The following is a 412,646-nucleotide window of genomic DNA, read 5'->3' as shown; positions in this document are numbered from 1 at the left end:
TAAACTTGATCAAGTAGAACGTTTTGAAGCTATGGGCAATTATACTCGTGTATATTTTGAAGATAAAAAACCTATGATATATAGAACACTTGCGCAAATTGAACCGCGCCTACCTAGTGACAGTTTTTTTCGAATAAGCCGACAGAATATAGTGCAATTAAATAAAATTGTTAATATAACCCCTTGCAGCTCCGGCGGCTTAGAACTTATGTTAAAAAGCGGTGCCATAGCTGAGGTGTCGCGCCGTCAAGCCAGTGTATTTAAGTCAATGTTAGCGTTGTAATTTGCCTACTGAAATAAGTTAACTTATTGGCTGACAAAAAAATTTTAAGCCACTGAACTTCAATGCGAACTATCTCAATGTTGAGCGCGCTTTTGAAAACTAATCAATATAGACCCCATGACTATTCTGTTATTCAAAGGGAGTAAAATAGGACAGGCACAAATTTTTTGCAAAACTCACAGTATCAACTACTGTTGTTATATACAGTTAAACTAAAGTTGATATTTTATGACTCGTGCAAGAAAAAAGCTGATTGATTTAGCATCCACATCTTATTATCACTTGATCTCACGATGTGTTAGGCGCGCATTTTTGTGTGGAGATGATAAATACACAGGTCAAAACTTTGATCATCGGCGGGAGTGGTTAGTAGAGCGGATAAAGTTATTAAGTAGCGTATTTGCCATAGATATTGCCGCTTACGCAATTATGAGTAATCACTACCACCTTGTTGTGAATGTCAATAGGCGACAAGCTCTTGATTGGTCTGATGATGAAGTAATTGAACGCTGGTATCAGCTTTATAACGGCCATATTTTACTTGATCGCTACTTAAGTGGAGAGCAGTTAGATAAGGTAAGCTTACTCTTCTTCAATGAAATCATCGCAAAATGGCGAGAGCGACTCTATGACATCAGCTGGTATATGAAAAACCTCAATGAATATATTGCCCGCGAAGCGAATAAAGAAGATAACTGTACGGGCAAGTACTGGGAAGGACGCTACAAATCACAATCATTATTAGATGAAACCGCAGTGCTTAGTTGCATGGCCTACGTTGACTTGAATCCTATCAGAGCAAACATCGCCGATACACTTGAAGAGACAGTGACTTCACCTCAATTCAAGAGCGTATAGCGCATTTCAAAGCCTTTAACACAGACACGGTTAAAGCGAATAAACCCCTCAAACAAAAAGATACTGTTCAACATGAAAGTCAACCAGCACAGCTAAAGCCATTTGGTGGTAATCATATTAAAGGTACGATCCCCTTTGCCTTACTGGATTACATTGAATTAGTCGACTGGAGTGGCCGCCACATAGATCCAAAGAAAAAAGGGCATATCAACAAAAGCATGCCAAAAGTGCTCCTGACTTTGAATATAGAAGAAGCGCAATGGTTTGAATCAATTCAACGTTTTAGACAGCAGTACTCAAATTTTGCAGGCAGCAAACAACGGTTAAAGCAGCAAGCCGCCAGCAACGATGTAAAATGGTACAAAGGCGCAGGTTGAACAGTTGCATCTTTATTGGTTTGCTTAAAAAGCACGTTATTAAACAAAGTGTTGACCTCGATTTGCCTTTATACCTAAAATTCCTGCCAAGCAACTGAATTCTAAGTGCTGTAACTAACACTAACAGTGCGCAAAAAATAATGATACGGTTACCCACGATGGGAGAAGCGCAAAGTTTTCTGACAAAAATATGTGTCTGTCCTTTTTTGACTCTCTAGCTAATACCTCTCGAAATAAGCCACTTAAACACCTGTGATGCCTTCCAAAGCACCAATTAAAGAAACAGTAAATCCTCTTGTATATTTTATCTGAAATTGAAGTAACTAATTGAACCAAAATAGGAACTCGGCTATGGTTGATTCATCAATAAAAAATAAATTTAAAACGAGTTAATCTACAGGCTCGTTATATGGCACTGAAGTATGGCTGATGAAATTGAGTATATTGAATGTTGCGAACATGGTAAGCAGCAACAAACTTTTGTCTGTCAGCACACAGTCGAGAGTCTGAGAGATGGAAATCCAAGAGGTTTTTGGTGGTCAGTTGAGCAGCCAGGAAATCCTAGACCTGACGCTTGGTGTTCTGAATGCGAAAATTTAGTAAATAAAACTGGAGAGTGGGAAGGGGAGCCAGAGGAATTTGCAAATATTAAAATTCTTTGTGGTGTCTGCTATGACAACGTTAAACTTCTTAACTTTCCTAATAAAAAACCATGGTGGCGCTTTTGGTAGCTCTGCCATATAACAAGCGACTATGGCGTCAATAGGTAATTTTAAACTTTTGGCGCTTCCCATAAAACTCCATCTCTAAGCATTGAATTTAAGATCACAATCATCTTTCTTATACATGCAATCAGTGCAACTTTTTTGAGAATACATTTGATCAAATTTTGACTTCAGACATCAAAAGCTTTTTAAATAAATAACAAACGAAAGTGGATGCATTCACTTCATTCTGCGGCAACTGTATTGCCTTGTTCATAATATAGAAAAGCGGCAAAACAGGCTGCATTTAAAAAGGGGGGCCTTTTCAGCCGAAATATGCCACTTAGCCACCTGTAATCTCCTTTAAAACATCCATTAAAACAACAGTAAACCCTCTTTTTACATTATATATAAGATAGCGATAACTGATTGAACCAAAATAGGAACTCGGCTATGGTTGATTCATCAATAAAAGAATAAATTTAAAACGAGTTAATCTACAGCCTTGTTAAGCCTCACCGAGAGAATGGAGTCTAAATGAAATCAATACTATGTTTATTTTCAATTTTTATTAGCTTTAGTGCGTTAGGTACAGAGCAGGAATTACAAGCAACAAAGTCTGGGTTATATGACGTTGGTGGGTTTAAGTTGTATCTTGAGTGCTACGAAAATGATAAGCCTCGACTGATACTTGAGCAGGGTTTTGGTCGCTCTGGTTCAGATGGGGTGTGGTTGGAGAACATTAAACAATTGAAAAATGATTTCAGTATTTGTTTATATGATCGAGCAGGCCTTGGGAAATTGAAAAGGGCCCTGTGCCTTTCACTGTTGATGAAATGGCAACTCGACTTCATAATTTGTTGAACACGGCGGAAATTGAGCAACCCTATTATTTCGCTGGTGGCTCATATGCATCATATGTCATAACGTCATTCAATAACCTATATCCACAAGAAGTGGTGGGGGCTGTGCTAATCGATCCACCTCCTTTAGGCTACTTTTATACTATGGGTACAAGGTGGCCTGAAAACTTTAAAACGGACAATGAAAAATTGGAGCGTTATTATAATTTTGAGCAAAGTGTTCATGATCCAATGTTTGAAAGAGTTCCTGAAAACGTAGATCATATGAAAAGCTACGCAACCTTATCTAATGCAGCGAGTTTCGGTGATAAACCTATTATAATTTTACGCGCTAAACAGACCGAAGAGCGTTATGATCCTCCTTTTGTTCCTGAGGAAATCGCCAAATCAATGGACTCCCTGTATGCTAATGCAGAGAGTTACTTTAAAAATTTATCTACAAATAGCCGAGTTATCTATTCGGAATCAGAAAAGCATCACCTGCACATCGCAGACCGTGATTTGGTTGTAAAAAGCATTAAGGAACTTGTCAGCAAATGAGGTTTAAGAAGGTGACAAAGCGAATGGGCGTCTTAAATTTGACTAAGCGTTCATTCCCCACTTATTTTAGCCAACATAAAACGCTGCTTATCATGACTTGTACTGATAAAAGGATTGAGTAAATATGTACATTGAGAGTCACTTTCAAATGATGGCTAAGTATAATGATAGAATGAACAATCAAATATTAAGCGTTGTTGAAAGTTTAAGCCCCATAGATTTAACTGAAAATAAAGGTGCGTATTTCAAATCAATTATTGGTACGTTAAATCATATTCTTGTCGGTGATATTATTTGGTTGTCTCGTTTTAATCTTCATTCAGAAAGCTACGTATCACTTAAATGCGTTACTACATTACCTAAACCCAAAAGTCTAAGTGATGTTTTATACCCCGATTTAAAATTATATAAATGTGTAAGAAAAAAGGTGGATTCTGCGCTAGTAAACTGGCTTGATAAAGACATTAATGTATCTGACTTTAATCGAAATCTAGAGTATTCAAATACAGCAGGTATTAAAAGTTCGCGTAATTTTGGTGAATTGGTCAGCCATTTGTTTAACCATCAAACTCACCATAGAGGTCAAGTTTCAACATTATTAAATCAAATGGGGCATGATATTGGTGCGACGGACTTTTTGTACGAGATCCCCGAAATGTCAGCATAAAAGGTCGTTTAAACGGGCGCGTAACAGTAGGCTCGCGTCTTGCCTTTTACTATTCGCTTTTTGGCACTGAGATGTTGTTAACTCACCTACTTGATAAAACATATTTTTACTTTGTATTTAAACCTTTATAACAGCTTTTGCGACTAAGTTTTAAAGCAATAATAAAGGTTTTGTATGAACTACTTAAAGCAGGTTTTAAATATAGCGTTATTGGTTTTAGTAAGCTTTGTGGGTATTAAGCCCGTGCAGGCTACTAACCTACCTTTTGAACAAAGAATCACGCCTCAACAAGCAAAGCAAGATGTTGCGCAATGGTCACAATGGCTGCACAGTACGCACCCTAATCTAAAACACAGTGTGGCCGATATTGATGCTTTTTACTTGCAACTAAACACTATAACCGCAGGTATTACTGACGATATTAGCGTGCGGGAGTTATGGGCACGTATAGCGGTATTAAATTCAACATTGGCTGATGGGCACTTAAAAGTAGGGCATGCTTCTACGTCGCAATGGCGTAAATGGGTCAGTGGTGGCATGGGGCTTTTTCCATTTGAAGTTGCGATTGTAAACCAGCAACTTTATATAAAATCAAACACGGGCGGTACCAAGAGTGACTATGCTGAGCAACAAATAAAGGCAATAAATGGCATGCCTTATGAGCAAGTCATGGCTCAGTTATTACGCCGCACGCATGGTGATACTGATGAATTTAGGCAAGAAGTATTAGCGCGTCAATTTCATCGTTTATTTTATTTAACGTTTGGTTACTCAGAACAATTTAGCATTACGTTGGCAGATGAAGATCTCACTCTCACTGCGAGCAAATCCATGCCACAAAGCATGGTTGAACGCTCATTTGCAGATACTTTTCATGTTGAGTATGCAGGTGAGTCGGCAACCCTGACTGTTAATTCATTTTCATGGCCTGATTTTAAGCAATACCTTACCTTTATGGACGCCACTTTTACTCAGCTAAAAGAAAAAAACATTAAGCACTTGGTGATTGATATCAGCAATAATGGCGGTGGTGATGATGACTTTTGGATGGCGGGAATTATGCGCTATATAACGGATGTACCCTATCGTCACTTTTCCCATTATCGCTCTAAGGTGTTGTTAAAGTATCGTGACCCAGGCCAAATAGTAGGTGAAATTGAGTCTGGTGAGAACACTCGCTTTATACAGCCAGAGCCTGAGCTTGCTAACTTTTTTACTGGGGATGTTGCTGTAAAAATAGGGGCTTATACTTATTCGTCGGCTATTGTGTTTGCTAACACCCTACAAGACTTTTCGATTGCGCCATTGGTTGGCGAAAACACAACAGGAAGAAGCACTCAAACAGGCGGGATCCAGTTTTTAAACTTAACACACAGCAATTTGCAGATGGTCAGCCCGCGCTTTATTTTGACAAGGCCAAATGGTGAGCTGCAAATGACTGGCGTTAAAGTCGCTTCGTTGTGACCTTTTAAACACAAGGCGCTAATTTTAGGTCTCAGCGCCTAAACTTGTAGGGAGCGATTAACTCAACTCCCTTATCGCATTACTAATGCCATCTAAACTCAGCGGGTACATGCGGTTGTCCATTAGCTGCTTTATAAAATCAATGGATTGATAGTAACGCCAGTGTTCAACGGGTTGTGGGTTGAGCCACGCGACTTTATCAAAGTGGTTGGTGATGCGGTTTAACCAGGCACTGCCGGGCTCTTCGTTGTAGTGCTCTACAGAGCCGCCGGGGTAGGCGATTTCATAGGGGCCCATGGTGGCGTCGCCAACAAATATCACTTTGTAGTCGCTGGTGAACTTGTTAATTAACGCCATGGTGTCGATAACGTTTGCATGGCGGCGTTGGTTATCTTGCCAAACATGTTCGTATAAGCAGTTATGAAAGTAGTAAAACTCTAAGTGTTTAAACTCACTGTGGGCAGCGCTGAACAGTTCTTCGCAGGTGTGAATGTAATCATCCATTGAGCCGCCGATATCAAACAGCATTAACACTTTTACCGCATTGTGGCGCTCAGGTGCCATTTTTACATCCAGCATGCCGCCTTGTTTGGCCGTTGCACGAATAGTTTCGTTTAAATCTAACGTGTCACTTGCGCCAGTGCGGGCAAATTTACGTAGTTTTTTAAGCGCAAGCTTTATGGTGCGTGAGCCAATTTCGCGATCTGAATCGAGGTTTTTGTATTCGCGCTTGTCCCACACTTTTACAGCGCGGCGGTTACGGTTGCCGTCTTGACCTATGCGCACGCCCTCAGGGTTATAGCCATAGGCGCCAAAGGGGGATGTACCACCGGTGCCGACCCATTTGTTACCGCCAGCGTGGCGTTTTTGTTGTTCTTCTAGGCGCTCTTTCAGGGTTTTCATTAACTCATCAAGGCCGCCCATGGCTTTAAGCTGGGCTTTTTCTTCATCGGTTAGGTGTTTTTCAAACTCTTTACGCAGCCAGTCATCAGGTAAATCATGTTGCTGTTTTAAGCTTTCGAGTAGGTCGAGATCGGCAATGCCGCTAAAGTAATCAGCAAAGGCTTTATCAAAACGGTCAAAGTGGGTTTCGTCTTTAACCATAATGGTACGGGCTAAATAGTAAAACCCGTCGATATCGGCAAATACCGCGCCTTTTTTTAGCGCGTTGATTAAATCAAGCAGCTCACGCATGCTCACCGGTAAGCGGTATTCACGCAGTTTGAAGAAAAACGCAATCAACATCTTAACGGCGGCTCATAAAGGCAAGTTTTTCGATTAAGCTGATGTCTTGCTCGTTCTTTAAAAGCGCACCAAACATCGGCATTAGGCCGCCTTTTTGGCTTTTGTCGTGCAAGGTTTTAGCGTCGATGTCTTCGGCCATTAAAAGTTTAAGCCAATCAAGTAGCTCGCTGGTAGATGGCTTTTTCTTAATGCCGTTGACTTCACGTAGGCCAAAAAACACTTCGAGCGCTTGGCGTACTAAATCTTGTTTTACATCGGGGTGATGCACATCAACAATTTGCTGCATTTCGTCGCTTGATGGAAAGTCAATGTAGTGGAAAAAGCAGCGGCGTAAGAAGGCATCAGGCAGTTCTTTTTCGTTATTTGAGGTGATGATCACAATAGGGCGCTGTTTTGCAACGACGCGCTCGCCAGTTTCATAAACATGAAACTCCATTTTATCCAGCTCTAGTAATAAATCGTTTGGGAACTCGATGTCGGCTTTGTCTATTTCATCAATCAATAATACTGGGCGTTTATTATTCTCTTCGCCGTAGGTAAAGGCTTGCCAAAGTTTGCCTTTAACAATGTAATTGCCGATGTCGTGCACACGCTCATCACCAAGCTGGCTATCACGTAGGCGTGAAACCGCATCGTATTCATATAAGCCTTGCTGCGCTTTGGTGGTTGATTTAATGTGCCATTGAATAAGCGTGGTATCTAAACTTTTTGCCAGCTCTTCGGCCAGCATTGTTTTACCTGTGCCAGGTTCGCCTTTTATTAATAGTGGCTTTTCTAGCAAAATTGCCGCATTCACCGCTTGTTTTAACGAGTTACTTGCGATGTAGTTATCTGTAGAATTAAATTGCACGTAAATACCTATCTGGTCTGAGCAGTAATGATGTTCGCCATGATGCCATATCTAAGTGGCATCGCCAAGATATGCAAAGCGGGGGATGGTTTGGCCGTCTTTTTCTACGGTTTCTAAAAACATGCTCAGTGGCCGTGCCCACATGCCATGCTCACCATATAATGCTTGGTATATCACGAGCGGCTCTTGCGTTTCGCTGTGCGTGGCGACATAAAACACTTTGTATTGTGGGCCTTTGTAGTGTTGGTATATGCCTGATTTGAGGGGATGTGGTTTTATTGCTGTAGTCATGTTTTGATCTCTTGTATAATTTGTGTCGCACTTTTAATGCTAACCAATTTGCCAATACTATGAACTATATTTCGTTAAATGATTACAAAAAAGCCTGGGTTTTTCGTCATCAAGACGCCCCCGTTTCTGAGCAAGACCTTGCTTTAATTAAGCCAATGAGTCATGACCGCGCTGCTGTCTTGTGGAGTACCATGGTGAGTAAGGAACATGACCATCCCGATTTTTTTGATAAAACAGATTGGTGCGGCAAAGAAGAAAGCTTTACTGAAACCGTTCGTTGGGAAGATGCTTGGGAAGAGGGCGAAGCGTTACCCCCAGAGGCCATATTAGCCCATCTAGATTGGCAAGCGAACACAACCGTGTATTTTTGTATCGCACGCGATAACATCATCGAAACAAGTTTTGATGTGTTTAAGCGTAATTGGCAAAACTTCATGTTTTTAGCGGATGGTAGTTTATTGCTGGGTAAAAAGCGTGATGCAGTGGCGCAGTTTTTAGAAAATGGGGATGCAAAGCTGGGTAATAAGCCCGCTTAGGCGCTTAAAAAGCAGTCAATACTATGCTATAAAATACGTAACTAAGTGTTTTTGAGTAGATACGTTGACTGCGAGCGAGCCCCATCAGCAAACGAATATTTGGCAATCTGATGCACAACGAGTGCTTTATGCCCAACTGTGTAATGCCTTTTATGCAAGGGAAATTGCGCGTTTAGTAACTGAGCCAAGTGAGCAGCGGCTGCGTGCTATTTTAAAAAGCTTACCTTATTACATAGAACGCGCGGCCACGCGTGTGGTCAATGGTACGGCCCCTTTTGTACTCGATCCACAAAATGGCAGTTGGCTTGATAAGCAAAAAGCCAAGCCGCCAACTCAAAATGACCTTGCAGATTTCTACTCTCTCAATAAAAAACTAGGTTTAATTGTGCCGTTATTAGTTAATAACACTAATCTCACTCGGGTTGCAATAGACAGCATCGACCAAGTAAGCGACAATAAACTTCATTGTAATGAACACGGTTGGTTTGATTACCAGGGGCGAGGTTTAGAAGGCCAAAATACGGTGTTGCTAAAGCCAAGTAAGGCAACCATGACGGCTGCTTGTTGTGGCCACCAGTGGCGTTTTTCTAAACGCAGTACACCGCGTATTTTGTCACTGAGAGAAATGTTGCTTGCGAGTAATATTAATTGGCGAAACTTAAAGCGACCTTTGTGTTCTTAACGATTATAACCAGTAGCCTTATTGTGAGCATTTAAATTTATACTGGAAGAGCAACGTTCAAGGAGTATTTCATGCGATTGTTTCAATTTTTATTACTGTGTTTAGCACTGTTTGTGCAATATAAATTGTGGTTTGGCCACAATGGTGTGCAAGATTATAGTCGTTTGAAAACTGCGGTTAACTCCCATCAAGAAACCAATGCCAATTTAATCAAGCGCAATAAAGTACTTAAAGCCGATATCGAAGATTTAAAGCTTGGCCAAGAGGGCGTTGAAGAGCGCGCTCGTAACGAATTAGGAATGATAAAACCCGGTGAAACATTTATACGTGTTTTACCCGGGCAGCAATACAATGACTAATAAATACTCAATAGCCGCTGTTGTACCTGCCGCAGGGGTTGGTAGCCGTATGCAACATACTGCACCAAAACAATATATAACGTTAGCGGGTAAAACTATTTTAGAGCACACACTGACTAAGCTTGCTGCTATTTCACAGCTTACTCATATCGTGGTAGCTGTAAGCGATGATGACCCATTTTATGCACAGTTACCTACTATAGATAGCAGAGTTATACGTGCTAGCGGTGGTAAAGAACGCGCTGATTCAGTTTTAAGCGGTTTGTTAGCACTTGCTGACTCGCCACCTGATTGGGTGCTGGTGCATGATGCTGCAAGACCCTTGGTTGATATTAGCGATATTAATAATTTAATAGAGCAATGCGTACATGCAGGTGAGGGCGGTATTCTCGCCGCTAAAGTAAAAGACACCATAAAACGCGGCCATACTCACAGCAAACAAACAGTGCCGCGGGATGATTTATGGCAAGCATTAACGCCACAGCTTTTTAAGTACACCGATTTAACGGAAGCCTTAACAGGTGCATTGGCTCAGCAGATTGCAATTACTGATGAGGCATCAGCCATTGAGTGGGCTAATAAACCGGTTAAATTGGTTGCAGGTCGCAGCGATAATATAAAAATAACCACACCAGAAGATTTAGATTTAGCCCACTTTTTACTTCAAAAACAATACAGTGAGAACGCATCATGATTAGAATTGGCCACGGCTTTGATGTTCATAAGTTTGGCGGCGAAGGCCCATTAACGATTTGTGGGGAAAAGATTGAATATCCTCAAGGGTTTTTAGCACATTCAGATGGTGACGTTGCTATTCATGCATTATGTGATGCCATTTTAGGTTCGCTTGCAATGGGTGATATTGGCAAGCACTTTCCCGATACTGCCAGTGAATACGAAAATATTGATAGCCGTATTTTATTACGCCATGTAGTTGATTTGGCTAAACAACAAGGTTATGTGCTTGGTAATGCTGACGTGACGATTGTAGCTCAAGCGCCTAAAATGCTGCCACATATCCAAGCTATGCGTAAAAACTTAGCGGCTGATTTAAACGCAGAGATTAGCCAAGTGAATGTAAAAGCGACCACCACTGAAAAGCTCGGATTTGAAGGGCGTAAAGAAGGTATATCAAGTCATGCTGTTGTGATCATGAGTAAAGCGTCAGTATGAGTGATTTAAACTACTTATACGGTAAACCGTTATCTAAGGCTGATTTTAAAACCACTGCCGAAGATTTCATGGTAGATGAAGACTTAGGTATTGAATTTACTGGCAGCGGCGAGCATGTGTGTTTGCAAGTCGTGAAAAAAGGCGAAAATACACAGTATGTGGCTAAGTTATTGGCGCAAAAAGCGGGCATTTCACCGCGCGATGTAAGCTACGCTGGTATGAAAGACCGTCATGGTGTCTGTAGCCAGTGGTTTAGTGTGCCTGTGCCAATTAAAAAAGAAATCGACTTTACCGAGCTTAACAGTGAGTCTGTGTTTATTATTTCGCAGCAACGCCATAACCGTAAATTGCGCACGGGGTGCCATAAAGGCAATAAATTTACCATTACCCTGCGTAATGTTACGCAGCCTCTTGATATTTTATGTCGTATTAACGCAGTGCGTGCTGGTGTGCCTAATTACTTTGGTGAGCAACGTTTTGGTCACGATGGTCATAATCTTGAAATGGCAAAGCGTATGTTTGCAGGCGAGCGCATTCGCGATAAAAAATTACGTGGGTTAATTATTTCCGCTGCGCGGTCACATGTGTTTAACCAAATTGTCAATCTACGTGTTGCTGAGCATGGTTTAGCTAAAACAATGCACCGTGAGGTATTTATGCTAAGCGGCAGTAATGCGTTTTTTGAAGATGCAATCAGCGATGAGAATATTGCAAGACTTGCTTCTGGCGATATTATGATGTCGGCCCCGATGGTGGGTAAAAGCGAAAAAGGTTTAACAACGCAAGAAAAAACATGGCTAGAACCTTACCAAGAGTGGTGTGATGGGCTTGGTGAGTTAGGGCTTAAAAATGAGCGCAGAATGTTACGTTTAATACCGCAGGATTTGGCTGTTGAAACGCTCGATGAGCGCACTATTAAGTTAAGTTTTGGGTTACCTAAAGGGACGTTTGCAACAGCGCTACTTCGTGAGCTGGTGGATTACTCCGATGCAAGCCCTCGGGTTCATAAAGAAAAGGAAGCTTAAATGAAGATATTATTAAGTAATGATGATGGCGTAAATGCCAAGGGGATAGCGGTCCTTTATCAAGCGTTATCTCACATTGCAGAGGTGACTCTCGTAGCACCTGACCGAAATTGTAGTGGGGCAAGTAATTCACTTACTTTAATGAACCCACTGCGTGCAACAACACTTGAAAATGGATTTATTTCAGTTAATGGTACGCCCACTGATTGTGTGCATTTAGGTGTTAACGAGTTACTTAATAAAAAGCCCGATCTCGTCGTTGCGGGGATAAACCATGGGGCTAATTTAGGTGATGACACCTTGTATTCAGGCACGGTTGCGGCGGCAACGGAAGGGCGGCATTTAGGTTTGCCTGCGGTTGCAGTATCACTGTGCTCTAAAGAAGGTAACCACTTTGAAACAGCCGCGGCGGTGACCGTGAGCATCATTAAAGAATTGGCGTCTCATCCGTTACCAAAAGATCAAATTATAAATATTAATGTACCTGATGTTCCCTTGAGCGAACTAAAAGGCGTGCAAGTGACCCGCTTGGGTGCACGTCATAAAGCCGAAACCATGACGAAGCAGCAAGATCCATGGGGACGTGATATATATTGGTACGGCACGCTAGGTGCAGAGAGTGATGCCGGTGAAGGGACTGATTTTCATGCAATCAATAATGGTTTTGCATCGGTTACGCCTTTGAGTGTTGATATGACAGCGAAAGAAAGCTTACAAGCGGTGGGTGATTGGCTCAAAACGATGGAGGTCAATGGTGCTGTCTAATTATACTCGTAGCGCCCAGGCTTTGGCTGAGTTGCTCGCACGAGAAGGTGTCGAAGATGAGTTGGTGCTTAATGCAATTGCTACAATACCGCGCCACATGTTTATTGATGACGTGCTTAAACATAAAGCCTATCAAAATACAGCACTTCCTATTGGCCAAGGCCAAACGATTTCACAACCGTATATAGTTGCGCGAATGACTGAGCTACTGCGATTGGCTGGGGTTCGTGATAAAGTGCTCGAAATTGGGACAGGATCAGGCTACCAAACCGCTGTACTTGCTAAAACGTTCACTACAGTTTGCTCTGTTGAACGTATCAAAGCATTGCAATGGCAAGCTAAACGCCGTTTACATAACCTTGATCTGTACAACGTCACGATGAAACACGGTGATGGCTGGCAAGGTTGGCAATCCCAAGCACCATTTGAAGGTATTATTGTCACGGCTGCAGCATCCCATGTTCCTCAGGCGCTCCTTGATCAGTTAGCCGATGGCGGCGTGATGATTGCCCCGATTGGCAATGAAGAACAGCAACTTGTTATGGTTGTTAGAAAAGATAATAAATTTACTCAACACATAATTGCACCAGTGAGATTCGTTCCACTAGTCCCTGGTGATATTGAATAGGAAACCACTTTGAAATTGTTTACTAAGTTATACGATATGGCCTTAGTGTGGGCGAAGCATCGCCACGCAGAACGTTATTTAGCAGGTATGAGTTTTGCTGAATCTGTTTTTTTTCCGGTCCCACCAGATGTAATGTTAGCGCCTATGGCACTTGCGCAGCCAAGTAAAGCGTGGCGCTTTGCAAGCTTTACAACGATTGCATCGGTGATAGGTGGTGTTTTAGGTTATCTGTTAGGTTTTTGGCTCTTTGAACCCGTTGTTGAGCCTCTGATTGCTCAAATGGGTTGGCAGGAAAAGTTTAATGTCGCATTAGAGTGGTTTAAAAATTATGGTGTGTGGGTCGTATTTATTGCGGGTTTTTCACCTATACCCTATAAAGTGTTTACAGTTGGGGCGGGACTGTTACACATGGCATTTTTACCATTTTTACTTGCATCAGCCGTTGGCAGAGGCGCGCGTTTCTTTTTAGTGGCAGCACTGATGAAATGGGGTGGAGTGAAAATGGAACAAAAATTACGTCAATATGTTGAAGCACTTGGCTGGGGATTAGTCGCTTTAGTGGTTGTCGCTTACTTTTTATTGCGTTAACCGCTAAAAGAGACAGTTTAAAGGATTGAGGGCAAAACACCGTGAATAAATATTATCTAGGCTATGTTGTTTTATTTATGGGTGTTTTGCTCAGTGGTTGCGCTTCGAGGCAAGCGCCCGCGCCTGTCAGTAGTTTAGATACAACGGTTGCGCCTTACACTGGCAGAATAAATATAGTTGGTGATAAATATACGGTTGAAAAAGGAGATACACTGTACTCTATTGCGTTTAGTGCCCAACAGGATTTCCGCTCACTTGCAAAAAACAACGATATTCCAACCCCTTATACCATCCATCCAGGGCAAGTAATTTACCTAAAGCCTGTACCCACAAAAAATAAAAAGCGTAAAAAATATACGAATTCGAGCAAAAAGTCTACAAAAGAAATACAAAAAAATAACAAAAAATTAAAGAAAGAGCTTGATCAGCCAAAACAACGAGAGTATGTTCAAAAACAAGGTAGTAAAAAAGTTAGCAACTCTAGTGATGTTAACTCAAAAAAAGTTAAGTGGTCTTGGCCTGCAGATGGCAAAGTGACACAACGTTTTTCTACTAGAGTAAATGGCTATAAAGGGCTACAAATAGCCAATAAAAAAGGTACATCTGTTTTCGCTGCAGCACAAGGGACAGTTGTTTATGCAGGAAGCGCACTTCGTGGCTACGGTAATTTAATCATACTGAAACATAATGATGATTACCTAAGTGCTTATGCACATAATTCGAAGTTGTTAGTTAAAGAAAAACAGCATGTGAAAGCAGGGCAAAAAATAGCAGAGATTGGCAGCTCTGATTCTGATGTTACGGCATTGCGTTTTGAAATCCGTTATAGAGGAAAAGCTGTTAATCCACAAAAGTATTTGCCTTAGCTATCGGGTATTGACACTAGTGATTGTAAAATCACTTATTTGCTTGAGGGTACGCTAATGGGTAACACAGCAAACGCAAAAAAAACGAAATCCGCAGTTGACGATAAATTTGATGATGTAACGGTAAAAGAGCCAACAGAAACATTATTAGAAGAAGTTGATAAAGAAGACGATATATTCGCGAAAGAGGAAGTCACTAAAAACTTAGATGCCACTCAATTATATTTAGGTGAAATTGGCTTTTCTCCATTATTGAGTGCTGAAGAAGAAGTATTTTTTGCCCGCAAAGCGTTAAAAGGCTGTGAAGCTTCCCGCAAACGTATGATTGAAAGCAACCTTCGTTTAGTTGTAAAAATTGCCCGCCGTTATAATAACCGAGGTTTAGCGTTATTAGATTTAATTGAAGAAGGTAATCTAGGTTTAATCCGTGCTGTTGAAAAATTTGACCCAGAGCGTGGTTTTAGATTCTCAACTTACGCTACGTGGTGGATACGCCAGACTATTGAACGCGCTATCATGAATCAAACACGTACAATTCGTCTTCCAATTCATGTTGTTAAAGAACTAAATGTATACCTTCGTACCGCGCGTGAATTAACACAAAAACTTGACCATGAGCCAACGGCTGAAGAAATAGCAGAATGCTTAGATAGACCCGTTGAAGACGTAACCAAAATGCTACGTTTAAATGAAAAAATCACGTCGGTAGACACACCCATTGGTGGCGAAAATGATAAAGCATTATTGGATATCATTGCCGATGAGAAAGGTTTTAGCCCTGAAGGTGAAGTTCAAAATAACGACATCAATAAGCATATTGTTGATTGGCTCGGTGAGCTAAACCCTAAACAGCGTGAAGTATTAGCACGACGCTTTGGTTTGTTGGGTTATGAACCATCAACACTTGAAGATGTGGGTCGTGAAATTGGCTTAACACGTGAGCGTGTAAGACAAATTCAAGTAGAAGCATTGCGTCGACTAAAAGATATATTGCAGCATGAAGGGTTAAGTACAGACAGTTTATTTGACCAATTCTCGTAGCGTTTAAAAACCCACACTCATAATAAAATTTATAGCTGAAGAGGTTACTCTTCAGCTTTTTATTGCGTAAATTTATAGTAGCGCTTTTAATTTATAGAGTAAGTCTTGAGCTTGGCGTGGGCTTAAGTTATCTAAATCTGCGCCTGCGAGCTGAGCTTCAACTTCGCTCGGTTCATTATCAAACAATGATGCTTGCTGCGCATTTAAATCAGCGGTAACAGGTTGATGGTTTTCAAGCATTTTTAGCTTTTGCTTCGCTTGTTTTATCACAGCTTTCGGTACGCCGGCTAGCGCTGCGACTTGTAATCCAAAACTTTTGCTTGCTGCGCCATCAAGTACGGTGTGCATAAACGCAATTGTATCGTTATGCTCAATGGCATCGAGATGAACATTGACCAGTCCAGCTTGTTGCTCAGCGAGTTCTGTTAATTCAAAGTAGTGTGTTGCAAACAATGTTTTAGCTGAAATTTTTGATGCTAAATGGTCTGCCGTTGCATAGGCTAATGATAAGCCGTCATAGGTACTGGTACCACGGCCTATTTCATCCATTAACACCAATGACTGTGCGGTTGCATTGTTTAAAATGGTTGCCGTTTCGGTCATTTCAACCATAAAGGTTGAGCGTCCTGAGGCAAGATCATCGCTTGCACCAATGCGCGTAAATATACGATCAATGTTACCTATTTTTGCACTGTCTGCGGGTACAAAAGAGCCAATGTGAGCCATCAAAACGATCAGTGCTGTTTGGCGCATATAGGTTGATTTACCACCCATATTCGGCCCTGTGATAATTAACATTTTTCGTTGATTATTTAACTCAACTGGGTTTGCAATGAATGGGTCTTTCATTACTTGCTCAACCACAGGGTGGCGACCTTGTTTAATACTGATGTCATCATTATCGCATAGCTCAGGTTTTGCATAGTTAAGTGCGATTGCGCGTTCTGCAAGGTTATTGAGCACATCTAAATCAGCCAATGCACTGGCCATCATTTGAAGTTGTTCTATATGTGGGGCAATAAATTCAAAGAGCTGCTCGTAAAGTTGCTTTTCAAGTGCTAGCGCCTTTGACTGACTGCCAAGCACTTTGTCTTCATGCTCTTTAAGCTCTGGAATAATATAGCGTTCGTTATTTTTAAGTGTTTGACGACGAATATAATCTGCGGGTACTAAATGGGCGTTGGCGCGGCTGACTTCTATAAAAAAGCCGTGTACTTTGTTATAGCCTATTTTTAATGTACTGATCCCCGTACGCTCGCGTTCGCGTTGTTCTAATTGCTCAAGCACATTTGTTGCGCCTTGACTCAATGCGCGCCACTCATCGAGTTCGCTATTATAGCCAGGTGCAATCACACCACCATCACGTATGAGTACCGGTGGATTTTCTATGACCGCTTGCTCTAAGAGTGCTTGAAGTTCTGGTAACACGGGTGAGTCGCTAATGATCTGTGCTATGCGGGGGTTGCTAGCGTCATTTAGCAATTCATGTAATGGGCTTAATGCTTGTAATGCACTGCGTAGGCGAGTTAAATCGCGCGGTCTTGCTGTCCACAGTGCTAATCGTGCAATAACCCGCTCTATATCACCAATTTGTTTAAGTGAATCATGTAGTTCACCACACAGTTGCGCATCTATTATGGCGCTTATTGCGTTGAGGCGCGCATTGAGTTCTGATTTTGAACGCACAGGTGTATGAATACGGCGCTTTAACAAACGTGAACCCATTGCTGTTGCTGTTTTATCTAGAACTTGTGCAAGGGTATTTTCATAACCACCAGATAGGTTGACAGTTAACTCTAAGTTTTTCCGTGTGGCAGCGTCAAGAATCACAGCATGCTCGTTATGTTCAAGGGTGATTGCACGGATATGAGGAAGAGCAATACGTTGCGTGTCTTTGACGTATTGCATTAAGCAACCCGCTGCGACAAGTGCTGCTTTAGCTTTATCAACACCAAAGCCAATGAGATCTTTAGTACCAAATTGATCGCACAACAAATGCTGCGCAGTATCTAAATCGAACTCCCACTCAGGGCGACGGCGAATACCTTTAATATGTTCGATTAAGTGCACGTTGGCAAAGTCTTCGCTATAAAGTAACTCTGCGGGTGCTAAACGCTGTAATGTTGAACTAAATGCTTCATCTGTATTAGCTTCAACAATGTTAAATTGACCCGAGTTGATGTCTAAATAAGCGATACCATAAAGCCCTTTTTTACTCTGCCAAACACTGGTAAGTAAATTATCTTGACGTTCTTGTAATAGTGCTTCGTCAGAAATGGTACCAGGAGTAACAATACGGACCACTTTACGCTCTACAGGGCCTTTACTTGTTGCAGGATCGCCCACTTGTTCACAAATTGCGACGGATTCACCCATTTGCACTAATCGCGCAAGGTAGTTTTCAACAGCATGATAAGGCACACCGGCCATTGGAATTGGGTCACCACCGGCTTTGCCGCGATGTGTTTGCGAAATATCTAACAATTGCGCGGCACGTTTTGCGTCATCGAAAAATAATTCGTAAAAATCGCCCATTCGATAAAACAATAAAATATCACGATGTTCAGATTTTATTTTTAGATACTGCTGCATCATCGGAGTTTGTTGACTTATTGTGTGTGGTGCATAAAGATCAAACGACATGTATTTACCCAAAGGCTGAATATGGAGTTACATCAAGAGATTAAAACACTTGCTGCGCAATTAGGGGCTATTTTAACGGATAAATGCTTATGGATCACTACCGCTGAGTCATGTACAGGTGGTGGGGTGAGTTATGCATTGACAGACACCCCTGGAAGTTCTGCCTATCTTGACCGAGCGTTTGTCACTTATAGCAATCAAGCTAAGCACGATTTACTGGACGTAAGTTTACAGACATTATCTGACTTTGGTGCAGTGAGTGAGCAAGTCGTATTAGAAATGGCTGAAGGAGCGAGTAAGGCTGCGAATGCTGACATTGCAATCGCTATTTCTGGGGTTGCAGGGCCCGGTGGTGGCAGTAGTGATAAACCTGTTGGATTGGTCTGGTTTTGCATCAAAATTGGCGATGAACCGTATCCTAGTCAGCAGATTTTTAGCGGTGATAGAGCCGAAGTTAGAGTGCAAGCTATTGTTTATGCATTAAAATGTTTAATAGATAAGATAAATTGATAAAATTAGCTTGATACTGTGATTTCATACAGTATACTTGTCTGCATTAGCCGGATTTGGAGAACGAAATGAACGATAACAAACAAAAAGCGTTAGATGCAGCTTTATCACAAATTGAGCGTCAATTTGGTAAAGGCTCAATCATGAAATTGGGTGACAATAAAGCACTAGACATTGAAGCTGTATCAACAGGTTCACTGGGTATCGATATCGCATTAGGCATAGGTGGTTTACCTATGGGACGTATTGTTGAAGTGTATGGTCCTGAATCATCAGGTAAAACAACTTTAACTCTACAAGTTATCGCTCAGGCGCAAAAAGAAGGCAAAACGTGTGCGTTCGTTGATGCTGAGCATGCACTTGACCCTGTATATGCGCAAAAGTTAGGTGTAAATATTGATGACCTTTTAGTATCGCAACCTGATACGGGTGAGCAAGCGCTAGAAATTTGTGACATGTTAGTTCGCTCAAGTGCCGTTGATGTTGTTATTGTCGATTCTGTTGCTGCATTAACACCTAAAGCTGAGATTGAAGGCGACATGGGCGATTCGCACATGGGCTTGCAAGCACGTTTAATGTCACAGGCATTACGTAAGCTAACAGGTAACATTAAGCGCTCAAATACACTTTGTATTTTCATTAACCAAATTCGTATGAAAATTGGTGTTATGTTTGGTAATCCTGAAACAACAACCGGTGGTAATGCACTTAAATTCTACGCATCAGTGCGTTTAGATATTCGCCGCATCGGTTCTGTGAAAGAAGGTGACGAAGTCGTTGGTAACGAAACCCGCGTTAAAGTGGTTAAAAACAAAGTCGCACCGCCATTTAAGCAAGCTGAATTTATTATCATGTATGGCGAAGGTATTTCTAAACAGGGTGAGCTTATCGACTTAGGTGTAAAACACAAAATAGTTGAAAAAGCCGGCGCATGGTACAGCTACAATGGTAGTAAAGTGGGTCAAGGTAAATCAAACTCAATTAAGTTCTTGAAAGAGAACCCTGAAATTGCAGACGAGATTGAAGGCAAACTTCGTGAAATGTTGCTTTTAAAAGCTGAAATTAAGCCAGAAGATGGTGAAGATACAGGCTTAATCGCTGAAGATGAATTATAAAAGTATTAGAGAGTAAGCGCGATTTGACCCGCACTTAACAACAAAAAGCCGCTAAATATACAATTTAGCGGCTTTTTTGTATTTGAGTCAATTACAGTTGCCAGTTCATTGAAATACCATAGCTGCGTGGTGCGCCATAGTAGCCTTGTTCCCAATATAAGCTATGGAGGTACTTTTCATTGGTGACATTATTAAGGTTAAACGATACCCCAATGTTGTCGGTAATATCGTAAGTTGCCATTAGATTTAAAATGCCAAATGCATCTTGTTTAGTTACTGGCGTAACCCCTAATGATGTTGTTGGCTGAATACGCTTGGTGTCATCTTGCCAGCGATAATTCAAACCAACCGTTAATCCATCAAACTCTGGTAGCTTATGCGTGATTGCTAATTTATATTGATTTTTTGGCGTGTAATTTTTGACCAGCTCATCGCCTTCAATATTGATGGTGCTATAGCTAAAGCTTGTGCTCAGTGTGTCACTAATCTTACCACTGAGTTCAACTTCAAAACCGTCACTACTAATACCATCCGCACCATAATAGCGAGTGTCATCTGGTGCTGAACCCGCAATAGCAACGGCAAGACCGACTTGTTTTGCATCGAAGTAGGCTAATGTAACAAAGAGATCGTTATCTAGCAGTTGTGCTTTTATACCTATTTCACGGCTTTCTCCGGTTATAGGGTCTAAGTAATCACCAGTGATATCTCGTTCAGTTTGCGGCACAAAAGTTTCAGTGTAGCTAGCATAAGCAGAGACATTTTCGTTAATGTCATAAACCGTACCAAAATAAGGAATCGTTTGGTCGCTGTCTTTATCTTTAGCTGTGCCGTATGACTCACCTTTGGACTGCCAATTTACATGGCTAACACCCGCTAATAAACTCAGTGAATTAGTAGTACGGATGCGTGTCGAAATATAGGCAGAGCGTTGTCTGTTGGTAACATCAGCCCCAGTTAAGCCATCGGTTAATGTAGGCGCTGGCGCAATACCATCCCAACCTCCCAACTCTGGCATGGCAGGAAAACCATTGCCAGTGGTGAAGTCGTACAGTGACTTATCGATATTATCCATATCAGCTTGATTTACACCAAACGATAAGTCGTGCTCCATACCAAACACGTTAAATTTACCAGCAGCATATAAGTCAAGGATATCGTGCTTATCTTTGTGGTCATACTCACTAGCGTAACCTGTTAAACCAAGGCCTGTTTCATGGTTAGGAGTGCCATAGACATAAAAAAGATTTGAATCTTGCTCATTTACAAGGTGTGCATAGCTGGCTTTTAATAACCAAGTATTGGCTATACTTTGCTCTAAAGAGACAAAAAGTTGCTCTGTTGAGTTATTCCAGTATGACCAATCCGCTGCGGTACTAGTTGATGTATTAAAATTAGTTGCACTACCGTCACTATAATAAAGTGGCAGTGCACCCCAGAGAGGGCTGTCTGCGTCTTTTTGCTGGTCAACATAGTTAACAGATAAAACAGTGCTTGAAGTGAGTTGGCCTTCGTAGGCAAAGTAATAGATTGTTTTGTCTTGTTTATAACGGTCTAGGTAGGAGTCTGTTGTTTGTTTTGTAAAAGCAACACGTACAGCATGGTCCTCTGCTAGTGCAGTGGAGGCATCGAGTTCTATTCGCTTATTATCCCATGAGCCATACGATGCAGAGGCGCTTATTTGCGTTTGATATGTTGGTTTTTTGAGCACCATATTTACGGTTGCTGAAGGGTTCCCTGCACCGGTCATTAAACCGTTGGCACCACGAACGACTTCAACACTTTCAAAAATTGCGGTGTCTAATGTGCCTTGAATTGAGCCATTATCTTGCGGCGTACCCATACCATTAATTTGGAAGTTTGTGATTTCAAATCCACGAGCTTTAAAATAAGTACGATCGGTTTCTATTTGTTCAACGGTTACCCCTGGTGTTGTTTCGAGTACCGCATTGATATCATCTAACGAGAAGTCATCCATTAATGCGCGCGATATGACAGATACTGACTGTGGCGTTTCTTTTATTGTTAGACCAAGTTTGGTTGCTGATTGCGCATCTTCTGTGATGTAGTTTTTATAGTGCTGCCCATACACAGCTATTTTTTCGTAAGATTTATCTGAGTCATTATTGTTATTTTGCGATGTAGCGTGGGCAATACTACCTAATGCAAAAGAGGTACAGATAGCGAGTTTTGATAATCGTAAAAGTGGCAAAGCAGACATATGACATTCCATAAAGTTCAAATTAATGCGTAATTTAATCTAAATGAGAGTTATTTGCAATTGTGTTTAGGTGGGTTTTATTGATTTAAATGAAATAAAAGCGGCCAGTGGCCGCTTTAGGAGATAACTAGGAAAAAATGTGGAAATTAAAATGCATACTTAACAGAAAACTGTAAGCGGTCCATATCGCCATCATTACCGCTTTCTAATTCACGTTCAGCGTGCTTATACTCAGCACCAAAGGTCAATTTTTTAACCGGTGAATAAAGAATGTTGGCACTAAAGCTTTGGCTTGTTTTTGTAGGATCGCCAGTAACGGCAAGTAAATTCTCATTATTGTCAGCAGATAAGAATGAATACAGGAAGGTTGAACGCCATTGACTGTTCCAGTGTTGTTGGTAAGCAATAAAACCAGATGTTGAGTCAATCGCATCTAATTCATCGCCGTTAAGTACAGCACCGTGTGCAGTATTCAACCCGACATAACGGCCTAACCCTTGACCTTGAGTTAGCATGAACTTAAGGTTATTTTTACCCATGTTAACTTTACCTGATGCGCTAACACCTAAAGAGGTTTCATCAGCGTCAATCCCATTTTGTTTATACGTTAATTGGCGTGCGAGGCCTGTAACTACAAACTGGCCCCAATCAGCGTTCATTGTGTAGCGTGCAGTAAAGTCAGGTAGAGAGGCATCATCGGTGGCAACACGCGCGCCACCTGCTGTTGTTACTGTGCTTTCAGGGTTTTCTATTGAGAAAGAGAAGTTACCAGATGTATAACGAGCTTGAGCTTGGCGAACAAACACGGTGCCTTCTGCAGGGCCTACAAAGTCTAGCGTTTCAGGCAAAGCTCCCACATTTTGAAAATTTGACCATGCTTGACCAAATAACCAACCGTCATAAGTAATGAATGCTTGGCGAACTCTTGGTGCGTACGAATTACTGACTCGTTCATTGCCACCGGGGGCTGAAGCAATAAAGTCGATTTCAATTTTAGTTTTTATTTCTTTTCCATCGTCTAATTTAGTGGCTGTGCCAAAGAAGAATCGAGATTGGCGGGCATGCATATCAAATACAGCATCACTGTCGGTATCAGAACCTACAGGCGTTGTACCAGGCACATAAAAATCACGACCAATACTTCCGCCACTTGGTACGCCATCTGAATAATCACTCCACATCGCATCAAGTTTGACATAGCCACCGTAGCTTACATTTGTATCGCCTAATTTTGCAGCGTGTGCGCCAGTACTAAGCACGCTCAAAACAGCCGCTGCGGTGAGCGATTTAAGTAAAATAGTTTTTGTTGCCATGATTTATTTCCTATTCGATTTAGTTGTTATACTTTAATGTCACTTTTGATGATGTACGCTTTTTACTCAATTACCTATTGGTCTATTAGACTAAGGTGGCACGCAGGTAGACTTGAAAAAACAAGGGAGTTAACCTTCATTATGGTAAACATCAAGGTTATAGCTGCTATATGTACTGTGATTACGGCATGTTAAAAAGAGTATTACAACTAAGGTCTAATACTTTCATTCGCGATGCTGGGTAATCCTTGGTACAGGCCTTTGGCAAGTAATTAAAAATGGAGACGACTATGTCACAAAGTATCTATCCAGTTCCTGCACATATCAAGAATGCAGCGTTAGTTGATAACGACAAATATAACACACTTTACAAGCAATCTATTGATGATCCTCAAGAATTTTGGTTTGAGCATGGTAAGCGCCTTGATTGGTCGACTCCTTATACTAAGGTAAAAAACACCTCTTTTGACAAAGGGCATATTAGTATCAAATGGTACGAAGATGGCGAGTTGAACGCCTCTTATAACTGTATTGATCGCCATCTTGCAACAAAAGCTGACAAAACAGCCTTAATTTGGGAAGGTGACAACCCAGAACACAGTGAAAATATTAGCTATCAGAAGCTACATGATGAAGTGGCAAAATTTGCCAATGGCCTAAAAAAATTAGGCGTCAAAAAGGGTGATCGCATAGCTATTTACATGCCAATGTCGCCACAAGCCGTTTATGCGATGCAAGCATGTGCTCGCTTAGGCGCTATTCACTCAGTTGTGTTTGGTGGTTTTTCACCATCAGCTATTGCGGATCGTATTAAAGACTCTGGCGCAAAAATTGTTATCACCTCAGATGAAGGACGTCGTGCAGGTAACACTGTGCCGTTAAAAGCAAACGTTGATGAGGCTGTCGCTCAAGAGTCAGTAACAACCATTGAGCATGTGGTTGTTCACCAGCTAACAGGCGGTGAAGTTGATTGGAACGAACACGATGTGTGGTGGCACGAGTTAGTAGCGGATGTACCAGCACAGTGCGAACCTGAACCAATGAATGCAGAAGATCCATTATTTATACTTTACACATCTGGCTCAACAGGCCAGCCAAAAGGTGTTGTTCACACAACCGGTGGCTATTTAGTATATTCCTCAATGACACATGAATATGTATTTGACTTAAAAGAAGATGATATTTTTTGGTGTAGCGCTGATGTGGGGTGGATCACAGGTCACAGCTACATTGCTTATGGTCCATTAGTAAATGGTTGTACACAAGTTTTATTTGAAGGTGTGCCAACGTACCCAACAGCAGGTCGTATGGGAGAAGTGGTTGATAAACATAACGTAACCATTCTTTATACCGCGCCAACAGCCATTCGTGCACTGATGGCGAAAGGTGATGAGCCTACATCGACCTCTAAGCGTGATAGTTTGCGAGTGTTGGGTTCTGTGGGGGAGCCTATCAACCCTGAAGCGTGGACATGGTATTACGAAAGCATTGGTAAGAGTAATTGCCCAATCGTTGATACGTGGTGGCAGACTGAAACTGGCGGCATTATGATCACACCGCTTCCAGGTGCGACAGAGATGAAACCAGGCTCTGCAACGCGCCCATTTTTTGGTATTGCGCCTGCTTTATTTGATGCCGAAGGGAATACACTAGAAGGTGCGGTCGATGGTAACTTGGTTATTCTCGACAGTTGGCCTTCACAAGCGCGCACAGTGTATGGTGACCATGAGCGTTTTGAACAAACTTACTTCTCTGCTTATCCGGGTGTGTATTTTACTGGTGATGGCTGTCGTCGTGATGAAGATGGTTACTATTGGATTACGGGTCGTGTAGATGACGTACTTAACGTATCTGGGCATCGCTTAGGCACCGCTGAAATTGAAAGTGCATTGGTTGCTCACGAAGCGGTGGCAGAAGCGGCTGTTGTTGGTTTCCCACATGACATTAAAGGCCAAGGTATTTACGTTTACATTACGCCTAATGAGGGGGTAACTGTGAGTGACGAGTTAACAAAAGAGGTACGTAACTGGGTGCGCAAAGAGCTTAGCCCAATTGCTTCACCAGATATGATTCAATGGTCACCGGGTTTACCTAAAACGCGCTCAGGAAAGATTATGCGCCGTATTTTGCGCAAAATCGCAGCCAATGAGCACCAACAATTAGGTGATACCTCAACTCTTGCTGATCCGAGTGTAGTTGATGAACTTATCGAGAACCGATTAAATCGTTAAATATGCGTTAAAAACTTGATTAGAAGTTGATTCTAAACGTAGTATATCGGCTGTTATCTAATTGATGACAGTCGAATTTATTAGGAGTGAACCATGAGTCAGTTTTTAATAGCGGACGACCACCCGTTATTTCGTGAAGCACTAAAAGGGGCATTAAGTACTAAGTTTGCTGATTTAGAAGTATTTGAATCTGAAAACTTTGATACAACATTGCAAGTGCTTAACGAGCAAGAAGATTTAGATATCTTATTACTAGACCTACACATGCCAGGTAATGGCGATTTATACGGCCTAATTCGAATCAGAGAAGATTATCCAAGCTTACCTATTGCGGTTGTGTCGGGGAGCGAAGATATTAATATTGTATCCAAGGTCATGAGCTATGGGGCAATGGGGTTTATCCCTAAGTCATCGTCGTCAGATGACATTGCTGGCGCTATTAATCAGATCCTCGATGGAGATGTATGGCTACCACTTGATCTTAAAGACAAAGTGGCAACGGTCGAAGGCGAAGATAAAGAAATAGCAGCACAAGTCGCATCGCTTACCCCACAGCAGTATAAAGTTTTGCAATATCTCCACGAAGGGTTACTCAATAAGCAAATTGCTTACGAGTTACATATTTCTGAGGCAACCGTAAAAGCGCACATTACTGCGATTTTTAGAAAGCTAGGCGTTTATAATCGTACTCAAGCTGTACTTATTGCAGCAAAATTACAACTAGAACCTATTGAGTCGGCGTCTTAGCTTAAATAATAAAGAGGCAAATAGCCTCTTCATTTACTTTACAAATTTAGCTAAATACCACCGTTTTATTACCATTTATAAAAAGCTTATGCTCCGACGCTAGTTGCAGCGCTTTACAAAACACTGTTTTTTCTACATCTTTGCCCATTTTTGCCATTATTTCAGCGGTATTCGCATGGCTCACATGAGTTACGTCCTGCATAATAATTGGCCCTTCATCCAGCTCGTTATTAACAAAGTGAGCGGTCGCACCAATAATTTTAACGCCGCGTTCAAAAGCTTGGTGGTATGGCTTTGCACCAATAAAGGCTGGTAAAAACGAGTGATGGATATTAATAATTTTACCGTCAAATCGTGCTACAAACTCAGGGCTTAATATTCGCATATATTTAGCCAAACCAATAATGTCCGGATTGTAGCTAGCTATTAAGTCACCGACTTGCTTATCATGTTCAAGGCGGCTTAAACCGTCATGACTAACAATATGAAAAGGCACATTAAAGCCTTTAGCTAGCGGTGCTAAGTCCGGATAATTTGCAATGACAGCCAGTACTTCAATATTTAATGCCCGCTCAAATTGCTTGAGTAACACGCCTCCAAGGCAATGAGCCTCTTTAGTGGCAAGTAACACCACTTTTGTTTTCTCATCGTTGTGCAAAGTAACCTTTGCCCCACTAGGTAAAATACATTCCAGTTGCTCAATGAAGTCTTCGCTTGGTTGTCCGGTTAGTTCTGTACGCATAAAAAAGCGGCTAGCGTCTTTATCTACAAACTCATTATTGCGGGTAATATTTAAATTATGTTCGTGGCACAGCCCGGTAATTTTAGCTATCAAGCCTACATCATCCGCACATTGTGTTGTTAGTATCATGTTCATTAGTCCTCATTCCAATCCCGTGATAGTCAGCCCCCATTATTTGCCAATTACATACAAATGCAAGGGCTTTAGTAATTGGCGATTACTCATGTACTACATTGAGATGGCGAATTATTTGCATATTTCTTAAATATTCTTGCTTATAAGTATGAGTTGTTTAGCAAAGTGAAATTAATTACACCCATAGAACCTTTAGTCGGGTTATTGGGAGTTTGTAGCTCGGTAATAAATTGACGAAAGGCTTTTGCATCACTGATGCAAAGAATTATGTTATTTATAATATGAGTTTTAATTTGAGCGGCTAATATATTATTTGTTTATAATCTCAGCTGTTTACGATATAAAGAAGGGCATTAAACGCAATCAGGGATTGAATAATGGATGATGTGTTAGTTCTAATCGTCATACTGTCGTTAGTAGTAGTTTTCGGCGCAATTGCAGGGTTAATTGCTTTAACAAAAGTGAGCGCGTTACAGCATGATGTTACGGCTCTGAAAAAACAGTTACATGAGGTAATCACAAAAACGCCCAGTCAGCCTGCGCAAATAGTTAAAAACCATTTTGCTGAACAGCACATCGTTGACTCGAAAGAAGCTGAAAATCAACCTGAATCGCCTCTGCATCAGCAAAGGAGTTCTATTATTGATACCACTCAGTCAAAGCACCCAGCTGCAACTCATTCACCCACCAAAGAACGTGCTCCATCGCTTGTTGTTACTTTTATTAATAAATTTAAGGCGCAATTTCAAGAAAACTGGATGACGTGGATTGGCGGTATTGCGTTAGCATTTGGTGGTATATTTTTAGCAAAATATAGCTTAGATGCTGGCTTATTATCTCCTAGCCTCAGGCTTACCCTTGGCGGATTGTTTGGCATTTCGCTGATTACGGTTGCAGAGTATTTACACCGTAAAGGCATTGTTTTTGAAGAATTCAATAATTATATTCCAGCAGCTTTGGCGGGTGGTGGTTTTATTAGCTGCTTTGCATTGACGTTGCTCGCTTATTCAAGCTACGGCATGTTAGGTCCTACCACTGCCTTTGTGTTGTTGGCGGTTATTGCGCTGACTGCAAGTTCAATGGCACTGCGTTTAGGACCACTACTCGCTGTATTAGGTATTGTAGGGGCTTACAGCGTGCCTTTGTGGGTTAACACCGGAAGCGGTAATTTAGTCGCACTATTGACCTATATTGGTTTCGTCACTCTTTCAGCTGTGCTGGTAGCGCAAAAAGTAAAACGTAATTGGTTATGGTATTTACTCTGGGCAGGCCATATTGGCTGGTATTGGGTAGCATTAAGTGTTGTTAAGTCAACCGAGTATTGGCTCGTTGGTAGTTTTGCGCTGCTATCTATTATCGGCTTGATTGCGATGATGCGTTTAGGTATTACCTTGCGCTTGCTGGAATACCGCCCACATAGTTTAAAGCGATTATTAAGATTACAGCCGGATCACCTATTACTGTTAGCGATTGTAGTGCCGTTATTAATCACAATAGTAATCTCGATGGCGAGTGTGCAATGGCTAATTGTAATGGTGAGTTTAATCGTCATGCTGCTATTTTTTGTGCTACAAAATAGTCGTTGGGATTTATGGCAAGGTTTATCGCTGATAATTGCTGTGTTACTGGTTGTCAGTCAGCAATCGTATAACATTGATACTAACGATCACTTATTTATATTTAAAAATATGCATGGGCTTGGTTTATTGCTCGGTATAGGTTTTTGTTGTTATGGTCTGTATTTTGGCGCACGTTATTATAAACGGTTAAGTTTTCACTTAGTTGCCGCATTTAGTATGTTTACCTTAGTCGCGACGCTTTACACCGTAACCCATGAGCATGAGCTCGCCGTAGCGTATTCTTTGTGGACATTGTTATTATTGCTGACAAGCGCTGTATTAATTAAACGAGCACAATTTGCTCATACACAATGGCAGCAGTTTAGCTATTGGGTGGGGGCTAATGCCAATATCACATTGTGCTTAACCTTGTTACTTGCTGATAGCGGATTGACGTTAGCACTGGCTATTCAGGTGCTGGTGATCAGCTACTTAGTAAAGCGAAAAAACGTACCTATGCCACATTGGCCTATTAAAGCCTTAGTGGCTGCCGTTTTAGCCCGTTTAACATTTGCACCGTGGATATACGATACAGATTTAACCTTCTTAACGATGCATTGGAGTGTGGTTGTTTACCCTTTGAGTGTAGGTTTATTTTGGTTTGCAGCAAAGCAATGGCAGAAAACGCAAATGAAAATCTGGCTCGAAGGAGCCTCATTACATTGTCTGGCTTTATTCATAACGACAGAGACAAGTTATCAATTAGTTGGGCACTATCCTCAATTTGGTTCCCTGAGCTTTTATGAGGAAGTATTACTAAGCTGTAATTGGCTTGCTTTAGGCTGTGTTTATTTGTATCGCGCGCAAAGTGCTGGGCAGCTAGGCAAGCTTTACAGGGTTGCAGGGTTAATCTTGTCGGCATTAGCTGGTTTATTGTTAGCAAGCACAATGTTTGATAACAACCCATTACTAACATCACTATATGTAGGTGAAACGCCGGTGTTTAACTGGGTGCTGATGATGTGGTTGGTGCCAAGTGCTTTAGCGCTGTGGTTAGCTAACCTAGTAAAGCCAGTTAATACCCAACTTAGTAAAATAATATTGGTAGTAGCGGGCGTTTTAGCTGCATTAGCAATAAATGCACTCATCCGTCAGTATTGGCAAGGCGCATATATCTACCTAGATAGAAAAACCAGTGATGCGGAGCTCTATAGTTATTCGATTATTTGGCTCTTGCTCGGCGCGCTGGTGGTTATTTCTGGGCATTTAAAACAACAACTGCTGTTACAAAAAGTTGGGTTAGGTATTCTTGGCGCAGTAATCGTTAAAGTGTTTTTGATTGATATGGCAAGCCTGACTGGTTTACTCAAAGCGGTATCATTTATTGGCTTAGGGTTATCGTTGGTAGGCTTGAGTTGGCTGTTCCAAAAGCTCAGAAGCAAGGTGAGTGTGTAATAAAATAGTCGCAAGCTCACCCAATGATAGGGTTGGGTGAGTCTTTATATTTTATTTTTCCACTTTATGTACTGTGATTAAGCAGTGCTTTTAATTTACCCGGCTTGATGGGCTTTGATAGGTAATGAATATTTTGTGCTTTTGTGGCGAGTTTAAGTTCATCATCGCGCACGGCTGTAATCAAAATAGCAGGCACTTGGCTTTGCCAAATTTCGCGCAATGTTTTAATAAGCGTAATGCCATCACACTCATGACCAAGCTGATAATCCATTAGAATTACATCAGGAGCGCTATGCAGTTTGGCATATTCCATCACCGTTTCTACATGATCGAACAGCTGATAGTTTGCTTGCCATTTTTGTAATAAACTTGCCATAGCATTTAAATTTTCAGGATCATCATCCACAGCAATCACATTCATTGCTGCACGGTTTTCAAACAAGCTGTTAGTGGCCGTTTTTTGCTGTACAAATTGGCTATCGCCATAGGGAACTTCGATACTAAAGCGGCTGCCTTTATTAACTATGGAGTGCACTTCTAGTCGTAGACTCAGTAAATCAACCATTCGCTTTACAACGCCTAAACCTAAGCCGACGCCCTTATTGTCTCCGGCTTCAATGCGATAAAAGTCGTTAAAAATTTTAGCTTGCTCTATCTCGCTAATACCGGGACCGGTATCCCAAACTTCAATACGTAGATGGTGTTTACGTTTACGGCATGTAACGAGTACTTTGCCTTTTTCTGTGTATTTAACCGCATTAGATACTAAGTTTTGAATGATGCGGCGTAAGTAAGTTATATCACTGTGCACAATCTGACCTTGTGAGCGAACATGCAATTTAAGGCCCTTTTCACTCGATAAAATAGCGTATTCATTTCGCAGTGGCGCTAAAATGTCGTCAATACTAAAATGACGAGGGGCAGGGGTCATCGCACCTTGTTCAAGTTTTGCAATTTCTAGCAATGCAGACATTAAATGCACTGTGGAATCGAGGCTCGCACCAAGTTTTTCAAAGTTATTAATATTGTTATCCGCCAACGACTTTTCATCGATTGCTGCAAGGTATAATCGCGCGGCATTAAGGGGTTGTAAAATATCATGACTGGCCAATGCCAGAAAACGCGTTTTACTGTCGTTGGCTTGTTCAGCTTCACGTTTGGCAAGTGTGAGTGCTTGCTCAGTTTGCACTCTGCTTTCTATTTGAGCCTCGAGATCTTTGTTTATCGTACGTATCTCTTGTGTACGGGCTTCAATGCGGTTTTCAAGGTCCATATTGACCTCCTCGAGCGCATTTTGTGTTGCAATATGAGTTGTAATATCTGAAAAACTTGTCACAAACCCACCATCAGGCAGTGGGTTGCCAGTCATTTCGTATACTTGGCCATTGCGGCGGTGACGAATAAAATGATGTGAAGTGCCATTCTTTAAATGCTGTACCCTTTTTTCTACTTGTCGCTCTATTTCACCAGGGCCACACTCTCCTCGTTCTGCATTATAACGAATTATGTCTTCAATTGGTTGACCAACCTCCAAAAACTCAGCTGGGTAATCAAACATTTCAGCATAACGTTTGTTCCATGCAACGAGGTTGAGATCTTTATCAACAACTGAAATGCCATGGCTTAAGTTTTCAAGTGAAGTAAATAACAAGTTTTGGTTAAACTGCAGGGCTTGTGTGGTTTCGTCAAAAAAGTTTACGACTTCTTCAAACGCCATTCGTTTTCCTGATGCAACAGTATGAACAAGCGCTTGAGCTGAAGACGCACCAAGCACCCCTGTCAATGCGCGTTCGCAATAGGCAATAAATTCAGGTGAAGGGTGTGCGTTGTTATCCCCCAGTGGGTGTGTAAGGGAGAATTGAACCATTACTTGCTGACTGCGTTGTACCCCTAAAAACGTTTGCAGTAATACTTTAAAATCATAAACGGTGGCTTTTACGTTTTTATTTAAACGTCTAGCAAGTACCGCTTGCTCTTTTGGATTAACGAATGCCGCTGCTTGAATTTTATCAATTAAGCGTTCATCGGCACCTAAAGAAAAGCTGATATAACAGCCGATATTCGCAAATAGGGCAATGAGTGTGCCACGGGTAATGAGTGTTTGCTGAAGCTCTGTATTGAGCGTGTTTCCAGCATCTAAAATAGGCAGCATTAAAAACAAAACCCAACAACAAAAACCAGCTAGTAAACCAGCATATACGCCATAGGCATGGCCTTTTCGCCAATACAAGCCACCAACAATTGCTGGCAATAATTGCGTAACAAGTGAGAAGGCGACTAACCCCATACTTGCCAATGCTTTACCATGACCAAACCATTGCTGATAAAAATACGACAAGATTAAAATACCGGCGATAGTAAAACGTCTTACAAGTAAAATTTGTGATTTATAGCTGGTGGTGATCAGGTTGCGTTTAAATTTACGGCGCAACATTAGTGGAAGCACCACATCATTTGAAATCATCGTACTGAGAGTCAGTGTTGCTACAACAATCATCGCTGTGGCCGCCGAGATACCACCAATAAATACGAATGCCGTAAGGGAGATATTTTCATGCATTAAAGGCAGGGCAAGAACAAAACTATCAGGTGAAAATCCGCTGCCAATATTAGGGTGAATAGCGGCTGTGGCTATCGGTAAAATCATGGCCGCGGTTAGTAGTAAATAAAGCGGAAACGCCCAACGCGCTGTGAATAAATGTCGTTTGTCTTGATTATCGACTACGGTGACATGAAATTGTCTTGGTAAACAGATGATTGCAGCTGCAGCCATTAATGATTGACCAATAAAATTAAAGCCAAAAAAGTTAAAGTTATTCCAATGTGACCAGAGCGATTCACTGATTAATACTTCACGCTCTTCGGGTAAATTAAACAAGGTGTACACCGCTAAACCAGCAACAGCGATCAGCGCGAGTAGTTTTATTAAAGATTCAAATGCAACCGCGAGCATAAGGCCTGAGCGGTATTCTGTGACATCTACTTTGCGAGTACCAAAAAAAATGGCAAACATGGTCATTACAAGTGTCGCAGACAAAGCGACCATTGAACCTGATATTTTGTTATCGCTTTGTAGCAACAAAAAGCTACTACTGAGTGCTTTTAACTGTAATGCGATGTAAGGAATGGTCGCGAGTAAGGCTATGACGGTGACCATGATCGCGGTAGTTTGACGTTTGCCGTAGCGTGCAGAGATAAAATCAGCAATGGTGGTGATGTTTTGCTTTTTACTGACCAGCACGAGTTTGCGTAAAAAACCTTGGCCAAATATAAATAGTAACGCAGGCCCTAATAGGATCGGTAAATAGCTCCAACTGCTGGTTGCAGCGGTGCCAACAGAGCCATAATACGTCCACGAAGTACAATAAATCCCTAATGAAAACGAGTATACAAACGGGTGGTGACTAATTCGTTTTGATAATGGGGTGGTTTTATCTCCCCAGTTAGCTAACCAAAATAATACGCCTATGTAGGCTAAAGCGACAAATATCAGTGCGGCAGTCATGTTTTAATACGATTTTTATTATGTTGATTCATACCATACCAGAAGTTGTCAGTAATTTGCGTCGTCTATTTAGCAAGGATATTTCCCAGTGTTTTTAAGTGTTTGAAAAATAGTTATATATTTAAATTGTGTGTTTTTATTAGACTAATGTCGAAGATCATCATAAAAGAGGGCTTTTTTCAGAGTTTAGCGTGTTTATAATGTTTAAGTTTATGATTTTTAAGTATTTTAACTTTAATGTAACAACTGGGGTTGCGCAGTTTACGTAAACGTTAACTGCATGTTACGACTATGGTCTCAATTCAATCTTGCGAAGGCATTGCTAAGTTTAATAGTGAAAATAAGAACACATCACTTTTTACGATGTTGAAGAGGAAATAAAAATGGCTTTTAAAGATGAAGAACAAGCAAAAGCTTACTGGGCGGAAAACATTTCACTGCTATTTAAATTACTAGCAGTTTGGTTTGTCGTGTCATTTGGTTTTGGCATATTACTGGTTGATGTACTGAACGAAGTACGTTTTTTTGGGTTTAAACTTGGCTTCTGGTTCTCCCAGCAAGGCGCGATTTATACCTTTGTGGCTTTGATTTTTGTTTACGTTTTCAAAATGAATACGTTGGATAAAAAATACGGCGTAGACGAATAGGAGCTTAAGTAATGGATGTTCAAACACTCACATTTATAATCGTCGGTTTAAGCTTTGCGCTTTATATCGGCATTGCAATTTGGGCCCGAGCTGGCTCAACAAATGAATTTTATGTAGCGGGGGGTGGTGTTCCGCCGTTGGCAAATGGTATGGCAACTGCTGCTGACTGGATGAGTGCTGCGTCATTTATCTCAATGGCAGGTATTATCTCGTTTGCAGGTTATGACGGTGGCGTATACCTGATGGGCTGGACGGGTGGTTATGTTCTACTTGCTATGTGTCTTGCACCTTATCTACGTAAATTTGGTAAGTTTACGGTTCCTGATTTTATCGGCGATCGTTACTATTCGCAAACGGCACGCATCGTGGCTATTCTGTGTGCTATCTTTATTTGTTTCACTTACATTGCAGGGCAAATGCGCGGCGTAGGTGTTGTATTCTCACGTTTCCTAGAAGTTGAAATCGAAACAGGTGTTTACATTGGTATGGTGATTGTATTCTTTTATGCTGTACTTGGCGGTATGAAAGGCATCACTTATACGCAAGTAGCACAATATTGTGTACTTGTATTTGCTTACTTAGTTCCAGCAATTTTCATCTCAATGATGATGACGGGTCACTTTTTCCCACAAACAGGTTTTGGTGCCACGTTAAGTGATGGTTCTGGTATGTATGTGTTGGATAAACTTGATGGTTTAAGTGCCGAATTAGGTTTTGCTCAGTACACTGAAGGCTCTAAGAGCATGATTGATGTATTTGCAATTACGGGTGCATTAATGGTGGGTACTGCAGGTTTACCACATGTAATTGTTCGCTTCTTTACTGTTCCACGTGTTAAAGATACACGTATCTCTGCAGCGTGGACGTTAGTATTCATCGCGATTGTTTATACAACTGCACCTGCTGTTGCTTCGTTCGCTCGTGTTAATATGATTGATACTATTAATGGAAAAGATGGCAGCGGTACAGAGTATGCTCAGGCTCCTGCATGGGTTAAAAACTGGGAAAGAACAGGCTTAATCACGTTTAATGATAAAAATGGTGATGGCAAAATGTTCTACACAGCCGGTAAAATTGAGGATCCGAATAGCGCGAATGAAATAAAAGTTGACCGCGATATTATGGTATTGGCTAACCCTGAGATTGCTAATTTACCAGCATGGGTTGTTGCCTTAGTTGCCGCAGGCGGTATTGCTGCAGCACTATCAACAACAGCAGGCTTGTTATTGGTTATTTCGACCTCCGTTTCGCACGATTTACTCAAGCGTACCCTTAAACCAGATATTAGCGACAAACAAGAGCTCCTCGCAGCGAGGTTAGCAGCCATGGTTGCGATTGTTATTTCCGCTTACTTTGGTATTAACCCGCCTGGATTTGTGGCGTCGGTGGTGGCATTTGCATTCGGCTTAGCCGCAGCAAGTTTCTTCCCGGCTATCATCATGGGTATCTTCTCTAAGAAGATGAATAAAGAAGGCGCTGTGTTAGGTATGATCACAGGTATTACTTTTACAGCGGCCTACATTATTTTCTTCAAGTTTATCAGCCCTGAGTTAAATAGCCCTGAGCACTGGTTCTTGGGTATTTCACCAGAAGGTATTGGCCTAATTGGTATGATCATCAACTTCTCTGTCGCTGCGATTGTATTGAAATTTACAGCAGAAACGCCAGTTGAAATTCAAGAAATGGTTGAAGGTATTCGTAATCCAAAAGGTTCGAGTGAGGCACATGCTCACTAAAATAGCTTGATTGTTATTTATACTAAAGCCCGACTTTTGTCGGGCTTTTTATTTTTTGTTTTTATGCGTAATGTAGATGCTTAGCCTATTTTATTATGAGTAATGTTATGAATAATGAGCAGCAGGAAGTCGCCCAATTTGTTAAAATGCAAACGCCATTTAGCCAAATAGATACGAGTGCCACTGATTATTTTGTCGCTCATGTAGATAGTATTTATTTGACTCGTGAAAATCAGACTCAGTGGCTGCAATCAGCGTCACCTAAATTGTTTCTGATTCGTTCAGGTTTATATGATTTAGTTGATGCTAAAGGTGATGTGATAACGCGTTTAGCGCAGGGTGATTATTTTGGTTTTCCCTCTCTATTAACGGGAGAAGCAATACAAAACCGTTTAGAAACGCAAAAAGAGGGCATTGTGTATATGCTCAATCAAGATGCCTTTGATTTTTTGCGCCGGGAATATAAACTGTTCGAGCAATATTTTGTCCGAGCGCATGCTAACCGGTTACTGTCATCACATTACAAAAGTCAAAATGATAGTTGGTCAGAACGTAAAATTTCTGAGCTGATGTCTCGTAAAGCGGTCACGTTACTTCCCGATGCCAGTATTCGCCAAACGGCAAAAAAAATGAAAGAGCATGGTGTTTCCTCTATTATGATCACTGAGTTTGAGCGCTTAGTGGGCGTGGTCACTGATCGTGATCTACGTAATCGGGTACTTGCAGACGAAATTGATCCGAAAGAAGCCATCAGTTCAATAATGAGCAAAAAGCCTAAATATATTTTTGAGAATAACCGAGTTTTTTCTGCTTTGCATTTAATGCTTAAACATAATATTCACCATTTGCCCGTGCTCGATGAACATCATAAAGCGCTGGGCATGATTACCAGTACTGATTTACTCAGGCAACAAAAAAGTGACCCTGTACAATTAATTGGCCGTATTTATAAAGCGCACAGCATTGTTGATTTGAAGCGCTATGCAGCTGAAATACCTGAGTTACTTCGAGGGTTTTCACATAATATTGATGATATTTCATTGATTGGTAAACTACTTAGTGGTTTGACGGATGCGTTAACATCACGATTAATACACCTCTTCCAAGAAGATAATGGCGCAGCACCTACCAGTTTTAGTTTCATTTGTTTTGGTTCACAAGCACGTGAGGAACAAACGCTGCATTCAGATCAAGATAATGGACTGTTACTTCCAGATGATTTAAGTGAGCAGCATCAAGATTATTTTCGTCGTATGGGGGAGTTTGTTTGTGAGCAACTCGTCGAATGCGGCATCCGTCGTTGTCCAGGGAATATAATGGCAAGCAATGCGTTATGCAGAATGAGTATTTCTGATTGGTGTGAGCGCTTTTTTAAGTGGATAAAAAGCCCAACGCCAGAAGCAATGCTCAATTGTAAAATATTTTTTGATTTGCGATTTATAGAAGGTTCAAATTCACTTTATACCAGCTTTTGTGAGCAGCTCACTCGCATTTCGCGTAACGAGTTATTTTATGCTGCTATGGCCAGTGATATAAAATCGAACGCAGCGCCTATTGGTTTATTTAACCAGTTAAAATTAGAAAAAGATGCTAAACAGCATAAGTACATTGATTTGAAAAAACGAGGTGTCGTCATCATCAATGACATCGTACGATTGTATGCACTCAAAGCCGGTGTTCGTCGAGCCAATACACAAGAACGTCTTGATGCATTATTAAAGTACCCTCAGCTTAATAAACAAGATGTATATAATTTAAAGGATTGCTGGCGCTTTTTAACTCAGTTGCGTTTAAGAACACAAATTAATGAAGAGGGCTTACCCAGTAATTGTATTAACCCTAATAAACTAAATTCGTTAGAACGTCATCAGCTTAAAGAAGCATTTTATCTAATTAAACAAGCCCAACAGGCCGCGGCATTTAAATTTGCTCGAGGTAGTTTGTAATGGTGTATCAATTGAGGGCTCAGTGTGGTTAAAAAATGGCTTAGCCGATACCTATCAAGGAAAAAGTTACTCGCTAAAAGTGTATTTAGCCAGCGCTATATTGTGATTGATTTAGAGCTTACAGGGTTAGATGCAAAACAGCATGAAATTGTATCCGTTGCATGGGTGTTGGTAGAACAGCAGTGCATAAAACTAAGTACAGCAGAGCATTATATTAGCAAAGAAGTAAAGCAGCTTGAGCAAAGCCCCGTATTTCATGGAATTGCTCAACAAGAGATTGGTCAAGGGCAAAGTTTAAGTTTTATTTTAAATAAGCTCAGTTGTTATTTTGATGATGCAATTTTGGTGTTTCATAACGCAAGTTTAGATTGGAGTTTCTTAAAAAATGCTTTTAAATCAAATGATATCAACGTTAGACCAAAGTTAATAATTGATACGTTTCAAATTGAAAAAAAGCGCCTACTTCAACAAGGTCAAGAAATAGCATTGGATGATCTAACGCTTGCAGCGTGCCGGGGTCGATATCAGTTACCCCATTATTCTAACCATCATGCATTAACGGATGCGACTGCGACAGCTGAACTGTTATTGGCGCAATGCCATCAAATTAGTTGCGGAAATGAACTAAAGCTAGCTGATATTGTAAAAGTATCACTTTAAAAGCAGTTATATTAAAGGTTATTTGTTACCCTAATACACTGAAATTTAGTAATCCCTTGGTTTTATGATGAAAAATACTTTACTGCCGTCACTCGTTGGCGTGTTAGCTAGTTTATTTGTTGTGTGGTGGTTACACGGGTTTTTACTCGTTGACAGCTGTTTAGACAATAGCGGTACGTTCAACTACGAAACAAACCTCTGTATGGATGAGAATAGTCAATTGATCGAGCTTACGACCTCTTCGGCTATGCTTGTTACCTATTGTATTGTGATTATGCTTGTATCACTACTAACGGCTAGTTTAATTAGAAAAACATTCAAAATATAGCTACAAAGGTTGAGTGATTACCAAAACGGAGTCATCTAAAAGAGGCTGCAGATATTTATTTAACTTTGCCTCTTATATTCAATCCCAAGGTCGATTACAATACCGCCATCAAAAAGGCAGGTCGCCTTTATCTGCAAGCAACTAGAGTGGATTTTCTTTCGAATGGCAATCAAACTTGCAATTAATGGTTTTGGTCGAATTGGTCGTAATATCGTGCGAGCGCTGTATGAATCAGGGCTAAGCGATGAGATCAAAATTGTTGCTATCAATGAATTAGCGGATCCTCAAGGGATCGCTCACCTCCTTAAATATGATACGTCTCATGGGCGCTTCAAATTTCCTGTTACACTCGGTGAAGACAGTATCAATGTTGCCGGCGATTCAATCGCATTATTTTGTGAAGAAAACCCGTGTGAACTCCCTTGGCAAGTACTCGATATTGATGTGGTATTAGAGTGTACCGGAGTGTTTCATTCAAGAGAGCATGCACAACTTCACTTAAATGCGGGCGCGAAAAAAGTGCTATTTTCGCAACCTGCGGATGCAGATGTCGATGCCACAATCGTTTACGGTATTAATGATGATGAGTTAACGGCTGCACAAACAATCGTATCTAACGGGTCATGCACAACAAATTGTATTGTGCCTGTGATTAAAGTGCTTGATGATGCATTTGAAATTGAATCGGGTGCAATCACGACTATTCACGCATCAATGAATGATCAACAAGTGATTGATGCCTATCACCACGATTTACGTCGTACTCGTGCTGCAAGCCAATCTATTATCCCCGTCGACACAAAACTGGCTCGTGGTATTGAGCGTATATTACCTAAGTTTCATGGCCGGTTTGAAGCCATTGCTGTGCGAGTTCCCACTATTAATGTTACGGCGATGGATTTGAGCGTTACAGTGAATACAGATGTCGATTTGCTTGCAGTAAATAAAGCCTTAAGAGCGGCCGCTAAAGACAGGTTAGAAGGGATTTTAAGTTACACAGAAGAGCCATTGGTCTCTGTTGATTTTAACCATGATGCACACTCATGTATTATTGATGGCACGCAGACACGAGTTAGTCATAAACGACTGATAAAGTTGTTAGTCTGGTGTGACAATGAATGGGGATTTGCTAACCGTATGCTAGACACCGCAAGGTGTATGATGGTTGCAAAAAACTAGAATTATAATTAAGAATTTTTACTCAAGTCAGTATCGTTAACTAAGGAGAAGTCCATGTCGGTCATTAATATGGTAGATTTAGATTTAAACGGCAAACGCGTGTTAATTCGTGAAGATTTAAATGTACCAGTAAAAGCAGGTAAAGTGACCTCAGATGCACGTATACGTGCAGCATTACCAAGTATCAAACTCGCGCTTGAAAAAGGCGCAAAGGTAATGGTGATGTCACATCTTGGCCGCCCTACGGAAGGGGAATTCAACGAAGAGTTTTCATTGGCTCCTGTTGTTGATTATTTAAACGAGGCACTTGAGCAAACAGTACGCCTTGAAAAAGACTACCTTGATGGTGTTGAAGTCGCTGATAATGAAGTGGTTGTGTTTGAAAACGTACGCTTCAATGTTGGTGAAAAGAAAAACGATGAAGCACTGTCTAAAAAACTTGCTGCACTGTGCGATGTGTACGTAATGGATGCTTTTGGAACTGCTCACCGTGCTCAAGCTTCAACACACGGTGTTGGCTTATTTGCTGACGTTGCATGTGCAGGTCCTTTATTGGCAGCAGAGCTAGAGGCATTGGGTAAAGCACTTGATAACCCAGCGCGTCCGCTTGTAGCTATTGTTGGCGGCTCTAAAGTATCAACTAAATTAACGGTACTCGATTCGCTTTCTACGATTGTTGATCAGTTAGTGACTGGGGGTGGTATTGCTAATACTTTCATTGCGGCGTCAGGTCACCCAGTTGGTAAATCGCTTTATGAAGCGGATTTAATCGATGAAGCAAACAAATTATGTGCTGCAGCTAAAAGCAATGATGGTGAAATTCCAGTTCCTACTGATGTTGTTGTGGGCAATGAATTTTCAGAATCAGCGGTTGCAACATTAAAAGATGTGAATGAAGTAACCAGTGATGATATGATTTTTGATATTGGTCCAGATACGGCAAGTAAATTAGCAAAAATAATTGCCAATGCCGGCACTGTCGTTTGGAATGGCCCTGTTGGGGTATTCGAATTTGACCAATTTGGTAATGGTACGCGTGCAATCGCACAAGCGATTGCTGATTCAAACGCATTTTCGATTGCAGGCGGCGGTGATACGCTGGCGGCGATTGATAAATACGGTATTGGCGACAAAGTTTCATACATTTCAACCGGTGGCGGTGCTTTCCTTGAGTTTTTAGAAGGGAAAAAATTGCCAGCTGTTGCTATGCTAGAAGAGCGTGCTAAGTAATGAAGCATGCTTGTTGGTGTAAGTAAATTGGCTTACACCGACAAACACCATTAATTAAATACCTCTCACCCTTATTTAATTATTGGTTTGTATCAGCGGTAGACTTGGCAAATGCCAAGGCTGTCGTGATGCAGTGATTGCATCAAACTAAACTATTCCGTTCGACTAGGTAGTGTTGCGTTTACGCAGCTATCGATAATTTGGAGAATACCCAATGGCTTTAATCAGTATGCGACAACTTCTTGATCATGCAGCTGAAAATGGTTATGGCGTGCCAGCTTTTAACGTTAATAACCAAGAGCAAATCCGCGCTATTATGATGGCGGCTGATAAAACAAACAGCCCAGTAATTGTGCAAGGTTCAGCAGGTGCTCGTGCCTACGCTGGTGCCCCATTTATTCGTCATATGATTTTAGCTGCTATCGAAGAATGGCCACACATCCCAGTGGTTATGCATCAGGATCACGGTACTTCACCAGGTGTTTGCCAGCGTTCAATCCAGTTAGGTTTTTCATCTGTAATGATGGATGGCTCATTAATGACTGATGGAAAAACACCTTCAAGCTATGAGTATAATGTTGATGTAACACGCAAAACAGTTGAGCTTGCTCACTCATGCGGCGTATCGGTTGAAGGCGAGTTAGGTGTTTTAGGTTCTCTTGAGACTGGGGAAGCTGGTGAAGAAGACGGTGTTGGTGCTGAAGGTAAATTAACCACAGATCAAATGCTAACAGATCCAGAAGAAGCAGCTGACTTTGTAAGCAAAACTCACTGTGATGCGCTTGCAATTGCCTGTGGTACTTCTCATGGCGCGTATAAATTTACACGCCCACCAACGGATGACATATTAGCGATTGATCGTATTAAAGCTATTCACGCACGTATTCCGAATACTCACCTTGTCATGCATGGTTCGTCATCTGTACCACAAGAGTGGCTTGAAGTTATCAACCAATATGGTGGTGAAATTCCTGAAACTTATGGTGTGCCAGTAGAGCAAATCGTAGAAGGAATTAAATTTGGTGTTCGTAAAGTAAATATTGATACAGATTTACGTTTAGCATCAACGGGTGCAATACGTCGTCACTTGGCGTTGAATCCATCTAACTTTGATCCACGTAAATACCTTGCTGAAGCAACCAAAGCGATGACAGAGATCTGTGTGGCACGTTATGAAGCGTTTGGCACTGCGGGTCAAGCAGGAAAGATCAAGCCAATCTCGCTTGATGAAATGCATCTTAAATACTTATCAGGCGAGTTAGATCCGCAAGTTAAGTAATTAACACATTGAAACAAAGCCAGTATCTGAAAAGAGCTGGCTTTTTTTATGTGTACAAAAATGTTTAAAGATCACTCTTTTACTAACGAAGAATGCCAAGATCGGCTTTTTACTAACGTTTTATTCTAGGGATCAATCTTTTACTAAGGATCGTGAAAAAACAGATAGTTTTTGCTTTAAAAGTCAGCATAAAGTGCGCTGTTTGTACAAATGTTCAACATCTTATGGTTTTATGTTAGTACAACTCTGATCCCTGATCGGCTCTGTTAGTACAACTATGATCTCAGGTTCTTTGCTTAGTATGATCTTGATCCGGCGAGCGCTTTGCCACCGTGATACATCGTAAAATATGATTATTTTTAAGCTATAAAAAGTAAAACAGGCAAGTAAATATTCGCGTTACATATGTCTGCGTTTTTATAAAAATATGATTGCGCTACCTGAACTACGTCTAATTTATGAGTTTTCCCACTTTTTTAGTGTTGTTTGTGTTTTTTTTTCGCTCATTTTAATTTACACGTTACACTTTCATAAAAATGTCATACTTAGTCATAATAATGAAAACAAGTTCGATAACGAAAGAGAAGAATTGGAATGTCACGTAAAGTACTTGTCGTCGATGACGAAGCGCCTATTAGGGAAATGTTAGTTTTTGTATTAGAACAAAATGGATTTCAAGCGATTGAGGCCGAAGATTACGATTCTGCTATTGCAGCTATGGTTGAACCATACCCTGACATGGTGTTATTGGATTGGATGTTACCAGGTGGCAGTGGTATTCAGATCGCCAAAAAGTTTAAACAAAACGAGCATACACGTAAGATCCCGATCATTATGCTAACAGCCCGTGGCGAAGAAGAAGATAAAGTACGTGGCTTAGAAGTGGGGGCTGATGATTATGTCACTAAACCATTTTCACCAAAAGAGCTGATGGCGCGTATTAAAGCAGTCATCCGTCGTGTGTCACCTACTTCGTTAGAAGAGGCGATAAAGGTACATGGTTTACGATTAGATCCTATCTCACATCGTGTAACCTCTGATGGTAGCGAATTAGACATGGGACCAACTGAGTTTAGGTTATTGCATTTCTTTATGACTCACCCTGAGCGTGTATATAGCCGTGAACAATTGCTGGATAACGTATGGGGAACTAATGTCTATGTTGAAGATAGAACCGTCGACGTGCATATTCGTCGTTTACGTAAAGCGATCGCTCCGCTGGGGCATGATAGATTAGTTCAAACGGTGAGAGGTGCAGGGTACCGTTTTTCGAGTAAACTATAATATCTTAAACATTAAGTTAATAGCTTCATTAGCTTAAGTTTATTTTTCTAAGGTAAAGTGAGTTTATGTATCGAGTTGTTAATAAGCAAGCGCTGGCGAAGCGCTTGCTTATCTATTTTTTACCCCTATTACTTATTGGTGTGCTAGTTGGCGCGCCATTTTTGCTTTTATTTTTAGGCTCTTTTTCATTATTAGTTTGGCACTATCATCAACTTTACCGTCTCAGTGATTGGCTACTCAATCAACGCAGCTTTAACCCACCGGAGGGAGAAGGTGCATGGGAGCAAGTTTTTGAAGGTATTTATCATCTTCAGCATCGAAATCGTAAAAAGAGAAATGAACTGGCAGACTTAATCCGTCGGTTTCGTGATGGTGCAGAGGCAGTTCCAGATGCTGTCGTGGTATTGCAACGAGACCTCAGTATCGTTTGGTGCAATCAACTGGCTTTAAAAATACTTGGCTTGCAATGGCCTGGTGATCATGGGCAACGTTTAGACAATCTAATCCGCGATCCTAAATTTGCTAAATACATGTACCAAGAAAAATTTGATGAAGCCCTTGAGCTTGAAAACACACACAGTGTTGAGCAAGTTCTTGAATACCGAGTAATGCCATACGCAAGTTCACAACTTATGGTCGTTGTAAGGGATGTAACTCGTTTGAAGCAGTTAGAGCAAATGCGCAAAGATTTTGTAGCAAATGTGTCGCATGAGCTACGGACCCCCTTGACGGTTGTAACAGGTTATCTAGAAATGTTTGATGGCGATATGATGCCACCGCCAGCTATGTGGAATAAAGCGCAGAATACCATGTTAGAGCAGTGTAAGCGTATGGATAGCTTAGTAAATCAGCTATTGTCGCTATCACGTATCGAAGGTGTGAGGCGACAAGATAATGATAAAGCAATCAATGTTCCTCAGCTACTAGCGTATATTCGCACTGAGGCCCAATCACTTAATCAAGATAAAGGGCATGAGCTCACATTTGAGGTTGATAGTCAGCTCGACATTAAAGGCGCCGAAGATGAGTTACGCAGTGCGTTTTCTAACTTAGTGTTTAATGCAATTCATTACACTAAGCCTGGTGGAAAAATAATAGTAAGTTGGCAGCGGGTAGATGATCATGCAGTGTTCTCAGTTACTGACAACGGTGACGGAATAGCGCCAGAGCATATTAACCGCCTCACTGAGCGATTCTATCGCGTAGATAAGGCCAGAAGCCGAACAACAGGCGGATCTGGTCTTGGGTTAGCGATCACCAAACATGTGCTGACACGGCATGATAGCCAGTTAAACATTAAAAGTAAGCTTGGTGAAGGCTCATGTTTCTCTTTTTCTTTTCCAAAAGAGAAACTCGTAGAGGGTGAAAATTCAAAAACACTTTAAAGTCATAAAAATGCAATAATTAAGTAATCTAACTGTCATTTAATGGCTTTAAAGTAGTCAGCAGTTAGGAAATGGGACGAACAAATCGGAGTAACCCCTATGAAATTTAAACGTTTAGTTGCCGCAATGGGTGTGGCTGTTACAACATTAGTATCTGCACAAGCGCTGGCTTTAGATAAAACGATTCCTGAATACGAGAAAACAACAGGTATTTCAGGTAACTTTTCATCAGTGGGCTCTGACACTCTTGCCAACATGATGACTTTTTGGGCTGAAGAATATAAGCGCTTCTACCCGAATGTAAATATTCAAATTCAAGCAGCGGGCTCTTCAACAGCGCCACCGGCTTTAACTGAAGGGACTGCAAATTTCGGCCCTATGAGCCGTAAGATGAAGTCAAAAGAAATTGAATCGTTTGAAAAACGTTACGGTTACAAACCAACAGAAGTTCGTGTTGCAATTGATGCACTCGCTGTATTTGTTCACAAAGATAACCCAATTGAAGGGCTTCGTATTGATCAGGTTGACGCTATCTTCTCATCAACACGTAAATGTGGCGCGTCAGATGAAGTATCTCGTTGGAGTGATGTTGGCTTAACTGGTGATTGGGCTGCTAAAGATATTCAGCTTTATGGCCGTAACTCTGTATCAGGAACGTATGGTTACTTTAAGAAAATGGCTTTGTGTAAAGGCGATTTCCGTAACAACGTAAATGAACAGCCAGGCTCTGCATCGGTTGTACAGTCAATTTCATCTTCTGTAAATGCAATCGGCTACTCAGGTATCGGTTACAAAACATCGGGTGTTCGTACTGTTCCATTGGCTAAGAAAGGCAACAAGTTCGTAGACGCTACACTTGATAACGTAGCAACAGGTAAATACCCGTTATCTCGTTTCTTGTATGTTTATATTAACAAGCATCCAAATAAACCGCTTTCTCCAATTGATGCAGAGTTCCTTAAAATGGTACTCTCTCAAAGTGGTCAACAAATTGTTGAGAAAGATGGATATGTACCATTGTCAGGAGCTATGGCAATGAGAGAGCTTAAGAAGCTAGGTCTTTTATAATCAGATAATTAATAATAAAAACCGCCTTTATTGATAAAGGCGGTTTTTTTATGGCTAGCAATAATACCTAAAACTCAATTTAGCCACGGGCTAAAGTTCGTTTGAAATGCATATTAATATTTAATTAGTTACCCATAATTTAGGTTAGTGAATCGTGGTTTAGGGGTCGCTTGAGAATAGAGGTGAGGGAGAAGCTTATCAGAATAAGGCTGATAAGCTTATAGCCATTATTTATTGCATTTTTCCAAGCTTCTCAGCATTGGCTTTGCATTGATTAAATGTTTCTATGCATTTGGTACTACACACTTTGTGAACCATGCCATCACCCGTGCTTTGTTGCTCACAGTTAAGCTCACATTGATAATTTTGTTGTGCACACTGCTGCATTTCTGGGTTTTCTATTTGGTTTTGACAGCCTAATAAAAGGCCAACAAGCATAGTCGACCCGGCTATTTTAAGTAGTGAATTCATTTTTATCCCTAATTTATTATATTAACTTGTAAGTTATCTATTAGTCTTACGTTACCTAAATATGCCGCAGCTAAAATGACTAATCGGTCATCTTCTACTGTAGCGCTTTTTAAGGTATCGCGCTGGGCTATTTCAAAATAATCAGCGATTAGCCCTGCCTCGTTCAGCGTTTGTTTAGCTTGTTTACAAAGGGCTAAGAAATCATTTTGGCCAGCGCGTAATTGAGTCGCGCATTCGGTTAGCGTTTTAAATAAATTTGCAGCGACTGCTTTCTGTTGATCAGATAGGTAGCCATTTCGTGAGCTCATAGCAAGACCAGAGACTTCACGCGTGGTTGCAACCCCGACTACTTCAACAGGAATCGATAAATCGCGTACCATGGTTTTGATAACTTGTAACTGCTGAAAGTCTTTTTCACCGAAACATGCAAAGTCAGGTTGAACCAGATTAAATAGTTTCGTTACTACTGTGGCTACACCTTTAAAGTGTCCTGGACGTGAACCACCACAGTAACCCATTGATATGTCAGGTACGTCGACATAACTTTGTGCGCCTAAACCGTTAGGGTAAATGGTTTCTACACTTGGCGTAAAAACAATATCAGTCCCAAGCTCAGCGAGGCCTTGCTTATCTGCATTTAATGTCCTTGGGTAGCTATCCAGGTCTTCATTTGCACCAAATTGCATAGGGTTTACAAAAATACTCACTACCACTTTATCAGCCATGGTTTTGGCTTTCTCTACTAACGAGAAGTGCCCTTGATGCAAGTTTCCCATTGTAGGAACTAATGCGACGCTGAGGCCGACTTGACGCCAGGCTTTAATTTGACTGCGTAATGATTTTATTTCAGTGATCGACTGCATTATTTAAACTCATGTTCAATGCTTGGGAAAGTGCCATTTTGAACATCAGCACAATATTTTTTTACTGCATCTGGCATATTACCTGTTTCGAGTAAAAAGTTTTTAGAGAACTTAGGGATATAGCCTGCTGAAATACCTACTAAATCATGCATAACTAAAATTTGACCATCGGTTTGATTACCTGCACCAATGCCAATGGTAGGGATATTGACAGCATCAGTGATACGTTTTGCAAGCGCTGAAGGAATACATTCAAGTACGATCATTTGTGCGCCTGCTTTTTCAAGCGCTTGTGCGTCTGAAATCATTTTTAGGGCTTGCTCTTCACCGCGGCCTTGAATTTTAAAACCGCCAAACACATGCACAGACTGAGGCGTGAGTCCTAAATGCCCACACACAGGAATACCTTGTTGTGTAAGGGCTGTGATTGAATCGTATAACCATTCACCACCTTCTAATTTGACCATGTTGGCGCCTGAGCGCATCAGTTGTGCTGCATTTTCACAACTTTGCTGTGGGGTCGAATAGGTCATAAATGGCATATCAGCAATGACAAATAACTCTCTGCTGCCAGCACGCACGCAGCGAGTATGGTACGCGATGTCTGTATTTGTTACCGCGAGGGTATCGTCACCACCTTGTAGAACCATACCGAGTGAATCGCCAACTAATATAACGTCTACGCCGTTATCATGAAAAAGCTTGGCAAAACTGGCATCGTAAGCAGTTAAAGCGGTTATCTTTTGTTGTTCTGCCTTCATTTTATGAAGAGTAGACACTGTTATTTTAGACATAATATCCTCGTAGGTAACGCCTTAAAATTAATTACAGAGGTAATTGTTGTAATTCGTTTAATGCAAGTGTTGCAGTGATTGTTTGTAACTTTGTACCAGTAGGCAACTTAATATTTGGCGCAATCTCAAGTAATGGATAGACGACAAACTCTCGCTCAGTTAAACCATAATGAGGGACAGTCAAACGCTCAGTATTAATTATTTGCTCACCGAATAATAAAATATCGATATCTAACGTGCGTGCACCCCAGCGTTCTTCTTTACGAACTCGGCCATGGTCTAGTTCAATTCTTTGCGTTAAATCAAGAAGCTGCTCAGGAAGTAGAGTCGTTTTTAGCGCTGCGACAGCATTCACATAGTCAGGCTGATCTTGTGGGCCCATCGGTTTGCTCGCATAGTGGTGAGATACACCAACAAACTCACAACAAGGAAGCGTTTGTAAAGCTAAAACAGCATTGTTTAATTGCTCACGGGGGGCGTTTAAATTCGCCCCTAAGCCAAGGTATACAGTTTCCATTTTATCACTCAGCTGCCGGTTTTGGGCTACTACGACGGCGAGAACGGCGGCGACCTTTCGGGGCACCTTGGCTCCCTAGCGCTCTAACCATTTCTTTTTGGCCATTTATATCTTTGTTTAGGTAGTCGCTCCACCAGTTTACGAGTTCTTGGTGTTGTTGTTCACCTGCTTGCACACGTAAGAGCAAGAAATCGTAGGCCGCTTTAAAACGAGGTTGTTGAGTTAATCTAAATGCGCGTTGGCCTGAGCGTTTATCTAAGCGTTGCTGGATATGCCATATATCGCGTGCGCCTAAAGTAAAGCGCTTTGGTACAGCGATATGCTGTGCGTTTTCGCTCAGTACTTTATTCATTGCCTGTGCATATGCATCAAATTCAGACAACTGTTCTTGTTGTTGTAGTTTTGTCGCTATTTTTAATAGTGGGAACCATAATAGCGCAGCAAAAATAAAGGCTGGGGTCACTTTTTTATCAGCATTGATGCGCTCATCGGTATTACGGAACATCTGTTGAATAAGTGAGTGTTCTAATCCTTCAGGGTTCTTGTCTAAAATACTGTCAAGTGCTGGGAATAATGCCTTAAATAAACCATAGCGACGTAGCATAAGAAAGTTCTCTTGTGCTTTTCCATTAAGGAATAACTTTAAGGTTTCTTCGAATAAGCGGGCTGGAGGGATATTATCTAACAAGCTGGCTAATTCTTTTAAAGGCTTCTCTGTCGCTGGAGCGATAGTCATATCAAGCTTTGTTGCAAAACGAACTGCGCGCAACATACGAACAGGGTCTTCTCTGTATCGCGTTTTTGGGTCGCCTATTAATTCAATCTGCCTTGCGTTAATGGCGGCAATACCATTTGCGAAGTCATGAATTGAAAAATCATTTATCGAGTAATAAAGCGCGTTTATTGTAAAGTCGCGTCGTTCAGCGTCTTCTTCAATACTACCAAATACATTGTCACGTAATAGTTGACCTTGATCACTTGATTGACTTGTTTGGTTTTTTTCAGGCGCAGCTTCATGGTGTCCGCGCATTGTTGCAACTTCAATAATCTCGCGGCCAAATACAATATGAGCGAGGCGGAAACGTCGGCCTATCAATCGGCAATTTCGAAAGAGTTTTTTTACTTGCTCTGGTGTGGCATTGGTAACAACATCGAAATCTTTTGGTTGTTGTCCTAACAAAATATCACGAATGCATCCACCAACCAGGTAGGCATCAAAGCCACCATCTTTCAGGCGATATAATACCTTGACTGCATTTGGACTAAACTGTTTGCGAGAAATGCCGTGCTCATTACGTCCAATAACCAAAGGCAAGGTTTGCTCTTGTTCTGGCTGATGTGTTTGAGTGCCATTTGGCCCCATAATTTGCCGACAAAATTGAAAAAGCTTGGAAATAATAATCTGTCTCCTACAGAACACTGTTAATTGACGGCATATCCATCAAAAATCTAACCAAGTATAGCTGTATTTTGATATTAACTGCACGAGGAATGTGCATACTTGGCGATAAACGGGTGGCTATAATATACCAGTGCAGCTCAAAAATTAAGTTGAAGGCTTTAAAATAAACACCATTTAGCGAAATTTTACTTAATTATGTGAGTAAACAGCGTTGTTTGATGATCTGCTGACTGAGAAACTTGAATTTGTGTTACTTTTGGTACAGTTGATAATTGATAGCGTTTAATAGCCCAATTCATCATTTGCTCAATGTTAACCGTAAGTAATTCTTGCTCGGGTGCTAAACCTAAAAATTGAAATGCACTAAATAACGCTGGTTTGGGCTGTTGTTTGCAAATAGCGGGCGCGTAGTTTTGTTTTGATAGTTTAAATCCCGGCTTGGCAACGGCTAAAGGAAGGTGAGCATAGTTTGGGGGAATCGCATCGAGTTGTTTAAATAAGCTTAGCTGCCTGGCTGTGGGCTCTAATAAATCAGCACCACGCACGACATCTGTAATTCCCTGGGCAATGTCATCAGCGACGACGGCTAGTTGGTAAGCAAATAAACCATCGCTGCGCTTGATTATATAATCTTCATGAGCGAGGTTGATGTCAACGATTATATCGCCTTGAATAAGATCGCGATATTGCGTTGTAGGATGTTGCTGAATTAAGCGCAGAGCACACTTGGAGTTATCTAAGGATAGATTTCGACAATGGCTTTGATATATTCCACCCAGTGCTTTTATTTGTTTTCGTGAGCAATTACAGGCATAGACGAGATTTTGGCTTTGTAGCTGCGCAAGTGTGTGTTGGTATAATTCATGACGCTGAGTTTGATAAACAACGTGCTCATCCCAATACAAGCCATAAGCTTCTAGTGTTTTGAGGATATCGTCAGCAGCCCCTTTTACAACGCGGGTTGTATCTATATCTTCAAGACGAACTAACCAATTACCTTGATGACTTTTTGCATCAAGAAAACTGCCTACAGCCGCAACCAAAGAACCAAAATGGAGCGGCCCAGATGGAGACGGCGCAAAGCGTCCGCGATAATTACGCGAAAACGCTGTATCGGCTGTGGCAATAGACATGGTTTAACTTAAAAGTTGTTAACCACGTCCTGCTTGTTTTTCTTTAATTTCGGCGAGCGTTTTACAGTCTACGCATAAATCAGCTGTAGGACGAGCTTCTAAACGACGGATACCGATTTCAATTCCGCATGACTCACAAAACCCAAAATCATCTTCTTTGATAAGGATAATTGTTTTTTCAATTTTTTTGATCAACTTACGCTCACGGTCGCGTGTTCTCAACTCTAATGAGAACTCTTCTTCTTGTGCAGCACGGTCAACAGGGTCTGGAAAGTTAGCAGCTTCGTCTTGCATGTGCGATTTAGTACGGTCTACTTCATTGCGTAAATCGTTGCGCCATGCTTCCAAAATAGTTTTAAAATGAGCACGTTGTGCTTCATTCATATACTCTTCGCCCGGCTTTTCTTGGTATGGTTCTAACCCGGCCTGAGCCAACAACCCTAATTTTTTTTGGTCTGGCATAACTTTCTCCTAAATCCTTAATATAATACCCAGCTTTAGCCGGCGGCTATAAATAACAGAATCCTATGGCCTAGGCAAATTTATTTTTAATTAATTGGCTGTGCTTAAATCGTTTTTACTGTTTTTAATGGAATTCGGTGATTCTACTGACCGTTTTTTAATCACAGTGCGATTTGTTAACTGGCCTATACATATGGGCATAAATAAAAAATACAACTCAATTTTTTATTTCACTTAATTATCGCCTTAGAGAATAATTATAGATGATGGAAAACCATTGTTTATCAGCGCTTGTTTAGTTAACAGTAAGGGGTTAATTAGAAATAAATGGTAGACGCTCGGTTAGCATTATTTCTTGCGTCGAAATATTGGCTTTATAGGCGAACACCTCAACACCTTTAGCAATCGCCTCTGTTAATAACTGGGCATACTTTTCATCAATATGTTTTGCTGCACTCACTTGGGTTATGCCTTCATGTAACACAGCAAACAATAATACTGCACGATGGCCTTGCTCAACCATTTCAATTAATTCTCGAATATGTTTTTGCCCGCGTAACGTTTGCGCATCAGGAAAATAGCCTTGGCCCGTTTCTGGCGCATCTTGGCTTAATAACGTGACTGATTTCACTTCAACATAACAGTTTGGGCGGTTAGGATCGCTGAGTAAAAAGTCGATTCGGCTATTCTCTTGACCGTATTTTACTTCACTTTGGATGTGTTCATAACCGCTTAGTTCATTGATTGTACAAGTGTGTAATGCTTCTTCGACCACCTTGTTTGCTAATGCAGTATTGACGCAAATCAGATGCTGAAATTGATTTTGAGTGAGCTCTAAAGAGGATGGGTATTTACGTTTTGGGTTATCACTGGTTGAATAAAATGTGCTGAAACCTGTCTCGGCGCAGCCTGTCATTTTACCCGTGTTAGCACAATGCACAGTAAATTCAGAACCATCCGCTAAGCGTAAGTCAGCTAAAAATCGTTTGTACCGTTTGATCAATATGGCGTGTTGTAATGGCTTAGCAAATTTCATTATTTAGTCTCAATCAGTTGGGAAGTTGTGCCAGCTATAGTAGACTCGGTGCCACTATTTAGCGCAAAGAGTACTTTAACATGTCTGAAAAATTTGTTGTTCAATTAAGCGAACACGCGGCTGCATCTCATTGGGGCGAAAACGCCACACTTTCATTTAATGAGCACGGTGCAACAGTTCACCTAGCCGAGCAAGAAACCTTAAAAAACGTGCAAAAAGCAGCGCGTTCTATTGCAAATCAAGGCGTTAAAAATGTTGTTTTAGCTGGCGACTGCTGGTGCACTGAAACGCAATGGGCATTCTATCAAGGCTTTGTTTCTCCTAAAACGTTAGCAGGCGTTGAGTTTGCACAAAATGCTAAAACAGATAGCCAAGAGCTAAATTCATTATTACGCTCTGCTACGTGGGCGCGTGAAATGATTAACGGCACTGCCGATGATATTTTCCCTGAGAGCCTTGCTGGTAAAGCGGCTGAATTTATTCAATCACTTGCACCTGAGCATGTCAGCTACCAAATTATTAAAGGCGATGCGTTATTAGAGCAGCAATGGATTGGTATTCATGCTGTTGGCCGTGGCAGTGAGCGCCCGCCAGTATTACTAGCATTAGATTACAACCCAACTGGCGATGACAATGCACCAGTAGATGCGGCGTTAGTGGGTAAAGGTATCACGTTTGATTCAGGTGGTTACTCAATTAAGTCAAGTGAAGGCATGCTGGGCATGAAATGCGATATGGGTGGTGCAGCCACGGTTACTGCGGGTCTAGCTTTGGCGATTAGCCGTGGTATTAACAAGCGTATCAAGCTATTTTTATGTTGCGCAGAGAATATGATCTCGGGTCATGCATACAAACTAGGTGACATTTTAACTTATAAAAATGGCACAACGGTTGAAATTGTAAATACCGACGCAGAAGGGCGTTTAGTGCTTGCTGATGGCCTTATGGCGGCAGGCGAGACTGGTGCACCGCTTATTATCAATGCTGCAACGCTAACGGGCGCTGCACTAGTTGCTGTTGGACAAGAGTACAATGCCTTATTTGGTCTTGATAAAGAGTTTGTACGTGAAGTCGAAGGCTTTGCAGAGCAAGAGATGGAAGCCGGCTGGCCATTACCACTTGAAAAGTGGCATCAACAAAACTGCCCATCACCTTATGCTGATACGGCAAATAGCCGAGCACAAAAGGGTGGCGGTTATGGCGGCGCATCAAATGCGGCAGGTTTCTTATCACGCTTTGTACCAAATGATGGCAAAGGCTGGGTACATATTGATTTAGCAGCTGCGTTTAATATGGGGAGTACAGGTCAATGGGCTGCAGGTGCAACAACAGTCGGTATGCGTACCGTTGCACGTACATTGCTTGAGAAAGCGTAACGCCTCGACATACTTTTAATATTACAAGGCACGCAGACAATGCGTGCTTTTTTATGCGTTTGACTTAAGCTTTTGCCGTTGTATAGAGGTAAACAGAACGAATGATAAGTCGTTAAATGTAGTTAATGTGTTTAAAAATGGTATCAAACAAGCTTTTTAACGTATTTTACGGTAAAATCCGCCGCCACAGCTTTTCAAGAGTTGTCTTGATTAGACTACACTTGATTAATCTACTTACACTGGGGTTTCTATTATGTCTGATAAGACTTACATCACCGCGCAGCAATTGCTAGAAGATTCTTTTCGCGTAGCAGCACAAGTTTACCAAGACGGTTTTCGTCCTGATTTTATTATTGGTATTTGGCGTGGCGGTGCACCAATTGGTATTGCTGTGCAAGAGTATTATGATTATAAAGGTATTGAAACGGATCATATCGCCGTACGCACCTCATCGTATTATGGTATTAATAAGCAGTCTAAAGAAATCAAAGTTCATGGCTTACATTACATCATTGAAAATGCCAATGCGGGTGATTCACTGTTAATTGTTGATGATGTTTTTGATTCAGGACGCAGTATCTTTGCGCTTAAAGAAAAGTTATCAGAGTTGATGCGTTTAAATTTACCAAAAGATATTCGTGTAGCTTGTCCTTACTACAAGCCAAAAAACTCGAAGGTTGATATGAAACCGGATTACTACATACATGAATCAGAAGAATGGTTAGTATTTCCACATGAGCTTTCAGGTTTAACGCCAGATGAGATCATTGAAGGCAAAACGGACCTTGCAAAAATACATGATATTTTACTAGAGAAGTAACCTGCCCATGACTCGCTCTTAATTGGCGAGTAGTAAAGTAATAAAAAGGCCTTTAGTAGGCCTTTTTTTAGTTTTAGATCTGTGAAAAGCTATCTACGTAATCACTTAGTTTATCAAGGTTGACGGCCTTCAAACCATTATTTGACCTTTCAACCAGACCTTTTTCTACTAACTCTGAAACAACACGACGATAAGCTCTTTCGGTTGTGGCAAAACGCTCTGCTTCGGCGTTAACCGTTGGGTAAGCACGAAGCAATGTTGGGTTATTATTTTCTGCCCGTAATAAACAATCTTTCGCGATGTTATAGCCAAGCGGTAGGAGTAATTTATCCAAGTTTATTTTTTGATTTTCTTGAAACTTTGCGGCAATAGTTTGAGCCGTGTATAAGCTTAACTCAGGCTTATCTAAGAGCAAGGCGCGCCAGTGTTTGAGCTCTATTAAGTTATAGCTAACATCACTAAAACACGTCACAGTATAAATACAGGGGTTATTGTTTAACGCTTCAATTTCGCCAATCAGTGTATTATTACAATCTAGCTGGCCTAGCAGTAGACGCCTGCCGTTACCCACGTCATAACTAAATGACACCGTGCCACTTCGCACTAACACGAGCTTTGTTAAAGGCTGATCTTGGTGGATTAACACTTCTTTTTTTGATTGCTGGTAACAACTGCCTGCAAATGTTAGAAGTTGCTCAACTAGGTAACTTGAAAAATGATATTGAAACATCAAATATGCTCTTCGGACAATTGTCCTATTTATTACATCTTAATGACGATAGCATTAAGACTCTAAGAATTTACACTAACTTACTAGCTTATTTAAGCGCCTCAGCACTTAAACAGGTTTGACACCTTTATATCCCGTGTAACGATTATTAAAAGTATGCTGTTTGCTTACTTTGGGTTTTAAGTAGGTTAGTTTTTTATACAGTACTACATTGTGTCGCTATTGCATCTAAATCGCAATACCCATGCTGTTAATCTTAATAGTTAGGAGAAAAAAATGAGTTGGGAATACCTAGGCTACATAGCTTCTGCTTTACTCGTTGCGTCTTTAACTATGAGCGATGTAGTTAAATTGCGCTGGTTGAACTTTGCCGGTTGTATTGCATTTACACTTTATGGAGTTGCAATAAGTGCATGGCCAGTAGCGATAACAAACGCTCTACTGACCTTTGTTAATTTATATCACTTGATTAAGCTTAACCGTAAAAAGGCAAAAGCAGAATAATACTATTCTGCTTTATCAACACCATTAACATTCGTTTTTTGGTATTTTAGCTCACCGGCTATCCAGGTTTGTTCTACGCCAATGCTGTAAATTTCGTCAACGGGCACTGAAAAGTAATCTTTATCAACTAATATAAAGTCTGCCCACTTTCCCTGCTCTAAGCTGCCAAGTTTAAACTCTTGATGGGCGGCATACGCGCCTCCTAATGTAAAAGCCCTTAGAGCGTCTTCACGACTTAACGCTTCATCAGCACGCCAGCCATTTTTTGGCTTTAGGTGGTGATCCATTCTCGTTATTGCAGAATACAAACCATGAAAAGGGTTGGCCAGCTCTACTGGAAAGTCGGAGCCAGCGGCAACAACGGAACCTTGACTCAAAAATGTTTGCCATGCATATGCACCTGTCAGTTGTTTTTCAGTTAGGCGTTGTTCAGCCATATGCATATCAGAGGTCGCATGCACGGGTTGCATAGACGGAATTATTTTTAATGCTTTAAAACGAGGGATATCAGTTGGGTTTACTATTTGTGCGTGTTCAATTCTGTTGCGTAGTAAAATCCCCCCCGTATTTTTAAAGACATTTTCATAGGCATTAAGTACAGTTTTATTTGCTTGATCGCCGATAGCATGTGTATTGGCGCTAAACCCGTTAGAAAAGCTCAGTGTAAAGAGCGTTTCTAACTTTTGCTGAGTTTCTAGCATCAAACCTTTGTGGTTTTTTCTATCTGCGTAATCTTCAATTAACGCGGCCCCTCGGCTACCTAATGCACCATCAGCGTAAATTTTAACGCTACGGATCGACATATAATCGTTCAGATCTTTAAAACGACCTGCTTTGAGCATGGCTTCAAGAGCGGGATCCGTCGCGCTAAGCATCGCAACGATCCGCAAGGGTAACGTTTCTTGTTCGGCGCGCTGTTTATATATTTGCCACGTTTGTTTATCGATACCTGCATCATGAGTGGAGGTTATACCAAGGCTTAATAAGTGATTGCCTGCTTTGTCTAATGCTTGATTAATAGCATTGTCTGATGGCGATGGAATAAATGGTGTGATCAACCCCTCAGCCTTATCAATAAATATACCACTGGGCTTGCCATCGCGGGTGCGAATGATTTCTCCCCCATCAGGAGCACGGGTTGATGAGGTAATATTTGCCAGAGCCATTGCTTTACTATTAACCCAAATTGCGTGGCCATCAACTCGAGAGAGCACGACAGGCACATCTTTTATAACCTTGTCTAAATCTGCGGCAGTTGGAAACTGCTTCGACGGCCAGAGTTCTTGGTTCCATCCACGCCCAATTATCCAACCATCTTTACCTTTTGCAAAGTCCGCTAACTTGGCTTGAATACTTTTAACCGATTTGCTACCGCGTAAATCCAATTGGGATAAATTTTGACCCAATCCAATAACATGACCATGAGCATCTATCAGCCCCGGTAAAAGTGTTTTTTGTTTTGCATCGAATGAGTGAGCATTAGGAAAGCTATTTTTGAGTTCGTCTGTGCCCACTTTAACGACTTTACCATCTTTTATAACAAGTGTTGAAAATTGAGTTAGCTCGCCTTTATAGGTTGGGGTGTAGCCATTTGCATTGTATATAACCTTGGTATCAGCAACAGCTAATAAAGGAAAGAAAAGGGATAGGGCGAGCCAGTTTTTCATTGTGAGAGTCATCATATTGTTGTTTTTATAAACATTAACAGAGAATTGCAGACCTGCAAAATATTTGTGCTACTTTTCATATTTCCAAGTAGGTAATCTATCTTTATGAATTAGCTAAAAAATTAAATTGGGTTAACGAGCATTAACTCATATCTATGTGAGCTAAGATTCGCGACCAAAGTGCGGGATCGTTTGCTGTCCCTGCATATGTTAAATAGTCACCTTCATTTTTGTTTCCTGCTTTAAATGTGGCTATTACTAACTTCAGCAGTTCTCATGCAAGTTAGTCGTACAAGCATGATGAACTTTTTTTCATCTTTTACTAGATGTTAAAGATAAAGTATTTCGTCGGCACACTCATCCAGAATGATAACTGTGATTAAAAAATCAATGGCTTATTTTTATTTAAAATGTACTAAGTGGTAATGCTTTTTTGCAACAAAGTAATCGTGTTGATAAAAGTTACTTTTAAAGTAGGCGCTTATTGTGTTGCTAGTTAACCACATTATGGTTTTGCAATGTGTGTGAAGACTATTTCTCTGTTGATTCAGCGAGTGTCTAAGTAGGTTGCCAGATAATACGCCTATTATTAAAAAGGAGGGGCTATACCAGTGACAATAGGCATAAAATACAACGCTTTGCTCACTTGGCGACCGAGTCTTTTCGGGCAGTTTTTGATGAGTATTTTATTGTCTTTATTACCCCTGTTATTGGTAGTAATTCTCTTTTTAAATGCACTGAATGAACAGCTTGCCACGACTCAAACAATTATCGATAGCAACTACAAAGTAACAAAATCATTTAATAACCTTAAACAAGATCTGAACACCATAGAACGCGCAACACGGCAAAATTGGGTACTTAAAAGTGAATCACTTGATGGGCTGATTATAGATAAGTGGATTAGGTCATTTGAGACGATAGATGAGCTGATAGTGCTAGGTAATGAGTACGATAAGCAAAAATGGCAAACATTTTCCACTGTGTTGCACAATACAAAGAGACAGCTTATCGATAAAAATATGCAAAATGCCACATTGTTTATTCCAATTAGTCTGCTTCTTAATGAGAAGGCATTGTGGCTGCGAGAAAAAAATGAGCAAAAAATTGCAGAAAATCAACAGCAATTAGAAATGCTGCAGCGCTCATTTATTAATTGGTTGGTCGCACTTCTTCCGTTGACTATGTTAGTGGGTGGGGGATTTTTATTGCGTATTAGTGGTCATCTAAAAGGTCTAACCACCGTGATTGATAAGCTCGGGGAAGGACATTGGCAGCAAACTATATCAGTTAAAGGCTCGGCTGAGCTTGTTGAGTTGGGCAATAAGTTACAGTGGGTGCAAGCTCAATTACATACGTTAGAGCAGCAAAAGGACACCTTTTTGCGTCATGTAACGCATGAGCTGAAAACGCCCTTAGCTTCTATGGTTGAAGGCACTGATCTGCTTAGTGATGAAATTGTCGGGCCGATAAATAAAGAGCAGCAGGCAGTACTTGTGTTAATTACTCAAGGCATGGACCGCTTAAGTAATATGATAGACAGTTTGCTTAGTTACAATACGATTCGCACCAGCAAAAATAACTTAACTAAAGTTGAGTTTGAGCTCATAAAAAGAAAAATAAATGATCATTTTAATTATCGGCTGCAATCTCGTAATCAAACATTATGCTGGCATGTCAGTGTTCCCGATGTTTCTCTTCCACTGGCTGGCGAACTGATTGAAATGTCAATTATTCAGCTTATTTCTAATGCTTTAAAATTTTCATTTAATGGGGATGCAGTGAATGTTGGAGTTTCTCAGGTTAAAGAGCATTTATATATAACAGTCACCGATCATGGTGTTGGGATCAAAGAGCATGAAAAATCTAAAATATTTAACGCTTTCTATCAAACAAAAGCAAGCCAAGAACAGCATTCACCAGGCAGCGGCTTAGGGTTAACAATTGTAAAAGAGTCAGTAGAGCACTTATGCGGCACAATAACTGTTGAGGAAAATAGGCCGCAAGGTTGCCGCTTTATTATTCAAATACCGATTCCACAAGGAGTGAATTAACATGGCTTATTATTTCAAGTCAGCTGTTTTGGCCTGTTTTACCCTAATAGGATTGACAGGGTGTGAGTTAATGAGTGATGTAGGCGCAAAAAATACAGATTTAACTCAAGCGCTGCATCCAAACCCAAAGCCTCGGCCCAAAACCGAGCCTGTTTATCCATCAGCAAGTACGGTGATCGCTTGGCATGCCGAATCATGTGGTGGCTTTGTGCTAGCAGTTGATAAAAAACAGTATGTGGGAAAAAGAGAAATAGAATCGTATTTTAACTTCAGCTGTAAAAATAATACGTTAGCACCTGAGAAGGTGCTAACAATGCTTTTACAACTCGAGCAAGCTTACTATTGGCCTGATGATATTAAACATTACTGGTGGCTGCAAAAGCAGCAAGTTAGGCAGCATATACAGGCCAAAAAGGCGCAACACGCAATAAATAGTAAAATGCAAAAAATGTTGTCCTCTTTAGCAACAATAGAACAGCAATTACTATTACGAGAAGAAACTCAGGAGCAGTAAAGTTATGTCTACTCAAATACAACAAGGCGCTCGTATTCTGTTAGTTGATGATGATGCCAGTTTACTGAAGTTACTTGCCATTCGAATTGAGTCAAAAGGTTACCAAGTAACAACCAGTGAAAGTGCACTGGCTGCGCTGCAATTGCTTAAAAGTCATGTGTTTGAGGTGGTGATAACCGATTTAAGAATGGATGAAATAGACGGCATGGCATTGCATCGTCGGTTACAAAGTCGCTACCCCGCATTGCCTGTGATAATGATGACGGCTCATGGTTCGATACCCGACGCAGTTGAAGCAACTAAACAGGGCATTTTTGCATTCATAACCAAGCCCGTGGATAAAGATGAGCTGTTTGATAGTTTAGCTAAAGCAATTGACATTAATGGTTTAAATGGTGATGTACGATCGCCAAACAGTGATATTGTGACACGCAGTGGTACGATGCTGCATCTACTCGAACAAGTTAAGCTACTAGGCCCAACCCACGTAAATGTGCTTATTTCTGGCGCAAGTGGAACGGGTAAAGAGCTCCTTGCGAACGCAATTCATCAGCATAGCCTTGTTTGTGATGGCCCATTTGTTGCTATAAATTGTGGAGCGGTGCCCGGTGAGTTACTTGAGTCTGAGTTATTTGGTCATAAAAAAGGCGCGTTCACGGGGGCTGTGAAAGATCACCAAGGATTATTTCAACAAGCCCAAGGCGGCACGTTATTCTTAGATGAAATTGGTGATATGCCCCTTAATCTCCAAGTGAAATTATTACGAGTACTGCAAGAAAAAACCATCCGCCCGGTGGGGTTTCAAAAAGAGCTCCCCATTGACGTACGAATCGTGTCTGCCACCCATAAAAATTTACTCGAGGCAATTGCTGAGCAGCAGTTTAGAGAAGATTTATACTACCGCTTAAATGTTGTTAATTTAAAACTCCCTGGGCTGAAAGAGCGTCGCGAGGATATTAGCTTACTAGCACAGCATTTTAGTTCAATGATTGCAAAACGAATGGGGCAAGACCAAAAGCAGTTTACAACGGATGCCATGTACGCATTAGTTCGCTATGATTGGCCAGGTAATATTCGTCAACTGCAAAATGTGGTTGAACAGGTGGTGGCGTTTTCGCCTAGTGAAGTGATTTCAGTAAACTTGGTTGAAAGTGCGCTGAACATGAATGAAACCCATATTGAGCCCTTGTCGTTAAACGATGCAAAAAAAGAGTTTGAGCGTGATTATGTAATCAACACACTTAAAATGGCTTCAGGCAATGTCGCGGAAGGTGCTAAGCTAGCAAAACGAAACCGTTCTGATTTTTATAAGTTAATCAAAAAGCATAACATTGATGTTGATGCTATTTTATAGGAGTGAAAATGCAGTTATTTATGGTGTACTTGGGCGGCAGAATACATGGGTGTCATATTGAAATGCACGATGTCCGATTTGTTGTCGGGGATTCCATCGATCAATGTTATTCAAAGTTAAAAAGCCAATGGGTAGGAGATAAGAGCAGTGTGCATATGGACAGCTTTATGGCCGTTAAGCACATTGATGGTTACCACGTCGAGGTTGTAAATGAAACTGTATCGCAGCCAGAAAAGTTGTTTTTTGTGAACTTAGGTGCTTATCGCGCTGATAGCCTTGCAGAGCAGCATGATTTTGCTTTATTTGTAGCGAGCGATGCTGAGCAGGCTAAGCAACGCGCAAAAGCTAACTTACTTGCAGGCCTAAGCCATATACACAAAGATGACTTACATGATGTGGATGATTGTTTTGCTATTGATTTACTTGATAGTCAATTGAGTATCAAACTAACCCCAAGTGGTCAGTCACAAGCAATTAAGCCAGATTGGTTTGGCTATCATATTTTATAAGTCGAGATTGAAGGTAGTGACTAATCGTTGTCGCTTTGCTCTTGGCGTTCTTTATCTTCACTCTTACTTGCAATCTTAAAAGCAATGATAACAAAGCCAAACATAGCGAAAGGCAGAGCTGCGAGCAAGTATTCAGTGAGGTTACTGTCGGCAAAGCTGGCTTGTAATAAAAAGTGCCCTGCCACACACAATATGATTACGATAAGCAGAATCGGGAGTAAAATAAGTTCTTTTTTGGCTGAGTGGCTTTTCATCATTTGGCATCGCTTTTTCAAGGTGCGCCATTGTAATGAGCAAACAGCTTTTAGGTCAAATAACTTGATTGGTAAATATCAACACCTTGAGTTGAATCAAGCTTTTTAGTTTCTGGTTCAACTTCATCGGTATTGTTTTCATCACTATCTACGCAATGATATACCCAAACCACCTCAAGATGCGAGCGTCGTTGGAATTAAAAGCGATTTAGGCAAGGCATTGATTGCAAGTAATAGTGGTTCTATTGTTAAAATCAATAACGTAGTATAAATCGCTTTTAAACCAACCCTTTGGGCGTTTCATAGGCACTTACTCTCATCGTTGTTACTTCTTAAAAGGGACTGCCATTCTTGCAAAGTAACGCCTTGATATTAAGCCCCTATGAAACGCTGAATTCTGCATCTTGAGGTGGCTTGGGTATATAAGTCGAATATAAAATCGATTTCTTCACGTTTTAATATAGCTGGCATTTTAACCTCCTAAAGCAGCTCTAAGCTAACAATAAGGATATGCTTGTCAGTCTGAATTATAAGTGAATACTTATTGAGCAAATTGTGTAGAAGTGTAACCATCAGCTCTTTTCAGAGGTATCTTTACATAATGGCAATCTAACAATAAATTCAACCCCATCATTTTGCTGATTATTGAGTGCCGTTACACTGCCTTTATGATACTCACACACTAAACGGACAATGTATAAACCCAACCCTAAATGGGGTTGCTGCTGAAGTTGCTGACTGCGCACCGATACCATCGAATCAAAAATATGTTCAGCAAGCCCTTCAGGTAATAACGGTCCTTTATTTTTAACCGATAAAACAGCCTCATTGTCGTCTTTGTGTAATACGACAGCAATGGCACTTTCATCAAGATTAAATTCTAAGGCGTTATTGATAAGCTTATCCAATAATTGCGCGATAAACTCAGGCGCACCAAACACTGGTAACGATGCATCGCAAATATCGAGCTTAAAAGCTTGTTGTGGGTAGGCAATTTGGTAGCCTTGCATGCAACCGGTAATGACTTTTTGTAAATTAAATAGCTCAGGTTCATTGCTTTGAATACTTTGCTCAAGCCGCGTGGCTTCACTCATTGTGGTAATGATTTTACCTAATCGCTCAACACCTTCACTTGCTCGGTCAAGGTACTTTTGACTCAGTTCATTTTGTGGTTGCATTTGTAGATTTTCTAAAGAACTACGCACCACGGCAACTGGCGTTCTTAATTCGTGAGATAATCGTGACGACATAGTTTCAAGGTAATCAGTATAACCTCCGAGCCGGCTAACTATACTGGCAAAACTGCGCGATAGGTCGCCTATTTCATCATTTGAATCTGAATAGTTAATTGTGCCAGTAACTCGCCCTTGTGCATCAATTGCTTGCTCTGCGGTATCTCGTAGGCGCCTGATTCGGTTTGATATACGTGAAGCAAAAAAGAATAAAGTAACAGTGCCTATTAGCATTACCGCTAAAATGACATTAAATAACTTCTCAAGCGATTTATTACGTAGTGTACGAACGCCATTGGTGGTTTCTTCGGCTATCACTGCGCCAATTACTTTATCGTTGATCCAAATAGGGTAAGCGGCCGATAAGATCACTGCTTTATTATCCGGTGTCAGCCGCCATGATGAAGCGGGTGTGCCACTGAGTGCTTTGCCGATATGACTACCCTGCATGGCAGCTACGTCATGTAGGGTGTCTAAAAACTCGTTTTCTGGCCGAGTGAGAACTTTATAATAAAGTGGATGTAAGTAGCTTTGCTCAAAGCGTTGCCACCATGTTTTGGCGGGCTTATCGGTAATACCGTCAGCCCAGACTCCATCGGCATGATGAATTGAGCCTGATTGTGCTAATACACGATGATGATTATCAACCACCCAAATACGGCTACCACTGTGTCCCATGCCTTTTAAAATTCGGTTTATTTCGGGTGAAGGGACGAGCACTGAACCAATGTCATTGGGGTTGAGAATGTTTGAGGTTGACATTAATTGCGGTTCCACCTTTTTCGAATCCCAATCCTCAATTGCAAACCCCAGTTTATTACCTAGCATGCTTAACGGAAAACGCAGTTCAATATTATAGCCAGTAGCAGTACTGGTAAAATAACCTTGTATTTTAGTAAATGGTGTATTGGTTTGCGCATCAAATGCATTCACCCAGCCATCTTGGCGGGCGGCTACTATGTAATGTTTAAATTTACCCTCAGGGGTTTTTAACATGATTTGTAAGTGATCGTTTCGGGTTAAACTTAAGCTGTTTTTAGCGCGGTAAATTAATGAATCATCGGTTACTTTAAATACAGCATATAAAAATTCGCCATATTTACCCACCATGTGATCAAAAGACAGATCAGCACTTTGATGATCGGTTTTGTCACCTTGTAAATAACGCTCATCATAGTGCCAGATTAAATTTTGATAAGGTTGCCAATCAGATAATTTGCCATCAAGTTGAATCGGGTTATTCAGGTTGTAGGCATAAAGATCACGTCCTTTGACTACTTGATCTAAAAAGTTACTTTGTGAATCAAACAAAGCGGGGCGTTCATGCAATGCTGTGGCGAGTGCGCGAGTTGTGCCAACCAATGTTTTTTCTTGGCCTTGGCGTAAAAACTTCTCCATTTCCCACACGTATTCGTAGCCTAGCCATGGCAATAACAATAAAAAGCATGATAAAAAGATAAATTTACTACGAAGGCCAAAACGGAGCATCAAAGTTGCTCCCAGCGGTAGCCCATACCGTAAACGGTGTCTATACAATCAAACCCAGCATCTAAGGCTATAAATTTTTTACGGATACGTTTTACATGCGATGTAATTGTCGAGTCATCTACATAAATTTTGGCATCGCTCATCAATTCATTACGACTTTTAACATGGCCTGGGCGCTGTGCTAATGAATGTAACATCCAAAATTCGGTGACAGTTAAATCAACAAGTTGTTGTTGCCAAAATACTTGCATGCGTTTGGTATCTAACATGAGTAGGCCGCGATTAATTAATGCGGTTTCATCAGCAGGTTGCTCTAGTGCTTCCATCCGCCTAAATAAAGCCCCAATACGCGCTGCTAAATGCGCCATGCTGATGTCTTTTGTGAGGTAATCATCTGCGCCCATACGAAGACCACATACGGTATCGATTTCGCTATCGCGGGCGGTTAAAAAAATAATCGGTAATGTTTTAGATAATGTACGCAAGGTTTGGCAAAGCAAAAAACCGCCATCAATTTCATGGCCTAAGCCAATATCTACAATGGCCAAATCGGGTAGCCCATCATTTAACGCGCGCTCAGCAGTTTGCCTATCACAATAGCCACTGACCATATAGCCCTGAGCGGTTAGCATTTCCATGTAATTTTCGCGGATTGCAGTTTCATCTTCAATGATGGCTATTTTTTTCATTTTTTTATTACTCTTATTGACTTAGACGCACTATAGCGAAGTTTTGTACTTAAAAAGGCTAACAAGGCAATTGCCCTTTTTTTGCCACAATTGCTCAGCAGTTTGCCTTTTTTCATCCCTTTTGTTGCCACTTGGCAGTGTTTTAATAACACCATCCCAATTACAGCAGACGACAACCAACGCTTTGCTGAACAGATGAGTAAAAGTAAGTTAAAAAGGAAAAACCATGAAAAAAATGATGATTGCTTGCACTATTGCTACTTTATTGAGCACGTCAAGCTTTGCTCAGGCAAAAGACAACGAAAAAACGCAGACGCACAAAGAAACAGTTATAGGTATGAGTACAGGCGCTATCTTTGGTGGCATTATCGGTGGGCCAATCGGTGTGTTTGTTGGCGCATTTGCTGGTGGTTTAATTGGCGAGCAAGACGTTGCGCAAGATAAGCTCGAAGAGCAAAAACGTGCCCTGATTGTGATGCAAGAAAAAACGGACGACTACCACCATGTGCTAGCCCATAACGAAAAGCTCACTGAGCAGTTAGGTATTTTAGAGCAGCATAATGAGCGTCTAACACGCTCACAAATGAAAAACTTGATGGCAATGACAGTGCAGTTTAAAACGGGGTCAAGCGAGATTGCTCCCCATTTTGCTAAGCAGCTTGATCAGCTTGTTAATTTGTTGAAAGGTCAACCAACCCTTTTACTAGATTTAAATGGTTTTGCTGATCAACGAGGTGATAAACAGGCAAATTTACAGTTATCAAAGAAGCGGGTTTCGGCGGTGCAAAGTTACTTAATTAAGCATGGGGTTAGCCATACTCGGTTGACGGCTAACGCATTTGGTGAGCAACACACGCTTGCTAATAGTGATACGTATGAAGAGAACGTATTTGATCGCCGGGTAACGCTGACTACTCGTCCGAGTAACATCTCACAAACAGCCAGTAATAACTAATGCGTTTTGGGTGCGCTGAAGAGCACCCACTTAATTATTTTAGGCGTGAATTTTATGTTGAGTAGACCAAGCAAAGTGCTTACCCAGTCTTATGTAAAGGTATGGATAAGCCTTTTTATATTAGTTTGCAGCTTTACACCATGCTTAGTGACGGCAAGTACTGTTGAGCTGCAAATGTATGACAGCCAAGGCGCAGCCGTTGCATCGGGTGTTATTTTACAAAGTGATGCAAAAATGACGGTAACAGGTCTGATAAACCACGTTATTGTGACTCAGCATTACCGTAACGAAAACCCGTTTGCAGTGAATGCGCGTTATATATTTCCACTGCCTGATGAAAGTGCGGTACATGCAATGACTATGCGAATTGGCGAGCGTATCATTAAAGGCCAAATAGATAAAAAAGAGCAAGCAGAGCAGCGCTTTCAACACGCAAAAAAAGCAGGTAAGCAAGCGGCTATTGTAAGGCAGCAACGGGCAAATATGTTCACTACAAATGTAGCAAATATAAACCCAGGTGAAACAGTGATTATCGAGCTTGAGTATCAACAAGTGATTGATTATCGCAGTGGTACTTTTGCACTTAGGTTTCCGACAACGATAACACCGCGTTATCATCCACTTAATGGCGAATTATCGGCTGTAAACTCAGAGGATAACAAGGCGATTAACAAGCCGTTTGTTCCAAATGGTTGGATCAGCCCAGTTTATCAAAAATCAGCTGGTTCGACTCCTGAGAGTAGAAAGTTTAGTTTAACTATTAATATCGATGTTGGATTGGAATTGGTTGATATTGACTCTAAATACCACCAAATTGCAGTAACTAATCCTCAGTTTGGTCATTATCAAATTGTGCTTGATGAAAGCAACGCTGTTAATCGAGACTTTTTACTGGAGTTTAAACGACTGCAAAAAGAGCAAGCGCAAGCTGCGTACTTTACTGAGCAGCTGGAAAATGGTGAACGTTACGGTTTATTAATGCTGATGCCGCCGGATGATCATTTTACTCAAACGCAAAGACTGCCGCGTGAAATGGTTTTTGTAATTGATACCTCAGGCTCTATGCACGGTCAATCTATGGAGCAGGCAAAGAGTGCGTTGTACTATGCATTATCCTTACTTGATGCGAACGATAGCTTTAATATCATTGGATTTGACGACCAAGTAGCTCCTATGAGTCAGCACTCGGTTGCAGCTAATGATTTCAACCTGCGTCGAGCTAAGCGCTTTGTTTACAACCTAAAAGCGGATGGCGGCACCAATATTAAAGATGCACTCGATGCAGTGCTTGATAACAGTGAACAAGATGGCTTTGTGCGCCAAGTGGTATTTTTAACTGATGGCAGTGTCAGTAACGAAGCTGAACTATTTACACATATCCGTATGCAATTAGGTGATACGCGTTTATTTACGGTAGGGATAGGTAGTGCACCAAATAGTTACTTTATGCGACGCGCAGCTGATGTGGGGCGAGGAACATTTACTTTTATTGGCAGTACACATGACGTACAACCGAAAATGCAGCAGCTATTTAATAAACTGACCCATCCTGCGATTACCCAATTAACCTTGCAAAGTAGTGATAAGCAGCTTGAATATTGGCCATCCCCTTTACCTGATTTATATTTTTCAGAACCGGTTATGGTGGCTATTAAGTTAAGCAACAATGAAAAAGTGACGCTACTCGGTCAAACAGCACAAGGGCCGCTTAATTTAAAACTTAATGCACAGCAAGGTCAAAATGCCGTGGGCATAGGCCGATTATGGGCACGGCAAAAAATTAAATCGTTATTACTTTATAACGATAAGCAAATAGTAAAAGAGCAAGTTCAAAACCTCGCTTTAGAGCATCAGTTACTAAGCCCGTTTACTGCATTTTTCGCAATAGAGCAAACAGCCATAAACACCCCAGCTGAACATGATGTGCAAGTTGCTAATACCCCTGTGCAAGGACTCACCATGCGATTGCCGCAAACAGATGGGCAAAGCAGATTACACATGCTGTTGGGTTGCATTTTACTCACTGGGTTTGCTTTTTTAAGAGTTAAAAAATGAAATTCTGGTTTAGTTTTTTCATCCTTGTATTAGGTGTTGGGTTGTTCACGCATGGCAGTTATATACAAGCAAAGGCATGGCTTGCTCAGCACTTAATTGAGCAAGCATGGCAACAAGCATTAGTTACGCCGAATGAGCAAGTAAAACCTTGGTTCTATGCTGATAGCTATGTCACTGCACAACTTAACTGGCCAAGCCAAGGCAAAACGTTATCGATACTGGCAGGGGCAAGTGGCCGTAATTTAGCCTTTGCACCAAGCCATTATTTACCAAGCGGTGAGCTTGGCTCAGAGCACGGAGCCTTAATTGCAGGGCATAATGATACCCACTTTGCCTTTTTACAAAACGTTAAAATAGGCGAACAGTTTAGCTTACAAATGCAAAGTGGGAATATTGTGTATTATCAAGTGCGCGGGATTGAAGTGATTCATCAATCCCAATATTCATTTTTACAGCGCAGCGGCTTATATTTATTAACCTGCTACCCTTTTGACTCATTAGCATCGGGAACCGAATTAAGATTATTAGTCTCTGCTGATAAAGTGTCGTCATCAACATCAACAACTAACTCTTGATGTCGTTGACTGATCATGACACCGACAAACACCACAGCAATACTCAGCCATTGGCCTAAGGTAAGAATCTCACCCAGCATAATCGCAGATAAAATTAAGGTAAATATGGGTATTAAATTAGAGTATGCAGCAGCCGTAAGTACCGATACTTTGCTAATCGCATAATTATACAAGCCATAGCCGCCCAAAGTAACACACGAACCAAGATATAAAATACTTAACAAAGCAGTTAAGTCGTGTTGGTTTTCACTTGGTAAATCTATAAACAGCAAGAATGGAGCAAAAAACAAACTGCCGCTAACACCTTGTAAAGCAATGAGTGTTAAAGGGGAGTAGCGTGCGGCTAAGTGCTTTACCGCCACTGTGTAAAAAGCAGCGCACACCATTGCCATTAGCTCTAAAAAGTTACCCAATAATGGATTGGGAGCTTGCTCTGTAGTGGGTGAAAGTAGCGTAAGTAAAATACTGCCGCCAATACAAAAGGTAAAACCAATAACAATGGCCTTACTGATGTACTCTTTAAGCATAAAAAACGCGAGAAAGGCAACAATAATGGGTAAGCAAGAGACAATCACACCCGCTTGTGAGGCTGAGGTGTATTCCATTGCATGGCCTTCAAATAGAAAGTATAAACATGGTTCCGCCAGTGACATCCCCACTAGGTACTTCCAATCACCCTTACGATAGTCAAAACGAATAACGTAACGCCATAAACCCACTGCAATAACTAATGTTGTTAGCATACGTAAAAAAATCACCAAGGCGGGATCATAAATTGCTATTGCATATTTGAGTGCAATAAACGAGCTTCCCCATAAGAAGGTGGCAATAATTAAACATAAACTAGCTGGCATGATTGGCTCTTACTTAAAATTCAGATAAATAAAAATGCGATCCTAGCATGAATATTTTTAACTTGTTCAAAATGCGATAACTGGTATAAATAAATTATTCATCTTTTGTGTAGTAAGTAGCCATGTATCGGGCACAGGTAATAGTAGTTAAGCTGGGGACGAGTGTGCTTACCGGCGGCACAGACAAACTAGATAAAGCACACATGGTAGAGCTTGTGCGTCAGTGTTGTGAATTAAAAAAGCAAGGCCACCGAGTTGTTATGGTATCAAGCGGGGCTGTTGCGGCGGGTCGTGAACAGCTCATTAAACCTTGTGGTCGCTCTGTTATTGATAAGCAGATGCTTGCTGCCATCGGTCAAGGTCAGCTTATTCATATTTGGCAAAGTCTGTTTGCATTGTATGGTGTTAGTGTTGGGCAAATGTTGCTGACCCGTGCTGATCTAGAAGACCGTGACCGTTACTTAAACGCCAGAGACACATTAACAGCTTTGCTCAATCACGATGTTGTGCCAATTATTAACGAAAATGATGCCGTTGCGACCAGTGAAATTAAAGTGGGTGATAATGACAACTTATCGGCACTTGTTGCTATTTTGGCCAATGCAGACAAGTTATTGTTATTAACTGACCAAGAGGGGTTGTTTACCAGTGATCCGCGTAGCAATGAGAATGCGCAATTAATCGATGAAGTGAGTCATATTGATGATGAGCTCAGGCTATTAGCTGGTGGTAGTGGCACAAACTTGGGGACGGGGGGGATGGCAACGAAGCTGCAAGCGGCAGACATTGCACGTCGATCTGGGGTTGAAGTGGTTATAGCGAAAGGCTCTGGTCAAAATGTCATTTTGAGCTGTATGACTGAGCAATTACCGGGTACCCGCTTTTTTAAACTCACTGCGCCAAAAGATGGCCGCAAGAAGTGGCTACTAGCAGGGCCAAAAAGTAGTGGTCAAATAGTCATTGATAATGGTGCAACTTTGGCAATTCAGCATCAAGGCGCAAGCTTATTAGCCAAAGGTGTGCGCGTAGCAAAAGGCGCATTTAATAGGGGGGAATTAGTTGACTTAGTGGATTTAAATAGTCAATTGGTTGCACGCGGTATCGTGCGATTTAATCATCAGGAAATTGAGCAGATTAAAGGCTGCCACTCCAAAGAAATCATTAGCGTATTGGGCTTTGATTGTGGTTCAGCCATTATCCACCGTGATGATTTAGTCTTATTTTAGCGTTTTAGTCAGATATGCTAGTAAAAAAAGAGTGCTGTTCTAGACTTAAAATTAGGTATTTATAAGGTAGATGTTAAATGGCCAACCCTTGCGGACATGAGTGGATTGTATCCATAACACAACAAGAAGAAGAGCCAGATTTAGATAAAGCGTTGCTAGGCGCGATTTCAGAGCTGGCAGAAATTGATGCTTTTGCAATTTACGTTAATAAGCATTTTAATGATGATGTTGCGCCTGTATTACTGAACAAAGACTCTCCTTTAGGAGTATTGGAGAGTCATGAGATAGCATCAATTTTACAAAAGGTGTCAAAAAATAAAATACGCGTAAGTGCGGCCTTTGGCTCCTACACAAGTTACATCCCCATGTATTATTTAGGGCGCGTTATTGGCATGTTACTGGTGGAATCGGATCATGAGTTAGCTGAACGTACAACCATGCTCAGCATTCATATTTTAAATGTGTATGCCAACCAACTTGCGCTTATTCATCGCTCACGGTTAGATCCCCTCACAGAGCTTTTAAATCGACAAACCTTTGATACCAAAGTGATGGAGATTGTGTCTGATGATCAATTCTCTCTATCTAATGAAGCACAAAGTTGGTTTTTAGCCATCGTGGATATTGATCATTTTAAACGAGTTAATGACAATTTTGGCCATGTGATTGGTGATGAAGTTATTTTGCTCTTAGCGAGGTTACTTAAAAATAACTTTAAAGTTGACGATTTTGTATTTCGTTATGGTGGTGAAGAATTTGCTGTGCTTTTTTATGCTAAAAGTGACTCTGATGCACGCCGCACTCTCGAATGTTTGCGAAAGAACGTAGCAGAATACCCTTTCCCTCAAGTGGGTCAGTTAACAGTGAGCATTGGTTATTTAAAACTTACAGAAGTTGATATGGTGGCGTCACTTGTCAATAAAGCGGATTTAGCACTATACCATTCAAAAAATAATGGCCGTGATCAGGTTACTTCATACCTTGACCTTAACGTCGTTGAGACAGTTCAAAATGACGATGATGGGATTGAGCTTTTTTAATGCTATTTTAATAGCTGTTATGCTAAAATCCGTGCCCTTAATTTGTTGTCGATAGGGTAGAAAATGAAATTAGTTCGTTGGATTTTAGGGTCTTTAATCTTATTTTTTGATTTTATATTTACACCACGCAGTAAAAAACGTGCGCCTGATGAGCAAGCAAAGCTCGATCAGCAAACCCGTGACTTTAAACTCTACCAATTTAAAGCGTGTCCTTTTTGTGTAAAAGTGCGCCGCTCTATTAAGCGCGAAGGCTTAAAAGTAGAAACCCGCGACGCTAAAAACAATGAACAATATCGTCAAGAGTTACTAGAGCAGGGTGGTAAAGTTAAGGTTCCTTGCCTACGTATTGAAAAAGATAACCAAGTAACCTGGTTATACGAATCAAACGATATCATTACCTATTTAGATAAAGTCGCAGCCTAAGGTGCGCGACTACTTCGAAAATTGCCCTTGCTATGCTAGCATCAGGGCAACTTTTATAGTCCTTTTTTAAAGAGAATATACCATGACAATCCGTACTCGTGTTGCTCCGTCACCAACAGGTGACCCGCATCTTGGCACTGCTTATATTGCCTTATTTAATTACTGTTTTGCTAAACAGCAAGGTGGTGAGTTTGTACTTCGTATTGAAGATACAGACCAAGTACGCAGCACGCCAGAATCTGAACAGGCGATTATGGATAGCCTACGTTGGTTAGGGCTTGAATGGGATCATGGTCCAGATGTGGGTGGTGAATTTGGCCCATACCGCCAATCAGAGCGCAGCGATTTATATAAGAAATATGCACATCAGCTCGTTGATGAAGGCAAAGCGTTTTACTGTTTTGCAACCAGCGAAGAACTTGATCAAATGCGCGAAGAGCAAATTGCAGAAGGTTTGCGCCCTAAATACGATGGTCGTGGTTTAAAACTAACTGAAGAAGAAGTTAAAGCTAATTTAGCTGCTGGTAAGCCATATGTAATTCGTATGAACATCCCAAGCGAAGGCACATTCAAGTTTAATGATTACTTACGTGATGAGATTGAGATCCCGTGGGAAAACGTAGATATGCAAGTGCTACTAAAAGCCGATGGTTTTCCAACATACTTCTTAGCCAACGTTGTTGATGATCACCACATGCAAATCAGCCATATTTTCCGTGGCGAAGAGTGGATCAACTCAGCCCCTAAGTTATTAAAACTGTACGAAGACTTTGGTTGGGAAGCGCCTATACTTGGTCATTTACCATTACTGCGTAATCCAGATAAATCAAAGCTATCAAAGCGTAAAAACCCAACCTCTATTAATTACTATAAAGAAATGGGTTACTTGCCAGAAGCGGTACTTAATTACTTAGGTCGCATGGGTTGGTCAATGCCTGACGAGCGTGAAAAGTTTACGCTGAACGAGATGATTGAGCACTTCGATATGAAGCGCGTATCACTGGGCAGCCCTGTATTTGATGTAGATAAACTAAGTTGGTTAAACGGCACGTGGATACGTGAAAACTTAACGGATGCAGAACTCATCCAGCGCTTTGTTGATTGGAAGTTCAATGGCGATATGCTGGCTAAAGTACTGCCTGAAGCTAAAACGCGTATTAATACTTTATCGGATATGGTTGATTTAGCTGGTCATTTTGTAGGTGGTATACCGACTTACGATCCCGCATTATTAACGGCAGGTAAAGCGGATGAAAATGTTATTCGCCAAGCGTTACAGTTCTTTATCTGGCAATTAGAAGGCCTACGTAGCTGGGAAAAGCCTGAGATATTTGCTATTGCTAAAGCGGTGGCAACATTCCACGAGCTTAAAATTAAAGACTTTTTAGAGCCAATCTTTGTTGCTATTACTGGAAAGACGTCATCGACATCAGTACTTGATGCAATGGAAATTCTAGGCTCTGATTTATCACGTGCCCGTCTACGTGTTGCACTTACACATTTAGGTGTTTCGAAAAAGCAGGCTAAGAATATAGAACGCGCTTATCGCGAATATCCAAATAGTTAATATGTTTTAACTGGTATTTTAAACCGAGCCCTAGGCTCGGTTTTTTATAACTTTTTTAATAACTGTAAGACTGACCAGTACATAAGTAAGCTTTCTCACATTCATATTTAGCATATGTCACTGCTATACATTGCTCAATGGTATAAGCGTTTGCTCCTCGGTTTACAGCATCTTGCTTTAATAAAGATTGGGCTTCGGCTTTTAAGTTATTTTTGTTAACAGTCCCTCGGCGACTCTCTTCACAGCTGAGCCCCTCTATCTGGCCCATCATTGTTGCGCCCATTTCGTTTGCATGTTGGTGGTTTCGAAATTTATATAAATCATGTTTAGCAATTTGATTTGCAATCATCACGTCGTTGATATTGGTAGATACCTTAATGGCACTGCATCCACTGCATAGAAGTAGTAGCAATGTACACAACGTTTTTTTCATTTTATGTCTGTCCTTAGTTTTTGTTTAATCTAAAGCATAACAATTATTTAAACTTAATATGTAAAATTTTGTTGATAACGTAGCTGCGTCTCTTTAATTCCTAGTATGTTGAAAAGCTAAAATGATCGCTTTGTATTTTATAAATTTCATTTTTGTTAATGAAATGTACAAAATGCTACACGTTTTAGCGTCACTTTTTATCTTCCTTATGGTTGAATTGTATGTACAAGTGGTGAAATAGATATTCACAAAACTTGAATAAAAATACTAAACAACTATCCAGGGGATACCTATGCAAGTGAAAACCATTTCCATTGCAGTAGCTGCCGCTATCTACAGCGCGAGTGCTGCACATGCTGCCGACATTGAGAGCCAGCACAAAATAAGTAACCAACTAAAAGCACCTAATATAACGTTTGAAGAAATTAAAGCATTTAGCAAAGAGTTTTCACAAGGCGACTCTGATTCTATGCTTCAAAACGATGGTCTTAATGTACAACTCAATAGCCAAGAAAAGAAATTTAAAGAAGAAGGTGTTGATGGTGAAAGTATATATATAGTGCGCTTGAAAGCGAACTCTGTTGCGCTCGAAGCGCGTGATCTAGCGTCACCTCTCGCACGCTCAATGCAAGTACAGGGTATAACAAAAATATTTGAAAAAGGCCGGGCTACTGTGAGTGCTGTCACAGAGTATCAAGCTAAATTATTACATAAACAAAACTCAGTGATGCAAGAAGTAACGGCCGTTACAGGCCGCACAGATATGCGTCGTCAATTTACTAAAGCCCTCAATGGCTTTTCTGTGAAAATGACTGAACGTGAAGCCAGCCGTGTTGCAGAACTTGGTTCTGTTGCATCTGTAATGCGTTCAAAGAACTATGACTTACTGTCAGATGAAGGTCCGAAGCATATTGGTGCAGATCAAATTTGGGATGGCACAAGTGTACCGAGCGGTATTAAAGGAAAAGGGGAGGGACAAATTGTTGGTATTATCGATACGGGTATCAACTCTGATCACCCTTCATTTTCAGCTATAGGCGGCGATGGCTATCAACATATCAACCCATTTGGAGAAGGCGCATACGTTGGTGACTGTGTTGAAGAGCCAGAAGAGGTTCAATGCAATAGTAAACTCATTGGTGTTCGCTCTTATGATGTGATAACCGATGCCTTTGAGGCAATGATACCTGGTTGGCCTGCCATTGGTGAAGATTATCAAGGTCATGGTTCACATGTCGCATCGACAGCTGCAGGTAACGTTGTTAAGAATGTACCTTATATGCTTCCTAGCTTTGGTGAGAACACAGATGGGGCTATCTTAAAAGAAGATTTATTTCCTGAGATTTCAGGGGTTGCTCCTCATGCTAATATTATTTCATATCAAGTGTGTTATCCAAGCAGTGCTGAATACGCAGGGTGTCCTGGTGAAGCTCTGGTTGCTGGTATTGAAGATGCGATTTCAGACGGCGTAGATGTTATCAACTTCTCAATTGGTGGCGCAGACTCAAATGTATGGGCAGATCCTGTACAGCTTGCTTTTCTCGCAGCACGAGAGGCTGGTATTAATGTGGCTGCTGCTGCGGGTAATAGTGGCCAAGCGTGTGGTGCTGCGGAATGTTTTGGTTACCTAGATAATTCATCACCTTGGTTGGCTCAGGTTGCAGCAACAACACATGGTCGTTCTATTGCGGTTGAAACTGCGGTTGAATATGCAGGCTTTGCTGATGATACCCTAGGTTCAGAGGTGCCAAGCTGGTCAGAAGCAGGTTTAGTTGGTGGAGCAATTAATAACGAAGAGCTGACTGGTGTTGTTGTATGGGCTAAGGATTATGCCGATGTAAACGGATTTAAAGATTACAATGGTTATTGCACAGCCGAATACCCAGAAGGAACGTTTGATTATTATAAAGATGGTAGTGAAATCACGGGTGCCAATGATGGTTCAACTAATGTGATTGTAATTTGTCAACGCCATACACCAACTGACCCTAACGCTAATGCACGTACTGCAAAAGTAGATCATGTTAAAGCAGGTGGCGCGGATGGTTTCATTATGTTTAACCGTGATCGTAATCAAGGCACCGTTCCTGAATCATACTCTTTACCTGGCGTCCACTTTAGTTATGATCAATGGAATGGAGTATACCCAGAAGATGCTCTAGAGGATTGGGTTGATAGCTATTCAGAGCTAGGTCACATGATAACGATTAAACCAACCGTTATCGAACGTCGCGTCAATCAAGATGATGCAGATTGGCTTGCTGACTTTTCTTCTCGCGGTCCATCATTTTCAAATGTTGAGGTATTAGCACCTGCAATGGCTGCGCCGGGTGTCAATATATATGCTGCTTATTCTGATGAACATCCGTTCGTAGAGCCGCATGGGCAAGATTATGCTGGTATTAGTGGTACATCTATGGCGTCGCCTCATGTTGCAGGGTCAATGGCATTATTACGTCAAATTCACCCAGAGTGGACTGCGGCCGAAATTCAATCTGCGCTTTCTATGACAGCGGAAAATGTTGTTAAATATCATCGTTTAAATAACAAAAGTGATATTGTTGCTGATGCAAAAATTTATCGCGCTGGAGCCGGCCGAATTAACGTTGCATTGGCTGCTAAAGCGGGTTTTGTGATGAACGAAACTGCGGATAACTTCTTAGCGGCTGACCCTTACAACGGTGGCACTCCACATAAGCTTAATTTACCTAACTTGGTGAACTTTGCATGTGCACCTGAGTGTCAATGGGTTAGAACCATAAAAGCAACGCAAGATGGTACGTGGACTGTAAGCCATGAAGATGTTGAAAACTGGAATTTTGATGTTAATAGTCAAACCGCTCAAAACGGTGTCAATATTGACATTTTCCCAAAAACTTTTTCACTGAAAAAAGGCGAAACACAGACCATTATAGTGAAAGCGTCTATCATGGATACACAGGACTTATTTAGTAACTCTGAGGTTGAGCTGCATACTAACCTTGTGTTCCAGTCTGAAAATACTGAAACACCAGATGCACATTGGCCAGTTTCATTTAAATATGATCGTGGAAATTTACCGTCATCATTACAAACTACAGCACATTCAAATCAGGGAACATATGTTGCCAAAGGCATTGTTTTACCAAATGTAGAAACGCCTGTTGCTAGTGTATATGAGCCAGTCAAAGCTGAAATAAGCACCGTAACCCTCCCTAAAGATGATGAGCGTATCTTCCCATGGACGATGAATCGAACAGAAGACGTGGCCGCTGAGGATATTCTTGATGAGGCGACTTTTAGTAAGTTTGTAACTGTACCAGTAAATTCAAAACGCTTTATGGCTGAAGTGATGGGAGTTGAATCAGATTTAAAGGGGACGCTCAAAATTGGTAACCCTTTAGTGTATGTAGGTAAAGACTACAATAATGATGGCGTTATTCAGCCTCAGGATGAAATTCTGTGCGTGTCAAACCATAAAATTTACGAAAACTTCTGTAATATCAACAATCCAGAAGAGGGTGAGTATTGGGTGGTGATCTACAATTCAAACCAGTCTGGTGTTGGTGCGGTTGAGGAAACATTCAAACTTGCAACCGCGGTGGTTTCAGACCAAATAGCAAGCTCTATGACAGCAAGTTTACCTGCTAGTAATGGTGAAGACACTGTTGATATGACCGTAGAATGGGACACTGAGTTAACGCCTAATAATGTCTACTATTCTATGATTGATGTAGGTTCATCAAATGTAAACCCAAATAACATCGGATCAATACCATTTAAAATCAAGCGTGGTAACGATGTCGTTCACCTTGATGCACCCGCTACAGGAGCAAAAGTAGGGGACTTTATTCCCTATACATTTGAGGTGTTAGCGAATAACTCAGGTATTGATCGTGACTATGAGTTCGAGCTTACTACTCCTGAAGGTTTAAGTGTACACCCGAATAATGTTCATGTTTCTTCTACATCAGAAGTAAATGTCGAGGTTATTGATGGCAAAGTGATTATAACAGGTGTTCAAGCTGATACACGTGATATAGAGCCTGATTATATAGTTACCAATAACATCACTGATGAAATGTGTCGTACACCTGACTTTGGTGGTTCAAACCCTGGTGGATATGTTGATTTGGCTGAGTTTGGCATCATGCCATTATTATCAGGTTTTGATGACAACAATTTGTACAATTATAACCGAGGCTTCACGTTACCGATTTCAAGTTTTTATAACGGGGCGTATGATGAGTTTAGCTTATATAATAACGCTGAGAATACAAATATCAAAAACAGCGTTATTCAAATCCGTGGTATGGGTACTGTTAATCCAGGTGCAAGCCGCTACTTCTACCCTGTCCATAACCCATTCCCATATAATTCGTTCCCATATGAAAATATGGCTCCACTGTGGCGTGGTTGGGAGTTTAGTGAACAAGGGTTGTTACGCTCTGTAATGTCAGTAGGCCTGTCATCTGATGAAGGTATTTCACTTGCTAGTACTGCTGATGGTTGGGGAATAGTAGAGTGGGATAATGCATCAGATTATGATGATCCCGTACTTGACCGTTCGACAGGCAAATATAGTTATACAAAGCGTGATAACTCGTTTGACTTCCAATTACTATTTAATGCCAATACTCGCTTTGGTGAAGGTGAACATGAGCTCTACTATGCATATGATAATTTAGATTTTGGTTCAACACGACCACACGGTAGTATCGGTTTGCAAGGTCACCGTGGTGCATTATATCAATATGGACCGCTAGAAAAGTATCGTGGCATACAGCATGCTTTTAACGATTTAGATGAAGTGATCAGCGATGGTTACGTTGTATGCATGGATTATGTTGGTCCTGAATCCTCTCAGTTTGAGGTAACCGCGTGGGCTGAAGTGTTACCATCAGCATCAGGTCAAACATTAGAAATTGATGCTAAATCATCAATGACTGGCTTGAATAGTATGACTGCGACAGCAACATTAAGTGTACCAGGCAATATTACCGTGGTGGCGTTAAACGACATGGTTACAGCCGAAGAAACTGCGATAAGTTTTGATGTGCATTATATTGATGAGACAAATTCAAAGAATGAAATCTCAGTAATAAATGACAATGTTAGTTACGTAGTTAAAGGTGACACCGTGACAGTCACACCAAATGATAACTTTTTTGGTGAGACAGAAGTGACGGTCGTCGTATCTGACATCGAAAATCCATCTGATGCGGCAAGCACGTCGTTTATTCTAACCGTTACAGGTATTAGTGATGCACCAGTTGCAAGCGTTACTGAGACGCAAATGGTTATTACTGAAGGTGAATTAGTGACGCTAGATGCTTCAGCCTCAATCGACCCCGATGGCGATGAGGTCAGCTTTACGTGGACTGGCAACGGAACTATCGCAAATTCATCAGCAGCGACAACAACAGTATCGGATTTACCAGCAGGTGATCATGTATTTACCGTAACGGTCTCAGATGGCGTCAATGAAACAACAGCTACTGTAGGCGTTAAAGTAGTCACGGTTGCACAGCGCCTTACTATTAGTGAGATAGCGACGCAATCAGTAGATGAAGATAGCAATACTGAAATCGCGATTAACTTTGATAATCAACTAGGTAAAGACACGTTAATTACCGCAATGGCTGCTAACACAAGTATTGAGGTAATGGGTAATGAGTCAGGCTCAATACTTAAATTGACACCGACGGCAAACTTTAATGGTGATATCGAGGTAACCGTGATGGTTGCATATACTGATGAGCCAACTGCCGTGGCTCAAACTACGTTTACTTTATCGGTCAATGCGATAAATGATGCACCCGTTGTTGAACTTGATAAAACGCATATGTATGTGCGAGAAGGCCAGGTCCCAACGTTAAGTGCGACAGCGACTGACCTTGATGGTGATGAACTGACCTATGAGTGGGCAGGTCCAGGTACAATTGCTTCAGCAAATGAAGCAAGTACTAAAGTATCAGGACTTGTTGCGGGTGATTATGTTTACACAGTATCAGTAAGCGACGGTGTAACAACGGTTGAAAAAAGCATGCAGTTATCAGTGACTGAAGCCCCGGTGGTTGATGATGCTGATGATGAAGAAGAGTCTAGTGGTTCGTTAACTTGGTTAACGATACTAATGGCTGGTTTTGCAAGCTTAAGACGCCGTAAAGCTAAGCGCAGCTAAATTTATTCCTAATTGTGTTATGTTACAAAGAGCCTTCGGGCTCTTTTTTTGTTTTTAATTAGCACATACCATGATGAAAAAGCAGCGAAAATTAATATAATAGTTATAACGATGAGTGCTAAGTGAAATCAAATACCTCTGTAGCAAAATGTACAAGGTATTTTATATTTTTTGTAATGTGTTAATTTTAGCAAGAAAGGGAGATGGCGAGGGTATTATTGTGTCAGCTAAAAATACATAAACATGGCTTAGCATACTATTTTTGTAATCAAGTGAGGCTTTATATGCTACTAATCATGAGAATACCCCTGAATACCAATATACTATGATTTAAAGGTGAATTAAGTTGATGAAAAAGGTGTTTGGCTTACTGTGTTGCTTGAACATATCAGTTGTGTATGCACAAGTTGACGAACAGCAAACTCAGCTTGTTAAAAAGTCGACAATTAATGCCAGCGTGACATTGGGTTATGGAGGGATTGAAAACCCGGTGCTTGATGCAGGTAATATCACATCACCCATTCTTCCAAGTTTTAGCTATTATGGTGATAGTTGGTATTTTGATGACTTTTCAATAGGCTACAGTCTCATTGAAGCACCTAATTATTATATCGATATATTAGGCAGGTTTAATGATGATGGCTTCTTTTTTGAACTTGATGGTGTTGAACAGCTATTTGCTCTAGGGGCGGTTTCTTCAGGTCCAGGAAGGCCTACGATTCCTTCGGCTACACCTATCAACTTAACACCCATAGAGAGAGATTTGTCCTATATGGTGGGTGTATCTTCAGCATTTAATCTCTATGATAATATTTGGCTAAGCGGGGCGTTATTACAAGATGCAACGGACGTTCATAACGGTCATGAATTTTTGCTTAATGCTTATAGTGTGTTTGAATTATTTTCAGGCAAGGCGGGCATAGAGATTGGGGCCGTTTATAAAAATAAAGAATTAATAGCGTATTATTACACCGTAGCCGCTGGTGAAAGTAAAAGTAGATTACCTAAGTATGACTTAGAAAGTAATGAGCAATATCATATTAAGTTAACGTATGAATACTCGCTAAATAATAATCTCAGTTTAGACTTTAAGCTTAAACACACTTGGTTGGGTGATAACCTGGCCAACTCCCATATGATAAAGCAAAACGGGTACTTTTCTGGATTTGTAGGAGTTACTTATCATTTTTAGGCCATTGTATCGATATTCTTGCGCCGCCACTTGTCGTGTGATTTGTTAAGTTTATTTTACCTCCGTGCCACGTGGCAATCCTGTCTACAATATATAGCCCAAGGCCATAGCCACTAGCTAGCACATCACCTTCACCTTGTTTAAATGGCTCAATCAATGCATTAGCATTAAGTGGTAAACCTGGGCCATCATCAGTCACATAAATAGTATAAATACCGTTACTCTTCCGAGTTTTAATTTGTATCGAGTGCTTTGCATATTTGGTCGCATTTATGAGTAGATTTTGCACTGCAATAGCCATAAAGCTATGTTCGCACCATGCGTCAATTATTTGAAAGTCTACTTTAAATTCTAACTCTTTGTAGAGTTTGAATTTGTGTATCTCAGTATTTATGAGCGATGCTAGATTGACTTTCTTTTGATTAAACACTGTTTGTTGATGTTCGAGCCGTGCAAAAGAAAGGTATTGCTCGAGTCGTACTTCGATTTCGTCGATATCATGTTCTATCTGACTATTTTCATCAGGTTCTAGTTCTGAAATTGAAAGAGCAAAACGCATTCTAGAAAGGGGCGTTCGGATCTCATGGGATATGATCCGTGATAAATCACTGTGTAATAAAATAAAGCTTTCTATACGCTCTGACATTTCTGTAAACGTCCCTGCAAGTGGCGCAATTGAAGAATTACTTTTGATTGGTAGGATGATTTTTTCTGGCTTTTTACTGAAACATTTTGCTGCATTTTGAAGTAGACTTAAATCTCTAAAAACGGGTCTTATAAACAATAAAATAATGCCGCCAAGTAATAAGTAAAAAGCCATAAATACAACCCAGTCTGTTGGCGGGGTGCGCATCAGTTCAACCGGACCCACTCTGTATATTTGTTTATTAAACCCTTTTAAGTAAACAAAAGATTGGTTTTCAAGAGTAACACTGAGGATCCCTTCATTTTCAAAATTAGTTTGTAGCTCTGGCGATAAAATAAGCTCTGAGGCGTTTACCTTTTTCACTCTCGTATCTTTTTCGTCAATTAATTTCCTAAACTCGTTAACACTAAGCTGAAGGCTAGGAGTTTGCGCTGAGAAAAAATAATTGTACATTTGGCCAAATGATAATACTAAAGCCGTTAAGCTAACCGTTATTATCATGTATAACTTTAAAAACTGTTGGTTCATGACTTAGTAATATCCAAACTATAGCCTTTTCCTCTAACAGACTTAATATCTAAAGATGCTTCTTTATCGGAAAATAGTTCTTTTAGTTTTTTCCTTAATCGACTAATTTTTAAATCAATCGCTCTATCTAGGCCGTCATACTCTCTCCCTATTACTTGTTTAAACAATAACTCTCGCGATACTGTTTGAGGTGCATTGTTTGCTAAAAATGAAATAATCTCAAATTCACTTTCGTTTAGGCCTAACCAAGTATTAAGAAACTTTGCATCACGTTTGTTAGTGTCTACAGATAAGTCTTGCTGAAGTTCATCTGGGATTATACGTTGATTAATGATGTTTTTAATTTTGGCTAAGAGTAATTCAGGTTTAATTGGCTTAACTAAATAATCATAAGCACCTAGCTCTAACCCTTTTATTTGTGATTGAACAGAATCCAGCGCGGTTAAAAAAATAACAGGGCAGTTGTGGTTGTTTTTTAGCTGCTCTATCAGTGCAAACCCATTTCCATCAGGTAACATAACATCACAAATGATCAGTGTAGGTAAAAAGGTACATTCATGATCATAGTAGGTTTGTACTGTATTGAATAAGTCAACGGTGTAACCTTGCTTTAAAAGGAATTTATGTATCAGTTTTGCCAGTTTGAGATCATCTTCAATAACAAATATATGATGCATTATAGACTCCAGCCAAAGCGGCGTTTTATACGATAATCACTTACTTTATAGTTAGCGATGGATAGTTGTTGTTCTTTAACCACTACATTTTCTAAGGGATCAATAAGTTGAACCATAATGGAGTGTGTCGTTTTTAATTTAAAATGTTCATTAATAAGCCCTGGAGAGTTGTAGCACTGGGTATAATGAGGGCGGTTCGTTATTTCTAAGCATAGCTCTTTAAAAGGCGCGAGCGTAAAATTTACTTGAATATTAAATTCGCAGAACTTGTTTTGTGATTCAATGATGCACACCTTCGGCGAGACATTAAAAAAAGGTTTATCAGATGCCTGTGCAAAGCTACTGACACTAAAAAGGCCGCTACATAATAATGTGATCAATAATGTTTTTTTATTGATGTATTTTACATCAATGGCTTTAATGGCTGTGAGGCAAAACAAATTAAACTACCTAAATAATCGCGAGAATGGATGTAGAAAAAATAAACAAGCTCACGTTCCTTTTGTCTAAGTTTTTTTTAGTAACATACAGAGTATTTCACTCAGGCTGTTTGTTATTATATTTAGAGTAAAGCGAATGGTCCTTTTAGGTTCTCTATTTTTGACTAATTAAGGGTTACACAAGTAATTATAAAGGCACTAATAAACGACGTAAAATACACCTTCATTTAGATTAAAAACATCTCTACTGCTGTCGTTAGTGTTAACTATTTCTAGTTGATTGTTAACCCTTTGTACAAATTGCTACATTTAATTGTAGGCTATTTATTTAATTGGTTCGTGATTAGTAAAATAGGGTAAGTGATACTTACTTTTTTAAGTTGATTTATCTTCATCTTTTAGCTTTATTAAACCAAGCATTTATTTTGTTACACAAAATTAAACAGATTCGACCTCTCTCATTATTTTATCTGGTAGTATAGATAAGTTATAAGCAGTTTAAGCAGTGAACAAACAATGTTAAGTCCTTATTATCAGCAACATGCTGACTATATCTCTATTTCTCGTGAACAAGGTTGCCGCTTTGCTAAGTGCGTAGCTGATGATTACAACCCGCTTCATGATAAAGACGCAAAACGATTTTGTGTACCTGGAGATCTATTGTTCTCGTTGGTATTAAGTAAGTACGGTATCAGTGAAAAAATGGAATTCACGTTTGCAGGCATGGTAGATGAAAGCTCAAAACTTGAGTTTCCACAAGGTGCAGATGAATTTGATATCACCAGTGGTGAAAAAGTCATGCTGAAAGTTAAGCGTGAAGGTAAAACCAGTCAGTGTGAAACACTGACCAATAGTCTGATAAAGAATTATGTAGAGTTTTCTGGTACCACGTTTCCTCATGTGATCATTCCGCTTATGGGCAAACAAGATGTCATGATAAACCCGGCTAGACCGATGGTTATTTATGAGTCAATGTTGATTAACCTCGATACGTTGGATATCAAAGCCCCTGTATTAGAATTTGCTGAACCTGATTTCGAATGTGCAGGTAAGCGCGGTAAAATAACATTGCGATTTAATTTGCTCGAAAATGGCAAAAAAGTGGGATCAGGTGAAAAACATATGGTTGTATCGGGTATACGAGAATATTGCCAAGACACTGTTGACGATTTGATTTCATTTTATAACGAACGTAAAGAAACGCTTAAGCCTGTTGCTTAAATCAGCGAGAGTTTAATCATCACTAAGAAGGCGCGTAAGCGCCTTTTTTGTTAAGCGTTTTGCGCGTACAATAATGCTAATATTTGTCATTCCAAGTTTATCTTATGTCTGCTGCAACGTTTACTGATCTTCACCTTGACCCTTTACTACTCAAAAGCCTTGAGTTAACTGAATACCAAAGCCCTACCGCTATTCAGCTACAAACAATCCCACTCATTTTGGCTGGAAACGATGTGATGGGCAGCGCCCAAACAGGCACAGGTAAAACAGCTGCTTTTGTACTCCCTTTGCTGCATAAATTAATTACCAGCGATAAAAAAGATGAGCAAGGCACCGCACGAGTTTTAATATTAACGCCAACTCGTGAACTCGCCCAGCAAGTATTTGCAAGCTTTGAAAAATATGCGTATGGCACTAATATCAAAGGCGCATTAGCCTATGGTGGTGCGAGTATTGGTCCTCAAGTCAAAGCGATGAAAGACGCACAAGTGGTGGTGGCTACACCGGGACGTTTACTTGATCACATTATTAAAGGCAGTATTACACTATCAAGTGTGGATTCATTGGTGTTTGATGAAGCGGATAGAATGCTGGATATGGGCTTTATTGATGAGATTAAGCGTATTTTACGCCATGTGCCAAGTGACCGTCAGACTTTATTATTTTCAGCCACGTTTGATGATAGCGTGTTTGAACTAAGTAAAAAGTTACTGAAGGATCCAAAACTTGTAGAAGTCGATAAGCGCAACTCGGCAGCGGTAGAAGTTGAACAAGTTATTTATGCCGTCGATGAGGACCGTAAACGTGAACTCGTATCGCACATGATTGGTATGAAAAACTGGCGCCAAGTGCTCATTTTTACGCGTACCAAACAAATGGCAGACAAGTTAGCCAAAGAAATGTGTAAAGACGGGCTGAAAACGGAGTCCATTCACGGTGATAAATCACAAGGGGCACGTGATAGAGCATTGCAACACTTTAAAGAGGGAACCACTCGTGTGCTTGTTGCAACGGATGTTGCTGCGCGAGGGTTAGACATTGTTTCATTAAAATACGTAATCAACTTTGAGCTTCCTTACATAGCAGAAGATTACGTTCATCGAATTGGTCGAACGGGACGAGCAGGTGAGCAAGGGCTTGCAATGTCGTTAGTAAGCCTTGATGAGCAATGGCTGCTTGAAGAAATCGAAGTTCTTTTAGATACACGCCTAACGCCACAATGGCTTACAGGGTATGAACCCGACCTAAACAAAAAGCCTAAAGATAACCGTAAAAATACGAATAAATCGCGAAAAGACCGTGATAAAAAGCGAATTTTAGGTAAAAAAAGTTCAAACCGCCGTCGATAAGTTTCTTATACTTAATCTTAAGTAGTCAGCGTGGGTGTTTAGCATGTTTAAAACAAATAAGTGGATGTTTTCAGAAAAAGACAGTCATATATCTTTACAGAAGTGGCAGAAAACGGTCGATTTAATGACAGATCTGTTTTCTGCTCCTGCTGGTTTTATTGTGCAATCGGTTGATTCAGGTTATCGAATAGTGATTGCCAGCGAACAACAAGAGAACCCGTATGATGCAGGCACTTTTATACCTAATGATGTTAATATATTTTGTAAAAAAGTGGTCGCAGATAACTGTGCGCTTTATGAAAAACATGCCACAGAAGAGACGTATTGGTTTGATAACCCTGAAGTGACACGGGATGGTTTTGAATCATACCTTGGGTTACCTATTCACTGGCCTGATGGCGAGGTATTCGGCACCTTGTGTGTAATGGATTTTGAGCAAACAGACTACCAGCGCAACTACTTAGAATTAATTAAGCAACTAAGAGACATGGTTGAAGATGATTTGGAAATGGTCAACAATTTCGTGCAAATGCGCGAGATTGCCATGTTAGATCCGTTAACTAATCTTTATAATCGCCGTGCTTTGAGTTTACTCGCACAACAAAAAATCAATTTAGCAAGTCGGCTAGGTTTTGATGTATGTTGCTTATTTATCGACGTAAACGACTTTAAAAAGCTAAATGACAGGTTCGGTCATGAGGTTGGTGATAATGCACTCATTGTATTGGCTGACACATTACGAATGCGTTTACGAGATGCTGATATTGTGGGTCGTTTAGGTGGCGATGAGTTTATCGCTGTCATTCAAATCACCGATAAACAGCTAATAGATAATGTCCTTCATAAAATACATAAAGGTTATAAAACTTCATTGGCTGAAAAGAATTTACCAAGTTTAAGTTTAAGTATTGGTTACAGTTTTAATTCTCAGCAAAAAGAACCCTTTGAGACGCTGTTAGATAAAGCAGACCAAGAGATGTACAAAAATAAACAAGCATTAAAACTGTCTAACCAGTCATAATGCTTATTGGGCTTTGGTGCTTGCCTTAAGCTATTTGCTTTTCAGCTAGATTTAATTCCATCGTTGCCTTTAGCAAGCGGTAAAGGTTAATTGATGCATCAATTTCTTCTTTACGGTTTGTTAAGCTTTCAATGTTTAGCCCTAATGGCACATCTAAATGAGCACAGCTTTGTAAGATCAAGTCTAAGTTTTCACGGCAAATACGCACCGATTCACTCAGTGGATTGTTAGAATCCAACATACGCCATTTTGTGGCCTCCGGTACAGAAATCCCTAGCCACTGCATAAAGTCTAACGTTTTCTCGCTGCCACATGGTGTAAACGTCAGAATGATTCGTTGCGGTTTTATACCTTGTGCTTTACAGCTGCGTGCATAACTGGTTATTAAATCAATTGTAGCTTGGGCATTGTAAACAGCTTGTGAGATGAAAAATTTGCACCCTTGTGCTGTTTTTTCAAGTAAGCGTTCGTGTTCGTTACGTTTACTAGCGTGGCGCTCAGCAATAGTCACGCCGCCTAAAAAGAAGTCATCCGACTGTTGCTCTAACACTTTATAGGCATTTGGTAAGCTTAACTTGATATCACCTTCAGATGATGGGCTACCCACAAGCACTAGGTTTTTTAAATCAAACTGGGTTTTGGTTTCATCTAACCAGGCTTTAAATTCTTCTTCACCGCGCTGCGCAACACTTTTATAAGTGATCACGTCTTGATCGGATAGATTACGCAATAGATGGCTGTATTCTCTAGGGTCCACAGTCTGTTTGAAAGGAAAAGGGCGCGGCTTATCTGTACGGCTACTTTCATCTTGAATATCATAAATAATCACCCCGTCGTATTCAATTTCATGTAAACGGCCTAATAGCTTTTGCGCAATAGTTTCAAGTTGAGCTTTATCAGTACCAATGCGTGGCGGTGTTGTGCCAATTAAGTACACACCTTGATTGGTATCTTCGATTTTCTCTTGTAATGATAAAGCCATAATCCTCATTCCAGCTGTTTTTTGTCTGTGTCGAATAATATAGCAGCCATTTAGACGTCTAGATAGATTTTTTTGATGAAACTTTCTCAATCAGTATGAAATTATCTCAAGTTTATTTGAGGAGTGACGGTCGTAAATACACAACTGTTTACATAATTCATTGTACTAGGGCTCTTATATTGGCTTGGTTTGTTGCATAATCTTAGAGTATAAAAATTTTATAACTAAAAAAATATTCAACTAACAAGGGATAACAATGAGATTTAAATTATTAGCAACGAGCCTAGCTGTTACGCTAGCACTGAGCGGGTGTGCTAGCAATGAAAGTACAACCATGGTTAAAGAAGTTGAAATAGAGCAAAACTCTGTAAACACTGCAAACGATCGTGTCTTTTCACAAGACTACGTTCTAGAAGAGCTAGATAACGGTTTGCGTGTGATGATAGTTAAAACTGACTACCCAGATGTTGTTTCATTGCAAATCCCTGTTTCAGTTGGTTCACGTAATGAGGTGGAAGCGGGTAAAACGGGTTTTGCGCACTTTTTTGAACATATGATGTTTAAAGGGTCTGAAAAGTTTCCACAAGATGTGTATTCAGATATTTTAAAAAACTCAGGTGTTGATAACCGTGCTTATACAACAAATGATTACACCAACTATCACCTCAACTTCTCGAAACAGCATCTTGATAAAGTACTCGAGATTGAAGCCGACATTTTCCAAAATTTAAAATATTCAGAAGAGCAATTTCGTACCGAAGCATTAACCGTTAAAGGTGAATACCTTAAAAACAATGCCAGCCCCATTCGTAAGTTACTTTCAGCTGTGCGTAATGAAGCATTTGAAGAACATACCTACAAACACACCACGATGGGCTTTTTTGAAGACATTGAAGCTATGCCAGATCAAATGGCCTATGGTAAAGAGTTTTTTGAGAAGTTTTACAAACCAGAATATGTTTCATTAATTATTGTTGGCGATGTTGATACAAAAGAAACCATGGCGATGGTTAAAAAGCATTGGGGTAACTGGCAAAAAGGCGATTATGTTGCCGATATTCCTACAGAACCAAAACAGCAAGCGGCTAAGTACATCCATGAGAAAAACGAAGGTCTGCCAGGTCATTGGTTGCTTGTATCGTATAAAGGCACTGCTTGGAAGCCAGAGGTAAAAGACCGTGCAGCATTGGATTTACTCTCGCAGCTTTATTTTTCAAATAACTCAGCGCTTTACCAAGAGTTAGTGGTTGATAAACAAATTGCCAGCCAAATGTTTACCTACAACCCAGATACAAAAGATCCGGGCTTACTGCATGTATTTGTCAAAGTAGAAAACGAAGACGATTTAGCTAAAGCCCGTGATGCAATTAATAATACTTATGCAAAAGCGCGCACAGAGTTAGTTGATAGCCAGAAGCTAGCTGATTTGAAATCTAACTTAAAATACAGCTTTATTAATGGCCTGGATTCATCTCAGTCAATTGCATCGACACTTGCGAGTTATATGCATTTTGAACGCGATCCAGAAGTAATTAATCAACTGTACGCAACCGCTGACAGTATTACAGCCAAAGATATTCAAGATATTGCTAACAAGTACTTTGTTGACAGTGGCCGCACAACGGTAACCATGTCGGCACTTGATAAAATAGCCGGTTTTGAAAAAGACGTTGACCTAAATACGCTAGTTGCAAGCAAGCAAACAGTGAAAGAGCGCCACTTTAATGTGCTTGATAAGACCAATAGCTCACCATTGATTGACGTTAACTGGCTATTCCACACGGGTGCTGCGGCTGATCCTAAAGGTCAAAAAGGGGTGGCTGCATTGACTGCTGCCATGCTGGCACAAGGCGGCTCTGAATCTAAGAGTTATAATGATATCAAAACAGCACTGTATCCATTAGCAGGCAGTTTTGGTTATCAGATTGATAAAGAAATGATTTCACTTCAAGGACGTGTTCATAAAGATAATGCTTCGCAGTGGTATGCATTAGTCAGTGAGCAATTACTTAATCCTGGTTTTAGAGAAGATGACTTTAAACGTTTAAAGAAAGAGCTGATTGACGGCATTAAGTCGGGCCTAAAAGCCTCTAACGATGAAGAGCTAGGTAAAGAAGTACTTTATCATAAGCTGTACCAAGGTCATCCGTATGAAAGTTACAACTATGGTGACTTGTCAGACCTAGAAGCATTAACACTTGATGATGTAAAAGCGTTTTACGCCAAAGAGTTCACGCAGGCTAAATTAACTGTAGGTCTAATTGGTGCGGTACCAGAGTCTCTTAAAACAACCATGTTTGCTGATTTAAGCGATTTACCAAAAGGGAAGGAGAGTCGTTTATCAATTCCAGATGCACCTATTCTAAAAGGACATCATGCCACTATTGTTGAAAAGTCAGCGCAATCAACCGCTGTTTCATTTGGTTTCCCAATTGATACCATTCGCAGTAGCGAAGACTGGACTGCACTGTGGTTAGTGCGCTCGTACTTTGGTGAGCACCGCAGCTCTAACTCATACTTGTATGAACGCATTCGTCAAACGCGTGGTATGAACTATGGTGATTACGCGTATATCGAGTATTTCCCACGTGGTATGTTCCAAACAAAACCAGATGCTAATTTAGGTCGCTCAGAGCAAATATTTCAAGTATGGTTGCGCCCATTACGTTCAAATAATGATGCACACTTTGCAACACGTACGGCGTTATTTGAACTTGATAAGCTGATTAAAAATGGCATGACAGAAAAAGACTTTGATGCAACACGCAACTTCTTAATCAACTTTGTGCCGCAAATGGTTGCAAGCCAAAACCGCCAGTTAGGCTATGCGCTTGATAGTGAGTTTTATAACACTGAAACGTTTGTTAACTACGTGACCAGCCAGCTTGAAAAACTAAGCCTTGCTGATGTAAATCGCGTAATAAAAGAAAACTTACAAACAGACGACATTCACTATGTATTTATCACAGGCGATGGTAAAGATATGCAAAAACGCTTAGCGTCAGAGCAAACGTCACCTATGGTATACAATGCAGAAAAACCAGCAGAGCTCGTTGCCGAAGATAAAGTAATCGCTGATTACAAATTATCTATTCCTGCGAAAAACATTGAAGTGTTGGCTGTAGATAAGGTATTTGAATAACAAACATTTAAATAACTAAAATGTTTAATTTAAATGCCCCAAATTTGGGGCATTTTTATAGTGCTGCACCCACTTTTACACCGAGTCCAAAAAGTATAATTGCGCTGACGATAAGCAATAAGGTGATGTGTCCTCGGGTTTGTTTTGTTATTACTTAAACTCCTTATTTCATAATTAAAAATACGGTGATCATGCCAAGCGCAAAGCTTGAAAAAGATGAAATTGCTATCATCGCTGTTATATTTTTTTTATTAATAATCTGTGTTTTAGAGTCTGATGCTGCGACCTCTTCAAATCGTATCAATTCGCCTTGTCGAACCTCCAATACGGCACATAAGGCCATGGTGGTCTCTTTTGACGCAGCGCCTTCTTTTTCGACTCGCTGAATGGTCCGTAAACTCACATCACAGGCATCCGCAAGTTGCTGTTGAGTCCAATTTAATTTTTGCCTCAAGCTTTTTACGGTTTGGGGGTTGAGCTGCATATTAAAGCTCCCCAATGAGGAATTCTAAAATAGTAATGAGTAAGTAGCCGCCAATGAGTCCACCCAAAAAGCAGCCGGCAAGAACTTTTAGTGATGTTTTTGGATTGTTAAATAGTGATGATTGTTCGTAGCTTTTAACTAACTTTTTATTTTTAAACAGTGAACACTGAAGTCTTCCCGTTAAAATGTTCAGCATTTCAAATTTAACATTAAACGTATTACCTGATAGTTCAAATTGGTGCTTACTTGTTACACTAATATTTCGCTTTTCACTAACAAGCTCATCATTGATATAGACCTCTTCTTTACCTGTGAAGTAGCTACCAAAACAGGCTATTTGATCATCGCCATCTTGAAAGTAAAATTTATAACCCAGTTTTTTAGTATTTAGTATGTCGTTATTCATCATCATGTATCCTTGTTGAGTTGATGATGCTAATTTAGCGATTATTTTTATTATTTACGCCGTCAGTTATATGCCAATGGTTATATTGTCATATGACATGACGACTGTCATGTACTGTTAATGCCTGAATTAAATAGAATTTTAATTTTTACAATACTTGTTGGTTTTTTATTGCTTGTCGTATGGTGTTGATAAGTTTGTTCATTAGCTATGGGGTTAAGTTTGTTATATCTAATAGCCAGAACAAATAATGACAGTATTAACACATCAGCCATGAAATCCGTTAAACTTAACTAAAGCACATTTATATTTTATTTAAGGCCGTCCTATGCGTCATGAAATTTGGCAACAACTTCGTACAGAAGCGAATGAGGTTGTAACTCGTGAACCTTTATTAGCAAGCCATGTTTATTCATGTATTTTGAATCACGAATGTTTAGGTTCGGCATTAAGTTTTATTGTGGCAAATAAGCTAGCAGATGCCGTTGTTTCAGCGTTTACCATACGAGAATTATTCGATCAGGCGTTTGTTGACTGTGATCGAATGTTGACCCATGTTGCTCATGACATTAAAGCGGTTAAAGATCGTGACCCAGCTGCCGATACTTACTTAACTGTTATTTTAAACTTAAAGGGTTTTCATGCAATACAAGCACACAGACTTGCACATTGCCTCTGGCGTCAAAACCGTAAAGAACTCGCGCGGTTTATTCAAAGCCGTACCTCAGAAGTATTTGGCGTTGATATCCATCCTGCTTGTAAAGTCGGTCATGGTATTATGTTTGACCATGCAACTGGCATAGTCATCGGTGAAACGGCCGTTATTGAAAACAATGTTTCAATCCTGCAATCAGTAACACTCGGTGGTACGGGTAACGAGAAAGGTGACCGTCATCCTAAAATTCGTGCTGGTGTTTTAATTGGTGCAGGTGCCAAAGTGTTGGGCAATATAGAAGTCGGTGAGGGGGCACGCATTGGTGCAGGTTCAGTTGTATTAAGTCCTGTGCCAGCCCATACTACAGCAGTAGGCGTACCTGCTAAGATTGTGGGTAAGCCGGGATGTCCATTCCCTGCGCAGAGTATGAACCAAAATTTCTTAGAAGCAGAGCCTGTCAACGAGTCTCATACGAGTGCCATGTTATAAAACGTCGTAAAGGAATTACAACGAAATGATAAAAAATAGCCCATTGTCTTTATTGCTCGCTTTTATAGCGGGCATCACATTAGCTTCAGGCTATTTTTTTCTTACTGCCCCGACGCCTTCTCAACAAGAAGCTAACGTAGAGCTAATTCAAACACAGTCCAAAGTATCAAAAGAACCTGTTGAAGTAACCCAAGTAAGCGTTTTGCCTACGATGGAAGTAGAAAAGGAGTCCGCTGATAGCGACCTTGGCTCGGACCACTCTAAAGAGCAATTACAGCAGCAAGTGAAAGAGTTAGAGCAAGCACTCGCCGTGCAAAAAGCCACAGTGAAAAGCTATCAAAAACAACTCAGAGCTCCTTCTGATTTTGAACAAGTACTGCTTGATAAATTTGACCAGCAAACACGAAATGAAGAGTGGGCTTATCGCACAGAAACAGCCTTACAGGATTTTTTGATAACAGCCGACTTAACGATTACCCCAGAGTTAGTCAGTGCTCAGTGTAAAACCTCAGTGTGTAAGTTTGAACTTGTGGCACCAAAAGGCAATGAAGAGTTTGATCACAGGCAATGGCGAGAATTAAACGATAAGTTAGTTAAACAAGCGTTTTGGCAACAATTTAAAACCAGCACCTCTACATCGAGTGACGATGACTTTCAATTGTTGCTCAGCACTGAGCCTTAACACACCTTAGATTCAATGGTGCCATCTGCTAGTTCAGTAAGTAGCACCTCACCCGCTTTCACACTTGAGACTGATTTAACCACTTTACCTTGTTTTGATTTAGTAATGCTATAACCGCGCGCTAACACATTTAATGGGCTAACTGAATCTAGTTGACCCGCTTGCATAGCCAGGTCGTTTTTAGCGCTTCCAAGGCGTTGTTGCATCGCTTGTTTCATCCGAGCCTGCAATTGTTGTAATTGGTGATCTGCTTGCGCCAATTTTCTATCTGGGGAGCGCTGTAATAAGCGCGGTGTTAAATTAGCTAGTCGGCGTTCCTGTTGATAAAGGCGTTGTTGCATGGCATTTTGCAGTGCAAGAGTAAGCTCATCTAATCGTTGCGCCTGCTGGGTCAATTGGTTGCGTGGGTGGCAAAGTGTAAGTTTATGTTCAAGCTGCACTGCTAGTCGACGTTTATCTGCCAATTGATGCTTGAATGCATTCGCTAAACGATTAAGCATTTGTTGCACTTGATTGGTTAATTCAGCACTGTTTGGGCTAACAAGCTCTGCGGCGGCACTAGGGGTGGCTGCACGTATATCAGCCACGTAATCACTGATAGTGGTGTCAATTTCGTGGCCAACAGCACTTATTATTGGGAGTTTACTGTCAAAAATAGTGTGAGCAAGTTGCTCGTTGTTAAAACACCACAGATCTTCAAGCGAACCACCACCGCGGCCTAAAATTACCACGTCGACTTCATTACGCTCATTCGCTAATGAAATTTTATTGATGAGTTGTGTATGTGCATCTTTGCCTTGCACCGTTGCTGGATAAATGACCACTTCAAGTTGCGGTGCTCTGCGTTTTAATACTGTCAGAATGTCTTTGATTGCAGCACCAGTAGCAGACGTAATAACGCCGACCCGATGCACAACGTTGGGTAATGGTTTTTTATGAGCAGAGCTAAACAACCCTTGAGCCGCTAAGCGCATTTTAAGCTCATCGAATTCTTGTTTTAACTGGCCTTCACCAGCCGCTTCCATATGTTCTACAATTAATTGGTAATCACCGCGCGGTTCATACAGTGAAACACGTGCACGCACGGTTACTTGGGCGCCATTTTCCGGGCGATAGCGTTGGCTCCGGTTGTTACCTCGCCACATGGCAGCTTTAACTTGAGCGCGTTCATCTTTTAAAGTGAAGTACCAATGCCCAGATGCGGGAGTAATAAAATTAGATATTTCACCCGTCAAAATAAGCGAGGCAAACCCTTGCTCAAGTACGGTTCTAATTTCTCTGTTCAATCGAGAAACAGTGTAAATCATTGGCTGTTGCGACTTCAGTGCCATAAAACGACTCTTAAAAATACAGATATGGGGATTTTATCACAAATATTTGCGAAATCTTATTTACTCATGGCAATAACGCTGATAAAATTTGGCCGCAATTCCTTATACAAGATCCACATGTGAGAAGTTGCCAAAATGCTTAGAATTGCTAAAGAAGCTCTTACCTTTGATGACGTACTTTTAGTACCAGGTCATTCTACTGTTTTGCCACACACGGCAAATATTTCAACTCGCTTAACGCGTGGTATCAAACTTAACTTGCCGTTAGTTTCAGCATCTATGGATACTGTTACAGAAGCTCGCTTAGCGATTGCTTTAGCGCAAGAGGGCGGTTTAGGTTTTATCCACAAAAACATGACAATCGAAGAGCAAGCTAAAAACGTGCGTAAAGTTAAAACGTATGAAGCGGGTATTGTTTCTTTTCCTGTTACAGTTACTGCGGATTTAACGATTGCAGATGCAGTTGCACTTTCTGAAGAAAAAGGTTTTTCTGGCTTTCCAGTAACAGATGCTGATAACGGTTTAGTGGGGATTGTTACCAGCCGTGATATGCGTTTTGAAACGAAACTTGATCAACCTGTTTCAACTGTTATGACTGAGAAAGACAAGCTTGTTACCGTTAAAGAAGGTGCCGCACGCGAAGAAATCTTAGGCTTAATGCATGAACACCGTATCGAAAAAATTCTTGTTGTTGATGATGCATTTAAATTAAAAGGCATGATCACCGTAAAAGATTACCAAAAAGCACAAGACAAGCCAGATGCTTGTAAAGACGATCAAGGTCGTTTGCGTGTCGGTGCTGCGGTTGGTGTAGGCGCAGGTACTGATGAGCGCATTGCAGCCTTGGTTGAAGCGGGTGTCGATGTATTATTAATTGATACTTCACACGGCCACTCACAAGGCGTTATTGACCGCGTTGCTGCAACTCGAAAAGCATTCCCTGATTTGCAAATTGTTGCAGGTAACGTCGCAACAGCTGAAGGTGCTATTGCACTTGCAGATGCTGGTGTTGACGCTGTTAAAGTAGGTATCGGTCCTGGTTCAATCTGTACAACACGTATTGTTACAGGTTGTGGTGTACCGCAGATTACTGCTATCTCTGACGCAGTTGAAGGCTTAAAAGGTCGCGACATTCCAGTGATAGCCGATGGCGGTATTCGTTTCTCTGGTGATATTGTGAAAGCATTAGTTGCAGGTGCATCATGTGTCATGGTGGGGTCAATGCTTGCGGGCACTGAAGAGGCGCCGGGTGAGGTTGAGCTTTATCAAGGTCGTTACTACAAGTCATACCGTGGTATGGGCTCACTAGGTGCGATGAACCAAAAAGAAGGTTCATCTGATCGCTACTTCCAAAAATCAAATCAAGCCGACAAGCTTGTGCCAGAAGGTATTGAAGGTCGCGTAGCCTATAAAGGCCCTATCGCGACCATTATCCATCAACAAGTAGGTGGTCTTCGCAGTGCAATGGGGTTAACCGGTTGTGCAACAATTGAAGAGCTAAACACCAAACCACAGTTTGTACGTGTTACTTCGGCAGGTATGGGTGAGTCGCATGTTCATGACGTGCAAATTACCAAAGAAGCACCGAATTACCGCTTAGGTTAACTAACCTAACCTATTGAAATTACGGGGCTGGCTTTTGCTGGCCCTTATTTATAGTCATTCAGATTATCTGAATGCCAGTTCTTGACTAACGAGACCCCCAATGAGCAAAGACATTCACGATTCACGAATTCTTATTTTAGACTTTGGTTCGCAATACACGCAATTGATCGCCCGCCGTGTGCGAGAAATTGGTGTTTACTGTGAACTGTGGGCATGGGATGTAACGGAAGAGCAAATCCGTGAGTTCAATCCACAAGGTATCATTCTTTCTGGTGGCCCTGAGTCAACAACCTTAGACAATAGCCCGCGTGCACCTGAGTACGTATTCAATGCGGGCGTGCCGGTACTTGGTATTTGTTACGGCATGCAAACAATGGCTACGCAGCTTGGCGGCAGTGTTCATAGTTCTGATAAAAAAGAATTTGGTTACGCGCAAGTAGAGAAAGTGGGTAACTGTGCGTTATTCGACGCGATTGAAGATCATATTACTGATGGTGGCAATGGTGTACTAGACGTATGGATGAGCCATGGCGACAAAGTGATGGAAATTCCTGATACTTTTACAACCACAGCCAAAACTTCAACATGCCCGCATGCGGCGATGTCTAACGAAGAAAAACGTTTTTACGGTGTGCAGTTCCACCCAGAAGTAACACACACGCATCAAGGTCAGCGTTTATTAGAACGTTTTGCAATTGATATTTGTGGTTGTGAAAAATTATGGACAGCTGCAAAAATTATTGATGATGCAATTGAGCGTATCAAAGACACTGTGGGTGATGATGAAGTTATTTTAGGCCTCTCAGGCGGTGTTGATTCATCGGTTGTTGCTATGCTTATTCACCGTGCAATTGGCGACCGTTTAACGTGTGTTTTTGTTGATAATGGTTTACTTCGTTTAAACGAAGGTCAGCAAGTTATGGATATGTTTGGTAACAAGTTTGGCCTTAACATTGTTAAAGTTGATGCCGAAGAACAGTTCTTGGCAGATCTTGCGGGTAAATCAGATCCAGAAGATAAGCGTAAAGCAATCGGTCACACATTTATTAACGTATTTGATGAGCAATCTAAAAAGCTTAAAAATGCGAAGTGGTTAGGTCAGGGTACAATTTACCCCGATGTTATTGAATCAGCAGCATCTGCGACAGGTAAAGCACACGTAATTAAATCGCATCACAATGTGGGCGGTTTACCCGATGAGATGAAAATGGGCTTAGTAGAGCCATTACGTGAGTTATTTAAAGATGAAGTACGTAAAATTGGTTTAGAGCTCGGTTTACCATACGACATGCTTTACCGTCACCCATTCCCTGGACCAGGTCTAGGTGTGCGTGTACTTGGCGAGATCAAAAAAGAGTACTGTGATTTACTTCGCCGTGCTGATGCAATCTTCATTGAAGAGCTTCACAAAGCTGAGCTTTACCATAAAGTAAGTCAAGCGTTTACTGTCTTCTTACCTGTTAAATCAGTAGGTGTGATGGGCGATGCGCGTAAATACGACTGGGTTGTAAGCTTACGTTGTGTTGAAACTATCGACTTTATGACTGCGCGTTGGTCACATTTACCCTATGAGTTCTTAGGTGTGGTTTCAAACCGCATCATTAACGAAATCGATGGTATCTCACGTGTCGTTTATGATATTTCAGGAAAGCCGCCTGCAACGATCGAGTGGGAATAGTTTTTAATGGTGCAAGTCATTATTAGTTAATGGCTTGCACCGCTTTTTAGATAGTCTCAGGCTTTTTTATAAACCAACCATTGTTAATGGCTAGACTGCCAACCCCTCATTGCCCATATCAGATACACTTCGTAGCAAAGCATCTATATAGCTTAAAAAAATCCAACTTAATTAGAAATCGAATCTATAATAATTAAACAGCGAAAGTATACGATTAAGTTTTTGACAATTTACAAGCGTATTTAACTCTCCTCTATTTGCAAATACTTGAAGACGAAAATCAAGTGCGGCAATCCACCAAAGATGTGAAATGTACAGTTTAGTGCTCTTTTTAGATGAGTGTTTTAGGCTATATCCCTAAGGTGAAGGAAGTAGTGATGGTCAATACTAAACATTTAATTAAGGGCTATTGTTGAGTCGATAACACCTTAATGAAATAGCTATATTGCTTGATACCGATAACAGAGGTTTTTAGTGGCAGTTGATGAATCTGTTGTAAATAGTGTTGAAGAAAAAATGCGTCTAGTTATCCCTATTTTATTTTGTATAGGCGGTATATTAGTGGCATTTAGTCTTATACTTGTGGATGTAAAAAATAAAAATTTAGCCTTGCTCCTTATTTTTGCGTGGGTGTTATGCTCATTAATCGCGATTGTTTTTAAGCAAATGAGGCAAAAATTTTTAGTTGTATTGGCTATTTGTGTTTCTGTAGCTTTTCCGTCGCTTGTTATCGAAAATGGCGTCATACCAGTCACTATGACGCCTTTATTAGCAGCAATTATTGTGCTCCTTGTGACGGGTTGGCTGCGTATTATCTGTGTTTCTATTTTGAGCAGCGCACCAATAATACTCCTTGTAGACGGAGACCCTGTAACAACAGCTATTGCTGTACGAGCAGCACTCAGTGCTGTTGTGCTTTCTATTCTTATTTCTTATCTTCGAAGTAGTTATCAAGGACTAGTCGACAAGACTAAATTACAGTTAGAGACCAATGAAAGAATATACGGGGTTATAGGGCATGAGCTGCGCACACCCGCTGCAACTATAAAAATGCTGATAGATGTTGAGCTTGAGCAAAACCGTTCGAAAAATTTAGTCGAGTTACAGCAGTTATCAACACATTTGCTCTGTGTACTTGATGATATGAAAATGTCATCGTTTAGTAGTTCGCTATCTGTTTACAATAATAATGAAGTCATATCGGTTCATGATATCGTTGAACGGGCGATTGAAGGGGTAAAACCTTTGGCCGAAAAGTGTCACTTTATCATTAATTTTGAAACGCAAAAATCAGCTTCTGAGCATCATAAAGGTTCCACCAAAGCTATATTCCAGATTATTCAGAACTTAACTAAAAATGCCATACTCCACAGTGGTGGTCGTTCAGTTACAGTAACTAAAACAGCCGAAGATTTGAGTGATGATACAACTCACTACCGTATCAATGTTATTGATGATGGTAATGGTATTGAGCCTGAATTTCGAGACAGGATGTTTAATGCATTTGAACGTGGGGAAACATTAAGTGAAGGGACTGGGCTTGGGCTTAATGTCTGCAAGCAAATTGCTTACACCTTGGAGCAGGGGGATTTACACTACATTGAAAGTCCACACGGCGGTGCTAATTTCGAACTCACATTTGTCCTTAATAAATGCGAGCAAGGCGACACATCATCGTTAATAGACAATGATGTCGAGTTACTTGAAAATCTAAAAATACTCTTAGTCGAGGATACGCCAATCTTACGTATGATAAGTAGCAAGATTTTGGCGCAAAATGGTGCCATAGTAACAGAGGCTGAAGATGGTATTATTGGCTTGAATAAAGTAAAAGAAAATGACTTTGATTTGGTTATAACCGATATCATGATGCCTAATTGTGATGGTTATGAGTTAACCAAGGCGTTGCGTACGCAAGGTTTTACAAACCCAATTATAGGCGTAACAGGTGCAACCGTTGGTAATGAAGCGAACCGGTTAGTTGCGTGCGGTGCAAATGCCGTTTTGCCTAAGCCACTCACCCTTTCAACTATTACTGAAGAGCTGAAAAAATTAAAAATGGTTAAAAAGTAAAGTTTTGCTTAATCGATGTTGTGTCGCAAGAGAAACAATTTAAGTATGTCATCTCTTTTTATTTAAATTGACGACCTTTACTTAAGGTGAAGTAAAGAGTAGCGACTCGTTGATCTACTCAAAAAGTGATTAAGGAGCAACCCTTCAGCATGCTAATTCACCTATTTGTTTATTTAAAAGGCAAACGAACTAAAAAAGTAATTTTTTCCTTTACCTTTGGCGAAAGGTCTCTATAATTCGTCGTCATTGCAGGGGCGTAGTTCCAATTGGTAGAACAGCGGTCTCCAAAACCGACGGTTGGGAGTTCGAATCTCTCCGCCCCTGCCATTTCTTCTTTACATCGTTTTTATTACTTCTTATATTATCCAAATGTTTTAATCTACTGAGTTGTTATGCATCCACGTTACGCAGCTATTTTTGGCATAGAGAATCTAGCACTTAATCAGCATTTTCGTCCGGATAAAAAAGACCACGTTATTGCTGATAAACCGTTGCTAACAAGCTTCGCAGAGAATAAATCAAAAACAGATTTACTCGACATTAGCGCGACGTTGCATGGCGATATAAATAAAGCTATTGCGCCGCAAACAATGACTCAAATAATACAAAGTCAGACAATCACATACCATAACGGTGTGTTGAGCTTGCCTCACTCACAATTAAATCCTAAACAAAAGCGTGCGCTGTGGGCACTGTTGAGCGATACACTTGATAACTTTTAAAACTGTTTCAGCATCTTCAATCGATGCGCTTATGGGTATTGAGAGCGCATGTCATAGCCACCCATGGACACATAAAACCATGCAATCTTGTTTAGTTGGACGCTATTTTAATTTAGCGGCATTCGATGACACCCAAATGGTGGGGTTTTACATTGGGGAGAAAGCTGGTCCTGATTTTACGTTGATGGATATCTGTGTGGCGCCTGCGTTTCAAGGGCAGGGTATTGCTAAACAATTATTAGACAAGTTTATTACGTATGGTGAGCAACACAGTGCTGAAAACTTGTTTCTAGAAGTGCGAGAGACAAACACGCGTGCAATTAAACTATATGAACGTGCTGGGTTTAGTGAAATGTCTGTACGTAAAAATTATTACCCTAGTGATGACTCTGCAAAAAATGGTCATGAAGATGCCATTCTAATGGGGATGACTTTGCTATTTAGTTAACGAATCCTGGTTTATTGTGTACTTTATTGCTTCAATTAAGCTTAATGCTAAATAATCGCGTCGGTTATGATCAGTGTCTCTGCCACGTAAGTTATTTTCAAGTTCAGTAGCTGCATGGTGAATATTGTTAAATCCAAAACAACCTGCGCTGCCTTTTAAATTATGTGCAAGTGATCTTAATACTTCCCACTCTCCAGTTTGATATAGTTGGTTTACCTGCACTAAATGATCTGGCAGTTTTGAGCGATAGTTTTCATTTATCTGTTGGAACTTTTCACTATTTAATAGACTATCCCACTTATTTTGGCTGTCTTTTTCGATATGTAAATATTTAACAAGGACATTTTCCAGGGCATCTTTATCTATTGGTTTTGCCAAGGCTTCATTGCAGCCTGCTTTTAGGTAGGTATCTACATCATGTTTCATCACATTAGCGGTAAGTGCGATAATAGGGCCATCATAGGCAGCGTGGCGAAGCATTTGCGTTGCTTCTAATCCACCCATAACAGGCATTTGCATATCCATAATGATGACTTGATAATCATTAACTAACGCCATCTCCACTGCCTCGGCTCCATTGTTAGCAATATCAGGGTCTAATCCCCAAGTTTGCAGCAGTAATGTAATCAATACTTGGTTATCAGGATTATCTTCAGCAACTAAAATATTGGCATCAAAGCTATTTGCAGCAAATGAAAGCTGGGTATCTTTTTCTGGTGTTAATTGGCTTAGCTCAGTTAGCATCGGGGTTTTATTTCCTTCAACAAAGTTGCAGGCTATTTTTACGCTAAAACAGCTGCCTACACCGGATGTACTTTGAAGGTAGACATCGCCGCCTAATAATTGTGCTAAATTTTTTGAAATACATAACCCAAGCCCTGTGCCACCAAAGCGGCGAGTAGTGGTGGCATCAGCTTGTTCAAAAGGTTTGAAAACACGTTCAATTTCATGCTCTGACATACCTATACCGCTGTCTTTTATAGCAAATTCAATTGATTGTGAGTTTGTATCATAAGTAATGTCTAAGCTTATTAAACCTTGCTCAGTAAACTTAACTGCGTTGCTGGCAATATTGATCAAAATTTGTTTTAAGCGGGTTGCATCAGAATTAATAATTTTAGGTAATGGTAGATGATAATTTATTTCACACTTTAGGTTCTTTTCTTGCGAAAGGGGGCGAATAATAGAGTCAATATCATGTACAAGCTGAACAATATCAAGCGGGTCTTTTTCAACAGCCAGTTTTTCAGCTTCTATTTTTGACAGGTCTAAAATATTGTTTATTAACTCTAATAAATGCTTAGAGTTGCGTAAAATAGTGGCTAAATGTAGTTCATCTGAAGCGGCTTCTTTGCTGTGCAGTAGTTGCTCTGTAAAACCCATGATTGCGGTTAAAGGGGTACGAATTTCATGGCTCATATTCGCTAAAAAGCGGCTTTTTAACTGGTTTGCCTGTTCAGCTTGAGCAATTGCAGACTCAAGCTGACTGTTCATCGTTTCGAGTGCGCGGGTTCGGCTTTCAACTTTATCCTCCAGATGGTGTTTGTACTCTTCAAGTTCATCCTGATAATGACGAATTTGGTTTACCATGTGATTAAAGTCATTAAATAATACGCCTACTTCATCATTATTATGGGCGGGTAAATACACCGATAAATCACCATCACCGACTCGGTGGCTGGCCGCTCCCAATGACTCTATCGGGTTGAGTAATAAGTTGCGTACAACAATAAAAATCAGAATGGGCAAAGTGATTATTGAAATAATGACTATGAGCGCAGTGATCAAGCTGATTGCTTTTCCTGATTGATACAACAATGCTTTGGGAATGGTCGATACATAATAATAGCCACCGTTCATTTGCACGGCGTAAATCATGCGTTCTATTTTATCAATACTTGATAACTCAATGGTTGAAAGCTTGCCTAAGTCAGCAAGATTATGAATTTGTTTGAGCTCATATTCACTAATAAATTGCCCTCGTTTATTATAGTCTGAGCTAAATAAAATCTTACCGTCTTCTGTGAGTAGTAAGTTGAGGGTATTGTTATAAGGCGCTTCCAGAATACTTGTATTTAGAATAGAAGGCTCGACATGCAGAATAATAAACCCTAACTGTTGAGGGCGTTTTAAGTAGTAATCAGCGCTGTATACGCGCTGTATGAAATATAAACTGGTTGTGCCGTCACTTTTTTGCACCATAAATTGTTGTTGGCGTAGATTACTCTGTAATACACGAGAGAAGAACGGGTAGTCCGTTGGAGGAGTATTCAAATTGCTGGAATAATACGCCTTACTTTTCCCACGTGGAGAAACAAGGTTTACACTAATAATATCAGGGTAAGCTTCGGAGTAACTGGCGAATACATCCATTAAGTCGCCTAATTGAGAAGTGTAATTGCCATTGCTAAGCATGTCATCAGCAAGAAAGTCACTCAACACAGGTGAAGTGGATAAAAGTTTGGAAGTGGAGTGAAAAGAATCAATGTAGTTAAACATTTTCTGCTGTTGTTGTTCAACAAATCGACTCACTATAAGCTCTGCTTGCTTTTGGGTTGAGTTAGTTACATTTGTTAATGTAAACCCCCCCAGAAAAAGCAGTGGCAAGATCACAAGCGGTGTGATGTACCATAATAATCGAATACTAAGCTTACTGGTTTTCATGCCCAATCAATATTTCCTCCGTGTAATCTTACCAATAGTATGCGTTAGGAGAACATTAAACAAGTATCGCGCTAACAGTCTTAATTATAGTTTCTTAGAAGTGCTTAATTACTTGCAATCGTTGCTTTTTTGGCTAGGACAAACAAGGTATAATAACATCAATTCTATTTTATTTTTACGATGCCCAAAGTAAGCCCTGTGTCGGCTTGTTTTTGTTGTGCGTTGTTATGACTTAAAGCGGCTTACATGTCTAATTTATTAAACGAAATCAATACGCGACGTACATTCGCTATTATCTCTCACCCAGATGCGGGTAAGACTACCATCACCGAAAAAGTATTGTTATTTGGACAGGCTATCCAAAAAGCGGGAACCGTTAAAGGGCGTGGCTCTAACCAGCATGCTAAATCCGACTGGATGGAAATGGAAAAAGAGCGTGGTATCTCAGTGACAACCTCTGTGATGCAGTTCCCTTACAATAACGCACTCGTTAATTTACTTGATACCCCTGGACACGAGGATTTCTCTGAAGATACTTACCGCACACTTACAGCGGTGGATTCGTGCTTAATGGTCATTGATGCCGCAAAAGGTGTAGAAGAACGTACGCGTAAATTGATGGAAGTTACGCGCCTACGTACCACACCTATTGTTACCTTCATGAATAAGTGTGACCGTGATATTCGCGACCCAATGGAGCTACTGGATGAAGTAGAAACAGAGCTAAACATTGCCTGTGCGCCTATTACGTGGCCGATTGGTTGTGGTAAAGAGTTTAAAGGTGTTTACCACATCCACAATGATGAAGCGGTGTTGTACAAAACAGGCCAAGGTCACACTATTCAAGAAGTGCGTACAGTAAAAGGGTTAGATAACCCTGAGCTTGATACCGCTATTGGTGAAGATTTAGCTGAGCAATTACGTGAAGAGCTAGAACTTGTCATTGGCGCGTCAAACGAGTTTGACCTAGAGCTGTTTTTAGCAGGTGAGCTTTCGCCTGTGTACTTTGGTACCGCGCTTGGTAACTTTGGTGTGGATCATGTACTCGATGGTTTAACGCAGTGGGCACCTACGCCATTACCGCGCGAAACTGAAGATCGCCAAGTCGTTGCTACTGAAGAAAACTTTACTGGTTTCGTCTTTAAAATTCAGGCCAACATGGATCCTAAACACCGTGACCGCATTGCTTTTATGCGTATTGTGTCGGGTAAATATAGCCAAGGTATGAAAATGAACCACGTACGCCTAGGTAAGCAAGTCAGTATCTCTGATGCGGTAACCTTTATGGCGGGCGATCGTGAGCGCGCAGCAGATGCATATGCGGGCGACATTATAGGTTTACATAATCACGGTACGATTCAAATAGGTGATACGTTTACGCAAGGTGAAAAGCTTAAATTTAGCGGTATTCCTAACTTTGCACCTGAGTTATTTCGTCGTATTCGTTTACGCGATCCACTTAAACAAAAGCAGTTATTAAAAGGTTTAGTACAACTTTCTGAGGAAGGCGCTGTGCAGGTGTTTAGACCACTAATTAACAACGACTTGATTGTAGGTGCGGTAGGTGTACTTCAGTTCGATGTGGTTGTTGCTCGCTTAAAAGCGGAATACAACGTAGATGCGATTTATGAAAGCGTAAATGTAAACACAGCCCGCTGGGTAAGCTCAACAGACGTTAAAAAGTTTGAAGACTTTAAGCGTAAATGCGAAAGCAACTTAGCATTAGATGGCGGCGATAACTTAACTTACATCGCCCCAAGCCGTGTAAACCTTAACTTATCAATTGAGCGTTACCCTGAAGTGACGTTTAACCACACGCGTGAAAACTAAACTCAAAATTTAAATAAAGCCCGCACACGCGGGCTGATAAAGGTAACAGATATTATGAACATTCGTACGCTATTAATTGATAAAGCCATTGCCGCGATGACAGCTGCAGGTTTACCTGCTGATACAAACCCAGCGGTAACGCAAAGCACGCGTCCACAATTTGGTGATTACCAAATTAATGGTGCAATGGGCGCCGCTAAAAAAATGAAAAGCAACCCACGCGAACTTGCGCAAAAAATTATTGATAACTTAGATATCAGCGATATTGCCGATAAAACAGAAATTGCTGGCCCAGGCTTTATTAATATTCACTTAAAGCCTGAGTTTTTAGCGCACAGTGTAAAAGCGGCAAACAACGACTCAAAGCTTGCTGTTGCAGAACATGCACAGCCACACACAGTGGTTGTTGATTATTCGTCACCAAACCTTGCCAAAGAAATGCATGTGGGCCATTTACGCTCAACGATTATTGGTGACTCTGTAGTGCGTGCACTTGAGTTTCGTGGTGACAAGGTAATTCGTCAAAATCACATGGGTGATTGGGGCACACAATTTGGTATGCTGATTGCGCATTTAGAGGATCAAATTAACCAAGGTGTTGATTTAGATTCTGTTGCGCTTGCTGATTTAGAAACATTCTACCGTGATGCGAAAAAACGCTTTGATGATGAAGAAGGCTTTGCAGATAAAGCGCGCGAATACGTAGTTAAATTACAAGGCGGTGATGCGCATTGTGAAAAATTGTGGAAGCTCTTCATTGCTACTTCAGTTAAACATTCAGAGGAAGTGTATAAGCGCCTAAATGTAACACTCACTGCAGACGATATTATGGCTGAGAGTGCATATAACTCAGAGCTTAATAACATCATTGCGTTATTAAAAGACAAAGAAATTGCAGTTGAATCACAGGGCGCACAAGTTGTATTTTTAGATGAGCTTGCAAATAAAGATGGCGAGCCGTCTGCGTTTATCGTACAAAAATCAGGCGGTGGCTTTTTATATGCCACAACTGATTTAGCAGCATGTGACTATCGCTCAAATAAATTGGGCGCTGAACGTATTTTAATATTTGTTGATGCACGTCAGAGCCTTCACTTTAATCAAGTAGAGCTTACAGCACGTAAAGCAGGCCTTTTACGCGATGTAACAAGCTATGAGTTTTGCCCATTCGGCACCATGATGGGCGAAGATGGCAAGCCATTTAAAACACGTACTGGTGGTACGGTAAAGCTTGCAGATTTACTCGAAGAATCAATCACGCGCGCTACGGCAAAGTTAGCTGAGCGCACATCTGATTTAAGTGCTGAAGAACGGAGTGAAATTGCTCGTAAAGTGGGTATTGGAGCAGTTAAATATGCAGACTTATCTAAAAACCGTACCAGTGATTATATCTTTAACTGGGATACGATGCTTAGCTTTGAAGGTGCAACAGCACCTTACTTACAATACGCTTATACCCGTGTTCGCAGTATTTTTCGTAAATCAGGGGTTGATGCAGGCACATTAAATGCCGATGTAGCCATTATTGAGCCACAAGAAAAAGTACTTGCATTGAAACTGTTGCAATTAGAAGAAGTGCTTGATCAAATGATCAATGACGCGACACCTCACGTACTGTGTAGTTACTTATACGAACTTGCAAGCCTATACATGACGTTTTATGAAGCATGCCCAGTATTGAAAGAGGGCGTAGAACCCAATGTACGTGATAGCCGCTTAGTGTTGTGTAATTTAGTGGCAGATACATTGCGCACAGGATTGGATTTACTAGGCATCGAAGTCATGGAGCAAATGTAATCTACTGCGTGTAGTTTGCTTTGACTTCGTTGTCGTGCTTTTTTAGCCTAAGTCACATACAAAACGTATGCTCCTTGGCATAAAAAAGCACTCCGCCTTGTCAGCACTTCTACACTTGCAGATGCGTAATTTCGCATTGAATAGTTGATCCTAATCAATCACATATAAGAGCGTATGTTCATAGAGGTAAGCCGGTTTTCCGCCTTGTCTTAGGCTAAACTACTTAGGTGGATTCTGCTGCTTGTAGGTTGGGTTGGGTGTAACTAAACCCAGCAAAGTTAATATAATCATACGCCTTATGCTTGACTGTCTATTTTGATTAACCTAGAACCTAGAGGGAATTTTATGAAACTCGAAGATATTCGCCGTGAATACCTGCAAGATGCGCTTAGCGAAGACAACTTGCTTGATTGCCCGTTTAAGCAATTTGAAATGTGGCTTGAACATGCCGTGGCATCACAGTTACCTGATCCAACCGCAATGGTTGTTGCTACGGTAGATGAAACCGGCCAGCCTTCTCAGCGCATTGTATTATTAAAGCACCTAGATGATAACGGTTTTGTATTTTTTACCAATACAGGCTCACGCAAAGCGCAAGAGCTTAAAGGGAATAACAAAATTTCGCTGCATTTTCCTTGGCACCACATGGAGCGTCAGGTGATCGTTTATGGTGAAGCCAAACCCTTACCAACCGCTGCGGTTGCAAAATATTTTTTATCGCGCCCGAAAGAGAGTCAATTAGCAGCATGGGCTTCAGCCCAAAGCAGACCAATTTCATCACGTAAAGTGTTGATGGACACCTTCGCAAAAATGAAAAATAAGTTTTCTAATGGTGAAATCCCACTCCCCGATTTTTGGGGCGGTTATTGTGTTGTGCCAAGCAAAATAGAGTTTTGGCAAGGCGGTGCTCATAGGTTGCATGACCGATTCATATATCAACGTCAACAAGATAATAACTGGCAAGTTACGCGGTTGAATCCGTAAGCTGTTATGGGTTTTATTGATTCCCACTGCCACTTAGACTTTAGTGAGTTTGAGCCTAATCGGGAGCAATTGGTAGAGCAATGCAGGCAGCAGGGGATAAACGGTTTTATTGTGCCTGGAGTGACGTTAGCTCAATCCAAGGCACTTATAGAGTTTGCAAAGCGGTATTCTTGTATTCGTATTAGCGCAGGTTTGCACCCCTATTTTTTGTCAGAATACCTTGATGAACATTTAGCACAATTGACTGAATTTGCGCTTCACCATCGCGATAAAATTAGTGCTATTGGTGAGTGTGGCATTGACAGAAGCATGGATAACCTTAGTCTTCAAATCCAAATTTTTGAACACCAAATAACACTCGCTAATCAGCTACAACTCCCCTTAATTGTTCACCATAGACAAAGCCATGACTTAATTGCCCAATCCTTTAAACGCTGTAAACCTAAATATGGCGGTGTAATACATGCTTTTACAGGCTCAGTGCAGCAAGCACAGTCTTATATTAAACAGGGGTTTAAATTAGGCGTTGGTGGCAGTATTACATACGAGCGGGCGCAAAAAACTCGGCACGTTATTGCACAGCTAGATGCAAAGCATTTACTGCTTGAGACGGATTCACCCTCAATGCCTTTATGTGGTTTTCAAGGGCAAATAAACACACCATTACAACTTCCGCGCGTGTTTGAGCAATTATGCGCACTAAAACAATTAACCGATGCAGATAAAGCGCAATTTAAAAAGCAGCTTTATGAATCGTGTTCAGCACTTTTTTGCATATAGCGACTGACTTGCCAGCGCTTTAAACCCCGTCCTAGCTGCCATGTGAAAATACAAGTTATCACTAACATTAATAGTACTTGACGACCTAAATCATGAAAATGATTATGGCTTTGCGATACGGCGGCACGGGTTAAATAAGTGATTGATACAAACCCAATAGGGCGTTCATTGTCATTGATAACAGGCTCAACAAAAGGGGTTTTTAATTTGCTAATACCAGGGGTTGAATAGGGTAATTTCCCCATTAAATGATGAGGTTGCCAGTTATCGCTGCTGGCAATCAAGGTTCCTTGGTGGTCGTAAATTGTGGCTGCTAGTACAAACTCATCTTTGCTCATATTATTGCAAAGTGCATTGAGAGCGGGTTTGTTTTTTTCGATTAGGGGTGTTTGCGCATTTAGAGCCATAAATCGGGTTAAGCTTTTAGCTGTATTGTCCGCATTATCATAAAGTAACTGATGGCTTTGAAAACTGCTATTGACTGCAACCCATGTTAATAATAAAAAACAGGCAGCCGCTAAGCTTAGGCGAACAAGTCGTTGCCTTACTGATGCTGAAACTGGGTTATTAATATGGTTATTTTTCATAGTCACTGCTTACGCTGCTGACAGCCTTTGTTTTTGATGTTACAACTAAGCTAACTATAACCTTAAATCCCTGCTTATGGCGAGTTTACTGTTAAAAATGCAGGGGGACATTAGTCTCATTTTGGAGTCATCATGACATTGGAACGCCTTGCGGCCCTAACATCAGCCCAATTATCATCGCAATTAGCACTTGGCATTTGGTATCAGTTTGTTGAGGCTGAATTTACAAAGACACTCTTACCTGACAATCCTCAGGGGACTTTCAGTGTTGCATTTGGGGCGCAGTTAGATGGTGAAAATTTTGAAGATACCCTTGAGTTTTTGAATGCGAATAACATTTTAGTCAGTGGCGTATGTCGTTACCAACCAGATCCAACGCTTGCACCTGCAATTTGTTTTTACAGCGACAGCTTTCGTGGCGCTTTAAATCCTTTGGCAATGAATGAGTTTGCTCATGCGAAAGGTTTTCAACTGGTTCAGCTTAAAACACCTCCCTGTTTAGATGCGCCCGGTTTACTGGTGATGGATATGGATTCAACAGCAATCACCATTGAATGCATTGATGAAATTGCACGTCTTGCGGACGTTTATGACGAAGTGGCTGCGGTAACAGCAGAGGCGATGGCAGGAAAACTCGATTTTAGTGAGAGCTTGTATCAGCGAGTTGCAAAGTTAAAAGGCATTGAACAAAGCTTAATAGAAGAGTTAAAGAATACATTGCCTTTGATGCCAGGTATTGACGCGCTGTGTCGTGTATTAAAGCAGCATAACTGGTATTTGGCTATTGCTTCTGGAGGGTTTATACCGTTTGCAGAGCAAGTGCAACAGTTGCTTAATTTAGATGAAGTACATGCAAATGAACTTGAATTTAACGACAATAAGCTGACAGGTAAAGTACTTGGCACAATAGTCGATGCTAATCAAAAAGCACGGGTGCTTCGCATGCTTCGAGAGCAGTTAAGTTTATCATCGCAGCAAACCGTCGCCATTGGCGATGGTGCAAATGATTTAGTGATGATGGCTGAGGCAGGTTTAGGTGTTGCAGTTCATGGCAAACCTAAAGTGGTTGAGCAGGCACAGGCTGCGATATGTGAAGGGTCATTACTGCAGCTATTGTATTTGCTAACCATCCCTAAATAATCGTCAGTCCATAAGTACGAAGGGATAGAGTAACCTTCGTACTTAACTTAATCTGTTTAACCAAACCTGCTTACGAGATGTCATTTGTTCTATCATGTCAGCTTTAAAATTAAAGTGAGTAAGTGCTTCTTCTGTCACATCTACCATATCGCCCACGCCCGCCACAGACCACAGCGCTTCTTCTAAGTCTTTGGCTTTGTGCAAAGCATATTGACTGACGTATTTTAACTCGTTGGATAAATAATCGGTATCAGGGCGACCTGTTCGGGATATAAATAAGCGCATCACAAAAATAAGCTCATTCTTTAAGCCTTTTTTGAGGAAAAAAGTATGTGGCGCAAAGTCGTCCACCGCTGTGCATTGGCTCTTTATAGCACTTTCAATGGATGGCTTTTTCGGGTCAAAGCGAATAAATAGCGTAAATGGTAAAGGGGGATCTTGTCGGCTTCGCTCTTTTATAAGTGGAGTGATTGTTTCGGTAATTTGATCCGTTGATAAAAAGGCTTCTAAGCTGGTTTTTTCATTTAGTAAACCAAAACTTTGTAAAATACGGTGTATGGGACTGGGATATAACCCTTGGCCTATTGCACCCGTCGTGAAATGCGCCGCCTCTTTATGTAAGTAAAAGGGTAGTTGACACACTGTTTTTGTTACCATGTTTCTTAATGCCGTTGAAAGTCCAGGGATTTTTGGTGTCTCTTCCGATACTTTTAACTTACTCTTATTATTTTCAATTAACTGAGTAAAAAACTTCACCCCCATATGAGAAGAGCTCGCTTCTACCATCGCTTTCAAGTTGATGGTGGTTAAGGACTTGCTCACGGCCATGACTTCATATTTGAGGTGTGATAGTTGATGCTTCTTGGTAATCTTTTGCAACTCCGGCAAGCTTAACTCAACGATATCGCCTTTTTTAAAGCTAATGGGTTGCTCGCATTCAATTTGTAATCCCATCACAGAAAAATCAAGACTATGCGCTTGAGCTACCGGCTCCTCTACAGCGATTTCATTAACAATCACTTCTGTTTTATAAAGGTAGCGTTTGTGTGCACGCAAGTTTACATATTCTAAATCAACAGCTTCTAAACGTGGTGGGGTTTTATGCTTACCATGCCCAAAGCGTTTTAGTTCATTGACTAAGCTTTTATTGTAATCAAACGATTGATAGTGTTTTTGCTCTGACGGGGTTCCCACCGCTGTTAATACGACTAAATACTTAATATTTTTTAACATGCCTTGTACGCGTGGTGAAGGAGGCTTGTTAAGTTTTTCTATGTCTTTACCTGCAGTTTTAGGCAGGCTCAATGGGATAAAAGAGTCCTCAGGGTGACTTGGCATTAATTGCACTTTAAAACATTGCCAGCTTTCTTTTTGGCTACCAAACCCAAAGAATAGGTTGTGTAGCTTTGGCTCTTTTTTCAACTCTGTTTTAGTGGCCGAATAATAATAGATTTTGCCTGAAACAACATGGGTGAACGTATAAAAGTATTCTTCTTTTACCGGGGCTGGATCATTTAAAAGTTCAGCCAGACGGTGTTGATTCAAAATTGAATACAAGCTGGATAATTTTCGTTCATCACAGAAATAACGTTGAATAAACACATTGTTTTCTGTTGTTAGGGCTATGCTTGGGGATAGTTTTTCGTTCTCTAAACTAAAGAAAGTAAATAACGATGTTACGCGGGGTATGTAATATTGTTCATACCCTTTTGATACGACGGCATCGAGGGTGTTATCTAAGTTAACTTTGTATCTGCGTTTATTGCCGTGTATGAAGCTTTCTAAAAATTCATCGAATTTAATGTTATTTTCAATAAAGGTGCGCTTTAAGCGAATATGATTAAAATCAGACGATACAGCCTCAACGGCAACCACTTCATATTGAATGCCGTTTTTAAGGCCAAGCTCAAAATCCTGTTCTAAACCAACAAGTCTTAAACCTATTAATTGACCACGTTTGACAATATAGCGTGGTGCGAGCTTTATTTTCGCGCCACTCAAAGAAATATCTGATGTGGTCGCAGATATTGTACTTCCTTGGTTTATCTCTACCGTGATTTTAATTGAGTAATTCATCCGCTCTTCGCGGCGACTTTCATAAGAGGCAAACTTGATTACTTGGCAATTAAGGGGTTTTTGGGTTTGTTCATCTGCCTGATTAGCAAGTTCAGAGGCTTTCTTTTGCATAACCCTATGGTTATTATCAGTATTCATGACAGCTTCATAAACAGCAAGTGTATAACCGCCGTGGCGTTTTATCGCTTCTTCAAATACGGTAATGGCGGTTTCATCCATAAAGTGCTGTTTACCGCCATATTCATACGGTTTTACTTGACCAGTAACTTGTCCTCTTAGATCGATAAAGCGTGCAACAGGTTGAGATAGGCGTGACATTTCCATCTTGATCAAAAATTGCTCAGGCTTGGTTAGTCCTGCCGTTTTCGATTTAAAGATTCCATCAAATTTTGTATTACCTAAATACGATTTTAATTCATCAACTAAATCTTCGTATTTTAGGAGAATATCTTCACTCATCTATAAAACCATCACCTTCTAAAAGTAGGTATAACTGTTATTGATTTTCGTAACACGTTATTTTAGTAAAGCAGTGATGCTGCTTAACTATGTGTAACAGTGTTACGATAGCTACTTTTAATTTTTATTATTATAATTTGCCAAATAAATGGCTCACGAATCTAAGTTATTTGCTAAGCAAAAACTAAAGCAAAAAGCGTGCCTTGAAGAAAATCATAAAGCTATAAACAGATTGTGGCGTTGATTTAACTAATTGGCAAGCAGAGTAGCTATGTAAAACCATGAACTATCAAAATAAACGCTTTTTACAAGCATAATATAAATAGAAAAGACTAGGTAAGAATTTAAATGGCAAAAGCGGCAAAAGTAGAATTTGTTTGCACCGAATGCGGCATGAACTATCAGCGTTGGCAAGGGCAGTGTCGTTGCGGGGCATGGAATACCTTGGTCGAATTTAAACCCTCTGCGGGACAAAATAAAAAAACATCATCGCGCGCAAGTGTCGGCGGGTATGCGGGTGGAGTAGGTGGAGGCTCTAAAAAAATAAATGATATCGCCACCGTTGAGGCTGAAAAACAACTTACTGAGATTGGAGAGCTTGATCGCGTCTTAAGCGGCGGCGTGACAACCGGTTCGGTTAATATTATTTCTGGTGACCCAGGTGCAGGCAAAACAACATTGCTGTCTGACTTAGTTGCAAGAATGTCACAACGTATGCCTTCTCTTTACTGTACTGCAGAAGAGTCACTGTCGCAGTTTAAAAACCGTGTTAATCGCTTGAAGCTAGATTATAACGCAGATGAACTTTACCTTCTCTCAGAGACCAGTGTTGAGACTATTATTGAAGAGCTTGAAAAGAACAAAATAAAGTTTGCTGTAATCGATTCTATTCAAGCGGTTGTTACAGACACAGCCAATGGCAGCCCCGGTTCGCCATCACAAGTGAAAAGTGCCGCACAAGCATTGACCCAATACTGCAAACAAAATGATGTCACCATGTTCATCATTGCTCATGTAAATAAAAACAACGAGATTGCTGGCCCGCAAACTTTAGTGCATATCGTCGATGCGTTATTACATATCGATACGAACGATGGACAAATCCGTACATTAAGAGCCAACAAAAATCGCTTTGGCGATATAGATACCGTGGGTATTTTTAGAATGTGCGAGCGCGGTATGCTCAGTGTTGATAACCCAAGTGAAATATTTTTATCGGGCTCGAGTACTGAATCGCCCGGCTCCGCTATTACCTGTATCCGTAAAGGCAACCGAAACCTATTGCTTGAAATTCAATGTTTAACCACCGAAACAGAAGCCGAATTTCCGCAGCGTGTTTGTGTTGGTTTAAATATGAACCGGATTAAAATGCTCACAGGTATTTTGCGTAAACATACTAAAACTAAAATTTTCCACGATACTTTTTTTAATATTGTGGGCGGCTTGAAAATTGACGAATCAGAAACCTGTATCGACCTTGCGTTAGTTGCGGCTTTATTGAGTAGCTTAAATGAGTTTGTGGTACCAAGAACAACCTGCATCATGGGGGAGCTGAGTTTAAATGGCGACGTAAGGCCGATAGACAGTGGGGTGCCCAGAGTTAAAGAAGCTGCGCAACATGGCTTTACTGAAATTTTTATACCATTTCGTAATTACCATAAATCGATGGAAGGGCTTGGCGCAAAAATTACCCCGGTTAAAACCGTCCATGAGCTACTAAGCCTTATAAATTAATCCCTGACTTCAAAAGCACTTAACGAGTCATGTTGTTCAATGTTAACCTTGGACGAAGATGATCAGACTTTAAGAACATGATAAGGAATATAATGAAAAAACTAGCGATCGTTGCGGGTGTTGTGGCTATAACGCTAGGTGGTATTAGCTATGCTAACCACCGTGTAACCCAAGAAGTCAAAGTAGAAGTTGACCGTCAACTTGCAATGTTAACGGAACAGGTTGGTTCAGTAATCTCGTACGACGAGTTATCGGCAAGTGTTTTTTCACAAAGTGTTGAGCTTTCAAATCTTGTTGTTACAGGTTTTGACGGCAATAGTATTGCTGCGATTGATGGTATATCGGTTGCAGGGTATGAGACAGATAAAATTGCACCACGTACTGAATTGTTTATAAATGGATTTAAATTTAGTGATGAGTTTGTGACGCAGCTCCCACCTGATGCGAATAACCAACTAGCCAGTGCGCGTTATGATTTACATACCTTGATGAATTACGATGAAAATTCAGGCAATAGTGATATTACACTTACTATTGACGCGAATGACATTATTGCGTTTAACTTTGATTTAGGTTTGGCTAATTCAACGCCATTGATGGAAGCGTCGTTAGCCGCTAGTAAATTGCAGCAAGAAAGTGCCTCACAACAGTTAACCTTAGAACAGGAGCTTCAGCAGCAAACCATCATGATGGAAGCACTTTCTGGGCTTGAGCCACGCACCATTGAAATTAACTTACAAAACCAAGGTGAGTTTAAAACCTTAGTTGAACAAGTTCTAGAAAAACAAGGTATGACACTTGAGCAAATGCAACAAATGGTCGATGTGCAATTACAGCAATCTCCAGTGAGTGACGAGTTAGCACAAGCAATTAAAGACTTCACTAAAGGCCTAGGATCGTTAACGGTCTCGGCAAGTCTGCCAGAGGGGCAAACCATGACCGAAATAAATCAACAGATCTTTACCCTAATGGGACAACCAAACGAGCTGGCAGAGTTTATAAACTTAAAAGCAAAAGGGGAGTAGCTCAAAGAGTTATAAGTCTTAAGTTTAAGACAAGATACCATTTTGAGTGATTTGAAAGCGTGTTAACCCGCGCTTTCAAATCACAATGAGTTTATTAAAAGCGATAGCTTACGTTTATTGTTTAATTAACTCACCTTAATCCATTTTTATCTAACCATTTAGACTCAAAGCCACTCGTGCTTTCTCCAAAACCCAAGTTGCCCCTAATAGTATGGTATTAATTTTTATTTGCTTTGAAGTGCATTGAGCCGCAATAAGACCCACCATCAAACCGGCATGAATATGCTTCATTTCAAGGGCAATCAGCATCACTTTTGAGACGGTTAGCTAAATAAACTTACTCGTTGATGGTTTTTATGTTTATTTTTATATCAAGTAGTTCGTTTTAGAATGATTGACTTGCAAACTTGCTTTGACTATTGTTTATTCAACAATAACAAGGATGAGTGAAGTTATTTATGCGAACGCCATTACTTAGCGGTTTACTCCTATCAACATTTTTAGCCTCCTTTATTACCTTTGCAGGGGTTGATAGCCCACCAAAAAATCAAGATAAGTTAGGGGCGTGCTCGTCAGAGCACTGTAAGCAAGAGTTTAAAAAATTAAAACAATATTCACGCCAACAAATACCCATCGCGCAAGAAATGATGGGGAGCTTTTATTACAATGGTTATGGGGTGGAAAAAGATCTAAAAAAAGCGCGCCGATACTTTTATGAAGCTGCGCGTTGGGATTTACCAAACAGTCAATTTAAGCTGGGTATCATGATGCTTGAAGGCGAAGGTGGGGAAGTTAACGTTAGCCTTGGACTTACTAATTTACGAAAAGCAGCGAAAAAGTTGAAAAAAGCGCATTACTTTACCGCGGTGTATTTGCTGTTAAACAACCCGTCTCAAGAAGATGTGTTCGAAGCAAAAGAAAAGTTAGAGTTAGCGGCTAATAAAGGACATGTTAGAGCACATTATTTATTGGCTAAATTGCATGAGTCTGCAATGTTGGGAAAAGTTGATAAAGAGAAGTCGGTTGCACTGTATAAAAAAATCGCTAATAAAGATCCAAGAGCAAAACAAAAGCTCGTCGACTTAGGCATTGATTTACCCAGAGAACCCAAGAACAAAGACATTGAACGTATCGCGGTGGTCAGAGAAAAACAGACAATGGATATGTTTATTTCTGGATTGAAAAACTTACCTAGCATGAGAGCGTCAACATCAAGCAGAATCAGAGGCTCTCGATGTAATGATACTATTCCATGTTCAACTATCAGTGGTGATGAGGATTTAAGACGCTTTAAACAAGGCGCAAACCAAGCCTTTTTAAGCGGACAAGCTGCGCGCCTTCGTGGTGGCAATTAAGAGCAAAATGTCCCATTTCATGGGCTGACAGTGATTTTTGTCGAATCAGGTTTATCATTTAAAAATAAAAGCCGTGCTTGTTAAAATAAGCACGGCTTTTATATTTTTTAGCATCGAAAACCACAGTCGTACGATGTTAGGTTTAGCTCGATAACATTATTAATCGCCGTTTTGGTGCAAAATAACACGCCTAGAGTTTTACTCGCTTGTTTACAAAGGCAATTGTTAATGGAATGATGAGTGTATTTAATACACATTGTTTTGTGGTGTCAAAAACCACTAAAAAGGGACCGGATAAGTTGTTAGCATGCTAGGGTTATGTGCACCAATCTAGATTCATTGAGAATTTTAAATCTTGTTTTAGGAAATCAATCAAACTTAGCAGATGGAAGGTATCAAAATAGTAGTGTTCGATTTCATATTTAAGACTCTATTATTAAAAGTATACCTGTGCGCCTTAGTGAAGTTTATTCTGAAGGCGATATTTAAAAGGACTTGAACATTAACCATAGGATAGTTGTAATAAGTTCGTAATTTCAACCTGAAAATATTCTGCATCACTTCCTAATACAAACTGCACATTGGTACGGTGAAGTTAATTACCAATTTCAAGTCGCAAACGTTAATATGGAATTTAGCTGCTATTGGCTTGCAGGGAACTTAGTACCAAACTATATCAGTATCGAAATTCATTAGTGCAAAGTATGCTAACAAGCATTTTAGCAGAGGGAATAAGAGCAAAAGAATGAAACATATCATCATACTTACCATTATTATAATAATCTCAGCATGTCAGTCTGTTAATGAGAATCTTCTTGAGAGTAAAAAAGTAGGAAGGACAACACCTAAAATATTTACTCAAGGAGAAGGACTCCTTGTAATTGGTATTAACCCGATTTCTATGACCAACAAGATGAATCCTACCAAAAAAGCTGAGAGATTAATTTCTTTTTCATTAAAAAATATTGATACAGGATTTATCAAAAGAATTAATCATAATTATAAAAAAGTTTCTGTAGTTTCATTACCTTCTGGTAGGTATTGTTTGAATTCATTTGATACATACGTAAATCTTAAGTTACGACACTGTGACGCGCCATATTTTGATGTTGAATCAGGCAGCGTCGAAAATGCTGGTATAATTTCTGTAGGGATTAATTACAACGCCCAAAATAACGAAGTTACTCATAAAGTGTTTGAGGTATATCGAGATAATAAAATACTAACTAAAAGCTTATCAAAGTCCGATAAATTGAAAGTAAAGATTTTTTTTGAAAATCTAAACCATTTATCAATACTAAAAACTTGGTATGTAAAAACACCTTTTGGAAAAGATAGGGTAATTAGGTTAAAGAAAAATGGAAAAGCAGAAATACAAAAGTATGCTCAAAATCAATCTTATTACCTGCATGGGAAGTGGGAATACCGCAAAAATGAATACATTTTGTCTTTTTATAAAGGAAATCTGAACTATCGAATAAAAGAACATAAGGGGATGGTTGTAGGATTGGTTACCAGTAAGTTTAAAACTAGCGAGTTATGGAGTACTTTTGATGAGCACTGGATAATCATTGGTAAAAGCTCTTTAGTGAATGATAAATACAGTTTTGATATAGCAAACCGAAATTATTTGGTAATTGCTCCTGGAATTAAGTATCCTAAAGTTGCTTTTGAAAGAGGGATACAAGGTGAGATTGACCTGATTTTTAATTTAAAAAAAGATAGCACCCTCCCAAAAGGTTCAATTTATAAGCCTATTGATATCAACGTACAAGCATCTTCCTTCAGTGAGGAAATTAGTAACTTAATTGTTTCTGAGTTTGACAGCTTTCGATACTCAATAACAGGACAAGTTTCTCCATTAATTGAAAGTGTTAATGAGAGAATAAGTTTGTCAATTAATGATGGGGTTCCAACTGTATCCTTTGAAAACAACCCTAAAAGGGTATTCGAAAGCTATGAACACGCGAACAAGTCAAGTCAGAACTAAAAGTGAGCTCTCGTATTGCCTTTCTCTATAGGGCTCTTCTCACAGCTTAATAGCTGTATTTTAAGGTTAAATAAAAGCCGTGCTTGACTTAACAAGCACGGCTTTTATCTTTTGCTAGCACCTAGCACCTAGCACCTAGCACCTAGCACCTAGCACCTAGCACCTAGCACCTAGCACCTAACAACTAGTGCAATAAACGGGCTCTAATAGTGCCTTCTACTGCGCTGAGCTCTTTCAGGGCCACTTCAGATTGATCTGTGTCTACGTCGATGACCACATAACCAATGGCTTCATCTGTTTGCAAGTACTGGGCGGCTATATTGATGCCGTGCTGTGCGAACGCTTGGTTAATTTGCGTTAGTACACCTGGGCGGTTGTGGTGAACGTGCAATAAGCGGCTGCGATTAGCAAGTTCTGGTAGTGATACTTCAGGGAAGTTAACGGCAGTAATGGTTGAGCCGTTATCTGAGTACTTAGCCAACTTGCCAGCAACTTCAATACCAATATTCTCTTGTGCTTCTTGGGTAGAGCCACCAATGTGTGGCGTTAAAATCACGTTATCGAATTCACGCAGTGGTGAAACAAATTCGTCATCGTTTGATTTTGGCTCGACTGGAAATACGTCAATGGCAGCGCCACTTAGTTTTTTCTCACTGAGTGCTTCAGCAAGGGCATCAATATCAACCACAGTGCCGCGAGAGGCGTTGATCAAAATAGCCCCTTGTTTCATGACCGAAATTTCAGCACTGCCAATGAGGTTTTTAGTTTGTGGTGTTTCAGGTACATGCAAACTAATCACATCGGCGCGTTGTAGCAGCTGGGTTAGGTTATGCACTTGAGTGGCATTACCTAGCGTTAGCTTGTCTTCTATGTCGTAGAACTCAACGTTCATACCAATATTCTCTGCCATGATGCCAAGCTGTGTACCAATGTGACCATAGCCAATAATACCCAGTGTTTTACCACGAGCTTCAAACGAACCATGAGCCGTTTTCAACCAACCGCCACGGTGAGCAATCGCGTTACGCTCAGGAATACCGCGAAATAACAGTAAAATTTCGCCAAGAACCAGCTCTGCAACTGAGCGTGTATTAGAGAATGGGGCGTTAAATACCGCAATACCGCGCTTGCGTGCTGCGTCTAAATCAACTTGGTTAGTACCAATACAAAAGCAGCCAACAGCAACAAGCTTTTCAGCCGCGTCTAATACGGCTTCAGTAATATGAGTACGAGAACGAAGTCCAACAAAGTGTACGTCTTTAATGCGCTCAAGTAATTCGTCCTCAGGTAACGATGTTTTGACGTAATCGATATTGCTGTAACCATTACGCTTCAGTGTTTCTACTGCACTTTGGTGCACACCTTCAAGCAAGAGAATTTTAATTTTGTCTTTTGCTAACGATACCTTACTCATAGCCTCATTCCTATTTTATCTGTGGCCCATTTTTGGTGCCTATGATGACTTTATCTGCGCCACGTTCGGCAAATAAGCCGTTGGTTACAACGCCGACAATTTGATTAATTGTCTGCTCAAGTTGTTTTGCGTCGGTAATTTTTAAATTGTGTACGTCTAAAATAACATTGCCATTGTCGGTAACAACGCCTTGGCGGTAAACGGGGTCACCTCCTAGCTTTAATAATTCGCGTGCTACATAACTGCGTGCCATTGGAATAACTTCAACAGGCAATGGAAACTCACCCATAGTGTCAACCAGTTTGGTATCATCAACAATACATACAAATTGTTTGGCAACAGCGGCAACTATTTTTTCGCGCGTTAGTGCTGCACCGCCGCCTTTAATCATTTCATTGTGAGCATTGATTTCATCAGCACCGTCAACATAAACGTCTAAGCTTGCAATATCATTTAGCTCAAATACTTCAATACCAAGCGCTTTGAGCTTCTCTGTTGAAGCATCGGAGCTTGATACTGCACCTGTTATAGTGTCTTTTATAGAGCCAAGTGCATCAATAAAATGATTAACAGTGGAGCCTGTGCCAACACCAACAATGGTATTTTCTTCTACGAATTCGAGTGCAGCCCACGCAGCTGCTTTTTTTAGTTCATCTTGTGTCATTTTTATTTGCTCAATAGGTGGAGTTTATTTACGTAAGTATACAAATATATTACTTACCAATGGTAAATTTTCTGTGGTGTAATAATAAAATTCAAGGGCACATCCCACGGTTCAACAGGCAAACTTTCAACATGTTGGCACTGATGTGCTAACCCAATTAGCTGAGGCGTTTGCCAGTTTTCTCTGTGGTAGCGCGCCAAGGTTTTATCATAAAACCCACCTCCCATACCTAAACGATTACCGTGATTATCAAATGCGACGAGCGGCATTAACAAGTAATCTAAGTCCTGTAAGGGGCAAATTTGACTACAATTTAACTTAGGCTCCAAGATACCATAGCGATTTGGCGTCATGGGTGAATTTTCTTCATAACGCTGAAAGTACAAGGTTGTGCCGTTAAAAGGGTGTATTACAGGGAGGTGTAAATGGTGGTTTATAGACCAAAGCTCTTTTATTAACAATGAGGTATCAAGTTCTGAGTCGTTGCTTAAATAAATGCCAATATGTAAGTTTTTAGTTGTTTTGTACCTTTTTAGGTGTTGAATAAAATTCACTTTTAGGTGTTCGGCTGCGTTTTTTTGCTCAATTTTTGATAGTTTTTGACGCCGTTTTCGGACTTCCTGTCGTAAATTTGCTCTATTAATATTCATGCTTCACTTTTAAATTATGTTTTACGAGTCTAAAAAGGAAAATAAGTCAGGAAAAGCGAATGATAGCCCAAGAACAATAAGCAATAATACGACCATAGCAATAAGAGAATAAAGAAGCGCGTTGCTGCGTTTTTTTAGTGGAGTATTGAGTTCTTCATCGAGTAATAAGTCATCGTTTTGCCAATCATCTTCATCAATAGTAGATGGCTGTTCTGCTACGGTAGGGAGTCGTTGCTCTAAATCATCTAGCTTTTCTTCAATTCGAATTAAACTACTAGTGATGTAATCAAGTGCGTTGAAAATTCGCTCATCGCGCTGCAAAGCTGCATCATCATTATTATTACTATTATCTGCAGAAGAGCTTGTATTAAGCGGTTGTAACTTGCTTTTAATACCGAAACTTGCCAATAGTTTAGCTTGCTTTAGTGCTTTATCCTTTGAGCAAGGGGCAAATAAAGGTTTATTTTCAAAAAATGCAGCGACCTTACTCGGTGATGCATTGAGCTTAGTAGCCAGCTTAGTTTGTGCGTCGCTAGGTTGTGTGTCGTTTGCTAACCCTGCAAACATAACGCGATAGTTTTCTGACATCTTTGTTTTCCAAAAATGTAAAATCAATGAGTTGAGTATATACCCAAATCACCTCAGAATACGAGCGTCGTTGGAATTAAAAGCGCTTTAGGCAAGGCATTGATTGCGAGTAATAGTGGTTCTATTGTTAAAATCAATAACGCAGTATAAATCGCATTTAAACCAACCCTTTGGGCGTTTCACAGGCGATTACTCTCAGTGTTGTTACTTTTTAAAAGGGATTGCCATTGTTGCAAAGTAACGCCTTGATATTAAGCCCCTGTGAAACGCTGAATTCTGCATCTTAAGGTGGTTTGGGTATAAAAAGAAGAGCCCGTGTAAACGGGCTGAGTAAATATAGTCTAAATATTAGCTATTAATATTTGGCAGCTTCGCCTTCTTTGGGTAATGCATTGATTATAAACTCACGTAAATCATTATTAGAGCTTTCTAAATCTGCATGGCGAAGATACATCATATGGCCACTGCGATACCCTTTAAAGCTTAAGCGGTCACGCATTTTACTGCTTGGATCTAGTTGCCACATTGTATACTTTGCATCAAAGTAATTAGTTGCACCGTCATAGTAACCTGCTTGCACTAATACATTTAGGTAAGGGTTTTGTGCCATGGCCAAGCGTAAATTTTCACCTGTTTTGTTATTGCTGCGATCCCAAGGGTGAACATTCCCAAATAAGTTATATTTTACGTCGGTTTTGTATTGTAGCTCATGACGTAAATAGTGGTTTATTGCCGGGGTGAATGAGTGTAACCATGAGGTCAACTCAGGCCAGTAATCCGGAGACTCACCTGCATCACGTTTGTCTATGCCTAAATAACGTGAATCTAAACGACCCAGTGTTTGTCCTCGTTCTCGTAGCAGTTCTTTCCAAAAAAAGTTAGTTGGGATGTCTAAGTTATTTTGGCTTACAAATGTTTCAGAGACACCTGCATACAATGCCATTTGTTTAATAATTGCGTTTTTCTCTGCATCATCAATAAAGCCACCCTTTGCAAGGGCAGGGATTAACTTATTAATCGTGAAGTCCTCAACCTCAGGGATCAATTCATCAAGATCTTTGGCTTGTAGCTCAGGGCTTAATGCCTTGTGATACCATGCAGTTGCTGCAAAATAAGGGAGGCGGTTCGCCGCTTTTACAGGGCCATCGCGTTTGATGCCAATGTCAGTTGGCGATACGAGCACCACCCCATTAATGTACATCCATTGACGATTCTGTAATTCATGAGCCAGCCCTGATACACGGGTTGTACCGTAGCTTTCGCCAATTAAGAACTTAGGTGAACGCCAGCGCTCATGCCTATTTACAAAGGTATTAAGCCACTCAGCAAGGTATTTAATGTCTGCATTGACACCAAAAAACATTTTTTTCTGTGCGTCTTTACTTGGTAACTCACCTTTTTCGTTTTCTAAAACACGTGAATAACCGGTGTTCACTGGGTTTACATAAACAATGTCGGCTACATCAAGCACTGAGTAAGGGTTATCTTTTACGCCGTATGGCTGAATTGGGTAACCTTCATCATCAATCTTTAATACACGTGGGCCAGTATAAGCAAGGTGCATCCATACTGACGCTGAACCTGGTCCGCCATTGAATGAAATTAGCAGTGGGCGCTTTGTCCTGTCGTCAACTTTGTCACGTTCATAATAAGTGTATTGTAGCGTAGCGACTGCATCGCCTTTGTCATCCCATACAGGTTGGGTGCCAGTAGTTGCGGTATAAGAAAAGCGTTCACCGTTAATACGTGCTTTATGTTCAGTGGCGACTGTGCTGTCAACGTCAATGCGACGCTGGTTTTCAGTTGCAAAGCTCACATGTGAGACGCTGAGGGTTAGCGCTGCGACTGAAAGGCTGATGATACTTATTAGTTTCATGATGGATCCTTTTTTTGTATTTCAGCTATTAAAGGTAATTTTAAATGAAATAACAAAGTTAATGAGACTAGGCGCAGATATTAGTCGGTAAGAGGTAGAAGTTAAGCTTAGTAAATTTTAAACAATGTATGCTTTTTACCTAATTTGCCTGTATTGGATTTTGATTCGTAATGTAATCGAGTATATTACTCGCCTAATTTATTTTTTAGCTAAGCTTAAATGCGCCAATGCATTTGGCAACAAACCCTCATACAGGGTAACAGAGACGTTTATGCAAAGAGTTTTAATTGTCGAAGATAGTAAGGTAGTGCAACAAGTACTGCGACACCTAACCGCGCATTATTTAAATGTTGCCGTTGACTTTGCTTGGACGTTTGAAGAGGCTAGGGACTTTGTGGGCACGCATGATTACACCCTTGCTTTAGTTGATTTAACGTTACCCGATGCCCCTGATGGTGAAGTGGTTAAATATACGCTAGAAAAAAACGTACCGACAGTGGTGCTGACCTCTAAAATAGATGAGTATAAACGCCAGCAAATGCTTGAGTTAGGCGTGGTTGATTACGTTATTAAAGATAACCGCGATTCTTACCATTACGCCGTTAAGCTTGTTGCTCAGCTATTAAGAAACCAAGGCTGTAAAGCACTTGTTGCTGATGACTCTATGCTAAGTCGTTCACTGATGAAGCAAATGCTCGAAAGGCAATTATTTAATGTACAAGACGCCAATGATGGTGAACACGCTTTAAAAATTCTGAAAGCAGATCCTGAAATAAAATTATTGCTAACAGATTATGCCATGCCAACAATGGATGGATTTGAATTAGTTAAAGCGGTACGTAACTTTAGAGGGCGTGATGATTTAGCTATCATTGGTTTATCAGGTGCAGGTAAACACGGACTCTCAGCACGCTTTATAAAATATGGTGCAAACGACTTTTTAACGAAACCATTTATGAATGAAGAGTTTCACTGTCGTGTATTACAGACAATGGAACAATTAGCATTAATAGCAGATATAAAAGAAAGTGCTCATCGAGATGATCTAACCGGTTTGTATAATCGCCGTTACTTTTATCAGTTTGCTGAGAAACTACTAAAAGAGGCATCGCGTAAGAACTGCTTGGCTTTGTTGGATATCGACTTTTTTAAAGTAATCAATGATAAATTTGGTCATGAAGCGGGTGATCAGGCGCTTAAACAAATTGCGTCATTGCTGCGCAGTTCTTTTAAAGACTTTACTGTGTCTCGTGTGGGTGGTGAAGAGTTTGCGGTTGTGCTAAACGATATCAATATAGAACAAGCTTACGCCTTAATGGAAGCATTTAGAGCACGTATTTCTGCTTATGATTTTGTTATTAATGGTCACCCTTTCACAATAACGGTGAGCATAGGCTTAACACATTTTAATAATGTGACTTTAACGAATGCAATGAGGTTGGCGGACAAAGCACTGTATCAAGCAAAAGATCAAAAGCGAGATTGTGTAATACAACACAGTTAACAATTTGCACCAGTGAAGTAAAAATGTAAACAAAACGCACCTTAATGGTGCGTTTTTTGTTTCTTTTATTTAACTTAGGTGTCTAAGCTGTTGTTTTTTATTGTTTTAAAATAGTGGCACAAAGGTTGGATTATCAAGTCTAACAGGATAACAATAAGCGTCCGAAGGGGGCCACTATGAAAATGATTAGTGCAATAATAAAGCCATTCAAACTTGATGATGTGCGTGAAGCGCTGGCTGATTTAGGCATTGAAGGGATGACCGTTGTTGACGTCAAAGGTTTTGGCCGTCAGCGTGGACATACAGAGCTATACCGTGGTGCAGAATACCAAGTTGATTTTATTCCAAAAATAAAACTCGAAATTGCTACTCGTACTGAAAATTGTGAACGTGTTGTTGAAACCATCACTAAAATTGCTTCAACGGGCAAAATTGGTGACGGTAAAATTTTCGTTTATGACTTAGATCAGATTGTTCGTATTCGTACGGGCGAATTCGATGAAGAAGCAATTTAAGGGGACGCATGATGGAAAACACGATAGTAGAATTAAAGTTTTCGTTGGATACATTTTATTTTTTAATCTCAGGTATTTTAGTTATGTGGATGGCAGCAGGTTTCGCCATGCTCGAAGCGGGCTTAGTTCGCTCAAAAAATACCACTGAAATCTTAACTAAAAACGTAGCACTGTACGCTATTGCGTGTACGATGTTTTTACTCGTTGGCTACAACATTATGTATGTAGACAACACAGAAGGTGGGTTAGTCCCATCATTGGGCGCTTTAATTGGCACCCAAGCCGCCGATGCTGACCACTCTTTAGAATCAGACTTTTTCTTCCAAGTTGTATTTGTTGCAACAGCGATGTCGATTGTTTCAGGTGCTGTTGCTGAACGTATGAAATTATGGGCATTCCTTGCATTTGCTGTTGTTTTAACTGGTTTTATCTACCCAATCGAAGGGTATTGGACATGGGGTGGAGGCTTCCTGTCTGAAATGGGTTTTGTTGATTTTGCTGGCTCTGCAATCGTGCATGGCACAGGTGCTGCCGCTGCGCTTGCTGGTGTATTAATGTTAGGCGCTCGAAAAGGTAAATACGGTAAAAACGGTGAGATTTACCCAATTCCAGGTTCTAACTTACCACTTGCTACGCTCGGTACATTTATCTTATGGATGGGATGGTTCGGCTTCAACGGTGGTTCACAGCTACTAATCTCTGATGCTGAAAATGCAACGGCGGTAGGCCAAATTTTATTAAATACTAACGCTGCTGCGGCAACGGGCGCTATTGCAGCATTGTTTGTATGTAAAGTGTTATGGGGTAAAGCAGATTTAACTATGGTACTTAATGGTGCACTTGCAGGCTTGGTTGTGATTACTGCTGACCCACTTTCTCCTTCACCAGTAATGGCCTGTGTATTGGGCATTTTAGGTGGCTCGTTGGTTGTGTTTAGTATTGTAGCACTGGACAAGGTTAAGATTGATGATCCTGTAGGTGCAATATCCGTACACGGTGTGTGTGGTATCTTGGGTATCATTTTAGTGCCAGTATCAAACGCTGATGCAAGCTTTGTTAATCAACTTATTGGCCTGGTGTGTATCTTAGGTTTTGTATTTGTTGCTTCATTAGCGGTATGGGTTGTACTGAAAAAGACCATGGGTATCCGTGTTACCGAAGAAGAAGAGTTGAATGGTATGGATCAACATGATTGCGGTATAGATGCTTACCCTGAGTTTGTATCAGTACGAGGTAACTAATACCTCTAAATTGTAAAAGTTCATTGTGTGTTCGAACAAAGCCCTAACTTTTGATAGGGCTTTTTTTGTATTATGTATTTAACAGAAGTATCAGATAGGAATACGGCGTAATTAGGGTTATGCTTTAGTTGCCCACAATTTAACAACAAAGGACACTCATGGATAACAAATTAATTCTTATTATACTATCTCTGCTTTTACCGCCTGTAGCGGTACTTTTAAAAGCCGGTGTTGGTAAACATTTAGTCATCAATATTATATTGTGCTTTATCTTATTTATACCTGCGGTCATTCACTCTATCTGGTTGTGTACACGCTAAATAGTGCGTTGAAACTTGGCTCAAACCGAGCTTGATGCATGGTGGTGTAGCGACTTTCAGTTTCAGTTAATTTTACAGGTGTTAGGGTGCATGCTATGTGCTAAGCTCGCATCTGTAAATTAATCTCTGGAAATATATAGCAACGTAATGGCCGATAAAAAAGAACCACGAACACCTAAAACTCCACCAAAGCGCTCTGCCAAAAAGACAGCCAGTAAGGCTACAAATACTGCAAAAAAAACCACAAAAAAAAGTGCAGTTAAAGCACCAAATAAGCGAAGTTTCACTTCCAAAATATGGTCTGTACTTTGGAAGTTAACCCTTGCTGGTATAGTGACAATGGGGCTTTATTTAATTTATTTAGATGCAAAAATAACGCGTCAGTTCGAAGGCAATAAATGGCAACTCCCTGCGCAAGTTTATGCGCGCGCTATGAACTTTCATCCCGGGCAGTACTTATCAAGCCAAGAGGTATTGTGGGAACTTGATAGATTAAATTACTCATCAGTTAATAAGTTAAGCCGCACCGGGCAATATATTAAAACGGGCAACAGCATTAAAGTGTTTCGCCGTGAATTTGAATTTTTTGATGGCCTTGAAGCGTCTCAGGTTATTGAGCTGCGGTTTGCTGGGCAGAAGTTAGCAACGATCAAAGACAAATTTGGCCGACGTTTAAACAGTGCGCGTTTAGAGCCGGTTCAAATTGCGCGAATTGGTAACGATTCAAAACAAGATCGCGAATTTGTGCCCCTCGATAAATTTCCTCGCATGTTGAAAGACGCATTACTGGTTGTAGAAGATCAAAAGTTTTACGAGCATCATGGCGTGTCTGTACTATCAATAATGAGAGCGCTGTACAGCAATATTAAAGCAGGGCGAACAGTGCAAGGTGGAAGCACGTTAACCCAACAGTTAGCTAAGAATATTTATTTAACGCGTGACCGTACTCTTATCCGCAAGTTTAATGAGGCCCTCATCGCGTTAATACTCGATTATCGCTACTCAAAAGACCAAATTTTAGAAGCCTATTTGAATGAAGTGTACCTTGGTCAGTCCTATAGCCAAGGTGTTCATGGTATGGGGCTAGCCGCTGAGTTTTATTTTTCAAAACCCGTTGATGAGCTTGAATACGACCAAATAGCCTTGCTGGTGGCTATGGTCAAAGGGCCTTCTTATTATAATCCTCGCCGATACAGTGAGCGGTCGATGGAGCGCCGTGATCTTGTTTTACGTTTGATGGTGGATAACAAGTTAATTAACACGCGAGAGTATCGTGCTGCACTAAAACGACCCATCGATATTGCACCGATGAAAGACAGCTTACCTAAGTCTTATCCCGGTTATTTAGAACTAGTCGATCGAGAACTAAAGCAGCTGCTTCCTGATCAAAATGTACTCGATGCGGGCGTAAGGGTGTTCACCTATTTTGATTTACAAAAACAGGCCGCGATGGAAAATTCCATTATAAAAAGCCTGCCTTACCTTGAAAAGCGAGCAACTACAGAGCAGTTAGAAGCGGCGATGATTTCAGTAAACGTTGAAAAAGGCGGTATTTCTGCATTAGTGGCTGGGCGTGATCCGCGCTTTTTAGGCTTTAACCGCGTGTTAGATACCAAGCGTAATATTGGATCACTGGTAAAACCTGCGGTTTATTTATCGGCACTGGAGTCTACAAATTATAATTTGGCAACACTGCTGGATGATTCACCCGTACAGATAACGAATGAACAAGGTCAAGTGTGGCAGCCTGAGAATTTTGATCGCCAATTCCGCGGTATGATGCCAATTTACAAAGCGTTCAGTAACAGTATTAATATTCCAGCGGTTAATCTTGGTTTAGATGTTGGGGTTGATCAAGTGGCGTCAACATTAACAAAACTAGGGGCAAAAGGGCGCATTGAACACTACCCATCGTTACTTTTGGGTGCGGTTGAAATGTCAAGTTTAGAGGTTGCTCAGCTTTATACAACACTTGCCGCAGACGGTGAATATAGAAAGCTTACTTCTATCTCTGCGTTGACAGATTCTGTCGGTAAGGTGCTTTATCAGCATCAAGTAGAGTCAGAGCCTCGCTTTGATAAAGCGTCTGTGTATATGACTAAATACGCTATGAAGCGGGTAACTAAAGATGGTACCGCTAAGCGCTTAAATGCGCACTTTCCATCAATTCAGTTAGCCGGTAAAACAGGCACCAGTAACGATTTACGTGATAGCTGGTTTGCAGGGTTTGATCAAAATACAGTGACCGTCGCTTGGCTTGGCCGTGATGATAATAAAAGTACCGGTTTGACGGGGAGTGTTGGGGCACTTGAGGCTTATATACGCTACCTTAAGCCCCTAAACCCTGAGTCTATTGCCGATACTCGACCTGCGAGCATTCGATGGGCTTTTGTGAGCGAAGAGACCGGTTTGCAAGCACCACCAGGTTGTGGGAAGGTTATTCAGCTGCCAATTAGAGCCAGTGAGTTTGAACCTAGGCCACGGTGCCAGCTGTAACCTTTAAACTTTAAACTGATTCATTGCGGTTGAGAGTAACTCTGATAATTGATTGAGCTTTCTTGCGTCATTAAAGCCTGATTGTGCAGATATTTGTGTTTGCACCGCAAGAGTACTGATTTGTTCAGCATCATTGAGCGCATGTGCAGTCGCTTGTGACTGTTCTTGCACTCTTTGCGCAATAAGTTCTCCTTGCTGCTGGATTTCTAGCATACTGTGCTGCGCGTTTTGTAGTACCGTGTTTGTGTTGTTTGCTGAACCCACACATTCGGCCATTTTCTTCACGCTGCGCTGCATTTTTTGCTGTGTATCGTCAGACGCTTTCTGAAGAGAGCCAATGATTTGATGTATCTCTTGTGTCTGTAACTGCGTTCTTGAGGCGAGTGTACGCACTTCATCTGCAACAACCGCAAACCCTCTTCCTTGCTCTCCCGCTCGTGCTGCTTCAATTGCGGCATTGAGTGCAAGCAAATTAGTCTGATCGGCAATATCACTAATCCCTTTGCTGACGTTACCAATATTTTGGCTATCGGTTGCTAATCGGTCTAAAGCGTTTTGATTTTCTTTAAATTCAACCTGTAAGTCTTCCATGTATTTGGCTAGTATCATGGTGTTCTTTGAGCTGTCTTTTACGTGGCCTGCTGCACTTTGTGCTATGTGCATTGCCTGAGTTGCAGAATCCTCAATAGCCTGTGCACTCTGTGACATATTACCGAGTACAGTATGAATGGTACTAACACGGTTTTGTTGTTCACTGACGTCCTGGCTTGTTTTATGGCTTGTTTGTTGTAAAGATTGCGTTGCTTGACTTAGGTCAACAGTGGTTGTTTTAACATCTGCCAGTAATTGGGTAAATGCGCTAAGTAGCGCATTATATCGTGCAGTGATAATACTCATTTCATCACTTCCAATCCTTGCCAAGCTCGCGTTTAAGTTACCATTAGCGGCTTGCTTAGCTGCATTGGCAAAACGTGTCACTCCATCAACAACGGCAAAATAAAAACCAACCAATAGGTATGCTGCACTTAACAAGCTCAATAATGATGCGACTAAAACAATGTTTCTGATCATACGCTGTTTTTGCAGCTTATCCGTAACAAGTTGTTCGAGTGTTGGGACACTTTGTGCAATCAACTTTGCTAAGTCGCGCTGAACCGCATTATAATATTTGGTAAAGTCGGTTTTAGAGATAGATAAGCTATCAGGCTCGAGCATTTTTTTATCTATGGTATTTTTGAAATTAGTCACACTGCTTTGTAGCTGCGCTAGTAAAGGTGTGAGCTTTTCGTCTACTAAAGTATTTGCGCTCGTCGCGACAATTAAAGTTTTTTGTATGTGTGCTTGGTATTGTGGGAGTGATTTTGTGACGTTTGACAACGCAATAAATGTAGCAGGAGAAAATGCATGGTCATCGAGTACTTTGTTAGCGCGCTCATTTGCTAAATTAATTTGTTTGATCAAAGCTGGAATCGGTGAGACTAATACTCTATTTAAATATGCACTGGGTAGGTGGTCATCAATGGCGAGTTGAGATTGAATGGATACTAATTCAAGAGCATCTGCGTTTTGGTTATCATCTACTGCATACCCGTAGCTTCGAGCAACCGCTGCATTGTTGTTGATGTCCCCCGAAATTTGGTTATCAAGTAAAAGGCGATAAGTTTGCAGGCCTTGGCGTTTCATCGTGGAAACTTGGATACTTTCGGTCAAAAGTGTGAGTAAGAAAAAGAGGCTCAGCGCTAATGGCACTAAAAGAATCCCAAACACTAAACTGATCTTAGTTTTATACTTCAAATTTACCATCAAGTTGATAGCAGGGGCGGTTAATTGTCGTAGTCCTGTCATGGGGTCGCTTATTTGGCAAAATCGATTTCATTAGTAAACAAGACCGATAGACTTTGCCTTTTCATTCACAAAAATTAAGCGAAAAACGAAAAAAGCCCTTACGGGCTTTTTTTATAGCAAAACAGAGGGATTAAAGTTTTGCAAATGCGCGTTCTGCAGCAGCAATCGTGTCCGCAATTTCTTGCTCCGAATGCTCAGAGCAAACAAAGCCGGCTTCAAATGCTGAAGGGGCTAAGTACACGCCTTCTTCAAGCATCAAGTGGAAGAACTTTTTAAAACGCTCTAAATCACACTGAGTTGCTTGTTGGTAAGTGGTTACTTTGTCTTGTTCAGTAAAGAAGAAGCCATACATGCCACCGGCATAATTGGTCGTCAGTGGGATGCCGGCTTTTTTAGCACCAGCTTCAAAGCCTTCACAGAGTGCTTTGCTTTTTGCTTCAAGCGCGTCATGTAGGCCATCAACATCTAATAATTCAAGCGCTTTTAATCCAGCAGCCATCGCGATTGGATTACCTGACAGTGTTCCCGCTTGATATACTGGTCCTACTGGGGCAATGTAATCCATAATCTCAGTTTTACCGCCAAAGGCACCAACTGGCATGCCGCCGCCAATAACTTTACCTAAACATGTTAAGTCTGGCTTGATGTTGTAATAAGCTTGTGCACCACCTAGTGCTACGCGAAAGCCAGTCATAACTTCATCAAAGATAAGTACTGACTTATATTCGTCACAGACTGCACGTAAGCCTTCTAAAAAGCCTTCTACAGGTGGAATACAGTTCATGTTACCTGCTACTGGCTCAACAATAATACAAGCAATCTCGTCAGCGTATTTCGCAAAGATAGCCTTAACTTCGTCTAAGTTATTAAACGATACTGTTAAGGTATGTTTGGCGAAGTCTTCAGGGATACCTGGAGAGTTTGGTACACCCATTGTTAACGCGCCAGAACCGGCTTTAACTAATAATGAGTCTGCATGACCGTGGTAGCAGCCTTCAAACTTAAGTATTTTATCACGACCAGTGTAACCACGCGCTAAACGAATCGCGCTCATTGTGGCTTCAGTGCCAGAGCTTACCATGCGGACTTTTTCAATTGATGGTACTAATTGTTTTACTTTTTCTGCCATGAAGATTTCGGTTTCGGTTGGCGCACCGTAGCTTAAACCATTTTCAACAGCGTCAAGTACCGCTTGCTTAATAGCAGGGTGATTGTGACCCATGATCATGGGTCCCCATGAACCAACATAGTCAATATAACGGTTACCATCAGCATCAAAAGTAAACGGGCCTTGTGCTTTGGTAATAAATAAAGGCGTGCCGCCTACGCCATTAAAGGCGCGAACAGGGGAATTAACGCCACCCGGAATTGATGCTTGGGCGCGGGCAAATAAATCTTGGCTAATTGTCATGAATATTCCTATTGAGTTTTCATGGTTTGTTTTGAAATAAAGTATTGCTTAACTGTTACGTTTACGGCTAAACCAAGGTACTTCAACTTCATACTTTTCAACTTTGTCTGCAACATCCAATGTTAATGCAAATAATGCCATGCGAATAAGCACGCCATTTTGTACTTGACGGAAAATAGCAAGATTATCATTACTATTTAAGTCGTTATCGAGCTCATTCGCTTCTAAGCGGCTGTCACGTGGTAACGGATGCATTAGCACTGAGCTAGGCTTACAGTGCGCGTTGTAGATTGATTGACTTATGCGGAAACCTCCGCGGTATTTATTAGCTTCTTCTTGTGATGGGAAGCGCTCTTCTTGGATACGTGTTTGATACACGATATCAGCCGCTAGGTTACCTTCCATTTTATCAACGAGTTCAATCTTATGACCTGCATTATCAACAGCGTCTAAGATGTAACTTGGCATTTGTAAGCCATCAGGTGCGACCATCGAGAATTTTATATCTTTGTAATGACACAGCAATTTAGACAGTGAATGAACGGTACGACCGTATTTCAAATCACCAACCAACGCTATATGCATACCATCTATACCTTGTTCAAAGCGATTTAGTTCACGCTCAATCGTTAATAGATCAAGTAATGCTTGCGTTGGGTGCTCGTTAGGGCCATCACCCCCATTAATTACTGGCACAGAGCAACCTGTAGCAAACTCAGTAACGGAGCCTGCATCAGGGTGGCGCATCGCGACTGCATCGGCGTAAGCAGAAATCACACGAGCAGTGTCATAGAGTGATTCACCTTTAGCAAGTGCTGAACTTTGCATGCCTGTGGTTTCACGGACAAGCCCACCTAATAAGTTAAAAGCCGTACCAAAGCTCACTCGTGTACGCGTGCTTGGTTCAAAGAATAGGTTTGCTAAGATGGCGCCTTCTAATACATTGGTGCGTTTTTGCTTTTTAGCATAGGGCTCCATTTTTTTGGCTACTGCAAAAATACGTTCAATACAGTCTCTGTCGAGCTGATTAACAGAAAGAATATTTTCACCTTGGAAACTTAACATTGAGTTATTCCTATTACATTGAAGTGGGGCGCGATCAACCATGAATCATGGGCACGCAATCGCGCGATATTATACCCAAACCACCTCAAGATGCGAGTTTCTGTATCTTGAGGTGGTTTGGGTATATAGCAAATTTTACAAGCTTGGTTTAGTTATGGCTAAAAATACAATAACAAGTAGCAGCAGAACAGGCAGCTCATTAAAAATACGATAAAAACGGTCTGTGCGTTTATTTCTATCGTGTTTAAAGTCAGCCAATAACTTAAAGCAGTAGGCATGGTATGCATATAAAACAATCACAAGCACTAATTTGTAGTGTAACCACATGCTGTACTTAAACCATTCTCGGCCATATTCTACAATCATGAGAACACCAAAAATAGTGGTTAAGAACGCAAAGGGAGTCACAAAAAAGAGCAGTCGGCGTTCCATTATTTTAAGCATTGAGCTGCAGGACTTTTCTTCAGTCATGGCGTGGTAAACAAATAGTCGAGGTAAGTAAAATATGCCCGCAAACCAGGCTATCATAAAAAATACATGCAAAGCTTTATAGATAAGTAAGGCACTCATAGTGATCTCTTTAATTTATTATAATAGGGTATTACGTATCGTTAATATGTGTCGGATTTGGTCCCAACGCATTATTCCCATAATTTGTTGGTTATCCATCAAATTATAAATGTAGACAGCGCCAGAACGCTTATCTTTTAACAGATCAAACGCATCAGCAAGCGTTGCTTGGCTACTTAGCCCCTGAAGACTTATATAATTGATAGAGATGTTTTGATCTGACATTAAACTCAAATCATACTCGGCTAATCGATAGCCGTTTTCAGCATCGTGTACAATAAGTGGTGTTTGGCTATCAAGTGCATCTAAGCTGGTTTTTATTTGTTCTTTATCATCACTGTAAAGCAGCTTAAATTGCTCGTCCATTTCTTCCATCACCCCTACTTTTTGCAGGGCCTCGGTTGCTGGTGATATTTGATATTCAAGTCCTTGGAAATCTAATTGCTGCATGAAAATAGATCTGTTGCCAAATACTTGCAGAGCAGTCACATAGGCGGTTGAAATTACCAACATGGCAGGCACTATTATTTCAGGACTCGATGTGAGTTCCATTACCGTGGTTAATGCGGCAAGAGGGGCGTGCAATGTGGCCGCTAGTAAGCCAGCCATTCCTAAAACGCTGTAAGTGCCAGCAATATCCACACCAGGGCTAATAAATTGCGCGAAAAACGCCATAAGTGTGCCCATTAAAACACCAAGCCCAATGACCGGGCCAATGATTCCGCCAGGGATACCTAAGCCGATAGCAAACAAAGTCGCTAACAGTTTTGCGATTAAGATGGTGGTTAAAAATTGCAGATCATCGGGAGATTCTATTGCTAATGTAATTGCACTCATACCAGAACCCATTGCATGAGGCACTAAATAGGCAATTCCCCCCGCAATAAGCCCTGCAAGTAATAGTCGCGGGAACATACTCAAAGGTTTAAAAGTACGGATGATCAGCATTAAGTTCTGGTTGAAAGCGAAGGCAACCGCGCCAAGAGCCATACCAAAAACAATGAGAAATGGGTAATGCCAACCTGAAAGAGGGGTAATGCTAATGAGTGCTAACTCTGATGCGTTGCCAAATACAAATTGTGTGGCGAGAGCGCCTGTGACTGCCGCGAGCATAATGGGCACAAAAATATGCACTTTATATTCCCTTAACACTACTTCCATAACAAATATTACGGCGGCTAAAGGGGTGTTAAATGAGGCTGCAATACCAGCAGCAACGCCGCATCCACTGAGGGTTCGCATTGCGTTATGGGGGAGGTGAAGTTTATCAGCGAGTAAACTTGCGCCTGTTGCCCCTAAATGCACCGAGGGTCCCTCTCGGCCAACTGAAAAGCCACTAATTAATGCCAATGCCCCCCCAACAAATTGGTTTAAGGTGTTATAAATTGGCATTTGCCCGTAATGTTTTTTTATTCGATGGATAACAAATGGAATACCTAAACGGTAATGCTTAAAGCCAGTTAGGGCTGCAAATGACGCTATTAATATTGCTGCACCAATCGGTAACAAAACACGCTCTAGTGTAGGGAGTGTTGTAAAATCGTCGGGTGTACTTAGAAATAAGCTTTGAAAAAACATGATTGTGAGGCGAAAAAATATGATTAAAATTGCCGCAATTAGCCCCGCACATACGCCCAGTAGGCATAGTTGAACAGACGTTTTAGGCTTTGCTAGTTGACGCCTCAGCGTTTCAAGCCACATGCATATTTCCTCACAGCACTTTTAAGCCGCAAGTTTACCAAAAGTGAAACCGTAAGTCCTTTTGATTTTTGAAGTATCTAGAGATATTCAATCATTTAAGCGTGGTTTAGAGCGTGACTTAACTAAACAATAAATTTATTAAGTAAGCTTTGTTGACCATTCACATTTTCGGCTAAGTTGGTGTTGGTTTCATATTGCTCTTTTGCAAACTCATCTACTTGGACGCTAATATCTTTAATATAAATTGTGTTTTTATTTATCTCTTCTATTACAGTGCTTTGCTCTTCTATCGCAGCGGCAATTTGAAAGTTTCTGTCCATGATGTCTTTTACGGACATTGAAATCACGTTCAGTGATTGATTTGCGACTTCTGTTTGCTCAACGCATTGAGATGCTTTTTGTTTGCTTTGTTCCATAGCTTGTTGAACTTTAGATGAGAATAATTGTATTTGTTCAATCATCGATTTAATTTCAGTGGTTGAACTTTGTGTTCTTGATGCCAATGTTCTTACTTCATCTGCGACAACAGCAAACCCTCGGCCTTGCTCACCCGCCCTAGCTGCTTCAATCGCGGCATTGAGTGCGAGTAAGTTAGTTTGTTCTGCAACATTATTAATAACAGACAGTATCTGTTCAATACTATTACTGTGCTCTGCAAGTTGGTTACTGAGCGCCTGTGAGTTAGATATTGAATCAGATAAACTCGCTATATCCGATGCTGTTTTCTCGAAAAGAGCTTTGCTTGAGGTGGTTGATTTATTAACTGATGTTACAGAAGAAGCTGCCTCTTGGGCGCTTGACGCTATTTCTGTAGAAGTTGTGCTCATTTGATGCATCGCAGTGGCTAGACTATCAATTAATTGATACTGTTTATTGAGTGAGCGGCTGGATTCTGTTGACAAAGATTTTGCTGCACTACTTTGCTCTTCAACGTTGTTTGCTTTCCCTATCACACCCGTAACTAATGACTGTAACGATGATAAGAACTGATTAAAACTATTTGCGACAACACCGCATTCATCTTCTGATGAGATTGTTAATCGTTGTGTTAAATCCCCCCCACCAGAGGCGATAACATTGATTGCTTGTTCAAGTTCATCCAAGGGCTTTAATAATAATTTAGCAAGCTTTCTTAGGATAAAGACACAGCAGGTGATACTAAAAATCGCTATAAGTAATGTGCGTGTCGTAAAAGCAGCTAAAGACTCATACACTTTATCTTTTTCAAGTAGCATCGCAATAGACCAATCGACTCCTGCTTCATTATTTAACGGGTAAAAATACAATAACTTTTCTTTACCATCATGATCTATATGCAGAATGTTTTTTGCATTAGCTGGGGAAGAACTGTATACAGTTTGGGTTTGCTTATTATTCAAATCTGAGGATGGGTGAGTGATTATTTTACCTTCGCCATCGACTAAAAATGCCAGGCCATTTCCATTAAAATTAATTGTATTTACGCTGTTCGCTATCGCATCTAAGCTCAAATCACCGCCAATGACGCCTTGGAAACCATTTTCAGTGTTGATGGCACTCACAACTGATAAGAGAAGTTCATTTGTTGCAGCATCAACGTACGGGGCAGTAAATAAAGTATTGTTACTATTCTTTGCTAATTTAAACCAAGGCCTTTGTCTGAAGTCAATACCTGGTGGGTTAACTCTATTTTTATCATTAGAACGCAGCGTTTTTTCATCATTCAACGTACCAAACATTAGAGAAAAATCAGTTGTTAGTGCTTTATTTTCTAAACTTGATTGAAAACTTTGTTTCGAAAAATCTGATTCAAGCTGATTTTTCAAGATGTTTATTTGTGCCGACCTGCTAATGAGCCAATTACTGATACTGTTTGATAACAATGAGGCGTTATCTTGAACATAGGCAGCTGTAGACTTACGAAGAGTCTGCTGTACGAGTAGGTAAGTGGTTGTTGCTATTAGTGAAATTACGATAAATACCACGATGCCTGAGGCGATGGAAAATTTAGTTCTGATTTTCATAAGGTTCCACTTTTAAAGAGTGCTTGGATGAACATTTTAGCTATCTAGATATAAATATAGTCTACACTTAAAAAAAGTTTAAATAGTAAGGTATGTTTATGCGAGTTAAGCTCATTTGCTTGTTGTTAACAGCCGCGAATGTTTTTTCAGTCTACGGACAAGAGGTGGGCGAGGAACAAGAGCTCAATAATTTGAAATCTGAACTTAGTCAAATAAAAGCACAATTAGCTCTCCTTGAGCCATTAATGTTGCAATTTGAAGCAATCAATCAGCGAATTAAGGTGCTCGAACAGCAGCAAAAAAATCACACAAAAATGGCTTCTAGTTCCACATCACCTCCACGTGAAACATCCCTTCCCAAATTAGAAGAACAGCAATTAAGTCAACAGGCACACGGTTTAGAAAGAGAAGCAAAAATATATGCGACATTAAGACCCACACTCGGTTATATCGACGAAAATAACGAATCGCAATGGGATGTAAGGGATGCACTTTCACACGCCGGTTTTAAATCAACGGTAGAGTTTAATGATAATTGGCAAGGGACTTTACATGGCGAGTGGGGGATTGATTTATCAAATAATGGAGATTTTGGTAAAGCTCGGCAAGTCTATGTTGCTTTAGATAGTCCTTATGGAACGGTTGGTATAGGCAAACAGCGACCTGCCCAATATTTGTTTATTGCTGAGTACGTTGATATTTTTAATCATGGTAATAGCCCATTTGCTTATGACCCAGAGAGCCTCTTTTTTGTTGATAACCTGCTTAGCTACCAGATCAGTAAAGGTCATTTTACGTGGATTTTAGTCAGTCAGTTTGATGGTGCCCAAGGGGACAATAATAGCGATCTTATTAACGGGGGTGTAAGTTATGATAAAGACAACCTTCATATTGCGATGACTTATACAAAGGTAAGTGAATACGAAGGAGAAAGGGAGCTTGACGATAATGAAATACTAGGGGGCTCATTTGCTTACACGTTTAATAGTGGGTTGTACTTAGCTTTAGGTTATCAAGATAAAAAATATAGCCGCGATTTGAGTCATGATAAACAGGGTCATACATTTGATATGTCAATGGCTTACCCTTTTGGCAAGTATTACAAAGTAAAGGCCGGTTATTTTGACTTTGATGATGGGCATTCAGCGGATAAAACTCAAAAGTTTCATGGTGCCAATCTTACCTTCGAGTGGTTACCTGCTGAAAATCTTCGATTGCATGTTGAGTTTTTGCATAGAGACTTTGAATATTTAGCGGACTTTAACTCGTTATCAATAGGGTTTAGGTATGACTATGCAGAAGTTTGGCGCTATTAATGGAGTAGGTATGTGTTTATCAAAATATGTATTATTTTTGATGGTGCTATCTACACTCACCTTCTCAGTCAAAAGCCAAACTAGCAACGTTGTAACCATATTAGCAGATGATGATTACCCTCCTTATAGCTATGTGGAAAATGGTGTATTAAAGGGGATTTACATTGAGTTGTTGAGGCGTGCAATAGCACCGTTGCAACGAGAGTATTTTGTTGAAATTATTCCAATGCCATGGAAAAGGGCCCTTTTGAGTGTTAAACAAGGGAATGTAGCCGGGATCATACCTCCTTATCGTCATTCTGAAAAACGCCCCTTTATCTCATCATACTCTATAGCATTAGGCACAGAGCATGTGGTTACTTATTGTCGTGAGAATATAGATTTAGAAAGTGCCTTAGCGCTAAAGCTGCCGTCAGAAAAACGTTTGCATTTGGGGATGAACGCCGGTTATTTATTATTAAATCAGCGCTATAAAAAGGCGATTCAATCAGGCTATATAAAATTGTGGGAAAATAAAAGTACTGAGGCTAATGTTATAAAATTACTAACAGATAAGTTAGATTGCTATGTTAATGATAGAAATGCCACGCTTTATGAGCTTGATAATATAAAAAAGAATAACCCGGAGTTGAGCCATATTCTTGTTGAAGAAAAAGATGAAATTAGTCAACAAACAGCTCATATTGGATTCAGTCAGGGTGTTGATAAAGAGTTTATTTTCAAAATGAATGACGCGTTATTAAGTGTTATGAATGAGCTTGATGTCAAAAAAAGTGAATTACTTAAGCCATAATAATCTAGAGACTAATAAGCTCAGGCTATACTTGATTAAAACACTCGGGTATTAGATAATCGCCTCTATTCGAGGAATTGAGGGGTTTGGTATGTCAGAAGAATTACCGATTAAGTTTAGCGACGCTGCAGCAGTCAGGGTTAAACAGCTAATTGATGAGGAAGAAAATCCTGATCTTAAATTACGTGTTTATGTAACCGGTGGCGGTTGTTCAGGTTTCCAATATGGTTTTACTTTTGATGAAAAAGCAAATCCAGGCGACTTAGAGATCGTAAAAAATGGCGTCACGCTGGTTGTAGATCCAATGAGTATTCAGTATTTAGTTGATGGTGAAGTTGACTATACTGAGGGATTAGAAGGCGCAAGGTTTTTTGTTTCTAATCCAAATGCGACAACAACCTGTGGTTGTGGCGCTAGTTTTAGCGTTTGACCTCGCCAATATTATGAGCCGCTAAATAGCGGCTTTTTAATTCCATATGTTGTTTATTTTAAAACATCTTAAATTCTAATCACTAAGAAACTACATTCAAGCCAGAAAAAGTAGGCTAACCACATAAAATTTTACTTTATAGATAAGCCGTTCATTAATGTGGTCTTATTTGTGTACATTTATTGTCATATTAAAGGCAGTGTCTAGCGTACTTATCGAAATAACCCTAAGGTGACTAAGTCATCACTTAAGTAATAATTGTTGTAGATAACAATACAGTTTTATTTGGTTTTTAAACTGTTCTATTTAATGAGAATTTACCCCAGGTAGGCACGCTTTGTATAAAGAAGAGCCTTATTTCTTTCTATTAATTAATTAGCTAAGGCACCTTGATAGCTTTAAATTTAATTCAATAGTATTAGGAGGAAAGTCAGGCTGTTTTTATTGCACTGCGCTTCGCGTATTAACTAATACAATAATAATGCCAACCTCTTTTTCATGTCAGGGCATTTCAAGGCGCCACTCTAGAGTATCTAATCGTTAATAAGTATGAAAAAACACCGTTAAGTATGAAAAGTAGTCACTCGTTAATTTTGAGTGACTTGAATCATTAGAATAAAAAAACCTAAGACAAGGGCTGAAAACGCTAAAATGTATATAAAGCCTTTTTTACCTTGCTTAATAGGAACACCATTTTTTTTAAGAAAAAAGTACCAAATTAAGCAAAGTACTACGGGTAATAAAAAAAGTAATCTAAACATAATGTCCTCATTTAGTTGTAAAACGTTATTTTATATTTTTAACTTGTTGATTTTATTTTCAAAAAAAATTATCTGAAAAGTGGGTTTAAAAAAATAAATTATTTGTTACATTAATAGCGCTTTAATAATTTTATATTTGCTTCGTTGCTTTATTTGCAACGCCATTGATTTGATATTTAACTTTACGTTTACCTTTTGTTGGTGCTTAAAGTTTTTTATTTCACATACTTTTATATAGTATATAATGTATCCAAGAGTGAGACGGGCAAAATTTCACTCTTATTTCATTTAACTCTAAATCATCTAGTAGGAGATGTTTTTTATGATGGGTAAAACAGTTTCTTCTGAAGAAAACTCAAAATTGACCAAATGGCTTAAAGTAAAACGCCATGAGAAAGGTCATACAATGCGTAGCCTTGCACAAGTGCTAGGTACTCCACATTCTTTTATCGGTAAAATTGAAAATCAAGAGCGTCGATTGGACGTTATTGAATTTTTACGCTACTGCGACGCATTAGAAGTAGACCCATATGAAGGTCTAGGGTTATTAAAAGAAGATTAATTCGTTAATCATTTTTTTTGCGAGTGCAAGGAAGCGCTTTCACAAGTCATCATTTATTGTGATAAGCATTTTCAAGTTCATAAAGTTTATGTCTAATTAAATATAAAAACACTAAAGATGGTAATACCATTAATGCTGTTAAAATAAAGAACAACGACCAATTTCCACCTAGCCAGTCATCTATCACTACACCACTGTAACTTGAAAGCAGCGTTCTCCCAAGATTACCCAATGATGCAAGTAATGCGTAATGCGTGGCGCTAAACGCTCTGTCACAGAGCATAGAAATAAACGCAACCATCGCAACTAAAGACCATGCTTGAGTAAAACCATCCACCACAATAGCCATCGCATACAGATGCTCTTGAGGACCAGCCAATGCAATCCAAGAAAACATTAAGTTGGATGCTGCCATTGCCACGCCGCTGATAAACAAGCCTTTGACGATACCGTATTTGTGGTTAAATATACTCCCCAAAAAAGCGAATACGATGGTGATTAGTCCAGTGCCCAGTTTTGAATAGTTGGCGATTTGAGTGTTCGAAAAACCGACCTCTTTATAAAATACAATTGACATACGGGCCAAAAAGGCTTCACCGATTTTAAATAAGAATATAAAGGCAAGCAGAGCCAAAGCCGTTTTGACGCCGTTGCGAGCGAAGAACGTCTTAAATGGATCTAAAACTGTTACGGCTAGCCAAGCAACAACTCTTGCTGATTTTGAGTGTGAGGTGCTATTGCTTGCAAGTTTTGCTTGGTAAATTCGCTCCAGTTCAGCATGAACGGCTTCACGATTTGATTTTGGCTCTTTAGCCCAAAATACACAACTCATTAGCAGAAGCATCACACCAGCTAAAAAGTAGTAAACGTGCGGCCAATCAATTGAAGGGATATCGGCCATGTAAAATGGAATCGCACCGAGTAAAGCATAGCCACTCCACCACCCTGAAGTAGCCATCGCCGCCGCAGCCGTTGCTTTGTGGCTTTCGTTTTCATCGAGGGTATCAATCCTAAAAGCATCGATGGCAATATCTTGTGTGGCTGATGCGATAGCTATTAATAAGCATAATGCAGCAGCGATAGCTAAGTGTTCTGTTATATTAAGTCCTGCTAAAAAAAGCACACCCAATAAGATAAAACCTTGGCAAAAAAGTATCCAGCTACGACGCTGACCTAACCAATTATATAAAAGTGGTAACTTTATTCTATCTACCAGAGGCGACCATAAAAAGTTGATGCTATAAGCACCAAAGACAATACCGAATAAGCCAATCATGCTACGGCTTAACCCCTCATCTTTTAGCCAAGCAGACATAACTGAGCCTATAAGTACCCATGGAAAGCCGCTGCTCATACCAAAAATGAACACGTTGATTAATCGTTTATCTTTAAAGTAGGAAAAGTATTCTGAGATAGATAAGCTGTTTGTCATAACGCCTTCATTGGCAAAATAGAATAATGGGGGGCTTATCACTAAGCCCTATTTTTTATAAAGGTGTAGGTTCTAATACTGCCATATTTAATATGACCACTGGATTTTTTGGCACAAAATCATAGCCAATTTTATCATTGAAACCAGTTTCAACTTGCATGATCTTATCTAGGGTGTCATAGCCTTCCATTACCATGCCAAAGACCGCAAAGCCCCATTCACGACCTGGGTTAAGGTGATCATTGTCATCCATGTTAAAAAAGAACTGGCGAGTACCTGAATGGGGTTGACGGTCTTGGTAGGCCATGGCAATGCTATACATATCATTTTTAGAGCCATTGCCACTTTCGTTAAATATAGGGTCACCTTCGTAAACGCCATCGTATTCTTTGTCATACCCTCCGCCTTGAATAACAAAGTCACGTTCGTTTTCTATATCACGTTCAACACGATGGAAAACAGTGCCATTGTAGCTGCCATCCGCCACATACGTTAAAAAGTTATTGACGGTAATAGGGGCTTTAGATCGATCCATCTCAATGATGATTTTGCCCATCGTTGTCGTGATCTCCACGCGTGGGAACATATTGTTTTTTTGCACAAAACGGCCTTCAGTCGCAGCGGCTAAATCTTGACTAATAAGTAATAATGCAAAAAATATTAAAATACGTTTCATATTTAACCTTCTAAAAATGCTAACAATTCAGGATCTGATACCATGCGGGTTATTAACTGTTCAGTCAACTTATTGAGTTGACCTTCAATTTTAGCTCTATCGTGACCAAAAGGCGCTTCTAAACTGGCATTGCCACGGTACGTTTTACTAAAGTTGCTGGTACTTCTAATAACGCGTAAACCCAACTCGATTTTTGCATCACTGGTGTGGCTCAGCATTTTTTCAGTAACCACGGCCTGAAGCGTGTGAATATCGACCTCAAATCGTGTTGTTGCTAGATTTGAAATGCTGGCACCATTTCGACTTAACGCACTATCAATAACGCTTTTTATTGATTCTGTTAAGCCTTGGCTCGCGATTGTTTGTGCTTTATCGTCGTTAATTAATTTTAGCGTGGCGCTATCGCCTCTTAAATCAATCACACTGGTATTTAAGCTTTGGCTGATTGAGCTTATTTTTCCGCCTTGGTATGCAGGGTTAAGAATCATTTGATTAGGTTGGCTACTACATCCGCCGAGGGCTAATAAAACACAGCAAGGTAATAGGTAGTTTTTCATAGTCATAGCATCCCATTATTTTTAGTTGCACTTAAGACAACAAACTTTTTATTTGATCCAAGTAACTGGCAATTGCCAAACATACGCTTTAGTTTGTCATGATAATCTAAATGACGGTTTCCAATAATACGTAGTTCACCACCATTCTTTAAGGTGTCTTTAGCTTGTTTAAACATTTGCCATGCAATGTGGTCAGTGACGGCTTGCGCTTGATGAAATGGTGGATTACACAATACGACATCAACACTTTCACGCTCAAAACCAGTTAAACAATCATTTTCGATAAATAAACACTGTTCAAATTTATCTTCCATATTGAATTCAACATTCAATCGCGCTGATTCTACAGCCATGTATGACTCGTCAATGAATGTCATTTCAGCATTGGGGCAGCGCGATAGCGTCATTAAACCAACCACACCATTACCACAGCCTAGATCAATTATTTTTTTTGTTTTAGTGGTTTGGGGTAAATAGTTAAAAAAGAATCGAGCACCGATGTCTAAAGAGTCTCGTGAAAATACATTTGCATGATTACTGATTGTAAAGTCAGTGCCTTCAAGCGGCCAATTAACGGGGAAGTCTGCCGCTTTGTATCCACCCTGAGCGTGGCTAATTATCAAACGTGATTTTTTTACCGCTAAACTGGTTTTCGTTTCGCCAATATATTGCTCAAAGGCTTTAATTGTCGAATTATGAATGTCTTTCGTTTTACCTGCAGCGATGACTGGCGTTCCTGGGTTAAGTACCTCACTTAACTCTGATAATTGGTATTGCATAAAGCCAAGAGTACGCGGTACTTTTAAAATAACTAAGTCAACGTCATCAGGCAAGGCAGATAAACTATCAAGCTGGCTGAATGAGTGAGTTGAAACTTTGTTCTCAGCTAAATTATACGCCGCTGCTTGATGGCTAATATAAGAGTCATTGACTGAACAAACCGTTAATCCTTGTTTAGAAAAGTAACACGATAAAGCGCCAAAGCTATCATTAAAAATTAGTAAAGAGCGACAACTAGGGTAATGTTCAGTAATATAGTCAATAAGGTATTCGTCAGCTGAATCCCAAGCTTGAAGGCTACGGTTTTTTTGATCTAATGGAAAACGTTCAAGAGTAAAGGTTGTTTCGCCGAGCTGTGCTTGCGTGGTCATAATAGTTAAGTGATCAGAATCAAATGATAGGTAAATTCTAACATGCAACGGCCAAACGCCAACCCCCAACCGCTACCAAATGGCTTTTCTTACCAAAGAAGTGCGTTCAGTGGGCAAAAAAGTCTCGATTTATTTTATTATTTGCAGAAAAACCTACCATGGCAACAGCCAATAACGACTGTGTATGGAAAAACAGGGCCTATTCCAAGGCTGCAATGCTTTATTAGTGATAGTAATATTGAATATGGCTATTCGCAGAGTAAATTAGTGGTAGAGCCGTGGCCAGATGTGCTTATGGCCATGCGAAAACGGCTAGAGCGTCATCTACAGCAGCCTTTTAACTCTTTATTGATTAATTACTATCGTGATGGCAACGACACGATGGGTTGGCACAGTGATGATGAAATTGAACTTGGCACACAGCCCACTATTGTTTGTGTCTCACTTGGCGCAGAGCGTGCATTAAAAATAAAAAACAAAGCGAGTAATATCGTTAGCGAAATTAAACTACACAGTGGCAGTTGTTTAGTTATGCATGGTGACAGTCAGCGTGATTTCCAGCACGCCATCGCCAAGAAAACGACCTTGGCACACCCTCGTATCAGTTTAACCTTCAGATACATAAAACAAACTCGCTAGCTATAATTTTGTTAGCCAAGGCACTTTGCAACTTGATATAGTAGATAGATAAATTAGTTAGTTATGAATTGGTCCATTATGTCAATGCAAGAACAAATACAAAACAAAATCGCAGATGCAATTGGTTGTAAACATCTCAATGTAGTCAATGAAAGCCATATGCACAGTCGTGGCGAAGATTCACATTTTAAAGTGATTGTTGTCAGTGAAGAGTTTAGCGGTAAACGCTTGCTACAGCGTCATCGTCAAATAAATGAAATTTTAAAAGATGAGTTGGCGAATCATATTCATGCGTTGGCAATTCATACATTCACACCCGAAGAGTTCAGTGAGCAAAGCGGTCAGGTTGCCGACTCGCCGAGTTGTTTAGGTGGCTCTAAGTTCGATTAACGGCAAGGTCTGACGGTGAATGATACTGATCAGACCTGTGTTTTTACGATTAGCCTTTAAACTAGCGCTAATTTTTATTGATATAGATATAGGATGATCAATGGTCATTAAGCCTAAAATTCGCGGATTTATCTGTACAAACGCCCACCCTGTAGGCTGTGCAGAGCATGTACAAGAACAAATTAACTATGTAAAACAACAAGGGGCATTAAAAAATGCACCTAAAAATGTATTAGTGATTGGTGCGTCTACAGGCTATGGCCTTGCATCACGCATAACAGCTGCGTTTGGTGGCGGTGCTAAAACGCTGGGTATTTTCTTTGAAAAAGAAGGAACGGAACGTAAAACAGGTTCTGCAGGTTGGTACAACACAGCGGCATTTCAAAATGCGGCGGATGAAGCAGGGCTTTGGTCTAAAAATATCAATGGTGATGCGTTCTCAAACGAAATAAAACAAAAAGCAATAGATACAATTAAAGCTGACTTAGGTAAAGTTGATTTAGTTATCTATAGCTTGGCATCTCCTCGTCGCACAGATCCAAATACGGGTGAAACGTACTCTTCAACACTTAAGCCAATTGGCGATGCGGTGACGACTAAAAACCTTAACACGTCAAAGCGTGAAATTGATGCAATAACAGTAGAAGCAGCAAGCCAAGACGATATCGACAATACCATTAAAGTGATGGGCGGTGAAGATTGGGAAATGTGGATAGACGCACTTAAAAAAGCTGATGTACTTGCTGATAACTTTAAAACAAGTGCTTACACATATATTGGCAAAGAGCTGACATGGCCAATTTACGGTCACGCTACAATTGGTAAAGCAAAAGAAGATTTAGACCGTGCAACCGTAGCTATTAAAGAGTCTACAAAAGCACTAAACGGTGAAGCGTATGTCTCTTCACTTAATGCGGTGGTTACTCAAGCAAGTTCTGCGATTCCGATTATGCCACTTTACATTTCAGCACTATTTAAAGTGATGAAAGCTGATGGCACCTATGAAGGTACAATAGAGCAAATTCATGCGCTATTTACTGAGAACTTATATGGTGAGTCACCTCGCTTTGATGATGGGGGTCATTTATTCCAAAACTACAAAGAGTTGGAAGATGATGTTCAAGCACGTATTCAAACCGTATGGGACAGCGTAACTACAGAAACAATCGATGAACTAACCGATTATGTTGGTTATCATAATGAGTTCTTGCGCCTATTTGGCTTCGGTATTGACGGCGTTGATTATGACCAAGATGTCGAGTCAGTCGCCAATATTGCAAACATGATTGACTAATTTTGTTCGATAATAAAAAAGTCGCTAAGGCGGCTTTTTTATTGCCTTGAGTTTATAATCCATAATAAATAACTGTTTAATATTCATCCTTCCTCGCGAGCAATTGCACTTTGGTCTATATTGAATTTTATTCAAATGTATCAATTGAGCTAAATTACTGCTCCTGTCGTATATATTTCATATTTAGACTCGCATAGTGACCCTGATTGATGTTAAAATTCGGGCAATATATGTGAGGAGTTTTACTGCGTTGCTTGTTTTGTATCCTAAACAGGCAATTCTTTGATACCTTGATTTTGCTTGGGTAATCAAAAAGGCGACGTGGTTGATACGATTTTTCAGTTTCTTTCCGTTAATGTAGTGCAAGTGCGTATGATCAACATAAAAAAAGGTCTGGATTTACCCATAGAGGGCGCACCTCAGCAAGTTATTCATGATGGTTCTACCGTCAAACGTGTAGCTGTGCTAGGTGAAGAGTTTATTGGTATGCGTCCAACCATGCATGTTCGTGTGGATGACCAAGTCAAAAAAGGCCAGGTACTTTTTGAAGACAAAAAGAACCCAGGCGTATTATTTACTGCCCCAGCTGCTGGTACAGTAAAAGAAATTAATCGTGGTGCAAAACGTGTGCTGCAATCTGTTGTTATTGAAATAAACGGCAGTGAGCAAATCACCTTTGACTCTTTCAAGGCAGATGAGCTTTCGAGCATCGACCGTGAAAAAGCCAAAGAAGTACTTATCCAGTCAGGTCAATGGACGGCACTTCGTGTGCGCCCATTCAGCAAAGTAGCGGCTGTGGATGCAAATCCTAGTTCTATTTTTGTGACGGCTATCGACACTAACCCATTAGCTGCAGATCCTGCGGTTATTATTGCCGAAAATGCACAAGCATTTGAAGCGGGTCTTGCTGTGGTATCTCGTTTGACTGATGGTAAAGTATTTGTTTGTAAACAAGCAGGTAGCCAAGTACCTAGTTCATCAATCCCTCAAGTAGAAGTACATGAGTTTGGTGGCGTACATCCGGCTGGTCTTGTTGGCACACATATCCATCACTTAGACGCTGTTTCTGCTAGCAAACAAGTTTGGCATATCGGTTACCAAGACGTTATTGCGTATGGTCACTTATTCCTTACTGGTGAAATTAGTACTGACCGTGTTATTTCTCTAGCTGGTCCTCGCGTTAAGAACCCACGTTTAGTGAAAACTCAACTAGGTGCTTCGCTGGATGATTTAGTCGCAGGTGAATTAGAAGACGGCGATAACCGTGTTATCTCTGGTTCTGTTTTATCTGGTTCTACGTCAGCTGGTCCTCAAGCGTTTTTAGGTCGTTACCATGTTCAAGTATCTGTTCTGCTTGAAGGTCGCGAAAAGGAACTGTTTGGTTGGATTCGCCCTGGTAGTGATAAATTCTCTGTAACACGCACTTTCTTATCTCACCTAACACCAAGTCGTTTATTTAAAATGACAACGTCTACAGGTGGTTCAAAGCGTGCCATGGTGCCAATGGGTAACTATGAGCGTGTTATGCCGTTAGATATTCTTCCAACGCCTTTATTACGTGATCTAATTTCTCGTGATTTAGACGGTGCTATCACATTAGGTGCACTTGAGCTTGATGAAGAAGATTTAGCGTTATGTACCTTCGTTTGTCCAGGTAAATACGAGTATGGTTCAATCCTACGCGATTGCTTGACTACAATCGAGAAAGAGGGCTAGAGAGATGGGTTTAAAGAAATTTCTTGAAGATATCGAGCCGCATTTTGAAGCCGGTGGTAAACATGAAAAGTGGTATGCCCTGTATGAAGCAGCAGCAACTATTTTTTACACCCCTGGTTACGTAAATAAAGGCGCGACACACGTACGCGATAACATCGACCTAAAACGCATGATGATTTTAGTGTGGATGGCAACATTCCCAGCGATGTTTTTTGGTATGTTCAATATCGGTCATCAGGCCGCCGGTGCATTAGCACAAGGTTTTGAACTAGCAAATTCTTGGCAAGTTGGTTTGTTTCAGTTATTTGGTGGTGAATTAACCGCTAACTCAGGCTGGGGCGCTAAAATGTTCTACGGGGCATGTTTCTTCTTGCCTATATACGCAGTGACATTCGCCGTGGGTGGTTTCTGGGAAGTGTTGTTTGCTTCAGTGCGTAAGCACGAAGTAAACGAAGGTTTCTTCGTAACCTCTGTATTGTTTGCACTTATTCTTCCTGCAACTATTCCATTGTGGCAAGTAGCGTTAGGTATCACGTTCGGTGTTGTAATCGCTAAAGAAATCTTTGGTGGTACTGGCCGTAACTTCCTAAACCCTGCGCTTGCTGGTCGTGCGTTTTTATTCTTCGCATACCCTGCACAAATTTCAGGTGACACAGTATGGACAGCAGTCGATTCGTTCTCTGGTGCCACTATGCTAGGTCAAGCGTTTGTTGGTTCTCTTGATTACAGCAACATGGCTCTTTGGTGGAATGCGTTTTACGGTTTCATTCAAGGTTCAGTAGGTGAAACATCTACCCTTGCTGTGATGATTGGTGGCTTATTCCTAATCTACGTTCGAATTGCTTCATGGCGTATCGTACTAGGTGTATTCCTAGGTATGGTTGCAACCTCGTTCTTACTGAACGCTGTTGCTACTGAAGCAAGCAACCCTGTATTTGCAATGCCTTGGCATTGGCACTTAGTGTTGGGTGGTTTTGCCTTTGGTATGTTCTTCATGGCGACTGACCCAGTGTCTGCTGCATTTACAGACAAAGCAAAATTCGCATATGGCGCACTGATTGGTGTGATGGTAGTAATGATTCGTGTAGTAAATCCTGCTTTCCCTGAAGGTATGATGCTAGCAATCTTGTTTGCTAACTTATTTGCTCCATTATTCGATCACTTTGTAGTGCAAGCTAATATCAAGCGGAGGTTGGCACGTAATGTCTAGTAATAACGAATCAATCGGCAAAACGCTAACCGTTGTTGTAGCACTGTGTTTAGTGTGTGCAATCATCGTATCGTTTGCTTCAGTTCAGCTTCGCCCTTTACAGCAAGCTAACAAAACACAAGATATTCAAAAGAATATCTTGGCTGCAGCGGGTATCGACGCAGTTGAAAATATCTCTGATACGTTTAACGCTAAAATCGAAGCGCGTGTTGTAGATATGAACACGGGTGAGTTTGTTGAAACAGACCCAAATAGCTTTGACTTTGAGAAAAGTAAATTCGACCAAAAAATCAGTATCGCTCTGAAAGCTAACGATATCAAAGATATTGCAGGTATTCAGCGTATGACGACTGAGTCGCCAGTTTACATCTCTAAAAAAGCGGATGGCTCTACCGACGCTATCATTCTACCTATCCAAGGTTACGGCCTTTGGGGTGTAATGTATGGTTTCATAGCGCTTGAAAGCGACGGTGAAACGGTTAAAGATATTAACTTCTATAAGCATAACGAAACACCAGGCCTGGGTGGCGAAATTCAAAACCCACAGTGGACGGCAATGTGGAGCGGTAAAGAATTACCAATCAATGTTGTAAAAAGTGGCGCTAAAAATGAGCATCAAGTTGATGGCTTATCGGGTGCAACTTTAACGTCAAATGGTGTTGATCACGCAGTTGATTTTTGGACTGGCGAAAACGGCTTTGGTCCTTTCCTTGCGAAAGTACGTGAAGGAGCGTTGAAATAATGGCTGATACTAAAGAAATGAAGTCGGTTCTACTTGGGCCGGTATTCGCAAACAACCCAATCGCATTGCAAGTACTTGGTGTTTGTTCTGCACTTGCAGTGACGTCTAGCTTGAAAAATGCACTAATCATGTCAATAGCATTGACTTTGGTTACAGCGTTTTCGAGCTTATTTATCTCACTGATTCGTAACCAGATACCATCATCTGTTCGTATTATTGTGCAAATGACGATCATTGCCTCGTTAGTAATCGTTGTTGACCAAGTATTACAAGCATTCTCTTATGCTACGGCAAAAGAGTTATCTGTATTCGTTGGTCTGATTATTACTAACTGTATCGTAATGGGTCGTGCAGAAGCGTACGCGATGAAATCACCACCAGTTATGTCATTCCTTGATGGCATTGGTAATGGTCTTGGTTATTCAGTTGTGTTACTGACTGTTGGCTTTATTCGTGAGCTATTTGGTAAAGGTACATTGTTTGGCGCTGATATCATCCCGCTTGTGCAGGATGGTGGTTGGTATCAACCTATGGGTCTATTGATTTTACCACCTAGCGCGTTCTTCATCATTGGTTTATTCATTTGGGTACTTCGTACTTATAAGAAAGACCAAGTAGAAGCGAAAGGATAAGGGGCAGACAATGGAACATTATATTAGTTTATTCGTAAAAGCGGTTTTCATTGAAAACTTAGCGTTAGCCTTCTTCCTAGGTATGTGTACTTTCCTTGCTGTATCAAAGAAAGTAACAACATCTATCGGCCTAGGTGTGGCAGTTATCGTGGTATTGGGTATTTCAGTACCAGTTAACAACCTGGTTTATCATGCGGTTCTTGCACCTGGTTCACTTGAGTGGCTTGGTTACCCAGAAGCGGATCTTAGCTTCTTACGTTTCTTAACTTTCATCGGTGTTATCGCAGCATTGGTGCAAATCTTAGAAATGGCATTAGACAAGTTCTTCCCGGCACTTTATAACGCGTTAGGTATCTTCTTACCGTTGATCACAGTTAACTGTGCAATCTTCGGTGCGGTAGCTTTCATGGTAGAGCGAAACTATAACTTCGGCGAGTCTGTTGTTTATGGTATTGGTTCTGGTGTAGGTTGGGCGCTAGCAATAACATTACTTGCTGGTATTCGTGAGAAAATGAAGTACTCAGACGTGCCAGATGGCCTACGTGGTTTAGGTATTACCTTCATCACAGTTGGCTTGATGGGTCTTGGCTTTATGTCATTCTCTGGTATTTCACTTTAATAGGTCGCGAGGATAAATCATGAGTTATGAGATTTTCTTAGGCGTTGGTGTTTTCATCGCTATCGTTGTAATACTTGTTTTAGTCATCATTGGTGCTAAATCTAAGTTAGTTGCAAGCGGTGACATCATCATCGGCGTTAATGGCGATCCAGATAAAGCCATTAAAACATCAGCAGGTAGTAAACTACTAGGTGCACTATCTGAGTCAGGTATCTTCGTATCGTCTGCATGTGGTGGCGGTGGCTCTTGTGGTCAATGTCGTGTACACATTCATTCAGGTGGTGGTGATATCTTACCAACAGAACTTGATCACATCTCTAAAGGTGAAGCCCGCGAAGGCTGTCGTTTAGCGTGTCAGGTAAATGTTAAAAACGACATGGAAATTGAACTTGAAGAGTCAATTTTCGGTGTTAAAAAATGGGATTGTGAAGTTATCTCTAACGATAACAAAGCAACGTTCATTAAAGAGCTTAAACTACAAATCCCTGATGGTGAGTCAGTACCGTTCCGTGCCGGTGGTTACATTCAGATTGAAGCCCCTGCGCACCACGTTAAATACGCTGATTTCGATGTACCAGACGAGTATCGTGGCGACTGGAACCATTTTGGTTTCTTCAAGCTGGAGTCAAAGGTAGACGAAGAGACTATTCGTGCTTACTCAATGGCTAACTACCCAGAAGAAGAAGGCATCATCATGCTTAACGTGCGTATCGCTACGCCGCCGCCAAGAGATTTAAGCTTACCTTGTGGTAAAATGTCATCGTACATTTGGTCACTTAAAGAAGGTGATAAAGTAACTATCTCAGGTCCATTCGGTGAGTTCTTCGCGAAAGAAACAGACGCTGAAATGGTATTTGTTGGTGGTGGTGCTGGTATGGCGCCAATGCGTTCACATATCTTTGACCAACTTAAGCGCTTAAACTCTAAGCGTAAGATGAGTTTCTGGTATGGTGCACGTTCTAAGCGTGAGATGTTCTATGTAGAAGACTTTGATGGCCTAGCGTCTGAAAACGATAACTTCGTATGGCACACTGCACTTTCAGATCCACAACCTGAAGATAACTGGGAAGGCTACACAGGCTTTATCCATAACGTGTTATTTGAGAACTATCTTAAAGATCACGAAGCGCCAGAAGATTGTGAGTTCTACATGTGTGGTCCTCCAATGATGAACGCTGCGGTTATCACTATGTTGAAAGACTTAGGTGTTGAAGACGAAAATATCTTACTAGATGATTTCGGTGGCTAACACTGATACCAAAACACATTAGTTTTGGTTAGAATATAAGCCTCGTAACAATGTTTGTTACGAGGCTTTTTTTATTTCAAATTTTAAGTAGGCTGCCATGAATAAAGTATTTCACCCGCAGGCACTCGTTGCCTTTTTGTTTATTTTTCTCACTCTATTCATATCAGGTTGTGGCCAAAGTGATGAGCCTAAAGAGCTTTACCTTGAAGGTAGAACCATGGGGACGACATACAATATTAAGGTTTTTGCAAAACAAGACAAGTTGGACTCGCTTAATTTACTTCCTGAGATAGAACAATTGCTAAAAGGGGTGAATCAATCTATGTCGACCTATATTAAAGATTCAGAGATAAATAACTTTAATCGCATACCTGCAGGCCAAGTCATGCCGATTAGCGCTGATTTTAGAGCGGTTGTCGCAGAGTCTATTCGCTTAGGTGAGTCGACAAAAACGTTAGATGTCACCATGGGGCCATTAATTGACTTATGGGGATTTGGTCCTGATAAAAAGCCTACTAAACGCCCAGCGGACGAAGAATTAGCTAACATGATAGCTAAAATAGGTGTAGATAAATTAACACTGACTGAGCAGGGGTTAGCAAAAACGATTGACGGCTTAGAGCTTTCGTTTTCTGCGACAGCAAAAGGGTATGGCATTGATAAAGTAGCTGAGCTGCTAGAAAGTCACGGATTAACAGATTATATGGTTGAAATAGGCGGCGAGCTGCGTATTTCTGGTAAAAAGCCTAATGAAAAGAATTGGCGCATAGCGATTGAACAGCCGGATGCTGAGCCAGGTACGCGCCAAGTGCACCTTATTTTAGCGCCAGGTAACAATGGCATGGCGACATCGGGTGATTACCGAATATTTTATGAAATGGATGGTGAGACTTACAGTCATTTGATTGATCCCGTTACAGGTATGCCAACTCGCCATGATCTTGTATCAGTAACTGTATTGCACCCATCAGCAATGACAGCCGATGGCCTTGCTACTGCATTGACTATTATGGGTATGGATAAAGCCCAAGCGTATGCAGAAAAAAATGACTTAGCGGTCTATCTTATTGCTAAATCGAAGGATGGTTTAGTGACTTATTCGAGCCCAGCATTTAAACCCTATTTGTAGCCAAGCGCAAAGCGGTTTATAATACACTCAGCTTGGCTACGTTAGCCAAGCACATTTTTATTGCTGAACAATAGGGGCTAAGCAATGTCACTTTTTCTTCTTACTTTTGGTTTACTTATATTAATTGTCGCAGCAATGGCAATTGGCATGATCATGCAGAAAAAATCTATGGCGAGCAGCTGTGGTGGCTTAGGCTCAGTAGGTATTGACAAAGCCTGCGATTGTGACGACCCATGTGACAAGCGTAAAAAGCGCTTGGCAAAAGAGCAAGTTTGGAAAGAAAACCAAATTTTATAAGCTCAAAATGATTTTATTAAAAGCGCCGTGTTTTACACTGGCGCTTTTTTTGTACCAATTAGATTAGGTTAGTTATGCAGCCATTTTCAACTAAAGTGTACTTTTTACGTCACGGCGAGCTTGAGCAGCAAAATGTATTAGCTGGGCGCAGCGACTTTGAGTTGAGCAAAAAAGGTGTTCAGCAGTTAGAAGGTGCAGTTGCAGGGCTTTGCGATATCACCACTGTAACAAGCTCTCCTCTAAAACGTTGTAAGCTATTTGCTCAACAGCTAGCAAATACTCGGCAACTCCCATTAAATATAAACAGTGCAATTGCTGAGTATGATTTTGGCGATTGGGACGGACAAAGTTATGAAACGCTCTGGCAGCAAAGTAGCTCGCCAACTATCGGTGACTTCTGGCAAAATCCTTGGCATATCACTCCCCCCAATGGCGAATCTATGAACGCGTTTTATAGCCGAGTTGAAACATGGTGGCAGCAATTATTAGCGGTGATCAGCACACAAAACACAGGGTCTAATTTGGTCATAACCCATGCTGGCGTTATTAAACAACTGTTAGCTATTTTATGTCAGCTTCCTCGTGACTCGCTTATTAGCCAAAATGTGTTTTCAATCCCTTATGCTGGTCTTATTTGTGTTGATGTTTTCATTGATGAACAAGGAGATGCTTGGCCTAAAATTGTTTTCTAAGCTGTTTTTAGCCATCTAGAAAGATATTAATTGAAATATAAACTCACCCGCCCATAATAGAGGGGTATTTAGGAATGAGGTGTGAATCCTCAGCTGTTCCCGCAACTGTAAATCACCAATGTGATAAGTCAGATACTAAATACCCTATAACTTATTTTATTCATTGAGCGGGTAAACTCACCTCTTTTCACACGTTTTGTGCGTGTTGTGACTGTATTGGGTTTTGCGCGAGCTAACAGAGATAAACATTGCAGACACCAATACCACTTCTCACAGTCGATAAAGTCTCTTGGGCTGTAGCTGACGTATCAATATTAAAAGATATCAGTCTCTGCATAAAGCAAGGTAGATTTATAGGCTTATTAGGCCCTAATGGTGCGGGTAAATCCAGTCTACTACGGTGTATTTATCGTTTCTATAAACCCTCCTCCGGCCAGGTAACGTTAGCTGAAAAAGACATTTGGCGATTAAGTGCAGATGACTTTGCCAAGCAAGTCGCTGTTGTTTTGCAAGAAACCCCCTCGCAATTTAATTTGTCATTGTATGATGTTGTGAGTCTTGGTTTAACACCGCATAAGCGGCTTTTTAGTGGAACTACAGATGATGATAAACAGTTAATCCATTATGCAATCAAACAAGTAGGGTTAACTGAGCATACAACACAAGCGTTTGATTCGCTCTCTGGGGGGGAGAAGCAACGTGCTTTGATTGCACGAGCGATAGTGCAAAAACCACGGCTTTTAATCATGGATGAACCAACAAGTCATTTGGATGTTAAATATCAAATACAATTGATGGAGTTAGCCAAGTCGTTAGGTGTGACTGTGCTGGCCTCATTCCACGATTTAAATCTTGCTGCGAGTGTGTGTGATGAATTGTTAGTGATCAATGAGGGACAAATAGTGGCATCGGGCTCACCCCATCAAGTGATTACTGAAAAAATGCTCAGTGATGTTTTTGGTGTTTGCGCGCAGGTTTCAGTTCACCCACAAAGCGTTGAGCAGCCGATCCCTCATGTAACCTATTTTTATGGTTATCAAACGGAAGCGCCTCATGCTAGTGAAAAATAACCTCACTCTGATAGTGACTCTTTTATTAAGTGTGCTGAGTATTTTTGCCGCGTTGAGTTTTGGGGCTGCGCCGACTAAGTTAGTGGATGTCTACAATAGCGTAAGTGGGCAATGGTTCAGCTCAGGCAGTGATTCATTTTTAGATCGGATCATCTGGCAACTGCGTTTACCCCGCACTTTATTGGCTTTTTTAGCCGGCTCAGGGCTTGCCCTTGCAGGACTCATTCTACAGACTGTCACGCGTAATCCATTGGCAGACCCTTATTTGTTTGGTATTTCCTCTGGCGCTTCATTTGGGGTGGTGTGTTTTATCACGTTCACGGGTATTAGTGCTGGTTTTTCAATGTCGTTAGCGGCCTTTGTTGGCAGTACTTTGACCATGATTCTATTGGTGCTTATTGCTGGTCGCAAAGGCTCCGGCCAAGTTGAAACGATGCTATTGGCCGGGGTTGCGTTGTCATTTTTATTCAGCGCTTTTACCAGTTTACTGCTCTATTTTAGCGATCCACAAGCCATCACCGCAATTCTATTTTGGACATTGGGAAGTTTTGCTCGTGCGCAGTGGCACTCACTGTGGTTACCAGCCTTGATAATACTAAGTTGTATTGCTGTGTTAATGAGCTTTAGACGTCAGCTTAATGCCATGTTACTCGGTGATGAAAGTGCTGCAACACTTGGTATCCCAGTACAGCGCTTTCGATTGTTAATGTTAATGTTAAGCTCGTTGATCACAGCTGTGCTGGTTGCACTATGTGGTGGAATTGGGTTTGTAGGTTTGATGATCCCGCATATAGTGCGATTTTTTGTTTCCCAAGGCACGCTAACAGGCCTAGCTATGACTGCTTTAGTCGGCGGTACATTTATGGTGTGGGTTGATGTTATATCTCGCATAGTGATGAGTAATCAAGAGCTACCTATTGGGGTGAGCACGTCTGCCATCGGAAGTGTGTTCTTTTTATCTTTACTGTGTTTTCGTAAAAGAGAGTACCAATAATGTTTGTAATTAACCCTTTAAACCCTCAGTTCGATACGTTAATTAAGAATAAAATAAATCAAAAGACAAAACCCTTAGGCGCACTGGGTTTGCTTGAGCCATTGGCGTTGCAATTGGTTAAAATTTTTAGCCAAGGAATAAAATCTTCATCAGAATTTTTGGCATTTCAAGGGCAAATTACTCACCCAGCACTCATTGTTTTTGCAGGTGATCATGGGGTGGCAGCGCAAGGTGTGTCTATCGCCCCAAGTGAAGTAACAGCACAAATGGTTGCTAACTTTGTTAACGGTGGTGCAGCAATTAACGTGTTTTGTGAGCAGCTAGGTTGGCAGCTTGAAGTCGTTGACTGCGGCATGTTAACGCGAGTACCGAATAAACAGGTACATAATTGTCGCTTAGGCGACATTACTGAACCATTAAATCAGCAGATGGCCATGAGTACCGAGCAAGTCACACATGGGTTTAATAATGCCAAGCAACTTGTTTTAAAATTAAAAAATACTGGCTGCAATACCTTGGCTCTGGGTGAAATGGGTATTGGGAACACCACCAGTGCGGCGGCTATTATGGCGGCCATTTTAGGCCTTCCAGCCACTGAGTGTGTAGGAAAAGGTACCGGTGTCAGCGATGAGGTAGTAGCACGTAAAGTCGCTGTTGTTGAACAAGCACTTGAACGACATCGCGCTTACTTACATGAACCGTTGAAATTATTAGCTGCTCTTGGCGGGTTTGAAATTGTACATATTGTGGGTGCTATGCTCAGTGCGGCAGAGCAGAAAATGGCGATTTTAGTCGATGGGTTTATTTGTACAGCAGCTGCCTTGGTGGCCATCAAGATCAACCCCCATGTCAAAGCGTATTTCATTTTTGCCCATAGCTCAAATGAGCAAGGTCACAGCAAAATGTTGGCATATCTAGGCGCCACAGCACTCCTTAAACTTGAACTTCGCTTAGGAGAGGGAACGGGGGCAGCATTAAGTTTACCATTATTACAAAGCGCACTGGGGTTTTATAACAACATGGCTAGTTTTGAAGATGCCGCTGTTGAACAGGTTGTGTGCTAGTTAATGCCTAAATCTCATTCATTTATTACCCAATGGCAGCTTTTTTTACTAGCCGTAAGCTTTTTAACGCGTATTCCGGTCGTTATTCGCTTTGATGTGACTGATACACTCTTAAATCAAGCAAGCCGTTATTTTGCGCTCGTTGGTGTAGGGTTAGGTGTCATCCTTGCCACGCTGTTTTATTGCCTGCAGTTTGTTTTTCCTGCTTCATTATGCGTGTTGTTAACGATGGCTCTGAGTATATTAATGACAGGGGCCTTTCATGAAGATGGATGGGCTGATGTATGGGATGGTTTTGGCGGTGGCTGGCAAGTATCGCAGAAACTCACCATCATGAAAGATAGCCGTTTGGGTACGTACGGCGCAGCTGCATTAATCATAATATTGATGATGAAATACCAAAGCTTAATTTTGTTGAGTGAACAGCTCAATATAATCTTATTTGCCATCATCGCCGGTCAATGTTTAAGTCGCGTTGTTGCGACGAGTCTTATTATTAATATGGATTATGTCAGCGAAGATGCAACGTCTAAAGTAAAGCCATTGGCCATGCACTTATCTAAAGTAAGCTTATTTGTCTTGTTATTCAGTGGCATGATGTTACTAGCTGTGGCGCTTTTCTTAGCAGTCATTTCGTGGCAAAGCGCATTGCTTATCATCGTTATTTTAGTACTGGTGCGGGTGGTGGTAATGCAGTGGTTTAAATCGCAACTCGGCGGTTATACGGGCGATTGTTTAGGGGCTGCGCAGCAAGCAAGTGAGTTAAGCATATATTTAACGTTAGCCGCTATTGTATCGAGTGCAGCAGTATGAACCCTAATCAAACCTTAATACTCGGTGGCGCCCGCAGTGGAAAAAGTCGCTTTGCAGAGCAGCTAGCCGCTCAAAGTCTTAAGCCTGTCATTTACCTTGCCACGGCGCAAGGCCATGATGATGAAATGCAAATACGTATTCGCCGCCATCAGTCAGAACGTCCCGCGCACTGGCAGTTGGTAGAGCAACCCATAGCGCTTGCTGATGCACTCATAGTACACAGTAAAGCGGATAACTGTATTTTAGTTGACTGCCTTACACTTTGGCTGAGTAACTGTTTATGTGCGGCGTCGAAAAATTGCTGGCAACAACAAAAAAGTGCGCTACTGGCTACACTTAATACGCTCCCTGGGCAGGTTATTTTTGTTAGTAATGAAGTAGGCCACGGTATTGTACCGCTGGGCCAATTAAGTCGGGAGTTCGTTGATGAGTCTGGTTGGCTGCATCAAGCCATTGCAGCTCAAGTTGAACGCGTTGAATTTATTATGGCGGGTTTACCGCTAACATTAAAAAGTAGTTATCCATGAAAACGATTATGATCCAAGGTACGACGTCCGATGCGGGTAAAAGTACGCTAGTAGCGGCATTATGCCGAGTGTTTGTAGATCAGGGTATTAAAGTCGCACCTTTTAAACCACAAAACATGGCACTTAATAGCGCAGTAACCGACGATGGCGGCGAGATAGGACGAGCTCAAGCGTTACAGGCCATAGCGGCTAAGGTGACGCCAAGAATTGATTTTAATCCCGTATTACTCAAACCCAATAGTGATACTGGTGCCCAAGTGATCATTCATGGCAAAGCAATTAGCAACATGGAAGCAGGCGCATACCACGATTATAAGGCAGTCGCGATGGATGCCGTACTTACCTCACAGCGACGTTTAAGTGAAGAGTTTGAATTGCTCGTTGTTGAAGGGGCGGGAAGCCCGGCCGAAATAAATTTACGAGCGGGTGATATTGCGAATATGGGATACGCTGAAGCGGTAGATTGCCCCGTCATTATCATTGCAGATATAGATAAAGGCGGTGTATTTGCGCATATTGTGGGTACATTAGCGTTATTAAGTGAATCAGAACAAGCGCGTGTAAAAGGCTTTGTGATAAACCGCTTTAGAGGTGACATTAGTTTATTGCAGGGGGGCCTCGATTGGCTTGAGGATTACACCAAAAAACCCGTTCTGGGTGTGTTGCCTTTTTTACATGATTTAGCGCTGGATGCTGAAGACGCTGTCGCCATAGACAATCAAACCGGGCAAGTGAAAGTGAGGGTAGCCGTATTGCTGCTACCGCATATTAGCAATCATACCGATTTTGATGCGCTGAGGTTAAATCCGGAAATTGATATTAGTTACGTCTGTCATACATACGCGATCCCATCAGTTGATCTGATTATTATCCCAGGCAGTAAAAACGTGATCAGTGACTTAATTTTTTTAAAAAATGAAGGCTGGGATGAACAGATTAAGCGTCACGTGCGATATGGTGGCAAGGTATTAGGTATATGTGGTGGTTTACAGATGTTAGGCGCCAATATTTTTGATCCAACAGGGGTCGAATCAAGTACACAACAGTGCCAAGGTTTAATGCTTGCTGACTTTAGTACGGAACTTGGTGAAGAAAAAGTGCTAACTCAGGCCTCGGGAATGGTTAATTTAAACGGCGCTTCTGCGCAGGTCACAGGCTATGAAATTCATACTGGCCATAGCCGCGGCGCTGCATTAAATAGCCCCTTTTTAACATTTACACAGCATCCACTAAACCTTATCCATGATGGCTTTATATCAGATGATAATAAGGTGGCAGGTACTTACTTACATGGCTTGTTTGATACCCCTGAGGCCAGTCAATTAATTATTGAATGGGTGATGCCGAGTAGTGGTATTGAGCAACATATTGATATTGATATACATCGGGAGCAGCAATTAACGCGTCTGGCTGATACATGTAGGCAGCATTTAGATATTGCAAAAATTAAACAAATTTACCAAAACGGGTAGGACCAATACATGAGCGATACAAATAATGAAAAGCATCAACAACGTCAACAAAAGGTAAAAGACAAAGTCGATGAGCGAATAGCCGCAGCGCAAATTGAAAAAGGGATATTTCAGGTAATAACCGGTAACGGTAAGGGGAAATCAACCTCGGGTTTTGGCACCGTGACACGCTGTGTTGGCCATGGTATGAAAGCCGCTGTTTGCCAATTTATAAAGGGCACATGGCCCTGTGGTGAACGTAACTTATTACAAGGGGCGGGTGTTGAGTTTGCCATTATGAACACCGGTTTCACATGGGAAACACAAAATAAAGAATCAGATACTGCCGCTGCGCAAGCGACATGGCAAGAAGCGAAGCGCATGTTATGTGATGAATCAATTAACCTCGTATTACTTGATGAAATAACTTACATGATTACTTATGGTTATATTGACCTAGAAGAAGCGCTGGAAGTGATTTCAAATCGCCCTGCGATGCAATCGGTGATTGTAACAGGTCGAGGCGCACACCGTAAGTTAACCGATCTTGCTGACACGGTAAGCGAGGTTCGTAACGTCAAACACGCTTTTGATGCAGGGGTTAAAGCGCAGATAGGTTTTGACTACTAATGTTGATGTGTCGACTTTTTCTGTTCATTTTTATTGCCCTTAGTTGTGCAAGTGCGCAGGCAGAGGTGAATAAAACACCGCTTAGGATTGTTGCGCTGGCTCCACATATTGTTGAGAACTTGTTCGCTATTGGTGCTGGCGATCAGATTGTGGGAACCGTCGAGTATGCTGATTTTCCTGATGCAGCGAATAGTATCCCCCGTTTAGGGGGGCATCAAGGTATTCAAATTGAAAAGCTTTTAGCACTTAAACCTGACTTAGTACTTGCATGGAAAACAGGCAGTAAAGTTGAGGATTTAGCCTTAATAGAGCGTATGGGTATAGAAGTCTCATACAGTGAAGCTAATGACGTTGAGAAAGTACCACAAGAGCTACTTCGCTTAGGTAGGTTAACGGGACGAGAAGACGCCGCAAAACGTGCTGCGAATAAATTTCAGCAGCAACTTGCACTGATTAAAGCTAAGCAACAGGGCAAAGCAAATGTGGCTGTATTTTATCAGCTGTGGCCGGAGCCGATGATGACAGTCAGTAAAAATACATGGATAAATCAACTTATTGAAATTTGCCAAGGCAGTAATGTGTTTGCCAATAGTCGAACAGACTACCCCCTAATCAGTATTGAAAATGTTATTGTTGCTAAGCCTGAGGTGATTATTCTTCCTGAGGAAAAATCAAACACAAAACAACCCGTGATCGCATGGCATGAATGGCCAGAGGTACCTGCTGTAAAGCACAATCAGTTTATTCGTGTCGATGCTGATTTACTGCATCGTTTTACAACGCGTATGCTTGATGGACTTGACGATATGTGTCACAAAATTGATCAATCCAGAGCTGTAATTCAGGAGGCAAAATGAGTCAGTGGCAACCCTTTTTAAATAACGAATTCGCAAAGCCATATATGCAAGAAACGCTTGATTATATAGCTCAAAAACGCCACGCAGAAGTACCCGTTTACCCGCCAGAGTATCAGGTTTTTAGTGCTTTTGAGGCAACGAAATTGAGTGATATTAAAGTTGTTATTTTAGGTCAAGACCCATACCACGGCGAAGGTCAAGCCCATGGCTTATGTTTTTCTGTGTTGCCTGAGGTAACTAAACTGCCCCCGTCATTGAAAAATATATATAAAGAGCTCGCCACTGACATTCCTACCTTCGAAATACCAAAACACGGGTATCTTCAACGTTGGGCAGAACAAGGCGTATTCTTACTAAATACGGTATTGACAGTAGAGCAAGGGCAAGCACATTCACATAAGCATTTAGGGTGGGAGCAATTTACTGATAATGTGATTGCTCATATCAATAACAACACGCAAGGTGTGGTGTTTATTTTATGGGGCGCACATGCGAAGAAGAAAGGCAAAGGCATCGATACAGCCCGCCATTTTATACTCAATGGTCCGCACCCTTCACCGCTTTCGGCACACCGTGGTTTTTTTGGATGCCGGCATTTTTCAAAAACGAATCAGTTATTAGAGCAGCAAGGCAAAGTTGCAATAAACTGGCAAGTGTAAGAATTAAAAAAGGCCGTTAGCTGTGAAGCATGCGGCCTTTTTTTAAGTTAAAAATCTAACTCATCAATCGCCACATTATCAGCGAAATAGTCTAACTCCTGTAGTTCTTTACGCAAACGTTGCTTATCTTTTAATGCTTCGATTTCGCGCCATTTTCTCTTTTTATTTTTTTGAGAGGCCTTTTTTGTTGTGCTAGGACCTTCTAATATTTCTAAAATATCATCTAGGCTATCCATGAACTTCTCCTATTGAATTTTGAACCTCGGAAATACCTATACCACAGGCCAAACTAAAATAGAATAAAAAAGTGACATTAATGTTACAGTGATGTGATAGCTATATTAATAAATATAATTTTAAACATAAAAAACGCCACAGAAGTGGCGTTTTTAAAGTAAGTGTTTATTTACTTACGTTATTATTTAATTACATTGCTTTAAAACGTGCTTCTAACTGTTCTTGAGCATCAGCAAATGAGCGGATACCTTCAGCTAGCTTTTCAGTCGCCATTGCATCTTGGTTATGTAACCAACGGAATTGCGTTTCTGTCAGTGGCGCTGGTTTTGGCTCTTTAGGGATATCACTTTCAAGCAAGTATTCTTGGGCGCCTTCAAGGTTGCCTAAATCTTCTAAAAGGTTAGGGCTAATAGTTAGCTTGTCACACCCAGTTAAGGCAATAATTTCGCCGGTGTTACGGAAGCTTGCACCCATTACCACGGTTTTGTAGTCATGGCGTTTGTAAAATTCAAAAATGCTACGCACAGATTGCACACCTGGATCTTGTAGCGGGTCTGTTGGCTTTTCCATACCATTAGCAACGTGCCAATCTAAAATACGGCCAACAAAAGGCGAGATTAAAAATACATTTGCATCAGCACATGCACGTGCTTGGGCATCGCTAAACAATAAAGTAAGGTTACACTTAGTGCCTTCTTTTTCTAACTGTTCAGCCGCTTTAATGCCTTCCCATGTAGAGGCAACTTTGATTAAGATCTTATCTTTACTGACGCCTTCTTTTTCATACAAGCTAAGTAAAGTGTGTGCTTTATTGATCGTTGCTTGTGTGTCAAACGAAAGGCGCGCATCCACTTCAGTAGAGATATAACCAGGTACAATTTCACTGATTTCTTTACCAAGTAATACGGCAAAGTAGTCGCATGCTAATTCAAGTTGCTTAGCAGGATCTTGCTCGGTTTCTTTAGCGTAGCTCCAAGCTTTATCTAAATAAGGCTTATAAGCTTCAATCTCGCTCGCTTTTAGTAAAAGCGATGGATTAGTGGTCGCATCTTCTGGTTGATGCTTTTTGATCGCTTCAATATCGCCAGTGTCGGCTACGATAGATGAATGTTGTTTTAGCCTTTGTAGAGCTGAAGTCATTTGCTTTCCTCATTCCAAGCAAGTTAAAAGAAAATCTACACCCTTAATATACTGAGTTCATACTGCAACAGTGTGACAATGCTTGATAGGTCTTATGTCCTTATCAATAAAAAAACGGTGGCGTATGAGTTTTTAAGGGAGGATTTATTTAAACAAAACGTGCTTTTCGTTTCATTTAATGTTGAAATTGACATTAAATAATTTACAAGTCAATAGCTAACTATGATCACTGTTATTTCACCTGCAAAAAATCTTGATTACGACACGCCACCGGCAACCGATAAGTTCACTCAGCCTGAATTACTCGAGCACAGCGAGGAGCTTATGAAAGTATGTCGTGAACTAACACCGGCACAAATTGGCAGTTTAATGAAAATTAGCGATAAGCTCTCAGGACTAAACGCAGCGCGTTTTAGCGAGTGGTCGCAACCATTCACCACCGATAACGCCAAACAAGCTGTGCTGGCTTTCAACGGCGATGTATACGGCGGTTTAGACGCTGGCACTCTAACTGCCAGCGAGCTTGATTACGCACAAAATCACTTACGTATTTTATCTGGGTTATATGGCTTATTGAAGCCGCTTGATTTAATGCAAGCATATCGGCTTGAAATGGGCACTAAGCTTGAAAATTCTCGCGGTAAAAATTTGTATGAGTTTTGGGGCAGCATTATTGCAAATAAGTTAAACGATGTATTAAAAGCACAAGACGCGCAATACCTTGTTAATTTAGCTTCAAATGAATACTTTAAAGCGGTAGATAAAAAAGCGCTTAATGCGCAAATTATTACGCCACATTTTAAAGACTGTAAAAATGGCCAATATAAAATAATTAGCTTTTACGCTAAAAAAGCCAGGGGCTTGATGGCGCGTTATATTATCGAAAATAACGTAACACAACTAAGCCAGCTTAAAGCGTTTACTGTTGATGGCTATTACTTTAGTGAAGACGCGACACAAAAAGAACTTGAGCCTGTTTTTTTACGTGATGAGCAAAACTAGCGTTAAGCTGTTTTTAAGTGTTAAGCCACGCAATTGCGTGGCTTTTTATTTTTAGCGTTAAATTTGCAAATGCTGTGAGTATATTTAAAGGGCATTTAAGGGACTGGCATTTCAATAAATGAATCGAAAACTCCATGGCTGGATTGATATTGTAATCAGTCATGTTTCTAATGTTATAGTGGCTATGCTCATCGCCATTATCTATAACAGCACGGTTACCTTATTGACCTACTGATTTTTAAGTTCGGTCCCACAAAACGCAATGGCTATTTTAGGTGGCAAGTTGTTAAAAGCTACCTACAGTTAAAGTAAGTTTCTTATCATGCAAAGCCTTAATATGGGAAATATAAACTTAAGTGAGCCAAATAACCCCTGTATTAGACGTTGTTGTCTTGACGATAATGATACGTGTATAGGCTGCTTTAGAACGCTCGAAGAAATACTCGGTTGGCGAAGTTTAAGCACAGCACAAAAGGAGCGCATAATCACTGAGTGTAGAGTGCGAAAAATACAGCGAAAGAAAGGGAGTTATGGCTAGTTGCTTTTGTTAGCTCATATAAATAAAAACAATGCCATAGCCGCTCAGAAAGAGGGAATAAATTAGGTGTTATTGTGTGGCTTTTATTTTGTTTTCAATCATATTAATACCTTGCGTATTCTCTATGTATTTTGCGTAAGAGCCGTTTAAACTTGGTTCGAGTAACTCTCTTTGATTCAAGCTTATCGTCTGTGATCTCCTTCAACTGGGATAAATGTTCGCTAAGCTTAGTTTATTAGTGCAGCGCCTGTTTGGCATTGATGCTGTGTTATCGCCTATTTACGGAATAACCACACCGCGTATGCGCTGCCTTGCCTTAATACCAAACAGACTACTGCAATTAATCTTATTCGATTTTTTAAGTTTCTGAAAATAACTATTTATTATTGTTTTTTATATTGTATAAAATTCACTCATACCGTGTTGAGTCTAAATCAGCATTTTTGGCATGGCCTTATTTTTAAATGACGCTTTATTTTTAACCTTAAATTTACATTTTTGCGATGGTTTAACTTTCTAATTTAACTCACTGAAATATAAAAGATAAAAATCAACTGATTGTTTTTACTGCATGATAATTGCTTTTTGCTCATAAAACACTTCCCGATTAATGGATTGACAGCGTTGTCTTTGCGTGTTTCTATAAAAGGGTTGTAAATTAAATGTTAATTTACAGCTATTAAATTTAACATCCAAGGAATTTAAAATGAGCGTGTCTAAACTACCTACCTTTAAAATCTCAGCTTTAGCGAGTGCGGTTTTACTATCTACAGTCCCAGCAGCAATGGCTGAACAAATTGAGTCAGAGCGATTCATTGTTCATTTGTCAGAACATACAACAGCAGTACACACAACATTTGCGCGCAGCCAAACGCAAGTGAACGACATGAAACGCAGTTTAATGAATAACATTGCAACGAACGCGAGCGTTGAGGTTGTTCAAGCATTACCAGAAATTAATGCTATGGCCGTGGTGTTAACCGCTGAGCAAAAATCACGTTTGGAGCAAAGTGCCGATGTAGTGAGTATCGAAGTGGATCCTAAGCGCTATTTAATGGCTGAATCGACGCCTTATGGAATCACCATGGTGCAAGCAGCACAGCTTTCTGACAACCTTACAGGGAATCAGAAGGTCTGTATCATGGATACTGGTTACACCTTAAACCATCCTGATTTACCTAATACCGGTGTGACTGGCAGCGATGGCTATGGTGCTAACAACACAGGCAACTGGTATAACGATGGTAATGGCCATGGTACGCATGTTGCCGGTACTATCGCAGCACTAGGAGGCAATGGCCAAGGTGTGATAGGGGTTAACTCATCGGGTCAATTAGGGTTGCATATTGTTAAAGTGTTTAATGATCAAGGTCGTTGGGCATATGGCTCAGATCTTGTTGCTGCAATTAGTCAATGCCAAAGTGCTGGCGCGACTGTAACCAGCATGAGTTTAGGTGGCCCTCAATCATCTAATGCTGAGCGCCAAGCTTTTGCCAGCAGCTATGCCCAAGGTATGTTGCACATAGCAGCAGCAGGTAATGATGCGAACAGCTCACTAAGTTACCCAGCATCGTATGATGAGGTTGTATCGGTGGCGGCTGTTGATCGCAATGGTAATAAAGCGTCTTTCTCTCAATATAACGCGCAGGTAGAAATAGCCGCGCCGGGAGTAGGCACTAACTCAACCTGGAACAATGGCGGATATAAAAGTATTAGTGGTACGTCAATGGCAACCCCTCATGTATCAGGTGTTGCAGCATTGGTGTGGAGCCATTTTCCACAATGTTCGAATCAACAAATTCGTGATGCATTAAATGCTACTGCGCAGGATAAAGGCACGCCAGGGCGTGATACTTCGTATGGTTTTGGTATTGTTAAGGCGAAAGATGCCTATGACTATTTAGCTCAATCCGAGTGTGGCGGGGGGAGTGGTGTGGATAATGCACCTGTGGCACGTTTTAGCGCGGCGGTGAATGATAAACAAGTTACATTTTCTAACGCTTCAACTGATGATAAAGGCATAAGTGGTTACTATTGGAACTTTGGTGATGGTAACTCAGCCACCAGTGAAAACCCAATTCATACCTATGCTGCCGATGGCAACTATTCAGTTACGCTAGAAGTGACTGATACGGCAGGTCAAACAAATCGACGCAGCCAAACCGTTAAAGTAACGTCGGTGGTTGGCGGCGAATGTGATGGTGTTGCGTCATGGAATGCCAGCAAAGCATACCGTATTGGTGATTTGGTTGAGTTTAATCAGACCAAATATAAAGCGACCTGGTGGTCAACAGGTGCAAGTCCAGCAGTATTTTCAAATGTATGGTCTCGCCAAGGTGACTGTAAAACCGGTGGCGGTACAGTTAATCAAGCGCCTAAAGCGAATTTTGATTTTAGTGTAAATGGCTTGGCAGTGAATTTTACTAATGCTTCAACTGATGATGTTGCTGTGACTGCGTATAATTGGACCTTTGGTGATGGCAATGCTGCAAACACTAAAACCCCAGCACATACATATCAAGCCGCTGGTAGCTACAAAGTTGAGCTGACGGTAAGTGACGCACAAGGACTAAACCATAGCTTAACAAAAACCATTACAGTGAGTGACAGCGTGACACCGCCTGAAGGCTGTAGTGATCTGGCTGTCTGGTCTGCATCAGCGGTTTATAATCAAGGCCAAGAGGTTGCATTTAATAGCCGCCGTTATAGTGCGAAGTGGTGGACTCAAGGTGCTAACCCTGCGGATAATTCATCAGCATGGGCTGTGTGGAAAGACTTAGGCGTATGCCAATAACGCTAAATAACCATAGTTCAGGTTAAAAAGTAAAAAGCCGAGGCTCATTTTGATGAGCCTCGGCTTTTTTAATAATCTTGAAAGGTCAACAGACCCTAAATTATTACTTCTTTTTCTTCACTTTTGTTTTCGCTTTTTTGCGTGCTTTAATTTTAGCTGGATCTTTCACTTTTTTAATCGGCATTTTAGCTTCTTTATGCTGAGGCTCAATCCCTTTGATTACACGACGTTTTAGCTTTTGCTCAGTGTAACGTTCAACCTTAGATAAAACAGCAATATCATGTGCTTCAACGAGTGAAATTGCGATGCCTTTTTTGCCTGCGCGGCCTGTACGACCAATACGGTGAACATACACGTCAGCAGTACGTGGCATGTCAAAGTTTATAACATGGCTTATATCAGCAACATCAATACCACGAGCAGCAACATCAGTAGCAACTAAAATTTTAGTGCGTCCACTGTGGAAGTTTTCCATGGCTTTCATGCGCTTGTCTTGTGGCATTTCACCGCGCAACCACGCGGCTTTTACACCGTTGTTAGTCAGTTCACCAATTAAGGTTTCAAGACGTTCACGGGTTTTTACAAACACAATGGCTTTGGTGACATCGGGTGCATTTAAGGTATTCACTAATAGCTCTAGCTTGTGGTGATAGTCATCAGCTAAGTGCACCCACTGGTGAATTTTGGCTTTTTCTTTACGCGATGATTCTGCCTCAAGGAGTGCAGGGTCATTTAATATTTGCTCTGCAAATCTCTCAACACTGTCGCCTTCAAGTGTTGCTGAAAACAAAAAGCATTGACGGCGGTTTTTAGCTTCTTCACAGATGCGCATCATTTCTTTACGAAAGCCCATGTCGAGCATGCGGTCTGCTTCATCTAAAATAAGCATTTCAACATTTTCAGCGTGAAAGTTTTCGGTTTCTAAATATTCCATTAAACGCCCTGGTGTGGCGATAAGAATATCGTTGTTTTTTTCAAAAATTTCTTTATGCGTACCGTAGTTAATACCGCCCGTTACTACACCAATTTTAAGGTGAGTGCCTTTGGCAAGTAACTCACATTGTTCATGAATTTGATAAGCAAGCTCGCGGGTTGGTGTCATAATTAATACTCGCGCAAAGCCAGGTTCGCGGCGTGGGAAATCCAATAAGTATTGAATTGCTGGAATTAAAAATGCAGCTGTTTTACCTGTACCCGTTGGCGCAGATGCTAAAATATCACGTCCTTGCAGCGCTTCAGGAATCGCTTGTTGCTGAATGCTGGTTGGGGTTTCATAACCCATTTTAGCGACGGCGTTTAGTAACTTGTTATCGATATCAAAATCAGAAAATTGCATAGAGTGTCAAAAATAGAGGACAATGCAGATAATTATACGCGCTATACAGCGGTTGGTGAATGAAAAGGTGAAAAAATGTCAGGGTTTGTGTTTAAACAATTTAAAGTTGAGCATGACCAGTGCGCTATGAAGGTCTCGACCGATGGCATTTTATTGGGTGCCTGGGCGAAATTAACTAACGGCCAACGAGCGCTCGATATAGGCACAGGCACAGGGTTATTGGCTTTGATGTGTAAACAGCGAGCTGTGGACTTAGCCATCACAGCCGTCGAAATTGATGAGGCCGCTTACCATCAAGCCAAGCAAAATATTGCACAAAGCCCGTGGCCCGATATTGCACTGTATCATCAACGTATCCAAGAGTTTGAAGCCGATGCGCCATTTGATATGGTAATTAGTAACCCGCCTTATTTCATTAATAGCTTAAAAGGGAATGATGCAGGGCGAAACACAGCACGCCATACAGATGGTTTAAGTTTTACTCAGTTAATTGCTGCATTTAAACGCCTAACTAACACCAGCGCGCTATTTAATGTGATATTACCCTGCGAAGAAGCGAAGTTGTTTATTGCTGATGCATTTAAACAAGGCCTTTATTTGCAACATCATTGTTTAGTACAAACTAAAAAAACTAAGCCTGCAACGCGAAGCTTAATGTGTTTTGGCTATCATGAGGTTAATTGCAAGCCTCAGCACTTGATCATTCATAATGAAGGCGGTCAATACAGTGATGATTTCGTTACCCTATGTAAGGGCTTTTATTTAAAGATGTGAGCTTGATTGAATAACAGGTACAAATAGCGCACACTAACCAAAATGACTCTAAGTAAATAGATATGGATAATCAATTACCTAAACCATTAATGGTATTATTAGCAGTGCTACAAGGGATTGCTTTAACACTGTTATATCGCAGCCTTGAAGGGGCAACATGGCCCGCCTCAGACCCGATTTGGTTTACCTCTTTGGCTACATTTGTAGTTAGTTTTCCTTTACTGACGTTACTTGCAATAGAGCAAGGCAATATTAAAAAGTTACTTATTTACTTGCTGCCTTTTTGCTTATTGTTGTCACTATTAGGTGGGTACATTGGTTCTGAGCAATACCCGTTAGCGTGGGTTGATAATGATTTGCTAACCGCTACTTTTGTGATTACCTCCTTGGTCGCAAGCTTTAAAGCTTTAATGTATATCCAGCAGTTTATAGATAAAGAGGCGATTCATTATGCTCAGTTGTTTAAACTGTCATGGCGTAATTTTCTTTTATTCATTGAGTGCTGGTTATTTGTTTTAATTTTCTGGGGTATTTTGAAGTTAGGCGCTGCCTTATTTGACGCACTGGACATTGAATTTTTCACAGCGCTATTAAGAAAAGAATGGTTTTGGATCCCTACAATTACCTTAGCGTTTGCTTTTGCGAGTATTGTATTTAGAGGTCTGTTAAATGTAGAGCAAAGCATAGCAACATTACTGCAAGTTCTAATTAAATTTTTACTGCCTGTTTTAACTATTGTTTCTTTAGGCTTTTTAGCGACTTTGCCCTTTGCAGGGCTTGAAAAATTATGGCAAACAGGCAGTGGCACTTCGTTGGTTTTATGGCTGCAATTGCTAACACTCTTTTTTGTAAATACAGTCTATCAACAAGCGTCATTACAGCGTCCTTATAGTATTGTTTTGCATAGGTTAATTATTATAGGCATTGGGTTGTTACCTATTTATAGCTTAATAGCTGCCTATGGGCTTTGGTTGCGTATTGATCAATATGGTTTAAGTGTTGCAAGATGCTGGGCCATTTTAATGTGCTTTTTACTGGCGTGTTTTTCGTTTGGCTATTTAGTGGGGATTATTAAAAAACGAGATGCGTGGCTCGAGGTGCAAAACAGGGTCAATATTGGCATGGGCCTCATTGTGCTAGTAAGTATGCTGTTGGTCAATTCCCCCATTTTAAATTTTCAACGTATCGCGAGTGATAGCCAGATTGCGCGCTTAAATGATGGCAAAGTCACACTTAAAGAGTTTGATTATAATTACTTTGCATCAAATCTGGGTCGCCAAGGTTATCTTGTAATGCAAGATTTGAAAGCGCAAATACAAAACTCGCACCCAGAGCAAGTAGCAATCATTGAGCGAATGTATGTAAACCCTAATTTTGAAACTATTGAAGAACTTGAAACTCTTTCAGAGTTTATCGCCCATAGCTTTTTTTGGCCGCAGCAAGAAGCGTTTCCTGATGATTTAATAGAGTCTATCTTCAATAAAATGCATTTCAGCAACTGGGCGCCTTTAAGCAGCCACTCTTTTTACTTTATTGCTATTGATTTAAATAATGACGACCAACTTGAGTATGTCTTTATTGACGAGACTAACCATTTTACAGAGGCCAAACTTTGGTTTCAAAATGACGGCGCGTGGCAACAAAAATACATGAACACGGATAACCCAGCGCAAATTAAGTTATTAAAAACCTTATTAGAAGCAGGCAAAGTCCAGACAGAAAAGCCGCGCTTTAATCATTTAAAGGTAGGCGATGTTGTGTTCACAGTCGCGAACGATGTACCTAATTAGCTTTGAGGCCGATTGAACTTATGGCGTTTGCGAGCATTGTTTTAGTCGTAACGTCATTGGTTTCACAGAGTGACTATTCAGGTGGGCGTATAATTGTAACCGTTATTATATGGTCCTAAAAACCTTATTTCTGCTCTTTGTTGGTAAACTTAACGCGTTCTTTTTTGCACCTGCTAATTATTAAATTTAATCACTGCATACGTATTCAACTTTCATTCTTTCAAAATCCACATAGTGTTAAAAACTTGTAAATAGAAATTACCATTTTTGACAACACAATGGAAAACACAATGAAAATTAAAAAACTAGCTGCTGTTACAGGCGTACTCTTCACGTTGGGTGCGTCTTCACTTAGCCATGCTACTCCTACAACATTTGTTCACTTATTTGAATGGAACTGGCAAGATGTTGCACTTGAATGCGAGCAATACTTGGGACCAAAAGGCTATGCAGCCGTTCAGGTTTCCCCCCCTAATGAACATATTTTAGGAAGCCAATGGTGGACACGTTATCAGCCTGTTAGCTACCAACTGCAAAGCAGAGGCGGTAATCGTGCGCAATTTGTTGACATGGTTGAGCGCTGCGATGCTGCAGGCGTTGATATTTATGTTGATACGCTGATTAACCACATGGCGGCTGGCAGTGGCTCCGGTACAGCCGGTAATTCTTTTGCTAGTAAACAATATCCGATTTACAGCCCACAAGATTTTCATCAAAGCTGCTCAATCAATGGGCCTGATTATGGTAACGACCGTTGGCGAGTACAAAACTGCGAACTTGTTGGATTGGCAGATTTAGATACTGCTGCAAGTTATGTGCAAAACACCGTGGCAGCTTACATCAATGATTTACAGGCGATAGGGGTGAAAGGATTTCGGTTTGATGCAGCTAAACATGTTGCAGCCAGTGATATTCAGAGCTTGATGGCCAAAGTAAATGGCAACCCAGTCGTGTTTCAAGAAGTAATAGACCAAGGTGGCGAAGCTGTTGCAGCAACTGAGTATTTAAGCACAGGCTTAGTCACTGAATTTAAATACAGTACAGAGCTAGGTAATACGTTTCGAAATGGGTCATTAGCGTGGTTAAGTAACTTTGGTGAGGGTTGGGGCTTTATGCCAAGTGCATCAGCAGTGGTTTTTGTTGATAACCATGATAACCAACGCGGACATGGTGGGGCTGGTAATGTGATTACTTTCGAAGATGGCCGCTTATACGATTTAGCCAATGTATTTATGCTTGCATACCCTTATGGCTACCCCAAAGTGATGTCGAGCTATGACTTTCATGGTGATACAGATGCGGGAGGCCCTATGGTGCCAGTGCATAATAATGGCAACCTTGAATGCTTTGCCAGCAATTGGAAATGTGAACACCGTTGGTCCTATATTGCAGGTGGTGTCGACTTTAGAAACAACACGGCAGATAACTGGGCAATCACAAATTGGTGGGATAACACCCATAATCAAATCGCCTTTGGTCGCGGATCATCAGGGCATATTGCTATTAATAAAGAGGATTCAACCCTCAATGCAACAGTGCAAACAAACATGGCGCCTGGGCAATATTGCAATGTTTTAAAAGGCGAAATATCGACAGATAAAACCAGTTGTTCGAGCGAAGTGATTACTGTCAACGCGGACAGTACGATAAGCCTCAATGTAGAGGCATGGGATGCAATGGCCATTCATCAAAATGCTAAACTAACCACATCCGTTGATGAGCAAAGCGATTGGCAACGAACGGTCATTTTTATTAGCGCGCAAACCCAAACGGGGCAAGACTTATTTATTCGCGGCGGGATTGATCATACCTATGCAAACGCAGAATTAGGACGTAATTGTCAAAACACTAATTTTGAGTGCGCAATGCCGATTCGTCATAATAACTTAAGCAATGAAACCACAACTAACTGGAAATTAAATGATAGCTACCTAGATTGGTATGGCGCTCAAACAGGCCAAAGTACTGAGGCACAAGGCACAGCAACCGATTGGACGACTAACGTGTGGCCATCAAGTTGGGGGGCTGAAAAGACCGTCGCAATGGATGGCTTTGGAGTGACGCCACTGAATACCTGGGGGCAGCATTATTGGATGCTTGATGTAGATATGGATTGTTCTAAAGCAGTCAATGGCTGGTTTGAAGTTAAAGCATTTGTCAAAAATGGACAGGGTTGGGAGGGGGATATTACCCAATCGAATATGCCATACTCCACTACAAACCATGTAGCTCAATGCGGGAAAATCAATAAGTTTGAGTTTAACAGTGCAGATACCGAGTATCAGAATTTTTAACTTAAATTGAATTGCAAAGGCCCACGTAATCGTGGGCCTTTTGTTAACAGCGCTCAGCAGCGGCTAAGTTTGAGCTCGCATGACTGTTACAAAGTCTCGCTGTATTCAGTCATTATTTGCTCAACCCAATTGGCAATTCGCTCATCACTGTGCTCGTATTGACTGTCCTCATCAAGAGCAAGTCCAACAAAGTGTTTGCCCTCAGGAGTGAGTGCTTTTGATGCTTCAAATTCATAGCTGACATCATTTGGCCACAACCCTAACAGGGTAAATTCTTGGGTGCTAATTTCATCGTGCAGCATACCAAGGGCATCTTGAAACCATTGGCCGTAACCTTGTTGATCGCCCATACCAAATAGCGCGATAGTTTTTCCGGTTAGGTTAACATCTTTAATGTCATCCCAGATTGATTCCCAATCTTCTTGTAATTCACCGAAATCCCACGTGGAAATACCAAAGATGATAAAGTCGTAATTCTCTGCATTTTTAAGTGGCTCATCTTTGATGTTGTGAAGGGTGACAATGTCTTGCCCAATAATATCGCGGATTTTTTCTGCAGCTATTTCCGTATAGCAAGTTGTAGAGCCATAAAATAAACCAATTTGCATCGTATTTATCACTGTGTGTTTGCTTGATATGATAGGCTGAAGTTTACCGTAAGGTATAAATAATTGATACCTTGATTACATGGGAATAACTGTGACATCGTTAGACAAAAACAAGCCATTAGAAACACTTAATGACACTGAGAATGAGGTGTTAACCAATAACGATTATTTAGAATCGTTTTTAGATAACCTCTACCTTGAACAGCATGTCAGTGATAATACGTTATCGGCGTATCGCAGTGACTTAGATAAGTTTTGTTTATTTCTTAAAGGACAGACGTTGCTCGCAGTATCCAGCTCGGATATTGAAGGCTATTTAGCTCATCGTGTTGATTTAGGTTTAAAACCGCGAAGCACTGCGCGAAGCATTAGTGCCCTAAAACGTTTTTATCAATATCTTGTGCGAGAAAAGTACCTCACCGAATCACCTATGGTTAATATAGCGCAACCAAAAGCAGGTCAATCGCTGCCAAAAACACTCTCAGAAAATGAAGTTGAAGCCCTTTTAGCCGCACCGAATACCGATGAACCGATGGGGCTGCGTGATAAAGCGATGCTGGAGTTGTTGTATGCAACGGGACTTCGGGTCAGTGAGCTTGTAGGTTTGCGTATGGAGCAAATAAACCTTCGCCAGTCTGTTGTGTTTGTAAAAGGCAAAGGCAATAAAGAACGCTTAGTGCCTTTGGGCGAAGAAGCAATGTATTGGCTTGAACAATTTTTAAAAGTAGGCCGCGCGCAAATGATCAAGCATGCGACTGATTTTGTATTTCCTTCGAAGCGGGGAGTGGGCATGACTCGACAAACTTTTTGGCATCGTATTAAACACTATGCTATTTTGGCATCGGTTGAATCACCTTTATCGCCACACACATTGCGCCATGCATTCGCAACACATTTACTTAATCATGGTGCAGACCTGAGGGTTGTGCAAATGATGTTAGGGCACAGTGATTTATCGACCACACAAATTTATACCCATGTTGCTAATGAACGGTTAAAGTCAGTTCATCAGCAGCATCATCCGCGTGCTTAGTGAGAATTTTTTTCAGTATTAGCGGTCTTAGTTATTAATAGACACAATTTTCAGGATATAAGAGAACATGATGAAAAAGTTAGTATTAGCCGGTGCAATATTAGGCACCAGTATCAGTGCGTTTGCCAATGGCGTATTAGCCATCCCTGATGCCAATGACCCAATTGTAACTAAATTTGCAGAGCTCGGCGTGACTGTAAAGCAAATTAACCCAAGCCCAGTAGCAGGTTTAAAAGAATTAATCACAGATAAAGGCGTGCTTTACGCAAGCCCTGATGGTCAATTTTTAATGCAAGGCACGTTAATAGATTTAAGTAATCGTAGCAATTTGACCGAACAAGCATTAAATGGTGTTCGTAAAGAAGGCTTATCTGAATACGAAGAATCAATGATTGTGTATAAAGCAAAAGATGAGAAGCACAGTATTACAGTGTTTACCGACATAAGCTGTGGTTATTGCCGTAAGTTACACCGTGAGCTAGATGACCTGCTTGAAGCAGGTATTACCGTTAAATATTTAGCATTCCCACGTGGTGGCTTACAGGGATCTGGCTATGCAGACTTGATGAATGTATGGTGTGCCAAAGATCAGCAATCAGCACTTACCGAAGCAAAAGCGGGCGCTGACACTGTGGCGGTAAAAGACTGCGCAGCCCCGATACCTGAACACTATCAACTAGGTCAAAGCTTTGGCATAAGTGGTACGCCAGCAATTATTTTAGAAGACGGCACCATGATCCCAGGCTACCAACCAGCGGCTGCATTAAGTGCTGCACTTGAAGCTAAAAAGTCGTCATAACGAGTCAGTTATTATAAAAAGGCCGATAAGGCCTTTTTTTGTTTATATCCAATAAAAGTAAATGTATTCCCGCATGGAAAAACTAATTCAAGCTCGTAACTATGTTGATGATTCTCACTTACCAAGTCATTTGCACCCAGTCATTAAACAAATATATGCGACGCGACAGGTAACTGATGCTAATGAGCTTAATAACAGCGCGGCTACCTTGCATGACTTTAGGTTATTTAAAGACATTGATAAAGCTTCCGAGTTATTAATCGAGTCACTGCAAAAACAAAGCAAAATACTGATAGTCGGCGATTTTGATGCGGATGGCGCAACCAGTACAGCCACACTGATGCAGGGTCTAACCATGTTTGGATTTGCGCATTTAGATTACCTAATTCCCGACAGATTTAGTTTAGGTTACGGTTTAAGCCCTGCACTGGCTGAACAAATTGTGACAATAGCACCCGATTTAGTCATTACAGTTGATAATGGTATTTCATGTATTGCGGGCATTGATATTGTTAAAGCCGCGGGTATCAAAGTGTTGGTTACCGATCACCACTTACAAGGAGAGCAATTACCCAATGCGGATGCCATTGTTAATCCAAACCGTCATGACTGTGAGTTTCCATCCAAATCCATCGCAGGCGTAGGGGTGGCGTTTTATTTACTGATTGCACTCAGAAGTGCAATGCGGGATTTAGGGCATTTCGAACAGTCATCACCGCCGAATTTAGCCGAATTACTCGATATTGTTGCCTTGGGCACTGTGGCCGATGTAGTGGCGCTGGATGCGAATAATCGAACCTTAGTGTATCAAGGTTTAGCGCGCATCCGCAGCGGTAATACACGCCCTGGGATCACGGCGTTAATAGAGGTTGCTAACAGAAATTCTGCGCGTTTAAGTGCCAGTGATTTTGGTTTTTCACTTGCACCCAGATTAAATGCCGCAGGTCGATTAGATGATATGAGTTTAGGTATAGCGTGTTTACTTAGTGCTGATATTAATCAAGCAAGGCGCATTGCCAGTGAGCTTGATAGCCTAAACCACGAACGACGAGAAATTGAACAGGGCATGCAAACTGAGGCTCAAGCAGTGCTTGATCGCCTTGCATTTGCTGGCGATACCGTGCCCGATGCGATTTGCTTATATCAAGAAGACTGGCATCAAGGGGTTATCGGTATTTTAGCGGGGCGCTTAAAAGAAAAGTACCACAGGCCGACCGTTATCTTCGCTGGGGGAGATAATGGCGATATCAAAGGCTCCTGCCGCTCAATAGAAGGGCTGCACATGCGTGATCTGCTCGAACGTTTAAATACTTTGCATCCTCACTTAATAAGCAAATTTGGTGGTCATGCAATGGCTGCTGGGTTGAGCATCAATGAACAGCATTTCAGTGAATTTAAACAGGCATTTGAGCACGCAGTATCAGCGCAATTAAGTGAAGAGCATAAGCAGTGTATTATTTTGACCGATGGAGAGCTGCCAAGTGAGTGTTTTAATATGGAGTTTGCGCAATTAGTCAAGCAAGCCGGGCCGTGGGGGCAGCAGTTTCCTGAGCCTGTATTTGAGCATGTTTTTGAAGTTGTGCAGCAGCGTATTGTCGGTGAAAAACATTTAAAGCTGGTGCTTAAACATCAATCTGGCCGCTTGGTCGATGCGATTGCGTTTGGCGTTGATGTTAAAGCGTGGCCCGATACCGAAGTGCGTTTTGTCAATGTTGCTTATCAACTGGATATTAATGAATTTAGAGGTAAATTTAGTTTGCAATTAATTGTTCGTGAGTTGCAAAAGAGCCCATAAAAAATATCACGCTAGCATGTATAAAAAACTAATAAAACGCGCGGTTTTTTGTTAAAATCGGGCGTTTTTATTATTTAAAGAAATTTATAGGGCAAATTGCCGTGTAAATCAGCCATTTTGGAGTAACGTAGATGTTTGAAGTGAATCCTGTGATTAATCAAATCAAGGAAATTCGCGAACGTACCGAGCTGCTTCGGGGGTACCTTTGACTACGCTCACAAACAAGAGCGCCTAGAAGAAGTTAACGCCGAACTCGAAGACTCAGCGGTATGGAATGAGCCAGAACGTGCGCAAGCACTTGGCCGTGAAAAATCAGCACTAGAGGCCGTCGTTGAAACGATTGACAACCTTGTTGCAGGTGCTGACGATGTTGAAGGTTTACTTGAGCTTGCAGTAGAAGCTGAAGATGAAGAAACATTCGCTGAAGCGCAAAGCGAGCTAGGTGACTTAAACGAGCAGCTTGAAGGTTTAGAGTTCCGTCGTATGTTCTCAGGCCCTCATGATTCAAACGATGCGTACCTTGACTTACAATCTGGTTCTGGCGGCACCGAAGCACAAGACTGGTGTAACATGCTTCTGCGTATGTATTTACGTTGGGGTGAAGCTAAAGGCTTTAAAGTCGAGCTAGTAGAAGCGACTGACGGTGATGTTGCTGGTATTAAAGGCGCCACTGTACGCTTTGTTGGTGAATACGCTTATGGTTGGTTACGCACTGAAACAGGTGTTCATCGCTTGGTACGTAAGAGCCCGTTTGACTCGAGCGGCCGTCGCCACACATCTTTTGCTTCAGCATTCGTATACCCAGAGATAGACGATAATATCGAAATTGATATTAACCCGTCTGATTTACGAATTGACGTATACCGTGCATCAGGCGCGGGTGGTCAGCACGTAAATACCACAGAATCTGCGGTACGTATTACCCACGTGCCAACAAATACGGTAGTGCAGTGTCAAAACGAGCGTTCTCAGCATAAAAACAAAGCGCAAGCGATGAAACAGTTAAAAGCAAAATTATTTGAGCTTGAACTGCAACAACAGAATGCTGAAAAACAAAGCCAAGAAGACGCTAAATCGGACATCGGTTGGGGTAGTCAAATTCGTTCATATGTACTTGATGACGCCCGTATTAAAGATTTACGCACCGGCGTTGAAAACCGTAATACCCAATCGGTACTTGACGGTAACTTAGATAAATTTATTGAAGCCAGCCTAAAATCTGGTTTATAACCACCAAGCTAAAAAAGAGCTAAAAAATGACTGATCAAATCCAAGACGAAAATAAGTTAATCGCTGAGCGTCGTGGCAAATTAGACGCTATTCGCGAAAATTGCCCAGCCAACGGTCATCCAAACCAATTCCGTCGTGAGCATTACACGGCAGATTTGCAGGCTGAGTTTGGTGATAAATCGAAAGAAGAGCTAATAGAGCTTCAGCATGTTGTATCAATTGCTGGACGTATCCTTGCCAAGCGTGGTCCGTTTATGTCTATTCAAGATATGAAAGGCCGTGTGCAAGCGTATGCATCAAAAGATGTACAAAAAGATTTAAAAGCAAAATACGGTCAATTAGATATCGGTGACATCATTGGTGTTAAAGGTGCGCTTAATAAATCAGGTAAAGGCGACTTATACGTAGAAATGACAGAGTATGAATTACTTACTAAGTCATTACGTCCACTTCCTGAAAAGTTCCATGGTTTATCAGATCAAGAAACGAAGTATCGCCAACGTTATGTTGATTTGATCACCAACGAAGCAACGCGTGAGACGTTCCGTATTCGCTCACAAGTGGTTGAAGGTATTCGTCGTTTCTTAGCTGACCGTGACTTTATGGAAGTAGAAACACCGATGCTACAGGTTATTCCTGGTGGCGCAACGGCGCGTCCATTTGTGACTCACCATAATGCCCTTGATATCGACATGTACTTACGTATTGCACCAGAGCTTTACTTAAAACGCCTGGTGGTAGGTGGTTTTGACCGCGTATTTGAAATTAACCGTAACTTCCGTAACGAAGGGCTATCAACGCGTCACAACCCAGAATTCACTATGATTGAGTTCTACCAAGCATACGCTGATTACATCGACTTAATGAATATCACCGAAGACATGTTACGAACAGTGGCAACAAACGTACTTGGCAGCCCAATTGTGGTTAATACTACTAAAGACGAAAACGGTGAAGTGATCGACTCTGTTGAGTACGACTTTGGTCAACCGTTTACTCGTTTAAGCATGGCAGATGCAATCTTAAAGTATAACCCTGAGTTTGATGCAGCGGTATTTAACGACCCAGAAAACCACTTTGAAGAATTAAAAGCGTACGCTAAGCAAGTACACGTTAAAATCCCTGAAAACTGTGTATGGGGCCCTGGTAAATTCCTGTGTGAAATATTTGAAGAAACGGCTGAGCACATGCTTATCCAACCTACATTTATTACTGGCTACCCGTGGGAAGTATCGCCACTTGCACGTCGTAACGATGAAAACCCATTTGTTACTGACCGTTTCGAGTTCTTTGTTGGCGGTCGCGAACTTGCAAATGGTTTCTCTGAGCTTAACGATGCACAAGACCAAGCAGAGCGTTTCACGCGTCAGGTTGAAGAAAAAGATGCGGGTGATGATGAAGCAATGCATTACGATGAAGACTATATTCGCGCACTAGAGTATGGCCTACCGCCAACTGCAGGTGAAGGGATTGGTATCGACCGTTTAGTTATGTTGTTTACTGACTCATCAACAATCAAAGACGTTATCTTGTTCCCGCACATGCGCCCGCAAGCTGACTAAGTTTATTTTTAAATAAGCTATAAAACGCCGCTTACTCTAGCGGCGTTTTTGTTAGAGAAATTTAAATAATCGACATTAATCACCATTTTTTATTTTTTTAATGTATTGAAATTTATTACAAAATAAAAAAATGTTAAATATGTGTTATTTAAATTTAGCAATGTAATTTATTTAGACTAGACTCTTCGCTTCTAACAAAGCGTAAAGTACGTGTTTTAATTTTTTAGTTTAACCCTAAAGTATGTTTATTACATGGATTTGGTATGAAAGATAAAAAACAGCAGCCTAAAGATATGTTAAGTCGTTACACTGATGATGAGCAAAGGCAATTATATTGTCGTGCCTGCATTGCGGAGTTTCAACAGCTGGGTTATCAGGATCAATATTTAGCGCAGCTGTCGGCAGACTTAGTACCCGTACTTGGTATCAACAGCGAAATAGAAAAGCCATAACTGTTTAATCATCAAGCTTAAAACGTGTGTTTTTTGTTCTAATGCATATTCTCTAACCGAACAACCGCTTTTAACAAGAAAAGTATTTGACATATTTTCTGAAATCTTTATTATACGCCCCACAAGACGGAGAGGTGGCCGAGTGGCCGAAGGCGCTCCCCTGCTAAGGGAGTATAGGGTTTGTAGCTCTATCGAGGGTTCGAATCCCTCCTTCTCCGCCATTTATTTTAATAAATGGTTTCTTGTAATGTAAAGAATGGGCGCATAGCTCAGCTGGATAGAGTACCTGGCTACGAACCAGGCGGTCGGAGGTTCGAATCCTCCTGCGCCCACCATCCTTTACGCACTCTGCTTAGAGTTTAAATTAGCAAATAAAAAGTGGGCGCATAGCTCAGCTGGATAGAGTACCTGGCTACGAACCAGGCGGTCGGAGGTTCGAATCCTCCTGCGCCCACCACTTTTAAACTAGTTATTGCAAGCTAGCAGGTCAGACAAGACTTTAAAATTAAAATAGAATGTGGGCGCATAGCTCAGCTGGATAGAGTACCTGGCTACGAACCAGGCGGTCGGAGGTTCGAATCCTCCTGCGCCCACCACTTTCTATAGTTTTTAAATTTTATAGAAAGCAGTAACCGACATGCGTCGGTTTTTTTATGCCAAATACGGTATAAACGTCAGAAAAGACCCTAAAATCGAAATAGAATGTGGGCGCATAGCTCAGCTGGATAGAGTACCTGGCTACGAACCAGGCGGTCGGAGGTTCGAATCCTCCTGCGCCCACCACTTTCTATACATTTACAGAAATATGTAAGAAAGAAGCAACCGACGGAAGTCGGTTTTTTTATGTCTAAAATTTGGCATGTGCTTAAAAGAATCAAAGCCGCGATAAACAGTCGGAGGTTCACTCTTACAAGATACGTCCTGCACCCACCACTTTTTATACATTTACAGAAAGATGTAAGAAAGAAGCAACCGACGGAAGTCGGTTTTTTTATGTCTAAAATTTGGCATGTGCTTAAAAGAATCAAAGCCGCGACAAACAGTCGGAGGTTCACTCTTACAAGATACGTCCTGCGCCCACCACTTTCTATATAACTCAAGTGCCACTGTGCTAAGCTATTAGTTGCGGCATACGACTATACATTCACCAAACCACATTAATGAGACAACCATAGATATTACAAATTTATTTGGATTAACCTTGCATTTAAATGTTTGCTAACAGACTTAATAGGATGATTCGATGGACTCTGAAAATACAATTGAACAACAGCGCACGCTTATTGATGAGTTAAGTGAGATTTCGAGTGAAGGACAAAACCCTGAAACTTTAAATATCGACTTGCTCGATAGCACGCAAATATTACATAAAATAAATGCCGAAGATCAAAAAGTGGCCGACGCTGTTAAGCGGGTTATTCCTCAAATAAGCCAAGCTGTTGAATGCATTGTAACTGCATTTAAAAAAGGGGGGCGGCTTGTGTATATAGGGGCAGGAACCAGTGGCCGTTTAGGTGTATTAGATGCAGCAGAGTGCCCACCTACTTTTAGTGTTAATGAACAACACGTGCTCGGCATTGTTGCTGGTGGTGAAACAGCGCTTAAAAAAGCAATCGAAGGAGCCGAAGATAATCCGTATTTAGCTGTTGATGATTTAAAGGCTATTCACTTAAATTCACACGATGTGGTTGTGGGTATCGCTGCAAGTGGCAGAACGCCTTATGTGTTAAGCGCCATTAATTACGCAAACACCCTAGGGTGTTGCACCGTGGGGCTCACTTGTCATCCAGACTCACAGTTAATAGCGCTTGCAGATGTGGAGATTTGTACGGTTGTTGGTGCAGAAGTGATTACAGGGTCAACTCGCATGAAATCAGGCACCGCCCAAAAATTAGTGTTAAATATGTTAAGTACAGCGAGTATGATTCGCTCAGGCAAGGTGTATAAAAACCTCATGGTTGATATGAAGGCAAGTAATGAAAAACTGCATGCTCGCGCTGTGCGTATTGTGATGCAGGCAACGAACTGTGCGCACCAGCAAGCGGTCGATGCACTAAATGATGCTAAGCAAAATGCTAAACTCGCGATATTAATGGTTTTAACGGGGAAAAGTGCACAACACGCAGAACAGCTCCTCAATCAATCTGGTGGTTTTTTACGTCAAGCTGTGGAGTTATAATGCAAGCAATGCTTCGTCTATTTTTATTACTGTTTATTTATATAGGGTGTGTGCAGTTTTCTGTTGCAGCAACCACACTATTGCAAGGACAGCCCATTGTTGCGGCCGCACAGCATGAACTTTACCTACCCGCCTTAAAAGGCTTAAACATTGGCGTTGTTGTTAATCAAACCTCGCACCTTGATGGTCAGCATCTTGTTGATTTTTTACAGGCACAGGGTATGAACGTAAAGGCTATTTTTGCACCTGAGCACGGCTTTCGCGGCGATCATGATGCGGGTGCTCATGTTAAAAGTGCCGTTGATAGCAAAACAGGTATTAAAATAGTGTCAATTTATGGCAGCAATAAAAAGCCAGCCACTGGTGAGCTTGATGAGTTAGACGTCATTCTCTTTGATATTCAAGATGTAGGAGTGCGTTTTTATACCTATATCAGCTCTATGCATTACATGATGGAAGCGGCCGCACAGCATAATATTAAGTTTATTGTTTTAGATAGGCCAAACCCCAATATCGCTTATGTAGATGGGCCAGTATTAGATCCTAAGTTTCGATCGTTTGTGGGTATGCACCCAATTCCTATTTTACATGGCATGACAGTGGGAGAATTGGCCTTAATGATTAAAGGTGAAGGTTGGATCAGCAGTGCAGATACATTAGATTTAACCGTTATACCTGTCGCGAATTACACCCGTAACACCCCATATCAATTACCTATAAAGCCAAGCCCTAACCTACCGAATGCTCAGTCGGTTCGTTTATATCCCTCGTTATGTTTTTTTGAAGCGACGCCAATTTCAATAGGTCGCGGTACTGATTTTCCATTTCAAGTTATTGGTTTCTCGCCTGTACCATTAGGTGACTTTAAGTTTGCGCCTCGTGCTATCAAAGGAGCAGCAATGCACCCTAAATTTAAAGGTGTTGAGGTACTTGGACTCGATTTACGCCAAAGTGATATTAAGGGGCTTGAGTTAGGGCTTTTTATTTCTGCTTACAGGCAATTAAAAGCTAACAACCTCACCTTCTTCGAACGAGAAGGCTTTATGGATAAGCTTGCAGGCACAGATACATTGCGTTTAGCTATTGAAGCTGGGCACTCAGAGGAACGTATAAAGCAAAGCTGGCAGCCTGCGCTTAAGCGTTTTAATTTACAGCGTGCGCCGTATTTATTATATCGATAGGCCAGTTAACTGGCCTTAATACAAGTGCTTAGGTTGTTGAGTGTTTAACGCGCTGATTGTGTAAGTGACATCAGTAACATATCAATCACAAAATCTTGCGCTGTGCGAGTCAAGATAGCCTGCAGTCGCCCCGACTTTTCTTGTGTAATAGTATACAGTTTTATGTGAGCTACATTTGCAACAGGGTTACTGCCAAACTGAGTGAGTGATAGTAAATTGCAGTTACTTTGCTTTGCACATTTAATGATATTTAAAATGTTTTCATTATTACCAGATTCAGTGATCGCAATGACTAAATCGTTTTTGCCAAGCGTTTTTGCATAAGCAAGTTGCATAGCGCGATCCAGCTCTGCGATTGCAGGCATGCCAAGTTGTTGCAGTTTGTGTGAAAACCCTTTTGCTATTAGCGCCGACTCATCATCACCACAAATTAAAATGTGTTTAGACGCTTTAATTAACGCAACTGCGTGTTCAAATGCCGCTGTTTCATTGAGGTTTTTAGTTTCGCTGAGTACAGCATGTTGGTTGCTGATCAGTTTTTCACTTAATTGTTCAATGGTATCATTACGCGTGATTTTGCCCTGAGGTTTAGGCTCAGACGGCTCGCCATTTAACGCATCGATAACGGCTAATTTAAAGGCAGGGAAGCCTTTGTAACCAAGCTTTTGAGAAAACTTAACAACGCTCGATTGACTAACACCCGCGGCTTTAGCCAACTCAATTGAGGAAAGATCCCTAATAGCGTTTGCTGAAGTTAATGTGAAGTCTGCTAGTTTTTCTTCACTGCTCGAGAGAGACGGGCGTAACGCTTTGATTTTAACAAAAGTGGACATACTACTCACTTATTAAGGTATTTGCCGTCTTTATAGCATTAAATAGAATAAGTTTGTACTTGTTTTGGGTTCATTTGTTGCTGTCTGTAAATAGAATTTCATTAGGTTGAATATATTATTCTTATAGCTGTGGTTGTAACGTCTAAAAAAATTCATTTTTATTCATAAATATGTTCAATACTCTCAATCTTTGCAGTGTTACTTTATAGTTATTATGAGGTTGTTCAAATTGACTGTTTAACTTGAACTCTGGTTAAGCGATGTACTAATATATTGATATTAAATAATAATTTTTTATAAGTCTCCAGCCGGAGACTGTCAGGGGTAACAAGGCGAATTTATGCGTCAATAGCTGATCTATTGCAAGTAAATTCAACGCAGTTAGCGCTTAAAGTAGCCGCTGGAGATATATTTATTATCCATAGTTCAGGTTACTTATCTTATTTACTAATTTGAGTGTGTTAATAAATAAAGTATTTTTGTAAGTTGGGGGCGACTCGCTTTGTTAGTCGCTTTGAATTGCTTCAGCTTCTCTTCATTATTGCGTTTAACGCTGAATTAGCTCTCGGTTATAAAAATAGAAAACCACCTAAATTGGCGTTATGCTTAACGGGCTGTATATATAAAGTCGCCACATAAATTGGGTGGTAATTCGTTGTTTTTATAATGAGAAAGCTATGACGTTTGTCTCTTGGTTTAAGAAAGTTAGTTTATTTATCATCGCACTTTTTTTGATGAGCTGCGCTTCTTCACTCTATGAGTACTCGCAATCTGAAAATTATAGCCACCGTGTTAAATTTTTGGTGATGCATTACACCGGAGCCGATTTCAATACATCCTTGACTCGGTTAACGCAAAAAGGCGAAGCAAGTGCACATTATTTACTACCGGCCCAAGACGATCCTAGCTACCCTAATAACACGCTCAAAATAATTCAGCTGGTTGATGAACAATATAGAGCCTTGCATGCTGGCCCGAGTTTTTGGCAAGGGCGAAATGAACTCAACGATCATGCCATTGGTATTGAAATTGTGAACACGCCAACATGTCATGCCCCAGAGTTAAATACAGCCCTTCAGCAGCATAACAGTGCCTCCAAGCTATGTATTTATCCTGATTATGATGCAGAGCAAATTGCCTTATTAATTGAACTTAGTAAGGCAATTTTAGAACGCAACCCTGATATAGGGCCTACACAGGTTGTTGGCCATGCTGATATTGCGCCGAGTCGCGAAAATGACCCAGGCCCTCGCTTTCCATGGTATCAACTATACCAAGCGGGTATTGGCGCTTGGTATGACAACGAGACTGTTGAAAAATATTGGCAGCACTTTAGTGTGGTAAAGCCTTCAATTGTATTAATGCAAAAAGCGTTACGAGATTATGGCTATAATGTGCAGCCAAGTAACCAATTAACCCCTCAAACGCTCGATACCTTAAACGCGTTTCAAATGCATTTTTTACCTTGGCATGTCAGTGGCGATGCAGATGCGCGCACTGCATCAGTGTTGTTTGCTTTGCTTGAGAAGTACTTTCCTGAAAAAGTAGCGCAGTTAATGCAGCAATATCACCAAGCGCAAAAGCGCAGCACTAAGCCAATTAAGCCTCTAGTGAATGCGCAGGTTATTGCCAGAGTTCCCGCTGTAAACCCAAGCAGTCGAGCATTAGTGAATGACCGAGGGACATTTAGAGCGTATCGCGGGCACGGTGAATTAATCATTGAAAATGATGACGCAATCAGCGCTGATATTTATATCAACGGTGAAAAAATCAATATTGCGGACCCGCTTACTCATCAGCAGCTTTACCAATACAGTTTAGCTAAACGCACGCGCAATGGAGTGAATACCTTTAAAGTTGAAAACGTAATGCCAGAGGGCGCGGGTTTAACGTTGCGTTTCCCTTATCCAACTTTGAGCAATAGGCAAAGCACACACATTAACTTTGATGCTGTTGATGAACTAATAAATGACGAGATAAACAATGGCTTTCCAGGTGCTGTATTAGCAGTGGTAAAACATGGTCAAATAATCAAGTTGAGCCAGTATGGTGATGCTAAAAAGTACCACAGTGATGGCACTTTATTAGCTAAGCCACAAAAAATGCAAGCCGATACGCTATTTGATATTGCCTCTAACTCAAAAATGTTTGCCACTAATTTTGCACTTATGCGACTGGCAAGTGAAGGCAAGTTAGATGTTGAAAAACCGCTTACTAATTACTTACCAGAATTTAGAGGTAATGGGCGAGAGCAGCGGACCGTTAAGGACTTGTTGACTCATCGAGCAGGCTTTCCTGCTGTGGTCGATTTTCACCGTAAAGATAATAAGTTAGGTGAGCGGTTTTTTTCACAAAATAGTGTGCGCACTAAAAATTTATTGCTAACGGGTGTGCCGTTTATAGCTGGTCGCAACGTGGCTCATATATACTCAGATATTGATTACATGTTGTTAGGTATACTGGTTGAGCGTTTATCGGGGCAATCATTAGATAGCTACGTTGAAAGTCATATTTATCGACCCTTGGGTTTAACGCATACCGTGTATAATCCGTTGCAAAAAGGGTTTGTTAAACAGCAAATTGCTGCCACTGAACTACAAGGCAATACCCGTGGTGGCCGTATTGAGTTTAACAATATACGCACGGATGTTCTTCAAGGCCAAGTGCATGATGAAAAAGCCTATTACTCCTTTGATGGTGTAGCAGGGCATGCAGGTTTGTTTAGCACAGCGAGTGATTTGAGCGTGCTTGCACAAGTGTTACTAAATGGTGGCGGTTACGCTAATAAGCAGCTATTTACCGCCCAAGTGCTTGAGCAGTTTATTGCCCCTCAGCCGACCAACCAAACCTATGGCCTAGGATGGCGCCGCGCAGGTCATCAAGCGCGTAAATGGCACTTTGGCCCTTATGCAAGCCCGCAAGCTTATGGGCACACAGGGTGGACAGGTACGGTTACGGTGATAGATCCGACTTATGATTTAGCCATTATTTTACTCACCAATGCCCGTCATACGCCTGTTGAAGGCGGTGATATCCACTATGAATTTGCCGGGAAAAAGTTTGAAACCGGTAAATATGGCTCCGTGATCTCGCTTATCTATGAAGCGATATTAAATCATTAGTCGAATTAAGTTGAGTTTATTACACAACCGATTAAGCTACTTGAGTCTGTTACCCTTTCAAGATTGAAGTTTGTTCAATTATGAGGCGTTTAAACGCGACGAGAGGTTGATAACTTGATGGGTTACTAAAAATTGAGCGACAAAGAGCTAATCGCCCGTAGCCTGAATAACCCTTCTGGCAGTGCATGTGTGGCATTGATGCTGCGTTATCGTCTATTTATGTGGCACAACCACACTACATACACTCTGTCTTGTTTAAAAACCAAACATGTAACTGAAAATTTAACCTCAGAGATAAACAGGTCCTAGGTTTGTTCTACCCTTCATCATATAATTGAAGGCACATAACTATAAGAGTGGGCATGACTCACTAATTATTAAGGTTAACGTTTTATGCATTGGTATTCTATTTTACCGCCGCTGATCGCGATTGCTATCGTGTTTTGGCGAAAAGAAGTGATTATGGCATTGCTTGTTGCAGTGGCATCTTCAGAGTTCTTACTCGCTTTGCAAGGCGATGGGAATAGCGTATTTACGACATTTTTAAATACCATTGAGCGTATTATTTCGGTGGCAAGCTCGCCGGGTAACACCCGTATACTCATATTCAGTATTTTAATCGGGGCGTTACTTGCCTATATTCGCGAATCAGGTGGTGTTGCTGCCACAGTAAACATGTTGATGAATAAAGGCATCGCTAAAAACAAACGCCAAGTGGGCTTTTTAACCATGTTTACCGGTGTGGCGGTGTTTATCGAATCAAACTTAAGCGTGCTTACCTCGGGTATTGTGTCACGCGGGTTGTTTGATAAATTTAAAATGAGCCGCGCGCGTTTGGCTTATATAATTGATAGTACTAGTGCGCCTGTGTGTATTTTGATATTGCTTAATGGTTGGGGCGCATTTGTGCTTGGCTTATTAGGCAACTACGAACTGGGTGAGTCAGCCGTGTCTGTGCTGTGGGGCAGTGTTGGGTTTAACTTTTATGCCATCATTACCTTGGTTATCGTATTTTATACCATTGCGTTTGACAAAGTTCACGGCCCAATGAAACAGGCTGAGCAAAAACTAGAGTTACAAAAAAACGAACTTAAAGAAGAAGTTAAAGGCTCAAAAGCGCGCTTTATGTTGGTGCCTTTGCTAACGCTGATTGTTAGCATGGTAGGCTTTATGTTGTACACGGGTAATGGGGTACTGGCAGAGGGCAGCGGCTCTAAATCGGTTTTGTATGCCACAGTACTGGCGATTGTTGTGGCTTATTGCTTAATGATTAGCTCACGCCAATTTACCCACCATCAATTAGTCGATACCGGCTTTAAAGGCATGGGTGAACTGCTGCCATTGGTGAGTATTGTTTTGTTGTCGTTAACACTAGGTGCAAGCTTAAAAGAACTTGGTACAGGTGTGTTTGTGGCATCACTGGTTGGTGATTACTTGCCGATCTACTTAATTGTACCGGTGCTGTTTTTAACCGGAGCTGTGATGTCGTTTACCACAGGCACATCATGGGGCACGTTTGCGATTTTGATTCCTATCGGTGTACCGCTTATTCAAGCGCTTGGTTTACCACCATCGCTAGTGGTAGGGGCTATTTTAGGTGGCGGCATCTTTGGTGATCACTGCTCGCCGATATCAGACACTAGTGCAGTATCAGCGCTGGCATCAGGGTGCGATTTACTGACGCACGTTAAAACACAAATGCCATACGCTTTGTTTGCAGGTGGCTTGACCTTTGTTGCTTACTTGGTGACGAGCATTATTATGCTGTAATGAGAGCGCTGTATTAACCGATAAAAGCCTGCATTGATGCAGGCTTTTTTGTAGTGTTCGACCAGCTAAGTGGTTAAATAGCCGTTTATTGATGGCTTGCTCCTTGTTAATAAATCAATAATTTTTTATCGCAAACAGTGAGCCTTAATCGGATTGTGAGTGTATAACCGTATTAAATCTAACTAGCTCAAGGAAATAAGAATGAAAAAAACAAAACTAATGTTGCCTCTGGCTTTACTTGTAAGCGCAGCAATGCCATTAAGTGCACTTGCTGATGGTCATGGCAAACACCATGTCGATAATAAACACCGCAGTGACGCAAACCAGCAGCGTGATGAATTTCGCAAACCATATCAAACACTCGCATTTTTTGGTGTTAAATCATCAGACAAAGTCATCGAAATCATGCCTGGTGGTGGGTGGTACACGGAAATTTTAGCGCCAATGCTAAAAGAAAAAGGCGAGTTAGTCGCTGCGCATTACCCTATGAGTACACCTTCAGAATACCGCAAGCGTTCACGCGTGAAGTTTGAAGAAAAGCTCGCTGATAATAAAGGCGTGTATGGCAACGTGACGATGGCAGATTTTGACCCTAAAGCAGCGGTTGATGCCAAAGCGATGAATGCAGACGTTGTGTTAACGTTCAGAGGGCTGCACGGCCTGCAAAACGGTAATGATTTAGCAGCTTCATTTAGCCAGTTCAATCAAATGCTTAAAAAAGGCGGTACCTTGGGTGTGGTGCAACATCAGGCGCCAGAAGGGGTTGACGCTGTTGCAACGGCTAAAAAAGGGTATTTACCTAAATCACACGTGGTTGCTGTTGCAAAAGCGGCTGGGTTTGATTTAGACGCCGAAGCGTACTTTCACAATAATAGCTTAGACCGCATTATTGTAGATGGCGTTGAGCGTGGCGTATGGGCACTACCACCGTCATTAAATGTTGAATCAGACAGAGATAAAGAAAAATTTAAAAAAGTGGGTGAATCAAACCGCATGACGCTGCTATTTAAAAAGCGTTAATACATAAAGTAATTAAAAAAGCCGGGACTTAAAACTAAGCCCCGGCTTTTTTGTTTATATCAGCAAAGTGATATGGGTGGTTAAATTAGCTTTTTGGTACAATTTTGAATATACCCATGCCATCAATGCCTAGGTATAAATCACCATTCGGGTGGGTTGAAATACTTCTTACTCGGCCAGCCCCTTCAAATAGTTTACTGTGGCCTGTTATTTCACTGCCATCGAGTTCAAGTAGCACTAAGTGAGCAAACTTCATCGAGCCAATCACGATACTGCCTTGCCATTGTGGGTATTTATCACTACTAACAAATTGCATACCCGATGGCGCAATAGACGGCACCCAAATCCAATCAGGCTGTTGCATGCCTTCGCGTGATGTTTCATCGGTAATGGTGCTGCCGTTGTAATTAATGCCGTAGGTTATTTCAGGCCAGCCATAGTTTGCACCCGGTTTAATTATATTCACTTCATCGCCCCCACGCGGGCCATGCTCATGAGTCCATATAGCACCTGTTTCTGGGTGCATCGCCATGCCTTGTGGGTTACGGTGGCCGTATGAATAAATACTTTGACGTGCATCTTTTTTATTATAAAACGGGTTTGATGTTGGAATAGAACCATCTGCATTGATACGGTGAATTTTACCCGCGTCATGGGCTAGATTTTGCGGGTGTACATCGCGGTTACCGCGATCGCCGATTGAAAAATAAAGATACCCGTCTTTATCAAACTCGATACGCGAACCATAATGATAGGTTGTTTTGGTGTTTGGGCCGCCATCGAACAATAATTGCTGATCTATGAGCGCCATGCCTTTTAATCGAGCACGCATAATCGAGGTGTTATAGCCTTCCTCATCGCCTTCATAGCCTGAGTAAGATAAGTAAATCCAGCCATTGTCTTTAAAATTTGGGTCAAGCTCTATATCCAGTAAACCACCTTGTCGCTCAGCATGTACTTTTGGCACACCACTAATAGGCTGTTCTACCAGTTTACCATTGCGGATCAATCTAAGCTCACCGGCGCGGTCTGTCACTAACAAGTCTTGTTCGTTAAGCCACACCATACCCCATGGAATTTGAACTCCCTTGGCAACTAATTCAAGTTCATACTTATCTGCGCTTTTAGCAACAGGAATCGGTTGCTCAGGCTGCGCGCTGACAAACATAGAACCCAGCCCCAGCAGGCTCAAAACCACACTAGTGCACAAAGACTTTTTCATATTAACTCCATCAATTAAATCGGCTGATACTACAATAGCGTGATACGCATCAAATTGTCACTAGGATTCAACAAAGTGCGATTAGCTGTATAAAAAATGAGATAGGTGGAGGTCTTGGTTACTCCTTATGCTGTGTCTTGTACTAGGGGTGTAATGACGTGAGAAATAGAATATATTAACTGTTTTTACAAGCGTATAGGGACTTACCGTGTCAGCTCAGGGCAACTTTCAAAATAATGTACTAGAAAAAATAACAAAACAAAATGCATTGGCAGCCGCACTCGGCGCTGTCTTTTGGTGTATACCAATTTTAGTGTTATGGATGTTTGTTTATGAGTTAAAGCCAGCAGCAGCGACTGTTATGCTATGGCTCAGCGGCGCGTTAATAGGTTTAGCTGTTCGGTTTCATGGCCGTGGCTATGAACGATTATTTGCTGTAATCGGTTGTGTGTCTCACGCGTGTATTGTTTTAATTGCCTGGGATGTGCAAATAGTGATTGGTGGCAATGTGCTGTCAGTTATTTTGATTGGCGTTTATGTTCTCGGCGCTTGGAGCGCGGCCTACCTTTCACGTATCAACATCTCAATGCATGACTACAAAGCATTTGATGCGTTTTTTGCGTGCCCCGATTACCTACAACAAAAAAAGTTAAAAAACAGGTGGTTTGTTGTTCTACCTTTGGTGCTGGTACTGACTTTTGTTGTTGGCTACCTTGTTGCCATTGCGATGCTGATTTTTCAAGAAGCTCAGTACATAGAACATGAAAATAATCAGCAAGCACAGCATGCAGCCGAATTTCGTGATAAACACATTGATACCAGTGATGAAGCGCTTGCTGCAATAAATGAGCATAAAGCACTTACTTATGCTTTTGCTTACTATTCAGGTAGGCAGTTTGATGTTCACGGGCGCTACTTAGGTAAATACCCGCAAGATAGTTACCAAGCACAGTTAATACTGCGTTATTTAGCAGAGCAAAAAAGTAACCCGCGCGCTCAATTTATACTAGGCAAAATACGCGATAGCAAAAAAGGCGCCGCACTCATCAAGCAAGCAGAAGAGGGCGGCGATAGCTTTGCAAGACTTTACAGCATTTACGAATTTGGCTGCTATTTCGATGCTAAAAAAGGCAGGCAGTTACTCAGCAGCTTTGCCAAAAATATTGAAGAGCAATCAGTAAAAATTGATATCCATGGCATGCTCAGTGATGACTTTAACGACCACTGCCAAGTGTTAGACGACACCGAATTTGATTATCGTTATATAAAAGATTATCAGTTTAAAAAGTAGATCGCTCTGTAGGGCGAAAAAGTGAATGTCACCACAGGGCACAGAGGCGTTTCGCTGATAAGAGTTTAATACCAGTGATAAGTTAAACACCGTAGGCGCTAAGCTTGCTGGCGCGCGTGTTTGTAGGTTGGGTAGAGTGCAACGAAACCCAACAGGTTTGAATTGTAGGTCGTCCTTTAGGGCGAAAAAGTGAATTTCACCACAGAGGGTGCAGAGGCGTTTCGCTGCACAGAGGTTAAAAAGTGGTGTAGGAGATAGCTTTAGCCACGAATTATTTAACATCAATGTTAAGTGAGCCACCGTAGGCGCTAAGCTTGCTGGCGCGAGTGGTTTATCGATATGGCTAACGGTTTTTACTCGTTAACTCTGAACTTATTTTGTCGGGATAAATCCGCGACCTACATTAGAAACCTTATTCAAGGTTTTGTCGCGCTGGCGACGGCAGCCAAAAAGGGGCTATAGCTTCTCAAACTTAGCTCTGCTGCAAGTAATTCATCCCTGAAGCTTGGTTCTTGTCAGCATCCATGCTTCCACTTCCTCGCGCTGCGAAACTTCGTTTCGGTCACTCGTCACCCAGCGCCACCCGAGCATCACGTTATTTCCTTCAAATAATCAATTGATGTGAACGTAAATGCCGTGTATTTGCCGACTTTTACATCCATGTACGCTCCCCCGTTCGGCCATCCGTGGCCTCTCGTTCAAAGCTACGCTTTTCACCCTTGGCGAAGTCACGACAAATTCCTGCCATGAAATGAATTACTCATCAAATACTTATTTCAGGGCGTGATGATGGGGAAGGGTGTCAAACGTGAGGTTAGTATTTGGTTCTGGCAATATACAAAACTTGAAGCTAAGTAACTCTTCCTTTCAAAATTTTCTTTCCTGCGACCATATAAAATTACTTTAGTAGTAAATCATAAGAATAATTTTTGTGGTAGATTGGTTTTTAAACAAGTATGTGGTACAAATTTTTAATAAACAAAGACAAGGAATTTAAATGCCAAATGATAGTGGTAATAAGTCGACATCATTAATCTCTTACACAGGTAATGATGGCGTAGATATGGGTGTACTTAATGATGGGACTCCTTATTTAGGAATACGTGGTTTAGCGCTTTTATGCGGTACTACAGAAGCTGATATAGCATGTTTAATTAAAAATTGGGATGAACAAAAACATACAGCAAAAGGACAAGTAATTAAGGGGTTAATTGAGTCCCAAGGTAAAAGTTCGGTAGGTTTATACATCCCTACTCCAATAAATGGGGTTATGAATGATGTCATAAACGATATTAATTGTATGGCTATTCTTGAGTACTATGCGTTTGAGGCTCCTTATACATCGGAACAAGCTAAAACTAATTACAGAAATTTGGCAAGATTAAGTCTTCGCACATATATTTATCAACGCACAGGGTACTCACAAAGTGATGGAGTTCCAGATTACTGGCAAACATTTCACGAGCGTATAACTTTAAACGAATTACCTTCAGGTTTTTTTAGTGTTTTCTCTGAGATAGCTAATATTCTAATAACTAGTATTCGGAAAGGGATGCCGCTGGATTCTCAAACAATGCCCGATATTAGTGTCGGGCTGGCTTGGGGTAAAGAGTGGGTTGCAAAAAGTTATGATGAAAAGTTTGGCTCAAGGGTTAAGTTTCAACATAAATTTCCAGAAAATTTTCCTCAAAAAAACCCTGATGCTTGGATATATCCTATTGAGTCCTTGGGTGAGTTTAGGAAGTGGCTGGATGATATTTACTTAAGAACCAAATTTCCTAAATATCTGGCGGGTAAAGTCAAGAGGGGGCAACTACCTAATTTAGATCTCAAAAGCTTAATTGAAGAAATTCAGCCTATAAGAATAAAAAACAATATGTAAAAATTATTTTATTAAGTTAGTCAGCTTAATTATCATTTTAATGGAATAAATATGAAGTTAATAAATAAAATCAATAAATTGAGACCTAAAAGTGAGCAAGCTTCATTAGCTAGCAGCCTTGAGAGTGATCGAGGTCGAATTATTAATAGTGCTGCATTAAGAAGGTTACAACAGAAAACTCAGGTTTTTCCTCTTGAGCGTAATGCTGCTGTTCGCTCTCGTTTAACTCATTCACTCGAGGTGCAACAAAATGGGCGTTTTATTTCCAAAACTATTATTAAACTCCTTAAAGAAAAAGGTTTGGGTGACATATTAACTTATGAAGAAAATGAAACTGAAGAGTCTTTAGCTGAGCAGCTTGTTACATTAGTTGAAATGGCGTGCTTAATGCACGATATTGGTAACCCTGCGTTTGGTCATTTTGGTGAGTCTGCTATAAATGATTGGTTTTCTAAGTATTTTATAAATCATAAACATTATAAAAATGTTGCAAGGATCTTTTTTGACAAGAAGAATTTTCTTTTAAATACAGTAGAAGAAAAACTATTATTTGATTTATGCAACTTTGAAGGGAATGCTCAAGCAATTCGAATTATACATAGCCTCTCAGCTTTAAATTTAACTTACTGCCAAACCGCAAGTATTCTAAAGTATACTCGTTGTGCGACAGAAGTGAGACCCGAAAGTACAGATTCAAGAAGTTATCTAAAAAAGAAGGTTGGTTATTATTACAGCGAGCAAGCTTTTGTAATGGAGCTGTATGACAAGTTACAGATTGAAGCTGGAAACCGACATATAGCATCTTATATTATGGAAGCGGCTGACGATATTGCATACTGTTTAGCTGACATGGAAGATGCTGTTGAAAAAGGTTTTATTAAAGTCGAAATACTTAAAAGCTTATTGGTTAAAGAGTATTCAAGCATTATTGATGGATATAAACTAACTAACCAAGGTGATGAAACTTTCATGGAAAGAAAGTGTGAATACGCATATAAAAAGGCTAAAGAGAACCCTACTAATCTTGAAAACGAATTCTTTATATGGCTTCGAGTTGGTTTAATACATCCACTTGTTAATCACGCATCAACACGATTTGTAGATAATATAAAGGAAATCTATGATGGCAGTTTTAATCAATCGCTTCTTGAAGATGGTGGATATCAACATGCTATTACTAAGTCACTTAAGAACGTTGCCTTTAAACATGTTTTTTGCCATCCAGAGGTAGAAAAGCTTGAGTTGCAAGGATACAAAATTACATCAGGGATTTTAAATGAGTATCAACGATTACTAGACTTAAGTGCAGAAAGTTTTAATAAAATAATTAATAAAGAAAAGACCTTACCAGTAGAGACTCGATTACTAAACCGGATATCAGGAAAGTTCATAGAAGTGTATAAGCATACTGTCGCTGACCTCAATGATAAAGAAAGAAAGCAGCCAATTTATGAGTTTTATTTTAGGTGTCGCTTATTGCAAGATTTTGTTAGTGGAATGACGGATCAATTTGCTTATGACACATATAAAATACTCACTGTGTCAGAATAACATTTGTACATACTATTCATGGAATAAAACCCTTGAGTAGATATTATTTATTTTATCGTTGTAAACGAAGCAAAGCATCTAACTCCTACAAACCTTTACCCCATCTCCCGCATGCTTAAGCGCGATAATTTGCCCTTGACTGTTGTGGGCCATGGCGAGCATGTCACCCGTGGTGATGCCGCTTTCAATGGCGTGTTTGGTGTTTAGGTCATCCAATAATGAGTTTTTTATTTGAATGAGTACTTCGTTGTGGCAGCTGGCGATGTACCAGTCGTCATCGACGTTGACTAACTTTCCGTATTCTATGTAGCGCTGTTGGTGCAGGCGCAGGTCGGCGGCGAGCTTGTCATCAAGCCTTTGTTTTTGTGTTGTTATTTCACTTAAATAGCTGCCAGCGCTGTCGACTTGGTGAACTTCTATAAAATGATAGTTACTTTGCTGCACTGCATAGGTGTTAAGTGCCGTTTGCTTTTCATTGGTGTTAAACATAGTAAAGCCGAGCACGACCAGCGCGCAGGCAAGGCCGGTCATTTGTAGCGGGAGTAAAAAGCGGGTGGGCTTTTTGTTTGCTGCGCTTTGTGAGAGTTGCGTTAATGTGGCGCGTTGCTCTGCGCTGAGCGTATGGTGTTTTTTGCGCTCGCTAAAGTGTTTATCAAGTTGGTGTTCAAATTGCTCGTTATGCTTGGTCATTGTCAGCTCCTAGTATGATTTTTAAGTTTTGTTTTGCATAACGTAGCCGTGTTTTTACGGTTTCATGATTGCTTTGCGTAATATGTTGTATGTCGTCAAGTGAAAAGCCTTCTTGTTGTAGGCTGAGGGCTTCGCGTTGGACAAAGCTTAATTGCATTAACGCCGCATTAAACGTGTCGTAATCAAAAGCTTGCTCTGTGCTTTTTGCTGCAATCACGGTGCTGTCTTCAAGCTCTACAAAGCGCTGTTGCTTGCGGTATTCATCAATTAATGCATTGCGGGCTAAACGAAATAGCCACGCTTTTGGGTTTGCCTGAGGTTGATAGTGATGGCGTTTTTCCATCACTTTTAACCACGTTTGCTGGCTTATATCAAAGGCGAGTTGCTCATTACTTTGCGTTACTAAATAATGATATAAGTCGTTACCAAACAGGGTGACGAGCTTGGTTAAGTGGCGGGTGTCGCCACTTTTTGCGTAGTCAGCTAAGTGATCGTCACTTGGTTGACTAATAAACCATGATTTTAAACTTGTAAGCATAGGCACCATCAATTTGTATTCGCGCTACTGGGTTTGGTCTAATTTAAAATCAAGCTGCACGCTTTGGCCTGTTTGCACCTGTGCTATGCCATCAATCACTTTAGGGCGATATTTCCACCGTTTGATTGCTCTTAACGCTTCTTTGTTGAAGATGCGTTTTGGCTCTGCATCAATCACTTGCGCATCAATAACTTCCCCTGTTGGAGATACATTAAAGCTTAATTGTACCCAACCTTCAATGCCTTCACGTGCTGCAATGGTGGGGTACTTAGGGTTTATACGCACAATAGGCGTGGCATCGCCCGTTGGGCGCGTTAGGTTTGTATTAAAATCATTGCCTATTTTGTCAATGCTAATGTTAGGCGTAATCGCGGTGGTGACGATGTTCGTATCTGTGCTTGGCGGTGTACGCGGTGGCACTTTGGGTGGCGTTTGCATTTTTGGCGGCGGTGGCAATGTTTGCTTTTGTTGCACTTTAGTGTCTTCTGGTACTTTGAATATTTCAACAACGACAGTGTCGCCGTTAAAGTTTGTTGCCCGTTGCTCACCAGTTATTAAGTACTGCATAAAGGCAAAGGCGGCAAAGGTCATGGCTGCACCACCTACAATTGCGGTAGTGGTTTTTAAGGCGTTATTTGTTTGGGGGAAATCTACTGTTTGCATAAGCAAATCCTCGGTCATTAATGGTGTATTTATCACTAAAACGTGCGGTAAATTAAAAAGGGGTGAAATATATTTTAAAAAGTTTCGTTTTTGTGTGCGGGCTTGGGTATAGTATTTTTTTTAAATTTATTGGGCAGTTATGAAACTAATTCAAATTGATAAAGCGCGTTATCGCAAGCATTTAAACCGCGTTATTATCGGCTGTGGCGTGGCGTTAGCTGCGGGCAGTTTAGCTATTTCGCAAACCTTAATTTTACTGTTTCCGGATGAAAGCGGCAGTCACTTTCATTGGAACTTGTTGGGTGTGGTGGTAACCAGTTTAGCCATTGCCTATTTACTCAATAAATACCGCACCCATGACTACATGACCGAAGTGGTATATGTGTGGGAGCTGAAACAAGCGCTTAATAAAATAACCCGTAAAATGCCAAAGCTTAAAGCTGCAGGGCGTGAAGGAAATGCAGATGCATTGCTGGCCATTCACTATAGTTATGCGGGGTCACGTTTATTGTGGCAGCTCGATGACAACACCCTCACCATGGATGAGCTAGCCATTAAACAAGCAGAACTTGATAGTGTGGCTGAAAAGTTTAATTTAACGTTAAACGCGGATGATTATGATGATGCTATTTTGAAGGCATTTTAATAATGTGAATCGGTAAACCATTAAACACTAAAAAGCTCGGCAATTGCCGAGCTTTTTAGTGTGTTTCTATTGGTATTAAATGTGTGTTAACCGGTTAATGGTTGAATATAGGCTCTTACTTGTCACTGACACTGTTCAAGCTCAGCAAGCCAATCAGGGCTAAGATGGCTGCGTAGGTTAAAACTTCAAAAGCATTAGCTTACACTTCTACTTTATTGCGCCCACTTTCTTTGGCAACGTATAATCGGTCGTCTGCTTTTTGAATTAATAGCTCTAGGGAGTCATCGCTAAGTAAACTTGCAGATACACCAAAGCTTGCACTAATAGTGATGTTTTCTTTTTTTACTGAGAGGGCGGTTTCGTTTATCTTTTTGCGTATTTTTTCAGCTAAAGTCACAGCGCCATGAACGTCTGTTTCAGGGAGAAAAATCACAAACTCTTCGCCGCCAAATCTTGCTAACACATCAGAGCTTCTTATATTTCCTTTTGTTATACGTGCAACGTGTTGAATGGCGACATCGCCCACGGCATGGCCATATTTATCATTAACAGCTTTGAACTTATCAATATCAATCATGATGATACTGGATGGTTTTTTGTTGCGTTTATTATTACTTAGCAGCTTTTCACCAATCATAAAAAAAGCGCGTCTGTTAAAAATACCTGAGAGGTAGTCATGGGTTGCTTCCCATTGTAAGCGACGGGCAAAGGCGCTAATTTTTGAAACCATGGGCCTAAACACAAACACGGCTTCAATTAAAATAGTGAAAATAGTGATGATGAGTACAACTTGTTGTGCTGAACGCAGGTTATCGACTTCATCTAAGCTTTCTTTTTCGTAAAGGCCAACAACATTATGCAGTGCAGTTAGTAATGGCTCCTTTGCCATCTCTTTAAATTCTAAACCCTCAGAGCTAAAAACGTCTATGTCACGAGGGGGGGACGAAAGCGTCTCTGATATCAAGCTTACAAAACGTGTTAGTTGTGCGTCAATATTGTTATCTTTGTTGAAGTAGAGGTTGAGCATGTCGCTTGAAAGCGGCGAAGGCATATTACTTGATAAGGCTTTATAGTGATCAGTTAACAACTCGTCATGATTTGAGACCATTTTGTCTATAGCTTGCTGTGCTGTGTTTTTAGCGGCAATTGAACCGGTTTCTAAATAGTCGAGTGTAAATAAGGTTGCGCGCTGAGATAACATACGCTGTTGACCACTGACATTAATGATTTTTCCGGTTTGTAGCTGTTGCTCGATTACCGAGTTTAACAACATGTGAGCAGCAATAGCGAGTAGGGCAATAATAGACAAAGAAATAACGTAAATTCTTGTCATCATTTTTCGAGGGTTATGTATTGTGTCGCTGGTTTGTTCTTCGCTCAACGTTAATATGCCTTAAAACGTATTAAATAAAATAAGCATGGTAGGTATTACAAGCCATGCTGTTATTTTTCGTATCACTTTAAATATAGCCTGAGTATTTAATTTTGCACAATAAAGTAACCCGTTAGGCAGGCAAAGGATCCTCTGCGTTCACTAAATTACTATGATAATAGCGCGGCGGCTAAGCGTACAAAATCTGACGATGTTAAAATACCGACTAAGTTGTTATCCGTATCAACCACTGGCATGCAACCATGGCGATTTTCAACGAAAAAGTGTGCGACTTCACGCAAAGGTTGTTCAGGTGTAATACTGGTGAAGTCTGTTGCCATGATGTCGTGAATTTTAGTTTGTTTTTCTTTTCGTTCAAGGGCTGTGGAGCTGTAGTTAGCCATGATACCCATTACCTGGGCAATCAATATCTTCTGCGTCAACATGCCCACTAGCGCACCATTTTCATTGATCACGGGTATATGACGGATGTTTTTTTCTTTCATTAAATTGTGTGCATCATGCAAGGTGTTATCCGCTTTGATGGCCAATGGGGCGGGGGTCATTAAATCAGCTACATGGTGAATCATTGTTAAGTCCATCTTTTGATTGGTAGTAAGTAAGTCTAGCTTGAATATGGCTAATTACACCTTGGTGAGATCAATGTTTATTTAGTTAAGCGTACTTTTTATGATGGTAAGTGAGGTTCTTAGTAGCAGGATTGAAATTAATTCTTTCTAATGGCGGTCTGTAAGGGAGGGTTAAATCGTAAATAAAAAGGCTATTTAAAGATGATCAAAGTGACACGCAGTAACAAGCCTGCCATTTCCGTTTTTCGTGTCTGTGCATTAGCAGCTTCCATGAGTGTATTTGCTACAGCCACCTTATATTTTGCTGGGGTTTTTAACGGCGATAAAGTGACAGCACAGGCGTTTGTTGATTTGCAGCAAGGCAGTACTGTGCATGCAGGGTTTAGACGGGCGCATGCTAAGGGGTTATGTGTTTCGGGCAATTTTGAATCAACGGGTTTGTTGTCAGCGTATTCAACAGCAACCGTATTTAAACAAGGTAGCACTCCTTTTATAGGGCGTTTTTCTATTGCGGGCAATAACCCTACGGCACCCGATTTAAAGGCACCTGTGCGCAGTTTGGCGTTTGTGGTCAATACAGCTACCGAGGATGAATGGCGGGTTGCAATGAATACCCCACCCGTAATGGCGGTAGCAACGCCTGATGCGTTTTACAAACAGCTGCAAGCACTTTCGCCTGACCCTGCTACAGGAAAGCGTGATCCCGCAAAAATAAGCGCCTTCTTTAAAGCTCACCCTGAGAGTAAAGCGTTTAATCAGTGGAAAGCAGGTTATACGCCGGCTAACAGCTTTGCTACTGAGCAATATAACAGCATTAATGCATTTTATTTGCATAATGCACAAGGGGAAAAGCAAGCCGTACGTTGGCAAGCCGTTCCCAGTATGAGTGAGCACGAGGTCGCTGTGCTTGATAAGCAATCACCTGATGCCTTACAGCAGCAACTTATTTCTCAGATAGAAAAGCAACCTGTCAGGTTTGATTTAAAGTTTACGCTTGCTGATAGCAATGATGATGAAAATAATCCAACTATTCCATGGCCTTCATCGCGCGAAGTGATTAACGCGGGCTCTTTAGTTATTACTGGTTGGGGTTTTCAAAATGAAGGGGCGTGCGGCGCGCAAAATTTTGATCCCCTTGTTTTACCTAAAGGGATGAGTGCAACCGCAGATCCTATTTTACGGGCAAGAGGCGCAGCATACGCACAATCATATCGTCGAAGAGCCACAGAGACACTACTTAACAAGAGTAAAACTAGTCAAGAAGGAGCGGGTGATGCAAGTAACTAAACACTATTCAGCAACGAGTAGGCTATTGCACTGGGCGATGGCACTGCTACTGATTTCAATGCTTTTTCTGGGTTTATCGATGGTGCAAAGTTTAGCTGTGTGGCAAGTTGAAGCCGTTGCTTTACATAAATCGTTTGGTGTTGTTGCGCTTATATTAGTGGTTATCAGGCTTATCAATACCTGGCGCAATGTATCGCCTTCGCTGCCTAATGAACTGAGTCAACTGCAGCGTTTAGCCGCTTCTATAACGCATATCGGGCTGTATATTGCGATGCTACTCATGCCGTTATCGGGTTGGTTGATGCAAAATGCGGATGGTCGGGTTGTGAATGTATTTGGATTATTTAGTTTGCCAAATTTGATTGCCGTTGATATTCGTTATTTTGCGTTTTTTCGTGAAGTGCATGCGTTGGTTGCGTGGGTATTTTTAATGCTGATATTCATGCATATAAGCGCCGCGCTTTATCATGGATTAATAAAAAGCGATGGCGTTTTTTCATCTATGTTTAAAGGCAAGTAACGCATATAGCAAAAGAATATAAACGTAAGGTGAGCTCGATTTTTGCGTAGCTCACCACACATTTTATTCAGGTATAAAATCACCCTAATATTGAGTGTCCTCGAATCTGAAAACTCATCAGTTCCTCGCTAAGTGTGACAATTATATGAAATTAATTGTTGAAGCTACTTTTATTACTTTTTTAATTTATGATGTTGCTAAGTTTTATCATTAATAATAAATCGAGCAAACATGATTAACAGAAGGCAGTTTTTATTTAGTGCAGGAACACTCGCGTTTGTTGGCCTATCGCGAAGTGCGTTTGGTAAAGTACCTTTAAGTGACTTAGGGAGTAACTTACCTGCGTACGGGCCTTTAATTGCAGATAATAACAAGTTGTTAGATTTACCAGCTGGTTTTAGTTACAAGGTTATTTCGCAGCTCGGTGATAAAATGTCTGATGGCTTTACGGTACCAGATAAAGCCGATGGTATGGGGTGTATCGCACTTGATGACGAACGCGTTGCGCTGGTTCGCAATCATGAACTTAAGCCAACCGATTTAGCAAAAGCTGAATCAAGCCTACAAACTCATAAAACCTCGCTCGCGTATGACGTTGATAGTCAGGGCGTTGCGCTACCTGGTGGCACCAGTCATATTGTTTATAATCTTAAAACGGGCAACAAAGAGCAAGAATATTTGTCGCTTGTTGGCACTATTCGCAATTGTTCTGGCGGTATAACTCCGTGGGGGACATGGCTCACTTGTGAAGAAACAACAGCAACTAAAGCCGATGGCCTAAAGCAAGATCATGGGTATATTTTTGAAATTCCGGCTAATGCGCAAGGTTTAGTCAAACCTGAACCGTTAACAGCCATGGGCCGCTTTAACCATGAAGCTGCAGCGGTAGACCCAAAAACAGGCATCGTTTATTTAACAGAAGATAAAGGCGATAGTGTGTTTTACCGCTTTATTCCCAATGAAGTCGGTAAACTTGCTAAAGGCGGTAAGCTGCAAGCTATGATTATTAAAGCTAAGCCGCAATTTGATACTCGTAATTGGCGTACACAGGATATGCCACTTCAAAAAGAATTTGCTGCTGAGTGGGTTGATTTAGCTGATCCTAAAAGTCCGAATGATGATTTACGAATACGTGGTTATCAACAAGGTGCAGCATTGTTTGCCCGAGGAGAGGGGATTCACTGGGGGGATAATGAGTTGTATTTTTGTTGTACCAATGGTGGTAAAAAGCAACTAGGGCAAGTGATAAAGTATGTGCCATCCGCTTTTGAAGGTACAGATAAAGAAGCGCAAAATCCAGGGGTTGTGTCGTTATTTGTTGAAAGTACAGATGGCTCACTGTTTAACTTTGGCGATAACCTAACAGTTGCGCCAAATGGCCATTTAATTGTTTGTGAAGATCAATACACTGATATCGTTGATAACCATTTACGCGGTGTTACCCCTAAAGGTGAAGTGTATAACTTTGCAAAGTTACAAACGCAAACAGAGTTGGCTGGCGCGTGCTTTTCACCCGATGGCAGCACTTTATTTGTAAATGTTTATAAACCGACCAAAACACTTGCTATTACCGGCCCTTGGGATAGTTTTAAGCGCTAATAATGAGATAAAGTGAAGGTGTTTACCTTCACTTTATTACATCAATATATACACCGCAGGAAGGGCGATACCGCTGAGTATCCACAGTGATCTTATACCCCAAGGGCTGTGTTTCCCTCTAATCATAAACAGACCACTTAGCGCTAAAAAAATTAGTAACGCAGCAAAAATATCTGAGAATATAACCCAAGATGCTTTTGTCTCGTTCAAATGTAGGCGGTTAAATGCTTGAAATACATGTCGAGGGGTTATTTTTTCATACACTATTTGGTGATCTTTTAGGTTTAATAGCAGGTTATTGCCATTTTTAAAAAACAGCTTAAATTGAGTTGGTGATGCCCAATATGAGGCCTTAACTTTTTCATTTGTCTCACTAACCGCAAGTAATTGATGAGTGAGCTTAGTGTCGTCATCAAGTGACCACTTTTTGGCTGATGCAGATATGAGCACTTGCTCAATACGGTAGTTCGGGTTCCAGTCATCTTTGTGATTAACCGCTATGCCCGATACTGCAAAAATGATCACTAAACCAATGCAAAAATACCCGACATCACGATGCAAACTACGGTTTAATTGATACCCGTTAATTTTTCTTTTTGTTTTACTCAAAAATCTCTACACCTGTAGGCACAAGTTGATAAATTGCCATTGGCTCTGTCACTGTGTTTTCGTCAAATACATTCCCAGCTTGTTGGGCTCTGTGCGCTAGCAAGGCTTTAGTGCGGGTTAAGTTGAGTTGGATTTTATTTAGCTGTCCTGTTGCTATTGCTTTACTGCCTTTGGCAGTCATAGGGAATACCATATCGCCGTCATTAACCTTGATTTTCAAATTTTGAAAACGCTTATCAGAGGCAATTGTCATCCAGCACCCTCGTTTAGCACATACTCCGACAACAGTCCCTTCAATGGTGACTTGTTGCTCTAAGAAGGTATCAGGCGCAGCCATTATAGTCGAAATTTTTAATAGGCTGGCACTATCAACAGGTTTGCCAAATTGTTCAGCTTTGGCAGTTGATAGCCCTATTGTTGCAATGATTAAAATTAAGAGTTTGCAAAAATTCATCCTCGATCCTTTATGTTCAGTGAAATTTAGTCAAATCATTTGAAAGATACGGATTCATAATCCTTTTTCAATATAATCATAAGTAATTAGGTATTGCAATTTCAAAGGGCAAACCCTAGAGTCTTCATGTACCCGTATGGGGTTTAAATGAGATTTGTAGAGGGAAGTTATGCGCCATTATCCATTGTATAAAATCGACGACGTGTGTTTACGCCGCCTAGGTGGTGGGATTCTTAAAACGTATAACCTCACAAGTATACTCAATCTAGATACTGAAAAAGCAATCGATAAAGAGTGTCAGGATTTACTCGCATTAAATGACGATTGCACAAGTGATGATTTTAGTGAATTACGCCAGCGGCGAAATATCAGTGATGATGTGCCTGACGACGACTTATTTGCCCAAGTAGTTGAAGATAACATTGGCAATTTATTTATCGTAAGTGTTTGTCGTAATGATGATGACGAAACCATGTTTGAAATCTTTAGCGAACATTCATTCACTGAATCAGCTTTAAAAAAACTTGTCGCTTACATTCGTAAGGTGTTTTGTTGGTGCAAACCTGAGCACATTTGTGTTTGGCCTGCGCCTGCGTCACCACAAGCACATCAATTACTGTCATTACCAGGTGCTCGCGCCGTTGACTCTTTATTAGGCTGTCAAACGCCATTACTTGATGTGAGTGCTGCTTTAAAAGCGGATATCTCTATGCAGCCTTTTGAGTTTGACACATATTGGCCTTGGTATGAGAAGGAGTACAACCAGTTTCTAACTGAAAACCCAGCAATGGCAAATATAGTGCCGATCAGTGATAAAGAAGAATTGAATGAGTCTATTGAATCTGGCTTATGCTGCATGGCATTTTATCAAGGTCAGCCTTTAGGGATGGTTATGGGCGAGGTAAGTGAAGAGTTGGGTTTTAATGGTTTATTGGTGAGTGATATTTTTATTGCTAAACAATTTAGAGGCCAAGGTTTAGCCTCACCGATGCAGCGTTTATATTATCAAGAGCATGTTCAGGATTTTGAGCTTTTCTTTGGTTATATTGATGCGAGTAATATTCCCTCATATAAGAATGGACTCAAACAAGGGCGCAAGTTACTGCGCCAAGAGCTTTACCTCCCGGCGCAATTGTTTTTATAAGCCGTTATTCATATCCACGTGATTTTTTAGTTTTAATAATCGCAATGTAGCCATGCCAGCTGGCGTAACTAAGCAGTGGCATGAGCACAATAAATCCCGTGCCGCCAGTTACAAAACCTAAAGCAACAAACACAAATATACAGACCGCCCACACAATCATTGCTGCAAAGTTATGTTTTACCGCGTTCATTGATGACATAACAGCGGTCATAATATCAACGCGTCGTTCCATCATAATTTGTGGCGTAAAGGCTGAAATAGCAAATACAGTTACCAGTAGGATGCCACCTATAATGCTACCCAGTGTCAAAAATGCAGACAACTCTTCAAAAGTGGGATTGGCATGACTTGGGTATAGCGCATGAACTAACGCGGCTAGGCGCATCCAAATAATCATAATAACCATTAAAAGGATGGCAAATCCCCATTCACCAACCGGGTTTCTGAACATCGATTTTAACGAATGCATTAATGTGGGCTTATGCCCTTTTTCAAGTTCCCACGCAACATCATACAAACCTACAGCAAACGCTGGGCCAATTAATGCAAACGCTACGGTGGCAGGTAAAATGACCAAATGAGTGCCTGAATACAGGGCACTGTAAATAATTGCTAAAGGAATAATTGTAAAAATTAATCCGTAAATAAGGCTGAGCAAGGGAGCGCGAGTCATGTCTTTTACCGCTAGCGCAAGCCAGTGAAAGGCTGCAAATGTATCGACTTTGTTGCACTCTAAACAACGTGCAAACTCGGCGTTTTTATCAATTGTGTTTGTTGACGGCATAAATGAGTCTCCTATTGGGGCTACTCTTTAGGTTTAGAACACAAGGGGATTATTTACAAATTATTAAGGGTATTTTTATGTATAGCCTACTTATTAATTAATAGAGAACCCGTTATAAAGCTAAAAACTAATTAATTAGTTGATAGAGCGTATTTTGCACGCTATAGTATTTAAAACTAATTAATTAGTAGAAAATCTAAAAGGTAAATACGATGGCCAGAAATAAATCTACGCAACTAACTGATGGTGAACAAAGCATTATGGAAGTGCTTTGGAAAAAGGGAGATGCATCCGTTCGCGATATTACGGATGAACTATCAAAGCAAAAGCAAACAGCTTACACCACGGTACAAACACTCTGTAAGATCCTTGCTGAGAAGGGCTACGCTGATTTTAAAAAAGAAGGAAAAGCGTTTATTTACACCGCTAAAATCACCCAAAAAGAAGCACGACAAAGTGCACTTACTTCAATGCTGAATAAGTTTTTTGGTGGATCACCCAAGGTACTCGCCCAGCATTTAATGCAAGAGACGGATATAGACCTTGATGATTTAGAAGCGCTGCAACGTAAAGTTGATCAAAGCAAAGATTAATCAATTGGTATAAGGATGTTAGGGCTATGATGATTGAATATACTTTATTAACTACGTTGGCGTTTCACCACTTAGTGATTGGTTTTATTTTACTGATAGGGCTGTCGTTACTCAATCGATGTATAACACTGAGTGCAGAATTGAAAAGCTGGCTTTGGATGACGGCGTTTGTTGCTGCAACAGTACTGCCTTTTAGTTTGATCACCCAAGAGGGGGAAAATACAGTTGTTAGTGTAAATACCTCAGCCCCAGTCAATGCGCTTAAAAGCACACCAGATGCATTAACGCCTCTGACTTCTCATACCCCTAATAAGCCAGTGAACAGTTGGCATTTGCCGAGCGAAATTGTGTTTAATTTTACTTTTTTGCTTAGTTTAGGTGTTTTTGTATGGTTTATGGGCAGTGTTTGGCGAACTTTTACTGTGCTTTCATCCTATATTCAAACACGATTTTTAATACGTTCGACTATAGAGCAAGCCCTTGACCTTTCAACTCACATTGATGCCCACGTCTATACCTCAGATAAAGTGTCTTCTCCTTTAGTTGTAGGGCTTAAAGAGCCAAAAATTATTATTCCTAAAAGCCTGACTGAGCAACTAAAGCATGAACAATTACGTGCAATCGTCTTGCATGAATACGCCCATATTAAGCGAGGGGACAACTGGTTTGGTTTATTTCAAGAAGTGATCGCCATCTTGTTTTGGTGGAGCCCAGTAATTCGCATACTAAATAAACAAATTCATGTTGAGCGTGAGATTGCGTGTGACCTACGCGCCGTAAATGAGTTAAAGAGCACTCAGCTATATGCACAATCATTAATTGATTGCGCTAAATTAATGGTTACACAACAACGCAGTGTATTGGCAATGGGGTTATTTAGTAAGAAAAAAGAGTTGAATTATCGTGTCGGGGCGGTGTTAGAAAATAAGCAGTTTAAAAAGCCACGAATAACCGTAATTACGCTAATTTGTGCCGCTGTTACCGCTACAACTATTCAGGCAACTCAGACATTTTCACCTAAAATTAGCATTAAACATACGACTGAGGATGCGCGTCATTATTCATTATTGCCTAAATTTGAAAGTCAGGCATTAATTGAAGCGGTTTCTCGTAATGATATTGAAGCGGTACAAGCACTACAAGGTGAGGGGGTTGATATAAATATTCCTCTTATTGGTGATGGCACCGCACTAATGATTGCAGTAAAACAAAATAATAAAGTAATGGCACAAGCATTAATTGACTTAGGGGCGGATGTTAATCAGTCATCAAGTGGTGATGGTAACCCCCTTATTGTTGCAGCAATGAGTAACAACACCGATTTGGCAAGGCTGTTACTTGATAACGGGGCTGATGTTAACGCCATTGTGCCACGTGATGAAACACCGCTTATAAATGCAAGTTACTTTGGCTTTTATGCCATGACAGAGTTGCTGATTGAACGAGGGGCGGATGTTAATTTAGCTGTCACAACGGGTGCATCTGATGGTTATCAACTGCGCTCACCCCTGAACCGTGCGCGCACTGATCGTATTAAATCACTTCTTATTGCGAATGGAGCACGTTAATGATAAACGCCAATGCGCATACCCCGTAAATCAATGTGAGAGTTTCGCTGATTATTGATAGTTAATCAGCGCTTACTTATACATGTAACTTATTAATAATTGAATGATTTTAAACCTACTTATTAGTGGGCTAGCCAAACTCGTTCTAAAAAAGGTAACCAGGATGTTTAGTTTGTTTAATACAGCCTCAATCAGGCTTGCTATGGAAAAGGTGGCAATATGATATTTAATACCCCTCTGTTCTTTTGGTTTTTTGCCATTTTCATTGTGTTTTATGGCTTTGTTTTTTTAAAACAAAAGCCCAAAGTTTATTTAATATTAGTCGGCAGTTTGGTGTTTTATGGTGCATGGAATTATAGTTTCATTCCGTTGCTGGTCGGCAGTGGTCTTGCGGATTACTTTATTGCTCAAGCGATATATAAAGCAAAAACCCAACAACGTAAAAAGCAGTGGGTCACACTGTCCATTGTTCTAAATTTAGGGCTTTTAGCAGTATTTAAATACGCTGATTTTGCGCTTAATTCTGTGTCTGAGTTGCTAACTACGTTGGGGTATCATGCTTCCATTGAGACCTTAGGTTGGGTGCTACCTGTGGGTATTTCTTTTTATACTTTTCAAAGTTTAAGTTACACCATTGATGTATACCGTGGAGATATGAAACCGCGCAAAGGGCTGGTGGAGTTTGTTGCGGCGTTGTCTTTCTTTCCGCAGTTAGTAGCAGGGCCTATTCTGCGAGCAAGTCATATATTACCGCAAATGCATGCAATCGCTTTACCTAAGTACACGGCTGTTAAGCATGGCTTTTTGTTGATCACGGTCGGCCTTATTAAAAAAACAGGCGCAGACATATTGGCTATTCCGGCGCAGCATGCGTTTGAAGCAAAAGGCCCCGTTAGCACATTGGAGCTTTGGACGGGGGTACTGGCATTTGCGGGGCAAATATACGGGGATTTTTCGGGTTACACCGATATGGCCATTGGTATTGCATTGATCTTAGGGTTTAGTATTCCGCTTAATTTTAGAGTGCCTTATTTTGCACTTTCGCCAGTTGATTTTTGGCGTCGCTGGCATATTTCGCTTTCTACTTGGTTGCGCGATTATTTGTATATTTCATTGGGCGGAAATAGACACGGCAACCGGACACGAAATGTATTTTTAACCATGTTACTCGGTGGCTTATGGCATGGCGCAGCATGGACTTTTGTTGCATGGGGGGCCTTTCATGGCGCCATAATTACCGCTACGCATTACCTTGCTGGACTTAAAATATTTGCCCGATTTAATCAGTCAACAGCATGGCTTGTTACCTTTATTAAATGGGCCATTACTTTTTATTTAGTCTTGATTGGGTGGGTGTTCTTTGCTGCTAACGATCTTACCTCTGCGATAAATATTATCACGAATTTACATATGCTTAATTCAACTATTACTGCTGGTAATAGTGCCATGACTATTTTCATTATGACCTGTGGATGGGTGTTACTAGTGCACATTATGGATTTTTACGTGATTAAGGGGGCAGACAAATTAGAAAACAAACCTTGGTTGTTCTGGCTATTAATGATGTTGGGTCAAGGTGTGTGTTTATTTATCGGGGAGCCAAGTAATGAGTTTATCTATTTCCAATTCTAACCAGCAAGGTAAGTCATCAATGACATCACAAAAATTATATGGCAAAGCTATTTTGGCAATTGGCTTATGTATGGCTATGGCATTATTAAGTATTCATTTTATTTTACAAGGGATGGGCGTTAACTCACAGGGGGTGTTGGGCCGAGTCACAGAGTCTCGCGCAGCGTTACCTAAAATAGTTACAGAGCCCAATGAGGTGGTTATGTTTTTTGGCTCATCGATGACACGTGCAGGGTTTTCGCCACGTAAATTTGATGCTGATTTAGCCGAGCAGGGCAAGCAAGTTAAATCATTCAATTTTGGATTTGGCGGGCTTAACCCTTATTTTCAGGACTTTTTATCACGTCGTATCGCAGATGAGTTTAACAAAGAGAATCGCAAAATTAAGTTGGCGATGATTGAGTTCAACCCTTTTCAAACGACTCAAACACGCTGGAGTAACGCATCCCCCGTACTCGATTCGTTTTTAACTTTGTTAGCCAGTGATGCAGAGTTAATGGAAATAGCTAAAACGGATGTAACCCGTGGCATCAGACTGTTTAATATCAAGTATTTACGCGGCTCTATTTCGGCCCAAATGATCACCAGCTTTTTTGCTCGGGAGCTGTTTCCACCGCAATCACATCAAACGTTTAAGGACAATGATGAAATTATTGCTGAGCGTCGTCGTTTAGGGCGGCTACTGGGTGAAAAATTTGCTGAGGAATACCCAAATTATAAAGGCGAGGAATGGAGTTATGATTGGCAAGGTGGCGGTACAATGCCACAAGAACGCTCAACGGAAACGTTAGCCATATTTAATGATTATTATCGCGTAACACAGACGGACAATGCAATGAAAAATGACCGTCTCAGTCGTATTCGCAGTGCCGATATAGAAGAGCTGAACTTTGAGCCCCTGCTCGTTGAGCACTTTATCAATATAGTTAAAAACTTTCAGCGAGTTTCACAAAACGTTGAAGTGATGATGTTACCAAAAAACAGCAAATGGATAAAAACAACCCCTGAGGGCGAAAAGCGCTTGGCGGCCGTGGTGAAGCAGATTGAAGAGGCAACAGGGATTAAGATGCAAAACCATCAAAACCTGCCGCAGATCACACCAAATATGTATCGCGATACCACGCATCTATCGCGTTACCGAGGCGACATTGCGTATACCGATTACTTAGTCGAGCACTATCAAAACATATTTTAAATACACGGTATTAGGCAAAGCGTTCGCCAACGTCAATATAGGACGTTGGCGGCTTTGATAAATGGATTTAGCGTGACTGTTGTGCTTTTATAAGTAAAAGTAATTCTGCGGTTGCTGTGGCATCGGCTAGGGCACGGTGATGATTAGTCAGCGCTAATTCAAAGTGCTTAGATAAGTTACCTAAAGAGTACGATTTAAGACCAGGAAACGCTTTACGTGACTCGACAACCGTACACAGCTTTGGCATTTTAAAATAAACTCCTGCCATTTCGTACTCTTTGCGGATAAAGCCGTAATCAAAGTTAACATTATGAGCGACAAAAATACTGCCTTGTAATTTATGCAGCAGCGTATCAGCTACTTCGCAAAAGCGGGGGGCTGTCGCTACCATGGTATCGGTAATACCCGTTAGCGAGACAATAAATTTTGGTATGCGCATTTGTGGGTTAACCAGTGTTGACCAAGTATCGATCACTTTGCCGTGCTGTATTTTAACAAGGCCTATCTCGGTGATTCTATTTCCGCCTTTTAAACTGCCCGTTGTTTCAATGTCGACCACACTGTAAATGCGGTTTGGATCATTAACCCAATTAACGGCTGCAATGTGTACGTTGAATCCTGAGTTTTTTAGGTTGTCGATGGTGGTTAACTGGTTACGCCTGAGTTTATCACCCGGTGCTTTAACTTCTTCAAAGTGCACGGTATTACCTGAGAGTACCATTAAGTCTGGGTAGCCGTCTTTAAGCTGCATAAAACCCTGACTCATGGCTTTTAAGTGCGCTTTAAGTGCATCTAATGGGCTATGTAATATAAGTACTTCTAATGGTTTTAACACTTCACTGTGCCAGCGAAACAAACCGTTTGGCTGTTCAAAATACAGGGCAACCTGTTTACACACATGTTTTAATAAATCATCGGCTGTGTGGCATGTGGCTAATAGCGCATCAATTTGCGTATGTTGGTTTTGATAAAAAGTATCGGTTTTAAGTGCATGTGGAAATAGATCAAATTCATTGCACGGCGGGGTGGGCGTTTCAATATAAAGTTCATGCCAAAATACTAACCCAAACAGGCTCTGCCACAGTGCGTTTTCAGTATTATAAACCGTTAAGCCTTGTTGCTCATAGTGCGCAGCGACACCGTGCTCTACATCGCCGCGATAAATTTCATCTATTTCAACCACACACTGTGTATCCGCAAGCATAGCGCTTAAACGAGATCGAGTTCGCTTGTTAAATTTACGCATTAGGAAATCATCAGCAAAATAGAGCAGGTCATCGGTCAGTGGATCTTCAATAATGGCTTCAAGCTGGGTTTTTACCCAGTCTTTATTACCTTGGCGATATTGCTCGCGTATTTGTATTTCTTCGGCTTCAGGGCTGTCTTTACAGGCATTTAAAACATTAAAACTCAGCGCAGGATCTATTTTTTTTAGTTGTTGATAGAGCCTCAGTAACAGCTTGTTTTTAAGGTTTATTGCCAGTGTGCCTTGTGCTTCTTGCGCAATAACCTCGTGAGCTAAGCCTTGGTATTGCTCGTCAGTTGTTATATTTTTAAATGCCAAGCGAGCGCGGTTTAACGCATAATTTGACTTTGCTTCACCCAAAGTATCAAATCTTGCTAAGCTTTGATTATGGCTTTGTCTTGTTGCTCTCACGCCTAAATCACGCAGCACAAAACTATTTTGATGATTAATATCGCCACCACTTAAGCGGCCAATGTATAAAAACTCAAAGTATTCATAAATATCAGCGCGGTTGTTAACAATAAATTGGCTATATAAAGGGGTTAGATACTCACGTTTGCTCGCAAAAAAATCACAAGCTTGGTTTACTAATATCGCTTTGGCAGCACTTTTTTTAATACTCACTGTCGCCGAAAATGGTGCTAGTAGCTCAAGTAATGCCGGTTTAGTTAAGTGGCTTAGTAGTGCTTGATAGTCATTATGAGTAGGGTGTGTAACAAGACCCGCATGCATTAACGCTGTAATCGCCTGTGTTGGGTTATCTATTTCATCGTAAGTAAGTGTATTTATAGCTACAAAGCAAGGTTTACGGGAATAAATACGCGCAAGCATGCATTGAGCTTGCTCGTTGAGTTGGTTTACTTTATTGATAAAGTCAGTGTGTGTTTGTTGTAATAAATGCCCACATTGCGTATTTATAAAGGTGAGCAGCTCTTTAAAGTGAGCCAAGTAATACTTTGCTGGTAGCTCTTTTTTCATTACGGTAACAACCCAATTTAGCTGTATATATAAACAGTATCTAGCATTTTTTTTGAGTAATCAACCTCAATAAATTGTTTATATAGCCCGAGTCATCATTTATTTTTATTAGGGCCTGTTGACCTTTTAAAGTTACACACCTCGTGCTGCGATTAAATAGCTCCTAGTTTGAACGAATTTTAATCCGCAAAGGTCAACAGATCCTAGTGTGCGTCGAATACGCTTGTGAAATTGGCTTTTTATTTAGCAATCCATTTATTGTCGTGATGGAAAAGTTATTTCCTTGACCGTTCCTTTTGTAACACCTTTTTAGGGTAGATAAACATGAGCCGTATTAAAGCTTCGCATTATTTAGGTATTCACCCATCAATACCCTAAATCATCTTCAACCCCAGAAAATATGTAGTCTGAGGCCGTCTGAGTTTATAAGTGGCAGGACTGAATTAATAAACTAAACTTATATAATCGCTTTTTTTAAGAGCACATTACGTGAAGTATTTTATTATTATTGTGTTGTTCTGCATGATGTTTAGTAGTGTAAGTTATGCCTCTGAGATCAATTGTCATCTTGTCGTTCGTTTTGAAAATTATGCTGCCCAGTCGCATCAAGATGAAGAACTAACATGGCATGGTCAGGATGTTGATTTTGCGAAAGCATTGCTTGATGAAGCAGGTTGTACGTACCGTTTTGTCAGTGTTCCTTGGGGGCGTTCATTAAAAATGCTCGAAACTGGCGAGGTCGATCTAATGCTTAGTGTGTCGAAAACGGCACAGCGAATGCGTTTTGCTTATTTTATTGGGCCTCAAAGGCAAGAGAATATTGTTTTTGCGATGAATGCAGAGCGTGTTTACTTTCTTGACTCTATAAGCAGCTTATTTGAGCTTGATGCACCGATAGCTATTCAGCGTGGAGCCTACTATGGCAATATATTTGAACAGCGTTTCATAGAAGAACGAGATACAGATGAGCGATTTATTTACGTGCCAGACAACCAATTAAAGCTCGACTTGTTACGTAACGGGCGTATCTCAGGCTTTTTAGAAGAAAAATATAACATCATTTATCAAGTGCAAAACAACCCTGACTTTATGAAGGTTGCCATTAGTCCACTAGTCATTAATTCTGAAGATGTTTATTTTGCGTTTAGCAAAGCGTCGGTGTCAAAATCGCAGCTAAAAATATTTGAAAAAGCACTTTCATCGATCAAAAAATCAGGAAAGTTGACCGCTATTTTAAAAAAATACGACTTAGAGTAAACAGATACTTTTTTTCTGAGTGGAAGGTGTTGGCTATACGCTTTTATTTGAGTGACATCCTATATGAATTCATTAAACGATCCTCCTAAGCAGCCTGAGTTTCTTTTGAAGTCAGCCTTAAATGTGTCTCTGGTGAGCGTAATAGCTATAGTTCCTTTTACTGTCTATGATTTTTATGTGATAAAAAATGGCATGGGGTTTTTAGGGATCATCGCTATTTTATTTTGCACGATAAATGCCGTAATGTGTTTTAAAGGAAGGTATAGCCTGGCGTTAAATTTATTTGCAACAATGCCAATAATGGCTAGTTGTTCAGTTGTTGCCATTAATGTTTGGGGGGTAACGGCATCATTTTGGGCATACCCTGCGGTATTAACATGTTATTTTGTTTTGCCACTGCATTTAGCACGATTAGCGAATATTGCTTATCTAGCTATGATCTTGCCATTCGGTTGGTACAATTTATCGCCCGAAGTGTTTGCTCGTTTTTATGCTGTTTTAATCAGCATTAGTATTTTCGCATATTTAACGCTTAAAGAAATTGCCCGACAACATAGCCAGTTACATACTTTATCTATAACGGATGTATTAACGGGTCTACATAATCGCTTTTTACTTGGCGACTCTTTACAAAATGCCATCAACTTACATTATTCAGAAAAAACACCTATGTCTATTTTAATGTTGGATCTAGATTACTTTAAAAAGGTCAATGACCAATATGGGCATGACGTAGGTGATGATGTTTTAAAAGAATTTGCAACTATAATGCACATGCATTTAAGCAGTCCTGATATGTCATTTCGCTTGGGCGGAGAAGAGTTTTTAATTTTATTACACGGTGCTGATGAACATAAAGCAATCCAAGTGGCTGAAGAGATACGCACTCATGTTCAAAGGAGTAAATTACTCCCTGAACGAGCATTAACCGTGAGTATTGGTGTGTGCGAACTATTTAACAATGCACATTGGCGAGATTGGTTAAAACAATCAGATGCTAATCTGTATTTAGCTAAAAATAGAGGGCGCAATAAGGTTATTGCGTGCAGTCATCGCTGAGCATGAACGAGATAACACTAGCGCAAATCTAATGTTATCTAATAGATGTCAATGACTACGCTTTTTCAGCTCTTGCGAACGGATCGCTGGTGATTGAGCACTTGCCGTTTAAGTTACCAAATATAGGTGGCTTCTCTATCAGTTCTTCACCTTCAAGTGCCATTACTTGAACGCGTTGGCATGTTGTGATTTCAGTTGAAAAATCCAGCCAAACTTGTGCCATGTTACACATATTTAAGAAATAATATGTCTTGCTTGCTTGATCGCTAATGTTAGACCAAATAGTGCTAGAGCTAATACTTGCACTTCGTGGGTTAAATCCATGTGGCACAGCACACGCTGCAACCATTGAGCGTGTTTGCGATACGGCTTTTATAAGTGAGTCAACGGATTCGCTCAGTGAAATATAAAAAGAGGCACGTTCAAAGTTTTGAGTAGAAGAAACGCCACCAGGGACAGTGTAAAGAGGTCGAGGGTTAGGTGTTTCACCTTTGCCCCACGTATACTGCCAATATTGATTTATTTCTAATTGTGTTTTGTAATTTGGTTCATTGGTTGCCACTTTGAATTTTTCGCTTTCATATACCACAAATTGGTTGTTATTCACTTCAATGATGGCTGAGTTGCCCGTTTTGTCTGATAAACAAAGATGAAGTGACGCTGGGGTTGATTTCCCTAGGCCATCAGGCACATCTTCTTCAACAATTTGAATTTCTTGTTTCCTGAAATATTGTGCCGCTGTTTTTACTGATTCAAATTTATCGAGTGTAAACTGAGCCCAATTAAGCACACTCAACACTTTTTTACCTTCTTGAAGGGGGGAGTGCTCATTGTTTTCTGTATCAGGTAGATGCGCGTCGCTTTGTTGGCGTATAGGAGTGTAATCAGCGCCTGTATCATATAAGGCATTAACCACCAGGCCTGCTGAATTCATGCCATCAGCGGTTGCCATTTCTTTATCTCCCATTAGGGTGGCGATGCTTGAATACTCTGACTCCCACTTGAGTATTTGTTTTACAGGAACTTTAAACTGGTCAGTGTCTTTAGGTATGAAGCCAATACGTTGAAGTCCTTTAGGGAAAGTGTATAAATAAGCATTTACGGCTGCAAACCAATCCATATTTCTGGCTGTTATTGGAAAGTCTGCGTTTAGACTGTTAAAAATACGTGTACACATGTAAGTTATCCTATTATTTTCTGGATTGTTTTGTCCCTATGTTATCTAATTGATTTATTAATACAACGCATATAAAGACCGTTTAAAATGACCGTTATGGAAACGTTTGATCTTGATTACACGCTAAGGCTCAGATTAAAAGTAATTAAGGGGATGGCAAGTGTCACTTTTTTTATTGCTTTGAGTGTAGGGCTTCTTAATGCTTTTATTGGACAACATTTTATCTATGGAGGGATACAATGTCTTTACGGGCTGTGCTCGCTTGCTTTGTACTTCAATGCCAGTAGAACAGAAAGCTTGCACTGGTCAAAACAATTGTATGTATATTCATTTATTGGGTTGGTTATAAGTGGCTCGTATATGGCACCACTTGTGTCATATCTTTTAATCTGGGCGCTCACTCTACCAATTATATTTTATCTGTTATTAGGCAAACAGCTTGGGGTTGTTTTAAGTGGTGTTTACTTTTTAGCCCAAACCTTGATTATTTACTTTAAAATGGATGCGTTTTATACATCACCATTGATAAATTTCATTTTTAGTTACTTCTTGGTTTGGGGAGTATCGCATGCATATGAGACGTCGCGCGCAAACTCAGAAATCGCACTGCGGACACTTGCATTAAAAGATCCCCTCACAGGGTGCTTTAATAGACTGAGCTTAACTAAAACCTATTCCCAATTAAATACAGGCAACCCCGTGAGTTTAGCTCTCTTAGATATTGATTTTTTTAAGAATATTAATGATTCATATGGGCACCCATTTGGTGATGAAGTACTAAAAAAAATAGCGCAAACTTTAACGTCTGTTATCGATAAAAACAGTGTGTTTCGAATTGGCGGTGAGGAGTTTTGTGTTTTGATGGAAAATATCAGCGCTGATCAAGCCATTATTAAGGCTGAAGAGATTAGAGAGAAAGTAGCGGCTCAATACGTTACCCACGGCAAAGACGATATCGGTGTGACAGTCAGTATTGGCGTATCGACAGCAACGGATGCCGGCATTTCCGAATTACTAAAAGCAGCAGATGTAAATCTTTACCTAGCAAAAGAAAGCGGTCGTAACTGTGTGGTGTATAAATAATTAATGGATTAATGAGGTGTTATTGCGAAGCGTTAATATTATACCTCTGTGTGATACTGACATAAAATCGGTCTCACCTTCACAGTGTTTTAGCACTTAATAGTTTATTGTGCATGTATCTACATTGTTTTTGTTACAATAGTGGAAATCTAAGTAGTAAAAAGGTTGTTCAGGTTTCTTATTATTAGCAATGTAGTTGTACATTAACTCTGCACTTAAGCGGCCCATTTCAAATGGGTTTTGCCCAATATTTGAAGATGATAGCCCTTGATTCAATGCTTCTAACTGCGTTGTCTCCGTATCTGCTGACACAATAATCACTTCTTTTGATGCTATTGCATTTTTGTATGGGGTCAGTGTCTCTATGTAGTGTGGGTTAAACTGCGCAAACCCGGCAACGGCTAAAAAAGCAGGCGGCCGTTTTATTTTCAATAAATTGGTAACTTGTTCAAGAGAGGTATCTCTTTTACCTAAGCTATACAGTGGGCAGCGGCTAAACTCTTTCCAGCCGTTTTCACCCGACAAACGCTGCGTACTTTGCCCTGAAAGAGCAAACCTTACACCAGCAATGCGTTCGTTTAAATTAGGTGTCGTCTCATGGCCTGATTGAATACAGATGTTTTTGTTATCATTATTAATCAATAGTTTCACTTGATTGCCCAGTGCCACACCAAAATCAAAGTTATTAGTACCCACATAAGCCAGTCGATACTGATTATCTTTTGGTAGTAGGTCAGAATCAAAAGTGATCACAGGAATCTTTTTTTCGTACAGATTCTTTAGAGCACGATTGACTAAATAGTCTGAGTCAGTCGTAGCAACTAACAAGCCATCTATCCCCTTTTTTACCATGTCGTTAATAATTAAAGCTTGCGTGCGAATATCTTGATAGTCATCAGGCCCATCATATAGGCAGGTTACTTCAGGATGAGCCTCAGCAAATGCCATACAGCCTTTGTATGATTGTATATAAAAGCTATCGTTTTTTGTTTTTCCAACTATCCCAATAACAAATTTTGCGTGTACTAGCAGTGGTAAGCACGCTAGAGCAAAGAGAATGAAAAGGATTATTTTTGAATTATGATGGTGCGTGGGTTTTGTAAATAGCAAAGGTAACAACCCCTTAAGTAAAGCATATTAGATATAAAATAGATGATATAAACAAAGACTAGCACGAAGTTACTTGGTTGTTAACGTTATAGTTACATTTGTGGCATTAATAGCGCTAAAGGTTTCATTGTATTGTTGGCTAATCGGTTTACTAAAATAGCGTTGATTATTTTTTATTTGATAACACTAACAAGAGGGATCGGATAAAGAGTAATGTACGTAAAATATCAGTACTTCTCATAATAATATTAATTAAAAGGTAAAAAGGCGATGTTCAAAACATTAACTTCTGTTCTCCTTGCTGTTTTTTTGTTTGGTTGTTCAAATCAATACCCTAATCAAATACTGCTAGGCAAACAATTCCCAACAGTAAGCGGTGAAAGCTTAACCAAAGAAGACGTTGTGATCCCTGATGATTTTAATGATGAACATTCATTGTTGTTAATTGGTTATAAGCAAAATAGTCAATTTGATATCGACAGATGGCTAATCGGTTTAGATATGACAGGGGTCACAATTCCTGCTTATGAATTACCTACAATTCAAGGGATGGCACCGCGTATGTTTAGCACTTTTATTGATAACGGCATGCGCAAAGGTATACCCAAAGAGTTATGGGGGGGCGTAATCACCATCTATAAAGATGGTGAGAAGGTACAAGCTTTTACAGGCAATGAAAGTCCAAATAATTGCCGTGTTGTACTGATAGATAAAGCAGGAAAAATTCTTTACTTTTATGATCGTGGGTTTTCTGTGGCTGCACTAAATGAATTAAACGCTGTATTGAAAAAAAGTAAACATATGGGTGAGTAAACGATACGATCACATGTGAGTGCTCTTGTTCAACTAGAGCCTCATCGTCCGACTTATTACCCGCTTTAATCCTTAATTAAGCCTCAGTTTTGTATCACCCCCTCCTGTGCAATGTGTTCGAAAATCCACGAAAATATAAACATTTCACTGAAAATTACAGCTTTTAATAATTATTTTCATCTATTTTTTATATCTCTATTAGCTGCATTATAACAGCAGGTTAGCCATATTTGGACTAGCCTGATTTTGATTTTTCACAATGTGTCAACCTTGAATTATCAGTTCTATTACTTTAGTATTTATTTTTATTGAACGATCAATTAATAAAAATTATGCCTAAAGTTGGAATGGAACCTGTCCGTCGTCAGCAGCTAATTGACGCCACGATTGAGTCGGTAGCTGAACGTGGTTTACAAAGTACAACGATTAATAGCATTAGTAAAAAGGCGGGCATGTCGTCTGGCATTATTAGTCATTACTTTGGCGGTAAGCAGGGGTTGATTGAAGCCACTGTGCGCTATTTACTTACCAACTTGAAACATGAACTTATTAATCGTGTAACCGCCACAACAACAGCACAGCAACGCTTGATGTTTATTGTTGAGGCAAATTTTGCTCGCTTACAGCTACAAAGCGACACCACTAAAACGTGGTTAAGTTTTTGGGCGCAATCAATGCATGACGCGCAGTTACACCGCTTGCAAAACGTAAATAGCCGACGCCTGTTAAGCAATTTAACGAGTTCATTCAAACAATTAATGAACAATGCGGATGCCAAGCTTGCCGCTGAACTATGTGCAGCGATGATTGACGGGCTTTGGCTAAGAGCGGTGTTGAGTAAGTCAGATGAAGATCAATTTGAACATTGCGAGCGCTTAGCCAAAGGCTATGTAAATTCACTTATCAAACAGTACGGAGCTTAATGTGACAACGCCTGTTTATCAAAATTTTATCAACGGTCATTTTTTAAAAAATCAAAGTGGTGAGACATTCGCAGTTAAGAATCCTGCCACCGATGAAGTTATTTACCACGTAGAAGTCGCCGATGCGTTTGTCCAAAATGCCGCTATTGAAAGTGCTAAACAAGGGTTTGCAACGTGGTCAGCAATGGCGCCTATCGAGCGTAGCCGTATTTTATTAAAAGCGGTTGAGTTATTGCGCGCACGCAACGATGAGTTAGCAAAAATCGAAGTGCTTGATACAGGTAAACCGTGGCAAGAAGCCGAGTGTGTTGATGTACAAACTGGCGCAGATGTTATTGAGTACTTTGCAGGCCTTGCCCCTGCGCAAGTGGGTCAACAACAAATGGTCGGCGAAGATTTTTATTATACCCGCAAAGAGCCATTAGGTATTTGCGCTGGTATTGGTGCTTGGAACTACCCTCTGCAAATTGCTTGTTGGAAATCAGGCCCAGCGCTTGCTGCAGGGAATGCACTTATTTTTAAACCTTCTGAAGAAACACCACTTGGTGCAATTAAATTAGCGGAGATATTTATCGAAGCGGGTGTTCCTGCTGGGGTATTTAATGTTGTGCAGGGGGCGGCTGAGGTCGGTCAGTGGTTAACGCAACATGCTGATATAGAAAAGGTATCGTTTACCGGTGAAGTCGGCACAGGTAAAAAGGTGGTGGCCAGTGCCGCAGGCTCGCTTAAAGATGTGACAATGGAGCTTGGTGGAAAATCGCCACTATTAGTATTTGATGATGCTGATATTTCGCAAGCGGTAAGCGCAGCTATGCTGGGTAATTTTTATACTCAAGGCGAAATTTGCACTAACTGCACACGTATTTATGTACATAAAAATGTCTATCAGCAATTTATTGATGAGCTGAAAACGCGGACTGAGCAAAACATTATTGCCGGCGACCCAATGAACTCTGAGGTTAACTTAGGTGCGCTTATTTCAAAAAATCATCACGACTTAGTAATGGGCTACATTGATAAGGGCATTAGTGAAGGCGCAACGCTGCTTACTGGTGGTAAAGCACTTAAACCTGACTCTGCACCAAATGGTTACTTTGTCGCGCCTACGGTATTTACCGATTGCACCGACGACATGACTATCGTTAAAGAAGAAATTTTTGGCCCAGTGATGAGCGTATTGGTATTTGATGATGAAGATGACGCTATTCGCCGTGCTAACGATACCCATTTAGGCTTAGCGGCAGGTGTATTTACTAAAGATATTAAACGCGCACACCGTGTTATTCATCAATTACAAGCCGGTATTTGTTGGATCAACAGTTACGGTAATTCACCGGCTGAAATGCCAGTAGGGGGTTATAAGCAATCGGGTATTGGTCGTGAAAACGGTATCGAAACACTTGAACACTATACTCAAACTAAATCAATTTATGTTGGTATGACTGATATAGAGAGCCCATTTTAATGAGTGCACAAACATATGATTACATCATAGTTGGTGCAGGCTCAGCTGGGTGCGTACTGGCGAATCGATTATCAGAAGATAGCAGTAATCGCGTATTGCTATTAGAAACGGGCGGCAGTGATAAAAGCATTTTTATTAAAATGCCCACGGCGCTGTCTATTCCGATGAACACTGATAAATACGCGTGGCAGTTTCATACCCAAGCTGAACCGTTTTTAGATAACCGCGAAATGCATTGTCCACGCGGTAAAGTATTAGGTGGCTCATCTTCTATCAATGGCATGGTGTATGTACGCGGCCACGCAAAAGATTTTGACGAGTGGCAACAACATGGTGCCGAGAATTGGAATTACCAATCATGCTTGCCGTATTTTCAAAAAGCCGAAACCTTTTATTTAGGTAAAAATGAATACCGTGGCGGTAACGGCCCGCTGGGCGTTAATAACGGTAATGAAATGGCTAATCCATTGTACAAAGCCTTTATTAATGCGGGTCAGCAAGCAGGTTATGCGGTTACTGACGATTACAATGCAGGTCAGCAAGAAGGCTTTGGGCCAATGCACATGACTGTAAAAGATGGCGTGCGAAGCTCGGCAAGTCGTGAGTATCTTGATCCAGTTAAAGCGCGCCGTAATCTTAAAGTAGTGACCGGGGCGTTGGCTGAGAAAGTCTTACTTGAAGGTAAAAAAGCCACGGGTGTTGAATACAGCATCAATGGTAAAAAACACCAAGTATTTGCCAGTAAAGATGTGGTGTTAAGTGCAGGGCCTATTGGGTCGCCGCACTTATTGCAGCTTTCAGGCATAGGTGATAGTGAAACGCTTGCAGCTGCTGGCGTTGAAGTGAAACACCATCTACCGGGTGTGGGGCAAAACCTGCAAGATCACTTAGAGTTTTATTTTCAATACAAGTGCAAGCAACCTATTACCTTGAACGGCAAACTTGGGCTTGTGTCTAAAGGCCTCATTGGTGCGCGTTGGTTATTGAATCGCAGTGGCTTAGGTGCAACCAATCATTTTGAATCATGTGCGTTTATTCGCTCAAAACCAGGCATTGAATGGCCTGATATTCAGTATCACTTTTTGCCCGCAGCGATTCGCTATGATGGTAAAAGTGCTTTTGACGGACATGGTTTCCAAGTGCATGTAGGCCATAACAAGCCTAAAAGCCGCGGAGCAGTAACAATACAGTCGGCAGATCCTAAAGTTGCGCCAAAAATTCAGTTTAACTACTTACAGCATCAAGACGATATTGAAGGATTTAGAGCGTGCGTACGTTTAACCCGTGAAATTATTGAGCAAAGCGCGTTTGATGACTACCGCGATGATGAAATTCAGCCGGGCAAAGATATTCAAACCGACGAGCAAATAGATGCGTTTGTCCGTCAAGCGGTTGAGAGTGCTTACCATCCGTCATGTTCATGCAAAATGGGTGAAGATGAGCTGGCAGTGGTGAACTCAAATACACAAGTTCATGGTATTGAAGGGCTACGAGTGGTGGATTCATCTATTTTCCCTACAGTGCCAAACGGTAATTTAAATGCGCCAACCATTATGGTGGCAGAAAAAGCGGCTGACTTAATTTTAGGTAAGCCACCACTTAGTAAATCGCATGCAGCGGTTGCCATCGATTCACAATGGCAAACAAAGCAGCGTAGCTCGGAGATATAAAATACCCAAACTACCTCAAGAAGCAGAATTCAGCGTTTCATAGGTGCTTAATATCAAGGCGTTACTTTGCAAGAATGGCAGTCCCTTTTAAGAAGTAAGAACGATGAGAGTAAGTGCCTGTGAAACGCCCAAAGGGTTGGTTTAAAAGCGATTTATACTGCGTTATTGATTTTAACAATAGAACCACTATTACTTGCAATCAATGCCTTGCCTAAATCGCTTTTAATTCCAACTGAAACTCGCTTCTTGAGGTGGTTTGGGTATCAATGTCACCTGAGACACATGTTGTGTCTTGGGGCTTGCAGTGGCGCGCACCATAAGTTGTTTGTGGTGCGTTAATGCGAGATAAAACACACGGAGAAAAAATGACATATTATCATTTATTTTGGGGGGCAAATTATGACCTTATGGCTTAGTGCTGGCATTATTTTTACCCTACTGGCAATTATCGCAATATTAGTAAAATGGGGAAATGTGAAGTGTGTAGGTGTCACACCTGTTAGAACATTTACCTTTATCGCAATCTTATTTACATCAGGCTTAGACGTTGGCTTGATTATGTTTCCACTGACTGAGTTTGCAGGTTATGCAGACATAAAAGCAAGCCCAGAATATGCGTTTGCCAATCCAATGGCCATTGAGTTTGGTTATTGGGGCTTTCTGATCTGGGGATTTTATTTCCTTACGTGCTTTTATTTCTGTGTAATAGAACCTAAAGTGAAATTCTTTGAAATTCCTTGGGTTAAATTAATCAATAATGTCGTTATTATTGGTACATGTGCATTTACTGCTTTCTTATTGCTCTCAAACTTACCTTGGTATTTACCCGCGTTAGGTGATGGCGAGTCAATTATTCCTTCGTTCTACCTCATTGTATTTGCTGCTATTTGCTTTGCTGTTTATTCAAGCACTGATATTAAATATGTGCGTTTTTTAAGTATCTCGACGACATGGCTATTTATTGCTTTGATAGGCTTTATGTGGGTTGGTGCATTCATGGGTGATAATGGTCAAGTGTCAGACTTTACCAATAACCTCGCATTAATAGGCAGCTACTTTGGTAATATTAACGAGTTTATTTTACCGCTGAATGATTACCATGAATTTTACCTTTTCTGGTGGTTTGCGTGGAGCATCATGATTGGCCAATTTACTTCTCGTTTTGTCGGCGGACTGAAAACTTATCAAGTACTTGGTGCCATGTTGATTTTCCCTTCAATTCCAATCGCGATTTGGTTCGGTGTGCTTTATCACTACCATGAAGCGGGTATCCCTACGCAAGGTATTAGAAATATTGCGATGGTATTTGTCGGCGTTGTTTTTGTTATCAATTCATTGGATTCACTCGTACGCTTATATACAGATAACTTAAACATGACGGTGAAACGTTTGGGTAAATTTAACTACATTGTTCTAAATGTAGTGGCTCTTTCATTGCTAACTTTATTATTTAAACTAAACTTTTTGCAAATACAGTGGGTTGGTGCGCTTGTGATTGCATTATTCTTTAGTTGTGCAGGGTTTATTGCATACAGCAAGTTTAAGACGGTGAGCAATATCGATAGCTCACCAAAAGATAACAAAATTGACTATACAAAAATTGAATCAGTAAGCTAAGGAATAAACATGACAACACAAAAAACATTACTTGCAGTTGCACTACCATTCGCTCTTTTTTCAGCATCTGCACTAGCTGATTGGTCAACAACTATTACAGGCGTATCAGATTATACGTTTAATGGTGTAAGCCAAACCCAAAACGATCCTGCAATTCAAGGTAGCCTTGATTACTCATTTGGTGACTCAGGTATGTACGCAGGTACATGGGCATCAAACGTTGATTTTGGTGATGATACCAACATTGAATGGGATGCCTATTTTGGTCGTTACGCACAGTTAAATGATGCGCTAAGCGTTGATTATGGTTTGGCTTACTACAGCTACCATGGACAAAGCAATTCAAGCGATGGTAACTATTTTGAAGCTTACACTAAGTTTGGTTATGCCAGCGATTTAGGTCAAACAGAACTTAACTTTTGGTACAGCTGGGACTACTTTGGTACTGGTGCTGGGCATGTGATTTCTATGGTTGCTCACACAATTGAACTTGCACCTAATCATGCACTGCGCGCTAGTTTTGATATTTCAAACTCACTTGATGGCGATAAGTTTGCGTGGGATACAGATGGTAAATCATACAACCACTATCGCTTAGCGTATCAAACAAGCCTAGCGGGTTTTGATATTGAAATAGCGGGTGAAAACACGAGTTTAGATTGGGATACGGCAGACGAGCGAATTGTGCTTTCAATAGGCCGCACTTTCTCACTGTAAGCGCTTTAGATTATTTTGTTTAAGCACCAAAACGGCCATATGATATGGCCGTTTTTTTATCTTTTACCACGCTCATTTAAGCGCGTGTTATCGACTAAATATATCTAACAGTAAAGCGGTTTAATCCAGCCATTAACACGGTGTATAGACTTACTAAAACTAGTACAAGTAAGCTATCGCCATGGTCGAATATATAGTTCACTAACCCCATATTAAAACCAAACGATAAGCAAAGAAATACACCCAGTAGATTAATGTTTTTACAGACATTACTGATTGCAAAGCTAAACAATACGCCACTCGCACAGGCTAAAGCATAACCTAATATGTTGAATAAAAATAACTCCTGATGCGGTATGACGAGTGCCAACACTGTAATAAAAAACAGGGCGGCGATCATAATGGCTAACTTAAATGCACTGTGACTCAGCGCTACTTTTGCGCTGTAACTGGAGTTATAAATAGGCAGAGTGAATAATAGCTCCCATGAGTTTTGCTTTTGAATTTTACTCCATAGACTCAATGTCACGATAGTAAATAAGAGTAAAGTTAATATAAAAACGGCATGCTCGATAATATTAATAAACAGATTCACCGTGACAGCCATGCCACAAAAAATGGCAATGAGTATCAAGTATTGCGATAAACTTGCGCCAACAAAGTAGCTGAGTGGGAAGAGCTGTTTGTTTATTGCGTTACCGTAATTAGACAGAAAACCGCTGGGTATGGGTGACCAACCAGACTGAAGGCCTTGGCGGTAGTTAGCCAAGGAGTCTGAGTGCCAACGGTATGCATTGGTAAACGTTTTATGTGCCAAAACAATACCAATAAAACCAAGCGCGCAAATGGGTGCTAGCCAAAGTGATAGCTGGTCGATTAATACACAGATAAGTATGCTAATTAGAAAGAAGAAATAACAAATCGCTGTAAATAAATGGCTATTCGAGCGATTTAAAAACCAAATAATAATACCAAGTAGATTCGCTACACACAGTGTTGTTAGCAGGACTGCATTACCTGCAATGGTAATACTCGATAAAGCGATTATATTATTAACGACAAGAAAAAACTTTCCTTGAAACATTACATGTTTGCAATAATCAGGCACTAATACTTGCCATTCAGTGGCTTGCATTTTTATGCTTTGCCAAGCAATAGCGCTGTACATACTGATAGTGGAGAACATGATCATTAATTCGAGTAGCTCTTCATCCACCCCGATAGCGACTAAGCACAGTAAAGTAGATATAAGGGCTGCTATAAAATAACTGGCGCAGCCAGCTTCTTTTAACCATAGGCTGGTTATACCTTGATACCAAGGTCGATTACTAGCAGGGTTCATCCATGCAGCTCCACAAATAGCTGTTCAAGGGAGAGTGCATTTATCGCGATACTCCCTGCAATATCTTGGCCTGTGTAGCCATATATTATGGCGCTGTTTGGTTGTTTGTTGAGCACTTTATAGGCGCTTAAATCGACTCTAGAATCAGCAAAACTAACTTTTCTAACCGTATCACGAATTAAATCAAGTTCATCCATGATCAATAATTCGCCATCTTTTATCAATGCAATATGGCTGGCAACGCGCTCGATATCAGACGTTATATGTGATGAAAATAAAATTCCTGAATCAGAGTCAAGTGCCAAATCAAATAAATCGCCCATAAATTCACGACGTGCGATGGGATCTAAGCTTGCAACCGGTTCGTCTAAAATGAGTAACTTTGGACGGTAGGCCATAGCCATGATAAGCGCGAGTGTTTGGCGTTGGCCTATCGATAAATCGTTTATGGCAGTAGTAGGGTTTAGCTCGAAACGTGTTAGCCACTTATTCTCTAACACCTCATCCCAATCAGGGTAAAAACTTCTGTGTAGGGCGAGGGCATCAGCAATTTTGAAACCTTCATAGCCAAAGGTTTGTTGCGCGACATACCCAATTCTGGTTTTATTATGGGCACTTAACTCATTACTTTTTTCACCAAAAACGTGAACACTGCCTTGTTCAGGAGTGAGTAACCCAAGCGCATTTCGCAATAACGTTGTTTTACCTGCTCCGTTTTTCCCTAGTAAACCGACCACCATACCGGGTTCAATATCGAGATTTACATTGTTTAATATTTGACGTTGCTGATAGCTTTTACAGACATTTTTATAGCTAAGAAGTGGTTGTGTCATTGTTATAATTCCCACCGTTTTTTTATTAGTTCGGATAATGTTGATTGCGGTACATCAAGCTGTTGTGCTTGTTGAATGAGTTGATCAATAGCTTTAAAAAGTAACGTTTCTTGCTGATCTGTTTTTTGGGTTGTTTTTTGGGCCACTCTAGTTGCTTGACCTCGACGACGCTCAAGCCACCCTTGATCAACTAATTGGCCGATGGCTCTTGATACTGTCATGGGATTGACAGCGAGGTGATCTGCTATTTTTCTCACCGAGGGTAACTCGTCCCCAGTCGCTAATTGGCCGCCCACAATTAAGCGCACAATTTGCTCGTGTAATTGCTTGTATATTGGATCGCCACTATTGGGGTTGACATTAATAAATTCTAGCATTATTCTTTCTCTACTGTATTAATACATTAATACACCGATACACTACATACTAAGTTATCACATTAGGTGTAAAATGCAAATAAGGGAAAGAGTGATGGAAAGTACATTTAAATATCGTAATAGGCTGATAAAATTAGCAATTTTACCTTTTTTAGTCGTCAATTCAGCAGTTTTACAGGGACAAGAAAATGACAATAGCTCTGTAAAATTAACACCATGTTACATGGAAGGCCTATCAGATAGATTAATGTGCGGCAGTATTGCTCAGCCTTTATCGGATAATCCAGCGGATGGAAAGATTGATATTCACTTTGCTGTTATACCAGCGATCAAACCAAGTAACCCAGGTGAGGCTGTATTGGGATTTGCCGGTGGGCCTGGTCAAGGGGCGGTTGATTTAGCGCGAATCTTTAATCGCAACTTACGCTTTGCCCGTGAAACCCGTGACATTGTACTTGTCGATCAGCGCGGCACGGGTTATTCACATCAGTTGCAATGTGACAGTGATGATTTAAAAACACAGTTTGCATTCAATGATGCCATCGCTGATTTACAAACCATGAGTGAGCAAGACACCAAGCAATGTAAGGCCAAACTCAATGTTGATCTAAGCCATTTTACGACCTCTGCTGCGGCAAAAGATTTTGAAGCTGTGCGTGTTGCTCTGGGTTATAAAGGTTTCCATTTATATGGGGTGTCATACGGCACACGTATAGCGCAAGAATACACCCGTCAATTTCCAGCTTCTGTTATTACAAGCACCTTAGATGGTGTAGCCCCCATGCAGCAAAGCTTTGCTGCTATCGGCGAGGCCATAGACGACTCATTGCTTGCCTTGTTCGAACGTTGCAAAAATGATGTTGCCTGCAATGAGCAGTTTCCTCGTTTGGAAATTCGTTTCAATAAGTTCTTAGCTAAACTTGAGCAACAACCTGTTGAAGCGAAAGTCAGGCACCCACGCACTCATCAGATGATCCCTTTTACTATCACCAAGATGAAGTTTTACAGTGCGATTCGTCTAGCGCTTTATAGCCACACAACGCGTTCGATTTTGCCACTAGTGATTACTAAAGCGACTCAAGGTGATTTTTCGCCATTGGCAGGTTTAATGGCAAACGCAGATTTAACCCAATCGCTCGCAATGGGCATGCATAACGCCATTGTATGTTCAGAAGATTGGCCCCAATTGACACCTCAACTTCGCAGTAAATACAGTAATACATACATGGGTAAAACCATGATTGAAGGGCTTGATATTGTCTGTCCAATTTTAGAGGTTAAGCCAGCAGATAAAGCGTTTTATAAGCCATTACAAAGTGATAAACCAACATTGTTATTATCTGGATCGCGTGACCCGGCAACGCCACCAAGCTGGGCAGAACTTGCAATGGTTGAGATGGCCGATGCAACACATTTAGTTGCCCCAACAGCGACACATGGTATTGGCTCGCAAACATGTGCACCAAAGATTATCGCCCAGTTTATAGAGCAAAAATCGATGCAAGATATTGATACCAATTGCATCAGTGAAGAAAATGATAAGCAATTTTTTATGAACATTAATGGGGTTGCAAACACTCATTCAAAACTAGCAACGAACAAGGAGTAAGTCATGATTAATGTATCTAATTTGACCAAAAAGATTGGCGATGTTAACGCACTAAACGGATTAAGTTTTAGCGCTGAAAACGGCAAAATCACTGGCTTGCTAGGGCCTAATGGTGCCGGTAAAACCACCTGTTTACGCACCGTTTTTGGCTTATTAAAAGCAGACAGCGGGTTTGCTGAAATTGACGGTGTTGATGTGGCAAAACAGCCCATGCAAGCAAAACAGAACTTGGGACTATTTCCTGACCCATGTGGTTTGTATGAGCGACTTACCCCGCGGGAATATATTAGCTTTTTTGCCCAGTTGAGTGGCCTTAGTGCGTCGCAAGCAAAGGAAGCCACAGCGCAAGTAATTGATAAATTGAGTATGAATGATATTGCAGATCGCCGTTGCCAAGGTTTTTCACAAGGCCAACGAATGAAAACGGCATTAGCGCAAGCGGTTGTTCATAACCCAACAAACGTTATTTTGGATGAGCCAACGCGCGGACTCGATGTAATGAGTACGCGTATTTTAAGAGAGCTGTTATTGCTACTTAAGGCGCAAGGGCATTGTGTCTTGTTCTCATCGCATGTGATGCAAGAAGTCGCGGCTTTATGCGACCACGTTGTCATTATGGCAAAAGGGCAGGTAATTGCTCAGGGGTCTATAGAGCAGCTGTGTGAGCAAGCAGGCAAGGACACATTAGAAGAAGCATTTATTGCATTAATAGGTAGTGATGAGGGGATTGCAGCATGATCAATATATTAAAAGTACTGTTTAAAAAAGAAGTAACAGATGCAAGCCGAGACAAACGCTCTGTGATGGCGGGACTTTATTATGCGATTGGTGCGCCGATTGGTATGTGCTTACTGATGAGCATTTTATTACAGCAACTCGCGTCTCCTGATGCGCTTAAAATTACCGTTGAAAACGCCAGTAATGCACCAGGTTTAGTGGCTCATTTAGCCAGTCGTGATATTAAAGTCGCCGATGATAAAAATGATCCTCTGCTTAAAGCGATAACGCTAACTATCAGTGATGATTATAAGCAAAATATGAGTGAAGGACGCCCTGCGACGGTCACACTCATTGCTGATAAGTCAGATGACAAATTAGGTAAACATATCAACCGTGTTGAAAAAGCGATGGCCGTTTACAGTTCAGAAATTGCCAGTTTACGTTTGGTGTCTCGCGGTATTGACCCTAACTTAATGCGCGCGCTCGCCATTGAAGTTAATGATCAAGCAACTCCGGATTCTAAAGGCGGTATGATTTTGGGGCTTGTGACATTTTCTATTATTCTAACGTTATTTTATGCGGCAATGAGCCTAGCTATCGATACCAGTGCGGGCGAACGAGAGCGTAATTCGTTAAGTTTATTGCTGAGCCATCCGTTAAGTAGCTTGCACATTGTGCTTGCCAAAGTGGGCGCAATTGCGGCGTTTTCAATGTTAGGCTTGGTGATTATTTTAGTTGTGTCTAAAGTGGTTTACCCTATGGTCGCATGGGAACAACTAGGGTTTAGCATAACAATTACACCTGAGTTCATGTTGTTTTGTATCGCTATATGCTTCCCAATTGCGTTGATGTCATCAAGCTTACAAGTGTTTGTCTCTTTTATGGCTAAGTCATTTAAAGAAGCGCAATCTTACGTCACCATGGTGTTATTTATTCCAATGGCATTAAGCATGGTAACAACTTATGATATTGCGACGGATATTGTACAGTGGCTTCCTATTGCTGCGCAGCAATTTGCTCTGATGGAATTTATCAAAGGTAATCCAATCCCTGTTCCACAGTTACTGTTGTCAACAGGGGTAACGGTTGTCCTATTTGCTCTGTTTAGCTTTTTGAGTGCTCGCATGCTTAAAAGTGAAAAGGTGGTATTTGGCTTATAAAAGTAGTGATTAAAAAAGCGGCCAGTTGGCCGCTTTTTTTGTGGTTTTGAAGATGTTTAATTACACCTCGGTCTGTTTAGAAGTAAGCAGTTACGCCAACCCAGAAGTTACGACCTTTGTCTTTTACATTGTAGTCATCAGTAAAGCTCACCTCGCTAACAACGCCACGACCTGTTAAGTATTCGTACTCACCATCACCGTTAAGATCTGTATAGGTTGTGCTGTACGAGGTAAAATCTTCATCAAGCAAGTTGTTAACGCGGGCATTGATTTGCACGTATTCATTTACGTAAAACTGAGCGCCTAAATTAAATAGGTTATAGTTTTTGTAATAAAGCGCCTGATCATGAACATTGTCCCAACCACGGTAACGATCAGAGCGGTATACACCTTGAAGATATACCTCCATGAAGTCTGTGGCTTCCCAGTTTAGGGTGATATTAGCCATGTGTTCAGCGCTGTTTGTTAGCGGTTGGCCTTTTTGTGAGCCACTTTGTTGCTCGCTATCAGTGAAAGTGTAGTTACCATTTAATGAAATGGTCTCTGTGAGTGTATATTGGCCGGCAACTTCAATACCTTGTAAATCAACTTCGTCAATATTGATTTTTTGGCTGTAGCTTTGATAACCAAGTTGGTCGTATTGACCTAAGTTAACACAAGGGCGAACATCGTTGGTTTGCTCACAGCTGAAAATGGTATCGCCACGGGCAATTTTATCTTCAAACTTGGTGTTGTAGTAGGTGATGTTAAAGTTATGCTCACCACCTAACGAGTTCCAATAGAGTGCAACTTCAGAGTTTACACTGGTTTCTGGCTCAAGTTCAGGGTTACCGGCAAATGGGCTAGTCCCTTGGCCACCAAAGCCTGTGATGCCATCGTACAAGTCAGTCGTTTTTGGTGTTTTGTAGCCTGTGCTGATCCCACCTTTTACTGTCCACGTGTTATTCACGTTATACACACCGTATAAGCGTGGCGACACTTGGCTACCAAACACGTCATGATCATCAAAACGAGCACCCGCTGTAAGCGTAAAGTTGTCTGTCATCATCCAGTTGTCTTCAGCAAAAATAGAGTACATGTTTTGTTCTTGTACTTTACCTGCTTCATTGCTTTCTAAACCAAACACGCCGTCTTTTAGCTCGCCGTCAATTAATTGGCCACCCACAACAAAGTTGTGATCGCCTAATGCGCCACTCATTGGGATATCAAAACGAAGATCGTAAGTATATTGGCTACTTTCTAATGGACGTTTTGGACGTGGTAAAAACGTTTCTTCAGCAAGGTCTTTGCGTGCTTGCTCATCCATATTTGCATACTCGCCAGTACCGTCATACATTTCTTGTAACTGTAGGCGCTCTGCAACACTTAAAGGGAGTGTTCGGCCATTATTTTGCGTATCTACATAAGAAACAGACGCTTTAACTGTGGCCCATTCAAGCCCACCATCATAGCTAAGTGACCACCATTGACGGTCAAACTTTTGATTTGCTGCATAACCTGCACGAGGGTTTACTTTTCCTCTTCTGCTTGCCCAGATAGATTCAATATTATCTTTGGTACCAAGTGGATAAGTTATGCTACCTGATTCAAGATCATAGCTTGGGCTATTATCGTAAACTTGGCTTGAATTATCATAATCGAAACTTAAATGATGATCTTCAAATGGTGAATAGTTAATAGTAAAACCATATTGCTCATTGGTATTATCAACAGTACGGCCGCCTCTGCCAAAACCTAGAGAGCGAGCATGAACAACTCCATTTGGATCTGTCGCAGCTTCAAAGGTAGGTGATGACGCTTGTTGCTCATAAACACTACCGCGAAAACCAAAACTTAATACGTTTTCAATAAGTGGACCAGAAACGCTAATATCTGTTGTTATGTCATCGCCAAAGCTATCGTCTTGTTGCAATGAGCGGCTAAATGATACTGCGCCGCCCCAATCAGCAGTGTGTTTTTTCGTAATAATATTAATAACGCCACCCAGTGCATCTGCACCGTATAGCGTTGATGCTGGCCCACGTATCACTTCAACTCGTTCAATGGCATCAACAGGTGGTACATGGTTAAAGGCATTACCACCAAAATTGTTAGGGTAGATGTCGCCATGATTATTTTGGCGTTTACCGTTAATCAGTAACAGTGTGTATTCACCCGTTAGGCCTCGCATACTTACACTGCCTTGGCCTGTTTTGTCTCGCGTAGTTCCTACATCAATGCCTTCTAAATATTGCACTGCATCTAATACTGAGGTGAAGGCATGAGACTTAATATCTTCATTAGTGATGATGGAGATACTAGCTGGTGCTTCAGTGACTTTTTGTTCAAAGCCGGTTGCTGTAACAACCATACGTTCCATGTTTTTTTCGGGGATTTTTTCATCGGCGTGAACACTAAAGTTAGCTGCCACAGCGAGTGCGATTAAGCTAGGTTTGACTAAGTATGACATTGATTTCATCTCTTTATTATTTTACAACAATTAGGTACAACGGCGGGTATAATACAGAAAGTGCAAACCTAATCAATAATTATTTTCATTTGTATTTGTGGTTTTGTGTTGAAGTAGAATAGCTTTTTATTTTTTGGACTTCAAAACTATTGAAGTAAAGGGTAGTTTGCAGGAGATAGATTGTTGACGCGTAATTTAGAGTCGATGTTAAGCGACCGCAAAGGCCGCTCAGGTGGTTTTAAAGTGAGGAAATAGCACTGGTACCATCAAACAGCTCAAAAACTGTGCTTTTTTGATGTGGCTTATTCGCGATATAAGTTAATACATTTGCCACATTTTCACGACTAACTTTTGCATCATCCTGACTGTCAGGTCGCACAGTCGATATATGCGTTGAGGCATTTTCGTCAGTGAGTGTGCCTGGACTAACGACAGTGTAATTTAGTTCACTTTGTAGCAAGTGTTGATCAGCCATATGCTTGGCTACCAAATACGGTTTCAGTTCGGTGTCGATGGCCTCTGGATTATCCGCGCCAATAGAGCTTACCACCATAAAATGCTTTATATTTTGGCGCTCTGCATAATCGACAGCTTTCTTTGCTGCCCGTAAGTCAATCAATATTGTTTTATCTGCGCCTGTATTACCGCCTGAGCCTAAGGCAAAGATTACCTGATCACACTAAGTCATTTAATTTACGCTTATCTCTAACAAGTGCTACAACTTGCTGTTGTTTTGACAATACTAATTTTGATGTCATTTTACCTATTTGCCCGCTGGCACCAATGATTAACGTTTTACTCATGCTTAATTCCTTCTGATAAAGTTTCAAATACCAATAGACCTTTGGGGGAAAATTACTTTTTAAAGGTGAGTAGAGCAATTTAAATATCCCTAACACTAAATTTGCTTTTTTTAGTGTTAAAAACTGAATTTTCTTACGTTTTTAATGGCGTGCAAATAATATACTTTCTGTACGCTATCTGATGAATCTATATGTATGTCTTCGAACGAGTACCACTTAAGTTATGAATGCTTTTTAGAAAACCCGCTTTATGAGCAGGTAAGTTTGCCTAATCGTTTTATTAATGAACTTAATCAAACTCATAAACGCTTAGCTATATTGCATGTATTAACGCATTGGTCACCCTTTTTGTTTAACTGGGACAGGGCGAGTGTGGTGTTAGCGCAACATGAAGGTTATCTTAATTTAGTGTCTGCGTTTGGGAGCGAAGCAATCGCAAATGAAATCCCATTACCGATAGATTACACCTTGGTAGGACGTGTGTTTAAAACAAAAAAATTGATTATTTGCAAGCAACTTAGCTTAAGTAAAGAGCAAGACTGTCGTATGCTCGCACAGGCTGGGTTAGGTACCTGTATGGATGCCCCTATTATTTATCAAAAACAATGCGTTGGTACACTAAATGTGGCGCGTTTTAGTGGTGAATTTACTAAACAGGAGGCGATTAAGCTATTTTACATTGCTGACTTATTGGGTTCAGCGTTGCACTTGTGTAAAGACTAGCGTTGCTTGTTTTATGAGGACTTTTTGACTACTTTTTGTTAACAGTCGATATTCTAAAATGGTGTACAACATGTCTGTTTCATCAATTCCAAAGGGGTACCATGCAATAACGCCTTATTTAATTATTAATGGTGCTGCAAAAGCGATTGAATTTTATCAACAAGCATTTTCAGCAGAGTTAATAATGCAAATGCCACTGCCTGATGGGGGGGTGGCTCATGCTGAAATTAAAATTTCAGATTCACATATCATGCTTTCAGACATGTGCCCTGAAGCACACTTTAAAAGCCCTGAACAGTTAGGGGGCACCCCGGTTAGTCTGATGTTATATGTTGACGATGTGGACAGTGTATTTAGGCATGCCATTTCATTAGGGGCAAAAGAGGTACGTCCGGTGCATGATCAATTTTATGGCGATAGGGCTGGTACGTTAGAGGATCCCTTTGGCCATGTTTGGACCATAGGGACTCACAAAGAAGATTTAACAGATGAACAGATCAACCAACGAATGGCAGATTTTATGAGTAAAGATCAAGATGCTTAAATGTGCGTCTTTAAGTTAGCCCTATGAATGAGTCGTGAACAATTAAAAGCCACTTTTGCGTTCGCTAAAGTGGCTTAATAGTCTGGGATAACACAGTTAAAATTTCGACTATTGAATTTCAATCCATGCCATATTCCAATATAAACCGATTCCCGGCTCGTATTGGTTTGACCCCTTTGACCATTGAACACAATAACCATTATATGGCCAAGGCTTACATTGGTACACCTTATTATTTTTAGGTTGTAGTACCACTGTACCTGCTTTGTAGCTTGTGATGTTTGCTGGGAAAACATAATCCACGTCCTGGATTGGTTCTACCACGGGGGGGATTGGGCCTGGTGGGGTTCCGGCTTCCACAATGTTCAAATGGAATACTTTTTCATCGGTGAGGCCATCTGCCGTCATGTAGCTAACTGCCAAGTTGTAATGACCCGTTTGTGCATCTGGGTAATTTAGTACAAGATCTGATTGCCCTCTAGTGACTTGAAAAGCGTGTGTAACAACACTGTTATATGATTTATTGAGCGTTGCTTTAATATGTGCATCAGCCTCTATATCAACAGAAAAGTTAAACTCGACGGTGTTGTTGTCAATCACGTAGTTATGCGATAAACCGGTTACCGCAAATGCAGGTTTAGGTAATGGGGCTAATTCAAACTCAAGTTCAACAGAGTTTATACCTGCGTTGCTCTGAGCAAATATTTCATTTCGTCCGATTGTAATTTCGATTTCATTATTTTCATTCAGTTGCCCTGCTTGAATCCAAGATTGAGAAGCATTGATTTTTTTAGCCAATGCAACAGTCCAGTTTTCATTCAAGCCTTCGTTATCGCTGTTTATGGTTAATACAGTTTGAAGAGAAGGGATTTCTTTTGACTCACCAAACACTCGGGTTTTTACTTTATCGCCAGCCTTCAAATGACGACCTGTTACGATATCGCCAACATCTTGCCAACTAGCTTCATTCATATCGTTATTATCAATCATTAAATCAACAACGTTATAAAAGCTCATGGGTGTATCAGCAACATCCCATACACCGAGCACAATATGGTAACCGGTTCGTTCAGGGACATTGCACAGGTGTGTTAATGTTTTTGGCGGTTGTCGGTTAAACCCTTGATATTCACAAAAGGGCACTGCTTCGAATTGATCACGAGTGAGTGGGCTATTTGGATCCCACGATGTTTTTGTAATGAAATAGCGCCAATCACGCGATGAATGTGCGGCTGTAAAACGCCAGCTAAACTCATTTGGACCCGTTTTTATATGGCGTTTAGTCCATCGATTTATGGATTGATCGTCCAAAGCCCCAAAAGCCCTTAAACCGGCACTTGCAAGATGACCGTCAACGGGTCCGGATTGTGGAAAGCGATCAACGCCTTCTAAACTTTGTGGCTCATACACAACATTGCCGCATTGAGTGTTTTCTCTAAGACGACATAAATAACCGCGAGATTCAGGCTTTGCTATGTAGCCATGTGCTGACGCTTGGTTTGCAACTGGGAGCAATAAGGCTAAGCCTAATGGGGATAGCGTAAGGAGTGTTTTATTTGTGATTTTCATAGTTATCCAAAGTGGTGATGTAATGCGTACAGCAATGCGTACCTATAAATGGTATTTAAGTTTGAGTAGTAATACAATCACACTTTGTTACTAAAAAGGTATTATTAAAAAAATAATTTGTAGTTGTATAGGGTTGCTTTTTGGTCGTAAACAAGCGCGAAAGGCGCAAAGAGAATGCACTGTTGAATTTGCTCTTTATTATTAAGGCTGAGGTTGTGTGGCTTAAAGGTCGGGCTAAAATATTGAAAAGGCGATAAGTGCATACTCTGAGTATGATGCACTCTTTAGGGTAATTAACTTTGTTTGCGACTTCTGGGCGCGCCAAGCATGATTGCGAGGTGACAAATACACACAGATAAAAATGCACTGATCCCCAGTGCCCCTCCAAAACTATTTAGTAAGGGAACGAGGTAGAAAAACAAAAGCGAATATAGAATACTTGCAGAGCATAAAGTATAAACCCCAAACCGCTTAGGGGCACTCATCCCTATAAAGGTTCCACCAAAGAACAGAGTACTGTAAAACTCAGGTTGGAAACCGATTAAGTAAAATAGTAAATACGCGAAAATAGATAAGATGGTAGAGGCTCTTATTGCGCCTAAACGGTCGTGTTTTGCTAGGAAGAAAGTTGAAAATGCACCGAGAGAGGCTAATAAAAAAGACAAAAAAATCATTAAAAAATGCCTCTACCGAGCACATACAATGCGACACTGACAAACGCAATGCTGCCAAGTCGCCCACCAAAGCCAGTAAACAGCTTAGTTGTTAGTGTATATAACATGGCGCCAATGAACGAAATTAGACCCAGCTCCCAATAAGTATTAATTAGCCCTTCAGAGCACATTCCAGCGAAGCTTCCTGCATAAATTGCAGCATAAGGGTGCTGCCCATACGTTTTGGGTAATGGGATAAAGCTCCCCAATAAGCCAACGATACATGAAGCGATAAGCTCAGGAATCGAAAATTGTGTATGTAAGAAGAAACAACCCGCGCAGCCACCAAAAAAAGCGGCGTACTTTAAGATAAAAAATTTAGTCATGGGGTTAAATGAAACTGGCCTTATTAAATGATAGGAGAGGGAAGTACTTACAAAACTGTGTCTGGAGGTGAAAGCTGCCATTTTTGTAAAATAATACGGTGTTGCCCAGTTGTTTTAATGTTGTTCAAAGATTGCATAAGCTGCTCGGTAATTTTTTGGTCTAGCTGTTGGTTTGCAGCAAAATAAAGTATTGAAGGGTATTCAGTCAAATGTAGGTGTTTATTGATATCACTAATCTTAAACCCTACTGATTTAAGTTCATTCTCTAAGGTCAGTGTATTGGTTAAAACAAAGTCTAAACGGCGCTTAAAAAGCATTTGCCAAAGTTGGGTATAGTGGCTAACTAAAACCAAATTTTCGTCATCAGTAAACCCTTTATCTTTTAGGTATTGGGCGCTTGAATAACCATTAATTGTTCCGACTCGGTAGTTTTTAGCGTCTTCTAAAGTAGTAACTTGCCCTTTAAATGTTTGTAAACTGACTAAATAGGCATCAGCGAAGTAGACATCACCTAACCAGTGAAATAAGTCTTCGCGTTGAGGGTTTTTTAACAGAGACATCATTATTGTATTGCGGTCTGTTTCAAGCTGATGGTAAGCCCGCGCCATTGGCATGATTTCAAATTTGCCTGCAAGCTTAGCATCTTCAAGGACCGCTTTGGCTATATCAACCAATGCCCCAACAACTTCGCCGCGTTCATTTTGATAGTGGTAAGGCGGTAAGTCTTCAGCGATGAAGGTGATTGCGTGTACCGAGTGTGTAAAGAAACAAATAATTGCAAACCATACACCCACACATACATTTACTACTTTAATCATAAAACCTCGTTTAGATACTGTTCTATATTAATTTTTCAGTAAAAAAGGCGGATGTTCTTTGCCATGCAAGTTCAGCACTGACTTTGTCATATCGGCTGGTTGAATCGTTGTGGAAGCCATGGTGTGCATTTTTATACATATGCATTTGGTAAGGAACATTATGTGAGCTCAAATCGGCTTCATAGTCTGGCCATGTGGCGTTTACACGCTTATCTAATTCGCCAAGTTGGATCATTAAAGGCGCTTTAATATTATGCCGCAATGCTTTCGCTGCCGGCGTGCCATAAAAAGGAACGCCTGCGCTTAGCAATGTAGCATCAATAGCCGCTAGGTAATTGACAATATAGCCCCCAAAGCAAAAGCCTACAGCGCCGAGTTTGTTATTGCTGCGAGGGTGTGATTTTAAAAATTCGGCGGCAGCTACAAAATCATTTTGGATTTTTTCTCTGTCCATCGAGCGTTGCATTGCACGGCCTTCGTCATCATTACCGGGATACCCACCAAGTGAGTGGAGTGCATCTGGTGCAAATGCGATAAATCCGGCTTTTGCTAAACGTCGCGCAACATCTTTAATATAAGGGTTTAACCCTCGGTTTTCATGAACAACCAGCACAACAGGACGCTTACCCTTTATATTGGTGGGTTCAACAAAATAACCCCGTCCTATATTATGGCCTTTAGGAGAGTCGAATGTGTGATAGGTTGCTTTGATATCGTTATCGTTAAACGATACTTGCTCAGCGAGTGCATAGTTTGGTAATAGCGCACTGGTGAGCAATGACATTGAATAACCTAATGCAGCTAAGCTACCAAGCTTTTTCATAAAGGTGCGTCTATCCATCATGCCGTGAGCGTATTCATCATACCAGTCGAATGCTTCTTGAGGGATATGATCAGGTGTTGGCTTATCCATAGTGACCTCTATAATCAACAATGTTTACACTAATTTAACGTAGCTGTACTCAAATGTATATCAATCAATGGTGAGTAAATGGCCAGTTTTAATTTAATTAACTTCCTCCCCTTGATGCTGAGAAGCTAAATCATCGAGCTCGGAACAGGTATAATCAAATCCAGTGCCATCGAATTGATAGCTTACTTTGACATCTAAACCACCATTAAGTAGCCTAGCTTTTACTTTTGCAATAGGCCAATCTTTGAGTTCATTTAAAAATCGATTAGCAATTTGCATCGATTGAAAACGATAGCGTATTTCCAAATTCATAATGGGTCTCTTTGTATGAAAAATTTTATTCGCAGTTTGTGCATTTCAGTTAATTAGTCAAGTTTTTTGTAAATTTATCAATAGGGGATTACATATACGCACTAAGTGCGGTATAAGAGCGGTATGAAAACACCTAAACAAATTTTACCGTTAATTGAAGACGGTATTGTTGATGAAGTCATCAGCCAATTAATGAGTGGAAAAGAAGCCTCAGTCTATGTTGTACGCTGCGGGGAGGCCATTCGCTGCGCCAAAGTCTATAAAGATGTTCAACATAGAAGTTTTAAGCAAGCAGCTAAATATCAAGAAGGTCGAAAGGTACGTAACAGCCGACGCGGACGTGCCATGGAAAAAGGATCTAAATTTGGCCGAAAAGAGCAAGAGAGTGTGTGGCAAAATGCAGAGGTCGATGCGTTATTCACATTATCTAAAGCGGGTGTCAAAGTGCCACAGCCTTACGGGTGTTACGATGGCGTATTGATCATGGATTTAGTCACGGACGATGATGGTGATGTAGCGCCACGTTTAAACGATGTCAGCATGACTACAGAGCAAGCCATTGAAGATCATGCCACTATGGTTCATTACATTAGGTTGATGTTATGTGCAGGCATTGTGCATGGTGACTTGTCTGAATTTAATGTGCTGGTGGATAGCTATGGTCCGGTGATCATTGATTTACCTCAAGCGGTCAATGCATCAGCAAATAATAACGCACAAGCGATGTTTTATCGCGATGTACGTAATATGCGCCAATATTATGGCCAGTTTGCCCCTGAAATTCTTGCCACGCGCTTTGGTGAAGAAATGTGGGCACTTTATCAAGCCGGTGAACTCACACCAGAGACAACGCTTTATGGCGATTTAGAAGAGGATAACAGCACTGCTGATGTTGATTCTGTGCTAGATGAAATTAAAGCAGCATTTGAACAAATGCAAGAAAACCAAGAGCGAATCAAAGCGGCTGAACAAGCTGACGACGAATAAACTCATTATCTACTATGATATAAAAAAGGGGCTAATTAGCCCCTTTTTGTTTAACTTATTAATTTGTTTATTTAGCTTGTGTAATAACGGTGTCTATTAGATGTACAACGCCATTGCTAGTGTAAATATCGGTAGTCACAACATTGCTACCAGCCACTTGTAATGAAGTAGCGGGTAAGCTTACTTGCCACCAGTTATCACCCACACCTTGGCCATTAGCTTGGCCTGGCGCTTCATCACCTACGTAGGTGTAAAGTGGGCGACCTAAATAAGCCACTTGCATCGTGCTATCTTGGCGTTCAATCAGTGATAAACCAGGGATATTCGCAATGCTTTGTTCTGTGCCAGTAACTGGTGGCCATGCTTGGGCACACGTGTCATTGCAAACGCTCATTGACTGCTCTAAATCGGCGTTAAACACATACACTGTTGCACCTGAATCACTTGCCCCCATGCCAGTAACAAGTCGGCTGTTGGTGCTATCGTAAGCAATTGTGTCTGTTTCTGTGTTAGCAGTGCCAGTAAAATCAACAATGTTCACAGATAAATTGTTGGCTGCAAGGGTTTCAACCATTTTACCGTTTGCAGCAAATGCATTCGATGAACTGACGGCTGCACTTAGAACGTGCTGGGTCAATACCTGCGTTAGAGCATCGTTATTTGCTAATAGCGCATTTAGTGTGTCAGCAGGAATTTTTTTAAATGCATCATTAGTTGGTGCAAATACGGTAAACATTTTTGATGTATCGTTAAAAGTATCGACTAGATTGGCTGCTTGAAGAGCAGTGACGAGTGTTGAAAGTGATTCGGTTTCGGTTGCAACAGTTGCAATAGTTTTAGTGGGCGTCCCCATGTCTTTTGGTGGCATGATCACTTTATTTAGCACATGAATGACGCCATTGTCAGCTGTAACATTGGCTGCTGTGACGGCTGCATCATTAATGAACAGTGTACTATCAACATAGGTTAATGAGGCCATATCACCGTTAGCCATCGATGCTTTGTTGTTTTCACTGGTTGCTACGCTTACCGCGGCATCTTGTAGTACAGTTGCATCTGCGATTAAGTGGTATTGGAGAATGTTTTTAAGCGTATCTGTATCCGCTAGAAGCGCATCGATTGTGTCTTGGCCTAAAGCTGCGAATGCCGCATCTGTAGGTGCAAATACAGTAAATGTATTTGTTGGGTCTGCTACTAGCGTATCTAAGCCTGTAGCATTAAGTGCTGCAAGCAATGTAGTGAAATTGCCGTTACTCGTAGCAACATCTGCCAGTGTGCCATAACTTTGAGGAAGCTCAATATCACCTACAACTACAGCATCAATAACATGAATGAAGCCATTGGTAGTATTGATGTCAGTCATCGTTATGTTAGCACCACCAAATGTTAGAGTATTCGTCTCGCTGTTAATAGCGATTGCCTGTTGATTACCCTGAACTGTTTCTGCGCTCTTTCCATTCAGTGACATCGCGGTTACTGAATCTACTTTTGAAGCTAAAACATGTTGCTTTAATATGCTAGAAAGAACGTCTGGATTTGCAAGTAATGTGTTTAGCATTTTTTCACCAACGGCTTCAAAGGCTTCATCCGTAGGTGCAAAAACGGTAAATTCAGCAGATGTGTCCGATAAAACTGATGTTAAATTTGTTGCTTCAAGGGCAGCGAGTAAGGTCGTGAAATTACCAGCTTGCTGAGCAGTTTCAATGATATTGTTAGTCGGTGCTGATTGGTTTTCTTCACCTGGTATTAATACAGCGTCAACAATGTGAATGATGCCATTGTCAGCAGTTACGTCAGGGTTAGTTACAGAGCTTGTATTAACGAGTAATGTTTCACCACTCAATGATAGGGCAATTTTTTGGCCATTAACGGTAGTAACTGTTGTGCCTGCAAGGCCAATTGCAGCCTCTGCATCAACAGAGCCTTCAACAACATGGTAAGTTAAAATTTTGCTAAGCTTATCAGTATCTGCAAGTAACGCATTGATCGTGTCTTCACCAAGTAGGGCAAACGCATCATCAGTGGGAGCAAATACAGTGTAAGATTTGCTGGTGTCTGCAAGTGTATCATCCAAGCCCGTTGCTTGTAGTGCAGCAACAAGCGTAGTGAAGTTGCCTGCACTTACTGCAACATCAACAATTGTTGACAGAGATTCTGAGGGGGGGGTTACTACATTTTTTTTGTCATCATCGTCATTACACCCTTGTACAAACGCAAGAGTTAAAATTACGAGCAAGAGCTTTACGAACCTATCCATCTTGTGATCCTTTTAACATTTTAATTAACAATCGAATAACTTTTACGCAGTAATTGTTTAAAGTGATCATATTAAATTTTTATATATATTCGATTTTAAAAAATCCCGAGAATAATATATTCATTGTCTTCTACCTAAAATTACACAGCACACTGAAAAGTTTAACGATTAAGTTGAAACTCTGTCTAAAGGGTTATTAAATATATATTTCAATTTCTTAATTTATTGCATAGTGGGTATTTGAGTTGCAAATACTGACTAAAGTAGCTTCAGATTTCAAAGAGTTTTCAATGTCACTAAACAATGTAATTAAACAAAAAACGCGCAGGTTTATCGATTCTAAACATATGCTTAAAGGAATAACGCTTGCTTCATTGTTAGAGTCTACTGTGGTGCCTATTCCACTCGAAGCTGTAATGGTTCCTTTGATGCAAGCACGAAGAGAGAAGTTGTGGTTAATCGCCCTAATGGCAACTATAGGGTGTATTATTGGGGCCCTATTTGGCTATGCATTGGGTTATTATTTATTTGATATAATCGGTGACTGGGCAATTAATATGTTTTCAAGCCCTGAGCAATTTGAAGTCGTTAAGCAAAAAATGCAAACGCAAGGTTTTTGGTTTGTTATGACGCTAGGCATAGTCCCCGTCCCGTTTCAAATCGCCATGTTGGCCGCAGGGGCAACTAAGTATTCATTAGGGTTCTTTTTGTTAGCTACCACAATTGCGCGTGCTGTTCGTTATTTTGGACTTGCGCTGGTGGTTTACTTCGTAGGTGATCAAGCACAGAAGGTGATTAAAAAGCACAAAACCAAAGCGCTGATCGTTGTTACCGCGTTGGTATTATTCGCATGGTGGGTAAGTTCGCTTTAGACTCACTTTGAGTGAAGGGCCGGTGTGATATTAAGTTGAGTGTGCCGCCATATAGCTTTAAAGGCTTTGAGGAAGAGATATAAAAATAGAGAGGGCATTAAAATTAGTTTAACTACCAACAGGGATAATAGACTGAGAAAATCGATAAAGAGTTTCTCCATGGATTCAATGATGTTATTGATCCCCGACGCGACAGCATCCGCTACGTTGCCCATCATATCTCCTGTATTTTCGGCAAGTTGATTGTCTAATGTGTGTATTTGTTGCGTTAATCGCGTTGTTTCAGTGTTTAAAGCGACAATGCCATTATTTAATTGTGCTTGCTGTTGTTTAAGTGTTTGCTTGAGTACAATGAGTGGCTTAGCATTTTCAAGTTCTGTCATGGTTAGCTTTTCAGTTAAATTACGTGTTGCTTGGATTGCAGTAATCTTGGAGGTGAGTGCGATCAACTGTTGTTGATTCTCGTTTATTTGGTTGAGAAATTGTGCTTTTTTATCACTAACAGTCGAAAGCGCATTGAGTAAAGTCGTTTTTTGGTCTGCAATATCCTTTCTCGCTGACGATGATAGTGTACTTGTTGCATTAGCTTGAGCACTTAAATGATCAACCTTATCAGTCACGGCCTGATTTTGAGTATCAATTTGTCTATCCAAAAACATCTGACTTGCAAGGCCGGTGCTTATTACAACTAGAGGGACCATAAATCGTATTAAAACTAAGCTAGCTAATATTTTTGTTGAAAAACGTTTCCCATAGGCAAAGTAATCACTGAGGGCATAAATTAAGACACTGAACGTAAACATTACGCTAAAAAAAGTCTCAGAGGACAGTGTAAATAAGATACGTTGGACAAATAAGGTGCCTAATGCGATACGCATCGAATTTGACATGTATTCAGCCAAATCGTTAATAGGATCAAGTAACTGAGCTGGCTGTATACTAGCGATGCCAATACCTACTTCGGCAGATTGCAATAAAGATATGACGGCGTTAACTGAGCGGGCTGAGGCATATACTATCCCTGACTGCACTAAAGCGTGATCGATAAAGTCAACGATATAAAGGTCAAAATGAGAAAACCAACACAGTATTACGAGTATTAATAACGCGCTGTACTTGATGGTTTGATGAGTATTAAAAGGCAATATAACCCGCCATATCAATCGACTTTAGTATTGAACCATTGTAGCGCTAAATGGTGAGTAACTTAATTCGATGAGTAAAAAAGAGTGTAAGGTGCTGTTCACTATAAGGTGGACAGCACGTATAGCCAGTTATTTTTCTACGATAAGTGCTTGAGGAATATCCCAACTTTGCAGGAGTAAATCGTTTTGCCACGTTTCAATTGTCAGCCATAACTTATCACTTTTTAATATTGTGGCAGGTGCAATAGCATGGGCATGTTGGCCATGATTTGTACCATGCATTATCCCTTCATCGCCTTTTTCAAATTGTTTAATAGGCAGTGGTTTAGGGCCTATATTTAAATAGGCCTGTCGAATATCGCTTATCTGTCCCTTGCCAAAGGCGAGATAAAAATCTTTTACATATTCGTTATGATGCGAATAAGGCGGCTTCATGTTGAGTGGCATGGGTGCCACTTTAAACATTCCGACGTCTTTTTCTGCCCATACCGGTGGGAAAGAAGGAAATAAAGCATGGTATATAAATACACAAGGTAAAATGAGAGTCAGTGAGTTTATTACGTACTTTTTACGCTGCCACCATGTGTTTTTTAAACGCGCCATTACTTTGCCTCCACAATGTTGATAGAGCTGACATTAGGCAGCTGCGTCTTAACAAGCTTTTTTGCGTACATCATAAAGCCTGTTACTGACATACCACTTAAAATAAAACCAAAAATAAACCAGATAACTTTTGTCCAAAGGCCACCAATATTACCGTAATGCAGAGGGTCGGCAATGTGTGACACTGTTTGCAGTAAAGTCATTGATTTTGGATTTTTACTTGCAGCCACTTCACCTGTCCATGGATTGACTGAGGTGGAGAAGGCATACCTATCATAGAAAATAGTATCGCCAGCTCCCATGATGTTATACATCCCACGATTATGTTCTGGCAACATGATATAGGTGGGGGTGAAATCGGGGTGCTGCTCTTTGGTTATTGCAATTGCGCCATCTAACCCAACTATTTCGGTACTTTTTGAAAGTGGGAGTTGTGTAATACTGACTAAAGGAGCATGTGAATCAATATCTATTTCGTTGTGCCACATTATTGCTTGCACTAAATACCAAAGACCCGTTACGCTCATAATGACCATAAACCAAATAGACCACACTCCACCTAAAGTATGAAGGTCTTTTAGTAATGTTTTACTGCCTTTATTGAAACGTATTTTAGGCTGGGTAAATGCATGCCAGAATTTTTTGTAAATAATTAAACCTGTTACTAATGCGCCTAGCATCACCAATGCCATGAGACTAACTAAGTAATAACCTAGGCTATAACCTTCTTGCCAAGGGAAAAATAACCAGCCATGTAATGTGCGCATAAACTCAATGAAGGAAATTGTTTCATTGATAGCCTGAACTTCACCGGTATATTGGTTTACATATGCAACCGCGTAAGGTTTATCTGTGTCGCTAAAAATGATTGCGTTAACCAGATAAGGCTCATAGCTGAGAATACTAATAACATCGGCTGTAGGGTGCTGACTTTTTAAGCTGTTTATGAGCGTTTCTTTTGTTTTTTCAGGAAAATTACCTGGATTTGTTGCTCGTGCGGCTGAATTTGTTAACCATGTTAATTCGTGACTAATCACCGATATCGTACCCGTGACACAAATAAAGCAAAATAAAACCCAGATTGGCAGTGAACACCAACCATGTAATTGAAACCAAAATCGTTGGCTTACTTTCGCCATGCTAACCCCTTTAATTGCAAATGATATTTATTATCAATTTAATTTGCAATTATACTGCTATACTCAACATACCTCAAGATGTAGAGTTCAGCACTTCACAGATATTTATTATCGAGGCGTTATTTTGCGACAACGGCGGTCATTTTTAAGAAGTTACAACGATGAGAGTAAGTGCATGTGAAACGCTCAGGGATGGTTAAATGGCGATTTATCATGCATTGTTTATTTCAACAAGAAAACCACGATTATTTGCAATCAGTGCTTTGTCTAAATCGCTTTTAATTCCAACCAATACCTTGAGGTAGTTCGAGTAAAACGAGAGGAACCAATTAGCTTTGCTACTTGTTCCTCTTACAGAGAGAGTGGCTTATTCCTTATTAAGCGTAACAACGCGTTGCGGAAAAGGTATTTCAATATCTGCGCTTTGAATTGCATTATAAACACCACCGTTAACAGCAAGTTTCGTTTCAATAATCTTAGTGGTGGGCACCCAGTAGCGATAACTAATAGTAACACCACTTTCTGCAAAGCCTTCTATTCCTACTTGCGAGTGGGGATTATCGGCAACTAATTCATGCTGGTTTAATACATTTTCTATTAAGCAAATTGCCTGCTCTGCACTGGCATCATAAGCGATATCAATTTCGCCTTTTACAAGTGAGTAGTTGAATGAGTTATGAAGAATCTCTCCCACAATATGTTTGTTTGGGATGGTGATCTCTACTTTTTCTTCGTTTATGAGCACGGTGTGGCCAAGCTCAATTGTTTTAACTTGCCCACTTACATTTTTAACTTCAATTGTGTCACCGACAATAAAAGGACGTGTTGCAATGATGGCTAAACCGGCACCATAGTTTGAGAGCATACCTTGGAGTGCTAAGCCAGCACCCAGAGAAGCTGCACCAATTGCTGCAACGAAGGGGGTGACACTGATACCTATTTTGCCAAGGGCTATGATGATAAACATAATTATCAGCAAAACTTTAACCACATTACTGACAAAATTGGTCAAAGTAACATCAATATTGTTACGGGTCATAATACCCGCAACGACTTTAGATAGTTTTTGCGCTACCCATAATCCAAAAATAAGTATGAGTACTGCACCCACTAACTGCATACTGTATTTGACCAGATACTCACTGATCATTGTGTAGTATTTTTCAACTTGTTCTATTTCTGTACTGATCATGAAAAGCCTATTAATAAATAATTAACGTTCAACCTAGGAAAGTGGGTTTATCATAGCAGAAGTTGACTCAGATAAGGATAAAGCCAAGGCACGATAAGTGCAGTGAGGAGTGCACTTAATGCCATCGCAACCGATGAATAAGCACCAATTCGCGCATGCTTGTTTAATGCCGCGGCTGTGCCAATTGCATGACATGCAGTCCCTACAGCGACGCCTTGCGCTTGATGATTAAAAATACCAACCCATTTTAAAACAATAAATCCAAAAAGAGCGCCTAACAAACCGATAAAAATCACCATGGCCGCCGCCAAAGAAGCAATCCCGCCAAGAGAATCAGTCACTAATAAAGTAATGGGAGTGGTCACTGAAAGAGCAGCAACAGAATGAGCAAGTTCCTTGGGGACTTCAAACATTACACTTAATAGAATGCCCACAACTGTTGCGTTGACGATTCCTAGAATACTGCTTATTAAAATAAGTAAGGCATTTTTTCGGATGTGCACAAATTGCTTATATAAAGGGATCGCTAGGGCAACAATCGCGGGTTCTAATAACCAACTCAAAAGTTGAGTGTGATGGTTAAATTTCACATAAGGTAGTTTAAATATAACCAGTATTAATGCTGTGATAATGATAGCTAAAAATACGGGGTTTGTTAGCGCAATATAGGTCGTAGATTGACTCAAACCATTTACACGTTTGAGTAGAATAAATCCAGCTATGATAGCTGGGACACACAACCACCATAAATTAATCATGGTGTGAACGCCCTTTAAACGAGATTATTAGGTGACTAATTAAGAGCAAGCTAGTCAAAGGAATTAGCACGAGGCAGGCGAGAATAAACTGCCAATGCAATGAAATTAAGTTTAAATGTTCAATAAAGCCAACCCCTGCAGGAATAAAAAACAAGGGCATGTAGTTTAACAAGGGGGATGCACAAGGAGTAACAGAGCGTTCTTTGATAATCCCCGTTAGTAAAAGGCCCAAAAGTAAAAGCATACCGAGCAGAGGTGCAGGAAAACTACCTTGTGTTATGTGCATCAATACTTTTGCAACAATGAGGCAGCCTAGAATGATTGCGCTACTGAGTATGAGTTGGGTAATGACTTTAATTGAAAGTGTACAGGCCGCCATAAAAATGCTCGCGATGATCTGAGTTTGCTTTATAAACTAAAACTACATCATGTTTTGAATTTTTTCACTATGCGACTTACTGGTAAGTAGTATAGTGGAAAGTGTTACCAACGTTTGCTATTTTGAAACTCAACGTTATCTGCTCCTTTTGCTTTTGCGATTGCGCGTTTTGTATTTTTATTGATCAATAAGCGAATTTGACAGAATGTTTCTTTTGCGAGTATGCGCCGTTGAGGGGTTGCGTAACTGTGTTGTGTAACACGTTTTATTGCTGCTAGGGTATCGGGTGAACGGTTTGATAAAGTGGCGATCATATTTAAACTCTGCTGCAAAGGGTCGTCACTTACTTCAGTGATCAGACCAAGTTGATGTGCTTTTTCTGCATCAATAGGACTGGCGTGGCTGGTCAACCAAAGCGCTTGGTCGCGCTGTAACAAACTTGGTAAAATAACATTTGCGCCCATATCTGGGCAAAGTCCCCAGCGGGCTTCCATAATCGCTAATTTAGCATTGCTATGTACGATTCTGTAATCTGCACCTAGGGCTATTTGTAAGCCGCCACCAAAGCAATTACCTTGAATAACAGCAAATACTGGCACACTTAACGATTGCCACCCAAGCACGACTCTTTGCGCTAAGTTACAATTTCCAGGTAACCATTTAAATAGCAATTTGAGAATATTCATTGGATTTTTCATTACTGAGCTGACATCAAGTCCGGCACAAAAATGCTCTCCTTCACCTTGGATAATAACGGCACGAACAGATTTGTTTTTTCTAATCTTGTCGATAATCCCATTCAGCTGTTTGAACATAATGAAACTGAGTGCATTTTGTTTTTGCGCTCTGGAAAGTGTTACAAATGCGGTGTGTTGTTGTATTTCTAATTTAACCATGTCAACTCCTCTGACCTGTTTGGGTTAGCTTACGAGTTAATTTGAATGATGTAAAGTCTGCGCTTTTGTATTGAAAAATAAAGCGTATTTAGGAGTTAAATTGTTAATTTGACCTACAAAAGGTAACAAAGTGGTGTATATTTTTAATTGAACTAATTGCTATTTTATCTATCAACACTAGCCGACGAGCGTCTGAAACGTTTCGCTGCATTTGAAATAATCATAAACCGTAGTTTAGCTGTAAGCTACAAGGAGAATAAAAACATGTTTAAACGGTTCACGCCAAGTATGTCGAGCTCGTGGTTGCTTTTGGCTATCAAAGGCACTTTAGCTACTTCATTAATAACAACGTTAGCTGGTTGTTCTGATGATAATGCAGTTAAACAGGTTGCTCCAGCACCGGCTGTTTCAGTGTTTCATGTGGTAACGCAAGAAGTCGGTAATTATCGAGAGTTTGTAGCGCGAACAGAGGCACACCAAGAAGTTAAAGTACGTGCTCGTGTTGAAGGTGAATTAATAGAGCGTCATTTCGATGAGGGATCATACGTAGAAAAGGATCAACTATTACTACGAATAGACCCTTCAGAGTATCAATCGAGTGTAGCGCAAATAGAGGCCGATTTAAAAAGTAAACTAGCGGGTGCTAATGGTGCTGAGCGAGATTTAAAGCGTGGTAAAGAGGTCGCTGCTCAAGGTTTTATTTCACAATCTGACTTAGATAAACTAACGACTAATTATGACCAAGCTGCGGCAGCAGTGAAATCTGCTCAAGCAAGTTTGGAAAAAGCAAAACTGAATTTAAGTTACACTGAAATCAAAGCGCCGTTTGCTGGGCGTATCGGTAAGGTAAATTATGATGTCGGAAATATTGTTGGGCCAGGATCAGATGAGCTTGCGGAGCTTACCGATGTTGATCCAATTTATGTGAATTTTCAGGTAGAAGAAGCCGATTACATTAGTTATCGTCAAAAGCATCAAAATACAAATAATAACCCCCAAAATGTAGCAATAGATTTAGCGCTTCGTTTACCGAACAACACAAATTTTGAATCCAAAGGTCAACTTGACTTTGCCGACACAAAGATTGATCGCAGCACCGGTACGGTTGAGCTACGTGCCACATTTGCCAATGAAAAAGCCATTGTTATGCCTGGTCTATTTGTAACTTTAATTGTAGAAAGTAAAGATAAAAAAAACCATGCGCTTATCCCTCAAGCTGCAGTGCAAGAAAATCAGCAAGGCAAGTTTGTATTAGTGGTGGGTGAAGACAACAAGGTTGCTACACGAATAGTAACGCTTGGCCGTCGCATTAACGCTATGTGGGTTGTTGAATCTGGCCTTGATGAGGGAGAAAAAGTAATTGTAGAGGGCCTTCAAAAAGTGCGTCAAGGTGTTGAAGTTAGAGCGGTTGAAAAAGAAGTTGATCATACAACAGGTACTATTACAAACAAAACAGACTCAGCGGATTAAAGGGAACGCTCATGATAAGTAAAACGTTTATCGCGCGGCCTAAGTTTGCCTTAGTGATATCTATTGTAATTACACTCGCGGGTTTGATTTCTGTTGGTTTATTGCCTGTCAATATGTACCCAGAAATTACGCCACCGCAAGTGCAGATCACCGCCGTTTATCCAGGTGCTAGCGCACAAATAGTTGAAGAATCAGTTATTAGGCCCATTGAGGAACAGGTTAATGGCGTTGAGGACATGATGTATGTGGAGTCCAGCTCAAGTAATAATGGTACGGCTATTATTACTGTGTACTTTAAAGTTGGTACCGATACTGATATTGCCCAAGTTAATGTTCAAAATAGGGTGGCATTGGCCGAGCCAGGTTTACCCAGTGAGGTAACCCGTCAAGGGGTTTCAGTTAAGAAGAAGTCGAGCTCCATGTTGCTTGGTATAAACCTTTATTCTGATAAAGAAAATATAGATGCTATATTTCTTAGTAACTACGCAACGAATTACCTTACAGAACCTCTAGGGCGAATTAATGGGGTGGCGTCAGCGGAAGTTATGGGTGAGCAAACTTACTCTATGCGTTTATGGTTACGTCCCGATAAAATGGCTTCTCTAGGTTTAACGGTCACAGAAGTTAAAGCGGCACTACAAGAGCAAAATACTATTGTTGCTGCAGGTCAGCTTGGGGCTGCACCATCGCTGCCGAGTCAACAATTTGAATATTCAATTCAAGCAAGGGGGCGTTTGAAAACGCCAGAAGAATTTGGCCAAACAATTATACGCGCCAATCAAAATGGTAACTTTGTTCGATTAAATGACATTGCGAGAATTGAGCTGGGGTCAGCGAGCTATGGCACAACGGCAAAACTGAATCAACAAGATACGGCATTTTTGGTCATTTACCAACTTACAGATGCTAATGCAACGCAGGTCGCCAGTGATGTTAAATCGACAATGGCTGAACTTGCGAAGCAACTCCCTGATGGCGTTAAGTACTCAATTCCTTATGATACAACCGAGTTTATTAATCGGTCTATTGAAGAAGTGGTTGTCACTTTATTCCAAGCCGTTGGTTTGGTTGTGCTTGTGGTCTTTTTATTCTTGCAAAATTGGCGTGCAACGTTGATTCCCACCATAGCCATTCCAGTTTCATTAGTGGGTACGTTTGCGTTTATGATGGCAATGGGTTACTCAATTAACTTAATCACTTTATTTGGCTTAGTGTTAGCAATCGGTATTGTGGTCGACGATGCCATTATTGTGATTGAAAATGTAGAACGAATTCTAAAGGAAGAGAAGCTGCCTATCAAAGAAGCGGTTACAAAAGCGATGGCACAGGTGACAGGGCCTATTATCGCCACTACGTTAGTATTGCTTGCTGTATTTGTCCCAGTGGGATTTATGCCGGGTATAACCGGTGAGTTGTATAAACAGTTTTCTGTCACAATTTCATTTGCGGTCATTATTTCTTCTGTCAATGCACTGACTTTAAGTCCGGCACTTTGTGCGTTGTTATTGAATGAAAAAGCAATGCAGCCAATCAAATGGTTATCGCCTGTTGAACATAGCATTACTAAATCGACGTCTGTCTATAATAAGGTGATTCACTTTATTCTCAAGCGTGCAGGGCGCATGAGTTTATTTGCTATTATCATCTTTGTTGCTGCTGCATGGCTTGCTAAAAGTGTACCAACAGGCTTTGTGCCAGCAGAAGACCAAGGCTTTGTTTTTGTTGATGTGCAACTACCTGATGCTGCAGCGTCGGGGCGTACAGAAGAGGTGATGAAAAAGATTGGTGATGTTATTAAAAATGAACCGGCTGCCACTGATTTTATCGCTGTATCAGGCTTTTCACTCATTGGCGGAGCGGGCTCGAATAATGCGCTTGGTATCGTGATATTAAAAGATTGGGAAGAAAGGACCACACCGGAACTTGGTTTGAAAGCTACGATAGGGCGTTTAATGGGGCAGCTATGGGCAATGCCAGATGCGCAAATAATGGTATTTAATCCACCTCCCATCCCAGGTCTTGGTAATAGTTCTGGCTTTGAGTTTCGTCTTCAGGACAGTGAAGGCCGTGACCCAAATGAATTAGCACAAGTGCTTAATGGATTAATTTATGAAGCTAATCAGCACCCAAGCTTAACAAATGTATACAGTACGTTTCGTGCCAATGTACCGCAATATTTCTTAGAAGTTGACAGAAATAAAGCTAAGGCACAAGGCGTGGCATTGAGTGATATCTTTATCACTTTACAAGCTCAGTTAGGGTCACTGTATATTAATGACTTTAATCAGTTTAGCCGAACTTACAAAGTAATTATGCAAGCAGAGAGTGAGTTTAGAAAAGACCCGAGTGATCTTCAGCATTATTTTGTTCGAAATGATCAAGGAGACATGGTGCCATTGACGACATTGGCTAAACTTGAACCGATCCTTGGACCTACGACCCTAAACCATTTTAACTTGTATCGCAGTGCAAGCATTAGCGGTCAAGCCGCTGCCGGCTTTTCAAGCGGTGATGCAATCGCCGCAATGCAAGAGCTTGCAGGCCAGTTGCCAAATGGTTATACATTCGAATGGGCAGGGCAGTCAAAGCAAGAAATTGAGGCTGGAAATATGGCGCCCATTCTATTTGGTTTAGCTGTTATTTTTGTTTACTTGTTTCTCGTCGCTCAATATGAAAGTTGGACTATTCCATTTTCAGTTATTGCTGCTATTCCATTGGCTATGTTTGGTGCAATGCTTGCCTTGTATGTACTGGGTATGGAAAACAATATTTATGCCCAAGTTGGCCTAGTGCTTCTCATTGGTATGTCGACAAAGACAGCTATTTTAATCGTTGAGTTTGCGATGGAAGAGCGCCTGGCTGGTAAGAGTATTTTTGAGGCTGCTTTGAGTGCTGCGACAATGCGATTTAGAGCTGTTTTGATGACTGCATTTTCGTTTGTACTTGGGGTGCTACCACTTGTATTTGCAAGTGGTGCAGGGGCTGGTAGCCGGGTTTCATTGGGTATTACTGTTTTGGCAGGTATGTTAGCTGCCACTATCTTCGGCACATTATTAGTTCCACTATTTTACAGTTTGGTACAAACTATGCGCGAAAAGGTTAAAGGAACGGTTAATACGTAAAAAACGAATTCACTGTTATTTAAAAAAGTCAGGGAAACCTGGCTTTTTTTTGGCAAAATTTTTTTAGGTTTGATACTATAAGACTATTAATTATGTTGAAGGGTCAACGGTAATGGCTGGGCCACGTTTATACACTGAAGAAGAAGTAACACATCAAGCGTATGATATCTTTTTAGAGTTAGCGCCAGATAACTTGAGCGAGCAAGATATTGAAGATTTTAATATGCATCGCGAAGAGCTTGGTTTTATCGAGGAAGGTGAACCGGATGATCAATGGCAGGATTTTGTTGCGCTGGAGATAGAATCCGAGCATTTTCTGCAAGTTCTCGTTGGGCTTGAATTTGAGAACCAAGATATTTTATTTGCAAAAATCTTAATTAGTCGCGATAAAGATGCTCCATTTTGTCATATTCTGTGGAAGGACAGCGAATAGTAAAATGATATTTTCAGTATATCAAATAGTTAACTACCTCAATGTATTAGCGAGTAAATAGTGGTACGTTTTATACTTCTGTTTAGTGTGTTTTTTAGCTTGAAAAGCTGGGCAGTCGATCCATTTGAAGACTTCCATGAGTATGGACAGTTATCAGAAGAGGAAATTCATAAAATTCATCAAGGTGAATTACTTTATGGTGATACTGAATTTGGTTTTATTGTAAGCAGTGGCAATACCAACGCTACAAGTTTTAAGCTTAAAGGTAACTTGTACCAAGACCTTGATAGTTGGCGTAATCAGTTTAAGCTCGATACACTTTATAAACGTGATGAGAATGAGGCCACAGGAGATGACGAAGTCTCAGCCAATCGTATTTTCATATCAGCTCAGGGAAATTATAAAGTGGGTGAAAAAGATGCGTCATTCTTTATTTATGGTGATTATGAAAATGACGAATTTAGTGGCCTAGCGTTCAAAAGTACGTTAGCAACGGGCTACGGTAACCGTTTATATGAGGGTGAAAAGAATCAGGTTGATTTTGATATTGGACCTGGTTTGTATCGTTCCCTAGCTGATAATGATGCAGAGCTTGCCCAAGGTGAAGATGCCACCAAAACAGGTTACCTTTTACGTATTGCTTTGCAATGGGAACGCACGGTATCTAAACGAACTCGCTTTAACCAAGATGTGAGTATTGAGCAGTCTTTATCTGGGCTTAATTCGCGCTTAAAATCAGAAACCTCATTAATCAGTCAAGTTATGGGAAGTGTGTCGTTAAAGTTTACTTATTTATACCGCTACAACTCAAAACCTGAAGACGATAAGCTCAAGTATGATTCAGAGCTTAGCGCAACATTAGTCTATAGTTTTTAACCTCAATTGAGATTTTTATGTATAAAAATAAGCAGTATGCGTTATTTATTTTTGTGATCCTTGCGTGGATCGGAAGCTTTGTTGGGCTTGCTTGGTATCTAATCGGCGCAGACATGCCTTTAATGGTATTTGCAGGCATATTAGTACTTGTGGGTTATGTGTTCCATGGTTTAACGATTAAGGTGGATAACACATCGATTAATTGGGGGTTTGGTCCCGGTTTATTTGGAGGCACGGTGGCTTTGGCGGATATTGTTGAAGCGAAAGCGGTGGAAAATTCATTTCGCCATGGTATTGGTTTGCGAATAACTCATGATGGTTGGGTTTATACTGTATCGGGCTTCAGCGCAGTGCAGTTGACGTTAAAAGATGGAACACAATACCGCTTAGGCACTAATGATCAATCAGGATTATTAGCCGCTTTACAGGGTAAAATAAGCATTACCAAACCCGAAGTTGAGCCTGTAAATACTTAAAAAGCGCCTGTGCGCTTTTTAAGTTAGCGTCATGAGCATTTACGTTTAGTGCTCGTGACCGCAGCCACCTTCACCGTGTACATGGCCGTGAGCAAGCTCATCTGCTGTTGCATCACGTACTTCTAAAATTTCTACATCAAACTTTAAGGTGATACCAGCCAACGGATTATTGCCATCAACAATGACTTCATCTTCTTGAATATCGATAATCATAACGGATTGATCACCATCATCAGTTGTTGCTCTAAACTGCATACCTACTTCTATTTCCATGTTTTCAAACATCGATTTAGGCACAGCTTGCATTAACTCATCATGACGTTCGCCATACCCATTTTCAGGTTCAACAGTCACACTCAAGGTATCACCAGCTTGTTTGCCTTGAAGGGCGTCTTCTAGGCCTGGGATTAAATAACCCGTCCCAACGATAAAAATGAGTGGCTCGCCATCAAAAGAATTATCAATAGAGTTATTGTCATTATCTGTTACAGAGTAATGCATTTTTACCACTTTATTTGCTGCAATGATCATAGTCATTCCTATTTATTCGTCTTCAAGAGAGTAAGGTAGAGGTTGAATAGACAGCTCTACTAGCGGGGCATGTTTTACACGCAGTGATTGACTAGGTTCACTGTCGTTTGGCAACACAACAAGGCCATAAAAAGTCTGTGTTTCTTTATTGTATGCTTGTGCGATGATTTTTCCAGCTCTACGCCAGTTTTCACCTATTTGCGTTTCTAAATCAAGTTCATCAAATGTGCCATCGCTTTTACCTGATACGATAAACATGGCGCGTTTGTTTTTTCCCAAATACTTCATGCGGGCGACCGTTTCTTGACCTGTGTAGCAGCCTTTACGAAAGCTGATACCGCCAATAGCTTGTAGATTAACCATTTGTGGTACATATTCACCAATAGCTTCACTGTTTAGCTGTGGCTCGCCTGCTAAGATTGAGTGCTGCTGCCATAGTGCATCGTCCTCTAAACGGGTAATCGTCTCAGGTAATTCATAGCCATCATTAAGCATGAGGAATAAGCGATTTTCTGCCAGCTTTAATGCTTTACCTCCATCAAAGTCACATGCAGTGGTTTGATCAGAAAACGCTAGCCCTAATTGCTCCTCTACTGAGCTTAAATCTTCGGCTATTAAACCGATCAATTGCTGTGAAGATAACTCAATATCTACCTTTGAAAATACAGCGTATTTCTTAAGTTCACCTAATGATTGTTCAATTTCCGGTTTAGAAGCGGCCAGAAAATAACTATCTTTAAATGCAAATAATTTAGCGACACTCCACAGTTTGCCTTTTGCATTACAGTGGCCGGCCCACAGGAAGTTATCTTGCTTAAGTATATTTATATCTTGCGTGATTTGGCCGTGAAGGTAGGCTAGTTTATCTATACCACTTATACTGATAAGTTTATGTGATAAAGGGCATCCATATACAGTCGACATAAAAACCTGCTTTGCGAGAAATTTAGGCGGTCATAATAACGTAGATGCTTCTATGGGTATATACCCAGACCACCTCAAGATGCGAGTTTCAGTTGGAATCAAAAACGATTTAGGCAAGGCATTGATTGCAGGTAATGATGGTTCTATTGTCAAAATCAATGACGTAGTATAAGTCAGCTTTTAAACGCTGAATTCTGCATATTGAGATGGCTTGGGTATAGATACTACTAAATGATAAGTCACTGCATTGAAAATTATTTCATTCGTATTTATGTAGTGTTATTTAAAGCTGTTTATTCATAAGCATTTTGTTAAACTCAGTATTAACTAAGTACGAGGTAAAAAATGACAGAAATTCATAGTAAAGCACGTATTCGTTGGGCTTGTCGTCGTGGAATGTTAGAGCTTGATGTCTTGTTTATGCCATTTGTTGAAGAAGCTTTTGATTCATTGTCAAAGCAGCAGCAAGCTGTTTTTCAACGTTTACTGGAAGCGGATGATCCTGATTTATTTGCTTGGTTTATGGGCCACCAAGAGTGTAAAGACACTGAGCTCAATGAAATGGTAAAACTTATCCTAAATCGAGTTCGTGTATAGGTTTTGCGTTATAAATAACAAAGCAGACCATAAACCGTTTGTGGTCTGTTTTGGTTTATTTGCGTTTTGCTTTTGTGCCTTTTTAACAACGTTATTTACTCAAGTATCGACCTTACTTTTAAGCCTGCTAATCGGTTTACGCTGTTGGCGATGGTACAAACAACATCATCCGGTTCAAGGCACGTTGATTGTTGATTGTCCGCACTGCCACTTTGTTAATTTAGAAAAAGAAATCATAGGCAAAATAGGCTGTAAAAGCCGAGCATATCAGCATAGCGTTTGGTTAAACATTGTTGGGTTAGGTCGCACCCATTGGTTAATTATTAACGCTAATGGGTGCGACGAGCAAAGCTTTACCCGTCTTAAACGTGCTGTTTTGGCTAATACTACGGATGGGGTGGTGTCAAAATAGTCGGTGAAGGGTCGCTGTCTACTTCAGGGTAATCAATAGTGTAGTGAAGGCCGCGGCTTTCTTTTCGTTGCATTGCACTGCGAATAATGAGTTCGGCAACTTGCACTAAATTACGCAGCTCCAGTAAGTCATTTGAGACTCTGAAGTTTGCATAATATTCAAGAATCTCTTGCTGCAATAATTCAACACGATGAAGCGCACGTTCTAACCGTTTTGTTGAACGCACAATACCAACATAATCCCACATAAAAAGTCTTAATTCATGCCAGTTATGCGTGATCACAACTTCTTCATCAGAGTTTGTGACTCTGCTTTCATCCCAAGCTGGTAATGCTTGCTGGTTTGGACTTTGATTAATTTTTGCAAGAATGTCTTTGGCTGCTGCATGAGCAAAAACAATGCATTCAAGTAACGAGTTACTTGCCATGCGGTTGGCACCATGCAAACCAGTGTAAGCTACTTCGCCAATAGCGTATAAATTGTCGAGATCTGTTTTGCCATTAAAATCAGTCATAACGCCACCGCAAGTGTAATGTGCGGCAGGTACAACCGGGATTGGCTCTTTGGTGATGTCTAACCCAACACTTAAGCATTTTGCATAAATAGTAGGGAAGTGCTCAATGATAAAGTTCTTTTCTTTATGGCTAATGTCTAAGTAAACACAGTTAGCACCAAGACGCTTCATTTCAAAATCAATTGCACGCGCGACAATGTCACGTGGGGCTAGCTCTTCACGCTCATCAAAATCTTTCATGAAGCGTGTGCCATCAGGGCGTTTTAAATAGGCGCCTTCGCCGCGCATCGCCTCAGTGATTAAGAAGTTTTGTAATTCTGGGTGATAAAGGCTTGTTGGGTGGAACTGGTTAAATTCCATATTGGCAACGCGGCACCCCGCACGCCATGCCATCGCAATACCATCACCACTGGATACATCTGGATTGGACGTATAAAGGTACACTTTGCTTGCTCCGCCAGTGGCTAAAGCGACAAACTTTGCTGACACAGTTTCAACACGTTTTGCTTGTCTATTCCACATATAAATACCGTGGATATGCTGACCTTGTTGACCAAGTTTTTTATCGCCAATTAAATCAATGGCATTGTATTGCTCAAGCAATGTTATATTAGGGTGGATTTGAACTTGGCTTATTAGCGTTGTTTGTACGGCACGGCCTGTGGCATCTGCAGCATGCAAAATACGTCGGTGGCTATGCCCTCCTTCACGAGTTAAGTGAAAGCGTTCTTTTCCTTGGCTGTCAAACTCCATGTCAAATGGAACACCTTGCTCAATAAGCCACTGCAAGCAATCTTGAGCATTACTTGCAGTGTAATGCACTACTTCGCGGTCACATAAACCACCACCGGCATCCAGTGTATCTTGAACATGCGATTCAATACTGTCATTTTTTTTGTCAAAGACGGCAGCAATACCCCCTTGCGCGTAAAGTGTTGAACCTTCTTTTAACTCACCTTTACTAATAACGGTAACTTTACAATGATTAGCTAAAGAGAGGGCTAATGAAAGTCCAGCTGCGCCGCTACCAATAATAGCAACATCTGTGGTGTGGTGTTTATTTTGGTTCATGTCCGTGGTCTTTGCGGTTACAATGCCCGAGATACTAATTTATGAAATTGGTACGAGCAATCAATATTATTGTGATAAGCGTATATGTATCATATTTTGGAGTGACATAATTAGTAATTTTCGGTCCTCGCTTACATATTTATGGGCTAATTTATAAAAAAATAATATTAAATGAACTTTTTATTCATCCACCAGTCAGAGTATTTGTGAACAATGACTAAGATATGAATAACAAGTAATAACTAGATATAGGAGTACCGGCTCGAATGAGCGAGCAGGATTTGGATTTAGCGCTGGTTAAAAGAGTTCAGCAAGGCGATAAGAATGCCTTCAACTTATTAGTAAAGAAGTATCAGAATAAAATAGCTGGATTGATATCGCGTTATGTATCAAATCACGGTGATATTGCTGATGTTGCGCAAGAAGCATTTATTAAAGCTTATCGTGCACTTCCGAACTTTCGTGGAGACAGTGCTTTTTATACTTGGTTATACCGTATCGCAGTTAATTGTGCTAAAAATTATTTAGTGGCTCAAGGCCGCAAACCGCCAGCAAATGATGTCGATGCTGAGGATGCAGAATTTTATGAAGGTGCTGATGCGTTACGCTCAAATGCATCTCCAGAAAACTTACTATTAAGTGATGAAGTTCGTGCAGTAATTTTTAACACAATTGATAGTTTGCCTGAAGATCTTAAAACCGCGATCACCTTGCGAGAAATCGAAGGGATGAGCTATGAAGAAATAGCTGTGGTAATGGATTGCCCTGTTGGTACGGTGCGCTCGCGCATTTTTCGTGCTCGGGAAGCAATTGATAACAAAATAAACCCATTAATAGGCGAGTCTTAAATATGACAAAAGCACACGTTAACAAGCTGGATGATCAAGACCTATCCGCGTTACTTGACGGCGAAGAGTTTTTAACTGATCAGGAAATTGCAGCCAAAGAGTCTGAAACATTAGGCCGATATGCTTTGATTGGCGATGTGATGCGTGCTGAGTCAGATGACGCCTTTGTAATAGATATTAGCGCTAGCGTAGCTCAAGCGCTTGAAAGTGAACCTGTTTATGCTGATTTTAGCCAAAAACAAGACGCTGAGATAGCTCCTTCGAGTAGTGATAATGTTGTGGCTTTCAACTGGCGCAGGCCGGTTGCACAACTTGCTATTGCTGCGAGTGTTGCCATGTTTGCTATTGTCGGTGTTCAAACTTTACCGCAAAGTGACAGCTCACCAATGAATGAAATCCCAATGCTGCAAAGTACACCGCTGACAGGCATTGCATCACCAGTGAGTTATTCGTCTGAGCCTGCAATCGAAAACGCAGAGAAGGGTATTCGTGAGTTACAACAACAACGTATCGGAGCGCTCGTATTAGAGCATCAACGCCAAGCTCGCGTTGCATATTCACTTGAAAAGGCTCACACTGAAGCGCAAGCCGAAGAGGAAAAAAATTAATTAAATGAGAGTCATTACCTTTATTTTATCGTTCGCTTTATTAGCCCCAACATATGCGAGCGATGAAACATCAGCAAAAGAGCTTTTGCTCAATATGGCTGAAGCAGTACACAACCGTAACTTTGACGCATCATTCGTGGTTGTTAAAGGTAAGTCAATGGAGCCCTACCGTTGGCTCCATGCAAAACAAGGTGATACAGAGCTTGAGCATCTAAGTTTACTTAATGGTGCTGGGCTTGAAATAATTAGAATCGATAATCAAGTAACCTATTTCGAACCTCAATCCGCCCCATATTCGATTGCTACAGATTCAATTGCAGGCCCAATCCCTGAAGTACTGTTTAAAAATATAGAGCGTCTTAATGAAGAGTACGATTTTGTTCTCGGTGGTAAAGGGCGTATTGCAGGACGTCCAGCGCAACTTGTGCGCATTGAATCAAAAGATGAACATAAATTTAACTATTGGCTTTGGATTGATGCGGAGTCATCACTGATTTTAAAATCAGCCTATGTTAATCATAATGGTGACATGCTAGAGCAATTACAATTAACACACATCAGCGTGACAGAAGAACCCGCACCGCTGTTACTAGAAATGCTTAATAGAGAGTTTCCAACCCCTTTACCGAGTAATGTATTAGCACAGCAAATTCAAAATTCAGCGAGTAATAATTGGCAAATTGGTTGGCTACCTGATGGTTTTAGTTTACTAAAGTCAGACAGACACAAGTTGGACTTGAATAATGAATTAACCGATTACTACCTTTATTCAGATGGGTTTGTTGAAGTATCTGTGTTTGTTCAGCGACCTTTACCTGGGCGCAGACCAAGCGGTGCGTTATCATCGGGTGCTACAACCATTTATGTTCATAATGCAGGCAGTTTTGATGTGTCTGTGGTTGGTAATATTCCAGCAACAACTGCCAAAGCGATTGCAGAATCAGTTGCAAGGCCTCTCTAAGACAATATGATTGAACAAACGCTTACCGTGGTGTCCATTAGTGGCACCACCGCTTATTTAGAAGCCCAGCAAAAAAAGGCCTGTGAAGGTTGCAATGGTCGGTGCGGCTCACAAATATTTGGTAAGCTTTTTGGCACGGCGAAAAAAACATTCCCTTACAAATTTGATACCCCTGTAGAAGTCGGACAGAAAGTAACTTTGGCACTCGATGATAGTCACATGGTTAAACATGCCTTTGCAGTGTACATGCTCCCTCTTTTTTTGGGACTCTTGTTTGCATTTGTTACCAGTGAAATATTCAATGCTGCTGAGTGGGTGCAGATTTTGGCTGCTCTAGTCGGTGGTTTTACAGGCTTTGGAGTAGCTAAAAGTCGTGTTAAAAGCCTTAAGCATGATATAAAAGTAATAAAAATTTACCCAATTAGCCTTCCTTTAACTCAAATAGATGGTGATTGAGGCCAATTAAATGTAAAATTGCGCCTTTATACACTTATTCCATTAAATAGAAGTTTAGAATCCAGTTTATGAAGCATATCCGTAACTTTTCGATCATCGCCCATATTGACCACGGTAAATCGACCCTTTCTGATCGTTTAATCCAAGTTTGTGGCGGTTTAACCGACCGTGAAATGCAAAAGCAAGTATTGGATTCGATGGACATTGAGCGTGAGCGTGGTATTACCATTAAAGCGCAAAGTGTAACCCTAAATTATACAGCCAATGATGGCGACACATACCAATTAAACTTTATCGACACGCCAGGGCATGTTGATTTTACCTATGAGGTATCACGTTCATTAGCAGCATGTGAAGGTGCGTTGCTTGTAGTTGATGCTGGTCAAGGCGTAGAGGCACAAACATTAGCAAACTGCTACACCGCGATTGAAATGGATTTAGAAGTCATTCCAGTACTGAATAAAATCGATTTACCACAGGCTGATCCTCTTCGTGTCGCTGAAGAGATTGAAGATATCATTGGTATTGATGCGCTTGACGCCGTGCAGTGCAGCGCCAAAACCGGTGTGGGCATTGCCGAAGTATTAGAAATGATTGTAAAGGACGTTCCGCCGCCAGAAGGTGACAAAGATGCACCTTTACAAGCGCTTATTATCGATTCATGGTTTGACCCATACCAAGGCGTTGTATCATTAGTGCGTATCAAGCATGGTGAATTACGCAGTGGCGATAAAATTAAAATTATGTCGAATGAGCAAGTACACATTGCTGATCATGTTGGTATATTTACGCCAAAACAAACTAACACGGGTGTTTTAAGAACCGGTGAAGTAGGGTTTGTTATTGCGGGTATTAAAGAAATACACGGTGCGCCTGTGGGTGATACTATTACGCATCAAAAAAATGCAGCTCCAGCTCGTTTACCCGGTTTTCAAAAAATTAAACCACAGGTGTATGCGGGCATGTTCCCAATTGCATCTGATGAGTATGAATCTTTCCGTGATGCGCTTAATAAGTTAAGCCTTAATGACGCCTCGCTATTCTTTGAGCCAGAGAACTCTACTGCACTAGGTTTTGGGTTTCGTTGTGGCTTCTTAGGAATGCTGCATATGGAAATTATTCAAGAGCGTCTTGAGCGTGAATATGACATCGATCTAATTACTACTGCACCGACGGTAATTTATGAGGTAGTAACGAAAGAAGGTACTACGCAAATAGATAATCCGTCAGATTTACCTGCGGTAAATGATATTTTAGAAATTCGTGAGCCTGTCGTTGAAGCCAATATACTTGTACCTCAAGAATATCTAGGCAGCGTTATTACATTATGTGTTGATAAGCGTGGCATGCAAACGAAAATGAGCTATCACGGTAAGCAAGTTGCAGTAACATATGAATTACCTATGGCCGAAGTGGTCATGGACTTTTTTGATAAACTAAAATCAACAAGTCGTGGCTTTGCATCACTGGATTACAACTTCAAGCACTTCCAAGTATCAGACATGGTGCGTGTTGATATTCTTATCAATGGTGACCGCGTTGATGCGTTAGCAATAATTGTTCACAGAGATAGTGCGCAATCACGAGGCCGTCAGTTAGCTGATGCGCTTAAAGAGCTTATTCCTCGTCAAATGTTTGATATTGCAATTCAGGCTGCTATTGGTCAGCATGTGATTGCGCGTACCACCGTAAAACAGTTACGTAAAAATGTAATTGCTAAATGTTATGGTGGTGACGTGAGCCGTAAGAAGAAACTACTTCAGAAACAAAAAGACGGTAAAAAGCGAATGAAGCAACTAGGTAATGTTGAAGTACCTCAAGATGCATTCTTAGCTATTCTTAAAGTTGGTAAATAGGTTTCGTAGATAAAGGGATTAATGCATGGCTGGTTACTTTTCAATATTTTTAGTGCTTTTAACTTTAGGTTCAGGCTTAATTTGGTTAATTGACCACTTTATTTTTGCACCAAAAAGACAAGAGCGTATCGCCTTAGCGAGTAACTCTGCGGGCGGAGAATTAGATGAGGAAACAGTTGCATTAATCGCTCCAGAACCGGCAATAATTGAAACGGCAAAATCAATCTTCCCGATGATTGCAGCAATCACGATATTTAGGTCGTTTTTGTTTGAGCCGTTTCAGATTCCATCAGGTTCAATGATGCCAACATTGCTTGTTGGTGACTTTATTTTGGTACAAAAGTATTCCTATGGGGTAAAAGACCCCGTTTGGCGTACTCAGCTAGTTGATGTTAGTGAACCTGAACGTGGTGATATCGTGGTATTTAAATACCCACTAGATGAACGTATTGACTATATTAAGCGCGCTATCGGTTTACCGGGTGATAAAATTGTATATCGAAATAAACGCTTATACATTCAGCCTAATTGTGAGCAAGGACAAACACAAAAAGGCGATTTAATGTGTAATGAGTTTAACAAAATTGATATGGAAATCATTAACCGTGATGAATTTAAGCAAGGCTCTATGGATTTAGTGCGTATAAATGAAAATTTAACCACATTAGATCATGATATTTTAATAAACCCAGAAGCGCTTGAAATGAAAGGGCGCTACTATCAACAACCGGGTACGCGTTCAGATGAATGGGTAGTACCGGCAGATCATTATTTTATGATGGGTGATAATCGCGACAATAGCCAAGATAGTCGTGTATGGGGCTTTGTACCAAAAGAAAACTTGGTGGGTAAAGCTGTCTTTATATGGATGAGTTTTGAATTTGATAATGGCCCAGATGACATTTTACCAGGCTGGGTTCCAACTGGAGTTCGTTTTGAACGCCTAGGTAACATTCAGTAAAAATGAAAAAAAACGTAACAGAATTATACAACAAAATAGGGTATACATTTTCTGATCAGGGTTTACTTGAACAGGCAATGACCCATCGTAGTCATAAAGGGCAACATAATGAACGCTTGGAATTCTTAGGTGATTCCATTTTAAGCTTTGTTATTGCAAATGCGCTTTATGGTAAATTCCCAAAAGCCCGTGAAGGTGATTTAAGCCGTATGCGCTCTACTTTAGTGCGTGGCCAAACTCTGGCTGAGTTTGGTCTTGAATTTGGCTTAGGTGACTATTTACGTTTAGGCCCGGGTGAACTTAAAAGTGGTGGTTTTCGACGTGAATCTACACTTGCAGATGCTGTAGAAGCGATTATTGGTGCAGTCTTTTTAGATTCTGGTATCGATGTGTGTGGCGAATTGATTTTGCAGTGGTATGAATCAAGACTTGATGCAATATCACCAGGCCTAAACCAAAAAGATCCTAAAACATTGCTGCAAGAGCACTTACAAGCACGGAAGTTACCTTTACCAGGCTACACGGTTGTTGACACCAAAGGCCAAGCGCATAATCAAACATTCACGGTTGAATGTATTGTTGAAGGAATGGATAGCATAATCTCAGTAGGTAGTTCTCGTCGTAAAGCAGAACAAAAAGCCGCTGAAAAAGCATTGAAGATACTTAAAAATGAATCTTGATACACTTATCCAGCCTCACGAAGGTGAAATTGATACCTTTTGCGGAATGATTGCGATTGTAGGCCGCCCAAATGTAGGTAAATCGACACTACTCAATGAAATTATTGAGCAAAAAGTGAGTATTACATCACGAAAGCCACAAACCACACGCCACCGTATCATGGGTATCCATACAGAAGGTAAGCACCAAGCTGTGTATGTTGATACGCCAGGTTTACACGTTGAAGAAAAGCGTGCAATTAACCGTTTAATGAACCGTGCAGCGTCAAGCTCGATTGGTGATGTTGAGTTAATTATCTTTGTTGTTGAAGGCACTCATTGGAATGCTGATGATGAAATGGTACTTAATAAAGTAAGCCAAAGTGGTAAACCGGTATTATTGGTCATTAACAAAATTGATCAAGTGAAAGATCGTGACTTAGTGCTTCCGCATATGAAGTGGCTAGGGGAGAAATTTGATTTTATTGCGATTATGCCAGTATCAGCGACACAAGGTAAAAACATTAACTTAATCAAAGATGAAGTAACGAAACGCTTACCACCTTGTGAGTTTTATTTCCCTGATGATTATGTTACTGACCGTTCAATGCGCTTTATGGCAGCAGAGGTTATTCGTGAGAAGCTCATGCGTTTTATGGGTGAAGAATTACCTTATTCAGTTACTGTTGAGATAGAGCAGTTCAAATGGCAGGAAAATGGCATTTGGCACATTAATGGTCTTATTCTGGTTGAGCGTGAAACACAGAAGCGTATGGTAATCGGAAACAAAGGCGAAAAGTTAAAAGTGATTGGCCGTGAAGCCCGTAAAGATCTTGAAGAAATGCTGGATAACAAAGTATTTTTAGAGCTTTGGGTTAAGGTTAAATCAGGCTGGGCTGATGATGAACGTGCCCTGCGTAGTTTAGGTTATGGTGAAGATTAACTTTTGCCTAATATAGCCCATGGATAGCGACTTCTATACAGCATATTTACTTCACCGACGTCCTTTTAGTGACTCACAAGTAATGCTTGATATGCTGGTAGAAGGCGTTGGTCAGTTGCGAATGTTAGCGCGAGTAAGTGGGCGCCAAGCAACAAAGCATAAAGCTCAGCTACAACCCTTCCAAACACTGCTAGTAAACTATAGTGGTAAACACGATTTAAAATATATTCAACGATTTGAGTTGCATGGCTCTCAGTCTCCTCTTGTAGGCGACCAGCTTTATTGTGGTTTTTATTTAAATGAACTTACCAACCGCATCGTGCCAATTAATGAGCCAATTGATCATGTTTATCAACTATATAAAACTCATCTAGAACAATTAAATCAACACCCTAACTTGCAAGCGGTATTACGCTCCTATGAGTTTCAGTTATTGGAACTGCTAGGCTATGGCGTTGATTTTGCTTTTGATGCTGCGGGCGATCCAATTGATGTGGCACACACGTATAGTTACTTTGCAGAATATGGTTTTGTTGCTCAGGAATTAAAAGGAGATGGTTTTACAGGCGCCCAACTAATAGCAATTTCAGCTCATGACTTTAGTGCGCCAGATGTGTTATATATGGCGAAACAATTAAGTCGTCATTTAATGAAACCATTGCTTGGTAAAAAACCATTAAAAAGCCGTGAGCTTTTTATTAAATAATTTATATAGGTAAAAAATGAAAGATATTCTTTTAGGTATTAATGTTGATCATATCGCAACTTTACGCCAAGCACGCGGAACGAGCTACCCAGATCCAGCCCATGCTGCAGGCATTGCGGAGCATGCAGGGGCTGATGGTATCACAATTCATTTGCGTGAAGACCGTCGTCACATACAGGATCGCGATGTGTATGTTATGGCTAAAACAATTCAAACACGTATGAATTTAGAAATTGCTGTAACCGATGAAATGCTCGATATCGCATTAGATGTTAAGCCCGAATATGTATGTTTAGTACCTGAAAAGCGTGAAGAACTAACTACCGAAGGCGGTTTAGACGTTGTTGGCAATATTGAAAAAATTAAAGCTGCTACAGCTAAACTAACTGCTGCCGGTATCAAAGTTTCATTATTTATCGATGCAGATAAAGCACAATTAGATGCTGCCAAAGCCTGTGGTGCTCCTTATGTCGAAATTCACACAGGCGCTTATGCTGATGCTGGAAATGACACTGACATGGAAAATGAGTTGGAGCATATTCGTCAAGGAGTTGAGTATGCTGCAGGTTTAGGTATGACGGTAAACGCAGGGCATGGTCTTCATTATCATAACGTTAAGCCAATAGCTGCCATGAAAGATATTTATGAACTAAACATTGGGCATGCAATTATAGCGCGTGCTGCGATTGATGGCTTAGATAAAGCGGTACGTGATATGAAGCGCTTAATGTTAGAAGCGAGAGCATAGCTGTTTAGTTACAAAAAAGACGACTCAATTACACGAGAGTCGTCTATGTACCTGTAAATACTTTCATTGCTTAACAGCTAGTTTCTGCAGCGTAAACCACTCCTTAATTCCTTTGCGTGCATTTTCTACTTTTATTCATCTGTGACCACCTGCGTCAAAAAACTCTCATTTAGAACAACTAAATAGCAATTTTTTTACCTAACTATCAACACATTTTTCCATCCTCAAAAAATATTATGTTATTTAGTTTTAAAGTTGCCTATTCCTTGGGGGGGTTGCCTCGTAATGCAACAGAAACCAGTCAAATAACGAGCAAAACTAAAAGACAAAAATACAATTTTAGCGATGTCCGCTATGTCGTCCGGTATGCTACCAAAACCTAGCATTACAGTGATGAGTGCAATCACTAAAAAGTAATAATAGTCCAGCGTAACATTGTCGTCTCCTAGGTTTGTTACATTATATAAGTTAGATGAAGCGAGTAATTTAACGGAGTTATATATCATTATTATCAGTGGTTTGTATTTTCATACTGGTGTTAAGTCATCTGTACTGGAAAATATTTACCTTGCGATGTGTAACGGGTGCTTAATGGTAAATATTCTTTTCATTTAATTTTTTTTGGTAAGACCAATTTATCTTTGTTTGCATTTATACTTTGCAATGGATGCTTATATCGGCTTGGAACGTGAAGCTATCGAAATCAGCAACGAATAAACATAACTTTTAGCTATATTCATTATTTTTATAATCTATATCGCGGCTAATAATACCAATTTAGAGAGTGTTAACTTAAATGTGACTATGTTATTTTATTATTAATTGGTTTTACCAATTTACAAAGTGTTGGACATGGTTTGTATCTTTGTTATGATTGGTGAATAATTATTTATATAAATCGATTTTTTACCTGTTTGGTTTGGTGGGGTATAAATTTTGTATTTAAGAGGGTCAGCATGGATATAGGTCAATCACTTGCTACAGCAGCAAATTTAATGGTTACGGGTATGGTCGGTGTTTTTGTTTTTTTATCATTGCTAATTTCAGCAATTACACTCATGTCTAAATTAATGAGCCGCTTTGAGGAACCTGTGGCTGAAACTACACGCACTCCATCGTTCAAAGTCCAAGGTGTGCCAAGTGGGCACATTGCTGCAATTAGCGCTGCGATTGCTCAATACAAAAATAATCAAAAACAATAAGGGGTGCCCTAATGGCTAAATTAAAACTGACTGAGTTAGTACTCAGAGATGCACATCAATCTTTGTTAGCAACACGTATGCGCTTAGATGACATGTTACCTATTGCCGAGAAACTGGATAATGCAGGTTATTGGTCAATTGAATCATGGGGCGGTGCTACGTTTGACTCATGTATTCGCTATTTAGGCGAAGATCCGTGGGAGCGTATTCGGGCCCTTAAAAAAGCAATGCCTAATACCAAGCAGCAAATGCTGCTTCGTGGTCAAAATTTATTAGGTTACCGCCACTATGCTGATGACGTGGTAGAGAAGTTTGTAGAACGCGCGCACAAAAATGGTGTAGATGTATTTCGTATTTTTGATGCTATGAATGATGTTCGTAACCTCGAAACTGCAATCAAAGCCGCTATTAAAGTCGGCGCACATGCTCAAGGGACTATTTCATACACAGTCAGCCCAGTTCATACACTTGATATGTGGTTAACATTAGCAAAACAGTTAGAAGATTTAGGCTGTCACTCTATCTGCATAAAAGATATGGCAGGTTTACTCAAGCCATATGAATGTGAAAGATTAATTAAAGGCTTGAAAGAGACCGTTTCAATTCCAATCGCAATGCAATGCCATGCGACAACGGGCTTAAGTACCGCGACATACCAAAAAGCGATCGATGCAGGCATAGACATGCTTGATACTGCAATTTCATCAATGAGCATGACATATGGTCACAGTGCAACAGAAACAATAGTTTCAATTGTTGAAGGCACAGGGCGAGACACTGAGTTGGATTTAAATCAGCTTGAAGAGATTGCGGCGTATTTTCGTGATGTTCGTAAGAAATATGCTGCGTTTGAAGGCAGTTTAAAAGGTGTTGATGGTCGAATTTTGTTAGCACAAGTGCCTGGTGGCATGCTTACAAATATGGAAAATCAGCTAAAAGAACAGGGCGCGGCAGATAAGTTAGACCAAGTGCTGCTAGAAATACCGCGAGTACGTGAAGATTTAGGCTTTTTACCTTTGGTTACACCGACATCACAAATTGTAGGTACGCAGGCTGTATTAAACGTGTTGACAGGTGAGCGTTATAAAACGATTACGAAAGAAACAGCAGGTGTGCTTAAAGGGGAATATGGTTCAACACCCGCTCCAATGAACAAAGAACTTCAAGAGCGCGTACTTGATGGCGCTGAAGCTATAACATGTCGCCCAGCTGATGTGTTACAACCTGAGCTTGAGACATTACAAGCAGAGCTTCTAAAAGAAGCCCAAACACAGGGTTTAGCACTGGCCGATGAACAGATTGACGATGTGTTAACCTACGCATTGTTTCCTCAGATAGGGTTAAAATTTCTTAAAAACCGAAATAACCCGGATGCATTTGAAGCAATACCAAGTGCCGAGTCAGCTAAAAAAGAGCAAGCTTCAAATGCTAAAGCGTCTTGTAACAGCGTCAAAGCAGAACAATACAGTGTCAAAGTGGATGGCAAAGTTTATGATGTTGTCGTTGCACAAGGTGGAGAGCTCAAAGAGGTTACATTGAAAGACAGTGAGTTGATTCCGCAGTCCGCCTCCGTTGCATCAGGTGAAACACTTAATGCGCCGCTCGCTGGTAATATCTTCAAGATTAAAGTAAAAGCGGGTCAAACAGTGAATGCAGGTGATGTTGTAATGATAATGGAAGCGATGAAAATGGAAACAGAGATTCGTGCAACGCACAGCGGAACTATTGCAGAAGTACTTGTTGCAGAGGGTGACTCAGTTACCACGGGTGACGCAATGATTGCAATGGCTTAGGAGTGTAGAGGATGGAAGCACTACTCAATCTTTGGCAAGCAACAGGTATCGCTAATTTTACGTTTCCTGCATTAATAATGATCGCAGTTGGGTGTTTATTATTGTACCTCGCAATTTCGCGTAATTTTGAGCCATTATTACTGGTGCCAATTGGCTTCGGTGCAATACTCACTAATATTCCCGTTGCAGGTTTATCAGATCCTGGAGGCTTACTTTATTACGTTTACCATATTGGTATAGACACAGGTGTATTCCCATTATTGATCTTTATGGGAGTGGGTGCGCTGACTGATTTTAGTGCGTTGATTGCAAACCCGCGTATGATGTTATTAGGTGCTGCAGCCCAGTTTGGCATTTTTGCTACACTTTTTGGTGCTATTTTACTTAACTATGTACCTGGGTTTGAGTTTACGCTACAAGATGCATCAGCCATTGCTATCATAGGTGGTGCAGATGGCCCAACAGCTATCTTTTTGGCATCAAAATTAGCGCCTGATTTATTGGGGGCAATAGCTGTAGCTGCCTATTCGTACATGGCGTTAGTGCCCATTATTCAGCCGCCGATTATGCGTGCATTAACAACGCCAGAAGAGCGTAAGATTCAAATGCCACAATTACGTGCAGTGTCTAAGAAAGAAAAAATCATTTTTCCTCTAATGGTATTGGGTTTAACTATGTTGTTTTTACCTGCAGCCTCGCCGTTAGTCGGTATGTTTTGTTTAGGTAACTTAATGCGTGAGTCGGGCGTAGTCGACCGCTTAAGTAACAGTGCACAAAATGAGATTATTAATATAACCACAATCTTTTTAGGTTTAGCTGTGGGGTCTAAGTTAGCGGCGGATCAATTTTTAACAGTTGAGACCTTGGGTATCCTAGCGTTGGGTGCTTTAGCATTTTCTATTGGCACAGCATCAGGCGTGTTCATGGCAAAAGGACTGAACAAGTTGTCTAAATCACCAATAAACCCTTTAGTGGGAGCAGCAGGTGTTTCTGCCGTACCAATGGCAGCGCGCGTTGTAAATAAAGTGGGCCTTGAAAATAATCCGCATAATTTCTTATTAATGCATGCAATGGGACCTAATGTAGCAGGGGTTTTAGGCAGTGCCGTTGCAGCAGGTATTTTGTTAGCACTTGTAGGTTAAAATTAACAAATAATGCTCAGCTTGCTGAGCATCTAAATTTTTACTTCCAACCGACTGGCGCAGTATAGACTGCGCTTTTTTTTGGTTATATTTTAGGTATACTCAACAAGTTTTTATAGATAAGGAATGATATGAATATCTTTGTGATTTTAATTTCTCTGTTCGTCGCACTCGCCATTCTCATTCCATTACTTGAAAAGTACCAGTCAAAAATGGGACTAGACGGTGCAACTAAATACGCAAAATATATTTGGCCGTTAGTGATGGTTTCTTTGGTTGTGCAGTTGATTTATGTGCTGCTGAGGTAGAGCATCGCTATCTGTGTTAACTTGCTCGGTGTTAAAGTTGACAGCCTAGGCCTGTCTGGTTGAAAAATACGAACTCCAACGAAAAGATACCCTTTTAGTCCGTATGATAGGATGCATTTATTTTTCCGCTTTTATTACTAAACACATTTTCGATTAATAAAAAGTACATGATAGGGGGTGAGTGTGCAAAATAGTAAAGATCTCCAGTCGACCGATGTAATAGCTTTTAATCGCAATTAAATCTCAACTGGTTCGTCTGATACTATTCGGCAGCATTAAAAGTGCCATCTGGTGGTTGCTAACTCACAGCTGAAGACATAAAAAAGCCGTTGCTATGTACATAGCAACGGCTTTATATATTTTATAACTTACTTAAGCGCTAATTGCAGCTCTCTATTACGCGCTAGCTGTGCTAAAAAGTTATCTGCAATGGGCTTAAATTTAGCAAGTTCTGTCCGTGGCAATGGCTCAGACTTTGGTAATTTAACTGTTTTAGGGTTACGGTGCACACCATTAACTAAAAACTCATAATGCAAGTGTGCGCCAGTTACACGGCCCGTTGCACCAACAGTACCAATTTTCTGGCCCTGTTTAACTTTTTGTCCTGTTTTTACAGCACGTTTATTTAAGTGTAAGTACTTAGTAACGTATTGTGTCCCGTGGCTAATAAATACATAGTTACCATTGTATTTATTGTAACCAGATTTAATGACTTTACCATTACCTGAAGCGACAACAGGTGTACCTGTTCTTGCAGCGTAATCAATACCACGGTGTGCTTTTACTTGCCCTGTAACAGGATGCAATCGACGAGGATTAAAGCTTGAGCTAATGTACTTAAAATTAACAGGGGCACGTAAGAATGCTTTTTTCATGCTGCGTCCCTCAGGTGTATAGAAGTTATCATCACTATGACGTATGGCAGTGTAACGTGCGCCTTGGTTAATAAATTCGGCAGCGATAATTTTACCAGTCCCAATAAACTCGCCGTCAACATAATGTGATTCGTAAATTAAGCCGAACTCATCACCTTTACGAATATCATTAGCAAAATCGACGTCCCAGCCAAAAATGTCAGCAAAGTTCATTATTTGACGCTCAGTTAGACCCGCAGCGATACCTGAAGTCCAAAAGCTATTGGTTATCTCACCGCCAGTTGACTTAGTTAATGTTTCAATTTCTTTACTATCGATAGATGTGTCGTAGTTACCTTCGTCATTTAAAGTAACAAATAAAGTATCTGTTTTTGAAATGACATAACGGAGTTGTGCTAAAGAGCCATCTTCAGCGGTTGCAAAACTTAGCACTTCACCAGGGTGAATCTTTGTTAATTTACGTGTTTCTGCATTTGTATTGAGTAATTTGTGAACGGTTTGCGCGTTAAAGCCTGCGCGCTTGAAGATAAGTGCTAAATTGTCACCGTTTTTCACTTTAAAATCGACTAGGTCATACTCTGGAAGCTTTGCTGCGTCTTCTTGCGAATTTAACTCAGTTAATTGCTCAATATCATCAACTTTAATTTGTAATTCGTAGCGTTTGCCAATTTCTAATGCATCTACACTATTGTCTTTAGAGGCCGTCGCTTTTTCTGAAGGTATAAGGGTTAGGGCAGCAATAGCAGAAACAAAACCTAGAATAAGCAATTTGTGTTTTTTTGGGAGTTTGTGCACAACGCGGACCATAACGTGCCTTTTTCTGCTGTCAAGATAATTAATTACTAATATTGCAGGATATACTTAATAAAGCGTTAATACCAGTGTTTTGTGGATTTAAACTGTCGCTAATTTACGCTAGAATCCCTAGGTTGACTGAATTTTTTGGAGTAATACACAGTGGATTTACAAACCGCTCTAGCAGAGATTAAACGCGGTGCAGAAGAAATATTAATTGAAGACGAATTAGTCGAAAGATTAAAGTCTGGTAAAAAGCTAAAGATCAAGGCAGGTTTTGATCCAACGGCACCTGACTTACACTTAGGCCACACAGTATTAATTAATAAAATGAAAACCTTCCAAGACTTAGGTCACGAGGTTATTTTCCTAATTGGGGATTTCACTGGCATGATTGGTGACCCAACTGGCAAAAATGTGACTCGTAAGCCACTTACTCGTGATGATGTTTTAGCAAATGCTGAAACGTATAAAGAGCAAGTATTTAAAATTTTAGATCCAGCAAAAACAACGGTTGCGTTTAACTCATCGTGGATGGAAAATTTAGGCGCAGCAGGCATGATCAAGTTGGCTGCACGTCAAACAGTTGCTCGTATGCTTGAGCGTGATGATTTTAAAAAGCGTTATGCTGGCGGTCAATCTATTGCTATTCATGAGTTTTTATATCCATTAGTGCAAGGTTGGGACTCTGTAGCCCTTGAGGCTGATGTTGAATTAGGCGGAACTGACCAACGCTTTAACTTGTTAATGGGTCGTGAGCTACAAAAAGATGAAGGCCAAAAACCGCAAACAGTGTTGATGATGCCTTTACTTGAAGGGACTGATGGCGTTCAGAAAATGTCTAAGTCACTCGGGAATTACATCGGTATTACTGATGCACCAAATGACATGTTTGGTAAAGTAATGTCTATTAGTGATGAGTTAATGTGGCGTTACTATGACTTATTGAGCAGTCTATCAATTGACGAAATCACGGCACTGAAAGATAAAGTAGCTCAAGGTATCAACCCACGTGATATTAAAATTGATTTAGCGAAAGAGTTAATTACTCGTTTCCATAGCGAAGAAGCCGCTCAAGGTGCACATGATGATTTCATCAAGCGTTTCCAAAAAAATGCCTTACCAGATGATATTGCAGACGTTACCGTAACGATTTATGAAGAGACTGTGTTTATAACGAACCTATTGAAAGAAGCAGGTTTAGTCGCAAGTACTTCAGAAGCAATGCGCATGATTAAGCAAGGCGCGGTTAAAATCAACGGCGAAGAGAAAGTAACCGACTCTAAGTTAGAAATCGCAAAAGGCAGTACGGCTATTTACCAAGTTGGTAAACGCAAGTTTGCCAATATTACAGTTGCTTAATTAGCTCTAAAAGCTAAGAATGAAAATTCAGTAATATGATAAAACCAGCTTCGGCTGGTTTTTTTATATCGATTTTAGTACTTCAATCCCGATGATGATTAACAGCCAAAATACACGGGCTTGAGATAAGCGGCTTAATAAAACAGGAATATCTTCAGCTTGTGGTAATCGCTCTGTGCCAATTCGCATTTTATTAAATCGATGCCCTTGATACATCGCAGGCCCACCTAATTGCACAGCAACGGATGCAGAGCATGCACTTAATAGCCACCCAGAATTACTTTGGTAAAAGTGTCGTCCATAATGCTTAATGTAATGCATACTTAATTTAGTGGCTTTACTGCATGCTACGGTGAATGCGAGTAAGCGTATTGGAAGCCATTCAATTATAAATAGTAAGATTGAAATTGATTTTAAGAATACGTTGTCGGGTGTTAAGTCACAGCGCCAAGATTGATGTATAAGCCTCAGTAAGTGGTAACTAAAAGCAGCAATAGCACCAAACATTAAATAAATAAAAATAACTGCAAAATAGTCGCGAGCAATTCTCAAAGTTAACGTTTCCATGACAGCTTTACAAATACCAGCACGTGAGAGCTTGCTAACATCACGCGCAACTAATGGCTTTAGTAACTCACGCGCTGTTGCTTTTTGGTTTTGCTTTAGCAGCCGGGCGATACGCAACGCTTTTTTCTGTGGTGTCTGCCATTGCAGGCAAATATAGAGCATTAAGCCAGCAAGTAACTCAGGGTAGTATGCAAATTCTAATAATAAAACCGTGATAGTGACTATCACCAGTATTACTAGGCTAAAACACAGAGTAGATGATAAATACTGGTAGCTATTCGATTCTTTAGCGCGATAAACGCGTTTGCCCAGAGCGCGAAACACCACGGTTAAAAATGTGTCAGGGTGATACCAACTGGTCAAAGGCAAAAAGCGCTCAACAAGGAGCGCAATCATAAATACAATAAAGTCCAAGTGGGGTTGAACTAGATTGGGTAGCACCTTATAAACTAACCGTTGTTAGTTTTTCTAATAATGCCACAACCATTTTTGATGAGTTTATAGAGGCTGTTTCTAAGTATTCTTCGAATGATTGTGGTGACTCTTTTCCTGCAATATCTGACATAGAGCGAATAACTACAAAAGGTGTTTCTAATGAATGACATACTTGAGCAATGGCGGCGCCTTCCATTTCAACTGCCAGCATAGTTGGAAAGTCTGCGCGTGCTTTATCAATGCGAATAGGATCGCACATAAACGAATCACCCGTACAGATTAAACCTACCAAAGTTTTTACTTCGCTTATTTGTGAGATGCTATTTTCAGCTGCTTCAATTAGTGTAGGGTGGGCTGTGAAACCAGCCGGCATTTGTGGAACTTGTCCAATTTCATAACCAAACGCAGTAACATCTACATCATGATGACGCACTTGTGATGAAATCACTACATCCCCGACGCTCAAGGATGGATCAAACCCACCCGCAGAGCCCGTATTAATGACGCAATCAGGTTTAAAATTATCAATCAATAATGTTGTTGCTATTGCTGATGCAACCTTACCAATACCTGATTGTACTAATGTGACAGTGTTACCTGCTAATTCACCGGTATAAAAGGTAAAACCTGCCTTCGTCAGTGTTTGCGGATTTTGCATTGTTTCACGCAAAATTTTAACTTCTGGCTCCATTGCGCCAATAATACCAACATTCATATTTTTTGATTCCTCGAATTAGATGGCATGATTATACTGCAAAAATGAGAGTAGGGTAAAACAAACAAAAAATGCGAGCTTAATCTCGCATCTTTTTTAGTTAACTTTAAATTTCGGCTAACGCTGTTGAGTGAGCTTTAGCTTGAGAAGGAGATAGCACCGCAGGCTTGGTTACTCTGTTACGACTAGGTCGAATGCTAGGCGCTGCAGGTTTACCAAGTTTAAACATAATGGCGTTGCGTACTTCACTTGGGCGGTAACCCGATTTAACTTTCATGCGGATATGGGGGATACCTGCTGCTTCAAGAGCGCCATTCACAAACCAGTCACGTTGCGCTTTATGGCCATCTTTATTCGCGTTGTTGACTAAATCAACAGCGGCAACAATGGTCAGCTTTTCTTTATCAATTAAAACGAAATCAAGTTGCTTATTTTTAGCTTTAGCAATAGCTGCACGTTTAGCCTTTGACGATAAACCTTTTTTACAATCAATAATATCAATGAGCTTAACGCGACTAACAATTTTATATTGATCCCCTACAGCACGCTCAAGCAAATTCAAAAAAGCACTTTCTACTTGCGTAAAGACACTTTCTTTTCGGGTGAAGGGATAAGGATTGCCGCCATCATCGGTAAATTTTGATGCAACAACAGAGGCCCCTACAACTAATACTAATATTGATAATAAAGCGAATTCCATACGGTAACTCCACAACAACAAATTGACACTGTAGTGAATAAGCAAATTGCATGCCTAGTTGCGATGGAGTTACGTTTTTTATTAAGGCTGGTAACCGCCTTCTACACCTTTTACTGCAATAGCAACAGCGTCATGGGCATGCAGCGATTCATAATGATTTATTTGTAACCAGTAATCAGTGTATTGAGCATCTTCTAGTCGCGCTTTGATTTTCCGTGCAGCGTCTTCACAAAACATTAAATTTTGGCCATTGAGTCTTGCAAATTCTTGTTCATCTTCACGCTTTACAGCGGCTTGTACTGGGGTTTTTAGCTCATTCTCTAACATGTCGATTAAACCAACCGCATCAAACTCGGTGAGTTGTTCATCAAGCTTAACCTTTACATTCGCAATTGAACGCTGGGAATGCGGCGTTGCAATAATTCCGTCAGTACTGCCAAGCCAATTGAGTACCTCTTGATGTTTTAGATCATGATTATCAAACTTTTCAACAAACGCATTTTGTATAAGTTGGCGCGCTAGAGCGGCAGAGCAAGGGCAAGTCGATGAATAAGTAACGTCTAAACTTAGCTCAAAACTAAGTTGCCCGCGGTTAATTTTTGCCTCTAATAATAGTGGGTAGCTTTTCCATCCAGTTTTGCCGCTGAGCAATGACTTTCTTCGAAGTGGAAGTTCAAACTTAAACTCTATTTTAGCTTGATCGCTTAACCCCTCATGGCTAGATATAAACGTATCAAGTGCCTGAGCAATCGTTTTTGGATTTACTTGCTCTTCAGTCGACAAAGTGTCGAGCGCTAAGAATAAGCGCGACATGTGAATGCCTTTGGCATCTTCTTTATGAAGATTCACAAAAGCCTTTGCTTTCGCATTTACATTAATGGGTGTTAGGCCACGAGATTCAAAAATAAATGGCAGCTCAATTTCTGCCATACCGACCCAGTTTAATTTACCAGTTTGAAGGGCCTCAGCCGTATCTGCTATATCGGGCATAGTGCTTTGCATGAAAAATCTCGTTATTGGCAATTGTAAAGCGCAGTATTTTACACGAAAAAATTTAAAAAAAGGGGCTAGATGAAAATTTTATGTTTTCGTCGCGGAACATGAAAATAGTTAAAGTAAAAATGCTAAAATGACAACGTAGACACGTTAACTTGAGTTCATCGCGCTTGTTTTTAACAGCTTTTAGCCGATGGATTTTGACCCATACACTGAGCACTGTTTGTAAGTCGTGCTATTAACACAAACTAATTCGTCACATTATTGTCGATATTGCGTTTGTGGGTGCTTATTTGCAGTCATGATGGTGGTGTATACTCTATATCTTTATAGCTTTACTTAAAGCGCAGGCCATCAGATAGAAAAATTAGCGAACTATCTACATATTAGGCCTTTATTCAACGCTATCACAGTGCATTTGCTTTTACGTTGGTGTTAAACGCATAGCCATGAGACAGATTTAAATATGATAGATTCTCCTTTGAGCCCTTGGGTTCGAATGCTTTCCAGCTTGATTACACGTTTTGGTGAGTTTAAAGCCGCTGCTATTTGTTATGTGCTTTTATTAGTTGTGTCACTGATATTAGCGTGTATGTTTTATTACGTTGCTATAGGGCAAGTCGTCATAGTTGATGTACTCGCTATGCTATTTTTCACAGCCGTTGTGTCTCCTATCATTATCAGTGTGCTGATTAATTCAATTCGTCAGCTTGATGCTACATATGCCTATCTAGACAGTGCAACTAAGCAAGAAAAACTCCTTAACCAAACACTCAAAGACAATATCAAACGATTAAATGTAGAGATTGACGAGCGTAAAATGGCTTTTCAAGCAAAACATAGTGCAATTGAAGAGTTACGTAGAGAAATTGCAGAACGAAAGAAAACACAACAAGAACTTGCACAGCAGGGCATGCTACTTCGTTCTATTGTCGACTCATCTCCTGATTTATTTTATTACCGTGATAACAATGGAGTATTTGCTGGCTGTAATAAAATGTTTGAAAAAGTGATAGGCAAGCCAGTCAGTGAGCTAATCGGAAAAACAGCTGAGCAAATATACCCTGAATCTTATTTACCCGAAGTATTAACAACAGATAATAAAGTAGAAGAAACACACCAAGCTTTAACCTTGGATGTTGAATACCCCGTTGATAATGAAAACCGTTGGTTTGAAATGCGTAAGTTGCCCTTTATTAATGATGAAGGTGAATACATAGGTTTGCTCGCATTTGGTCGTGATATAACCAGTCGAAAAGAAGCTGCGCAGGCACTTGAAACGGCCTACAAAGACAAAGGGAAGTTTATTGCCACGCTTAGCCACGAATTAAGAACCCCATTAAATGGTATCGTTGGTTTAACTCGCATGCTTTTAGATACTGAGCTCGATAAACAGCAACGTAGCTGGTGCAATACAGTTTTTTCCAGTGCTGAAACGTTAGGTAATATTTTTAATGATATTATTGACCTGGATAAAATTGACCGGGAACAATTGGATATTGTGACTGCGCCAATTAACGTATCAGACTTTATTAATGACGTGGTTAACTTCGCGGGTTTAATTGCAGAGCAAAAAGGGCTTGAATTTGACATAGAACGAAAAGGTGTGCTGGATATTTATGCTGCCTTAGATCCCACGCGACTTCGTCAAGTCGTATGGAACCTTATCAATAATGCTGTTAAGTTTACTCAGCATGGCAAGGTTAAGCTATCGTGTTTACGTGAAAACCGAGCAGATGGCACGTGGTTGGTGATAAACGTTGTTGACACTGGGCAGGGTATTCCACAAGAACAACTCCAGCGTATATTTGATATGTATTACAAAGCCCCAGATATAAATGGCACAAATGCAATTGGTTCTGGTATTGGTCTTGCGGTGACAAAAGCATTAGTAACAGCAATGAATGGTCATATCCGGGTAAGCAGTACAGAGGGAGAGGGAAGCAGTTTTGTGGTCGAAATCCCACTTTCGCTGTGTGTTGCTCCCGCTGCCCAGAATTATGTCGGAAGAAGTTTAAATATTCTACTCGTAGAAGATGTACCATTAAATGCGGAGATCGCTACCAACCTTCTTGAGCAGCGAGGACATGAGGTGATTTGGGCTGAAACAGGTGAAGATGCACTTTCATTTGTTGAGACAGAGGATGACTTGGATCTTGTCTTATTGGATATGCAGCTACCTGATATTAATGGTGATGAAGTTGCCAGACAGATTCGTTCAGATAGTTTTTTTGATAAACTCCCGATTGTTGCATTAACGGCGAACGTTAGGAGCGCTGAAGAAGAGCTAGAAGGTATTTCAATTCAAGGTGCGCTAGCAAAACCAATTAACACGACAAAGCTTGATAGAATGCTCGCTGATTTATTTGATATCAAACAAGCACAATTATGTGATGAAAACCGCCTTACCGTTGCTGCCAAAGATTACACTGATATAAAAGTTGAGTTGTTAGATGTTGAAACAATTGAAGACTTTGTAAACTCAATGGGTATTGAAATATTTAAGCGAAGCAGTAGCTTATTTGAAAAGTTAAACCCGCAATATCAACAAGAGTTAGCTATGTCATTAAAGCTAAATGATAGAGAAGAATATAAATCTGTTGCACATAAGTTAAAAGGAGCTGCCGGCTCAGTGGGTTTAAACGATGTACAATTACATGCTAAGCAAATGGAACATGGGGCACTTGAAGGAGATACAGAGTTACTCGAAAACTGGTTGGTAGAGCTTGGGGATAAAATAAATGAAGGACAACATGCCCTTCATTTATTCTTACAGCAACTAGAGAAGTAGTTGCTGTAAGGTAATCAACATAATTTAGCTGTCGATTTTACCAATGAAGCGATAGCCTTCACCATGAATGGTACTAATCAATTCAGCTGTACTGTTATCACTTTCAAAATGCTTGCGAATACGGCGAATAGTGACATCAACGGTACGGTCATTTGCACGTAACTCACGACCAGTCATGTGTTTAATAAGTTGTTCACGGCTAAAAATGCGGCCAGGTGAATCTAACATTAAGCGTAATGCTCTGTACTCACCTTTAGGAAGACGTTTGGCATCACCACTTGGTGACGTTAAACAGCGACTATTTTCGTCAAGTTCCCAGCCATTGAACGTAAGAACACCATTTGTTTCGAGACTTGACTCTTCACCACCTAGGGCTGTACGAGAAATTAAGTTACGAGCACGAATAGTTAATTCACGAGGATTAAATGGTTTAGTGATGTAGTCGTCCGCACCAATTTCAAGACCTAAGATACGGTCAACATCGTTGTCGCGACCGGTTAGGAAAATAAGTCCAACGTTACGCTTTTGACGTAATTCACGTGCTAATATAAGCCCGTTTTTACCTGGTAGGTTGATATCCATAACTACAAGATTCACATCATCATTATTCGTAAGCTTGTCATGCATGTCATCGCCATCAATGGCTTCAATAACTTTGTAACCTTCAGCTTCAAATAAACTAACGAGGTTTAGTCGAGTTACGTCTTCATCCTCTACAATCAGAATGACTGGCGTTTGCATTATTAATTAACCTTTTCGGAATATTTTATTTACAATTAATTCGGTATTGTATTATAAAACCGAATACAGAGATTATAGGAGTATATCCATTTGTTAACAAGTAAAATCAATTTGGATGAAACTTAGAAACAGCCAATAATCGAGACTGAACTTTAAAGTTACTGCTCATCAGTCGCTGCTTATTGATATACAGTCGGATTCTATTCCCTTCTTGGACTAAAGCGGCGATTCCACCTTTTTCTAAAAAATTCATACTCTCACCCACTGTTAAGGTGTCTGATGAAGTGGTATCGATCCAAAGGGGAATTATATCATTTTCCAAGGTTTCATCAATGTATGTGATATCACAAAAGCTATAAAGTTCCGAAGTTTGTTGGTTTTTATTTATTAAAACGACTTCTATGGGTTTTTCATTTATTTTTAATGAAGGATTATTCTTTAAAACGTTTCCTAAGCCTTGCTCAAGGTTATAAAAACAAAAGGTGACGGATTGATTTTTTGTCTTCGGATTAAATTCGACAAACTTACTCATCTGAAATAAAAATGCAGCTTTAACTTGCTCGGGTGATTTTGCTAATATTGTGCAAGGGAAAATGAATATTAATAAGGTTAATAGTGCTCTAATACTCATTTTACGTTCACTTCATCTGTTGGCAAAGTAATTATAAAACTGGCACCGCGCTCGTCTTTCTCGTCATAGAAAACGCTTCCCCCAAGTGCTTGTGTTACTAAGTTGTAAACTAAATGCATACCCAAGCCACTGCCGCCTTCTCCGCGTTTAGTGGTAACAAACGGGTCAAAGATACGTTTCTTGATTGTCTTATCTACACCAACACCATTATCGCGATAGTTTATGATCAAACTGCTCTCATTACGTTCGATGGTGAATTCAATTTCATTTCCAATATTATCTTTAAAGCCATGAATAACTGAATTGCTGATTAATTGTTGTAACACCTGTTGTAATGGACCTACTTTGGTCTCAAAAATGAGTTCGCTCGGACAATGAAGCTTTATTTCAGGCGCTTTAGGTTGCATTTCTGCACGCATTGATAAAAGTACGTCTGAAATTAGGCTATGCACATTTACTGCAGAGTTAATTTCACCGTCTTGGGTTACCGCCACCTTTTTAAAGCTAGATATTAACTCAGCCGCTCGATTTAAATTTCGATAGATAAGATCTAAGTTTTCAATGCCGTCATCGATAAAGCGTTTTAATTGAGTTGAAGTCAGTGTTTTCTTTTCAAACCCGGCATTAATTTCAGCCAGCTTGTCTCTTAGTAAAGTCGAGCCTGTGATACCTAGGCCTATGGGGGTATTAACTTCATGAGCAACCCCTGCAACCATTTGGCCTAAAGAAGCCATTTTCTCACTTTCAACAATCTGGTTTTGATATTGGTGCATTCGCTCCAGCGTATTTAAAAGTTCTTGGTTTGCTTCTCGTAAAGCAATTGTTCGTTGATTAACTTTTTCTTCAAGGCTTTGGTTTAATTGTTTTATCTCAAGCTTATCGTTTTTATGACGCTCAATTTGGTTTTGAGTCCGGGTTAGCATGATGTTGAGGCTGCTTGCTAGGGTGTTTATTTCGCTAATGTTTGTTTTTGGCGCGCGGACATTATAATTATGGTTTTTAGATACGTCCTGCAATAGTAAGCTTAGCTCGTCTATAGGGTTGGCAATGCGCTTTTGAATGCGTTTGGCAACAAAAAATACGAGGACTAATACAAACAGCGTGAGCAAAATATCAATGATAATTTTTTTGTTTATATAATCATTTAATCTCTCCAAGCCACCTCGGACATAGACATAACCTTTTACTTCTCCTTCATACATTATGGGTTTTATTAGCTCGACTTGGTTGTCAGTGATCCTCGGTTCTTTTAGCTCTTCTATACTGTCTACCCGCAGTGGAACAGGTGGTGTTTTCTTTGCATTAAAGCTCGTGAAAAATTCAGCTTTGTTGGAAATTTCATTTATGGAGTAGATGTGAATATTTTTAATAAGCGGGATACTTTCAAATGATTGGAGTCGTTGTTGTTCTGTTTTCTGGTCATCAAATAGAACGGATACTTGTGCATTGAAAGAAATGATTTCAGCAAGGATTGTAAGCTTACTAATGATTAACTGCTTTTGCTCTTTAACATCAAGATAAGTAGAAATCGAAATTGATAGCGATAAACATAATGCTGTAACAAGCATAACCGCACTGATCAACGCTTTTCGTATACTGGTTTGTGGTAAAGATTTAGGCATTTTTAGGATGAAGCCCGATTATTATCATTATTATAAGTTTTTTAAGTCTAGCAAAAGCAAAGGAAAGAGACTAAAAAATATCAAAAAATTATCGGTTTGCTGATGCTTTATATAGATTAGGTTATTTTCGCTGCATTGCACAGCGATAAATTAAATTTTTTTGTGTAGTTAATTTAACTTGAATACACGGAGAATTTGTTGTTTTTATGAACTGTATGATACTTACCAAATTGTGTTTCTAAAATAGGCGGGTATTTTAAAAAGCAGTTTGCGACTATGGTGAGCTTGCCTGATTTTGTTAAATGTTGTTTGGCATTACTCAAAAATTGCTCTGCAATTGTATAGTCCGTTGCGATACCTGTGTGAAAAGGCGGGTTAGAAATAATTAAATCAAACTTACCATTAATGCTTGCAAGACCATCACTCAGCACAGCTTTGCCGTTGATGTTATTAAGTGCGAGTGTTTGTGTGGTTGCATAAGCGGCAAGTGCACTGACATCAGAACAAACAAAAGAGAGTCCTGAGTTTTTAAGGCCCAAGAAGGTCGCTATTAACCCTGCGCCACAACCAAAATCGAGTACTTGACCATTCTTGACACTTGGCGCGTTTTCCAACAACATTTTAGTGCCCGCATCCAGTTCACCATGATTGAATACTCCTGGAATACTAATAGCGTTGAATTGAGTGTCTGCCACATCAACGGAAAACAGTTTGTGATAGCGACTAATTGAAAATTCAGCTAGCGGCTTAATATTTGAAAATAAATATAAAGCACAGTGCCTTGCACTATCAATTTTGCGACCAAACTCACAGTGACTATTGAACTGTTTTTCAATTGATTTTACGCCACTTTTATTTTCACCCACCACTAATAGGTCAGCCTCATCACTGATAACTGCACGAATATTATCCAGCGTCATCATCGCTTCTGGTTTGGCTTTTGGGTAATAATAGATGACTAAATCAAATTGCTTTTGTGCAATCTCATGGCTAATACATACATCTATGCCGGCTATTTTTTTAGCAAACTCACCGTTAGCATGGTTGTAACTAAATGCAGTGATACTGCTCGTTGGGTTTAACTGCTTAAGCTGCGATAAAAAGCCATCTTGCGCAAAATTAACCACCAAAATAGACGCAGCACTAAGTGATTCGCTATTTCGCAGTAATAAAGAACTTGGGTTAGATAATGCACTCATAAATGGCTTTGCCTTAAAGTTAAATTAATTAGTCAGGTTTTCAGCTGATGCGTTCGAACATTAAATCCCACACACCATGCCCTAAGCGATGCCCTCGTTGTTCAAACTTAGTCAGGGGACGTAAATCAGGACGCGGGACATAGTCATTCGTTGCTGATTGATTTGTAAAGTGCTCGGCTGTTTGCATAACATCAAGCATATGTTCAGCGTAGTTTTCCCAATCAGTGGCCATATGAAAAACACCGCCAATCTTTAATTTACTGCGTAGACTTTCAACAAAGGCTGGCTGAACAATTCTACGTTTATGGTGACGTTTTTTATGCCATGGATCTGGGAAGAATAATTGCACGGTAGTGAGGCTACCTTCAGCAATGCAATCAGCAAAAACTTCAACGGCATCGTGTTCAAATATGCGTAAATTAGTAATACCAGCTTCATCAGCATCCATTAAGCACGCCCCAACGCCTGGGCGGTGAACTTCAATACCGATAAAGTTTAGGTGAGGTGCATTTTTAGCCATTTCGACTAATGACTTACCCATACCAAATCCAATTTCTAATACCACATCGTTGTCATTACCAAAAACTTGGGCTAGATCAAGCATGCCATTTTGGTGCTCAAGGCCCATAGTTGGCCAACATTTTTCAATTGCTGCAGCTTGTCCTTTAGTTAAACGACCTTCACGTTTAACAAAGCTACGAATTGTACGAATATATTTACCTTCTTGCTTTGCTTGCTCAAGGTTATCGTTACTTGAATCACTCATAAATTTTGGCCTGATGAAAACAACATGTCTTAAAATGGTGGCGTATTATCCCTGACCACGCCCGTGATCACAAGTACTTGACCTTTTTATTAACAGCATTAGACTGCCTGCTATCATGGGGCGAGTAAAAAAGTGGTTATTTTGAAGTTAAACACGAGCGATGCGCAGTGGTTTTCACAACAGGTTGTTGATTGGTATCAGCTGCATGGGCGTAAAACGTTACCCTGGCAGCTAAATAAAACCCCATATAAAGTATGGGTCTCTGAGGTGATGCTACAACAAACTCAAGTAGTGACTGTGATCCCTTATTTCGAAAAGTTTATGGCAAGTTTTCCAGACATTATCTCATTAGCCAATGCAGATGAAGACGTTGTATTACATCACTGGACGGGGCTTGGGTATTATGCCAGGGCTCGAAACTTACATAAAACAGCAAAGATAGTTAGGGATCAGTACGCGGGTGTTTTTCCAACTACGCTTGAAGAAGTCATTGCATTGCCAGGGATCGGGCGTTCAACAGCAGGGGCTGTTTTATCATTGTCGCTTGGGCAACATCACCCAATTTTAGATGGCAATGTAAAACGTGTGCTTGCACGCTATTTTATGGTTGAAGGCTGGTATGGCGTTAAAAAAGTTGAGAATCAACTTTGGCAATTATCAGAACAACTCACACCAAAAGAAAATGTCACACAGTTTAACCAAGCAATGATGGATTTGGGAGCAAGCGTGTGTTCACGCAGCAAGTTTGACTGTGAAGCATGCCCATTAAATACACGTTGTAATGCTTACGTTGAAGGAGTGGTTAAACAGTTTCCTCATTCTAAACCAAAAAAAGCGGTGCCTAAAAAAGTATGTCATCAATTAATCGTTCAATGTGATGAGCAAGTATTGATGGAGAAGAGGCCTAGTTCAGGTATTTGGGGGGGGTTATTTAGCTTCTTTGAATTTGAGCAGAAAGCACAGTTAGATTCATTTTTAGCGCAGCAAGGATTAACAGCTGAGACATCCCCTTTAGCACCGTTTACTCATGTTTTTTCACATTTCGAATTAACTATTAATGCGCATGTATTAAAGCTCAGTAAAATGCCCGATGTAGTTAATGAGCGACAGCTAGTTTGGTATCCGCTGGATCAATCTATTGAGGTGGGTTTAGCGGCGCCAACTAAAAAGCTAGTTAAACAAATCGCCACAATAGTTTAAACTAGGCGAAATCGAATTTAAGCGCATAAGAGGTCTATCATGGCACGCACAGTATTTTGTCAAAAGTTACAAAAAGAAGCGGATGGTCTTGGCTATCAGCTTTACCCTGGTGAGTTGGGCGAAAAGATTTTTAATAATATTTCAAAAGAGGCGTGGGGTGAGTGGCAACACAAGCAAACGATGCTGATTAATGAAAAACACCTTAATATGATGGACCCTGAACACCGTCGCTTTTTAGAAGAGCAAATGGTCGGGTTTTTATTTGAAAATAAAGACGTTGAAATCGAAGGCTATCGTCCGCCAGAAAAATAAAAGGGCATTAAGCCCTTTTATTTTTTTGAGTTATATTTAGATTTTGGCTATTCGCTTTCTTGTTCAGACTGCCTAACTTGTTCTTTTAGGAACTGAGCAACTCGTGAATACTCAATCTCTAAATTATCCCTAAGTTCAATAAGCTCGTCACTCGTTAAATCTTGTTGATTACAATGCTCTTCAAAATTTATGGCTAGCTTTGCAATACTTTCAGCACCAATGGTTGTCGAGATCGATTTCAATTGATGGCAAGCCTGAGCAATGCTTTGAGTATCATTAATAATAACAGCACTATTAATGTCCTTCACTAACACACCGCTTTGCTCAATGTACATTTTGAAAAAGCGGATTTGCTTTGCTTTGTCGTTATTAACGTATTGAGACAATTTATCCATATCAATTGGAGCAGATGGCTTATTTACTTCTTCAACAGTCGCAAACGCTGATTCTTCGTGGTTTTTATCTCGCCAATTATCAAGTAGCTTTTCAAGTGCATTAAGTTCAACGGGTTTCGTTATATAGTCGTTCATACCCGCATTTAAGCAACGTTCTTTTTCACCTTTTAATGCGTTTGCCGTAATGGCAATAATATAAGGCTGTGCGTTTATATCATCTAGCTGGGAAGCTTCCTCTCTGATTCTCTCAACCATATCGTAACCAGACATTTTTGGCATGTGTAGATCAGATAAAATGAGCTTGTGGCGTTCTTTTCGCCATATTTTGAGTCCTTCTTCACCGTTGTTGGCGACTTCCACACCGAAACCTAACAAGTGAAGCTGGTCAGTTAAAACTTGTTGATTCAAAAGATTATCTTCAACTAATAAAACCAGATTATTCTCGTTTCTTGCTTGTTCTATATTTAAGTAATTATTGAGGGTTTTTACCTGTTTTATTTTTTTAGGCGTATGCAACCCAGCTGCTACAAGCACTGAAATCATAAAATTAGATTTACACAACGGTGAAGCGTTGAGGTAAAAAATATTCTTATGGTTAATCGCTGCTTCATCGAGCTTACTTAACACAACAACTTGTTGCTGATAATCTTCAAGTGTATAAACTAAGCGACGTAAAAGTGAATTTGTTTTATCAATTGACTCTATACCATCAAGTACCCATATCATTTCACTGCGCTCTTGAATTTCTTCTATTTCAGAAAGTGATTGCGCGTAATGTGTGTTGGCACCCATAAATGATAAGTAACGGCTTAATGTTTGTCTTCTTGATGAGTCATCAGTTACTAAAGCTACGTGCTTACCCTTTAATGCATTTTTATGAGCGTAGTTAATGGTGCTCTCAGTACTAAAAGGGAGTTCAACAACAAACTCGCTACCGATACCCACATCACTAGAAACAGAAATAGTACCCAGCATTAACTCAGTTAAACTTTTACAAATAGATAAACCTAAGCCGGTACCGCCATATTCACGAGTAATGGAGTTTTCAGCTTGAATAAATGGGCTAAAAATTTCCCTTAATTGAATTTGGCTCATCCCTTTACCGTTATCACTTACGGTAAATCTGAGGGTAAAGTGATCAGTTGTATTTTGCGCCACTTCAACTGCAATACGAACATGACCGCGACGCTTATCATCGGTACTTGTGAACTTTATTGCATTACTGCATAAATTATAAAGTACTTGGCGAACTCGAATTGTATCACCGATTAAATTTGTTGGAATATCAGGTGCAATACATAACTCAAGTTCTAACTGGCGTTTCTTTGCTATTGATGAAAGAACGCGTGCAACTTCTTCAATAGTATCAGTCACCGAGAACGGGATAGTATCTATATTTAATTTACCCGCCTCAATTTTAGAAAAATCTAATATATCATCTAAAATGCCAAGCAAAGAGAAAGCAGAGTCACGGATTATAGTACTTAGTCTATGTTGCGCGCCATCAAGCTCTGTTTGTCGTAACAAATCAATAGTACCTATTACACCATTCATAGGAGTTCGAATTTCGTGACTCATGGTGGCTAAGAAAGTTGTTTTTGCTTCACTTGCTTGTTCAGCACTGTGTGTTGCTTTTTCAAGTGCTAGAGTTCTATTTTGAACTTCAGTTTCTAGGCTACTTTGTAACTTTTCTAGATCTGATTGAGCAACTTGGTTATCACTTATGTCACTTTGTATTTTTTGAAGCAGCAGGTTAATGTTTTTAGCAACCGCATGTAAGCCTAAATCGAGAGTCTCATTAATTGTTTCATTGTAATCCGATGAATCAATAATTGATTGCACTTCATGTGCTAACGCGTTGGTGGATTTACGAATCCTACTATTAATAAAAGCATTTATTAAAAGCGATAAAACGATTAAGCAAATGAGAGCTGATGCCCCTGTTATGATAGATAACGAAGTTGATTTGGTGGCTATTGAAGTGTCAACCAGTGGTACTCGTTTGATAATTAATTCACCAACAGGTTGGTCATTTAACTTCAACTGCCTGTATACAGTGTTTTTATTTGATATGTGTAAATCAAGTTTCAATGGCTCAATGGCTGGTTTAGCACTTGAATAGACCAGCTCAGTTGGCGAATTTGCACCATATCTATATAGATAGTATTCAATCTGAGTATCAAATGCAGCGCTTACATTAAGTAATCTTGCGGCTCTATTTTGTCCGGGCTCTGTAAGGGCAGTAACAAGCGGTTCAGCTAATTGTTCAGTTAAATTAATTAAATTGATAGGATCTTTAGGTGCAAGCTTACTCGTTTGCGCTGAGGGGTAGAAAGCGAAAGCGGCCAAAGCAAGTGCTGTAATAATCAGATTTACAACTATTAATAGTGGCAACAAGCCTTTAACTAGGGAAGAAAATTTACTTTGCATTTATTTTCCAATTATTATCATTATTAACTGCGGCCGGATAGCTGCTTTATGCTGAAAATTAATCCTATCATTTACCAGAAATAATTCACTGGTTAATCTATATTAAAATGCATTTTACATGAGATTTCGTTAAAAAAGCGCATTAATACTGTTAAACCTTTAAAAGCGCTTTAAAAAGCAGCATTTCTTGTGTTAATTAATCACATTGATGTAAAACTGTTCAAACAGTTTGGCTCTACAAAAAAAAAGTTGACTTGCAGGGGCAAAACCAGTTTAATACGCCGCACGCCCAAACAGCTCAGTCAGAAGAGTGCTAGGGATGTGTATTAAAAATATGCGTAGTTGTTAGTTAAATCTGAAACTGCCTCGATAGCTCAGTTGGTAGAGCAGAGGATTGAAAATCCTCGTGTCCCTGGTTCGATTCCGGGTCGAGGCACCATTATTTAGTAATAGTGTTTAAGTGATAATATAAACGTTATTACGCGTGCCAAAGCACACGATTTAGTGTGCCGACTTAGCTCAGCTGGTAGAGCAACTGACTTGTAATCAGTAGGTCAACCGTTCGACTCGGTTAGTCGGCACCATTTATTTAGTTAATAGTTTAGGCTGTTAACAAGCACTGTTTAAGTGCCTCGATAGCTCAGTTGGTAGAGCAGAGGATTGAAAATCCTCGTGTCCCTGGTTCGATTCCGGGTCGAGGCACCATTTATTAAGTTGTCAGTCTTTAAAACTGACACGTGCCATAGCACACAGTTTAGTGTGCCGACTTAGCTCAGCTGGTAGAGCAACTGACTTGTAATCAGTAGGTCAACCGTTCGACTCGGTTAGTCGGCACCATTTATTTAGATAATTTGAAAAGAGCAACTGACTTGTAATCAGTAATTTATTTAAGTTATCCGTTCGACTCGGTTAGTCGGCGCAATTTATTTAGTTAATAGTTTAGGCTGTTAACACGCACTGTTTAAGTGCCTCGATAGCTCAGTTGGTAGAGCAGAGGATTGAAAATCCTCGTGTCCCTGGTTCGATTCCGGGTCGAGGCACCATTTAATTAAAAGCTTCGCAATAGCGAGGCTTTTTTAATTAAGAAAGTTAATCAATCTTCAAAATTGATATGTGCCTTAGCACACAGTTTAGTGTGCCGACTTAGCTCAGCTGGTAGAGCAACTGACTTGTAATCAGTAGGTCAACCGTTCGACTCGGTTAGTCGGCACCATTTATTTAGATAATTTGAAAAGAGTAACTGACTTTTAATCAGTAGTTTATTTAAGTTATCCGTTCGACTCGGTTAGTCGGCAGCATTTATTTAGTTAATAGTTTAGGCTATTAACACGCACTGTTTAAGTGCCTCGATAGCTCAGTTGGTAGAGCAGAGGATTGAAAATCCTCGTGTCCCTGGTTCGATTCCGGGTCGAGGCACCATTTATACTAAAGCCCTGCAAAGCAGGGCTTTTTTGTTTCTAACTTTAACTAATCATTGGTCGGCATCGAACTTCGTTCGATTATAAAATACAGCCTTGTATTTCACCCTGCGTTCGCGTTTCTTCATTGTGCTAATGTTTTAAATTTTCTAAGCTCACCAATTATATCAAGCTGCTAAGCGTCTATTCGGATTGTTGTAATTTATACCAATCCGCAATAATGCTAAGTCATTATTAGGTATTAAACCTGACGCTAATGGCGTTAAAAACCTCTTATTTAGAACAACTAAATAGCCTATTTTTTGTCTAGTTATCAACACGTTTTTCCACCTTCAAAATTGATCACTTAATTAAGCGAATAGGTATTAAAGGTTTGGAGTAAACCTGAAGGTTTTTCTTATCGACTTTTAGGTTAGTAGCGGAATGTAAATTATATTGTGATCAATATGTTAATTCATGGCGTATTGATGCAACTTATAACTATATCGCTAAATATGTAATGTTATGTAAAGTGAATTGAGCAATGTTCACTAAGGTGTTTGAATAACGTTCATAAATAGCATTAATCAGGTTTTAATATGATTTGGCAACATAAGCCATCTTTATTGGCGATAAGTATTGTGCTGCTCAGCGGGTGTGCAAGTACTTTGAATCCACAAGAACGAAAGCAAGTTCCTAATGCAATACCAGTCCAGTGGCAACAAGCGACTCTTGAGTCAGTTACTCAAGTGGATCATGAATGGTTTGATGATTTAGCAACACCAGCTGTTGAGCAACTGGTTCTCAGTGCGCTTAAAAACAACCAGCAACTCATTCAAAGTCGCTATGATGTAGAAATACAAAAGCAACAACTTATCGTCTCAGGGTCTGCATTATGGCCGAGTTTGGATATATCCTCTCGCATTGGCCGAAGTAAAGGGAACCGTCCAGTTAGTTATAGCAACTCAAGCTCACTCACTTTGGAACTAGGCTATGAGATTGATTTATGGGGCAAACTTTCTGACGCAAAACGCAGAGACAACCTAAATTATTTAGCTCAGCAAGCGCGCTATGAACAGCAGAAACAGCAATTAGTTGCTGATGTTGTCACCAGCTGGTTCAATCTTATAAGTGCTGAGCAACTGCTTGAGTTATTTAAACGCAGAGAAGCCAATACACAACAGAACTTGGAGATCATTGAGTCAGGTTATCGCCAGGGCTTAAACCAAGCATTGGATGTTTACTTAGCACGAAATGAGTTAAATAATGAACGTTCACGCATTGCTACCCAACAGGCCAATTTAACCAAGGCGGCACGTATACTTGAGCGCTACCTTGGTGATTATCCACGCGGAGCGCTCGAAGCAAATCAAGACTTGCCAGTTATTAAAGAGGAGGTTCCTTTAGGTATCCCTTCTGAACTAATCACTCGCAAGCCTGCATTGCGAGCTAGTTGGTATCAATTACTTGCTTCAGATGCATCACTGGCTTATGCCCATAAGCAGCGCTTTCCAAGCTTAAACTTATCAGCAGGAATAAGTGACAACACAGACAGGGTGAGTGATTTACTTTCGCCATCTAGCCTTGCATGGTCATTAATCGGTGGTATTTCAGCGCCTATTTTTAAAGGTGGTCGATTAGAAGCTAACGAAGAGATAGCAAGGTTAAACACGCAAAAGCAAGAACAAGCCTACCTGAATGCTTTGTATGATTCATTTAGTGATGTTGAAAATGCCATTGCACTGCAGCAATCTTTACAGGCGCGTTATCAAAGCACGTTACAAGCTCAAGAGAATGCACTGGCAGCAGAGCAATTATCATTTGAGCAATACCAAAGTGGCTTAGTGAGTTACACCACAGTACTAGACGCGCAAGCACGATCGTTTGATGCTCAAAGCTCACTCATAGATATAAAAAACCAGTTATTAACCAATCGAATCAATTTACATGTTGCCCTAGGTGGCGATTTTGCAAAATCAAGATCCGCACAGGATGAGCAAGCATTATGAAAATCAATAAACAAAAAGTAATTATTCCAGCCGTTATTATTATTGCGACTGTATTTTTAATTATGTTTATCAAGGGTAACCCACCTAAAGCATCTCGCTTTTCAGCCCCGCCAAAAGCTAAAATCAATGTTGCAGTAGAGCTGCTAAAACCGATTGATTACACGGTACAAATTGATAGTTTTGGTACCGTAAAGCCACGAACCCAAAGTATGTTAGTGGCGCAGGTCGCTGGGCAAATTACAGCTATCAATGAACAGTTCCGTGAGGGGGGATTTTTTGGCGAAGGTGATGTGTTATTACAGTTAGACGATCGCGATTTAAAAGCTGAAGTGAAGTCAGCCCAAGCCAATCTTCTCAATGCAGAGCAGAACTTGTTTGAAGAGCAAGCGCGAGGACGCCAAGCCTTAACTGACTGGCAGCGTTTAGGCAATGAATCTGAGCCGAGTGTGCTGGTACTCAGAAAGCCTCAGCTAGCAGCAGCTCAAGCCCAAGTACTTTCTGCACAAGCACAATTAGAAAAAGCACAGCTTAATCTTGAGCGTACTAAAGTGAAGGCTCCATATGCAGGGCGGATTTTAAGTCGTACTGTTGATCTTGGCCAAGTTGTATCTAATAACATGCAATTAGCCACGATATTTGCAACTGACAGTGTTGAAATTCGCTTACCATTAAAAAATAAAGATCTCCCTTTTATAAACCTGCCAGAGCAATACACTGATGGTTCGACTAACGCGCGTGGTTCAGCCGTTAACTTTACCTCTAATTTAATTGGCGAGCAAAAGTGGCAAGGCCAGCTTATTCGCACTGAAGGCGCGATAGATGAAAGCGCGCAGCAGCTTTATGTGGTAGCTAAGATTAACGACCCTTATAAATCAACCAGTAACAATCAATATCCGGTAAAAATTGGGCAGTATGTAAAAGCTAAAATTGATGGCAAAGTTGCCGAGCAAGTATTGGTCATCCCAAACAGCGCTATCTACCAAGGCACTTATGTTTATGTTGTTGAAAATGGCGTGCTACAACGTAAAGACATTGCTTTAGCATGGCAGAATGCACAGCAAGGTATTGTTAGTAAAGGGCTTGAAGCAGGGAATCAGCTTGTGCTTACGCCGCTGGGTCAGGTAAGTTCAGGTACGCCTGTGCAAATCATTGGTGAGCAGACGAAGAAAGCCCAAAAACGAGGAGAGCAGCCATGATAGCTTGGTTTACCCGTAACCATGTGGCTGCCAACTTATTACTAATAAGCATTGTGTTGGGTGGATTATTTAGCATATCAGCCAAGTTACCGCTGGAGGTATTCCCTTCTTTTGTTTCTGATCGTATTAATATCAGTGTTAGCTTACGGGGCTCAACTCCTGAAGATGCTGAAAAAGGTGTCACGATACGCATAGAAGAGGCACTTCAAGATCTTGAAGGGATAAAACAAATATCGAGTCGCTCATCAGAGGGCTCTTCGCAAGTGAGTGTTGAGGTTGATACCGGCTACGATGAACGTGAAATTCTTGCTGACATAAAAAGTCGTGTTGATGCAATCAATACCTTTCCAGCGGATGCAGAAAAGCCAGTAATTGGTTTAATACAGCGCAAACGCGAAGTTATCGCGGTGACTGTTTCAAGCGATTACAACGAAAAAGAAACACTGGAATATGCCGAGCAAGTGCGCGACGATCTGCTGCGTATACCCGCTATTACACAGGTTGAATTAAGCGGTGTACGTAATTATGAACTCGCCATTGAAGTGAGCCAAGATACACTGCGCCAGTATGATTTAACATTGGCACAAATCTCTAATGCCATTTCCAACTCTAGTTCTGATATCTCCGCTGGTAATTTAAAAACTGAGGGGGGAGATGTACTTATTCGTTCAAAAGGGCAGGCTTACCGTAAAGATGAATTTGCTAATATTGTTATTAAAAACCAAGCAGATGGCACAATTATTCGCCTAAGCGACATCGCAACTGTCAATGATGATTTTGAAGAAACCCCTGTGCGAACTCGTTTTAATGGCAAGCAGGCTGCGTTTATTGATGTGTATCGTATTGGCCCGCAAAGCGCGATAGAAGTGGCTGATGCGGTAAAAAATTACATTACCAGCGAGCAAGCTAATTTACCGCAAGGGTTTTATTTAAGCTACTGGGATGATGATTCACAAGTCGTAAAAAGCCGTATCGCCACCTTAACGAGTAATGCCTTACAGGGCGGTATTTTGGTGTTGGGCTTACTGACTTTATTTTTAAGACCCGCGATTGCATTTTGGGTGTTTATTGGTATTCCCGTGTCGTTTATGGGCGCATTTATGGCGATGGCTGCATTTGGCGTCACAATTAATGTAATCAGTTTATTTGGCTTTATTTTAGTGCTGGGGATTGTGGTGGACGACGCCATTGTCACAGGGGAGAACGTCTATACCCATTTAAAAACAGCTAAATCGGGAGAAGAAGCTGCTATTAAAGGGACTCAAGAAGTGGCAACGCCAGTGACATTTGGTGTATTGACGACGGTTGCTGCATTTTTACCTCTGGGCTTTATCGAAGGGGCGCGAGGTGCCATTTTCGCCCAAATACCTGTGGTGGTTATTCCTGTTTTATTATTTTCTCTTATCGAGTCTAAATTCGTGTTACCTGCGCATTTGAAATACATTAAATTGCGTCATCAAAAGGGTGAAGGCTCTAAGTTAGAACAGCTACAACAGCGATTCGCCGATGGGTTTGAGCACGCTATTTTAAAGTATTATCAGCCTGTACTTGGTTTAGCACTGCGCAATAAGCTGGCTACAGTAAGTTTGTTTATGGGGGTATTCTTAATCATCCTAACCATGATCACCAGTGGATGGACTAAGTTTATTTTCTTCCCGCGTATTCCAAGCGAAACTGTGCGGGTTAATTTAACCTTCCCAGCGGGTACACCGTTTGAAGTGACCAATAAATACATTATTGATATGTCAGACAAAGCCCGTGAGCTGCAAAGTAAATACCGAGATGAAGAAACAGGTGAAAGTATTATCCTTAATATTTTGGCCAGCACAGGTGGTAGAGGCGGCGCAGCTAACTCAGGCAGTGTTCGTTTTGAAATCACTCCTGCTGAAGAGCGAGAGTCTGATATTGGCTCACGAGAGTTAGTAAAAGAGTGGCGGCAACTCATCGGTGTGATCCCTGGGGCCGAAAGCCTTACATTTAGGGCTGAAATCGGCAGAAGCTCCAGTCCGATTGATATTCAGCTATCTGGTAATTCAATAGCAACATTACAAAAAGTGGCTGAGCAAATTAAACAACGTTTAGCGACCTACCCAAGCGTGTTTGATATTGCCGACAGCATGTCAGACGGTAAAGAAGAGCTGCAAATAGAGTTAACTGAGCAAGGTTTGGCACTGGGATTAAATAGAGTTGATGTATCAAGGCAAGTACGTAACTCATTTTTTGGTGTTCAAGTACAGCGCATTCAACGTGGCCGTGACGACGTGCGTGTAATGGTGCGTTTACCGATTGATGAAAGGCGATCCGTTGCAGACTTAAAAGATATACTAATTCAAACCCCGAGTGGCGGGCGAGTGCCGTTATCGCATGTCGCGACTTTAGTGCCGGGTCAAAGCCCATCAACAATCAGTCGAATTGACCGTTATCGCACGCTCAATGTCTCGGCCGATGTAGAAAAAACCGACACTAATATGACTGTATTACAAGCGGATTTAAAAACGTATTTAGACGAGCTAGTACAGCAATACCCCGGGATTAGTCACTCGCTAGACGGCGAGGCCAAAGAGCAACGCGAATCGTTTGGCTCATTACTGTGGGGCATGGTGTTTGTATTTTTTGTTATCTATGGCTTGCTTGCGATTCCATTTAAATCATACTTACAACCATTAGTCGTCATGAGCATCATCCCATTTGGCATGATTGGCGCTGTCATCGGGCATTGGATCATGGGGATGGAGCTGACCATTATGAGCCTGCTCGGTATGCTGGCATTGATTGGTGTAGTGGTGAATGACTCTTTAGTATTGGTTGATTTCATCAATAAAAAACGCAATGAAGGGCTTGAGTTAATGGAAGCTGTGAAAACAGCCGGTGTTGCACGTTTTCGCCCTGTCATGTTAACCAGTTTAACAACCTTTATTGGCTTAATGCCGTTACTGTTTGAAAAAGCCACACAGGCGCAATTTTTAATACCGATGGCAGTAAGCCTTGGCTTTGGTATCATCTTTGCGACATTTATTACCTTGTTACTGGTGCCAGTAAATTACATGTTGATGGAACGCTTTCAAGGTTGGTTTAAGTAGTTAACAATCAATATTACGCTATAAAATAGATAAATAAAAATGCCGCAATTAAGCGGCATTTTTTATAAATAAGCTATTACTGGATTACAGAGATAGCGTTATTTTTTGTATCGCTCAAACCATGCTAGCGTGTGCTCTACTTTAGAGATCATACGAGATGGTCGTCCTGCAATACCATGAGGTGAGCCAGGTACACGAATAAGCACCGTGTCTACTTTTTGTAATTTCAGCGCTTGATAAAATTGCTCAGATTCTGAAATCGGCGTGCGGCGGTCTTCTTCACCCGTCATCAGTAATGCCGGTGTTGTCACATTACCGACTAATGATAAGGGTGAACGCTGCCAATAATGCTCAACATTATCCCACGGCATGCCTGGGAATTGATTGCGGATTTGGCCGATATAGCTGTCAGCCGTTAACGTTTTACTCAGCCAGTTAATTACTGGTTTGGTGATTGCCGCGGCGTTAAAACGATCGGTTAAGCCAATGGCGTAAGCTGCGGCAATACCGCCTGCAGAGCCGCCTGCAATAAATAAGTTTTCTTCGTCAATAAACCCTTTGGCTATCATGGCATCAACCGCTGAATTATGATCGGCAAAGTCTTCTTTTGAGCTATATTTTCCATCGAGTAATAAAGCAAAGTCTTTACCGTAACTGGTTGAACCTCGGTAATTCATATACACCACCACATAGCCTTCACTGGCATATCGTTGTAGCTCAGCTGTAAAACTGGGTCCGTAGGCAAGGTGTGGGCCACCGTGAATTTCAAGCAATAAAGGGTACTTTTTAGTTTTGTCGAAGTTAGGCGGGGTAATATACCAACCTTGAATATTTTCATTATCAAATGATGACTTAACGTTTAACTCATGGACCTCGCCCAATTGCTTGTGGCCCAATAAATCTTCATTTAAAGCGGTTAAGGTTTTACGTTTTCCTTTGTATAAATAGGCTAAATCAGCCGGGCGCTGACTACTGCCCTTGGTGTAGGCAATTGCTCCGTTTTTAGCGAGGCTAAAACTACCGCTGATATACGGACGACCGATTGAAGTGCCTGACAGTGAATCAACAAGGTCGCTTATTTTGCCTTTAAATGATAATTTTGCCAGCTTGCGCTTGCCATAGTCGTCATATTGAATAACAAAATCACCTTTACCTGACCATTTGTAATCAGCCACTGAACGGTCAAAGTCATTACTGATATAGGCAATTTTTTTATTACTCTTCGTAATAACATTGAGCGTTGAATTTATATACGGAACAGGTGCATTATCACGAGCAATAAAAGCAATTTGTTTGCCATTTGCTGAGTAAGTCGGGCTAGACTCTCGCCCTGGCAATTGAGTTAACTGAGTGTAAGTGCCTTCGTTTATATCAACTTCATATAAATCAGATTCAGTAGTACGGTATTCCCAATCAGCATGTTGATCTGATGAAAAAGCAAGTTGGCTATCATTAGGAGACCATGCAAGTGGCCCATAATGCTGAAAATTCCCAGTTGTTAATTGTCGGGCTGTACCGCCATTAGCGGGTACAACAAATACATGACGATAAGCCGGTTCTAAAAAGCCTGAACCATCCGCTTGATAGCGTGCTTTCTCATAAATCTTGACGGGGTCTGACCAAGACGCTCCTTTGGGCTTTTGAGGCAATTTAACTGATTTTACAAAGTCTGTTTTACCGGCAGGCACATTCATGGTAAATGCGATATTGTTACCATTATTAGACCAACTTAAACTGCGAATTGACTTAGGGAGCTGGGTTAATAACGCTAATTTGTCTTGTTCTAACCAATAAACATAAAGTTGATTACTGCCGCTTCGATTAGAAGTAAACGCGATTTTTTTAGAATCAGGTGACCAAGTCGGTTGCCCGTAACTGTGTTCATCAGCGAGTAATGGGTAATGCTGGTTTTGTTTTACATCGTGCAGCCAAATACTGCGTTTTGCAGAATCTTTCATGATGTCATAACCACTTCGTAGGTAAATGATTTTCTTACCATCAGGGCTTATTTGTGGGTTGTTCACATACTCTAGCTGGAAAATGTCTTCGGCCATCAATGTGTCGTTTGCGTAAAGGTTTACGCTGTAGGATGCACATAGCAGCGCCGAGCTTAACGTCAGTAATGCATTTAATTTCATAGTTTTTCATTTTTGTATAATAAAACACCATCCTATGATGCCCCATTTTTTTGGACAAGATAATTGAGATTAATCAGCACGCCATTAAGTTAAATGGCAATACGCCAATGACAACAGTTTGGAGTAAAAAGGGGTAAAGGTTAACTTAAAGCAGAGTAATCATGGCTGTGCGAAAAAAATGCCGCTGAATCGCGGCATTTTTATCAATAAACGTTATTAGAGCTTGATTATTTGATGGCTTTTTTCACTTCGCGCCAATCGATAATCTTAAAGTTTTGTGGTTGTAGCGGCATACGGTTGTAGCCGTCTTGCACTATAAGCATACCTTCAGGGTAGCCTGGTAAAACGGCTGATGTAACAGTTAAACCGTCTGTTTCGCCTGCGCCATCAATGCCTTTATCTAAGTTAGCAATGACTTTAAATTTACCTGCAAAGCTTAGGCTAGGTTGTGTATCATCTGATATTTCATAAAGCACATAGCTATTATCGCCTTGGCTTGATACCACTAAATAGCGCTCATCATCGCCATGATAAATTTCCATGCCTTCAACATCTGCCACCAGCTGCTCATTAACACTTTGTAGCTTTACTGCTTTGTCGCCAGCGTTAGGCTCCGCGCCGATATACCAAATACCGGCATCTTCTTCGCCTGCAAATAATTGGCCTAGTTTATCATCAGCACTGCAGCCTTCAGGTTGGCTTGGCAAAGTAAACTCTCTAACCAGTTCACCGCTTAGGTTATTTTGCTCACCGATGAGTTTATATTGCTGGAATAAACCTGATTTATCATTAACAAATACGTATTGGCCAGACTCAGACGAATACATACACATACCGTAAATCTCAGGTAAGTTAGTCGCGACTTCTGTTACATGGTTAACTTTGTTATCACCATCGACAGTAAATACGCTAATGCTATTAAGCGTGCGGTTGCTGGCAGTGATCCAAGTATGGGTCTCGTTGTTTATACTTTGATGTTGACGTACATCAACGTTATTCACTCGCCCTACATTAAGCGACTGTACTTTGTTGCCGTTAAGGTCATAAACCATCAAGCCGCGGCGTTTATCTGTGCCTAAAATTAAGCTGTTTTTAGCGTCTTGTTCATTTATCCAAATTGCCGGATCATCCGCTGCATCACCAAACGCTGCAACCGGTGTGGTTTGTGCATTGGCATGAACGTGCGTCATAGTCGTTTGGTTTTGTGAAGCCGTTTTTTGCGCTGTGTAGTTAACGTTTGCTTGAATATAGGCGCCGGTTTCATCATCAATTAATACCAGCTGTACTTGATTGTCATTGATAAAGCGCGCTGCAACAGACTCAATGGTGTGATCGCCTGACAGTGACCACTGACTTAGCTTGTCAGTATTTTCGTTGTAGGCATAGACCGTACTATCATCAGTGGCGCTAAGCCATAAAGTCCCGTCTTGTGATACCGATAAAGCCCCGATTTCAGTTTTTAATTCGCCGTATGGCTGTACTAAAGCCACAGGTTGCTTATTGGCATCTGATTCTGCATCAGCATTGATAGCCCATACCCCGAGCTCTGCTTCACCCACATACAGAGTTTTAGAGTCATCATTCACCGCACAGCCTGAAGCCTCAGTGACCGCAGAGAACTCACGTACTGCGATATTTTTAGCTTGGTTAGTGGCTAAATCATAAATAATCGTTTCGCTGATCAGGCCTCTAACGTCTGGCACAAACGCTGATACAGTCTCGGTATTGTTGTTTTTAAATAAACACACTGCATCAGGCTGAGCTTGAGGCGGACTAATACGAGTGAGTTCATTTAGCTGCCAAGTTTGGCCACTTTTTATAAGCTTAAAAATGGCTACGTTATCTTGGCTTTTATCAAGACTGGCGAGTAAAAATTGCTGCGCTGATAATTGTTTTAGTGAAATTGACTCAAAGTTACCGGCTAACAGCACACTGCTTTTCTCGTTATCGGCAAGTAATAAGCCTTGGCTTTCGCTCGCCATTAGCCATTGATTATTACCTAGCGCTGCTGCTTGTGAGCCTTGCATGTTTTGTTGTGGGCCAAATAACTTAGCCTCAACAGCCGGCTTTGCTATTTCTGTCGTGTTTTGCGTATCGTCATTACTTGTACAACCGCCAAGCGCAGTTACTAGCACAGCACTTGATAGTACCGCTGAAATTGTATTTAGTTTAAAGTTCATTCTTTTATCCTTTACTTATCTATGTGCTTTTCAGTGCTAAAACGTACTTCACCAAGGTGATTAATCGCGCTTACACTGAGAGTTTCGCCATTGATAGAGACACTTAAAAAACCAGGTGTTGCTTCTGCGTAGCGGGTAAATTCACGTTGTTTTACAAACCGTGCTTCACTGCCACCACCAGAGACAAAGTGAGCCACCTTGCTATTTTTTGGTTGATTGTATTGCAAGTCGTGCTCGTGTCCTGCGATATAAGCATGCACGTTATGACGCTCCAGAATAGGTTCTAAAATGTCGCGAAGCCCTTGGTTGCGGCCAAAGCGTTTACCACTTGAATAAAGTGGGTGATGGCCTACCACAATTTTCCATTTTGCTTTACTGCCAGCAAGTTGGGTTTCAAGCCAAGTAAGCTGGGTTTTATAGCCTTGTCCTTGCGTTGAACGGTATTTATCACGGTCTTTGTATTCAGGTTGAATCGGGTTGGTATCTAAAAAAACCATTAACACTAGCTCATTGTTTTCAAACGCAAATGTTTTACTGTAGTACCTTGCAGGTAACTGCCAGCGCTGGCTTTTTTCTGTGTAGTCAATTTGTGCTTGGGCATTACCCAAGTAATCGTGATTACCTAACACAACATACCAATCTTCAAATGTGTGCGGGCCATGGTAAATATCTTCATAGGCTGATTGCCACAATGGATCGTTCACGCTTGCCACACCATTTGGGTAAAAGTTATCACCGGTCGAGACAATAAAATCGGCATCGGTTTGGTACATGGCGATTTCTAACTGATGAGCCACTTCTTTTTGATAAAAGTGGCCGTTGTGTCCCCAATCACCAATTACCATAAAGTTAAGGCTGTCGGGCAGCGTAGTTAACTTGGCTATTTTTTGTTGCTGATAAAGCGCATCTTTATAAATAATGGGCTCGTCTGCACTGAGCGCTGATGAGCACAGTATCGCGGCCATTATGAAAGACAATTTAAACATGTTCTAACTCCAAAAAAGCACGTAATAACAAGTCATTACGTGCCTAATATGATGATGCCTGCTATTAAAATGCGTAACGCAACATTAGTTGAATCACTGGGCCTGCTTCTTCAGATTCAAGCTCGTATTCATCAAAGTCACGATTGTTTTGATCATTAAGCGAGTCAAACTTGTTGAAGACTTCATCTTTACTGGCATCAAGTAAGTTTGAACCAACTAGGCGAAGGGTGACGTCATCCCAGCGCTTTTCCACGAAAAGCTCTAAATCAGCACCGTAAGAGGTTGTCACTTCTTCACCGACAAAGCGTCCGTAAGCATCACCTTGATTACGATACGTTGCCCCAAATGATGCACGAAGGGTTGGTAAATCGTGGATAAAGCCAATGTTATAAACATAATCTGATTGGTCGTTAAATTTACGCTTACCAAAGCTGTCTTCAACTTCACTGTCGAGCCAAGAGTAATTTAAGAAGATACCTGTGTTAGGCATGCTCAAGGCGCTTAGTGGCGTTGATAAATCAAACTCAATGCCTTGAACTGTACCATTGCCGGTATTTTGTGGTTGCAGTACAAATGTACCTTCACCTTCAGAGCCTTCAACACCGGTACTGGCAATTTCAATAAGGTCGCTAACGTCACGGTAAAATACGTTCACACCGACAACGCCACTTTTACCTAAACGGTATTCGTAACCTAAATCGATGCCCCAAGAAGATTCTGGTTTAAGGTTTGGGTTACCTAAAAAGTCATTATCAGCGAGCTCTTCTTCAAGTAGGGCGGGTGTCATGTAGTCAAAGTCAGGGCGACGTAAGCTACGTGCAACAGAGGCACTTACTCGACCGTTATCACTGACGCTATAACGAAAGTGAGCTGACGGTAAGAAAAAGTCATAATCATTTTCGGCAGTTACGCCTTCATTAGTATCGGTAATACTTGAGTCAGTTGACTCCCAACGCACACCCATCTCCCACGAGAACACATCCGCTTCGTGCTTGATTAGCGCAAATAAATCAAAACGGTCTTCTTCAAGCGTATTAACACCGCCGTCTACGGCTTCAAATTCATTATTAAATTGCGCTAATAACATGGGCGTCTGGCTAAATTGATCCCATCCAGACAGTGTTTGCTCACTTTCATCTTCGGCTACAAAAATTGCTGTGTCACGCTCTTTACCTTGAACAAAAGCACCAAACTGAACTTCTTTCGAATCACCTAGCAGTAAGCTGTGCTGCCATTGTAAAGACCATTCTTTATCGTCAATATCAACGGTTTCTTCTGCCTCTTCAAACACCATTGGCAGTTCTGAGGTATCAAGTTCAACTTCTTGCTCATACACTGATTCTTCAAAGCTGGCATAGCCTACTTTAAATTTGCTGGTGCCGCCCAGTAGGGGTAATTCATAGCCAGAATTAATGTTGTAGTTGGTTTGATCAATAAACGAGACGTTTGCGTTATCTGAGATTAAATTGCCGCCTTCAACGACAGAGCCTGAGGTTGCAGTGGGGTCGTCGTATTCAAAAGAGCGTTCGTCTTCGGTACGGTCGGTATCAACCCACATAGCACTAATATCAAACTTGCCACCGTTATCAAATACCTTTTCAAAGCTGGCATTTAAAGAGGTGTCATCGCCATCACGGATATCAGATTGATCTTCACGGTTATCAAAATCGTCTGTTGCGTAATTAGGGTTATTTTCAGGGCTATCGCCATAACGTCTGCTTGATTTTTGTTTTGGGTTATAACGACCTTGTAAATTAGCGCCTAATAGTAAACGGCCACCTGCAAACGCAGTACCGTAAACGCCCGCAAAGCTTTCTTTTAGTTCGCCGTCATCATAACGTAAACCACCAGCGCGAATGTAACCGCCGTCTAAGCTGTAACCATCGCGAAGTACAATGTTAAGGGTTCCCGCAATTGCATCGGCAGAGCGGTTGGCACTTGATGAACGAATTATTTCTACACGTTCGATCAACTCTGCTGGAATACGGTCTACAAAAAATGAGCGATCGGCACCGGCACCCGGAACTTCTTCGCCATTAATGAGTACTTTTGTGTAAGCAGGGCTCAAGCCACGCATACGTGCGCCGTCAGACTCAAGTACGTCAGATAAAAAAGTAACACTAGGAACACGCTTTAGGGCATCACCCGCGGTGAGTGGTTCAAAGCGTTGAAAGTATTCTTGTGAATATTCAAGCGTCGGTGCTAGTTCTTGTGAGCGATTGCGATAACCAATCTCACCATATACCACTAGCTCTTCAGAGACTTTGACTTCAAGCTCTGATGGTGGTGTTTGTTCCTCTGCATTCACGCTAACACTAAATTGGCTCAGTGCTAATGCCGCTACAACAGCATTTAACTTAAATTGTTTCATTGATTTGCTCCGGTTGTCCTTGGTTTGGTGAGCAAACTAAAAAAAGTTAATGACGCTAATGTGACAGTTTTACAGTTAATACCTGACAAAACGCCAACTTAGTGCTTTTTAAACAGAGATTTGAGCCGTTTAAACATGGCTCCAGAGCACTAAAAATGGTTATTACTAGGTTAAATACCTAAAAGTTTTAATCTCAATGTCATATCAATGAGCCAATATGACCCTGACGAATACAGTATGACTGCGCTAGCATGCAGACCAACATAGACTAAAGAAGCCACCGTAATGCGATATAACCTATTTACCAGCCATGCAAAATTAACCAACATCATCATTTTATTATTGGTTGTTGCTGTAGCAATATGCGCGTATTTTGGCGAACTTAAGCAATGGCAAGACATTGCGTGGCTCGATATTGTCGGTGAGGGCGGTATTGTGTTGATGACTCTCAGTTGGATTATCGCATTACTTATTTCGCGTCCACCAGGTAAAGTCACCACCTTATTGGTGCTCGGTTTAGGGTTGTTTATGTTCTCAGCCATGCTCGATTTACTCGATGAGTGGTTAAAACAACCCTCACAATTATGGCTTACGTGGTTTGAATCACTGCCAGCGCCATTTGGTATGTCGCTTACCAGCGTTGGGCTTTATTATTGGCATCAAGAACAGTTTGTTTTAAATCGCCAATTGCGTCGCCGTGAAGCGCACTTAAGAGAGCATGAAAAAGTCTGCCCTGTAACAGGGTTATACCGAATTAATTACTTACACTCGCTAATACAGCAACGCCAAAGTGAACAACAAGCCGCCACCTTAGGCATTATTGATATTCGTGACTTTGCAAAATTTAATGCGCAGTTTGGTTTCAGTGAAGGCGATAGGTTACTGCGAGAAGTCAGTGATTTATTAGTAATGAATTGCCGATTAAACGATGTGCTATGTCGCTATGCCGGTGATTGTTTTATTGTGCTTATGCCGAATACCAGCCAAAACCAAGCAAAAGAGTTATTAGCGCAAATGAAGGCGGCGCTTAATCACTGTGCGTTTAAAGTTGCAAAAAGCAAAGGCGCACAGTTTCAGCATATTTTAACCGCCACCATGGCAATGGATTTAGCGCAAGATCCAGTGCAGCAAACCAGCCAATTACATCAACAATTACAACAACAAAAGGCGCTTGTAGGTGCAGCAGTATATTAGCCTAGACGATAAATACCTCAACGCCGAGGGGATTATCACAGCGCTGGTGGAACTTGCTCAAGGGCGAGGGATCCCGTTGCATAAGTTGCTGCGTGGTACGGGTATTTTTGAGCAAGATTTATATAATTTATCACAGCGTTTTAGTTTGTCGCAGCTATTGGCATTAATTAGCCAGTTTAAAACTTTAATGAAGAGTAACGACAGTGGTTTTTTATTGGGTCATCAATTGGTTAATGACGTTAGCCCAGCAATGCAAAGTGTGCGTTTAAGCCCGACCTTTGGCGCATCATTAAATCAATTACAAAAAATACGCGTGATGCTTGCCCCTTTATTTTTCTCTCGCAGGCATATTTTTCAAGATGACTTTTACCTGTACTTGCAACCAAGTATCGGTATGGACGAATCGTTAAAGAATTATTGCCTTGAAATATACAGCGCTGCGTTTATGAGTCTACTAAAAAAAGTGAGTAATCACTATCCGCAGAGCTATTTTGACTTTACCTGTAAACGCCCGCGGCATATTCAAGAATATGAGCAGCATTTAGGTTTACGGGTACGGTTTGAACAACCTTATACACGTTGGCACTTTGATAAACAACTACTTAAGGGCCCAAACCCAGAGTCGAGCCCAGTGCGATGGCAGCAGTGCATAGCGCAAAGTCAGTTACCTAAAGCGGTACATCTGTCTTTTGTTGAGGCTGTTTGTCAGCGCATCTATTGTGATAAAAATAATTGTCTTGTTAACAGTGCTGAGTATTTTGCTATGAGCCCCGCAACCTTCAAACGTAAATTAAAACAACACGGTGTCAGCTTTTCGCAATTACAAGATGAGCAAAATAAACTTAAAGCACTGCATTTACTCAGTGTACGCCAGCAAGGCAATGAGCATGTGGCTGCGCGCTTAGCATTTTATGATATTCCTAATTTTCGCCGCGCTTTTAAGCGTTGGACCGGCATTACACCGAATCAGTTAAAAATCTAATCAATGGGGGGGAAAAGTTAAAAATTTAACATCATTTCAAGTAAAGCTACGTTAGACTCCAAATAAAGACATACTTTGTAGAGTGTTTTATGATCGAGTACCCCGTTGACCAACTTCCCCAACTAATTGATGAGCTATTACAGTGCGACACCACAGCACGCAAAAATAAATTATTGGCGGATGCTAAAGAAAAGCTGTCAACCGAACATTTGTCCTTGTTGTTTGAAGCTTTACCAAAAGAGCAGCGTTTAGAAGTTTGGCAACTGCTAGATGAAGACGCACAGCACGAGATATTTATTAACTTAGGTGCTGACAGCTGCCGTTGGTTATTAAACACCCTTGATGAAAGTGAGGGACTTAAGCTATTAGATGAAGTGAGTGTTGAAGAACTACTTGAGCTTGAAGAAATAATCTCAGAGCGCTTTGTAGACTATGCCCGTAAACAGCTTGATGAAGTACAAACTAAACAATACGACTTAGCCCAGCAATATAATCCTGAACAATTAGGCCACTGGCTGAATTTTGATTCGCTCAAAGTATCTGAAAAGCTGACCGTCGGTGGCGCACGTAAAATACTGCAAAAAGGATTACCACAGTTTACAGAGGTCATTTATTTAGTGAGTCGAAAAGGCACGCTCATTGGTGAAGTCTCAGTAAATGCTTTATTGAAAGCGCAAGACTCAGATAGTTTACTCGAATTCGCAAATTTAGATGTAACCTTGCTCCATGCCAATGATGACTTATATGAAGCGGCAGAAGTGGTGATCCACAGTGAAAAAATGGCGATGCCAGTGGTTAATACTGACAATAAATTACTGGGTCGTTTAACGGTGTCATCAGCGTATGAGTTACGCCAAGAAGTGACCGATGAAGCGGCCGCTAAAGCGGGTGGTTTGCGTGAGGATGAAGACTTGTTCTCAAGTGTTGCAAAGTCAGCAAAAAACCGTGGCATTTGGTTAGGTATTAACTTGGCCACAGCCTTTTTAGCCTCGTGGTTTATTGGCTTGTTTGGTGCCACTATTGAGCAGGTTGTAGCACTTGCGGTATTAATGCCGGTGGTTGCCTCAATGGGCGGCATTGCGGGTAGTCAAACGCTTACCGTTATAGTGCGAGGTTTGGCGCTGGGGCAGGTGACCGATTCAAACCGCAAAGCATTACTGAAAAAAGAATTACGAGTAGGGGCAGTTAATGGTTGTGTATGGGCCATAGTGATAGGTGTACTGACTAACCTTTGGTTTAATGACGTTATGCTGAGTATAACAATCACAGTCGCAATACTTTTAAACTTAATTGCTGCATCGCTGTCCGGGGTGATAATCCCCTCTATTCTCGATAAAATGAAAATAGATCCTGCGTTATCGGGCTCTGTTATTTTAACCACAGTCACTGATATTGTGGGGTTTGTTACCTTCTTGGGCTTAGGCAGTTTATTGTTGCTTTAATGTATCAAAGCAGAAAAGTGAAGGGCATGTAAAAATTAACATGATAGTAAATGACTGGATAAAGCAGTCATTTACATTGAAATCGTGTTTTTTTGCTATTGTGCTTATTTTTACACGGAAGCTTTGTTAACACACAATTAATTTATGCTATTGTAGATGCAACAATAAATAAGCACAGAATGTGATGACTAAAGTATACCTTTCTTTACCATTATTTTATTTTTTAATATGTAAATTAGCATTTGCTTCTGAGCACTTTAGCGATCACGAACAATACTGCTTATCCTTATCTACCGATAATTGTATAGAACACATTGAAACCGCGTTAGAAAATGAGCCGCAATATACTAAATCATGGTATAAGCTTAAAACGCTTCAAATTGATTACCTATATGACACCTTAAACTTTGATGAAATTATCGTTCAAGTTGAGCCATTAGTTGATTTAGAATCAACTCCTACGGTATTCAAAACACAGTTATATTTTTATTACGCCAAAGCAATTTCACGCACAGACAAAGAACAAGCCATAATTTATGCTAACAAGGCCATGGCGAAGCTCGAAAATATGTATAGTGCGTTTGAAAACCCCTTTAGATTACTCGAACTGGCAAATTTACATTATGTTTTTGGTGATAAGGAACGCTCGTATAACTTGCTTTTGAATATTGGGAGCCGGTTTGCAAAAAGCAGAGACCCTATTTTTCATTTTGAGCTTAATGCCAATAAAGCCAATGTGTTTCATAGCTGGGGGAATTTAGAAAAAGCACTCAAGTTTCGCTTACTGGCACTCGAGGCAATTATTAATACCGATCATAAAAGTAAAATAACGTTGGCAATCGGTAATGTTGCCCGTACCCACCAATTACTAGCGAATTATGATTCAGCAATAAAATACTATGGTGACTCGTTTGCATACATGCAATACCCTAAAAACACGGGCACTCATGCGGTTTATACATTAAGAACTGCAGAGGCATATTGGCAAAGCAAAAACCGTGATAAAGCGGCAGCTATGTTGAGTGAGGTAGATCAAACGCAACTAAAAGAAGGGCATTTGAATCTCTACATGAAACTAAAAAAAGACTTAAACTAACCAAAAAGCCCACTGCACTTTTTTTAAATAATAAAAAACACCTCATTACACTTTATTCTTATCGTGTAAGAGGTGTTTTTCTCAGCGTATTTAAAATTTAGGGTGTTTGCGTTTTATTATATGACAAAAACCGTATTAAGCACTGGTAATGACTTTATTTCTACCGTCTGTTTTTGCTCTGTAAAGTGCGGTGTCTGCAGCGCAGATTAATGCTTCACTGGTGCGGTATTGATTATTAAATTCGCACGCAATACCTTGGCTCACACTAATTTTTACACCAGGTGGTAGGCCAATATCATTAAATGTCATTGCATTTATTTGTTGCTGAATACTTTTAGCAACCACGTTAGCACTTTCTCGGTTGCAACGCGGTAATATAATGGCAAACTCTTCGCCGCCGTATCGCGCTGCTAAACAATCTCGAGAAGGTGCACAGTTTGATATAACCTTAGCTATTTTCTGTAGGCATTTATCGCCTTTAATATGGCCATAGGTATCATTAAACTTTTTAAAGTGGTCTACATCAACCAGTATACAGCTCAACGCTTGTTTACTTTGAATGCTGTCAGCCCAGTATTTTTTTAATGACTCATCGAGCGTTAATCTATTCGCTAAGCCTGTTAAATGATCGGTGGAAGCTTGTATTTTTAATTTGTTATACATTGCTTTATGTGAGCTAAGATCGTGCAGTACACACACATATAATTTTTGTGCACTAGCTATACTATTTGGCATGCTTGACAGTGATAAGTCTGCTTCAATAATACTGCCATCGGCTTTATTTATTTTTACTTCGTTAGGGCCAAAGTTAAGTCGCGTGTCTTTTATGTCTAACCAGTTTAATAATGTATACATATATTTGTCGCGATCAGTATTATATAAAAAATCTAATATACTTTTACCAATCAACCCTTGTTGTGAGTCCCCCAATAATTGAGCTGCAACCGGGTTAACAAACTCAAAACTACCGTGCTGGTCGATCACAAAAATGCCTTCGGCAGTGCCATTAAATAATTCGATTAAGGCGCCAAATTGCAGATGAGAAAGTGAAGAACAAAGGCTACTGCCAACTTGATTTTTTTGTGCATGTGTAGACAACAGTTGGCTGTTATTATTAGTTTGGTTAGACACGTTAATTCCTTTACGCTTTGCTATACGTTTTTGGTGTCTACTAATTTATGAAAAAAACAGCAAATATACCTTCTGGTAACCTTCTGGTTTTAAGTTGTTGATTTTAATGTTTTTATAAATAGTTCACAGGTTCTTAAAAAAGCTGTGAACTGTATAAACTTAGTGAGTACTAGCGCCTTAATTAAACCTCCTCTTCATTTTCCACTTGAGGATCACGGCTTTTATAGCTCTTTCCGTTGCACTCTACAATGAAAATCATACACACTACACCAGTATTTTTATCTGTATCAGCAATATGTATTGACTGGCCGTTCTCAATCAAAGAGAAACTAAAATCTTGAGCGCAGTCACCTTTAACATTTGTAAACCTTGCCTCTGTAAATGCAAAACCTTGCTCAATTGTTGCATCATCTAACGTGTAAATACCTAGGCTGTTTCTTTCGTTAACTGTTCCACCGCCAGATACTTTTTGACCATTTTTATAATAAGTAAATACGGCTTCATTATTACTATCTAATTTAATGCTTACCGTAAAGTTATAGATTTTATTCTCGCTCATGTTACTTCCTTTTTAATGTGGTTTATAATGTGAAATCACTAATTCCTAAATCAATAAGTTTGTCTTTTAGTGTGTCTAGTTTACTTGCTTTATTTAAACAGCTGTATGCCTGAATGAGAGGGTAAATTTTATTTATACTTTTACTGTTATGATTTCTTTCATTGCTCGTGTTTATAATTTTATTGCATGCTGCCAGTTTCTCAAGTTTATTGCTAGCAAGTTTTGCTTTTATTATATTTATTTTTACAAAGTTTAAATAGTTTTCAGCTTTGCTGATGTCATTAATTTTCTCTTTAAAATCGGAGCTATTTTCAAGCTTGGCTAAAAGCTCTTTCGCTTCTTCAAAATATTTACGATTAATAAAGTAGTGAACTAGGCTAAGTTGGATGTTGATAATACTTGTGTTTGAAAACCCCTGCTGATTGACATAACCTATAATTTCTTCGAGTCTGTTACTCGTTTTGTTGTTTTCTAATAGCATCAACTGATATGCAAGAGACCGATAGTATTTTCGTATGAAGTTTTTATTTTCTGGATCTTGAGTTATTGCTTGCTCTATTGCATCCGTTGCTTTCACTGCTTTTAAATAGGCGCTATTTTTTTGAGGGAAGTAACTTAAAAGATAGCTTTGTTGCATGTAAGTATTAGTTAATAAGTTTAGTAAGCTAGCATCCTCAGGCTTTATAGCTAATAAGGTATTTAGCTGAGCTATTGCTTGGTCAAGCATATTAAATGCTGCGTTAAAATCACCTAAATTTTCTTCTGCTTTAGCAAGCCAGCTGATGGTGTCGGCTTTATCGCGCAATAAGTTTTTATTGTTTGGCTTTAGTTTAAGGGCTTTGTTTTTAAGGGCGAGCGACTCTGTAAAGCTTTGTTTTGCTGCGTTATAGTTAAATTGCTTTAAATACAATGACCCCAGCGAATTATGTGAATACGACAGCTCCATAATGGAGTTAAAGTCATTCGGTGCTAACGAGTACATGGTTTCACTATAAGCGTGGTATTTTTTAAATAATGGCTCAGTGGCGGCGTAGTCACTGTTATCATAATTAAGTTGACCCAACCAAAAGGCATTAGCCCCTGCAAGCGTGAGTAGCTCTATGTTGTTTGGTTGGGTTTTTAATAAGGCCTCAAGACGAGTGCGGGCGTTTTCAAAGGCGGTAAAGGCTTCGTCTGTTTTACCGCGGGAATAGGCTACTTCTCCCATGGCCTCAAGGGTTTGTGCATATTGAAAGCGGTTGTTAAAGTCAGCTTGGTTATCGGTGAAATTAAATAACGAGTCGTTATGCTGTTGGTTAGTAAAATATTCCAGCGCTTTATTACTTATACCATCGAGTAAGTCCATGCGTTTTACGCTACGTAGTTTGTCAGCAAATTCACCCACCATAAAGCCGAGCAAACTTTCTGCTTCTAGTCGTTTTTGCTGGGCTACTTGCTCAGCATGGTAGCTGCGCACACTCATCGTAATGGCAATGACACTGATAACAAAAAACACCGCAGTGGTTAATTGTAGTAAGCGTTTATTACGTTTTGCTTTTTTGTTTGAGGCTTTAAGTAGAGCAGCTTCAGAGTTTGATATTTTAAACAGTGGGCTATTAGCAATACTTTGCGCTTCTTGCAGTGGTTTACCTTGAGCTAATAAAAAGTCAGGGTGTTTTTGCTCGTTTAGCCAACGCTCAGCAGCGTGTTGCAATCGGCTTTTTATGGCAAGGCTTTCTTGGTGTTCACTTATCCAATCAATAGCGCGCTGCCAATGGCGCAGTAATGCTTCGTGGGCTAGGCTAAAGCAGGCTTGCTCATTTTTAAGGTGTGATACAAATAAGCGGCTATCGACCATCGCTTGTACTAATTGGGTTTGCGCTGGGTTACTTAGCTCATCCCAACGTGCAGCACGGCTGGTGAGGGTTTCACCATCGGCATTTAAGGTAATTAACCTTGATAGTATTAACCCTAGCTCAGCTTGTTGTGGTTTGGGTAATTGCGTAAATACTTGTTCGGCTTTTTGACCTATTGCGCCTTCAATACCGCCTAAGGCTTGATAGTGTGAAACCAATAATTCATCATTTTCACTGCGTTGTAAATAGAGTTGCTGCAAGGTGTATTGCAACATTGGCAGGGCGTCTGGGTTATTAATGGTGTCGTTACAGAGTATTTCATCCAGCGGTGTTTGGTGCTCAGGATCAAGCTGCCATTTAAGGCCAGCAGCTAAAGCAGGAAGGCGTATCATCTGTTTTAGCTCAGCGCGTGTGGGCGCGAGTAAATCAAAATGAGCCCCATTTGCTTTGCCTGCCATTAAGCTTGATTGGCTGACAATGTGTGGATAGAAGTCATTTCGACAGGCACTAAATATAATCATGCAATCGCTGCTAGCAAACAACTCTATAAGAGTGAGAAATTGGCTGCGCTCTTGCTCGCTAAATAACGCCGATGACAGCAATACTTCAAGGCGGTCAATAAACAAAAATAAGTAAGGTTTTAAGTGGTTTGTTTTTTGTTTTAATGCGTGTTTACATTGCTCAATAACTTGCTCTGGTGACGTTATTAATAATTCGCACAACGCATCTGCACTAATATCATTGAGCACAGGGGCATCGTTAACGTCTAAATCTAGTAAAGTCGAAGCTAAATCGAGCAGAAGTCGGCCTTTATTAATATCGGCAAAGTCGAGCTGGCAATAAGATTCAACTCGAAAACCATCGTAGCCCACTTCGCTTAGCAATGCAGGCAAGACACCGGCGTTGACTAATGAAGACTTGCCAGAGCCACTTGAGCCAAGCAATAAACAAAACGAACGGCCATAACTTATTTGCGCAGACGTACGCTGTAGTAATGTGGCGATTTGTTTGGTGCGACCAAAAAATACAGTGGCTTGCTCAGGCGAAAAAGCACTTAAACCAACAAATGGTGAGTCGCCTTGCCAAGGGGTGTTACTTGCTTTTTGTTCGTCATCAAGCACAAAGCGAATAGGAGCAATAACGCGATAACCTCGTTTACGAATGGTTTCAATAAACTGAGGACTGCTTGCTTTATCATCAAAGGCTTTTCGTAATTGGGTGATAATTTTATGCAGCGGGTTATCGCCAACGTCTACGTTTTGCCAACAGTGGCTAATAATTTCATCGCTAGTAAGTAGCTCACCTTGTTTTTCACATAGCAATAATAGAACGTCCATCGCTTTGGGCTCTAGTTGCTTGACCTTTTCACCTAAACGAAGGGTATTTGTAGCTGGGGTAACTTGCCAGTCACCAACAAAAAAAATAGGGGAACTCATGTATCACTCATTATTATTAGAAACACTATTAGCGTTGATAACTCTATCATGCACTGTGTATTTTGGTTAATACAATACTATGAGATTAACAGCAAGTGAGCGGCTGTTATTACAACTAAAAAAATAGTGAAAAGTCATGTTTTATAATCTTTAAGTAAAGTTTGCTTGACTATTTGCTTGTTCTGTCTATTATTAAGTCAAGTTAACTTTACTTCTAAGGCGGAAAAAATGAAAAAGTCAGCACTTACATTTGAACAGCGCAATAAAAAAAATAACCTTAACCTTGCTAAATGGACGTCGGCGTGGGTAATTACACTCGCGATTGCTTCATTTGGCCCACATATTTTATGGCAAGAAGATGCGCTTTTTAGCGTGGTAGCGATTGCTATTAATGTGGTTGTAGGAATAATGATGATCATGGCAAATAAGCGCCAAATTAAAGGAATGGACGAGCTGCAACAGCGGTTACACTTAAATGCAATGGCGATTACGTTAGGCGCAAGCTTAGTTTTTGGTTTGGCTTATTCTGTGGTGCAATCGAGTGGGTTGCTGCAATTTAAGGAAGATATTTCACATTTAGTATTGTTTATGGGGCTGACTTATTTGATCAGTGTACTAGTGATGAATAAGCAATTAAATGATGGAGATGAAGAATGAAAAACCGCTTGAAAGTCTTGCGAGCAGAGCATAACTACACTCAAGCGAAACTCGCCGAATTATTAGATGTGTCGCGCCAAACAATTAATGCGATAGAGAAAGGTAAGTTTGATCCTAGCTTGCCTTTAGCATTCAAAGCCGCTCGTTTATTTAATTTAACAATTGAGGACATCTTTCAAGATGAAGAATAAACTACACTTAGTTGATCCTAATCAGCATAATTAAGGTATTGTTGTGATTGTGTATATTTATCGAATAGTACGGAGCAATTAGATGAAGAAGTTAAGTAGCGTGGTGTGTCTGTTAGCCATTTTATTAGTGGTGTTGCCTGGGCCTTTGTATAAATGGCAGTTAATTGAGTTAGGGACTGCATTTACCGGGATCCGCTATGGTGTGTTTGCTGCAATGGCAGGGGCTGTGCTACTTGTGATTCAAGCAGGCTTTTTTCGTAAGCAAACAAATTGGGCTGTGTTTGGTGTAAGCTGTGTGTTTGCGGCAGTGGCAATTGTTATGCCTCTAAGCATTATGAATAAAGCGAAAAGTGTGCCGCCAATACATGATATTTCTACTGATGTAATAACACCGCCGGAATTTATTGCTATTGCACCGTTACGCGCTGATGCGCCAAACCCTGTTGAATATGCAGGTGCAGAAACAGCAGCACAACAGTTAAAAGCCTACCCTGAGCTTGCCACACTTAATTATAAAGAAAACACCAAGCATGTGATTCGTGTTTCTATCGATACTGTAAAAAGTTTAGGCTGGGAACTTGTTAATGCTGACGTTGATCAAGGTATTATTGAAGCTACTGATACAACAACGTGGTTTGGCTTTAAAGATGATGTAGTGATAAGAGTCGTTGCACATGGTGACTCAAGTGCGTTAGATATTCGCAGTAAGTCACGCGTAGGCAAAAGCGATTTGGGTAAAAACGCCGAGCGTATTAATCAATTTATTACACTATTGAACAAAGAGCTTACTGCTAAGTAGATATACTCATTTGCATGCTGCCCTTAGGTAGCATGCGGTTTAATTACAAAAAGGGTGCGACAATTTGTCGCGTGTTCACATTAATAAACACGCTATATACTTTGAGCACCTTAAACCTGTTGTAATTAAAGAATAAAATGAGCAGCAAATTATCACTTTCTAACTCTCACTACCCACTCACTCCTTTAGCACTGTGTATCGCAAGTTTACTTACTCCCTCAGCCTTTGCTGATGATTCAATTGAGCACATTGAAGTGCAGGGGCAACACTTAAATTCACACGCTAATTTAGGCACTGCAGATCAGCTTTTAAATGACTTAGGTGTCGATTTTTCAGCTGCGGGTGGTGTGTCTAACTTACCTATTTTAAATGGAATGATGGGCGATAGAGTCAAAGTGTTAGTGGATGGTGCAGATTTAACGGCTGCGTGTGGTAATCAAATGAACCCGCCTTTGTCTTATATTTCAGCTAACCAGATTACGTCATACCAAGTGGTGGCGGGTGTATCACCCGTAAGTGCGGGCGGTGATAATATTGCAGGTGTTATTCATGTTAATTCTATTGCTCCTCAATATAGTGAAAGCGAAGAAATTAACTGGCATTCAGGGTATGCCTCGGCACAGTATCGCAGTAGCAACAACGCAAAAGCGATTGGACTTGGTGCACGGCTGGCCAGTAATACCTTTAGTTTAAATTATCAAGGCTCTTTTGAAGATGCCAAAAGCTATGAAGATGGTAACGGCGATTTGGTACTAGATACGCTTTATAGAGTGCAAAACCACGCACTCACAGCCGCACTACGTGATAAAAAACAACAGGTTGTTGTGAAGCTAACGCATCAAAAAATACCCTTTCAGGGTTTTCCTAATCAATATATGGATATGACCGATAACACCAGTTATGGCGTTATCGCCCAATATAAACGCACCATCGATAGTGGGGATTTTCAAGCACAAGTGAATTTTAATGATGTGCAGCATGAGATGGGTTTTTTCACCGATGAAAAAACAGGCATGATGCCAATGAATACCGATGCGCAAGATATGAGTTACCAACTTAATTGGCGCTTGGACCTTAATGCCGACAGCACATTGTTATTAGGCCAAGAATATTATGGTTACCGTATTGATGATTGGTGGCCTGCGGTTGAAGGCTCTATGATGATGGGGCCAAACGAATACGTCAATATTAATGACGGCGAGCGTGACCGCTTCACTGGATTTGTAGAGCTGCAACATCAACTTAATAAAAGGTGGTGGGTGTCAGCAGGTGCGCGTATTGAGCATGTAAAAACAAACGCAGGAGAGGTTCAGCCATACACTAAAATGAGTATGAATGACGACATGGATTCGATGTCAGGTATGAGTGATATGTCGGATATGGGGGGAATGCATGGTATGAACATGACTGATCCAAACCAAGAGGCCGCTAAAACCTTTAATGCCATGGACAGGGCGCGCAGTGACACACTTGTTGATGCCAGCTTATTGTTGCGCTATCAATACAGTGATAATGACGAATTACAACTTGGCCTTGCGCGTAAAAATCGTGCGCCTAATTTATATGAGCGTTATAGCTGGGGTGTAAGTACCATGGCCGCCAGCATGATAGGCTGGTTTGGTGACGGTAACGGTTACATTGGCAACCCAGATCTAGACGCAGAGACTGCACATACTATCAGTGCGCGTTATACTAAATCAGCGCATGACGACACGTGGCAAGTCAGTGCAAATGCATGGTATACCCAAGTAAATGATTACATTGATGTAACCGTTGTAGGCACTACGCAGCGCATGAATATGGCATCCACTGAACGCAATAAACTACAATTTACCAATATGGATGCCACGCTCTATGGCGCGAAGCTTGAAGGTGCAGTACGCATAAGCGACACCAAGCGTGCAGGCACATGGGACTTAACAGGCGCTATTACCGCAACACGCGGTGAGAGAGATGCCTCTAATGAGCCGCTTTATCAAATTATGCCATTAAACAGTAAATTCTCGCTAGCGCAAACCATAGGTAAATGGCAAAACTCACTCACGTGGCAATGGGTCGACAGTAAAACTCGCGTCGATCCACTGCGCCTAGAAAACCAAACCGATAGCTACCATTTGCTTAACATAGAAACAAAGGCAACTTGGGATAACTTAACGGCTAAATTTGCGATTACTAACTTACTTGATGAGTACTATCAACAGCCATTAGGCGGAGTGAGTATTGCAGAATTTAAAGGCGACATGAGCAAAGGTTTTAATCAGTTAGCAGGGCAGGGACGTTCTGTTAATCTTGGAATTAGTTACGCGTTTTAAGTATAAAAGGCACGATAATCAGTTATCGTGCCTTTTATATATGAGCTTTCAATGCAACTTTAGCGAGTACTAAGCATTAATAAAGTTAATTGACAGCAGATACAGTAAACGTTTTTTCATACAATGTGGCTTGGTTTGATCCCATAATAGTTAACTGCCATTTTCCCGGTACGGATGTTTCATCCAATGTGCGCACCGTTGACCATTCTGAAAATGGATTACCCCATAGTGTTTGGTAATAAACGTACTCGTTTTGGTTTGGGTCATCAGGGGTGAAGTACCATTTAGTGAATACCACTAACCCATCTCTTCTTGAGTCGAGTCCCTTTCTATCAAGCGTAAACTCAACACCAAAGCGCTGCTTACTATCCAGTTTATAAACAAAGTTATCGAGTTTTGATAGCTGTTCAACTTCAGAGCGGCCATTGTATTTATCTGATAAAACGAGTTGGAATAAACCAGACCTTTCAATGCTAATTTCAGTTGTATCAAAATCGAGGCCAAACACCGTTTTTAAGGTTGTTTGCAGTGTGCGTAGTTCAGTATCAGAATACTCACCCTCAAGCATCATAATTGCGAGTAGCTCACGTATATCTTCACGTGTATTAGTGTCAACTTTATCGCCGTAAGTGTTTAATAAAGAAAAACATTCATTAATGTCTTTGGTTTCATCGTTAGCAATACAGTGAATCATGGCTAATTTAAACGCATTGATAACACTTTGTTCTTCATCAAACACCGCTTTAAAGTGTTTGGCAGCTTTTGCATAATCAGGCGTAACAAGTTGGCTAACGCTATAGATAAACCCTAAACGTTCTTGTGCATTGATATAGCCTAAATTTGCAGAGCGGGTGTAATAGTCAATGGCTTTATTTATGTCGATTGCTGTATTTTGACCGCGATGATAATAACTCCCCACGTTAAACGTTGCGCGGTCATGATCAAAATCGGCAGCAAGTTTATAATAGTTAAAGCTTTTATCTTTTAATGACGTATCTACACGACTACTGTTAAAGGTATCAGCAAGCAAAATGTGATCGTGCTTTAAGGCTTCTCTTTCTGACTCAGTGTTGCTTTTTACGACTTCTTTTAGCTTGAGTTTTCGCTGTAAAAAATCAGAAACTAGCGCGATTTCTACTTGGTCATAGTACCAGTTGTTATGGCCGTGGCCTGAGTATTTAAAAAAGGCTTTTTCAACATCATGACCTAATTTATTTAAGACATAGTAAAAGCGGTTGCTTTGTTCAAAGCCAGAAGTGTCATCTTGTTTACCCGCGATGATAAGGATGGGCGCTTTTAATGACTTAGCTTGGTATACCGGAGAAATATTTTGCAGGTCTTGGCTGTATTCACCCACAGTACGGGTAACAAATTCACGGTAGTCTTCTGTGAGCGCGTAATTACTTGCATTGTAAAGAAGGGGTAGATCATAAATACCAAAACCGGCTATTACGCACTCATAAATATCAGGGTGCTTAATAGCAAGCATAACGGCAGAGTAGCCACCATAACTTGAACCTATAGAACAGGTATGTTTATAGTCATTTTGGCTACGGACATGTGCAACAGCCGCTGAGATATCTTGTTCTATAAGGTTGCCAAATTGACCGACACCGCTTTCTAAAAAGTCTTTACCAAAGCCTGCTGAACCACGAAAGTTAACCTGTAAAATTGAAAAACCACGGGATGCTAAGTATTGTACCTCAGGGTTAAACTCATCACTTTCTCGCACACCGATTGGTCCACCATGGGGCATGACTAACAATACTTTTTTATCATCTTGATTCGGTGTTGTTAAGTACCCTTCAAGCGAGGTGCTGTCATTGGCTTCGAAGTTAAAAAATGTCGTTTTAGCGTATTGAACATTTTCCATCTTCGAGATTGAAAACAGCAGTTCGAGTTTATTGTTTTGGGCATTATACAAATAATACTTGCCAGGCTCAGTTGCAGAATGATTGAACAGCAGATTTAGGTTGCCATCTAACGAGCTACTCATCCAAAAAAACTGCTCACCTTCCAGTGCATTTGCAATACTGTTATGTAAGTTTGAATATTCATCTTCAAAGTAGTGGGTGGTGTATTTGCCATGCTGTATATACGATGCTGAAACCAGTTTACCTTTACTATTGAGTTCAGCTGATTGGATGTCGTATTTGGGGTGGGCATAGAGTGTGCCCGTTATAGTTTGGGTGCGTACATCAAATGTGCTTACTTGGCTTTTATCTGAGTTTTTATTCGTGATCACCGCAACGGAGTGTTGATTGATAAACCCGATTGGTAAAAATTGGTAGTCAGCATCAGTAATCGTAAAGAAAGGAAGCCACTTTTCGGTGCCTAGTGTTTTATAAAAAAACGCTAAACTTTCGGTTTCTAAATCCAGTTTTACAGTAAACAGTTGTTGTTTGTGATCATCGTAAAAGTATGTGTCAGCGCCTTTTAAACCAGCTTCTACAGGGGAGTATATGGCAAAGTCATTACTATAAAGGCTTTCAATGGGTACTTTATAGAGTGATGTTTCCCCCTTGGTTTCTTTAGCAAATAGAATGTGTTTCGTGTCATTTATAAGTCGGCTAACTAAATAACCTTTTGCTTCTACTCTTTTTTGAATGAGGGGGGGCTTACTGTCACCTTCGCCTTCAGTGATGTTAGCAATAAGGTTGAAGTCTTTTTTCTTATGGTTATTAATTCTCAGCAATACGTGATTGTTATCAAGCCATTCGTAATTATAAAATCGAGACTTTTCTTCTAGTTGTAACATGCTATGCACTTTCAACGTGTGTGTATCGATAATGTTCAGGTTGGTCGTTTTATCTGTTTGTAACTCAATAAAGCTGATCCAGCGCCCATCAGGCGATAAGGAGACTTGGCTTTTATTGGGCGAGTACATTAAATTTTCACTGGAAAATATTTCAGCATGGAGGGGGCAAATAAAGAAAAGTAAAATGAGTAGTTTTTTCATTGCTTAACCTCCTGCTTTGTCAGTGTTTTTTCTATAAATGGGAAAAACAAGTCTTCGCCTGGTCCGCCATAATTTAACGACCGCCCAGCTAATATTGTGGGATAATTGCTTTCAACAAATTCAATGGCTTGTGAGCTTTTATTTTCTAATACAATCTGTGAAGCGGTGTACCAAAAGCCACGGGTCGTGATATTTAAGTGGCCAACATAATTGATTTTGTTGGCGGCAAGGGTAAATTGCCATTGTTCTTTCTCATCATCAAGATCAAGGTAGGAATAGTTATTTAAATTGATGCGGGAAATTGTATATTCCCCAAGTGGGAGGTTAGCTAAAATGTAGTTGCTACCGCTGCGAATATCTTGTGCGGTTAGTATGAATGACTTAGGGCCGTCGACATAAATTGCTTTCAAGTCTCTATTGGTTTCAATACCAATAAGTAAGTAGCCTTCATCGATTTTGCTGAGTGTGTCTTTATCTGCTTTTATATTGTCTATTTTAGATGCGCATGCAGTTAGCAATAACATCCCACAAAATAGTAAAATCCGTTTCATTTACTTGTACCTTATTTTTGTTATTGCTGACTAAGATACTCAAAATAAAGCGATTTGTTAAGTGTTTAACATACTGTTTTTAACAATGATTTAACTTTCAGGCAGTTGCTCAGCTTCAAGCGCTAACTTTTCACGATCAGCTTTTGACACATAGGCAGGCTTATTACTTTTGTGTAATTTAGCGTTTGCGCGCTTATCTTTCTTCTGAAATTTAGTGACGATTTTCTTTCTGCGATTCATTTTTGGCTGCTGCTAATACTTAAAATTGGTGGCGTAGTATACAGTGTTACTGTATTTATAAGCTAATTAAATATCTTACTCAGTGAAATAATAACTTCATTGGTACAACGCTGGCGTAATGTGTCTTTACGGCGTTACAATTACGGTGTCTTCTTTCCCTTTCATTTAATAGGAATTTGCTTTGAAAAATTTTGTTTTAGCGAGTCTTGCATTAATGGCCGCAAGTAGCCATGCGAATATTGACCAAATTAGTCAGGATGCTGCTAAGTACGCAGTAGGCACCTATCAAGACACCCAAATTCATACGTTGGCTAATTTAGTTTCTTACCCAACGGTTAATAAAGAAGGGGTTTCAACATTAACAAATCCTGATTTTATTGGTTTTAAAGCGTTATTAAAAATGAAAGCGGCAGCACTTGGTTTTGACTACCAAGACTTAGGGCACACAGTGCTAATAGGCATGGGTGAACAAAACGATAAGGTAACCATTGTAACTCATGGTGATGTACAACCAGCAGATGCCAGTAAATGGACAAAAAGCCCCTTTGAGATAGACAGTACCTCAGAGCCGGGTAAATTAATCGCACGTGGAACAGAAGATGATAAAGGCGCAATCGCTACTGCACTCTATGCGATGAAAGCTATAAAAGATCAAAAAATTGAGCTTGATAACCGTATTGAGCTGATGGTGTATTTAGCCGAGGAGTCGGATTGGGAACCGCTTAAAGAGTTTATGAAAACTTATCAGCAACCTAAATACGCGGTCACCATTGATGCATCCTACCCTGTGGTTGTCGCGGAGAAAGGCTGGAGTTTAGTTGCGCCAACCTTTACAGGCACATCACCACAAACCGGTGTGTATGTGAGTGACCTAAAAGGTGGCGCATTTGTTAGCCAAATCCCAGAGGATGCAAGCGTTGTGTTACATAACGCAACCGATGCTGATATTGAAACCCTTAATACGAATATTGCCATACTCAAGGATGTTAAAGTGGCGGTAACTGAGGTTAGTCAAGGCATTAAAGTATCAGTAAAAGGCACGTCAGCGCATTCATCTGAACCAGAGGCGGGGTTTAATGCCATTGCTCACTTGGCAGAGGTATTTAAAGGTATCGAACTTGAGAACAACAGTGACGGCCAAGCTATTGAGTTTATTAATCAGCTTATTGGCCTTGATTTATATGGTAATAACTTTGGCGAAATTGCGTATAGCCATGACTTTATGGGCCCGATGACGGTCTCACCAACATTATTAAAACGCGATGCTAATGATATTACGTTGTCTGTAAATATGCGCCGTCCTGTAGGTAAAGATGAAGCAAAATTGAAACAGCAAATAGATACGGCTCTGGCAAACTGGCAGGCGAACAATAATGTTCAGTTAAAAGAGACAAACGTAGTTATTGGCACACCTATGCTGCTTGACAGCGCACCACATGCTCAAGCATTGCTTGATATATTTAAACACTTTACCGGTAACGAAGATGCAGGCTTTGTATCAATAGGTGGCGGTACGAACGCTAAGTTGTTTGAAAATGCCGTATCGTTTGGCCCATCCATGCCTGGCAAAAAGTACACAGGCCATTCAGAGCATGAGTTCATTACGGTTGAGCAGCTTAAGTTAAACCTTAAAATGTACACTGCGATGATGATAAAACTGGGTAATATGTAATTCACAGACAGGGTGCAAATTTTTAAAAGGTTTGCACTCTTTTTACTACGCATTTTTAAATATGAATGTCATAGCACTTTAATGCTTACTCGAATTCATTACTTATCATGTACTTTTTTGTTACCTCGCTGACCTCTCACATCACTGCCTATAAATACCGATAAAAATACAAAATGCGCCATTGTTTGTTATAAATTTCTTAACAATCGTGCCTTAAAATGGTAAAAAGTTCCCATAAGGATAATAAATATAAAAACTGAGTAGCAGTTATAATGGATTTTTTAAATTTAGCATTTACTTTCCCCACCGCCATTTTTACGGCGCTTCTATTAGTTGTGATACTGTTTTGGCTAATAACCTTGGTTGGCTTTGCTGATATAGATATGTTTGAATCAGACATCGATATTGACGCTGATGCGCCTCCCGCTTCAAGCCTATCGTCATGGTTTAACATGGGGTTTGGCGGTGTGCCAATCACTGTTTCATTTAGCCTTATCGTGATGACTAGCTGGCTTATTAGTATGTATGCACATAAGTTTTTTGCGTACCTGTTAGGTGATGGCATTTTATTTTATGTTTTTGGCATCGTAATGGTGCTCGCCAGTATGCTAGTGGCAATCCCCATTGCTGCTATTATTTCAAAACCCCTCCAGCGCTTTTTTAACAGCACAGAGACTTCAAAAAGTAGCGACTTTTTAGGTTTAGAATGTACCGTTGTTACTTCAAAAGTAACCGATACTTTTGGTCAAGCCAAAATACAGTTTCAAGGTACTGAACAATTAATTCAAGTTCGCAGCAGCAACGAAGAACCATTTACCTCAGGTGACACAGCCGTGTTGCTTGAATACTTCAAAGAGCAACATTGTTACACCATAACTCGTACGCCGTGGTAAACGGCTTGCGTAATGGCGCTTGTAGCAAATAAAAATCGATAATCACGTTAGGACATAACATGGAATTTCTAGATAACCTCATCCCTATACTTACATTTGTCGGTATAGCAATAGCGATTATATTTGCTATTTTGCTTGTTATTGGCAAGTTTTACCGCAAAGTTGAACAAGGCCAAGCCTTAATCATTAATAAAATGAAGAATGAGCCAGATGTAACCACAACGGGCGGCATTGTTTACCCGATAATCCATAAAATGGAAGTGATGGATATCTCGACTAAGCGCATGGTACTTGAGCGTAAAGATAAGGGCGGCTTAATTTGTAAAGACAATATCCGTGCTGACATCGCCATTACTTTCTATATTCGAGTTAATGAAAACAAAGAAGACATTTTACGTGTTGCAAAACATGTGGGTTGTGCCCGTGCGTCTGAACACGACACGCTACAAGAACTCTTTGAAGCAAAATTCTCAGAGGCGCTTAAAACGGTGGGTAAGCGCATGGATTTTGTTGAGCTATTTACTCATCGCAATGAATTTCGAGACAACATTAAAGAAGTGATAGGCCAAGATTTATCTGGTTATACTCTTGAAGATGTCGCGATTGATTACCTTGAACAAACCTCAATTGATAAGCTCGACCCGCAAAATATTCTGGATGCTGAAGGTATTCGTCGCATTACAGAAATGACGGCAGTACAAAATGTCTCTACTAACCAATTAAAGTGTGATGAGCGCGCTAAAATTGAAATTCAAAATCAAGAAGCCACTGAAAAAACACTTGAAATTGAGCGTCAAAAGCAAGATGCCATGTCACGTCAAGTGCGTGAAATAGAGACAGTTAAAGCCCGTGAGTTTGCAGAAGCTGAAAAAGTGCGTCAAGAAGAACGCCTCAAATCAGAGCAAGCACGTTTACAAGCCGATGAAGCAATTGGTATTAGTGAACAAAATAAGCAACGTGAGCTAGATATCGCAGAGCAAAATCGTTTGCGAGTGCTCGGTATTGAAGAAGAAAAGGTATCACGATCGCGTGAAATCGAAGTGATCGAACGTGAAAGAGAAACCGAAATTTTACGCATCAATAAAGAAAAAGCCCTAGAGGTTGAGCGTAAAGAAATTGCTGATGTAGTGCGCGACCGCGTGATTGTTGAAAAATCAGTAGCTGAAGAAGAAGAACGCATTAAAGATGTAAAAGTACTGGCTGGTGCGGAACGTGAAAAAGAAGCTGTCATTATTCGTGCCAAGGCAGAGGCCGAAGAAGCACTGGTAAAAGACATTGAAGCTGCAAAAGCGCAAGAGCAAGCGGCAGAGTTTAAAGCGCGTGAGCTTGAAACAATGGCTAATGCTGAGCTGAGAATTGCAAACCAACAGGCAGAGTCTAAGAAGATCTTAGCGCAAGCACAGCAAGTTGAAACGGCTGCTATAGGCCTTGCAGAAGCTGATGTCATTAAAGCGAAAGCAGAAGCAAATGCAATACAAGGCGAAACAGACGCTCGCGTACTGCAACAAAAACTTGAAGCGCAAGCACAAGGTGACCGTGAAATAGGTTTAACTCAGGCCCAAGTACAAACCGCGATGGCTGATGCAAACGAGAAACAAGGTGAAGTAGAAGCAATTAACCTTGAGCGTAAGATGCTAGCAGAAGCAAAAGGCCTTGAAGAGAAGCTACAAGCGCTTAACGCAATGGATCAAGATGCCCGTGATTACGAAAGCTTTACACTGCAATTAAACCAACAAAAAGAGCTGGTACTAGCTAAAATTTCAGCCAGTAAAGACATTGCCGAGCATCAGTCTCATATTATGGCGAAGGCATTGGGTGATGCTGATATTAATATTATGGGCGGTGATGGCCAGTTCTTTAACCAGTTTATGAGTGCAATCAGTTTAGGTAAATCAATTGACGGCCTCGTTGATGAAAGCCAAACAGTGCAAACGGTGTTTAAAGATCACTTAAACGGCGACCGTAACTTAATAGAAGACCTAAAAGGTGTATTAGCAGGAGCAAATGGCTCAGCGGAAACGCTAAAAAACTTTAACATGAGTAAATTACTTAAGCAGTTAAGTAATACAACGGCAGCCGAGAAAAGCCAATTACTGAGCATGTTAGGCGGTAATTTAGGTGGCGGCTTAGATGATAAAATTCAACTAGATCCCAAAGACTAGTTTGCCAGCATTATTAGCCGTAGCAGTTTTTGTTACGGCTAAATATTATTTAATATCAGGATAGTTTTTCATGACGGACGTAACTCAACAAGCGCTAGAGCAAGGCTCGTACGATTTAATCAAGCGCCGCTTATCTAATTTTGGCACTGATTTAAAAACCCAAATAGATACAGTAAATAAGCAACGTATTGATGAGTTTGGCAGTACGGAGTTACAAGTAAAAGGGCGAGTACGCGTTCGTACTGAGCAAAACTGCACCCCACGCGATATTGTTATTGTGGGTGATAAAGTTATTTTTGCTTATAACGTACAGCTAGGGTTAAAAAAAGAAACCGCAATCAGTGATGTGTTTAGTGTTCAAAAATTGGTTGAGCAAGATGATCATTACGAAATAGAACCTTACCCTGATACCACACGCTTTTTAACAGACAGCCGTTTTATTCGTGATTTTGAAGAACTTTATACCTATTACAAGCAAACTACCTTACAGCATTTATACCAGCAAAATGGCAAGCTGTTTGCGTTATTCCAAATTGGTGACAAGTTATCGGATGTGCGCGTGTTTCGCTGGGAAATTCACCCAGATAACACCATTAATTACATTGATAACCGCGGTGAGCGAGATATTCAACACGCTCATGACTACGATTTTGAATGGCTCAATACCGATCGCAACGATCACATTGAAGGACGCTTTGCTCATATAAATATTGCCGACCACCTGTTTGTTGAAACTACCGGCGGCACACTCACCATTAAAATTGAAAATAGCACAGACACCGGCGAAGGCATTTACCAAGAAGCGGTGGATGATAAAAATCAATCCCTTGCTGACAGTGATGTTGACTATGCGCTGGTGGGTGATTTGATACTCCTTAAAATACTGCCATACCGCGAAAAAACATGGCGTTATTTTATTTACAACACCCGTACGCAACAGGTTATGCGCCAAGATGCCATTGGCAGTGCATGTGTTACTTTACCTGAAGATCACGGGATTATTTTTCCCGGTGGTTATTATTTACAGTCAGGCCAAGCGCGCTCATTTGAAGAGTACATAGATGATTTAGAGTTTCATCGTCATGTTAAATCACCGAACGGTGAAGATGTTTTGTATGTGTTTTACGAACCAAGTGAAGGGCGCTATGCGCTTTTTGCCTACAACATTATTGATAAAAACCTACAAAACCCGATTTACTGCCACGGCTACGCTATTTACAACGATGGTTTAACCCTTACCTTTAAAGCAGACAAAGACGAAGCGGAGCGCGTACACCCAATACAAATTTGGCAAAGCCCGTTTGTATCCAGTGAGTTTGCCGCCAATACGCCGCCTTTAACCAGTTTTTTTGGCAAAATAGGCAATCCTGATTTAGTGCGCGGTATCTCTGATTTATACAGTGTGTGCAAAGCCATTAGCGAGCAAAGCCCAAGCCTCAATCATTATGAAGACATGATAGCGTTGAGTCGTAACATTTTTGACCGCTACCATTGGCTTAACGAGAGCGAATTTGCTGAGATTGCGACAAGCCTACACAGTATTTTTGAAACTGCTGAGCAAGTGCTTGACGAGTTTGAAAAAGTCACTGAAATTCAAAACAAAGCAAAACAATCACTGGTTGATATTAATAAGCAGTACACTGAGGTTACCCGTGATGTACGCCCAGATAGCTTTAAAGCCGCCCCTGAGTTTGTGCAAGCTATTGATGCACTCAAAATATTAAAAGGGCAAATAATTAGCCTTGAAGATATTAAGTACATTGATCTCGACGCCCTCAACAATCTACAAAAGCAAGTGGATGAAAAGCTCAGCGAAGTAAGCCAAGCTACAGCCGCATTTTTACAGCAAGATAGTGCCCTGCAACCTTACCATGATAAATTAGGCGAGCTTGAAGCTCTGAGCACAAAAAGCGAAAGTGTCAGCGAGCTCAAAACCTATATCGCCGCACTGGATGAGCAAAGTGTAGAGCTTGATTTGCTTAACCACACCATGCTTGATTTAGACATTGATGACAGCCGCGTGCGCACGCAAATATTAGAAGATATCAGCGCGGTGTATGCACTGGTTAATCGCGCAAAAGCAAGTATTGAAATACGTCAAAAAAGCTTAGGCAGTGTTGAAGCGAAAGCGGAGTTTGCAGCACGGTTTAAACTTTTTTCGCAAAGCATTACTAATGCGCTAAATAACGCAAAAACCCCAGAGGCTTGTGACGACCAATTATCAAGGTTGCTTATCCAGCTTGAAGAGCTTGAGTCTCAATTTAGTGAGTTTGATGAATACCTAAGCGAAATTATTGCCAAGCGTGATGACGTTTACGAAAGCTTTGAAGCACACAAACAAAGCCTGATTGATGCCCGCCAGCGCCGCGCTCTTAATTTAGCCAATGCCGCTGAGCGTATTTTACAAGGTGTCAATCGCCGCGCCCAAAGCTTTACAGAGCTCGATAAACTCAATACCTACTTTGCCGCTGATCCGATGATCAGCAAGCTACGCGCATTAACCGACGAGCTTAAAGAATTAGGCGATGAAATACGCGCTGATGATATTCAATCTAAACTCAAAGCGAGTAAAGATCAGGGCATACGTTCACTGCGTGACAAGCAAGATATTTACACCGATGGCGGTAATACGGTCAGCATTGGTAAGCATGCATTTAGTGTAAACAAGCAACTGCTTGATTTAACGCTGTTGCCGCGCGATGAACAATTAATGCTGCACCTAACAGGCACTGATTATTTTGAAGCCATTGAAGATGAGCAAAGCCTTGCCACGCTTGAGCAAAGTAAGCATTTATGGCAACAAGCTTTGGTATCTGAGAATGACGCAGTTTATCGCGGTGAGTACCTTGCGGCTCAGCTATTGCTAGCGTGTGAAAATAGCGAACACTCGCTTACTTTTAGCCAGTTACACGATGCGCAAGCGGATGGGAGCTTGTTAAGTTTAGTACAAAAATTTGCAGAACCGCGTTATCAAGAAGGCTACGAAAAAGGCATACATGATCACGATGCCTGCGCTATTTTAAGCACCTTACTAACGCAAAAAAGTACCCTAGATTTACTTATTTACCCTGCCAGTTGCCGTATTATTACGCAGTTATTTAGTGCGCAATTAAGTACAGAGCAGTTAAGCAATTTTTATCATCAGGCAAGTAATGCCATATTGATGGATAAACACTTTGCAGCAACACAATTTATCACCAACTTAACTGAGCAAATAAGCACGCAAGTCAGTCATTTCTTGCCGCAAGTTGAGTTACTGAGCCAACGCTTCACTGATTTTTCATGCGATTTAACCGCCGGTTATTTGATCCAACAATTAGCGCAACAAAAAGCACCTGATAAGCTTTGCTTTGTAGTGTCGCAACAGGCTAAAAAGCTTGCAGAACAGTTTACAAGTGAGGCAAAAGTAAAAGGCTTTAGTGGCGAATTAGAAAGCGCGCGTAAAAATGTAAACAGCACCGATGAGCGTGCTTTGTTGTATTTAAGCTGGCTAAACGCGTATTGCTTACATTACCCAGAGATAAGCCATGTTGTGCAAGCGGAAGCCGCTAATTATTTACATTTAAGTGCCAGTACAGGGCTAACTTACCAAGTGCTAGATGTAACCCCAACCACGCAAGTTGAAAACCTAATGGGCCAACATAAGCGGGTAAAAGAGCAGGTTCTTAACCTTGATTACGCTGAATTTTATGCCCGCACTCGCAACTATATCACCGAGCAAGTACCTGCATTTGAGCAATATCACCGCCTGCGAACTGACATACTTGCAGAGCAAAAAGAGCGCCTACAACTCGATGAGTTTAAAGCCCGGCCTTTAAGTTCATTTGTGCGTAATCAGCTTATTAATAAAGTGTACTTCCCAATTATTGGCGATAACTTAGCTAAACAAATTGGCTCTGCGGGTAAAAATAAACGCAGTGATTTAATGGGCATGTTATTGCTTATATCACCACCCGGCTACGGTAAAACAACGCTAGTTGAATACGTGGCAAATCGATTGGGGCTGACCTTTGTAAAAGTAAACAGCCCATCAATAGGGCACGACCAAGTCTCACTTGACCCAGCGCAAGCAATTAATGCAACCGCTGAAAAAGAGATTGCTAAAATTAACCAAAGCTTCGAAATGGGCAATAACGTGATGCTCTATTTGGATGATATACAGCACACTAATCCTGAGTTTTTACAAAAGTTTATTTCATTGTGTGATGGTTCGCGCCGTATTGATGGTGTGTGGAACGGTAAAAGTAAAACCTACGATCTACGCGGTAAAAAGTTTGCTGTGGTTATGGCAGGTAACCCATACACCGAGTCGGGCGAGAGCTTTAAAATTCCTGACATGCTAGCCAACCGCGCCGATATATATAACTTAGGTGATACCTTAGCAGGGTGCGAACAAGAGTTTGCTATGAGCTTTATTGAAAACTCGTTGACCTCAAACTCAGTACTTGCGCCGCTTGCCAATCGCAATATGGAGGACTTATATAAACTTGTGCGTATTTGCGAGGGCGAAGATATCTCATTAAATGAGCTTGAACACGGCTACTCTCAAGCGGAGGCAAACGAAATTAAAGCAGTGTTAACCCGTTTAATGACCATTCGTAACACAGTGCTAAAAGTAAATGCTCAATACATCGCTTCAGCCGCACAAGATAACAACTACCGCACCGAGCCGCCTTTTAAACTGCAAGGTAGCTACCGTAATATGAACAAAATGGCAGAGAAGGTTGTGGCTGCCATGAACGATGAAGAGCTTGAAAACTTAATTCGCGATCACTATCGCGGCGAGGCGCAAACTCTCAGTAAAGGCTCAGAAGAAAACTTACTTAAATTAGGTGAATTGCGCGGTACACTCAGTGATGAAGAGCAGCAGCGTTATGCACAAATTAAAGATGATTTTGTAAGACTCAATAAGCTCGATGGCGCAGGCAGCCCAGTAATGATGGCTGTTGAGCAAATGAGTTACTTGCATGAATCACTGCAAAGTATTGCCGGTAAGTTGAGTAAAACTAACCTCAGTCACGATTACAGCGAATTATTGCAAACACTGGGGCTCAATGTGCAAGGGACAGACAACAACCATGCAATACAAGCGCTTGCGCAAGCTGTTGAAAGCGGCCTTGGGCAAACACCGTACAAAGACGTGCTTAAACAGCTAGCAGACAACACGGCTGAAAATAACACCCAAGCACAACTAAATGCGTTAGTTAAAGCAATAACTGAAAATAATACTAATCACACGTTAAATACTTTAGCTGCACAGCTGGGTGAAAGTATCGGTTCAATAAACAATAAAAGTGAAATTACCGAGTTAACGAAAGGCATTGTTGCAAATAACACGAATCAAACATTAGCTATGCTGGGGCAACAGTTAGCAGAGTATTTAGCCCCTTTAGATAATAAAGATCAGCTACAAACATTAATAAATACCATAGCGAGTAATAATACGGCTTCGCATATTGATGCACTAAGTGAGCAGCTCAACCACACACTTAAAAATAATAATATGCAAAACGGTGTGCAACAGCTGATTGCTGCGTTAAATAGCCAAACCGAGCAATTAAACACCAAAGCCGAACTTAACGAGCTTTCCCAAGCGATAACCAACACTAACCCTAATACTGCCATTTTAGCATTACAGCAGGCGATACTTGCTGGTAGTGAGGTACAAATACAAACACTCAGTGAGCAATTGCTTAGCGTATTGACTACACTGGATCACAGTGAAAAATTAACCGAGATATTAACCGCGTTAAAAAGTGCCAATAGCAACGAGCAAACTCAACACTTAATAAGCCAGTTGCTTAGTGAGTTAAAGACTGCGAATAATCGTGATGTGCTTGAGCTTATCGCACAGCAAAGCGTAGAGAATACGCAACAACACGCTGCGCAACACAGCGAACAAAAACAGGCCTTGGAGGTATTGATAAGTGCAATAAAAAATCAGCCTAGGCAAGTGGTTACGCAGGTAAGCGAAAAAGATCAGCAAGATGGTTCTATGCCAACACTGTTATAAAAGCATCCGTTGCTTTTAAACATAAAGGAGAAAAAGAAATGGAAATCAACGCACCAGAATTATATGACTCAATGGGCGAGGCAAAAATTGCCGCTATTTACGTGAATGATGGACAAGAGGTTATCGCTAATCAAGCGTTGTTTGATGTAGAACTTGAAAAAGCCGTGTTAGAGGTTGTGACACCACAAGCAGGCGTTATTCATAACTTTAAAGCAAAAGTAGGTGATATTGTCAGCTCAGAGCAAGTCATTATGCACCTACGTGAAAAACGCTACGGCGAACACACTGCAGATAAAAAATTACCGCTGGAAGAAGAGCTCGCATTTTTAAGAGAAGAAAACGAGCGACTCAAACAGCAGTTGGCGCAGCAGGTAGCTATAGATTAGATATGTTAATTGTAATTAATATTTAGAGTTCTAATTGATAGAATAATAAAAGTGGTTTGAAGTCTCTTCAAATTTCACATACAAAAATAGGTCTTTAATGATAAAAATAATAATAATGGTAGCGCTTGTTTTGACTACTCATGTTCAGGCAAGTCAGTACTCTTACAATGATCCACTTTATCACACTCAGTGGTATTTAAATAAGACAAGCATCAGGGGGGAGAATAACTATAACGTTGGTTTTGAAAATTTGAAAATTTGAAAAGATCAGGAATCGATCAATCTATAGAAACAGTTACAGTAATATTTTCAACTGGGATTGATTATAGGCATGAGGATTTGGTTGATGTCCTGTGGGTTAATAACGACGAAATAGCATTTAACGGTATAGATGATGATGGCAATGGCGCAATCGATGATATCCATGGTTTAAATCCTCATAAAATGAATGGTGATATATTTGATCCATTTGGTAGTGGAACATCATTAGCAGGTGTTGTAGCTGCATCGCAAAATAACGGTAAGGGGATTACAGGTATAGCCTCTAATAATAAAATAATTTCTTGTAAATTATATGATGATGAAGGTAGCCTCACATACCAGTCCTTAGAAAATTGTGTTGATTATGTAATTGATTTAAAAGTGAATAAAAAGTTGAATTTTTCTTCAGTTTTATTCAATTTTGGTTTTGCGGGGGCAATTTTTAGCGTGCCAGAGCCTAAGTCGTTTTATGCAGGTATCAATAAATTTAGAACTATTTTAGAGAAGCTTGAAGCTGAAGAAATTTTACTTATTGCTCCTGCAGCGGATCATGGATTTGGTAAAATAGGTATAGATTTAGATCTAGATTACACACCTTATTTTCCTTTTTCGTTCTTGATGTCAAATATAGTTGTAGTTTCAGGTATGAGTCTTAGTAAAGGGCTTAATTCTCAAGGTGAAAATACCATTTCTACTTTTGCTCCAGCTGAATTTATTAAGACAACTTCAAATAAAAAAAGGTATGCTCCCAAAACTTTTATAACTGAATTGGAACAAGCAGATATCCCTCTTGATAATATTATCAATGGTGCACTGAGTAGTGACATATTTACAACAACTGAGAAATCTTGGGTGTTTAACTATTCAACTGAAAATGCATCATTGGAGTTTCCTGAATTAGACCTTTCAGAATATAAGAGTAAATTTATAGGTTTATCCTTTGATTTACTAGGTACAGAAAGTGAATTTTATTTTGAGTTTTTTGATCACTCTTTAAATAAATGGCAGCCAATGACGGGTAATGGTATGTATTATGGGTCTGAGTGGCAGAGGACAAATGCAACTGTTTATTTTAGCCCTGATATATTTCTAAGCTTACGAGATCTAAAGATAAGGCTTCTATTCCATGGTTATCCTTCTAGTGAGGATAAAGAGGTATATGTTGATAACATCAAACTGTTTGATGTTGAAAGTGCTGATGAGGTAGATGATTATAGTTATACAAGAGGCTCTAGTATTGCCGCTGCTTTAGTTGCGGGCTCAGCGGCAGTATTACAATCTAACTCTGAATTAAAAATGTCAGAAGTGAGGAATTTATTAATTTCTTCAGGCACTATTTTTTATCAGGATAGACTAGATGGTTTTCCATCTGATCTATCGCTTTCTAATAAATATCTAAAGTTATTAGGTGATAATACAGGCTTACTTGATTGTGTGGATCAGAAAGTATCAAAGAGACTCTACCCCTCATTAGAAAATGTCATACCACGGGTTTTAGGAAAAGAATTAATAATTAAGGCAATTAACATAAATTGCGGCAATCCTATCGAAAGTAAGCTTGAAATCAAAGATGAATTAACGGACGTAATATATGAAGCTGAAGATGATGGTATATTTCCTGATTCTATTCCTAATGATGGTTTCAATATTACAAAAATAGTGTTTGAAGAAACAGGGATGCATAATTTAAGAATAGATTCAAATAAAGGGCTCCCTGTACTTGTAGTTAAGCCCTATAAATACTTTAAAACTGACCCTTTAGTATGGGATGTTCGAGAAGATAGCTATCGACATTCAGGTGATATTCCCTTTTATGTGGACTTTGGGGGGGTTGAGGATGCTTTTAATAAGGCTTTTTTTACTGGAAGTATAGGTGAGGGCGTTATTACAAAATTTAATTATAGTGACCATGAGCTTGAGGATATAAATAAAAGTATCAGTGAGCTTCCCGTAAATAAATCAAATAAATCAAAAGCGCCGAATGATGTTTCAACTGGTGGGCCTACAAACATTGCATCGCAGTATGAGATATACAACCGTATATCCGTTCCATGGGAAGAGTTTATAAAGTTTGTACCTTACGAGTTAGATACTTTTAAATTACTTTACTTTCCAGTGACTTCATTTGCTCGCGTAGCAGGAGAAGAAGGTGAACGTGTATTCGTCTATTATACAGAGCCCTCAAATAGAGAGCCAGACACTACCATGGAATTTCAGCTTCTATTCTTTGAGAAAAGCTCAACTTTTGTTTATAGCTATAAAAACTTTCCAAATGAAGTTATAGATGCAATAAAATCCAGAGGCTTGCAAATTGGGCATAATTATTTTTTACCAATTACTGACGAGTTTGAAAATAACGTGAGTTACATTTTTAAAGTTGATGATAATGTAAATGTTGCACCTATTTCTATAACAGATAAAATTTTTATTGAAATGGGTGAAGAGGCTTATTTTGATATAAATAAGGTATTTGATGATGCCGACAATGATCAGCTCTTCTATTCCCGCACAGAAAATACACCTTCTTTTATAAATATATATAGTTTAGGTAATTCTAAAGTTACTTTTCAAAGTGGCTGGGAAATAGGCGATGAAATTGAATTTGAAGTCCAAGTTACTGATGGTGAACAAGCGATAAGGAAAATTATAAAGCTTCAAATTACGGAAAAATCCAAAATTCCACCTGTTTTTTCTTTAGAAGAAGTTGAAGTAAACACGGGTATCGAAAAAAGGATTAACCTAAGTCGTTATACGGTTAGTGAAGAACAAGTCACATTCGAAATAAAAAATAAGAATGAAAATATCAAACTAGAAGGTAATATTTTAAGGCTTAACTACAGCAAAGCTGACTACCCACTAGGAGGTTTTGTTTTGAAGCTCACTTTACAAGATGGTTTTCATAATGTTGAAAAAGCAATAGCAATAAGATTAAATTACTTTAATCAAACTCCAGAGCTATTGTATCATTTTGATCATTATAGGGTTTATTTAGATAGTGAATTTGAAGTTGATCTTTCAATTTATTTTGATGATAGAGATAATGACACATTAACCTATAAAGTTGATTCTGAATTTGCTCGGCTGTCTGAGAATAATAGTTCTACTCTTAAGGTATTTGCAAAAGAGTTAGGGGTTCATGTACTAACCATAGAGGCTTCTGATAGTGAGGGGGCAAGCGTAAGTACAACATTCCGGTTTGATGTAATTGAAAAAACGAATAATGAGAATGAAGACACAATAAAAGCAGAGAAAACCGCTGGGGGCGGTAGTTTGGCTTGGTTTACTCTTGGTTTACTAATTATCACAGCTTCTATACGAAAATATAAGTTAAGTAAAGTCGCAAAGAGTTAATAGGGTAAGTTACACAGAGTCTGTTACAGGCTCAACTAAATAAAAGATTAGCGTCTATTCCATTAGTCGACAGCCTTGTAAATAGTGCCCTGCAAGCATTTTTGTGTTACCAGGGCACGCGATACTTTAGCATTATTTTAATTCATATTTTGGCGTATGAAAGCAAGCGTATCATGTCAATCGATTTACCTAGTTCCCACCTTAATGCATAAACAAACATATGAATGGCGATAATCGTCCTATCTAGCGCATATTCGTCGATTGAACGCAAAAAGGTGATGCTGTTTTTGGCTTGTTCGATGCCGTGTTCTTCGTAGTCTATCAGTACCTTTATGGTGTTTTCTTCAGGGGTGATTGGGCGCTTAACTGGCGTGTAACCAAGCTGCTTAATCATCGACTCTGCAACAGACCAGACTGACCATGGGTTTTGTCCTGTAATTAAGTTACCGTCGTGTGCGATGTTGTTAAGGTACAGATACCCCTCATCAAAGGTCGCCCCTTGTTCAACTAATTTGTTTTGTAATAAAAAGGGGAATACCTCTTTAGCATCTGGAATGAGTAGTAATTCTTCTTCGTTGGTAAATGCAGCGACGGTTTTGTTATTGATCATCGGCGTGCCGTCTGACAAAGTAACATTCACCAGTGCTGCAGGCCCATGGCACACAGCCCCAATGACTTTATTGGCCTCGTAGTATTCACGCAGCATGGCTTGGATTGATGTATTGTTAGGAAAGTCAAACATTGCGCCTTTTCCACCAACAAAATAAACAGCACTGTATTGGAGCGTATCTACCTCTTCCAGTGCGATGCTATTGTTAACTTTGCTTTGTGCATAGGGGTCATTTAAAAACGCGTAGTCGTATTGTCCCATGTCATCATCATCGAGTACTGCGGGCGGTTTCTTCCCTTGAGGGCTGGCAATATCAACATCAAAGCCATTCGCTTGAAATACATAGTATGCACGCGCCAGCTCTGTTAACTCATACCCTGTGTTTTTGTCACTGCTGCCCATTTTGTCAGTACTTGTTACCACAGCCAGTATTTTTCCTCGTGGTTCTTTAACACTTTGCTTTAGGTAGACTAAATCGTGCGGCGTTGTATTAATCACGTTGAGCTTATTAGGGCTAGCAGGTACAACAGCTCTGATCCAAAGAATAAAGCCAACTAGCAACGCAAATAAACTAACAATTGTGATTAGGGTAATTTTTGTCTTTCGATAGTGAGTAAACATAATTTTTCCTCTTGAGATTTGGGTTCAGTGTGGCGGTGAGTATGTGAAATCAGTGTGAAATGTCAGGGGCATGTTGTGTTGGTAACAATTGATAGTCGGTGTAGTGATCAGTCGAGGTTTCGTTTATTTGTGTAAAGTATGCAAATGTGCCTTTCATGTTCATTTTATTTTGCTTAAGTAAAATACTCCCCGCGTTATTTATAAAGTTAAACGAAAGGGCAAGGTCGGTGATATTGGCGGAGAGCATGGGTGAAAAGTCAGCCGTATTTACAATAGATAGCGTTTCGATAAAGTGCAATGATTTGTTATAAACCAAGGTGCCGCGCAGTTTTCCGATGGCGTCATCGCCTAGCTTTTTGATGTGTACATTATAATCAACCACCATGGTGCTTTCGTCCTCAGAGATGAGCGTGAGGCTTTCAAGATCAACAAATTTACGCAGTGGCATGCTAATACGCTCTTTTTTATCGGGTGCGTTGTTTTGTTTACTTTTTTTGTCTGTAAAACGCTTGATTTGCGCTGAGGTGGGGGATTGGCCATTGGTTTTTATAAGCTGCCAAGGCGTTGCTGCATGTGGGTTATAGTGTTCGACAGAGCGTGTAATATCGCCCTCTTCATTTTCAAAGCGAGAAACCGTGAATGACCAGCGTTGGCTGTTTGTTTGTTCAAATTTAGTAATGGCGGCGTCGATGCTATTTTTAAGTTTATTGTACTGGGTGGCTTCATTGTCTGAGGCAATCGCCTGGTTGAACATGATTAAGTAAATGAAAGGTAAAAATAGAAGTAGGTAGCATTTTTTCATGGGTCGTCTCTTTTAGGCAATAAAAATGAGACCTTAAATCAGTTAATGTGAAAAATGAGTGAAATGAAACGCCTTCATATTCCAACGTGTTGCATAAAACAGGGAAGGGGTGTATTTCACATTTGTTTCACACACAGTGGCATACCGTTGCATTCTAATTAAACGTTAAGGTGCATGTTATGTCCTGCAAAATAGAACTTGAAGGTGTTTCTCAGTCATTTAAAACCACTACGTCGACAATTACGTTATTTGAAAAGCTCGATATAACTGTTGAACAAGGCCAGTCTTATGCCATAACAGGACCTTCTGGGTCCGGTAAAACGAGTTTGCTTATGTTGCTTTCGGGGCTGGAAAAGCCAACAACAGGGCAAGGGCGGTTTATAAACGCAGAGACTGTTTTACCTTTGGACAGCTTGCGATCACATGTCGGGTTTATTTTTCAACAGTTTCACTTGTTGCCAGAACTATCAGCTCTTAACAATATTGCGCTGCCATTAAAATTACGTGGTGACAAACAGGCAGTAGCCAAAGCCGAGCATTGGTTAGCGAAGGTCGGTTTATCAAAGCGTGCTGATCATCGCCCTTCACAATTAAGCGGTGGTGAACAGCAGCGTGTTGCCATTGCCAGAGCTCTTGTTTTCTCACCTAAATTTATATTTGCTGATGAACCAACCGGTAATTTAGATCAAGGCAATGCCAGTGATATTTCAGATATGTTATTTGAGTGCAGCCAAGCGCATAACGCCGGTTTAATTATTGTGACTCACAGCAATGAACTTGCAAATAAAGCACAAAATATTTACTCATTTACTGAGGGAAGGCTCACGCTTGATTGCAAAAATATAAACTCGGGACCTGCCCGCCATTTAACTCAACATACAGGCCAACAGTATGCTTAAACTTCACTTACAGTTGGCTTGGCATTTTTTTGTTAAAGAGTACTCACAGCCTCATCAAAAGCTGTTGAGATGGGTGCAAGTGATTCTTATGGTGTTTATCACCACGTTGACATTATCAAGTAACACCATTCAACACTACCTCAACCAAAACTTAGCTAGCTTACTGGGGGCTGATGCCGTTTTAGCGCAAAAAAATAAATTAACGAATGAACAGGCCCTGCATTTAAAACGTTCTAGCGATGCCGTTGTTGAGACCATGCAAGTTAATGCGACGCTGACATTTAATGACCAATGGCAAAGCGCCAAGCTAAAAGCGATTGCGAATGACTACCCGTTGCAAGGTGAATTATTAACGTCAGCTTCTTTGCAAAGTCCATCAGAAGTAACCCATGGCTCACCTCAATCGGGGCAGATCTGGTTAGATAGCCGATTGTTATCGAGTTTAAATATCGCCATAGGAGATACCCTTTATCTGGCGAAAAGGCCGTTTTTAGTATCACGTGTATTAGTGCATGAGCCAGATCGTTTAATGGAAAGCCACACGGTTGCCATGAGAGCAATGATAAACCTGGATGATATGACCGCATTGAATATTGATGATGGGGCAGTCCTTTATCGATACCTGATAGCGGCGACTAAATCGCAGGTTAATGGGCTTATTGATTGGCAAAAGGAGACCTTGCCCGCGGCAACACTGCACCATAAACAGGGTAAGCACCCGTTAGCGCTATTTTGGCAACGAACCGAAAATGTACTCGGTTTAAGCTCAATTATCTTGTTTTTTATGGCGGCTATTGCGATTGCACAAATTGCCCAAGTACACATAAAAAAAGAGCAATATTTTTCAGCGGTCTGTATGAGTTTGGGGGCATCTAAATCAACAGGTTTAGTATTGTCACTGCTCAAGTGGCTGATTAACCTTGTGCTACTAATACCCTTGGTGGTGGTGCTATCAAGTGCGCTGCATTGGGTTATTGTCGAATGGCTATCCTCCACTTTTGTTGGCGTAACCTGGCAATTTGAAGGCGAAGCAACCCTATATGTATTAATGGCGTGTAGCTTAATCTTTATGGCATTTCATTCGCCTATTTGGGCGAGCTTGTATCACGTGTCGGTATCAAAGTTGCTTATTCAAAATCAAACGTCATTCTCATTAGCATTTGTTAATTTAGCAGGGTTAGCAGTGATGATTATGGTCGCGGTAAATTATTCTGACAACGGGCTACTTACGCTGATGCTAGTAAGCAGCATAGGGATAACCATTATCATGATGATGGTTATCAGTTGGTTGTTTTTAACCCTAGGGGAAAAAGTATCTGAACGATTCTCGGGGTTAATTCCTTTTACTCTATTTATGATGAAGCAGCGATTAGTAAGCAAAAGCACCCAAGTTTTAGGCATTGGTTTAAGCACGTTTTTGTTGTTATTTACGCTTATGTTTTTAAGGGACTTGGGCGAGACTATTTCCTCTTATGAGCGAGTGCATAATGGTAACATGCTGGTATCGCAAGCAAATCAAACACAAATGGATGCAATTAAGGATTGGGCAGTGCAGCATGCTATTGAGTTGCGTCAGTCAAAACCGTATTTGTTTGCCAAGGTGATTGAGATTAATAGCCAAGCGCTGGATGAATTTACCGATAGACCCAGTGAAAGCTTAGCTACGTTATCGCATTCCATTCGATTGCATTGGAGCAATGATATTCCACAAAACAATCGATTAGTTGATGGAACATGGTGGTCGCAAACGACTGAAGACTGGCAGCAAGTGTCTATCGAAGAAGAAGTCATGACCGATTTGGGCCTCTCGCTTGGCGACAAAATAACGTTGGTCATCAATCAGCAGCGTTTTACGTTTAGTATCAGTGCAAGCCATGCTTATAAAGCGGGGGCGGGTTCAATTACCTTTTGGGTGCAAATGCCACCAGCGGCAATCGCACACATAAACGCACCGCATTACTACATGGCGAGTTTGGAGTTAAACAGCCAGCAATGGCCTCTGCTTGGGCAGCTTTGGCAAGCACACCCAACAATTAGAATGGTTTCTTTACAAGAGCTTACCCAGCAATTTGATGATACGCTAGCGATGATTACGGCGGTTATTAGTGGCTTTTCAGTGATGATTATTCTACTCTCGATTGTTGTTATATTGTCGTCAATTCATGTGTTTGAGGCGAATGATAAAAAGAAAAACAGCATTATTATGAGTTTTGGGTTACTAAAAAGTACGTGTTTAAAACTTAATATTATTGAGTGGTTAATCACGGCACTTCTGGTCGGGGTCGGGGCTATTTTTGGTAACTATGTGGCAGGGACTTTAATTTATCAATCACAGTTTTCATTGCCTTATATCCCTAACCTAAGTGTGATGATAGCAACACTGTGTATTATTTTAAGCTCGGTAACTCTGCTGGGGGTTTACGCCAGCAGGCATAGTTTAAAAAGCTCGGTGAAAGCATTAATGAGCGATGTTTAATATTGACTAGATTAATTGACGTGTGCAAACAACGCATAAGCGTATGCATATTAATTTATTACAATCAAAAGGGTGACTCTTGTGAATGATCAGTCGTTGTATATTCTGGTTGTGGAAGATCAACAGAGCATTGCTCAAAATATTGCAAGTTACATGGAAAGCAAAGGCCATGTTTTGGATTTTGCCAGCGAAGGCAAATTAGGGTTGTCATTGGCGTTAGCGAACCCTTACGATGTGGTTATATTAGATTTGAATCTACCAGGCATGGACGGACTTGCGGTATGTGAAACGTTACGTGCGCAAGCGCAGGCCCATATACCAATTATAATGTTAACAGCACGAGACAGTATTGACGACAAAATATCAGGATTTAAAAAAGGCGCGGATGATTATTTAACAAAACCTTTTTCACTGGAAGAGCTGGAGGTACGTTGCTTTGCGTTGGCGCGACGACACTTATTGCAAACCAGTGATGTGCTTACATTTGATACACTTATAATTGATAGGAAAAAACAGCACGTCACACGTGCAGATAAAACGCTTGAGCTCAATAGCATGGGGTATCGGATCCTCACCATTTTAGCGCAGGAATACCCTCAGGTAGTGAGCCGCTCTAAGTTGTCGCAAAAATTATGGGGGGATGAACCCACCGAATCAGATGCGTTACGATCGCATATTTACCAACTCAGAAATACAATAGACAAGCCGTTTGAATACCCAATGATCAAAACCATCCATGGTATTGGTTTTGTGTTAGACGTAAAAAAGTAGGTGTTATTTGATGAGTAAGCACGGACTAAAAAATTCACACACTCAGCCCATTAAATTTCATCGTTTAAGTAAAAAAATAGTGCGTCAATTTTGTTTGATTAGCCTGATAACCTCTGCTTTGTGGGGCGGGTTAAGCTTTACGCTACTGTATTTTGTTGAAGATGAATATATCGAGCGTGAGGTAAAAAAAGAAGCGCAGTATTTACAGCGTAATTATGCGCAAACGGGTACATGGGGGTCACCTCGCATGAGTCATATGCAGCTGGTTTTTACCCCCGATGATTTACCCAAAGATATACGTGCTCAGTACATTGCCAACCCAAAAGGAAGGGAGTTTTTTGGTGAGCAAGGGCGGCATTACCATATATTTGCACTGCAAGCAGATGCCACACCAGTACTGGTAGCTCAGGTGAGTGATATGCTAATCATCAGGCCTTATGCCAACGGAGCACTGAGGTTGATGTTGATACTAAGCGCTGTATTAGTGGTGTTAACTTTTTTTGTTTCATGGCTACTCGGTAGAAAAACGGCACTGCCATTAAAGCAGCTAACAGATTTAGTGCATGGTGTTGAACCCGATAAAGTGCCCGCTAAATTTGCGGCGCAGTTTCCAAACAATGAGATAGGGTTGTTGGCACAGACACTCGAAGGCACCATGGTGAACATTAATAAGGCGATTACTCGCGAAAAGTGCTTCACACGCGATGTAAGCCATGAGTTAAGAACCCCCATCGCGATTATAAAAAACGCAGTTGAAGTGTATCGTACAACACACCCTGACGATGTGAGTAATCCAGTGATTAGTCGTATATCGCAAGCATGCACTCAAATGGAGCAAACCGTGGTTACGTTGTTAACCTTAGCACGGCAAGAGCATACTGATGCGGATAAACACAACGTAAAGTTATTACCCTTAATTGAGCAGGCGGTTATTGATCATAGCCACTTGATTAATAACAAGCCAATAGACGTTAAAGTGCATGATAATTGCGATATTAGCGTGATGGCGCAACCGGGTATGGTTAAAGTGTTACTGGATAATATTATTGGCAATGCATTTCAATATACAACACAAGGACAGGTGAGTATTGAAGTACGGGGTATGACATTAATTGTTGCAGATACCGGGCCTGGTATTGAACAAAGCATATCAGCAAACATAACAGACGCCTTTGTGAAAGGGGAGCAAAGCACAGGCTATGGCTTTGGTTTATCAATAGTTAAGCGATTATGTGAGCATCAAAATTGGTTATTCAAAACAGTTAATAACCAAGGGACTGAAATTCATATCACGTTAACTCAATAACGATTGTTGTGATAAATGCAATCTAGGAGTCGTGCTTTTAAGTTTATCGCCGGCGCGTTTAATTATGGGGGAATGTTCATATTGTTATTGTCAGTAATCACAATATCAACTGTGATAATTGAGGAAGGTTCGGGCTTATCATTAAGGGCTAAATTTAAAACCCTTTTAACACCAAGTGTAAGCAATGGTGTTAAAAGGGGTCATTGAGAGACGACTCTCATCAATAGTCACATGCCATAGACCACTTTATATCACTATCACTGTTAGTTCCTGTACTAGCACAGCGCCATTTATTGTGTATGCTAAGCATAAACGTTTCTAACAGGTTCTTATACAACAGCGTATTTTCTGTTTTATAAGGGTTTGCAGTCATTCCTACAGAAACGCCCCCATTAGGTGCTTTTGTGAAAATAATGTCGTCAATCACTTTACAACCAGTACTGTCTATTGCGCATACATCCACAGGCGAGCCGGCTTCTTTTCTAACCATCATAATAGGTGGCTTTTTTGAATCAGCAGACATTAAGTAATGTGTAATCGCCTCAGTGCGTTGAATACTGAGTGTTGAAGAGTCTTTTGTTGGTAATAGGGAGTTAAGCCAAGTAAGCATTGAATACATCATGGTTGTATTTTTATACGTATAAATTTCATTGCGTTGTACTGATGCAACAAAATCATGGACGTTGTTTTTGATTGATTCTAAGTCATCACAGTTATTCAATGTGCAGTCTTGTACAAACCCAACAATACTGGGGTTGGAAACGCCATCTACGAGTAGTAACTCAACTTCATTTCCATATCTGTCTTCAAAAAAGTACTGTGTAAACGCAGCATTTGCAGACAGTGAGTAGGCTAGTGTAAAAACGGTTAAAAATATATTTAGTAACTTCATAATCACTCCTTGTTAAGAATTATGTTACTCCTCGCTTTTGCTAGGAAATACAGCTTTAACAAGCTGTACCTAAAACTTAACATTTTAGCGAGGTAAAGCAAGGTTGATTTTGTTCATTTTACTTTGGATTACGCCGACACCGCTCTGAGCAGTAAATAACGTTGTCCCAGTCTCGTTGCCATTTTTTTCGCCAGGTAAAGTCACGGTTGCAAACGGGACAGGTTTTTTGCGGTAAATGTAATTTTTTATGCGCCATTGTTACGCTTCTTTTTAGTGTTTTTTGGTCGCGGTGTAATGCTTACATGAGCTTTGAGTATCGCAGGAATGGCCCGTTGTACATCGCGCCGTTCACGGTATTGCCACAGCCTATCGCGCGCTTCTTTTGAGGCTTTTGTTAAATCTACCATGGGTTCGGGATAGTCTTCGCCTATTTTAAAGTCGTTAAATAATGCTTCCATTGGCGTTTGTTGCCATGGTTCATGTAAGTATTCTATGGGCAGCTTTTCAAGTTCTGGACACCACTTTTTTATAAACTCTCCGTTAGGGTCTTGATCTTCAGACTGCTTAATCGGATTGTAATGGCGAATGGTGTTGATACCTGTCACTGAGGCTTGCATTTGAATTTGCGGATAGTGAATGCCTGGCTCAAAGTCTAAAAAGTAATTAGCTAAGGGGAAGCTTGCTTGCTGCCAGCTAATGTTTAAGTGGTGGGTCACAAAGCTCACTAACATGGCGCGCATTCTAAAATTAATGTAGCCGGTGTGTTTTAAGCAGCGCATGCAGGCGTCAATAATCGGCACACCTGTTTGCCCCTGGGCCCAACGCTTTATATCGCCAGCAACTTTGTCGTCATCGCGGTAGGGAAACTGATGATACCCTGCGTTAAGCGCTTTAAACTCCATTGAACATTCGCTTTCAAATTTTTGCATAAAATGGCAATGCCAATGTAAGCGCGAGACAAATGCCGCTAGTGGGCGCTTCCAGCCTCGTTTGTCAGGGTGTGTTGAGTCATATGTGTCAATTGCTTTTTGGTACACTTGCCTAAGGCTAATGTTGCCCCACGCTAAGTAAGGCGATAGCCTAGAGCAATGGGTTTGGCTTAAACTGGGGCTTGAAATGCCTTTTTGATAGCCTTTGCCTCTACTTTCAAAAAAGCTTTGCATGACATGCTGCGCTTCCAACGCACCGCCTATTTGAAAGTGTGGGCTTTGCTCTGTGTAGCCATCGGGTAATGCAGGGGCTTGGTAATCGTTTAATGCTACCGTATTGACGTTTTTCCAGTTTGGAATAGCGATGGGGCTGTGCATGTATTGATGCCAATGTTCGTTCCAGCCTTTACGGCTTTTAGCCCCGCGTATAACCCCACCGGTAGGAAACTCAAGCCAATTTGTTGCATGGTGTTTACACCATTTTTTTACTGCTTTGTCGCGCGCAAACGTATTATTTAAGCCAATTTCTTGATGGCTCACTAAGCTAACAATTTCAAACTGGTTGTTTAATGAATCAAGTAGCTCATCCATTGGGCTGTTAAACAGATAAACGCGGGCATTAAAGCGCGCGAGTTGTTTATTCATTTCAACTAACGATTGATAAACAAAACGCCAATGACGCTCGTTATAATGAGCATCATCAAGGAGCAGCGGCTCAAAATTATAAATAAGTAGGGTCGGCAGTGAGCTGTCAAACGCGTACTTAAGTGGCTGATGATCAGATAAACGTAAATCTCGTTTAAACCAGACTATATTAACCTTTTCGCGCATTATTAACTGCTTAATGGCCAATCTGCAGCATCGGCTGAGTCTATGCTATACACATCATCTCCCCGCCATCGCTTAATAAAGTTATTTTCAGGATCATAGGTGTTAGTTTGTTTAACTAAATTAAAATGCCTGCCAGAACGAGGATCAGCGCCAACACCAGCAAGGTATTGCCAGTTGCCCCAGTTCGCTGCTACATCGTAATCAATAAGTTGTTGCTCAAAATACGCGGCACCAAAACGCCAATCTAATTTGAGCTCATTCACTAAACAACTCGCCACGATTTGACGTCCACGATTAGACATATAGCCCGTTTGATTAAGTTGTTTCATACACGCATTAACAATGGGGTAGGGGGTTGTGCCCATGCACCATTGTTTAAAGCGACCTGAATAAAAACTAGTAAGTGGTTTGTTTGCGCTTATGCCACTAAATGCAAATAATTGATGATCATAGCGCACACTATAAAGCTGAAAATATTCACGCCAAAGTAGCTCAAAGTAAATCCAGTAAGTTGAATCATTCGCGCCGTGTTGTTGCTCATACTCTTGCAGTGCGTGCATGATTTGTCGCACCGACACATTGCCGTTAGCAAGCCAAGGCGAGAATTTAGTTGAATTTGCCATGCCATCAAGGGCATTGCGTGTCAGTTTGTATACGCTTGGAGCTGAACTTGAAAAGTACTGTTCAACGTGGTGCTGAGCGGCCACTTCGCCTGCATCAAACTCACAATTTACCTGTTCAACCATAGGTAAAGATTTAGGCCAAGGTACTGGGGCAATTAACGGTGGAGGGAAATGGCTTGGTCTCTCAACAGGTGATTTTATCGAGAGGTTTGATGATTCTACCTTTTTACGAAATTTACTGAATGTTGAAGGTAATTCACTTAGCTCAAAAGGTAATTGATAAATGTCATACAAAGTAAATGTATTACTTTGTTTAAGTGTAATCTCGCTATATTTATTGGTGATAGCAGTGAGGGATTGCCGTTCGTATAAGCCAACTTGGTCACTGCAGTAAATCACCTGGGTATTGTGATGAGAGTAATAATGATCAATCACTTCCAGCGGCGCTTGAAAGTAAACCACCAAGTGTTGGCCACGCGCATTAAGCTGGCTGTTTAATTCGTGAAGCGATTTAACCAAAAACGCCCATCGTTGCTCGCCCAGTGTTTGGCAGTTAAAACGGTTGCTTTTAAACCACTCAGGGTCAATGCAGTAAATAAAGCTAATTGATGAGCTTTGCTCGCATGCACGCCGTAATAGCGCGTTGTCAGATAACCGTAGGTCATTAGTGAACCAATATACAGAGTGTGTCATATAATAAACTTGCCATTGGGGTTTTATTAATCCATTTTGTTTCAATACGTGACAAACTGTAAACGCGTTTAATGTAAAAAGCTTTTTTAATAGTCTTGAGGTGTAAGTGTATTTAGATTTAACCAATAAACATGATGAAACCAATATTTATAGTCAGCTTGTCGGCGGCATTACGCCAAGGCCGATTGCGTGGGTAAGTACACTTAGTCGTGATGGCGTGGCAAATATTGCGCCTTATTCATTTTTTACAGTGGCGAGCGTTAACCCCCCGGTATTGAGTGTTACGCAGGTTAATCCCGGTGCAAAGCGCAATAAAGACACCCTTAGCAACCTACTCGACACCAAAGAGTGCGTTGTGAATATTGTGAGTGAACACCAACTGGATCAAATGAACCAAAGCTGTGCAAACTACTCACCCGAGGTCAGCGAATTTGATGCGGCACATATTGAATCAACAGCAAGTCGGCTGGTTAAACCCATCAGTGTAAAAGCATCAAAAGTTCGCTATGAATGCACCCTCCGCGAGGTGATTACAGTCAGTGAGCAATCTGCTGGTGGGAAAATGATGTTACTTGATGTTGTGGGGGTTTATATTGACGATGAAGCATTGGTTGATGGTTATATCGACCCCGTTGCTTTAAAGAGCGTAGGCAAACTGGGCGGAGATGAGTTTACTAAAACAACTGACATTTTTAGTTTAAAACGACCAACCTTATAACGCTGCCATTAAGCGAAATAGGGATAATGCTTTATCAAAATGTTAAACGAATCGATGTTAACGTGCACTGGCAGATTGGATTAACAGTCGCTACCCCAATGACTCTCATAATACCATCATCAGAACATTGGCATTTAAGTGGATACGAATCCTATGTAGATGCTGGAAAACACATACGCTCTTCGATGAATTAACTTAATTAACGGCATTCAAAAGTAAGGGATCACCGTTGTTAAAGTTTGCGGTGGAAAGTGAGCTTTAGTGCTTGCTGTCCACCTCAGAACCTTGTTAGCACTATAATGTACTCACAAAGTGATTAATTATAGATTTTTTAATTTCAGGGGCCGTCTCTTGGCTAAAACCGTAACCTGTTTTATAAGAGTTATGCACTACTTCATGCTTAAACTGCTTATTTTTCAAATAAATTTCTATGTCTTTAGACATTTGAAAAGACGGCCAAACTTGATCAATTTCTGCTGAAATCAGAAGTATTGGGCCATTAATGTTTTCAAATTTAAATAAGGATTTTTTTACGTTAGTTTCATTTTCTAATGCAACAGTAAATCTATCTATTAGCTTAGCATTGGAATCTAATTCTAAACCCAAAGCAGGAATATCTTGACCTTCAATAGTCCAAGCGGATTTCGGTACTGTTAGGCCATACCAAGCAACCTTACTTGGAGTCGTAACAACTACCGATTTAATACGAGAATCCATGCTTGCTAATAAAAATGCAGCCTCAGAACCTCTAGAGCCACCAACCACACCAATTCTTGATGAGTCTAATAAAGGGTGAGTTTCTAAATAATTGATTGCATCAATGAAGTACTCCATTGGTATTTGATCTAGCGTTTGAGAAATGCCTTTTTCTTTAAAATAAGCTAGCCCTAAAACAGCAACACCATGTGGTGCGATCATTTCACCGTTAGCATTACCAGCAACTAATCCGCCTTCAAATCCCCCAAAGGCAATTACCACGGGAAGTTTTTTTTCAGCTTTTGGTAAATATAAGTTAGCAACTAAGTTTTTATATTCGATTTTACTTACCTCGTATTCATGATTTTCAGCTTTTAGTGAAAAAGAAACGAATAAAATAATTATAAGTAAAAGGGGGATGGATTTATGCACGTTATCTCCTTGTGGTACTAATGGGGCTGTAGAATAACTCCAACAGCCAAAACGGTAAAAATACGAGCTCGTGTAATCGACCTTAAGCGCTTTTACGGCATCAGGTAATGTATTTGGAACCTATAAAACGGGTTGGTTTTCTTTAAAAAGAATAATTCTACAGCCTCAATGCCCTGTTAACAGGCTAAATATTATTTACTAAAACTTGTGGGGCACGAACAAAGGCAAATGTTATTTTCCGTGTTTACGGCTGTGTTAACTTAATGCTTAGATAACCACAACCAAATTTTATAGTTAGTGTAAGAAAAAATTATGGCTGGTAAACCTAAAAACACTAAACCAAAATAAGGCCCTGATAACCCTGTTAAAAAATAGTGAGCTACACCTCTAAAAGGCTCACCTAAAACTAGCTCTGTCAAACTTCTTAAAAAGCTTGATAAATATAGAGCTAAGAAGCCCAAACCCACACCTAAAAGCTGCACCTGATATTTTTTAGTTTGTTTGTGAGTGATTGGTGCAAATAAATAACCAACAATAAAAGCCGAAAGTGCACAAAAGCTGCCAACAAGATCTTTACCAAGCCAAAGGAATAGTGGCCAACTCACAAGAGACAAAACAACAGCATATTTCAGTCTAATCGCAATTGTCAATATTCGCTCCATGCTAAGTTAAGTTAATATTTTAGTATTTATGCGACATGCTGTTTGTGATGTAGTGTCGCTTGTTGGACTTAGGCGCTACCTGCTCGGTGTGTCAGAGTGGGTGTTGTTTATGCAAGAGGCTTTACCTATGTAGAAAGGCGTTTAATGGCTTAACTGATATCTAAGCTATACCTGCATTACTCAGTGTTTATTATGTCCCTATTAAACCTAATATTTAATGGTTAAGCAATGATATTTTCACCACACACAGTCGCTTCAGCCTAAGCAGTTAAGCAGGTTAACTCATTGATTTGATGCAGCCCATGGCTGCTAATTCGCTCACGCTTTTTCGTTGTTCACGACAGCTAAATTCATCACACCAATAAATCGTAATATACTCACCTTGCTGACTGACAAGGCCAAAGCGGTAGCCGTGGTGCATTTTTCTGTATTTGCTTTCGGCTTCAAGGGGGTGAGTTACGTTGATACCGGAGCCCTTATCAGGGCTAGCTTTGGTTTGCGACACGCATTTGCCAAAAATCCGTAGTGCCGAATACGCATAAACCCTTTTGGCAATACATGTTGTAAGTAACGCTGTAAACATTCATCACAGTTAAGTGTCATAAGGCAAAAAGACCTGTCCAATCATTCTTAGCGAGGAAACGTTGAACTTTTTGGTAACCCTACAGATGATACGAGCAGGTGTTCGAAAAAGTGCAAAGTGAAATTTGTTAGGTTAATCTTTTTTAGCTGCACTTTTTCGATGATTATTAGTCTTTATGGCTGTGTTTTAATGAGTTTTTCTAAACTATGTTTGTTTAAATTTTTAACTCTGGCTAGTTGTGAACCATTATTTATAATCTTTTCCTTTGATGACCCATCTTTATTCACTTTATAGACAACAAGGGAATCAATGGAGTCAGAAGTAAATAAAATCTTTGATCCATCATCGGACCATATTGGCCCCCAATCGTCAGTTTCATTGAATGTGATACGTTTTTGCTGAGAGCCGTCAATATTCATTGTATATATTTCTTGATTGCCATCTCGATTGGATACGAAAACGATTTGTGTCCCATCCGGTGAAACTTTTGGAGACCAATCGTTTGCATCATTATTTGTAAGCTTTATGAGATTGCCGCCATCTATATCCGCTATACAAATTTGGCTTGGACCTGTTTTAGAGTGAAAGAGTATTTTTCCATCAGGCAAAAAATAAGGTGCGCGGCCTTTTAGCGCTTTTATCTGGCGTTGATTGCTACCATCGTTATTCATCAGCCAAATCTCTTCTTGCCATCCTTTTTGTGGATCTTGGTACTCTCGGGCAAAAGCAATTATTTCCCCATCAGGAGACCAAGTAGGTGCACTATCCCATACATTTTTTACGTTGGTCAATCTCTGGACATTTTCACCATCGACATTTATAGAATGAATCGACCAGGTTTTACGGTTATCGTATTTTCCATAAAATGCAATGCGTTTTCCGTCAGGTGAAACTGAAGGATAACCGTCATACCCCGTTTGACTTGTTACTTTTAATCCCGATTCTCCATTTTCATCAATCAAATAAATTTCTCTACCGTTTGCTCCATGTGATGAATACACAATGGAGTACGAAGAAAGCATTGGTTGTTTATTTATCTGACAGCCAGAGAATAAAACTACAAATAAAGGTAAAAAAGCTAACCTATTTAATTTTCTAATGCTATGAGTCATCGTAAAACGTTTCCTTCTCATAAGCTTGCGTTTAGCTCAGTTGCATAACTAAAAGGGACTAAAGCAAGGAGTAATATTATAACTTTAAATCGACATTGCCTCATCTCCTTAACTTCTTGCAGAAAGTGCAAATAGTCGTAGGCTACATTAAAAAGCAAAGCGCGTGTTGGCGCGTATTAAAGGCAGCTATTGCTAATTAACGCATTTTGTTTTTTTATCTCGCGGGTATTTTTATCTGCTGTAGCTATGGTTAAGTCAATTTTAGCTTGCGTACATTGAGCAGATAATTCCTTATTGGCGAGGTAACGTTGATCTTTTTGGTACTGCGCCATACCCTGCACGCCAGAATACTGGTCTCTAGCCTCGGGTGTCCTGTCTTTTTGATAGGGTGGGGCTTGCGTTGCGCCACAGGCCGATAATAAAACGAGTAGCGATGGTGCAATTAATTTATTTAGCAAAACGTATTACTCCTTGTGCGAATAACCAGTTAATAATGTGTGAATTGCGTATATTTCTGCCCGAACTAACGCGCATTTTAATGTATATGTGAGCAAGCAATTGTTTGATCACTCAATTTATTCGTTAAAGTGCCCGGTCTGATATGCGCGCCGGCCTGATAAATCTGTCGTATAGCAATCGTCGCTATACGACAGATACATTGTAATAAGCACGGTATACTGGTTGTTAATTAATGACGGTTTTAATCGTGCTAGTGCCGTCTTCGTCTGTAAATTTAAACACGAAATCTTTTTTTGCATCATTATTAATATCGAGCAGTAGGATGTCGTGATTTTTTTCAGGTAATTTATGCTTGATTTTCTTGCGCTTGGCGCTCAATAAATCGGTGGTTTCACCATAATAGACTGACAGCGTTTTACTGCCGCTTTTATAGATGGCATCAAGCTTATTATCACCATTTATATCACCCAGAAATAATGGCTTGAGTGATGAGTTGTTAGACATTGAAAGGGGCGTTTCTACTTCAAAATCGGCATTTGGGTCTTCACTGAATTGACCGCTTGTGAGTTGCTTATGCACAGAAAACTCAACATCTACCTCGGTGTCGCCTCCGCCCATGGCCATTGACGCGATGGTGCCAAAACCAAAATCGATGTTAAATCGTTGTAGGTCCATTAGACCATCATTATCAAAATCTTCATCAAACTTTATATTGCCGATCATACTGGTCTCAGGCAGTTTGATTGCTTTTTGTGCAAAGCCACCCGCGGCTAATCCCATATGAAGTTGACGGTGAACGGTCGCACTCATCGCGTCCATGCCATCAACATCAGGGATTTTTTTGGTAATAAGATCTACAAAACCATCGTTATTTATATCCAGCAGTGATTCAATTTCGAGGGTTTCACCATCCGGTGTTTTGCCAAGTTGCATGTTGAAGTCTAAATAGGAGGTGCTGTGTGCAAAGCCCGCTTCATTGGCCAGTAATACTTGGGCGTTCTTTTTGTTTGAGAAGACTAAGTCAGTCAGGCCATCTTGGTTTAAGTCGAACACTTGTGGGGCAATGCTAATATCAATATCTAATTTAAAGCGATTTGCTCTAAAATCTCCCCGAAATTGGGCTTGTTTAGTAAAAGTATGCGCGTTAAATTGCCCTTGTTGATCCTGAATATACAAGGTGTTTTTTTCAATATCTGGCAAAAGAATATCGCTTAAACCATCTTTGTTGGCATCAATGATAAAGTTTACTTTGGTAAATTTATCACTGTCTAAGCGGTTTAAAACGGACTCATATTTAAATAATAAAACGCTCTTATCTTTTTCACTGAGGTAGACCCCATCTGTAGTTAAGATTAATGCTTGAGGGTGTTGCTTGTTAGCTAGTATAGCCGTGTCAAAGCCCAAAGAATGCTGTGGCAGTGTGAGCATATAATTAAGGTTATTCGCTAAATCCACTTGCGCCAATTGTTGTAATTCATCGTTATAGGCAAATGCCATTGAGGTGTCTGTGGTTATTAATTCATTGCTTGTTTTAATAGACAGCTGCTGGCTTGCAAGTACAAGCGGAGATGCTAAAAGAATTGACGTGGCTAAAAATGTTTTGAGCATATTTAATTCCATTTAATTTTATTGTTTGTTTTGTCTACAGACAGTATTCACCAATGTGGTCGGTTTTCAATTTAAGTTTTGTAAGTAAGTGTAATAAATAGCATTGATATTTGGGTGAAATACCCAGAAAGTAAAAAACTAAAATCTGGAAGTCCCCATTATGGCTATGGTAAAGTTGCTGTTACAACAATAATTTAAATGGACTTTCTATGAAGTTTATACTTCCTGCTTTGTTATTATTACTAAGCTTTATAGCGTTAGCTGGCCAAAAAAACGCATTGCCTGTTGAGGCATTTGCATCGCTCAAAGCCTTTAGCCAATTAAAGCTTTCCCCCAATGGCGAAAACCTTGCTTTTGTTCGTAACGTCAATGGTGAATTGGTGTTAATGGTTTATGACCGTAAAAAGAAAGATTTCACACCAATCATTCGCTCAGATAATCACACTATTTTCTTTGATTGGTACACCTGGGCTAATGATGAGGTTTTATTGTTAGGGGCGCGTTACATAAAGCGTGAGTTTGGCGGGCCTAAGTACTCTTCCACACGTATGTATGCCTACAACATAAAAGAGAAAGAAGACGTAAAACTCGCTATAAGGCCCAACTTTAATCGTGATGAGCGCCAGCCTCAATTTGGCGATCAAGTGATTAGTTTTTTACCCGAACGAAAAGACACTATTTTAGTTCAGGGTGATTACGATATAGCAAACACGCCTGCGGTGTATGAGCTTAATTTAAACACCTCTCGCAAGAAAAAAGTGCAGCGCGCTCGAAGCCAAGTCATCGACTGGATTGCTGATAGGCAAGGCAATGTGCGTATAGCAATGAAAATGGATGAAGATCAATTTGAGTATGTTTTATATACCGAAGACAGAGCAAAGCGCAAAACGCTATTTAGTTTTTCTGCATTGAGCAAAGAGAGCGTACGTATTTTAGGGTTTGATAAAAACCCAAATGTTATTTATTACACCGCGCTGAAAGATGGCCGTGATGCTTTGTATAAAATGGATTTAACCAACGATAAGAAAGAGTTGATCTTTAGTGATGATAATTACGATTTTGACGGCTCTATTTTCTATTCTTCACTGACGAATAATGTGGCTGGATTTACCCATTCTCAACTTGAGGATGGTGTACGCTACTGGGATGAAGACTTAAATAAACTGCACACGTCTCTTCGCTCAGTGTTGCCCAGTGAAAAGTTTGATGTGGATATTATCGATACCAGCCATGACCAGCGCCAATATGTTATTTATTTAACCGGTGATGACAGTGCCGGCACTTATATGTTAGGTAACCGCGATAGTGGCGAGCTGGTGGTATTTGCCAATGCTTACCCAGATATTGATAGCACGGTTTACACTGATAAAAAACACATTAGTTACAAAGCCAGAGACGGACTGACGATTGAGGGCTACTTAAGCTTACCAGTGGGTTATAAAGCGGGAGATAAGTTGCCGACCATCGTGTTTCCGCATGGTGGCCCTATGGCACGTGATTATGCCGGGTTTGATTACTGGACTGCACTGTTAACGTACAATGGGTATGCGGTGTTGCAACCCAACTTTAGAGGCTCAAGTGGCTATGGGCATGACTTTATGATGGCCTCAGTGCAAGGGTTTGGTAAAGAAATGCAAGACGATCTTCAAGATGCCGCGCTTTGGTTGGTAGACGAAGGAATTGCTGATAAAGACAAAATTTGTATCGGTGGCGCAAGTTATGGGGGTTATGCAGCATTAATGGCCGTCGTTAAGCACCCTGAAACGTTTAAATGCGCAGCAAGCTTTGCGGGTGTCACAGACTTGGAATACCTTGTTTCAAAAGCACGCTATTTCACTAATAAAGAGATTGTGCGCAAGCAATTTGGTACCGACGATGATGAGCTGGAAAAATATTCCCCGGTCAATTTTGCAAAAGAAATAAATCGCCCAGTGTTATTGTTGCATGGCTCAGATGACAACATCGTTTCTGTGTATCATAGCCGTGAAATGGAAGACGAGCTCAGTGATGAAGGGAAAGACGTGACCTACATTGAACTTGAAGATGGCGATCATTATTTGTCACACCAGCCTTACCGAATTAAAACGTTGCAAGCGTTTCTCAATTTTTTTGATAAACACTTAAAAAATTAGCATAAAGGCGACCACGGTCGCCTTTTTTATTTTGGTGAGCTAACTCAGTACGGGTTTAGCATGAGTCTTAGGTGTTGGGTAATCGCCATGCACTCACTGCACCCATTAAACCTAGTAGGCTGTAGAATAAAATCAGTTCAGCGGTTGATAAATAAGCATTGAGCAGGCCTACGCTACCCAAAATTAATAACACCAGCCCGATCACCGTATTGCTCACAGCAACATAGTCGGTGCGTTTGTTACCTTGTGCCATATCAACCAAGTAAGTTTTACGGCCAAGCCTGACACCTTGATGAGCAATGGTGAGGAAAAAGTAGCACAGGGGTAATAACCAAAACTCATCTAACATCGATGGGCTAAAATGAGCGATGGCGTACACAACAAATCCGTTTAACGTGACTAAAAGTGCGGCAAACACCAATACACGCTGACTGGATAAGTCACTTAATCTTCCCCATATGGGCGCTGAAACCAAACTTGCAAGCCCTGATAAAGCCATAAAGGTAGCAAGCAATGAAAAGTCGAACGCGTGTTCGCTTGCAAGTACAATATAAAAAGGCGCACTTAAAGCGGAGCACAGCAGCAATGCGCGAGTAAAAACAAAATGAGCAAATTGCTTATCTTCAACCAGCAACGTCAATTTTGATAACGCATGCAATAAACCATTTTTAGCGCCTTCAGTGGCCCCTTTATATTCCTTAATTTGGCTGTACGACAGCGCGGCAAACAGCCACATAACAACGGCCAGCATAAGGGCAATGTATACGCCATTTTCAAACCCGCGTGTTTGTAAATACCATAACCCAAGACCAAACGTCAGGGTTGCAAAGCCTGCAAAACTGGCAGCAAGGCCGCCTATGTTACCTCTTTGTTGTTTTGGGATTACTTTGCCAAGAACATCTTTAGAGGCAATTGAATTAAAGCCACGAGCAAGGCTAAATACGATCAGCGAAGCAATAATTGTATACCCAGCAGCATGACCCGTCAGGGTTAATGCACTGATGAGCATAGCGATGATACATACAGCTTGAACGAGTGCACCAGCAACCCACACCCACTTTCTGACTTTACATTGTCTTATTATATTGGCAATGGCAAGTTGTGGCAGCATGGAGCCAGACTCTCTTATTGGCACTAGCCATGCGATGAAGCTGCTGGGTACATTCAGACTATGCAATAGCCAAGGTAAAGTAACTTTAGGGTTGAGTAGGGCATCGGCAAATTTGCTAAACAGCTGGCTGACCAAAAGTGTAATGAAGTTACCTGGTACAACTTTGCAGGCCGCTTCATCTATGGCTTTACATGCTCTAGCGTCTTCTGTGTTGCTGAGCCTTTGGTATATGTCTTCTTTACTGAGCTTTTTCATACGAAAATTTATTTACGCATTATGAAATGAATAGGGCGAGTTAAAGGTAAAGATGATTTTAAAAATCATCTTTACTGTGGCGCTCTGCAAGCTGATTTTCATCAGGGCCCCAGGTACGGTTTACGCGAATGCCTCTTTTTACTGCTGGGCGGCGCTCTATTTGTTTTGCCCAGCGATGTAAGTGTGTATATGACTGGACATCTAAAAATTCGGCAGCATCATACAGATTACCTAATACTAAGTTGCCATACCAAGGCCAAATAGCTATATCGGCGATAGAGTATTCGCTACCAGCCATGTAGTCATGATCGCTTAAGTGACGGTTGAGCACGTCTAGCTGGCGTTTTACCTCCATAGTAAAGCGGTCAATAGGGTATTGCATTTTGTAAGGAGCGTACGCGTAAAAGTGACCGAACCCGCCACCGAGGTAAGGCGCTGACCCCATTTGCCAAAATAACCAGTTGCGGCATTCTGTTTTACTGGTGTGATCACGTGGTATTAGCGCATCAAACTTTTCAGCTAAATACTGTAAAATAGCACCCGACTCAAAAACGCGCGTGACAGGGGAGGTACTATGGTCCATTAATGCAGGGATTTTTGAGTTGGGGTTAGCACTAACAAAGCCAGATGAAAATTGGTCTCCATCACCTATTTTTATCAGATAAGCGTCGTACTCAGCCTCGTTAAAGCCCCGCTCTAAAAGTTCTTCGAGCATTATTGTTACTTTTTGGCCGTTAGGAGTGGCTAACGAATATAATTGCAAAGGGTGTTCACCTATGGGTAAATCTAGCTGGTGAGTTGCGCCAGCAACTGGGCGGTTTGTTTTAGCCCACTCGCCACCATTGTTTGCATCCCATTGCCATACTTGTGGCGGGGTATAATCGTTATCACTCATCGGGAATCCTTAATCGTTGCTAATAAATTTTAGGTATTAGTTTCACTACGCGTTTCTTATCCTAAATGATCAACTTGACCAAATAAAGCAGGGTTAAAGTAGCCAGCATATAATTTAGCTTTAACTTTAGATAACAAAGTTATTTACAATGGCTTTTTTAACCGCCAACTACGTTGGGTTCACATGTGTAAAACAAGCTGTTGGCATGTAAATTCATGTTATTAAGGTGCAAAAACTATGTCTTGTGTATTTAGATTACTGACTGTAATAAATCAGTATTGCATTTTGATGTTGAACTTTTAGCATTAAATTTTGATTTTTTAACTTCTAGGCGTTTATTATCCGTTGTAATTCAATACAACAGGACAGTGAATCGGTGCAAATTAGCGAAGATGCATTAAGTGATATTGGTCACAACCAACTGAAGATGGCAACGTTCAATTTATTTAATTATCTTGAGCCACCAAATGCTTTTTATGATTTTGAGAAAATTTATACTGCGCATCAATGGGCTAAAAAACAGAGTTGGATTACTGATTATCTAAAGCAATATCAACCGGATGTCATTGCTTTTCAAGAGGTGTTTAGTATTGAATCACTCAAAAATCTTTCATACGAAGCGGGTTATCCCTACTTTACCACAGTGGGTGATCCCCAGATAATTGATGACTTTATTTATAAACGGCCAGTTGTTGCTATTGCTTCCCGTTACCCTATTACCCAGACGTGCGGCGTGCAACATGACGATGCACTTATACATGCATTGGGCTTAAATGCTGATTTTGGATACAGCCGTAAAGTGCTTCGTGCAACCATTGATTTACCACACTTAGGTGAAACGGATTGCTATGTTGTTCATTTAAAATCGAAACGTTCAACCATCGACATTGCAGAGCATAATGATGTTACGCCAGAAAAAAGGTTTATTGAGCAATTACGTGCACAAATTGTAGGTGGCTGGGGAGCAACGGTGCAACGTGGCAGCGAAGCGACACTGTTAATGTCAGAAATAATCACTCGACGGGAGAGTTCACAAAATCCACTAATAGTAATGGGCGACTTTAATAATAGCCTTAGTGATGGTGTATTGGGGCATTTACTGACGAACCGCTTACGGTTTGGATCGGTATTTGATTCCAAGGCGTATCTTGCAAAATATGTCCTCAATGATGCGTGGGATTTGTATGTGAAATCACTGGCTAACAATGAGTTAGATCATGTAGACGGTACGCGGGGTGATGAAACACAACCAACACGCACACCCACACATTATTTTGGCGCAAACAGCTCAGTGCTTGATTATATTTTACTGTCGTGCGAATTCGATGCTGGCTACCATAATAGCTTTTATGATGTTGTTGCATACAGTACATACGATAGACATTTAACGCACCCTGATTTTGAGACCGATGACCAAAGCACAGATCATGCTGTTGTGATGGTAACCTGTGGACTAAGAAGCTAAAGGGTGGGTTAAAGTGAATGGCGCTCAGGCTTTATTAGGGCATTTAACTTGTCTCCTAAGCGCCTTGTCGAGCGCCTTTGGCGTCAGCCTCCAGCTATTTTGACCTTAAACTTTAAGGCTTCTAAGATGGCTTTAAGTTTTTCACGGTCATCACCTTGCACTTCTATAACTCCCTCTTTAACCGCGCCGCCTTGACCCATTTTACTTTTAATGGTTTTTGCTAATTTTTTAAGATCATGTTGTTCACTATCAATACCAACAACAAGCATAACGCCTTTGCCTTTGCGGCCTTTGGTTTGGCGTTCAATGCGCAAAGCGCCATCCTTAAATACCTTGCTTACAATTTCTTTGCTTTCTTTAGGTTGGTTAATACGACCTGTTTCTGTTGAATAAACGAGATTGTTATCACTCATGCTAAACCTATTATGAAAAAATAAATATCTGTGACATGCATAATAACAAATTTCCACTAACGTGCTTTTATTTTTGGCGTATATAGGCGTATGCGTTTATATTAACAATTAGAACGGATTACGTTTTCAATATGGAGTAAACAATGAGTTTAAGTAAAGCATTATCGACAGACGGTAATATATTAACGATTCAAATCAAAGGTAAATTCGACTTTAATTTAGTGCAATCGTTTAGACAAGCCTATGCTGACATTGGTAGTGACACAACCAAGGTGGTAATCGACTTGCGCGAAACGGATTATATGGATAGCTCAGCCCTTGGTATGTTACTCAATATGAAAAAAACGTTGGATAGCGCTGTCGATTCAATTTGTATTAGTAATTGCCAACCACAGTTAAAGAAAATACTGCAAATATCACGGTTTGATAAAAAGTTTGATATTGATTGATGCGTATCCTCGTTGTTGATGATCAAAAGCTTAATCGGGATTTGCTCAGGATTATGCTTGAGCAACAAAATTACGATGTAGTTACGGCGTGTAACGGTATTGAAGCACTTCAGGTGCTCGATAGCGGCCCAATTGATATTGTGCTTTTAGATGTAATCATGCCTGAAATGGACGGATATGAAACGGCACCTAAGATAAAACAACGCAGTAAAGATGTTTATCTCCCTATTATTTTCATCACCTCTTTAGAAGATAAAGAAAGTTTTGAGCGGTGTTTGGCGCTTGGTGGTGACGACTTCATTCATAAACCGTTTGATAAAATAATTTTAACAGCAAAAATAAAAGCCCACAGCAGAACTCGTCAACTAAGCCTTGAAGCACAAAAACAAAATAGATTATTGGAATATCACAATAACCAAACCGAGCGTGAACACGATATTGTTGAGCACATTTTTAATAATGCGCTTGAAAATCAACATGACTTTCCCGATAACATCGACTTTCATTTATCGCCTGCCTCTATGTTCAATGGGGATATGTTCTTAGTTGCACAAAGCCCTATTGGCAGTTTGTATTGTATGTTAGGGGATTTTACTGGTCATGGGCTGGCAGCGGCAGTAGGGGCTTTACCCACCTCTAAAGTATTTTACACTATGGTCAATAAGGGCATGGCTGTTAATGATATTGCGAATGAAATTAATACATTACTTGCTAAACTTTTGCCGGGGAATATGTTTTGCGCTGCCACCATTATTGAGCTCAGTAGCTCTGGCAAAAGTGTCTCTGCTTGGCTGGGTGGGTTACCTGATGCCTATGTGATAAATCAGCAAGGGAAAGTACTTAAAACCTTAGAATCACAGCATATGGCATTGGGCATATTAGAAACGTATGAGTTTGAACGTGAGCTGATTCATTTTGAAGTAGACAGTGCAATGAGAATTGTATTAGCCACAGATGGCATAATCGAAACAACAAATGATGAAGAAGACTACTTTGGTGAAGACCGTTTTATAGACTTACTTGCGAAGAAACCGTGTATTTCATGTGATGATATTATTGATCATGTTGCTCACTTTGCCCAAGGTGAAAAGCAACAAGATGATTTGAGTATTGTGTTGTTTAATTGCTTACAAGTTTCTCAGCAAGAAGTTGAGCAAGAAAGTTATTCTCCACTGCCATTTAATATGTCTTTAAGCTTAAATTCGACGCAAATAAAAACCACGGATCCGGTATTAGAAATTGTTGATGTTTTGACTCGAATAAGCGGGTTGAGAGCACACCGTTCTGATATATTTTTACTTTTGTCTGAGGCCTACAACAATGCGGTAGATCATGGGTTGCTTGGCCTTGATTCTGAAATTAAAAATCAAGAAGATGGTTTTTTAGAGTTTTATCAACAACGCGAAGCAGCTCTAAACAGCTTGCAAGGGGCGATGATAATTGTGGATATGCGCTACAACCCAGAAAATTTATGTTTGTATTTTACGATTTGTGATTCAGGTAATGGTCATGAAGTCACTAATAATGAAGGACTCAGCCTATCGCGAGAGCATGGCAGAGGGATATCATTGCTTGAGGAAATTGCTGAACAAGTAACTTATAACGCCTCAGGAAACCAGATAGAAATGTGTTATAAGCTAACTTAGCTTCAACGCTAGCGTGCGGCCAAATGTCATGTTACTATTTTGCTTTATTTGGATGTTTGGACGGCTAGATGGTTTCTTCTTATTTATCACTTGCACAACTTAATGTGCCGCAGCAATTGGTGTCTTTAGCGCTTACCCAACTTGAAGACTTTTTAATTTCAAGTGAGCTCCCTGATGTGCGTTGGCAGTATCAAATTCCTGAGCTAGGTGAAGGGGGCGCATGTAGCTTATTTGGCTATTTGCAAGATGAGCCGTTTAAATTATCTGATTACATAGCCCAAGATGCCCAGTCCTCAAATAAACTGGCACAGTTACAACGTATTGTTGATTATGTGGTGGAACAAACAGGGGTCGATTGGTATGGCATTTACCAAGCAACTACAACCACTGAAGGGCTGCAATTACTTAAACTTGCTTATTTTGGCGCACCAAGTAGACCATTGTTTCCGTTAACTGATGCATTTGCGGCAGGCAGTAATAACGTACAAGTTGCCTTAAGTGGTAAAGGTCGTGTCATTAATAATGTTGAGCATTATTTAGCCGCTGGTGGCGAATACTATACCTGTGATCCCAAGGTGAAATCAGAAGCCTGTTTACCGCTTTTTGATGAGCAAAATAATTGCATCGGTATTGTGGATGGTGAAGCATTTAATAACGATTTTTTCACTGATCAAACGCTTGCGCTATTAATTGCGTGTTGTATTAAAATTCCTCACTTTTTAGTGTAAATAACACTAGCCATGCTAGTGACCTTTTATGTTAAGCTAAGTGCAACAGCTAACCCCTAAATAATGATAAGAGATAGTCAATGTTCTCAGTTTTAAAACCATTACCAACAGATCCTATTCTTGGCCTTATGGCGGCCTATAAGCAAGATACTAACCCAAATAAGATTGACTTAGGGGTTGGTGTTTATAAAGACGAGCAAGGCAATACGCCAGTATTAAGCGCCGTTAAAAAAGCAGAAGCATTTCGTTTAGAAAACGAGACAAGTAAATCTTATATTGGCCTTGCAGGTAACTTAGATTTCTGTCAGAAAATGGAAAGCCTTTTATTAGGCGAACATCAAGCCTTGCTTGCTAATCGTGTACGTACAGCACAAGCGCCTGGTGGCACGGGTGCATTGCGCGTTGCTGCTGAGTTTGTTGCACGTTGTAACCCAGATGCAACGATTTGGGTTACTAACCCGACGTGGGCAAATCACATCAGTTTATTCGAAGCAGCTGGCCTGAAGGTTAAAGAATACCCGTACTATGATTATGAAAATAAAGACTTACTCTTTGATGAAATGATCAACACGCTTAAGCAAGTACCAAAAGGCGATGTGGTACTTGTGCATGCTTGCTGCCATAACCCAAGCGGTATGGACTTAAATGAAGCGCAGTGGAAAGTGGTTGCAGAACTTGCAAAAGAAGTAGGATTTACGCCACTTGTTGATATTGCATACCAAGGTTTTGGTGCAAGCCTTGAGCAAGATGCAAATGGCTTACGTATTTTAGCTGATGCAGTGGATGAACTAATTATTTGTTCTTCATGTTCTAAAAACTTTGGTTTATACCGTGAGCGTATTGGCGCATGTTCAATCATCGCTAAAGACAGCACATCGGCTGATATCTCTAACTCAGTGATGCTAAGTGTTGTACGTAGCATCTACTCAATGCCGCCAGCACATGGTGCTGACATTGTTAATACTATTTTAGGTAGCACTGAGCTTACTCAAGAATGGCACAGCGAACTGGATGAAATGCGTAACCGTATTAACGGTCTACGTACGTTGATTAAAGACAGTTTAGCAGCCAAAGACATTGCGCAAGACTTCTCATTTATTGACCGTCAGAATGGTATGTTCTCATTCTTAGGTATTAATAAAGAGCAAATTGACCGTTTACAAAAAGAGTATGGTATTTACATCGTAGGCTCTAGCCGCGTTAATGTTGCTGGTATAAGCCAAGCAAATATTGACTACTTTGCTAACGCCGTAGCTGACGTTTGTAAGTAATACGACTAGTCATATAATAAAAAAAACCGCACTTCATACTATGAAGTGCGGTTTTTTTATATGTGTTTCATTATGCGTCTATTAAATCTTCAACCCCGACGATCAACCACGGTGAATCATCACGTGTTGCACGTTCTAAATGCCAAATTTCTAAAATTGCATGCTCTTCTTTATCGCCTAAATCACGGTATTTACCTTTAAAGCGAACACTTACTTGCCATTTTTTTGCGTCCGTGTCGGCACGAACAAGCTCTGCATCAATAAACATAACTTCTGTTTCTACGCTTTCAATCGCTTCACGCTCTGCTTTAAACTCTTCAACAAGTTCTGGGCTTAAGTATTCAGCCATCGTGCTAAAGTCAGCCTTGTTCCACGCTGTTTGAAGGGTGTGGTAATGGCTGCGAGCACCTTGAAGAAATCCATTGGTATCAAAGTTTGGAGGCAGGTTAAATGGTACATTGTTTGGTTGACCGAAGCCGGTTGAACTGGTTTGTTCAGCCATGTTTTGCTTCATTTGTGGGGCATTATGGTTTGCGTGAGCATGTGCCAGAGGTGGGGCATTTTTACGGCGTATGGCACCCATCACTAATTTAAAAATAATAAACGCAATTGCTGCGAGTAATAACATTTCTAAAAACTGCATCCCTTCAAAGTCACCGCCCAGCATAGCTGCAATCAAACCACCCGCTAATAATCCACCAAAAATGCCTGCCATGATCCCTTTCTTGTTTGATTTTGGCTTTGTGGCGGGTGCGATTGTATTGGTATCGGTTTTTTGCTTTTGTGCTGTTTGTTGAGTTTCAGGGGTTTTACCACTTTTTTTACTACCAAACTTTTTCCGTGCTTCTGCATCAAAGCTTGCAGTAAAGAACACTGTTAACAAAGAAAAAATAACAATCAGGTTTTTCATGAATATCCTCAAAAAAATATAGAAAGTAGATTCTAAATCAGTTCATAGATTGGATAAATAGGTACAAAGAGAAACAGCATGAAAACTAAACGGATAGGGTGCGTTTGTTGATATTAAATACAAAATCTGTGTATTAAATCAACTACTACCACTTTTGTAAAAGTAGCAGTAGTTGAGATTGTTACGTGTAAGTTATTTAATGTAGCCAGCGGATGGCGCTATTAATACGATTAGTATACTGATCAACAGGCGCACCGAGACTTGCAACGAGTATCGTATCAGCATCAGGGCCGCGATCGATGTGACCTGCAAAGCGTTGGTCGCTAAAGTCACTGTCGCCAATCCCAAAGGATTGCGCTTTTGAAGGCACAATAAACACGGTCATTGGCCCATAGTCAGATTCGAATACCAGGTGTAAACCTCGTTGCCCTTTAAAGTCACAAAACATTAAATACGTCACTTTACCGGGCAACTCATCTAATTTACCACCAAGTTCAGCAAACTTTTCGTTGACTGTTTGCAGGCTTATTTCGGTACTTTTTTCCAGTGAGTTAATTTCATGGTATACGTGTGTAAGCGCATGTTCGCCCGCACCATATGCAACGTTATGCTCGTTACTGGTAAAAAAGAAAGCACCAATAGCAACAAATAATGATGCCGCCATCGCGAGTGGCGCCCCACCAAGTTTAAACCGTGATTGTGCGTTAATTACATTATCTTCAACGGCTTCACTTTCGAGGTTTGCGTTGTCAGGCGCACTATGGTCATCGTTATACTCAGGTGTGTTAGTTAAAATACGATCAGCGAGCCCTTTCGGCACAGGGATATCCAATGCTTGATTTAATGAATCATCAAGTTCTTGCATTTGCTCGATGAATTTTTGATGTTCAGGGTCTTGTTTTGCAAAGTCAACAATATCCTGATCCTCATTATGAGGTTGTGCGATTACTCGGCGACGAAACTCGAGATCATCCATTATTTTGATGCCCCTTTAAGTTGTTCATCATCACGGCTTAAAGCCTCTTTCAGTTGGTTTCTTGCACGGAAGAGGCGAGTCATAACCGTGTTCTTGTTTAAATCTAATATATTCGCGATTTCTTCCCCTGAGCAGCCCATAACCACCTGAAGAAGCAAAGGCTCTTTGTATTCATCAGGCAATTTAGCTATTTGACGCTGAACAATTGTTTGCTCTACTTCGTCATCAAGTGTGACGTGCTTGTCATCAACAAGGGTGTCGTTATCTACATCACTATAATCAAATTGTTTTCGTTCAAAGCGTCGAGCATTTTCTCGGCGCAGAATCGTTAGTAGCCATGGCTTGGCAGCTTTTTGGTCTAATAGAGAGTCAAGCGCACGCCAAGCACGTAAAAACGTTTCTTGGACAAGGTCTTCAGCAATATTAGGGTCACGACATAACCAATAAGCAAAACGATATAGTTCGCTATGATAAACGTGAACAAGCTTTTCATAGCGTGCTTTTTTCTCTGTCATATCTACTAAGACCTGACTTTTAGAATTATTATTTCCCGGCATAAGCTCTTTTTTATATTAAGGAGTCTTTAGTTTGCATAAATATCATGCAACCAATTGAGTATATTAATAAAGTCCTTTTAATGTTGCGTGCTGACTTGTCCGTTTTTTATTTTTATTTGCTGCAAGTACTTTTAAAATTAAAGCCAGTTCAACAGTATCATCATGTGAACTATAGAGCGCAGCTCTGAGTTTAGCCACTTGTTGTGTTAATTGCTCGTCGTTAATTTGTTGTGTTAGAGCATCAATCGCATTACTCGATTGCTGAGTTAGCAGCTTGGCATAACAATTTAACTCATGGTGGAATGCAGATAAGTTTGCATTTTTCGCATGCGTTTGCAAGCGGGCTAAAGAAGTCGCGGTACTGTCACCTTGCACTTTAGTATCAGGCGATTTATCTGACGAAGGCGTGCCTTTATTGCGCCACCATAAAACAAGTGTGATTAACCAAAGCAAATACCCAATGGCGCATGTAATGATAAGCCATAATGGGGTGTTATGGATTTGAACAGTTCGAACAGGTTGCTCTGCTTGAGATTGTTCATTTACCCGTTGTGCTTGCACAGGAACAGGTGCCGTTGCATTTGTCAGGCTGCTGGGTGTTACTATTATGGTTCTAGCTGGCAGTGTTGCGTAACTGATGCGTTTAATTTTTGTGTTGTACCAAGGGACACTGACTTCTGGCAAGGTGTACGTGCCCGGTGTTTGCGGCAATAATGCATAGGATGCTGTTTGTTGAGAGATAACTCTGCCATCTCTCACAAGGTGATTGTTTTCTTTTTCATCGGGGTAGCTGCGAATCCCTTGCACTTCGGCCAGTTCAATGTCAGGCAGTTGCTCTTTTGTGACCCCTAACACCGTGAGCGTCAGTGTACGAGTGATTGGAGTGCCGACTTCAACAGTATCGCTATCAGGCTGCCATTGTTCATCTAAATTAACTAATTCACTTGGCAACCAAGCGCCTTGGTAATCACTGGGTATAGGTTTAATCTCAATCATGGTACTGTCCCCCATCGCCGAGACCTCTAATTGGCGATAGTTTTGACGGATACGTCCTTGAAAAACAGGTGCATCTATCGTGTAAATCCCACTTTTTTGCGGCTGCACTAAATATTCGCGGGTGATAACTAAATAGCGTTTACCATCAACCAGTTCGTATTCTTCTTGCTGTTTACCAATTTGACTGAGTTGTGCATCTGGCATACTTGGGGCAGTCAAATTACCATCAAGTAATTCTTTAGCAAGGTAAAGCTTAACCGTGTAAACCCCGGCTTCTTGGACAAACAAAGAGTCTGATGACATGGATGATTTTATAAAAATATCATTATTTTGTTCTGTCTCTTTACTTCGCTCTGCCACTTTTAATGCGATAGGTTGGGAGCTAATGCCTGCAACATTAAACGAAGGGATCGTATAATCGCCTGCCTCACGGGTCATAAGTTTGACAGACCAATTGGTTTGTTTTGATATACTGCCATTCACAATATTTGTTCGTGTACTCACACTCATTGGACCGACAACAAAGTCTTTTAGTAGCGCAGAAGTATCGGGCTGATCATTTTTTATTGTGTCATCAGCACTGATTGTGAGCATAAAAAATTCACCCGCTAACACCGGGTTTTTATCAACACTGGCTTGTAGTTGGGTCATTGCCCACAAGGGCATAGCGCTGATAAGCAATAAACAGCAAAATAATCGCATTACCATGATTTTTCGACTCCTTGTGGACGACGTTGATAGTTTCTTTTTTGTGCTTCTAACTGCATTTTGTTTCTTAATAAGATAGCGGGGTCATCGGGCACTTTCCGTAGCAATTGATTCAGTTGCTGGGCTTTTTCTTTTTCTTCGTTTGTCAGCTGAGCGCTTTGAGCTTGCATTGCCTGTTGTTTTGCAGCTTCCTCAGCCTGTTTTTGTTGCTCTGGGCTCATTTTAGGCTGAGCTTGCTCGCTTGGTTCAGGCTGCTCTTCATTTTGCGCTTGTTGTGAATCATTCGACTCGCTTTGCTGTGCTTGCTCAGGCTCGGCCTGCATATCAGGTTTATTTTGCTCATCACTTTGCCCAGCAGAAGGTTCACCGTCTTGTGACTTATCTTGCTCGTCAGATTGCTTGCCTTGTTGATCGTTTTGTTGTGACTGTGAATCTTGCTTAGATTGTTCACCTTGCTGTGAGTCATCCTGACTTTGCTGATTTTGGCCTTGCTCGTTTTCTTGCTCTTGACTCTCGCCTTGTTCACCGTTTTTCGAGTCTTGATTTTGTTGCTGTTGTTGATTTTTCAACTGCTCAACAAGGGCTTGGTTGTCTTTGGCTTGAGGGAAATTAGGTTGCAGGTTTTGTGCTTGTTGATAGGCAGCAATTGCTTCATCTAGTTGTCCGGCTTTTGCTAATGCATTGCCATAATTATAAAACCCGTTGGCACTTTTATCATGGCTAAATGCATCTAATGCAGCATCAAAATTTCCTTGCTGATAAAGGGCTGCCCCTTTTATTTGCTTTGATTGAGCATCGTTTGCGGCTTGTTCGTATTCGCCTTGCTGATAGGCCTCTAATGCACGTTGGTTTTGGTTTTTAAATATGCTGGGAAGCTCAACGGCATATACTGTGTCTGTTGGCAGAAAACTGAGTAATGCAAATACGCCTACCAGAGCACTCTTTCTAAATATCCAAAGCATCATGGGTAGCAACATAACAACCCCATACATACCTGCGTCAATTCGCCAAAGGGCTTTGCTTTGTTTTTCATCTTTCAGTAATTCAGCATTCGCACTGGGCGCAAAAACGGCGATATCAGTGTTGTTTGGCTGGTAAAGTGAAAACTGGCCGCCACTGTTTCTTGCTATCGCTGACAATTGTGACACATTGAGAGTGGGCACAACAATTTGACCATACTTGTCTTTAATGAACCCACCTTCAGGTAATTTAATAGGGGCACCTTGTTCCGTGCCTACGCCATAGACATTTAAGCGATAACGGCTAGAACTACTAAACCGGTTTATGTCAGAGAGTTCATTTTGTTCAACACCATCTGTAATTAAGATGATATCGCCTTCGAGGTAACCCGCTTGAGTTAACAGCTCTTTCGCTTCATCTAACCCTGCGAGTATGTTTGAGCCTTTGTCTGGCATAATATCAGGGCTCAAGCTTGGAATTAAGTTTTCAAGCGTTGTAGCGTCATTGGTCAAAGGTGAAATAGTATAGGCCGAGCCTGCATAAGCAACCAGAGCTGTATCACCTTCTTTAAATAACTCAACCATATCAAGGGCTTTAAAGCGCGCTTGAACAAGCCTGTTTGGGGCAATGTCGGTACTGTACATAGATAACGACATGTCCATTACAATAACGCGGGCATTTTTACTTTGAAATACAGGTACTTGTTTTTCTTCAAAGCTGGGTCCAGCGCTAAAAATAATGGCTAAAATGCAAAAGAGCGCAACGAACCACATAGGGTGTTCTGTTGTTTGGTTTTTTTTGTTCATTACAAAGTGAGCTAAGTGTGAGGCGATTAGCTCACCTTGATTGGTTTTTTTATGTTTAATTAGTGCCACTATAAAGAGTACAGCAACAGGAATTAGTAGCCATAAAACAGTGGGGCGAATAAATTCAAAGTCCATTAGACCTCCTGCTTAAATGCGCGGCCGGTGATCAGCAAAACGCGAAGGCTGATAACCAATAACGCGAGTAATAATGGGAAATAAAAAAGAGAACTTTGTGGCCTAAATGTTTGTTCATCCGCGCTAATGGGTTCAAGTTTATCTAGCTCTTGATAAATTTGTTGCAGGCCTGCTACATCTTTAGCGCGAAAATAGAGTCCGCCAGTTTGCTCTGCAATTTGCTGAAGTAAGCTTTCATCTAAGCTACTACCACTGCTTCCCATGTTAAATAAACTAAAGCCGCGAGGGTTATCCGATCCAACGCCAATGGTGTAGACTTTTATCCCTTCTTCGCGTGCCAGAAGCAGTGCTTCTTCAGGGTCTAAATTGCCCGCTGTATTTTGGCCATCAGTCAGTAAAACAACGATTCGGTTGCTTTCATCTTTGTTGGCAAAACGTTTAACGGATAAACCTAGCGCATCACCGATCGCGGTGGCACGACCAACGAGGCCGATTTGCGCTTCGGACAGCATTTTGCTCACTGTTTTAACATCACGCGTGAGGGGAGTTTGTAAAAATGCGGTATCGCCAAATAAAATAAGCCCTAATCTATCTCCTTGACGCTGTTCAATAAATTCACTTAATACGGCTTTTACCATGGTTAAACGGTCCACATATTGACCTTGATAGGCCATATCTTGCTCTTTCATAGAGCCAGATAAGTCGACTGCAAGCATAATGTCACGCCCTTCATTTGGCAGTGTTATAGGGTCATCAAGCCACGTTGGGTTTGCAACCGCGCAGACTAAAAGTGCCCACACCACCCATTCGGTGACACGGATCCCACGGACATGTTTTATGGTGCCTTGGCGTGTTAAATTATGTTTTGCAAACCCGGGGATGCGCAACCGTGCGTGTGTTTCATCTGTTGCTGGTTTTAAAAACCGAATGAGTAAAGGGATCGGCAATAGAACAAACAACCAGGGCCAACTAAATTCAAACATTCAGTGACTCCTTTAGTTTGAACTTAAGAATGCCTGCTTTTAACTTTTCGGCTAACTCAGGTCGTACGTTTTCTGCTTGATATAAGCTCATTATTTCTTGCTCACTAAAGTGCTGCCCTGTGAGTTTGTTGAGTGTTTTACACCATTGTTTGGTCGATGAACTAGCATGTTCTGGGCTGTAATAGTGCAGAACGAGGCGTTTGATCAGAATGTGTAATGCAGCGCTGTCGTTTGCTAGCGTTTCGCTTTGTGAAATGGCGTAACGTTTCGCTCGTTTGAATTGCCAGTGGCGGTAGAGTTTTACGCCGACATAAAGCGCTAATAAAACAAAAGCGCTGAGTATAACCCACCAAATAGGTGCCAGTGGCCACCAAGCAACGTGGTCTGGCACTATGACATCGTGAAGGCCATCTAAGGGAGATGCTTGCATATTACTTTCTCACTAATTGCAGCTCGAGTGGAGAGGCTGCATCGAATGATATTAAACTCAGGCCAGACTTAGTCAGCCTTTCCATTCTTGTTGTAAACGCGTGCTCGGCTGTTTTTGCAAAGCTGTCGCGAAAGCCTTTATCCATTAAGGGCAGTGCAAACTCACTGCCATTGGCACTGACGGTGACTGTTTGTTTGAACGCGGGTAACTGGTGCTCAAATGGATCGCTAATGTGGCAACCAATCAGTTCGCAGTGGCGGCTTAGAATTTCTAGCTGCTTAAAACTGGCATCATCAAGGGCGCTAAAATCTGATACCAAGTAAACAAGGCTGCCTGGCTTAGCGAGATGATTGAGTCGTTTAAGGTTATCACTAAAATGACTGGTGGTAGGCTGATCAATGTGGTCAAGGGCCTGTCGGTGGCTATCACATAAATTATGACAAAGCTTTAAGACCGCTTTTTCACGTGCACTGGGTTTTAATTCCAAGTGCCCGTGATGATTAAACACAATACCACCAATCCGGTCACCTCGCTGACAAGCCGACCACGCAACTAACGCACTTATATGAGCGGCTTGTATTGATTTAAGCAATAACTTTGAGCCAAATAGCATGGAGTTAGAAAAATCGGTAAAAATAAAAACAGGGCGCTCTTTTTCTTCTTGAAACAGTTTGGTATGGGTTTCACCAGTTCGGGCTGTTACGCGCCAATCAATCGAACGAATGTCGTCCCCTTGTTGGTAGTGACGTACTTCGGCGAATTCCATCCCGCGGCCTTTATGTGGCGCAAGGTATTGCCCAGTTAATCGGTTTTTAATTTTTACTTTAGGTGCCAGCTCAAGAAGTCGCGCCTTTGCTTTGTAATACATTAGCTCTTTTAACGCTAAGTTTACGCCATGGCTGTGACTGGTTTTAAGCCAGCTTTGATAATCTAATTCACTTTGCATAACTTAAGGTACGGCAACAAGTTCTAAAATACGGCTGATGACCTGATCTTTTGTGACACCATCGGCTTGGGCTTCGTAACTCAAAATAATACGATGGCGCAGTACATTGTGCAGCACAGCTTGAATATCATCTGGTGCAACAAAGTCACGGCCATGCAACCAAGCATGTGCACGAGCACATTTATCCAATGCGATTGTTGCACGAGGGCTTGCACCATACTCAATCCAACGACCGAGTTGTTCATCAAGTTGTGCGCCTTCGCGTGTGGCAATGATAAGTTGTACTAAATATTGCTCGAGTGGCTCAGCAAGGTATAACCCTAAAATTTCTTTACGCGATGCAAATAATTCAGCCTGGCTTATTTGTTGTGCGGGTGCTTGGTGCTCGCTCAGGGCTTCACCACGCGTTAGGCGTAAAATATCACGCTCATGCTCAGCCCCCGGGTAATTGATACTTAGGTGTAATAAAAATCGGTCAAGCTGCGCTTCAGGTAGTGGGTAAGTGCCTTCTTGTTCTAGCGGGTTTTGTGTGGCCATTACCATAAATAAATCTGATAGTGGGTAAGTATTTTTGCCTACGGTAACTTGGCGTTCGGCCATGGCTTCTAGTAAGGCTGATTGAACTTTTGCAGGCGCACGATTTATTTCATCAGCTAAAATTAAGTTATGGAACAACGGGCCTTTTTCAAATACAAATTCGCTCGTTTGTTGACGGTATATATCTGTACCAGTCACATCAGCGGGCAGTAAATCGGGGGTAAATTGCACACGTTGAAATGAGCCTTCAACGCCTTTGGCTAATGCATTCACTGCACGTGTTTTTGCAAGCCCTGGGGGGCCTTCTACTAATAAGTGGCCATCCGCTAAAATGGCAATAAGTAATGCTTGCGTTAATTCTGGCTGGCCAATAATTTGGCTGTCTAAGTAAGTTTTTAGTTGTGTAAAAGCGTTAGCGGCCATAGTAAAAAGAGTATCCTGGTTAGCAAGGTTTAAAAAAAGCTTAATTAGTAATATGGGTAGTTAGGTTATAACACAAGTGTTAGACCTTAATTTATAAAATAGTTCGTTATTTTTTAAGGATTTTTACTGGATCGTATATATTTTGTAAATAGAGTCAAAAAAGCCTATTGTTGGTAACTAATTATACTATTTTCAATTTCTCTATTGGCTTTAGTACACGGGTTGTTTAGAATCGAGGAAAATAAACAGGTCAGACCTGTCAGCGGGAGAGCATAAATGTCTGAGCAAAACATACTTAAAACAGCAAAGGGCGACCGTATCGCCATCGTTAGTGGCTTACGTACACCGTTCGCTAAACAAGCCACCGCATTTCATCATGTACCTGCCCTTGATATGGGTAAGTTGGTTGTTAATGAGATGCTTGAAAGACTAAATTTCGATAAATCAGAAATTGATCAGCTTGTATTTGGTCAAGTCGTTCAAATGCCAGAAGCACCAAACATTGCTCGCGAAATTGTATTGGGCACGGGTATGCCAGTTTCTGTCGATGCGTATTCAGTATCGCGTGCGTGTGCAACAAGCTTCCAGGCGATTGCAAACGTAGCTGAATCGATTATGGCAGGTTCTGTACAGGTAGGTATTGCCGGTGGTGCCGATTCATCATCAGTGTTACCAATCGGAGTAAGTAAAAAGCTAGCGGGTAGTTTAGTTGATTTAAATAAGGCACGTACTTTTGGCCAGCGGTTAAAAATATTCTCAAAATTACGCTTAAAAGATTTAATGCCAGTACCGCCAGCGGTAGCTGAATACTCAACGGGTTTATCTATGGGGCAAACCGCTGAGCAAATGGCTAAAACCCATAGCATTAGCCGCGCAGATCAAGATGCGTTGGCACATCGCTCGCATACCCTTGCTAGCCAGTCATGGGCTGATGGTAAACTAGCCGAAGAAGTGATGACAGCTCATTTACCACCGTACAAGAGCTTCATTGAGCAAGACAACAACATTCGTCATAATTCAACCGTTGAAGGTTACGCTAAATTAAAACCAGCATTTGACCGTCAACATGGTTCAGTAACCGCTGCAAACTCTACACCATTGACCGATGGTGCAGCAGCAGTATTGATGATGAGTGAAAGCAAAGCAAAAGCGTTAGGCTACACTATTTTAGGTTACGTACGCAGCTTTGCTTTTTCAGCTATTGGTGTGCATGAAGACATGCTAATGGGACCTGCTCATTCAACACCTATCGCCCTTGATAGAGCGGGTATTACGCTTGCTGATTTAGATCTTATTGAAATGCATGAAGCATTTGCAGCACAAACACTCGCTAACATGAAAATGTTTGCATCTGATAAATTTGCTCAAGAAAAACTTGGCCGCAGTAAAGCCATTGGTGAAATTAACATGGATAAGTTTAACGTGATGGGTGGCTCGCTTGCATATGGACACCCATTTGCTGCTACCGGCGCACGACTTATCACTCAAAGCTTACACGAACTTAACCGCCGAGGCGGTGGCTTAGCCCTCACTACAGCCTGTGCAGCAGGTGGATTGGGTGCAGCCTTTGTATTGGAGAGTGCGTAATGACAGATTCAGTATTTAATTTAGAAATTGAAGACGGGTTAGCCGTTGTAACCATCGATGTGCCGGGTGAGAAAATGAATACCCTGCGCGATACCTTTGCCGATGATTTAAAAGCGCTGCTTGATGATGCAAAGCAACAAGCAGTCAAAGGCATGGTGTTTATCAGTGGTAAAAGCGATAACTTTATTGCCGGCGCTGATGTTAAAATGCTTGATAACGTTGAAAAGCGCGAAGATGCACTTGCAATCAGCGAACTATGTCATCGTGCATTTTTCGATATGAAAAAATTACCATTTACAACCGTCAGTGCTATTCATGGTGCGGCATTGGGTGGTGGTCTTGAGTTTGCACTCGCGTGTGACTATCGCGTGTGCTCAAACAGTGACATAACAAAGCTTGGCTTACCAGAAGTACAATTGGGTTTATTGCCAGGTGGCGGTGGGACGCAACGTTTACCAAAATTGGTTGGCCTACAAAAAGCCCTTGAGTGGATGTTAACTGGTAAACAGGTTCGTGCTAAGCAAGCTAAAAAAGCCGGGTTAGTGGATGACTGTGTTCCTCACACCGTGCTTCTAAAAGTTGCCAAAGAGTTTGCGTTAAAAGGTAAAGCAAAAGTAGCCAAACCTAAACTTGATCGTATTAGTCAATTACTTGAGTCTAACCCTTTTGGTCGCAATATCATCTTCAAAAAAGCGCAAGAGAACGTGCTTAAAAAAACGGGCGGCCATTATCCTGCACCGTTGGCCATTATCAAATCAGTACGCGCAAGTGTTGAGCTTGATGAATTAAAAGCTTACAAGACAGAAGCCGAAGGTTTTGCAACCTTAGTAATGAGCGATGAGTCGAAATCACTACGCGGAATCTTTTTTGCAACCACTGAAATGAAAAAAGAGTGGCGCAACGATGATGCGCCTGCCATTGAAAAAGCAGCCGTATTAGGCGGCGGTTTAATGGGAGCGGGTATTACTCATGTGAGTGCGGTTAAAGCGGGTGTGCCAGTACGTATTAAAGATGTAGCAGAGCAGGGCATCAGTAATGCCATGAACTATAGCTATAAAATTTTAGATAAAAAGCAAAAGCGTCGTATTTTATCTAAGGCTGATTTACAGCAAACAATGAACAAGATCACCGGCACCACCAATTACAGTGGCTTTAAGCATATTGACATTGTTATTGAAGCGGTATTTGAAGATCTAAACCTAAAGCAAGGTATGGTGGCTGATATTGAACGTGAATGCCAAGATAACACCATCTTTGCGAGTAACACTTCATCACTGCCTATTTCGCAAATAGCAGCACAAGCAGCGCGTCCTGAAAATGTGATTGGCTTACATTACTTTTCACCAGTTGAAAAAATGCCATTGGTAGAAATCATTCCGCATGAAGGTACGTCGCAAGAAACCATCGCGCGAGTAGTGAACTTTGCACGTAAGCAAGGTAAAACCCCGATTGTTGTTAAAGACATGGCTGGCTTTTATGTAAACCGTATTTTAGCGCCTTATGTTAATGAAGCCGCTAATTTAATGCTAGCAGGTGAGCCTATCGAGAAGATTGATGCAGCCCTTGTTGAATTTGGCTTCCCTGTGGGTCCATTAGCACTTCTAGATGAAGTGGGAATTGATATAGGGTCTAAAATTGCCCCGATCCTTGAAAAAGAGTTGGGTGAACGTTTTAAAGCCCCAGATGCATTCAGCCGCTTAATTGATGCAAAACGTTTAGGCCGTAAAACAGGCCGTGGTTTTTATATCTATGATAAGAAAGCCAAAAAAGTGGATGAGTCAATCTATGAGTTATTAGGTGTTAGCCCGTCTCCACGTTTAAATAAAAGCGAGATTGCCAAGCGCTGTGTTGCCCAAATGCTTAACGAAGCAGTGCGTTGTTTAGATGATGGCATTATTGCTAGCCCACGTGACGGCGACATTGGTGCTATTTTTGGTATTGGTTTCCCTCCTTTCTTAGGCGGTCCATTTAGTTACATGGATAAACTAGGCGCGAGTAACGTGAGTTCAGAAATGGCGACGTTTGCTAACTATAATGCAGTATTTACACCATGCGATACGTTAATAAGCATGGCTGATAAAGGGGCGAGCTTTTATCAAGTAGAGCCAGCGGTTATTGCAGGAAATGAAGCGCAAGAGGACACCGTTGAGTCTTCTGCAGAGGACGCGATTGAAGATGTTGTTACTGAAGCACCTGAAGCTGCTACTGAGCAGGCTGAAGTGGATGAAAAGCCAAAAGACGAAAAAGCATCTTAAGACTTTATCTTAATAAAAAACGCGTCTCATGTTGAAGTGAGTCGCGTTTTTTTATGTCTAATATAAATATTTTGTATGATTTAAGAATGATTTAAAGTGTTCAGCGCAAAACTAATTTTTACATGTGGACTTCGATCGCTTTACGGTCTTTTTCTGGCATATTAGAAACAACCAGATCAAATGAATTATCTATCATCCGTTCAATTTCACCCTGCGGGATTGAGCCATCTAAAATAACAGTATTCCATAACCGTTTATTCATATGATAGCCAGGTATCACTGAAGGAAAAATATCACGTAATGCTTGCGCCTCATCAGGGTCACATTTTAAATTCATCCACCAAATTGGATTACCATCTTCATCTGTTTGTCCTTCATTACCAACGGATAATGTAGCAAACATTTTATGATTTACTTTGTAAACATCAACTTCTTGGCCAAAAGGTTGGGTAACCATAACCAGAGGTTTTTTAGTCAGATACTCATGTGCTGTGTGTTGATCCATGATCCAGTCCTTGAAGTCATTTTAAGATAAATTAACAATAGCAGCTTTTTCTTAGTTTAGTCATGAAAAAAGCGGTTAATAGGTATAATTTATTAGTATTTTCAAACATAGAATGTACTAGGTGAATAAAGTATCCGTTTAAAATCAATATTAGAGTTAGGGTCTGTTGACCTTTCAAGGTTGAATTTGCAGCAGTCTGTTTGGTATTTAGGCAAGGCAGCGCCTATGTGGTGTGGTTATTCCCCATGAATAGGCGATAACGCAGCATCAATGCCAAACAGGCGCTGCCCTGCTGCGGGTTCTGCCTAGGGGCAATTTACTCTTTGTTACTCGGTTTTGACTTAGTCCACTAGGTTACAAACCTCGCGCCGCGATTAAATCGCCCCTAGTTTGAACAAATTTTAATCCGCAAAGGTCAACAGACCCTAGTCATTAAACTGATTTAGGTAAAGATGAATAAGCAATAACGACGGCATCCCGCTTTACTAAGTCAGGTTTAGGTGAGGCTTTCCCATAAATATCACAATATGCAATGGGGTCACCTTCATGCACTAATAAATTATCATTGCTAAAGCCAGACAAAACTCTCTGCCATTTCTCAATGATTTGTACGGGGGCAGTGGGTAAAGCGTTTAAAATAAGTTTAGATTCTTCAAAATTGCTATTAATTGCAATATTTAGCATATCGTCGTTTGCAGCGCCTAGCCAACTTGCGCCATTAGTGCCAACACATAAAAGTGGCATATAAGGAGCCAGCGCAGGGCAAACATCATTTTTGTAAATATCAACCTTCCAATAGCTACGGGCTATTTTTACAAACTGAGCAAAATCCTTTATCGGGGTAAAGTTTGAGGTCGCTAAAGGCAAAATCTCTACTCTTGGCTTATTGGCATGCACTGTATCGTTAGATACATCAATATACCAAGGACCGAGTATAAACGCATTTTGAAAGTACTCATCCCGCAGTGAACCCCATGCTTTTTGTAAAGGGTTACCTTTGGCAATCAGATTTTTTAATAAGCTAAGCCCAGGTTTGTTTGTGGTGGGTAATTCCGTTTGCAGTAGTGTGAATACCTCATCACGAATTTCTCTACAGCGGCCAATAGGGTAAGGCTTTTCAACAAAGTAAGGGATTGTTGGTGCAAGTTTTAAATCAGCTAATAAGCGTAAATGGGCTAGATCAGCGCATATCAGTGTAAGTTGTTCTGGCGTAAAAAGTTTATCAAGCACGTATATTCCTTTGAGTGATTGTTTAATTTTAGTTCTGAAAGGCTAACAGGCCCAAATAAGAAAATGAGTATTTTCAAATTATATGTGATATTAGCGTAAATCCTTGGGAATGGGGTAATTTGGATGAACTACACTTTTATGGGCATGAATCGAAGGGATAGGTGGTTCAGGCTTGGCTTTAATGAGCTTAACCAAGGTACTTAAATCGTATTTAGGCTCGCCGTAAAATTCATGCCAAGCTTGCGGGATACTGCTTGGATCTGCTGCTTTAATAACATGTGCCATCCATTGTTTTCTCAGTTCGGCCCACTCTTTACTTTGTTTTCCACTTTCGGTAATCCCTAAAATTGGCCTAAATTCAACGTAAAGTGTTCTTCTGGCACCTTCGCTGCGCTTTGCCCCTGAGCTATGTAAAACCATTATGTCATGAACTATGATGTCACCTGCTTTAGCAGGTTGTTGTACTACATCAGGGATATCCCATCCGTATTGATTGGAAAGTGCGTAAATATCTAAAATTTTATGCTGAGTATTTGGCACGTAGCGTAAACAACCATCTTCTAAAAGAGCGTCATCAAGGTATATACCAATATTTAAATAAGGATATTGCCTAGAATGAGGAGCATCCTGATGCCAAGTAATGTGAGGGTGTGGGTACGGATATTTATAAACTACACCTAATTGCAAGGGGACTGCGCCATCTCCTACTAGTGATTTATAAATCTCGATAAGCATAGGACTAGCTAGCATTTCAATTACTAGCTCTGGTGACTCAAAGAGTAGTTCATCATAAGAAAAAAGACGAGGCACACCTGAGTCTGTTGAGATACAACATTGATTATAGACTTGCCTACTGTGAAAATTCTCTAGTGCTGATGCTTCTAATTTATCTGAGAAACGTTGTAACTTTTTAAGTAAGGTTATTGAAAGTGCATTTTCAAAGTGAACAAAGCCATTTTTAAGGAAGAAATTCTGCTTATTTGAGGATATTTCCATAAATTAAATTGTCCTGTTTATTTTAAACAAAGTTTATCCGTTTTTTGTAAACTATATATTTGGAAGCGTTTCTATCCAGCGACAATCTCTGATCCACTTAACCATTGCAGGGTAACCTTTATTTGGGCAAGTCATTTGCCATGCTTGTAATAATGGAAACCCAAAGCCTTTCCCATTTTTAAAAGCATGCTTTAATGAATTATTAGCGCCTTTGTATGAGTCATCGTGAAAAATAATACTTAGTGGTAATGACAAGTGAGTCGCTGCAGCAACAGCCCAAGCTGTCGCGGCCATTTCTTCTGCGTGCATAGCTTGTTTCTCTCTGCCCGCAAGTAAGCCATTCTTATAAAAGTCAGCATCTAATAGGGGCCTAAAAATTGGCTCACAGACAGCAATATGCCCAGCCTCATGAAGGATATCACCAGGATAGAACCCATTGACAAAATCAAGCAATAAAACGCCTTTTTCTAGCTTAAGGCCGGGTAAAAAAGTTTTTTCGTCTAAGGTTTGATACCGGTGCTTAATTCCAATATGAGTAAGAAAGGTTAAAATTTTTTCAACGTCTTTAAGCAGTTTATCTGTGTTAACTTGAGCGTTAATAATCATGATAATGTGAGGTTGCTGTTAGTGCTTAGCCAAGCTTCAAATTCTTCTATACGTTGGCTTTGATAAAGTGCGACTGATGTTTCATGATATGGCAAGGCTAATGAATCCAATAGATTGGTCCATTGTGTCCATTCATTTTCATCTATATTAATAGAGCAACCACATTTAGCTGCCTGTGCGTGCTCAAACATATGCTTTACGCCAGGTAATCCTAAGTTATTAAGCTCTGAAAATTTGGTTAATTTAATCTTAGTTTTAATTATTTTTTTTATTGGGAATGTAAACACAAAATCTGCGCTGTGTGGTGTTATGTATTCAAAATTAATATATTCTCCGCCGCGTAATTCTGCATTATGAGGTAAAAAAGTAAGTGGTATATTCAAGCTACATTGATTTTCTGTAAGCTTACAATGTTTGTATACTTGAATATCTGTTGTTAGTTTTAATCTGTAGTTAGTTTCAACCCCATTTGGGATTTGCATACGGCCTTTAAAGGATGAGTTATCAGCGGCATTTAAACGCTTAGCTTCGTCAATATCTAAACAGTAAAACTCTTTAAGTAGTATGTCGGTATTGCGCTTACCTTTTAAGGGGATTAAAGATGTAAAAGGGGTTAACCATGCCCTTAAAGAAACCTTTTGTGGGATCAAGGTACCAGTGCCGCTGAGATATTGACATAAATGGGCAAAAATAAAAACTTGGGGTTCTCGTTTTAAAAGAGCTGTCATGGTTTCTGAAATAATAATGTCAAATTGCTGAGACTCTGGCGCTTGCCAACGTGTCGCATCATCACACACAATAGAAGTTATATTTTGATTTATTGAAAAGTGGTTTATTAATTTTTTAATTGCACTGATGTTTTCTGGATGAATATCAATCAGAGTGACTTTTATACGCGGGTTTTTAGTAACACTTAAATAAGGAATAAGTAATGTACCATAAGGGCCTGTACCGGCATAAAGAATATGAATATCATCAGTGGTTGTTTTTAAACGTTCCTCGATAGCGAGCTTAACACCTTGCATAAAGATTTGTGTGCGAAGAGTCTCTTCAGTGCATTTAGCTGCTTGCACGGGAGAAATCGCAACGCCTTGGGATGTATTTTCATCATTCCAGTCATTCATATCTAAATCAGTCGAAATAGACGTAATATTCCCTAAGTAATTTTTTAAATCGTTGATAAAAGGTGTCATTAACCCAGCATTTGCAGATTCATTGAGTAAATGTGCAACTGCACTTTGGTATGTGTTTAATACGTCAGCGCTCATATCCTTCCTTGTAAATATTCATAGCAACAGTGACTACTTATAAAAACATAGCACTCTATTTTTATAAAGCCAACTCAACGTTGCTACAAGGCTATATTAGTTGTGAATTGGTTGTTGTCCGTAATGTTGTTCATAATTCGCATCTTTTTGTTTTACCTCAAGGCTTGTAGTCTCCTCGCAATTAAAGAATTTAACTCATTGATAAAATTAATGAAAATATGTATGTTTCAGTTTGTTAGATATTAAGAATGGGTTTACTGACGCTGTTTCAGAGTAAAGCGTGTTTAAGTATTCATAGCTGTGATTTCAAAGTAAAGCAGTTATTTTTTATATTTAGAATATTGAGCATACTCGCTCAAAGTAATAAATAATGCTTGGTAGTTTAGTAAGCAAAAAGAATAAAGTTTAAAGTTGCAGTTTACATTTTGTGGACTAACCTTATCGAAGTAGTGACCTTATTTAAGCTTGGGTTTTTATTTGGAAGTTAAAATGCAAAGGAATGTTAAACATGAAAGTATATCGTCCACTTTTCAAAATATGCTTGCTGAGCAAAAAATTACTAGCACGTGGGTTGAAGTTTTTAGAACAACTTTTTAGCGCTTCATTACTACGTAAAAGTATTCATATATTCCACAAAGTCAGAAATACCCAGAGCGATTTTGCACCTGTTCTGAGTATGTTTCCCCTTAAAACCCAGCGACCATTTTTTTTGTTCGGTGTTGAATGATGAATGGCGAAATTTTCGCTCCTGAAATAGGTAATACTAAAAAAAGTATAACCTCACCTGTCATTTTGTTTGCTCAACTCGATATCTTTTATAATGCAAAAAAAATGGGAACTGAATTGACTGTTGCAAAAAGCTTGGACTGGATTGAGCATGTCAATACTCAGTGTTATCAGGGACGGTGGGATGTATTACCTTTAATGGTGCCTAAAGAGCATGTCGATAGCCACATCATTTTACAGTCATTTCCGTTCGGTAATGAATCTCAGTGGGTAGAAAGTCACTACCTAAAAAAGCTTCCAATAATCAAGGCCCTTATTACTCGTTTTCAGTGTGAAGTATTATCAGCGCGTTTAATGCGCCTTCATAACAATGCCTATATAAAGCCCCATAGAGATCAGGGCCTAAGTCTTGAGGCTTCATCACAGGCTCGTATTCACATTCCTTTAGAGACAACTCCCGAGGTACGGTTTCAAGTCGATAATGCCTTGGTTCCTATGGATGTAAATAGCGTGTGGTATATCAATGCTGACGCAGAGCATTCGGTAAAGAATTTAGGCAATACGCCAAGAATTAACCTTGTCATAGATTGCAATGTTAATGAGTGGCTATTTAACTTAATTGTTAACTCTAAAAACAAAACATATTGCCGTAAAAAAGTAAGTTAAGGAGATAGCGACATAATGAAACTTAATATTCCAAACGGGCTAAATATAAGGCCGTCGAATACCGCAGATAAGCCATTTTTAGAAAAACTGCACCATTCGATGCGCCAAGATTTACAGCTAATTGACGGCGAAAAAGATTTCGTAGAGTCAATTGTGGAATTGCAATTTCGGGCTCAAACCCAAGGGTATGGGGACAAGTTTCCCAATGCAATGTACTTCATTATTGAAAAACACCATGAAGCAATAGGTAAAGCAACCATCGATTTTGGGCCAAACGAAATTCGAATCATCGACATTGGTTTTTTACCCAGCGCTCGAGGGCATGGTTTTGGCTCGGCAATAATTCAATCATTTCAAAGTGCGGCATTACAGTCGGGTGCGCCTTTAACACTTACCGTTGAACAACATAATTTTGCTGCCAAGCATTTGTATGAGCGTTTAGGGTTTCAAGTTGAATCAATAAGTCCGCCATATGAATTTATGGCGTGGTACCCGCATCCAGTGAAGTTAATGAGTGGTGTGTGACTAAGTTAAATTTAAAAGAGGGGGCGAATATGGAAAAGTTTACGTTTGAAAATGTTGAAAGTGCACAAGGGGCTGTTGTTAAAGTCGCTGGTCAAAATGGTGAAGTAGAGTTAGAGGTATCAACAGTTGATAGAACAAAACTCAATGGGGAACAATGGGATGCATTTCGTGTGATGCTCAAAGGCAAAGTAGATGAACCCTTAGATCAAGGCACCTATAGATTAACACATGAGGCATTTGGTGAAGCTGAATTATTTTTATCTCCAAATAGTGAAACAGAGTATGAGATATACATTACGACACAAAAGTAGTTTGCCGTATTCTGAGTTTAATAGACTAAATTATCCGTTTAATTAATTAAGTGAGTAAGGAAATTTCTATGGCAGATCCGTATATGTCAGAAATAAGGCCATTTGCGTTTAGTTTTGCCCCAAAAGATTGGGCGTTTTGTAATGGCGGGATCATTGCGATCTCACAAAACGGGGCACTTTATGCTTTGTTAGGGACTCAATTTGGAGGCGATGGTCGAACTAATTTTAAATTACCGGAGCTACGAGGTAGAACACCTATTGGAGAAGGGACTTTGCGCACAGAAGGCCGCTTTTTTAATGCTGGAACGAGTGTTGGGGTAGAGGAAGTAACGATAAGCTTAGCTGAAATGGCATCCCATACGCATGCTGTGCAAGCCACTGCCACTATTGCTGCCGACAGCCCAGCGTTCACTGACCGTATATTTTCTGAATCAAAGGATAGGAAAGGTACATCAGCAGAACCCTTTGTATATAACTCACCTTCAAACTTAACTGAGCTTTCTCAGGATGCCGTTAGTAGTAGCGGAAGTGGTGCATCACATACTAATTTACAGCCTTTATTAGCGCTTAATTTTTGTATTGCACTTGATGGTATATTTCCACCAAGAAATTAATAAGGAGAAAGGTATGGCAGAATCTTTTATTGGTGAAATTAAAATGATAGCTACCACGTATTCACCTCAACAATGGGCATTTTGTAGTGGCTCAACTCTGACAGTAAATCAAAATCAAGCCTTGTTTGCGCTTATTGGCGCGCAATATGGGGGGGATGGTCGGTCATCTTTTCAGTTACCTGATTTGAGAGGCCGTGTACCTGTCCATTATGGGCAAGGGCCAGGACTGCGAAATTACCCTTTAGGGGCAAGAGTAGGCGTGGAATCAGTTGTGCTTCAGCCAGAACAAATTCCTCCTCATACACATCGTTTGCAAGCGAGTAATAACCGAGCGAATACTTCCAATGCAATTGGTAATGTATTAGCAATGAGCCCAGCTACAGAATCAACTTACATATCCGGAACTGTTACGGGAACTAAGCAGGAGTTAAACGAGGCAGCTGTCGAAACGGAGGGGGCTGGTCAAGCGCATACCAATATGATGCCTTACTTAGCAATAAATTTTATTATTAGCTTAGCAGGCACTTTCCCATCAAGAAATTAAAGGAGACTTATTATGGCAGAACCATTTATGGCCGAGATTCGAATTTTTGGCCAAACATATAGCCCAGAGTCTTGGACTAAATGCGCTGGGCAAATTATGAGTATATCGCAGTTTACAGCGATATTTAGTTTAATAGGCGCTAATTTTGGTGGTAATGGACGCACAACATTTGGGATCCCTGATTTACAAGGCCGGGCGCCACTGCAGGCCGGGCAAGCTCCTGGGTTGACTCCTAGGTTTTTTTCTCATTTTGGAGGAGTTAGTCAAGTTGCACTGACTCCATTGGAGCTCCCTGCACATGACCATATTATTTCTGGCGTGTTTCAAGCCGGTAATACAGATCAGCCGAGTAACAACCAACTAGCGATTGACGTAGCCTCCTCGGGTGGTGCGCTTAGATATACTGCACCACTTGATAGTGATGTGAGTGTTATGAATAGTGGCAGTTTAGCAACGTCTGGATCGAGTTTACCGCATGAAAATATGCAACCGGCGTTAGCGCTCAATTTTTGTATTGCATTAGACGGGATTTATCCACCAAGAAATTGATGTAAAAAGCACAGGTTTTCAATTTAAAAACCTGTGTTACTAAATATTACGAATACTTAACCGTGTTCGTGTAGGAAGTTAGATGTATATCTTTTTAAGATGTTGTATGGGAAACAATTTACTTCTAAGCTGGCGTATAGTCTATGTCTGCTTAGTTTTGGGTGGGTGTTTGTTTGTCAAAGGGGTATACGCTGAGGTAAGTTTTGATACGGTGCAATTTAAATACTCTAAAAACGATATTGTTCTTACCAAGCATGATGACGGTTTTTTGATAGATGATGCAGGGAAGATGTACGCTTTTAACAAAAAAATAATAATACTCTCTTTGCTATCAGCCGATGAGATCTCACAGCTACATGATGAAATAAAACAAGTTCAAGTAATCGCTAATATAGGAAGTGAATTGGTTTACTGGGTAACACCTAGATCCGAATATTTTTTTGATGTTTATTTAGCGTTAAGCAAACATCAAGATGTGCTAGAGATCGAACCAGATATTGCACCTGTCACAAAGTTAGTTACGTCAGGAACAAGCAGGCAGACTAGCAGCGTGCTTGTGTCACAAAATGCTCCTTTATGCGATAAACCAGAGAATACTGTGCGGGTTGCAATTATTGATGACGGCTTTGATTTTACTCACCCAGAGTTTGATGATTTAACAGTATTGTTTGAATATGATCCTGATGAAAAAACACTGGCAACCAGTGCTAAAAACCCAACTGATTATCATGGTACACGTGTTGTTGGAGTTATTGCTGCAAAGCAAGATAATGTAGGGGTTGAGGGTTTCGCACCGACTAGTGAAATAATAGCTATCAGGCAAGTTTCAACATGGTCATCTTCTATAATATTGGCATTTCAGGTCGCTAAGTTGATGAAAGCGGATGTTATCAACTGTAGTTGGGTTTTACCGTTATTATCGGGTATTACGTCACTGGTAATTGAGAATATTGCATCTGCATCAAATGCACCTATTATCGTTGTTTCAGCAGGAAATTCGGGTAAAAAAGCTTGTGAAGTCAATCATCTATCGGCATTAAGTTCAGTGGTTGTTATAGGGGCAATAAATAAAAATGGGAATGTTGCTGAGTTTTCTAATTATGGGCAATGTGTTGATTATTACGCCCCTTCTTCAATTGAATCAACGTCACTTAATGGGTATGTAAATTTTGGTGGCACCTCATCATCAGCCGCTATTGTTTCAGGCGTTGTGGCACAGCTAAAAGCATGCGGAGTTGAATACCCGTTAACAAAATTGACGATGGTTGAAAATATTTTGCCTGCACATGTAGTTAATAAAAATAATATAAAGAGTGTAACTTTGATTAGATCAACAGGTAGTGAAATTAATGAGCACTGAAATGGAACAGTTAGACTTTAGTAGCACCTATAGTGACAATTTCCCAAAAATATTGGCTCAGTTGGGCATATCGCTGATTGCGACAAGTTATCAATCACAACGTGTTATTTTAGTGCGCTCTAATAATGGCAAGCTAGAAACAAAGCTAAAGGCATTTCCAAGACCAATGGGACTTTATGCCGACGAAAATAGGGTCACGCTTGGAACACTAAATCAAGTAATCGACTTTCAAAAAACACCAAGTGGTTATGCTGATGTTATTAATGGCGACCTTGATCGTTATGAAGAGTTACCAAAAAAATTACAAGATAATGAACTGAGAGATAGCCCCAAATTTCGTCAAGAGTGGGATGAACAAGTCGAAAGTGTAAAGGCTGCCGACTGTTTGTTTATAGAAAGAGCGGCTTTATCAACGGGTATGATCAACATCCATGATATTTGTTGGGGTAATGATGGCCTGTGGGTAGTTAACTCGATGTTCTCTTGTTTAAGTAAATTAAGCCCTGACTATAGTTTTGTTGCAGCTTGGGTGCCGTCGTTTATTTCAGATCTGAAGCCGGAAAATAGATGCCATTTAAATGGCATGGCGTTGTTAGATGGTGTACCTCGTTATGCTACAGCGTTTAGTGAATCAGATACAGCACAAGGTTGGCGTGAAGAGCTAGGGAATAAAGGGGTGCTTATTGATGTCGTTGAAAATAAGGTTATCAAATCAGGTATTTCAATGCCGCATTCGCCAAGATGCCACGCAGGCAAAGTGTATTATTGTGCATCTGGAGATGGCGATATTCATGTATACGATCCAAAGTCAGGTACGAATCGAATTTTATGTGAGTTGCAAGGTTTTACAAGGGGAATGACGTTCTTTGGTGACTTGATGCTTGTCGGTACGAGTACATTACGTAAATCTGAAGAGCATATTCGCTTCAAAGCAAACCCAAGATTATTGGGTGGGAGAAGTGTGTGCGCAATATGGTTAGTGAATGTAAATACAGGTGAGGCGGTTGGTAATTTGACTTTTTCGGGTGATGTAAAACAGATTTACGATATTGCTGTCGTACCGAACAGTAGGAAACCAGAGTTATTTCAAAGCTCTGATGCGTTGTCTAGCCATATTTTTGAATTTTGTCGAGGATGAGTATCATGGAACGTTTAAGCTTAAATAAAACTTTTTTAGGAGTTACGATTTCTGCAGTAATAGCTAGCGGGGCTTACGCAGAAACAGTAAATGAAGCTGTAGATTCAAAACAGTTTTCAAAAAAGTCAGCGTTAGAAACTGAAGATGAAATAGTTGATACAGAGTTAAAAAGCCCATTTTCGACATTTAGCCGAGGGCAAAAAGCGCAATCACACTTAGTAAACCCAGATTTAAATAATACATTAAGTTTTTTAAAAGAGCAGGGGTTGCTTGAAACGAATGAACAAAAAGTAACTATTGTTAAGGGCGACAATACACATGTAAAAAGTGATTTACTAATAAGTAAGGTGTTTGCAAGTGCAAACTGCACCCTACCAGGCGGGGCATGTACCACTATAAGTTCGTCTAGTTGTACCTTGAGAGGTGGCACTGTTGGCGCTTGTGGAGCATCGCCAGAAATAGATGTTGAAGAAAGTGGATCGACAACTACTAGTGAAAACTTTGGCAGTGTTGCTGCAAATGGAGTAGCAACTACAACAAAAACATTTACGGTAAAAAATGAAGGCAGTGGCAATTTAACGACCTCAAGTGTTTCTATAACAAGTGGTGGTAGCGACTTTTCAATTACAGGCGGCACATGTGCTACGAATGGGCAAACATTAACCTCAGGTATGCAATGTACGATACTTGTTACTGTACAAACATCAACGATTGGCGCGCTAGTAGGCAACTTAAGAGTCAGTAGCAATGATGCAAATGAGGGAATGTATAATATTTCTTTGAGTGCGACAGGTACAGATGCTACAGCCCCAACATTTAGCGAAGCAAGCTCTACGCCAACAGATAACGCCACCAATGTATCGGTGTCTGACAATATCGTTATTGATTTTAGTGAAAATGTGGCGTTAGGCACGGGCAATATAACGGTTCGTGACGTGACGGGCTCAAGTGATTTTGAGGTGTTTAACGTTGCGACGCAAAGTGATGACGCAACGACCAGCCCAAGCTCGGGTCGTATCGGCATCGTTAATGACAAAATATATATAAACCCGACGAGCAGCTTAACGGGCAGTAATCAATATTCAGTGCGAGTAGATTCAACCGCAGTTGATGACTCAGCAGGTAATAGTTTTGTAGGTATTAGTGATGATACCACCTTTAATTTTACTACAATCAACGCCGCACCTGTGGTTGATTTAAATAGTGGTACATCGGGTAATGATACCACAGCCTCATTTTCTGAAGGGTCTGGTGCCGTTAGTTTCATGACGAGCCCAACGGTTACTGATACTGATACAATAACAACAATTACAGTCAGTTTAACGAATGATCAAGATGGCGCTTCAGAAGGGCTTAATGTATCAGCAAGTGCGCAAAATGCGCTGACAGGAATAAGTGGCGCTTCTGACATAACACTGCAAGATACACTCTCTATAACGGGCGCAACAGCGACAACAGCCGAGGTTGCAGCTTTCTTACAAGCTGTAACTTACAATAATACGAGTTCGACGCCGGATACCACGTCGCGCACGGTGAGCGTTGTTGTTAACGACGGAACTGACAACAGTGCGTCACGAAGTGCTGTTATTAGTGTAGCCAATGTAACAGCGGCCAGTACGACCGGGGCATCATTTAATACCACATCGGGCGCCAACTTAAGCCCAGCCATTAGTTTCAGCAGTGACAATGAAACACTGACTATAGCATCAGTGAGTCATATTGTTGGGTCTACAGCCCAAGGCGGCAGTGGTACAGATGAAATTGTCGTAATAGATGGCAGTGATCTGACGCAATTTACCAGTTTAACCACCTTTGAAACCCTCTCGACTTATAATAATGGCTCATTAACGCTGAGCGAGTCGCAACACGATACGTTTACGACCATAAATGGTACCGGAACAAATACGTTCACCTTGGCAAGTGCCGATGGGGATAGCACTGTAATTGCAGATGCAGACATAGAAACGTATGTTTTAAATGCCGCTTTCAATATTACTTTATCAAGTGCAGCGCAAAATATTACCGGAAGTGGCAGTGCTGATACCGTTAATATTGCAGGCTTAAGTGTTACGGGTACGCTTGCTGGCGGCGGCGGTACTGACATACTGCAAATGAGCACTGGTGCTAATATTAGTAATGCCACAGTAAGTGCGTTCGAGTCTTTAACATTAAGCAGTGGTGCTTCAGTGACGATGACTGAGGCGCAGCACGATAGTTTTACAACGATAACGGCTTCAGGCGCTGATTCAATCACCATAAGCACCGCGACCGATGGTCTAACTGGGAGCAGTGTAGTTGAAACTTATGTACTGTCAGCAGCGAATACCTTTACGTTAGGCAGTGCATCACAGAACCTAACGGGTAGTGGTGGTGACGACACGGTTAATGTGAATGCACTGAGTGCAACGGGGACTTTAGCGGGTGGAAGTGGCACAGATACCTTGGTTGTTACCAACGGTGGAAACATATCGGGTGCGACGGTCAGTGGATTTGAGGATTTATCGGTTGCTGCTGGTGGTACAGTGACAGTAGGTGCATCCCAGCTTACTAGTTTTACTGGCACAGTCTCAGGCAGCGGCACTGAGACAATTGCTGTTTCAGGCGATGGTAATGTTAGCACTGTTTCGGCAATAGAAAGTTATACTTTAAATGACGACAGTACGAATACGCGCTCGGTTACTGTAACTAGTGCGAGTCACTCTGTGACTGCTGCATCTGCGACTGATGCAATTACATTTGATTTAGGCACCCTTGCGTTTACCGGGACTATTACGGGTGACAATACTGTTGCAGATACACTGAGTTTAAGTAATGGTGCAAATATATCAGCGGGTACCATAAGTAACATAAGTAATTTAACTTTGGCATCAGGTGCTTCAGTTAACATGACGGCTAGCCAGCATAATGCGTTTAACGGCACAATTACTGCGCCTGGCTCTGAAACAATTGTTATTAGTGGTGATGGTAACGTAACTACTTATTCCTCAGTAGAGTCTTATTCTATTGGTGACGACAGTACCAACACGCGAACAGTTACTCTTAGTAATGGCACAACAAATGTTACAGCTACTTCGACAACAGATGTGGTTACGTTTGATATTGGGTCCAATGCATTTTCAGGCACACTAACCGGTGATGCCAGCCAAACGGATAGAGTATCGGCCTCTAATGGCGCAGATGTATCGGGTGGTAGTTACTTTAATATTGGGTCGTTGAGCTTAAGCAGTGGTGCAACTGTTGCGATTGATGCTGCGAATATTAGCGATTTTAGTACGTCAATCACTGGTGGTGCTGGCAGCGAAATACTGAAAGTCATGGATGGTGGTACATTTAATTTTAGCAGCACATCGGCATCATCAATTGAAGGCATAGCCATTGGAACGAATAGTAACTTTGCACTTACTTTGACCGACAATTTTGCATCTGATGGCGGTGCGGTTGATATAACCAATACAACAGGGAGTGCGATCACCGGTACAATTACGTTGGATGCGAGTGCATTTAGTGGTGACGTGTTAACTATTTCAGCAACAGACTTAAATGGCTCTGATACTTTTACAGGTGGCAGTGGCGCTGATACCATCCGCCCTGGTGGCGGCACCGATTCAATGACAGGTAATGGTGGTAATGACAACTTTATAGGCAGTACGTCAGATCTTTCTGGTGATACCATTGCAGACTTGTCCATTGGGGACATGATCACGTTAACCGGTGTTACTGGGCTATCGACTAACAACGTACGCTTTAATGGCTCAAGTGCGTTAGAAGTTGATACCGATGCAACTGATTTTAATATATCCGAGCTGACACTTTCACTGACAAACGCACCTTCAGCGGATTTAGCATTTACTGTTGCGGATAGTGGTGCAAATACTGTGATCACGTTTATTGCTAGTAACGAGGCTCCAGCGTTTTCCTCATTAAATGGAGGGGCTACCTACACTGAAAATGGAAATGCAGTCACAATAGACAGTGATGTAACCGTTGCTGATGCAGAGCTTGATGCACTCAGCTCCGCTAATGGTAATTATAATGATGCAACACTGACGATTGAGCGAAATGGTGGTGCTAACAGTGAAGATATATTCAGTAATCAGCTTTTACTTGGTACTTTAGTACAAGGTAGTGCCTTTACTTACAATGGTACGCCGGTGGGAACTGTGACAACCAATTCTGCAGGCACGCTTGTATTAACTTTTAATAGCAATGCAACATCTTCAATAGTGGATTCCGTACTACAGTCAATAGGATACAGTAATAGCTCTGAGTCTCCTGCATCTTCTGTTACGCTAAATTTCACATTCAACGATGGCACTGCCGATAGCACTGGTACTAATCAAGCGGTTGTTAATATCACCGCGCAAAATGATGCGCCAACCGATATCAGTTTGTCTGCTACCAGTGTGAACCAATCTTCAACAGGCCCTGGCGCTAATATAGGTTCACTTACGACCTCTGATGTAGATACAAGTGATAGCCATAGTTATAGTTTAGTAAGTACTGGAACGAGTGTAACAGGCACGTGTAGTGCAGACACGGGTAATGCAAGCTTTCAAATTAATGGTTCAATTTTGCAAACACAAGCTGCATTAAGTGCTGGTAGTTATATTGTGTGTTTGCAAACGAATGATACCTCAACCACATTTCAAAAGTCATTTACAATAACGGTTGCTGATGATGTAGCGCCGAACGCTCCATCAACGCCTGATTTGGATACAGCCTCTGACAGTGGGCCTTCAAGTACTGATAATATTACGAACGATAATACACCCACTTTGAGTGGTACTGCAGAGAGTGGAACCACGGTTGCTTTATATAGCAATCAAGTGGGGGGCGGTGCAACGGTGATAGGAACAGGTACGGCTACTGGTGGTAATTGGCAGATCACAACCAGTGAACTAACTTCCGGGTTGGTGCATGCTATTTCAGCAAAAGCAACTGATTCAAATAGTAATGAAAGTAGTCGTTCGAGTACCTTAAATGTCACTATTGATACAACAGCTCCATCAGCACCAAGTACTCCAGACTTAGATTCTGCTAGTGATTCAGGGTCTTCAAGTACAGATAATATAACAAATGATTCAACACCAACCTTTACGGGGTCAGGCACAACTGGCGACACTATAACTCTTATTTCGAGTATTGATGGCTCTGTTGGGAGTGTTATTGTCAGTGGTGGAGTTTGGAGCATTACTCCAGGTTCAGCATTGACAAGTGGCTCGCATACCATTGTTGCTCGCGCGACAGATTCAGCAGGAAATACGCTTGATAGTATATCAGGACTTTCAGTAACAATTGATACGAGTGCCGCCACACCTTCTATTTCAACCCCAATAGAGAGTGACGATATTGTTAATGCAGCTGAAGACAATGATGTGTTAATTGTTGGAGCGGGGGCTGAGGCAAATACCTCTGTAACAGTTCAAATCACAGACTCTAATTCGACAGTTTCTCGTTCCGTTACGGCAGATGGTTCAGGTAACTGGACGTTGAGTGGTCAAGAGCTGGATGTGAGTAGTTTAAATAACGGCAGCTTAACCGTGTCAGCTACTCAACAAGATGAGGCAGGCAACACCTCTAATGCTGCAACAGAAACGATTACGTTAGATAACGCAGCACCAAGCGCATTAAGTATAACAGCACCTATTGAAACCGATGGTATTGTAAACGCCGCTGAAGACAGCGATGTGTTGATTGTTGGAACGGGTGCTGAAGCAAATAATTCAGTGACAGTTCAAATCACTGATTCTAACTCTACAGTTTCTCGCACTGTTACGGCAGATAGTTCGGGTAACTGGACGCTGAGTGGCCAAGAATTGGATGTAAGTAGCTTAAACAACGGCAGCTTAACAGTGTCAGCTACCCAACAAGATGCAGCAGGCAATACATCAACGGTGGCGACCACATCAATCACACTCGATAACCAAACACCGAATTCACTGACGATCACCACCCCAATTGAAACAGATGGTGTTGTAAATGATGCTGAAGACGGTGATGTGTTAATTCAAGGTGGCGGCGCAGAATCAGGCGCAACTGTGACGGTTGATGTAGGTGGAGTTAGTACAACCACCACCGCTGATTCAAGCGGTAATTGGACATTATCAGGTAACGAATTGGATATTAGCGCGCTGAATAATGGAACGCTTACAGTATCAGCAACACAAGCTGACAGCGCAGGCAATACTTCCACAGCGACAACCACGACCATCAGCTTGGATAATCAAGCCCCGAATGCACTGACGATCACCACGCCAATTGAAGGCGATGGCAAAGTAAATTCCAGCGAGGATAACGATGTGCTCGTGCAAGGCAGCGGGGCAGAGTCGGGCGCCACAGTCACAGTCAGCATTGACGGTGTAACTAAAACCACCACGGCTGATTCAAGTGGTAATTGGACATTATCAGGTAACGAATTGGATATTAGCGCGCTGAATAATGGCACGCTTACGGTATCAGCAACCCAAGCTGACAGCGCAGGCAATACCTCCACAGCGACAACCACAACCATCAGCTTGGATAATCAAGCCCCGAATGCACTGACGATCACCACCCCAATTGAAACAGATGGTGTTGTAAATGCAGCTGAAGACGCTGATGTGTTAATTCAAGGTGGCGGCGCAGAATCTGGCGCAACTGTGACGGTTGATGTAGGTGGAGTTAGTACAACCACCACCGCTGATTCAAGCGGTAATTGGACATTATCAGGTAACGAATTGGATATTAGCGCGCTGAATAATGGAACGCTTACAGTATCAGCAACACAAGCTGACAGCGCAGGCAATACTTCCACAGCGACAACCACGACCATCAGCTTGGATAATCAAGCCCCGAATGCACTGACGATCACCACCCCAATTGAAACAGATGGTGTTGTAAATGCAGCTGAAGACGGTGATGTGTCAATTCAAGGTGGCGGCGCAGAATCTGGCGCCACAGTCACAGTCAGCATTGACGGTGTAACTAAAACCACCACGGCTGATTCAAGTGGTAATTGGACATTATCAGGTAACGAATTAGATATTAGCGCGCTGAATAATGGCACGCTTACGGTATCAGCAACCCAAGCTGACAGCGCAGGCAATACCTCCACAGCGACAACCACAACCATCAGCTTGGATAATCAAGCCCCGAATGCACTGACGATCACCACCCCAATTGAAGGCGATGGTAAAGTGAATGCCAGCGAGGATAACGATGTGCTCGTGCAAGGCAGCGGGGCAGAGTCGGGCGCCACAGTCACAGTCAGCATTGACGGTGTAACTAAAACCACCACGGCTGATTCAAGTGGTAATTGGACTTTATCAGGTAACGAGTTGGATATTAGCGCGCTGAATAATGGCACGCTTACGGTATCAGTAACCCAAGCTGACAGCGCAGGTAATACCTCCACAGCGACAACCACGACCATCAGCTTGGATAATCAAGCCCCGAATGCACTGACGATCACCACGCCAATAGAAACCGACGGCATTGTGAATGCCGCTGAAGACGGTGATGTGTTAATTACAGGCTCAGGTGCAGAAGCTAATACCAGCGTTACGGTCACTATCAGCGATGGCGCGAATAACCAATTGCGCACAGTGACAGCAGATGGCTCAGGTGCATGGACACTCAGTGGTAGCGAGTTTGATGTTAGCAGCTTTAATAATGGCTCACTCAGTATTAGCGCCACGCAAACAGATGCAGCAGGTAACACGTCGACGGCAGCAACTTCATCCATTACATTAGATAACGCAGCGCCAAATGCTGTAGCTATAACTACGCCAATAGAAGGCGATGATAAAGTTAGTGCAGTGGAAGACGGTGATGTATTGATCATCGGCTCTGGTGCAGAGGCTGACACTAGTGTCACCGTTACTATCAGCGATGGGGCAAATAACCAATCGCGTACGGTGACAGCAGATGGCTCAGGCGCATGGACACTCAGTGGCAGCGAGTTTGATGTTACCAGCTTTAATAATGGCACGCTCAGTGTGAGTGCTACACAAACTGACGCAGCTGGTAATACCTCGACGGCAGCAACAGCCACGATTACGCTCGATAACTCAGCGCCAAGTGCTGTTAGTATCACAACCCCAATAGAAGGCGATGGTAAAGTTAATGCAGCGGAGGACAGTGATGTATTAATCACCGGCTCTGGTGCAGAGGCTGATACTAGTGTCACTGTTACTATCAGCGATGGCGCGAATAGCGATACACGTACGGTCACGGCTGATGGCTCGGGTGCATGGACACTCAGTGGCAGTGAGTTTGATGTTAGCACGTTTAATAATGGCACATTGACCGTTAACGCAACTCAAACAGATAGTGCGGGCAACACGTCTAGTGTTGCAAGTACTTCTGTGATCTTAGATAACGTGGCGCCAACAGGAACTACCGCAGCTTTTGATCAAAGCATTATAAATAGAAGTAATGAAGCAGCACTTAGCTTTACTTTATCAGGATTAGAAAGCTCAGGGAGCTTCACTTATCAAATTTCTGATGGGTCTAGTACTGTGAGTAGTCAAAGCGCGGTTGCTATAACCAGTAATACAGAACAAGTTACATCCGTTAATGTAACAAACCTTAATGAGGGCACTTTAACACTCACTGCAATTGTTACTGACGAAAGCGGAAACCCAGGAACAGGTGTCACTGCTACAGTAACCAAGCAATACAATGTTGTGCCAGTGTTATCAGGTAATCCCACAACAAGCATAAATGAAGATAGTGTTTATAGCTTTATACCAACATTAACTGATTCAGATAGTGAAGATACGCATACTTACTCAATTACCAATAAGCCGACTTGGGCTAGCTTTGATACACAAACAGGTGAATTATCGGGTACACCAACGGATGAGCATGTTGGCACGACATCAAATATACAAATATCCGTTGATGATGGCACAGATACAGGTAATTTAACGGCCTTTAACATTGAAGTAGTCAATACGAATGATGCACCTACGGGGCAAAATACCAGCTATACCATTAATGAAGGAGGAACACTTTCAAGAGACTTTAATAATGGTTTACTCACGTTAGCAGCTGATGATGACTTAGACTCTAATGACAGCTTGACGATTGCTAAAGATACCGATCCACAACACGGCAGCTTAACACTCAATAGTAATGGTAGCTTTAGTTATGTACATGATGGCAGTGAAAATCTAACTGATAGTTTTACTTATCATGTTGAAGATAGTGAAAGTGCTAGTTCATCAGTGTATACCGTAACAATTAATATGAATGCTGTTGAAGATGCTCCTACAGCATTTAATGACAGCATTTTGACATTAGAGGATGAATCTAAATCAATTAATGTACTCAGTAATGACTCAGACCCTGAAAGCAACCTGGTTGCGTCATCTGTTACAGTTAAAACACAACCAACCAAAGGCCAGCTTAGTATTGCTAATGGTGTTGTAACGTTTACTCCAAATTCAAACGTTAACGGAAGCGATTCATTTACCTATACCGTGAAGGACTCAACGCTTGCAGAATCAAACGAAGCGATTGTGAACATTGATATTACTCCAGTGAATGATGCACCTATAGTGAGTAACTTTAATGAAATGGTGGATGAAGACACCGCAACTAATGCAATTCAAGTTAGAGGAGGCGCCACTGACATTGAAGATACTATACCGACAGGAGATATAGCAGTAGTAGCACAGCCTGCAAAAGGGTCTGTCAGTATTGACCAAAATGATGGGACATTAATATATACACCAGCAGCTAATGAAAATGGCCAAGACACTTTCACGTACACCATTGCAGACAGCGAAGGTTTAGCCTCTAACACCGCAACGGTGACGATTAATATTGGTGCTGTGAATGACCGCCCAGTAGTGGTTGATGATGCAGTAACCACAGACGAAGATACCGCTACGAGCATTGCCATTCTAACGAATGATTCAGACGTTGAAGACCAAGGGTTCAATGGCGCGAATGTATTGTTAGAAGATAAAGGAGATGGCGTAGGTGAATACAGCTTTGCCAGTGTGAGTGTCAATGCCGATGGCAGTTTAGCCATTACACCGAAGACAAACATCAACGGTGTTTACAGCTTTACTTACACCGTGACAGACAGTGAAGGGCTGGCTTCAGAGGCCGCGACTGTGACGCTGACAATCAATGCGATTAATGATGCGCCCGTGGCACTTGATAACACTGCGCAGCTGCAAGAGGAGGGGCAGTTTGAAGTCAATGTACTGGGTAATGACAGTGATGTTGACGAAGGCGACAGCCTCGATGTAAGCAGTGTCACGGTGGTGAGTGATGCAACGAACGGTCAAACAAGCGTTACCAATACCGGGGCAATTATTTACACGGCGAATGCCAACTTCTTTGGTAATGACAGCTTTACGTACACAGTAAAAGACAGCCAAGGTGCAGTTTCAAATGTGGCTACGGTCACGATGACAGTAACGTCAGTGAACGACAAGCCAGTGGCCAGCGCACAAGCGCAAACACTGGATGAAGACGGTTCAATTCTATTGACATTAGTGGCAACCGATGTCGACCAAGACACC

At 40.7% G+C, this 412,646-nt stretch carries 346 protein-coding genes, 13 tRNA genes, 3 pseudogenes and 1 riboswitch; of the genes and pseudogenes, 222 read left to right on the top strand and 140 right to left on the bottom strand.

Annotated features, from left to right (window positions below):
* From ATS75_RS09815 to ATS75_RS09790, 7 genes and pseudogenes are all read left to right on the top strand, one after another.
* A partial coding sequence (locus ATS75_RS09815; protein ID WP_161936894.1) for a LytTR family DNA-binding domain-containing protein occupies positions 1-283 on the top strand: 283 nt, incomplete at its 5' end.
* 228 nt (positions 284-511) lie between these two features.
* Positions 512-1,518: pseudogene (locus tag ATS75_RS09810) on the top strand (transposase).
* 422 nt (positions 1,519-1,940) lie between these two features.
* Positions 1,941-2,249: a hypothetical protein gene (locus tag ATS75_RS09805; RefSeq protein WP_058560259.1), complete on the top strand. Its 309-nt coding sequence runs from the start codon at positions 1,941-1,943 to the stop codon at positions 2,247-2,249.
* 510 nt (positions 2,250-2,759) lie between these two features.
* A complete protein-coding gene (locus ATS75_RS20620) occupies positions 2,760-3,086 on the top strand; it encodes an alpha/beta fold hydrolase (RefSeq protein WP_235591167.1) in 327 nt (108 codons plus the stop codon).
* Entirely contained in the window at positions 3,038-3,625 is a 588-nt protein-coding gene (locus tag ATS75_RS09800) for an alpha/beta fold hydrolase (RefSeq protein ID WP_235591166.1), read from the top strand. Before ATS75_RS20620 ends, ATS75_RS09800 begins: the two co-directional genes overlap by 49 nt.
* Positions 3,626-3,749: 124 nt before the next feature.
* Positions 3,750-4,292: a DinB family protein gene (locus tag ATS75_RS09795; protein ID WP_058560258.1), complete on the top strand. Its 543-nt coding sequence runs from the start codon at positions 3,750-3,752 to the stop codon at positions 4,290-4,292.
* Positions 4,293-4,466: 174 nt separating this feature from the next.
* Positions 4,467-5,756 (top strand): S41 family peptidase, encoded by a 1,290-nt coding sequence (locus ATS75_RS09790; RefSeq protein WP_058560257.1) that lies wholly within the window; start codon positions 4,467-4,469, stop codon positions 5,754-5,756.
* Positions 5,757-5,813: 57 nt separating this feature from the next.
* On the opposite strand, the gene ATS75_RS09785 is transcribed toward ATS75_RS09790, so the two are convergent.
* The 3 genes from ATS75_RS09785 to ATS75_RS09775 are packed head-to-tail and all read right to left on the bottom strand — an operon-like array spanning position 5,814 to position 8,142.
* Positions 5,814-7,001 carry a vWA domain-containing protein gene (locus tag ATS75_RS09785; protein ID WP_058560256.1) on the bottom strand — a complete coding sequence of 396 codons (1,188 nt, stop codon included), beginning with the start codon at positions 6,999-7,001 and terminating at the stop codon, positions 5,814-5,816.
* 1 nt (position 7,002) lies between these two features.
* A complete protein-coding gene (locus ATS75_RS09780) occupies positions 7,003-7,851 on the bottom strand; it encodes an AAA family ATPase (RefSeq protein WP_058560255.1) in 849 nt (282 codons plus the stop codon).
* 51 nt (positions 7,852-7,902) lie between these two features.
* A complete protein-coding gene (locus ATS75_RS09775) occupies positions 7,903-8,142 on the bottom strand; it encodes a DUF1653 domain-containing protein (protein WP_058560254.1) in 240 nt (79 codons plus the stop codon).
* Between the two features lie 59 nt (positions 8,143-8,201).
* Between ATS75_RS09775 and ATS75_RS09770 the strand changes: the two genes are divergently transcribed.
* From ATS75_RS09770 to rpoS, 11 genes are all read left to right on the top strand, one after another.
* Positions 8,202-8,678: a DUF2947 domain-containing protein gene (locus ATS75_RS09770; RefSeq protein WP_058560253.1), complete on the top strand. Its 477-nt coding sequence runs from the start codon at positions 8,202-8,204 to the stop codon at positions 8,676-8,678.
* Positions 8,679-8,742: 64 nt separating this feature from the next.
* Entirely contained in the window at positions 8,743-9,360 is a 618-nt protein-coding gene (locus ATS75_RS09765; RefSeq protein WP_058560252.1) for a hypothetical protein, read from the top strand.
* A 71-nt stretch (positions 9,361-9,431) separates the two neighbouring features.
* Complete coding sequence (ftsB, locus tag ATS75_RS09760) at positions 9,432-9,719, top strand: cell division protein FtsB (RefSeq protein ID WP_058560251.1); 288 nt, start codon at positions 9,432-9,434, stop codon at positions 9,717-9,719.
* Entirely contained in the window at positions 9,712-10,413 is a 702-nt protein-coding gene (ispD, locus tag ATS75_RS09755) for a 2-C-methyl-D-erythritol 4-phosphate cytidylyltransferase (protein WP_058560250.1), read from the top strand. Before ftsB ends, ispD begins: the two co-directional genes overlap by 8 nt.
* Positions 10,410-10,892, top strand: coding sequence for a 2-C-methyl-D-erythritol 2,4-cyclodiphosphate synthase (ispF, locus tag ATS75_RS09750; RefSeq protein ID WP_058560249.1), 483 nt, complete (start codon positions 10,410-10,412; stop codon positions 10,890-10,892). The genes ispD and ispF overlap by 4 nt, the downstream gene beginning before the upstream one ends.
* Positions 10,889-11,917 (top strand): tRNA pseudouridine(13) synthase TruD, encoded by a 1,029-nt coding sequence (gene truD / locus ATS75_RS09745; RefSeq protein ID WP_058560248.1) that lies wholly within the window; start codon positions 10,889-10,891, stop codon positions 11,915-11,917. Before ispF ends, truD begins: the two co-directional genes overlap by 4 nt.
* Entirely contained in the window at positions 11,918-12,682 is a 765-nt protein-coding gene (surE, locus tag ATS75_RS09740; protein WP_058560247.1) for a 5'/3'-nucleotidase SurE, read from the top strand. It begins immediately after the preceding gene.
* A complete protein-coding gene (locus tag ATS75_RS09735; protein WP_058560281.1) occupies positions 12,672-13,310 on the top strand; it encodes a protein-L-isoaspartate(D-aspartate) O-methyltransferase in 639 nt (212 codons plus the stop codon). Before surE ends, ATS75_RS09735 begins: the two co-directional genes overlap by 11 nt.
* Before the next feature lie 9 nt (positions 13,311-13,319).
* A complete protein-coding gene (locus ATS75_RS09730; RefSeq protein WP_058560246.1) occupies positions 13,320-13,898 on the top strand; it encodes a YqaA family protein in 579 nt (192 codons plus the stop codon).
* A 77-nt stretch (positions 13,899-13,975) separates the two neighbouring features.
* Positions 13,976-14,764: a peptidoglycan DD-metalloendopeptidase family protein gene (locus tag ATS75_RS09725; RefSeq protein ID WP_414858283.1), complete on the top strand. Its 789-nt coding sequence runs from the start codon at positions 13,976-13,978 to the stop codon at positions 14,762-14,764.
* Positions 14,765-14,821: 57 nt separating this feature from the next.
* Positions 14,822-15,805, top strand: coding sequence for an RNA polymerase sigma factor RpoS (rpoS, locus tag ATS75_RS09720; RefSeq protein ID WP_058560244.1), 984 nt, complete (start codon positions 14,822-14,824; stop codon positions 15,803-15,805).
* A 72-nt stretch (positions 15,806-15,877) separates the two neighbouring features.
* On the opposite strand, the gene mutS is transcribed toward rpoS, so the two are convergent.
* On the bottom strand, positions 15,878-18,448 hold the full coding sequence (gene mutS / locus ATS75_RS09715; protein ID WP_058560243.1) for a DNA mismatch repair protein MutS: 2,571 nt from the start codon (positions 18,446-18,448) through the stop codon (positions 15,878-15,880).
* Positions 18,449-18,469: 21 nt separating this feature from the next.
* Between mutS and ATS75_RS09710 the strand changes: the two genes are divergently transcribed.
* Positions 18,470-18,958, top strand: coding sequence for a CinA family protein (locus ATS75_RS09710; RefSeq protein ID WP_058560242.1), 489 nt, complete (start codon positions 18,470-18,472; stop codon positions 18,956-18,958).
* A gap of 68 nt (positions 18,959-19,026) precedes the next feature.
* Positions 19,027-20,073 carry a recombinase RecA gene (gene recA, locus ATS75_RS09705; RefSeq protein ID WP_058560241.1) on the top strand — a complete coding sequence of 349 codons (1,047 nt, stop codon included), beginning with the start codon at positions 19,027-19,029 and terminating at the stop codon, positions 20,071-20,073.
* A gap of 91 nt (positions 20,074-20,164) precedes the next feature.
* On the opposite strand, the gene ATS75_RS09700 is transcribed toward recA, so the two are convergent.
* Both ATS75_RS09700 and ATS75_RS09695 read right to left on the bottom strand, forming a co-directional pair.
* On the bottom strand, positions 20,165-22,294 hold the full coding sequence (locus ATS75_RS09700; RefSeq protein WP_058560240.1) for a TonB-dependent siderophore receptor: 2,130 nt from the start codon (positions 22,292-22,294) through the stop codon (positions 20,165-20,167).
* Between the two features lie 146 nt (positions 22,295-22,440).
* A complete protein-coding gene (locus tag ATS75_RS09695) occupies positions 22,441-23,607 on the bottom strand; it encodes a DcaP family trimeric outer membrane transporter (protein WP_058560239.1) in 1,167 nt (388 codons plus the stop codon).
* A gap of 290 nt (positions 23,608-23,897) precedes the next feature.
* On the opposite strand from ATS75_RS09695, the gene acs reads away from it, so the two are divergent.
* The gene (acs, locus tag ATS75_RS09690) at positions 23,898-25,838 is read left to right on the top strand and encodes an acetate--CoA ligase (RefSeq protein WP_058560238.1); all 1,941 of its coding nucleotides are present in this window, start codon (positions 23,898-23,900) and stop codon (positions 25,836-25,838) included.
* A 93-nt stretch (positions 25,839-25,931) separates the two neighbouring features.
* Positions 25,932-26,585, top strand: coding sequence for a response regulator transcription factor (locus ATS75_RS09685; RefSeq protein WP_058560237.1), 654 nt, complete (start codon positions 25,932-25,934; stop codon positions 26,583-26,585).
* A 46-nt stretch (positions 26,586-26,631) separates the two neighbouring features.
* Here the strand turns inward: ATS75_RS09685 and purU are convergent, their stop codons facing one another.
* On the bottom strand, positions 26,632-27,462 hold the full coding sequence (gene purU / locus ATS75_RS09680) for a formyltetrahydrofolate deformylase (protein ID WP_058560236.1): 831 nt from the start codon (positions 27,460-27,462) through the stop codon (positions 26,632-26,634).
* A 377-nt stretch (positions 27,463-27,839) separates the two neighbouring features.
* Between purU and ATS75_RS09675 the strand changes: the two genes are divergently transcribed.
* Positions 27,840-30,476, top strand: a complete 2,637-nt coding sequence (locus ATS75_RS09675) for a DUF2339 domain-containing protein (RefSeq protein WP_058560235.1) — start codon at positions 27,840-27,842, stop codon at positions 30,474-30,476.
* 64 nt (positions 30,477-30,540) lie between these two features.
* Here the strand turns inward: ATS75_RS09675 and ATS75_RS09670 are convergent, their stop codons facing one another.
* On the bottom strand, positions 30,541-33,981 hold the full coding sequence (locus ATS75_RS09670; RefSeq protein WP_058560234.1) for a PAS-domain containing protein: 3,441 nt from the start codon (positions 33,979-33,981) through the stop codon (positions 30,541-30,543).
* Positions 33,982-34,364: 383 nt separating this feature from the next.
* Between ATS75_RS09670 and ATS75_RS09665 the strand changes: the two genes are divergently transcribed.
* The 11 genes from ATS75_RS09665 (at position 34,365) to ATS75_RS09615 (ending at position 46,723) form a co-directional block, all read left to right on the top strand.
* A complete protein-coding gene (locus tag ATS75_RS09665) occupies positions 34,365-34,628 on the top strand; it encodes a DUF4212 domain-containing protein (RefSeq protein ID WP_004586074.1) in 264 nt (87 codons plus the stop codon).
* 11 nt (positions 34,629-34,639) lie between these two features.
* Positions 34,640-36,364: a sodium:solute symporter family protein gene (locus ATS75_RS09660; RefSeq protein ID WP_058560233.1), complete on the top strand. Its 1,725-nt coding sequence runs from the start codon at positions 34,640-34,642 to the stop codon at positions 36,362-36,364.
* 107 nt (positions 36,365-36,471) lie between these two features.
* Positions 36,472-38,310: a DUF294 nucleotidyltransferase-like domain-containing protein gene (locus tag ATS75_RS09655; protein WP_058560232.1), complete on the top strand. Its 1,839-nt coding sequence runs from the start codon at positions 36,472-36,474 to the stop codon at positions 38,308-38,310.
* Positions 38,311-38,334: 24 nt separating this feature from the next.
* Positions 38,335-38,970 carry a 3'-5' exonuclease gene (locus ATS75_RS09650; RefSeq protein ID WP_058560231.1) on the top strand — a complete coding sequence of 212 codons (636 nt, stop codon included), beginning with the start codon at positions 38,335-38,337 and terminating at the stop codon, positions 38,968-38,970.
* A 64-nt stretch (positions 38,971-39,034) separates the two neighbouring features.
* On the top strand, positions 39,035-39,298 hold the full coding sequence (locus ATS75_RS09645; protein ID WP_152996211.1) for a hypothetical protein: 264 nt from the start codon (positions 39,035-39,037) through the stop codon (positions 39,296-39,298).
* Positions 39,299-39,460: 162 nt separating this feature from the next.
* Positions 39,461-40,477 carry an erythrose-4-phosphate dehydrogenase gene (epd, locus tag ATS75_RS09640; protein ID WP_058560229.1) on the top strand — a complete coding sequence of 339 codons (1,017 nt, stop codon included), beginning with the start codon at positions 39,461-39,463 and terminating at the stop codon, positions 40,475-40,477.
* Positions 40,478-40,531: 54 nt separating this feature from the next.
* The gene (locus tag ATS75_RS09635) at positions 40,532-41,707 is read left to right on the top strand and encodes a phosphoglycerate kinase (protein ID WP_058560228.1); all 1,176 of its coding nucleotides are present in this window, start codon (positions 40,532-40,534) and stop codon (positions 41,705-41,707) included.
* A gap of 214 nt (positions 41,708-41,921) precedes the next feature.
* Positions 41,922-42,986 carry a class II fructose-bisphosphate aldolase gene (gene fba, locus ATS75_RS09630; RefSeq protein WP_058560227.1) on the top strand — a complete coding sequence of 355 codons (1,065 nt, stop codon included), beginning with the start codon at positions 41,922-41,924 and terminating at the stop codon, positions 42,984-42,986.
* Between the two features lie 594 nt (positions 42,987-43,580).
* Positions 43,581-44,270: a phosphate regulon transcriptional regulator PhoB gene (gene phoB, locus ATS75_RS09625; protein ID WP_058560226.1), complete on the top strand. Its 690-nt coding sequence runs from the start codon at positions 43,581-43,583 to the stop codon at positions 44,268-44,270.
* A gap of 65 nt (positions 44,271-44,335) precedes the next feature.
* Positions 44,336-45,655 carry a phosphate regulon sensor histidine kinase PhoR gene (gene phoR, locus ATS75_RS09620; protein ID WP_058560225.1) on the top strand — a complete coding sequence of 440 codons (1,320 nt, stop codon included), beginning with the start codon at positions 44,336-44,338 and terminating at the stop codon, positions 45,653-45,655.
* Between the two features lie 99 nt (positions 45,656-45,754).
* Positions 45,755-46,723 carry a PstS family phosphate ABC transporter substrate-binding protein gene (locus ATS75_RS09615; protein WP_058560224.1) on the top strand — a complete coding sequence of 323 codons (969 nt, stop codon included), beginning with the start codon at positions 45,755-45,757 and terminating at the stop codon, positions 46,721-46,723.
* A gap of 231 nt (positions 46,724-46,954) precedes the next feature.
* Here the strand turns inward: ATS75_RS09615 and ATS75_RS09610 are convergent, their stop codons facing one another.
* The 8 genes from ATS75_RS09610 to sfsA form a co-directional block, all read right to left on the bottom strand.
* Complete coding sequence (locus tag ATS75_RS09610; RefSeq protein ID WP_058560223.1) at positions 46,955-47,194, bottom strand: hypothetical protein; 240 nt, start codon at positions 47,192-47,194, stop codon at positions 46,955-46,957.
* Between the two features lie 8 nt (positions 47,195-47,202).
* Positions 47,203-48,057 (bottom strand): pantoate--beta-alanine ligase, encoded by an 855-nt coding sequence (panC, locus tag ATS75_RS09605; protein ID WP_058560222.1) that lies wholly within the window; start codon positions 48,055-48,057, stop codon positions 47,203-47,205.
* Positions 48,057-48,851: a 3-methyl-2-oxobutanoate hydroxymethyltransferase gene (gene panB / locus ATS75_RS09600; RefSeq protein ID WP_058560221.1), complete on the bottom strand. Its 795-nt coding sequence runs from the start codon at positions 48,849-48,851 to the stop codon at positions 48,057-48,059. Before panB ends, panC begins: the two co-directional genes overlap by 1 nt.
* Before the next feature lie 31 nt (positions 48,852-48,882).
* Positions 48,883-49,368, bottom strand: a complete 486-nt coding sequence (folK, locus tag ATS75_RS09595; protein WP_058560220.1) for a 2-amino-4-hydroxy-6-hydroxymethyldihydropteridine diphosphokinase — start codon at positions 49,366-49,368, stop codon at positions 48,883-48,885.
* Positions 49,369-49,372: 4 nt separating this feature from the next.
* On the bottom strand, positions 49,373-50,731 hold the full coding sequence (gene pcnB, locus ATS75_RS09590; RefSeq protein WP_082665448.1) for a polynucleotide adenylyltransferase PcnB: 1,359 nt from the start codon (positions 50,729-50,731) through the stop codon (positions 49,373-49,375).
* A gap of 224 nt (positions 50,732-50,955) precedes the next feature.
* Entirely contained in the window at positions 50,956-51,903 is a 948-nt protein-coding gene (gene gluQRS / locus ATS75_RS09585) for a tRNA glutamyl-Q(34) synthetase GluQRS (RefSeq protein WP_058560219.1), read from the bottom strand.
* Positions 51,904-51,921: 18 nt separating this feature from the next.
* Complete coding sequence (gene dksA, locus ATS75_RS09580; protein WP_058560218.1) at positions 51,922-52,365, bottom strand: RNA polymerase-binding protein DksA; 444 nt, start codon at positions 52,363-52,365, stop codon at positions 51,922-51,924.
* Positions 52,366-52,678: 313 nt separating this feature from the next.
* Positions 52,679-53,401, bottom strand: coding sequence for a DNA/RNA nuclease SfsA (sfsA, locus tag ATS75_RS09575; RefSeq protein WP_058560217.1), 723 nt, complete (start codon positions 53,399-53,401; stop codon positions 52,679-52,681).
* A gap of 80 nt (positions 53,402-53,481) precedes the next feature.
* On the opposite strand from sfsA, the gene pepB reads away from it, so the two are divergent.
* Both pepB and ATS75_RS09565 read left to right on the top strand, forming a co-directional pair.
* Complete coding sequence (gene pepB, locus ATS75_RS09570) at positions 53,482-54,777, top strand: aminopeptidase PepB (RefSeq protein ID WP_058560216.1); 1,296 nt, start codon at positions 53,482-53,484, stop codon at positions 54,775-54,777.
* Positions 54,778-55,030: 253 nt separating this feature from the next.
* Complete coding sequence (locus ATS75_RS09565; RefSeq protein ID WP_058560215.1) at positions 55,031-55,597, top strand: phosphoribosyltransferase; 567 nt, start codon at positions 55,031-55,033, stop codon at positions 55,595-55,597.
* 73 nt (positions 55,598-55,670) lie between these two features.
* Here ATS75_RS09565 and ATS75_RS09560 read toward each other — a convergent pair whose 3' ends face one another.
* Positions 55,671-56,327, bottom strand: a complete 657-nt coding sequence (locus ATS75_RS09560; protein ID WP_058560214.1) for a Crp/Fnr family transcriptional regulator — start codon at positions 56,325-56,327, stop codon at positions 55,671-55,673.
* A gap of 276 nt (positions 56,328-56,603) precedes the next feature.
* Here ATS75_RS09560 and ATS75_RS09555 point away from each other — a divergent pair, with 276 nt between their 5' ends.
* Complete coding sequence (locus tag ATS75_RS09555) at positions 56,604-56,831, top strand: YgjV family protein (RefSeq protein ID WP_058560213.1); 228 nt, start codon at positions 56,604-56,606, stop codon at positions 56,829-56,831.
* Between the two features lie 2 nt (positions 56,832-56,833).
* Here the strand turns inward: ATS75_RS09555 and ATS75_RS09550 are convergent, their stop codons facing one another.
* Complete coding sequence (locus ATS75_RS09550; protein WP_082665447.1) at positions 56,834-58,498, bottom strand: amidohydrolase; 1,665 nt, start codon at positions 58,496-58,498, stop codon at positions 56,834-56,836.
* 605 nt (positions 58,499-59,103) lie between these two features.
* On the opposite strand from ATS75_RS09550, the gene ATS75_RS09545 reads away from it, so the two are divergent.
* The 4 genes from ATS75_RS09545 to ATS75_RS09530 are packed head-to-tail and all read left to right on the top strand — an operon-like array spanning position 59,104 to position 62,929.
* Complete coding sequence (locus tag ATS75_RS09545) at positions 59,104-60,552, top strand: sensor histidine kinase (RefSeq protein WP_058560211.1); 1,449 nt, start codon at positions 59,104-59,106, stop codon at positions 60,550-60,552.
* Between the two features lies 1 nt (position 60,553).
* On the top strand, positions 60,554-61,066 hold the full coding sequence (locus ATS75_RS09540; RefSeq protein WP_058560210.1) for a hypothetical protein: 513 nt from the start codon (positions 60,554-60,556) through the stop codon (positions 61,064-61,066).
* Positions 61,067-61,070: 4 nt separating this feature from the next.
* Complete coding sequence (locus ATS75_RS09535; protein ID WP_058560209.1) at positions 61,071-62,420, top strand: sigma 54-interacting transcriptional regulator; 1,350 nt, start codon at positions 61,071-61,073, stop codon at positions 62,418-62,420.
* 8 nt (positions 62,421-62,428) lie between these two features.
* Positions 62,429-62,929 (top strand): DUF1543 domain-containing protein, encoded by a 501-nt coding sequence (locus ATS75_RS09530; protein WP_058560208.1) that lies wholly within the window; start codon positions 62,429-62,431, stop codon positions 62,927-62,929.
* Between the two features lie 20 nt (positions 62,930-62,949).
* On the opposite strand, the gene ATS75_RS09525 is transcribed toward ATS75_RS09530, so the two are convergent.
* From ATS75_RS09525 to pdsR, 4 genes are all read right to left on the bottom strand, one after another.
* Positions 62,950-63,183: a hypothetical protein gene (locus tag ATS75_RS09525; protein WP_058560279.1), complete on the bottom strand. Its 234-nt coding sequence runs from the start codon at positions 63,181-63,183 to the stop codon at positions 62,950-62,952.
* 50 nt (positions 63,184-63,233) lie between these two features.
* Entirely contained in the window at positions 63,234-63,356 is a 123-nt protein-coding gene (locus ATS75_RS20735; protein WP_268801563.1) for a hypothetical protein, read from the bottom strand.
* A 399-nt stretch (positions 63,357-63,755) separates the two neighbouring features.
* Positions 63,756-65,903: a proteobacterial dedicated sortase system histidine kinase gene (pdsS, locus tag ATS75_RS09520; protein WP_058560207.1), complete on the bottom strand. Its 2,148-nt coding sequence runs from the start codon at positions 65,901-65,903 to the stop codon at positions 63,756-63,758.
* The gene (gene pdsR / locus ATS75_RS09515; RefSeq protein ID WP_058560206.1) at positions 65,903-66,592 is read right to left on the bottom strand and encodes a proteobacterial dedicated sortase system response regulator; all 690 of its coding nucleotides are present in this window, start codon (positions 66,590-66,592) and stop codon (positions 65,903-65,905) included. The genes pdsS and pdsR overlap by 1 nt, the downstream gene beginning before the upstream one ends.
* Positions 66,593-66,818: 226 nt before the next feature.
* Between pdsR and pdsO the strand changes: the two genes are divergently transcribed.
* From pdsO to ATS75_RS09500, 3 genes are read left to right on the top strand one after another with little or no spacing between them, the layout of a single operon-like run.
* The gene (gene pdsO / locus ATS75_RS09510) at positions 66,819-67,547 is read left to right on the top strand and encodes a sortase-associated OmpA-like protein PdsO (RefSeq protein ID WP_058560205.1); all 729 of its coding nucleotides are present in this window, start codon (positions 66,819-66,821) and stop codon (positions 67,545-67,547) included.
* A gap of 54 nt (positions 67,548-67,601) precedes the next feature.
* Positions 67,602-69,602 (top strand): marine proteobacterial sortase target protein, encoded by a 2,001-nt coding sequence (locus ATS75_RS09505; protein WP_058560204.1) that lies wholly within the window; start codon positions 67,602-67,604, stop codon positions 69,600-69,602.
* Positions 69,599-70,177, top strand: coding sequence for a class GN sortase (locus ATS75_RS09500; protein WP_058560203.1), 579 nt, complete (start codon positions 69,599-69,601; stop codon positions 70,175-70,177). The genes ATS75_RS09505 and ATS75_RS09500 overlap by 4 nt, the downstream gene beginning before the upstream one ends.
* Here ATS75_RS09500 and ATS75_RS09495 read toward each other — a convergent pair.
* The gene (locus tag ATS75_RS09495) at positions 70,084-71,031 is read right to left on the bottom strand and encodes a DMT family transporter (RefSeq protein ID WP_058560202.1); all 948 of its coding nucleotides are present in this window, start codon (positions 71,029-71,031) and stop codon (positions 70,084-70,086) included. The two genes, ATS75_RS09500 and ATS75_RS09495, sit on opposite strands and share 94 nt — an antisense overlap.
* 122 nt (positions 71,032-71,153) lie before the next feature.
* On the opposite strand from ATS75_RS09495, the gene proB reads away from it, so the two are divergent.
* From proB to gltX, 4 genes are all read left to right on the top strand, one after another.
* On the top strand, positions 71,154-72,257 hold the full coding sequence (gene proB, locus ATS75_RS09490; RefSeq protein WP_058560201.1) for a glutamate 5-kinase: 1,104 nt from the start codon (positions 71,154-71,156) through the stop codon (positions 72,255-72,257).
* Between the two features lie 77 nt (positions 72,258-72,334).
* On the top strand, positions 72,335-73,297 hold the full coding sequence (locus tag ATS75_RS09485) for a GGDEF domain-containing protein (RefSeq protein ID WP_058560200.1): 963 nt from the start codon (positions 72,335-72,337) through the stop codon (positions 73,295-73,297).
* Between the two features lie 63 nt (positions 73,298-73,360).
* Positions 73,361-73,720 carry a glutathione S-transferase N-terminal domain-containing protein gene (locus tag ATS75_RS09480; RefSeq protein ID WP_058560199.1) on the top strand — a complete coding sequence of 120 codons (360 nt, stop codon included), beginning with the start codon at positions 73,361-73,363 and terminating at the stop codon, positions 73,718-73,720.
* Between the two features lie 82 nt (positions 73,721-73,802).
* Positions 73,803-75,287, top strand: a complete 1,485-nt coding sequence (gene gltX, locus ATS75_RS09475; protein ID WP_058560198.1) for a glutamate--tRNA ligase — start codon at positions 73,803-73,805, stop codon at positions 75,285-75,287.
* Positions 75,288-75,342: 55 nt separating this feature from the next.
* Here gltX and ATS75_RS09470 read toward each other — a convergent pair whose 3' ends face one another.
* Positions 75,343-75,720, bottom strand: a complete 378-nt coding sequence (locus tag ATS75_RS09470; protein WP_152996209.1) for a hypothetical protein — start codon at positions 75,718-75,720, stop codon at positions 75,343-75,345.
* Positions 75,721-76,012: 292 nt separating this feature from the next.
* Here ATS75_RS09470 and ATS75_RS09465 point away from each other — a divergent pair, with 292 nt between their 5' ends.
* Both ATS75_RS09465 and ATS75_RS09460 read left to right on the top strand, forming a co-directional pair.
* Positions 76,013-81,883 carry a S8 family serine peptidase gene (locus ATS75_RS09465; protein WP_058560196.1) on the top strand — a complete coding sequence of 1,957 codons (5,871 nt, stop codon included), beginning with the start codon at positions 76,013-76,015 and terminating at the stop codon, positions 81,881-81,883.
* 349 nt (positions 81,884-82,232) lie between these two features.
* Positions 82,233-83,075 carry a MipA/OmpV family protein gene (locus ATS75_RS09460; protein WP_058560195.1) on the top strand — a complete coding sequence of 281 codons (843 nt, stop codon included), beginning with the start codon at positions 82,233-82,235 and terminating at the stop codon, positions 83,073-83,075.
* On the opposite strand, the gene ATS75_RS09455 is transcribed toward ATS75_RS09460, so the two are convergent.
* The 3 genes from ATS75_RS09455 to ATS75_RS09445 all read right to left on the bottom strand — a co-directional run bounded on the left by ATS75_RS09455 (position 83,059) and on the right by ATS75_RS09445 (position 85,366).
* Entirely contained in the window at positions 83,059-84,084 is a 1,026-nt protein-coding gene (locus ATS75_RS09455) for a sensor histidine kinase (protein ID WP_161936893.1), read from the bottom strand. The genes ATS75_RS09460 and ATS75_RS09455 overlap by 17 nt on opposite strands.
* Before the next feature lie 161 nt (positions 84,085-84,245).
* Entirely contained in the window at positions 84,246-84,926 is a 681-nt protein-coding gene (locus tag ATS75_RS09450) for a response regulator transcription factor (protein ID WP_058560193.1), read from the bottom strand.
* On the bottom strand, positions 84,926-85,366 hold the full coding sequence (locus tag ATS75_RS09445) for a DUF3019 domain-containing protein (protein WP_058560192.1): 441 nt from the start codon (positions 85,364-85,366) through the stop codon (positions 84,926-84,928). The genes ATS75_RS09450 and ATS75_RS09445 overlap by 1 nt, the downstream gene beginning before the upstream one ends.
* Positions 85,367-85,882: 516 nt before the next feature.
* On the opposite strand from ATS75_RS09445, the gene ATS75_RS09440 reads away from it, so the two are divergent.
* The 3 genes from ATS75_RS09440 (at position 85,883) to ATS75_RS09430 (ending at position 88,957) form a co-directional block, all read left to right on the top strand.
* Positions 85,883-86,587 carry a DUF3581 domain-containing protein gene (locus ATS75_RS09440; RefSeq protein ID WP_058560191.1) on the top strand — a complete coding sequence of 235 codons (705 nt, stop codon included), beginning with the start codon at positions 85,883-85,885 and terminating at the stop codon, positions 86,585-86,587.
* A gap of 104 nt (positions 86,588-86,691) precedes the next feature.
* Positions 86,692-87,936, top strand: coding sequence for a DEAD/DEAH box helicase (locus ATS75_RS09435; protein ID WP_058560190.1), 1,245 nt, complete (start codon positions 86,692-86,694; stop codon positions 87,934-87,936).
* A 43-nt stretch (positions 87,937-87,979) separates the two neighbouring features.
* Complete coding sequence (locus tag ATS75_RS09430; RefSeq protein ID WP_058560189.1) at positions 87,980-88,957, top strand: sensor domain-containing diguanylate cyclase; 978 nt, start codon at positions 87,980-87,982, stop codon at positions 88,955-88,957.
* 25 nt (positions 88,958-88,982) lie between these two features.
* Here ATS75_RS09430 and ATS75_RS09425 read toward each other — a convergent pair whose 3' ends face one another.
* Positions 88,983-89,939, bottom strand: coding sequence for a methylenetetrahydrofolate reductase (locus tag ATS75_RS09425; RefSeq protein ID WP_058560188.1), 957 nt, complete (start codon positions 89,937-89,939; stop codon positions 88,983-88,985).
* A gap of 256 nt (positions 89,940-90,195) precedes the next feature.
* On the opposite strand from ATS75_RS09425, the gene ATS75_RS09420 reads away from it, so the two are divergent.
* Complete coding sequence (locus ATS75_RS09420; RefSeq protein WP_058560187.1) at positions 90,196-93,081, top strand: M16 family metallopeptidase; 2,886 nt, start codon at positions 90,196-90,198, stop codon at positions 93,079-93,081.
* A 163-nt stretch (positions 93,082-93,244) separates the two neighbouring features.
* Here the strand turns inward: ATS75_RS09420 and ATS75_RS09415 are convergent, their stop codons facing one another.
* Both ATS75_RS09415 and ATS75_RS09410 read right to left on the bottom strand, forming a co-directional pair.
* Positions 93,245-93,565, bottom strand: a complete 321-nt coding sequence (locus tag ATS75_RS09415) for a helix-turn-helix domain-containing protein (RefSeq protein WP_058560186.1) — start codon at positions 93,563-93,565, stop codon at positions 93,245-93,247.
* Between the two features lies 1 nt (position 93,566).
* Entirely contained in the window at positions 93,567-93,971 is a 405-nt protein-coding gene (locus tag ATS75_RS09410; protein ID WP_201020959.1) for a hypothetical protein, read from the bottom strand.
* A gap of 328 nt (positions 93,972-94,299) precedes the next feature.
* Here ATS75_RS09410 and cysE point away from each other — a divergent pair, with 328 nt between their 5' ends.
* Both cysE and ATS75_RS09400 read left to right on the top strand, forming a co-directional pair.
* Positions 94,300-95,115 carry a serine O-acetyltransferase gene (gene cysE, locus ATS75_RS09405; RefSeq protein WP_058560184.1) on the top strand — a complete coding sequence of 272 codons (816 nt, stop codon included), beginning with the start codon at positions 94,300-94,302 and terminating at the stop codon, positions 95,113-95,115.
* A gap of 25 nt (positions 95,116-95,140) precedes the next feature.
* On the top strand, positions 95,141-95,797 hold the full coding sequence (locus ATS75_RS09400; protein ID WP_058560183.1) for a hypothetical protein: 657 nt from the start codon (positions 95,141-95,143) through the stop codon (positions 95,795-95,797).
* Here ATS75_RS09400 and xseA read toward each other — a convergent pair.
* Positions 95,794-97,128, bottom strand: a complete 1,335-nt coding sequence (gene xseA / locus ATS75_RS09395) for an exodeoxyribonuclease VII large subunit (RefSeq protein ID WP_058560182.1) — start codon at positions 97,126-97,128, stop codon at positions 95,794-95,796. The two genes, ATS75_RS09400 and xseA, sit on opposite strands and share 4 nt — an antisense overlap.
* 135 nt (positions 97,129-97,263) lie before the next feature.
* Between xseA and guaB the strand changes: the two genes are divergently transcribed.
* From guaB to rimI, 6 genes are all read left to right on the top strand, one after another.
* Complete coding sequence (guaB, locus tag ATS75_RS09390; RefSeq protein ID WP_058560181.1) at positions 97,264-98,733, top strand: IMP dehydrogenase; 1,470 nt, start codon at positions 97,264-97,266, stop codon at positions 98,731-98,733.
* A 100-nt stretch (positions 98,734-98,833) separates the two neighbouring features.
* The gene (guaA, locus tag ATS75_RS09385; RefSeq protein WP_058560180.1) at positions 98,834-100,411 is read left to right on the top strand and encodes a glutamine-hydrolyzing GMP synthase; all 1,578 of its coding nucleotides are present in this window, start codon (positions 98,834-98,836) and stop codon (positions 100,409-100,411) included.
* Positions 100,412-100,885: 474 nt separating this feature from the next.
* Positions 100,886-102,484, top strand: coding sequence for a hybrid sensor histidine kinase/response regulator (locus ATS75_RS09380; RefSeq protein ID WP_235591165.1), 1,599 nt, complete (start codon positions 100,886-100,888; stop codon positions 102,482-102,484).
* A 250-nt stretch (positions 102,485-102,734) separates the two neighbouring features.
* Positions 102,735-102,811, top strand: a tRNA-Trp gene (locus ATS75_RS09375).
* A gap of 65 nt (positions 102,812-102,876) precedes the next feature.
* Positions 102,877-103,206 carry a hypothetical protein gene (locus tag ATS75_RS09370; RefSeq protein ID WP_058560179.1) on the top strand — a complete coding sequence of 110 codons (330 nt, stop codon included), beginning with the start codon at positions 102,877-102,879 and terminating at the stop codon, positions 103,204-103,206.
* Entirely contained in the window at positions 103,193-103,654 is a 462-nt protein-coding gene (rimI, locus tag ATS75_RS09365; protein WP_058560178.1) for a ribosomal protein S18-alanine N-acetyltransferase, read from the top strand. Before ATS75_RS09370 ends, rimI begins: the two co-directional genes overlap by 14 nt.
* Here rimI and ATS75_RS09360 read toward each other — a convergent pair.
* A complete protein-coding gene (locus ATS75_RS09360; RefSeq protein ID WP_058560177.1) occupies positions 103,643-106,318 on the bottom strand; it encodes an ATP-binding protein in 2,676 nt (891 codons plus the stop codon). The two genes, rimI and ATS75_RS09360, sit on opposite strands and share 12 nt — an antisense overlap.
* Positions 106,319-106,564: 246 nt before the next feature.
* Here ATS75_RS09360 and prfC point away from each other — a divergent pair, with 246 nt between their 5' ends.
* The 4 genes from prfC (at position 106,565) to ATS75_RS09340 (ending at position 111,709) form a co-directional block, all read left to right on the top strand.
* A complete protein-coding gene (gene prfC, locus ATS75_RS09355; RefSeq protein ID WP_058560176.1) occupies positions 106,565-108,148 on the top strand; it encodes a peptide chain release factor 3 in 1,584 nt (527 codons plus the stop codon).
* Positions 108,149-108,202: 54 nt separating this feature from the next.
* The gene (gene argS, locus ATS75_RS09350) at positions 108,203-109,945 is read left to right on the top strand and encodes an arginine--tRNA ligase (protein WP_058560175.1); all 1,743 of its coding nucleotides are present in this window, start codon (positions 108,203-108,205) and stop codon (positions 109,943-109,945) included.
* Between the two features lie 345 nt (positions 109,946-110,290).
* A complete protein-coding gene (gene pdxH / locus ATS75_RS09345) occupies positions 110,291-110,929 on the top strand; it encodes a pyridoxamine 5'-phosphate oxidase (protein WP_058560174.1) in 639 nt (212 codons plus the stop codon).
* A 6-nt stretch (positions 110,930-110,935) separates the two neighbouring features.
* Positions 110,936-111,709 carry a TatD family hydrolase gene (locus ATS75_RS09340; protein WP_058560173.1) on the top strand — a complete coding sequence of 258 codons (774 nt, stop codon included), beginning with the start codon at positions 110,936-110,938 and terminating at the stop codon, positions 111,707-111,709.
* Here the strand turns inward: ATS75_RS09340 and ATS75_RS09335 are convergent.
* Positions 111,676-112,296, bottom strand: a complete 621-nt coding sequence (locus tag ATS75_RS09335; RefSeq protein ID WP_058560172.1) for an AhpA/YtjB family protein — start codon at positions 112,294-112,296, stop codon at positions 111,676-111,678. The genes ATS75_RS09340 and ATS75_RS09335 overlap by 34 nt on opposite strands.
* Positions 112,297-112,428: 132 nt before the next feature.
* Here ATS75_RS09335 and serB point away from each other — a divergent pair, with 132 nt between their 5' ends.
* Complete coding sequence (gene serB, locus ATS75_RS09330) at positions 112,429-113,436, top strand: phosphoserine phosphatase SerB (RefSeq protein ID WP_058560171.1); 1,008 nt, start codon at positions 112,429-112,431, stop codon at positions 113,434-113,436.
* Positions 113,437-113,478: 42 nt separating this feature from the next.
* Here serB and ATS75_RS09325 read toward each other — a convergent pair whose 3' ends face one another.
* Positions 113,479-115,971, bottom strand: coding sequence for a PilZ domain-containing protein (locus tag ATS75_RS09325; protein WP_058560170.1), 2,493 nt, complete (start codon positions 115,969-115,971; stop codon positions 113,479-113,481).
* A 348-nt stretch (positions 115,972-116,319) separates the two neighbouring features.
* On the opposite strand from ATS75_RS09325, the gene radA reads away from it, so the two are divergent.
* The 4 genes from radA (at position 116,320) to ATS75_RS09305 (ending at position 122,075) form a co-directional block, all read left to right on the top strand.
* The gene (gene radA, locus ATS75_RS09320) at positions 116,320-117,705 is read left to right on the top strand and encodes a DNA repair protein RadA (protein WP_058560169.1); all 1,386 of its coding nucleotides are present in this window, start codon (positions 116,320-116,322) and stop codon (positions 117,703-117,705) included.
* Between the two features lie 92 nt (positions 117,706-117,797).
* Positions 117,798-118,730, top strand: coding sequence for a hypothetical protein (locus ATS75_RS09315; protein WP_058560168.1), 933 nt, complete (start codon positions 117,798-117,800; stop codon positions 118,728-118,730).
* Positions 118,731-119,176: 446 nt separating this feature from the next.
* Entirely contained in the window at positions 119,177-120,085 is a 909-nt protein-coding gene (locus ATS75_RS09310; RefSeq protein WP_235591164.1) for a tetratricopeptide repeat protein, read from the top strand.
* Positions 120,086-120,830: 745 nt separating this feature from the next.
* Positions 120,831-122,075, top strand: coding sequence for a hypothetical protein (locus ATS75_RS09305; RefSeq protein ID WP_058560167.1), 1,245 nt, complete (start codon positions 120,831-120,833; stop codon positions 122,073-122,075).
* 184 nt (positions 122,076-122,259) lie between these two features.
* Here ATS75_RS09305 and serA read toward each other — a convergent pair whose 3' ends face one another.
* The 5 genes from serA to ATS75_RS09280 all read right to left on the bottom strand — a co-directional run bounded on the left by serA (position 122,260) and on the right by ATS75_RS09280 (position 127,267).
* Positions 122,260-123,489, bottom strand: a complete 1,230-nt coding sequence (gene serA / locus ATS75_RS09300) for a phosphoglycerate dehydrogenase (protein ID WP_058560166.1) — start codon at positions 123,487-123,489, stop codon at positions 122,260-122,262.
* A 10-nt stretch (positions 123,490-123,499) separates the two neighbouring features.
* Entirely contained in the window at positions 123,500-124,153 is a 654-nt protein-coding gene (gene rpiA, locus ATS75_RS09295; protein ID WP_058560165.1) for a ribose-5-phosphate isomerase RpiA, read from the bottom strand.
* 53 nt (positions 124,154-124,206) lie between these two features.
* Entirely contained in the window at positions 124,207-124,803 is a 597-nt protein-coding gene (locus tag ATS75_RS09290) for a 5-formyltetrahydrofolate cyclo-ligase (protein ID WP_058560164.1), read from the bottom strand.
* Positions 124,804-124,824: 21 nt separating this feature from the next.
* Positions 124,825-125,391 carry a hypothetical protein gene (locus ATS75_RS09285; RefSeq protein ID WP_058560163.1) on the bottom strand — a complete coding sequence of 189 codons (567 nt, stop codon included), beginning with the start codon at positions 125,389-125,391 and terminating at the stop codon, positions 124,825-124,827.
* Positions 125,392-125,746: 355 nt separating this feature from the next.
* Positions 125,747-127,267: a S10 family peptidase gene (locus ATS75_RS09280; RefSeq protein ID WP_058560162.1), complete on the bottom strand. Its 1,521-nt coding sequence runs from the start codon at positions 127,265-127,267 to the stop codon at positions 125,747-125,749.
* 271 nt (positions 127,268-127,538) lie between these two features.
* On the opposite strand from ATS75_RS09280, the gene ATS75_RS09275 reads away from it, so the two are divergent.
* The 5 genes from ATS75_RS09275 to mrcB all read left to right on the top strand — a co-directional run bounded on the left by ATS75_RS09275 (position 127,539) and on the right by mrcB (position 133,343).
* Complete coding sequence (locus ATS75_RS09275; protein WP_058560276.1) at positions 127,539-128,771, top strand: response regulator; 1,233 nt, start codon at positions 127,539-127,541, stop codon at positions 128,769-128,771.
* 176 nt (positions 128,772-128,947) lie between these two features.
* Positions 128,948-129,286, top strand: a complete 339-nt coding sequence (locus tag ATS75_RS09270) for a P-II family nitrogen regulator (RefSeq protein ID WP_058560161.1) — start codon at positions 128,948-128,950, stop codon at positions 129,284-129,286.
* Between the two features lie 11 nt (positions 129,287-129,297).
* The gene (locus tag ATS75_RS09265; protein WP_058560160.1) at positions 129,298-130,527 is read left to right on the top strand and encodes an ammonium transporter; all 1,230 of its coding nucleotides are present in this window, start codon (positions 129,298-129,300) and stop codon (positions 130,525-130,527) included.
* Positions 130,528-130,685: 158 nt separating this feature from the next.
* Entirely contained in the window at positions 130,686-130,847 is a 162-nt protein-coding gene (locus ATS75_RS20130; RefSeq protein WP_082665445.1) for a YqaE/Pmp3 family membrane protein, read from the top strand.
* Between the two features lie 147 nt (positions 130,848-130,994).
* The gene (gene mrcB / locus ATS75_RS09260; RefSeq protein WP_058560159.1) at positions 130,995-133,343 is read left to right on the top strand and encodes a penicillin-binding protein 1B; all 2,349 of its coding nucleotides are present in this window, start codon (positions 130,995-130,997) and stop codon (positions 133,341-133,343) included.
* A 3-nt stretch (positions 133,344-133,346) separates the two neighbouring features.
* On the opposite strand, the gene ATS75_RS09255 is transcribed toward mrcB, so the two are convergent.
* The 6 genes from ATS75_RS09255 to ATS75_RS09230 form a co-directional block, all read right to left on the bottom strand.
* The gene (locus ATS75_RS09255; RefSeq protein ID WP_058560158.1) at positions 133,347-135,188 is read right to left on the bottom strand and encodes a methyl-accepting chemotaxis protein; all 1,842 of its coding nucleotides are present in this window, start codon (positions 135,186-135,188) and stop codon (positions 133,347-133,349) included.
* 130 nt (positions 135,189-135,318) lie between these two features.
* Positions 135,319-136,599, bottom strand: coding sequence for a glutamate-1-semialdehyde 2,1-aminomutase (gene hemL, locus ATS75_RS09250; protein ID WP_058560157.1), 1,281 nt, complete (start codon positions 136,597-136,599; stop codon positions 135,319-135,321).
* A 48-nt stretch (positions 136,600-136,647) separates the two neighbouring features.
* Positions 136,648-137,664: an aspartate carbamoyltransferase gene (locus tag ATS75_RS09245; protein ID WP_058560156.1), complete on the bottom strand. Its 1,017-nt coding sequence runs from the start codon at positions 137,662-137,664 to the stop codon at positions 136,648-136,650.
* Positions 137,665-137,799: 135 nt separating this feature from the next.
* Positions 137,800-138,234 (bottom strand): CopD family protein, encoded by a 435-nt coding sequence (locus tag ATS75_RS09240; RefSeq protein WP_058560155.1) that lies wholly within the window; start codon positions 138,232-138,234, stop codon positions 137,800-137,802.
* 18 nt (positions 138,235-138,252) lie between these two features.
* The gene (locus tag ATS75_RS09235) at positions 138,253-139,935 is read right to left on the bottom strand and encodes a chloride channel protein (protein WP_058560154.1); all 1,683 of its coding nucleotides are present in this window, start codon (positions 139,933-139,935) and stop codon (positions 138,253-138,255) included.
* 122 nt (positions 139,936-140,057) lie between these two features.
* Positions 140,058-141,938 carry a methyl-accepting chemotaxis protein gene (locus ATS75_RS09230; protein ID WP_058560153.1) on the bottom strand — a complete coding sequence of 627 codons (1,881 nt, stop codon included), beginning with the start codon at positions 141,936-141,938 and terminating at the stop codon, positions 140,058-140,060.
* Between the two features lie 98 nt (positions 141,939-142,036).
* Here ATS75_RS09230 and ATS75_RS09225 point away from each other — a divergent pair, with 98 nt between their 5' ends.
* From ATS75_RS09225 to ATS75_RS09210, 4 genes are all read left to right on the top strand, one after another.
* Positions 142,037-143,254 (top strand): porin, encoded by a 1,218-nt coding sequence (locus ATS75_RS09225; RefSeq protein WP_058560152.1) that lies wholly within the window; start codon positions 142,037-142,039, stop codon positions 143,252-143,254.
* Complete coding sequence (locus ATS75_RS09220; protein ID WP_058560151.1) at positions 143,232-144,047, top strand: substrate-binding periplasmic protein; 816 nt, start codon at positions 143,232-143,234, stop codon at positions 144,045-144,047. The genes ATS75_RS09225 and ATS75_RS09220 overlap by 23 nt, the downstream gene beginning before the upstream one ends.
* A 91-nt stretch (positions 144,048-144,138) precedes the next feature.
* Positions 144,139-144,477, top strand: coding sequence for an iron-sulfur cluster insertion protein ErpA (erpA, locus tag ATS75_RS09215; protein ID WP_058560150.1), 339 nt, complete (start codon positions 144,139-144,141; stop codon positions 144,475-144,477).
* A gap of 1,083 nt (positions 144,478-145,560) precedes the next feature.
* Positions 145,561-145,800 carry a helix-turn-helix domain-containing protein gene (locus tag ATS75_RS09210; protein WP_058560149.1) on the top strand — a complete coding sequence of 80 codons (240 nt, stop codon included), beginning with the start codon at positions 145,561-145,563 and terminating at the stop codon, positions 145,798-145,800.
* A gap of 49 nt (positions 145,801-145,849) precedes the next feature.
* Here the strand turns inward: ATS75_RS09210 and ATS75_RS09205 are convergent, their stop codons facing one another.
* The 4 genes from ATS75_RS09205 to ATS75_RS09190 are packed head-to-tail and all read right to left on the bottom strand — an operon-like array spanning position 145,850 to position 149,616.
* A complete protein-coding gene (locus tag ATS75_RS09205) occupies positions 145,850-147,232 on the bottom strand; it encodes an AmpG family muropeptide MFS transporter (RefSeq protein ID WP_058560275.1) in 1,383 nt (460 codons plus the stop codon).
* A gap of 55 nt (positions 147,233-147,287) precedes the next feature.
* Positions 147,288-147,908 (bottom strand): peptidylprolyl isomerase, encoded by a 621-nt coding sequence (locus ATS75_RS09200; protein ID WP_058560148.1) that lies wholly within the window; start codon positions 147,906-147,908, stop codon positions 147,288-147,290.
* 2 nt (positions 147,909-147,910) lie between these two features.
* Positions 147,911-148,465 (bottom strand): YajG family lipoprotein, encoded by a 555-nt coding sequence (locus ATS75_RS09195; protein WP_414858281.1) that lies wholly within the window; start codon positions 148,463-148,465, stop codon positions 147,911-147,913.
* A gap of 2 nt (positions 148,466-148,467) precedes the next feature.
* On the bottom strand, positions 148,468-149,616 hold the full coding sequence (locus tag ATS75_RS09190) for a methyltransferase (RefSeq protein WP_058560274.1): 1,149 nt from the start codon (positions 149,614-149,616) through the stop codon (positions 148,468-148,470).
* Between the two features lie 42 nt (positions 149,617-149,658).
* On the opposite strand from ATS75_RS09190, the gene ATS75_RS09185 reads away from it, so the two are divergent.
* The 21 genes from ATS75_RS09185 to ung all read left to right on the top strand — a co-directional run bounded on the left by ATS75_RS09185 (position 149,659) and on the right by ung (position 168,290).
* Entirely contained in the window at positions 149,659-150,255 is a 597-nt protein-coding gene (locus tag ATS75_RS09185) for an alpha-ketoglutarate-dependent dioxygenase AlkB family protein (RefSeq protein ID WP_058560146.1), read from the top strand.
* A 78-nt stretch (positions 150,256-150,333) separates the two neighbouring features.
* The gene (locus ATS75_RS09180; RefSeq protein WP_058560145.1) at positions 150,334-150,645 is read left to right on the top strand and encodes a BolA family protein; all 312 of its coding nucleotides are present in this window, start codon (positions 150,334-150,336) and stop codon (positions 150,643-150,645) included.
* A 100-nt stretch (positions 150,646-150,745) separates the two neighbouring features.
* Positions 150,746-151,939, top strand: coding sequence for an enoyl-ACP reductase FabV (gene fabV, locus ATS75_RS09175; protein ID WP_058560144.1), 1,194 nt, complete (start codon positions 150,746-150,748; stop codon positions 151,937-151,939).
* A 372-nt stretch (positions 151,940-152,311) separates the two neighbouring features.
* The gene (locus ATS75_RS09170) at positions 152,312-153,655 is read left to right on the top strand and encodes a Na(+)-translocating NADH-quinone reductase subunit A (protein WP_058560273.1); all 1,344 of its coding nucleotides are present in this window, start codon (positions 152,312-152,314) and stop codon (positions 153,653-153,655) included.
* Positions 153,656-153,659: 4 nt separating this feature from the next.
* Entirely contained in the window at positions 153,660-154,865 is a 1,206-nt protein-coding gene (locus tag ATS75_RS09165) for an NADH:ubiquinone reductase (Na(+)-transporting) subunit B (RefSeq protein ID WP_058560143.1), read from the top strand.
* Complete coding sequence (locus ATS75_RS09160) at positions 154,858-155,607, top strand: Na(+)-translocating NADH-quinone reductase subunit C (RefSeq protein WP_058560142.1); 750 nt, start codon at positions 154,858-154,860, stop codon at positions 155,605-155,607. Before ATS75_RS09165 ends, ATS75_RS09160 begins: the two co-directional genes overlap by 8 nt.
* Complete coding sequence (locus tag ATS75_RS09155; RefSeq protein WP_058560141.1) at positions 155,607-156,239, top strand: NADH:ubiquinone reductase (Na(+)-transporting) subunit D; 633 nt, start codon at positions 155,607-155,609, stop codon at positions 156,237-156,239. The genes ATS75_RS09160 and ATS75_RS09155 overlap by 1 nt, the downstream gene beginning before the upstream one ends.
* 10 nt (positions 156,240-156,249) lie before the next feature.
* On the top strand, positions 156,250-156,858 hold the full coding sequence (nqrE, locus tag ATS75_RS09150) for an NADH:ubiquinone reductase (Na(+)-transporting) subunit E (RefSeq protein WP_058560140.1): 609 nt from the start codon (positions 156,250-156,252) through the stop codon (positions 156,856-156,858).
* Positions 156,859-156,877: 19 nt separating this feature from the next.
* Positions 156,878-158,107: an NADH:ubiquinone reductase (Na(+)-transporting) subunit F gene (gene nqrF / locus ATS75_RS09145; RefSeq protein WP_058560139.1), complete on the top strand. Its 1,230-nt coding sequence runs from the start codon at positions 156,878-156,880 to the stop codon at positions 158,105-158,107.
* 97 nt (positions 158,108-158,204) lie between these two features.
* Positions 158,205-159,236: an FAD:protein FMN transferase gene (locus ATS75_RS09140; RefSeq protein ID WP_058560138.1), complete on the top strand. Its 1,032-nt coding sequence runs from the start codon at positions 158,205-158,207 to the stop codon at positions 159,234-159,236.
* Positions 159,237-159,320: 84 nt separating this feature from the next.
* The gene (gene nqrM / locus ATS75_RS09135) at positions 159,321-159,533 is read left to right on the top strand and encodes a (Na+)-NQR maturation NqrM (RefSeq protein ID WP_058560137.1); all 213 of its coding nucleotides are present in this window, start codon (positions 159,321-159,323) and stop codon (positions 159,531-159,533) included.
* A 74-nt stretch (positions 159,534-159,607) separates the two neighbouring features.
* On the top strand, positions 159,608-160,225 hold the full coding sequence (locus ATS75_RS09130; protein ID WP_058560136.1) for a histidine phosphatase family protein: 618 nt from the start codon (positions 159,608-159,610) through the stop codon (positions 160,223-160,225).
* A gap of 26 nt (positions 160,226-160,251) precedes the next feature.
* A riboswitch (cobalamin riboswitch) is annotated at positions 160,252-160,381 on the top strand.
* A gap of 92 nt (positions 160,382-160,473) precedes the next feature.
* Complete coding sequence (locus ATS75_RS09125; protein WP_058560135.1) at positions 160,474-161,295, top strand: ABC transporter ATP-binding protein; 822 nt, start codon at positions 160,474-160,476, stop codon at positions 161,293-161,295.
* A complete protein-coding gene (locus ATS75_RS09120) occupies positions 161,279-162,289 on the top strand; it encodes a FecCD family ABC transporter permease (protein WP_152996208.1) in 1,011 nt (336 codons plus the stop codon). The genes ATS75_RS09125 and ATS75_RS09120 overlap by 17 nt, the downstream gene beginning before the upstream one ends.
* Positions 162,289-163,353, top strand: coding sequence for a nicotinate-nucleotide--dimethylbenzimidazole phosphoribosyltransferase (gene cobT / locus ATS75_RS09115; RefSeq protein WP_058560133.1), 1,065 nt, complete (start codon positions 162,289-162,291; stop codon positions 163,351-163,353). The genes ATS75_RS09120 and cobT overlap by 1 nt, the downstream gene beginning before the upstream one ends.
* Before the next feature lie 3 nt (positions 163,354-163,356).
* Positions 163,357-164,166 (top strand): adenosylcobinamide-GDP ribazoletransferase, encoded by an 810-nt coding sequence (locus ATS75_RS09110; protein WP_058560132.1) that lies wholly within the window; start codon positions 163,357-163,359, stop codon positions 164,164-164,166.
* Positions 164,163-164,693 (top strand): bifunctional adenosylcobinamide kinase/adenosylcobinamide-phosphate guanylyltransferase, encoded by a 531-nt coding sequence (gene cobU / locus ATS75_RS09105; protein ID WP_058560131.1) that lies wholly within the window; start codon positions 164,163-164,165, stop codon positions 164,691-164,693. Before ATS75_RS09110 ends, cobU begins: the two co-directional genes overlap by 4 nt.
* Positions 164,690-166,165, top strand: a complete 1,476-nt coding sequence (locus ATS75_RS09100; protein WP_058560130.1) for a cobyric acid synthase — start codon at positions 164,690-164,692, stop codon at positions 166,163-166,165. The genes cobU and ATS75_RS09100 overlap by 4 nt, the downstream gene beginning before the upstream one ends.
* 9 nt (positions 166,166-166,174) lie before the next feature.
* Positions 166,175-166,774 (top strand): cob(I)yrinic acid a,c-diamide adenosyltransferase, encoded by a 600-nt coding sequence (gene cobO, locus ATS75_RS09095; RefSeq protein ID WP_058560129.1) that lies wholly within the window; start codon positions 166,175-166,177, stop codon positions 166,772-166,774.
* 5 nt (positions 166,775-166,779) lie between these two features.
* On the top strand, positions 166,780-167,631 hold the full coding sequence (locus ATS75_RS09090; RefSeq protein ID WP_058560272.1) for a cobalamin-binding protein: 852 nt from the start codon (positions 166,780-166,782) through the stop codon (positions 167,629-167,631).
* Positions 167,628-168,290 carry a uracil-DNA glycosylase gene (ung, locus tag ATS75_RS09085; RefSeq protein WP_058560128.1) on the top strand — a complete coding sequence of 221 codons (663 nt, stop codon included), beginning with the start codon at positions 167,628-167,630 and terminating at the stop codon, positions 168,288-168,290. The genes ATS75_RS09090 and ung overlap by 4 nt, the downstream gene beginning before the upstream one ends.
* Before the next feature lie 47 nt (positions 168,291-168,337).
* Here ung and ATS75_RS09080 read toward each other — a convergent pair whose 3' ends face one another.
* Entirely contained in the window at positions 168,338-168,526 is a 189-nt protein-coding gene (locus ATS75_RS09080) for a DUF3545 family protein (RefSeq protein ID WP_058560127.1), read from the bottom strand.
* 190 nt (positions 168,527-168,716) lie between these two features.
* Complete coding sequence (gene tal / locus ATS75_RS09075) at positions 168,717-169,667, bottom strand: transaldolase (protein WP_058560126.1); 951 nt, start codon at positions 169,665-169,667, stop codon at positions 168,717-168,719.
* 222 nt (positions 169,668-169,889) lie between these two features.
* On the opposite strand from tal, the gene yaaA reads away from it, so the two are divergent.
* From yaaA to ATS75_RS09065, 3 genes are all read left to right on the top strand, one after another.
* On the top strand, positions 169,890-170,669 hold the full coding sequence (gene yaaA / locus ATS75_RS09070) for a peroxide stress protein YaaA (protein WP_058560125.1): 780 nt from the start codon (positions 169,890-169,892) through the stop codon (positions 170,667-170,669).
* A gap of 322 nt (positions 170,670-170,991) precedes the next feature.
* Positions 170,992-171,207: a DUF1289 domain-containing protein gene (locus ATS75_RS20125; RefSeq protein WP_201020956.1), complete on the top strand. Its 216-nt coding sequence runs from the start codon at positions 170,992-170,994 to the stop codon at positions 171,205-171,207.
* A gap of 706 nt (positions 171,208-171,913) precedes the next feature.
* Positions 171,914-174,001 (top strand): S8 family serine peptidase, encoded by a 2,088-nt coding sequence (locus ATS75_RS09065; RefSeq protein ID WP_058560124.1) that lies wholly within the window; start codon positions 171,914-171,916, stop codon positions 173,999-174,001.
* A gap of 103 nt (positions 174,002-174,104) precedes the next feature.
* Here ATS75_RS09065 and srmB read toward each other — a convergent pair whose 3' ends face one another.
* Positions 174,105-175,337, bottom strand: coding sequence for an ATP-dependent RNA helicase SrmB (gene srmB, locus ATS75_RS09060; protein ID WP_058560123.1), 1,233 nt, complete (start codon positions 175,335-175,337; stop codon positions 174,105-174,107).
* A gap of 75 nt (positions 175,338-175,412) precedes the next feature.
* On the opposite strand from srmB, the gene ATS75_RS09055 reads away from it, so the two are divergent.
* The 3 genes from ATS75_RS09055 (at position 175,413) to ATS75_RS09045 (ending at position 180,195) form a co-directional block, all read left to right on the top strand.
* Complete coding sequence (locus ATS75_RS09055) at positions 175,413-176,111, top strand: tRNA1(Val) (adenine(37)-N6)-methyltransferase (protein WP_058560122.1); 699 nt, start codon at positions 175,413-175,415, stop codon at positions 176,109-176,111.
* A 62-nt stretch (positions 176,112-176,173) separates the two neighbouring features.
* The gene (locus ATS75_RS09050; protein ID WP_058560121.1) at positions 176,174-177,901 is read left to right on the top strand and encodes a DUF4153 domain-containing protein; all 1,728 of its coding nucleotides are present in this window, start codon (positions 176,174-176,176) and stop codon (positions 177,899-177,901) included.
* A gap of 290 nt (positions 177,902-178,191) precedes the next feature.
* Positions 178,192-180,195, top strand: coding sequence for an alpha-amylase (locus ATS75_RS09045; protein WP_058560120.1), 2,004 nt, complete (start codon positions 178,192-178,194; stop codon positions 180,193-180,195).
* Positions 180,196-180,281: 86 nt separating this feature from the next.
* Here the strand turns inward: ATS75_RS09045 and fldB are convergent, their stop codons facing one another.
* Positions 180,282-180,803, bottom strand: a complete 522-nt coding sequence (fldB, locus tag ATS75_RS09040; RefSeq protein ID WP_058560119.1) for a flavodoxin FldB — start codon at positions 180,801-180,803, stop codon at positions 180,282-180,284.
* Positions 180,804-180,951: 148 nt separating this feature from the next.
* Between fldB and xerD the strand changes: the two genes are divergently transcribed.
* The 13 genes from xerD (at position 180,952) to ATS75_RS08975 (ending at position 191,034) form a co-directional block, all read left to right on the top strand.
* Positions 180,952-181,836, top strand: a complete 885-nt coding sequence (gene xerD, locus ATS75_RS09035; protein WP_414858282.1) for a site-specific tyrosine recombinase XerD — start codon at positions 180,952-180,954, stop codon at positions 181,834-181,836.
* A 70-nt stretch (positions 181,837-181,906) separates the two neighbouring features.
* Positions 181,907-182,635 carry a bifunctional protein-disulfide isomerase/oxidoreductase DsbC gene (gene dsbC / locus ATS75_RS09030; protein WP_058560117.1) on the top strand — a complete coding sequence of 243 codons (729 nt, stop codon included), beginning with the start codon at positions 181,907-181,909 and terminating at the stop codon, positions 182,633-182,635.
* Positions 182,636-182,708: 73 nt separating this feature from the next.
* Complete coding sequence (gene recJ / locus ATS75_RS09025; protein ID WP_058560116.1) at positions 182,709-184,430, top strand: single-stranded-DNA-specific exonuclease RecJ; 1,722 nt, start codon at positions 182,709-182,711, stop codon at positions 184,428-184,430.
* A 131-nt stretch (positions 184,431-184,561) separates the two neighbouring features.
* A protein-coding gene (gene prfB / locus ATS75_RS09020) for a peptide chain release factor 2 (protein ID WP_152996207.1) occupies positions 184,562-185,660 on the top strand; the annotation gives its coding sequence in 2 pieces (ribosomal slippage) (positions 184,562-184,636 and positions 184,638-185,660; 1,098 coding nt in all).
* Between the two features lie 26 nt (positions 185,661-185,686).
* Positions 185,687-187,222, top strand: coding sequence for a lysine--tRNA ligase (gene lysS, locus ATS75_RS09015; RefSeq protein ID WP_058560114.1), 1,536 nt, complete (start codon positions 185,687-185,689; stop codon positions 187,220-187,222).
* Positions 187,223-187,485: 263 nt separating this feature from the next.
* Entirely contained in the window at positions 187,486-187,674 is a 189-nt protein-coding gene (locus tag ATS75_RS09010; protein ID WP_058560113.1) for a hypothetical protein, read from the top strand.
* 128 nt (positions 187,675-187,802) lie between these two features.
* Positions 187,803-187,895 (top strand) — tRNA-Ser (locus tag ATS75_RS09005).
* Positions 187,896-187,932: 37 nt separating this feature from the next.
* Positions 187,933-188,009 (top strand) — tRNA-Arg (locus tag ATS75_RS09000).
* Between the two features lie 45 nt (positions 188,010-188,054).
* Positions 188,055-188,131 (top strand) — tRNA-Arg (locus ATS75_RS08995).
* A 62-nt stretch (positions 188,132-188,193) separates the two neighbouring features.
* Positions 188,194-188,270 (top strand) — tRNA-Arg (locus ATS75_RS08990).
* Positions 188,271-188,380: 110 nt separating this feature from the next.
* Positions 188,381-188,457 (top strand) — tRNA-Arg (locus tag ATS75_RS08985).
* A gap of 460 nt (positions 188,458-188,917) precedes the next feature.
* Complete coding sequence (gene murQ / locus ATS75_RS08980; protein WP_058560112.1) at positions 188,918-189,853, top strand: N-acetylmuramic acid 6-phosphate etherase; 936 nt, start codon at positions 188,918-188,920, stop codon at positions 189,851-189,853.
* Between the two features lie 8 nt (positions 189,854-189,861).
* Complete coding sequence (locus tag ATS75_RS08975; protein WP_082665452.1) at positions 189,862-191,034, top strand: DUF1343 domain-containing protein; 1,173 nt, start codon at positions 189,862-189,864, stop codon at positions 191,032-191,034.
* Positions 191,035-191,078: 44 nt separating this feature from the next.
* Here the strand turns inward: ATS75_RS08975 and ATS75_RS08970 are convergent, their stop codons facing one another.
* Entirely contained in the window at positions 191,079-191,867 is a 789-nt protein-coding gene (locus ATS75_RS08970; RefSeq protein WP_058560111.1) for a MurR/RpiR family transcriptional regulator, read from the bottom strand.
* A gap of 677 nt (positions 191,868-192,544) precedes the next feature.
* Here ATS75_RS08970 and pbp4b point away from each other — a divergent pair.
* From pbp4b to ATS75_RS08955, 3 genes are all read left to right on the top strand, one after another.
* Positions 192,545-194,989 carry a penicillin binding protein PBP4B gene (gene pbp4b / locus ATS75_RS08965; RefSeq protein ID WP_058560110.1) on the top strand — a complete coding sequence of 815 codons (2,445 nt, stop codon included), beginning with the start codon at positions 192,545-192,547 and terminating at the stop codon, positions 194,987-194,989.
* Positions 194,990-195,382: 393 nt separating this feature from the next.
* Entirely contained in the window at positions 195,383-196,759 is a 1,377-nt protein-coding gene (locus tag ATS75_RS08960; protein ID WP_058560109.1) for a Na+/H+ antiporter NhaC family protein, read from the top strand.
* Positions 196,760-196,960: 201 nt separating this feature from the next.
* The gene (locus ATS75_RS08955) at positions 196,961-197,779 is read left to right on the top strand and encodes a class I SAM-dependent methyltransferase (RefSeq protein WP_058560108.1); all 819 of its coding nucleotides are present in this window, start codon (positions 196,961-196,963) and stop codon (positions 197,777-197,779) included.
* Positions 197,780-197,864: 85 nt separating this feature from the next.
* On the opposite strand, the gene ATS75_RS08950 is transcribed toward ATS75_RS08955, so the two are convergent.
* A complete protein-coding gene (locus ATS75_RS08950; RefSeq protein WP_058560107.1) occupies positions 197,865-199,001 on the bottom strand; it encodes a PQQ-dependent sugar dehydrogenase in 1,137 nt (378 codons plus the stop codon).
* 208 nt (positions 199,002-199,209) lie between these two features.
* On the opposite strand from ATS75_RS08950, the gene ATS75_RS08945 reads away from it, so the two are divergent.
* From ATS75_RS08945 to dgt, 3 genes are all read left to right on the top strand, one after another.
* Entirely contained in the window at positions 199,210-200,292 is a 1,083-nt protein-coding gene (locus tag ATS75_RS08945; RefSeq protein WP_058560106.1) for a hypothetical protein, read from the top strand.
* Between the two features lie 997 nt (positions 200,293-201,289).
* Positions 201,290-202,174 carry a hypothetical protein gene (locus ATS75_RS08940; protein ID WP_058560105.1) on the top strand — a complete coding sequence of 295 codons (885 nt, stop codon included), beginning with the start codon at positions 201,290-201,292 and terminating at the stop codon, positions 202,172-202,174.
* Positions 202,175-202,225: 51 nt separating this feature from the next.
* A complete protein-coding gene (gene dgt, locus ATS75_RS08935) occupies positions 202,226-203,725 on the top strand; it encodes a dGTPase (protein WP_058560104.1) in 1,500 nt (499 codons plus the stop codon).
* Positions 203,726-203,803: 78 nt separating this feature from the next.
* Here dgt and ATS75_RS08930 read toward each other — a convergent pair whose 3' ends face one another.
* The 3 genes from ATS75_RS08930 to ATS75_RS08920 are packed head-to-tail and all read right to left on the bottom strand — an operon-like array spanning position 203,804 to position 205,616.
* Entirely contained in the window at positions 203,804-204,415 is a 612-nt protein-coding gene (locus tag ATS75_RS08930) for a hypothetical protein (protein WP_058560103.1), read from the bottom strand.
* Positions 204,402-204,953, bottom strand: a complete 552-nt coding sequence (locus ATS75_RS08925; protein ID WP_058560102.1) for an RNA polymerase sigma factor — start codon at positions 204,951-204,953, stop codon at positions 204,402-204,404. Before ATS75_RS08925 ends, ATS75_RS08930 begins: the two co-directional genes overlap by 14 nt.
* 24 nt (positions 204,954-204,977) lie before the next feature.
* Positions 204,978-205,616, bottom strand: coding sequence for an energy transducer TonB (locus tag ATS75_RS08920; RefSeq protein ID WP_058560101.1), 639 nt, complete (start codon positions 205,614-205,616; stop codon positions 204,978-204,980).
* A 139-nt stretch (positions 205,617-205,755) separates the two neighbouring features.
* On the opposite strand from ATS75_RS08920, the gene ATS75_RS08915 reads away from it, so the two are divergent.
* Positions 205,756-206,262 (top strand): DUF3087 domain-containing protein, encoded by a 507-nt coding sequence (locus ATS75_RS08915; RefSeq protein WP_058560100.1) that lies wholly within the window; start codon positions 205,756-205,758, stop codon positions 206,260-206,262.
* A gap of 199 nt (positions 206,263-206,461) precedes the next feature.
* Here the strand turns inward: ATS75_RS08915 and ATS75_RS08910 are convergent, their stop codons facing one another.
* Both ATS75_RS08910 and ATS75_RS08905 read right to left on the bottom strand, forming a co-directional pair.
* Positions 206,462-207,643 (bottom strand): diguanylate cyclase, encoded by a 1,182-nt coding sequence (locus tag ATS75_RS08910; protein WP_058560099.1) that lies wholly within the window; start codon positions 207,641-207,643, stop codon positions 206,462-206,464.
* A 161-nt stretch (positions 207,644-207,804) separates the two neighbouring features.
* Positions 207,805-208,224 carry an HPP family protein gene (locus ATS75_RS08905; protein ID WP_058560098.1) on the bottom strand — a complete coding sequence of 140 codons (420 nt, stop codon included), beginning with the start codon at positions 208,222-208,224 and terminating at the stop codon, positions 207,805-207,807.
* A 201-nt stretch (positions 208,225-208,425) separates the two neighbouring features.
* Here ATS75_RS08905 and ATS75_RS08900 point away from each other — a divergent pair, with 201 nt between their 5' ends.
* The 3 genes from ATS75_RS08900 to ATS75_RS08890 all read left to right on the top strand — a co-directional run bounded on the left by ATS75_RS08900 (position 208,426) and on the right by ATS75_RS08890 (position 211,630).
* A complete protein-coding gene (locus ATS75_RS08900) occupies positions 208,426-209,511 on the top strand; it encodes a catalase family peroxidase (RefSeq protein WP_058560097.1) in 1,086 nt (361 codons plus the stop codon).
* The gene (locus tag ATS75_RS08895; RefSeq protein WP_058560096.1) at positions 209,498-210,031 is read left to right on the top strand and encodes a cytochrome b; all 534 of its coding nucleotides are present in this window, start codon (positions 209,498-209,500) and stop codon (positions 210,029-210,031) included. The genes ATS75_RS08900 and ATS75_RS08895 overlap by 14 nt, the downstream gene beginning before the upstream one ends.
* Before the next feature lie 231 nt (positions 210,032-210,262).
* Positions 210,263-211,630, top strand: a complete 1,368-nt coding sequence (locus ATS75_RS08890) for an alkaline phosphatase PhoX (RefSeq protein WP_058560095.1) — start codon at positions 210,263-210,265, stop codon at positions 211,628-211,630.
* A 36-nt stretch (positions 211,631-211,666) separates the two neighbouring features.
* Here the strand turns inward: ATS75_RS08890 and ATS75_RS08885 are convergent, their stop codons facing one another.
* Entirely contained in the window at positions 211,667-212,239 is a 573-nt protein-coding gene (locus ATS75_RS08885; protein ID WP_058560094.1) for a PepSY-associated TM helix domain-containing protein, read from the bottom strand.
* Positions 212,232-212,693 (bottom strand): DUF4920 domain-containing protein, encoded by a 462-nt coding sequence (locus ATS75_RS08880; RefSeq protein ID WP_058560093.1) that lies wholly within the window; start codon positions 212,691-212,693, stop codon positions 212,232-212,234. Before ATS75_RS08880 ends, ATS75_RS08885 begins: the two co-directional genes overlap by 8 nt.
* A gap of 169 nt (positions 212,694-212,862) precedes the next feature.
* Here ATS75_RS08880 and ATS75_RS08875 point away from each other — a divergent pair, with 169 nt between their 5' ends.
* A complete protein-coding gene (locus ATS75_RS08875; RefSeq protein WP_058560092.1) occupies positions 212,863-213,837 on the top strand; it encodes a GNAT family N-acetyltransferase in 975 nt (324 codons plus the stop codon).
* Positions 213,838-213,841: 4 nt separating this feature from the next.
* Here the strand turns inward: ATS75_RS08875 and ATS75_RS08870 are convergent, their stop codons facing one another.
* Positions 213,842-214,621, bottom strand: a complete 780-nt coding sequence (locus ATS75_RS08870; protein WP_058560091.1) for a DUF2189 domain-containing protein — start codon at positions 214,619-214,621, stop codon at positions 213,842-213,844.
* A 212-nt stretch (positions 214,622-214,833) separates the two neighbouring features.
* Between ATS75_RS08870 and ATS75_RS08865 the strand changes: the two genes are divergently transcribed.
* From ATS75_RS08865 to ATS75_RS08850, 4 genes are all read left to right on the top strand, one after another.
* Positions 214,834-215,214, top strand: coding sequence for a BlaI/MecI/CopY family transcriptional regulator (locus tag ATS75_RS08865; RefSeq protein ID WP_058560090.1), 381 nt, complete (start codon positions 214,834-214,836; stop codon positions 215,212-215,214).
* 26 nt (positions 215,215-215,240) lie between these two features.
* Entirely contained in the window at positions 215,241-216,782 is a 1,542-nt protein-coding gene (locus tag ATS75_RS08860) for a M56 family metallopeptidase (protein ID WP_058560089.1), read from the top strand.
* A gap of 219 nt (positions 216,783-217,001) precedes the next feature.
* Positions 217,002-218,414 (top strand): MBOAT family O-acyltransferase, encoded by a 1,413-nt coding sequence (locus tag ATS75_RS08855; protein ID WP_058560088.1) that lies wholly within the window; start codon positions 217,002-217,004, stop codon positions 218,412-218,414.
* Positions 218,389-219,609, top strand: coding sequence for a hypothetical protein (locus tag ATS75_RS08850; protein ID WP_058560087.1), 1,221 nt, complete (start codon positions 218,389-218,391; stop codon positions 219,607-219,609). The genes ATS75_RS08855 and ATS75_RS08850 overlap by 26 nt, the downstream gene beginning before the upstream one ends.
* A gap of 67 nt (positions 219,610-219,676) precedes the next feature.
* Here ATS75_RS08850 and ATS75_RS08845 read toward each other — a convergent pair whose 3' ends face one another.
* On the bottom strand, positions 219,677-221,833 hold the full coding sequence (locus ATS75_RS08845; protein ID WP_058560086.1) for an exonuclease domain-containing protein: 2,157 nt from the start codon (positions 221,831-221,833) through the stop codon (positions 219,677-219,679).
* Positions 221,834-222,322: 489 nt separating this feature from the next.
* Here ATS75_RS08845 and ATS75_RS08840 point away from each other — a divergent pair, with 489 nt between their 5' ends.
* Both ATS75_RS08840 and ATS75_RS08835 read left to right on the top strand, forming a co-directional pair.
* A complete protein-coding gene (locus ATS75_RS08840; protein ID WP_235591162.1) occupies positions 222,323-223,090 on the top strand; it encodes a substrate-binding periplasmic protein in 768 nt (255 codons plus the stop codon).
* 63 nt (positions 223,091-223,153) lie between these two features.
* Positions 223,154-224,149: a GGDEF domain-containing protein gene (locus tag ATS75_RS08835; RefSeq protein WP_058560085.1), complete on the top strand. Its 996-nt coding sequence runs from the start codon at positions 223,154-223,156 to the stop codon at positions 224,147-224,149.
* Between the two features lie 55 nt (positions 224,150-224,204).
* Here the strand turns inward: ATS75_RS08835 and ATS75_RS08830 are convergent, their stop codons facing one another.
* A complete protein-coding gene (locus ATS75_RS08830) occupies positions 224,205-225,326 on the bottom strand; it encodes a linear amide C-N hydrolase (protein WP_058560084.1) in 1,122 nt (373 codons plus the stop codon).
* Positions 225,327-225,422: 96 nt separating this feature from the next.
* Between ATS75_RS08830 and ATS75_RS08825 the strand changes: the two genes are divergently transcribed.
* A complete protein-coding gene (locus tag ATS75_RS08825) occupies positions 225,423-226,409 on the top strand; it encodes a GGDEF domain-containing protein (RefSeq protein WP_161936892.1) in 987 nt (328 codons plus the stop codon).
* Positions 226,410-226,505: 96 nt separating this feature from the next.
* Here the strand turns inward: ATS75_RS08825 and ATS75_RS08820 are convergent, their stop codons facing one another.
* Positions 226,506-227,519, bottom strand: coding sequence for a substrate-binding domain-containing protein (locus ATS75_RS08820; RefSeq protein WP_414858280.1), 1,014 nt, complete (start codon positions 227,517-227,519; stop codon positions 226,506-226,508).
* A gap of 270 nt (positions 227,520-227,789) precedes the next feature.
* Here ATS75_RS08820 and ATS75_RS08815 point away from each other — a divergent pair, with 270 nt between their 5' ends.
* From ATS75_RS08815 to ATS75_RS08790, 6 genes are all read left to right on the top strand, one after another.
* Positions 227,790-228,332 (top strand): hypothetical protein, encoded by a 543-nt coding sequence (locus ATS75_RS08815; protein WP_058560082.1) that lies wholly within the window; start codon positions 227,790-227,792, stop codon positions 228,330-228,332.
* A 332-nt stretch (positions 228,333-228,664) separates the two neighbouring features.
* A complete protein-coding gene (betI, locus tag ATS75_RS08810) occupies positions 228,665-229,255 on the top strand; it encodes a transcriptional regulator BetI (protein WP_058560081.1) in 591 nt (196 codons plus the stop codon).
* A 1-nt stretch (position 229,256) separates the two neighbouring features.
* On the top strand, positions 229,257-230,720 hold the full coding sequence (gene betB, locus ATS75_RS08805; protein ID WP_058560080.1) for a betaine-aldehyde dehydrogenase: 1,464 nt from the start codon (positions 229,257-229,259) through the stop codon (positions 230,718-230,720).
* On the top strand, positions 230,720-232,390 hold the full coding sequence (gene betA, locus ATS75_RS08800) for a choline dehydrogenase (RefSeq protein WP_058560079.1): 1,671 nt from the start codon (positions 230,720-230,722) through the stop codon (positions 232,388-232,390). Before betB ends, betA begins: the two co-directional genes overlap by 1 nt.
* 399 nt (positions 232,391-232,789) lie before the next feature.
* Positions 232,790-234,007: a BCCT family transporter gene (locus ATS75_RS08795; protein WP_058560078.1), complete on the top strand. Its 1,218-nt coding sequence runs from the start codon at positions 232,790-232,792 to the stop codon at positions 234,005-234,007.
* A 9-nt stretch (positions 234,008-234,016) separates the two neighbouring features.
* A complete protein-coding gene (locus ATS75_RS08790; protein ID WP_058560077.1) occupies positions 234,017-234,724 on the top strand; it encodes a TorF family putative porin in 708 nt (235 codons plus the stop codon).
* A gap of 94 nt (positions 234,725-234,818) precedes the next feature.
* Here ATS75_RS08790 and ATS75_RS08785 read toward each other — a convergent pair whose 3' ends face one another.
* Genes ATS75_RS08785 through ATS75_RS08775 form a run of 3 tightly spaced genes read right to left on the bottom strand, consistent with a single transcriptional unit; the run spans position 234,819 to position 237,276 of the window.
* On the bottom strand, positions 234,819-236,066 hold the full coding sequence (locus tag ATS75_RS08785) for a hypothetical protein (RefSeq protein ID WP_058560076.1): 1,248 nt from the start codon (positions 236,064-236,066) through the stop codon (positions 234,819-234,821).
* Positions 236,063-236,899, bottom strand: a complete 837-nt coding sequence (locus ATS75_RS08780) for an ABC transporter ATP-binding protein (protein WP_058560075.1) — start codon at positions 236,897-236,899, stop codon at positions 236,063-236,065. The genes ATS75_RS08785 and ATS75_RS08780 overlap by 4 nt, the downstream gene beginning before the upstream one ends.
* 2 nt (positions 236,900-236,901) lie before the next feature.
* On the bottom strand, positions 236,902-237,276 hold the full coding sequence (locus ATS75_RS08775; RefSeq protein WP_058560074.1) for a GntR family transcriptional regulator: 375 nt from the start codon (positions 237,274-237,276) through the stop codon (positions 236,902-236,904).
* Positions 237,277-237,370: 94 nt separating this feature from the next.
* Here ATS75_RS08775 and ATS75_RS08770 point away from each other — a divergent pair, with 94 nt between their 5' ends.
* The 3 genes from ATS75_RS08770 to ATS75_RS08760 are packed head-to-tail and all read left to right on the top strand — an operon-like array spanning position 237,371 to position 240,765.
* Entirely contained in the window at positions 237,371-238,885 is a 1,515-nt protein-coding gene (locus ATS75_RS08770) for an alpha/beta hydrolase (RefSeq protein ID WP_058560073.1), read from the top strand.
* A gap of 3 nt (positions 238,886-238,888) precedes the next feature.
* The gene (locus ATS75_RS08765; RefSeq protein WP_058560072.1) at positions 238,889-239,623 is read left to right on the top strand and encodes an ATP-binding cassette domain-containing protein; all 735 of its coding nucleotides are present in this window, start codon (positions 238,889-238,891) and stop codon (positions 239,621-239,623) included.
* Positions 239,620-240,765 (top strand): ABC transporter permease, encoded by a 1,146-nt coding sequence (locus ATS75_RS08760; RefSeq protein ID WP_058560071.1) that lies wholly within the window; start codon positions 239,620-239,622, stop codon positions 240,763-240,765. The genes ATS75_RS08765 and ATS75_RS08760 overlap by 4 nt, the downstream gene beginning before the upstream one ends.
* A gap of 76 nt (positions 240,766-240,841) precedes the next feature.
* On the opposite strand, the gene ATS75_RS08755 is transcribed toward ATS75_RS08760, so the two are convergent.
* A complete protein-coding gene (locus tag ATS75_RS08755) occupies positions 240,842-243,214 on the bottom strand; it encodes a TonB-dependent receptor domain-containing protein (RefSeq protein ID WP_058560070.1) in 2,373 nt (790 codons plus the stop codon).
* Positions 243,215-243,452: 238 nt separating this feature from the next.
* Positions 243,453-244,017, bottom strand: a pseudogene (locus ATS75_RS08750) (NAD(P)H-binding protein).
* Positions 244,018-244,212: 195 nt separating this feature from the next.
* On the opposite strand from ATS75_RS08750, the gene ATS75_RS08745 reads away from it, so the two are divergent.
* Both ATS75_RS08745 and ATS75_RS08740 read left to right on the top strand, forming a co-directional pair.
* On the top strand, positions 244,213-244,740 hold the full coding sequence (locus tag ATS75_RS08745) for a GAF domain-containing protein (protein ID WP_058560069.1): 528 nt from the start codon (positions 244,213-244,215) through the stop codon (positions 244,738-244,740).
* A gap of 70 nt (positions 244,741-244,810) precedes the next feature.
* Positions 244,811-245,284 carry a VOC family protein gene (locus ATS75_RS08740; RefSeq protein WP_058560068.1) on the top strand — a complete coding sequence of 158 codons (474 nt, stop codon included), beginning with the start codon at positions 244,811-244,813 and terminating at the stop codon, positions 245,282-245,284.
* Between the two features lie 108 nt (positions 245,285-245,392).
* Here the strand turns inward: ATS75_RS08740 and gbpA are convergent, their stop codons facing one another.
* From gbpA to ATS75_RS08710, 6 genes are all read right to left on the bottom strand, one after another.
* Positions 245,393-246,853: an N-acetylglucosamine-binding protein GbpA gene (gbpA, locus tag ATS75_RS08735; RefSeq protein ID WP_058560067.1), complete on the bottom strand. Its 1,461-nt coding sequence runs from the start codon at positions 246,851-246,853 to the stop codon at positions 245,393-245,395.
* A 293-nt stretch (positions 246,854-247,146) separates the two neighbouring features.
* A complete protein-coding gene (locus ATS75_RS08730; protein ID WP_058560066.1) occupies positions 247,147-247,527 on the bottom strand; it encodes a hypothetical protein in 381 nt (126 codons plus the stop codon).
* Positions 247,527-247,892 carry a hypothetical protein gene (locus ATS75_RS08725; RefSeq protein ID WP_058560065.1) on the bottom strand — a complete coding sequence of 122 codons (366 nt, stop codon included), beginning with the start codon at positions 247,890-247,892 and terminating at the stop codon, positions 247,527-247,529. The genes ATS75_RS08730 and ATS75_RS08725 overlap by 1 nt, the downstream gene beginning before the upstream one ends.
* A gap of 47 nt (positions 247,893-247,939) precedes the next feature.
* A complete protein-coding gene (locus tag ATS75_RS08720; protein WP_058560064.1) occupies positions 247,940-248,710 on the bottom strand; it encodes a substrate-binding periplasmic protein in 771 nt (256 codons plus the stop codon).
* A 22-nt stretch (positions 248,711-248,732) separates the two neighbouring features.
* Positions 248,733-249,623 (bottom strand): dienelactone hydrolase family protein, encoded by an 891-nt coding sequence (locus ATS75_RS08715; RefSeq protein WP_058560063.1) that lies wholly within the window; start codon positions 249,621-249,623, stop codon positions 248,733-248,735.
* Between the two features lie 93 nt (positions 249,624-249,716).
* A complete protein-coding gene (locus ATS75_RS08710) occupies positions 249,717-249,935 on the bottom strand; it encodes a hypothetical protein (RefSeq protein ID WP_058560062.1) in 219 nt (72 codons plus the stop codon).
* 123 nt (positions 249,936-250,058) lie between these two features.
* On the opposite strand from ATS75_RS08710, the gene ATS75_RS08705 reads away from it, so the two are divergent.
* Positions 250,059-250,922, top strand: coding sequence for a PA4780 family RIO1-like protein kinase (locus ATS75_RS08705; RefSeq protein WP_058560061.1), 864 nt, complete (start codon positions 250,059-250,061; stop codon positions 250,920-250,922).
* A 67-nt stretch (positions 250,923-250,989) separates the two neighbouring features.
* Here the strand turns inward: ATS75_RS08705 and ATS75_RS08700 are convergent, their stop codons facing one another.
* On the bottom strand, positions 250,990-253,179 hold the full coding sequence (locus ATS75_RS08700; protein WP_058560060.1) for a fasciclin domain-containing protein: 2,190 nt from the start codon (positions 253,177-253,179) through the stop codon (positions 250,990-250,992).
* Positions 253,180-253,469: 290 nt separating this feature from the next.
* On the opposite strand from ATS75_RS08700, the gene ATS75_RS08695 reads away from it, so the two are divergent.
* Positions 253,470-254,051: a YqaA family protein gene (locus ATS75_RS08695; RefSeq protein ID WP_058560059.1), complete on the top strand. Its 582-nt coding sequence runs from the start codon at positions 253,470-253,472 to the stop codon at positions 254,049-254,051.
* A 2-nt stretch (positions 254,052-254,053) separates the two neighbouring features.
* On the opposite strand, the gene ATS75_RS08690 is transcribed toward ATS75_RS08695, so the two are convergent.
* From ATS75_RS08690 to ATS75_RS08660, 7 genes are all read right to left on the bottom strand, one after another.
* Positions 254,054-255,196 (bottom strand): hypothetical protein, encoded by a 1,143-nt coding sequence (locus tag ATS75_RS08690; protein WP_058560058.1) that lies wholly within the window; start codon positions 255,194-255,196, stop codon positions 254,054-254,056.
* Positions 255,197-255,325: 129 nt separating this feature from the next.
* On the bottom strand, positions 255,326-255,799 hold the full coding sequence (locus tag ATS75_RS08685; protein WP_058560057.1) for a hypothetical protein: 474 nt from the start codon (positions 255,797-255,799) through the stop codon (positions 255,326-255,328).
* Positions 255,799-256,938 (bottom strand): PepSY-associated TM helix domain-containing protein, encoded by a 1,140-nt coding sequence (locus tag ATS75_RS08680; protein WP_058560056.1) that lies wholly within the window; start codon positions 256,936-256,938, stop codon positions 255,799-255,801. Before ATS75_RS08680 ends, ATS75_RS08685 begins: the two co-directional genes overlap by 1 nt.
* Before the next feature lie 367 nt (positions 256,939-257,305).
* Entirely contained in the window at positions 257,306-258,130 is an 825-nt protein-coding gene (locus tag ATS75_RS08675) for a mechanosensitive ion channel family protein (RefSeq protein ID WP_058560055.1), read from the bottom strand.
* Positions 258,131-258,180: 50 nt separating this feature from the next.
* Positions 258,181-258,888, bottom strand: a complete 708-nt coding sequence (locus ATS75_RS08670) for an LrgB family protein (RefSeq protein WP_058560054.1) — start codon at positions 258,886-258,888, stop codon at positions 258,181-258,183.
* A complete protein-coding gene (locus ATS75_RS08665; RefSeq protein ID WP_058560053.1) occupies positions 258,881-259,267 on the bottom strand; it encodes a CidA/LrgA family protein in 387 nt (128 codons plus the stop codon). The genes ATS75_RS08670 and ATS75_RS08665 overlap by 8 nt, the downstream gene beginning before the upstream one ends.
* 104 nt (positions 259,268-259,371) lie before the next feature.
* Entirely contained in the window at positions 259,372-260,163 is a 792-nt protein-coding gene (locus ATS75_RS08660; protein WP_058560052.1) for a crotonase/enoyl-CoA hydratase family protein, read from the bottom strand.
* A 264-nt stretch (positions 260,164-260,427) separates the two neighbouring features.
* Here ATS75_RS08660 and ATS75_RS08655 point away from each other — a divergent pair, with 264 nt between their 5' ends.
* The 5 genes from ATS75_RS08655 to ATS75_RS08635 all read left to right on the top strand — a co-directional run bounded on the left by ATS75_RS08655 (position 260,428) and on the right by ATS75_RS08635 (position 266,540).
* Positions 260,428-261,633 (top strand): efflux RND transporter periplasmic adaptor subunit, encoded by a 1,206-nt coding sequence (locus ATS75_RS08655; protein ID WP_235591160.1) that lies wholly within the window; start codon positions 260,428-260,430, stop codon positions 261,631-261,633.
* Positions 261,634-261,644: 11 nt separating this feature from the next.
* Positions 261,645-264,755 carry an efflux RND transporter permease subunit gene (locus ATS75_RS08650; RefSeq protein ID WP_058560051.1) on the top strand — a complete coding sequence of 1,037 codons (3,111 nt, stop codon included), beginning with the start codon at positions 261,645-261,647 and terminating at the stop codon, positions 264,753-264,755.
* A gap of 112 nt (positions 264,756-264,867) precedes the next feature.
* Positions 264,868-265,188 (top strand): HI1450 family dsDNA-mimic protein, encoded by a 321-nt coding sequence (locus ATS75_RS08645; protein ID WP_058560050.1) that lies wholly within the window; start codon positions 264,868-264,870, stop codon positions 265,186-265,188.
* Positions 265,189-265,248: 60 nt separating this feature from the next.
* A complete protein-coding gene (locus tag ATS75_RS08640; protein ID WP_058560049.1) occupies positions 265,249-266,064 on the top strand; it encodes a DUF481 domain-containing protein in 816 nt (271 codons plus the stop codon).
* Positions 266,065-266,081: 17 nt separating this feature from the next.
* Entirely contained in the window at positions 266,082-266,540 is a 459-nt protein-coding gene (locus tag ATS75_RS08635; RefSeq protein ID WP_058560048.1) for a hypothetical protein, read from the top strand.
* 45 nt (positions 266,541-266,585) lie between these two features.
* Here ATS75_RS08635 and ATS75_RS08630 read toward each other — a convergent pair whose 3' ends face one another.
* Both ATS75_RS08630 and ATS75_RS08625 read right to left on the bottom strand, forming a co-directional pair.
* A complete protein-coding gene (locus ATS75_RS08630) occupies positions 266,586-267,071 on the bottom strand; it encodes an FKBP-type peptidyl-prolyl cis-trans isomerase (RefSeq protein WP_058560047.1) in 486 nt (161 codons plus the stop codon).
* Between the two features lie 12 nt (positions 267,072-267,083).
* On the bottom strand, positions 267,084-267,995 hold the full coding sequence (locus tag ATS75_RS08625; protein WP_058560046.1) for a YgfZ/GcvT domain-containing protein: 912 nt from the start codon (positions 267,993-267,995) through the stop codon (positions 267,084-267,086).
* A 345-nt stretch (positions 267,996-268,340) separates the two neighbouring features.
* Here ATS75_RS08625 and ATS75_RS08620 point away from each other — a divergent pair, with 345 nt between their 5' ends.
* Complete coding sequence (locus ATS75_RS08620) at positions 268,341-268,592, top strand: succinate dehydrogenase assembly factor 2 (protein WP_058560045.1); 252 nt, start codon at positions 268,341-268,343, stop codon at positions 268,590-268,592.
* The gene (locus ATS75_RS08615; protein WP_058560044.1) at positions 268,585-269,004 is read left to right on the top strand and encodes a hypothetical protein; all 420 of its coding nucleotides are present in this window, start codon (positions 268,585-268,587) and stop codon (positions 269,002-269,004) included. The genes ATS75_RS08620 and ATS75_RS08615 overlap by 8 nt, the downstream gene beginning before the upstream one ends.
* Here the strand turns inward: ATS75_RS08615 and nadB are convergent.
* Positions 268,979-270,589 carry an L-aspartate oxidase gene (nadB, locus tag ATS75_RS08610; protein ID WP_058560043.1) on the bottom strand — a complete coding sequence of 537 codons (1,611 nt, stop codon included), beginning with the start codon at positions 270,587-270,589 and terminating at the stop codon, positions 268,979-268,981. The genes ATS75_RS08615 and nadB overlap by 26 nt on opposite strands.
* 266 nt (positions 270,590-270,855) lie before the next feature.
* On the opposite strand from nadB, the gene rpoE reads away from it, so the two are divergent.
* From rpoE to pdxJ, 10 genes are all read left to right on the top strand, one after another.
* Complete coding sequence (gene rpoE / locus ATS75_RS08605) at positions 270,856-271,437, top strand: RNA polymerase sigma factor RpoE (RefSeq protein ID WP_058560042.1); 582 nt, start codon at positions 270,856-270,858, stop codon at positions 271,435-271,437.
* A 2-nt stretch (positions 271,438-271,439) separates the two neighbouring features.
* Positions 271,440-272,045, top strand: coding sequence for a sigma-E factor negative regulatory protein (locus ATS75_RS08600; protein WP_058560041.1), 606 nt, complete (start codon positions 271,440-271,442; stop codon positions 272,043-272,045).
* A gap of 4 nt (positions 272,046-272,049) precedes the next feature.
* A complete protein-coding gene (locus tag ATS75_RS08595) occupies positions 272,050-273,006 on the top strand; it encodes a MucB/RseB C-terminal domain-containing protein (RefSeq protein WP_058560040.1) in 957 nt (318 codons plus the stop codon).
* A gap of 6 nt (positions 273,007-273,012) precedes the next feature.
* The gene (locus tag ATS75_RS08590; protein WP_058560039.1) at positions 273,013-273,462 is read left to right on the top strand and encodes a SoxR reducing system RseC family protein; all 450 of its coding nucleotides are present in this window, start codon (positions 273,013-273,015) and stop codon (positions 273,460-273,462) included.
* Between the two features lie 68 nt (positions 273,463-273,530).
* A complete protein-coding gene (lepA, locus tag ATS75_RS08585) occupies positions 273,531-275,318 on the top strand; it encodes a translation elongation factor 4 (RefSeq protein ID WP_058560038.1) in 1,788 nt (595 codons plus the stop codon).
* A gap of 25 nt (positions 275,319-275,343) precedes the next feature.
* A complete protein-coding gene (gene lepB / locus ATS75_RS08580) occupies positions 275,344-276,279 on the top strand; it encodes a signal peptidase I (protein ID WP_058560037.1) in 936 nt (311 codons plus the stop codon).
* A 2-nt stretch (positions 276,280-276,281) separates the two neighbouring features.
* Positions 276,282-276,959 (top strand): ribonuclease III, encoded by a 678-nt coding sequence (gene rnc, locus ATS75_RS08575; protein WP_058560036.1) that lies wholly within the window; start codon positions 276,282-276,284, stop codon positions 276,957-276,959.
* Positions 276,949-277,881, top strand: a complete 933-nt coding sequence (gene era, locus ATS75_RS08570) for a GTPase Era (RefSeq protein ID WP_058560035.1) — start codon at positions 276,949-276,951, stop codon at positions 277,879-277,881. Before rnc ends, era begins: the two co-directional genes overlap by 11 nt.
* A 19-nt stretch (positions 277,882-277,900) precedes the next feature.
* Entirely contained in the window at positions 277,901-278,587 is a 687-nt protein-coding gene (gene recO, locus ATS75_RS08565) for a DNA repair protein RecO (protein ID WP_058560034.1), read from the top strand.
* Positions 278,588-278,603: 16 nt separating this feature from the next.
* The gene (gene pdxJ, locus ATS75_RS08560; protein ID WP_058560033.1) at positions 278,604-279,335 is read left to right on the top strand and encodes a pyridoxine 5'-phosphate synthase; all 732 of its coding nucleotides are present in this window, start codon (positions 278,604-278,606) and stop codon (positions 279,333-279,335) included.
* A gap of 239 nt (positions 279,336-279,574) precedes the next feature.
* On the opposite strand, the gene ATS75_RS20825 is transcribed toward pdxJ, so the two are convergent.
* A complete protein-coding gene (locus tag ATS75_RS20825; RefSeq protein WP_082665442.1) occupies positions 279,575-279,841 on the bottom strand; it encodes a DUF1328 domain-containing protein in 267 nt (88 codons plus the stop codon).
* A gap of 450 nt (positions 279,842-280,291) precedes the next feature.
* On the opposite strand from ATS75_RS20825, the gene ATS75_RS08555 reads away from it, so the two are divergent.
* The 4 genes from ATS75_RS08555 (at position 280,292) to ATS75_RS20485 (ending at position 283,780) form a co-directional block, all read left to right on the top strand.
* Positions 280,292-280,537, top strand: coding sequence for an OadG family protein (locus ATS75_RS08555; RefSeq protein ID WP_058560032.1), 246 nt, complete (start codon positions 280,292-280,294; stop codon positions 280,535-280,537).
* An 11-nt stretch (positions 280,538-280,548) separates the two neighbouring features.
* On the top strand, positions 280,549-282,330 hold the full coding sequence (gene oadA, locus ATS75_RS08550; RefSeq protein ID WP_058560031.1) for a sodium-extruding oxaloacetate decarboxylase subunit alpha: 1,782 nt from the start codon (positions 280,549-280,551) through the stop codon (positions 282,328-282,330).
* Between the two features lie 11 nt (positions 282,331-282,341).
* Positions 282,342-283,472, top strand: a complete 1,131-nt coding sequence (locus ATS75_RS08545) for a sodium ion-translocating decarboxylase subunit beta (protein WP_058560030.1) — start codon at positions 282,342-282,344, stop codon at positions 283,470-283,472.
* Between the two features lie 131 nt (positions 283,473-283,603).
* Entirely contained in the window at positions 283,604-283,780 is a 177-nt protein-coding gene (locus tag ATS75_RS20485) for a hypothetical protein (RefSeq protein ID WP_201020955.1), read from the top strand.
* 368 nt (positions 283,781-284,148) lie between these two features.
* On the opposite strand, the gene ATS75_RS08540 is transcribed toward ATS75_RS20485, so the two are convergent.
* Positions 284,149-285,462 carry a peptidoglycan DD-metalloendopeptidase family protein gene (locus ATS75_RS08540; protein ID WP_058560029.1) on the bottom strand — a complete coding sequence of 438 codons (1,314 nt, stop codon included), beginning with the start codon at positions 285,460-285,462 and terminating at the stop codon, positions 284,149-284,151.
* A gap of 150 nt (positions 285,463-285,612) precedes the next feature.
* On the opposite strand from ATS75_RS08540, the gene tyrS reads away from it, so the two are divergent.
* Entirely contained in the window at positions 285,613-286,812 is a 1,200-nt protein-coding gene (gene tyrS / locus ATS75_RS08535; protein WP_058560028.1) for a tyrosine--tRNA ligase, read from the top strand.
* A gap of 63 nt (positions 286,813-286,875) precedes the next feature.
* On the opposite strand, the gene ATS75_RS08530 is transcribed toward tyrS, so the two are convergent.
* The 4 genes from ATS75_RS08530 to folE2 form a co-directional block, all read right to left on the bottom strand.
* Positions 286,876-287,820 carry a cobalamin biosynthesis protein gene (locus ATS75_RS08530; RefSeq protein WP_058560027.1) on the bottom strand — a complete coding sequence of 315 codons (945 nt, stop codon included), beginning with the start codon at positions 287,818-287,820 and terminating at the stop codon, positions 286,876-286,878.
* Position 287,821: 1 nt separating this feature from the next.
* The gene (gene mtnN, locus ATS75_RS08525) at positions 287,822-288,529 is read right to left on the bottom strand and encodes a 5'-methylthioadenosine/S-adenosylhomocysteine nucleosidase (protein ID WP_058560026.1); all 708 of its coding nucleotides are present in this window, start codon (positions 288,527-288,529) and stop codon (positions 287,822-287,824) included.
* Positions 288,530-288,635: 106 nt separating this feature from the next.
* Positions 288,636-289,229, bottom strand: a complete 594-nt coding sequence (locus ATS75_RS08520) for a DUF2726 domain-containing protein (protein ID WP_058560025.1) — start codon at positions 289,227-289,229, stop codon at positions 288,636-288,638.
* A gap of 81 nt (positions 289,230-289,310) precedes the next feature.
* Positions 289,311-290,231, bottom strand: coding sequence for a GTP cyclohydrolase FolE2 (folE2, locus tag ATS75_RS08515; RefSeq protein ID WP_058560024.1), 921 nt, complete (start codon positions 290,229-290,231; stop codon positions 289,311-289,313).
* Between the two features lie 460 nt (positions 290,232-290,691).
* Between folE2 and arcB the strand changes: the two genes are divergently transcribed.
* Positions 290,692-293,016, top strand: coding sequence for an aerobic respiration two-component sensor histidine kinase ArcB (gene arcB / locus ATS75_RS08510; RefSeq protein ID WP_058560023.1), 2,325 nt, complete (start codon positions 290,692-290,694; stop codon positions 293,014-293,016).
* Between the two features lie 24 nt (positions 293,017-293,040).
* On the opposite strand, the gene arcA is transcribed toward arcB, so the two are convergent.
* From arcA to trmB, 5 genes are all read right to left on the bottom strand, one after another.
* Positions 293,041-293,757, bottom strand: a complete 717-nt coding sequence (gene arcA, locus ATS75_RS08505; protein ID WP_058560022.1) for a two-component system response regulator ArcA — start codon at positions 293,755-293,757, stop codon at positions 293,041-293,043.
* Between the two features lie 106 nt (positions 293,758-293,863).
* A complete protein-coding gene (locus ATS75_RS08500; protein ID WP_152996206.1) occupies positions 293,864-294,388 on the bottom strand; it encodes a YfiR family protein in 525 nt (174 codons plus the stop codon).
* Entirely contained in the window at positions 294,385-296,010 is a 1,626-nt protein-coding gene (locus ATS75_RS08495) for an ATP-binding protein (protein WP_058560021.1), read from the bottom strand. Before ATS75_RS08495 ends, ATS75_RS08500 begins: the two co-directional genes overlap by 4 nt.
* A gap of 173 nt (positions 296,011-296,183) precedes the next feature.
* Positions 296,184-297,209, bottom strand: coding sequence for a methyltransferase (locus ATS75_RS08490; RefSeq protein ID WP_058560020.1), 1,026 nt, complete (start codon positions 297,207-297,209; stop codon positions 296,184-296,186).
* 40 nt (positions 297,210-297,249) lie between these two features.
* Complete coding sequence (gene trmB / locus ATS75_RS08485; protein ID WP_058560019.1) at positions 297,250-297,975, bottom strand: tRNA (guanosine(46)-N7)-methyltransferase TrmB; 726 nt, start codon at positions 297,973-297,975, stop codon at positions 297,250-297,252.
* A gap of 141 nt (positions 297,976-298,116) precedes the next feature.
* Here trmB and mutY point away from each other — a divergent pair, with 141 nt between their 5' ends.
* Together mutY and ATS75_RS08475 are read left to right on the top strand one after the other, a co-directional pair.
* On the top strand, positions 298,117-299,175 hold the full coding sequence (mutY, locus tag ATS75_RS08480; protein ID WP_414858279.1) for an A/G-specific adenine glycosylase: 1,059 nt from the start codon (positions 298,117-298,119) through the stop codon (positions 299,173-299,175).
* A 39-nt stretch (positions 299,176-299,214) separates the two neighbouring features.
* Positions 299,215-299,487, top strand: a complete 273-nt coding sequence (locus tag ATS75_RS08475) for an oxidative damage protection protein (RefSeq protein WP_058560018.1) — start codon at positions 299,215-299,217, stop codon at positions 299,485-299,487.
* 47 nt (positions 299,488-299,534) lie between these two features.
* On the opposite strand, the gene ATS75_RS08470 is transcribed toward ATS75_RS08475, so the two are convergent.
* Positions 299,535-302,312 carry an ATP-binding protein gene (locus ATS75_RS08470; protein ID WP_058560017.1) on the bottom strand — a complete coding sequence of 926 codons (2,778 nt, stop codon included), beginning with the start codon at positions 302,310-302,312 and terminating at the stop codon, positions 299,535-299,537.
* 363 nt (positions 302,313-302,675) lie between these two features.
* On the opposite strand from ATS75_RS08470, the gene ATS75_RS08465 reads away from it, so the two are divergent.
* The 10 genes from ATS75_RS08465 (at position 302,676) to ATS75_RS08420 (ending at position 309,994) form a co-directional block, all read left to right on the top strand.
* A tRNA-Phe gene (locus ATS75_RS08465) sits at positions 302,676-302,751 on the top strand.
* A 69-nt stretch (positions 302,752-302,820) separates the two neighbouring features.
* A tRNA-Thr gene (locus ATS75_RS08460) sits at positions 302,821-302,896 on the top strand.
* 45 nt (positions 302,897-302,941) lie between these two features.
* Positions 302,942-303,017, top strand: a tRNA-Phe gene (locus ATS75_RS08455).
* A 56-nt stretch (positions 303,018-303,073) separates the two neighbouring features.
* Positions 303,074-303,149: transfer RNA gene (locus tag ATS75_RS08450), tRNA-Thr, on the top strand.
* A gap of 130 nt (positions 303,150-303,279) precedes the next feature.
* Positions 303,280-303,355, top strand: a tRNA-Phe gene (locus ATS75_RS08445).
* Between the two features lie 94 nt (positions 303,356-303,449).
* Positions 303,450-303,525, top strand: a tRNA-Thr gene (locus ATS75_RS08440).
* Positions 303,526-303,655: 130 nt separating this feature from the next.
* Positions 303,656-303,731: transfer RNA gene (locus ATS75_RS08435), tRNA-Phe, on the top strand.
* A 577-nt stretch (positions 303,732-304,308) separates the two neighbouring features.
* Entirely contained in the window at positions 304,309-305,718 is a 1,410-nt protein-coding gene (locus ATS75_RS08430) for a TolC family protein (RefSeq protein ID WP_058560016.1), read from the top strand.
* Positions 305,715-306,914 (top strand): efflux RND transporter periplasmic adaptor subunit, encoded by a 1,200-nt coding sequence (locus ATS75_RS08425; RefSeq protein ID WP_058560015.1) that lies wholly within the window; start codon positions 305,715-305,717, stop codon positions 306,912-306,914. The genes ATS75_RS08430 and ATS75_RS08425 overlap by 4 nt, the downstream gene beginning before the upstream one ends.
* Positions 306,911-309,994 carry an efflux RND transporter permease subunit gene (locus tag ATS75_RS08420; RefSeq protein ID WP_058560014.1) on the top strand — a complete coding sequence of 1,028 codons (3,084 nt, stop codon included), beginning with the start codon at positions 306,911-306,913 and terminating at the stop codon, positions 309,992-309,994. The genes ATS75_RS08425 and ATS75_RS08420 overlap by 4 nt, the downstream gene beginning before the upstream one ends.
* 98 nt (positions 309,995-310,092) lie before the next feature.
* Here ATS75_RS08420 and ATS75_RS08415 read toward each other — a convergent pair whose 3' ends face one another.
* The 4 genes from ATS75_RS08415 to ATS75_RS08400 form a co-directional block, all read right to left on the bottom strand.
* On the bottom strand, positions 310,093-312,132 hold the full coding sequence (locus tag ATS75_RS08415) for a prolyl oligopeptidase family serine peptidase (protein WP_058560013.1): 2,040 nt from the start codon (positions 312,130-312,132) through the stop codon (positions 310,093-310,095).
* Between the two features lie 227 nt (positions 312,133-312,359).
* Complete coding sequence (locus ATS75_RS08410) at positions 312,360-314,312, bottom strand: phytase (RefSeq protein WP_058560012.1); 1,953 nt, start codon at positions 314,310-314,312, stop codon at positions 312,360-312,362.
* An 11-nt stretch (positions 314,313-314,323) separates the two neighbouring features.
* Positions 314,324-315,298, bottom strand: coding sequence for a metallophosphoesterase (locus tag ATS75_RS08405; protein WP_058560011.1), 975 nt, complete (start codon positions 315,296-315,298; stop codon positions 314,324-314,326).
* Between the two features lie 64 nt (positions 315,299-315,362).
* Complete coding sequence (locus ATS75_RS08400; protein ID WP_058560010.1) at positions 315,363-317,669, bottom strand: TonB-dependent receptor plug domain-containing protein; 2,307 nt, start codon at positions 317,667-317,669, stop codon at positions 315,363-315,365.
* Between the two features lie 285 nt (positions 317,670-317,954).
* Between ATS75_RS08400 and ATS75_RS08395 the strand changes: the two genes are divergently transcribed.
* From ATS75_RS08395 to ATS75_RS08380, 4 genes are all read left to right on the top strand, one after another.
* On the top strand, positions 317,955-318,863 hold the full coding sequence (locus ATS75_RS08395; RefSeq protein WP_058560009.1) for a GGDEF domain-containing protein: 909 nt from the start codon (positions 317,955-317,957) through the stop codon (positions 318,861-318,863).
* Complete coding sequence (locus ATS75_RS08390) at positions 318,847-319,845, top strand: AraC family transcriptional regulator (RefSeq protein ID WP_058560008.1); 999 nt, start codon at positions 318,847-318,849, stop codon at positions 319,843-319,845. The genes ATS75_RS08395 and ATS75_RS08390 overlap by 17 nt, the downstream gene beginning before the upstream one ends.
* Positions 319,846-319,934: 89 nt before the next feature.
* Positions 319,935-321,287, top strand: coding sequence for a magnesium transporter (locus tag ATS75_RS08385; protein ID WP_058560007.1), 1,353 nt, complete (start codon positions 319,935-319,937; stop codon positions 321,285-321,287).
* Positions 321,288-321,471: 184 nt separating this feature from the next.
* Positions 321,472-322,383 carry a hypothetical protein gene (locus ATS75_RS08380; protein ID WP_058560006.1) on the top strand — a complete coding sequence of 304 codons (912 nt, stop codon included), beginning with the start codon at positions 321,472-321,474 and terminating at the stop codon, positions 322,381-322,383.
* Positions 322,384-322,518: 135 nt separating this feature from the next.
* On the opposite strand, the gene ATS75_RS08375 is transcribed toward ATS75_RS08380, so the two are convergent.
* The 3 genes from ATS75_RS08375 to ATS75_RS08365 all read right to left on the bottom strand — a co-directional run bounded on the left by ATS75_RS08375 (position 322,519) and on the right by ATS75_RS08365 (position 327,344).
* Positions 322,519-323,514: a sensor domain-containing diguanylate cyclase gene (locus tag ATS75_RS08375; RefSeq protein WP_082665441.1), complete on the bottom strand. Its 996-nt coding sequence runs from the start codon at positions 323,512-323,514 to the stop codon at positions 322,519-322,521.
* Between the two features lie 181 nt (positions 323,515-323,695).
* Positions 323,696-324,073, bottom strand: a complete 378-nt coding sequence (locus tag ATS75_RS08370) for a DP-EP family protein (protein ID WP_058560005.1) — start codon at positions 324,071-324,073, stop codon at positions 323,696-323,698.
* 22 nt (positions 324,074-324,095) lie between these two features.
* Complete coding sequence (locus ATS75_RS08365) at positions 324,096-327,344, bottom strand: winged helix-turn-helix domain-containing protein (protein ID WP_058560004.1); 3,249 nt, start codon at positions 327,342-327,344, stop codon at positions 324,096-324,098.
* Positions 327,345-327,572: 228 nt separating this feature from the next.
* Here ATS75_RS08365 and ATS75_RS08360 point away from each other — a divergent pair, with 228 nt between their 5' ends.
* The 4 genes from ATS75_RS08360 to ATS75_RS08345 all read left to right on the top strand — a co-directional run bounded on the left by ATS75_RS08360 (position 327,573) and on the right by ATS75_RS08345 (position 331,303).
* On the top strand, positions 327,573-328,001 hold the full coding sequence (locus tag ATS75_RS08360; RefSeq protein WP_058560003.1) for a hypothetical protein: 429 nt from the start codon (positions 327,573-327,575) through the stop codon (positions 327,999-328,001).
* A complete protein-coding gene (locus ATS75_RS08355; RefSeq protein ID WP_058560002.1) occupies positions 327,998-328,192 on the top strand; it encodes a helix-turn-helix transcriptional regulator in 195 nt (64 codons plus the stop codon). Before ATS75_RS08360 ends, ATS75_RS08355 begins: the two co-directional genes overlap by 4 nt.
* A gap of 82 nt (positions 328,193-328,274) precedes the next feature.
* Positions 328,275-328,991 (top strand): DUF1499 domain-containing protein, encoded by a 717-nt coding sequence (locus tag ATS75_RS08350; RefSeq protein ID WP_058560001.1) that lies wholly within the window; start codon positions 328,275-328,277, stop codon positions 328,989-328,991.
* Positions 328,992-329,128: 137 nt separating this feature from the next.
* A complete protein-coding gene (locus tag ATS75_RS08345; RefSeq protein ID WP_058560000.1) occupies positions 329,129-331,303 on the top strand; it encodes a TonB-dependent receptor plug domain-containing protein in 2,175 nt (724 codons plus the stop codon).
* An 85-nt stretch (positions 331,304-331,388) separates the two neighbouring features.
* Here ATS75_RS08345 and ATS75_RS08340 read toward each other — a convergent pair whose 3' ends face one another.
* The 3 genes from ATS75_RS08340 to ATS75_RS20115 form a co-directional block, all read right to left on the bottom strand.
* On the bottom strand, positions 331,389-334,262 hold the full coding sequence (locus ATS75_RS08340; RefSeq protein WP_058559999.1) for a prolyl oligopeptidase family serine peptidase: 2,874 nt from the start codon (positions 334,260-334,262) through the stop codon (positions 331,389-331,391).
* On the bottom strand, positions 334,259-334,813 hold the full coding sequence (locus ATS75_RS08335; protein WP_058559998.1) for a hypothetical protein: 555 nt from the start codon (positions 334,811-334,813) through the stop codon (positions 334,259-334,261). Before ATS75_RS08335 ends, ATS75_RS08340 begins: the two co-directional genes overlap by 4 nt.
* Positions 334,814-334,903: 90 nt before the next feature.
* Positions 334,904-335,053, bottom strand: coding sequence for a DUF2986 domain-containing protein (locus ATS75_RS20115; RefSeq protein ID WP_082665440.1), 150 nt, complete (start codon positions 335,051-335,053; stop codon positions 334,904-334,906).
* 181 nt (positions 335,054-335,234) lie between these two features.
* Here ATS75_RS20115 and ATS75_RS08330 point away from each other — a divergent pair, with 181 nt between their 5' ends.
* From ATS75_RS08330 to ATS75_RS08305, 6 genes are all read left to right on the top strand, one after another.
* Entirely contained in the window at positions 335,235-336,725 is a 1,491-nt protein-coding gene (locus ATS75_RS08330; protein WP_058559997.1) for a dipeptidase, read from the top strand.
* 272 nt (positions 336,726-336,997) lie between these two features.
* Positions 336,998-337,618 (top strand): OB-fold-containig protein, encoded by a 621-nt coding sequence (locus ATS75_RS08325; RefSeq protein ID WP_058559996.1) that lies wholly within the window; start codon positions 336,998-337,000, stop codon positions 337,616-337,618.
* A 59-nt stretch (positions 337,619-337,677) separates the two neighbouring features.
* Positions 337,678-339,780, top strand: a complete 2,103-nt coding sequence (locus ATS75_RS08320; protein WP_058559995.1) for an SPFH domain-containing protein — start codon at positions 337,678-337,680, stop codon at positions 339,778-339,780.
* A 70-nt stretch (positions 339,781-339,850) separates the two neighbouring features.
* Positions 339,851-345,793: a DNA repair ATPase gene (locus tag ATS75_RS08315; protein WP_235591159.1), complete on the top strand. Its 5,943-nt coding sequence runs from the start codon at positions 339,851-339,853 to the stop codon at positions 345,791-345,793.
* Between the two features lie 38 nt (positions 345,794-345,831).
* The gene (locus ATS75_RS08310) at positions 345,832-346,179 is read left to right on the top strand and encodes a biotin/lipoyl-containing protein (protein ID WP_058559994.1); all 348 of its coding nucleotides are present in this window, start codon (positions 345,832-345,834) and stop codon (positions 346,177-346,179) included.
* Between the two features lie 258 nt (positions 346,180-346,437).
* Positions 346,438-349,791 (top strand): S8 family serine peptidase, encoded by a 3,354-nt coding sequence (locus ATS75_RS08305; RefSeq protein ID WP_152996205.1) that lies wholly within the window; start codon positions 346,438-346,440, stop codon positions 349,789-349,791.
* A gap of 142 nt (positions 349,792-349,933) precedes the next feature.
* On the opposite strand, the gene ATS75_RS08300 is transcribed toward ATS75_RS08305, so the two are convergent.
* Positions 349,934-351,022 carry a type 1 glutamine amidotransferase domain-containing protein gene (locus ATS75_RS08300; protein ID WP_058559992.1) on the bottom strand — a complete coding sequence of 363 codons (1,089 nt, stop codon included), beginning with the start codon at positions 351,020-351,022 and terminating at the stop codon, positions 349,934-349,936.
* Positions 351,023-351,071: 49 nt separating this feature from the next.
* Entirely contained in the window at positions 351,072-351,824 is a 753-nt protein-coding gene (locus ATS75_RS08295; RefSeq protein ID WP_058559991.1) for a hypothetical protein, read from the bottom strand.
* Positions 351,825-352,003: 179 nt separating this feature from the next.
* Between ATS75_RS08295 and ATS75_RS08290 the strand changes: the two genes are divergently transcribed.
* The 4 genes from ATS75_RS08290 (at position 352,004) to ATS75_RS08275 (ending at position 357,276) form a co-directional block, all read left to right on the top strand.
* Positions 352,004-352,723 (top strand): ABC transporter ATP-binding protein, encoded by a 720-nt coding sequence (locus ATS75_RS08290; protein WP_058559990.1) that lies wholly within the window; start codon positions 352,004-352,006, stop codon positions 352,721-352,723.
* Positions 352,716-355,199 (top strand): ABC transporter permease, encoded by a 2,484-nt coding sequence (locus ATS75_RS08285; protein ID WP_058559989.1) that lies wholly within the window; start codon positions 352,716-352,718, stop codon positions 355,197-355,199. Before ATS75_RS08290 ends, ATS75_RS08285 begins: the two co-directional genes overlap by 8 nt.
* A gap of 81 nt (positions 355,200-355,280) precedes the next feature.
* Positions 355,281-355,970, top strand: a complete 690-nt coding sequence (locus ATS75_RS08280) for a response regulator transcription factor (protein ID WP_058559988.1) — start codon at positions 355,281-355,283, stop codon at positions 355,968-355,970.
* Positions 355,971-355,980: 10 nt separating this feature from the next.
* On the top strand, positions 355,981-357,276 hold the full coding sequence (locus tag ATS75_RS08275; protein ID WP_058559987.1) for a sensor histidine kinase: 1,296 nt from the start codon (positions 355,981-355,983) through the stop codon (positions 357,274-357,276).
* A gap of 220 nt (positions 357,277-357,496) precedes the next feature.
* Here the strand turns inward: ATS75_RS08275 and ATS75_RS08270 are convergent, their stop codons facing one another.
* From ATS75_RS08270 to ATS75_RS08260, 4 genes are all read right to left on the bottom strand, one after another.
* Positions 357,497-358,168, bottom strand: a complete 672-nt coding sequence (locus ATS75_RS08270) for a hypothetical protein (protein WP_058559986.1) — start codon at positions 358,166-358,168, stop codon at positions 357,497-357,499.
* Between the two features lie 118 nt (positions 358,169-358,286).
* Positions 358,287-358,424 carry a DUF2256 domain-containing protein gene (locus ATS75_RS20110; protein ID WP_082665439.1) on the bottom strand — a complete coding sequence of 46 codons (138 nt, stop codon included), beginning with the start codon at positions 358,422-358,424 and terminating at the stop codon, positions 358,287-358,289.
* The gene (locus ATS75_RS08265; protein ID WP_058559985.1) at positions 358,414-359,928 is read right to left on the bottom strand and encodes a cryptochrome/deoxyribodipyrimidine photo-lyase family protein; all 1,515 of its coding nucleotides are present in this window, start codon (positions 359,926-359,928) and stop codon (positions 358,414-358,416) included. The genes ATS75_RS20110 and ATS75_RS08265 overlap by 11 nt, the downstream gene beginning before the upstream one ends.
* Positions 359,929-359,930: 2 nt before the next feature.
* On the bottom strand, positions 359,931-361,244 hold the full coding sequence (locus ATS75_RS08260; protein ID WP_058559984.1) for a DASH family cryptochrome: 1,314 nt from the start codon (positions 361,242-361,244) through the stop codon (positions 359,931-359,933).
* A gap of 106 nt (positions 361,245-361,350) precedes the next feature.
* Here ATS75_RS08260 and ATS75_RS08255 point away from each other — a divergent pair, with 106 nt between their 5' ends.
* A complete protein-coding gene (locus tag ATS75_RS08255) occupies positions 361,351-361,962 on the top strand; it encodes a flavin reductase family protein (protein ID WP_058559983.1) in 612 nt (203 codons plus the stop codon).
* Between the two features lie 294 nt (positions 361,963-362,256).
* Here the strand turns inward: ATS75_RS08255 and ATS75_RS08250 are convergent, their stop codons facing one another.
* The 7 genes and pseudogenes from ATS75_RS08250 to ATS75_RS08225 form a co-directional block, all read right to left on the bottom strand.
* On the bottom strand, positions 362,257-363,090 hold the full coding sequence (locus ATS75_RS08250; RefSeq protein WP_058559982.1) for an acyl-CoA thioester hydrolase/BAAT C-terminal domain-containing protein: 834 nt from the start codon (positions 363,088-363,090) through the stop codon (positions 362,257-362,259).
* Positions 363,091-363,350: 260 nt separating this feature from the next.
* Entirely contained in the window at positions 363,351-363,740 is a 390-nt protein-coding gene (locus ATS75_RS08245) for a hypothetical protein (protein ID WP_058559981.1), read from the bottom strand.
* A gap of 289 nt (positions 363,741-364,029) precedes the next feature.
* The gene (locus tag ATS75_RS20360) at positions 364,030-364,257 is read right to left on the bottom strand and encodes a hypothetical protein (RefSeq protein ID WP_152996204.1); all 228 of its coding nucleotides are present in this window, start codon (positions 364,255-364,257) and stop codon (positions 364,030-364,032) included.
* Positions 364,230-364,355 (bottom strand): annotated as a pseudogene (locus ATS75_RS20105) (transposase); the annotation flags it as partial. The pseudogene ATS75_RS20105 and the gene ATS75_RS20360, both read right to left, overlap by 28 nt.
* Positions 364,356-364,508: 153 nt before the next feature.
* A complete protein-coding gene (locus tag ATS75_RS08235) occupies positions 364,509-365,447 on the bottom strand; it encodes a TolB family protein (RefSeq protein WP_152996203.1) in 939 nt (312 codons plus the stop codon).
* A 176-nt stretch (positions 365,448-365,623) separates the two neighbouring features.
* A complete protein-coding gene (locus ATS75_RS08230; RefSeq protein ID WP_058559978.1) occupies positions 365,624-365,905 on the bottom strand; it encodes a hypothetical protein in 282 nt (93 codons plus the stop codon).
* Between the two features lie 226 nt (positions 365,906-366,131).
* Positions 366,132-367,514: an FG-GAP repeat domain-containing protein gene (locus ATS75_RS08225; protein ID WP_058559977.1), complete on the bottom strand. Its 1,383-nt coding sequence runs from the start codon at positions 367,512-367,514 to the stop codon at positions 366,132-366,134.
* 209 nt (positions 367,515-367,723) lie between these two features.
* Between ATS75_RS08225 and ATS75_RS08220 the strand changes: the two genes are divergently transcribed.
* Positions 367,724-369,646: an alpha/beta hydrolase family protein gene (locus tag ATS75_RS08220; RefSeq protein WP_058559976.1), complete on the top strand. Its 1,923-nt coding sequence runs from the start codon at positions 367,724-367,726 to the stop codon at positions 369,644-369,646.
* A gap of 67 nt (positions 369,647-369,713) precedes the next feature.
* On the opposite strand, the gene ATS75_RS08215 is transcribed toward ATS75_RS08220, so the two are convergent.
* Positions 369,714-371,012 carry an MFS transporter gene (locus ATS75_RS08215; protein WP_058559975.1) on the bottom strand — a complete coding sequence of 433 codons (1,299 nt, stop codon included), beginning with the start codon at positions 371,010-371,012 and terminating at the stop codon, positions 369,714-369,716.
* 58 nt (positions 371,013-371,070) lie between these two features.
* Positions 371,071-371,907, bottom strand: coding sequence for a glutathione-dependent disulfide-bond oxidoreductase (gene yghU, locus ATS75_RS08210; RefSeq protein ID WP_058559974.1), 837 nt, complete (start codon positions 371,905-371,907; stop codon positions 371,071-371,073).
* A gap of 427 nt (positions 371,908-372,334) precedes the next feature.
* Here yghU and ATS75_RS08205 point away from each other — a divergent pair, with 427 nt between their 5' ends.
* Complete coding sequence (locus ATS75_RS08205; RefSeq protein ID WP_058560264.1) at positions 372,335-373,372, top strand: endonuclease/exonuclease/phosphatase family protein; 1,038 nt, start codon at positions 372,335-372,337, stop codon at positions 373,370-373,372.
* A gap of 83 nt (positions 373,373-373,455) precedes the next feature.
* Here the strand turns inward: ATS75_RS08205 and ATS75_RS08200 are convergent, their stop codons facing one another.
* Positions 373,456-373,785, bottom strand: coding sequence for a translation initiation factor (locus ATS75_RS08200; protein ID WP_058559973.1), 330 nt, complete (start codon positions 373,783-373,785; stop codon positions 373,456-373,458).
* A 143-nt stretch (positions 373,786-373,928) separates the two neighbouring features.
* On the opposite strand from ATS75_RS08200, the gene ATS75_RS08195 reads away from it, so the two are divergent.
* From ATS75_RS08195 to ATS75_RS08180, 4 genes are all read left to right on the top strand, one after another.
* Positions 373,929-374,234: an STAS domain-containing protein gene (locus ATS75_RS08195; protein ID WP_058559972.1), complete on the top strand. Its 306-nt coding sequence runs from the start codon at positions 373,929-373,931 to the stop codon at positions 374,232-374,234.
* Positions 374,234-375,880 (top strand): fused response regulator/phosphatase, encoded by a 1,647-nt coding sequence (locus tag ATS75_RS08190; RefSeq protein WP_058559971.1) that lies wholly within the window; start codon positions 374,234-374,236, stop codon positions 375,878-375,880. Before ATS75_RS08195 ends, ATS75_RS08190 begins: the two co-directional genes overlap by 1 nt.
* 68 nt (positions 375,881-375,948) lie before the next feature.
* Positions 375,949-376,608: a GAF domain-containing protein gene (locus tag ATS75_RS08185; protein ID WP_058559970.1), complete on the top strand. Its 660-nt coding sequence runs from the start codon at positions 375,949-375,951 to the stop codon at positions 376,606-376,608.
* An 80-nt stretch (positions 376,609-376,688) separates the two neighbouring features.
* A complete protein-coding gene (locus tag ATS75_RS08180; RefSeq protein WP_058559969.1) occupies positions 376,689-377,879 on the top strand; it encodes an amino acid aminotransferase in 1,191 nt (396 codons plus the stop codon).
* Positions 377,880-377,949: 70 nt separating this feature from the next.
* On the opposite strand, the gene ATS75_RS08175 is transcribed toward ATS75_RS08180, so the two are convergent.
* The 9 genes from ATS75_RS08175 to ATS75_RS08135 all read right to left on the bottom strand — a co-directional run bounded on the left by ATS75_RS08175 (position 377,950) and on the right by ATS75_RS08135 (position 387,246).
* Entirely contained in the window at positions 377,950-378,789 is an 840-nt protein-coding gene (locus ATS75_RS08175) for a Tim44 domain-containing protein (protein ID WP_058559968.1), read from the bottom strand.
* 196 nt (positions 378,790-378,985) lie between these two features.
* The gene (locus tag ATS75_RS08170; RefSeq protein ID WP_058559967.1) at positions 378,986-379,765 is read right to left on the bottom strand and encodes a DUF3379 family protein; all 780 of its coding nucleotides are present in this window, start codon (positions 379,763-379,765) and stop codon (positions 378,986-378,988) included.
* Complete coding sequence (locus ATS75_RS08165; protein ID WP_058559966.1) at positions 379,765-380,322, bottom strand: sigma-70 family RNA polymerase sigma factor; 558 nt, start codon at positions 380,320-380,322, stop codon at positions 379,765-379,767. The genes ATS75_RS08170 and ATS75_RS08165 overlap by 1 nt, the downstream gene beginning before the upstream one ends.
* 63 nt (positions 380,323-380,385) lie before the next feature.
* Positions 380,386-382,026: a BatD family protein gene (locus ATS75_RS08160; RefSeq protein WP_058559965.1), complete on the bottom strand. Its 1,641-nt coding sequence runs from the start codon at positions 382,024-382,026 to the stop codon at positions 380,386-380,388.
* Positions 382,020-383,927, bottom strand: coding sequence for a vWA domain-containing protein (locus ATS75_RS08155; protein ID WP_058559964.1), 1,908 nt, complete (start codon positions 383,925-383,927; stop codon positions 382,020-382,022). The genes ATS75_RS08160 and ATS75_RS08155 overlap by 7 nt, the downstream gene beginning before the upstream one ends.
* Positions 383,927-384,910, bottom strand: coding sequence for a vWA domain-containing protein (locus ATS75_RS08150; protein WP_058559963.1), 984 nt, complete (start codon positions 384,908-384,910; stop codon positions 383,927-383,929). Before ATS75_RS08150 ends, ATS75_RS08155 begins: the two co-directional genes overlap by 1 nt.
* Positions 384,903-385,340 (bottom strand): DUF4381 domain-containing protein, encoded by a 438-nt coding sequence (locus ATS75_RS08145; RefSeq protein WP_058559962.1) that lies wholly within the window; start codon positions 385,338-385,340, stop codon positions 384,903-384,905. The genes ATS75_RS08150 and ATS75_RS08145 overlap by 8 nt, the downstream gene beginning before the upstream one ends.
* A 1-nt stretch (position 385,341) precedes the next feature.
* Positions 385,342-386,286 (bottom strand): DUF58 domain-containing protein, encoded by a 945-nt coding sequence (locus tag ATS75_RS08140; protein ID WP_058559961.1) that lies wholly within the window; start codon positions 386,284-386,286, stop codon positions 385,342-385,344.
* A gap of 3 nt (positions 386,287-386,289) precedes the next feature.
* Entirely contained in the window at positions 386,290-387,246 is a 957-nt protein-coding gene (locus tag ATS75_RS08135) for an AAA family ATPase (protein ID WP_058559960.1), read from the bottom strand.
* Positions 387,247-387,522: 276 nt separating this feature from the next.
* Here ATS75_RS08135 and fadI point away from each other — a divergent pair, with 276 nt between their 5' ends.
* The gene (gene fadI / locus ATS75_RS08130) at positions 387,523-388,833 is read left to right on the top strand and encodes an acetyl-CoA C-acyltransferase FadI (RefSeq protein ID WP_058559959.1); all 1,311 of its coding nucleotides are present in this window, start codon (positions 387,523-387,525) and stop codon (positions 388,831-388,833) included.
* Positions 388,833-391,088, top strand: coding sequence for a fatty acid oxidation complex subunit alpha FadJ (fadJ, locus tag ATS75_RS08125; protein WP_058559958.1), 2,256 nt, complete (start codon positions 388,833-388,835; stop codon positions 391,086-391,088). The genes fadI and fadJ overlap by 1 nt, the downstream gene beginning before the upstream one ends.
* 118 nt (positions 391,089-391,206) lie before the next feature.
* On the opposite strand, the gene ATS75_RS08120 is transcribed toward fadJ, so the two are convergent.
* The 5 genes from ATS75_RS08120 to ATS75_RS08100 form a co-directional block, all read right to left on the bottom strand.
* Positions 391,207-391,593, bottom strand: a complete 387-nt coding sequence (locus ATS75_RS08120) for an MmcQ/YjbR family DNA-binding protein (protein ID WP_058559957.1) — start codon at positions 391,591-391,593, stop codon at positions 391,207-391,209.
* Positions 391,594-392,025: 432 nt separating this feature from the next.
* Entirely contained in the window at positions 392,026-392,823 is a 798-nt protein-coding gene (locus ATS75_RS08115; RefSeq protein ID WP_058559956.1) for a hypothetical protein, read from the bottom strand.
* 90 nt (positions 392,824-392,913) lie between these two features.
* Positions 392,914-393,819, bottom strand: coding sequence for a phytanoyl-CoA dioxygenase family protein (locus ATS75_RS08110; protein WP_058559955.1), 906 nt, complete (start codon positions 393,817-393,819; stop codon positions 392,914-392,916).
* Between the two features lie 51 nt (positions 393,820-393,870).
* Entirely contained in the window at positions 393,871-394,425 is a 555-nt protein-coding gene (locus ATS75_RS08105) for a hypothetical protein (protein WP_235591158.1), read from the bottom strand.
* Complete coding sequence (locus ATS75_RS08100; protein ID WP_235591157.1) at positions 394,422-395,693, bottom strand: class I SAM-dependent methyltransferase; 1,272 nt, start codon at positions 395,691-395,693, stop codon at positions 394,422-394,424. The genes ATS75_RS08105 and ATS75_RS08100 overlap by 4 nt, the downstream gene beginning before the upstream one ends.
* Positions 395,694-396,416: 723 nt before the next feature.
* On the opposite strand from ATS75_RS08100, the gene ATS75_RS08090 reads away from it, so the two are divergent.
* From ATS75_RS08090 to ATS75_RS08050, 9 genes are all read left to right on the top strand, one after another.
* Entirely contained in the window at positions 396,417-397,085 is a 669-nt protein-coding gene (locus tag ATS75_RS08090; RefSeq protein ID WP_235591156.1) for an aspartyl/asparaginyl beta-hydroxylase domain-containing protein, read from the top strand.
* A 15-nt stretch (positions 397,086-397,100) separates the two neighbouring features.
* Positions 397,101-397,610, top strand: coding sequence for a GNAT family N-acetyltransferase (locus ATS75_RS08085; RefSeq protein WP_058559952.1), 510 nt, complete (start codon positions 397,101-397,103; stop codon positions 397,608-397,610).
* Positions 397,607-397,921, top strand: a complete 315-nt coding sequence (locus ATS75_RS08080; protein WP_235591155.1) for a DUF6916 family protein — start codon at positions 397,607-397,609, stop codon at positions 397,919-397,921. The genes ATS75_RS08085 and ATS75_RS08080 overlap by 4 nt, the downstream gene beginning before the upstream one ends.
* Before the next feature lie 68 nt (positions 397,922-397,989).
* Complete coding sequence (locus ATS75_RS08075; protein ID WP_058559951.1) at positions 397,990-398,535, top strand: phage tail protein; 546 nt, start codon at positions 397,990-397,992, stop codon at positions 398,533-398,535.
* Positions 398,536-398,548: 13 nt separating this feature from the next.
* On the top strand, positions 398,549-399,079 hold the full coding sequence (locus ATS75_RS08070; protein ID WP_058559950.1) for a phage tail protein: 531 nt from the start codon (positions 398,549-398,551) through the stop codon (positions 399,077-399,079).
* Positions 399,080-399,091: 12 nt separating this feature from the next.
* Positions 399,092-399,628 (top strand): phage tail protein, encoded by a 537-nt coding sequence (locus ATS75_RS08065; RefSeq protein ID WP_058559949.1) that lies wholly within the window; start codon positions 399,092-399,094, stop codon positions 399,626-399,628.
* A 106-nt stretch (positions 399,629-399,734) separates the two neighbouring features.
* Positions 399,735-400,988, top strand: a complete 1,254-nt coding sequence (locus ATS75_RS08060) for a S8 family peptidase (protein WP_082665438.1) — start codon at positions 399,735-399,737, stop codon at positions 400,986-400,988.
* On the top strand, positions 400,978-402,126 hold the full coding sequence (locus ATS75_RS08055; protein ID WP_235591154.1) for a TIGR03032 family protein: 1,149 nt from the start codon (positions 400,978-400,980) through the stop codon (positions 402,124-402,126). Before ATS75_RS08060 ends, ATS75_RS08055 begins: the two co-directional genes overlap by 11 nt.
* Before the next feature lie 5 nt (positions 402,127-402,131).
* A partial coding sequence (locus tag ATS75_RS08050; protein WP_058559947.1) for an Ig-like domain-containing protein occupies positions 402,132-412,646 on the top strand: 10,515 nt, incomplete at its 3' end.

The sequence above is a fragment of the Pseudoalteromonas sp. H105 genome, from assembly GCF_001469215.1.
Classification (GTDB): Bacteria; Pseudomonadota; Gammaproteobacteria; order Enterobacterales; family Alteromonadaceae; genus Pseudoalteromonas.
The sequence above is the reverse complement of the archived record's forward strand: the minus strand, read 5'-3'. Positions and strand labels throughout refer to the sequence as shown.

What these genes read in the sequence shown, in the direction of transcription:
- epd (WP_058560229.1), top strand. Translation starts at nt 39,461, where the DNA reads ATGGCAATCAAACTTGCAATTAATGGTTTTGGTCGAATTGGTCGTAAT.
- ATS75_RS09610 (WP_058560223.1), bottom strand. Translation starts at nt 47,194, where the DNA reads ATGAATTCACTACTTAAAATAGCCGGGTCGACTATGCTTGTTGGCCTT.
- ATS75_RS20825 (WP_082665442.1), bottom strand. Translation starts at nt 279,841, where the DNA reads ATGATATATAACTCCGTTAAATTACTCGCTTCATCTAACTTATATAAT.
- ATS75_RS08545 (WP_058560030.1), top strand. Translation starts at nt 282,342, where the DNA reads ATGGAAGCACTACTCAATCTTTGGCAAGCAACAGGTATCGCTAATTTT.
- ATS75_RS08775 (WP_058560074.1), bottom strand. Translation starts at nt 237,276, where the DNA reads ATGCTAGAATTTATTAATGTCAACCCCAATAGTGGCGATCCAATATAC.
- ATS75_RS08300 (WP_058559992.1), bottom strand. Translation starts at nt 351,022, where the DNA reads ATGTTTACTCACTATCGAAAGACAAAAATTACCCTAATCACAATTGTT.
- folE2 (WP_058560024.1), bottom strand. Translation starts at nt 290,231, where the DNA reads ATGCAAAGCACTATGCCCGATATAGCAGATACGGCTGAGGCCCTTCAA.
- dgt (WP_058560104.1), top strand. Translation starts at nt 202,226, where the DNA reads ATGAAGTTAATAAATAAAATCAATAAATTGAGACCTAAAAGTGAGCAA.
- ATS75_RS09050 (WP_058560121.1), top strand. Translation starts at nt 176,174, where the DNA reads ATGGATAATCAATTACCTAAACCATTAATGGTATTATTAGCAGTGCTA.
- ATS75_RS08725 (WP_058560065.1), bottom strand. Translation starts at nt 247,892, where the DNA reads ATGACTAAATTTTTTATCTTAAAGTACGCCGCTTTTTTTGGTGGCTGC.
- rpoE (WP_058560042.1), top strand. Translation starts at nt 270,856, where the DNA reads ATGAGCGAGCAGGATTTGGATTTAGCGCTGGTTAAAAGAGTTCAGCAA.
- ATS75_RS08185 (WP_058559970.1), top strand. Translation starts at nt 375,949, where the DNA reads ATGGTTTCTTCTTATTTATCACTTGCACAACTTAATGTGCCGCAGCAA.
- ATS75_RS08930 (WP_058560103.1), bottom strand. Translation starts at nt 204,415, where the DNA reads ATGACCAAGCATAACGAGCAATTTGAACACCAACTTGATAAACACTTT.
- panC (WP_058560222.1), bottom strand. Translation starts at nt 48,057, where the DNA reads ATGCAGTCGATCACTGAAATAAAATCATTACGCAGTCAAATTAAAGCC.
- ATS75_RS08845 (WP_058560086.1), bottom strand. Translation starts at nt 221,833, where the DNA reads ATGAAAAAAGAGCTACCAGCAAAGTATTACTTGGCTCACTTTAAAGAG.
- ATS75_RS08055 (WP_235591154.1), top strand. Translation starts at nt 400,978, where the DNA reads ATGAGCACTGAAATGGAACAGTTAGACTTTAGTAGCACCTATAGTGAC.
- ATS75_RS20130 (WP_082665445.1), top strand. Translation starts at nt 130,686, where the DNA reads ATGGATAACAAATTAATTCTTATTATACTATCTCTGCTTTTACCGCCT.
- ATS75_RS08785 (WP_058560076.1), bottom strand. Translation starts at nt 236,066, where the DNA reads ATGAACCCTGCTAGTAATCGACCTTGGTATCAAGGTATAACCAGCCTA.
- ATS75_RS08415 (WP_058560013.1), bottom strand. Translation starts at nt 312,132, where the DNA reads ATGAAATTAAATGCATTACTGACGTTAAGCTCGGCGCTGCTATGTGCA.
- ATS75_RS08595 (WP_058560040.1), top strand. Translation starts at nt 272,050, where the DNA reads ATGAGAGTCATTACCTTTATTTTATCGTTCGCTTTATTAGCCCCAACA.
- ATS75_RS09170 (WP_058560273.1), top strand. Translation starts at nt 152,312, where the DNA reads ATGATCAACATAAAAAAAGGTCTGGATTTACCCATAGAGGGCGCACCT.
- purU (WP_058560236.1), bottom strand. Translation starts at nt 27,462, where the DNA reads ATGAACATGATACTAACAACACAATGTGCGGATGATGTAGGCTTGATA.
- ATS75_RS08275 (WP_058559987.1), top strand. Translation starts at nt 355,981, where the DNA reads ATGAGTAAGCACGGACTAAAAAATTCACACACTCAGCCCATTAAATTT.
- ATS75_RS09550 (WP_082665447.1), bottom strand. Translation starts at nt 58,498, where the DNA reads ATGAAAAACTGGCTCGCCCTATCCCTTTTCTTTCCTTTATTAGCTGTT.
- ATS75_RS08365 (WP_058560004.1), bottom strand. Translation starts at nt 327,344, where the DNA reads ATGAGTTCCCCTATTTTTTTTGTTGGTGACTGGCAAGTTACCCCAGCT.
- ATS75_RS08340 (WP_058559999.1), bottom strand. Translation starts at nt 334,262, where the DNA reads ATGAAAAAACTACTCATTTTACTTTTCTTTATTTGCCCCCTCCATGCT.
- ATS75_RS09180 (WP_058560145.1), top strand. Translation starts at nt 150,334, where the DNA reads ATGTCAATGCAAGAACAAATACAAAACAAAATCGCAGATGCAATTGGT.
- betI (WP_058560081.1), top strand. Translation starts at nt 228,665, where the DNA reads ATGCCTAAAGTTGGAATGGAACCTGTCCGTCGTCAGCAGCTAATTGAC.
- ATS75_RS09010 (WP_058560113.1), top strand. Translation starts at nt 187,486, where the DNA reads ATGAAAGATAAAAAACAGCAGCCTAAAGATATGTTAAGTCGTTACACT.
- ATS75_RS08370 (WP_058560005.1), bottom strand. Translation starts at nt 324,073, where the DNA reads ATGAGCGAGAATAAAATCTATAACTTTACGGTAAGCATTAAATTAGAT.
- erpA (WP_058560150.1), top strand. Translation starts at nt 144,139, where the DNA reads ATGTCAGAAGAATTACCGATTAAGTTTAGCGACGCTGCAGCAGTCAGG.
- ATS75_RS09415 (WP_058560186.1), bottom strand. Translation starts at nt 93,565, where the DNA reads ATGCAGCTCAACCCCCAAACCGTAAAAAGCTTGAGGCAAAAATTAAAT.
- ATS75_RS08675 (WP_058560055.1), bottom strand. Translation starts at nt 258,130, where the DNA reads ATGATCAGTACAGAAATAGAACAAGTTGAAAAATACTACACAATGATC.
- argS (WP_058560175.1), top strand. Translation starts at nt 108,203, where the DNA reads ATGAACATTCGTACGCTATTAATTGATAAAGCCATTGCCGCGATGACA.
- ATS75_RS08310 (WP_058559994.1), top strand. Translation starts at nt 345,832, where the DNA reads ATGGAAATCAACGCACCAGAATTATATGACTCAATGGGCGAGGCAAAA.
- xseA (WP_058560182.1), bottom strand. Translation starts at nt 97,128, where the DNA reads ATGGCACTGAAGTCGCAACAGCCAATGATTTACACTGTTTCTCGATTG.
- ATS75_RS08490 (WP_058560020.1), bottom strand. Translation starts at nt 297,209, where the DNA reads ATGAGTGCATTATCTAACCCAAGTTCTTTATTACTGCGAAATAGCGAA.
- ATS75_RS09055 (WP_058560122.1), top strand. Translation starts at nt 175,413, where the DNA reads ATGTCAGGGTTTGTGTTTAAACAATTTAAAGTTGAGCATGACCAGTGC.
- ATS75_RS08290 (WP_058559990.1), top strand. Translation starts at nt 352,004, where the DNA reads ATGTCCTGCAAAATAGAACTTGAAGGTGTTTCTCAGTCATTTAAAACC.
- guaA (WP_058560180.1), top strand. Translation starts at nt 98,834, where the DNA reads ATGAGCAAAGACATTCACGATTCACGAATTCTTATTTTAGACTTTGGT.
- ATS75_RS09675 (WP_058560235.1), top strand. Translation starts at nt 27,840, where the DNA reads ATGGATGATGTGTTAGTTCTAATCGTCATACTGTCGTTAGTAGTAGTT.
- ATS75_RS20115 (WP_082665440.1), bottom strand. Translation starts at nt 335,053, where the DNA reads ATGAATCGCAGAAAGAAAATCGTCACTAAATTTCAGAAGAAAGATAAG.
- ATS75_RS08100 (WP_235591157.1), bottom strand. Translation starts at nt 395,693, where the DNA reads ATGAGCGCTGACGTATTAAACACATACCAAAGTGCAGTTGCACATTTA.
- mtnN (WP_058560026.1), bottom strand. Translation starts at nt 288,529, where the DNA reads ATGAATGTTGGTATTATTGGCGCAATGGAGCCAGAAGTTAAAATTTTG.
- ATS75_RS09400 (WP_058560183.1), top strand. Translation starts at nt 95,141, where the DNA reads ATGATAAAAAATAGCCCATTGTCTTTATTGCTCGCTTTTATAGCGGGC.
- ATS75_RS08950 (WP_058560107.1), bottom strand. Translation starts at nt 199,001, where the DNA reads ATGAAAAAGTCTTTGTGCACTAGTGTGGTTTTGAGCCTGCTGGGGCTG.
- ATS75_RS08680 (WP_058560056.1), bottom strand. Translation starts at nt 256,938, where the DNA reads ATGGCGAAAGTAAGCCAACGATTTTGGTTTCAATTACATGGTTGGTGT.
- fabV (WP_058560144.1), top strand. Translation starts at nt 150,746, where the DNA reads ATGGTCATTAAGCCTAAAATTCGCGGATTTATCTGTACAAACGCCCAC.
- ATS75_RS08670 (WP_058560054.1), bottom strand. Translation starts at nt 258,888, where the DNA reads ATGATTAATTTATGGTGGTTGTGTGTCCCAGCTATCATAGCTGGATTT.
- ATS75_RS08600 (WP_058560041.1), top strand. Translation starts at nt 271,440, where the DNA reads ATGACAAAAGCACACGTTAACAAGCTGGATGATCAAGACCTATCCGCG.
- ATS75_RS08695 (WP_058560059.1), top strand. Translation starts at nt 253,470, where the DNA reads ATGTCACTAAACAATGTAATTAAACAAAAAACGCGCAGGTTTATCGAT.
- ATS75_RS09695 (WP_058560239.1), bottom strand. Translation starts at nt 23,607, where the DNA reads ATGGCAACAAAAACTATTTTACTTAAATCGCTCACCGCAGCGGCTGTT.
- ATS75_RS09335 (WP_058560172.1), bottom strand. Translation starts at nt 112,296, where the DNA reads ATGAAAAATAACCATATTAATAACCCAGTTTCAGCATCAGTAAGGCAA.
- ATS75_RS09080 (WP_058560127.1), bottom strand. Translation starts at nt 168,526, where the DNA reads ATGGATAGCCTAGATGATATTTTAGAAATATTAGAAGGTCCTAGCACA.
- ATS75_RS08685 (WP_058560057.1), bottom strand. Translation starts at nt 255,799, where the DNA reads ATGGCGCGTTTAAAAAACACATGGTGGCAGCGTAAAAAGTACGTAATA.
- mrcB (WP_058560159.1), top strand. Translation starts at nt 130,995, where the DNA reads ATGGCCGATAAAAAAGAACCACGAACACCTAAAACTCCACCAAAGCGC.
- ATS75_RS08145 (WP_058559962.1), bottom strand. Translation starts at nt 385,340, where the DNA reads ATGCAAGCATCTCCCTTAGATGGCCTTCACGATGTCATAGTGCCAGAC.
- ATS75_RS09205 (WP_058560275.1), bottom strand. Translation starts at nt 147,232, where the DNA reads ATGACAAACAGCTTATCTATCTCAGAATACTTTTCCTACTTTAAAGAT.
- ATS75_RS09160 (WP_058560142.1), top strand. Translation starts at nt 154,858, where the DNA reads ATGTCTAGTAATAACGAATCAATCGGCAAAACGCTAACCGTTGTTGTA.
- ATS75_RS09190 (WP_058560274.1), bottom strand. Translation starts at nt 149,616, where the DNA reads ATGACCACGCAAGCACAGCTCGGCGAAACAACCTTTACTCTTGAACGT.
- pdxJ (WP_058560033.1), top strand. Translation starts at nt 278,604, where the DNA reads ATGAAAGATATTCTTTTAGGTATTAATGTTGATCATATCGCAACTTTA.
- ATS75_RS08795 (WP_058560078.1), top strand. Translation starts at nt 232,790, where the DNA reads ATGACCTTATGGCTTAGTGCTGGCATTATTTTTACCCTACTGGCAATT.
- ATS75_RS09265 (WP_058560160.1), top strand. Translation starts at nt 129,298, where the DNA reads ATGGAAAACACGATAGTAGAATTAAAGTTTTCGTTGGATACATTTTAT.
- ATS75_RS08155 (WP_058559964.1), bottom strand. Translation starts at nt 383,927, where the DNA reads ATGGACTTTGAATTTATTCGCCCCACTGTTTTATGGCTACTAATTCCT.
- ATS75_RS09200 (WP_058560148.1), bottom strand. Translation starts at nt 147,908, where the DNA reads ATGAAACGTATTTTAATATTTTTTGCATTATTACTTATTAGTCAAGAT.
- ATS75_RS08475 (WP_058560018.1), top strand. Translation starts at nt 299,215, where the DNA reads ATGGCACGCACAGTATTTTGTCAAAAGTTACAAAAAGAAGCGGATGGT.
- ATS75_RS09450 (WP_058560193.1), bottom strand. Translation starts at nt 84,926, where the DNA reads ATGCATCATATATTTGTTATTGAAGATGATCTCAAACTGGCAAAACTG.
- rnc (WP_058560036.1), top strand. Translation starts at nt 276,282, where the DNA reads ATGAAAAAAAACGTAACAGAATTATACAACAAAATAGGGTATACATTT.
- ATS75_RS09110 (WP_058560132.1), top strand. Translation starts at nt 163,357, where the DNA reads ATGCCTAAATCTCATTCATTTATTACCCAATGGCAGCTTTTTTTACTA.
- prfC (WP_058560176.1), top strand. Translation starts at nt 106,565, where the DNA reads ATGTCTAATTTATTAAACGAAATCAATACGCGACGTACATTCGCTATT.
- ATS75_RS08925 (WP_058560102.1), bottom strand. Translation starts at nt 204,953, where the DNA reads ATGCTTACAAGTTTAAAATCATGGTTTATTAGTCAACCAAGTGACGAT.
- ATS75_RS09530 (WP_058560208.1), top strand. Translation starts at nt 62,429, where the DNA reads ATGCAGTTATTTATGGTGTACTTGGGCGGCAGAATACATGGGTGTCAT.
- ATS75_RS09770 (WP_058560253.1), top strand. Translation starts at nt 8,202, where the DNA reads ATGAACTATATTTCGTTAAATGATTACAAAAAAGCCTGGGTTTTTCGT.
- ATS75_RS08360 (WP_058560003.1), top strand. Translation starts at nt 327,573, where the DNA reads ATGAAAAAGTCAGCACTTACATTTGAACAGCGCAATAAAAAAAATAAC.
- ATS75_RS08720 (WP_058560064.1), bottom strand. Translation starts at nt 248,710, where the DNA reads ATGATTAAAGTAGTAAATGTATGTGTGGGTGTATGGTTTGCAATTATT.
- lysS (WP_058560114.1), top strand. Translation starts at nt 185,687, where the DNA reads ATGACTGATCAAATCCAAGACGAAAATAAGTTAATCGCTGAGCGTCGT.
- ATS75_RS08760 (WP_058560071.1), top strand. Translation starts at nt 239,620, where the DNA reads ATGATCAATATATTAAAAGTACTGTTTAAAAAAGAAGTAACAGATGCA.
- ATS75_RS08395 (WP_058560009.1), top strand. Translation starts at nt 317,955, where the DNA reads ATGCGATATAACCTATTTACCAGCCATGCAAAATTAACCAACATCATC.
- ATS75_RS09795 (WP_058560258.1), top strand. Translation starts at nt 3,750, where the DNA reads ATGTACATTGAGAGTCACTTTCAAATGATGGCTAAGTATAATGATAGA.
- recJ (WP_058560116.1), top strand. Translation starts at nt 182,709, where the DNA reads ATGGAAAAACTAATTCAAGCTCGTAACTATGTTGATGATTCTCACTTA.
- phoR (WP_058560225.1), top strand. Translation starts at nt 44,336, where the DNA reads ATGTATCGAGTTGTTAATAAGCAAGCGCTGGCGAAGCGCTTGCTTATC.
- ATS75_RS08335 (WP_058559998.1), bottom strand. Translation starts at nt 334,813, where the DNA reads ATGAAACGGATTTTACTATTTTGTGGGATGTTATTGCTAACTGCATGC.
- ATS75_RS08160 (WP_058559965.1), bottom strand. Translation starts at nt 382,026, where the DNA reads ATGGTAATGCGATTATTTTGCTGTTTATTGCTTATCAGCGCTATGCCC.
- fadJ (WP_058559958.1), top strand. Translation starts at nt 388,833, where the DNA reads ATGACAGATTCAGTATTTAATTTAGAAATTGAAGACGGGTTAGCCGTT.
- ATS75_RS08975 (WP_082665452.1), top strand. Translation starts at nt 189,862, where the DNA reads ATGCTTCGTCTATTTTTATTACTGTTTATTTATATAGGGTGTGTGCAG.
- ATS75_RS08520 (WP_058560025.1), bottom strand. Translation starts at nt 289,229, where the DNA reads ATGGAATTCGCTTTATTATCAATATTAGTATTAGTTGTAGGGGCCTCT.
- ATS75_RS08350 (WP_058560001.1), top strand. Translation starts at nt 328,275, where the DNA reads ATGAAGAAGTTAAGTAGCGTGGTGTGTCTGTTAGCCATTTTATTAGTG.
- cobT (WP_058560133.1), top strand. Translation starts at nt 162,289, where the DNA reads ATGTTTGTAATTAACCCTTTAAACCCTCAGTTCGATACGTTAATTAAG.
- ATS75_RS09130 (WP_058560136.1), top strand. Translation starts at nt 159,608, where the DNA reads ATGCAGCCATTTTCAACTAAAGTGTACTTTTTACGTCACGGCGAGCTT.
- ATS75_RS09710 (WP_058560242.1), top strand. Translation starts at nt 18,470, where the DNA reads ATGGAGTTACATCAAGAGATTAAAACACTTGCTGCGCAATTAGGGGCT.
- ATS75_RS08170 (WP_058559967.1), bottom strand. Translation starts at nt 379,765, where the DNA reads ATGGATGATCTCGAGTTTCGTCGCCGAGTAATCGCACAACCTCATAAT.
- pdsS (WP_058560207.1), bottom strand. Translation starts at nt 65,903, where the DNA reads ATGCTCCGTTTTGGCCTTCGTAGTAAATTTATCTTTTTATCATGCTTT.
- ATS75_RS09210 (WP_058560149.1), top strand. Translation starts at nt 145,561, where the DNA reads ATGATGGGTAAAACAGTTTCTTCTGAAGAAAACTCAAAATTGACCAAA.
- ATS75_RS08880 (WP_058560093.1), bottom strand. Translation starts at nt 212,693, where the DNA reads ATGAATTTTTGCAAACTCTTAATTTTAATCATTGCAACAATAGGGCTA.
- era (WP_058560035.1), top strand. Translation starts at nt 276,949, where the DNA reads ATGAATCTTGATACACTTATCCAGCCTCACGAAGGTGAAATTGATACC.
- ATS75_RS08765 (WP_058560072.1), top strand. Translation starts at nt 238,889, where the DNA reads ATGATTAATGTATCTAATTTGACCAAAAAGATTGGCGATGTTAACGCA.
- ATS75_RS08665 (WP_058560053.1), bottom strand. Translation starts at nt 259,267, where the DNA reads ATGGCGGCCTGTACACTTTCAATTAAAGTCATTACCCAACTCATACTC.
- yaaA (WP_058560125.1), top strand. Translation starts at nt 169,890, where the DNA reads ATGATCACTGTTATTTCACCTGCAAAAAATCTTGATTACGACACGCCA.
- ATS75_RS08865 (WP_058560090.1), top strand. Translation starts at nt 214,834, where the DNA reads ATGGCCAGAAATAAATCTACGCAACTAACTGATGGTGAACAAAGCATT.
- ATS75_RS08620 (WP_058560045.1), top strand. Translation starts at nt 268,341, where the DNA reads ATGACAGAAATTCATAGTAAAGCACGTATTCGTTGGGCTTGTCGTCGT.
- ATS75_RS20485 (WP_201020955.1), top strand. Translation starts at nt 283,604, where the DNA reads ATGAATATCTTTGTGATTTTAATTTCTCTGTTCGTCGCACTCGCCATT.
- ATS75_RS09670 (WP_058560234.1), bottom strand. Translation starts at nt 33,981, where the DNA reads ATGACTGCCGCACTGATATTTGTCGCTTTAGCCTACATAGGCGTATTA.
- ATS75_RS09665 (WP_004586074.1), top strand. Translation starts at nt 34,365, where the DNA reads ATGGCTTTTAAAGATGAAGAACAAGCAAAAGCTTACTGGGCGGAAAAC.
- ATS75_RS08220 (WP_058559976.1), top strand. Translation starts at nt 367,724, where the DNA reads ATGAAGTTTATACTTCCTGCTTTGTTATTATTACTAAGCTTTATAGCG.
- ATS75_RS08265 (WP_058559985.1), bottom strand. Translation starts at nt 359,928, where the DNA reads ATGCGCGAAAAGGTTAATATAGTCTGGTTTAAACGAGATTTACGTTTA.
- ATS75_RS08285 (WP_058559989.1), top strand. Translation starts at nt 352,716, where the DNA reads ATGCTTAAACTTCACTTACAGTTGGCTTGGCATTTTTTTGTTAAAGAG.
- ATS75_RS08895 (WP_058560096.1), top strand. Translation starts at nt 209,498, where the DNA reads ATGCAAGTAACTAAACACTATTCAGCAACGAGTAGGCTATTGCACTGG.
- ATS75_RS09540 (WP_058560210.1), top strand. Translation starts at nt 60,554, where the DNA reads ATGGCTTATTATTTCAAGTCAGCTGTTTTGGCCTGTTTTACCCTAATA.
- ATS75_RS08875 (WP_058560092.1), top strand. Translation starts at nt 212,863, where the DNA reads ATGCGCCATTATCCATTGTATAAAATCGACGACGTGTGTTTACGCCGC.
- ATS75_RS08955 (WP_058560108.1), top strand. Translation starts at nt 196,961, where the DNA reads ATGAAAAAAACAAAACTAATGTTGCCTCTGGCTTTACTTGTAAGCGCA.
- ATS75_RS08260 (WP_058559984.1), bottom strand. Translation starts at nt 361,244, where the DNA reads ATGACACACTCTGTATATTGGTTCACTAATGACCTACGGTTATCTGAC.
- ATS75_RS09290 (WP_058560164.1), bottom strand. Translation starts at nt 124,803, where the DNA reads ATGAATATTAATAGAGCAAATTTACGACAGGAAGTCCGAAAACGGCGT.
- ATS75_RS08825 (WP_161936892.1), top strand. Translation starts at nt 225,423, where the DNA reads ATGGAAACGTTTGATCTTGATTACACGCTAAGGCTCAGATTAAAAGTA.
- cobO (WP_058560129.1), top strand. Translation starts at nt 166,175, where the DNA reads ATGAGCGATACAAATAATGAAAAGCATCAACAACGTCAACAAAAGGTA.
- truD (WP_058560248.1), top strand. Translation starts at nt 10,889, where the DNA reads ATGAGTGATTTAAACTACTTATACGGTAAACCGTTATCTAAGGCTGAT.
- ATS75_RS09240 (WP_058560155.1), bottom strand. Translation starts at nt 138,234, where the DNA reads ATGAGTGCCTTACTTATCTATAAAGCTTTGCATGTATTTTTTATGATA.
- ATS75_RS09440 (WP_058560191.1), top strand. Translation starts at nt 85,883, where the DNA reads ATGTTAAGTCCTTATTATCAGCAACATGCTGACTATATCTCTATTTCT.
- ATS75_RS08830 (WP_058560084.1), bottom strand. Translation starts at nt 225,326, where the DNA reads ATGTGTACACGTATTTTTAACAGTCTAAACGCAGACTTTCCAATAACA.
- fadI (WP_058559959.1), top strand. Translation starts at nt 387,523, where the DNA reads ATGTCTGAGCAAAACATACTTAAAACAGCAAAGGGCGACCGTATCGCC.
- ATS75_RS09500 (WP_058560203.1), top strand. Translation starts at nt 69,599, where the DNA reads ATGAAATTCTGGTTTAGTTTTTTCATCCTTGTATTAGGTGTTGGGTTG.
- ATS75_RS08270 (WP_058559986.1), bottom strand. Translation starts at nt 358,168, where the DNA reads ATGAAGTTACTAAATATATTTTTAACCGTTTTTACACTAGCCTACTCA.
- ATS75_RS09225 (WP_058560152.1), top strand. Translation starts at nt 142,037, where the DNA reads ATGCGAGTTAAGCTCATTTGCTTGTTGTTAACAGCCGCGAATGTTTTT.
- ATS75_RS08970 (WP_058560111.1), bottom strand. Translation starts at nt 191,867, where the DNA reads ATGTCCACTTTTGTTAAAATCAAAGCGTTACGCCCGTCTCTCTCGAGC.
- ATS75_RS09280 (WP_058560162.1), bottom strand. Translation starts at nt 127,267, where the DNA reads ATGAAACTAATAAGTATCATCAGCCTTTCAGTCGCAGCGCTAACCCTC.
- ATS75_RS09420 (WP_058560187.1), top strand. Translation starts at nt 90,196, where the DNA reads ATGAGATTTAAATTATTAGCAACGAGCCTAGCTGTTACGCTAGCACTG.
- ATS75_RS09315 (WP_058560168.1), top strand. Translation starts at nt 117,798, where the DNA reads ATGAAAAAACTAGCGATCGTTGCGGGTGTTGTGGCTATAACGCTAGGT.
- ATS75_RS08405 (WP_058560011.1), bottom strand. Translation starts at nt 315,298, where the DNA reads ATGTTTAAATTGTCTTTCATAATGGCCGCGATACTGTGCTCATCAGCG.
- ATS75_RS09560 (WP_058560214.1), bottom strand. Translation starts at nt 56,327, where the DNA reads ATGTTTCAATATCATTTTTCAAGTTACCTAGTTGAGCAACTTCTAACA.
- ATS75_RS09165 (WP_058560143.1), top strand. Translation starts at nt 153,660, where the DNA reads ATGGGTTTAAAGAAATTTCTTGAAGATATCGAGCCGCATTTTGAAGCC.
- betA (WP_058560079.1), top strand. Translation starts at nt 230,720, where the DNA reads ATGAGTGCACAAACATATGATTACATCATAGTTGGTGCAGGCTCAGCT.
- pepB (WP_058560216.1), top strand. Translation starts at nt 53,482, where the DNA reads ATGTCTGAAAAATTTGTTGTTCAATTAAGCGAACACGCGGCTGCATCT.
- pdxH (WP_058560174.1), top strand. Translation starts at nt 110,291, where the DNA reads ATGAAACTCGAAGATATTCGCCGTGAATACCTGCAAGATGCGCTTAGC.
- ATS75_RS09410 (WP_201020959.1), bottom strand. Translation starts at nt 93,971, where the DNA reads ATGAATAACGACATACTAAATACTAAAAAACTGGGTTATAAATTTTAC.
- ATS75_RS09245 (WP_058560156.1), bottom strand. Translation starts at nt 137,664, where the DNA reads ATGTTAAGTTTCCAAGGTGAAAATATTCTTTCTGTTAATCAGCTCGAC.
- ATS75_RS08200 (WP_058559973.1), bottom strand. Translation starts at nt 373,785, where the DNA reads ATGAGTGATAACAATCTCGTTTATTCAACAGAAACAGGTCGTATTAAC.
- ATS75_RS08815 (WP_058560082.1), top strand. Translation starts at nt 227,790, where the DNA reads ATGTTCAAAACATTAACTTCTGTTCTCCTTGCTGTTTTTTTGTTTGGT.
- nqrE (WP_058560140.1), top strand. Translation starts at nt 156,250, where the DNA reads ATGGAACATTATATTAGTTTATTCGTAAAAGCGGTTTTCATTGAAAAC.
- ATS75_RS08180 (WP_058559969.1), top strand. Translation starts at nt 376,689, where the DNA reads ATGTTCTCAGTTTTAAAACCATTACCAACAGATCCTATTCTTGGCCTT.
- ATS75_RS08555 (WP_058560032.1), top strand. Translation starts at nt 280,292, where the DNA reads ATGGATATAGGTCAATCACTTGCTACAGCAGCAAATTTAATGGTTACG.
- ATS75_RS08325 (WP_058559996.1), top strand. Translation starts at nt 336,998, where the DNA reads ATGGATTTTTTAAATTTAGCATTTACTTTCCCCACCGCCATTTTTACG.
- cysE (WP_058560184.1), top strand. Translation starts at nt 94,300, where the DNA reads ATGCGTCATGAAATTTGGCAACAACTTCGTACAGAAGCGAATGAGGTT.
- ATS75_RS09790 (WP_058560257.1), top strand. Translation starts at nt 4,467, where the DNA reads ATGAACTACTTAAAGCAGGTTTTAAATATAGCGTTATTGGTTTTAGTA.
- ATS75_RS08920 (WP_058560101.1), bottom strand. Translation starts at nt 205,616, where the DNA reads ATGCAAACAGTAGATTTCCCCCAAACAAATAACGCCTTAAAAACCACT.
- ATS75_RS09465 (WP_058560196.1), top strand. Translation starts at nt 76,013, where the DNA reads ATGCAAGTGAAAACCATTTCCATTGCAGTAGCTGCCGCTATCTACAGC.
- ATS75_RS09370 (WP_058560179.1), top strand. Translation starts at nt 102,877, where the DNA reads ATGCATCCACGTTACGCAGCTATTTTTGGCATAGAGAATCTAGCACTT.
- ATS75_RS08295 (WP_058559991.1), bottom strand. Translation starts at nt 351,824, where the DNA reads ATGAAAAAATGCTACCTACTTCTATTTTTACCTTTCATTTACTTAATC.
- ATS75_RS08060 (WP_082665438.1), top strand. Translation starts at nt 399,735, where the DNA reads ATGGGAAACAATTTACTTCTAAGCTGGCGTATAGTCTATGTCTGCTTA.
- ATS75_RS09270 (WP_058560161.1), top strand. Translation starts at nt 128,948, where the DNA reads ATGAAAATGATTAGTGCAATAATAAAGCCATTCAAACTTGATGATGTG.
- ATS75_RS08850 (WP_058560087.1), top strand. Translation starts at nt 218,389, where the DNA reads ATGAGTTTATCTATTTCCAATTCTAACCAGCAAGGTAAGTCATCAATG.
- ATS75_RS09185 (WP_058560146.1), top strand. Translation starts at nt 149,659, where the DNA reads ATGCAACGGCCAAACGCCAACCCCCAACCGCTACCAAATGGCTTTTCT.
- folK (WP_058560220.1), bottom strand. Translation starts at nt 49,368, where the DNA reads ATGGAAACTGTATACCTTGGCTTAGGGGCGAATTTAAACGCCCCCCGT.
- ATS75_RS08090 (WP_235591156.1), top strand. Translation starts at nt 396,417, where the DNA reads ATGATGAATGGCGAAATTTTCGCTCCTGAAATAGGTAATACTAAAAAA.
- ATS75_RS08715 (WP_058560063.1), bottom strand. Translation starts at nt 249,623, where the DNA reads ATGGATAAGCCAACACCTGATCATATCCCTCAAGAAGCATTCGACTGG.
- ATS75_RS08140 (WP_058559961.1), bottom strand. Translation starts at nt 386,286, where the DNA reads ATGCAAAGTGAATTAGATTATCAAAGCTGGCTTAAAACCAGTCACAGC.
- ATS75_RS08075 (WP_058559951.1), top strand. Translation starts at nt 397,990, where the DNA reads ATGGCAGATCCGTATATGTCAGAAATAAGGCCATTTGCGTTTAGTTTT.
- ATS75_RS09480 (WP_058560199.1), top strand. Translation starts at nt 73,361, where the DNA reads ATGAAATTAGTTCGTTGGATTTTAGGGTCTTTAATCTTATTTTTTGAT.
- ATS75_RS09685 (WP_058560237.1), top strand. Translation starts at nt 25,932, where the DNA reads ATGAGTCAGTTTTTAATAGCGGACGACCACCCGTTATTTCGTGAAGCA.
- ATS75_RS08400 (WP_058560010.1), bottom strand. Translation starts at nt 317,669, where the DNA reads ATGAAACAATTTAAGTTAAATGCTGTTGTAGCGGCATTAGCACTGAGC.
- ATS75_RS09140 (WP_058560138.1), top strand. Translation starts at nt 158,205, where the DNA reads ATGAATAAAGTATTTCACCCGCAGGCACTCGTTGCCTTTTTGTTTATT.
- ATS75_RS09425 (WP_058560188.1), bottom strand. Translation starts at nt 89,939, where the DNA reads ATGGCTTTATCATTACAAGAGAAAATCGAAGATACCAATCAAGGTGTG.
- ATS75_RS09535 (WP_058560209.1), top strand. Translation starts at nt 61,071, where the DNA reads ATGTCTACTCAAATACAACAAGGCGCTCGTATTCTGTTAGTTGATGAT.
- radA (WP_058560169.1), top strand. Translation starts at nt 116,320, where the DNA reads ATGGCAAAAGCGGCAAAAGTAGAATTTGTTTGCACCGAATGCGGCATG.
- ATS75_RS08065 (WP_058559949.1), top strand. Translation starts at nt 399,092, where the DNA reads ATGGCAGAACCATTTATGGCCGAGATTCGAATTTTTGGCCAAACATAT.
- ATS75_RS09275 (WP_058560276.1), top strand. Translation starts at nt 127,539, where the DNA reads ATGCAAAGAGTTTTAATTGTCGAAGATAGTAAGGTAGTGCAACAAGTA.
- lepA (WP_058560038.1), top strand. Translation starts at nt 273,531, where the DNA reads ATGAAGCATATCCGTAACTTTTCGATCATCGCCCATATTGACCACGGT.
- ATS75_RS08105 (WP_235591158.1), bottom strand. Translation starts at nt 394,425, where the DNA reads ATGATTATTAACGCTCAAGTTAACACAGATAAACTGCTTAAAGACGTT.
- acs (WP_058560238.1), top strand. Translation starts at nt 23,898, where the DNA reads ATGTCACAAAGTATCTATCCAGTTCCTGCACATATCAAGAATGCAGCG.
- ATS75_RS08235 (WP_152996203.1), bottom strand. Translation starts at nt 365,447, where the DNA reads ATGACTCATAGCATTAGAAAATTAAATAGGTTAGCTTTTTTACCTTTA.
- ATS75_RS09565 (WP_058560215.1), top strand. Translation starts at nt 55,031, where the DNA reads ATGTCTGATAAGACTTACATCACCGCGCAGCAATTGCTAGAAGATTCT.
- pdsO (WP_058560205.1), top strand. Translation starts at nt 66,819, where the DNA reads ATGAAAAAAATGATGATTGCTTGCACTATTGCTACTTTATTGAGCACG.
- surE (WP_058560247.1), top strand. Translation starts at nt 11,918, where the DNA reads ATGAAGATATTATTAAGTAATGATGATGGCGTAAATGCCAAGGGGATA.
- murQ (WP_058560112.1), top strand. Translation starts at nt 188,918, where the DNA reads ATGGACTCTGAAAATACAATTGAACAACAGCGCACGCTTATTGATGAG.
- ATS75_RS08700 (WP_058560060.1), bottom strand. Translation starts at nt 253,179, where the DNA reads ATGGATAGGTTCGTAAAGCTCTTGCTCGTAATTTTAACTCTTGCGTTT.
- ATS75_RS09220 (WP_058560151.1), top strand. Translation starts at nt 143,232, where the DNA reads ATGCAGAAGTTTGGCGCTATTAATGGAGTAGGTATGTGTTTATCAAAA.
- ATS75_RS09255 (WP_058560158.1), bottom strand. Translation starts at nt 135,188, where the DNA reads ATGACAGGACTACGACAATTAACCGCCCCTGCTATCAACTTGATGGTA.
- hemL (WP_058560157.1), bottom strand. Translation starts at nt 136,599, where the DNA reads ATGACAATTAGCCAAGATTTATTTGCCCGCGCCCAAGCATCAATTCCG.
- ATS75_RS09505 (WP_058560204.1), top strand. Translation starts at nt 67,602, where the DNA reads ATGTTGAGTAGACCAAGCAAAGTGCTTACCCAGTCTTATGTAAAGGTA.
- ATS75_RS08165 (WP_058559966.1), bottom strand. Translation starts at nt 380,322, where the DNA reads ATGCCGGGAAATAATAATTCTAAAAGTCAGGTCTTAGTAGATATGACA.
- ATS75_RS09655 (WP_058560232.1), top strand. Translation starts at nt 36,472, where the DNA reads ATGAATAATGAGCAGCAGGAAGTCGCCCAATTTGTTAAAATGCAAACG.
- ATS75_RS08205 (WP_058560264.1), top strand. Translation starts at nt 372,335, where the DNA reads ATGGCAACGTTCAATTTATTTAATTATCTTGAGCCACCAAATGCTTTT.
- cobU (WP_058560131.1), top strand. Translation starts at nt 164,163, where the DNA reads ATGAACCCTAATCAAACCTTAATACTCGGTGGCGCCCGCAGTGGAAAA.
- ATS75_RS08345 (WP_058560000.1), top strand. Translation starts at nt 329,129, where the DNA reads ATGAGCAGCAAATTATCACTTTCTAACTCTCACTACCCACTCACTCCT.
- lepB (WP_058560037.1), top strand. Translation starts at nt 275,344, where the DNA reads ATGGCTGGTTACTTTTCAATATTTTTAGTGCTTTTAACTTTAGGTTCA.
- recA (WP_058560241.1), top strand. Translation starts at nt 19,027, where the DNA reads ATGAACGATAACAAACAAAAAGCGTTAGATGCAGCTTTATCACAAATT.
- ATS75_RS08740 (WP_058560068.1), top strand. Translation starts at nt 244,811, where the DNA reads ATGTCTGTTTCATCAATTCCAAAGGGGTACCATGCAATAACGCCTTAT.
- mutS (WP_058560243.1), bottom strand. Translation starts at nt 18,448, where the DNA reads ATGTCGTTTGATCTTTATGCACCACACACAATAAGTCAACAAACTCCG.
- ATS75_RS08710 (WP_058560062.1), bottom strand. Translation starts at nt 249,935, where the DNA reads ATGAATTTGGAAATACGCTATCGTTTTCAATCGATGCAAATTGCTAAT.
- ATS75_RS08410 (WP_058560012.1), bottom strand. Translation starts at nt 314,312, where the DNA reads ATGAACTTTAAACTAAATACAATTTCAGCGGTACTATCAAGTGCTGTG.
- trmB (WP_058560019.1), bottom strand. Translation starts at nt 297,975, where the DNA reads ATGAGTGATTCAAGTAACGATAACCTTGAGCAAGCAAAGCAAGAAGGT.
- ATS75_RS08835 (WP_058560085.1), top strand. Translation starts at nt 223,154, where the DNA reads ATGAATTCATTAAACGATCCTCCTAAGCAGCCTGAGTTTCTTTTGAAG.
- ATS75_RS08120 (WP_058559957.1), bottom strand. Translation starts at nt 391,593, where the DNA reads ATGGATCAACACACAGCACATGAGTATCTGACTAAAAAACCTCTGGTT.
- ATS75_RS09615 (WP_058560224.1), top strand. Translation starts at nt 45,755, where the DNA reads ATGAAATTTAAACGTTTAGTTGCCGCAATGGGTGTGGCTGTTACAACA.
- gluQRS (WP_058560219.1), bottom strand. Translation starts at nt 51,903, where the DNA reads ATGTCTATTGCCACAGCCGATACAGCGTTTTCGCGTAATTATCGCGGA.
- ATS75_RS08225 (WP_058559977.1), bottom strand. Translation starts at nt 367,514, where the DNA reads ATGCTCAAAACATTTTTAGCCACGTCAATTCTTTTAGCATCTCCGCTT.
- ATS75_RS08420 (WP_058560014.1), top strand. Translation starts at nt 306,911, where the DNA reads ATGATAGCTTGGTTTACCCGTAACCATGTGGCTGCCAACTTATTACTA.
- ispF (WP_058560249.1), top strand. Translation starts at nt 10,410, where the DNA reads ATGATTAGAATTGGCCACGGCTTTGATGTTCATAAGTTTGGCGGCGAA.
- ftsB (WP_058560251.1), top strand. Translation starts at nt 9,432, where the DNA reads ATGCGATTGTTTCAATTTTTATTACTGTGTTTAGCACTGTTTGTGCAA.
- ispD (WP_058560250.1), top strand. Translation starts at nt 9,712, where the DNA reads ATGACTAATAAATACTCAATAGCCGCTGTTGTACCTGCCGCAGGGGTT.
- ATS75_RS09635 (WP_058560228.1), top strand. Translation starts at nt 40,532, where the DNA reads ATGTCGGTCATTAATATGGTAGATTTAGATTTAAACGGCAAACGCGTG.
- gltX (WP_058560198.1), top strand. Translation starts at nt 73,803, where the DNA reads ATGACAATCCGTACTCGTGTTGCTCCGTCACCAACAGGTGACCCGCAT.
- tal (WP_058560126.1), bottom strand. Translation starts at nt 169,667, where the DNA reads ATGACTTCAGCTCTACAAAGGCTAAAACAACATTCATCTATCGTAGCC.
- ATS75_RS20125 (WP_201020956.1), top strand. Translation starts at nt 170,992, where the DNA reads ATGCAAAGCCTTAATATGGGAAATATAAACTTAAGTGAGCCAAATAAC.
- ATS75_RS09700 (WP_058560240.1), bottom strand. Translation starts at nt 22,294, where the DNA reads ATGTCTGCTTTGCCACTTTTACGATTATCAAAACTCGCTATCTGTACC.
- ATS75_RS08900 (WP_058560097.1), top strand. Translation starts at nt 208,426, where the DNA reads ATGATCAAAGTGACACGCAGTAACAAGCCTGCCATTTCCGTTTTTCGT.
- ATS75_RS08315 (WP_235591159.1), top strand. Translation starts at nt 339,851, where the DNA reads ATGACGGACGTAACTCAACAAGCGCTAGAGCAAGGCTCGTACGATTTA.
- ung (WP_058560128.1), top strand. Translation starts at nt 167,628, where the DNA reads ATGAGTCAGTGGCAACCCTTTTTAAATAACGAATTCGCAAAGCCATAT.
- panB (WP_058560221.1), bottom strand. Translation starts at nt 48,851, where the DNA reads ATGTCTAAAATAACAGTGTCTACTCTTCATAAAATGAAGGCAGAACAA.
- ATS75_RS09090 (WP_058560272.1), top strand. Translation starts at nt 166,780, where the DNA reads ATGTGTCGACTTTTTCTGTTCATTTTTATTGCCCTTAGTTGTGCAAGT.
- ATS75_RS09460 (WP_058560195.1), top strand. Translation starts at nt 82,233, where the DNA reads ATGAAAAAGGTGTTTGGCTTACTGTGTTGCTTGAACATATCAGTTGTG.
- ATS75_RS09805 (WP_058560259.1), top strand. Translation starts at nt 1,941, where the DNA reads ATGGCTGATGAAATTGAGTATATTGAATGTTGCGAACATGGTAAGCAG.
- ATS75_RS09305 (WP_058560167.1), top strand. Translation starts at nt 120,831, where the DNA reads ATGAAACATATCATCATACTTACCATTATTATAATAATCTCAGCATGT.
- ATS75_RS09120 (WP_152996208.1), top strand. Translation starts at nt 161,279, where the DNA reads ATGCTAGTGAAAAATAACCTCACTCTGATAGTGACTCTTTTATTAAGT.
- ATS75_RS08645 (WP_058560050.1), top strand. Translation starts at nt 264,868, where the DNA reads ATGGCTGGGCCACGTTTATACACTGAAGAAGAAGTAACACATCAAGCG.
- ATS75_RS09045 (WP_058560120.1), top strand. Translation starts at nt 178,192, where the DNA reads ATGAAAATTAAAAAACTAGCTGCTGTTACAGGCGTACTCTTCACGTTG.
- fba (WP_058560227.1), top strand. Translation starts at nt 41,922, where the DNA reads ATGGCTTTAATCAGTATGCGACAACTTCTTGATCATGCAGCTGAAAAT.
- phoB (WP_058560226.1), top strand. Translation starts at nt 43,581, where the DNA reads ATGTCACGTAAAGTACTTGTCGTCGATGACGAAGCGCCTATTAGGGAA.
- ATS75_RS09100 (WP_058560130.1), top strand. Translation starts at nt 164,690, where the DNA reads ATGAAAACGATTATGATCCAAGGTACGACGTCCGATGCGGGTAAAAGT.
- arcA (WP_058560022.1), bottom strand. Translation starts at nt 293,757, where the DNA reads ATGCAAACGCCAGTCATTCTGATTGTAGAGGATGAAGACGTAACTCGA.
- ATS75_RS08625 (WP_058560046.1), bottom strand. Translation starts at nt 267,995, where the DNA reads ATGTCGACTGTATATGGATGCCCTTTATCACATAAACTTATCAGTATA.
- fldB (WP_058560119.1), bottom strand. Translation starts at nt 180,803, where the DNA reads ATGCAAATTGGTTTATTTTATGGCTCTACAACTTGCTATACGGAAATA.
- ATS75_RS08070 (WP_058559950.1), top strand. Translation starts at nt 398,549, where the DNA reads ATGGCAGAATCTTTTATTGGTGAAATTAAAATGATAGCTACCACGTAT.
- pbp4b (WP_058560110.1), top strand. Translation starts at nt 192,545, where the DNA reads ATGACGTTTGTCTCTTGGTTTAAGAAAGTTAGTTTATTTATCATCGCA.
- ATS75_RS09435 (WP_058560190.1), top strand. Translation starts at nt 86,692, where the DNA reads ATGTCTGCTGCAACGTTTACTGATCTTCACCTTGACCCTTTACTACTC.
- gbpA (WP_058560067.1), bottom strand. Translation starts at nt 246,853, where the DNA reads ATGAAAATCACAAATAAAACACTCCTTACGCTATCCCCATTAGGCTTA.
- srmB (WP_058560123.1), bottom strand. Translation starts at nt 175,337, where the DNA reads ATGCAATTTTCTGATTTTGATATCGATAACAAGTTACTAAACGCCGTC.
- ATS75_RS08385 (WP_058560007.1), top strand. Translation starts at nt 319,935, where the DNA reads ATGATCGAGTACCCCGTTGACCAACTTCCCCAACTAATTGATGAGCTA.
- ATS75_RS08215 (WP_058559975.1), bottom strand. Translation starts at nt 371,012, where the DNA reads ATGAAAAAGCTCAGTAAAGAAGACATATACCAAAGGCTCAGCAACACA.
- sfsA (WP_058560217.1), bottom strand. Translation starts at nt 53,401, where the DNA reads ATGAAATTTGCTAAGCCATTACAACACGCCATATTGATCAAACGGTAC.
- ATS75_RS08870 (WP_058560091.1), bottom strand. Translation starts at nt 214,621, where the DNA reads ATGCCGTCAACAAACACAATTGATAAAAACGCCGAGTTTGCACGTTGT.
- ATS75_RS09235 (WP_058560154.1), bottom strand. Translation starts at nt 139,935, where the DNA reads ATGTGGCTTGAAACGCTGAGGCGTCAACTAGCAAAGCCTAAAACGTCT.
- ATS75_RS08470 (WP_058560017.1), bottom strand. Translation starts at nt 302,312, where the DNA reads ATGCAAAGTAAATTTTCTTCCCTAGTTAAAGGCTTGTTGCCACTATTA.
- ATS75_RS08500 (WP_152996206.1), bottom strand. Translation starts at nt 294,388, where the DNA reads ATGAGTATTAGAGCACTATTAACCTTATTAATATTCATTTTCCCTTGC.
- oadA (WP_058560031.1), top strand. Translation starts at nt 280,549, where the DNA reads ATGGCTAAATTAAAACTGACTGAGTTAGTACTCAGAGATGCACATCAA.
- ATS75_RS09645 (WP_152996211.1), top strand. Translation starts at nt 39,035, where the DNA reads ATGATGAAAAATACTTTACTGCCGTCACTCGTTGGCGTGTTAGCTAGT.
- ATS75_RS08630 (WP_058560047.1), bottom strand. Translation starts at nt 267,071, where the DNA reads ATGATCATTGCAGCAAATAAAGTGGTAAAAATGCATTACTCTGTAACA.
- nqrF (WP_058560139.1), top strand. Translation starts at nt 156,878, where the DNA reads ATGAGTTATGAGATTTTCTTAGGCGTTGGTGTTTTCATCGCTATCGTT.
- ATS75_RS08175 (WP_058559968.1), bottom strand. Translation starts at nt 378,789, where the DNA reads ATGAAAAACCTGATTGTTATTTTTTCTTTGTTAACAGTGTTCTTTACT.
- ATS75_RS08495 (WP_058560021.1), bottom strand. Translation starts at nt 296,010, where the DNA reads ATGCCTAAATCTTTACCACAAACCAGTATACGAAAAGCGTTGATCAGT.
- pcnB (WP_082665448.1), bottom strand. Translation starts at nt 50,731, where the DNA reads ATGGGGCCAAATGGCACTCAAACACATCAGCCAGAACAAGAGCAAACC.
- ATS75_RS08755 (WP_058560070.1), bottom strand. Translation starts at nt 243,214, where the DNA reads ATGTCATACTTAGTCAAACCTAGCTTAATCGCACTCGCTGTGGCAGCT.
- serB (WP_058560171.1), top strand. Translation starts at nt 112,429, where the DNA reads ATGACATTGGAACGCCTTGCGGCCCTAACATCAGCCCAATTATCATCG.
- ATS75_RS08890 (WP_058560095.1), top strand. Translation starts at nt 210,263, where the DNA reads ATGATTAACAGAAGGCAGTTTTTATTTAGTGCAGGAACACTCGCGTTT.
- ATS75_RS09155 (WP_058560141.1), top strand. Translation starts at nt 155,607, where the DNA reads ATGGCTGATACTAAAGAAATGAAGTCGGTTCTACTTGGGCCGGTATTC.
- ATS75_RS08190 (WP_058559971.1), top strand. Translation starts at nt 374,234, where the DNA reads ATGCGTATCCTCGTTGTTGATGATCAAAAGCTTAATCGGGATTTGCTC.
- ATS75_RS08380 (WP_058560006.1), top strand. Translation starts at nt 321,472, where the DNA reads ATGACTAAAGTATACCTTTCTTTACCATTATTTTATTTTTTAATATGT.
- ATS75_RS08135 (WP_058559960.1), bottom strand. Translation starts at nt 387,246, where the DNA reads ATGGCCGCTAACGCTTTTACACAACTAAAAACTTACTTAGACAGCCAA.
- ATS75_RS08780 (WP_058560075.1), bottom strand. Translation starts at nt 236,899, where the DNA reads ATGACACAACCACTTCTTAGCTATAAAAATGTCTGTAAAAGCTATCAG.
- ATS75_RS08705 (WP_058560061.1), top strand. Translation starts at nt 250,059, where the DNA reads ATGAAAACACCTAAACAAATTTTACCGTTAATTGAAGACGGTATTGTT.
- guaB (WP_058560181.1), top strand. Translation starts at nt 97,264, where the DNA reads ATGCTTAGAATTGCTAAAGAAGCTCTTACCTTTGATGACGTACTTTTA.
- ATS75_RS09230 (WP_058560153.1), bottom strand. Translation starts at nt 141,938, where the DNA reads ATGAAAATCAGAACTAAATTTTCCATCGCCTCAGGCATCGTGGTATTT.
- ATS75_RS09485 (WP_058560200.1), top strand. Translation starts at nt 72,335, where the DNA reads ATGGCCAACCCTTGCGGACATGAGTGGATTGTATCCATAACACAACAA.
- ATS75_RS20620 (WP_235591167.1), top strand. Translation starts at nt 2,760, where the DNA reads ATGAAATCAATACTATGTTTATTTTCAATTTTTATTAGCTTTAGTGCG.
- ATS75_RS09430 (WP_058560189.1), top strand. Translation starts at nt 87,980, where the DNA reads ATGTTTAAAACAAATAAGTGGATGTTTTCAGAAAAAGACAGTCATATA.
- ATS75_RS08110 (WP_058559955.1), bottom strand. Translation starts at nt 393,819, where the DNA reads ATGGAAATATCCTCAAATAAGCAGAATTTCTTCCTTAAAAATGGCTTT.
- ATS75_RS08655 (WP_235591160.1), top strand. Translation starts at nt 260,428, where the DNA reads ATGTTTAAACGGTTCACGCCAAGTATGTCGAGCTCGTGGTTGCTTTTG.
- ATS75_RS09360 (WP_058560177.1), bottom strand. Translation starts at nt 106,318, where the DNA reads ATGAAAACCAGTAAGCTTAGTATTCGATTATTATGGTACATCACACCG.
- dksA (WP_058560218.1), bottom strand. Translation starts at nt 52,365, where the DNA reads ATGCCAGACCAAAAAAAATTAGGGTTGTTGGCTCAGGCCGGGTTAGAA.
- ATS75_RS09065 (WP_058560124.1), top strand. Translation starts at nt 171,914, where the DNA reads ATGAGCGTGTCTAAACTACCTACCTTTAAAATCTCAGCTTTAGCGAGT.
- ATS75_RS09195 (WP_414858281.1), bottom strand. Translation starts at nt 148,465, where the DNA reads ATGAAAAACTACCTATTACCTTGCTGTGTTTTATTAGCCCTCGGCGGA.
- ATS75_RS08425 (WP_058560015.1), top strand. Translation starts at nt 305,715, where the DNA reads ATGAAAATCAATAAACAAAAAGTAATTATTCCAGCCGTTATTATTATT.
- ATS75_RS08635 (WP_058560048.1), top strand. Translation starts at nt 266,082, where the DNA reads ATGTATAAAAATAAGCAGTATGCGTTATTTATTTTTGTGATCCTTGCG.
- ATS75_RS08650 (WP_058560051.1), top strand. Translation starts at nt 261,645, where the DNA reads ATGATAAGTAAAACGTTTATCGCGCGGCCTAAGTTTGCCTTAGTGATA.
- ATS75_RS09340 (WP_058560173.1), top strand. Translation starts at nt 110,936, where the DNA reads ATGGGTTTTATTGATTCCCACTGCCACTTAGACTTTAGTGAGTTTGAG.
- nqrM (WP_058560137.1), top strand. Translation starts at nt 159,321, where the DNA reads ATGTCACTTTTTCTTCTTACTTTTGGTTTACTTATATTAATTGTCGCA.
- dsbC (WP_058560117.1), top strand. Translation starts at nt 181,907, where the DNA reads ATGAAAAAGTTAGTATTAGCCGGTGCAATATTAGGCACCAGTATCAGT.
- ATS75_RS09785 (WP_058560256.1), bottom strand. Translation starts at nt 7,001, where the DNA reads ATGTTGATTGCGTTTTTCTTCAAACTGCGTGAATACCGCTTACCGGTG.
- ATS75_RS08860 (WP_058560089.1), top strand. Translation starts at nt 215,241, where the DNA reads ATGATGATTGAATATACTTTATTAACTACGTTGGCGTTTCACCACTTA.
- ATS75_RS08085 (WP_058559952.1), top strand. Translation starts at nt 397,101, where the DNA reads ATGAAACTTAATATTCCAAACGGGCTAAATATAAGGCCGTCGAATACC.
- ATS75_RS08660 (WP_058560052.1), bottom strand. Translation starts at nt 260,163, where the DNA reads ATGGTTAAATTAGAAATACAACAACACACCGCATTTGTAACACTTTCC.
- ATS75_RS08745 (WP_058560069.1), top strand. Translation starts at nt 244,213, where the DNA reads ATGTCTTCGAACGAGTACCACTTAAGTTATGAATGCTTTTTAGAAAAC.
- ATS75_RS08195 (WP_058559972.1), top strand. Translation starts at nt 373,929, where the DNA reads ATGAGTTTAAGTAAAGCATTATCGACAGACGGTAATATATTAACGATT.
- ATS75_RS09285 (WP_058560163.1), bottom strand. Translation starts at nt 125,391, where the DNA reads ATGTCAGAAAACTATCGCGTTATGTTTGCAGGGTTAGCAAACGACACA.
- ATS75_RS08150 (WP_058559963.1), bottom strand. Translation starts at nt 384,910, where the DNA reads ATGTTTGAATTTAGTTGGCCCTGGTTGTTTGTTCTATTGCCGATCCCT.
- ATS75_RS08430 (WP_058560016.1), top strand. Translation starts at nt 304,309, where the DNA reads ATGATTTGGCAACATAAGCCATCTTTATTGGCGATAAGTATTGTGCTG.
- ATS75_RS08960 (WP_058560109.1), top strand. Translation starts at nt 195,383, where the DNA reads ATGCATTGGTATTCTATTTTACCGCCGCTGATCGCGATTGCTATCGTG.
- ATS75_RS08790 (WP_058560077.1), top strand. Translation starts at nt 234,017, where the DNA reads ATGACAACACAAAAAACATTACTTGCAGTTGCACTACCATTCGCTCTT.
- rpiA (WP_058560165.1), bottom strand. Translation starts at nt 124,153, where the DNA reads ATGACACAAGATGAACTAAAAAAAGCAGCTGCGTGGGCTGCACTCGAA.
- ATS75_RS09660 (WP_058560233.1), top strand. Translation starts at nt 34,640, where the DNA reads ATGGATGTTCAAACACTCACATTTATAATCGTCGGTTTAAGCTTTGCG.
- pdsR (WP_058560206.1), bottom strand. Translation starts at nt 66,592, where the DNA reads ATGAAAAAAATAGCCATCATTGAAGATGAAACTGCAATCCGCGAAAAT.
- ATS75_RS08915 (WP_058560100.1), top strand. Translation starts at nt 205,756, where the DNA reads ATGAAACTAATTCAAATTGATAAAGCGCGTTATCGCAAGCATTTAAAC.
- recO (WP_058560034.1), top strand. Translation starts at nt 277,901, where the DNA reads ATGGATAGCGACTTCTATACAGCATATTTACTTCACCGACGTCCTTTT.
- ATS75_RS08940 (WP_058560105.1), top strand. Translation starts at nt 201,290, where the DNA reads ATGCCAAATGATAGTGGTAATAAGTCGACATCATTAATCTCTTACACA.
- ATS75_RS08905 (WP_058560098.1), bottom strand. Translation starts at nt 208,224, where the DNA reads ATGATTCACCATGTAGCTGATTTAATGACCCCCGCCCCATTGGCCATC.
- ATS75_RS08590 (WP_058560039.1), top strand. Translation starts at nt 273,013, where the DNA reads ATGATTGAACAAACGCTTACCGTGGTGTCCATTAGTGGCACCACCGCT.
- ATS75_RS08770 (WP_058560073.1), top strand. Translation starts at nt 237,371, where the DNA reads ATGGAAAGTACATTTAAATATCGTAATAGGCTGATAAAATTAGCAATT.
- ATS75_RS08540 (WP_058560029.1), bottom strand. Translation starts at nt 285,462, where the DNA reads ATGGTCCGCGTTGTGCACAAACTCCCAAAAAAACACAAATTGCTTATT.
- arcB (WP_058560023.1), top strand. Translation starts at nt 290,692, where the DNA reads ATGATAGATTCTCCTTTGAGCCCTTGGGTTCGAATGCTTTCCAGCTTG.
- proB (WP_058560201.1), top strand. Translation starts at nt 71,154, where the DNA reads ATGTATCGGGCACAGGTAATAGTAGTTAAGCTGGGGACGAGTGTGCTT.
- ATS75_RS09325 (WP_058560170.1), bottom strand. Translation starts at nt 115,971, where the DNA reads ATGAGTGAAGATATTCTCCTAAAATACGAAGATTTAGTTGATGAATTA.
- yghU (WP_058559974.1), bottom strand. Translation starts at nt 371,907, where the DNA reads ATGAGTGATAACGATTATACCCCGCCACAAGTATGGCAATGGGATGCA.
- ATS75_RS08855 (WP_058560088.1), top strand. Translation starts at nt 217,002, where the DNA reads ATGATATTTAATACCCCTCTGTTCTTTTGGTTTTTTGCCATTTTCATT.
- ATS75_RS09555 (WP_058560213.1), top strand. Translation starts at nt 56,604, where the DNA reads ATGAGTTGGGAATACCTAGGCTACATAGCTTCTGCTTTACTCGTTGCG.
- ATS75_RS09470 (WP_152996209.1), bottom strand. Translation starts at nt 75,720, where the DNA reads ATGAAAAAAACGTTGTGTACATTGCTACTACTTCTATGCAGTGGATGC.
- ATS75_RS08730 (WP_058560066.1), bottom strand. Translation starts at nt 247,527, where the DNA reads ATGATTTTTTTGTCTTTTTTATTAGCCTCTCTCGGTGCATTTTCAACT.
- rpoS (WP_058560244.1), top strand. Translation starts at nt 14,822, where the DNA reads ATGGGTAACACAGCAAACGCAAAAAAAACGAAATCCGCAGTTGACGAT.
- ATS75_RS20110 (WP_082665439.1), bottom strand. Translation starts at nt 358,424, where the DNA reads ATGGCGCATAAAAAATTACATTTACCGCAAAAAACCTGTCCCGTTTGC.
- nadB (WP_058560043.1), bottom strand. Translation starts at nt 270,589, where the DNA reads ATGAACCAAAATAAACACCACACCACAGATGTTGCTATTATTGGTAGC.
- ATS75_RS09525 (WP_058560279.1), bottom strand. Translation starts at nt 63,183, where the DNA reads ATGAAAAGCCACTCAGCCAAAAAAGAACTTATTTTACTCCCGATTCTG.
- ATS75_RS09725 (WP_414858283.1), top strand. Translation starts at nt 13,976, where the DNA reads ATGGGTGTTTTGCTCAGTGGTTGCGCTTCGAGGCAAGCGCCCGCGCCT.
- ATS75_RS09775 (WP_058560254.1), bottom strand. Translation starts at nt 8,142, where the DNA reads ATGACTACAGCAATAAAACCACATCCCCTCAAATCAGGCATATACCAA.
- serA (WP_058560166.1), bottom strand. Translation starts at nt 123,489, where the DNA reads ATGAGTAAGGTATCGTTAGCAAAAGACAAAATTAAAATTCTCTTGCTT.
- ATS75_RS08355 (WP_058560002.1), top strand. Translation starts at nt 327,998, where the DNA reads ATGAAAAACCGCTTGAAAGTCTTGCGAGCAGAGCATAACTACACTCAA.
- ATS75_RS09495 (WP_058560202.1), bottom strand. Translation starts at nt 71,031, where the DNA reads ATGCCAGCTAGTTTATGTTTAATTATTGCCACCTTCTTATGGGGAAGC.
- ATS75_RS08320 (WP_058559995.1), top strand. Translation starts at nt 337,678, where the DNA reads ATGGAATTTCTAGATAACCTCATCCCTATACTTACATTTGTCGGTATA.